The organism is Flagellimonas sp. ABD4_174, from assembly GCF_056160185.1.
Genome location: NZ_JBSWWP010000001.1, coordinates 403,700 through 865,072, shown reverse-complemented (window position 1 = coordinate 865,072; position 461,373 = coordinate 403,700). Strand labels below are relative to the sequence as shown.

Below are 461,373 nucleotides of genomic sequence, written 5' to 3'. Positions count from 1 at the left end.
AAAATCCTTCAATAGGACTTTCTATGGGTGGTTATTTATTAATTTTTCAAAAAATGGGCTTTTAATTTATTTTTCTTTGCTGAAACCATCTATCATTTAATGATAAGCCCACATTAACTTTGAAATAACTTTCCTCTATAAGGTTAGCATCGGTTGTTCCACGTCTTCCCAATTCAAATCCTAGGTTAAGATTGGAGAAGGATGACCCCAGCGGTAGACCAAGTCCAAAAGTTATGCCAAAATTATTTATTTCTTTTTCGTTCACTACCAAACCGCTTACATCGTAACGTAGGCCCGCACGATAGGTTACGCGTTTAAAGTAGCCCGATAATGCCCGGTAATCCGGCACCCAATACCCTCCAAAGGCGTAGGTGTTCGCATCGGAATAGGTTACATTTTCGAGTCCTAAAAATCTATTTTCAAAATCGCTCATTTGCTGAAAACTGTACTCTGCTCCTAAAAACCATTTCTTATTTTCACCAAAACCAAGACCCAAAGTGGTCCTAGTAGGGATTTTTAATTCGGTATTCCTAAGGTTGGAAGCATCCAAATCGACATCGACCACCTCAACATTGTTTCCATTGGAAAGCGAAAAAGACCCCAGGGTCTGCGTGTTTTTAGACACTAAATTCCCTTGCGTGTTGACCAAAACCGAAGTATACAGCGTGTATTTATCCTTAATGGTAGGGTTGTAATTCAAGGCATATTTAAAATCGTATCCATTTATTTTGGATTCGCGATTGTCCAATGTCCCAAACTGGACATCTTCCACACTTTGTATCCTCTGATATTCCAGGTTTCCAAAGTTATAGTTGACCGTTACCCCCAAACTTAAATTTTTAATGGGTTCAAACCCGACAGACGCGTACAATCGGTTTATACCTCCATCGCCTTCGTAAATATTGGTCACTTCGGCACCTTGTGCATTGTCCATCACCGAGTTAAGGCTATATCCTATCGAGGAGTAGGGCATTATCCCAAATCCGACTCCCAATTTATCCGCTATGGGAAAACCAATGGACAGATAATCTAAATTGGTCACGGATAGATTCTGCTCTTCGTTGAAGTCTTTTAGTCGGTATTCCCTATGTGAAATACCTGCCGTGTATGTGGTCAATTTTAGCTTGGAGTATGCCGCCGGGTTGGACAAATTGATATGGATACTATCTCCGTACATACTTACACCGCCCATCATTTGGTTATCTACCGTCCCGTTGTTCCGATGGTCGCCCACTCCAAAGTAAGAGTATGGCGATATTGTTCCATTTTGTGCGAACAGACCATGGGCCACCACGCAGAAAAAAGCGATCAAAATTTGTTTAATCATTCAGTTTGTGTTGTATTCCAGTAGGCAATTTAACCCCTCCAAGAGAAATTTGGAGTTCGCAAATATGGTGTTTTTTAGCCTTTTGTCAAAAAAATGGGAGTCTCCGCCTGTTAAAATAACTGTTAAATCTTGAAAACGAGATCGATATTGATCGATAACACCGTCTACCTCTTGGACTACACCATTGATTACACCACTGTGCATGCAGGATTCGGTAGAATTCCCGATTATATCCAAAAACTCATCTGGCTTTAGCAAAGGTAGTCCGGCCGTTTGATTGTGCATGGCATTGTACCTCATTTGCACGCCCGGGGAAATAGCTCCTCCGACATATTCTCCGATATTGTTCACCAGATCGTACGTTATGCACGTGCCCGCATCGATAACCAAAGTATTCCCCCTTGGGTTGTGGTGATACGCTGCGGCAGCCAGGGCAACTCTATCCACCCCTAAGGTCTGTGGCGTGGCATAACTGTTTTTAAATGGGACTCTGGATGCATTGGTAAGTACGTGCACTTTGCAGAAAAGAGCAACCACATCCCGCTCTTTTCGGTCCAATTTACCCACAGACGATAAAATAGCTTGGTTGATCTGCGGATATTTTTCGAAGAGTTCCTTGATTTTTGATAAAAACAAACCGGATTCCGTTGTTTGATGAAAAACAATCCTTCCGTTCTCAAAAACAGCGAATTTGATAAGTGTATTACCGATGTCGATGACCAAGTTCATATTACAAAGATCGGGAATTGAAAAAAATCGGCACCTTTTTTTCGGGTTTTTGTTTGTATATCCTAATTTTGAAATTATATTTGCACCCGCTTTAGGGCATGGTACCTTAGCTCAGTTGGTAGAGCAACGGACTGAAAATCCGTGTGTCCCTGGTTCGATTCCTGGAGGTACCACTTCAAAAATCCGTAACAATCTATTTTTTAGTGAGTTACGGATTTTTTGATTTATAATTGTACTGGATTTGTATTGCTCATCTTTCTTTGCAGCCAATCATTAGTCTATCTCAAAGCATATTTTCTAGCTTCTTATCACCATCTTTTGAATTCACCTAATTATCTAAGATTAAGTCTTAATGCCATTTCTTTATCGCATACACCTGCCCCTATATTTAAGAAGAATTATTATACCACAATAAAAGATAACCTATATGACATAGTTGAACTTTTGGTTATTTTTATCAAACTTTGACTTATTAAGTAAATTCTTATCACTTAATTGAAAAACGAAAAACAGACACGTAAGGAATTAATTGACAAGCGACTTGCTGATGCGGGATGGAATGTTACAGATTTCACCCAAGTCATTCAGGAATTTGATATTGAGGTAACTCCCAACTATGAAACTTCCGAGCCTTCACCTTTTTATGGTCATCAATTTAGCGATTACGTCCTTTTGGATCGAAGGCAACAACCTATCGCAGTAGTTGAAGCTAAAAAAACTTCTGTAGATGCTCGAAAAGGTGAAGAGCAAGCTAAACAATATGCTTATAATATAAGTAAGCAATATGCTTGCGACCTGCCTTTCTGTTTTTACACGAATGGGCATGATATCTACTTCTGGGATTTAGAAAATTACCCTCCAAGGAAAATTTATGGTTTCCCAACACTTGGCGATTTAGAAAGATGGAACCATATACGAAAGAGAAAAGGACATCTTGGTGAAGAAATTGTCAATACCTTAATTGCTGGCCGACCATACCAAATCAAGGCTATAAGGGCATTAATGGAAGGTATTGAAGCTAGAAACAGGAAATTCCTTTTGGTAATGGCAACAGGTACTGGTAAAACAAGAACTACCATTGCATTTATAGACACATTAATAAGATCCAACTGGGTGTCAAGGGTATTGTTTCTTGTGGATAGAATTGCCCTAAGAAACCAAGCTAGAGACGCCTTTAAGGAACATACTCCAAACTATTCCACTTGGCCAAACGACGGAGAAACCTCTTTTGATCCCAAGCGGCGAATCTATGTCTCTACCTATCCGACCATGCTCAATATTATTGAAGGTGACAAAACGGATATTTCTCCCCATTTCTTCGATTTAATCGTAGTAGATGAAAGCCACAGGTCAATATACAATGTCTATCAGGGAATATTGGATTACTTTAATACAATAGTTCTTGGATTAACAGCTACACCTACTGATGTTATCGATCACAATACATTCGAACTATTTAATTGCGAAGATGGTTTGCCAACATTTGCCTATACCTTTGAAGAGGCCACTAATAATATTCCAAAATATCTAAATGATTTTCAAGTACTAACCCTTACTACTAAATTTCAAAAAGAAGGAATTCGCAAAAGTACCATTTCATTGGAGGAGCAAAAAAAATTGATTGCTCAAGGAATTGAAGTCGATGAACTCAATTTCGAAGGATCTCAACTTGAGAAACAGGTAACCAACAAAGGCACAAATGCATTGATAGTAAAAGAATTCATGGAAGAATGCATCAAAGACCATAATGGTGTCCTCCCGGGTAAAACAATATTCTTTAGTATGACAAAAGCACACGCTAGAAGAATCAAAGAAATTTTTGATCAACTCTATCCGCAGTACCATGGAGAATTGGCCAAAGTGATTGTTTCAGATGATTCGAGAGTATATGGCAAGGGGGGGCTTTTAGATCAATTCAAGAATAATGATTTGCCACGTATTGCGATAAGTGTTGATATGTTGGACACTGGAATTGACATACCAACTATTGTTAATCTTGTATTTGCCAAACCAGTCTATTCCTACACAAAATTCTGGCAAATGATCGGTCGTGGAACAAGAGTTTTAGATTCTGCTAAAATTAAACCATGGTGCAAGGAAAAAGATAATTTCCTGATTATTGATTGTTGGGACAACTTCGATTATTTTAAGCTTAACCCTAAAGGCAAAGAGTCAAAACAACAAGTCGCCCTCCCTGTTAGACTTTTTCGATTGCGGCTAGAAAAGCTAAAATCTGCCCAAGAAAATATTGCTGAAGAGATTATTGTTAAGGAGAAACAGAGACTTAAGGACATGATTGAGGCTCTACCCATCAAAAATGTAGTGGTTTTGGACGCCAAATCTCTGCTAGATAGAGTTTCCGAGGAATCCTTTTGGCTAAATATTACTGAACAGAATATACAATTATTGGAACAATCAGTAGCTCCTTTAATGCGAACTTTAAGTGATGTTGATTTTTTAAGTATGCGATTTGAAAAAGATATTGTAGAAACTTCTATTGCCATACTGAAAAATGATGCCGAAGCCCTGGCGGCCATGGAAGACGTGGTAACTGCACAGATATCAGAATTGCCCTTATCATTAAATATAGTTTCCAAAGAAAAAGACCTAATATCAAAATCGTTGAGAGCTGCGTTTTGGAAAAAACTAGATGAAGAAACACTCGACTTGTTGCTCACTAAACTTTCCCCATTAATGAAGTACCGAAAACAAAATGAAAGCCCGTCTGGTACTAATCAAATATCTATCAATATCAAAGATGAATTAATTAAAAAAGAATATATAGAATTTGGCCCGGACAATGAATTAATGAGCATTACAAGATATAAAGAAATGGTTGAGAATTCCATTAAAGAAATGACTTCTACTAATTTAATACTACAAAAAATAAAATCAGGACAACTGGTAACCGATGATGAAGTCCAGCAATTGGTAGAACTACTTTCCGAGAAGGATCCATATATTACAGAAAGCTTACTTAAGAAGGTTTACAATAATAAAAAGGCAGCTTTTTTGCAGTTTATTAAACATATTTTAGGCGCGGAAAATTTAATTTCATTTTCGGAGGAGGTTTCAAATGCTTTCACCATATTCATCCAAGAAAATACAACACTATCTCATGATCAGATTCAGTTTTTAGACATCCTTAAAAATTTTATTATTGAAAGAGGGCAAGTATCTAAAAAAGACATGGTTAGTGCGCCTTTTACTCAATTACACCCCAAAGGAATTTTAGGGTTGTTTCCTCCAGATCAAATAAATAAAGTAGTACAACTAACAGAAAAAATAGTAGCATAAATGTTATCATCCGAATTAAAATCCAAAATCAATCAGTTGTGGGACATGTTCTGGTCTCGTGGTTTGTCCAATCCTATTCAAGCCATAGAACAAATGTCTTATTTGTTATTTATGAGACGATTGGACCAAATGGATTCTGACGAACTTGAAAAACATCAATTCTCAGGAACAGGTTATGTCTCTATTTTTAAAGGGGAGTGGGACACAGGGAAAAAAGATGGAGAAAACAAACCTATTTTCATTCCTAAAGAAGATTTAAGATGGTCAAAATTCAAGGAAAAAGAACCTCAAGAAAAATTTGAATTTGTAAAGGAGCAGGTCTTCAGTTTTATCAAAGGACTTAATGAAGACCAATCGCAGTTTTCTAAACACATGGAAAGTGCTGTGTTTTTAATTCCAAGCCCAACATTATTAGAAGATGCCATTAATTCAATAGATGAAATTTTTGAATTCATTCAAAGTGATCGGAACAGAGGACAAGAATTTCAAGATACTCAAGGTGATGTATACGAATATTTACTAAGCGAACTAAAAGAGTCAGGTAAAAATGGTCAATTTAGAACTCCAAGGCATTTAATTCGTTTTTTGGTAGAGCTAATTGATCCAGATTTAAATGATCGTATTTGCGATCCTGCAAGTGGCACAAGCGGATTCCTATTATCTGCTTACCAATACATTTTAGCTAAGCATACGAGTAAAGACATATTAAAAGAAGATGAAGATGGCTTTTGTAATGGCAAAGGCGATAAAATAAGTAATGAACAATATTGGAAAAAGCTTTGGACAGATACATTTTTTGGTTTTGATATAGATCCTACTATGGTTCGAATTGGTTTAATGAACCTAATGCTACATGGAATTAAAGTACCTCATATTGAAAATGCTGACACCTTATCCAAAAAATATGAAGAACAGTATAAAGATGGAGAGTATTCTGTAGTATTAGCAAATCCACCATTTACAGGTAAGATTTCTAAAAACGATAAAAGCGATCAATTTAGAATTAATACTAATTCAACAGAGTTATTGTTTTTAGATCGTATTATTAAAATGCTACAAACGGGTGGTAAAGGTGGTGTAATAATTCCTGAAGGCGTATTATTTGGTTCTACCAAAGCCAACATACAATTACGAGAATTGTTATTAAAAGATTGCCAGTTAGAAGCTGTTATTTCTTTGCCGAGTGGGGTGTTTAAGCCTTATACAGGAGTTAAAACAGCAATGTTACTGTTTACTAAAGCACAGCATGATAGTCAAAACTTTCATACCGAAAAAGTATGGTTCTATGAATTAAGAAGTGATGGTTATTCTCTGGATGATAATAGAAGACGACTAAAAGATGCACCTTTACCTGTAGCCGTTAATAATTTTAGAGATCGAGCACAAAAAAGTAATATGGCAGAACGTGAAGGTCAGCATTTTTATGTGCCGCTTGAAGAAATCAAAGCCAATGATTTTGATTTAAGTTTTAATCGCTACAAAGAGTTTAGATACGAACAGCAAACATATGATCCGCCCAAAAAGCTATTAGATGAGTTAATGAATTTAGAACAAAAGATTTTAGAGGATATGAAAGAATTAAATGATCTAATCGGATGATAAGTCAAGAATTCAAATTAGAAAATGTAGCTAAACAGATTAGAGGTGTATCATATAAAAAAGACGTTGTAAGGGAAGAGCCTTTTAGTGGTTACATTCCGCTTTTACGAGCCAATAATATCCAAGATGACTTCAAGTTAAATACAGAAAATCTCATTTACATTCCAAAAAGTATTGTAAAGCAACACCAAATACTAAAAAAAGGCGATATTATTATAGCTGCCTCTAGTGGAAGTAAAAATTTAGTGGGAAAAGCCACTGGTTTTGATTTACCTCAAGAATTTACTTTCGGAGCATTTTGTAAAGTACTAAGACCAATATCTTCTGTTATAAGAGTAAAGTTTTTATGGTATTATTTTCAGAGTTATAAATATAGATGGTTAATATCTAATTTGGCAGCTGGGGCAGGTATCTTGAACATAAGAAACTCACACTTAAATGAAATAACTTTTACTGCACCAAAAGATTTAAAAGAACAGGATAATATTATTGCCACATTAGATAAATCCAAAGGGCTTATTGATAAACGCAAAAAAAACATTGATCAATTAGATGAACTTCTTCGTTCGACTTTTTTGGAGATGTTTGGAGAACCTGTATTTAATTCAAAAAAATGGAATGTAAATACTTTGGGATCTACATTAAAAACAATAATAGATTATAGAGGTAAAACGCCACCTAAATCTGATTCGGGCATTCTACTTATTAGTGCCGCTAATGTTAAAAATGGCAAATTAAATTTTAAAGTCAAAAATTATATTTCCGAAGAAAACTATAAGACTTGGACGAAAAGAGGATTTACAGAACCCAACGATTTATTATTTACTACAGAAGCACCTGTAGGTGAAGTGGCCTTATATCCAAAAGAAGGTGTTTTCCAAATTTCAAGAAGGGTTATTGCGTTAAGAGTTAAAGAAAATTTAATTGTGCCTGAATTTTTATTATATCAACTACTAGATAAAAACTGGCAAGGAAGATTATCAAATTATTTTAGGGGGTCAACAGTTCCTAGAATTCTTAAACCTGATATTCTAAATCAAGAAATAATTATTCCTGATATAAAAGCTCAAATAAAATTTAAGGATATTTATAATTCTATTCAAGTTTTAAGAATGAAGTTTAGTGATGGTTTACAAGATTCCAAAGACCTATTTCAATCTATTCTTCAAAGAGCATTTCATGGTGATTTATTGGTAGATACAGATTTACAATTGGACACTTTTTTAGAGACTAAGGATTATGAAACAATCGAAAGGGATGAGGTTCTTATTCAAAAGTTAATAGATCGTTTTAATATTCATAATAACATAAAAAATGTGCAGGACAAAGAAGAAGATGACTTTTCATTTGAGTCATTTGAAGTTTATGAAAATGCAAAAGAAGCATTATTTCATTTATTAAAAGTGGGCAAAGCGGAACAAACCTATGATGAAACATTAAATCAAACTACTCTAAAAGTGACATGAAGCTATTAAGGCTACAAATAAACAGTGATTTTAGAAGTCTTAAAGCTGGCTTTGAGCTGCAATTTAGAGATGTTTCGAACATTGAAGATATGCGAGGCTTTCGTCCATTTTGTTTTGCAGGTTTAAATGGTAGTGGAAAGTCTAATGTTTTGGAGGCATTGGCAAACATTTTTTATCACCTTGACTTATGTGCCAGCCGTTTTAAACCTCGAGCTTTTGAGTCCTTTTTTGATCCTTGTATAAACGTCAATGGACCAAATGCTTTTGAATTAGAATACATAATCTTTCCCAAGAGCGAAAATGAAACTATAGAAGGTTATAATCTTATAAGGATTGTAAAGCAAAATGATAGTATTCCAGTAATGTATCACACCTTTCATTCATTAACGAATGCATCATTAAATGAAAAGATAGAGATAAATAATATTGATATTGTTGCCCCAGAGGATCAAAAAGACTCGGCTGAAGGTAAGAACTTTTTACCTGAATTAGTGGTTGGTTATTCATCTGGGGAGAATGAGATATTAAGCATTCCTTTTATAAAGTCCAGGTTGATACATCTTGACGAGTATTCACAATCTTATGCGAGATACGGTTTATTTGGAGTACAATTTCAACGAACGGAAAGCAGTTTGGTATATGTCGATAGTGAAATGAGTCAAGCAGTATTATTGTCTTGTTTAATTTTTGAAGATAAAGAGACAACGCTTGAACCCCTATTACGAGAACTTAAAATAAAGAGGTTACGCAGCTTTAGGATGCATCTAAATGACAGGGTATTATCAATAGCCTTAGATAATGATGGTGCTATGTATCCCAATGTACTGCATCATATGCATGAAAAAATCATTGACCTAAAAAAACTATCGACAAGTTGGTTTGAAGAAAAAGCAACTGACAAAGGATTTGGTCAGGATACGGAAGAACAAGAGACTTCAATTATTAAACTAGATTTTTTTGTTGATGATGAAATGAAAAAAGCATTTCGAAGCATTTTCACCTCGGCTTTAGATATGTTTCAATTTTTTCAGTTACTATATGAATTAAATAATACATTTTTAGAAATTACAAATTCCAAAGGAGGCATAAAAGAAGAAGTCTATCGTTCAGAAGGATTTTACACAGATGGCAAATTGCCAATTCCTGGACCTGCTGATAAAGTGTTCTTTTTCGAAAATTACCATATCGAAAAATACATTAATAAAGAGAGAACAGAAACAAAAGAGTTATTGTTACGCAATTTTTCAGATGGAGAGCATCAGTTTATTCACACCATGGGAATTTGCTTGTTATTAAAAGATTTAAGAACGATAATATTACTAGATGAACCAGAAACGCATTTCAATCCAGATTGGAGAAGCAAATTCATCAGCATACTAAATGAAAGTATAGAAGCTGGGGGCAGTGATAATATAATGAAAGATGTCTTACTGACCTCTCATTCTCCCTTTATCATTTCAGATTGTTTACCCAACAACGTTATTTTCTTTTCACGTAATGGAGAGTCCCGTTATGTGGAAGCGAAAACAGCTAAAGAAATGGGGTTCAACACCTATGGAGCCAGCGTAAATTATATATTAAAGCACTTCTTCAACACAGAGTTTCTAGGCTCCAAATCGCTTAATGAATTAAAGAAAGTAATAAAAGATGGAAACTTATCTGAATTGACAGAGGCAACAGAAAAGTTTAGTGAGTCAAGTAAAAAACAATTTTTGTATAAACGAATTTATGAATTAACCAATGCTGACGAACCTTCAGAAGATTAATACAGATATTGGTAGAATTCATGAAATTCCATCTCGATTCTTTGAAAGAATTGAAGCATCAGATGAATTTGGCGATCATCTGTTTCCCGAATGGGCAAGACAAGTGTTCGACACAACAACTTTATTCAATCAATTTGAAGTTGTTTATAATAAATACAAGGGTATCGGCAATCAAAATGAAAGAGAACTAATTGTTAGAGCTTTTCAACATGACAATAGAGTTGAGGATCTGTGTAACATTGTAAATGGCATAGATGTTATTGAATTAGGTGAATTGAATGAGTCCATCCAAGATGATTTAAAAACACTCTTTCGATATTTGTATAACACAGCTCTTAATTATCAGGGATATACCAATTTCGTTGGGACTACCGTAAAAGAGAGTATTGATTTATTCAATAAATCTAACAAAGTGCAAATATGTCCGTTTTGTGGAATCGAGGCTTTTTTGAATTTGGAGGGGCAGTCCAGACTTGCTTTGGATCACTGGCTATGTCAAGATTTATTTCCCATGAATTCTGTAAATTTTGACAATCTAATGCCAATCGGCGATAAATGTAATTCAAGGCCAGCAAAAGGAACGAAAAACATTTTAATAGACGCTCCTGAAACTCGTAATAGAGTTGCTGCTTTTTATCCTTATCAACCCAACCATGGACTAAGCACCTCTTTTAATTTTATTAATGAACCTTCTGTTGATGGTATTACTGATGAAGACTGGCAATTTGAAATTCTACCGGCAAATCCCACAGAGAAAAATAAGTTTGATAGTTGGAATACTGTTTTTAACATTAAATCTAGATATCTAGACTATTATAGAAAAAATGTTTTCGACTTATGGGAAGATGATTATAAAGAATTCATTGAGGACGATAATGATTTGACCCATGCGACAACGGTAGAAGAGTTTAAATCAAACCTTAGGATTTACAAATCTGCTTTTCAATTGAAAAAAAGAATTGGTGCAGTCTTGCTACGACCATTTATTGATTACCTACTCAAAGAAGCTGGAAATTCATATCTATTTGGATTGCTAGAAAGTATTAGAAAAAGGTGATAATATTTAGGCATTTAAATATTAGCAAAGCTTTTTTTGATAACAAAACCTACATAAATAAACATCTTTTTCTTATTTTTTATATCTTGAAAAGAAGTTAATTTACTCATTTCCCCCATTTTACATTTGAAAAGGAATATGCAATGAATCTCAATTATCAATTGGATAAGTATTGCATTTATGTGGAGGTCATCTTGATTTAATAAAGATTTTCTTGAAAAATGAATAATGGTCAATCTACATTTCACTTAGGTATAACAATGGCAGGCGCTGTATCTGCAGGAGCATACACTGCAGGCTTTATGGACTATTTGATTGAAGCCCTTGAATTGTGGGAAGAACAAAAAAAAATTATCAGAAAAAAAATAGCTGATAAGACAGAGTTAAGTAGCTATGAAAATAAAATTCCACTACACAATGTTTGTATAGATGTCTTAGGGGGGGCATCAGCCGGTGGAATGGTCAGTATGATCACTGCTCTCTCAACATATTCAAAGTTTCCACCTGTCAAAGAACCTTCTGATACCATGACTGGTAATATCCTTTATGATAGTTGGGTTCTATTAGATGACGATGCTGAAGTGAAAACTTTTGAGAAAATGTTATTTACAGATGATATAGAGAATAGCACTCATGGAACACCTTCGTTTCTTAACTCTAAACCAATTGATAGAATTGCAGATAAAGTCTTTAATGAATTGGTCGCAAAAGAACAAAAAAGGGATAGACCTAATTACATCTCGGAGGACTTAAGAATAATCCTAACTTTATGTAGTTTAAGAGGCATTCCTTTCGAATTTAAGTTCAATCATATAACCTCAGCTAATTTTCCTTTTTCTCCTGGACATAGAATGAGCGATCATATGATAATTGCTCACTTCAAGACTAAGTTTGATACATTTCTTGATAAGGACATTTACCTAGATTTTGACCCATACGATAATGATTCAAAAGAATTTCTAAAACTATGTACCAAAGCGACAGGAGCATTCCCATTAGGCTTGACCCCCAGACACTTTGAAAATAAATTTTCTAAAGAATATATCAAAAACAGTATTCTAAGGAATTTGGATATTAACAATATTCAAAAGTCAGAAATTGATATAAAAATAGATCACAAATATTTTGATTGTACCATAATTGATGGTGGCACAATTAATAACGAACCTTATTCTGAAGTTGTTCAAGTTTTAGAGGAATTATGCCCTACCCACAATCCTAAATTCCCCATGTTCGGAACAATCATGATCGATCCCTTTCCAAACTTTTACAATCAAGACGAAGCTAAACCCGTGGAAGACATATTTACAACTTCACTATTTCAAAAAAACTTTTGGAGTGTCATACCAAAAGCCTATAGCACTTTTAGAGAACAAGTTAGAGTTAAACATAGTGGATACTTTTATAAGGACTACATAAGATTATTAGTGTTTCCTGTTAAATGGGAGCAAAATGGAATTCTTAAAAATCACCCTCCTATATCTTGTGCAGCTTTAGGGGGTTTTGGTGGATTTTTAGACATTGAGTTTAGGAAGCATGACTTTTTTTTAGGCAGGAATAATGCCCGAAATTTTCTTAGAGCCTTTTTCATGCTTGAAAAGAGCCATCCAATATTTAATGGAATAACTCAAGATTCGATAGATGTTTTTAAAAGAAAAATTAAAACTGAGGATGGCATAGAGACATCTTACTTACCAATAATTCCCGATTTGAACTTCATAAAGGATAAGGAAATGAATAATACAAATCCCTATCAATACACGATTGATGAGTTTCCCAAATTAAAAAGGGAATACTTAAAAGAAATTCGACCAAAATTGAAAAGCAGAATCAAAACCATTTTAACTCATGAAATTAATTCCAGTTTAAAAGGTAAATGGTTGATTAGAAACACTATCAAACTAACCAAGGGTTATGTTGCGAAAAGAATTGCAAGCAGCATTTTAAATGCAATAGAGAAAGATTTTACAAATAGAAATATGATAGCCCCAGATTCATAGTTGCTTTTAAAAAAACTTTTTCTATGTCTTACTCTGAAAATTTTATAAGTAACCATTGCGTATCACTGCCAATTATAGGTAGTTCAATATCCAATATATATAGTCAGAATGGTTTTAATATAGAAGATTATTACTTGGACTATAATAACTATAGTCTTTTACATAATCCGGTTAGATATTTCCCGTATTACACAGCATCTAATATAGATGGACGTTTATTTAAAAAAATTGCCAGAGAAGACCTATTTCATTCAGGTAAAGATTATTGGAAAAAAGATAGTCGTATACCTGAATCAACGCAACTCGGAAGTGAATTATACACTGCGGACAAAAGCGATTTTGACAGAGGTCACCTTACAAAACGAGAGGACGTACAATGGGGGAGCACCATATCTTTAGCAAAACAAGCGGCAGTATCCACTTTTTATTATACCAATGCAGTTCCTCAAATAGATAGATTAAATAGAGGGGTTTGGAGACGCATAGAAGATTACATTTTACATTCTGAGGTGATTGAAAATAGTTTAAAAATATCCTTGTTTTCAGGGCCCGTATTACAAAATGAGGACCCTGACTTCGTAACCGATATTAATGGAAGAGTTATTAAACTTCCATACTTATTTTGGAAAATTATTTACTATGAAAAAATAGGTGAACTATATCGCACTGGGTTTCTAACAAGTCAGAAAGGCCTGCTCACTAAAAAGGGTCTAATATTACCGGTTTACCGAAGCACAAAGAATTACCATGAGCCGTTTATGAACTTCAAGGATGCGGAAACTTATCAAGTAAGAGTTAATTTGATTGAAAAAATTACAAGGTTAACTTTTAAAGAAGCCATAGAAGTGTTTGAAGATGACACACCTGAAAAACTAATTCTTTCCGGTATCGACGTTAGAAATTCAACACGTGATACACAACATTCAAACATTATAATAAATATAACCTTATGACAAATAGTAAGGAAGAGATTTTATTTATTAAAGCTAACCCAATTGATACTCCTCAATTAAAGTTAGAAACAGAGGAGAAAAGGATTCGTGAAGCACTTTCCAGATGTAAGGATAGAGAAAAATTTAATTTTCAATCGCGAGGTGCTGTAACTGTAGATCTTCTTCTTGATTATTTACTTGAACTTAAACCCAACATTTTGCATATTTCAGGTCATGGAGGTGATGATAACACCCTTTTTCTAGAAGACAATGATGGTTACAAAATAGAGATTCCGATTCAACAATTTTGTGAGTTCCTAAGTAATTTTTTAATACATGTAAAGTGCGTATTCCTTAATTCATGCCATAGCCTATGCGGCCTTGATGATTTAGAACATAAAATTCCAAATTTAATTGGAATGAAAAAAGAGATAGCCGATGACGTTGCCATCGATTTTTCCGCAGCATTTTATCGATCACTTTTTAGTGGTAAAACCATTAAAGAATCTTTTAAAATTGCTTTGGATAGAATTTCACTTATCTCAGTAGATGATAGTTTAATCCCTATTTTCCTAGAAAATATAAATGAGAATCAAGATGGTAATGCCGTTTTGAATGATCCTGTCAATAATTCCATTTGTGACAAATTGATTTCAATTGAAGAAATCGACCATTTTAAAAAACAAAAAATAAACAGTAATAGAAATTATAGCTTTTTAATCATTCTATTTTTTGTCATTGCCATAACCGCAGGTACTACGTTATATTTTTTTGATCAAGGACTATTAACAACATTAGCTTCAACAGTGGTTCCAGTTGTCTTTGGAGTTTTACCTTTCGTTGAAATTTCAAAAAATAAAGAAAGAATTGAACTAATTGATTTCTATAAATTAAAAAGGAAAAGACTTGTAAATGCAATTACAATTGTTACTTCAGAGGATGTTAAAAGTTTTAATGAGGAGTTTTTTAAAATAATGACCTTATGAGTGAAATCGAAAACAAAATTTCAGAATTAAAATCCAAAAATAGAAAATCCATTATAATATATGTATTGGTTAGTTTTATAGTACTGTTGGCATTTTTATTTCTACAGATTTATTCTCAGAAAATTAAAGTAGAGAAACAAATCACTGAACAACAAATATTATTACTTGAAAATGAAAAAAGATTTCAAGATTATATTTTAGAAGCAAATAAAAATAGGGAAAACACTTTTAAGAATTATACAAACGAAGAGGTCAATTGGATGTTACAAGAGTTAGGACTGATAAAGAGTTTAACGTCTAATGAAAAAGCAATTAATTCAATCGATTCAATTCAAAAAACTTTAAGTACTCTGTCAAAAATTGTTAGTGATACTACAATCATCATCTACCATAAAAGATTAGCTGACAAAAATAATGTTTTAAGAGCGATCAATTCTATAGCAGCCCCCAAATATGAGTTGAATATTAAACCTGCCGAAAATGATCAGGGAAGGTCTACCATTAATACAATGTATTATGGAAGTTTTGTCAAGGTAGAGAATTTGGAATTATTAAAGAACCGATTGGACTCCTTCCATATTAGCATATTAAATATCAAGCCTTTTGAAGAAACCAGTGATTCAAAACTTCAAAACTCGTCAATAGAATTGAAATTCGAAGATACTCGACGTAGTAATGGAGACAATGAAAATCGAAACTATCAAGTTAAAATGTACTCCTTTAATCCCATTATCTCTATGAGAGATAGTATTGCCAACTTTATAAATAGAGCGCAATATCAATTAACAAGATACCCTGACTTAGATGATAAGCCAAGTTCATTTGCCTCCACACCTACGATATTTTATTACGATAAATCAGCAAGATCCAAAGCAATAGAGTTAACAGAAGAGCTTAATAAGCGCTTTAAAACTTTTGGAATAGGATTTAAATATCAAGAAGGTGCATTAATAAATGAGTCAAATTTTAACAAAAAACACACCTTGGTTTTACAATATTCGGATCCCTTGGCAAAAGAAGTTTTTGATGTAAGTAATACTAAATATTTAGTAAAACTTGAATCTCACAAAATACCATATTCAACAAGACAAGATATTTATTTGTTTTTGAGAAAATACGGTTTTCTGAATATTGAAGCTCATAATTATAAAGAAAATAAGCCCTCGTACATGAAAAGCTACTCTTGTATAATATATTATTCTGAAAAATCTAAAGAAAAGGCAATTGAACTAGCCAGAATAATGAAGCTAAAAACAGGTAAGGAATATAAAGTAGAGAAAGACAATATTAGTGAAGGTGATTTGGGAAAAGAAGAATCTTTATTTTCAATACAAAATTTAAGAGATTAAAACCAACACTAATACAATTTAGCTATAAATCCTTATGCTTAAATTCCTTTAAAATTCTGATTTCTATATTACGTCTTCACTTTAAATGTAAGTTACTTCGTAGTTTAAAAATTAAATTTACAATACGTTGCGCACCGAATACTTTATACGCTTAACACATATTTGTAACAGGTAACCTATACAAGTATATTTAAAGAAACAGCAGGAAAAGCGCTAAAAAAAGCGGAGCCGCTGTAAAGCAACTCCGCCATCAACATAGTCAATACAGATTACAAACACAGGTAACCAAATTAAACTCGACTTAAGATATAAGGATAGTTCATTTCGATGGAAGAAAGGTCAGAGCTAAGATTTCTTACAAAATGACCTATTACGGATTTTACAATTCTGTATTCTGCACCAATCTTTTTTGATGCGTGTACGAACATTTCGACATCTTTTATTTTTTCCATTTGTGATGCCTTCGTAGCATACAATTTGAAATATTCCTCATCTAAATGAATTTGGATTTCTCCATTTCTAAAAGAATATAAATCAGAAATTCTATGGGTTACTTTTCTTCCTGCTTCGGAAAGAATGTCTTTGCCTTCTGGTCTGTGCTCGAAATATGAGTAGAAAATATGATTGAAGGGATAAAAAGACAATGTTCTATTTTGTCCCTGAACAAACTTTGTTTGCAACTTTTCCAAACTACTACAATCAAGTTCGATAAACTCTAAGTACTTTTCAAATCGAATCTTTTTAAAGGCAATATTGTTTCTCCAATCTTTTTCATGAAATGCGATAACGCGATTTACAAATTTACCGTCCAATAAATGCTCAGGTTTGATAAACGGCAGACCCAACCTTTCAATTTCTAAAGATGCCTCAACCAATAAATTGGCATGCTCCATGATTGACGCTTTTACCCCTTCGTACTTTTTCTCATCATATTTTAATAATTGTCTCATAACGAATAATTTTATGTAATTAATTTATTAAACTCAATTCTTGCTTTATTTTCTTTTCATTGACCTTTTTAATATTAAAGCGGCAGTTGGGGCTGTTATCCGATACTTTTTTATACCGATAGCCGCAAAGCATCATTGCCGCTATAAACTCTCCATTTGATACGTGTATTTTATTTTTAAAACACCGTTCTACTAGGTGTTTCAGGCCGTAGGAAGAACACTTATAATTGAAGTACTCCTGTTTCTGAAAATGTTTTCTAATAAAGTGAATAAGCCAGCCGAGCTCCTCAATAACAATAGGCTCGCCTTTTGGGTATCCAGCCTCAAAACCTTCCTTAGTCAATGTCTTTGGCAATTCAAATGTGATTTCCATATTTTCTATCTAGTTATTAATAGGTTAAGATTTAGTTTAGTGCCTATATATAGGCACTTAAACCTAAAGCCATGCATTGGTGGGTTTAATAGATTGGTTTAAACCTTGTAAACCTTAACTTTTTTCAAATGGCCCTTGTTTATACGGCCCTCTGTTTTTTTCTTGAATCAACCAACCTTTGAGTTCCATATGGGACAAAAGCGATTTTGCGGCATTGTCTCCGATGGTTTTATTAAAAATACTTGCATGTGCATTCTTCAATGACGCAACCAATAACCTGTACGTATATTCATTGCTTGTAGAATAGACCTTATTTAAAAGCTCGTAAAGCTTATGGTCGGGCAATTGATACGGATCAAATTTGCTCCGTTTTTTGGTTGTTCGTTGCTCAAAATCTTCCACCTCAACAGGCAGGCCGTCCAGTATTTCAAATGCAAAAGGTTCAGGTTCTTCATTACGACACATTACCGCTTCCACGACAGAAACATCCTTATCTTCTTGAGATTTTGTAACGGATAGGACGGTCTCGGCCTTATGTGTTAATTCACTTCCTAAATGACCTCTGGCATTAGTATCTCCTTTATTTTGATGAAGGACACATGCAATATGGATGTTTCGTTCTTCCGTCCACTTCAACAACTTACTTGCTATTTCCGTGGATTCTTCTTCACTGTTAATAGAACTGACCAAATCCCTTATCCCATCGATTATGACAAAACCCACTTTTTCAGTATTGTAAATCGCTTTTTCAATAAGCCTAAGCCGGGATTTGGGCCTTAAGCTTCTTAACGCATATAGATGCAGGTTTTTTGGCTTGCTCAAACCTAATAGCTCGCAAACCCTTTTCAGGATGAGTTGAGTGTGGTATTTTCCTTGTTCTGTATCAAAATAAAGAATCAAATCTTGCCCACTTTTAAGGTAACTGTCAAAACGATTATAATTCCCCTCGCTGCTAACCAAAGCTGCAAGAACATAGGTCATATAAAATGACTTCCTGCTTTTTGCCTTGCCAATTACGAGACTAATATTCCCTAAGGTTCCTAATGGATAATGGATGTCTTTTAATCTTCCCCTTATTGAGTGTGAAATTTCAGGTCGTTTAAATTCTTCATCGACTTTAACCCTGTATTTTTTAAGGATTGTTTTAAATTTTTTTTGAGCCTTTTTTTTGAAGGGTTTTTTCTTTTTAATTTTACTATTTATATCAAATTTTAAAGGGTTATCAGTGTTTTTTTCCATACTTATAACCCTTATTTTTTGAGAATCTTCAAAGCCTCCAGAAGCTCACTCCTTTTATAGTAGCGTCTTGAGCCAGCTATACCATATGCCTGAATCTTTCCTTTTCTTTGCCAATGCCATAAAGTGGAGAGGTTAATTTTTAAATATTCTGCTGCTTGTTCCCTTGTTAAAAGGTCATCATTGGCATCCTTTGCAAGAAGCTCTTTTTTTAATTCTTGAAGTTCAGACTTGACCCCTTGCTTTATCAATTCAGCCAATTCTTGTGGCTTGAGGTTAATTAGTTGAAGTGATTCCATAATGCATTGTTTAAGATTAACAATGCAAAACTGGCATCTTAAGTTCTACACATTGCACACGTAATTGTGCTTTTTGTGTGTGTTAAATTATTTCTATATCAGGGAGCCTTTAATACTGTTGTACAAGTCATACTTTTTATTGTCCAGTCCCTTTTGTTTGTAATCTACCCTATCCATCCCTAATCCATATTGATTTGTAATGAAGTCACGAAACTCGGATTGTGAGCAAATAATAAATTTGTCCTTATTCATAGCATAATATAGAAAGCTATAATAAGCTTGGAAGTGTGTTTTGTTTTTGTAATATTGATGCATTTTTTGAAAAAACGAGTAAGCAAAAGAATCCTTAAAAATCTCCGGATAGTCATTTTTCAACTCCTCATAGTTTGACAATTTATAGACTACCTCTGCAAATTTTTCAATTTGTTGGTGGTATTTAATCAATTTATTCTCAACCAATTTGTCTTTCACTCGTCTGTAAAACATATATACCTCGGTATTTTCTTTAAAAACTAAATCACTATACTTGTCCATAATTGATTCATAGTGAAGATATAGACATCTAGATTCTTCGCAAAGTCGATTCAATTCTCTATTGTTGAGTTTTGTAGTGTATACATATTCCTCAGCTCTATTTAGAATATCTTTGATTTTTCCAAGTATAGTGTTCAATTCACTAGAGTTGGGTTTCAAATTAATTTCACTCGACAACCACTCATTAAAAAGAATAAGCGTTCTTTTAATGTTAACGACTGGAAAATTTGGGCTGAATGGATTTACCTTAGATTCCATATAACTTAAATTAATCAAAATATTTATAAGCTTCTATAGCCAAGTCCTTATTGCTCTTTTTAATATAGTTGAGAAACATTTTTTCAGAAGAGTGACCAGTTATATAAATTAAAAACGTAGTAGGTACTTTTCCATAGTGGTTTGTAGCAAAACTTCTACGCCCTATATGACTGGAAACAAGCTCCCATTTCTCAAATTTACCAATGATGTCTCTATAGTCATTCTTCGTTGGCTTCACTCCTTCGGGCGCAATGCTCTCCCTCTTTTTTCCTTCACATAATTCGTTTATTTCAGCCAATTGACAAACTTTTTTTATGAAGGCATTATATTTTTGGTCTGAAATAGGCCGCGGGAACTCTCCATTTCTTTTACTTAGAATATCACGGACTTCTCTTGAAAGAGGAACAACCATTTGTTTGTTGGTTTTTACTTGTTTGAATTCCAAGAGAAATTTGCCGCTTTCTTCCCTTATCATATCTGGTTTAAACCGCATGAAATCCGAAACCCGTTGACCCGTATAACAACTTATCAGTAGCCAATCACGTGCATTATCCAGATATTCTTGCTTTAGTTTTAGCTCCTTTATAATTTTTAATTCATCAAAGGTCAAATAGATATTTTTTGCAGCTTCGTTCGATAGCTTTAATGCATCCATTTGGGGATGTATCTCTAATCCGAGATACCTCGCATAGCGGCAAACAATCTTAATTAGTTTTAAATCCTTTTGTTGTGTATTTCGGGAGTACTTTTTTTCAGTGCTATATTGAACAAACTCGTTTTTGAAATCCTCATTTATATTGCTAATTTTTACTTTATATCCCTTATATATATCAAACTTTGCAAGCTTGTTTTTGGTCACATTTAGTGTTTTTATATGACTTTCACTTACCTCTTCTCGACGTTTGTTTATGTAATAATCAAAAAAAGAAACTAAATCCAAGGGAAAGTCTGTTTCCTGTACTTTTGGACGATAAAACTCATCTAAGGTATCTTTTAGCCAGTCTTTGGTTTCAATAACCTCATCAATTTTAGATTCAGAAAACGCTCTAAGCACGTAATTCTCAATAGCATTAAGCTTGTTGCTAACCTCAACTTGTTTATTAGCCAAATCTATATCCTTGACCTTCCTTTTTAGATGTAGTTCTTTCCAATATCTTTTAGCACTTAACTTACTGTTGTTCTGAATTTCAGCATAAGAATAAATATAAAGTTCCGTTTTAGCTCCTAAGACATAATCTTTATCATCATGCCTAAACAACAATCGAATAGTTAGTGGAGCGTTTTCTTTTATGGAACGATATAAGAAGTTAATTGAGGCCATTTTAACCGTACAAATTGATTGATTTTTGTACGGCAATGTACGGTATAATGCAATCTCATACAATAGGAACAAAGAGATGTTTTAGAAAAAATCGACAAAAGTATTGCAAACACTGATATTTCAAAATATTTAAGCTGTATCTCAAAACCCCTACTATTACATAGAAGTAGTTCTGGAGGTACCACAAAAAAACCCACAACAAATGTTGTGGGTTTTTTGTTTTTTATTCTTACTAGTCCTTACTACCCCACTACCTCAGCGCTTCTTTTACTATTTTTAAATTCACTCGGACTCAATCCATATTTCTCCTTAAAGATCTTGGAGAAATAACTCCGACTCGTAAAACCAATGGAATAAACTACTTCCGAAATATTCATTTCGGTATTCGCAATATAATCACGGGCCAGCTCCAATCGCGCATGTCGAATATATTCCGTTACCGTTTTATTGTACAACAACTTAAAACCTTCTTGCAACTTGGCCTGGGTAAGGCCGGTTTCCGCGGAAATCTCTTCAAGGGAAAAATCCTTGGCAATATTTTTTTCTATTTTATTGGCATATTTCCGGATTGCCTTTAATTCTCGTTTGAGCAAATTGGTCTGCGGCCCCTTATTCTGGACTTCTTTATTGTGCTGTAAAATGTGCATGGACAGGATCTGGTACACAAATCCCTCGATCATCATAATACGGACCATGCCTTTTGCCTTTACTTTTTTTATTTGTGATATGACCTCGGCAATCTTAAGGTTGTAGGAGCCGTAATAGGCGAATATCTTTTCGTGGTCGGTATCCAGAAAAACGCGGTACAATTGTTTGTTCAACTCTTCGCCCTGATTCAGTCTTTTGCGCAAAAATGGCTTTCTGCGCACTTGGATCACCGTTTGCGAAACCTTTACATCTTTCGGGAAATATCTGTCGCTTACCCCACCATCGCGATTGGTTAAGATCACCGATTGAAATTGTTCCATGATCTTGATCTTGTCTTCTGGCTGATATCCAAATTTATGTCCGCAGTAGCCTTCGAGACAGTAATAAAAATTAATAGGGTTGAACTCTGAAGTGTCCACTTTCATCAATACCTCATCAGAAAAAGTAATATCGAACTCCAACAGGCTCACTCCCCATTCAAATATTATGAAACGTATGCTTCCGGTTGCCCTCTCATTGGCAACATTCAAGGAATACTGCCCCCATCGTTCCGTTATCTCTCCCCCGATCACTTGCCTGATCTGCTCGACCGACTCTGCGGTATCCTGAGCACTTACCTCAATTGTTATCATTAAAAGGTCTCCCTGCTTTTTGTTCAACTATTGATCCTAACCCATAAAGATAGTCTTTGTTGGCATTTGTACAACCATTCACCTTGCCTTTAGAAAGATTTTGAGAAAAATAAATGGAAAGCAACACGATTAAAACGGTTTGAGTCAAACTTTTTACCCATTTATCGATTACTTGGAGTCCATTATTAAAGATTATGATTTACAAGCTTTCAAATGATGCAGGGAGAGAAGCCATAGAAAAGGAGTTTGGAATCCCCTTCAGGTATCCAAATCTATACAGACCAAACCCAGTGATCAACGGTTTTCATGAAACCAACCTTAGTGTGGTGACCATGGAAGAACCAAAAGTAATCACATTTGCTATCTGGGGACTTATGCCCCAAAATTTTAAAGAAGACTGGCACATTTTCCAAGAGTACACCAACTCATTGAACGTAACATCCGTGGAACTCAACAGTGTTGACTGGATGAAGGATTCCTTTACCCAAAGACGTTGTTTGATCATTGTTACCGGCTTTTACACCTATTTATTGCAAAATGGCAATACTTATGGTTACCACATACAACAGGCATCCAAAAAGCCTTTCTACCTTGCAGGAACCTATAATAGACTAGAGGACGGTTTTTTGTGCACTGCACTAATGGTCAACCGAACGCACCCTTTTATTTCCAAGTACCACAACATCAGCAATCTGGCACCCGTTATCGTTTCCAAAGAGAATGCACCCACTTGGCTACAAGAAGAATCTCCAAAGGAGGGTTTATCGAACATTATTAACCACCCACAACAGTTGGATCTAATAGCCGAAGCCGTCCCAAGCAGATTTTTTCAACGAGAAAAGAGCTTATTTACCAGCGAACAACGTATTTAACTGGCTAGTGCACTATCGATTAGCTTTTGAGTCAAGATTAAAACCAAAAGCGACAAACTCCCGCTCCAAACCGACCGATATTTGTACTGTACTGATTAAAAGATAGTCAGACATTAACCTTAAAAACACAATCATTATGTTACGTTGGACAGTTACCTTTATCATATTGGCCATAATTGCCGGTATTTTCGGATTTGGAGGCATTGCTGCTGGAGCAGCCAGTATAGCCAAAATCCTATTCTTCATATTTATTGTATTATTTATCATCTCCCTAATAACAGGAAGAAAAAAAATATAGATCACACACACTTAAAAAAAAGTATTAACCCTAAACATAAAGAACCCATGAAAAAGTCGATAAGTTTATTCACCATGTTAATTGCAATGGCACTAACGTTAAGTTTTACCAGTTGCAGGGAAACAAAAGAAGATAAGGCCGAAGAGGCCATTGAAGAAGTAGAAGATGCAGCAGAAGATGTTGGCGACGGTATTGAAGATGCCGCGGACGACGTGGAAGACGAAGTAGAAGATGCTGTGGACGATAGTCCTCAATAATCCTTTACTTCCCGACCGAACAACTCTGGCAATAGTTTTGCCAGAGTTTTTTTATTGTACCGATCCTCCCCTTACCTCACGATTTATTGGTAAATCCTGCTTAACTTAGAAGAAACGAACACCACCCTTTATTTGTGAAAACAACTTTCATTATTGTATATTTAGTTGTTTCCGTTTGGGCCATTGGGGCCATAATCTACCACGGAAGAAGGCCATCGCGCTCCATTAGTTGGGCATTCGCCATCATAGTTCTGCCCATATTCGGCGCCGTTCTCTATTACCTTTTTGGTATGAACCGCAGAAAATTCAAATTCTTCAATTCCAAAGAATTTGAAAAAAGAAACACCTATACCCACCCTAAGATATCGGCGCAAGACAAATTTAAGTCCCATTTTAACGAGGACATCCGAAAAGAAAGGCTCAATCGACTCATATCCAAAAGCTCCAACACCACTGCAAAAACAGGAAATAAAATAGCCGTTTTACAAGACGGGGCAGAAACCTTCAACGAACTCTTCAACGCCATGGAAGAAGCTAAAAAATTCATTCATGTGCAGTATTATATTTTAGAGAAAGGCGATTTATTCGATAAGATGTTGGACCTTTTCCAACAAAAGATTAAAGAAGGCGTGGAAATCCGGATACTCTACGATTCACTGGGCAGCTACCAACTGCGTGGGCGACCCAAAAAGAAATTTCAGGATATAGGGGTCAAAATACACCCCATAATGCCCATTCGGTTAAAGAACCTGTTGTTTTCTCTCAATTTTAGGAACCATCGCAAAATAGTGGTCATAGACAATAAAATAGCATTCACTGGCGGTGTTAATGTCTCCGACAAATACATTAAGCGCAAAAATGATCTAGGCAAATGGAAGGACACCCACCTGAAACTCGAAGGCCCCATTGTCAACGATTTGCACATGGTTTTTTTAAAAGATTACTTTTTTGCCAGTAAGCAGGAAGAGTTCAATATAACGGACTATTTGTTCGAACAAAAATCCAAAGGCGAAATAGAAGCTCAGGTCGTTGCCGGAGGCCCCGATTCCAAGCACCCGACCATAATGCAACAATATATAGGTATGATGAACCAGGCCAAAGCAACAGTTCGCATTGCCAATCCTTACTTTGTACCCGGCGAAGCATTTTTACAAAGTTTAAAGATCACCGCTCTCGAGGGAGTAGACATTACCTTGTTGGTCCCTAAAAAATCCGATTCCAAAGCCGCAAAGTTTGCCATGTTTTCACACTTTGAGGAATTACTGAAAGTGGGCGTAAAAATTTATTTACGGGAAGATTTTTCACACAGTAAAATTATGGTCGTAGATGATGACCTCACATCTATCGGGTCGGGAAATTTTGATATTCGAAGTTTTGAACTCAACTACGAGACCAATATTCTTATCTACAATACAGAAATAAATAAGGAACTAACATTGGAGTTCGACAGAATCTGCAAAAATGCGAATGAAGTTACGTTGGAAAGGTTCCAAAACCGTGGCCTTTGGCTCAAATTCCTCGAAGGGCTCTTCAAATTCTTCAAACCGCTTATTTAGCACAATAAATTAATGGTTTGCATCAATCATTAAATGATTTAAGACAAGTAAAAACAGGGTTGAGACTACCTTTGTCTCAAAATAAAGCAATCATGAAAAATTTACTTGTATTTCTATTTTTTATTGGAGCAACAACCATGAGCGCTCAGAGTATTTCCAAAAATGCCCTGGGTATTAGAGTAGGTGACAACGACGGTTTTGGAGGCGAGGTTTCCTATCAGCGATACTTGAAAGAGAACAACAGATTGGAGTTCGACCTGGGTTGGAGGGATTCCGACAATGTCGAGGCCATTAAATTGGTGGGACTCTACCAATGGGTAATGCCCATTGATGGTGGTTTTCATTGGTATGTTGGTGCTGGTGGAGGTATAGGTTCCTTTGATGCCGGTGAAAACGACGGTGCCTTTGCCCTTATAGCAGGAGACCTGGGAATTGAATACGATTTTGATATTCCTCTATTGATCTCACTGGACATGAGACCTGAAATTGGTTTTAATGATGATTATTCCGATGACCTTGATCTGGATATAGCCCTAGGTCTGCGATACCAATTCTAAAAAAGCAACATTCAACCAAATAAAAGGGCAACACAGTTTTGCCCTTTTTTTTAACACTTTCATTTTGAAAAAAAGACTATTGCTCCTTTTTATATTTTTTATCTGCTCCTTTATTATGATCACATTTTTTAAAAAACCTAAAAGCACCGTTCCCAAGAATATTCGTCAAGAGGTAAAAACGGCGCTGAGCTATTTTCCCGAACTGGATGGTATTCCAATTCGTTTCAAGTTCAAGAAAAGTATAAAAAAATCGGTGATGCTCGCGCAGCCCACCTGGAGCGGACTGTTAAAACCCCGAAAGGAACGGAGTTACGTAATTCTTATCAGCGAAAAGTTTAAAATATCGGGAGAAGAATTCAAAACTGTGGATGTCCCGCGCGATGTGCTCATTGGGTGGATAGGTCACGAGCTCGGACATGTAATGGATTACCAACAGCGAGGAAATTTAAACTTAATGGGATTTGGAATTAGATATGTAATGCTTAAAGAATTTGTGAAAAAAGCGGAGCGAGCTGCCGACTCGTTTGCAGTATCGAGAGGCATGTCCAATTATATCTTAAAAACTAAACGGTTTATACTGAACCATGCCAATATAGACAATGGGTATAAAGAACGAATCAAACAATATTATCTGTCGCCGGACGAAATTATGGAAATGGTAAAAAAACAAGACTCCACGAACAACAAGGACCTTTTATAATTGTTGGGATATAAAATCCTCCCATTCCTGAAAGCGTTCCTCTCCCATCACTCTTTCCATTTTTACCTGTCCGCCTTTTTTCTTGTTGGCACCACTCCATTCCGCAAACATTTGCTGCGGTACAAACCGCACCTTGACCCCTTGCAAGGCCTTGCTACGGGCGACCTTATAATTTTTGTTGGCGTTTTGTAGATAATTATCCAAAATCTGGGCGGTGTTATCCCTGTCCAACTTTTTATCGGAGCCCAAGTACCACGAATGATAAAACCCATCGTCAAAACGTTTGGCGCACAATGTAAATTCCGGCACTTTTATGTTCAGTGCATCTTCCAGGTGTTTTACCGCATCGTTTAACTTGTTCACGGAAAGTTGGGAGCCAACGGTATTCAAAAAGAATTTGGTGCGACCGGTAATTTTAATTTCGGCCCGCTCTACATCCGTAAACGCAATAGTATCCCCAATGATGTACCGCCAAGCACCGGCCACTGTAGATATAATTAGCACATAATCCACGTCCTTTTCCACCTTGTCCAATGTAAGCGATGGAGCATCTTCCGTTAAAGACCCATCTTGGTTGACATATTGGGGCTCGAAAGGGACAAATTCAAAATAAATACCATTGTCCGTAATCAACTTCATTGCAGTGGTCTCCGGCCGCACTTGGCAAGCAAAAAATCCTTCGGAAGCCAAGTACGTATCGATTACCTGAATGGGACGGCCCAAAAGAGCATTAAAGCTTTTCTCGTAAGGATCAAAAGCCACCCCCCCGGAAGTATAGGCCCGTAGGTTGGGCCATATTTCGTGAATATGGTTCACCCTATGATATTCCAGTACTTTTTTGAGCATTAGCTCCATCCAAGAAGGAATACCGCTCAATGCACCAATATCCCAGTTTTTGGCATGTTTGGCTATGGACAAAACCCGCTCGTCCCAATCATCTATTTTAGCAATCTTTTCTCCGGGCTTGTAATATTTTTTAAACCAAAATGGAATATTGCTGGCGCTTATCCCGCTTATTTCACCTTCCTTTTTTCCGTCTCGTTCCTCTAAATTGGTAGAACTGCCCAGCATCATAATCTCTTTCTCAAAAAAATCCGCTGGCATATCAAAATTGCTCATTGCGAACACTTGTTCTCTACCTGCTCGAGTAATGGAATGGAGCATGTCTTTGGTTACGGGTATCCGTTTGGATTTTTTGCCGGTGGTTCCCGAAGAAAGTGCGAAAAAATCCGGACTGCCCGGCCAAGCCACATTGGGTTCCCCGTTTATGGTTTTGTCCCACCATTCGGATTTTATCTTGTTATAATCAAAATAGGGTACGGAGTCCGAAAACGTCCTTTGGATATTTTTGGAATTCAAAATGGAATCGAAACTATACTTTTTTCCAAATTGGGTGTCCTTGGCCTTTTCCAATAGGCCCACCAATACCTTTTGTTGCTCTTTTGCCGGATCACCTTCTATGCTCAGGGCGTCTCTCGCCTCGATAACTCCTTTTATAATATTTCCAATAATCGCCATTTTGGGTTTTTTGTTTTACTCAAAAGTACCCAGTGGAGCTCGGAGAGTTTTACTCAATCCATATTTAAATTAACGTAAATGATCTTAAAAATTAAGGCTAACCTGCAAGGACGAGGATACCTTGGCCCCTTTTTTTGGTTTTGGCTGAACAAGGTTGTTTTTAATTTTTGAAAAAAGTGGTTCTGGAGTTTCCTCATTGACCAAAACATAACCGTTGGAGGGATTAATTTGCATTACGACCAAAGAAAGGTATTCCATTAAGTGTTCTGCCTCACCAATGAGTATCTTTACCACCTGTAACCGAACTGCATATTCCAGTTCTACGCGCTGGAAATGGTCCAAACCCTTGCCGCTTTCCAAAGATTTCCAGATTATTTTCAAAATAAATTTTTTACAAAAATAATCTAAATAATATTTAGATAACAATTTATTTACATTAATTTAATATTGACAAATTGATCTCCGAACATCAATTATAATCGCAACTTAGAATAGACAAGGCATCCCATAATTACCGATAGTCAACTCCTATGAGTTTCACTCTTTTAGATTTTGATAGGACTTTAGTAAATTGACTTCTTAATGTTTTCATAAATATGAAAATCAAATGGTTCCATAGGCAAAAAATATCAAACTAACTCTTATATTTAGCCGATTGCGAATAATTTTAAAAATAAAAAATGACCCAAGATCTATTAATTGAAAAGGCAGAGGAGTTTGAAAAAAGACCCATGAGCCACATGTCCACAAGTGATAGGGTTGAGGCCTCGAGAGAAGCAAAAAGTTTAATCCTATCCATTAACGAGATATATAAGAAAACCAAGGATTCCAAGTTAATGGAAGTTATGAAGAACATTACCGCCAAAAAGCGCAAAATCGAAAAGCGCCTAAAAGGTACCCCACTGGTTTAAATAATTTTATACAAATCTATTGCGAAAGGGCGTTGGTTGGGACCAACGCCCTTTCGCAATACTACAAACAAGCTTCCTCACAATTATTTAACCTCTTGCTTATCAGTAAGAAATAGGAATTTATTTTCTATTTCCTTCTACCAAAAAGGTTGTTTTCCCATCTACATAGCTTTTACGACCACTTATGTTGCATTTGCCGCAACCAATAAAAATATGCATTGGAGTTGTTGGTGTTTTAGATAATTTAGGTCTGTAGTTTTAACTCAACTAAATCAAAAACACCCAAAAAATGAACACTATAGAAGCAAAGTTAGGATACTTGTTCTGGTATGCTGTAATTGCACTGTCCGTCTACTCCCTATTAAGTAGTATTTATCTCTACTTTAATTAAGCTATACTAAACACCGACCAAAATATCCTCAGTTAGTAATGTGTCTGATTAGGCTCCTTTTTAGGGGCCTTTTTTATTTCCATTCCATTTTAGGGAGCATTATTTCCCTTTTATTGTGAGAGCTCTCCACATTGATCAGTACTTCGTTCAAAAAAGAAATGGCCTCGCCAATATGGGGGCCTTTGTTCAACATAACACATTCGGCCTGTACAGAAGATGTAATATCCGTAATCTCCGACCTGGATGGCATCCCCTTTTTTGCCAATCCCTCCAAAACTTGGGTGGCCCAAACTACCGGGACATGGGCGGCACTTGAAAAGGAAAGTATCCCTTCTTGTACCATCCCCATGCTCTTCCACCCCACCTCAAGAGCAAGATCTCCTCGAGCTATCATTATCCCTATCCGTTTTCGCTGCATTGCCATAATTAAAATATTGATAAGGTTTTGGTACGCCAATTTGGTCTCTATTTTTAAAATAACCCCCAAATTTACACCTGCACCCAATCTTTCCAATTCAATATAAAGCTCATTAACGTCTTCTGCATTGTTAACATAGGAATAATTGACAATGTCCGCGTTTTCGACCACAAATTCGAGATCCTGCCTATCCTTTTCGGTCAATCCGGATATACCTAGATCCAAAGTCGGAAAATTAATTCCTTTTTCTCCTTTTAATTTAGAGCCTCCCTCTCCTGCTCTAGTTATCTCAACCCGAAAAGAATCTGCCCCCACCGATACGACCTTGCCTTCAATCTTTCCATCGTCGAACAGAATGGGCGCCCCGGTTTCTACCCTTTGAATTATTTGAGGAGGCACGCAACTTACCTCTGCTGGCACCACCACCTTTCCCTCATGGTCCAACGTTGCCTCTACGGCAACATCCGATCGGCCGGTAACCACGAGCACATCGCCTTTGTTGAGTCGTAAAAATTCTTTTCTCTTCTTTTTCTTCTTTTTATGGTAACCCAAATCAATTTTTCCTGTTCTTACTTTGGCTCCGGACAAATCCATGGCGACCTTTACCGTGGTGTTGCACTCCAGCGACGCCTTTCTAACATTCCTAATAATGGCGGACCATACCTCCGGGGTATCGTGGGCACAATTTATTCGAGCGCAATCCATTCCGTTTTTAACCATTTCCAAAACCAATCCATAATTCTCCGCGGCCTCGGTCGGTTGGGTGACCATTATGCGAACTCTTCGCGATCTTTTGGATTTTCCGAACAATTTGTTGGTATGTTTTTTTAACAGCTTTGCCCCGGCCCCAATGCCCAAGATTCTATCCTCGGCCAAATCTGGTGGCATACCCATCAAACTATGAACAACAAGTTTTAATTTGAGCAGGCTTCCCAATATATTTCCTTCGGAATTGGCCAAACGTGTCAGTCCCAATTGCTTGAGTCCTTTTTGCATTTTTCTGGCATCAAAACTTCGAAAAGCCGCATAGTGCATTAGATTTTTTACACTCTCCTTGTACGTTCGGGACACCATCTCCACCAATTCGTAGCCCTCAAGGTCTTTTTCCTGAATCAGCTCTATGACCTGGTCAATTTGTACTAGTATTTTTTGAAGTTGATCTACCGTAAGGCCCATACCTACTTTTTACTACAAAGATGAGCTTGAAACTTTATAAAAAAACTGATGTTCATCAGGCAGTGCTACTTTACTCAAAATGTTTTATAATGATGATGAAGCTGCACTTTTTGCCTTGTTCTTCACAAGAATGTTGGCACCTTCAAAAATCCATACCCGACCATATCCTTTCTTGGAAAAAATTCATATTTCTTGAAAGGAACGAACCTAAAAATCTACCTATCTTTAAGCATCGATTTGCAACAACAACTAAATATAAATACGTTGAGCAAGAATCTACTTCTTATCCTAACACGAAATCCGGAACTTGGCAAATGTAAAACCCGTTTGGCAGCAAAAGTGGGAGATACGGCTGCTCTGGATATTTATAAGTTTCTTTTACGCCATACGGTTTCCATTACCCAAGATCTACAAGTAGAGAAATGGGTCTTGTATTCTGAAAATATTTGGGAAGACGATATTTGGAGCAACCTTGGCTATAAAAAAAAATTGCAGGTCGGGGAAGATTTGGGCGAACGCATGTCACATGCGTTTGCCGAAGGTTTTAGGGCAGGATTCGAGAATATTATTGTTATTGGTAGCGATATGTTCCATTTGGACCAATCCGATCTGGAAAAAGCGTTTCTCCAACTCCAATCCAACGATTACGTAGTGGGACCTGCCGAAGATGGTGGATATTATCTTTTGGGGATGAAATCCCTGCAAACAGCATTGTTCGAGAACAAAGCATGGGGAACCGATACCGTTTTGTCCGATACCCTAAAAGATTTAAGATCCAAAACCGTTTATTTTTTGGACGAGAGAAACGATGTTGATCATTACGAAGACATTAAAGATATTGAGGCCTTTGAGCCATTTTTAAAACACATTGAGCCATGACACAAAATCAAATCGACGAATCGGTAGATTATTTAAACAAAAGAGGCTTTGAAAATCCTGAAATAGGCATTGTACTCGGAACGGGGCTCGGTCAACTCATTGACAGCATCGAAAACCCGATTGAGGCCCATTACAATCATATACCCCATTTCCCGTTGGCCACTGTAGAATTCCATACCGGTAAGTTGATCTACGGAACCATTGAGGGCAAATCCGCAGTGGTAATGCAAGGGCGTTTTCATTTATACGAAGGCTACGATTTTTTGGATATTACCTATCCGATACGGGTAATGCACCAACTGGGTATAAAAAAACTGTTCGTTTCCAATGCCGCAGGGGCTATTAACCTAGAATTTAAAAAAGGCGACATTATGCTGATCGAAGACCATATCAACCTACAAGGCGGCTCCCCATTGGCATTTAAGAATGTGGGTGAGTTTGGAGATCGTTTTGTAGATATGAGCGAGCCCTACGACCTGCAAATGCGACAAAAGATAGAGCGAATAGCCACTAAAGAACATATTTCCCTAAAAAAGGGCGTCTATGCCTCGGTCGTTGGTCCACAATTGGAAACCAAGGCAGAATACCGCATGTTGAAAATAATGGGTGCCGATGCGGTGGGCATGAGTACCGTTCCAGAAGTTATAGTAGCCAATCAACTACGGTTACCTATTGTGGCGGTCTCGGTATTGACCGACGAATGCGACCCGGATAACCTACAACCCGTAAAGGTTCAAGAAATTTTGAAGATAGCTGGTGAAACCGAACCCAAAATGATCAAACTATTTAAAGAGCTCATTAAGGACCTTTAAGCAATTTTACTCTGGTGAAAGGCCTAGCAAACCTGCCCATTAGCTCTATTTATAAAAGAAATACCGCTTTTTACATAACTGATTTCCCTAGAGTAATGATCGTCCCCGTCAATTCTCAAATTCCACATCGGCATAATCGTTCATAATGCCATGGCTGATCAAATTGGCAAATTCCTTTTTGTTCGGTTTGAGCGATATTTTGCTATCAGATTGCGGAGAAGTCTTTTCCAAGGTAAGCAGACTTATGGCCGGGAGGATGTTTTTTGCTAAATACAGACTGTGTTGGTCTTCAAAAATAAGGCTGGCCTCATCTACTGTTTTATTGGAAACATTCTTTTGTTTAAACACTTTTTGAATACTCTGTGCAAAACGTTGCCCCTGTGAACTTTTGTTATAGTGGTAAACAGCGACATCCATGGCACTGCTACCTGAAATATTCTCGCTCCGGATAACCAGTACCCGCTGATATTTACCCTTGTGCTGTAGATAGCGTTTGTTGATCACATTTACGTAGTTCCCCATTGGATTTTCGTTCGCCGATTTGGCCTTTGGCAAATCTTCTTCCATAATGTATACTTTGGCACCATGCGTCATAAGTTCGGCCGCCAATTGTTGAGAAATATCGCTTAAAAAACTATCTCCTTCACTCCTGTTTTCCGCAATTAGGTAATATACAGCATCTTTTAATTTTTCGCTCTTTAACGACATTTGGGCAAGTTCCTTATCAAAAATTGGCGCCTCTTCTTCGTTTTTGGGTGCTACGATTATACCTGTTTTTTTAAAGGAATCGCTAGCATTGGGTATTTTATATTCCGTACCCAGTTTTAGCGCACTGCCTTCTTTTATTTTATCTGAATTTAACGCTAAAAACTCGCCATAATGCTTTACCGGGTCCAGCCCCTGTTTACGAAGCAAAGAAAAAATACCGTCTCCTTGTTCTGCAATCGCAATGGTATATTGGTTTTCTTGGGAAAAAATAAACGTACAGGCCCAAACCCAAAATAGAAGGGATAATCTAAAATTCATTTTTAGTATGTTTTTGGGTGGGATGCCCTACAAAGATGGTAAAAAAACTGTTCTGATTATGTTTTGACCGGGAAAAAATTTCAGTAGATACACCAAAACCGTCAAAGCCTTGTTTTTCTTTCTTGGGAATATTGCTTTCGAATAACGGATTCGGCAGGTTTATTTTGTGGGGTAAACCTATTATCCTCATGTCCACCTACCTCATTATGTTGCATAAACCATTTCCAGACAAAACCTCCGGCAAACCAGCTCTCGGACCAAAACTCATCGAACAATACCTGGGTGGCCCTTGCCTGTGCCTCAAGATTGACATCGGTTTGGTTACGATCCACCAACCATGGTTTTTTCCCTGTAAAATCCATGCTCCTATACCCAAATTCCGTAAAAAGAATGGGGCTTTTTTTGTTTTTGGAAACCTCTTTTAATTTTGCTTTCCATGGTTGCCATCCTTTTGAAAGTGTTTCTACGGATGGATTTTCCTCTTCGCAAAGGGGAAAGTAGGCGTTTACCCCAATATAATCCAATCGGGACCAAAATGGTGTTTTTGCATACTCGTCCCAATTGGCTGCATAAGTAATTTCGCCATGATACACATGTCTGACCTTTGTGATGAGTTCGCTCCAAAATTCGGGGCGTTCGTTTACAAAAACCTTAAGCTCGGTACCTATACAGAATATATCGCTTTGAGTTTCCTCCGCTAAAGTTGCATATAGCAGAATAAATGCTTCGTAAGCCTCTTCGAATTGTTTCCAATCCGCTTCTGTCAACATTTTCAAGTTACCCGTAAAGGCTCCCCTGCTGATCCAAATTTGAGGTTTTACCATAATCCTGACACCATTTTGGTGCATTTTTTGGATATACTGCTTAACCCCTTCCCTACGCTCACCGAACCATTGCCTGTCGGAATCAAAAACCAAATCCGGTGAATTTATATCACTCGTAAAACCAAATGGCATAATGGCCGCATAATTGGCTTGGACATTAAGTACTGGATCGATATGCTGTTGCGAAGCTTCCTCACCAGAAGACACAAAACTAACACCGTTGACCTTATGGAATTTAGCGCTGCTGCAAGACACCAACACCGTGGCACAAATAAAAATGATCTTCTTCATAATGATTGTAGACCTACTAAATTACTAATTTTAAAACATCGTGAGACTCCCAAAATCTTATTAAATTACTTTCGCTTGTTAAGTTCGCCCTATAAAGTCGACGTATTAAACAATCAAACTAAACCTATGGAACACATTGTTATTATTGGAAATGGTATTGCCGGTGTTACGGCTGCCCGACATATTCGAAAGTTGTCCGATAAAAAAATTACCATTGTTTCCGCCGAATCCAAATACTTTTTTTCACGCACTGCCCTAATGTACGTCTACATGGGGCATATCAAGTTTGAACATACCCAACCTTATGAAAACCATTTTTGGAAAAAGAACGGAATTGATTTGGTGGAAGGCTTTGTGGACAAGGTGGACACCCAGAACAAACTTCTAAAAATTAAAGGCGCTGCCGACCTCAAATACGATAAACTCATTATAGCAACCGGCTCCAAGCCCAATAAATTTGGCTGGCCAGGTCAGGATTTGGATGGGGTACAAGGGCTCTACTCCAAACAAGACTTGGAGTTATTGGAAGAAAACGCCCCGAACAACAAAGTGTGTAAACGTGCCGTGATCGTAGGTGGTGGATTGATCGGTATTGAATTGGCAGAAATGCTGCGTACCCGAAACATCCCTGTTACCTTTTTGGTACGCGAAACCAGCTTTTGGAACGGGGTACTGCCAAGTGGCGAATCGGAAATGATCAATGAACACATTCGGGAACACCACATAGACCTACGTTTGGGCACTTCCTTAAAAGAAATAATTCCAGATGAAAACGGAAAAGTAAAGTCCGTGGTGATCGAGGAGACCGGCGAGATAATTGATTGCACCCTTGTTGGTTTGACCGCCGGGGTCACACCTAATATTGATTTTCTGAAAGATTCAGGTATTGAGTTGGGACGGGGGGTTAAAGTGAATCGTTTATTGGAAACCAATACTAAAGATGTTTATGCCATTGGCGATTGTGCCGAACAGCATGAGGCCATTGGAAACCGTCGCCCTATTGAGGCTGTTTGGTACACCGGCCGGATGATGGGCGAGACCCTTGCCCAAACGATTTGCGGGAATCCTACCGAGTACAAACCGGGACATTGGTTCAATTCGGCCAAGTTTCTGGACATTGAGTACCAAACCTATGGTTGGGTTTTTTCGGAACGAAGAAAAAAAGATTCCGAAACCCATTTTCATTGGCGGCACCCCAAAGAAAAAATTTGCTTAACGATTGCGTTCGATAAAGATTCCAATGCCTTTTTGGGCATCAACACCTTTGGCATTCGCATGCGCCACGAGATATTCGACCGTTGGCTGAACGAAAAAAGAGATATCGATTTTGTAATGGAGCATCTGGTTGACGCTAATTTTGATCCAGAGTTCTACAAACGTTTTGAAAACGAAGTTGTATCCCAGTACAATAGCGACTTTCAAAAATCCATCAGACTGAAAAAGAAAAACCTAAAACGCATCTTCCAGATCGCCTAACCGAATATTATGAGCACTTTTGACAAAAGCATGGCCCTGACCGGGGAACCCCCAAAAAGCCTAAGTACCATTCAAAAACTGGCAACATTGTTGGGCCTTTCCGGCCTTGGCATTTTTTTACTTGCCATGTTCAACATCAACTTCCCGAACAAGGGGTTATGGCTTTCCATATCGCTATCAGCTATTGCGATCGGTATTATTTGGTTCTCTTGGGATGCCTACAGCAACAAACTTCCTGGTATAAAAAACGATGGGGTCTGGTTCAAATCCATATCCAGTCGCGGATTATGGGGTTGGGTGGCCGGAATTGCACTTACCGGATTTTATATCGTATTATATTTTTACCCCGAATACCTTGGCCTTGTCAGCGATGGTGCAAATAAAGGCATAATTGCACTTTTTGACCCTTTGAGCAGGCTTTTGAGCGGAAATCCGGCCAGTCAATGGTTTGTTTACGGCACATTATATACGGTGGCCATATTGGCTTTTGGCATAAAATTTCTCTGGAAATACCGTCACAACCGTTACGAAAAGCTGCGTACCATTAGTGTAATGTTCTTTCAAACCGCTTTTGCCTTTATCATACCAGAATTAATGGCCCGTTTGAACGGTCATAAAATCTTGTACGGCGGAAGCCTTCCTTATTATGACCTAAAGAACGTTTGGCCGCTCAACTATTACAACTTTGAAAGTTACCGTATAAAAGCCTTTTTAAGTTCAGGTGAAATTGGTTTTGCTTTATTGATATTTGGTATCCTTTCCATTTTTGTGATTACCCCTATCCTTACCTATAAATATGGTAAAAGATGGTACTGCTCCTGGGTCTGTGGTTGTGGCGGTCTTGCGGAAACTGCCGGTGATTCGTTTAGGCAATTGAGTGATAAATCCACATTTGCTTGGAAAGTGGAACGCTGGGTAGTGCACAGCGTAGTGGTTTTTGTAACTTTAATGACCACTGCGGTAATCTATTCCTATTTGGGAACCGACACCAGTAAGTATTGGTTGACCAAAAGCACATTCCTTTTAAGTGTAGGTGGTTTGCTTACCTTGGTATTTGGCTGGGTCATGATCTTTAAACGAGAACAGCTTAAAAAAGATGCCCTTTACGGAGCCATTGGCTACTTTGTAATTATAATAGCTTTGATCGGGTTTCACTTTTTTAGTGGCGAAGGAGAAGTATTCCTATTCAAGTCCGGCACACTTCGTAAATCTTATTCCTTTTTAATAGGCAGTGTTTTTTCTGGAGTTATCGGCACAGGGTTCTATCCCATTTTTGGGAGCAGGGTCTGGTGTAGGTTTGGTTGCCCCATGGCGGCCATACTGGGCTTTCAGCAACGACTTTTTTCTCGATTTAGAATAACAACCAATGGAGGGCAATGTATTTCTTGTGGTAACTGTTCCACCTACTGCGAAATGGGGATCGATGTACGAGCCTATGCGCAAAAAGGAGAGAACATAGTTCGCTCCAGCTGTGTGGGATGTGGCATTTGTTCCGCCGTTTGCCCAAGAGGCGTCCTAAAATTGGAGAATGGGCCTTTGGAAGGAAGAATTGACAGCAATCAGGTTTTATTGGGCAACGATGTAGATTTAATGTCCCTAGTGAACAAGAAGTAGTTGTTTTCTCTTTTTGAAAAATAAAATAGGCATTCCTAGGAAAATTTTAGTTTTGCCACCTAAACACAAACTACAATTAAGCTGAACCAATGGCAGACATAAAAGTCATTATTCCTGCAATCAACGAAGGAGATTCCATTGGTCTAGTGGTTTCGGAAATCCCCGATCATGTCTCGGAAATAATCGTTGTGGACAATGGTTCCGGAGACGATACCGTGGCAAATGCAAAAAAAGCGGGGGCAACCGTGGTCATGGAAAACCGCAAGGGCTATGGCTTTGCCTGTTTAAAAGGGCTAAAATATATCTCCGAACAATCCAAAACACCCGACATTATCGTATTTATCGACGGAGACTATTCGGATTATCCAGAAGAATTGGATAAGATAGTGGCCCCTATTTTGGAAAATGATATTGATTTTGTGGTAGGAGCAAGAAAAAAGTCGCTCCGTGAAACAGGTTCCATGACTCCTCAACAGGTGTTTGGAAACAATCTGGCCACATTTTTAATGCGTTTGTTTTTTAAATCAAAATTTACGGATTTAGGACCATTTAGGGCAATTAAATACGAAAAGCTCAAAGAATTGAACATGCAGGACACAACTTATGGGTGGACTGTGGAAATGCAATTGAAAATTCTGAGAAAAAAAATGTCATATATCGAAGTACCAGTGCGTTACAAACGAAGAATTGGCATCTCAAAAGTTTCAGGTACCATAAAAGGTACTATATTTGCGGGCATAAAAATATTGGGTTGGATCTTTAAATACAGTTTAAAATAATGGGACTTGCTATTGCTTACATCATAATTGCTATTTATAGTATCGCCTTGATTTTGATTTTTTTCTACAGCCTTGCCCAATTGAATCTTCTGATAAACTACCTTGGCTACAAAAGACGAAACGAGGAAGCCCCCAAGTTTAATCTGTTAGATCCAAAAGAAATACCATTCGTTACCATTCAACTCCCCATCTACAATGAGGAGTACGTAATGGAGCGTTTACTGGACAATATTGCCAAAATAGAATATCCCAAAAGCAAGTTGGAGATCCAAGTACTGGACGACTCCACCGACGATTCCGTGATAGAAACCGCTCGCAGGGTTCAAGAACTCCAAGAAACCGGACTGGATATTCAGCATATCCGCAGGGAAAACAGAAAAGGTTTTAAAGCCGGCGCCCTTAAAGAAGGCCTGGAAATCGCCAAGGGCGATTTTATAGCCATTTTTGATGCCGATTTTCTACCCGAAACAGACTGGTTAAAAAAAACCGTACCTTATTTTAAAGATCAAGAAATCGGTGTGGTTCAGACCCGTTGGGGACACATCAACAGGGATTATTCTACCCTAACACGTATCCAGGCCTTTGCCTTGGATGCCCATTTTACCCTGGAACAAGTTGGCAGAAACTCCAAAGGACATTTTATCAATTTTAATGGTACCGCTGGTATTTGGAGAAAACAATGTATTCTCGATGCAGGTAACTGGGAAGGCGACACCCTTACCGAAGACTTGGATTTGAGCTACCGTGCCCAATTAAAAAACTGGAAATTCAAATATTTGGAAGACGTAGAAACCCCTGCAGAACTTCCTGTGGTGATCAGTGCCGCCCGTTCCCAACAATTTCGTTGGAACAAAGGAGGTGCAGAAAACTTTAGAAAAACGGTTTGGAGCGTTGTTACCTCCAAAAATATACCGTTTAAAACCAAGTTTCATGGTGTAATGCACTTATTGAACAGCTCAATGTTCCTTTGCGTTTTCATTGTGGCTTTATTGAGCATTCCCATGCTCTATATAAAAAATACATACGGCCATTTGGGATGGGTGTTCGAGGTTACCAGCTTTTTTATCCTCAGCACCATAATCCTGTTTATTTGCTATTGGTTTACCTATAAAAGTATACAAGGGAGCGGTTTCGACAATTTTGTGGATTATATAAAACTCTTTTTCACCTTCTTCTCGGTGGCGCTGGGCTTTTCTTTGCACAATACCGTGGCCGTTTTGGAAGGGCATTTAGGCAAGCGAAGTGAATTTGTAAGAACCCCTAAGTTCAATATCAATAACCTTTCCGATAGCTGGAAAGGCAATAAATATTTGACCAACAAGCTATCGCCGAACATGATCTTGGAATTCGCTTTAATGATCTATTTCCTATTTGGAATGTACAGTGCCATTCCTTTGAACGATTATGGATTGTTCCCATTCCACCTAATGTTGTTTTTAGGTTTTGGATTTGTTTTCTTTAAATCCATAACGTCCAAAGCATAAACCAAAACCATGCAATCTTACTGGCGACTGCATAGATATCCCATTCTTTTTGCCGTCGCTTGCACATTGTTTTATTGGAGCTTTGCATACAATCTCGTCAGAACCGATTTTACAAAGCTCTTAATGCTTTTTGGGGCACTCTTCTATCTTACCTACAAAATACTCCAATTCGAAAAGTGGAACTATAAGTTTTTATTGGGCATAGGAATCTTATTTCGATTGGTTTTTCTATTCGCCGAACCTAATCTATCGCAAGATTTTTATCGTTTTATTTGGGACGGTCAACTCATAAAAAACGGTATCAACCCCTATTTGTACACCCCTGACCAAATTATGGAACAGGGCGAGATTGCGTTTACCGGTATAAACAAACTTTATGCCGGCATGACGGACCTCAACGCTCGACATTACAGTAATTATCCACCGATCAACCAAATCCTTTTTGCACTATCAGCTGTATTGGGAGGCGGAAGTGTAGTGGGATCCATGATCGTTTTACGATTGATTATAATCCTTGCGGACTTCGGAATGCTTTATTTTGGACGAAAACTTCTTCAAAACCTCAATAGGGCCAACCACTTGGCATTTTGGTACTTTTTAAATCCATTGGTGATAATTGAGCTCACAGGAAATCTTCATTTTGAAGGGGTCATGCTCTTCTTTTTTATTTGGGCCATTTACCTCTTATCAAAAAACAAATGGCTGTGGGCCAGTCCTGTTTATGCCATTTCCATAATGGTAAAATTGGTCCCCTTGATCTTCCTGCCCATATTGGTAAAATACCTAGGGCTCAAAAAGAGTGCTATTTTTTACATTCTGGTCATAGCTGGCTGTATTATGCTCCTTCTTCCCTTCTACTCATCTGTATTTGTTGATAATTATACAGAGACCGTCGGACTTTGGTTTTCCAATTTCGAGTTCAACGCCAGTGTTTACAATGTGGTTAAAAAGATAGCAGTAACCTATTTTGAGGCTAAACCATGGGAACTCATTGACACTTATGGTTCTTATCTAAAAATAGCCGTGTTAATAATAGTCCTGGTTCTTGCCTTTCTTCGAAAAAACCAAAGTTTAGACCATGTCCTCAGCACAATGGTCATTGCCTTGGCCCTATATTATTTCCTATCCAGCACCGTTCATCCTTGGTACGTGATATTCCTTTTGGGGTTTGCAATTTTTACGGATTACAAGTTCCCACTGGTATGGTCCTGCACCATAATTTTAAGTTATTACGCCTATTCACATCCCGATTTTAAAGAGAACCTATGGTTATTGGCCATTGAATACATCGTGGTAATCGGCTATTTTATTTATGAATTAATAGGAAGCAGGCCAAAAAAGTTATATTTCCTCAAAAAGTAATCACAACTTTAGTACAATTCGAATTAATTTGTACATTAGCCTCAGAATGAAAGGACAACAGTACATACTATCTACTTTGAGCATCACAGCTCCCATCAGTCCATTTACCCCCCGCCGTCGTCGCCCGTAAGGGTGCAACATATCTATTGGAAATAGGTGAGTCCATTTCCGCAAAACTCCAAATACATTTTTTTCACTTTTTTACAGATTAATCGCTTGCAATGGAAATTATTGTTGCTAACGAATCACATTATAAATACGCGCAGATCATTAGTGATACCATAACCGATTCCGCAAAGGTCAGAGGTACAGGTATTGCCATGCGAACTCCAGAATACATAATAAAACGTCTCCAAAACGGTAATGCAATTATTGCGTTGGATGGAGATAAGTTCGCTGGATTCTGTTATATCGAAGTCTGGGGGAACAAGGACTTTGTGGCCAACTCTGGTTTAATAGTCCATCCAGATTACAGAAACCAAGGTCTGGCCAAAAAAATTAAAAAAGCCGTTTTCGACCTTTCCCGAAAAAAGTTTCCCGACGCCAAAATTTTTGGCATAACCACTGGACTGGCCGTAATGAAAATGAACTACGAACTTGGCTATAAGCCAGTTACATTTTCGGAACTAACGGACGACCCGGAATTCTGGAAAGGCTGTCAAACCTGCAAGAATTTTGATATCCTTACCCGAACCGATAGAAAAATGTGCCTTTGCACCGGGATGCTTCACGACCCAAAAGCAAAAAATCAACAACCGGAAAAAGTGAACAAAAAAGCATTTCAGAGATTGAAAAGCATTAAAGAATCACTTTTTCTCAAAAAGAAAAATAAATAGAAATCTGTTCGAACATGATCGGATGCATTTCCATTCGACCGTACTCGACTGGAAAATAACACATAAAGAATCAAAATGGAAAAATTAGTTATAGCTTATAGCGGCGGGTTGGACACCTCCTACTGTGCCAAATACCTTTCCAAAGAAGAGGGCTTCGAAGTACATGCAGTAAGCGTAAACACTGGAGGATTCAGCAAAGCTGAAATCGAGGACATTGAAGAAAAAGCACTTGCTTTGGGTGCCACATCTTACACTTCCATCGATGCCATAGGCATTTTTTATAACAAAGTGGTCAAATATTTAATCTTCGGAAATGTTCTCCGAAACAACACCTATCCCCTTTCCGTAAGTGCGGAACGAATCGTTCAGGCTATCGAGATTGTGAACCACGCCAAAAAAATCGGTGCTAAATATATCGCACACGGAAGCACAGGGGCCGGTAACGACCAAGTAAGGTTTGATATGATTTTTCAAATCTTAGCCCCGGAAATCAATATTATTACCCCGATAAGGGACAAAAAACTCGCCAGAGAGGAAGAAATCGAATATCTGCAAAAGAACGGGATAGATTATTCTTGGGAAAAGGCCAAGTATTCGGTGAACAAAGGACTATGGGGAACATCTGTAGGAGGTGATGAAACCCTGACCTCACATCTATCCCTGCCCGAAAGCGCCTACCCAAGCCCCTTGGAGAAAGAACTGCCAAAAGAACTAAAACTTACTTTTAAAAATGGTGAGTTAGTGGCTTTGGATGGTGAGCCGGACACACCCGTGGCCAATATCGAGAAGCTATCCGCAATAGCATCAAAATATGCCATTGGCAGGGATATTCACGTTGGCGATACCATAATCGGTATCAAAGGGAGGGTCGGTTTCGAAGCGGCAGCACCCTTGATCATTATAAAAGCCCACCATTTGCTGGAAAAACACACCCTGAGCAAATGGCAGCAATACCAAAAAGAGCAAATGGGCAATTTTTACGGAATGTTGCTACACGAGGGCAATTATCTTGACGAGGTGATGCGAAACATCGAGGCATTTTTGACCGACACCCAAAAACACGTTTCCGGTGATGTTTTTGTGACCTTGCACCCCTACCGGTTCGAATTGAACGGAATCACATCCAAACACGATTTAATGAATGCTTCCTTTGGAAGTTATGGTGAAATGAACAAAGGATGGACCGCCGACGAGGCCAAAGGATTCATTAAGATCCTATCTAACTCTGGAAAAATTGCCAACCACGTAAACCAAGAATCATGATAAAAGCTGGAATTATAGGTGGCTCAGGATATACAGGAGGTGAGCTAATAAGGCTCTTGCTCAATCATCCACGGACCGAAATCGATTTTGTGTACAGCACTACACGAGCAGGAAAACCAATAACCTCCGCCCATCAAGATTTGTTGGGGCAAACAGAATTGAATTTTTCTGGAGAAATAAATTCAAATATAGATGTAGTCTTCCTCTGTTTGGGGCATGGAAATTCCACCACATTTTTGAACGAAAACAAATTTTCCTCTACTACAAAAATTATTGACCTCAGCAACGATTTCCGGTTACAGGCCGATTCTAACTTTAATGGTCAAAGATTTGTTTATGGTCTTCCCGAATTGAACAAGTCTGCCATAAAAGCTGCGGAGGCCATCGCCAATCCAGGTTGTTTTGCAACAGCTATCCAATTGGCATTGTTACCATTGGCAAAAGCAGGTTTGCTCGGTGCAGATATACATATCAACGCAGTTACAGGAAGCACCGGAGCTGGAGTTGGACTATCCCCAACATCACATTTTAGCTGGAGGAACAATAACGTATCCTGGTACAAACCGTTTACGCACCAACATTTGGGAGAAATTGGGGAAAGCCTCAATTCTTACGGGAAATCCGTAGGTAAATTAATGTTCTTGCCCAATCGGGGCAATTTTACACGAGGAATCCTGGCCACTGCATACACCAACTATAACGGCAGTTTGGAAGAAGCAAAAAACCTTTACCACGATTTTTATAAAGACGCTGTTTTCACCCATCTTTCGGATGGGGAACTACACCTGAAACAAGTAGTAAACACCAATCAGTGCCATATTCATTTGCACCAGCACGATGGGCTTTTATTGGTTACGTCCGCTATCGATAATTTATTGAAAGGAGCATCCGGACAAGCGGTACAGAACATGAACTTGATGTTCGGATTTCCAGAATCCGAAGGTCTATTGTTAAAAGCAGGAGTATTTTAAAACAAGAAGGCTGAGCGTAGTCGAAGGGATTATGTAAAACTAGATTTCCGCCTACACGGAAATGATAAAGAAAGAAAATTATGAAAATAGCTATTATAGGGGCGGGTAACTTAGGGCTGGCCATCGCAAAGGGGATTTTGCACAGCAATGGCGCCACGACCATGTACCTGACCAAAAGGAACACAGATTCCATTCAGGAGTTCGAAAAATACGGCAATGTAACGGTCACTGCCAACAACAAGGAAGCCGTAAAAAATTCCGACATCTTGGTTTTTGCGGTACAACCCGGGCAATTCACATCCATTTTAGAGGAAACCAAAGATCTTCTATCCGAAAAACATGTGGTGATCAGTACCATTACAGGATTCAGTATTTCCAAAATTGAAGAGATCATCGGTTCGGATAAATTCATCATCCGTAGTATGCCGAATACAGCAATTTCGGTAGGCAAATCCATGACGTGTATCTGCAGCAACGAATTGGGCAAAAAAAGGGTGGATCTGGCAAGGGCCATTTTTAACCGAATGGGACATACCCTGGAAATTCCAGAAGGGCAAATGCAGGCGGCAACTGTTATATGCGCAAGTGGGGTTGCCTTTTGGATGCGACTGATCCGTGCCACCACCCAAGGTGCCATACAATTGGGATTTGATGCAAAAGAAGCCCAAGAATTGGCCATGCATACCTGTAATGGGGCGGCCAACCTTTTAATAGAGTCGGGCAGTCATCCGGAAGAAGAGATAGATAAAGTAACCACACCCAAAGGATGTACCATCGAAGGTCTGAACGAAATGGAGCATCAAGGATTAAGTTCTTCCTTGATCAGGGGAATTGTTACATCTTTTGAGAAAATCAGTGAAATAAGAAAAGGATAAAAATGAAATTATTTGACGTATATCCGTTATACGATGTTACTCCAACCAAGGCCAAAGGCATTGAAGTCTGGGACGATAAAGGGGAAAAATATCTGGATTTTTATGGAGGTCATGCCGTAATTTCCATTGGACACACACATCCACACTATGTAAAACGGATAAAAGAGCAATTGGACAACATTGCGTTTTACAGTAATTCTGTTCAAAATCCATTACAAAAGGAGCTTGCAGAAAAGTTGGGCCGTTTATCCGGTTGCGAGGACTATGATCTTTTTATGTGCAACTCTGGGGCAGAAGCCAACGAAAACGCGCTAAAAATGGCTTCGTTTCACACTGGAAAATCCAAAGTAATCGCCTTTACCAACAGTTTTCACGGAAGAACCTCTGCAGCAGTGGCCGCTACGGACAATCCAAATATCAACGCCCCGATCAATAAACAACAAGAGGTGACTTTCTTGGCACTGAACGATTTTGATGCTTTTGAAAAAACAATTCAATCCAATGAATATTGCGCAGTGATCATTGAAGCAATTCAGGGTGTGGGCGGACTCGATGAACCTACCACGGAATTCTTCCAATTCATTGCAAAAAAGTGCAAGGAACACCAGGTTGTCCTGATTGCGGACGAGGTACAATCGGGTTATGGCCGAAGTGGAAAGTTCTTTGCCTTTCAACACCATTTGGACACTGAGCGGAGTCGAAGTGTGCAACCCGACATTATTTCCATAGCCAAGGGAATGGGGAACGGTTTTCCCGTGGGCGGCATATTGATTCATAACTCATTTAAGCCTTCTTACGGGCTTTTGGGCACCACCTTTGGTGGAAACCACCTGGCCTGTGCCGCAAGTTTGGCCGTTCTGGAAGTGTTGGAAAAAGAAAACTTGATTACAAACGCAGCCAAACTAGGGGCGTATTTTCGGGAAAAGGCATCGGAAATAACAGAAATCAAAAATATAAAAGGGAGAGGACTTATGATCGGACTGGAGTTTAATTTTGAAGTTGCTCCGCTGCGAAAAAGAATGATCGTGGAACAGCACATGTTCACTGGAAGTGCCAAAAACAAGAAGCTGTTACGATTTTTACCCGCATTGAACATCACAAAAAAAGATATAGACCTGTTCTTTGATGGGCTAAAAAAAGTAGTATAATGAAGCATTATTTAACCGTTAGCGATATAGAATCACTACCCGATTGGGTAGATGAAGCTATCGCCCTAAAAAAAGACCCCTATCAGTTTGAGGGTCTGGGCAAACGAAAAACCATTTGCCTGCTATTTTTCAACAATAGCCTTAGAACCCGTTTAAGTACACAAAAAGCGGCCATGCAATTAGGTTTGGATGTAATGATCATGAACTTTGGCAACGAAGGCTGGGCGTTGGAATATGGTGACGGCACCATTATGGATCAAGGAACATCGGAGCATATTAAAGAGGCCGCCCAAGTGGTATCCGAATATGCCGATATTGTGGCCATTAGGGCATTCGCAGGATTGGTGGACAAAGAAAAGGACGAATCCGAAGAAGTAATCACCGGTTTTGCTAATTATGCCACAATTCCTGTACTTAATATGGAAAGTTCGGTGGGGCACCCACTTCAAGCTTTGGCGGACGCCATCACCTTAAAGGAAAATGAAATCAAGAAAAGACCCAAAGTAGTGCTTTCTTGGGCGCCACACCCCAAAGCCTTGCCGCATGCGGTTGCGAACTCTTTTGTAGAAATGATGCGGATGCAGGACGCCGATTTTGTGATCACCCATCCGAAGGGATATGAATTAAATCCAAGGTTGACCCAAGGTTGCGAAATTGAATACGACCAAAACAAGGCATTGGAAGGAGCCGATTTTGTATATGTGAAAAACTGGAGCAGCTACTCCGATTATGGAAAAGTACTGAGCAAGGACACCGATTGGACCATTACAGAAAAGAAATTGGGGCATGCCAAATTTATGCACTGCCTGCCAGTAAGGAGAAATATGATCGTGGAAGATGCCGTATTGGACGGGAAACAATCTTTGGTGGTCCAGCAAGCTAAAAATAGGGTGTTTTCCGCTCAAATTGTATTAAAAAAATTACTGGAAAATATATGAAAAGGAGTATAATTGCCTTTACAACCAAACCTTAAAATGTGAACAACATCTGACACATTATAAATAACACAAAACAGATGAAACAAAAATTATCCATTGTAAAAATAGGAGGCAATCTTATTGAAGATGTCGAAGGGTGCAAACGTGTACTAGATCTGTTCTCCAAATTAGATGGAAACAAAATTTTGGTCCATGGTGGAGGCAAAAAAGCGACCGAATTGGCCAATCAATTGGGAGTAGAATCCAAAATGGTGAACGGTAGACGAATTACGAACGCGGAAGCTCTCGAAATTGCCCTAATGGTGTACGGAGGATTGTTCAGCAAAAAAATCGTGGCAAAATTACAGGCCTTGGGTACCGATGCCATTGGAATGAGCGGAGCCGATGCCGATGCCATTAGAGCTCACAAAAGACCTAAAAAAAATGTGGATTTCGGTTTTGTGGGCGATGTGGACCTTGTGAACACATATGGCATTTTTAAATTGCTTCAAGCTGGTTTTACACCTATTTTTTGTGCCCTTACGCACGACGGCAAAGGGCAAATGCTGAATACCAATGCGGACACCATAGCTGCCGAATTGGCCATAGCCATGTCCGAGCAATTCGAGACCACATTATTTTACTGTTTTGAAAAAAAGGGGGTACTGCAAGATATAGAAGACGACAACTCCGTAATCCATCATATCAATTCCAAAGATTACGATGAACTTCTGGCCTATGGCATTATTGCCGATGGAATGCTTCCCAAAATGCATAATTGCTTTTACGCACTTCGAAATCAAGTAGGTAAGGTTTGCATCGGAAACACCGAAATGCTCGAAGCCAACAATACCGACTATACCACTTTGACCCTATGAGACCAACACAAACTTTATTGACCGAAAAAGCCATTGAACTCCTCAAAAAACTGATCGGGACCCCTTCGTTTTCCGGAGAAGAGGATAAAACCGGTGATGCCATTGCAGAATTTCTGCAAGGTTTTGGGGTAAAAACCCAAAGACAGCACAACAATATATACGCCTTCAATAGATATTTTGATGAAAGCAAGCCCACTTTGTTGCTCAACTCCCACCACGATACCGTTAAACCCAACAGTGCATATACCAAAGATCCTTTTAATGCCCATATTGAAGATGGCAAACTGTACGGACTAGGCAGTAACGATGCAGGTGGGTGTCTAGTCTCCCTTTTGGCCACATTCGTCCATTTTTATGAAGATGAGAATCTGAGCCATAATATTATTATGGCTGCAACCGGAGAGGAAGAGGATGCCGGTGAAAAGAGTATTCGCGCACTCCTTCCCATTCTCCCCAAAATCGATGTTGCCATTGTGGGCGAACCCACTTTGATGGACTTGGCCATTGCCGAAAAAGGACTAGTGGTATTCGATGCGGTAGTCGAAGGCACTCCTTCGCATGCCGCGCACCCCAACGACAATAATGCAATTTACAATACCATAGAAGTATTGCAATGGCTAAAAAACTACTCGTTCGACAAGGTTTCCGATGCCCTTGGAAAGGTCAAGCTCACGGTGACCCAAGTAAGTGCCGGAAACCAGCACAATGTAGTGCCCGGCCATGTGGATTTGGTGATAGATGTGCGCGTGAACGATCGTTACACCAATCAAGAAATTGCCGATATATTACAAAAGGAAGCTCCTTGTAAAATGACCCCTAGATCGCTTCGATTAAACTCTTCTCGTATTGACCCTGAACATGATTTGGTAAAAAGTGGTCTGGCTCTTGGAAGAAAAACCTATGGTTCACCTACGTTGTCCGATCAGGCCGCTTTAACGTGCCAATCGGTAAAGCTGGGTCCGGGCGACAGTACAAGATCGCACTCTGCCGACGAATTTATATTTGTGGACGAAATAAAAGAAGGTATAGATATTTACATCAAAACACTAACAGGATTTTTGCAATAAACAATGACAAACCAGTAATTAAAATGAGCCATTGTTTATTGATAATTGACAACTGATAATTAAATAGTATGAAACTCTGGGACAAAGGATTCAGTACCGATAAAAAAATAGACCATTTTACTGTAGGAGATGATCGTGAACTAGATCTGGTATTGGCAAAGTATGATGTTATCGCTTCAAAAGCACATGCTAAAATGCTGGGAAAGGTAGGTCTTATATCTCAAAACGAGGCCAAAGACCTTGTAACAGCATTGAACTCCATCGCAAAGGATATTGAAAAAGGAAAGTTCACAATCGAGAAGGATTTTGAGGATATGCACTCAAAAATAGAGTTTGTACTTACCGAAAAATTGGGCGACACCGGCAAAAAAATCCATTCGGCACGTTCCAGAAACGATCAGGTTTTAGTGGCTATGCAATTATATCTTAAAGATGAGCTTACCGAGATTAAAAATCAGGTAAAGTCACTTTTTGATCTATTGCTAAAACTCGCCGACAAACATAAAAATGTATTGCTGCCCGGATATACCCATTTACAAATTGCGATGCCCTCCTCGTTCGGGCTTTGGTTTTCTGCCTATGCCGAGAGTTTAATAGATGATTTATACTTTGTGCAAGCAGCCCACAAGGCAGCGGACCAAAATCCATTGGGAAGTGCCGCTGGTTACGGTAGCTCGTTCCCCATCGATAGAAGTTTCACCACGGCCGAAATGGGCTTCGACACTCTAAAATACAATGTGGTAGCTGCACAGATGGGCCGTGGCAAAGTGGAAAAAGCCACTGCATTCGGAATTTCGAGTGTTGCTGCCACCATTTCCAAAATGGCGATGGACATTTGCCTGTACATGAGCCAAAATTTTGATTTTATCTCCTTTCCGAATGAGCTCACTACGGGAAGTAGCATTATGCCCCACAAGAAAAACCCAGATGTTTTTGAATTGATCAGGGCCAAATGCAATAAAATTCAAGCTGTGCCCAACCAGTTGATACTGATTACGAACAATCTGCCCAGTGGTTATCATAGGGACCTTCAATTGGTAAAAGAAGTAGTTGTCCCGGCATTACAGGACATGCATGCCTGTTTGGAAATGATGACCTTTAGTCTTAAAGAAATCAAGGTCAACCCATCTATTTTGGACGATTCCAAATACGATTATCTTTTTAGTGTGGATACTTTGAACGAACTGGTTAAAAGTGGAATGCCTTTCCGTGATGCCTATAAAACTATGGGCACAGCCATAGAAAACGGTAATTTTAAACCTAAACGAGACATTGAACACACTCATGAGGGAAGTTTGGGCAATTTGTGTTTAGTGGAGATACAAGAAAAAATGGAGAAGCTTTTTTAACACAAAAGCTCTAGTTTCAACATATATGTAAATCCGTCAACTCATAACGGGCATTGGTCAATTGACAAGAGAAAAATCAGAGTACTTTCCCCACTTTTATCTTTTTATAACCAAATGGAAGGATAAAATATATGATGGGATTGACCAAACTCTCTTTAAAAGAAAAGCATAGGGAGTACCGAAAATGGAGAAAGGAAAAATTATTTAAAGGGGATGTAGTCCACTGTACTATCTGCAATTCCAACTATCGGGAATTTGGAATCTTTGGCAATACAAAAAGAAAAAATGCACAATGCCACAATTGTGGTTCATTGGAAAGGCACAGGTTGGTCTGGAAATATATTCAAGATAACGAACTGATCAACGAACCTATGCGATTGCTCCACTTTGCCCCAGAAAAAGTATTCTACAATCTATTTTCGGATGTTCCGGAGATTGAATATTTCCCATGCGACCTATTTCCACACGTTTATAACTACAAAGGAAAAACCAAAATTATGGAAGTCGATATCACCAAAATCCCTTTTGATGACAGTTCTTTTGATTTTATTCTATGTAATCATGTATTGGAGCATATTCCCAACGATCAACTTGCCATGTCGGAGCTGTTCAGAGTTATGAGGCCTGGCGGTTTTGGCATATTCCAGGTACCCATTGATTACAACAGGGAAACAACCTACGAAGATTTTTCCATAACCACGGAAAAAGGGCGGTTGAAGGCGTTTGGTAGACGAGACCATGTAAGATGGTACGGTAAGGACTATAAGAACAGGTTGGCAAACGTAGGCTTTGAGGTAAAGGAGGATGACTTTGTAAATACATTCTCAAAGGAAGAGCAATTTAAATACGGATTTGATACCTCAGAGAAGATTTATCATTGTAGAAAACCCGACAATCGTAAGTAGTTGCAAACTCTGATCATTTGATTCTTAAACCTGAAAAACGCTTCTCAAATGGTACATCAGTTTAATAGAACCTACAGTTTGCGCCTATGTTAGAGCCATTAACAAAATTCACTTGTCCTTTTATGAGAGAGTGGCCACAAAAAAGTAAATTCGGTCACTAATTATCATTGTAGCCTATTATTAATGAAGAACAAGCTTAACATACTTACTTATTCACTTGTTATTTTAATTACTGCAACCTCTTGTACAGAAAAAAACAAGGAACAAACCACTAGCGAGAACAAAATTCAACAATCGGTAAATCCGAACGGCGATAGCGAACTGGCAATTTTAATGAGAGAAATGTTCGATGAAGCGGAATCGATCAAACAGCAAATAGCCAATGGAAGACCTGTAAAATTAAACATAGACCATGAGAAAATGCTAACTGCCCATGCGACCGAACCTGAAAAAACAGCTTCAGGGCAGTATAAAGTGTTTGCCGACCTGTATTTACAAAGCATCAAAAATTTGGAGTCTGCAAAAGCAAAACAAATGGACAGTCTTTACAATACAATGGTAGTAAGTTGCCTAAATTGTCATAAGGCATTGTGTCCTGGACCATTGGTAAAGATCAAAAAGTTGCAACGGCTGTAGCACAAACAATAGCTAACCTCTATTTATATAGTCCTACCTCCTCAATAATCCCTTAAAAATATTACCTAATATTCTTCAAGTTGATTACCTCTTATTCGGACAAGTACCGCCAATGGCCACGGGGCAAATCCTTTTTGGTCAATCCAGCGAAAATTACACGGTCCAACTTAGTCGCATTTTAACACGGAATTGATAACTACGTCAATTCAAATAGTGGTTTGATCAATTGAGGGGTTGTCTTGCCCCACATTTTTTGGAAATTGGTTTTTGATTAATTGACCACAAAACTATGATCGACAAAAAATCCGGCACCCTAACCATTGGGCAGGACGTCCAATTTGGACCACAAGTAGCTTTCAAAATCTTAAAAGACCTAAAGCTTGGAGAAAGTGCAGAAATTATCGGTTCCATCGATGCAATCGAACAAAAACTAAAGTTTAATAATGTAAAGGTTGAAAACAATTATTACATTTTCCGTTTAAGTTTTGAACTTAATCGACTCTTTATGCTAGAAATTTTTATAAGTCCCGGTCCATTTATGTTTAAAAAAAGTTGGACCCACTGGAGTTATGAAGATGAATTAAAGCATTTGGAATACTGTACTGCATGGCTACAACACGAAGTTGGAGCCACCAGAAATTTTACTTGGGGACATATTTGGTGTGGATACGACAGTCTTGGAGGTTATAGCAGTATTAAAATCAGGTATGTTTAGAGAACCAATTATCTATTTCTACTTTATATTCTTCAAATTGATCACCTCTTGTTCGGTCAAGTACCGCCAATGGCCACGGGGCAAATCCTTTTTGGTCAGTCCAGCGAAAATTACACGGTCCAGTTTGGTTACTGTATAGCCCAAATGTTCAAAAATTCGGCGAACGATCCGGTTACGCCCGCTATGGATTTCCACTCCTATTTCCCGCTTTGGCGCACCTTGTATATAGCTAATGCTATCCACGGTAATAGGTCCGTCTTCCAATTCCAACCCTTCGCCTATTTTATGGAAATCTGCCAAGGATAGATTGTTATCCAAATGCACATGGTAAATTTTACGCACATTGTGCTTAGGGTGGGTGAGTTTTTTGGTAAGATCACCATCGTTGGTAAATAGCAACAATCCAGTTGTGTTTCTATCCAATCGACCTACGGGCAACAAACGATTGTTCGACGCGCTGGAAACCAGCTCCATAACCGTTCGGCGCCCCTTTTCATCACTCGTTGTGGTAATAAAGTTCTTGGGTTTGTTCAACAGAACATACTCTTTCTTTTCCAAATTGAGACGTTTACCATCGAAACGTACATCATCCGAACGTTTTACCTTGAATCCCATTTCGGTTACCGGTTTCCCGTTCACCGTCACATTGCCCGCAGCTATATAGGTGTCGGCTTCCCTTCGGGAACAAATACCGGCATTGGCAATATAGCGGTTCAGCCGTATTTCGTCCGGGTTGGATTTTTTCTTGGCAGTCTCCTGTTTTGGCCTTGGTGCATTACTTTTGCCAAATGGTTTTTTAGGGTCCCCTCCCTTGTAGTTTTTAGAAGGTCTTCTTCCTCTATTGTCTGATTTCGCCATCAGTCGTATTTTTTTGCAAATGTACTCTTTTTACGCTCCAAAAAATCTAAAGCACAAAGAATTACAATATTCGGTTCAGCACCACCTCCACATCGATCAGAAGAATACTAAAAACTCCTGCCACGATAATAAACTTTATAATATTGTGCAGCCATACATAGTGTTTCTTGGCATCTGCCCTCCACAATAATACCAAGAACAGCACCAAGAGCACAATACATGCCGCAAAGTAGAGGTACATATATCCAACATCGAAGGTTTTAATAAGTAAGAGCGCAGGAATCAAAGTGAGCACAATGAAAAGGGAAATCATCGTTTTGGACGTTTTGGGACCATACAAAATAGGTATGGTCCTATAATTCTGCGCCATATCGCCGGCCATATTTTCCAAATCCTTGATCATTTCACGCGCCAAGATCAACAGGAACAAAAAAATGGCGTGCACAAAAATTACCGCCTGGAAATTTTGATAATACACAAAAACCACAAAAAATGGCGCAATTGCCAATGTGGACGATACCAAATTACCTATAAACGGAATGCGTTTAAGTTTGTGCGAGTAGATCCAAATACCAAAAATATAGGAAGAGAAAAACAGCACTGCTCTGAACGAAATATAGCTTGCTGCAAAAACGGTCAAAAAATTAAGTATGAAATAGGTGGTGAGCTTAAAGCGTTGGCTTACCAAACGATCCAACATACTCTTCGTGGGCTTGTTGATTAAATCCTTCTCGGCATCGTAGAAATTATTGATGATATACCCACTGGCTATGGTGAGCGCAGAGGCCGTAACGATCATAAATAGATTTGCGTCCAAAACCACTTCACCAAGAGGAATATCGGGTGCCAAAATATAAATGGAAGCCAAATACTGTGCTAGGGTGATCACAAGAATATTGTACCCTCTAACCACGGAGAACAGACTCAACAGCTTAAAAAGCAAGAGTTTGTTTTTTCTATTGAGCATGTATTGGCATTTAGAAGTTGTAAACCACTTCCAAAGTATGTCCCTTTAAAGCTTTTCTTGCCTTATCGAGGTCTTGGGTAAAGCCCAATATATAACCTCCTCCTCCGGATCCGCACAGTTTTAGGTAATAATCGTTGGTCTCGATTCCTTTTTGCCAAAGCTGATGGAACTTGGAAGGAATCATCGGCTTAAAGTTGTCAAAAACCACGTTGGATAGCTGCTTTAGATTACCAAATAAGGATTTTATGTTGCCATTCAGGAAATCCTCCACACAAGCATCGGTATGTTTAATAAACTGATCCTTGATCATATTGCGGAATCCTTCCTGCTTCATATTTTCCATGAATATCTGCACCATCGGGGCGGTTTCGCCAGTAATGCCACTATCCAACAAGAAAACAGCTCCTTTGCCCTCGGTATTTTGGGAGGGTATACTGGTAGATTCGATATTATCCTTGGAATTGATTAAAATAGGCAGACTTAAATAACTGTTCAATGGATCCAATCCGGAAGATTTACCATGGAAAAAAGATTCCATTTTTCCGAAAATCGTTTTCAACTGTAGTAACTTTTCGCGCGTCAGGTTTTCCAAAACCGTAATCTTGTCCGTAGCGTAACGGTCGTAAATGGCAGCCACCAAAGCGCCACTGCTCCCAATTCCATAACCTTGCGGAATGGAACTATCAAAATACATACCCTCGGCCACATCCCTTTCCAAAGCTTCGATATCAAAAGAGACTAAGCCTTCTTCCTTAATTTCCAGCGCTTTTAGGTACGCCGCGTAAGCTTTTAGACTTTTGTTGGATTCTTGGGCCATTTCCGAATTGTTCTTGTCCCACTTTAATGCCCCCTTAAAGAAATTATAAGGTATGGACAATCCTTTGGAGTCTTTGATAATACCGTACTCTCCAAACAACAATATCTTGGAATAAAACAATGGACCTTTCATATTACAGTACTAAGATACAAACAATTTTGTTTAATTTTTGATAAAATTTGATGAACAAATAAATTCTATCGTTAAAAATAGCATTCCCGATTGGTAAAAAACTTTGGCAAATAACGTAAAAAAACAGCTTAGCTGTTCATTTTTAGCTGTTTATTTTGATGGCCCCCGACCCCACCACATCGTTAATGTACTGTCCGTTCTCGCAATGGTCCGCCAAGTTATCTTTGATAAACTTTTGTACCTTTTCCTTTTCTGATGCCGGGTAGAGCAAATGAACATTGGCCCCTGCATCAAGCGTAAAACATAGCGGTATTTTGGTATCAAGCCTGAACTCCCAAACTTTGTTGATGATTTCCAAAGTGTCCGGTTTCATTAAAATAAAGTAGGGCATACTGGTCATCATCATGGCATGCAGGGTCAAAGCCTCACTTTCCACTAGCTTGATGAATCCTTCCAAATCCCCACTTGCCAAAATTGGTTTTAACGTATCCAAATTGGCAAAGGCCTGTTCAAAACGATTCGTGGCATACGGGTGACCGTGCATTAATTGATGGCCGACGGTGCTGCTCACCTGTTTTTGTCCTTTGTGGACCAATAAAATCGTATCACAAAAACCATTAAAAACCGGATTAATTTCGAACGGATACTCGATTCCGTACAAATTGGAACTGTTGGGAATGTTCTTGTGGGCGCCCCATTGCACCATACTGCCTTTTATGCTCCGGCATGCGCTGCCCGATCCCAATCGGGCCAAATAAGATGCCTTGGCATGGAACAGCTCATCCGACATAGCGGGGTTCAGTGTTTTCTCTATATCCATTAAACACATGGACAAAGCGGCCATTCCACTTGCCGAAGATGCAATTCCGCTGCTATGGGGAAAGGAATTGGTGGTATCAATGGTAAAGTGGTACTTATCCAAAAACGGAACATACTCCCGAATACGCTCAAAAAAAGTATGGATTTTGGGTTTAAAATCTTCTTTTGCCTTGCCCTCGAACAATAGATCAAAGGATATGCCCCCATTGTTCTTCTTTGATCCATACGATACCGATGTGGTGGTGGCACAGGTATCCAAAGTAAAACTTATGGACGGATTGGCGGGAATCTGTACCGGTTTTTTGCCCCAATATTTTACCAAGGCAATATTGCTGGGTGCTTTCCAGGTCACCTTGCCATTTTCGGGCAATTCCAAATACGTACCGGGCAAAAATTGTTTTTCCGTCATTGGCAATGGATATTTCAACAAATATAAGGAGCGCCAAATTTACAGTAATTAGGATACAAATAAATTCTTAATTTAGTCGAAGTTGAGCCAGCCATGAAAAAAAGAATTATTTACATCGCCATTAGTGTTTTGGTCTGCCTTGTCATAGGTTTTTTGTCCAGCATTGCCACCCAAAGTTCCGTGAACGACTGGTACCTTACACTGAACAAGCCCTCTTTTACGCCGCCCAACGAGCTTTTTGCCCCGGTCTGGACCGCTTTATATGTTATGATGGGCACTGCAGCTGGAATAGTGTGGTCCAAAGGATATCATCACATTTGGGTAAAAACGGCCTTGTACCACTTTGTTTTTCAGTTGTTGTTAAACGCACTTTGGAGCATAGTTTTCTTTGGACTTAAAAATCCTCTTGGCGGACTAATTGTAATTTTGGCCCTGTTGACCATGATCCTTCTTACCATTAAATGGTTCAAGGTGATAAGCAAACCTGCCGCAATTTTAATGGTACCCTACGTAATCTGGGTCGCTTTTGCCTCTGCCCTCAACTACAAAATCTGGGAACTCAACGCTTAGGAATCTATCATTTCCAATAGTTTCAGCATCGTTTTTCGGTTTCGGGTCGTAGCCTCCACTTTTAGTTTGTTCTCGATGTAGTTATTGTTGAGTTTTGCCCTGCCATATCCATTTTTACAGAGTAAATACACACATTTATCGGTAACAAAATAATCTTCATGCTTAAAATGATGTTGATTAAATTGTTCTACCAAATCATGTTCAGGCGAAGTTCTTAGCCAAACATAATAGAGTCTGTTCTCTCCATCGGTGTCCATAAATGGACTTTTGTTCAAAACATGCTCTATTTCATCCTTATTGAACAGTAATACCGGCACCTCAAAACCAAAATTTTGATAAATAGCATCAAAAATATATCGCTGTAAATCGTTTTGTTCTATGTTGCCACCCTCAAAAACAATATTCCCACTTTGAATATATGTTTTTACGTTTTGAAGACCGATTTCCTCTAAAACTCGCCTCAATTCGGCCATTTTAATCTTTTTTTGGCCGCTTACGTTTATACCCCGAAGTAAGCCAATGTATGTATTCCCCATAGTGATTGATTCTGCACCCGAATTAATTTTAGTAAATTCAAGCGCATTAAATTAACAAAATGAACCAATACATCCTTGCTTTGGATCAAGGGACCACAAGCTCACGTGCCGTGGTGTTCGATAAAAAAGGTACAATTGTGTCCATGGCCCAAAAAGAATTCACTCAAATATTTCCCAGACCAGGATGGGTGGAACACGACCCCAGTGAAATCTGGTCCACTCAAGCAGGAGTAGCTGCCGAGGCCGTGAGCAAAAAAGGACTTAAATCCACCCAATTGGCCGCCATAGGAATCACCAACCAACGGGAAACCGTGGTCGTATGGGACAAAAACACCGGTGAGCCCGTGTACAATGCCATTGTTTGGCAAGATAAAAGGACTGCCGATTATTGCGATGAACTAAAAAAAGAGGGCAAATCCGATATCATCCGAAAAAAAACCGGATTGGTTATCGATTCCTATTTTTCCGGAACCAAGGTGAAATGGATCTTGGACAATGTAGAAGGCGCACGACAAAAAGCGGACAATGGCAATTTGATCATGGGTACCATTGACACTTGGCTTATTTGGAAAATGTCGGACGGAGCCCTGCACATTACCGATGTGACCAATGCCTCCCGCACCATGCTTTTTAATATAAATACCATGGACTGGGACAATGAATTACTGGAACTGATGGGCATTCCCCAAAGTATGCTGCCCAACATAAAACAATCCAGCGAGGTTTATGGAAATACCAGTCCCAATATTTTTGCCACCAAAATACCGATAGCCGGCATTGCTGGTGACCAACAAGCCGCATTGTTCGGTCAAATGTGTACAAAGCAGGGCATGGTAAAAAACACTTACGGCACAGGTTGCTTTATGTTGATGAACATTGGTGACAAACCCATTGTATCCGAGAACAATCTACTTACCACGGTAGCCTGGAAAATTAATGGTGAAACCACTTATGCCCTAGAGGGCAGTGTTTTTATAGCCGGTGCGGTGGTACAATGGTTACGCGACAGCCTAAATATCATTAAATCCTCCGAAGAGGTAGAAAAACTAGCCAGCTCGGTCAACAGTACCGAAGGAGTTGTATTTGTTCCAGCCTTTGCAGGTTTGGGCGCTCCCCACTGGAACCAGAAAGCCCAAGGAACCCTATTCGGTATTACTCGGGGCACCACCGATGCCCATATTGCCCGGGCAGCCTTAAAGTCCATTGCGTACCAGACCATGGATATTCTTAAGGCCATGGAAGCAGATTCGGGAATTTCCATTAAAGAGTTACGTGTTGATGGCGGTGCAACCGTCAACGATATGCTGATGCAATTTCAGGCCGATGTTCTGAATACCATCACCGTTCGACCAAAAATTGTTGAAACCACAGTAATGGGAGCGGCATATTTGGCAGGTCTTGCCGTTGGTTATTGGGAAAACCACCAAGAGATCCAGGAAATCTGGCAAACCGATGTACACTTTGAACCGACCAACGAACGGGAAACCATAGAACAGGGCATACAAGAATGGTACAAAGCAATAAAGGCACTTGAATTTTGGACGGAACTTCCATAACCATAAACACTAATATTACATTGATATGACTCCCTTTATAGCTGAAATTATAGGCACTTTTTTGTTAATGGTCCTCGGGTGCGGTGTAGTTGCGAACGTTTCGCTTCAAAAAACTTATGGAAATGGATCTGGTTGGATTGTGATCACTACAGGTTGGGCGATTGCCGTTTACACCGGAGTAGTAGTGGCTGGGCCGTACAGCGGTGCCCACATCAATCCAGCTGTCAGTATTGGGTTGGCCGTGGCCGGAAAATTTCCGTGGAACGAAGTTCCAGTATATATTTTAGCACAATTTATTGGAGCCATGTTGGCGGCCTTTTGTGTTTGGCTAGTAAACAAAGATCACTTTAGTGCCACTAGCGATGGTGATACTAAAAGAGCCGTGTTTTGTACTGCCCCTGCCATACCCAATACGTTAATTAATCTTTTTTCAGAGTTCTTGGGCACTTTTGTGCTCGTTTTCTCTGTACTTTTTTTTACCGATGCCATGCTGACCACGGATAATACCATTATTGGCCTTGGTTCTTTAGGGGCCCTACCTGTATCCTTAATTGTTTGGGGCATAGGCCTTTCTTTAGGGGGAACAACGGGTTACGCCATTAATCCTGCCAGAGATCTAGGCCCACGGATTGTACATGCGCTATTGCCATTGCAGAATAAAAGCGGGAATAACTGGGGTTATAGTTGGATTCCTGTGATCGGTCCCATTGCAGGAGCAGTTTTAGCCGCCTGGGCCGCTATACTTTTACAGTGAGCCCCTAGGAAGTTATGGCCTGTGCTGCAATATAGGCACCGGTCCATGCATTTTGGAAATTAAATCCTCCCGTAATGGCATCTACGTTTATAATCTCACCTGCAAAGTAAAGATCGGGATGCAACTTGCTTTCAAAAGTTTTAAAATTGATTTCTTTTAAATCCACACCTCCAGCGGTCACAAATTCTTCTTTAAACGTACTTTTCCCCTCTACCTTAAATGATGAAGCCGTCAATTGTTCTGCCAACGCCCGAAGCTCCATCTTCGAAATATCTCCCCAACGTTTCTCCGGCCCGATTTGTGCAGCTTCAACCAATCGTTTCCATAATCGTTTTGGCAGTCCGGTGACATTGGTCCGCATCACGGTTTTTTTTGCCTCCATCTCCTTTATTTCCCTTAGGCTGGCTTCCATGGATTCGGTGGTGTATTCCGGCAACCAATTCACCAATATTCTAAAAGAATAATTATAATCGTTAAGAATATTTGCTCCCCAAGCCGACAATTTTAAAATTGCCGGTCCACTTAATCCCCAATGAGTTATGAGAACGGGGCCTTCTGCATAGAGAAAAGTATTTTGATCTAGCTTACTTTTAAGATTGAGCGATTTTTTATCCGTATGGAATACCTTTTTGGCCAAAACCTCGACCGAGGCGTATGTACTCAAACCTTGAATACCTTTAATTCTATTATCGGAAACATTAAAGGTAAAAAGTGAAGGGACGGGGGGTACGACCTGATGTCCTAATTTTTCCAGAAGCTTCCATATTTTCGGATTACTGCCAGTGGCCAACAATAGTTTTTTGGATTGATAGTGCTTGTTCATCGTGGTCACCTGCCACCCCTCTTCTGTTTTATTTATATCTTTTACGGAACTGTTTCTTAAGACTGTGACACCCAATCGGTCCGCCTCTCCTACCAAACAATCAATAATACTTTGGGAGGAATCGCTCTTTGGAAAAACGCGTCCGTCCTCTTCCACTTTCAATGGTACGCCCCGTTCTTCAAAAAAAGCCATTACGTCCATTGGGGCATAGGCATGGAATGGTCCCAAAAGCTCTTTCTCCCCCCGAGGATAGTTGGCCGCCAAATCTTTGGGCACAAACTCCCCGTGGGTAACGTTACAACGTCCACCGCCTGAGATCTTTACTTTGGAAAGAACAGTCTTGCCCCTTTCAAAAATGGCTATTTTCAGATCGGGAGCACGTTCTGCCACTTGAATTGCCGCATAGAAACCTGCCGCTCCACCACCTACTATAATAAGGTCGAACATTAATTCACACGTTCTGGATAATTGGTGATAATACCATCGACCCCAAATTCTGTCATTCTTTGAATGTCTTCGGGTTCGTTGACCGTCCAGGTATATACTTTTAATCCTTCTGATTGGATTTTAGCAGTATTGTTTTGTGTAAGGGTTTTATAATTTGGGTTAATGGCCACGGCATCCAACTCTTTGGCCACTTCCAACGCTTGCAACGGATCTTCGGAGGTCAATACGGCAATTTTAACATCCTTGTTGATCGCTCTCATGGCTTGGAGCTCGTCCCATTTAAAGCTGGAAATAATAAAGTTGTCGATATTCCATCCTTTTTCTTTTACATAAAAGTTGATGGCTTGATTAACCTTATCCGTAGTTCCCGCACCTTTTAGCTCAATATTTAGTACTACCTTGTTGTCTATGAGCTTCAGCACCTCTTGGAGCATGGGAATCTTATGCCCACCGTCCAATACAAGTTGTCGCAATTGAAACATATTATATTCCTCGATGTTTCCGCCGGCGTTGGCAAGCCGGTCCACCTTTTTATCATGGAAAACCACAATCTCGCCACTTTGGATCTTGAATACATCAATCTCGATCATATCCACTCCCAGATCCAAAGCTTTTTGTACCGATGCCAATGTGTTCTCGGTCTCGTGCCCCATGGCTCCTCGATGTCCAATTACCAATGGTTTTGATTTTGTCATTTCACAACTCGTTAAAAGCCAAATGGCTCCAAGTGCAATAAGTAAGTTTTTTTTCATGATGGTTTGGTTATAGGGTTAAAAATACAATTTGTAATTAAAAAACACTCTTCTTACCCCTTGCAGAAACCCAACTTAACCTAAAATTAAAAAATAGGGCCAACTTGATCGGTCCTATTACTTTAATTTAAAAATATAAGATTGTAGCGGAGCCAAATCCAATTGGATTTGTCCTTGCCCATTTATTACGGAAAGTTTTGGGGAAACTTCTCCATATAAGACCTCGGACAACGGGTAATCACCATCTGTTAGCTCCCATTTTGTGATTACATCTTCCGGTACTTTTAGATTTAAAGAATAGTTTTTTAGGGCATCAAAATTGGAAAGTACTATTAATTTTTCATTGGATGTCCATCTAACGAACGATAGTACTCTGTGATCATAATCCTCCGTATGATCTTTGTTGTAAAAATGAATTTCCTGGTACTCGCCCATCAACGCCTCACTGGATATGGTAAAATTTAACAGGCGTTTGTAAAAATCCCTAAGTTCCCTTTCTTCTTTGGTAAGTTGCCCTCCATCGAACTTTTTATTGTTGACCCACCTTTGGTGATGTGGCACCCCGACATAATCAAAAATCGAAGTCCGGGTCGGGTCACCAAACCCAGCATCTTCTGCCCCGGGCTCACCTACTTCTTGTCCAAAATAGATCATCGTTGGAGAGGTACTGATCGTTGCCGACACTACCATGGCCGGCTTTCCCAATTGTGCATTTCCTGCAAAATCGGGACTTGCGATACGCTGCTCATCGTGGTTTTCCAAAAAATGTAGCATGTGGTGCTCAATATCCGCCATGCCTTTCTGCACTACGGGGATGTGATCTGTCCAACCATACCCCTTCATTATATGTTTTATACTATCGTAGAGCTCGACCTTATCATACAAATAATCCATTTTTCCTTTGTGGATATAATCTCGGTAAAGGGCTGGATTATAGACTTCTGCCAACAGAAAGGCATCGGGGTTCTTCATCTTAATATTGGAGTTAAGGTAGCTCCAAAACTCCACGGGTACCATTTCGGCCATATCAAACCTGAACCCGTCTACTCCAAAATCCAACCAATATTGGGCAATGTCTTTGAACTTGCCCCAAGAATCCGGGAGTGTTTTGTCCTTCCAAAACTCATAATGTTCTTTATAATCTTTCTCTTGGAACGACTCTGGCAGTTCATCAAAATCTTTTGTACCGTCGGGGCGTACCCCATAGTTTATTTTTACCGTTTCGTACCAATCGTTGTAGTGTGGTTGTGCCAGTCTGGAGCCGTTACCTGTCCATTTAGCGGGATTTTCTTCAAACTTGGAGTCGGCCAAATTGTTATCTTCACCACCAAGTGGCAGGTATCCTTCTTGCCAATCAGGTACTTTAAACGCTTCTCCGGGGATGTAATAAAAATTATTGTTTACCGCATATTCTTTTGATGTATCATCGGAGCTTCCAAAATCCTCGACTCCGTCCGGATTGGTCTTTCCTTCATAATTTCTTGCTACGTGATTGGGTACGATATCGATAATGACCTTCATACCTGCGTTGTGCGTACGATCCACAAGTGCCTTAAATTCCTCCAATCTTTTTGATGGGTCGATGGCCAAATCCGGATCAACATTGTAATAATCCTTAACTGCGTATGGGGAACCGGCCCTACCTTTTACCACATCGGGGTCATCATTGGAAATGCCGTATTCTGTATAATCATTGATCACTGCATGATGGGGCACTCCGGTATACCAAATATGGGTAACGCCGAGAGCTTTTATTTCGGTCAAGGCTTTTTCGGAGAAATCGGCAAACTTGCCCACACCGTTTTCCTCTATGGTACCCCATGGTGTATTGGTAGTGTTGGTGTTTCCAAAAAGACGGGTAAATACTTGGTAAACTACTTCTTTCTTTTTCATAGGTTGCGGAGCTGGCTTTGGTTTTTCTTTGCACGATTTTAATGCCGCAATGGCCAAGATCAAGATTAGGCCTTTTATTGTTCTCATGTTCTAAACAGAAATATTTCTTTGTAGAATTAATGTTCTATGGAATCTCTGATCACCAAGGTGGGCTCCAATATTTTGGTCGTATAGCTTTCTTCCTCCGCTTCGCTCTCTACTTTATCGATAAGCATTTCTGCAGAGACCTCGCCCATCTTTTCCCCGTGTTGGGCCACCACGGATAGACTTGGATTGGCATATTTGGACAGCACGCCGTCGGTAAAGCCGATAAAAGCGATATCCTCGGGAATTTTTAATCCTTTTTCTTGGACCAATCGCATGCTGTAGACCGCAAAAATTTCGTTTACGCACAGAACGGCATCAGGGTTCACCTCGTTCAAAAAGGTTTTGATGGCCTGCTCGTCCATCTCCATGGATGGAAGTTTTAAGATCAGCGATTCATCAACGCCCAAATTGCTTTCCTGAAGCGCTTTTAGGTATCCCTTTGTTCTTGCCTTGCTTACACTTAGGTAATCGTCGGTGGTGATCAGGGCAATCTTGTTTTTTCCTTGGTCAATGAATTTTTGAGTTGCACGATAGGCTCCGAGTTCGTCATCGATAATTACCTTGTCACAGTCGATTTCGTTGGTGATCCTATCAAAAAGAACAACAGGTATGCCTTGGTCAGTAACCTCTTTTAAGTGATTGTAATCGCCCTTAGATTGTGTTTCGGAAGATAGTGACATAATAAAACCATCTATACTTCCATTGGCCAACATTTCCATATTGATGACTTCTTTATCAAAAGATTCTTCGGAAAGACAAACAATTACATTATATCCTCTGGCATTGGCATATTTCTCGATACCTCGGATAACGGTAGTAAAAAAATGATGCACTATATCCGGAATCACCACGCCTATATTCTTGGTGCGCTTATTCTTTAAGCTAATGGCTATATTGTTGGGCTTGTAGTTATAAAGTTTGGCAAAAGCCTGTACTTTCTCTTTGGTGTCCCTACTGATCTCTTCGCTGTTCTTGAGTGCTTTGGAAACTGTAGATATGGAAACCTCCAGCTCCCTTGCAATATCCTTTAAGGTAATCTTTGACTTCAACTATACTTGTATTTAGATTGCAATTTCCGTAACCCTAAAAATACTTAATTAAGATGCTGTACGACGTAAGAAAATCACCTTTTTTACATCGAACATGTTATAAAATCCTATTAAGGCTTAGCGGCCAAAATTGGCAAAAGCATATAATTTACTATATTAGTGTAAATCTTACTACATTCTTAACCACAGCTCACAAAATTAAGATATACTCAAACCACTATATCCATTTCTGTGAATTCAACATTTCCTAAAGTTATCAACACGAAACCGTTTTCGTGATAAATTACAATATAGTTAAATTTACATTAACCTTTTTTTTATATATGTTTAACACTTGAATTAAATTAACTAAACTTAAAATTAATTATCTATGAAGATTACGCTACTAAAAAGCTTTTTGCTGCTTGGGGCATTTTTATGCTTCGGTTTGGCAAAGGCTCAGACAGTATCAGGTACCGTTTCGGATGCGAACGGGCCGTTACCAGGGGCGAGCGTATTGGTAAAAGGTACTACCAATGGTACGCAGACCGATTTTGACGGTAACTTCACCCTAAACAACGTAGAGGATACCGCCACTTTGGTTTTCAGCTACATTGGTTACAAGACCGCAGAAATTGCGGTGAATGGACAATCTACCATTAATGTAACCTTGGAAGAAGACGCACAAGCGTTGGACGAGGTTGTAATTATTGGTTATGGACAAACAACGGTAAAAGATGCGACCGGTTCAGTTGCCGCCGTAACCTCGGAGGATTTTAACGGTGGTGTTATTGCATCCCCGGAACAGTTAATCCAGGGTAAAACCGCCGGTGTACAGATTACACAGGCCAGTGGTGAGCCCGGCGCCGGAATGAACCTAAGAATTAGGGGTTCCAATTCTATCCGTTCCAACAACAATCCACTCTTTGTTGTGGATGGCGTGCCATTATCAGGTGAATCCACTACTCCTTCAGGAGGTGATGTGATCAACGGTAGTAATGCAACAAGAAACCCATTGAACTTTATTAACCCCAACGATATCGAAAGTATGTCCATACTTAAAGATGCTTCCGCAACGGCCATTTATGGATCCAGAGGAGCGAACGGGGTAGTTATCATTACCACCAAAAGTGGTAAATCTGGACAAGGCGGTGTTTTTGAATTTAGCTCCAATTTAAGTATTTCCACGCCAGCCAACAGCTATGATCTTTTTGACAGGGATGAATTTTTATCAAAGACTGCTTCAGTAAGAAGTCAAGCAATTGCTGATGCAAATGATTTTGGATACAATACCAATTGGCAAGATTATATTACCAGATCTGTTGCTTCCCAAAACCAAAACCTTTCATATTCCAGAAATTATGGAAGTGGTAACATTAGGGGTACGTTCTCTTACGGAAAACAATTTGGTGTAATAGAAAAATCAGCACAAGAACGTATTACCGGTAGAATCAATGCAAGTCACCGTTTTCTTGAAGACAAATTACGACTTACATTGCAAGCATCCATTTCGCGAGTAAACGATGATGCACCACCAGTTAGTGGTACTTCTGGAGCAAGTGGTAACTTGATCGGTGCAGCATACTCTGCGAACCCAACTTGGCCAGCTAATCCAAATTTCTTTTTGGAAGGAAATCAATTGAATCCAGCAAACTATCTTGCCAACTTCCAGTCGGTTACGCATACAGACAGAGCGCTGGTCAACTTTTCAGCTGAGTACGATTTTACTCCGGAATTGACCGGTAAGGTAAGCGTTGGTTATGATGATTCGGATGCGGAGTCTATTTCTTCTATTTCCGGGGACGCAAACAACTTTAACCGGGTTACAGGTAATGGACAAACTGCATACAACACGTTGAATGCGACCAGTAAACTTTTAGAAGCGACGCTGAATTATAAAAAGACTTTTGATAATTCATCATTGGATGTAATTGTAGGTTACTCTTTCCAAGATTTCCAAAGAGAAGGTTTTAACTCACAGGGATGGCAAGCTCCAACTTCCGACTTAAATGAAATGGGAGAGTTGCTGATCGAAGACGTAAACAACATAAGATCAAGCATCAACGGACCATACCAGCAAGCTGGGTACGCCCCAAATGGAAATTTTGTAAACAGCATTAATCCTTTCGAGGATACTGCATCATTGGGAATTTCTTCCGGCGGATACACCTCAGTTTGGGTCGATACCTTTGATAATACTGATGAACTTCAATCTTTCTTTGCCAGAGCAAACTACACATTGAACGATAAATTTTTGTTCACAGCAACAGTAAGAGCAGACGGTTCCTCAAGGTTTAGTGAAGATAACAGGTACGGATACTTCCCTTCCGGTGCTTTTGCTTGGAAAATTAATGAAGAAGATTTTATAGGTGACAATATCTCAACACTTAAGTTAAGAATTGGTGCCGGTGTTACCGGTAACCAAGAAGGATTGGGATATGCGAACTTCCTAAGAAGAGTTCGTTTCTCCGAACCGAGTATTAGTGATAGTGGTGAAATCTTAAGACCAGGTGCACAAACCGTAGCCGTTCAAAACCCAGATTTAAAATGGGAGTCCACCTTGGATATGAACATAGGTCTTGATTTTGGATTCAACCTAGATCGTTTCAGTGGATCCATTGATTTTTATCGAAAAGAAACCAATGATCTATTGTTTAGACAGGGTGCCGCTGCTCCTGCTGCAGACCCATTTGTTTTCAAAAATTTGGAAGATGGCACAATTATCAACCAAGGGGTTGAAGTCGCCTTGAACTATGATTTTGTGCAAACAGAGGATATTACATTCTCCTCCTCCTTTAACATTGCTTACAACAAAAACAAAGTTGAAGGGTTAAATGGTGTTACCGCCAACTTTGGAGCATTGAACGGGCCTGGACTAACAGACGCTTTTGCCCAAAGATTAGGAGAAGGTAGATCTCTTTTTTCTTTCTACATGGCTGAGTATTCAGAAGATAGCAACGGTAATCCAAACTTTAACCCAGACGAGAAAGATTTTGTTGGAGAAGACGGCCTTCCAGATGTGAACGCCGGTCTTTCCTTAAATCTAAGGGTAAAGAATTGGGATGCATCCGCTTACTTTACTGGTCAGTTCGGTTTCTCCGTATACAACAACACGGCTAATGCCTTTTTGAACAGACCAACTTTTGAAACAACAAGAAATGTTGATCAAAGAGGATTGGACACTAACATTAGCCAAGAAGTTTCTACATTATACTTAGAGGATGGCGATTTTGTTAGATTGCAGAACGCAAGTGTTGGTTACAATGTGCCGCTTAGCGGACAAGGAGCCATTAAAAGTTTGAGACTTTCACTTACAGGACAAAACTTGTTCTTGATTACAGACTATAGCGGTCTAGACCCAGAGGTATCATCCACCACAGGTGACCTTGGAACAGGTATCCCGAGTGCCAGTATAGATTACACTGCATTCCCGAGACCAAGAACTGTAACATTGGGTATCAACGCTAAATTTTAAAAAAAAAGCAATGAAAAATTTTATTAAACAAACAAACAGATATTTCTCGCTCAGCTTGTGCGTAGGTATTCTGCTAGCTTCCTGTACGGATTTGGAGGTAGAGCCAACGGACTCGCTACTAGACGATGGGTTTACAGGCATACAAACCGCTGAAGCGGCTTCAAGTCAAATTACCGCAATGTACAACGATGCATACGGGTATTTTGGCACACAAGCCAACTTATATGCATTGAACGAAGTTACCACAGATGCCCTTTTGGTACCCACTAGAGGTTCCGACTGGGGGGATAATGGTATATGGAGACAAATGCACCAGCATTCTTGGACTCCGGAACACTCCTATATTTTAGGCGTATGGAACGAATGGAACGGTCTTCAATTACAGGCAAGTGAAGTATTGGATTCAAGATCTGCCTCATCTACCGAATCCATCGGACACGCTTCTTTCCTAAGAGCCTTGTCCATGTTCATAATTTTGGACAATTTCGGACAAGTACCTTATAGAGACACAGAAGCTGCTGATCCATTGGCCGATCCGGACGTATTTACCGGGGAAGATGCCATCACATTTATTTTGAGCGATCTGGACACTGCAATTTCTAACCTTCCAGCTTCCTCTGCAGGCGACGATAATTTCAGGGCAACCAAATCAGCCGCTAGATTCCTTAAGGCCAAAGTTCTTTTAAACAGACACATTTACAATGGTTCCGGTTCAGCTGCTTCGGCAGACATGACCGAAGTTATTTCATTAGTGGATGCTATCGAGTCGGACGGATATGAATTGGCTTCTGACTACTTTGATATTTTCATTCCCGGTGGAGATACCGAAACTATCTGGTACGCACAAACATCTGCAGGCACTAGAATTTTCAACACATTGCACTACAACTCAACCGAGTTAGGTGGTGGTGGTTGGAACGGTTTTAGTACACTCGCCGAATTTTATGATTTATTCGAGGGTGATGCCGACAACAACAGAGGTAACAATGATGGAACCTTACTAGATGGTCAAGAAGAGCGTAGAGGTTTTGTGCCGGTAGAAGGCGGTATTGCCTTCGACGGGACTTACGGTAAAGACGAAAATGACGACGGTATTGTTGATGGGTCCAATGTAGGTTTTGGTTTCCTAGTGGGCCAACAGTACGGACCAAATGGTGCCGCTCTAGAGGACAGAGGCGGTGAGCCACTTTCTTTCACAAGAGAGTTTGTTAGTGCAGTTAATGGACAACCAAGTCTTGTGGACAACAATGAGGTAACCGGTATACGTGTGATCAAATACAACCCGAGAGACGGAGAATTTGCCAACCACATAATCTTCTTTAGATATTCCGATGCCTATTTGATGAAGGCTGAGGCCATGTTAAGAAGCGGTGGAGACCCAACTTCTATGGTGAATGAATTAAGAACAGTTAGAGGTGCAGCTCCACTTGGTTCGGTTACAGAACAAGACCTTTTGGACGAAAGAGCACGTGAACTGTACACCGAAGGATGGAGAAGAAACGATTTAATTCGTTTTGGACAATACACTAAGGACTGGGAATTTAAAGAAGCTGGAGCAGTGGGAGACACTAACCGTCAGTTGTTCCCAATTCCGTCAGCACAACTTATTCTAAACCCAAATTTGGTTCAGAATCCAGGGTACTAACAATCCAAAGTTTAAGCTGTTTTATAAATGGAAAGACCACCGCTCGGTGGTCTTTTCTTTTTTAGTGCTACTATTAATCAATTATTAATCCTTCTTTAGAAAAAGATTAATCGATAGCGTGCTGTTTCTTGGCCATGAATTAGTTAATTTACCCCTTTGCTACCGAAAAGAAATGAAAGGACCATTCTATATCATTATAGGCGTTGTACTTACCGTGTTAAGTTGTGGTAGAGATAAGGACAACATTCTTTTTTTACTAAAAAAATCGAGCCATACAGGAATACAGTTCACCAATACCCTTACACAGACTCCGGACCTCAACATATTGAACTACCTTTATTTTTACAATGGCGCAGGTGTAGCTGCCGGCGATTTTAACGGAGACGGTCTGGTCGATCTTTACTTCACCTCTAATCAAGGCCAGGACAAATTATACTTAAATCAAGGCAACCTTGCTTTTAAAGATGTCACCCAAGAATCCAATCTCCGCAATGAGACCGGATGGACCACAGGGGTAACCCATGCAGACATCAACAACGACGGCCTTTTGGACCTTTACATTTGCAAGGTGGGCGATCACGGGATTATCCGAGGTCAAAACTTACTCTTCATAAATCAAGGAAATAACGAAAATGGCATTCCAACCTTTAAAGAGAAATCCAAGGAATATGGATTGAACTTTATAGGGTACTCCACACAGGCGGCATTTTTCGATTATGATCTAGATGGTGATCTGGACATGTACTTAATGAATCATTCCGTAAACCCCAATCGATCCTACGGCAAAGGCAATAAACGTAAAATTGTGGATTCCATGTCCGGGGATGTATTGTTTAGAAATGATGATGGCAAATTTGTGAACGTATCAAAAGAAGCGGGGATTTTTCAAGGCACCATAGGTTATGGCCTGGGACTTGCAGTAAGCGATATCAACAATGATGGTTTTCCGGATATTTATATCGGTAACGATTTTTTTGAGAACGATTATCTCTACATCAATCAAAAAAACGGCACGTTTAAAGAAATTATTTCTGCAGACAATACAAAACTGGGGCATACCACCCACTTTTCCATGGGAAATGACATTGCCGATGTGAACAACGATGGACTTGCCGATATCCTCTCCTTGGACATGTTGCCCGAGGACCTGGAAACCTACAAAACATCTGGATTGGAACATCCCTACCCAGTTTATCAACAATATTTAAAAAATGGATTTGCACCACAGTTTATGCAGAATACACTTCATTTGAATCTGGATGGTGAAAATTTCGGGGAAATAGCCAATTTAAGTGGCATAGATGCCACAGAATGGTCTTGGGGAGCCCTATTTGCGGATTATGATAACGACGGACATAAAGACCTTTTCATATCCAACGGCATACAGGGCGTAACCAACGATATGGATTATATAAGTTACATATCCAATAAAGAGATCCAACAGAATATAGAAAAAGGCCTGTCCGACAAGGACATGAAACTTATAGACCGTTTGCCCAAAAAGAAGGTTCAAAACTATTTTTTTAAAAATGGAGGAAGCGCCAATTTTAAAAATGTAACCGAACTTTGGAGTCCTCCCTCACCCTCTTACAGTAACGGATGTGTGTATGCAGATTTGGATAACGATGGTGACTTGGAAATTATCGTAAACAACGTTAACCAAGAAGCCTTTGTGATGGAAAACACCCTGAAAAACGGGAACTATCTTAAAATCAAATTTAAGGGGAGCAACAAAAATACCTTCGGTATTGGTGCAAAAGTAATTTTGCACAACAAAAATAGGATATCCGTTCAAGAAAATATTGCCACTCGCGGATTTATGTCCGCAAAGGACAATAGCCTAAATTTTGGTATCGGAAACGATACAATAATCGATTCCATTCAAATTGTATGGCCCCAAGGCAAGTTCCAAACATTGTACAAAGTCGATGCCAACCAAGTGCTGACGGTTTCGTATGCCAATGCATCAGGCAACTATTATAAAAATACAGAAACCAAGGGCACATCGGATTATATATCCTCTCCCACTCAACTAAATTTTAAGCACAAAGAATACCCTAGTCTGGATTTTGACCGGAACCCGCTCACACCCTTTGCCTACTCCAACGAAGGTCCGTCCACGGCGGTGGCCGACATAAATAACGATGGTTTGGAAGATCTTTTTATATGTGGGGGAAAAAAACAAGCATCAAAATTATACCTACAGAATCAAACCGGGGCATTCCAAGAATATCAACCAGAACTATTTGAATCGGATGCCATAAACGAGGACACTGACCAGGTATTTGCCGACATTGATGCTGACGGAGACCTAGACCTGATCGTTGTTAGCGGAGGCAACGAATTTACCAATGGCAAGCCACTTCAACCAAGGTTGTACCGGAACATAAAGGGCCAATTCTCCAAAGAGGATAACACATTCAATGAAATTGAAATAAATGCATCTAAAATAGAAGCTGTGGACTTTGATTACGATGGGGATCTAGACCTTTTCATCGCCTCAAATGCAGTACCGACAAAATTTGGTGCAAAAAGCAATCAATTTCTTTTGGAAAATGACGGCAAAGGCAATTTTAGGAATATCACCCCCGAGTTTGCACCCAACTTGTCATCTTTGGGCAACATAAAAGATTTTGTCTGGAAGGACATCGACAAAAACGGCTTCCCAGACCTTATTGTGGCAGGTCACTGGATTCCGATAAGCATATACCTGAACAACGGCAAGCAACTTTTGCCCCAAGCAAATAACGGCCTTGCCCATACGAACGGTTGGTGGAACTGCATTGAACTCGGCGATATGGACAATGATGGTGATTTGGACATCCTTGCCGGTAATTGGGGATTGAACACCAAATTTTCGGCATCGGTCAGCAAACCGATCACACTGTACATAAACGATTTTGATAACAACGGCTCCATAGAAACCGTGGTAACATATTACCATGGTGATCGAGAAACAGCTTTTGCATCCAAGGACGAACTCTCCAAACAAATGCCATTTTTAAACAAAAAATTCCTTTTCTATAAAGATTTTGCAAAGGCCTCTTTGGAAGAGCTGTTCGGTGAAGAAAAGTTACAGCAAGCCACAAAAAGACAGGTGTACATGCTGGGTACTTCCTATTTTGAAAATGATGGCAACAACAGCTTTACGTTGAAGCCCCTGCCACAACTGGTCCAATCTTCCTCCGTGAACGATATCCACTTGGCAAAAAACAATAAAGAAAAGATTAATGAAATATTAATGGTCGGCAATAATTTTGAGATAAGCACCCAACTTGGTAGATTGGATGCTTCGCACGGGTTTTTATTGACGAACAATGAGCAGGGCAATATAACCTGGAAGCAAAGTCTGGGCATTTCCGGTGCTGCCAGAAAAATTAAAAGAATTAATAGAAACGGAAACACTGGATTCATCATTACGATGAACAATGAAGCTCCCATTTTTTTGGTCAAAAATAGCGATAGATGAAACTAAAATATACAACTGCGATTATATTTATATTGGGTCTGGTATCTTGTAACAACAAAAAGAATGACAGTCCCCAAGAAGAACAAAAGATAGAAACCTTATTTACTCTTTTGGAACCCGAGGAAACAGGTATCTCCTTTATCAACAAAGTAGAAAACCAGAAGAACTTCAATATTTTCAAGTATCGGAATTTTTATAATGGTGGAGGTGTGGCCATTGGGGACATAAACAACGATGGCCTACAAGATATTTACCTAACCGGCAACATGGTGTCCAACAGACTTTACCTGAACAAGGGCAACATGCAGTTTGAGGACATCTCGGAAAAAGCTGGTGTTTTGGGCAATAAACCTTGGTCCACCGGAGTGGTAATGGTGGACATAAACAACGATGGGTTAATGGATATTTATGTCTGCAACGCAGGGAATATGGAAGGCAATAACCACGACAACGATCTCTACATCAATAATGGGGATCTAACATTTACCGAAAAAGCACAAGAGTACAATCTTGCCAAAACGGGCTTCACCACACACGCTTCATTTTTTGATTATGACAAGGATGGTGATTTGGATGCCTATATTTTGAACAATAGCAATATCCCAGTGAGTAGTTTAGGGTATGCCGAGCAACGCGAAGTCAGGGCCCAGGATTGGGAAGGTGTTCCGGACATTTTTAAAGGAGTTGGTGATATGTTGTTGAGGAACGATAATGGAAAATTCGTAGATGTAAGCGAAGAGGCAGGCATCTACGGTAGCTTGATCGGTTTTGGCCTTGGTGTAATGGTCACCGATTTCAACGGCGACATGTACCCCGATATTTATGTATCCAACGACTTTTATGAGAGAGACTACCTCTATATTAATCAAAAAAACGGGACATTTTCGGAAGAGATCAAAGATTGGACGTCACATTTAAGCCTTTCCGCAATGGGTATCGATGTAGCCGACATTAATAACGACGGTCTCAACGATATTTTTATTACGGACATGCTACCAGAGGAAGAGTCTCGGGTAAAATCCGTTATGGAGTTTGAAGGGTACAATATTTTTGATTTAAAGAAAAGTAAGGATTTTGGACAACAATACATTCAAAACACCTTACAATTGAACAACGGAAACGGCACGTTCTCGGAAGTGGCGTACTACAGTGGAGTAGATGCCACGGATTGGAGTTGGGCCGGTCTTATGTTCGATATGGACAATGATGGCCTCAAAGATATATTTATAACCAACGGCATTAATCATGATCTTACCGATTTGGACTTTGTGGACTTTTTTGCCAACGAAATCGTTCAAAAAATGGCACTTACGGGCAAAAAAGAGTCGATTGATTCCATCATAAGTAGAATGCCCATAAAACCGCAGCCCAACTATGCGTACAAAAACAATGGGGACATTACCTTTAAAAACGCAAACAAAGATTGGGGATTTGATCTTCCCTCCCGCTCCAATGGGGCCGCATATGCAGATTTGGACAACGATGGGGATTTGGACCTGGTCATAAATAATGTAAACACTCCGGCCTTTGTCTATAAAAACAATACCGATTCTCAATTGGCCCATAACTACATCCAACTAAAGTTTAAGGGACCAAAAAATAACCCCTTTGGCATTGGAACTTTGGCCAAAATCTATTTTGATGGAAATATAATTAACCAGGAATTGATTCCTTCCAGAGGCTTTCAGTCCTCGGTACAGTACGATATGACCTTTGGTCTTGGAAAGACCGAAGCTCTGGATTCCATTAGGGTTATTTGGCCGGACAACCAGACCCAAAAATTTGAAAATACGGAAGCAAATCAAGTATTGACCGTGGATTACACCAATGCAAAGGAAATCTATAGCCTTCCGAAAAATAAAGCTGTAAAATCTTTTCTCAAGGAATTAAGTTCCGATGCGGTCAAGGCACACAAGGAAGATAATTACAACGACTTTGACTACGAAGGATTGATCTCCCACAAAGTATCCCAAGAAGGTCCATCACTGGCCGTTGCCGATGTTAATGGCGATGGCAACGAAGATTTTTATATCGGCGGCGCCAAAGGGCAGCCGGGCACCTTGTACATTCATCAAGGAAACGGCAAGCTTACGGCCAAAAAGGCAACCGCTTTTGAAGAAGACCGGGAGTTCGAGGATGTGGCCGCATCATTTTTTGATGCAGATGGAGATGGAGACCTCGACCTAGTGGTTGGCTCAGGAGGCAACGTAGTCAGTATGGAACGCACTTATAAGGCACGGCTATATGTAAACGATGGAAAAGGAAATTTTTCAAAATCCAAGAACGAACTACCCTCCACATTTAAAAATATTTCCACGATTTCTACTTACGATTACGACAACGATGGTGATGTGGATATTTTTATTGGGTCTCGAAGTGTTGTTGGAGTATACGGCATCTCTCCAGACCACCTGCTTCTCGAAAACATGGGAGATGGCACTTTTAACAATGTTGCGGAACGTTTGGGGTACGACCTAAAAAATGCCGGAATGGTTACCGACTCCAAATGGGAAGATCTAGATGGAGATGGCAAAAAAGACCTAATCGTAACCGCCGAATGGGACACCCCGAAAATCTATAAAAACACAGGTCGAAGATTGACTAAAATGACCACCTCTTTGGACAGTTTGTACGGATGGTGGAACACCGTGGAAACGGCCGATCTAGATGGAGATGGAGACCAAGATCTTATTTTGGGCAATCAGGGTCTGAACCTGCATTACAAACCAACCGAGTATTCGCCAATGAAATTATACATCAACGATTACGATAACAATGGTACCATTGAACAGATTATGACGATCCAAGAAAATGGTGGGGACTATCCAATTCATCAAAAAAGAGAACTTACCGACCAACTACCTTCACTAAAAAAACAAAACCTAAAGGCGTCGGACTATGCACAAAGGACCATTCATCAACTTTTTCCTAAAGAGATCATGGATAAATCGATTGTAAAAAGAGTGGAAACTTCAGCCTCTGTGATCGCAATTAACGAAGGTGGGGGCAAATTCACCATAAAAAAGCTGCCTCCGCGGGTACAACTATCCTGTGTTTGTGATATTATGTGTACCGATGTCAACAATGATGGCAATTTAGATTTGATTATGGCAGGGAACAACTACGAATTTAAACCCCAATTCTCTCGATTGGATGCCAGTCAAGGCAACCTATTGCTGGGGGACGGAAATCTAAACTTTGATTGGCAAGAATATGAGACCAGTGGTTTTAAAATCAGGGAAGAAGTTAAATATCTTAAACAATTCAAAGGTAAAAACGGTAAAATTTATGTGATTGCCGCCATAAACAACAACAAACCTAAGATCTTTGCTGTAAATGAATAGGCTTATATCCATATTGTTTATTTTGGTTGTTCTGGGTTCTTGCAAAAAAGAGGGCAGCCTTTTTAACAACCCGGAGGCACAAAAAACCGGGGTAACATTTACCAATGCCCTGACCCCTACCAACGACCTGAGCATTTTGGACTACCTCTATTTTTATAATGGAGGAGGCGTATCCGTCGGAGATATAAACAACGACGGTCTGCCCGATATTTTCTTTACTGGAAATCAGGTAAAAAACAAACTATTCCTGAACAAGGGCGACCTTAAGTTCGAAGATATTTCCGTCAGTGCGGGAGTAGAAGGCAACAGTTCTTGGAATACCGGGACTACCATGGCCGATGTGAACGGGGACGGGTTTCTGGACATTTATGTATGTGCCGTGGTCGGCATCAATGGATTTAACGGTTTTAACGAGCTGTACATTAATAATGGGGACAATACATTTACCGAAAGTGCGGCCAAATACGGACTGGACTTCGATTCCTACAGTTCTAATGCAGCTTTTTTCGATTATGACCTGGATGGCGACCTGGACCTCTACCTCCTTAACCATGCCGTACATACCCAAAACTCTTTTGGTCGTTTTGATCTAAGGTACGAACGCCGTTACGAAACAGGCGATAAACTTTTACGAAACGACAATGGAACTTTTACCGACGTAAGCGAAGAAGCAGGAATCTACGGAGGAATCAACGGTTATGGCCTTGGATTGGCCATTGCTGACTTTAATCAAGATGGATATCCCGATATTTATGTAGGCAACGATTTTCATGAGGATGACTACTATTACCTCAACAATGGAGATGGCACCTTTACCGAGAGCCTAAAAAAATACTTTGGTCACACCTCAAGGTTTTCCATGGGGAGCGATGTAGCCGATATCAACAACGATGGTAGGCCGGATTTACTTTCTTTGGATATGTTGCCAGAAGACGAAGTGGCCCTAAAATCCTCCGAAGGGGATGATAATATACAAACCCAAAAAATGCGAATAGAACGCTTCGGGTATCATTACCAGTTTACCAGAAATATGTTGTTCGTTAACCAACCCGACGGCAATTTTATGGAAACGGCCTTAATGAGCGGCATTGCAGCGACCGACTGGAGTTGGAGCGCCCTTTTCGGTGATTATGACCTAGATGGCCAGCAGGATGTATTTATTTCCAACGGGATTCCCAAAAGGCCCAACGACCTCGACTTTATCAAGTTTGTCTCCAGTGAACAGATCCAGGGCAAAATGGACAATACCAAGTTAGTGGACCAGCAAGCCTTAGCTTTAATGCCTTCGGGAAATGTTCACAATTATGTGTTCAAAGGAGGTAAAGACCTGTTATTCGACGACATGTCGGACAAATGGATCAACAAAGACACCTTAATTTCCGGAGCAACTGCCGTCGCAGACCTTGATGGTGATGGTGACCTGGATTTGGTAACGAACAACATTAACCAACCCGCCTCCCTTTACATCAATAAAACCAACGGCAAGGGCAATTATATAAAACTAAGGTTCGATTACACCAAAAACAATACTTTTGGAATCGGGACCAAGGTATATTCCTATTCCAAGAACGGACTTCAGTTCAAAGAACTTTTCCCGACCCGTGGGTTTCAGGCATCTTCGGAGCCCATGATTCATTTTGGTTACAAAAATGAAGAGCAAATCGACTCCATAAAAATTATTTGGCCGAACAAAACCTATCAAGTTCTGCCGGATGTACCTGCCAACCAAACCATAACCATCAAACCAGAAAACACCAGACCTTTCGACTATAGATCGTTGCATAAGCCGGTAAAACAATTATTTGAACCTGTAGCCAACACTTTGGGATTGGATTATTACCACGTGGAAGATAACTATACGGACTTTAATAGGGAAAAGCTGATTCCTTACCAAATCTCCGATCGGGGCCCGGCCATGGCGATTGGAGATCTTAACGGCGATGGCAAGCAAGATGTTTTCTTAGGTGGATCCAAGTATAAATCCGCAAAAATTTATATTCAAAAAGACACCTCCTTTATAGATCAAAAGTTTGCCGATCTCCAGAAAGATTCCATTCAAGAAAATATTTCGGCGGCGATTGCCGATTTTAACAATGATGGTGAGAACGATTTAATCGTAAGTTCCGGTGGTGGGGATTTTTTCGGAAAAGCAAGTCCGTTGTTGGATGCATATTACCAGAAAAAGGACACGGTTTTTACATTGATCACCTTGCCGGAAAAATATCAAAATTCATCCGTTGTCCGTCCTTTTGATTTCGATGGGGACGGTGATCTGGATGTTTTCATAGGTGGACATACAATTACAGCGAAATTCGGAGCGCCAGCCAGTTCCTACTTGCTCGAAAATGAAAACGGCATTTTTACGGTGAACACTTCCTTTGAAACCCATTCCAAAGGAATGGTGACCGATGCCATATGGAGTGACTTCGACGGAGACAACATAACCGACCTTATAATTGTTGGAGAATGGATGTCCCCTAAATTCTTGAAAAACCAAAACGGCACGTTCACAGAAATAAAACAGGACAATCTTTCCGGGCTTTGGCAAACTATTGAAGCATTTGACATCGATGTAGATGGAGATATGGATTATCTGCTTGGCAATTGGGGCACCAACTCTAAATTTAAAGCTTCGTCCAAGTATCCGATGAAATTGTTTTTTAACGATTTTGACAAGAATGGCCAGACCGAAACGGTTACGGCAATGCAAAAAAATGGCAACTATTACCCTTTGGAGACTTTGGATGGACTGGCATCTCAAATGGTCTTTCTTAAAAAGAAATATACTACCTATGCTTCTTTTGCCGGGCAAACCATGGAAGACATATTTGGCAAGGAAGCATTGGAGGAAGCCGCCCTATTAGAAGTGAGCACGCTAAAATCGGGATATCTGAGAAATGAAGACGGGAATTTTGTTTTTGTACCCTTTGCCAACCAACTTCAAGTGGCACCAATAATGTCTTTTCTGGTAGACGATTTTGATGGTGACGGCACATCCGAAGTTTTGGTCGGTGGCAATTATTTTGGTGTAAAACCATATCACGGCAGACTGGATTCTTTCCCAGGTGCCCTACTAAAAAGTGAGAACGAAATTATAATGGGCAATCAGTTGGGCTTGGATTTCACCAAAAAATCCATTCGACACCTTCAAACTATTAGTATAAACAACCAAAAATATCTGTTGGCAGTATTCAACAACGATAAACTACAAGTCTATAAAATCAACAAATAAGCAAAAGGCCATGAAAAAAAGAATAAGCATAATCACAGCATTGGTATTGGTTCTGGTATCATGCCAAAAAAAACAGGAACCTATTGAAATTTCTCCAGAGGAGTTCCATGCTTCTGTGGACAAAGTCATCGAGGTCATGATTCATGATATTTTCTCTCCTCCCGTTGCCAGTAGGATTTTTGCCTACCCGAATATTGCCGCTTACGAAATCGTGGCCCTAAAAAATGATTCATATAATTCCTTGGCGGGGCAGGTTACCGGTCTGGAAAGCATTCCAAAACCCGAAAACGAGGAGAACATCAATTACGAAATGGCAGCCTTGGTGGCCCACATGGATTTGAACAAGAGACTTATCTTTTCCGAGGAGAAGATCGAAAGTTTCCGAGACAGCCTTTATACTATTTGGACAGAAAAAAATGAACCTGTTTTTATGGCTTCCAAGCAATACGGCCTGCAAGTAGCCAATTTTATCGGCGAATGGATGGATAAGGACAATTACAAGGAAACCCGTACCATGCCCAAGTTTTCAGTGGATTCAGAGGACCCCTCCAGATGGCAGCCCACCCCCCCGGCCTACATGAACGGTATTGAACCACATTGGGAGAAAATACGTCCCTTTGCCATAGATTCAGCTCAACAATTTAAACCTATACCTCCTCCAGAATTTTCAATGGAAAAAGACTCCGATTTTTACAAAGAGGTGATGGAAGTTTATGAAGTACGCAAAAGTATGATCGGAAAAGGTGATAAATCCGAAGAAATTGCCATTGCACAATTTTGGGATTGCAACCCTTATGTTTCGGTAACCCGGGGACACCTAATGTTCGCAACAAAAAAAATTACACCTGGAGCGCATTGGATCGGCATATCCAAAATTGCTTCCAGAAAAACAAATGCCGACTTTGCCAAAACCGTTTATGCCTATACAAAAACATCTATTGCGATCGCAGATGCCTTTATTAGTTGTTGGGACGAGAAATACAGAAGTAATCTTATCCGTCCGGAAACCGTAATTAACGAGTACATTGACGATAGCTGGGAGCCCGTTCTACAAACTCCCCCATTTCCCGAATACACCAGCGGACACAGTGTAGTTTCCGGTGCTGCGGCCGTTGCCTTAACCGATATTTTTGGTGACGATTTTGCTTTTGATGACGACACCGAAGTAGCCTATGGACTGCCTGTTCGATCGTTTACCTCGTTTAATCAAGCAGCTGACGAGGCTGCATTGAGCCGAATGTACGGTGGTATCCATTACCGTGCAGCCATTGTTGTAGGCATTAAGCAGGGTAGAGATCTTGGAAAATTTGTAGTGGACAAATTGGATATGACCAAAGGTTAATCCCTATTTTTGTTCCTTAGTTATGAGGAAGATCAGTTCAATTATTTTAGCCCTTTTAGTGGGGGTGATTCTGTGGTATCTTTTTTTAAAACCACAGGATTATCAAGTTAATTTCAAGGCAAAGGCCATACCCGGCACCATATTCGAAACTGTTAAGGCTTGGAACCAAGGTTTCGACTCGGTGTCACCCATCCGGTACACGAGCCCCCGCCACTTTGAGCAGACCATTTTTGTGAACGACTCCACTCATGTGTACGAATGGGAGATCGACCCGATTCACGATTCGCTAAGTGCTGTTCAGGTAAATATCAAAGATTTGCACAATTCGTTGAACAATAGGTTGGCTGTTCCCTTTGCCGACACCGATTTTGAAAAAGGGTCACGAAAACTCCTTTTGGACTTTAACGATTTCCTGATCGATCATATAAAGAATTTTACGGTTTCTATCGAAGGAGAAGAGGAAACCTTCTCTTCGTTCTGCGCCTGTGTACAACTAAAAACAACCCCAGAGGACAAAGCCAAGGGTATGATGGCCAATTACAATTTTTTGAACGCCATTCTAATTGAAAAAGAAATAAAGCTAAATGGCCCTCCTTTTGTAGAAGTACTGGATTGGGATTTGGAAAACAATAGTCTATCCTATAACTTTTGTAATCCTATCATACGTTCGGAACGTTTGCCCGACCATCCGGATATTGAGTACAAACGAATCTTTAGCAAAAACGCCATTAAAGCAGTTTATCACGGAAATTACATAACATCCGACCGAGCTTGGTATGCCATTTGGGACTATGCGGAAAAGAATAGTATCCCAATCGAGAAACAGCCTTTGGAAATTTTCTACAACAACCCAAATATGGGAGGAAACGAACTGGAATGGACCACGGAGGTATTTATGCCCATAAAGGAAACCAATGAATAAAATTGTCTTTGCTTTTATTTTGATAGCATTACAGGCCTGTGCACAAAAGTCCTATTTGGCACAATTGGATCCCATGGGCAAGTTTCCATCCAAACTAAAAGAAGTATCGGGTATGGAAATTACCCAAGATGGGGAAATCTGGGTGATAGAGGATAGCGGCAACAAAGACCATGTCTATTTGGTAGATCAAGAGGGTGATATAAAAAAGTCTTTGGAAATAGACCATGCCAAAAATGAGGATTGGGAAGATTTGGCCATGGACAACAATGGCAACCTTTATATCGGGGATTTTGGAAATAATGGAAATGACCGCAAAAACCTGGTGATTTACAAGGTTCCTAAAGACGAAATGGGCAAAAAAGAGCCCAACGCAGAAAAAATCGAGTTTAAGTACCCTGAGCAGAAAGAGTTTCCCCCTAAAAAAGAGAATCTCTATTTTGACACCGAAGGTTTTTTTCACCTGGATGACCACCTCTATATTTTTACCAAAAACAGAACAAGACCGTACTCCGGAAAAACATGGATATATCGTGTACCGGATAAAGAAGGGGACTACAAGGCCGAGTTTTTGGGTGATCTGTTCTTGTGCAGTGATCAGGATCATTGCTCGGTAACCGGGGCGGATATTTCCCCGGATAGCAAAACTATCGCTCTTTTAAGCTATGGTTACATATTCCTGTTGACAGATTTTGATGCTCCCAACTTTACCAATGCATCCATAAAGATAATAGACATCAACACTCCTACACAAACAGAATCGATCTGTTTTGTAGATAATCGCACACTTTTTATTGCCGATGAGCAAAACAACCATGGTGGTCGTAAACTATACAGGTTGGATATCGACTAAAATCCCAACCCCAGGCCAAAGGCAAAACGCACACCATCCGTACTGTTAAAGAGTCCAAAGTTGGCAGATAGGACGTCGGCACCGTTCAAAATAAAACCACCCCCATAGGAATTATGCCATTTTTTGGATTCATCGCCAGGGAACCATACCCGTCCATAATCGAAACCACCATATATACCCGGGGTTACCGGCAACACACCGGTTTTGGTACGCCTAAAACTATAACGCAGGTCGGTACTTTGAACATAGGCCTTTTTTCCCGTAAATCTTTGGAAACGGAAACCACGAAGTCCATTGTTGCCCCCTAAACTTGCTGCTTGATAAAACTCGTAGCCGTCCCCAAGGGTAAAATGCGCGTTAACTTTTGAGGCCAACACAACTCGACCATCTGCGGTAAGTTTATGGTCCATGGAAAAGGAAGGTTTTATGTAACCAAAGGACCTTGAAGAATCGTCCAGATTGGTTTTGAACCCACCTTCCAGGCTAAAAGCCATTCCGATGGTCGGGAAAGCAGTATTGTCCGCATTGGAATAATGGTAAGAGGCATCCGCACCAAAGAAACTTAAATGGCTTTCCTCTCCGTTGGCAATATAGAATTCATTGATAAATCTATCCTCTGTCTCCTCTATTTCGATATTTTCATAAGAAATCCCAAGCTTTACCTTGGATCCATAAAATCCTCGCCACACCAAAGCAGGTGAAAACTGTAATGTTCGGATACGCACCCTGTTGTAGTCCAGCCCCAAAGGTTCATCATCATCATTGTTCACCGATTCGTTGCCAAAACCAAAAAAATTGAGGGTAAAATTAGGGCTTGTAAAACGGGCATCCAATGCCAGGTTGACCTTATTGAACACATGGGCAAATTCCCCGTTATACCCTAGATCAAATCCATTGGTGGCAAAAAAATAGGACGCATTAAAAGTATGTTGTTGCGTAAATGGATTTTTTCTGAATCCATTAAAGGTATAGGTGTTGGTAAGTCCAATTTTTACCCCATCGTCCGGATTAAAACCGATCATGGGGAGCACTTGGTTGTTATTCCCTTTTATATTCAAAAAGTCATAGGTGTTGGTATCATAATCGTTCACTAATTTGATCCTACCGGCATAGGCTTCATCTAGAGTATTTTTCTTAGTTTTAAAATCATACACCGATATCCTTTTGGAGTCTTCGGAGATTTTATAGATGTCGTTGTTCTGTCCCCCTGCAATCCGAACCTTTATTTTGGAGTCGGCTGTTTTAATATTGAATACATCATCATCATCCAAACCATACAACCAGATTTCCTTGGTATATTCTGGGCTGTAGACCTTGCTGAAAAACAAGTCTGTCATCTCTCCACCTTTTATTCTATAGCCCCGCACCTCGACATTCCCATTGGGCATGGATACAATATTAAAATAATCGTCTTTATCCGTTCCCGTCACCACACTGTATTTATTGAGCACGGCAAAATATTCCTTAGCGGTCTCGACCAAGTTTTGCTTTCTGGCCAATAAAATTGACTTGATCTCCGTCAGTGTTTCGTCCCTAACTTCTTCGGGAAAAGCCATAAAGGCATCATCAATAATATCTGCATTGATATTATCTTGGATAAACTTGGCTTGCTCTATCCACATATCCAAGTCGGCTTCGGACAATAATGCCATATCCAAAGCAAATGTTCTTGGTGAGGATGTAAAGCCTTTAACGCTTCGCACTTTTTCGTGAAATCCTTCAAAAATTCGAAGTGCCGGTACAGCTCTAGAGCCAAAATTCATGATAAGACCATCTCCCCAGCGAGAATACACTTGATCACGATCTCTTGGAATGGGTTTATATAATTTATTCCCGTTTTCCTGCTCAAACTCAGCCCAACGCCATTGATCTACGTGCCTGTCCCAGTCTCCCACAAGGATATCGAACAAACGCGCCTTTACATATTCTTTGTGATCGATACTATACTCCTCATCTTCTCGTAATTTATCCATGAGGTCGTATGTGCTTTCTATTTTTTTTGTGTAGCCAAAACTTTTTAGGTTATCGTGATCGTCGGACACATGCTCCTCGATCATATAAAGCTCATCGCCAAATTCTTGGTTATAGTCCCCCAAAACAGATTGTTTGGGCACATAATACAATTTCGGGTTGGTATGGAACATTCCCAGGGCATCGGAAAGTTTACCTATGGTAAAAGGGGCATATGGGTGTGCGCCGGTATATAGGTCCAACAACAACTTTTCTGTGTAGGTATCCTCAAACTGACCTATAATATACTGATCCTGAAAAGCAATGGCCTGCAAATATCTTTCGGCGCTTTTTCTTAGGCCGCGCATTACATATTCCTTTCCTTGCCTATCGGCAAGTCGCAACGAATTGGATTGATTCCCCCCTCCTTTCCTGACCACAGTCAATCCACCAAAAAGCGTATCGAGCCGAACGGTGGGGGCCTTTACCTGTGTGGCATAATATTTTCGATAACGCTCACCCCAAAGCCACTTATGAAACCCACTTTTTTCTATATCCTCGGCCGAATACACCGAAGCCATTTTGTATGCTGGGAACTCATCGGAAAGTTCCACTTTTTTAGTAGATCTATCAGGAGGTAGGACTTGGGTTTCGAACAAAAGCTCGTGACTATCTGCATCGGCACCATAGAACTCGACTTTGGAAGAGCCGTCCGTGAATACTTTAAGAATGGCATATCCATTTCTTCCGGTGGAAAATTTGCTGCCATTCAATAAGCGTGTGGCTCCTGTTTTGGCTCCGGAACCGCTTACAATTTGTGGTTTTCCAAACTCTTTAATGTATTGAAGCGTATGTTCGTGACCAGAAGCAAAAATCACCTTGTCCGAATATTGAGAGAGGGTTACGATTCGTTTTTTCAGTTCGTTGTAACGCCTGTTGGTAATATCTTCTGCCGTGGCCCCGGAAGTTTTTCTCAAAAGATTGATCGCCGGCCCTAAAATGGGCATGGGCACCTTGCCACCATTAGGGTACAGACCTTGTTTAAAGGAATATTGACCACCGTGCGACCCATAAGTGAACATAGGATGGTGCATGGCCACAAGAATGGTTTTATCCCTGTTTTTTTTAATCAAACTTTCAAACTCCTCAAAGAACCGGCCCCTGTTTTTAATCTCGCACTCATCATTCATGGTTGGGTGCTTGTCCCAATTGACCAGGTACCATTCCGTATCGATGGCAATTACCAATAGTTCATCGTTGATTTCTATATCTTCAATGGGGCAGCCGTTCTCCGGTTGAAAGGCTTCATTATCGTCCAGTGCATCCTCCACGTATTCCTCCTCTCTTTTTAGACCCTTCAGCCCATCGCTGTACCAATCGTGGTTTCCAGGAATAAACAAGGTTTTCCCCTTAAAATTATCCAAAGTAGCCAATTGCGCATCCAAATAATGTTTGGAATGTTCATATCCTTCTCGATCTTTATCTTTATCCACAAAACCTGCCGGGTAAATATTGTCCCCTAAAAAAATTGCCGTGCTATTTTTGTCGGCATTGTCCAAAACATCTTTGATTTTTTTTAAGGTGGGGTTGAGCTCTCCCATGGGAGACTTCCCTGCATCTCCTATCAGATAAAAAGTGTGCTCTACTTCTTTATCTTCCCACCCGGTATTGTTGGTAAAAGGCTCGGCATATTTGGTTTGGTACGTTGCACAGCCATACAAAAACACAATTAATAAGCCTATAAAGTAATGTTTCTTCATATCTCACAAGGTTGATTCCAAAATTTTGTAATTTGGATGTCTCCAATCAGAAGATATGTCGGAAATTGTTGAAAAAACTAAACTCTTCGTTACCAATCTATTAACAGAAAAGCTAGATTCCAAGTTCTTGTACCACAACTTACGACATACCGAACGAGTTGTTAAAAGTACTAAAGAATTGATCAACTACTATGACCTTGGAGAGGTAGAAAATGAAAGATTGCTCGTTGCGGCATGGTTCCACGATGTAGGCCATGTGAACGGAATGGAAGAACACGAAGAAAAAGGATGTAAGATCGCAACCGATTTTCTTACGGATAACGGGGTGGATAACACTACTATAGAGGAAGTATGCTCCTTGATCATGGCCACCAAAATGTCCAAAGAGCCCGATAATTTAATGGAGAGCATAATTTGTGACGCGGATTTTTCGCATTTGGCAAAGAGAAGCTATTGGGAGACCACCGATTTTTTAAAAGACGAACTTGAGGAATTGGGTGTTGGCAAATATACCTCCAAGCAATGGAGGGACAAGAACATTAAAATGTTCCGAAATCATGTTTTTTATACGGATTATGCCAAGGAAAATTGGGAAGACGGAAAGCAAAAAAACCTAAAACAACTTCTTAAAGAAAAGAAAGACGAAAAGAAGATCGCCAAGAAAGAGGCCTTAAAGGCCAAATATAAAAGTGAAAGTCCTGACCGCAGTGTACAAACACTATATCGCGTAACCCTTCGCAACCACTTAAAACTTAGTGATATTGCAGATACCAAGGCCAACATTTTGCTATCTGTAAACGCCATCATAATTTCTTTGGTACTGGCCAATTTGTTCACCAAATTGGACAATCCTTCCAACTCCTACATGATCTACCCCACGTTTATATTGATTTTGTTCAGTGTAATTTCCATGGTCCTTTCCGTGTTGGCCACTAGGCCGAATATTACATCGGGCAAGTTCACCAAGGAAGATGTTGAGAAAAAAAGGGTAAATCTGTTGTTCTTTGGCAATTTCCATAAAATGGAGCTACAAGAATACGAATGGGCTTTAAAAGAATTGATCAAGGATAAGGATTATGTATACTCCTCTCTCACCAAAGACCTCTACTACTTGGGCGTGGTCCTAGATCGAAAATACAAGATTTTGCGCGTAACCTACAACATATTTATGCTGGGCATAATTATATCGGTACTTGCATTTGGAATCGCATTTAGGTTTTTTGGACCGGACAGATTGATTTTTTAGATCAAAGACTCAATTCGGCCATTAGGTCATCATACGTATAGGTCCTTTCCGATTTTTTATCCTTTTGATATAAAATCTCGGCCCTGATCGCCTTTAATCCAGATACACCCTGTACACCTTCGAGCTCAACAATTTCTATATTATTGGTAAAATAACCCTTGGCCTTTAAAAAGCTGATGTACCTTAGGTATTCCTTTTCGTCCTTACGTTGCGAATACACTATGGACAACTTTCCTTTTTGGGTAAGGCGCTCATTGGTCCCTTTGATATAGGATTTATCGATACGCTTTTTAATCACCTCGTACCTTGCATTATATGTACCGTCCACATCAAAACGCTTTTCGTCCATTCTAAAACGTATGGCCAAAGATGTACTGTACACCAATAATAGGGAGGCCACATCCAATTTTACCGGCAAATGGGGCTTTAGGGCGTAATATCTGTTTTCCATTTCGCACATTACCTGAAGTTGCCAAAGCCTTAGGTTGCTCAAGAACAACTCACTAAATTCCCTATCCTTGGCTATGGAACTTCCTATGTACATGTTATGCTCCACTCCATCGGTTTTGTATCGCTCAAAATAGTGTGGGAACATCTCCTGTGCTTCTTCCTGTTTTTTGTCCAGTAAAGCTGCCAGCTTCATGTTGGCCTCCATTACACTGTCATCATAATTTTTACGATGGTCGTAATAACTTTCGGTAGCTCTATCTATTTTCTCGTTGTATTTATCCAGAAGTACTTTTATCTCGGTGTCCTCTCCTTTTTGTAGGTGATTGAACACGGGGCACACTTCTTCTTTTACAAAATCAAAAACCGCTTGTTCCGTATGGGTAAACAAAGCTTCTTTAACCTCGCTCAAATAGTTGTTTACCCTGAACATTAATTCTTCGTAGATGGGAAGCTTGTATTTTTTGAAAGCAATTTCCAAAACATCGTTTATTTCGGAAAGCTGTATCATTAAATCCCTTTGAATCGCGAGATTTCTTTCTTTTGATGAATCCTTGATATCTATCTGGCCATACAACGGATACACGTTCTTGAAAACTATTTCCTTGAACACAGGTTCTTCGCCGGCCATTTCGGTGGCCATAAAGCGTTTGGCCTCTTCTTGGAACTTCCAATAGACCGACGGATGGACAGAGGTACACTCGTGTTGGATAACGGCATCTATCAAGTTTTCCTCCTCCTCAATGGTGCGCATCACTGCCGCAACAATATACGGCATAACATCATCCAATTTATTGGCATTCACGCTATTGAGCTCGTTTACTTTGCCTGACACCAGTTCCAGCACTCCTACCAGTTCCCCATTAACGGCAATTGGGGCCAAAATGGCACTTTTTATGCCTTGGTCCATTAAGTTTTTATACGGTTGGACTTTTCCTTCTGTCTTTTTAAAATATTTCTCTACGTTGGAAATTGCAAAATATTTATTCTCCTTAAACAGTTTTCCATGGGAATAGGTACAAAAAGATGAATCGCATTCCTCCATATCGTTTCCGTTAAGGATGTAGCTCTCCATACCTTTGCCGTAGATCTTGAAAAAGTGGTTCGCACTCGAATCATACCCTGCAAAACCTACTTTAATATCGTTCAGGTTAAAAAACGATCTAAAAGTATCTTCGAAGCTCTCCATAAAGGACTCCCTGTCCTTTTGGGTCTTTCCAATCAGGGTAGATTTTATTTCCGAAACCGAGTGCTCCGCGGTAACATCGAACATATTGGAAATAACAAATCCTTTGGCGATAAAACTATTGGGAGGAATTTTTTCTTTCCACAGATCCAGGTTATAAAAGTTGTCCAACAGCTCATCTACATCTTCCTGGGTAATTTCCTTGGCCTTTTCGGTGGGAGTAATTTCCATAAAGTCCGCGTTGTACAAAATTCGGTATCTGCGCATTACCCCATTGGTATCGGGGATATCGTAAAAGAAAGGACGTTTAAAATCCAAGTTGTACCCATAATAGAATTTGAGGATTACGGTACTTCTCATAATGTAACCGAACTCATTGGGTATATTGGTTATTTCTGGTTCAAAGTTCTCCCCGGCATCTTGTAATATCTGTCGAAATCGTTCAGAAGAATTGAACACAATATTTTCAAAAGGGGTCGAAGCCGTCTTGATCTCATTTTTGGTCAAGATGGGCGAAAAAGAATCTTCTAAGATCACCCTGATTACATCCTTGTGCTTGTCCAATAAGGACAAGTCCGTAAAACCTTCCCTTAAGATAGGGTACGGAGCCTGCACGTCCAATACATACTTTGCCCGTTCGGCCACATGCTCGTTGGGGCTATTTACCTGTTCATCATAGTGTTCCAATAATTTATTGAAACTAACTAGTTGAACCAAAGGACTTTCAGCATTGTAATCTTGCTTCATACGCAATTAGTCGAGGATTGTGATGCAAAGTTACAAAAAGTAACGATGCCCGTCCTTTTATCGATATCTTTATGGACAAATCACCATTTTTAAGGATATTTAGCAAAAAACATTTTCATGTCCTCTTCATCCCGGTTGAACCGTGCCTATAAAAATGCCAAGACCATTTGGTTCGGCGAGGAAGACAAGTTCATCTTTTTCAGCGATTGTCATCGCGGCGACAATAGCTTTGCCGATGATTTTGCCAATAACCGAAATATATACTTCCATGCCCTTAACCATTACTATCGCGAAGGTTTTTGTTATGTAGAATTGGGCGATGGTGACGAACTCTGGGAAAACCTGAGCTTTGATTCCATTTTTGAAGCGCACAAGAACGTGTATCAACTATTGCGAAGGTTCCATTTGGAGCAACGCTTGCACATGCTCTGGGGCAACCACGATATGGTGTACCGGGACCCCGAATACGTAGAAAAAAATCTCTCCCACTATTTTGAGCCCATTGATGGTTCGGACAAAGAACTTTTTGAGGGCATTACTTATCACGAAGCTTTGATCTTAAAACATAAGGATACGGAACAAGAGATCTTTTGTATCCACGGACACCAAGCGGATTGGTGGAACTATGTCTGTTGGCGTATTGGCCGCTTTTTGGTCAGGATCTTGTGGAAACCTCTCCAAGTTGTGGGCATTGCCGACCCAACAAGTCCCGCTAAAAATTACAAAGAGCTCATCCGAATCGAAAAACGAATCAAACGATGGATTCTCAGTAAAAACCTACTTGTTACATTGGCGGGGCACACACATCGGCCGCGATTTCCGGAACCTGGGCAAATACCCTTTTTTAACGATGGGAGCTGTGTTCACCCGAGGAGCATAACCGGCATCGAAATCGAAAACGGAACCATTTCACTGATTAAATGGCACATAGATACCAGACCAGATGGTACGCTTCAAATTGTGAGGGTATTATTGGAAGGTCCTGAAAAACTTAAAGATTATATAGAAAATTAGGTCCGCTCCGCCAACTTTTTGACCGCCATCACTAATTGATCTAGCTCTGCCGTTGTGGTGAATACATTGGGTGTTATCCTGCAACCGTGAACGTTTTCAAAATCTATGGCCACTGTCCAAATATTAAATTCATCCAATAGTATTTTGGCCATATCGCTTGGTTTTATATGTTTTAGGCCCACATTGGCAATTCCACAACTTCGGTGCGGTTCTATCGGGGTATTGATCACCACGTTCTCCACATGGCGCAATTGATCGCTCCAGTACCGTTGAAGATAGCGCATGCGTTCTTCCTTTCGTTCCAGGCCTATCATTTCCAGATAATCTACCGAATCGTTAATGGTAAGGTCGGTATGTACTGGATGTGTCCCAGTATGGTTAAGTCTTCTGATCTTGGTGTGGTCCTTCTCATGTTCCGCCAATAAAGGCCATATTTTGGGTATGTGTTTTTCTTTTACGTACAACATCCCTGCTCCTAGAGGGGTAGCAAGCCACTTATGCAAACTGGCCCCATAATAATCGCAGTCCAAATCCAAAATATCCACCTTAATGTGCCCCACACAATGGGCACCGTCCACCATTACCTCGACCCCGTGCGAATGTGCCATTTCGCAAATCTTTTTAATGGGCAATATCTGTCCGGTTACATTCACCATATGGCATACCATTAGCAATTTGGTCCTAGGCGTAATCTGGGATTCGTAAAGGGACACTATTTCCTCGTCGGATTCGGGATGATTGGGCAAGGATATTTTCTTGCATACTATTCCATAACGATTTTCCATCTGATGAAAATGAATCTGCATGGCACCATAATCCTGCACGGCAAAAACAGCTTCGTCCCCTTTTTTCCAAGGATACCCCCCAATGATCATATCGAGGGATTCTGTAGTGTTCCTGGTAATAATCAATTCTTTTTCCGAACAATTGACCAACTTGGCCACCCGAGCCGCTGCCTTATTTTTATTTTCCCATTGCACGGTTCTCATATAATACGATCCTTCAAAATTTACGTTTTGTACATGCTGGGTAAATTTTTCCAAAATAGGAGTAGGGATTATATTATAATATCCACTTTCCAAGTTAATGTAATCCGGCCTTAGCTTATAATCCTGTCTGATCCTCTCCCAAAAAGCCTCGGTATTTTTATCCGGGTAGGGCAATGTATTCTTATAATTGTTCTCCACGGTGAGCGGCAGTAATGGAGCTGCCATGGCCGCTTGTCCAATATGGCGCAAGAATTGTCGCTTTTTCATTCTGATGTTGGGTCGATTAAAAAAAGAATGGTACTTTTTGTTTTTACTTAGTTGTGTTAAGATACAATTTAAGCCGGCAAAATGGATGAGGTAAACGTTATTATTGATCAAATCCCCATAAAGCAAGATCTTATTATTTTGAGCATACCTTTACTACGTCCCCTATTTGGATAAAAAAAGAAATTAACATCAACCCTGCAGATTAACGATTTAACTCCATTTTATCATGTTCGTGGCAAGGTATTTGCTAAATTTATATTTGCATTATTACCTGTCTTGCCATGAAAAAGAGAGTTTTTGTTTTGTTGGGCACTGTGCTTTTGGCATTCCCTATGTTCGCCCAGGGCGATTTGCCTACCACCCGACCATTAAAGATTGGCGATAATAACAAACTCGATGTTAAGGCAAGCAACCAAGGTACTTTACTGCGAATACCCTCTGTACTGGACGAAAACCTTACTTCCAAAAATGAGAAACCGGGTGTAAAAATGCTCCCCGACAGACATTTATTGCAAGCAGGGCACGATATGGTGATCGATCCCAAAGTAATGGAAAAAAAGGAAAAAGGTGCAAACGAACATTTTGGCGACCAATACTTGGGCGATTTTAAAACTACAGCAAAATTTGTGGGCATTGTTGCCCGGGACCACGAGTATGTGGACGGGGACCGCATTAAAATTTATGTAAACGGCCAAGTGGCCGAATATAACCTATTGCTCGATGGTTCCTTTAAAGGAATCAACCTGGATTTGGTGAAAGGTTTTAACCGAATCGAATTTGAGGCCCTCAACCAAGGTTCTTCTGGACCCAATACGGCACAAGTGTTAGTTACCGATGATACAGGTGTGGTAATCCACAACAACCGATGGAACCTTTCCACAGGTTCTCGGGCCAGCTTGATCATTGTAAAGGAAGAAGATAGCACTGTAGAAAACGGCAACGACTAATATTGTCAATACTTTTCTCCCGGGGAATAGTTGGCCTTAGCTCGATTTAATACATCTTCCTTGTAAAATGCCGCGTCTTTAAATTCCATATCGGCATAGCGTTGTGCTTGATCATTAAAATGTGGCGAATCCGGGTCGCCACTTTGGCCACCGGCCAACATGGTCTTCGCTTTGACCTTTTCACCAAACTCCACTACTGCTACAAAACTATTGCCCCGGGTACCGTAGATTTTCTTTGTGTTGTTATCATAACGAGCTCCATATGCCGCCAAAGCGCCCCAACTACCACTGGCAAATCCAATGGGAATACTCGGTTTTTCGTCATCAAATGGTTGACGGATATCCCCGTTCAAACGTTGATATCGGTTTACCTCTCCCCAGGGTGTTTTCCATGAACCAAAATCATTTTTAAGCTTTTCCAACACTTGTTCGAACAGCACCAGCCTTCGCTCTGCGGACACCCATTCTTCATTGTTGTTAAATAATTCGAACTGCGAAGGGCGATTCTCCATTTTTCCGGTTATCGCTTCCCTCCAAAAAATTGTTCCATAAAAATGGGCCAAGGTCATGGCAATCGATTCTTTTGACGTTTTATAATCCCACTTTCGTAAAAGCTCAATGGGTTCTCTTAGTTCAGAAATCGGGTTTTGATCAAAGGCCTTCACCAAACCGGGAATCAAAGCTTTAAAAGCCGGCAGGTAGGGGTCGTGCGCAAGTTCGATTAGACTGTCCAAGGTATATCCGCTACCATCTGTCAACAGCTCGATGGCATGGATGCCCCTAAAGTTCTCTTGGTCCCTTGACATATATTTTGGGTAATCTTCACGGTTTGGACTATATTCCAAAGCCGAAGTGTATGGTGTAGAGTTACAGTTTTGAATCCAACCGTTCCCTGGGTTCAACACCAAGATATTTTCATCCACTGTATGCAATCCTTGCCAATCTGTTTTTGGATCACTACCGTCCACTGGCTCGGTATAATCAAAAATGGTATCGCGTTTGGGCACAAAGTTGCCATGAAAATAGGCAATATTGCCCTCGGCGTCGGCATACACAGTATTGTTGGATGAATTGGTTCGGATATCCATCATTTCCCTAAAACCATCGTATCCATTCTGTTTGGTTCTGATATAGGATTGCTCCAACGCTTTTACAGGTTCCCACATCATGGCCGAAGCTGTCCATTGTTTACCCACTTGATGGGTAATGGGACCATGGTGGGTTCGGTACATCGGAAAAGTCCTCTCTTTTAAGGTTTCCCCATCCTTATATTTTAGTGTTACGGAACTCGAATCAACCGGTCGCAATTCTTCCCCATATTGATAATATAGCTTACCATTATTTTTAACTATGGTTTCCTTGAATTCATCCATTACATCGGTATAGGTCGAGGTGTGCATCCAACCTGTTTTTTCATTGAATCCTTGATACACAAAAAACTGACCCCAGGTAACAGCACCATAGGCATTCAACCCTTCTTCGCTTACTACGTGCACCTCTCCCCTAAAATAAAATGAAGTATGCGGATTAATCAACAACATGGCGTTACCGGACTCGGTCAGGTCTCCTGCAATGGCTATGCCGTTGGACCCCTGTGGCTCGGCCATTTCCTCTTCTTTTTTGATTTGTAATGCTTCCATCTCCGGCAATTCCATGCCACTTTCGTAAAAACTTTTGATTTTACGGGTTGATATCCGCTCAATATCGCCACCAATGGAACCTTCACTAAAATACATGGGCATCCATGGCTCAAAACGAGTAAGCAACTTGGGTTTTACCTCTGGGTGAGTATGTAAATAATAATTGATTCCATCCGCAAAGGCGTCACAAAGTTCTTGTAACCACTCTGGACTGTTATTATAGTTTTCCTTTGCTTCTTCTTCGGTCATAAAAAGTCTGGCCCTAAGATCACTGTACAACGCATCTTCACCTTCGACTTCCGCCAAGCGACCCGTGGCCCAGATATAATTTTGTTCTACACGGTTAAAATCATCCTCGCATTGTGCATACAACAATCCAAAAACAGCGTCTGCATCTGTCTTTCCATAAACGTGGGGCACTCCAAAGTCATCTCGTATAATTGTAATATTTTCGGCTTGGGACTCCCATTCTTGAACCTCGGTCCTAGGTGGTTCTGCACAAGAAAAAAATAACATTAGCACTACAAGGATAGTAATTCTCATATCGGAAGAAGAGTTTAGTTAGTTTTGTGAAAATACATTAAATCAGCTACAATTACCAACTCCCACTGGCACCACCTCCACCAGAACTCCCGCCACCTCCGGAAAAACCGCCCGACGAACTACTCCCGGACCCAGAACCAAAGGAATGGGTTCCGGTGGACGAAAATGTCTTGCTCATATAATCCTTATCCGATTTAAAAAACGACACCTTTATTTCTTCATCGCCCTTTCTTTTGATCTTTACGATTACCAATGCAATTGTTGTCAGGACAAAAAGGATAAGTCCCCAAAATATCCAGGTTAAATCCTCCACCATGGCGTTCATTTGGTCTTCCAACCCAAAAAGCAAACCCATAAAAAAGAGGGGCATCCCCATAAATACCAAGCCAAAAATTACAGGCATTCCCATAAATATGGCCATAAAAACTCCACGGAAAATAGCTAATTTTCCAATGAACATACCTCTTAGGATTTCCAGAAATGTACTATAGCCTTTATAAAAAACAAATCCTCCTGCGGCCACAAAGACCATCAAAAACAAGCCAATAATCCCGTAAAGCCACCAGGGTGCTGCCTCCTCGGAATCCATTTCCTCCTTAAACTCTTCCAATGCCCCGGGATCTAAAAGAAACTTGATAATCTGGTCCGTTCCCAGGTCCAAACCTGAAAAATAGTCCTCTTCCTTAAATTTGGGGATCATGGTATTTCTAATAATCCTCGAGGCCACCGCATCGGTAATATATGATTCTAATCCATAGCCCACCTCTATCCTAACTTCCCTATCCAGTTTTGAAAAAAGAATCAGAATACCATTGTCCTTGCCCGCCTGCCCCAGCTTATTTTGGTTAAAGACATTGAGTGCATATTGCTCAATGGTCTCATTACCAAGCTCATTAATCGTAAAAATCACTAATTGATTGGTCGTCTCCGATTCAAATTGATAGAGTTTTGTGCGTAGCACATCGAGCTCGGATTCTGTAAAAATCTTGGCATTGTCCGTAACTATTTCGGTTAAAATAGGGACTTTTTTTTGAGCAGGGCTACTTATGGACAGTAGAAAAAGTAACCCGTATAATAATGTCCTTCCCATGTTTTTAATTACCAGAAGGACTAAAGATAAAGTTTTTGCTTTTTACTGGAACCTGGACTTTTAAGAGAAAGTTCCATTAGCCTTCTTCCGGTGCCAACTCCACTTCCAGTCCGTCCAAATCCTCTGTAATATGGATTTGACAGCCTAAACGGCTGTTGTCCTTCACAAAAAAGGCCTCGGCCAACATCGCCTCCTCATCATCTGTTTTTTCAGGAAGCTGGTGATCGGATTTCACATAGCACTGGCAAGAGGCACACATGGCCATTCCACCGCATATTCCTATGGTTCCCTCTGGAGCAAGTTCGTACGAACGCACAACTTCCATTAGGTTCATGTTCATATCTGTAGGGGCATCCACCTCGTGCAGTTTGCCGTCCCGGTCTACTATTTTTAATTTGATATCGCTCATACCTATTTAAAAACCATTACAGGTGGTTTTCTTAACGATTTAAATTTAATTTATTCTTAATCAATAGCTTTTACTACGGCTTTTGGTGCTTCTTTCTTGCTTCCGTCAAATCCCGTAACACCTCCTACGGTGGTATATTTCATTACATATTTTTTATCCGGAAATATTTTTTGATAGGCACTTTGGCACATTAAGGTAGCCTCGTGAAATCCACAAAGGATAAGTTTTAATTTGCCAGGATAGGTATTAACGTCCCCAATAGCATAAATTCCAGGAATATTTGTTTGATAATCGTAGGTATTGTCGACCTTTATCGCGTTTTTTTCGATTTCCAATCCCCAATTGGCAATTGGCCCCAACTTGGGCGAAAGTCCGAATAAAGGAATAAAAGTATCAACGTCAACTTCTATTTCTTCGGCGGTTCCGGTATTTTTTACCGTTACTCGCTCTAATTCATCTTCACCTTTTAAGGCAATTACTTCTGCGGGTGTAATCAGATTGATTTTTCCTTCGTTCTTGAGCTGCTGAACTTTCTCAACGGAATCCAATGCTCCCCTGAATTCATTTCTGCGGTGCACCAACGTAACCTCTTTGGCCACGTCTGCCAAAAAAATGGACCAATCCAACGCAGAGTCTCCTCCCCCGGCAATCAATACCTTTTTATCTCGATAGACCTCAGGTTCCTTGATCATGTAGGACACTCCATTGTCCTCATACTTGGTCAAGTTCTCCAATAACGGTTTTCTTGGTTCAAAGCTTCCCAGTCCGCCTGCAATGGCAACTATGGGCGCATGGTGTTTAGTTCCTTTATTGGTGGTAACGATAAAAGAGCCATCGTCTAATTTTTCGATGGTCTCGGCGCGTTCTCCCAAGGTGAATCCAGGTTGGAACGGTTTAATCTGTTCCATTAAATTGTCCACCAATTCCCCAGCGAGCACTTCTGGATATCCTGGGATGTCGTAAATGGGTTTTTTGGGGTATATCTCGGCACATTGCCCTCCAGGTTGTGGTAATGCATCTATTAAGTGACATTTGAGTTGTAACAGGCCTGCTTCAAAAACAGCAAAGAGACCCGTAGGTCCCGCTCCAATTATCAGAATATCGGTTTTGATCATAAACTAGGAATTTTGGCATGCAACTTACTACTTGCCCAAAAAAGGAATAATGATTTTTATCAGTTAGGTGATGTTGACCACTTTCTCAATCTGGGGAGCGTACTTTTTTATGGTCATTTCCACTCCACTCTTTAGGGTCATTTGATTTACACTGCAACCAATGCAATTTCCTTCCAATCGCACCGTAACAATATTGTCCTCAATGGAGACCAAAGTAATATCTCCGCCATCACTTTGTAAAAACGGACGTATTTCATCCAATGCTTTTACTACATTGCTTTTTGTTTCTTCTGATGTCATTGTTGCCATGCTCATTTCTTTTTAACGGCGGAACAACCGGCCATTGTTGTAATCTTAATTGCTTCGGTAGGGGGAAGATCGGTATTTCTTCTCACCATCTCCTGAACCACGTTCTTGGTCAGTTCCTCAAAGGCTTCTTCGGTAGGGGTCGCGGTCTGTAAAGCAGCCGGCCTTCCCACATCTCCGGCCTCCCTGATGCTCTGCACCAACGGAATCTCTCCCAAGAACGGTACATTTAGATCTTCCGAAAGGTTTTTTGCTCCGTTCTCACCAAATATGTGATACTTGTTGTCCGGTAGTTCAGCAGGTGTAAAATACGCCATATTCTCCACGATTCCCAACACGGGCACATTTATCGCTTCTTGCTGAAACATGGCCACACCTTTTCTGGCATCGGCCAATGCTATTTCTTGCGGGGTACTTACCACTACTGCCCCGGTTACCGGTAGGGATTGCATAATGCTTAAATGGATATCTCCCGTTCCTGGAGGCAAATCCAATAACAAGAAGTCTAACTCTCCCCAATGCGCATCAAAAATCATTTGGTTCAATGCTTTTGCTGCCATAGGCCCCCTCCAAATCACAGCTTGGTTGGGTTCTGTAAAAAATCCGATGGAAAGTAGCTTTACGCCATAATTTTCGATAGGCTTCATTTTAGCCTTGCCCTCCACATTTATGGACAAAGGTTTCTCCGTGGCCACATCGAACATAATGGGCATGGACGGGCCGTAGATATCGGTATCCAGCAATCCCACCTTAAAGCCCATTTTGGCCAAGGTTACGGCCAAATTGGCAGTTACGGTCGATTTTCCAACACCTCCCTTACCAGATGCAACAGCTATAATATTCTGAATTCCCGGAATGGGATTTCCTTTTATCTGATTCACTTTCGGTTTTGCAGGGGCATCAACCTTTAGGTTGACCTTGATCTTCGCCTTTTCATAAACTTCACTATGGATGATTTTCAAAATCTCCACTTCGGTCTTCTTCTTAGCCTGAAGACTAGGATTCTTTATGGTCACATCCACTTCTACCTCATCACCGAATACCTGAACATTCTTCACCGAACCGCTCTCGACCAAATTTTGGCCTTCGCCCGGGGCGGATATTTTTTCCAATGCTCTTAGAATGTCTGCTTTTTTCAACTTCATGAAACCTAATAATTTATTGACCAATTGTTTGAACTGGTTCTAAACTACAAAGATACGGTGTTGGGGTTAGATTAAGAAGTAGTACTGTTGAATTTCAAAATAAATGGGTTTTTACTTTTTACATACTGGCAACAACGCGATCCCTTCATAAAAAAGATAGATTATTATGTGCATTTTTCCGAAAATCTGTAGCTTAGAAGCAATTATCCAACTAACTCGACCAACATGCTACCAAAAAACAAAGTTACCCTGTTCGCCCTTTTGGTTATTTCTCTGTTTTGGATCTCTTGCTCAACCCATAAAAATTCCTTCACCAAACGAGACGTAAAGAAATCCGAGAAATTGATCGGACTGAAGTTCCCCGATAGAGCGATCGACACACTTTACCCCTATCTTAAAAGAAATCGAAGCGGGTTCGATTCCTTGCGCAAATATTCTTTGGGCAACGATGTATTTCCTGCCGTGCGCTTTGACCCCACTCCTTTTGATTTTACCATGCCAAAGCAGCAAAATGGCAGCCAATGGATTATTCCCGACAATGTAGAAATCCCTAAACCTTATGATCTGCTGGCCTTTTACACTATTCCTCAATTGGCCTCATTGATCAAAAATCAGAAAATAACTTCTACCGAGCTCACCACATTTTTTTTGGAGCGATTAAAAAAGTATCAACCTGCTTTACAATGTACCATCAGCATTACTGAAAGTTTGGCGCTTGAACAGGCCAAAAAAGCTGACGAAGAAATAAAAAATGGCAAGTATAGGGGCATCCTGCACGGCATCCCTTATGGAACCAAAGATTTAATGTCCGTTCCCGGTTACCCTACCACATGGGGAGCAGCACCCTATAAGAATCAAATTATTGATGAGACCGCCACCGTAATTCAAAAACTTGAGGATGCCGGAGCCATTTTAGTGGCCAAACTTGTATCCGGAGCTTTGGCCCGTGGCGATGTTTGGTTCGATGGCAAAACAAAAAATCCTTGGGACACTACCCAAGGAGCCAGTGGGTCTTCAGCAGGGTCAGGTTCTGCTACATCTGCTGGGCTTGTTCCTTTTGCCTTGGGCACGGAAACTTTGGGCTCCATTACCTCCCCGAGCACACGGAATGGGGTCACAGGCCTGCGCCCTACATACGGCAGGGTGAGCCGGCATGGTGTTATGAGCCTAAGCTGGTCAATGGACAAAGTTGGGCCTTTGGGAAGAAATGCCGAAGATTGCGCAATTGTTTTTGAAGCGATTCAAGGAAAAGACAAAAATGACCTGACCACCATAGACCTGCCCTTTGGTGTGGATTGGAAAAGAGACATCAAAAGTTTGAGGGTGGCCTATTTAATAAAAGATATTGAAAAAGATACTACTGATTCTGGCGACAATTTAAGAAACGCCTTAAAATCGCTAAAGGATCTTGGTATTGAACCCACCGCTGTGGAAATGCCCAAGGATATTCCTTATCGAGGATTCGATATTATTCTGAGGGCAGAAGCCGGTGCTTTTTTTGATGAACTTGTACGTTCTGGAGGAGTGGACACTATGGTTGAACAGGACCGACGATCACGCGCCAATTCCCTGAGGCAAAGCAGGTTTATCCCTGCTGTGGAGTACATTCAGGCCAACAGGCAAAGACAGGTGCTTATCCAAAAAATGCAGGATTTAATGAAGAATTACGACGTTTTGATTTCCCCTTCATTTGGAAACGATCAACTTTTGGCTACAAATTTAACAGGGCACCCTGTAATTGCAGTGCCAACCGGATTGGATAAAAAAAATCATCCTACCAGTATGACCTTCGTGGGGAACTTGTACGATGAGGAAAGTATTCTATTATTGGCAAAAGCTTTTCAGGACAACACTTCGTTTGATGAAATGCACCCCCCGGGATATTGATCATAATTCCACTACGGGATCCCAAAAGTATTTCTGAAAATCGACAACTTGGTTGTCCTTGACCGAGATGCCCTCGTTTTCCAGCAATTGTTGCATCATATTACTTCCATCAAAATGGTGCTTGCCCGTTAATATGCCCGCTCGGTTGACCACCCGATGCGCTGGAACATCTTTAGTATGGGAATTGTTCATGGCCCAACCTACCATTCTGGCACTACGGGCAGCTCCCAAATATTTGGCTATGGCCCCATATGATGTCACCCTGCCATAAGGTATCTGTTTGGCTACTTCGTAAACTTTGTCAAAGAAGCTTATTTCCTCCATACTAGCGGTACATAATACGAATTAGGGTAATGATCAACAATAAGAGCATTAGGGCACTCAAAATATAATTGGAATTTTTGGAAAAACGGTTGGTCTTTGTTTCCATTTTATCAAAATAAAAAGTATACAGATATAGTACAGAAAATGTACCTGCGCCCGCCGCTACAACAAAGGTGGTAATGTCCTCGGCCTTGAACTTTATCCAACCCGCCTCGTTCCACATGGCATTTAAACCACTATAATAGGGAATGGTCAACAAATTAAGGGCCGCCAAGAGAACGCCCTTAAAAAAACTATTCTTTTTACTTAGATTTACTTCCTTTATGCCCTGCTGGGATTTGGTCTTGTTCCGTTTAGCCATCACAAAAAAGTAAATGGCAAAAAAGGCAAAGACCGCAACGGCAATTTTAAAAAGAATATCGATCACCTGCGGATTGCGGTACAGAAATTTTGATATGTACACTGCAATATAGGCCTGAACCATAATGGTGCTGGATACACCCAAACTGAAAATAACCCCATTGAGCTTTCCTTTTTCCACACTCACTTTAGCTGCATTCATATTCAGCAAGCCCGGGGGTACGGTAGCCATAAAGGCCGCCGAAAATGTGGCAAAAAAGAGGATGAGTACGTGGGTCATTGATCAGTTGATCCTAAATTGGATATATGTGATTGGTTTTCCGTCTTCAAGATACTGATTTTCGTAGAAAGTCTGAATTTCCAGAACTTCGGATGGTGCTCCTTCATTTTTATACACATCGTGGTTGGCATAGAGTATTTCGTGGCCCAAGCCCTGTAATAGGCCAAGAGTATACCCGTGCATGTACTCGCTGTCGGTTTTAAGATTAATTACCCCTCCCGGCTTCAGTATTTTTTTATAGCGTTCCAGAAACACAGGGTTTGTCATCCTATGCTTTGTTCGCTTGTACTTGATCTGTGGGTCGGGGAACGTAATCCAGATTTCGCTCACTTCTCCTTCGTCGAACAAATGGTCCACCAACTCAATCTGTGTACGCAAAAAGGCCACGTTACCCAGATTTTGCTCAATGGCTGTTTTGGCACCACGCCAAAATCGCGCTCCTTTAATATCGATGCCAATGTAATTCCTGTCAGGGTCCATTTGGGCAAGACCTATAGTGTATTCCCCTTTTCCACAACCCAGCTCCAAAACTATGGGATTGTTGTTGCCGAAAAAGGAGGCCCATTGGCCCTTATGCTTAAACCCGGACAAAACATCTTCTCGTGTGGGCTGCACCACATTGGCAAATGTTTCGTTCTCCTTGAACCTCTTGAGTTTATTTTTACTTCCCACTTTGGTATCGAATTGCGCAAAAAATTAATGATTTGGCAAAACTAAGGAAATCTAAAAGCAATTCGCATTTTGTTTTTTTGTTGTTATGAATTCTTCCAAACGCATTCTGGTCGCTCCATTAAATTGGGGTCTGGGACATGCCACGAGATGCATACCTATTATTCATGAGCTATTAAAGCACGGACATCAACCTTTTATTGCTTCGGACGGCGTTGCCTTGGCACTCCTTAAAAAGGAGTTTCCCCATTTACCGGTTTTTGAGTTGCCATCTTACAAAATATCTTATGCGGAAAAAGGAAAGCATTTTAAGATAAAAATGATCTGGGATTCCCCCAAAGTGCTTAAAGCAATGGCCAAGGAAAAGAAAGCGGTAAAACGCTTGGTAAAAGAGTATGGGCTGGATGGCATTATTTCCGACAATCGTCTTGGTGCTTATTACAAAAAAGTGCCTTGCGTCTTTATTACTCACCAGCTCAATGTACTCTCGGGGAATACAACATGGATGAGCTCCAAGGCCCATCAAAAAATCATTAAAAAGTTTGATGAATGCTGGGTGCCCGATGTAAAGGGAAAACCTAATTTAACCGGAAAGTTGGGGCATTTAAAAAAGACGAAACTGAATATTGCATATTTGGGCCCATTAAGCCGATTTAAAAAAAAGGAACTCCCCATTATCTACGATTTAATGGTCCTGCTCTCCGGTCCCGAACCACAACGCACCCTTTTGGAAGAAAAGTTACTCAAGGAGCTAAATGGGTTCAAGGGCCATATCCTATTTGTGAAAGGTAAGATCGAAGAGGAACAGACATCCGTAGAAATACGTTCGTCCCATGGAAAAATAACCTTATTCAACTTTATGAAATCGGATGAGCTGGAGAATGCGCTGAACCAAAGCAAAAAGGCACTTTGCCGATCTGGGTACACTACGGTCATGGATTTGGCAAAATTGGAGAAAAAAGCATTTTTTATTCCAACACCGGGCCAGTACGAGCAGGAATATTTGGCGAAACGTATGCAAAAACAAGGCTTGGTCCCCTTTAGCACCCAAGAAGACTTCATTTTGGACGACCTATCCAAAGTGGTCGATTATAAAGGGCTGAATCAGTTTGAACCGATGGTGGATTTTTCTTCTTTGTTCGGTGTTTTTGTCGCTGCGGAAGTTTTTTCCAAGGTGAATGAAAACTCGGAACCGACATCCACTTCGCTCTCCACATAGATTTTCTCACCATGGGCCTCCACAATATGCTTTACTATGGCCAATCCGAGACCGGACCCTCCTTCCGAACGGCTTCCACTTTGATCTACACGATAAAAACGTTCGAATAAACGAGGTATATGCTGTTTTGGGATTCCGGCACCATTGTCCGTCACCCTTACGATAACCTTGTTCTTGATCAAATCTTCCACACTTACCTCGGCCGTTCCTTTGGGCAATCCATATTTAATGGCATTGACCAACAAATTGCTCATTACCTGTTGTATTTTCTCCTTATCCCCATTCACGTAAATGGGATTGGGATAATTCATATCAAAGGTTAAGGACACCTCTTTTTTGGCCGCCCTCATTTCCAAGAGGTCGAACGTATTTTGAATAAGCTCTATAATATCAAAATCCTCTCGCTCCAGTTTAAGTTCTCCAGCTTCGAGCTTGGTGATCAAATCGAGGTCTTTTACTATGTAAATAAGCCGTTCAACCCCTTTGTTGGCACGTTGTAGATACTTTTTACGAAGTTTCTTGTCGTTCATTGCCCCATCGAGCAAGGTCAGAATATAGCCTTGTACTGTAAAAAGTGGTGTTTTTAGTTCGTGGGAAACATTGCCTAAAAAATCTTTTCGGTACTCTTCCCTAATTTTAAGGGTGTCGATCTCAATCTTCTTTCCTTCGGCAAATTTTTCGATTTCTTGGACCAAGGTCCTCATATCGGTGGTAACCGGTTTGGAAGAAAAGGTAGACGACTCAAGTAGCGACACATCATCGTATATTTTTTTTATTCTACGATAGATAAAACGTTCCACCCTGATCTGGATAATGGTAAAGCAAATGATAAAACTTATAAAAGCAAACAGCACTACATTTGGCCAGGGCATATCCCCGAAATCGTTATGGAATGCAACAAAAAGGACCGTAATCAAAAAAGTTATGACAAGGGAAGACCTTAAAGCAAATTTATATGACTTTTTAAGCTTTATAGCCATTAGAGTACAAACTTATACCCCACACCTTTTACGGTCTTAAAGTGATCGTCGCCGATTTTTTCGCGTAGTTTTCTAATATGTACATCTATGGTGCGCCCTCCCACAACTACCTCGTTGCCCCAAACTTTATCCAAAATAACCTCGCGCTTAAACACTTTGTTGGGTTTGGAGGTAAGTAGGGAGAGTAGTTCAAATTCCTTTCTTGGCAGTACCATTTCCTCTCCAGCATTCACAATTTTATATTCTTCCCTATTGATGACGATATCACCGACCTTAACTATATCCTCTACTTCTTTTTTCTCGTCCTTTAACCTTCTTAACAAAGCTTTTACCTTGCTTACCAATACTTTGGGCTTTATGGGCTTGGTAATGTAATCGTCGGCTCCGGCATCAAAACCGGCCATTTGGGAGTAGTCCTCGCCACGAGCTGTAAGGAATGTAATTATGGTATTGTCCAGACCGGGGGTACTTCGGATAACTTCGCATGCTTCAATACCATCCATCTCTGGCATCATCACATCCATAATGATCAGATGCGGGTTTTTCCTTTTGGCCTTGGCCACGCCCTCGACGCCGTTTTTTGCGGTAAAGACCTCATATCCTTCGGCCGAAAGGTTATACCCAATAATTTCCAATATATCGGGCTCATCGTCAACCAATAGAATCTTAATATCCTTGTTGTTCATGGGTTGGTATTTCTGTGTTAAACGCTCAAATGTAAAGATAATACACTTACGGGATAAATGCTTAACGTTCATTTAATCTGGTAACCTTATTGTAACATAACTGAAATAAACACTTAACATACCTCTAACACGGCTTTTACACCCTCCCTGTTTCTTTGCAGCGATGAACAAATGGTTGAAATCGACCAAATTTAATTTAAACGAAAAAACAACTTTAAAGATTATGAAAAAATTCATTTTTTCTTTGTTGACCATTGCTTCCTTTGCGGTAAGCTCTTGTAGCAGCGATGACAATGGTGGTGGTACAGACCCAACAGATGATGATCCGCCTGTTACGAGCGAAGAAATAACCAAGACTGGGTTTATAACTGCAGATGAAACTTGGGAAGCTGAAAACGTTTATATTTTGGATGGAAAAGTAATCGTTGCTGACGGTGTAACTCTAACTATTGAAGCTGGTACAATTATTAAAGGCGAGGAAGGACAAGAAACTCTTGCTTCCGCTCTTGTAGTTGACCAAGGCGGTACTTTAATTGCCGAAGGTACTCCAAGCTCTCCGATTATCTTTACCTCTGTACTTGACGGTATTGAGCCCGGAGAAACCACAGGAACATTGACTACAGCTGATACCGGTCTATGGGGCGGTGTTATAGTTTTAGGTAAAGCGCCTATCTCCGTTAACGGTGATATCGAGACTGCTCAGATTGAAGGGCTTCCTGCCGATGAAGATTACGGACAGTACGGTGGTACCGACCCAGCGGACGACTCTGGATCTTTAAAGTACATCTCTATCCGTCACGGTGGTGTTGCCATCGCTGCTGATAACGAGATCAATGGATTGACACTTGGTGGTGTTGGTTCCGGTACAACTATTGACCATATTGAGATCGTGGCCAACCAAGATGACGGTATCGAGTGGTTCGGTGGAACTGTGAGCGTAACCAACGCTTTGGTATGGTCCCAAGGTGACGACGGTTTTGATGCAGACCAAGCTTGGACTGGCTCCATGACCAATGGTGTGGTTGTTATGTCCACAGAGTCCGGTTCTGCTTTAGAATTAGACGGGCCAGAAGGCAGTGCCGCTACTGAAGGTGGTTATACTTTTGAAGATATTACGCTCATCGGAGCTGGTACTTCCAGCATGTATGCCGATCTTAGAGATGGTCTTATTGCAAACTTGAACAACATTTTTGCGTATGACTTTGGAGCTGCAGCAACTGTAAATATTAATGGAGCTGATTCAGCTACTGAACTTACCAACGATAGAATTACTTTCTCTAACTGGGAAATCGTATTGCCAGAAGGTGTGGTTATGGCCGATATCTTTGCCGGTGATTTTGCAGAAGGTGATGAAAGTAAATTTTTGGACAATGCCACTGCTGTAGGTAGTGGAAGTGTAGGTGCCAATATCGATGCTTTCTCATGGACATTGGCCGCTTCTGAAAGCGCTATTCCTGCAGAGCCTCTAGGCACAACAATCACAAAAACTGGTTTCTTGACTGTCGATGAAACTTGGACAGCAGAGAACATATATGTTTTGGATGGAAAAGTAATCGTGAGTGATGGTGTTACCTTGACCATTGAACCAGGTACAATCATTAAGGGGGCCGAAGGACAAGAAACCCTAGCTTCTGCACTTGTAGTTGACCAAGGTGGTATATTGATGGCAGAAGGTACTGCTGAAAGTCCAATTATCTTTACCTCTGTACTTGACGGTATTGAGCAAGGACAAACAACCGGCACATTGACTACCGCAGATACCGGTCTTTGGGGCGGTGTTATTGTTTTGGGTAAAGCGCCTATTTCCGTTAATGGCGATATAGAGACAGCTCAAATTGAAGGACTTCCTGCTGATGAAGATTATGGACAATATGGTGGTACCGACCCAGAAGACTATTCCGGTTCTTTAAAGTACATCTCCATCCGTCACGGTGGTGTTGCCATAGCTGCTGACAACGAAATCAATGGATTGACACTTGGTGGTGTAGGTTCCGAAACGATGGTTGACCACATAGAGATCGTTGCCAATCAAGATGATGGTATCGAGTGGTTCGGTGGATCTGTGAATGTAACCAATGCTTTGGTATGGTCTCAAGGTGATGACGGATTCGATGCAGACCAAGCTTGGACTGGAACATTGACCAACGGATTGGTAATCATGGGGTCAGAGTCCGGTACTGGTCTTGAACTTGATGGTCCTGAAGGTAGTGTTGCCACAGAAGGTGGTTACACACTTGAAGACATTACGCTTATAGGCGCTGGCACTTCTAGTATGTATGCCGACCTTAGAGATGGCCTTATTGCTGACCTTAACAATGTATTGGCCTACGGCTTTGGAGCAAGTGCTACAGTTAATGTTAATGGTGCAGATTCCGCTACGGAACTCACAAACGATAGAATCGCTTTCTCCAATTGGGAAATCGTATTGCCAGAAGGTGTTCTTTTAGCAGATATAATAGCTGGTGACTTGGCTCCTGCAGATGCAGTGAAATTTACAAACAACGCTGCAAGCATAGCTACTTCCGGCGATGCAACTGTTGGAGCGGATACTTCAGTATTTGCTTGGACATTTGCATCTAGCGAAGAAGCTTTCTAAGCCTAGATAACATACTAAAAAATTAATGTCCAAAGGTTCTTTTCCAAGGCCTTTGGACAATTTTGTTAAATAAGATAATGCTACTTAAATTTTTGAAATGCTAAAAAATATTCTTTTGGCGACCACCATGTTTTTTGCACAATGGTGTCTTGCCCAGAACGGGACCATTAGTGGTAAAATAATGGATGGTGAGTTTAACGATGTCCTACCATTTGCCAACGTAGCCATTAAAGGCACCACCGTTGGAACAACCTCAGATTTTGAAGGGGCGTACAGCTTGGATATTGAACCTGGCACATATACCGTCACCTTTTCTTTCCTTGGATACACAACGCAAGAAATTACAGGCGTGGTGGTTGAGGCCAACCAAACAGTCTCTGTTAACGTAACCTTACAACCCGCAGCCTCCCAATTGGATGAAGTTGTACTTACCACAACAGTCAGGAAAAACACGGAAGCCTCTGTGTTGAACTTGCAAAAAAACTCGGTTACGCTTATGGACGGACTATCACTGGAATCCATTAAAGCAACAGGGGCCAGCAATATAGCTTCCGCTATTAAAAGAGTACCTGGCGTATCGGTACAAGAAGGCAAATATGTTTACGTACGAGGCCTTGGGGACCGTTATACTAAATCCATTTTGAACGGAATGGACATTCCTGGACTTGATCCAGACAAGAACACCGTACAAATGGATATTTTCCCGACCAATATCCTGGAAAACGTAATCGTACTAAAATCTGCTTCTGCAGAACTCCCGGCAGATTTTACCGGTGGTGTTGTGAACATAGTAACAAAAGACTTTCCAACGCAAAAACAAATGTCCATATCCGCATCCGTGGGCTATAACCCAAGCATGCACTTTCAAGACAACTATTTAAGCTATGAAGGCGGTGGCAGTGACTTCTTGGGTTTTGATGATGGAACAAGGGATTTACCCTTTCCATCAAACACAGATGTACCCAGCCCATCAGATTCGCAGAACAATGGTTCTTTGGAAGGTTTAACACGGTCATTTAATCCTATTATGGCCGCAGAACGACAAACTTCTAAACCAGACTTTAGTCTAGGGTTTAGTTATGGCAATCAATTCAACATTGGAGAAAACAGATTAGGATTCATTGCCTCACTTGATTACAAGAACACTACAACTTTTTATGAAGGGTTTGAAAACGGTATCTATCAAAAAGCTCCGGAGAGCGAAATCTATGAGCTCCGTTTTGATAGGAGACAGCGGGGAGATATAGGCTCCAATAATGTATTGGCATCTGCATTGACAGGTCTTTCTTATAAAACAGGGAAATCCAAATACCGATTAAACCTACTTCATATACAAAATGGTGAATCCAGGGCAGCGCTTTTTGAGCAACGCACCGAAATTTCGAATGCCATCGATGTGGTTAAAGACAACTTGGAATACTCTCAACGTTCTGTTTCCAATCTATTACTATCTGGTAAGCATACTTCTGAGGATGCTTCCTTCGTTACAGAATGGAGTTTATCCCCTACTTTATCCAATGTTCAGGACAAGGATGTTAGACTAACAACGTTCATTATCAACCCAGATGGTTTCACTATTAGTTCAGATGCTGGTTTCCCCGTTAGGTTATGGAGAGACTTGGAAGAAATCAATGCAATAGGAAAAATCGACTTTTCAAAAAGTTATGAGCTTTTTGGAAATAAGTCGATATTGAAATTTGGTGGGCTTTACAGCTACAAGAAAAGAGATTACAGTATCTACAATTACGACATTGCATTCTTCAATTTTAGTACAGCTAGCCTAAACGGTGACCCAAATGCAATTTTGGCTGACGAAAACATTTGGACAACAGATGATCGTTCTGGCTCATACATCAGAGGGAATTTTCAACCAGCAAATACATTTGAGTCAGAACAAAACACGATGGCCTTTTATATCTCCAATGAGTTTAAATTCGCTGAAAAGTTCAGAGCAATTTTAGGATTACGAGCCGAACAGTTCACGACTTTTTTTACAGGTCAGAACAATACCGGAACCGAAATTTATGAGGATGAGAAAACAATCGATGTATTGGACTTTTTCCCTTCTGCAAACTTAATATATGAGTTTAAGGAAAATACCAACTTTAGACTGTCATACTCAAGAACTACTGCACGCCCAAGTTTTAAAGAATTGTCCATTGTACAAATACCTGATTTATTGACAGGTATACTTTTTCTCGGAAACTTGGAATTACAGCCAACGTACATAGACAACTTTGACTTTAGGTTTGAGGTATTTGGAGAAGAAGCACAAATGCTTGCGATAAGCAGTTTTTATAAAAAGTTTACAGATCCTATAGAAATTGTTGCTTACGATATTACCGCACCAAACCAATTCACCCCAAGGAATGCACCATCTGCAACCGTATTTGGTGTTGAACTGGAAGGAAGGAAAAACCTAGGATTCCTCTCCGACGGATTAAAGAATTTAAGTATTAACCTTAATGTATCCATTATCGAATCCAAAATCGATATGGCACGTGGTGAAAACCAAGAATACGAATCACGTCAGATTTTTGCCAGAGATGGGGAAACCATTGAAGATAGCCGAGATTTACAAGGCCAATCTCCATACCTTATTAATGCTGGCCTTAATTACGACAATAGAGAGACAGGATTAGAAACCGGTATTTTCTATAACGTACAAGGCAAAACTTTGGAAGTAGTTGGCTTCGGACAAAATCCAGATGTTTTTACACAACCATTCCATAGCTTAAATTTTAATTTCTCAAAAACCATTGGTAAAGAGCAACGCTCAAAAATAAGCCTTAAGGCAAATAACATCCTTAGCGATGAAAGAGTAAGTTTGTATGAATCTTTTGGTGCTACAAAACAAAATTTCTCCTTTAGGGACCCAGGCATGTCCTTCTCTATAGGTTATAGCCTGAGCTTTTAGGGCCATTCCACATTATCGATACAAGTAAGCCCTCGAAAAATCGAGGGCTTCTTTTTTGCATTTCATCGAAAAGTAACCCTCTATTCATCAATTGGTTCCGGTTTGGCAAAGCAATTTTTATATATTTGTGGCATACCGTTTGCAACCATTAACGTATGAAGCACTTTTACTTCGTTATTCTTTTATTTATCTGTACACTTGGTTTTTCTCAGGATAATGCCAGGTCAAGTGCCGATATTGAAGGCTTCAAACTTTACCCCAATCCGGTTACTCAAGGAAAGGTCTACATCGAAACAGCTCTAAATGCACCAAAAAAAATCCTCGTTTTCGATGTGTTGGGGACACAGGTCCTGGAAACCACTATTCTTGGTAAGGAACTCAACCTTTCCAATTTGGATAAAGGTGTTTATATTTTAAGGGTTTTCGAAAAAAACAAGGTAGCCACTAGAAAGCTCATTGTTAAGTAGTTCGGCCCTTTTTAACCTCATTTTCCAATCCTAAACAACAGCTTTCAACGCTTTACCACCAGTTTTAGTATTTTCACAACATAATGTGGTACAACTTAACATGGTTATCTACTTTTATATTGCACATAGACCCCAAATCAGCAATATGAAGAAAATCTACTTTGTTTTACTTATGGCTTTACCTTTATTTTCTTTCGGTCAGGAGCTGGTAACAGTGAACAATGAGCCCGTACAAGAGCTCAAGGGTTTTAAAATGTACCCTAACCCGGCCTATGGAAGTGAAGTGTATATTACGACGGAATCCAACGGAACCAAAGAAATCAGAGTTTACGATGTTTTTGGCGAAGTTGTGCTTACAAAAAGAATAAACACCAATACTTTGGACATTTCCAGATTGGTTCCCGGAGTTTATGTACTCCAAGTAACGGAACGCAAAAAAACAATGACCCGAAAATTGGTGATCAAATAAAAATTGCCCAACATTTTTAAAGCCCTTTTCATCAAGGGCTTTTTTATTTTTAGGTAATTTTGGGGCTCAATGAAACAGTTTGATACCCATCGCATATTTTCCATCTCCAACGCTTACGATTTTGACCGGGTCGCATTGGATGTTTTTAGGTTTCAATACCAGAACAACCAAGTCTATCACCAATTTTGCAACCATTTGGGCAAGACCCCGAAAACTGTTTCGCTAACACGGGAAATTCCTTTTTTGCCCATATCTTTTTTTAAGACCCACACTGTACGCTCCACAGAACAGGAAGCAGAAACAGTATTTACAAGCAGTGGCACAACTAAAACTTCCACAAGCAAGCATTTTGTCCCGGAAATCGAACTTTACGAAAAGAGTTTCTTGTCCGCTTTTTACAAATTTTATGGTTCACCAAAAGAGTTTTGTATTCTGGCCTTATTGCCATCTTACCTCGAAAGGGAAGGATCCTCATTAATTTATATGGTCAATGATTTGATCAATAAATCCGCTCATCCAAGCAGTGGTTTTTATCTTCACAATCTGGACGAACTGCACCAAAACCTGCTCAAATTGGAACAGAAGGGAACCAAATGTCTTTTGATCGGTGTTTCTTTTGCCTTATTGGATTTAGCAGAAAGATTTTCGATGAACTTACAAAATACCATTATAATGGAGACCGGTGGAATGAAAGGTCGTCGTAAAGAATTGATTCGAGAAGAACTGCACCAATTACTGCAAAAAGGATTGGGCGTGGAGAAAGTACATTCCGAATATGGAATGACGGAGCTTTTGTCCCAAGCATATTCGAAAGGCAATGGCATTTTTAAGACCCCACCTTGGATGAAAATCATTACTCGGGATACCGAGGACCCATTATCTATCCAATCGGCCGGTAAAACGGGAGGCATCAACGTTATCGATCTTGCGAACATATATTCTTGTTCATTTATTGCCACACAGGATTTAGGAAAAACCTATCCAAACGGAACTTTTGAAGTTTTGGGCCGTTTTGATGATTCCGATATCCGCGGTTGCAACTTGATGGTCTTGTAATATCACATAGTCCATACATCCAATTATACACAAAACCCATCTTTTCATAATATTATAACCTACGCGTTATCAATATTTTACGTAATTTATAGAGATAACCAAACAATCGAGATTATGAATAGAAGTGCTTTTTTAAAAAGAAGTGCCCTCTCTGCAGCGGCATTGGCCACTTTACCTGGATTCGCCCATGTACATCCAGAGGAAGAAGAGAACAACAAAACTCTGGAACCAAAAATTGTACGAAAGGGAGAGGGCAAACAAGTAAATGTTATCGGTGACCAACAAACATTTAAACTTACCAGCGAGGACACCAACGGTCTTTTTACCTTAATAGAAGAAGTAAATCCTCCCGGCACAATGATCCCACCACACGTTCACACCAATGAAGACGAAATCTTTAAAGTTTTGGAAGGCGAGCTAGAAGTAACTGTTGGGGACCAAACAACTATTTTAAAGGCAGGTGATTTGGCATTTGCGCCTAAAAATATTCCACACACTTGGAAGGTAGTCGGGGATAAAGACTGCAAAACCATTTTAAGTGTATTCCCTGCAGGGCTGGAACTAATGTTCGAAGAATTGGGCAACTTGCCCCCTGGCCCGCCAGATTTTTCCAAAATAACCGAGATTTGCGGCAGATATGGAATTACCTTTTTAACCTAACAAAAAAGCCATCTAAAAGATGGCTTTTTTATATTGCTTTATGTTCAAGAAAATAACCTTCGTTGTCCTGAACTTTTTAAGACTGTCCCAACTATTTGTTTGACCCGTGTGAATTGGTTATTCCGCAATCAACACAAAATAATTTTTTTTGCCCCTTTGTAGCAGTACAAATTTATTGTTGATCAAATCCGATTCGGTAATCAGGTAATCTTCTTTAACCTTTTCCTTGTTTACGGATATGGAATTCTGTTTTAATTCTCTTCTTGCCTCACCATTAGATCCTAAAAACCCGGTTTTGGCGGCCAACGCCCCTATCATGTCCAAACCTGGATCTAGTTCCTCTTTACCAATAGTGGCTTGTGGCACCCCGTCAAAAACATCCAAAAACGTTTTTTCATTGAGTTGTTTCAAGTCTTCAGAAGTTGACTTTCCAAAAAGGATATTGCTCGCTTTAATCGCATTGTCCAAATCTTCCTGGGAATGCACCATGATCGTAACTTCTTCTGCCAATCTCTTTTGAAGCGCCCTCATATGTGGAGCCTCCTTATGTTCAGCAACCAAATTCTCTATTTCCTCCCTGCTCAAAAATGTAAAGATCTTGATATACTTTTCAGCATCTTCATCCGAAGTGTTCAACCAGTACTGGTAAAACTTATAGGGCGATGTTCTTTCTGCATCCAGCCAAATATTGCCGCCTTCTGTTTTTCCAAATTTGGTCCCATCTGCCTTGGTGATCAAAGGACAAGTAAGGGCAAATCCCTTTCCACCACCAATTCTACGGATCAATTCGGTCCCCGTGGTGATGTTGCCCCACTGATCGCTACCTCCCATTTGAAGACTACAATCGTGGTTTTGGTAGAGATATAAAAAATCGTAACCCTGCACCAATTGGTAGGTAAATTCGGTAAAGGACATACCCTCCTTGGCATCGGACGAAAGACGTTTTTTTACGGAATCCTTGGCCATCATATAATTAACGGTAATATGCTTGCCAACGTCCCGGATGAACTCCAAAAACGAAAAATCCTTCATCCAATCGTAATTGTTGACCAAGACCGCAGCGTTGGGCCCACCGCTTTCGAAATCCAGAAACCGGCTCAATTGCGATTTTAAGGCTTCTTGATTATGGCGCAGTGTTTTTTCGTCCAGCAAATTCCGTTCGGCTGATTTTCCAGAAGGATCACCGATCATGCCCGTGGCACCACCCACCAAAGCATAAGGCTTGTGGCCGGCCAATTGAAAATGCTTCAACATCATTACTCCCACCAAATGTCCAATATGCAGGGAGTCTGCGGTAGGGTCTATCCCTACATAGGCAGAACGCATTTCCTCCATAAGATGTTCTTCGGCTCCAGGCATCACATCGTGTACCATTCCCCTCCATTGTAGTTCTTGAACAAAGTTCTTCGTCATGATCAGTTTTTTGGAATAGGTGCAAATATAAAATGAAGTTGGCATTTGACTGAATATTTCCAGCACAAATAGGTACTTTTACCGTATGATTTTGGTTACGGGAGGCACTGGACTGATCGGTTCCCACTTACTTTTCCATTTGATCAGCAATGGGAACAAGGTCAGAAGCAATTTTAGGACAAAGGAATCCATTGATAAAGTCCACAACGTTTTTGGATACTATACCGACAATCCGTCAGATTTGGTGGAACAAATTGATTGGGTTAGGGCCGATATTACCAATTTAGGTGGTTTGGATTCGCTTTTTGATGGGATATCTCAAGTATTCCACTGTGCTGCACTGATCTCTTTTGACCCCAAGGATTTTAAAGCTTTAGAGCGCACCAATGTTGAAGGAACTGCGAACATCGTGAACCTTTCCTTAAAGCACAAGGTAAAAAAACTGTGCTACGTAAGTTCCATTGCTGCCATAGGACCAAGCCTTAAACAAAAAGAAATCACCGAGGAAACCGAATGGCTCGAAACCAAGGCATCTGTTTACGGAATTACCAAATATGAGGCTGAGCTCGAGGTATGGCGCGCATCACAAGAAGGCCTGTCCGTGGTTATCGTAAACCCTGGTGTTGTGATCGGTCCTGGTTTTTGGAAGTCTGGCAGCGGCACCTTTTTTTCCTATGCAGCCAAAGGAAAAAAGTATTACATCCCCGGTGGCACCGGTTTTGTAAGCGTGCACGATGTTATCAAAGCCATGACGATGCTCATGGCCTCGGAGATTAAAACTGAACGATTTATTTTAGTGGGCCAAAATATGACCTATGGAGAACTATTTAAGAAAATAGCTCCAAAATTGGGCGTTGAGCCACCAGATCGGAAAGTTTCCAAATTTATGTTGGAACTCTTTTGGCGGTTGGATTGGGCAAGAAGCCATTTGTTCGGAAAAAGAAGAAGGCTATCCAGAATAATGGCCAAAGGATTGTATCAACAGCAAATTTATAGTAATCGGAAGATACAATCGCAGCTAGATTTTACGTTTGTGGACCTGGACAAAGCCATCGCCTTTTGCTGCGATAAGTTTATGAAGAAGAATTAGATTTCTTTTCATTGGCTTCGCGCACGGCCTTAATGGAATCGGTCCGTTTTAAACTTGCCGCGCGAACACTATCGTTACGACGCTTTCCAATGGCCTCCAATGTATCTTTTTTCTGCTTCACCCTTGCTTCCACACCTTCATAAATGGCCTGATACTCCAAAGGAAGCGAAGCATAATACAGATCGCTCTGCGAAAACTGTGCACTATCAATATCGTACTTGGTGTAGATAAAATCCATAATATCGATTCTGGAATCCTTGAATTTTCTGCTCGTGGTTGCTTGTGCTGCATTAAAAATTGCCAGATCATGGAGAATATCCATCATTTGTTCCTTTGGAATAAGGTTTTCCGGTTCTTCCACTACTTTTTCCGCACAGGAGACCATCAAAAAAAATAGACCTATAAAAAAAAGTATGGTACGTATCATTCCTTATCGATTAAAAGTGAGCCTCTTTGCATTTTTCTCTGGATGGAAATTACCATTTTCAAACGCCAATAAACCATTTACAAAGGTTCGCTTTATTTCGGAGCCAAAAGTAACACCTTCGAACGGGGACCATCCACATTTATAGAAAATATTATCTTTTTTAACCTCGCTTTTAGAACCTCGGTGCACCTGAACCAAATCTGCAAAATACCCTTCTCGAACAAATCCTCGCCGATCAATATCAAAAAGCTTGGCTGGATTATGGCACATCTTCTCTACCATTTTTTCCAAAGTAATAACACCTTCCTGTTCTTTTTGTAGCATGGCCAATAGTGCGTGCTGTACCAGAGGTCCACCAGAAGGTGCTTTTGTATAGGGGTTGTCCTTTTCTTCAATGGTGTGCGGTGCATGGTCCGTGGCCACAACATCAATACGATCATCTAGGAGGGCTTCCCAAAGTTTGGCCCTATCGTTTTTGGTCTTAACTGCCGGATTCCATTTAATGAGTGTTCCCTTTTTTGCATAGTCCTCATCCGAAAACCAAAGATGGTGGATGCAGACTTCCGATGTGATTTTTTTCTTTTCCAATGGAATCTCATTGGTGAACAAATCGGTTTCGATGCCCGTTGAAAGGTGAAAGACATGCAATCTCGCCCCTGTTTTCTTGGCCAAGGCAATCGCTTTTGATGAACTTAGGTAGCATGCCTCCGCGCTCCGGATAATGGGGTGCATCTCTATAGGAATGTTATCCCCGTACATTTTTTTATATGATTCCAAATTGGTCCTAATGGTCCCCTCGTCCTCACAATGGGTGGATATCACCATTTCGGTATTGCTAAAAATCTGCTCCAATACTTGCTCGTTGTCCACCAACATATTTCCTGTTGATGAGCCCAAGAACAGTTTGACCCCGGAGCAGGCATTTTTATCCAACCGTTTTAGTTCCTCCAAATTATCGTTTGTGCCCCCAAAAAGAAAGGAGTAATTAGCGAAGGAATCTTTTGCAGCAATGGCAAATTTATCTTCCAATTTTGCTATTGTGGTCGTTTGCGGGTTGGTATTGGGCTGCTCCATAAAAGTGGTTATGCCCCCAGCTATGGCCGCCCTGCTTTCTGTGGCAATGGTACCTTTGTGCGTTAGCCCTGGCTCCCTAAAATGTACTTGATCATCTATAACACCGGGCAACAAAAGATCTCCATTCAAATCGATTACCTTCGCATTGGGATCGGATATATCCGCATCGACACGGAGAATAAAATCACCCTCTAACAACACATCGGATTCAAAAATGCTGTTCTCGTTTACAATGTTGGCGTTTTTCAACAGAATTTTTGACATACTAAAATTTCTTTTTAAAGAATACACTTCTAAATTTCATGGCTATCACACCAAAAATGGCCTCCCGGATAATTGCCGAGTTCATTTTAGATTTTCCTTCTACCCTATCGGTAAAAATTATCGATACTTCCTCTATCTTAAATTTTTTGAGGTACGCCCTATACTTCATCTCTATTTGAAAAGCATAGCCAATAAAGCGCACATTATCCAAATTAATGGTCTCGAGCACTTTTCGTTTGTAGCATACAAAACCAGCAGTGGGATCGTGCACTTTCATTCCGGTAATGAACTTTACATAGAAAGATGCACCATAGGAAAGTAAGATCCTGGCCAAGGGCCAGTTGACCACATTTACTCCTTTTTTATACCGGGAACCCACGGCAACATCGGCTCCGTTTAAGCAAGCTCTGTGCAATCTGGATAGGTCGGCAGGTCTATGTGAAAAGTCGGCATCCATCTCAAAAATGTACTCATATCCTTTTGTCAGGGCCCATTTAAAGCCATGGATGTACGCCGTCCCCAAACCAGACTTCTCTTTTCTGACTTCCAAAAACAGTCGTTCCGGAAAGTCAATTTGCAATTTCCGGACGCAATCGGCAGTACCATCCGGAGAGTTGTCGTCTACCACAAGTACATGAAAATTCTTCTTTAAATCAAAGACCGTTTTTATAATGGCCTCGATATTTTCAATTTCATTGAATGTGGGTATAATGACCAAGCCGTCTGACATTCGCACTGTATTAGTTTGTCAAAAATAAGGTTTTCTATCTTGCCTGCACAAGTAACCTTTGGCAAGTAATACGGTCACTGGTTCAATATTTGTAACTTTGCGCCTTTAAAAAACCTATTTTGATGTCTCAAAAGTTTCCCAGACTTTTTTTTATACTATTAGCGGTTCTTTTTGTACTCAATCTTGTTCAAGCTTCGATAACGGAATTGATTTACGATGAGGCCTATTACTGGTACTATGCGCAAAACTTGTCCTGGGGATATTTTGACCATCCTTCCATGGTTGCCTTTTTGATCAAACTAAGTAGTCTTTTCTTTGATGGTGAACTAGGGGTAAGGTTTATAAGTACCATACTTTCGGCCGGCACCTATATTTTGCTCTGGCTTTTGGTGGACAACCCCAAGAAAAAGGACTATGTTGTTCATTTTTTCTTGTTGGTGTTTTCTTTTACCTTGATGAACGCATATGGTTTTTTAACCTTGCCCGATACATCCCTACTGTTCTTTACCGCCCTGTTCCTATGGCTATACAAACGCTTTCTTGAAAACGAGGCTATCTTGACCACCATTTTACTGGGCCTGACCATGGCTGCGCTGATGTACAGTAAGTACCATGCGGTATTGGTCATCTTGTTTGTTTTCCTTTCCAACTACAAACTAATTTTTAACAAAAAAGCGTGGCTTGCAGTAATACTGGCCTTGATTTGCTACATTCCCCACTTTGTTTGGCTCTATCAGAACAACTTTGTATCCATTACCTTCCATTTGTACGAACGGCCCAACCAAGCCTATTCCTTTGATGGTTTTACATTGGGATATTTCTTGAACATTATTGCAATAATCGGTCTATTGTTCTATTGGATCTATGGTTCGCTTTTTAAGTTCAGGCCCAAGGATACTTTTTCCAAAGCTTTGGTTTATTTGGTATACGGTGTATTGATTTTCTTTTTCATTTCCAGTTTTAACAGAAGGGTGCAAGCGCAGTGGACCATTGTTGTCTCGATCCCGTTGGCCATAATTGCTTTTGATTACCTGATCAGCAATAAAAAAAGTAGAAAATGGATGTACCGAACAGGTATTGTCAGCTTGGTGCTTTTAATGTACGCCAGAGCATGGATGGTACACTACCCGTTATTTCCCATGCTCTACGAAACCCATGGCAACAAGGTTTGGGCCAAAGAACTTAAAGAAAAATCTGGAGGTGTTCCGGTTGTTTTCGAAAACTCCTATCGCAGGGCTCCCAAATATGAATTTTACTCGGGTGTCCCAGCCATTTCCTTGAACAATTATATGTACCGAAAAAACCAATATTCCATAGATGGTTCCGAAGAAAGGGTCCGCGGCAAAAAAGTATTGTACGTATCCAAATATAAAAAGAGTGGGGATGTGACCTATATGCATTTGGACAGCACCATATTTTTTGGAAACTATATTGAAAACTTTCAATCGTACCGAAATCTAAAGTGCATAGTGGACAAAAAGGAAAACAATACGGGTTATTCGTTAAAAGTGTACAATCCTTATCCTTTTGACATCCCGTTGGAACAATTAAAATTCACCATTTCCTATTCCAACAAACACAAACAAGTAAAACAAATGCGTTCTTTAAAAGTTAATAAGCTAACGCCGAAAGCATCAACCTTGCGGTCCAAGGACACTTTGTTCTATTCTTTTGACCTACCCCTGTCCAAAATGGAAAACCCATCTTACTTTAGGATTGGAATTGCAGAAAATGGATTGCCTCCCGGACTAAACGGACAACCTATTAAAATTGAATGATGGAACCGGTTGAAAAAACGATCATTTCTATAGATTGGATGACGGTTACGCTGTTCATCAGTTTGGTTGTTTTGGCTTTGGGCAAGTATTTGTACCACAAAAAATTCTTGAATTTTATTATCCTTCCATTTAATGATAAATACATTCTTCTCCACAACAAAAAAGGGCAATTTTCCCATTGGTTCCATCTACTTTTAACCCTTTTCCAATTAATCAATCTTTCACTGTTTCTTTACTTGGTCTTAAGAACTTTTTCCTTGTTGCCGGATGGCGAACCTCTTACCATTTATTTTATATTATTGGGTTTTTTGGCCCTGTTCGAACTGGTTAAATTTTTAGTTCAAATGTTCACGGGATATGTTTTTAACAATACAGTTGTTATAAGCGGCCTGATTTTTAGTAAAATTTCTTACCTCAACTACAGCAGTATTGTAATTTTACTCACCAACATATTATTGATTTACATTACAACCAACTCAAAAACAGCAATATATACTGCAATTCTATGTGTTGCCCTAATTAATGGCATTGGTGTGGCCAAGCTATTGAAGAACTATCAAAAAGCACTGTTCCCTTATTTTGTCTATTTTATTTTGTACCTTTGCGCACTCGAAATTGCGCCCTTGGTGTTAATTGGAAGCTATTTAAAAGGTTGATAACTTATGAAAGTAAAAACAATTTTGGTTTCCCAACCAGAACCCAAAGTCGAAAACTCACCTTACTCAAGATTAATTGAAAAAGAGAAAATTAAAGTAGATTTCAGACCATTCATTCATGTAGAAGGCGTAGAGGCCAAGAATGTTAGGCAACAAAAAATCGACTTGAACAACTTCTCTGCAATTATCTTGACCAGTAGAAACTCTGTTGACCATTTTTTTAGAATTGCTGACGAAATGCGCTTCAAGGTTCCGGATTCAATGAAATATTTTTGTCAGTCGGAGGCAGTTGCCTATTACTTACAAAAATATGTTGTGTACCGTAAGAGAAAAATCTATGTTGGAAAAAGGACTTTCAACGAATTGATTCCTCTGATTAAAAAGTATAAGGACGAAAAATTCCTATTACCGTCATCTGATTCCCTAAAACCTATTGTCCCCGAATTATTGGACGAATTGGGAGTGAATTGGACACGTGGAATTTTTTACAAAACCGTGATCAGTGATCTTTCCGACCTAAGAAACGTTTATTACGACATCTTGGTATTCTTTAGCCCTTCTGGCATTGAGTCCTTGATGAAGAATTTTCCGGATTTTGAACAGAACAACACGAGAATTGCCGTTTTCGGCAATAGTACGGTAAAGGCCGCGACCAATGCAGGACTTAGAATCGATATTCAGGCGCCAACGCCAGAGACTCCATCGATGACCATGGCACTGCAGAAGTACATTACCAGTGTAAACAAATAAAGTCGAAATTTTGATCAATAAAAAAGCCCCGAAAATCGGGGCTTTATTTTTTTAGAATGCATACCGTTGCGGGCCTCCCCTTCGGATTTCCTCACTGGCATAAGATTCAAACTTTTTAAAGTTTTCCCTAAAGGCATTGCTCAATTTAAAGGCTGTTTTGTAGTAAGCCTCATCATTGTTCCAAGTAGTTCGTGGACTGAGCACTTCTTTAGGTACTCCAGGACATTCCCTTGGCTGTGCCACCCCGAATACGGAGTGTATATGATAGTTTTCGTAATTGTACAGCCCAAGTTTACCTGTTAATGCCGCACTTATCATTGCTCTGGTGTATTTTAACTTCATACGAGTACCAACTCCGTATGGTCCGCCGGTCCAACCTGTGTTCACCAACCAAACATCAACACCGGACTCCTTCATTTTCTTACTCAACATTTCAGCATATTTAGTAGGGTGAAGCGGCATAAACGGAGCTCCAAAGCATGCCGAAAAAGAGGGCTGCGGTTCCACAACACCCGCCTCGGTCCCTGCAACCTTGGCCGTGTATCCGGAAATAAAATGGTATGCCGCTTGGGATGGTGTTAGCTTAGAAATTGGAGGCAACACACCAAAAGCATCGGCAGTAAGGAAGAAGATGTTCTTTACATTTTCCCCAATGGACGGCTCTTGAATATTTTCGATATGATGGATCGGGTAACTTACTCTTGTATTTTGTGTAATGGAGGTATCGGCGAAATCGACCACCCCATTATCGTCCATGATTACATTCTCCAAAATTGCCCCCTTTTTTATGGCACCGTAGATCTCTGGCTCTTTCTCTTCGGCAAGGTCTATAACTTTTGCATAACAACCACCTTCAAAATTAAAAACCGTATTCTTGGAGGTCCATCCATGCTCATCATCACCGATTAGCTTTCTGTCGGGATCAGTGGACAAGGTAGTTTTTCCCGTTCCCGATAACCCAAAGAATATTGCGGTATCCCCATCTTGCCCCATATTTGCGGAGCAATGCATGGGCAAGGTGTTTTTATATTCAGGTAGAATAAAGTTCAAAGCAGAGAAAATTCCTTTTTTAATTTCCCCCGTATACCCGGTACCCCCGATCAGGGCAATTTTTTTACTGAAATTAAGTATGGCAAAATTATGCTGGCGGGTTCCATCTTCCTTTGGATCGGCCTTGAAACCTGGTGCATTTACAACAGTCCATTCCGGGTCAAAACCTTGCAATTCTTCTTCGGTAGGGCGAAGAAACATGTTGTAGGCAAACATATTGGACCAAGGATATTCATTGATCAACCGTATGTTCAACTTATATTCTGGATCGGCACAAGCATAAGAGTCCCTAACATACAGCTCTTTATTGTTGAGATATGCGATTACTTTATCATAAAGCTTATCAAACTTTTCGCTCTCAAAGGGAATATTAATGTTGCCCCACCATATTTTATCGGATGTAATATCGTCCTTGACAATAAAACGGTCCATGGGCGATCTTCCCGTAAACTCCCCCGTGTTAACGGCCAAAGCTCCAGAGGAGGCCTCTTTGCCCATACCCAACTCAATGGTAATGTCGTGCAGCTCGTCCGGTGAAAGTTGATAATTGATATTATCGTGGGTTATCCCATACGTTTTTAACGAAATCGATTTCGTGGCTGAAGCAGAATCCTTCATAGTTTAGTTTATTTGTTGGTACAAAACTAGAAAATATTCGCTTTTCGACCTTTTAAATACGGGTTAATTGAGTTCTTTTTGGGTTAAAATGTGATATCCCAAATAAATCCAAGCCATGATCAAGAAAACTCCCCCGATTGGTGTTAAAAAGCCGATAATTACAAAATAAGTCAACATTAAGGCCTTCATTATCAATTACTATTTCATATTTCGCTCGTTTTCGTCAATTCAAAACACCCATTCATCAATTGGGGCAATCATTTCCTGAATGTTTCCAATATATTTCAGCCCAAAATAATATTGATATGCAAATCGTAAAAGGTCTAGGCTTAATCTGTGCCGTTCTATTTTTAAGTATGGGTTGTAATTCCAAGTCTGAAAAGAAAACCAAATCATCCAACGACTCCAGTATGTCGGAATCAACAGATTTAAATTCTGATGAAGTCTCCACAGCCATTTGTTTATGGCCAAAAGTAGGATTACGCGATAAGCCCGGAAGAAAAGACACCAAATATCTTACTACCATATACTTTGGGGAGACGGTTGAATATCTAAATGAAAAAGAAAAAGCCGAAGATGATAAAGAATATCTAAAAGTCAGGCTTTCAGATGGCAGTGAAGGTTGGGTATATGAATATTTGTTTGCCTTGGACGGAGAATTGGCCATTATCGACAAGGAAACGGAACTCTATAAAAGACCCGATATCATGACATACGAAGGGAATAAATTGGAGCCCATGGACATGGTAGTGATATTGGAAGATGAAGAGCAGGAAGATTGGCATCAGATTGCCAGCATGAAAAGAGAGAAAAAAGGCTGGATTCAAGGAGACATCAGTGCCATACAAGATGAAATTGACGTAAAACTGGGCATCCTATATTGGCGAGCGATGGAAGAGTCGAGCGAAAAGAAATATAAACTACTGGAAAATATTCTGGCCAACCCCAACTTTAAAGAATCAAAATTAATTGATAATGTCAACAAAGCACTATACGAGACTGAGGATGGGGGCGAAGCGTTTTATATTGAAGAACTTGACTCTTTTGAGAACCTATCGTCCAATAATCTGGGAATAACAACCGATTTGGCAAATGTTAGGAAAGAGCCCAACACAAATGGGGAGATTCTATTCCAAGTTGAGAAAGGGGATATTTGCCATATCATAGCCCAAGGAGCGTCATTGGAAAAAATGCATGATGTTACCGATCGTTGGTACAAAATCAATTTCAACGGTCAGCAAGGCTGGGTTTTTGGATATTATACGACCAAAAGAAGAGAATAATCGGGTTATAACTGTTTTGCCTTGAAAATTTTGAATCCCAAAACTGCCCAGCCCAAAATCATCAAAACTCCTCCAATTGGTGTTAAAAATCCGATGACCTTAAAATTGAAGGAGGTCAAACTGTTCAATGCCAACAAATAAATAGAAAACGAGAACAGAATAACACCTAAAAGCACAAAGATAAAAACCGTTTTTTTTGTCTTTGCTTTCATTCCATTCCATCCTCCCAAAAAAAGAAGGAACAAGGCATGATACATCTGGTACCGAACCCCTGTTTCAAAAGTATCAACAGCATCGGAATCCACAAGCTTCTCAAGCCCATGGGCGCCAAAAGCCCCCAACACTATCGCCAACATTCCCAAAAAGGTTCCAGTGAGTAAAATTGTTCTGTTCATAACTTTTATTTGCTATTTTTTTAAAAATATAACAATTTAATACCTTAGTAACGATTAAACAAAAGTAAACAAAACACATGGTCCGCACTATATTGGTTTTAGGCGCAGGTAAATCAACCTCATACTTACTAGATTATTTTCTAAAAAAGGCGAACGAAGAAAATATTCATTTAAAAATCGGAGATCTTCGTCCCGAAAATATCCCCGATGAATTTTCCAGACATTCCAATTGCACGGTATTTACGTTGGATATTTTTAATGAGGCCGACAGGAAAAAAGCTGTATCGGAAGCCTCCATTGTAGTTTCCATGTTACCAGCAAGTCTGCACATCAACGTTGCACACGATTGTATCGAATTCAATAAACATCTTATTACAGCATCGTACATAAGTAACGAACTAAAGGCTCTGGATGATAAAGTAAAAGAAAAGGGCCTTGTATTTATGAACGAAATTGGTCTTGACCCTGGAATCGACCATATGAGCGCCATGGAGGTAATAGATCGCATCCGGGACGCAGGTGGAAAAATGTTGCTGTTCGAATCCTTTACCGGCGGATTGGTAGCCCCGGAAAGCGACACCAATCTATGGCACTATAAATTTACCTGGAATCCCAGAAACGTGGTACTGGCCGGCCAAGGAGGCGCAGCAAAATTTATCCAAGAGGGCACGTACAAATACATACCCTATCAAAAATTGTTCAGAAGGACAGAATTTATGGACGTCGAGGGCTACGGCACTTTTGAAGCCTATGCCAATCGCGATTCCTTAAAGTACCGCGAAGCGTACGGCCTGCAAGACGCGTTAACACTTTTTAGAGGAACCATGCGAAGGGTAGGTTTTTCCAAAGCATGGCAAATGTTTGTGGTCCTGGGCATGACGGATGATAGTTACTCCATTGAAAATTCCGAAGGAATGTCCTATCGCGAATTTGTGAATTTATTTCTTCCCTATTCGCCTACAGATTCGGTAGAGTTAAAAATGAGACATTACCTAAAAATCGACCAAGACGATATTATGTGGGGCAAGCTTTTGGACTTGAACATTTTTGACGACTCTAAAAAAATTCCGCTCAAAAATGCATCGCCTGCACAAATGCTCCAATACATACTTGAGGATAGCTGGACCCTGAAAGAAGACGAAAAGGATATGATCGTAATGTACCACAAGTTTGGATACGAATTAAATGGCGAAAAAAAACAGATTGATGCCAATATGGTGGTCATCGGTGAAAACCGACGTTATACGGCAATGTCCAAAACTGTAGGTCTTCCCGTAGCTATCGCCACCTTAAAAATCCTGAACGGAGAAATTACGACACCAGGTGTACAAATTCCTATAAGCAAAGAGGTATACGAACCTATCTTATCCGAATTGCGTACCCAGGGCATCGAGTTCAAAGAATATCAAGTTCCCTATTTAGGTTACAATCCCGATTCGGTAGCGAGTTAAAATTTGTTAGATTTTGGATACCTTTAGCTATACTTTAAAATTCAAGAAGTGAAAAACAATAACAGTTCCGTAAAAATAGACGGTATTGACAAAAAGATCCTAAGGTATCTCATGGAGGATGCAAGACGACCCATTCTCGAAATAGCAAGAAACATAGGCATTTCGGGAGCCGCAATACACCAAAGACTCCGCAAACTGGAAAGCTCAGGGCTATTGGCAGGATCTAAATTTGTAATCAACCCAAAAGTATTGGGCTATTCTACCATGGCCTACATCGGCATTTATTTGGACAAGGCCATGACCAACCCGCGAGCGGTAAAACAATTGGAAGAAATTCCGGAAGTACTGGAATGCCATTACACCACAGGAAACTGGTCCATACTCATTAAAGTATTGTGCCGGGACAATGAACACCTCATGCAGGTCCTCAATAAAAAAATCCAACAGATCGAAGGAGTATCACGAACAGAAACCTTTATCTCCCTGGATCAGCAAATTGATAGACAAATACGGATTTGATATTTGTATTGAATCTAAATAAATATTACATTTGACCCCATGAATGTAGTATTCAAATCCAAATATTATACACTTTATCAATCCACGGCCGAACGCCGATATTATATCGATTTTGGACAAAAACTAATTCGCATGTCTCTTTGCGAGCTGTTATCCCTTAGGCACAAAATACTATCCATCTCCATAGAAAATCATTTTGATAGTGATTTGAATTCCCACGGTTTCGAAGTTTTGATGCTTTGCAATAAAGAGCATTTGTTCATTCTTAATACCCTAGAGGTACTAGATCTTAAAAATCTTATCCATAATGGTTTTGTGGCCATAGGACTTTCTGCCAAAGCCGAAGCCCTTACGTAAAAGACCTGCTTACTTTTATCCAGTCTTAATTGGTTTCTAAATTAAAGGGACCAGTACACTGTACAGATTTAAATCTGTAACTTTATATCACAATCACATTAGAAACTTAGTATTATGAAAGATATCGCAAGACAAAGTATGAGCATAAAAGTGGAATCCATGGATTTGCTCAACGGACAAATAAAAATGGAAGCCCATGCCTCTGCGACCTATTTGGCCATGGCCTCATGGTGCGAGCAAAATGGTTTTTTTACCAGCGCCAAATTTTTCTTTAAACAAGCAGAGGAAGAACGTGAACATATGATGAAAATCTTCAATTTTTTGGTTGATACCGGAGGGAACCCAATTTCACCGGAAATAACCAATATCAACCACGATTACTCTTCAATTGTTGATGTATTTGAATCTACTCTGGAGCATGAGGTAAAAGTGACCAAATCGATCCACAATATTGTTAAAAAAGCCCGTGAATCCGGCGATATTGCAACCGAGCGTTTCTTGGATTGGTTTGTAATGGAGCAGGTGGAAGAAGAAAATACCGTAAGAGACATCTTGGATATGATCGAGGTAACGGGCACCGAAGGTGTTGGACTCCAAATGATCGACAATCAAGTAGCAAACTGGATTGACTAAAAAAATCCAATCACAACAACCAAAAAGAGGCAGATTTTCGTCAACCTGAACTTGTTTCAGGTTCTCATAGTGATTTTTTTATCAGTTTGACGAGATTCTGAAATGAATTCAGAATGACGACTTCAACACATACAATAAAAAAAGGGGCCGATCGGCCCCTTTTTATTTGAGTTATAATCAATTCTTAATCTCTTCCTCCAAAAACCTGTACCGCCCAGTACAATAGGGAGGCCAAGGCGCCCAAAGCTGCGACCAAATAGGTTCTTGCCGCCCATTTTAGTGCATCCTCTGCTCCGGAATACTCCTCTTGGGTAACCATGTTCTTTTGCTTTAACCACACCAAAGCCCTTTTACTGGCATCGTACTCAACGGGCAGGGTAATAAAGCTGAACAAAGTGGCAAATCCCATCATAATCAAACCAGCAACAGCTATATAAAAGCCAATACCACCCGCTACACCCGTAGCGGCCATCAGCATAATTCCACCAAAAACCACCCAAGTGGACATTCCAGAGGTAACGCTCACCACAGGAACCAATTTGGAACGCATGGTCAACCATTCATATGCCTGCGCATGTTGTACCGCATGTCCACATTCGTGTGCCGCCACCGCGGCAGCAGAAGCATTTCGTTGGTTGTACACACCTTCACTAAGGTTTACGGTTTTATTCTTAGGGTTGTAGTGGTCCGTCAACATTCCGGGTGTGGAAATAACCTTTACATCCCTTATTCCATGATCATCCAGCATTTTTTGGGCAATCTCCGCACCACTCATCCCATTGCGCAAATGCACCTTGGAATACTTCTTGAACTTACTCTTTAATCGGTTGCTCACCAGCCAGCTGATCAGGGCAATTCCCCCGATCAATATATAATATGTCATCATAATTTAATCGTTTATATAAATATACCACATAAATGCAAAAACCCCGCCAAATCGTGGCAGGGTTAAAATACTGTCAAAATGTTAGTCCAGTTAGACCAAAACCGGATCTAAATGAAAAGTTTCGGCGATCTCTTTGTAAATAATCTCTCCTTCAACAACATTCAATCCTTTTTTTAAGGACGGATCTAATTTACATGCACTTCTCCATCCTAGATTGGCCAATTGTAGCACATAGGGCAGTGTAACATTCGTCAAGGCAACTGTAGAAGTATAAGGCACTGCCCCTGGCATATTGGCTACACAATAGTGAACTACATCATCTATAATAAAAACCGGGTCCTCATGGGTTGTAGGCTTGGTGGTCTCCACGCATCCTCCCTGATCTACGGCAACATCGACAATTACGGTGCCCGGATGCATATCCTTTAGCATATCCCTGGTGATCAAGTTGGGTGCCTTGGCCCCTTTTAAAAGCACTCCCCCAATAATAAGGTCGTGCGTTTTTATATGTTTTCTGATGTTGAACTCGTTAGAAAAACCGGTTACAACATGACTTGGCATAATGTCGTTCACGTACCGGAGGCGCTTCATGTTCACATCCAAAATAGTGACCTGCGCACCCAGACCTGCTGCCATTTTAGCAGCCTGAATACCAACAGTACCCGCTCCCAGAACCAAAACGCTACCGGGTGAAACTCCGGGAACTCCACCCAAAAGCACTCCTTTTCCCTTAACAGGCTTTTCCAGATACTTTGCTCCTTGCTGTATTGCCATTCTGCCGGCAACCTCGGACATTGGGGTTAACAAGGGCAAGGTTCCATCTTCATCTTCCACCGTTTCGTAAGCAATACAAATGGCCTTACTCCTGATCATGGCCTTGGTCAAGGCTTCACTGGAAGCAAAATGGAAGTAGGTAAACACAATCTGTCCTTCCTGAATTAGGTTATATTCTTCTGCTATGGGCTCCTTTACCTTAACGATCATATCGCTCATGGCATACACTTGGCCAATGGTATCCAAAATTGTGGCCCCGGCCTGCTGATAATCCTGATTAAAAAAACCACTGCCTTCACCTGCACCTGATTGCACGTAAACCGTGTGATTGTTCTTTACCAATTCAAATACTCCAGCGGGCGTCATGCCCACCCGGCTCTCATTGTTTTTGATTTCTTTCGGTATCCCAACAGTCATTTTGTTGTTTTTAATGGTTTCTGGGACCAAAGTTGTACAAAAAAAATGAATCACAACAGAAATAATCGATAAAAAGCAGGGGTGGCAGGTTATATAATTACTTTTTTAACATTTATACCCTCTTTTAACATGGGTATAATTAATTTTTTTACATGTTTTTGACATTTTACCCCTTATTTTTTAGAGGTTATTGTATTTTAAATAAAAAAGCATGCCGATCGGCATGCTTTTTTGAGGGTGTTCTTATAAAATTCGTATTGATTTTATCGTAAGGTGATGTTTTCGTCAACCTGAACTTGATTCAGTTTCCATAAAACTGATTTAATCGTATGAGATTCCGAATCGAGTTCGGAATGACAGCAACGATTTATCGGATTACCCAACAATATTTACAATCTTACCTGGAACCACGATTACCTTTTTAGGCTCTCTGCCCTTCAATTGATCCTTCGTTTTTTCGTGGGCCAGCACCGCGGCTTCAATATCCTCCTTGCTCATATCCAACGGCAACTCCAATTTGAAGCGCATTTTTCCATTAAATGATATCGGGTATTCCTTACTGCTCTCCACTAAATACTTCTCTTCGAACTTAGGAAACGGCACTTCGGCAATGGACCCGGTATTGCCCAACCGCTCCCAGAGCTCTTCGGCAATGTGCGGCGCGTAAGGTGAAACCAAAACTGCCAATGGACCCAGAATCGCCTTGCTGGTACATTTTTGAGATGTTAACTCGTTTACACAGATCATAAAGGTAGACACGGATGTATTGAACGAGAAGTTTTCGATATCCTCTTCCACTTTTTTGATGGTCTTGTGCAGCGTTTTGAGATTATCGGCGGTGGGTTCCGTTTCGGCTCCGCTCAGCGACCCATTTGTATATAACTTCCAAAGTTTTTTAAGGAAAGAGTGTACTCCGGAAATACCAGCCGTGTTCCAAGGTTTGGACTGCTCCAATGGCCCTAAAAACATTTCGTACAAACGAAGGGAATCTGCCCCATACTCTTCACAAATGGCATCGGGGTTCACCACATTGTATTTGGATTTGGACATTTTTTCGACCTCGCGGCCTACAATGTACTTTTCATTTTCTAGAATGAACTCCGCATCTTTATATTCAGGTTGCCATTCCTTAAAGGCCTCCACATCCAATTCATCGGAAGCATTTACCAAAGAAACATCGGCGTGAATTTTAATTACCGCTTTTAAAATTCCATCTAACAAGTTTTTTAATACTGGGAATTTCTCTTTTAGTGCGGCTTCTAGAGAAGGAAAATGTGAAAATATTTTTAACTCACCATCACCGAAATCTGCATTCGGATACAATTGATTAGTCAACAAGTCCTTTGATACTAAAATCTTATTATTATAACGTCCTATAAATTTTGTTATTTGATCAACTTCTTCTTGAGAATATTTCCTCCCTTGGATGAAATTACCCAGTGAATCCGTAAAATCTTTCAACTCCAATCTATAAACAAACGCACTCGTACCCGTAATCATCCCTTGATTGATCAACTTTTGGGCAAACTCGTCTTTGGGCACATAACCCATATCGAACATAAACTTCTGCCAAAAGCGGGAATACAACAAGTGGCCCGTAGCGTGTTCGCTACCTCCAATATATAGATCTACATCTTGCCAATAGTTAATGGCTTCGGGAGAGAAAATAGCGTCATCATTACGTGGGTCCATATACCTATTAAAGTATTGGGAACTTCCCGCCCAACCCGGCATGGTATTTAATTCTAGAGGGAATACAGTTTCATGATCAATTAATTGATTATTGACCACTGTACATTGTTTTACGTCCCACGCCCATTCTGTGGCGTTGCCCAATGGTGGCTCACCCGTTTCGGTGGGAAGATATTTTTCCACTTCGGGCAATTGTAAGGGCAAATGCTCCAAATCGATCATTTGCGGCATACCATCCTTATAATATACAGGAAATGGTTCGCCCCAGTAGCGCTGACGGCTAAATACGGCATCGCGCAAACGGTAATTCACTTTTCCTTCGCCATGTCCGATCTTCTCCAACTCGGCAATGGCTTTCTTCATGGCATCCTTATAAGATAATCCATTCAAAAAGTCAGAATTGGCAATAATAGTAGTTTCCTTATCAGCAAATGCCTCTTCGGAAATATCCACCCCTTCAAAAATATTGGGGATATCTATATTATAATGTTTTGCAAAATCATAATCGCGTTGGTCGCCGCAGGGTACGGCCATAACCGCTCCCGTTCCATAACTGGCCAACACGTAGTCGCCAATCCAAATCGGGATAGGTTCTTTGGTAAACGGATGCTCTGCATAAGCTCCCGTAAATACCCCTGAAATGGTTTTTACATCGGCCATACGGTCGCGCTCGGAACGTTTTGCCGTAGCTTCCACATAAGCATCAACCTCGGCTTTTTGTTCCGGGGTCGTAATTTTGGCCACCAATTCATGCTCAGGAGCCAACGTCATAAAACTTACACCGAAAATGGTATCGGGGCGGGTGGTGAAGACTTCTATCTCGTAAGGCTTCTCGACTGCGCTCGAAGTGACATTCCGGTCGCTTCGACTACGCTCAGTGTCCAACACATTAAATGTCACCGATGCGCCCACGGAACGCCCAATCCAGTTCGTCTGGGAATCTTTTAATGGCTGAGGCCAATCAATTTTATCCAATCCATCCAACAAACGCTGGGCATAAGCGGTGATGCGCATACTCCATTGTGTCATTTTTTTACGGACTACGGGGTGACCTCCACGCTCGGAAACCCCATTTACGATTTCATCATTGGCCAAAACGGTTCCAAGGGCAGGACACCAGTTTACTTCGGTATCCGCCAAATAGGTCAATCTGTATTTTAAAAGAATTTCTTGCTTTTCCGTGTCGGAATACGCATTCCAAGTGGCTGCATCAAAACTTGGGACATCATCATCACAAGCGGCTTCAACATTGGTATTCCCTTCTTTTTCAAAAATGGTGATCAGACTGGAAATGTTTTCTGCTTTGTCGGATTTCTTATTGTACCAAGCGTTGAACAATTGGATAAAGATCCATTGTGTCCACTTGTAATATTGTGGGTTGGAGGTTCGCACTTCGCGGCTCCAATCAAAAGAAAAACCTAGTTGGTCCAATTGCTCGCGGTACCGGTTAATGTTGTTTTCCGTCGTAATCGCAGGATGCTGACCCGTTTGAATCGCATATTGCTCCGCTGGCAACCCGAAGGAATCGTAGCCCATGGGATGCAATACATTGAATCCTTTGTGTCTTTTGTAACGCGAATAGATGTCCGTGGCAATGTATCCTAGCGGGTGCCCTACGTGCAGGCCTGCCCCCGAGGGGTAAGGGAACATCGACAATGCATAAAATTTAGGTTTATCGGAATCGTTGGATGCCTTAAAAGTTTCATTTTCTGCCCAATACTTCTGCCATTTGGCCTCAATCTCGCGGAAATCGTAATTCATTGTTAATCTTGTTCAATTTCGTGTGCAAAAATAGGTTTAATCCCCTAAATACAATTTACTTTTCTATTTTTACATACTGATTCTACTATATGAGCCAATATATTGAACGATATCAGAGACGAAAACTGATTTCCTCCTACTTTTCCGTGGCTTTGAGCATTGCCCTGGTCCTGTTTCTTTTGGGTGTTTTGGGCCTTTTGGTGCTCAACACCAAAAAATTGGCAGACCATTTTAAAGAGCAGATCACTATTTCGGTGTTTTTGAAAGATAATGCCAAGCCGGTCGAGATTGACCAGTTACAAAAAAGTTTGGCCCTTGCGGAGCACACAAAATCCGCCGAATACATTTCCAAAGAAGATGCGGCGGAACAATACAGCGAAGATATTGGCGAAAACTTTGAAGAGTTTTTGGGCTACAATCCCTTGAAAAATTCCATCGATGTGCATTTAAAGGCCGATTTTGTCTCTCCACAACAAATTGATGAGATTGCAGAAGACTTGGCGGCCAAGGCCTACGTGGACGAAGTTAGCTATGACAAACCCTTGATCTCCTTGCTCAACAACAACGCACGGAAAATCAGTTTATGGATATTGGTGGCCAGTGCTGTTTTCACCGTAATTGCCGTTTTATTGATCAATAGTTCCATCCGACTTTCCATTTATTCCAAAAGATTCATTATTAAAACCATGCAAATGGTAGGCGCCACCAAAACCTTTATCCGAAGGCCTTTTATCTGGACCAACATTAAACTGGGCATGGTCGGGGCAGTTGTCGCTTTGATCGGGTTGGGTGTATTGGTGTTCTATATCGACAAAAACTTCCCCGAACTGAATCTTTTGCAAGATTATATCGTTCTCATTATTTTGTTCGTTAGTGTATTTGGTTTGGGCGTTATCATTTCGTGGGCCAGCACCCATTTTGCGACCCAACGCTTTTTAAACCTGAGAACGGACGATCTTTATTACTAAATTTGCAGCATGAGCAAGAAAAACAACAACGGTTCAAAGCCTACAAAAGAATTTGTTTTCCAGAAGAAAAACTATCTCTTCCTATTTATAGGTATTGCCTTTATTGCCCTTGGGTTTATTTTGATGAGCGGTGGCGGAAGCGACGACCCCGAAGTATTCAACCCCGAGATATACAACTTTAGAAGAATCCGCCTTGCACCAACCTTGATTCTTATCGGTCTAGGCATTCAAGTGTACGCCATTTTGTTGAATCCTAACAAGAAAAACAAGGAGTAATTTGGAGATAATCGATGCTATTATCCTTGGAATCATTCAGGGATTGACCGAATTTTTACCCGTTTCGTCCAGCGGACACTTGGAATTGGGAAAAGCCATATTGGGAGCACAGGCCGTTCCAGAGGAAAGCCTTTTATTTACCGTAATCTTGCACTTTGCCACGGCACTGAGCACCTTGGTGGTATTTCGGAAAGATGTTTTCGATATTTTGAAAGGCCTCTTTCAATTTAAATGGAACGAAGAGACCCAATTTTCCTTAAAGATTGTTATTTCGATGATTCCCGCCGCCTTGGTAGGATTGTTTTTAAACGATTTTATCGAAGTGTTTTTTGATGGGGCCATTGTAATCGTAGGGATAATGCTCATAATTACGGCATTTTTACTGTATTTGGCAGATTTGGCCAAAACTACGGAAAAAGGTGTTTCCTTTCGTAGTTCCTTTATTATTGGAATGGCACAGGCCGTTGCCATTCTGCCCGGTATTTCCCGAAGTGGGGCAACTATTTCGGCTGCCGTACTTTTAGGAGTTGACAAGACAAAATCGGCACGTTTTTCCTTTTTAATGGTAGTCCCGTTGATCTTGGGAAAAGTGGCCAAAGATCTTATGGGAGGCGAAATCAATTTTCATGGTGATCAGGCCATAGCCATGGGGGCAGGGTTTGCAGCCGCTTTTTTTGCCGGATTGGCGGCCTGTACCTGGATGATCAAGCTGGTACGCCAGAGCAAGCTTAGTTATTTTGCCATTTACTGTTTAATAGTTGGGTTAATTGCCCTTGCTTGGAGCATTTGGGGATAGATCAGTATATTTGATGCCAAAATCCCAATTTTTTGAATACCCAAGAAGATTTTTTGAACGGTCGGATACTCTTGATCGATAAGCCTTTGGAATGGACTTCGTTCCAAGCAGTGAATGCCCTAAAATGGGCCATCCGGAAAAAATTCAATCTAAAAAAAATTAAAATTGGCCACGCTGGAACATTGGACCCTTTGGCCACTGGTTTGTTGATTATCTGTACGGGGAAATTCACCAAAAAAATTCCAGAGCTTCAAGGGCAGGTAAAAGAGTACACCGGAACTATTACTTTGGGAGCTACTACGCCTTCATACGACCTGGAGACCGAAGTGAACGAGACCTTTCCCACAGAACATCTTACCAATGAATCAATCCAAGAAGCCACGACACAATTTTTAGGAGAGATTGACCAAGTACCCCCTATTTTTTCAGCCTTAAAAAAAGATGGGAAGCGATTATATGAACTCGCCAGGGAAGGCAAACAAGTGGAGATAAAATCAAGAAAAATAGAAATTCTTGAATTTGAGATCACCCGAATTAATCTCCCCGAAGTGGACTTTAGGGTAGTGTGCAGCAAAGGGACCTATATACGTTCGCTTGCGCACGATTTTGGCAAGGCTTTAGGGTCCGGGGCCCATCTTAGCAAACTAAGAAGAACCAAAATAGGGGATTTCAACGTAGATAATGCTACAAGCCCCAATGTTTTCAAGGAAAAACTTGAGGTAAATACACCGACCTAAATAGGTCCAAATAAAATATTTTAATAAAAAAGCGGTTATAGTAAAGCCATGAACCTTAACAAGAGCCAGTTATCACTTTTGATTACTTTCTTCTCTATGTCCATAGTGATTTTATTGCTTTTCAATATTCACCTAGGGGGCGTACAAGAGGATGAGTATGTTATTGAAATGAGCCTGGCCGACGAGGATATTGAAAAGCTTATTGAGGAAGAGGAAGAGAGACTGGAAGAAATGCGAGCTGCCAATGACCCCATTAAAAGCCACATGGCCCTCAACGAAACCGCAAAACCCAGTGTTGGCAACCCAGAGCCCCTAAAAACACTGGAAGAGCTCATGGAAGAAAGAGCTTTGAGCAGCGAATCCGGGGAATATGCCGATAATTCCGGTTTCGAAGATCAATTAAAAAAACTCCGGGAACAACGCGACGAAAAGAAAGAAAAATTAGGGGAACGCGATGCCCAAAAAGAAGAGTACACCAACTATTTAAAAGATCGGCGCACTTCCATTTCCTATTCATTGGTAGAAAGAAATGCCTATTATCTTCCTCCGCCTATTTACACCTGTATTGAAGGCGGCAAAGTGGTGGTGAACATTACGGTGGATAACAACGGGTATGTTACCGAGGCAAGTTTTAACGATAAAAGTTCCGGAACCAATAATGGTTGTTTAGTGGACAATGCCATTGCCTATGCATTAAAAGCACGCTTTAGCCCCGATTCCAAAAATTCGCAGATCGGAACCATAACCTACCTATTCCAAGGCAAGTAGTTCCAATATATCCTCTAGGATATTTTGCCCTTTGTTCTTATTGTACCACACCTGTAGTTCCTGTTTAAACTCGTCGGTAAGTTTCCCGTGTTGCCTTTTGCAGTCCTCTACCATTTTAGTGGCAATGCTAGGTCTTGGGCCCCATTCACCGACAATTTCATTTTTGTTCTTGTCCAGCACGATCACCTTGGGGATAGAACGTGCTCCTTTGGTAAGAAATGCATCCATAAGGTCAAGGCTCTCATCCCGTAAAACGATCTTAAAGGTAATATTGGGACTAGCTTCGGCTATTTTGGCGATTACGGGCAAGCTGGCCGCCGCATCACCGCACCAACTCTCGGACAGGGCCAAAAAAACAAGTTGCCTATCCAGGTTGCTCAACTTTTGTTGATCCTCTTCCGAAATCTTAAAGGTCTTCTCCCACCGCACCATTCTACGGTCGCCAAGTTTGGTATAATTAATTAGGGCATCGGATTGAACAGGACCAGTAGTTTTACCGGATTTTGCGAGTTCGCTCACCAATTCGCTATAAGTTCTGTAATCCATCCCTTTCTGAAGATATTCCCGGACTATTTCCAATCGATTCTTTTCCAATACTTCCATAAAATTGATTTTTTCAAAAGTACATTGGGCCATCCACCCATTTTCTGACTTTTGTCATTGGTAGTTATTAGAGGCTATTCCTTACAATGCTTTGGGGTTAATGGCCAAACTCTTGAACAACATCGCTTTGGTATGGAAAAATTTGTTCTGCATTTCGTTCTGCTTTAAGTAAGCATCGATAAGCTTGCTTTCCCTGGAATTGATCAAAAACAGGGAACTTTCCCCAAAACTGAATTTACGTTCTTCGGCGGTCAACATCGTGGAATAGTCATTTACTATATCCCGGATGAGCTGATTTTGTTGGGTAAAAGAGTCCAACTCGTTATAAATGGCAATTACTTTGTTCTGAATTTCCACTTCGGCATTGTCGCGCTCATATTCGGCATCCCTGAGTTTAAATTTTGCCAATTTTAGGTCTCCACGTTCCTTGCGCAGGAATATGGGCATTTGAAAACTTAAGCCCGCTTTGTAGTTCTCGGTAACAAATGAGTTTATGAATTCTGGTGTTTCGGTTATAAAATTGTATTCCGCCTTTAATTTTGGCAATAGTTTATTGGCTTTCAATCTTTTGTCAACCGTTAACCCTTCTATTTTATAGTTCAATGACAAAAGTTTCGGATGTGATGCCAAACTGAAGCTATCCAATGGCATACCCTCGATCTCCAATGTTGAATTGATATCCATCTCGGGCTCCAAATTAGGTCTTACCCCAGGTTGAAGCTCAACGGGCACATCCTCGATCCATAGGTAATTACTGAGTTCGAGTGATTTTTTCATCAGTTTCACCTTGGCTTGTTGATAACCTAAATCCCGGTTTCGAACAGCAATTTTTGCCTCTACTGTATCGATCATGGCAACTTCGCCGGCCATGGCACTTTCCTTGACCCCCTGAAAACGAGTTTCGGCATTTTGTAAAAAATCCCGGTACACTTCGGCATCCTTAAAGGCCATTAACCAATCAAAATAGGCCAATGAGGCATTGTATAAGACTTGGTTTACCTGTAGATCTTGTTCGGCTTTGGTCTGTTCCCTAAAAAACTTTGCCCTTTTTAAGGTTGCCATTCGCTCATTGATCCAAAATCCTTGCAATACGGACATGGAGACCCCTGCACTGTACAGACCATCATCTGGCAAAGTCTCGTCGGGATTGAGATAGGTACCCTCACGCTGTTGATAATTCCCTTTTAGCTCAATACCAAACCATGTGGGTATCTTAAAAGTCGTATTCAATCGATCCCAATACTCGGTCCCTTTAAACTCTTTGGTATCGTAATCTACCTCAACTTTAGGGTCAAAGCCACCCCTTGCTTTCATAAGGTTGGCCTGCCCTATGGCAATATTCAGTTGTGCCTGCTTGGCAATTGGGTGATATTTTTTTACATACCCCAAATATTCCTTAAAGCCGAGCACCGATACATCTTGTTGTGCATAAAATGTACAGGTAGCAAAGATCAGTAGGGCAAAAAATAAAAGTTGGCTTCTATTTCTTTGTGGCATTTGCGCTAGTATTTTGGGGTTGATAATAATTTGGAGGGAAGCCGTTGAGCTGTCTCCACAATTCAAACCAAACCGGAACGTCTTCCAAAAGTGCGATGGTACTTGCTCCGGATCCTACACGAATATCTTTTGGCCATGGGGCTTCTTCTTCGTCCGGCGCCAATAGTACCCGGTATTTCCCATTGGGGCTGATGAAGTTTTCGATGGCCACGACCTTACCGCCAAAAGTACCGTAGGATGCATTGGGCCAGCCGCTAAATACGATAGCCGGCCATCCATCAAACTGAATCCGCACTTTTTCATCCAAATGGATCAAAGGCAAATCTATGGGCTCCACAAATGTTTCTACGGCCACATCATAATCAGCGGGCATTATACCTACCAATTGGGCACCTTCTTTAAAAGTTTCACCGATTCCGGATTGGATCGCCTTTGTAATATACCCATTTTGAGGAGCACGTATGTACAGCATATTGTTCCTCATCTCGTAGTTGGTATATTGATTCTCTAATTTTGTTACCTGTGCCTCGGAATCGAACTGATTGGATTGCGCCGTGTACAGATCGCTCTGTGCCTTGGAAATCTTATCCGTATACTCCGCCTTTACCCTATTGATTTCCACTTGCGCATTGATCACATCGTTTTTACTGGTCAACAATTTGTTTTCCTGACTTATCAATTTGGCCTGGGTCTCTTGCAACTTAAGGCGTTTCTCCTCAACATCTGTCACAGCTTTTAGGCCTTCTTCTTGTAATTTTTGAGTACGATCGTACTGCCGTTGGGCAATGGTAATGTTGGTGTTTGCCGCTTCCAGATCAATACTGTCGCTTTTCACCTTTAATTTGGACTGCACCAATTTATTTCGGGCTTGCTCCAATTTTAGTCCCAACTCACTTTTGAGTGCATTTATTTGTTGGTTCAGCGCTTTGACCTTTTCCTGATACGACGTTACGGCCATTTCCTTTGCTTTGATCTGCTGACCGGTGCGCTCTACCAAATTGGGGTCGAAATACTCACTTTTTACTTCGGAAATATATAGGATGGTATCCCCTTTTTGCACATAGTCCCCTTCTCTTACATACCATTTTTCTATTCGGCCAGGTATCGGGGACTGTATGGTCTGCGGTCTTTGATCCGGTGTCAGCGTTGTAAGGAACCCTCTACCCGTGATATTCTGTGTCCAGGGCAAAAACATCATAAAGAACACTGTTATGGAAAAATATGCCAAAAAGCGATTAAAATGTTTGTAATGTCTTTTATGAAAGACTTTTTGGCCCGCCTTATAACCTGTAAGGTCCACTTTCTCGTTCAACTTGTTATTGGAAGAAATATTGAGCATGAGCTTTATTTTATGTTTGTCAATCTACCGTTATCCATTCGAATGATTTGATTACAGCGATTCTCCCATTTTGGGTTCTCGCTAACCACTACAAGTGCCCATCCATTGGCCGGATCCGTAAGGAAGTCCATCATCCGTTCTGTTGCTTCTTCATCGTATTGCTCCAAGGGGTCCTTTAAGATCATTAGCTTTGGTCTGGTAACAACACTGCGTGCCAAAACAATTTTTCTGGAGATAAAGTCCGGTATTTTTTTACCCTCGGGGTACAAGATGGTTTTAAGTCCCTGTGGCTGTTCTTTAACGAACTCAGTAAGCCCCACTTTCTCCAAGGCCCAGTACACATCTTCCATCGGTATATCTTTGTTCCCAAAGGTAATATTGTCCAACAGCGTTCCTTCGAATGGATATTCTTCTTTAAGGGAATGCCCTAAATATGCACGGTACTGGCTCAGTTTTACACCTTGGAGCGATACATTATTCACATATATTTTACCGGAATCGGGTTCTAGGATCCCAGCCATCATTCTTAAGAGCGTGGACCGGCCGGAACCACTTTTTCCCAATATCAACAATTTGGAATCGGGACCAACGGTCAAGGACAGGTTATCTATAATCTTCTTTTCCAGTCCGGGAACCTTGTACACTACATCTTGTAGTTCGATAGTTAACCCATCTTGATCATTGAATGGGGTTTCCCCGTCTTTGGGCTCCAATTTCTTGTCCACGACCTGCCCCATTTTTTCTAAAGAGGTTAAAAGGTCATAAAATGTTTCCAATCCCAAAATCAGTTTTTCAACAGAACTGATCACCAAAAGAATGATGATTTCCGCAGCTACGAACTGTCCTATGTTCATTTGCTGGTCCAGAACCAATAATCCTCCGATCAACAACAATCCCGCCGTAACCAAGACCTTAAAACCGATCATTTGAATAAATTGTAGGACCAATACTTTAAAATGGTTCTCCCTGGCCTCTAAATAATCACTTACAAGAGCATCGTTCTTGTCCAAGGCATGGGATGTTTTTCCAGAAAGTTTAAAACTAATAATGGATCGGGCGATCTCTTGTACCCAATGCGCCACTTTGTACTTTATTTTTGATTCTTCCAAACTGGTATCCAACCCTCTTTGTGCCGTAAATTTGAATACGATGTAAATCAATAAGAGCAACAAGAGTCCGTATATGATAAAGAACGGATGATAAAAGGATAGCAGCAACAGACCAAATACGATCTGCAACAAAGCTGCTGGAAAATCTATCAATATTTTGGACAGTGATTTTTGGACGGTCAGCGTATCAAAAAAACGATTGGCAAGTTCTGGTGGATAGTAGTACCTCAACTCGCTCATCTTAATTTTTGGAAATCGGTAAGCAAACTCAAAAGATGCCCTGGTAAAAATTTTCTGTTGTAAATTTTCAATGATTCGTATCTGCATCAATTGCAAAACACCTACAAATGCAACCCCCAAGGTGACCAAAACTACCAGCACGATCCACGATGTGCTTACTCTGGCCCCCTGTATAAGATTAATTATGGCCTGTATCCCCAATGGCAGGGAAAGGTTCACCAATCCGGCAAAAATTGCATAGTAAAATATCTGAAAAATGTCTTTCTTGTCCAAGGTCAGAAGTCCCGTTAACCGTTGCCAAGCCGTGAGTATATGTTTAGCCATTTACTTTTTTGTTTAAGGTGCGAAAAATTAGATCTGTAAAAAAAGTTGTTGGTGTTATCTTATGGTTACAATTGGTTATGGTAGGGAAATGTTCCTGCAAAAAATATTGATGGAGCGATCCCTCCAAAACGTTGCTGGCCAAACTGATCGGATAAGGATAGTGATCGTCCACTGCTTTGATCATATCACTGAGACGGTTGATCAGTCTTTTGTAAACAACAAAGTAACCGTCCTTGTTTTCTTGGTTGATTTCTTTTACCAAATAGGATTTGGAGTATTCGTTGATGATCAATCTGCTCAATACCACTTCGTTCACATGGGTCACGGAAGTATCCTCCTCAATGCTCTTGGTCAAGATCTCCACCGCCTTTTCCAGTTTTTTTACCGGGTCGGATATCCCATTGGTGGCAAAAACCATTCTATACTCCATCCATCCCCAATACCACGTGGCCAAATAGAGTAGAAGTTTATGCTTGTTCTCGAAATACCGATAAATGGAACTTTCGTTGGAGTTTATTTTTTCTCCCAGTTTTTTGAAGGTAAAATGATCAAACCCGATTTCATCGATCAACAGTATACTGTGCTGCACAATATTCTTTCCTAAAGTGGAAGACTCCGGGTCTTTTATATAGAGTTTCTCGTTAACTCCAATTTTTAAGGATTTCATAAGTAAATCCATTACTCACACTTTTAAAATTTTCTCTCGCAAATATAAAAGTAATACTATTATTGTATGATACTTTAACTTTCAATTAACTCTAGACTTTTTCCATTACTTTTGATAAAAAGTGAACTGCGATGAAGAAACATAGGTGTGGATGGTGCTTGGGCGACCCACTCTACGAAGCTTACCACGACACGGAATGGGGAGTTCCAGTTAAGGATGACTCCACGCTCTTCGAGTTTTTGATACTTGAAACGTTTCAAGCTGGTTTGAGCTGGATCACTGTTTTACGCAAACGCGAAAATTTTAGGGAGGCCTTTGATAATTTCGACTACAATAAGATTGCTCAATACAATCAAACCAAAATCGATAGCCTGTTACAAAACCCGGGCATCATCAGAAATAAATTAAAAGTAAATGCCACCGTATCCAATGCACGGGCATTTATGGCCACGCAAAAAGAGTTTGGTAGTTTTAGCAAGTATATTTGGGATTTTGTGAACGGCAATCCCATTAAAAACGAATGGGAAAATTATAGGGATGCTCCTGCCACTACCGAACTATCCGACATTATTAGCAAGGATCTAAAAAAACGAGGGTTCAAGTTTGTTGGCAGTACGGTTATTTACGCCCATATGCAGGCCACCGGTATGGTAAACGACCACGAAGTAAATTGTTTTAGATACCATGAAGTATAAAGTCATCATACTGGCAATACTTGCTATGGCACAGACCGTGTTTGCGCAAAACAAGTACGAAAGAGAGTCCAGAATAGAGCAAGAACAATTCCCTTCCAAATCCTATGGATTGATCCAAGAATACCTACAAAACGCCAAACGTGTTCGTTTTTATCAGGAAACGGACAGCACAAAAAAAAGCTACGAAGTCAAATTTAAAAAAGGCCGTCTGCATTACAGCGTGGAATTTAACGAGCAAGGTTTTCTGGAAGATGTGGAATTTAAAGTAAAAGAGCGGGACCTCCCCAATGCCACCTGGGATGCGATACAACACTATTTGGCAAAAAACCACAGTAATCACAGGGTAAAGAAAATACAGCAACAATATCCGGCGCACAAAGGACAGTCCGTGGAGAAAACCCTATACAATGCGTTCCAAAATTTAATTCTGCCAGATGTAAATTATGAGCTTATATTCTCGGCAAAAGAAAAGAATGGTTTTCAAGAATACGAAGCTTTGTTCAATGCCGACGGAAATCTAATCGCCATTCGTAAATCTTTCCCTCCAAGCTATGACCATGTGCTGTACTAAGCGATTGCTTTTGTTTGTTTTATTACTTTCGGTATCCCCGACCATTTGGGCCCAAAAAAACTTAACGGCCTATTTGCAGCCACAGATCGCGGTCAACTACAAGGTTGCCGGATCGTACTCCCACAACTTTTCTTTGGCGAGCCGAAATTATATTTTTAGCAATGAGGATTTTCTTTTAAGAGCCAGGCAATTGGACCTTGCCCATTTTTCCAATTTAAATATCCGCGACAATCAAAGTATTGCACTAGGGGTCCAATATAGGTTCAGAAACAACTTCGAGGACAAAGAAAATGAACTGAGAACAACCCAACAATACAACATTGCCCAAAGGCCCAATGCCATCCGTTACGGACATCGGATACGTGCCGAGCAACGAATTACCCAATCGCTCACCACTCATCGGTTTCGATATAGGTATGCCATGGACTTTCCTTTAATCGGGGAAAAACTGGACTTGGGCGAACCTTATTTTGTTGGCAGTTTGGAAAATTTGCTGAGCGTTGCCAAAGGTACTTCACCACAATACGATACGCGCCTTTCCGGCCAGGTAGGGTGGCAACTCCAAGGGGGGTTAAAGCTTCAAATGGGTATTGAATATAGGCTGGAAGATTACAGCTCCTCTTTACCGCAAAACATTCTTTTTCTATTGACGAGCATGCAGTTGTCCTTGTAGGACTTTCATAAACTCCTTTCTGGGCAGCAATTCGGCACCCAAACTTTCCAGGTGATCCGTATGCACTTGGCAGTCAATGATCCGATACCCGTTTTTATACATTTCTTGGGCCATTTTTATAAATGCGAACTTGGATGCATTGGAAGTTAGACTGAACATACTTTCTCCACAAAATACATGTCCCAGGTCCACCCCGTACAAGCCACCGACTAGTTCGCCATCTTCCCAGACCTCGTAGGATTTAATAAATCCTTTTTTATAGAGATTCATATAGGCCATTTTCATTTCGGGTGTAATCCAGGTACCCTCTTGCCCTTTTCGATGTATTTGAGCGCAATAATCTATGACTTGCTCAAAACATTTATTCTGGGTAAGGGTAAATTTTCCTTCACGGATCAGTTTGCGCATACTTTTGGAAATCTTCACCTTTTCTGGAAAAAGGACCATTCTCGGGTCCGGTGTCCACCAGAGTATCAGGGAATCATCGTTGAACCAAGGGAAAATACCATTCTTATAGGCCAACAATAATCTTTCTGGGGATAAATCGCCCCCAACAGCGAGCAATCCATCTTCTCCGGCAGTTTCAACGGGAGGAAACTCCAACCTTTTGCCCAAAAAATGTAATGGAGTGTTTTCCAAGATCAATTTTTCTTAAAAATACAAATAGGTCCCAAAACAAGAAAATCCGAACACAACGCCCGGATTTTATTTATAACTTGTTTTACGTTGTTTTATGGATTAAAACGGCAGGTCATCATGATCGTCCGCAGGCTCAAAAGCTTCCATTGGGGGTACGGGTGGCATATTGTCCGATCCTTGCTCTTGTTGCAAGTTTTCTATACGCCATCCTTGGATAGAGTTAAAATATTTGGTTTCGCCTTGTGGGTTTACCCATTCCCTTCCTCTTAGGTTGATACTTACCTTGACCATTTGCCCAACACTGTAGTTGTTCAGCAAATCACATTTATCCTGCACAAACTCTATCATTATATGTTGTGGATATTGCTCTTCGGTGGTCACGACCATCTCTCTTTTTCTGAAACCATTATTGCCGTATGTCTTGGTCTCGTCTATCATTTTTATTCTTCCCTGAACTTCCATGCAATGTTAATTTTTGTTGAAAACTCAAAAATACATAAAATGAATTCCATGGATCACCGTTATTTCAACTAACTATCAACATGTTTTCCATTTGTTATCTTTAAAAAGAAATTGACCTTTATGAACTTTAGTCCAAAAAGGAAAACCTCCAATATTATAATGCTGATCTCGGCATTCGTGATCGTCAGTCTTATTTTGTGGAATACCAATAGTTTCTTCCGTAAATTCAAGGAGGAGGAACGTTTAAAGATGGAAATTTGGGCCACTGCACAATTGGAGCTCATCCAATCCTCTGTAGATCAAGAACTGGGCAACCTAACCCTTAAAGTCCTTGGCAACAACACGTCGACCCCCATGATCTTGGTCAACGAGGAGGGTTCTTACAAAACACACAATATCCCGGAGGACAAAATAACCGATAGTGTATATATCCATAAAAAAATCGTTCAGTTCAAAAACGAGAATGAGCCCATACAGATCATTCAGGAAGACGAACTGCTGGAAACCTTATATTATGGCAATTCCGAGGTGCTGAACAAACTAAAATACTACCCTTTGGCCCTACTTTTGATCATTTTCTTGTTTGGCGCCGTAATCTTCTTTTTCTTTCGTACCAATAAGGCTTCCGAGCAAAATAAACTTTGGGCGGGTATGGCCAAGGAAACCGCGCACCAGATAGGAACCCCCTTAACTTCTTTGTTGGGATGGAACGAACTGCTCAAATCGGAAGATATCAACCCTGAGGTTACTCAAGAAATTGCCAAGGACATCGACCGTTTGGAGACCATTACCGAGCGTTTTTCCAAAATTGGCTCCATACCGGAGCTTCGGGAACACGATATTGTCGACGAAACCAAAAAAGCTTATGATTACCTTAAACAGCGTAGTTCCAAATTGGTCCATTTTTCTTTTAGTTCCAATGTGGACCAGGCCATGGTATTGATGAACCCCCCGCTCTACAACTGGAGTATTGAAAATTTGGTAAAAAACGGTATCGATGCCATGAAGGGCAAAGGCAACATTGCCATACAGATTGAAAAAAAGGGGCAAAATATCAACATACTGATCTCGGACACCGGCCACGGAATCCCTAAAAGTGATTTTCAAAATATTTTTGACCCAGGGGTAACATCCAAGCAAAGGGGCTGGGGATTAGGCCTTTCTTTGGTAAAAAGAATCGTTGAGGAGTACCATAAAGGAAAAATTAAAGTATTTTCGTCCAGTAAAGAAGGAACTATCATGCAGATTTCCATAAGAGCACTATAAATTTAGGTTATGGCCAAGGAAAAAAAACTTGTAATTCAAGAAGCTGATATTACCAACAACTGCCCCGTGTGTTTTAATCAGGAACTTAAGATTACCTTTTATCAAAAACATACTTTTAATGCATTCTATCACAGGACCACAGGTGTGGTGAGCCACGATATCCAATGTAAAAAGTGCCACTCAACGATTTATCCAGTGGATTGGACCCCGGATATTGAACGTGTTTACGATTACTACAACAAACTGGTAAATCCCGACCGACCTGCGGTAAGGTTTACCATGCTCTTTTTTATTATTCTGATTTTAATGCTATGCCTAGTAGCTGCTGGGGTATATTTTTACTTGGAAAGTTTTAATTGAGGTAAGCTCTTATATCCTTGGCCACTTCTTCGAATTCTTCTGTGGTCAAACTTTCTTTTTGTTGAAAAGTTGCGTTTGCCATCGTGTTCAAAGGTATTAAATGCACATGCACATGTGGAACTTCGAGCCCGATTACGGACATTCCTACACGCTTACAGGGCACAGCTTTTTCTATGGCCTGCCCCACCTTTCTGGAAAAGGCCATCAACTTCATGTACGATTCCTCATCAAGATCTAAGATTTTGTCCACTTCTTTTTTTGGAACACACAAGGTATGCCCTTTGGTATTTGGATTAATATCCAAAAAAGCAAAGTTATCCTCATCTTCCGCTATCTTATAGGAAGGTATGTCCCCGTTTATGATCTTTGTGAATATGCTGGCCATTATCCGTTGTTTTACATAAAAAAATCCCGTTGAAAAACGGGATTAAATATAACTAATTTTGTAGCGGTTACTCTCGTGTAATCTCCAAAATCTCAAATTTTAAGGTTCCATTGGGCACTTTGATCTCGGCAACATCGCCCACTTTTTTGCCCAACAAGCCTTTTCCAATAGGGGAGGTAACGGATATTTTTCCTGTTTTTAGGTCGGCTTCGCTCTCTGCCACCAGGGTGTATTTCATTTCCATACCATTTGCCTGGTTCTTGAGCTTAACCGTGGAAAGCACCAATATTTTGGAGGTATCCAATTGTGATTCATCTATTAATCGAGCATTGGCCAGGGTTTCTTCCATTTTGGATATTTTCATTTCCAATAGGCCCTGTGCTTCTTTGGCCGCATCATATTCTGCGTTCTCGGAAAGATCTCCTTTATCCCTTGCTTCGGCAATGGCCTGCGAAGCCTTGGGACGTTCCACATCTTTCAGGTGGTTCAGTTCGTCCCTTAATTTTTTTAGTCCTTCGGGCGTGTAGTATGAAACTTTGCTCATATCGTTAATTTTTAATGCAATAGGGCATTGAAGAAAATCAAAAAATTTCCCCAATACGCGCTTACTTTATAAATACAAAAAATCCTCAACTATACCCATGACCTGCACGGTATTTTTGCGAGGATTTAACGCAAATATATACAATTTTTCATCAACTTTGTCTCGGAAAGACATTCAAACTTTGATTATGAAACAGTTCTGGGCCATTGTTCTTTTAGCCGTTATTCTGTCGTGTAGCTCGGATTCATCCAATCGAAATCCATATTTGCAAGAGGTTCGGTTCCGCTTTGAACTCAACCTCAACCTACCGCTTTACAACGACCTCAACAATATTGGAAATCCTGTTTACGTTGGCAACAATGGTGTTGGTACCCGTGGGGCCTTTGTTATAAAATCGAGTTTAAATACCTTTTATGCCTTTGAGGCCAGTTGCCCCAACCACACACCGAACAATTGCTCTACCATGACGATTGACGGACAGAATGTTGTCTGCGGTTGCGAGGGATATACGTATAGCCTTTTTACAGGGCAACAACTGGACAGACCAGATGATGGCAACCGTTATTACGACCTTCTTTTTTACAATGCTACGCAGAGTGGAAATACGGTGATTATTTCCAACTGATCACTTTTGTTTTAGAATTTGCTCCATTACCCAACTGGTATGCAATCCCGTTTTTCCCGTTGATGGGTGAACCACCGCACCCAAAAGATGCTGTTTTATATGTTCCACATGATGTTGTTGAATGTGCTCTGGGTGATCAATATGTATCCGTTGATGGCCTGATGGGTTCTCTATTTCGATGGGTGCTTCATCCAAAACCGAAAACTTTATTCGCCCTTGTGAACCCAAAATCTCAACATTGTCCGATCGGTGATGCGTACCAAAATTCCAACTGCCACTACCGGTTGTGCCGCCTTCGTGCACCCAATGTGCAGTAACGGCATCGAAAGCGGGGTACAGACCAAGTTGATTGGTTCCAAACCCACTGACCTTTTTAATGTTTCCCAAAAGAAACGTAAACAGATCCAAACCATGGCTTGCCAGATCATCAAAATATCCTCCTCGGGCAATATTAACATCGGTTCGCCAGTTGTACGATTCCGATAAATCGATTGGGTTCGGGGGTTTTGTTTTTTGCCAGTGAATATGCCTTACTTCTCCAATTAGACCGTCCTCCAACCACTGTTTTACTTGTAAAAACCTTGGTAACGAACGTCGATAATAGGCGATAAAAAGCGGAATATCCTTGCTTTTAAAAGCTTCATATACGGCTAAACTCTCCCGGTATGTAGGAGCCATTGGTTTTTCCAAACAACAAGGCTTTCCTGCCTCGGCAACTTTTAAAGCGTAAAATTTATGTGTGTCGGGAGGCGTTGCAATATAAACCGCATCGATATCCGGATTGTTGATTACTTTATCCGCATCGGTTGTCCATTGTGCGATTTGGTGCCGGTTGGCATAGTCTTGGGCTTTCCCGGCATTTCTTCGCATTACCGATTCCACCAGGAAGCCCTTGGTCTTCTGATAGGCAGGCACACTTTTTTTCTCGGCTACGCTACCACAACCTATTACGCCCCACCTAAGAGGGTGTTTTTCGGAAAAATTAAAACGGGATTCTGTCATTGTGTTAAAATTACAGAATCCCGATATAAAAAATGTATCAAAAATCAAATCCCGGTACATAACCCTTTAGGGTTATCCCGAACTTACTTTTCTTTTAAAAATTGATGGTCGCTCCCAATAAAAAATTAATCCCTGCTTGTGGGTAATAACCGGCCCCTTCAATGGTAGTAACGGTTCCTGGATTGGAGTAATCGTCATCAAAGGTGTAAAAATACCCATTGGAAACAATATCTGCATCAAAAATGTTATTGACCAAACCAGAAAACACAATACTTTTTACAAAAGAATTGGTTTGTATGGTGTACTGCACATTCAAATCCGTTTGTGAATAGCTATCCAGTACAGAATTGTCCGAATCGATATTGCCCATGTACTGTTTGCCCACAAATTTTGACAGAATGGACAATTGAAAATCTTGATCTGGCGAATACGTGATAATGTTCCCTGCAATCAATTTGGGAGAATAGGCAATATTTGTATTCCCTAAATTTTGAAGCTCACCATCTCTTTCAAAATAAAAATCGAGGTTACGGTTATCGCTCAAGGCGATGTTGGGCCTCCAAGTAAAGACATTGGACAAATTGACGGAAGCATCGATTTCGAGCCCCAACCTATAACTATCGCCCACATTGGAACGTAATGGTGCTCCAACGTCGTTCAATTCACCGGTAAGCACCAACTGATCTTTGTAACGCATATAATATACATTGGTGTTTACTTGAAAACTAGGGGAAACGTATCGCCATCCTAGCTCAAAATCGTTCAATTTTTCCGGTTTTGGACTTCCACTTTCGTAATCGTTACGATTAGGCTCACGATTGGCCCTGGCGTAGGATAGATAAAAGTTATGGTTCCGATTCAAATCGAAAGTTACACCCGCTTTTGGGTTAAAAAAATTAAAGGTATCGTCCACCAATCCTGTATCCTCTCCATTGGCCTCGTAAGATACGCCACGATATTGTAGGTCGCCGAACAAAGACCATTGGTCCGTTAACTGGTAATTGGCTTTGGTATAAAAGTTCAGATCGGTTTTTGTGGAGGAATCATCATAATACCTATCCCTAATTTCGGTGCTACCGGCGTATTCGGCCCAGATAATCTCTCCGAAATGGTCTCCTTTGTACTCGTTGTATCCACCTCCAACAATAAGTTGCAGACCATTATTTTTATATGTCGCGGAAAAAATACCTCCATAAAAATCATTGTCCAACCATCGTCGGCGGATCAAATCGGTGGTTTCCACCAAATCTCCATTTACAATGATGGGCTCCAATCCATAGGTAGCAAAATCATCCTCTTCCCTGAATTGTTCAAAATAGCCTCTTCCCCGAGTATAATGTACGGCAAAATGGGTGTTCCAAGAAGCGTTCCATGTTTCGTACCAATGCAACTGAAAATGATCTTGTTTGTAATTATCCACTTCTTTGTCGTAGTATTGGGTGGTGCCATTGTCGTCCGTATATTCTCCTGCGGAATTATAGGTACGGTCGTCCCTTAACTGTTCTGCGGTGATGCCGTTCCAAGCTTGGTAGGTGATTTCATGCCCTCCAAAAAGCAAGGCTTTTACCAGGGTGTTTTCATTTTTATATGCCCCTTGTAAAAAATAACCGTCCAGTTCTGATGATGCACGGTCCACATAGCCATCCGAAGTTATCCTGGACAACCTTCCGGAGAATTCAAAATGGTCGTTCAACAGTCCGGTACTGAACTTAACATTGTTCCGTAAAGTACTAAAACTGCCCACAGAAGACGAGATCCTTGCGTATCCTTCTTCGGAAAATGCGTCGGTAAGCAGGTTTAAACTTGCTCCAAAGGCACCGGCGCCGTTGGTAGATGTTCCCACTCCACGCTGCAATTGCAAGTTTTGTGTTGAAGAAGCGAAATCGGGCATGTTCACCCAAAAACTACCATGCGATTCGGCATCGTTGTAAGGTATACCATTAATGGTAACGTTTACCCTTGTGGCGTCGCTGCCACGTACCCGAATGCTCGTGTAGCCCACGCCGGCACCTGCATCGGATGTAGTTACCACAGCGGGCATAAAATTCATTAGAATCGGGATATCCTGCCCCAGATTCCGCGGTGCGAGTTCCACTTTGTCCAATTCGGAAAATGTAATGGGAAATTCCTTGGTTGCCCTCACACCCTGTACCAAGACTTCGTCCAGAGTCACTTTCTTGCCTTCCAATGTGTCGATTTCTTCTTGTGCACTTACAGAAAATGCCAAGCCGAATAGGGCTAGAGTGGACCACAAAAATTTAATGCGATAACGGTTTCTTTTCTTTGTCTGTCGCATTGAACCGCTTTTTAGTGCTGCGGCCTTGCACTGCATAATTGAATAAAGGGTTTTCATTCGTAAAATTGCTACGAATAAAAGGGGTCATTATTCTTTGTTAATAATTGATTTTTGTTTCTGATGAAACATAGAAATTCCAAGATGCGCGATCTGCGCATTCCCTTGGCGGCATTACCCGCCCAGGTTCATTGGGTATAATCTCAGCCTTTTGGTAAAAGCACCCCTTTGAGATGCGGCAAATGTAAGTTGTTGTGATGATTTTTAAAAACGAATTGCAAGAAAACCGTTTACCCACAAATAAAAAAGACCGCCGAAGCAGTCTCTTTCACTTTGCGTGATCACAATCGCTTGGAAAAGCTATCTATAATCTGGCAAATGGACAATACATGGATAGTGTTTATATAGCATCACCCTAATTTTTAATATCCTCGTCTCTTTTTCTGTTCTGCAGATAAATTATCAATACGTATAGAGCCAATCCCAAAGAGATCAAATCCATAATAAGCACAATTTTGCTAAACATAGTATTAAGTATAGTGTTCTGTAATTTGGGCCTGATCTTAAAGAAAGCCGCACAATATGCACGGCTTCTTAACAAACCAATCAACCAACTTTAAATAACCCTTTCGGATTATCTCAATTCAATTCCATAACCGAAAATAATTTCGTGTTTACTTATAAGACACAGCTTTTGTTCATTGGTCACTTTCAAAAACAAAAAATCCCATTACATAAAATGCAATGGGCTCCAACTTGTTGAAACATATTGTTTTACACCTGATGCGTAGGCTTTAAAAGATCGTTCACGGTTTTTACTGGATTAAATGTAACCAAGGGCACCTCCACAAAAATGGTGTTCCAAAATGCCATTGCTCCATTCCACAGACCTGGAAGCTCGAGTGCCTTGAGCTCTTTTCCTTCTTTGGTTTTTTCCGTTATAAAACCTTGTTTATGATCTACAAAATCCAAAAGATCATATTTTTCTCCTTTGTAATTACGGACACCACAAACCAAATCCACAGGGTTAAAATGTGTGGAGTTTTGTAAAATGGCAGCTTGTTGTCTATTGTTTTGATCTATCTGTGCGGATTCAATAATTTGAAGCGATATATTTCCTTCATTATCTTTTATCCAAAATGGACCTCCTCCAGGTTCTCCTTCGTTCTTCACCATTCCGCATACACGGATGGGACGGTCGATCCTATCCTTTAAAATTGATTTTTGCTCCGCTACACTAAAATCGTCGTAATTTCCGGGCATACGAACATTTAGGTCTTTCTCCAAAAATGCCTTGATCTCATCGGCTTTTTCAAAAGATACTTCACCCTCCAACAGTTTGGCATACGCAAAGGCTTTGTCCTGCACTTTCTTAAGGACTCCTGCCAACATTTTTTTGCTATTGGCCACGGTTTCGAGATTCTTATCGATAACAACGTTGTCTATGTTTTTAATAAAGACTATGTCGGCATCTTGATCATTCAAGTTTTCAATAAGTGCTCCGTGCCCACCTGGACGAAACAAGATAGAGCCATCATTATTTTTAAAGGGCTTGTTGTCCATATCCACGGCAATGGTATCGGTAGATGGTTTTTGATTTGAGTACGAGACATTAAAACTGGTGTCCGTTTTTTCTGAAATTTTTGGTCCCACCTGTGCTTCTTCTTCGGCAAACATGGCATCGTGCTGTTCGGATACGGTAAAATGGAGATTTGCCCTGCCTTTGGTTTTTGCGTAAAGTACGGCCTCTTTTAAATGTTCCTCAAAAGGTGTTGCCGCACCAGTTTCATACTGATGGAATGGCAACAATCCTTTGGGATAAAATCCATAATTAAGTCCACTTTCCATCAACATTTCCTTTACAAAAAGAAAAGCTTCTTCGTCCCCATTGGATGCTTTTCCCTTGATCCTGGTCATAATCCGGTCATAAAACGGAAAACTGGATAGGTTATCCGTAAACTTTTTGGCATCGGTATCCCCTGTTCTATCGATATATTCGGAGAGCTTTTCTTTTGATGGATCGTAACTGTCCAAAAAGTTGAACATGGCCTTGAACATTCTGGATGCCGCGCCCGAAGCGGGCACAAACTTTAAAAGGTCCAGTTCTGAGCGATGGTCTTCAAAATACTGCAGAAGATCTAACTGTTCTTTCTCGGAAAATCGAAGTATGCCATTGCCCACTACAGCTGCTTGCGATAGCTGCACAAAGGGAATCCCATCTTTAAATGTTTGTATCTGATTTTCTACTTTTTCTTTGGATATTCCTTTGGAATCCAGTTGTTCCAAGTCTTTAGGACTTAATTCGATCATGTTTTTGGAGTAGTTTATCTATATGTTCAATTGCTGTTTTAAGCCTTGATGCTTTATCACCCCTTAATTTAATGAATTTCCTATTATTCTGTTCCAAAGCCTCCTTAAAATATCCGAACATACGCTCTCTTTCGTCCGGCTTGTCCCTCAGATCATCTGCCACCCAGGGCGTATCTATATAGGTCAAAAAATAAAGATCGTAACTGTTTTGGAGTGCATATTTTTCTATCAATGGATCACAAGTACTATCATAATAAGCCTCTGAATACACTTTGGTTTCCAAAAGATCAGTATCGCATATCAAGACCTTATTGGCTTTTTTGGCCAATTTGTTCTCCAATGCCATTTGCCCGTATGCAATTGGGGGCAGATCATGAGGTTCACAAGTTTTCTGTTCTCGGTCCCATTTGTCTTGTAGATATTCGCGGGCGTACTCGGGCACCCATTCTGTTTGGTAATGCGCTGCCAGTTGTTTGGACAGTGTGGTCTTGCCTGTGGATTCCGGTCCGAACAGGACTACTTTTATGAGGTTTGAGGGCTCTTGCCCAAGCTTTTCTTCCATGCTAAATATCCCTGTATTGCCAACACAGTAAAAATGAGGTATTGCAAAGAGAACATACCCCATCCCCTATACGCATACAAAGGTACGGTTATTAAATCACCCAATATCCAAAGGGTCCAGTTTTCCAATTTTTTATTGGCCATATACCACATTGCCGTAAAAAAAACGCCCGATGTAAATATGTCCACATAATTGGTCGGACCGATTTCGGCACCGAAGATTTTATACACGCCATAGGTGACCAACATGGTCAGCACAAAAAAGCCGAAACCGATCCATTTTTCTTTGGAACTTGTTCTGGTTATATGCACCACAGGCTGTCTATTGTCCTTTCTGCGGGCCCAGTTCCACCAGCCATAGATACTCATCATGGAATAATAAAAATTCATCATCATATCCCCGAACAAACTGTCCACAAAAAAAATATACGTGGTTATTACGGTAGCGACCAAACCTGTGGGATATACCAGAATATCCTCTTTTTTGGCATAGACCACACTGGCAATCCCGAAAAAAAAGGCGGTTGCCTCAAGTATGATCAGGGAAAGCTCCCTATCCTCGTAAGGACCTAGGAAAAAATCAAAAATGGGGTTCATACTCACTTCTGTCAGATTTCACCATTTTCATAGTCAAAACCACATGGTCCAAACTTTCAAAACTTTCCTTGATCTCGGTTTGAAGAACATCCATCACCCTATCGTAATCTCCAAAAACTTGGGTGCTCAATGGATTTTCCAAAATGGTCAATCCAGAATTACGCATTTTTTTGATAAACTCAATAACAGGGGCTTCAAAATCATCTTGAAGTGGCGACAGCGCAAGCTCTACGGAAATTTTCATTGGCGGTTATGGTTACTGGACAAATCTACAAAAAGGATTTATCACCCACCCATCAATTTTAGGGCATACACACATGTAAAACCTTCAAATTCCAGAAAATCAATTTCGTAATGTGTTTTTTCTCCTTTGTACAATATTTCAGCTACGGTCCGTGTATCGTCAAAAGAAAAATCCATTACATCAATATGTCGTAAAAAACTGAGTCCTTGCTGTGCATAAATTTTGTACAAGGACTCCTTTGCCCCCCAGACTATGGTCAATTTTCGCATCAACGCCTCTGAATTGGCCAAGGTTTTATATTCTTGGATAGGGGTGAATTTGTGGGCTATTCTTAAGATCTTGTCCCTCTGCATCTCAATATCTATTCCCACTTGATCGGTTTCACTGACAATAATCCCGGTGAAATTATGTGAATGGGTAATGGAGATATAGTTGCCATCTTTTAAATGGGGCTTACCAAAATCGTCGTAATAGAGGTCGTGATCCACATACCCAGCCAGTGCCAGCAGGTGCCTGATACTTAAAAAAGCCCTTCGGTGCGCCTCCGATTTCATGTCTTCCATTCGTTTTTGGCAATGATCCGTCAACTCCACATCCAGAGCAAGTTGGGCCTCTGGCTCCGTAACTTTCCAGATGTAGACCTTTGTGGTAGGGGAAACTGTTATTGTTTTGTAAACTGGCATGAACAAAAGTTAAGCGAATTCGTATCTTTGTGCACTATTTAAGCGAAGCTACAAAAGTAAATTTATAAAAAGTATGAGCACAAAGACAATTCCGTATGTACCGTATAAGGTAAAGGACATCTCTCTTGCAGATTGGGGAAGGAAAGAAATTGAGCTTGCAGAAGCAGAAATGCCCGGGCTAATGGCCTTGCGAAAAGAATATGGGAGCCAACAACCTTTAAAAGGGGCAAGGATTGCCGGTTGTCTTCATATGACGATCCAGACCGCCGTTTTAATTGAAACTTTGGTGGCTCTTGGCGCCGATGTAACCTGGAGTTCTTGCAATATATTCTCTACACAGGACCACGCCGCTGCCGCCATAGCTGCCGCAGGTATTCCGGTTTACGCTTGGAAAGGGATGACCGAAGAGGAATTTGATTGGTGCATAGAGCAAACCCTGTTTTTTGGAGAGGACAGACAGCCTTTGAACATGATACTGGACGATGGTGGAGATCTTACCAATATGGTTTTGGACCAGTATCCTGAATTGGCCGGAGGCGTAAAAGGCCTCTCAGAAGAAACCACCACAGGAGTACACCGCTTGTACGAAAGAATGAAGAATGGCACGCTTCCAATGCCGGCCATAAACGTGAACGACTCCGTGACCAAATCGAAGTTCGACAATAAATACGGGTGTCGCGAAAGTGCCGTGGATGCCATTCGTAGGGCCACCGACACCATGTTGGCGGGCAAAAGGGTTGTTGTTGCCGGTTATGGAGATGTTGGAAAAGGAACAGCTGCATCTTTCCGTGGAGCTGGGGCCATTGTAACCGTTACCGAAATCGACCCTATTTGTGCTCTGCAAGCCTGTATGGACGGTTTTGAGGTAAAGCGATTGGAAAACGTGGTGCCCAATGCGGATATTGTAATTACCACTACCGGAAACAAGGACATTATCCGAGAAGAACACTTCAGGGCCATGAAGGACAAAGCCATTGTTTGCAACATCGGTCATTTTGATAATGAAATTGATATGGCCTGGTTGAACGCAAACTACGGCAATACCAAAGACGAAATAAAACCACAGGTAGATAAATATACCATTGAAGGTAAAGATGTGATCGTATTGGCCGAAGGTAGATTGGTAAACCTTGGTTGTGCCACCGGCCACCCAAGTTTTGTAATGAGCAACTCTTTCACCAACCAGACGTTGGCGCAGATCGAACTTTGGAAACACAGTGACAAATATGCCAACGAAGTATACATGCTACCCAAACATTTGGATGAAAAAGTTGCCAAGTTGCATTTATCCCGATTAGGGGCAGAGCTAACCGAACTCAATAAAGAGCAGGCCGATTATATTGGAGTAAAAGTAGAAGGGCCGTTTAAACCGGAATACTACAGATACTAAGAAACAAAATGATATAAAAAAACCCATGGCAAACACCATGGGTTTTTTATTATTCAATGTTTTTTATTCGGCCAAAAGGGTTTCGTTATAATAATAGGTATCCTTTTCTTTAAGCAACGCCAACCCTTCTTCTCTAGTGCTCATAGGGTCTATTTTTACTTTCTCACCGTTGGGCATATGAACAATATAGAAACCTTCTTCAAAAGAAGATAGCTTTATAATTTCTCCATTTGGCCTAATGGCATTCCACGATTTTTCGCCGGGCTTGTAGACCAAATCTATTTTCTTTCCTTTTTTTGGCCCTTCCACCACAGTTACCTGAATCCTGTTTTTAGTGGCGATCATCTCAAAAGTATTGCCATCGTGTTCCACCATCTGGGTTTCCGACTCGCCGTCCTTCATGGCAATTGGGTTGGAGCCGGACCAAAACTCTATCACATTAAATATGATTGCATCGCCAAGAAAGAACAATCCGTAAACCGGAACAATGTTCAATCCCCAAAAAATCAAGTTGTCCAAGAACTTGCTGTCGGTCAGCCCTTGGTTCCAATCTTTTAGGTTATTGAACGCACTGAACGACCCTAAACAACTGGTAAACAAAATAGAACAAGCCAATAGTGATGAAATAACTGCTTTTTTCATGATTTAAGATTTATAGTTAATGTTCTTAAAGCTACAAAAAGAAATCCATTCGCTTATCCAACACAATCTCTGAATCAAACAATTAAAATTACCGTTCATCCCATTGTGATTGTTACCTTTAATCCCATAAATCTGGATATATGGACAGGGATTGGTACGTTATTAAAAATATTGAAACTGTGGATTCTCCATCCATAGCGCTCTACTTAGAAAATTTAAAGCACAATATTAACGAGATGGTCGATTTGATCGATGGTGACACGGATCGGTTGATGCCCCACATTAAAACCAACAAAATGCCCAAGGTACTGGAGCAAATGTTGGCAGCCGGCATATCCAACTTTAAAGCATCCACAATACCTGAAGCGGAAATAGCAGCAGAGGCCGGAGCTACATCTGTTTTGATCGCACATCAGCTTGTTGGGCCCAAGGTGGACCGTTTCCTTAGTTTGTCCAACCATTTTCCCAACACTACCTTTTCCACCATTGTGGACAATATAGACAGTGCAGAGCTATTGAATTCGAAAGCTCGGGAGAAAGAGGCCTGTATCAGTATTTATATTGACATTAATAATGGTATGGACCGCTCTGGGATAGAAATAGGCTCGGGGTTGGATGAATTGATGGATTATCTAAAAATATGCAAATCTCTTTCCTTTAAAGGGCTACATGCCTACGATGGACATTTAAGGGATGTGGATTTTACCGTTAGAAAAGAAAAAATAGAGAAAGGTGTAAAGGATGTTGAAACTTATCTTGAGGCTCTGAAACCTGATTACCCTTTGGCCAAAATTATTTGTGGTGGAACTCCATCGTTCACCTCCCACCTGTTGGAAGAAACGCGAATTACGAGCCCGGGCACCTGTGTTCTTTGGGATTGGGGCTATGGGGATAAGCTGAGCGAACAAAATTTTAAACCAGCCGCTATTTTGGTCACACGAATTATTTCCAAACCTACGAAAGGCATAATTACAGTAGATCTAGGACATAAATCGGTGGCTGCGGAGAACCCGATCAACAAACGGGTAAAGTTCCTTAACCTGGACAATTACGAGTTACTTTCACAAAGTGAAGAGCACGGGGTGATCAAAGTGGAAGAGTGGAGCAAATTTAAGGTCGGTGATATCCTTTATGGCATCCCGTATCATATTTGCCCCACTATTAATCTTCATGATGAAGTTTCGGTAATCGAAAACGGTAAAAAAGTTGATACTTGGGAAATTACCGCTCGAAAAAGGAAACTCAAATTCTAGGATTTATTTTAAGTCCAAGGCTTTGTTCAAATCATAAAAATAGAAGTCCTTTTCATCGTTCATGGCTACAAAAAGTCCGTTAGGGAACGTATTGTTCAACGGAACTGTCACCACATCACAACCATCGGTTTCCGTGGTGGACAGATTCACTGCTTTGATGAAACTGTTATCTTTTCTCGAGAAAATATTGAACTGACCACGTTGTTGGTCCGAAACAATGATGTAGCCCTCTCCATTTGGATATCTGGCAATGGCAATTCCTTCTATATCCTCTAAAAAGTGTTCGCCTCCAAAACAGGCCAACTCTTCGCTACCCATACTAGGTTCGGCATAATATTTTTTTACGCATTCCCCTTCATCGGAATAATACACGTAGCCCAATTCGTTGTCCACAGCAATGGCTTCAATTTCTTTGCCACCAGTAAAGCTTCCAAACTTTCGCACCAAATTGGCAGAAACCCCAGTACTGTCCGATTCCAATTTATATTGATATAAATAGGAGCCGCTAGGGCCAATTTTTCTTCCAACAATGGCATAAACCGATGAATCTTTTGGGGATTTGTACAGGCTGATGCCCATAGCCAAACGGTTTTCGATGTTAGTCTCGTCTTCAAAAACGGGAAATCCACCACCATCCAACGGCTTCATTTCGGGCACGGAAAACAAACGAATTTGTTGCTTTTCCCTTTCAGTGAAGGCAATCACATCAACAGCGACCGAATCGTTCAATGGAAAACCATATTCCAAATCCACATTATTGGGTCGTTGAATCCCTGTAATGGACTTTTCTTTGATGATTTTTCCGTTCAAATCGAAAGCATAGATGCCACCATTTGTTTCTTTATCCGTACCGAACACAATACTTTTTGATGCATCCTCTGGATTTATCCAAATGGCTGGGTCGTCTGTATCGTTAGGTGTTTTTTCAGTAATAACATCTGGTGCAATGGCAGGCAATTTGCTTCCTAGTTCTTTACAGGAAATTGCGGCCAACACCATTATTATTGGGATATATTTTTTAATCATGAGTTAAAAATTTATGTCTTATGTAAGTTCGAGCGCAGTCGAGAACGTTTCAATGCTCTAAGCATCTGGACTGAGCTCGATTTGACCTAGTATATAGAATATACTACCTGATTTTATTTTTTGAACAAATCGTACTTCAAGCCAAAAGTGAATCTTATACTGTAAAATTCAGCTTGTTGTGTTCTTTCCTTTACACTTTGGAAATAACGTAATGGTTGATTGGTGATATTGTTCACATCGGTATAGATCCTCAAGTTATTGGTGATGGCATAACTGGCGTTGAAATCCAAGAAGAACTGCGTATCATAATATCTGTCCTCAAAAGCATTTCCACCAATCTCATCGATATAAGAATCGGAGAAGTTGGCTGAAAGTCTTGCACTGAATCTCTTATCGGCATAACCCAACGACCCGTTGAACATGTTTGGCGCTGTGTTTGGCAGATCCAAATCGGTACGCTCGTCACCATCTTCGTTACGGATACCATCTGCGCGTGAAGACAAATACGTATAGTTCAAGTAGATACTAAAGTTTCTAGCAAAGCCTGGCAAGAAATCCAATTGTCTTTGGAAAGATACCTCCGCACCGAAAATAGATGCTGAATCCCCGTTCAAAGGTTGAAAAACATCATACCCTGTTGTTCCAGAACCAAATGAATCATCTTCTGCCTCAGTGATAAAAGTGTAGATGAAATCGTTGATTCTTTTATAGAACAATCCACCTGAAATAATACCTACACTTTCAAAATAGTGCTCTGCATTCAAGTCGAAGTTCATGGAAGTGGTCGGGTCCAACTCAGGATTTCCAACGATAACTTCTTCATCCTCGTTAACGATCTCCGATCTAGGAATTAAATCCACGTAGTTTGGACGTGCCAACGTATTGGTCCAAGCAAAGCGTAGGATAGTGTTATTATCCAAATCGTACTTAAAGTGAAGTCCTGGCAAAAAGTTGGTATAGGAGTTCTCGTCAGAAACAGGTTCTACCTCGATTCCCTCTTCAATTCCTGCATCTTCATCTTCTTCAATATACACCACACGGTTTCCATCCGATTCGAGTTTTGTGTTTTCCAAACGAAGACCGGCCAAAACACTCAACTTGTCGGTCAGCTTTTGGTTAAACATGGCGTAAGCGGCCAAAACATTTTCCTTTACTTCAAAATTTCCTGGAAGGTATTCATCTGGCAAAGCTTCCCCATTTGTAGTGTTCAAATCCAAAGCACCTAACCATTCTTCGCTCGCAAAGGTACCTGCTTGGTATTTTTCTCCTGCCAAGAAATCTGGATCAGTGTAGTTTTTAACCGGAACAGCTCCCAAAGTAGGATACAAATCTTCCAAATCATATTCATAAAAGTCGTTGTCACGCATTTTTGTTTTAAAACGACCTCTACCACCAAATTTGATCGTACCTCCATTACCAAACAGATCCGCCGGTAATTCAAAATTCACAAAGAAGTTTATGTCTTCTTCCTCAGTATATTGGTTTTCGTTGGTGATCTCATCAAACTCAAAGTTGTCCATATTATTGAAATCACTTGGGTCGGATGCAGTCATTATTGGGTACTTTGGGTTACTATTGTCATTATTAACAATGTACTCCGCAGCATAGGCAGCGTATCGTTCGTTCAAACGCTCTTCGGAGGCTTTCGCGTAAGCTGCCATCCAATCCACTTTTAATGAGCCGAACAAATGGTCTCCACCCAGCGTGTAGTTTTGCATACGCTGGTCTTCCAATCGTCTGTTTTTGTTGCGTCCTCCAGCGATACCCCCTTTGGATTCGCGAACTGCTTCAATCGGAAAACGGGTCGGGACTCCATTGGTAATGGTAAAATCCCCTGCTTCAATATCCTCTCCATCCAAAATTTCTTGTGCGAAGGCAAATCTATTTTCACGATCATCCCTCCAATTGTACATGGTTTTTAGGTAGATATTATTGGCTGCATTGATCTGATAATCAAAATTGGCGGAAAAGCTTCTTCTCACCCTTTGTACCAAATACGTTCTTTGTTCGGTTACATTGGTGTAAGGATCCACATCAACTTCTTCCAAAATAGGCTCTCCCTCTTCGTCTTCCAATCCGGTATTGTATTCGAACTCGTCGCTCCATTCGGCCTCAATGTTGTCGGAACCAAAATCATTGTCGTTGATGGTTGCAGAGAACATGTAACCAAATTTACCATCGTTGGTACGGTCACCCACCAAAATGGATCCGTTCCAAATTCGCTTATCGGTGATAAAGTTTACACCAGATCCCGCAGTCGCAGAAAGTCTGAATCCTTGAGGCGCAGTTCTGGTTACCAAGTTTACAGAACCACCCAAAGCGTCACCGTCCATATCTGGGGTTACGGCCTTGTTCACTTCAATGGTCTGAATCATGTCAGAAGGAATAAGGTCCATCTGAATATTTCTATTGTCAGACTCCGCAGAAGGAATTCTACTACCATTTAAGGTAACTGAGTTTAATTGTGGAGAAAGACCACGAACAATAATGTTCCTTGCTTCCCCTTGGTCTACTTGCATGGTGATACCGGGAATACGTTTTACAGCATCACCTATATTGGCATCTGGAAATTTACCAATTTGGTCGGTTGACACCACATTGGTAATGTTCATGTTTGTTCTTTGGGTATTCAAAGCTTTGGACTGACCACTCAATCCGTAAGCACTTACCTGAACTTCGTCCAGCTCTACATTGGAAGGGTTCAATACAATGCTAACGGCAGTTGTTCGACCTGCTGTTACCGCAACTTCTTGCTCCACATCGGTATATCCCATATAGGTAATGGAAAGTGTATAGGATCCCTCAGGAATGCCAACAAGAGTAAATTTTCCATCAAAATTGGATATTGCTCCTTTGGAAATGGATTGAATATAAACATTGGCTCCAGGAACATAAATACCGTTTTCATCGGTAATGGTTCCTTGGATGTTTCCTGATTGTGCTTGCCCAAGTGCTGTTCCGAGCACTAAAAACAGCGTTACATAAAAGAGTTTTGTTAGGTTCATCAGTTGAAATTTGAATTACATTACTTAGTCACCCAAAACTATGTATATCAATTCTTTATGATTTAAACTAAAAGAGAACAAAAGGGAAACAAATCGAAAAATGGCTATAAACATCAAGGCAACAATTACAGTTTGTTTACATGCGATTAACTTTTTGTAAAGAGTTGAAGCAAAAAGTGACTAAAGGTCAACCATAAAGTTTACCAATTCCTCTTTTTGATCTATCGGCAATTTTTTTCTCAGACGATAGCGCGCCACACGAACACTATCTGGGGTTACCCTTAAAATGGAGGCAATCTCTTTTGATGATAAGTTCAAGCGTAACAACATGCCCAATCGGAGCTCGGCCGGAGACAAGCTATTTTCGGAAAGGGAGGACAATTTTTTAATGAATTCCGGATGGATTTCCTTGAAAAAGGACATGAACTCATCCCATTCATTCTCTTCCTGAAGATTGTGATCTATTTCCTTGACCAAGGTTTTAATCTTTTCCGAAGTGTTCATGTTTTTTCGGGATGCGATATTGGTCAAGGTTGAGGAAAGATCCAACAGGATTTTGTTCTTTTGGGAAAGATGTAAACTGTATCTGGACAAGGAAGAGGTTTTGAGTTGCACCTCACGTTGTAAATTTTTCTCCTCTATCGCTTTTTTCTCCAACTCTGCTTTAAGCATGCGTTGTTTATATTCCTGCAGTTTGATTTTTGCTTCTTTTTTTCTTCCCAAATAGAAATATAAAATGGTGAGAATAGCTGCAATGGCAAACAATGCCACCCAAAGAACATTTTGATTCGCCCTGCTTACTTTTCCTTGTTCTTTCAGCAATTCAATTTCAGCTTCTTTTTTATTGGTCTCGAAAATGGTTTGAAGCACGTTCAACTGGTCACTGTTTTGGGAAGTGATCATTTGGTTGTTGAATTCCGACGCTGACAATAAATGGGAATGGGCTTTTTCATAGTCCCCCATCAAAGCATAGGTTTTGGACAAATCTTTGTGGGCGCTTTCCAGCTGATGTAAATCGTTGATTTCTTCAGCTAAATTCAATGATTTGACGGTAAACTCAAGAGCTTTGGTGTAATCCTTAGTTTTCCTGAAAACATCCCCTAAATTATTTAGAACATTGGATTCTTCGATTGAAAAACTGCCTTTGAAAAAAGTATAGGCCTTTTTAAAGTACAGATATGCCGTGTCGTATTCCTCGAGGTCCTCATAGATACTCCCGATATTTTCATTGGTGAGTGCGATTCCTGTTGAGTCTTTCAATTTTTGAAAAAGTGAAAGACTTTGGAATTGGTCCTCTAAAGCTTCTGGGTACTCCGATTGTTTTTCGTGACTTGCTCCCAACAAGCCCAAAGATGAAGCCAACCCGGCATCATATTTAAGTTCTCGGGCCGATTTCATGGATTCGGTAAAATACTGTTCGGCCAATTCAAATTTATTGAGTGCCAGATACACTCGACCTATGTTATTGTTCAGCGTAATGAACAGTGGGTCGTTTAAGGCGGTACCCAATTGATTTAATGCCAGATTGTATTGTTCGGTAGCTTCGGAAAAGAGACCTAAAGAATGGTAGTATTCGCCTAGTTTTAAATAGGCCTCGGCTATTTCTTTATAGTTTTCTGGATACTGTTTGACATTTTCCAACTGTTCTTTGAGCGGAAAATAGGCTATCTGGTTTTCAGCAGTGGCTTGGGCAGGGCCAGTATATGGAAATAGGCAACAACCTATCCAAAAGAAAATCAAAAATACCCTATTTTGATTGCCCACCACTTGCGTTTGAAATAAACCTACAAGTAAATCAATCGGGCTAAAAAGAATATTACGGCTAGGTTATAAAACCTTTAAAAGTAACGCAAAACAAAAAGGCTCCACTAAAGTGGAGCCTTTTAAAATTATATAAGTCTTTGTCTTAAGCTTGGAAAGGCTCGATGGAAACAAAAGATTTACCACCTGACTTTTTCTCAAACTTTACAATACCATCAACCTTGGCATGCAAGGTATGGTCTTTTCCTGCGTATACATTGTCACCAGGGTTGTGCTTGGTACCACGTTGTCTTACAATAATGTTACCAGCTACAGCTGCCTGACCACCAAAAATCTTAACGCCAAGACGTTTCGATTCTGATTCTCTACCGTTTTTTGAACTACCTACACCTTTCTTGTGAGCCATGATATATAAATTTTAGTTCGTGTCTTATTTACTTAATGCTTCGATAAGCTCGGCTTTCTTCATAGAAGAGTAACCGGTGATATCTTGTGCTTTTGCCAATTCTCTCAATTCAGCAACAGTTTTGGAACTTAAATCCTCTATTGCTTTTGGAGCTTCTTTCTTAGGAGCGGCTGCTTTTGCTTCTGCCTTTTTAGGTTCAGCTGCAGCTTTGGCCTTAGCTGGGGCTGCTTTTTTAGCACCTTTAGCTACAATACCTTCAACAACGATTTCAGTCAAATATTGTCGGTGACCGTTTTTCTTGCGGTAACCTTTACGTCTTTTCTTTTTGAAAACGATTACCTTATCTCCTTTAAGGTGTTTAACCACTTTGGCTTCTACAGCCGCACCTTCTATGACCGGGGCGCCAATGGTTACGTTACCACCATCTTCCAAAAGAAGTACTTTATCAAAAGTAACTTTTTTACCTTCTTCTTCTTGCAAACGGTGAACGTACACTTTCTGGTCTTTTGCAACTTTAAATTGCTGCCCTGCCATCTCTACAATTGCGTACATAATGCGTTAATTAGATTAAAATTACTTCGCTTTATTAAAATAAGCGGGTGCAAATATACTGCTAAATCCTTAATCCACAAGTATTCTTAATGGATTTAGCCCATAATTTTTTTAGAGTTATTACTGGTTTTAAAAAGTTGCATAAAAGAAAGTGTCAAAACCAAGGTCGTGGCAAACCCCATAATGGCAACGGTAAAAAAGACAATTCCTTGAAAATTTTGATAATCACTGGCCCAAGCGGTCGAAAGATTATCCAAAAATACACTGTCCAGTTCCGTTGCATAAAACGCGAAGAATATGGTAAATAACAGAGTAGCAACAAATCCAGTGGTTATACCTGCTGTAAATCCTTTGCCGTAACTAAAGCCTTTTCCCTGTTTAATCTTGGTATACTTGATGGTCTCATAGATGCCAAATCCGGTAATTATCCCATTAAAAAGACTATAAAACACATTGGTATGTTTACCCATTAAGGCCAAAATCAAAAAATACGCTATCAGCACAGCGCTGGTAACTATCCCAAATCGAATAGGAAGAGTTAAATTTTTCATGTGATTTCTTTTTGGATTCATTGTATAATTTACTGAATGTTTGTGAATTATCCCACATTTTTGAACCCAAAGACCTATATAAACTTCTTATGCCCGATAAAATTATTTTATATTTATCGTAACATCCAGGTTAAAACAGATACCAACCTCGTAGCAACATCAAATATTTTAATACTAACTATTACAATGAAAAAACATTTGTTTACAGCATTTACTATGCTCTTTGCCGTAGCACTGATCTCTGCTCAGGAGGTGGTGTTCGAGGAGTATGATTTGGACAATGGGCTGCACGTCATCCTTCATCAGGACAATGGCGCCCCGGTGGTCACTACATCGGTAATGTACCATGTGGGATCTAAGGATGAAGATCCCGACAAAACAGGATTTGCCCATTTTTTTGAACATCTTCTTTTTGAAGGGACCAAAAACATTGAACGGGGCGAATGGGATCAAATTGTTTCAGCAAATGGCGGAAGGGCCAATGCCAACACTTTTTTAGATCGCACCTATTATTATGAAGTATTTCCTTCGAATAGTTTGGAAGTAGGCCTTTGGTTGGAATCTGAGCGTCTAATGCACCCAATTATAGGTCAGGTGGGCGTGGATACCCAAAAAGAGGTGGTCCAAGAAGAAAGAAGACTGAGAACGGACAATGCTCCGTACGGCGCTTTTTTTGAGCAAATTTTAAAAAATCTATACAAGGATCACCCTTACCGATGGGGGGTAATCGGTTCGTTAGATCATTTGGCGAGCGCCACCTTGGAGGATTTTAAAAAATTCAATCAAACATATTATGTGCCCAATAATGGAGTTTTGGTAGTTGCCGGTGATTTTGAGATGGATAAGACCAAAAAAATGATCGAGGATTATTTTGGGCCCATCCCAAGAGGTGCGGAGATACCAAGACCAAATATAAAAGAAGAGCCAATCACAAAAACTATCTTTGCCAAATACCACGATCCCAATATTCAAATACCAGCCATTTTGTTGGCATACCGAACACCTGGCCAGGGACAGAGAGAGGCTTATGTGATCAATATGATCTCTACCTATTTGAGCAGCGGTGAAAGCTCTAAACTTTATAAAAAATTGGTGGACGAGAAAAAAATGGCCCTACAGATTCTTTCCGTTCCGATCGATGCGGAGGATTATAGCTCCTACATTGTTGGTGGCCTTCCGGTAGGGGACAACTCCATCCAGGATATCAAAAAAGAAATTGATGAAGAAATCCTTAAGCTTCAAATGGAATTGATTTCCGAAAAGGATTATCAAAAACTTCAGAACAAGTTCGAAAATCAATTTGTAAACGCGAACAGCAGTGTGGAGGGAATCGCCAATTCATTGGCCGAAAATTACATATTGAAGGACGACACCAACCTCATCAATACAGAAATAGATATTTACCGTTCCATTACCCGAGAAGAAATTATGGAGGTGGCCAAAAAATATTTAAAGGTGAACCAACGTGTTGAATTGGAGTATTTACCAGAACAAAAAGACGCTAATTAAAATGAAAAAGTATTTAGTTTTAACCGTGCTGTCCTTGTTTATGACAGCCGCTTACACGCAAATAGACAGGAGCACACAGCCGAAACCTGGCCCTGCTCCAAAAATCAACCTAAAAGAGCCTGCGCGTTTCGAACTTAAAAATGGGCTAAAAGTGCTTGTTGTCGAAAATCATAAATTGCCCAGGGTCCGCATCCAATTATCTATAGACAACCCTCCTATTATGGAAGGGGATAAAGCAGGCGTGTCCGCCCTTACCGGAAGTTTACTGGGCAAAGGCTCCAAAAATATTCCAAAAGATGAGTTTTATGAAGAAGTTGACTTTTTGGGCGCCAACATTTTTATTGGGGACCAAAGTGCCTTTGCAAGTTCACTATCCAAATATTTTCCAAGAATTCTAGAGTTAATGGCCGATGCCGCGCTAAACCCGAATTTTACACAAGAGGAGTTTGATAAGGAAAAAGAAAAGATCATAACTGGCATCAAATCGGAAGAAAAAGATGTTTCAGCGATTGCAGAAAGAGTTCAGGCCGCTTTGGCCTACGGTAAAAACCACCCGTATGGTGAATTTATGACGGAAGAGACCGTAAACAATGTTTCCCTGATAGATGTGGAGCAATTTTACAGGTCCTATTTTGTGCCCGCCAATGCCTATCTGGTAGTGATCGGCGATGTTGAGTTCGATACGGTAAAGGAATTGGTTACAAAAGCCTTTACCCCATGGTCCAAAGCCGCACCGCCATCTTTCACCTATTCCGACCCCAAAGATGTACAATACACCCAGATCAACTTTGTTGATGTACCCAACGCCGTACAATCCGAGGTAGCCGTGGAGAACCTTACCCACTTAACAATGAAGGATGAAGACTACCTGGACGCTCTTTTGGCCAACAGAATTTTAGGAGGCGGAATGCAGTCCAGATTGTTTCAAAACTTAAGAGAGGACAAAGGATACACCTATGGTGCCTATTCTGGCATCAGGGCAAACAAATACAGCCCTATGAGATTTGATGCCTTTGCACAGGTTCGAAATATGGTTACCGATAGCTCGGTTGTGGAAATATTGAAAGAAATCCAAACTATAACTTCCGAGCCGGTTTCGGATCAAGAGTTGGCCAACGCCAAGGCAAAATATGCAGGTAGCTTTGTAATGGCCCTGGAAAAACCGGAAACGGTAGCACAATATGCCTTGAATATTGAAACACAAGACCTTCCACAAGATTTTTATAAAACTTACTTGGAACGATTGGATGCCATTACCAAAGAAGATGTACAAAAGGCCGCGCAAAAGCACTTTACTACTTCAAATGCCCGCATAGTGGTTACTGGCAAGGGCAGCGATGTTTTGGAAAACTTGGAAAAGGTGACTTTTAATGGAAAAACCGTACCCGTGCTATACTACGACAAATATGCCAATAAAACAACAAAGCCAGATTACACTGCTGGTATTCCAGAGGGCATGGATGCCAATACTGTTTTGACAAACTATATAAAGGCTGTTGGCGGTAAATCCAAATTAGAAGGCGTTAACTCATATTCCATGATTGCTGAAGCTGAAATGCAAGGTATGAAGTTGGAGCTGGAAATGAAAAAGACTACCAAAGATCAGTTTATGCAAGATGTAAAAATGCAGGGCAATTCCATGCAAAAACAGGTTTTGGACGGAGATTCGGGCTATATGGTAGTTCAAGGCCAGCGTAAAGACCTTTCACCCGAAGAAATCGCAAAGATAAAGGAAGAAGCTGCAGCATTCCCGGAGCTCAACTATTTGGCCGCCGGCGATGTTACCTTGGAAGGTGTGGAGTCTGTTGGTGATTCCAAAGCATACAAGCTAAAAATAAGCGATAACAAAACAGCATTTTATGATGTGGAAACTGGACTAAAGGTACAAGAAACCAATACACAGGAAGTACAAGGACAACAAGTAACCAGCACCATTGGATTCGATGATTACCAGGAAGTATCCGGCATTAAATTCCCGTTCAAGTTAATACAAAGTATGGGACCTCAAAATATGGAGTTTATTGTAAAAGAAATCAAAGTTAACGAGGGCGTAGAAGCCACTGACTTTAAATAAGATATACTTTGATTCCATTAAAAAGGCACCCAAAAAGGGTGCCTTTTTTAATCGATAGCACTTTTGCTCTTAAAATTTATATTGAACAAATGCGGATAGATTTCTTCCTGGGTCGTTAATGGGCACCCGACCAAAATCAGCTTGGTTCACAAAAGAGAAGTTCAAGTGGTTGTTGTAGGTCGCATCAAAAATGTTGGATGCAGCTACTCCCACTGTAAAATGTTTGAATGGTCTTGCACCAAAACTTAAATCCACAACACCATAACCATCTGTGGCCTGCTCTCCAAAAGACAGTGCAATGTCCGACTGTTCCGAAGTAAGCGTATAAGTGGCCTTGGCCCATATTTTCTCTTTTTCAAAATTAAGGTTAAAACGTGTCACTAGAGGTGGGGTCAACGGCAGGGATTCATTCAAATCCTCGTTTTTTGCATAAACATAGGACAACTCTGTTTTAAAGCTAAAGTCCTCTAAAAATGCCAACTCTCCATAAACTTCGAATCCTGTTTTGTATGCATCTTCCAAATTCACGAACCGTTTAACTTCGGTCGGTTCTGCCATTGGCATATATTTTTTGTCCAATGTTGGGTCAATTACCGGAACAATATAGTTGTCGTAAATGGAATAATAAACCGATGCTCCATAGTCCAAACGGTTAAAAAAGTAATTCTCAAAGTCTGTTTTTGCTTTGATCCCCAGCTCAAGTTGATTATTTACCTCGGCATCCAGATTGGGGTTTCCTACATATTCGAATGGGTCCTGCCCCACAGTAAAGTGGTTGATATACCTCTCGATCATGTTCGCTGATCGCACACCTCTACCAAAGGCCAACTCTAACAAGACATCCGAAGACACCATATATTTGAAGGAGGCTGTTGTACTTATATTGTGCTCGGTTCGAGTATCCAAATCGGGATATTCTGCGATAAAATCATCGGAAGGGTCATCGGATTTGGAACGAACCATATCGTACCTTGCCCCTACGTTGAGCAAAAGCTTGGCAGATAACGGATATTTTGCCTCTACGAACAATCCGTAATCATCTATTTGGGAATCTTGCCAAACACCATCCACAAACTCCATGGGCGTGGGCAGTGGATCTCCCGTCATCATGTTCCTTTTCACCAAACGGGTTCTTTCACCCGTTCTTCCTACGGAGAATGCATCCAATCCCGTGTAGAGTTTTATATCTGAACCGGGTCGCCATTCCAATTCGACCCTGCCGCCAATTGTGGTCGCATCCACTTCCGAAACTGCCTCTGTCATCATAAAGCTAGGTCTCAGTTCGTTGGTCATTACATGGTCTACCTTGGAGCGGTACACCTTAGCGTTCAAGGTTTTTAATCCATCGGAAATATTGTCCAATTTATAATCTACCGAAAGTACGTTGCTATCGTCTATTTCGGTATCCATGGGCAGACCGGCATGCAGCACATCCCTTCCGAAGGATTGTCTAAAACCAACTTGCAATCTTTGGTTTTCCGTTGGATTAAAGCCTACTTGCAATCCATAATCCGTACTTCTGAATGATGATGGTATTTCGTTGCCATCCCCATCTTCGTAATTTCCAAAATCACGATACCCAAAGTTCAGGTTTACATCGAACTGCTCTCCAACATATTTTAAATTAGCGAAACTTGTAAGGGCGTTTCCATTGTTCTCCCCACCAAAATTAACGGTACCATGGTAACCTTTTGCCTGCTTTTCCACCTCTTGGGTCACCAAGTTTACAATTCCACCAAAAGTTGGACCATACCTAAAGGTATACGGCCCTTTTACAACTTCTACGCGTTCAATCTCCTCGGGGATTACATGGGTGGTTATGGGATCCATTCGGTTGGGGCAGGCATGCATAACTTTGGTACCGCCATTGAACTGGACATTCAATTGCTCGTATTGGGAAGCACGAAACGATGGGTCTATTGCATAATTTCCCCGTTTGATCAAACCAAAGCCATTAATGTCCTTGAATAGATCGGCTACATTTTTGGATTGCACAATTTTTCGCGCCGGTTCACTTTTGAAGGTAGAAAAAACAGGGTCCGTCTTTCTCTTTCCTTCTACCAGTACTTCGTCCAATTGCACCGGCTCTTTGGTCAAGGTATCTTGTTCGGTAGACTGTTGCGCGTACAGCACACCGGTACCCATAAGCAAAATACATAGTTTTGCCAGTATACTTTTATTCATTTTGATTATTGTTTAAGATTTAACATGCATGGTCCAGGCTACAGACCATTTTCAGAAAAAAACCTTAAACCCTTGGTGGTTCTAATGGGGTATCGGTAAAACTATATGTGTAGTGATCCTTGTGATAAAATACGTTTAGACCGTTTTCATCACTACGGAAAAGAAAAACTTTAGGCAATTCCATATAAAACACCAAAACCTCCTCCCAACCAATTTGTGGAAAGGGCTCGTCGTCTTCGGTTTGTGCGTTGAGCATTTGTGCCAAAACACATTTTCCATCACAGTTCAATTCGGGCACATCCTTGTTTTCGCAAAGTTGTTCTACAAAACCTTCCCTATCCAAACTGTAATACACATACATGGACGAAAACCTTAGGTTGCTGATCAGTGTCATACTAATGAACAACAAGACAATGCCGATTTTGTTGATGGTCCTATGTTGGAAATTAGACTGCACTTTTTGGCTTTTGATATAAACTTAAAGCAAAATTAGGTACTCTTTATATTCCTTAATGTGATAAAAGTCACATTCTGTCTTTTTTAAGATAAAAATGTCTTTTTTTATTTTTCATCCGTTCTGAATACCAAATTTGTTCATTGTTAACATTAATTAGAGCTCCTAGCTCTGTGGCTAACCAATTCCTGTTTATTTTTGTTCAAAATTTGTACACAATGAAAAAATTCCAAGCCATTTTAATTTGCTCTGTCCTATTCTTTAGTTTTTCCTGTAAAGAGGAAAAAAAATCGACGGAAGAGTCCTCCCAAATGAAAAAGGTAATGGCCATCCATGATGAGGTAATGCCAAAGATGAGCACCATAGGAAAGCTTGTTGGCGAAATAAAGCCAAAAGTGGATTCCACCGAAATGGGACAGGATTACGAAGTAGCCATGAAGGATCTACAAGAAGCCAATAGGGCCATGATGGACTGGATGAAGGATTTTGGAGACAGGTTTGACCACGAAGAAATATTGGAAGGAAAAGAGCTTTCCGAAGAAAAGCAACAGTGGCTGGACGAAGAAGAGGAAAAGGTAAAAGTGGTGAAGGACAAGATCAATGGCAGCATTGAGCGCGCGCAGGCACTGCTTGCCAAGGATACTGTGCAATAATCAGTTTTTCCATTCCAGACTTTCCATAATTTTCCTGATATCGTTCTGCAGATATATAGCGGCCGGTAAAATGGAATCGTAATTGGGTTTTGCGTAAAAATACAGGGATCCGGTTACAAAGTGGTTAATACTGTCCGTTACATAAAACTGGGATTGCGATGCGGCATTGCCACTTACTTCGTAAAACATCCCATAGACCTTTTTCTCGGCATTGATAAAAGGTTGCTCAACAATATTGTCGGCCTTGACCACATGTTCGTACGACAATTTTTGTGCATCTACCAATAAGGTATCCAGGTTACCCCGCACAGGCTTGTACGTTAAATATATAGACCCGTTCATAATAGGATAGTCCAGAACCAAAGAACAATCCTTGTTTTCTTTTATATTGGAAAGTGTGTTCTTATTAAAGGTGTATACACAGTCGGCATCGGTAATTGTGTATTGGGCGGTTGGATAATCCAAATGCAACATGGCCTTGGGCTTTGGCAACACATCATCCTTACAGCTTAAAAATAGGGAGGTTACCATAACTAAAATCAAAATTTTATGTTTCATGTGGCAATGTAACTTTTATTCGTTTTAATCTTTTCTTGTCCATGCTCTCCACAATAAAGCGGTAGTCCTTGAACATAACTTTTTCTCCGATCTTGGGAAAACTGCCCGATATTTCCAACACAAATCCCGCAATGGTCTCGGATTCTCCTTTCTTGCTCTCGAACTCCTCTTCTTCTTCAATTTTTACGACCCGATAGAAATCCTTTAAGGCCGTTTTGCCATCGAAAACATAATTATAGTCGTCCAATTTGGAGAATACCAGATCTTCGTCGTCGAACTCATCACTGATATCCCCAACGATCTCCTCTATTATATCTTCCAAGGTAACAATTCCAGAGGTGCCGCCATATTCGTCCACGACCACGGCCAAATGGTTCTTTTTCTCCTGAAACTCTAGCAACAAATCGTCCAATTTTTTGTTTTCCGGGACAAAGTAAGGCTCTCGTATCAAGGACATCCAGTTAAAGGTTTTTCTATCGATATAAGGCAAAAGGTCTTTCACGTAAAGTACACCCAAAACATTGTCCATATTTTCTGAAAATACCGGAATTCTAGAATAGCCGTTTTTCTTTATCTCCTCGATTACCTCCGGGAATTTCATTTTCTCGTTGACGGCAAAAATATCTATCCGCGGTCGCATTACCTGCTTGGTATCCGTATTGCCAAACGTTACGATGCCTTCCAATATTTTCTGTTCTTCTTTGGTGGTATCCCCCTCGGAGGCCAGTTCGAGCGCTTGCGATAGGTGATTAATGCTTAAATTGGATTTTTTCTTTCCCAACTTATCTTCCATGTATAATGTAATCGACCGCATTGGGGAACTTAAAGGGGTAAATATATAATTGAGTCCTTTTAGGGGAATGGCCATAAAATGGGAAAACTGAACACGATTGCGGTTCGCGTAGATTTTGGGCAAGATCTCACCGAACATTAATATTAAGAAAGTGGCCACTACCACTTCCAATAAAAAGCGAAAGGTTCCTTCGATTCCTTCAAAAATGGTATCGCCAATGGAACTAAATAGTAGAACAATTCCAATATTGATGGCATTGTTGGTGATCAGTATGGTGGCCAGCAACTTTTTGGGCTTGTCCAACAATTGTACAACAAGTTTGCCTCGTTGGGAATCGTTTTCCTGCATTTCGTTCAAATTGGTCTGCGAGAGACCAAAAAGTGCCACTTCTGCGGCCGAAATTAATGCGGAGCATGCCAATAGCAGTACTAGCACAACAATTTTTAAGGTGAATATTCCACTAAAAGTGGTAAGATAAATTGCCAAACTATGGGGCTCGGGATCCAATTTAATATTGCTTTTTTAATCTTTAGTTCTTAGAATGGTAGGTCGTCATCCTCTTCTTCTGAATTTTGAATAGGCGCCGAAGGTCTTTCCTGCTTGGATGGTTCTTGGTAGTTCGAAGACGACGGGGATGTCTGTGCATTCACCGTTCCTCCCTGTCCGGCGGACAGGCTTTCCTTTTTGGTCGTTAAAAAGGTAAAATCCTGTACGTGTACTTCGGTAGTGTATCGGGTATTTCCGTCCTCACCCTGCCATTGTCTGTTTTTTAAACGGCCCTCCACATATACTTTATCGCCTTTGCTCAGGTATTTTTCACAAATTTCAGCAGCCTTGTTCCGTACCACAATGTTGTGCCAATCCGTATTGGTAACCCTTTCGCCCGTTTGCCTGTTGGTATAGGTCTCGTTGGTGGCCAAGGGAAATCTGCCGATACAATTGCCTCCTTCAAAGTAGTGTACTTTGACTTCGTCCCCCAAATGCCCGATCAGCATTACTTTGTTTAATGTTCCGCTCATATTTCTTTAATTAATCAAAAGTACTAAATTTTAAATGTCTTGATGAAATCAGCTATTAAAACTGGCACAGGAAAATCGCCTATCTTTTTCCAGGGCGTTCCCTCCTCTAAGATATAGGAAGTTTTTAGGATCCAAAATTTTGTGTGCAAATGTTGATGGGACAATTTGTGCACAATGGTTTCATTATTATATAAGGATAAGGACTCATATTCCGGCAATTGGCCATTACCTCGGATCAAAAGTTTTAGTTCCTCCGCCTTAAGGTTCTTATCGGACTCTACAAGGGGAAACTGATACAGATTTTGCCAAATACCCTTTCCTGTTCTTTGCTCCAAGATGGTATTATTTTCCGGATCGATGGGAATTACATAATTAAAATAGCGGTTCTTTACCTTGGTCTTGTTCAGTTTTAGAGGTAGCTCACTCACTTTTCCATCTTTGACAGCTACACAACTTTCTTGTAAAGGGCACAGTAAACAGTAGGGCTTTTTGGGGGCGCATTGCACGGCTCCAAATTCCATTATACCTTGATTGTAATCCCTAATGTTCCCCGAATCCATTACCTCTCGGGCAAGTTCCTTAAAGTATTTGATGCCCTTGGTACTATTAATAGGTATATCTACACCAAAATATCGGGACAATACACGATATACATTTCCGTCCACAACCGGTTCCGGAGCATCAAAACAAAAAGATGCAATGGCACTTGCGGTGTAATCGCCAACCCCTTTTAACGATTTTAACTCTTTATATGTATTGGGAAATTGGCCATCAAAATTGTTCGCCACTATTTTTGCTGTGGCATGCAGGTTTCGCGCTCGGGAATAGTATCCTAGCCCCTGCCATAGTTTCAACACTTGTTCTTCGGGTGCTTTGGCAAGATCTTGTACCGTTGGGAAAGCATCAACAAATCGCAAATAATAGGGCATACCTTGCACAACGCGAGTCTGTTGGAGTATAATTTCCGATAACCAAACCTTATATGGGTCACGTGTTCTTCTCCATGGCAGATCTCTCTGATTTTCATGGTACCAATTCAGGATTTTTTGGGCAAAACTCATCAAAGAAAGTAATAAAGGTCAAATGTATCAGTTTATATACTTAAAATTAAAGGGTTAAAGGGAAAGATTAATTATAATGTTTATATTTGCAAGCCGAAAAAAATTAGAAAATTAATAAGACGAAATGACGAAAGCAGATATTGTAACTAGGATCTCAGAAAAACTAGGTATTGAAAAAGGAGACGTGCAAGCGACAGTTGAATCCTTTATGGAGGAGGTTAAATCATCTTTAGAGAATGGAGACAATGTTTATTTAAGAGGTTTTGGTAGCTTTATCATCAAGACCAGAGCGGAAAAAACAGGTAGGAACATTTCCAAGAACACTACTATAAAAATTCCTGCACACAATATTCCTGCTTTTAAGCCGGCCAAAGTATTTGTGGAGGGCGTAAAGACCAATGTACAAGTAAAATAATATAATTAACAACTCAAAAGCAAGAGCCATATGCCGAGTGGAAAAAAAAGAAAAAGACATAAGGTAGCCACGCACAAGCGCAAGAAGCGCAGAAGAGCTAACCGACACAAGAAAAAGTAGTTGTTTCAACTACTTTTTCGTTTTACCCAATTACGTTCTTTGACATAGAGATTCCAAAAACGAATTTCAATCGGTTCGAAAAATAACCGATTCCAAATATTGTTTAATCATTTGTCCCAAAATTCATGTGGGACAAATTAAAATCGATTCAGGTGAATAGAGAATTAATAGTAAGATCTACGCCGGAAGCAGTCGATTTTGCCTTATTAAAGGATGGAAAATTAGTAGAATTACACAAAGAAGAAGACAACAACAACTTTTCCGTAGGGGATATCTTCCTAGCCAAGATTAGAAAACCCGTAACGGGCCTTAATGCGGCTTTCGTTAATGTAGGTTATGAAAAAGATGCGTTCCTGCACTACCATGACCTCGGACCGCAACTGTCTTCCATGTTGAAATTTATCAAAAAAGCTAAAACAGGGAAGTTAAAGGACTACACCCTAAAAGATTTTCCATTTGAAAAAGATATTGACAAGAATGGCAGCATCAACGATGTATTAAAAGCCAATCAGTCGCTACTCGTACAAATTGTAAAAGAACCCATCTCCACCAAGGGACCAAGAATAAGCTCCGAGCTTTCTATCGCTGGGCGATACTTGGTAATGGTGCCTTTTTCAGATAGAGTTTCGGTATCCCAAAAGATAGCGAGCAAAGAAGAAAAGGACCGACTTATTAGACTTGTAAAAAGTATAAAACCCAAAGGATTTGGTGTAATTATCCGTACCGTAGCAGAAGGCAAAAAGGTTGCAGAACTGGACAAAGATCTCCAGAACTTGTTATCCAAATGGGTAGCAATGTGCAAGAAATTGCAAAGAGCGCCCCATCCATCCAAAGTATTGGTGGAATTGAACAGGGCCTCCTCCATCCTTAGGGATGTATTCAACGATTCCTTTACCGGAATCCATGTTGATGATGAAACGCTTTACAACCAAATCAAGGATTATGTGCACGAAATCGCACCTGAAAAAGAATCCATTGTAAAGCAATACACCGGTTCGGCACCCATTTTTGAAAAATTTGGTATTGAACGCCAAATAAAAACCTCGTTTGGCCGAACTGCATCCATGAGCCGAGGGGCTTATCTTGTAATTGAGCATACCGAAGCGCTGCACGTTATAGACGTAAACAGTGGTAACCGCTCCAACAAGGCAAAAAACCAAGAGGATACAGCATTAGAGGTAAATCTATTGGCCGCTACCGAAATTGCAAGACAATTACGATTGCGGGACATGGGCGGAATCATCGTTGTGGATTTTATTGATATGACCAAAGGCGATCACCGCAGAAAACTGTACGATCACCTTAGGGAAGAAATGAAGGACGATCGGGCCAAACACAAAATTTTGCCCCCGAGTAAATTTGGACTTGTTCAAATTACAAGACAAAGAGTGCGTCCGGAAATGAATATAAAAACCAGCGAGGAAAACCCGAACCTGGCGGGAGCCGAAGTAGAAGCTCCCATTGTGTTGATCGATAAGATCCAAGCGGACTTGGAAAGAATCCTAAAACAAAAGCAAAAAAACAATGGAATTGTTCTTAATATCCATCCGTTTATTGCAGCTTACCTTACCAAAGGGTTCCCATCTATCCGTTCCAAATGGTTCAAAACCTATAAAAAATGGATAAAGATCCAACCTAGGGATGCTTACACGTATCTCGAATATCGTTTTAAGGATAAAGACGGTAAAACAATACGAGCATAATACAAAGCGACTCCATATTTTTGGAGTCGCTTTTTTGCTTTTATACATTTCCGTTCAAAGCTTTATTTTTGAAAGACAAGCACAATTATTATGAAAATTAGAATCCCCTTGCTTTGCTCCTTATTGATTTTGGCCTGTACCCCAAAATCTGAACCGTTACTTTCCGACATATTGAAAGAGTCCCCCAGTATTTCGGGGAACAGCGAATATTTGTCCTCTCCTTTTGTTACGGCCGGGAACAGAGTTTACATGGTCGGACATCAAGATGGCACCTTCCCGCCTTTGGGTTGGCATATAAAGGGCGAAATGGGTGGAATATGGAACCACCCCATTAAACTTATGGATGGCTTTGATGCAGAACTAACTGTGAACGCAAACACATATTTACTCAACAAGGCTTCGGAATTTGTGAACTACCCCTTTGCCAACAAACACATTTTTGAACTTGAAGACGATACCCTTGTAATTGAACGAGTTCAGTTTGTACCCGATAACATTCAAGGCATTTCGATACAGTTTATCATAAAAAACAATAGTTCCAAAAATATAGAAGGACAATTAAAATTCACTGGACATACCAATTTAAGACCCACATGGCTAGGGGAACAATCCAAAATGTTGGACACCAAAGACTATGGGGTTTTAAAAGAAAATCACTGGTTGGTAAAAGACAGTTTAAATCCATGGCACAATGTTTTTGGGTCGGACCAAGCCCCTATTGCAACACAGGAAATCAAAAGTGCAAAACAACCCAACGGTACTTCCCATTCTTTAACCTATACCGTTCAAGTACCTTCTAAATCCGAGCAGGTTATCAACTTTGCCGTAGCTGGCTCTTATACTTCCGAAGAAATTGCACTAGATCAATACAAAACCATACTGAGCCAACGCAAAGACTTGTTTCAAGAAAAGAAATCCCGCTACGAAGCGCTTGCAAATCAGTCCAAGTTGACTATTCCTGACAAACACTTACAAGAAACCTTTAAGTGGTTAAAGTACAATTGTGATTGGTTGGTGCGCACAATTCCAGAAATAGGAACAGGGATTGGGGCCGGTATACCGGATTACCCCTGGTATTTTGGGGTCGATAGCGAATATGCCCTAAAAGGCTACATGGCCATTGGACAGGATAAAGTAGTTGAACAGACCATAGAACTTTTGGACAGTGTTTCCATGGCCGTTAACACCAACGGTAGGATTCTTCATGAAATGTCCACCAACGGAGTAGTTTTTAATAAAGGTAATATTAATGAAACTCCCCAGTTCACATCGTTGATATGGGAAATATACAAATGGAACGGCGACAAAGAATTTTTGACCAGGTATTTTCCGACCATAAAAAAGGGGTTGAATTGGCTATTGGAAGAAAACGACGACAACAACAACCTTTTTCCCGATGGCTTTGGAATGATGGAAATCCATGGACTTGACAGTGAAATGATCGATGTTGCCTCTTACACCCAACGAGCTTTTGCCGATGCTGCCCTGATAGCCGAAGAATTGGGCAATTCGGAATTGGCCAAAAAATATCAAAATTTGGCAGATGAGCTAAAGACAAAGATCAACGAACAGTTTTGGTCGGAGACGTTTAATTCTTATGCGGATTTTATTGGAACCGATGACCAAGCCCTTCATTTAATAGAAGATGCCTTGGTAAGGGCGGACACTTTGAACAAACCTTGGGCCATTGAAGAGCTGGAGGCCACCAAACAACAAATTTTGAGCAACCCTTCCGATACACCCAGGCCTTTTGTGCTTTATCATAACTGGGTGGTGAACACTCCCATGGAAATGGGAATTGCAGATTCCACCAAAGCGATTTTGGCCTTGGACAATGCCACAAAATTTACTAATCCATTTGGGGTTTTTGTAACAGGAATCGATCGTGATGAAAGCGCAGGCGAGGACGATGGTTCCTTTGAAGGCAGCAAGGTATTTTCCTATACCGGTGCGGTAATGACACTCCCAACAGGGGTACAGGCCATTGCCGAGAACAATTATGGTCGTCCAGATCGAGCTTTGGACTATTTACAGAGAATGTCCCGCACTTTTAGCTATGCGCTACCGGGAAGTATCTACGAAGTTTCCCCGGATTACGGAATGATGACCCAAGCTTGGAATATTTATGCTTTTGCTGTTCCCATTGTAAATCAATTTTTTGGAATTCAACCTATGGCGCATAAAAAAACCATTGTTATTGAACCACAGATGCCAACGGAATGGGGCGAAGCATCTTTGGAAAATGTAAAAGTAGGGGACAATACTGTTTCGATTTGGTACTCTGGCAGCAAAATCAAGATTCAACAGACTCGTGGCGATTGGAAAATAAGGCTCGTATTGCCCGAGGCAGATTATATGGCAACCGAGGGCAACCCAGAAAGGACCTCAACAAATGGAAAAACCATCCTTACTTTTTCGGATAAGGACATTGTTGTTTCCAAATAGGCAATCTATGAGATCACAATTTTCCGGACAGAAGTTTTACTCCATCCAAGAAGCAACCCAAAAAATGGAACGCTACTGTGCCTACCAGGAACGATGCCACAAAGAGGTAACGGAAAAACTAAAAAATATGAACATGATCCCTGAGGCCATAGATCAAATTATTGGGCATTTGATACAGGAAAACTTTTTGAACGAGGAACGTTTTGCAAAGGCATTTGCACGTGGAAAGTTCAATATTAAAAAGTGGGGAGCAAACCGCATAAAAAATGGGTTAAAGTATAGGGACATTTCTGCCTACAACATAAAGAGCGCCCTGGCCGAAATCTCCGATGAAGATTATTTAAGGACCTTGGATGAGCTGGCCAGAAAAAGATTAGACCAGATCAAGGAAACCAATAGCTTTAAAAAAAAGAAGAAATTGGCAGATTATTTACTCTACCGTGGATGGGAGAGCCATTTGGTCTACGAAAAAACCAACGAGCTGATCAAGTAGCTATTACTTTTGGAGCAATAGCTTTTGTGTTCGCTCCACGGCCTTCTCGTTCTTCCAGTCTATCCATTTTTGTCCTTTGAATTTTCGCATAAGGTTATCAAAATGCCTCATTACAAAAATATTGTAGACCGCTTGGCCAAAATTCCTGGGTTTTCTGGCAACCGCCCTCAAGCTCATTGAAAATCCAGGTGTTATATATTTCATATGATGCCAATATCCTTCTGGGATGTAAAGGACATTACCATGTTCCAACTCTGTTATGTGCCCTTTTGCATGTTGCAGGGCGGGCCATTTTTCTAAATCTGGATCGGCAAAATCAATATCCTCCCTGGTAATCAAGGAATGCGGGATTTTATAGAGGTATTTGGTCTCGGATTGCGAAAAAAGAATGCACTGCTTTTTCCCTTCAAAATGAAAGTGAAAGATATTGGCAAGATCTATGTCATAATGCATAAAGGTATGTGAATCCTCCCCGCCAAAAAATAGCATGGGCAACCCTTTCATTAAACGCAAACCAAAGTCCGGGTAGTAAAAGTCTTTTTGAAGTATCGGAACTTCTTTGAGCACGTTCCAAAGAAAAATTCGGTATTTTGTTGGACCACTTTGCAATAGATCTACATAATCGGACATCTTCATTTTAGCGTGCGGCTCATTGAATCCTTCGTCGTGTTTTACTGGGCGATCATCGTACAATGGCACTTCCTTGTCCCCTGCCACCTCTTTTACATAGTCCAAGCTCCATTTGGAATATGCAGGCCAATCCTCAATAAAGCGCTCAATGACTACCGGCTTCTGGGGCTTGAAATATTTTTGGACAAACTCTTTCTTGGAAAGGGTTTTTTCCCGAGGTATCTGTTCAAGATTCAGCTTCAAGATTTCAATGAATTTGAAACCACTAAATTAAGAAAAGGATTTGAATGGTCTCCAATCCAACTTTTTGAAATTGTTTTTCCCATGCCTCGCTTTAGCTTCAATACTTGACCACGCTTTCGGGGGCGACCGTTGTTCCTGCTACATTCCGTCCTACTCATGTGCTGTATTACAACACAGATTGGAGTGCCTATCTAAAACTATAACGCAGACCGAAAAGCACGTTGCTCGGCGGCATGGGCACAAAACCCGACTCTATGTAATCTGCATCGAAAATATTGCTAGCCGTTATGGTAAGCTCAGCCTGATTTACTTTAACGGCCAAAGAGGCATCCCAAACATTATAGGTTTGTCCCGTAGTACGTTCTGCGTACTTATAAACTATATTCTGACGTACATTCTTGAACAATTGCGTACTTAGGCGTGTGGTGTATTGATGTTTTAAAGTGTTCAAAGAATATCGCGATAATGCTTCATTCTGATCTAAAATATTATCATCCAAAAAAGCGTAGCCTACATTCAGTGTCTGAACAAAATCTTTGAACATAAAATTATAGGCGGCATCCAACTCCAGACCTTTGGTATTTACCTCTGTAATATTAGTAGCTGTAAATACGTCTTCAGAAATATCGTTTCTGATATAATCTATAAGATTATCCGCATCTCTGTTAAAAACAGCGACACTAGCGTTAAACTTGATTGTGGTATACTTTAAGCCTAATTCTTGTGCAAAAGCTTCCTCTGGTTCCAAATCTGCGTTTCCACTAGTAACAGGGTCGTTATAGAACAAATCGGTATAGGTAGGAACGCGGTATGTATAACCTATGTTACCATATACTTTAAAATTGTTTGTTAGGCTATACCCTATATCCAATCCGGGAAATGCTTTAAACTTAAAATCTGAAAAGTAGGTGAGTGCCACACCTGGTGTAATATCCAGCTTATTGTCCACAACACTAAAGCGGTGCTCTAAAAACACATTGGACATAAAACGATCTCTATTACCAAGGTTGTTACTTCTTAAATAAATTTTGGAAAACTCTACCCCAAAACCTGTAATTCCCAGTTTAGAGAGGTAGGATGCATTGGTTTCCACTCCAATTTTATTGGAAATATGCATGTTCCTATAAAAACTCGGTTCGTTTCTTCTTAATAAAAATAAATCTTGATTACGTTTCCAGTAAATTCTTGGTTGTATTTTAAGCTTCTTGTTGTTAAAAGTGGTAGAAAACGCCAATAGGCTGTTTTGAGTTTCTTCGTACTCATTAAAGGTAGGATTGGTGGTATAAAAATTCTCGGCCCCAAAATTACGCTCCATAAATGTAGCTGTCATTTCTATAGGCTGTGCATTTTTATTGAAAATACTTTTTAAATAGTAATTGCCATTATCATAATCCGAGTTGTTTCTATAACCTTCGGACGTTATCCTGCCCACATGTATGATATGGGATGAGTTTTCCTTTTCAACGCCAGCCGTTACGCTACCATTCAATTGTCCAAAAGAACCTACCTCTACATTTAAGGACATCGAATTGTTCAAATTCTTTTTGGTAATGATATTTATTGCGCCTGCAAATGCATTTTGACCAAAAACGCGTGCCGCAGGTCCTTTTATAATTTCAATTCTTTCTATTACCTCCAATGGTAATGCAGCATTCATGGTATGGTGACCGGTTTGTGCATCGTCCATTTTTACACCATCAATCAATAATAAGGTCTGGTCAAAGCCGCCTCCTCTTAGGTACAAGTCGGCTTGGCTACCCCCGGTACCGCGCCTCCTAATATCTACGCCCGCGACTTGTTGTAATAAATCCGCAACATTAACTGCAGCACTGTTCTTTATATCACTAGAGGTAACTATGTTTATGGTTCTTGAATTTTCTTTGAAAGGAAGATCGATACGATTTGCGGTCACTACAACTTCGCTCAACGAATCCACTTTTACAACAGCATCATCTTGCTGTGCTTTTACCTGAGAAGCACCCGTAAGTAAAATCGCAGAAAATAAAATTGATTTCTTCATAATTGGAATTTATAACCGGTTGAAAGTTGTTCAATTAATGCTGCAAAAGTCCTAACTTTCCGGACGATTAAACTAGTCCAGTTTTAAAACAATGAATAGTCCGGTTTTTGAATTATTGAATCAGCTGGTATCGATAGATAAATCCTTGGTTCAGCCTGTATATGTGCAAGTGGCCCAACAAATTATGAACGCGATACAAAGAGGCTATTTAGAAAAAGGCAGCAAGTTACCTGGGACACGAGGGTTAAGTGAGTTATTGGGCGTTCATCGGAATACGGCTGTGGCCATTTACGATGAATTAGCTTCGCAGGGATGGGTAAACATTATACCCAATAGAGGAACCTTTGTCGTGGTCCCGGAAAATTCCAAGGTAAAAATCAAGGCAAGCACACAGCACATCAATCGGGCATACGAATATCCAAAAGCCCCCGGGTTCCCGTTCCAACAATCCTTTAATCTTTCTTCAACAAAAGAAGAGACTACCGCTAAATATGCTTTAAGCGATGGTAAGCCCGATTTAAGACTGCATCCGGTGCATCAATTTTCCAGGTGGTACAGTGCGGCAATGAAACGAAAACCGTTGATCAACAAATGGAACAGAACAAGTGCTTTTGCCCCTTCCATTTTTAGCACGCAACTGTGTAATTACTTAAATGCCACTCGAGGATTTCATATTGAGCCAACCCATTTATTAAATACACGAAGCACGGAAATGAGCTTATATATTGTTTCGCAGGTGCTAATTAATCCGGGCGATTTGGTACTGGTAGGTCAACTGAGCAATTATGTGGCCAACATGATATTTCAGCAAGCAGGGGCAAAAATAAAAACAGTGCCCGTAGATGATGAAGGCTTGGATATTGGCCATATAATGGAACATTATTTACATGAGAACATTCGTTGCATCTATGTTTGCTCCAACAGGGACTATCCCACAACAATAAACTTAAGCACCAAAAGAAGGTTGCAATTGTTAGAATTGGCCAAAATTCATGGTTTTGCTGTAATTGAGGACGATTATGACCATGATTTTCAATTTGAAGGAAGTTCCATGTTGCCGATGGCAAGTTCAGATGCCGATGGAAACGTTATTTATTTGGGCAAACTAGGTCAGTCTTTATTTCCGAGTTTTCATACTGGGTTTGTTGTTGCGCCAGAACAGGTGATAACCGAAGCCAAAAACTACCTTCAATTATTGGATGCCCAAGGAGATTTAATACAGGAACAAATGCTTTCCGAATTGATATCCGAAGGCGAAATATACCGGCTCAAGAAAAAAAATATAGTCACTTACAAGCAACGTAGAGATGCTTTAAGCGCTTTATTAAAGCAGCACTTTGCCAATATCCTTGACTGGCGAACACCTTCTGGAGGATTAGCTGTGTGGTTGCGCTTTAAAACTCCGATATCCTTAATTAAGCTTGCCGAAGAAGCTGAAAAACTGGATTTATTTGTACCAAAAACCATCCTCTATCAAAATAAGGCTACCTGTGCCATTCGTTTTGGGTATGGACATCTAAACGGGGAAGAACTCAAAATCGTAATGGAAAAATTAAAACAAGCTTATCTGCAGGTAGTAGCTGCATAAAACAAAAAGAGACCATATAAAAATGGTCTCTTTAAATGGTTTGTCTGTTTTATGCATTTTCTGAAGATTCCGGCTTGTCCAAGTCCTCTTTAGAGTTTTTCCCGGCAACCTTATCTTTTCCTTTTAAATATTCTGGCAATTCCATCCCTGCCATGTTGAACATTTCTTGTAAAGGCGGTACAGATTTGTACATGCCTGAAATAAAGTTTGCCGTAGAATTCTTACCGTCTTCACTATTGCCAGAATCCCAAACAGTTACCTTATCTATCTTGATATTTTTAATGGCCTCGGCTTGTTTTTCAACAAGTTCCGGAAGTTTGTCCGCAATTAATAAAAGTACTGCATCCTTTGGGTTGTCTCCTGCTGCCTGAACGATTTTGTCCAGACCTTCTGCTTGTTTGGTAAGTACCTCAAATATACCCTTGGCCTCTGCCTGGGCTTTAAAAAGTATTGCATCTGCCTCTCCTTTTGCTCTTCTACGAATCATTTCGGCCTCGGCTTCCGCTTCAATTTCTACCTTTTGTTTGTCTATTTGTGCTGGTACGACAATATCTGCCATTTGGGAGCTTCTTTCGCGCTCTGCCCTAGCCATTTCCGCATCTTTCTCTGCAGCATAAGACTCTTCCAATGCTTTTGCCGCCTGTACCTTTTCTGCTGCGATCGCTGTGCGTTCCGCTTCTGCTTCGCGCTGTCTTCGTAAAGAATCTGAATTGGCAACATCAATTTTAGCAACGTTTTCCCCTTCTACCGCTTTGGCATTGGCAGCAGCTACCTGGGTACGCTCATCTTGTTTGGCATTGGCCTCACCAATAGAACCATCCCTGTTCTTTTCTGCTACGGATTTCCTTGCCGCATTTATGGCATGTGCGGCGGCTTCTTTACCCAACGCTTCAATGTAGCCAGACTCATCTACAATATCGGTAATATTAACGTTGATAAGTTTTAACCCAACCTTCTTCAGTTCCGATTCAACACTTTGAGAAATATTGGTCAGAAATTTATCCCTGTCGGCATTGATTTCTTCAATATCCATGGAAGCAACGACCAATCGCAATTGACCAAATATGATTTCCTTGGCCAATTCCTGAACTTCTTGCATACCAAGCCCTAAAAGCCGTTCAGCGGCATTTTGCATAATTCCCGGCTCTGTAGAAATACCAATAGTAAACCGAGAAGGCACATTAACCCGGATATTCTGTCGACTTAGTGCATTGGTAAGATCAACTTCGATAGAAATTGGTGTTAAATCCAAGAATTCATAGTCTTGGATTACCGGCCATACAAATGCGGCCCCACCATGAATACATTTTGCAGAATTACCTGTACCTACTTTTCCGTAGACTACAAGAATACGGTCAGATGGACATCTTTTATAACGCCTTATAAAAGAGATTATAATAATAAAGAAAAAGAGGATGGCGAAGCCTATGGCCAGTAAGGTAGCCCCTCCGCCCATTTGTAATGGTAGTGTTAGCATAGTAGTTTATTTATTTAAAAGATTAACGATCAAAATCCCAGTGTCTGTTACCTCATGTACTTTTACCACATTGCCCTGTACCAGATCTTGGTCTTCATCGGTCAAAGCTTGTAGTTCGCGCAGTGTCCCCTGAACATTTACGGAAACTTTGCCGATTCGAGTTCGATTAGCTCCAATGGTTAGGTACACTTCTCCTATTTGATTTACCGCATTGGAGAGTTTTAGCGTGCCACTGCTCTGCAATTTTGCCAAATAGTAGAATAGGGAAGCCATGGCAAGCATCATTAATAATCCGCACACCACAGAAATGAAGACTGTGAGTCCGGTGGATATTCCATTTTCAATACAGGCAATTCCAGACCAACCGAAAATGGTAAAGAAGCCCATTAAGTTTTTAAAGGATAGAAATTGAAAATCAATTCCAGTATCCGCCTCAATGTCTGTATCCACATCCCCCAGATCATCTACATCGCCTCCGATCAAGGTTATTATTACAAGGACCAAAAGGATTGCCGAACCAGCAATGGCAACAATCCAATAGACTTTCTCAAACACAGTCAAAGCTGCAAACCAATTTTCCATGGTATTAAAATTTAAAGTTGGTTATAGGTGTTAAGATACTACTTTGAATCGATATTTTGGTAGGATCAAAGTTATCCAGCGGAAGGTAATATGGACTCTGCATTTTTACGAGATCTTGCAGCGTTTACCATAACGTTTCATTCTTTTTGGGAAATGCTTCGTAAGTTTCGAACGCAATCGGACAGGCCCAAGGTGTTCAAGAATAAAAAACAAATATTTCGGGGCCAAGAGGGCCTGAAGCTCCAAAAACATGATCTGTTCTACTTTCCAATTATATGTAGTTACAAATCAAATTTTGTTACAAATTACTTTTCAATAATTTTTCAAATGCAAAGAAACTATCAAACCATCCAAATTTATATATATTGCACAGAAGATAACCAATGGCCCAATTGCTCAACTCCATCGTGTTTCAAAAAAATGCTTCTTTAAGGTATCATAGCTTAGACTGGAAAACTGTCTTATTTATTTTGGCGCTATTGGCCATATGTATTCGGTTCCCCTTCTTTTTTAGGGATTATATAGATCGCGACGAGAGTACTTTTATCTTAATGGGTCAATCGTGGGTCGATGGTCATTTGCCGTACACCCGTCTTTGGGACCTTAAGCCTCCCATTACATTTTTATACTTTGCCCTGATCATAAAACTTTTTGGTAAGAGCTTTATCGCAATACGCTTGTTTGGTTCCTTACTTGTTGCCCTTACAGCCTTGTTCACCTACGGTATAGCGACAAACATTACTTCTAGAAAAGTTGCTTTTTGGACAGCAGTTTTCTGTGTTTTTTTTCAAAGCTTGTTCGGTAGTCTTCAAGGTGTAATGTCCGAACATATCAGTATTCTGTTCTTTGTAATGGGTATTTATCTTCTTTTTCGCAAAGAGAGTTGGGTTTCCTATCTGGCCATCGGGGGTCTAATTTCCCTTTCCGTACTATCCAAGTTGAACATGGTGTATCCTGCCGTATTTTTGGGATTGTTTTTAATATGGGAGGGACAAAAAACAAAACAATTGTCCCTACGGATCCGGCAATTATCATGTATGGTGATTGGGGCGGTGCTTATCGGTATTCTTACAATATTGCCCTATTATTTCCAGAACGAAATTCATGTGTGCTGGCAATCTATAATTGAGGCACCATTGGCCTATTCTGGAGGAAAACTTCATTCTACCTTAAAAACATTGCCGTTTGTATTGGTGGTTTTGGGACTTTTAATCACCCTTTCAGTTCTTAAAATAATAGATTGGAAGGATACAAAAATCCAACTTTTAATGGTAATTACCCTGTCCATTTTATTGTCCTTTGTTCAGGCTGGAAAAGTGAACGGGCATTATTTGATCCAATTATATCCCTTTATTTTGATCCTTTTGGGCATTGCCTTCTCCAAACTTCCAACCATTCAAAAAAAATATAGGCCCCTAATTGCCATCTTGCTGATCTTAATCCCAATGGAATCGTATTTGGAGTATGGGAATATTATTTCCAACAAAATAGAAAAGGGCACTTTTTTTAATGGTGAAGGTATAGAAGTGCCCCAATACATAAATGATCATAATTTGGATGCCGAGAACATTTTTTTTACGGAATATCACATAGGGTATTGGCTGTTGAACACGGAACCCCCCACAAAAGCAGCGACCCACCCAAGTAATATAACCCGCGAAGAAATGTTTCCGTTTATGGAAAATCCCAGAAACACTGGAATGCAAGAACTCCGATATATTATGGAGGTTGTCCGGCCTAAAACTTTGGTGGCCAGAAAAGGAAAAAAGATATTCGACAAGAAATTGGTCGAATACAACACCTACATAGATGCTTATCTAGAAGATCATTACAATTTGGAAGCTACTGTTGGCAGAGGTCTAATTTATAAACGCTTAGAATAATTCCATTGACCAATGCTCAGCGAGCAGGCCTCGTAATAAAGTTGCACTGCATGCATTTGTACTTTCTGGGTTCAAAAAATGGAAACAGCTTATAGAAAACATTGCTTCTAGAGTAATAAATTTCTGATTTGGTAGCTTTACAATTGGGACAGACCACTGGGTTTCCCAACCTATCGGTAGCGTAACTCCGGATATCATCAAAAATTTCCTTGGCCCGTTCCCTATCGCTCGAATATACCTGAAGCTTAACCCCGCCCAGAGCGGCACTTATCAGAGGGTCAGAATTAATGGTAGCTTCGTCCCTCAAAAAAACAGGAATCCCCTCTGCTTCCAACTTTCCTTTAATTACTACGGCATCGGCAGGAAATTCAAAGGTTCCCAATGTGTAAAATTCTGTTTTCATGCTTCTGTCGATTTACTGAATAATTGTAATGCTAGCCTTCTTTTGATATGATGATCCATATAAAATTATTGGGAAAAATTAGCTACTCCACAAATGTAGTACTTACGTTGATTAAACTGTATCTTAGTCAATCTTAAACCTTTACCAAAAATGAAAATTACACTTTCTTTTTTATTGCTATTCTCGGTTCTATTACTAAACGCACAGACCAATACCTATCAAATCTCTTTCGAGAACGCCGAACATCATGAAGCAATTATTGAAGCCTCTTTTCCCGATCTAACTTCGGACACCGTTGAGTTCCGGATGAGCAGGACTTCTCCCGGGCGGTATGCCCTACATGAATTTGCCAAAAACGTATATGGCTTTAAAGCCACGGACGGTAAAGGAAACGCTTTGACGGTTACCAGACCTAACCCCTATGCTTGGAAAGTTAGCGGGCACGACGGAACCATCAACATAAAATACATTTTGTTTGCCAATAGAGGGGGCGGCACTTACTCCCAAGTGGACGAAACACATGCGCACCTGAATATCCCTGCGACTTTTATGTTTGCCCCAACATTGGAGGACCGACGCATCGAGGTAACTTTTAATGTCCGTGAAGACTTAGGTTGGAAGGTCGCTACGCAACTTCCATTGGTTACGGGAACTACCTACTCGGCACCAGACCTTTATTATTTTATGGACAGCCCCACGGAAATCAGCAATTATATGCTTCGCTCGTTTAAATTGGATGGAAAGACCATCAGTCTTGCATTGCATCACAATGGCACGGAAGAAGAAGCCGATGAGTATTTTGAAAAGATAAAGAAAATAGTCTTGGCGGAGAAAGAAGTTTATGGCGAATTGCCAGATTTTGACTACGGAAGCTATACCTTTTTGGCCTGCTATATCCCAAATGCCTCTGGTGATGGCATGGAGCATAGGAACTCCACCATTTTAACAAGCACGCGCAGTTTGGCCAACGGTGGAATGGAGCGCAACATTGGAACAGTATCCCACGAATTTTTTCACGCTTGGAATGTGGAGCGTATACGTCCTAAAGCTTTGGAACCTTTTAACTTTGAAGAAGCCAATATGAGCGGTGCACTTTGGTTTGCTGAAGGGTTTACCAGTTATTATACCAATTTGATTCTTTGTAGAGCCGGTTTAATAACGCCCGCAGTATATGTGGAAGGTTTGGCCGGAACGTTCAATTATGTTTGGAACTCTCCCGCACGGCAATTTTTCAACCCCATTGAAATGAGTTTCCAAGCTCCTTTTGTGGACGCAGCCACCTCCGTAGATCCGGTAAACCGCGAAAACATGTTTATTTCTTACTACTCCTACGGTAGTGTTTTGGGTTTGGCACTAGATCTATCACTACGCGAAAAAGGATTGAACTTGGATGATTATATGAAGTCGATCTGGAAAAAATATGGCAAACCCGAAATTCCATATACCATTCAAAACCTACATGATGCCTTAAAAGAATACGCAGGAAATACTTTTGGTGACGATTTCTTCAATAATTACATCTATAAAAGTGAAATGCCCGACTATAAAAAACTTATGGAGTCCGTTGGCGTTGTATTGGAGCAACCCGAAACCTATCCCTATTTTGGTGCATATGTTTCCATGTTGCCCGATAGATCCGGCTATAAGATTCTCAGAAACACAAAAATTGGCAGTCCTGCCTACCAAGCCGGTCTAGACAATGGGGATGTAGTTCTTAGTATAAATGATAAACCCTTTTCCGAAGACCAATCTTTTGAGGATTACCTCGACCATTTCAGCATAGGAGAGCCTTTACTGGTAACATTCGCGAGGTTCGGAGAGGAAAAAACTACAGAAATGGTTTTGATCCCAAGTCCGGATTATATGTTTGGTTTGATGGAGGATAAAGAGCAACAACCATCAAAAAAGATGCTTGAACAAAGAAAGGAATGGCTTACCATTAAGTTATAATATAAAAAGCCGCTCCAATGGAACGGCTTTTTTTGCGAATGAATTCATTTATTTTAATCGGCTAGGACGATTACTTTATTGTCCTTCATCTCCACGGTACCACTCGATATTGCCAAAACTGTTTCCCCATTGTTTCCTTTGGAAAACTTATCGGCAAAATCCTCATCAATGGTGATATTACCTTTCACTTTTACGTTTCCAGCTTGCAAAAGAGATACGATAGGTGCGTGGTTCTCTAACATCTGAAATTCTCCATTTACTCCTGGTACGGTAACCGAGGTTACGTCTCCTGAGAATAAAGTAGCTTCGGGTGATACTATTTCTAAATACATATTTATTAGTATTGAGATATTAGATGTGAGTATTGAGATATGAGTAAAAAGAAATCTAACTACTCAATACTAGCATCTGAAATCATTTTAGGCTTCCGCCAACATTTTCTCTCCAGCCTCGATAGCTTCCTCGATGGTACCTTTAAGGTTGAAAGCAGATTCCGGTAGGTGATCCAATTCACCGTCCATGATCATATTAAATCCTTTGATGGTCTCTTTAATATCAACCAATACCCCTGGAATACCAGTAAACTGTTCAGCTACGTGGAAAGGCTGAGATAAGAAACGTTGTACACGTCTAGCTCTACCTACGGCCAATTTATCTTCTTCAGAAAGTTCTTCCATACCCAAGATGGCAATAATATCCTGAAGCTCTTTATAACGTTGCAACAACTCTTTTACACGCTGTGCACAATCGTAGTGCTCTTTACCCAAAATCTCTGGAGTCAAGATCCTAGAAGTGGAATCCAAGGGATCCACAGCAGGATAAATACCCAACTCCGCAATTTTACGGGATAGTACGGTTGTTGCATCCAAGTGAGCAAATGTTGTCGCTGGTGCAGGATCCGTCAAGTCATCCGCAGGAACGTAAACCGCCTGTACAGATGTAATGGAACCTCTTTTTGTTGACGTAATTCTTTCCTGCATGGCACCCATTTCTGTTGCCAATGTTGGTTGGTAACCTACCGCAGATGGCATACGACCCAAAAGTGCGGACACCTCAGAACCTGCTTGGGTGAAACGGAAAATGTTATCTACGAAGAAAAGAACATCTTTACCTTGTCCTTCTCCTGAACCATCACGGAAATATTCAGCAATGGTCAATCCAGACAATGCCACACGTGCACGAGCCCCGGGTGGTTCGTTCATCTGACCGAACACGAATGTTGCTTTGGAATCTTTCATTGCGGTTTTATCCACTTTGGATAGATCCCATCCGCCTTCTTCCATGGAGTGCAAGAAATCGTCTCCGTATTTTATAATGCCGGACTCCAACATCTCACGAAGCAAATCGTTTCCTTCACGGGTACGTTCTCCAACACCTGCGAACACGGACAAACCACCGTGACCTTTTGCAATATTGTTGATCAACTCTTGGATCAATACGGTTTTACCTACACCGGCACCACCGAACAATCCAATCTTACCTCCTTTTGCGTAAGGCTCGATAAGATCGATTACCTTAATACCTGTAAAAAGTACTTCTGTGGAAGTGGAAAGGTCTTCAAATTTTGGTGCTTCCCTGTGAATTGGAAGTCCATTGTCGCCAGTTTTAGGTAATTCTTCCAAACCATCGATAGCGTCACCGATCACATTAAAAAGACGTCCGTAAACATCTTCTCCGATTGGCATTTGGATTGGATTTCCGGTAGCTACTACCTCTACACCTCTGCTCAATCCATCGGTAGAGTCCATAGAAATGGTCCTTACTGTATTCTCACCAATGTGTGATTGTACTTCCAAAACCAATCTTGAGCCATCAGCTTTTGCAATTTCAAGGGAGTCATAAATTCTTGGGATCTCTACCCCTGATTCAAACTCAACATCAATGACCGGGCCTATAATTTGGGCAACCTTACCTGTTACTTTAGACATTAGTATGTTTATTTATAATTGAATACGCGGAAAATAACCGCTATTTTTTCGGCTGCAAAGATATGCTTTTACATTCTTATTCAGAAACTGATTTTCAGTTTTTTTTAAAGAAAAAAGGCGTTGGAAAACCCAACGCCTTTACTTTTTCTTTTTTACTACGGTTTAAGGGTTTATGGTCCAGGACAGATAATATATAGAACCTACAAAACCAGTACCGATCGCCGTGTAATATTCATCTCCCAAAATATTGGAACCACCTACTTTAAAGACAGATTTTAGAGATGGTACGGAATAATTGAGCTGTGCATCCAGTACGGTAAACGCAGGAATATCGCCATCGGCAAATGATGCTTCCCAGAAATAGCTATCGCTCCACCTGTAGTTTACATTGAATCCAAAGTTTTTGAACAACTCTGAATTTCCAAATGAAGCTTTCACCTTATGCTTTGGAGTGTTAAAGTTTGTTCTTAAGTCAGGATATTTCCCTTCATCTATATCCAATTCCGCGAATGTATAGTTTACGCCAAGATCAAAGTTTCCTATTTTGGTATCTACCCCAAGAGTAGCGCCATAAGAATTTATATCGGCCTCTGAGTTGGTATATGTTTGATATACTTGGTAATCTCCATTCTGTATAGCCAAGAGGGAAAGACCACCATCACCAGCTTCACCGTAAAAAGGTACAGCTGTAGTTGTGTTGGCCAAGAAATCGGAATAGCTATTGTAATATCCGCTTAAATCAATGGTAAACCTGCCCACTTGTCCCCGATAACCTGCTTCGTAAGCAATAATTTCTTCAGGCTTAACAAGCGGCGTATTAACTGCCTCAGGAGCACCTGCTTGCAATGAGCTAGTTGAATAAGCGTTTTCGTAGGCTGCCCGACCAACAATTTCTACGGTAGCTGGTTGACCCAAATCATCTTGAGCTTTTTGACTTATATTAAAGGTACGCACATCCCTATCCAAGTTAGCTGGTGCAGAACCTACCAAAATGGCACGACCCGCATTTAAACCAATAAACAAATCCTGTGTTGTCGGGTTTCTAAAACCTTGCTGCACGGAAACCCTAAGATTATGGTTACGCTCCTCTCCCAATGTATAGGCAAAAGAAACCCTTGGTGAAAGGAAACCATCAAAAAACTCATTTTTATCGTAACGTGCAGACCCTGTGAATTTTAGACGATCGTCCAAGAATTTTTTCTGAACTTGTAGGTAAGCACCGTATTCGTTGTATTTGATCGGACCATCAATATCGGTAAAAATGGTTCCGTTGGAGTTCAGTTCATATTCCCTGAACGAACCTCCTATTTGAACATCCGCCCAATCATTGATCAAATGGGCCAGATTGTAGTTACCATTTACGTGACGGAATTTGGTCTTATCGATAAACTTGGCACCGGTCGTCAAGTCACCATCATTAGTTACCTTGTTGAACGCATTTTGAAAAGCAGGAGTACCTGGGATTAATCGCCCTTGATCGGCAGCTTGCCTACCAGCAATATGTGCTTGGGCCGAAGCCTGTTCAGGAGTAAGTCCTGCTCCTTGAATCCCACCTAAATAAGTAGGGATATAAGCCCCGGCATAATCTGTAAACCATTGAGTATCGGATTTCCAAGCCCTATTCACATTGATTGCCGCAAAACGCGTGTCGTACGCATCCCCGGAATTCTCGGATACGATATATCCTCGGATAAAGAAGTTGTCGTTTTTGATCTCCAACTTATGCTGCTGCATGGTAAACCCTGATACTGCGTAACGGTTTGCCCCTTGATAGATGGTTGTCCCCCTACCTATTCTACTGTTCAAAATTATTTCAAGATCATCCGCAAACGGCCTATAGTGCAACGCAAAATCAGATTTTATACTTTCTGCTCCGTAGTCGGCCAAATCCGCCTCATCATACCCTGTTCTTGATATCAAAGCAGTTCCAACCGTTCCTGTTGGGAAACCAGCTGCGGCATCAAAATCCAACAAGGTAGAAACCTCATCACCATAAACGTTCAATCCGTCGTAAGCTGGATTGGAACGATCGGCCCCTGGGTTGTTTAAATCTACGCGACTATTGGCATGCCAATCTTCGCCCGTTAGTACCGAAAGGTTCGCCTTTATCGCAAGCTTGTCGCTAAAAGCGTGGGCGGCACGCACTCCAAAATCCTTATAAAAATTACTGCCGGCGGCATCTTGGGTAGTTACCCCTGCCTTGGCATAAGCACTGATTCCTTGAAAATCGAAAGGACTTTTACTTCTCATAAACAGAATACCGTTAAAGGCACCTGCACCATAGAGTGCGGAAGATGCTCCTGGAAGGATCTCTACGCTCTGAACATCCAATTCGGACATACCCACTAAGTTACCAAGAACAAAGTTGAGCCCGGGAGCTGTATTGTCCATGCCATCCACCAATTGCAAAAACCTGTTATTGGCAAAAGTGGCAAAACCTCTGGTGTTAATGGACTGGAACGTTAAACTGTTCGTGTTTATATCCACCCCTTTTAAATTTTGGAGACCCCCATAAAACGACTCTGCCGTGGTATTCTTAATTTCCTTTAGACCGAATCTTTCTACGGATACCGGCGATTCGAAGATACGTTCCGGGGTCCTCGAGGCAGAAATAACGATTTCGTCCAACATTGTATTGGCTGCCGAAAGCGTAATGGAAAGTGTTTGGTTGTTAGATGTTACATCGGTGGTAAAATCTGAAAATCCTATACTCGAAAATTGAAGTTTGAACGGGGGTGTTTCCGAAGTATTAAATGTAAAGTTTCCATCAAAGTCCGTAGTGGTTCCTTCTGCTTTGCCCACCAAAACCACGTTGGCACCTGGTATGGGTTCATTGTTTTCATCAACTACTTTTCCCTGAACCGTAGTTTGACCGTAGGTGGCCAAACCAAGCAGCATTAGGGAAACAAACATAAGTTTTTTCATTTGCTATGGATTAGAGTTAATTTAGTTTATGTGCTTGTTTGTATCAAATGGGAAGATACATTTTTTTTTATTCCAATTATACAAATTTGAAAAAAATTATGCATGCATAATACTTTTTTGGCAAAAAAAAGTATCCATATCTACGTTTTCAACAAAAAAAAGAGCCCATATCGGCTCCTTTCTCCTAAAAATATGTTTTAAAAATTTATTCTACCGTTACCGATTTGGCCAAATTTCTTGGCTGATCTACGTTACAGCCCCTCATTACCGCAATATGATAGGATAACAATTGCAATGGGATTGTTGTGAGCAGAGGGGAGAGACTTTCCGATGTCTCCGGCACTTCGATGACATGATCTGCCAGCTCCTTTACCGATTGATCTCCTTCTGTTACAATAGCAATGATCCTGCCTTTTCTGGATTTGATTTCCTGAATATTGCTGACCACTTTTTCGTAATGTCCCTTTTTGGTAGCTATAACCACTACGGGCATTTGTTCATCGATCAAAGCGATTGGGCCGTGCTTCATTTCTGCTGCCGGATAACCTTCTGCATGAATGTAACTGATTTCTTTTAGCTTAAGCGCTCCTTCCAAGGCTACCGGAAAATTGTACCCCCTGCCCAAATACAAGCAATTGGCCGAATCTTTGTACGTTTCGGAAATTTCCTCTACCAAGGGGTTGGACAACAAGGCCTTTTCCACTTTGGCGGGCACCGCTTCCAATTCAGTTAAATATTCATGAAATTTAGACTGGGAAAGTGTTCCTTTTTCCTGTGCCAGTTTTAATGCGATCAAACTCAACACCGTAATTTGGGTCGTAAACGCCTTGGTCGATGCCACCCCGATTTCCGGTCCTGCATGGGTATATGCACCGGCATGTGTTTCTCTTGCTATGGAAGACCCTACAACGTTGCACACTCCAAACACAAAAGCTCCTTTTTCTTTGGCCAATTTTATAGCTGCCAACGTATCAGCTGTTTCACCTGACTGCGATATGGCAATAAGGACATCGTTTTCGGTTATCACGGGATTCCTGTACCTAAATTCCGAAGCGTATTCGACCTCCACAGGAATTCTTGCCATGTCCTCAAAAATATACTCGGCCACCAGACCTGCATGCCATGATGTACCGCACGCAACTATTATAATTCTGTTTGCATTCAAGAATTTTTCAAGGTTTTGATCGATCCCCGCCATTTTTATGATGCCCTTATCGGCCAACAAACGACCTCTGTAGGTATCCATAATAGCCTTGGGCTGCTCATAAATTTCTTTGAGCATAAAGTGATCGTATCCTCCTTTCTCAATCTCTTCAAGATTGAGCTGCAACTCCATAATGTTGGGATAGGCAATGGCATCATCCTTTATTTTACGGAGTTTGATTTCCTTTCCGATACGCACAATGGCCATTTCTTCGTCTTCCAAATAAACGGCATTGTTCGTAAATTCTATAAATGGTGAAGCATCCGAAGCAATAAAATACTCGTTCTCTCCTATACCGATGGCAAGTGGACTTCCCAACTTGGCCACTACGATCTCATCTGGTTTGTTCTTGTCGAAAACAGCAATGGCATAAGCTCCAACAACCTGGTTCAATGCTATCTGCACTGCTTTGCCCAGCTTAACCCCTTCTTTTTTCTTAACTTCTTCTATTAGATTGATGAGCACTTCGGTATCCGTATCGGATTCAAAAGAATACCCCCTTTTTATCAAAGCCTGTTTAATGGACTCGTAGTTTTCTATGATTCCATTGTGTATAATCACCAAGTCGCCAGAATTTGAATAATGGGGATGCGAGTTTACATCGTTCGGCACGCCGTGTGTAGCCCATCTTGTATGGCCCAAGCCCAACTTACCTTTTAGAGGTATCGTGGTCTCCGCCTTGTTTTTTAAATCCTCTACTTTGCCCTTGGTTTTGGCCAAATGGATGTCTTCTCCATCGAAAAGAGAAACACCGGCACTGTCGTACCCTCTATATTCGAGTCGCTGTAACCCTTTGATTATAATTGGATAGGCATCTCTATGACCTATATAACCGACTATTCCACACATAAGTTTTTTTTTAATTAATAACCATCTGGGGGATTGGTCCTCAAATTTAAAATGTATACGTTAAAATATACCGTTCTGGTTCTTTAAAACGACAAACGTTTAAAAAACTACGATAAATACAAGGTTAGTTGGCCTTAGTGTAGTAGATTTCAAGCTTTAGCTTTCGGTCTTCTTCTTCTGGTGCAACATTACTTCCATAAAGTATAGTTCCCAATGGGCTCATTGCGGCACCAACCGGATAATCTATCTCTTGCATGTCGCTCCCGAGCGCTTCTTGAACCGCGGTTAAAGCAATGTTCGGGGTTAAGGTCAAGCCCAATTTAGCGTTTACGGAATCCCTAACGATTATATTATTGATGTGCTCCGTAATACGAACCGTGTATTTTACACCTTGATTGTTGCTGGACTGCAACACTCCGTCGTGGCTCGCAAAATATCGCAACGAATTTGGTCCAGAATTCGGCGTTACATCCTCGTTGGCAATATTGTACAAAGGCAGATTGGTTTCTGCGTTGTACAGATAAAGCCTTGGCGGTTCGACCACGGAAGTTCCCAATGTCTCTCGATCCACGTAGAACACCAAATTTGCCTCGTTAATGATCCAATTGTTCTGCTTGATTTCATTGATGATCGTAGCGCCTCCGTTTTCCACTTCATCGAACAAACGGACCTCGGCAAGAGTGGCCCCTCCTTTTACATAAATTCGAGAAGCATTCTCTTCGGAATTCAATGCGCTCTCAATTTGTGAAGGAAGCATGTCGTTTTCGAACACGTTAACCGCATTTCCAGTAATCTGGCCATTGGTATTGGCTACCAACAGACGAAGTGTAAAATCTTTCTCCGCGACCACAACTTCCTCAGTCTCGGCATCATAATCGTTATACTCGTAGGTAATAGTGATGTTGGCTTGGGTCAAATCCAACAAGAACATAAGTTGCTCCATATCGGACCCCGCTAAGTGGATACCTCTTATAAAATTTCTAAAATTGGATTGCCTCAACAACTCAGGCTGACCTTCTTTATCCAAAATGTTCTGTTGAAAAAAATCCGGGTTTAGGGGAATTCGAATGCCTGGGGCAATTCTACTCTCTACAACTGTTTGTGATTCATCTACATCTGCCGTATCGGGGTCATCTTCGGCAAAAACCAAGGTTTCGATATCGTCAATGGTTACCGCTTTTTGACCTTCGATTGACAATTCTTCGCCAATAAAAGCCGAAAAATCCTGATTGGAGTAATATTCCTGGGTTTCTTCAAAATTAGAATTCGGGTCCAAATCGCGCAAGAAGTAATTAGATTTGGAAACTGTCAATTCAAAAGTTTGGGTCCTATCGCCGTATATACTGTCCAAATCAAACCTATTGGGATAAATATTGGCAACAAATCCTTCGGCGGTGCCATCTTCGTTTGGGTCGTACGGATTGGAGCCAATGATCCTTTCCTGGTTATCGGTGACACCATCGCCATCATAATCAGAATTTGGGTCTTCCGCATCCTCGCCACTTTCCAGTTCATCCGGAATACCATCACCATCAGAATCCGGCGAGGGGGCTGTTTGAAAAGGTATGGTCAAAAACACTTCTTTCACGGTTTCGTTTTCCTCTACCGTTGTGGCATTATCGTCCGAGTCGGCCGTATCCTCCACCTCTTGCCTCAGGTCTCCAAAGGTTGGGGCTTCGGCGGACAATGCAAGTTGGGAAATTATGCTGGCTTTTCTTTGTCCATATACAGGGTCGTTGAATGTACCCAGTTGGTACAAAGGCAATTTATTGGTCTGCACAGCAGTTATGCCTTTATTAAAGGCAAAAACATCGTACTCTACTTTACCCGTACTGAAGGGTTCTCCTGCAACAACACCTTCGCCAATGGTGTCCATTTCATCATCACACGAAGCGATCAGCAAAAACAAAGTTCCAACAAGTGTCGCAACTTTGGTAATCTTGGAAAATCTCATTCAAACTATTTTAGAACCTCTGTATTATAGAAATTTGTGTATGCCTCCTCTGCTTCTTGAAGCGGGACATAAGGCAATACTGGTACGGAAAGATTATCTATGTGGTTTTTTAAATCCTCGGACAAATCCTCCGCGGCTAAAATAACGGCATCGGAATGATCTACGGCAACCTTTAACAAATTATTATACTCGGGCTTGGCAAGAACGGAAACTTCCTCTTTATCAATACCATCGAAAGCTATTTTGTTGATCATTTCGGCATCCAGCTCACCTTCAAAATCCTTGCCGTAAACGGAAGTAACAATTCTACTATCGGCGAACAAGGGTTCATCAGCATAATATTTTCTGAGGTAAAGTGGCACCATAGAGGCCATCCATCCATGAACGTGGATAATATCTGGAGACCAGTTCAGTTTTTTTACGGTTTCCACAACACCTTTGGCAAAAAAGATGGCGCGTTCGTCGTTATCCGGGAACAAATTCCCATCGGCATCTGCAAATGTTGCCTTTCTTTTAAAATACTCATCGTTATCAATAAAGTAGACCTGAATCCGTTCTTTTGGTATGGAGGCCACCTTAATGATCAAGGGCATATCCATGTCGTTGATCACCAGGTTCATCCCCGATAAACGTATTACCTCATGTAATTGATGCCTTCTTTCGTTAATATTTCCATACCTTGGCATAAATATCCGTATTTGCCCACCATTACTGTTCACCATTCTAGGTGCTTCGTAAGACATTAAGGAAACAGGATTCTCTGGGAGGTAGGGAACTAATTCAGAAGATACAAACAATACCTTTTTACCATTCATAAACGCTTTCTTTTGTTTATCTGAAAAACATAGCTGCAAAAGTACAAAAATTATGCTGATTAGCTGTATTTGTAGTATTTTTGCACCCTTTTGTACCTGTATATGAAGATTTTCGACCGTAAAAAAGAACTCAATGCCTTTAGTTTGGAGGAGCGCAGAAAAGACCGCACCATTGGTCTTGTCCCCACTATGGGCGCATTGCACTCCGGTCATATTTCATTGGTAAAAAAAGCCTTGGCCGAAAATGATTTTGTGATAGTCAGCATTTTCGTAAATCCCACCCAATTCGACAAAAAGGATGATTTGGAAAAATATCCGAGAACTTTCCAAAAAGATGTAAGCCTTTTAAAAGAAGTATCTGAAAACATAGTTGTTTTTGCACCTACGGTAGATGAGATTTATGCCGGAAACCTTAAATCCGAATCTTACGAGTTCGATGGGTTGGACAAAGTAATGGAAGGCGAATTTAGAACAGGACATTTTGACGGTGTCGGCACTATTGTGGAGCTTTTGCTGCGAACTGCCGAACCTAACAAAGCCTATTTTGGAGAAAAAGATTTTCAGCAATTACAGATAATCCGAAAAATGGCCGAAACAAAAGACCTTCCATATACCATAGTAGGATGCGCCATTGAGAGGGAACCCCATGGACTTGCCATGAGTTCCCGAAACGAAAGGCTCTCTAAAGAAACCCGCGAACAGGCCAGTTTCATTTACAAAACCTTACAGACTGCCAAAGCTAAAATTGGCACGAAAAGTGTTAAAGATATTACGGATTGGGTCACTTCTGAATTTGAAAAACAACCCTTGTTCGATTTGGAGTATTTTGAAATAGCCGATGAAAACACATTGACACCCGCTTTAAAAATTCAGGACAACCAAAAATATAGGGCGTTCATTGCCGTTTATGCGGATGGCGTTCGCCTAATTGATAATCTAAGATTGAATTGATATTTTTGCACCATGCAAGTAGAAGTCGTAAAATCTAAAATTCACCGAGTAAAAGTTACCGGGGCAGACCTAAATTATATAGGAAGCATTACCATTGATGAAGATCTTATGGATGCCGCCAATATTATTAGAGGCGAGAAAGTGCAGATCGTGAACAACAACAACGGCGAACGATTGGAAACTTATGCCATTCCCGGACCAAGAGGTTCCGGTGAGTTGACATTGAACGGTGCCGCTGCCCGAAAAGTGGCGGTCGGCGACGTATTGATCCTAATTACCTACGCTTGGATGGATATCGAAGAAGCAAAAACATTTAATCCAGCATTGGTGTTCCCGAACGAGGAAAACAATCTACTCCAATAAATTTTGGGCAAATCCCTAAAAAAATTCCTTAAGATATTTGTACCCATTGGATTTGGGCTTTTCTTGGTTTGGTACTCCTACAACTCCACCACACCGGAAGAACGCAATCAAATTATCCATTACATTTCCAATGCAAGCCCATTCTGGGTGGTAATCTCCGTAATTATAGGCATACTGAGCCATATTTCCCGTGCCATTCGCTGGAAATATCTCTTGGAACCCATGGGTTACAGGCCAAAAACCTCAAATACCATATTTATTGTCCTTATATCCTATTTTGCCAACTTGGGCATTCCCCGTTCTGGTGAAATTTTAAGGGCAACAGCACTTACCACCTACGAAAAAGTTCCATTTGAAAAAGGTTTCGGTACAATCGTTACTGAAAGAGTAGTCGATTTACTGATGCTCTTGACCATCATTATGACCACCTTGGTGCTCCAAACCGATTTTATCCTTGGCTTTTTAGAAGAAAAAGGAGTCAATTTCGTAGGCGCTATCGGTATTTTATTAGCAGGCATAATAGGTTTGTTCCTGGGGTCGTACATAATTCGCAAATCAAAATCCCCTTTGGCCCTTAAGCTAAAAGGGTTCCTCTCCGGCCTACAAGATGGTGTGCTCAGTGTTTTTAAAATGAAGAACAAATGGCCGTTTATCCTTCATACTCTTTTTATCTGGACCGCCTATTTTGGTATGTTCTGGGTCATTAAATATACTGTGGAAGAAACCATCCCGTTATCCTTGGGCGAACTATTGGTCGCTTTTGTCGCGGGAGCCTTCGCCATGTCCACAACCAATGGCGGAATAGGTCTGTACCCTATCGCCGTTAGTGCCGCATTGGGCATTTATGGAATAAGTTCTGTTTCTGGTGATGCCTTTGGCTGGATCATGTGGATCGCCCAAACTATTATGGTGGTTGTTTTTGGTACAATATCCTTTGTTGTATTACCGTTATTGAATAGAAATCGGTAAGCCCCAACCGCTAAAACTTAACCAATGAAAAAAAGTCTATTTTTACTGATAGGCCTTATTTGCCTGAACTCCAATGCCCAGGTAAAAAAAGAAATCTTTGAATCTTTCAAACTCCAGGAACGAAGGGACGTCTCCTATTATTTCCCCGAAGATTATTCCGATGACAAACTGTATCCGTTGATCGTGGTTCTCGATGCCGACTACCTTTTTGATTTGGTCGTTGCCAACGTTAAATTCCAAAGTCGATTGGACCGCATGCCCGAGGCCATCGTGGTTGGAATCCACCAAGCAGAAAACGATCTAAGATGGGAAGATTGCGATTATGATGAAGCCTCAGGATTACCGACCGAAAAAGGTAAAATGTTCTATGAGTTTTTGGGAACGGAATTAATTCCCTACATGGCCACCACATATAAAATTGCCCCCTTTAAAATGTTCGTTGGGTACGATATCACTGCGAATTTTGGCAACTTTTATTTGTTCAAGGACAATTCATTCTTTAACTCTTTTGTGAGTATCTCACCGGTACTGGCAACCGAAATGGAGAATCGTGTCCCCGAGCGTTTGTCCGCATTGGACCAAACTATTTTTTATAATCTAATTGTAGAAAAGGCGCCATCGGACGACAGACAGCGCATACTGCAAATGAACCACAGCATCAATTCCATAAAAAAAGAATCGTTGCACTATTTTTTTGATGAATACGAAGAGGCTGATCACGAATCCATTGCAGCTTACGGAATCAGCAAAGCATTCGATAACGTATTCAAAATATATAGACCAATAACCCCCGAGGAATACAAAACTGAGATTGTTACTTCCGAAGAGCCCGTATTTGACTACTTGGAAAACCGATACAACACCATTGAAGATCTATTTGGGTTTGAAAAACAAGTGGAACTCAACGATATTATGGCCATTTATGCCGCTTGCTTAAAAAAACAAGATTACGAATCCTTAAAGCCTTTGGCCGATCTATGTAAAAAAGAATTCCCAGAAACCATGATGGGATTTTATTTTGAAGCAGAACATTACGAATTTATCGGTGAGCCCAAAAAGGCATTTAAAGCGTTTGAAAAGGCGTTCCAAATGGAAGAAATCGACTTTTTGACCAAAGATTTGGCTCTGGACAAGATAGATGCTCTGAAAGCAGACTTTGGGTACTAAATTGATCGATTATTGGGTTATTAGATTATTGGGTATTGACCACTTGGAGTACTCGATCATACAACTCCAAGAATCTATTGCTCCGAAAATCCAAGAATCCAATTCGCAATTCCATATCTTTAGGCTCCTCATTTTATTTTGAATGGCCAAGACCAAAACAGCATTTTTTTGTCAAAATTGTGGAGCTCAATTCCCAAAATGGATCGGGCAATGTTCCTCTTGCAAGGAATGGAACACCATTGTAGAAGAAGTTGTCCAAAAAGAGGACAAAAAAGGGTGGAAAACAGATCGGCCCGCCAACACCTCCAATAAGCCGCTTCGTGTTTCCGAAATAACACAGGAAAAGGAACTCCGCTTGGACACCAAAGACCAAGAGTTCAACCGCGTGTTGGGCGGTGGATTGGTACCAGGGTCTTTAACCTTATTAGGAGGGGAACCCGGTATTGGAAAAAGTACCTTGTTGCTTCAGGTTGCGTTAAAACTGCCCTATAAAATACTTTATGTGTCGGGGGAGGAGAGTCAAAGACAAATTAAAATGCGAGCAGACCGTATTCAACCTAAGAGCGAGAATTGCTACATCCTTACCGAGACCAAAACACAAAATATATTCCAGCAGATTGCCTCTATTGAGCCCGATTTAGTGGTCATCGACTCTATTCAGACCCTGCACACGGATTATATCGAATCCGCTGCGGGGAGCATTTCCCAAATCCGGGAATGTACCGCGGAACTGATCAAATTTGCCAAGGAAAGTCATACTCCTGTTATTTTGGTAGGACACATCACCAAAGATGGAACTATTGCGGGCCCAAAGATTTTGGAGCATATGGTGGATACCGTTCTCCAGTTTGAAGGAGACCGCAATTATGTATATCGCATTCTCCGTTCCCTTAAAAACCGCTTCGGTTCCACTGCCGAACTGGGCATTTACGAAATGCAAGGAAGCGGCCTGCGTGAAGTAAACAATCCTTCTGAGGTTTTGATTTCCAAGAACGACGAAGATCTTAGTGGCACTGCAATAGCGGCCACGGTGGAAGGTATGCGACCCTTGTTGATAGAAATTCAGGCCTTGGTGAGTACAGCGGTCTACGGAACACCACAACGTTCCGCCACAGGTTTTAATGCCAAACGTTTGAACATGCTCTTGGCCGTTTTGGAAAAACGCGCAGGTTTTAAGTTAGGGGCAAAAGATGTTTTTTTAAACATCACCGGTGGAATATCCGTGGATGATCCTGCCATTGACCTGGCTGTTATGGCCGCCATCCTATCCAGCAATTCCGATATCGCCATAGAAAAAGGCGTTTGTTTTGCCGCAGAAGTCGGACTTGCGGGAGAAATTAGGCCGGTACAACGGGTAGATCAGCGCATTCTCGAAGCCGAAAAATTGGGCTTTTCCAAAATATTTGTCTCCAAAAACAACAAAATCGGCCTAAAACAATCCGGCATACAGATTCAAAAAGTATCCAAGATTGAGGACGTGGTTTCCCATTTGTTCGGGTAAACCTGTAATTGTAGGTTTCTTTCTATATTTAGGAAACTTTCAAACCGCACATGAAAAGATATTTCCCATTGACCTTATTGACGCTATTGACAGCTTGCTCAAACTTTGACAAAAACAAAGCCGACAAGCCCTATTTCACTTCTTGGGAGCATTATTTGGGCGACCCCGAACGCACACACTACTCCAATCTTGATCAAATTGACACAGCAAATGTTTCCCAACTAAAATTGGCATGGAGCTATAAGAGTGGTGGGCTTCAAGAAGGTAGAACAACACAGATTCAAACCAGTCCACTCATGGTTGATGGGGTTTTGTATGGCGTCAATGCCGCCATCGAGCTGTTTGCCCTCGATGCAACCACGGGCAAGGAAATCTGGAAATTCTCGCCAAAAACCAAGGATGAATCAGGTTTAGGACTTAATCGAGGCCTGAATTATTGGAAATCGGATGGAGAACATCCCGGCCGTATCTTTTTCTCATCGGGACCCAAACTTTATGCTGTCAATATAACATCCGGCAAGCCCATCTCCTCCTTTGGAAACAATGGCAGTATCGATTTAAGAGAGGGTCTGGTCAGAGATCCCAGCAAATTATCCGTGGTATCGAACACGCCCGGCGCAGTTTTTCAAAATATATTGATTCAAGGTACCCGAGTGGGCGAAGGTCCCGGTTCTTCACCTGGGCACATACGGGCATATGATGTGCTCACAGGTGAAATTTTGTGGACCTTCCATACCATTCCACAGCCGGGAGAGTTTGGTTATGATACTTGGCCAGCGGAAGCATATAAAAAAGTAGGGGGCGCCAATAGTTGGCCCGGTATGGCCTTGGACACCGGACAGGGCATTGTTTACATTCCCACAGGATCAGCAGCTTTTGATTGGTATGGGGGCGACCGTGAAGGTGCCAATCTTTTTGCCAATTCCCTTTTGGCGCTCAATGCCAATACAGGCGAACGAATTTGGCATTTTCAAATGGTGCATCATGATATTTGGGACCGTGATTTGCCCGCTCCTCCCAACTTAGTTGATATTCAACGGGATGGACAAACCATTCCTGCCGTAGCACAGGTCACCAAAAGTGGTCATGTGTTCGTATTCAACCGTATTACGGGAGAACCCTTGTTTCCTATCGAGGAAAAAACCTATCCCAGTTCCACATTGCTCGGTGAAAAGGCTTTTGAAACCCAACCCTTACCTCTAAAACCTGCTCCATTTGCACGTCAGATATTGACAGAAGACGATTTATATGCGCCCGACCGCACCGCATTTGTGGATGATTTGGTCTCAGGGAACAAAACTGAAAATACTCCTACGGTGCTTGAAAAGTTCAAGTCCATCACATCCAAGGGACAATTTATTCCCATGGATACCACAGGGGTCATTTTGTTCCCAGGTGCCGACGGGGGAGCTGAATGGGGTGGAGCTGCCCTCGACCCTCGTGATGGGGTGATGTACGTAAATACCAATGAAATGGCATGGATCATTAAAATGAAAGAGGTTGGTGGCGGCGCCGAAGGCTCCAGTGTAGGACAAAGTCTAGCACAAATCCACTGCGCCCGATGCCATGGCGGGGAACTGCAAGGTTTGGCCGGTATTCCGGCACTTCAGAATATAAAGTTGCGTTTGGAATCCGATTCCATAAAGACCATCATCCAAAAAGGGCGTGGCGCTATGCCGGGGATGCCCAATCTTTCGGCAGATGAAACCGATGCCATTACGGAATTTCTAATGGATATGGAACAAGCAAAAGATCACCGAGTGGAAAAAATAAATGTAGATGTGCCCTATTCGGTCGCTAGTTTCGCACGATTTAAAGATGATAGGGGCTATCCCGTAGTGAAACCACCATGGGGGACCCTGAATGCCATCGACCTCAACACTGGTGAGTATCTATGGACCGTGCCGTTGGGCCATGAGGAAAGTTTGCAGGACCCGAATGTGTCCGTTTCCGGACTCGAAAATTATGGCGGGCCTGTCATCACCAAAGGTGGAGTGCTATTTATTGCTGCCACCAAGGATGAAAAAATCCGTGCGTTCCATATGAAAACTGGGAAGCAACTTTGGGAAGATAAACTCCCCGCAGGCGGTTATGCCACTCCGATCACCTATCAAGTGGAGGGCAAACAATACCTTGTCATTTCATGCGGAGGCGGAAAAATGGGAACTGCTTCGGGTGATGAATATCGGGCATACGTCCTCGAGTAAATCTAAGGAGCAGGGTTAGGAATGGCGTTGTGTATCTCCTCAATGCCATCCAATACCTCATCGGAAAGGTCCACATCGATACTGGCGATGTTTTCCTTGAGTTGTTCCATAGTGGTAGCGCCAATGATATTGCTCGTTAAAAATGGTCGGGTATTTACAAATGCCAAGGCCATTTGAGCGAGGCTAAGATTGTGTGTCTTGGCCAGGTCAGCATATTTTTGTGTGGCCTGTGTAGCAGTTTCTCCACTATAGCGACTATAGTTCGGGAATAAGGTTATCCGTGCTTTTCTAGGTGGGATTTCGGTAAGGTATTTACCGCTCAGCACCCCAAATCCAAGAGGAGAGTACGCCATTAAACCAATTTGTTCCCTCATCGAAATTTCGGAAAGACCTACTTCAAAAAGTCGGTTAAGAAGGCTATACGGGTTCTGAATGGTGCGCATTCGGGGCAATCCTTGGTGGACTTTGCTCTCCTCCAAATAGCGCATGGTGCCCCAAGGGGTTTCGTTGGACAATCCTACGTGCCTAATCTTACCTTCGGCAATCAAATCTCGTAGCGTCTCCAAAACTTGGTGTATGTTGTCGTCCCAAACATCAACGGCATGGGCATTGTAACCTCTTTGACCAAAATAATTGGTATTCCTTTCTGGCCAATGGAGTTGAAACAGGTCAATATAATCGGTCTGTAATCGCCTTAGGCTTCCTTCTACCGCACTAACCAAAGCTTCTTTACTGAACCCGGTACTTCGAATATGGTTTGCGACCTGCCCCGGTCCTGCAATTTTTGAAGCCAAGACCACCCTATCCCGATTCCCTGTTTTTTTAAACCAATTCCCGATCAATTCTTCTGTAACGGCATATAATTCCTTTTTGGCCGGAACGGGATATAATTCTGCCGTATCAAAAAAGTTAACGCCTTGGTCTAGGGCATAGTCCATTTGCTCCTGCGCTTCCTCTTCATTGTTTTGGCGCCCCCAGGTCATGGTGCCCAAGCAAATTTTGCTGATTCGGATATCGGTATGCGGGATTCTGGTATACTTCATTTTTTACAAATTAGGACGGTTAACGATTGGGGCTCTCAAACCCAACCATCTTACTTTCTACCTTTAGAATAGCATTATTTTTCAACCTCCAATAAAATGGGGCAGTGATCACTATGTTTGGCTTCGGACAAGATCACGGAACGCTTTAACCGATCTTCCAAAGGATCGGCCACCATGCCATAATCCAAACGCCAGCCTTTGTTGTTGGCCCTGGCATTGGCGCGGTAACTCCACCAGGTGTAATTATCGGGTTCCTTATTAAAATGCCTAAAACTGTCTATAAAACCACTTTTCATAAAATTTCCGATCCATTCGCGTTCCACAGGTAAGAATCCCGATACGTTTTTGTTTCGGACAGGATCATGAATATCTATAGCTTCATGACAAATATTATAGTCTCCCAACACAATTAAATTGGGACGCTCTTTCCGAAGCTCATCTGCATATTTCTGAAAATCGTCCATATACGTCAATTTAAAATCCAGGCGATCCATATTGGTGCCGGATGGCAAGTACATGCTCATTATGGAAAGGTCTCCGTAGTCGGCTCGGATATTTCTTCCTTCATGATCCATGTAGTCGATACCCGTACCAAATTCCACATGGTCCGGCTCCTCTTTACAAAGTAAAGCCACGCCGCTATATCCTTTTTTTTGGGCGCTGAACCAATAATTATGGGAATATCCTGCCTCTTTAAAAACAGTAGTATCCAATTGCTCCTCCATGGCCTTGGTCTCCTGCAGGCAAACCACGTCAGGGCTCACCGTTTCCAACCATTCCACAAATCCTTTTTTAAGTGCTGCCCGAATACCGTTAACATTGTAGGATACAATTTTCATATACTCAATTTTGTTCAAAAATAGCTATTGTGAACGGCTCCTTAAAATTGAATTTACCTATGAATCTATCAATGGAATGAATTGATGTCCCTTTTTTTGATCTTTTCGTTTACTTTTAAGCCAAAAAGCTTCCTCATGACAGCTCTTGTTCTAATCGATGTCCAACGCGGACTACAAGAAATCGGGTTTTACGGCACAGAAAGAAACAATATGGATGCCGAGGAAAATTGCGGAAGGTTATTAACGTTCTTCAGGAAAAAACAATGGCCCATCTTCCATGTAAAACATAATTCCACCGACCTTGGTTCCCCTTTGCACCCAGGTAAAGTAAGTAACTCTTTTCATCCGGCCGTGGAACCTATGATCAATGAACCGATTTTTGAGAAAACGGTGAACAGTGCTTTTATTGGCACTGAACTGGAGGCTCGATTAAAAACAGAGCACATCACTAATTTAGTAATAGCGGGTCTAACGATAGAACATTGCATTTCCACCTCGGTAAGGATGGCGTCGAATTTAGGTTTTACCGTTATTTTGGTTTCCGATGCGACCGCTGCCTTCGATAAAATAGGACACGATGGCAACACATACGCTGCTGATGTTATTTTCCACGCAGAACTGGCCAACCTTAAAGATGAGTTCGCAACGATAAAGGATACCGACACCATATTGAAAGAACTTGATCATTAGTCCCTATTTTTACAACTCTAATAATTCTGTTATTCTTATGGTAAGATCAGCATCATTTTTTTTATTATGTTTCTTCCTTGCAATCATACAATTGTTCAGTCAGTCCGAACCGCTTAAAATTGGTATCGCAGGCCTCACGCATACCCATGTTCACTCGATTTTGGGCCGCGATGCCATTGGCGACATCAAAATTGTGGGCATTGCGGAACCGAATCGTAAGCTCGCCCAACAATATGCCGATCAACACGGGTTTTCCATGGATTTGGTGTACAACAGCCTAGAAGAAATGATTGCCGCCACCCAACCAGAGGCAGTAACCGCATTTGGCAACATATTCGATCATTTGGAAGTAGTTCAGACCTGTGCACCAAAAGGAATCCATGTTATGGTAGAAAAACCATTGGCGGTAAATATGCGACATGCCAAAAAAATGAAAGCGCTTGCACAAGAACACCGTATACATCTGCTCACCAATTACGAAACCACTTGGTATCCGACCAATCATAAAGCGAAAACCCTCTTGGACAATGGCGAAATTGGAGACCTTAAAAAAGTCGTTGTCCGCGATGGTCATCGCGGACCCGTAAAAATTGGGGTTAACGAAGAATTTCTGGAGTGGCTCCAAGATCCCGTGCTCAATGGCGGTGGTGCCCTCACCGATTTTGGCTGTTACGGGGCAAATCTTATGACGTGGCTATTACAAGGCAAAAAACCAAATACCGTTACCGCTGTTACCCAACAATTACAGGCGGAAAACAATCCCGAAGTAGATGATGATGCCGTTATAATTCTTACTTATGACGACTGCCAAGCGGTATTACAACCTTCTTGGAATTGGCCCATAGGCAGAAAGGACATGGAACTTTATGGCTTAACAGGTGCTATTTACGCAGATAACAGAAATACACTTCGGGTAAGAACTGCAAAAGGTTATGATGGCTACCAAGAAGAAATCTCAATCTTAGAAGAAAGACCTTATCCCTACAACGACCCATTTTCACTTTTGGTTGCTGTGGTGCGCGGTTCCGTTGAGTTAAACCCAAATGATCTAAACGCGCTCGAAAACAATATGACCGTAGTGGAAATATTGGATGCTGCACGCAAAAGTGCAAAAACGGGCAAAACCATCAAACTAAAAAAATAACCTCTACCAACATTTGTTTCCAATGAGAGTCTTTGTTTCCCTATTATGTGTATCACTGCCCTTACTTTTACTGGGCCAGATTTCCCCAAAAGACTCCATAACCCAATTGGATGAAATTATTCTAGTCCAGAACGCCGTTCCAAAAAAAGCCACGGGAATCACTCCTTCTTCAAAAATTGCCGGTCAAACCTTTGATCGTTTCAACCCCACGGACATCCCTTCTGCCATCAATCAGATTTCGGGCGTTTATATTTTATCGGGAGCCATCAACACCAACCGCATAACAGTTCGGGGCATTGGAGCAAGGACACCTTACGGAACCAATAAACTACGCATGTACTTTAATGGAATCCCTGTAACCAATGGTACCGGCTCTTCTACCATTGAAGCTTTCGATTTTGAAAATCTGGGTGCCATAGAGATCATAAAAGGACCTAAAGGCACTGCGTACGGCTCCAATCTTGGCGGAGCTTTTATTTTGGATACCAAGGCATCCATTGAAAATAAGACGCAATTGACCAATACGTTTTCGGTCGGCTCGTATAACATGGTAAAGGACAACCTAACATTTTCGCATGCAGAAGATGGTCTTAAACTAAGTTTAAGCTATAATCATTTGGAAACCGATGGGTTTCGCCAGAACAATGAATTTGAGCGTGATGGATTTTTACTGAACACACTATTCCGAACGGGAAGAAACAGTAGTTTGTCCTTTTTAATGAACTATATTGATTACACGGCCCATATTCCAAGCTCCATTAACCAAACGGATTTTGATGAGGACCCTACCCGTGCTGCATCAAACTGGCTGGCCGCAAAAGGATATGAAGCTAACAAATATGTTTTAACGGGTCTCTCGCATACGTATCGATTTTCACAACATCTTCAAAATACAACCAGTATTTTTTATTCCTATTTGGACCATTACGAACCAAGGCCATTCAATATTTTGGACGAATTCACCAATGGGTTTGGTTTTAGAACCGTTTTTGAAGGCGATCTTGGCAAGGTTCAATTTACTTTAGGGAGTGAATTCTATAAAGATGAATACCACTGGGGCACGTATCAAAATTTATATGAGGAAAACAATGGCAATGGCAGTTTACAGGGAACTCAACTTAATGACAATATAGAATTCCGTCGACAATTCAACCTTTTTGGAACGCTTACCTATCCCATTACCTCTGCATTTTTGGTACAGGCCGGTCTCAACTTGAACAAAACCCATTACGACTATAGGGATTTGTTCAACCAAGAAGCAGAAAACGCATCGGCAGAGCGTGATTTTGATGCTATTTTACTTCCAAACCTTGGACTCAACTACCAATTAAAAAATGGAAAGATCTATGCGAACATTAGTCGGGGTTTTTCCAATCCCAGTTTGGAAGAAACATTGACTCCCGAAGGCGTCATCAACCCGGATATTGCACAAGAAACAGGTATAAGTTATGAGTTGGGAAGTGAGTGGTCGCTGTTTGAAAAGAGACTTACGGCCAACATTGTCCTGTATCGAATGAAGGTAAAAAACCTTTTGGTGGCCCAACGCGTGGGAGAGGACCAATACATAGGAAGAAACGCAGGAAAAACACGTCACCAAGGTGTGGAACTCGACCTGCAATATTTGGGGAAATTATCCCCTAGTATTACATTTTCACCTTACGTAAGTTATACCTTGAACGACCATAGTTTTGTGGATTTTGTGGACAACGACAACGATTATTCTGGAAATCCGCTCACGGGAGTCCCTAAAAATCGCTTAAGTTCGGGTATCGATTTTCGCCATTCCAATGGATTGCTGCTCCATCTTACCCATCAGTTTGTAGACGAAATTCCTTTAACGGATGCCAATACGATCAACAGCGATTCCTTTAACGTATTCCATATAAAGTTGGGATTCCGCACTTCACTTTCACAGAACATCAGTTTGGGACTGAACGCAGGTGTCAACAATATTTTTGATATCAATTATGCTCAATCCATACTGATCAATGCGACTGGTTTTGGCGGGTCGCAACCAAGATACTTTTACCCGGGAAATGGTCGGAATTTATTTGGAGGGATACAATTAAACTATGTTTTTTAATATTTGATGCATGACACCTAGAATCGAAACCGTGCCGACCACATTTTTGATTGGCCAAAAAACGACAACATCTTTGGTCAGCGATAAGACCAGGGAACTTTGGCAAAGCTTCTCCCCAAGAAAAAAGGAAATAAAAAACTTGGCAAGTGAAGATCTATATTCCGTTGAAATCTATCCAGGTCCGGAATACTTTCAGCATTTTGACCCAACTATGGAGTTTGAAAAGTGGGCGGCCGTTGCCGTATCGGATTTTGATGAAATCCCGGAAAGCATGGATGTGCTAACCATCCCTTCGGGAGAATACGCTGTGTTTCACTACAGAGGAAAAACCAGTGAAGTCATGGAAATATTCAAGTACATTTATGGCGAGTGGTTCCCAACTTCTGGATTCACTATCGATCATAGGCCCCACTTTGCAGTAATGGGGAGTAAATACAAAGGAGAACATCCAGATTCCGAAGAAGATTTCTGGATACCGATCAAGAATACATAAAAAGATCATTGGAATTAATCCCAACAACAAAATTCAGTTAGACTAAAAAGGATGAAGGCAACAACAAATAGTATAGAATCCTTATCTTAGATTTTCCAATCTGCAATTAAACAATGAGGAAACTTGTTCCGTTTTTACTATTACTTCTATTTTTTTCTTGCAACGAGCAGGCAAAAAAAGACGTGAGCTCAATCGACCCCGTTAATTGGAACAACCGTATTGCTTCTATATCCACTAAAGATTCTTTATTGAACGGCACTTCCTACCTCTCCGTGTATTCCCAAATCTATAGCGAAACAGAGCATCGCACTCACAACCTTACGAGCACTATAAGCATGCGGAACACAAACCTACAGGACACCATTTACATCAAAAAAGCAGAATATTTTGACACCAAGGGCAATCCTATCCGAACGTATTTTGATGAGCCCATCTATATAAAGCCCATGGAAACCGTAGAGATCGTGATTGATGAGAAAGACCAATCGGGCGGAACCGGTGCCAATTTCCTTTTTCAATGGTCCATAAAACCCAATGCCCACGAACCCTATTTTGAGGGAGTGATGATATCCACATCCGGACAACAAGGGCTATCTTTCACCACCCAAGGACGACGCGTGGAATAAGGTTCACAGAGCTATCAAACTCCATCATAGTTTTACTGCATCAATTATAGTATATTGTATGTGATTTGCAGGCAAATCGCACACGATTCGTTTGCGCTTAACCCATTAATTATGTCCGACTTACAAATTGCCAAAGGTGTTTCTTTAAAACACATTTCCACCATTGCCGAAAAATTTGGGATCGATTCCGATAAAATTGAAATGTTCGGGAAATACAAGGCCAAACTACCTCTAAAGGCCATTAATAGGACCAAAGCCCAAAACAGTAACCTTATTTTGGTTTCGGCCATTTCCCCGACCCCTGCGGGCGAGGGAAAAACCACTATGTCCATTGGGCTTTCCGAAGGCTTGAACCGCTTGGGTAAAAAAACGACCGTGGTTCTACGGGAGCCTTCTTTAGGTCCTGTTTTTGGCATAAAAGGAGGCGCAACTGGGGGCGGTTATTCCCAAGTTTTGCCCATGGAGGACATCAACCTACATTTTACCGGTGATTTTGCAGCCATTGAAAAAGCGCACAATCTATTATCGGCAGTTATCGACAACAATATTCAAAGCAAGACCAACTCTGTACGATTGGACCCCAGGACCATAGGTTGGAAAAGGGTTATGGACATGAACGATCGTTCCCTCCGGCACATTATTGTAGGCTTGGGCGGTACAACTTCTGGTGTACCCCGCGAAACAGGTTTTGATATTACCGCTGCTTCCGAAATTATGGCCATCCTCTGCTTGGCCGAAAGCCTTAGCGACCTAAAAAAACGCTTGGGCAATATTTTTGTGGGCTACACCTTCGACAAAAAGCCGATCTACGCCAAAGATTTGAAGGCAGAAGGCGCCATGGCTGCTTTATTAAAAGATGCCATAAAACCCAACTTGGTTCAGACCATAGAGGGAAATCCCGCCATTATTCACGGTGGGCCTTTTGCGAACATTGCTCAAGGCACCAATTCTGTGATCGCCTCTTTAATGGGCATGTCGCATTCCGATTACACGGTAACCGAAGCTGGATTTGGTTTTGACCTTGGTGCCGAAAAATTCTTCGATATTAAATGCCAGAGTGCCGGCTTAACACCAAAAGCCGTAGTGCTCACTACAACTATTCGCGCGCTAAAATATCATGGGGGAGCAGATTTAAAAACCTTGACAGAACCCAATGTGGAAGCTTTAAAAAAAGGACTTCCGAATTTGGAAAAACACTTGGAGAACATAGCCAAGTTCAAGGTAATCCCTGTTATATCCATAAATAAGTTTGTATCCGACACAGATGAGGAGATTGCCGTGATCAAAGAATTGGCCAATTCCAAAGGAATTCGCGTAGCCGTTGCGAATGTTTGGGCCAAAGGCGGTGAAGGTGCAGAAGAGTTGGCCAAAGCAGTAATCGATATTGTAGAGTCCAACGATTCTAATTTTGCACCATTATATAATTGGAAATCCAGTGTAAAAGATAAAATCGCGACCATTGCCACCGAAATTTACGGTGCCGAGTATGTGGATTACACGGCCAAAGCCAAAGCCGACCTCAGAAAAATTTCTGATCTTGGATTGGATCAGCTGCCCGTTTGCATTGCCAAGACCCAAAAGTCTTTATCGGATAATCCCAAACTATTGGGCAGACCAAAAGACTTTATCATCACGGTCAGGGAAATAGAAATTGCCGTTGGTGCAGGTTTCTTGATCCCCATTACCGGAAATATTATGCGAATGCCCGGTTTGCCCGCTCATCCAGCTTCCGAAGGAATGGATATTAACGATGATGGTGAAATTACCGGATTGTTCTAGACCTTAAATCTTCTGCAACCAATAACGCATATCCACTTCCTTGGAGATGATTTCTTTCACTTCTGAAAGCTTGACGCGTTTTTGCTCCATGGTATCCCTGTGACGGATGGTTACCGTATCATCTTCCAATGTTTGATGATCAACGGTAACACAAAACGGTGTTCCCGCCGCGTCTTGGCGACGGTAGCGACGGCCTACGGCATCCTTTTCGTCATAATCCACATTGAAATCCCATTTCAATTCGTCCACCAATTTCTGGGCGACTTCGGGAAGTCCATCCCTTTTCAATAATGGGAGTACGGCGACCTTGTTCGGGGCCAGAACGGCCGGAATTTTAAGTACCGTACGTGTGGACCCGTTTTCCAATTCCTCCTCTTGCAAGGAGTTGGAGAACACCGCCAAGAACATACGATCCAACCCTATGGAAGTTTCCAATACATATGGAGTGTAGCTCTGGTTTTCTTCGTGGTCGAAATATTGTAGTTTTTTACCTGAATATTCTTCATGTTTCCCCAGATCAAAATCGGTACGAGAATGGATTCCCTCCAATTCCTTGAATCCGAATGGGAACTTGAACTCGATATCGGCCGCTGCATCTGCGTAGTGTGCCAATTTTTCGTGGTCGTGGAAACGATAGTTGTCTTCTCCCATGCCTAGGGAGAGGTGCCATTTCATGCGTTTTTCCTTCCAAGCTTCGTACCACTCCATTTGGGTGCCCGGTTTTATAAAGAACTGCATTTCCATCTGTTCGAATTCCCTCATCCGGAAAATAAACTGACGCGCTACGATCTCGTTACGGAAAGCTTTTCCTGTTTGGGCTATCCCAAACGGAATTTTCATTCTTCCAGTTTTCTGTACGTTCAAAAAATTGACAAAGATTCCTTGTGCAGTTTCTGGACGAAGGTACAGATCCATCGCGCTATCGGCAGAAGCGCCCAACTTGGTTCCGAACATCAAATTGAATTGCTTTACATCCGTCCAATTTTTAGATCCGGACAATGGACAGGCAATTTCGAGCTCTTCGATCAGTGCTTTTACATCGGCTAAATCTTCCTTTTCCAAAGACTGACCCATTCTTTTTAAAATGGAATCGGCTTTTTCTTGATAGCCCAAAACTCGATTGTTGGTGGCAAGGAATTGTTCTTTGTCAAAGCTATCGCCAAATCGTTTGGCGGCCTTGGTCACTTCTTTCTCGATTTTGGCCTCTATTTTGGCGACATAATCCTCGATAAGGACATCGGCACGATATCTTTTTTTGGAATCTTTATTATCAATCAACGGATCGTTGAAGGCATCCACGTGGCCCGAGGCTTTCCAAGTGGTAGGGTGCATAAATATGGCAGCATCGATGCCCACAATGTTCTCATTGAGCTGCACCATGGCTTTCCACCAATATTCGCGAATATTCTTTTTTAGCTCCGCACCGTTCTGACCGTAGTCGTAAACAGCACTAAGTCCATCATAAATTTCACTGGATTGGAATACGTACCCATATTCCTTTGCGTGTGAGATTACCTTCTTAAAAACGTCTTCTTGATTTGCCATTGGGCAAAAATAGAATTTTACCCAAAAAGAAATAAGCTATTTCAACTGAAATTCGGTGGAAGCCAACAATCTTTCGTCCTCAAATACATTAAGTGTGTAAATTCCCTCTTCCAAAGAACCTTCCGGAACGGTAATGGCATCGCAGATACTGATCTCTTTTCCGGTATATACGATTTCCACCTTTTTACTATAGGTATTCCCACTTACCGAAATGGTATTCGCGTTGTCCTCGACAACCCTCATGTTGGGGTCCAAAAATTGAAGGTAGAGTACTTTAATATCGCCTCTGGAACTTGCATCGCTCAGAATAGTAACGCAACCACGTAATTTTTCGATTACGGAAGCCTTATTGGTTTTGATAGGTCTTCCTGCCCTTAACCTAAATCCGCTACCTTCTGCATCTTGCAGCTTTAAATAGCTTTTTATTCGGAGTTCCCGGGTTAACTCTTTATTGGTTTCCCTGAGCAGGGATTCGGTTTGTTGCATGCTACTTGCCCTGCCACGGAGTTCTTCCAATTGCTTTATGGTCTCGTCGTACTTACTGGCCAACAAGCTATTGTTGTACCTAAGAAAATTATTCTTGAGCTTGAGGCTGTCAAAACGTAGCTCCAACTTTCTTAGCTCTTTTCGGGTTTCCTTTAATTTGGTAATGCTAAAATTTAAGCGTCCCACAGAATCCAAAAGTTGCTGAACCCTAAAGCGCGAGGTTTGGAGCTCGATTTCGTTAACCTCGTTTAAACCGGACAAACGATCCACCTCGGCCCGCATCAACGTCAAATCCTTTACCAAAAGTGACTTTTCTTCTTCTAAATAGATCATTTGGTTCTTGGACTGAGCGTAACTGTAATAAAAGGCTATTAGAATCCCCACGATTACCGCTACCAGAGCGGCAAAAATAATTTTATAATTGAAATTGTTATCTTGGGAGTTCATGGGGTTGACAATCTGCTCTAAAACATATATAAGTTTTGACACCAAAAAGGTTGGCTAAGATAATAAACGAGATTAACACCATCCTATTGCCAAGGGCATGTTTTGGATGTAATGCGCAATTATTTACCGAAGAGCATATTTTGTGTGCAGTTTGTCGACATGATGTGCCACTCACCGATCATAACTATCTGGAAGAAAATGAAGTGGACCACATATTTTATGGTAGAGTTCCCATAAAAAAGGCTGCTTCGTTCGTATTTTTCTCAAAAAATGGACCCATAAAAAATTTACTGCATTGGCTCAAGTATAAAAACCAAGAACAAATTGGTGGTTTTTTTGGGGATTGGTGCGGTTCACTTTTACAGCTACAGGAAGAACTTGATGATATTGAGGTTGTGATCCCTGTTCCCTTACATAACAAAAAACTTAACAAGCGCGGGTACAACCAAGTTGCGCTATTTGCCCGAACAATTGCAGATCGACTTGGTGTTGTTTACTGCGATGATTGGTTGATCAAGGTAAAAAACACAAAAACACAGACCAAAAAAGGCAGGCAGTGGCGCTGGGAAAGTTCCAAGGATGCCTTTCGCCTAGATTCGTCCAAAAAGTACACCTATAAACAAATATTGCTGGTCGACGATGTGATCACTACAGGGGCCACAATAGAATCCTGTGCCCAAACTCTTCTCCAACAACCGGGTATGGAAATTTCGGTATTGAGTATTGCTGTTGTTCCTGAGGGTTAAAATTTATTAATGCGACACACCAGTTTTTAAATAAGTTGTTTCTTTGTTGCACATTATTTTAGGCATGGTGCACTTAAAAAAACTGTTCGGACTCCTTTTCTTTGCTTTTATGACCTTGGCACTTTGGCAATGTGCCAAACGTGGTTCTCCGAGTGGCGGTCCAAAAGATGTAACCCCACCTAAACTTACGCGTACGGAACCAGAGAATTTTAGCACTAATTTCAAGGAAAAGAAAATTCGACTTTATTTTGATGAATTGATCAAGCTTCAAGATGTACAGAATCAATTAGTGGTATCTCCTCCATTTAAACATGCTGCGGAGATAAAGCCCCAAGGCACCCCCAGCAAGTTTATAGAGGTTACCATAAAGGATACACTTCGTGAAAATACGACGTACACCATCAATTTTGGGCAAAGTATCCAAGACAATAACGAAGGAAACCCCAATAGTTTTTTGAGCTACGTATTCTCTACAGGGGACTATATTGATTCCTTGACCTTATCCGGAGCGGTAAAAGATGCCGTAAACAGAAAAGCCGATGAATTTATCAGTGTTGTCCTCTACGAAATGGACAGTACCTATACCGATTCCACTATTTACAAAGAACCTCCTTTGTACATTACCAACACCGGGGATAGTTTGCCGCTCTTTGAATTAAGAAACCTAAAGGCCGGAAAATATGCCCTTTTTGGTTTAAAAGATGTAAACAAGAACAATATGTTCGATCAGGCCCAGGACAAAATTGGGTTTATCGAGGATACCATTACTATTCCGACCGATTCAATCTATTTGCTGAACCTATTTAAGGAAGAATTAAATTATAAAGCTTCGGTACCCAGTTTGGTGGCCAAGAACAAAATAATATTTGGGTATCAAGGCAATCAAACAGATATGGATATCAGTACTATTACTGCTCTTCCCGATTCCGTGAGCACAACTATTTTGAAAGAGCGGGACAAGGATACTTTAAATTTTTGGCTGACACCGACCGAATTGGATTCCATTGTTTTTCTGGTAAAAAACGACAAGGTCGAGGTTATCGACACCTTTACGGTAAAAATGCGCGACCTCGCCATAGATTCGTTAAAACTTTCTACTTCGGTAAACGGGAAAATTAATTTCGAGGATACTTTTAGCATTTTGGCCAATACGCCCTTGGTTACCCTGGACACCACACAAGTCTCCCTAAATGTAAGCGATTCTATTCCTGCCCCGTACAGTGCCTCTTTGGACACCATAAAAAACAAAATTGATTTTGATTTTGAAACAGAACCAAATCAAAATTATACGTTTACATTGTTGCCCGGGGCCATCACCGATTTCTTCGGGATACAGAACGACACCCTCTCATATAACCTTTCTACCGGTAGTTTTGCCGATTATGGAAATCTGCGCATGGTACTGGGAGGAGACGTAAGCTATCCTGTAATTGTTCAGCTCACCAACGAAAAAGGAGAAATTCAGCGAGAGATTTTGGCGCGCGAATCACAAATTTTTGAGTTCAACAACTTGCAACCTGGAAATTATGTTGCCAGAGTAATTTTGGATGAGAATGGCAATGGCAAAATGGATACGGGGAATTTTCTTAAAAAAATCCAACCGGAAAGGGTAAGTTATTATCCCGGAACTATTGAGATCAGAGCTAATTGGGAAAAAGAAGAAACTTTTATTTTATCAAATTAAAAGTGTCCCTGTCTTCCAAAAATTTTAATTTATTTCTTGTATTTTCAATGTGTTCCTTATGCAGTTTGGCATAAAGAATTTCTTCATTTCTCGAGAATGCCAACGGTTCGCCGAGCACATTATAAATTGCGGAATGTCCAGGATATTCAAAACCCAACTCATCGATTCCGCTCCGATTGACCCCGATACTGTAGGACATATTCTCTATGGCTCTTGCCTTTAAAAGTGTATCCCAGGCATTAATTCTCTTTTTTGGCCAGTTTGCAACATAAATGAGTATATCGTAGTTTTCGGTGTTCCTTGCCCAAACAGGAAACCGAAGATCATAACATATCATAGGACATATTTTAAATCCTTTGTACTCAAATATCAATTTTTGGTTTCCCGCTTTATAAACCTCATTTTCTCCCGCCAAGGTAAATGTGTGCCTTTTATTATAGGTGTACATTTCCTGATCTGGGGAAACAAAGAACAAACGGTTGTAAAATGCATCTTCTTCCCGACACACAATGCTTCCCATAACCGCCGCATTATTGTTTTGAGCAATAGTATGCATCCATTGTACAGTAATTTCGCTTTCTTCCTTTGCTATGACATCCGGATTCATGGTAAACCCGGTAGTGAACATTTCTGGTAGCACGATCAAATCCACATCATGCGAAATGCCTGCTATTTTATCCTCGAACATTTTTCTATTGGCTTCGGGTTTTTCCCAATGCAGATCGGTTTGGATCAATGCCAGGTTTATTGTGGGATACATCTAATATTTTTTTAGGAGTTCCTGCATTTCGGTGATGCCTTGTTCCAACACATGATCCATGGCTGTTTTACCCCTTGCATCCTTTACTGTGGCATCTGCGCCATTTTTAAGCAATAGTTCCGCCATATCTTTCCGGTTAAAGGTAACCGCATAAATTAGACAGGTAGCTCCCATCGCATTCTTTACATTTACACTGGCCCCTGCATTGATCAGAGTTTCTGCAATACCTGTATATCCTTTAAAGCAAACTCCCATTAGAGCGGTGTTTCCGGAACCGTCCAAAGCATCGACTTTGGCCCCTTTGTTCAGCAAGGACCGAACAATATCGCTATGTCCATAATACGCAGCCAAAAGCAATGGTGTTGATCCACGTTGATCTTGTGTTTCCAAGAGTACTGGATCGGTCTGCAATAGGCCTTCCACTCCTTGGAGATTTCCATTTCTTATATGGTTGAAGAGTTCTTCCTTCCTATTTTTAGTCATGCTGAAAGTTATAAAAAAACTGCCACAACCGTATGGGTCATGGCAGTATTGAAATTGATTTCCTTTTTCTGTTTATTATGTTTTAATTCAAATCAAATCGGTCTAAGTTCATCACCTTTGTCCATGCAGCCACAAAATCTTTTATGAATTTTGTTTTTGACCCGGACTCGGCATAAACCTCTGCTATTGCTCGTAAAATGGAGTTTGATCCAAATACCAAATCCACACGGGTACCCGACCATTTAAACTCACCGGTTTTTCGGTCAACGCCCTCGTATAATGATTTTTCTTCGTTGGCAGCTTTCCATTCCGTAGACATATCGAGAAGATTCACAAAGAAATCGTTGCTCAACACTCCAATATTCTCGGTAAAAACCCCGTGTCTCGACCCATCAAAATTGGCTCCAAGTACGCGCAAACCTCCAATAAGGGCGGTCATTTCCGGTACGGTAAGTGTCAACAATTGAGCTTTGTCCACCAATAAATGTTCTGCGGGAACTTTAACCCCATCCACCACATAGTTTCTAAATCCATCATAAGGCGTGTTCAAAAAGTCCACTGATTCTATTTCGGTCTGCTCTTGTTTTGCATCGTTACGACCTGGAGTAAACGGTACTTTGGTAGAAACACCAGCGTCCTCGGCTGCTTTTTCTATAGCGGCACTACCCCCCAAGACGATCATATCTGCAAGTGATATTTTTTTTCCGCCACCTGCATTCTTGTTGAATTCATCTTTGATTCCCTCCAAAACCTGTATGGTTTTATCGGTTCCTTTGTTTACTTCCCAGCTTTTCATAGGTTCCAAATTGATGCGGGCGCCGTTGGCTCCCCCACGTTTATCACCCCCTCGAAAAGTAGCTGCCGATGACCAAGCCGTGTAGACCAAATCGGATACTGAGAGATCGGAATCCAATATCTTCGTTTTCAACAATGCCACATCGGCATCATCGACCAAAGCATAGTCCACAGCGGGAATTGGGTCTTGCCAAATCAATTCTTCTTTGGGCACTTCTGGTCCAAGGAATCGGGAAACCGGTCCCATATCTCGGTGTGTCAGTTTAAACCACGCTCGGGCATAAGCCTCGGCAAAGGCCTGTGGGTCGTTGTAGAATTTTCGTGAAATCTTCTCATATGCAGGATCAAAACGCAAGGACAGGTCCGTTGTCAACATAGTGGGTTTTCTATTGGGGCCTCCAAAAGGATCAGGAATAATGGCCTCGGCATTTGCCGCTACCCATTGGTGAGCACCGGCAGGGCTTTTGGTCAGTTCCCAATCATACTCGAACAAGAATTTGAAGAAATCGTTGCTCCACTGTACAGGGGTAGATGTCCAAATTACTTCCAACCCAGAAGTAAAGGCGTCTGGACCTTTTCCTGAACCGTTCATATTTTCCCAGCCAAAGCCTTGCGATGCCAAATCTGCTGCTTCTGGGTCTGCATCCATATCCACTTTTGCGCCATCACCATTACCGTGTGTTTTACCTATGGTATGCCCACCGGCAATCAATGCCACGGTCTCTTCGTCGTTCATTGCCATTCGCTCAAACGTCTCTCGGATGTCGTGTGCGGCAGCTACTGGATCGGGATTGCCATCCGGACCTTCTGGATTTACGTAGATCAATCCCATTTGTACTGCGGCCAATGGATTTTCTATTTCTCGCTCCTCTTTATTATGTTGGTAGCGACTGTTCGGGGCATCACTCAATGCCAACCATTCAGTTTCGTTCCCCCAGTAAACATCTTGGTCCGGTTCCCATACATCTTCTCGACCTCCGGCAAAACCAAAGGTGCGGAAACCTGTGGATTCCAAGGCGACGTTCCCTGCTAATATCATAAGGTCCGCCCACGATATTTTCTGGCCGTATTTTTGTTTAATGGGCCATAACAAGCGTCGAGCCTTGTCCAAACTCACGTTGTCGGGCCAGGAGTTCAATGGAGCAAATCTTTGTTGCCCTCGGCCTCCTCCTCCACGTCCATCTTGCACTCTATAGGTTCCGGCACTATGCCATGCCATTCGAATAAACAAACCGGCATAACTGCCAAAGTCGGCAGGCCACCAATCCTGTGAATCGGTCATAAGATCTTTTAGATCTTTTTTGAGAGCTGAATAGTCCAGCTTCTTAAATTCTTCGGCGTAATTAAAATCTTTTCCATGTGGGTTCGATTTTTCTGAGTGTTGGCTCAAAAGTTCCAACCTTAATCGATTAGGCCACCAATCTTCATTCTGCGTACCTCCACCGGCAACTTCACTTAAAAAAGGACATTGACTTGCATCTGCCCCATTAGCCATTTCTTTACTCATGATGATATTGTTTTTTAAAGGTTTTTCGGATTACTAAAATTACAAAAAGTAGATCTCTAATCATAGACGTTTAATATTAAAATACTATTAAATCATAACTGTTCTCTATCCTTATTGATTCATTATATGTAAAGTTTAGCTCATATGCTTTTCTTAACAATTATTGTGAAAGTCTTTCCTGTAAACGACTTACGCGTTTTCTACCTTTGAATTGAATACAAAAAACAACAGATATGAAAAAAATAAAATCAGTGATCGTTGTGGCCTTGATGTTTATTGGAACAAGTGCTATAGCCCAGAACAGTAAGGACAGAAAGATTATGGCCGATGCGGAGAGGGCCAAAACAACCCTATTGGAAACCAGTCCTGCTTTGGACCAGTTTTTTGAAGAATCCGCAGGTTACGTTATTTTTCCCAATGTTGGAAAAGGAGGATTTATTATTGGCGGGGCATCGGGCAATGGTGTGGTCTATGAAGACGGTGATGCCGTGGGCATGGCAAATCTTAAAAAATTGAATATCGGGCTACAGGCTGGTGGACAGGCTATTATTGAAGTTATTTTCTTTGAAACCGAAGTGGACCTGCAACGTTTTAAAACCGAGAAGTTCCAGTTTGCGGCAGAAACTTCTGCTGTGGCCCTAAAATCCGGAATTGCCTTCGAGGCCAAATACAAAGACGGTGTAGCCGTTTTTGCACTTCCGAAGGCCGGTCTTATGGCAGATGCATCGGTCGGTGGACAAAAATTTAAGTATACGGCTTTCTAAACAGTTTACTCCCTAATCCCCGGGGAAAAATCCTCGGGGGCATTTTGGGGCGTTTTAATGGTTCCTGCATCTCCCGAATCGTTAAAAATGGTCCATTCACCAAAGGTGAAGATGGGACTGCCCAACAAAATATCAGAATTTCGAACGGCACGCCCATCTTCAAACTCATGATCGGTGCCTGTTCCATCCTCTCCAATTACTCCAAACACATCGATTACCTCGCCAAAAGGATCAACCAATTCCAGATTATCATCCCCATTAGAGTCTGCCGGGCTATTGGTGGACACGCCCAAGTCTGGTGCAAAGCCGTAAACCAGCTCAAATTCTTCCGCATTAGGCGAAATGACCAAAGTACTTTCCGGACCAATAACAACGCCCGACAAATCAATAGTGGAGCTAACTTCTGTATTATCGTTAGTGTATCGTCGGAGTGTCCACAGGTTTAAGTCCAATGGTTCCAAAGCGGAATTGTACAGTTCTACAAACCGAGCTTTTGAATTATTGTCCGGGTCTGCCAATTCGGAAATAAATATTTGATCAGAGGTGAACTCGGTAATAATTTCCGGGCAACGCTCTTCTGTAAAGTTTATATCTTCCAAAGTGCGAATGATCAATTTCGGAACATCTCCATCCTTGGTTAAAACCCCTGTCAGAACTCCATTCGTTTCGGGCAAAATTTCAGATTGAAAATCGGCATAACCACTATTCACAAGCATAATCTCATTTTCTTCACAATCCTGTAAGGTTCGTTCCGTTTCCTCTTGTGCAATGGCAAAGGTTTCTCCCAGAGTTTCTTCAGCAAATTCAACACTTTTTAATTGTACCAAAATGTTTGATGTGAGGCTATCGGTTTCAGGAATGTTGACCACCAGAGGTTCTGGAACTCCGTCACCATCACAAGAAACTAAAAGATGCTCAAATACTTTTCCCGAGGGCAATCTTCCTATCGAAAGATTTCCGAAAGAAGAAAAAACACTGCCTATTCGGATATTGTTGCCCTTTTTGCTCAAATAAAGACCTTTTAATTTTACATATACTTTACTCCCTAATGGGAATTTTAAATGCGATTCCCTCAAATCCATTTCCAATTGAATTCCTTTGGACGGATTGCTCAATGCATCTTGCAGATAAAGCTCTCCGAAAAAGTTCCCAGCCCGGTCAGATGAAATCACGTAGCCTTCCAAAATCAAATCCTCTTGAATTTGGACTACCTCTTCTTGCACCAACGAATCCAAGTCTTCAAAGGAGATGTTGGCGGCCATATCGGTCTCACAATTACTGCCAATTTCATCAAACTCTCTGCCATCAACACAACCTAAAAGAGTCATTGATCCAATAATAATGGTTTTAAACAGTACATTTTTCATAAGTAGGATTTAAAAGCTAATGGCTAAGTTCAAGAAATAGGTCCTCCCGTAACTGTACCAATATTTGGGTGCAAAAGAGGGAGAGCCGCTTTGATCATCTTGTTTCAACTGACCAAAATTTCCATTCCTGCTCTGCTCGTAACCGCCAGTTCGGAAAACTGAATCAAAAACATTGTTGATGCTGGCAAAAAAGCTAATGTACTTTCCATCAACGAGCCAAGATTTACCTCCGACCAGATTGAGCAAATAGATATCATCAAGCTTATTTTGCTTTAGCAATTTGGCTACATTTTCCTCCGTAGCATCGGAAAAGGTTTCACCGGTTTCCGGGTCTATTAAAAAACTTGAAGTTCTGGTAATTGTGGACAGATTGATGTAATTATTGGTGAGAAAATTGGTGGTTCCGCTTATCCACCAATACTTTGGAGCTCTGTAGGAAACTCCCAGCGCAAATGCTGTCTGGGGTCCCTGGGCCAATTTTAGGTCTTTAAGGGTGGCAACGCCCAAGTCAATATTTCCTTCTGGCGCTATCAGGTCTTCCTCAGCACCTGCAGTATCAAAATTAATTTGGACAGATGGGTCGCTGGCGTACACATAATGCCCCAAATTTCCGGCAGCGGTCAATTTTACCGTAGATGATGCCTCGTACTCGAAGCCAAACTCAATGCCTTTATGTAGCCTATCCAATCCCGTGATCACCTCCTGTACAAAATCGGAACCGAGTCCTGAATCCACAAAAAAGAAATTGATATCCGTGGTATGCTGGAATCTTGTGTAAAACGCACTGATTCGTCCTGTTAAGCTTGGTAAGCGCACAAAATAGCTCAAATCTACACTGCTTACCAACTCTTTCTGAAGCTCAGGAACTATTTCGTTGTTTTCCCTTGGGTTGATGAATATATTTTGAACAATAGGTGACCGTTCCACCATGGCTGCATTTGCAGCAAACCAATGCCTCCCCGTTAAGAAATAGGTAAATCCTCCTTTGTAGGCCAAATTGGAAAATGCTATTTTCTCGCCCGTTCCAAAGGAATTTTCCAAATAGCGCTCGTTTTTGAAAAGACCATTACGTTGCACATTAAAGTTGGAGTACGAGGCGGAAGCAAATCCATTCCACTTTTTGGCATTAAGTTTCACCTGTGCAAATCCTTCCAGCTGCGAGGCATCTAAATTGTAATGGTAATTGAATTTTTCACCTTCAGTTTTCTGTAATTCTCCATCGACATGGTTCAATGTACTGGAAAAGGTATCCATATCCTCATGATAACTGGCTCCCAACAGATCTTGAATCTCTGCATAATTTTCTGATGATGTGGATCTAAAATTTCCACCAAATCCCAGTTTAATGAAATCTCTCAATGTATAATTGAAGCTAGTGGCTGCAGAAATAGTTGTGTTGTGAGCAATATCATCATAAAGCAGGTAAGCTGCTTTTTCTCCATTGTTACTGTTAGCCGTGTAGAGTTGTCCCCAATCCAATTGCGGGTTTTCCAAAAAGGCTTCTCTTGCCAAGTTGGCATTTATAAAGTCCGCTCCAATGGAACTGTTGATGTGGTAGCTGGGCAAATAGCGATAGTAGGTCGGGTCGGGATTCGGCGCATTGTAATAGCCAAGTCTGCTTCTGGAATTGATCCCCGTTTGATAGGCAAGTCCAATATTCCAATCGATTTTATTCTTATCCAATGCATAGTTCAAGAGAAACAACGGTTCAAAAACCTCACGTTCCCTAGAATTCCTGATTTTTCCATCCTGTTTTCCCCAATACGGATTGTACTGGTTGCCCCTCAAATCAAAAACCTCCTCCGTTAAGGCTGAAGAACGTCCGCGCCGGTTAGGTGCCAAAATTGAGGTAAATGTGATGCTATTTTGTGGGTTGAACTGGTACTCTATTGCTCCAAAAACTGAATAAGCATCGTACAACGTACCATCTACAAAGCCCTCTTTGGCCCACCGCCGCGAAACGGATACCGAATAAGCCAATCCGCTCGGTTTTTCTCCTGAGTTATAAGTGGCCATAAGTCTACCGCGATAGGTACGATTGGAAGCTGACGAAGATAAGCGTAGGCCTGGACGCATAACAGAGGGCCGGGTGTTGATATTGGTATTTCCCAAAATGCCCCCAAATGTATAGGGATCGAAGGTTAGACCATTGGTAAATTCTTGATTTCGTACCGCATCATTAAGTCCGCCCCAATTGTTCCATTGCGGCCTCCCATCAAAAAATTTATTCACTGGAATACCATTAATGAGCACTTGTCCATTTCTGGAATCGTAACCTCGTACCTTAAAAAATGCTTGACCAAAATCAAAAGCGGCACGGTTCAAGAAAATATCGCGTGTAGATTGCAATAATCCCATGGAAGTGGAAACGGATTCAGCATCATCGGACAGGTCGCCATCGGTAAGCGAAATCAAATTATCCGTTTGCTCGTGAGCAATATCCCGTTCGAGATAAATCAGCCCTAAATCAATCGGGTTTCCTTCCAAATAGACCGAAAATCGCTTCGATATAAAATCCAAAGCTGAAATACGGAGCATTTGGTCTCCGGATTTGGACAAGGTAATTTCAAAGGCTCCGTTCTTGTTTGTCTCAAATTCTTGTGAAGTGTTTTCCAATGTAATTATACCATTGGAAATGGGCACATTCGAACCCTTTTCCATTAATTGTCCTGTAATTCGAGTACTTTGTTGTGCATACAGCAATTCACAACAACAAAGCACGGCCACTACTATGGCTAGCCTCATAGCGTATTGTAGGTTAATTAAGAAAAAAGGGGTTGTAATTGCTGTACAAACTGCGGAAAAGCGAACAATTCTACATATTTTAGCTGCAAAATCAAAATAAAATGCGATTATTAATATGCCTACTTGTATTAATATCGACCTCACTGTATGGACAAAAGTCCAAGGCTTACACCTTAAGAACAATTGCTTTTTACAACTGTGAAAACCTGTTCGATACGGTAAACGACTCCCTTACTTTTGATGACGACCGCACCCCGGAAGGACGGTACAACTGGACAGAAGAGCGCTACATGCAAAAGGTGGAAAACCTATCCAAGGTCATTTCCAAAATTGGTTATGAGACGTCCAAAACATCTCCAGATATTATTGGTCTCTGCGAGGTTGAAAATCTGGATGTGCTTGAAGATTTGGTGCAACATCCCAACTTGCGGGAAAAGGATTATGGCATTATTCATTTTGATTCGCCCGATGAACGTGGAATTGATGTTGCCCTACTTTACAAAAAGGCTTCTTTTATTCCATCGTCGCTCAAAAGTCATAGGCTTTTGTTGTTTGATGACATGGGGGAACGGGAATATACCCGTGATCAGTTGGTAGTCGGCGGCACCATGGATCAAGAAGAAGTCTATTTTATTGTGAACCATTGGCCCTCCCGAAGGGGTGGTGCTACCAAAAGTCAGCCATTTCGGGTACGGGCGGCCTTGCTCAATAAGCGCATCATAGATTCCATTCAAAAATTGGATTTGGATGCTAAAATTATTGCCATGGGAGACCTAAACGATGACCCCATTGATGACAGTTTGAAAAAAATACTGAAAACAAAAGTCAAAAAAGACCAATTGGACAGCACGAGCCTTTACAATCCGATGGAGGCCATGTTTAAGAAAGGCGTTGGCTCTTTAGCATACCGAGATAAATGGAACTTGTTCGACCAAATCTTTTTTACATCCAATTTGGTGACCGAAGACCGAACTAGGCTCACATTCTGGAAAGCCGGAATCTTTGCGCCAGAATTCATCCGAACCGACAAAGGAAGGTTCAAGGGTTATCCATGGCGCACATACTCTGGCGGCACCTATACGGCTGGATACAGCGACCACTTTCCTGCGTATTTGTTTTTGTTGAAGGAGGTACGGTGATGGATTTCCTGTTAACTGTTACATCGTGTCCTTCGGCTTCGCCCAGGATAAACCACAACCGAATGTTTTGAGCACTTTTCGACTGTGCTCAAGGTGACAAAATATTTCACATGCCTTGTAGATTCCTACTTTAGCAATGACATCATAACATTTTTAAGCAAACCACTGCCCCCAAGGAATACGGCTTAAAATCAATAACAAGCCCAGTCCGTAGAAAATGGAAATGGTCTTGAATTTTTTATTGCTCTCCATAAATTTTTTGTGGCGGGACCAACCAATGGTGATCAACACCAATGCTATAATGTTGGTGAATGGATGCTCTACCGCCAATAAGCGCGCAGGAGCGTTAAGCCCGCTCATACCCAAGGTCTGTATGGCCTTAAGACCGTTTGTTGAGGTAAAGTACAATAAAAGTCCGACCAATAGCTGAATGTGGCTCAGTATTAGTGCAAATAGGCTTACACGAAGGTCCTTTTGCATAGTAAAGTCCTTTTTGCCCAACCAGCCGGCAATGGCATTGACCACTGCGATTACCAAAACGGCCAAAACCACGTAGGCCAAATAAGAGTGTAGGTTTTTAATGATTTCCATAGGTATAGTTTGAGCTCCTAAAAATACGGAATTTTGGAGATAAAAAAAGCCCCTTGCAAAACAAGGGGCTTTTAATATTATGAAAAGAGTTTATTAGAAATCGTAACGCAAAGTAACGTTCCAAGTTCTACCCCATCCAAAGTAACCTTGGTTGGAAACGTTGATACCCTTATAAGTTTCATCGCCAGCTTCAACAGGATTATTTGTTGTTAAGCGAGAAATATAAATGTGATTCAATAGGTTATTAACGTTGGCTCTTATTTTCAATTGCTTTGTTTTGTTTGCGCCAAGAGGAACACTAAAAGTTGCACCGGCATCCATTAAGCTATATGCCGGTAATTTCAAGTTATCCTTAACAGCACCTACATCGGAATAAAGATCTCCGTAATATCTCCAGTCAGAATCAACAGAGAACATATCGTTAATTCTATAAGAGAAACCAAGACCACCAGAAGTTTGGGCCGCACCACCTACTTTTCCACCGTCATAATCAACAGTTTCAGTACTTAGGACATTTCTTTCCTCATCGGTAACTTGTGTTACTGCACTACCTTGGTATTTCCAGTCTCCAATAGATGCAAATCCATTGATGGAAAGACCTGGCATTGGTCTAAATTTAAAATCCAATTCAGCACCGGTATGCAATTGTTCTGTCCCAAAGTTTGTTTCGAATGTAACTACATCGTCAACAACGTCGGAGCTTGTAACCACCCTGTCTTTCCAAGAGGTTCTGTACAAGTTTATATTGGCAGAGAACATAGCGCTTGAAAAACCATAACCAGCTTCCAAACCAAGAATTTTCTCGTTCTCGGTCAATGGATTTACTTGGTTGGTAAAGTTCAAGTAAATGTTATCGTGATATGGCTGACGGTTATAATATCCTGCGTTTGCGTAGAAACTATGTTGGGATGTTGGCGTGTAGCTAAATCCTGCCTTGGCATTGTACCCGAAGTTGTTCACTTTTTCAGAATCCGTACCTGGCTCAATATCTGCTGGTAATGGCTCTCCTGTCCATTGAGATGACGTCCCATTGATCAAAGCTTCATCAGCATATTGATAGAAATCAAATCTTTGGTGGTACTGATTGGAAATAGAACCTTGGAAGAAGGTAGAGAATGTGTCCGTAGCGTATTCCAATTGTGTGAACAATCCACCGTAAGAGATGCGCTCATCGTTGCTATAAGCAATTTTTTGATCTTCAGGATAAGAATTAAAGGCAGCTGCCCATCCAGATGGTCTGAAGGATTCAGTAGCTATCACCTGCTTGTATGTACCAAAGGTACCATAAGATTCGTGGTTGTTGTTTTGGTCGATCAAACGAATGTTCTCTTGCCAAGAATCCAATCCGTGGAAATCTGAAACTACCCTAAAGTGTTTACCGTAGTATGTTCTTAAATCGAAACCTACATTCCAAGTTAAATTATCACTTAACTGTTTTTCAAAGTTTGAAATCAATCCGTACCAGTTGTGCAAGTTCATGGATGCACGGGTAACATAACCACCTCCTGCGGCGAAATATCCTCCTTCACCATTGGGCACACTTTGGTTGAATGCGTAGATTGCATCATAGTCAATTCGCCCTTCGGCCGTTCTGATACGGTCACCACGGTTTCCTGTTCCACCTCCATTACCCCAAGAGGCATAAAGTACTGTGGAAAGGTTAGCTGTTTCGCTAATAGTCCAGTCCCAGTTAAGGTTGGCCACAGGCTTGTGATAAAAGTTTCTTCTTTCGGTCAAGTATTGACCATTGTATGTACCCCAGTTGTTGTTATATCTTCTACCATACTCCAAATAATCTGAAATTGGCTTGGTAAAGTTTTGATCGTGGAACTGAGGAGCACCAGTTAGCAAAAAGTTGAAGTTATGTGAAGCACTTGGTCTGTAACCAACAGAAATAAAATACGTTTGTCCTTCTCCAAAGTTACCTTCGTTGTAACCATCACCTTGCCAGTGAGACAACATAACACTCATACCCCATCCTTTATCTGAAATACCTGTATTGTATCCAGCAGATGTTTTGATATAGTTATTGTTGGCAACAGTTGCATAACCAAATCCACCTTCGTTCATCTCAGTGGCCTTGGTCACAAAGTTTACGGTACCTCCTACTGAGGAGATAGCCAATTTTGAAGATCCCAAACCTCTTTGAATCTGGATACCTGAAGCAATATCATTGATTCCAGACCAGTTGGACCAGTACATTTTACCGTCTTCCATTCCGTTAATTGGCTGACCGTTCAAAAGGAAAGCTGTGTTATCTTGCTCAAATCCTCTCACCCTCATGTCGGTATCACCAAAACCTCCTGACTGACCAGATACATACACAGATGGCGTGTTTACCAAGGTCATGGTAACGTCTTGCGTACCTATTTTTTCTTGAATTGTTTTAATTGGCACGGAAGACACTGCAATCGGAGTCTGTCTATCTGTTGCAAGGTCAATAATTCCGGTACCTACAACAACAACCTCACCGAGTTCTTCTGCATCGGGCATTAGCGAAATAGTTCCTAAGCTACCAGAAGAAGAGAAAGGAATTGATTTGGAAACAAATCCTATATAAGATACGATCAATGTTCCTGAGCTTTGGTTTACTTCCAAAGTAAAGTTACCGTCGAAATCGGTAGATGTACCTGTCCTGGTTCCTTTAACCATTACAGTTGCTCCTGGTAACGGTCCGCCTAAATCCCCGTCGACAACCGTTCCAGTAAGAGTTCCTTGTGCAAATGCCATTGCTGAAACAAAAATAGCCGCAATAGCCAAGTAGAATCTTTTCATTTAATTCAGTGTTTAAGTGTTTTATTAGCCCTGCAAATGTGATCCATTTTTGGATTACACTCATTAAGCCAAAGTTAAAATCGATCAAATATAATTAACACTAAATTAACAAACAAAAATCCCTGACAAACAATTATTTACGGTTTTCACAACTATTTGAGAAGATAACGATCTACCCCTTAAAATAATGCAAAAGGTTCAGTGTAGAGCTGTCGTGTTTGCCGATTGTTGAATTTTCTATGTCGGATAAAATATTTTTTGCCAATTGCTTACCCAATTCAACACCCCATTGATCATAACTGAATATGTTCCAAATTACCCCTTGTACAAATATCTTGTGTTCGTACAGGGCCACTAGGGCACCCAAACTTTTTGGCGTAAGCTTATCTATTAAAATGGTATTTGTGGGTTTATTGCCCTCAAATATTTTAAAAGGAAGCAGTTCTTGGACTTTTCCCCCCGAGAGACCCTGCGTCTCCAATTCTTGCTTAACCTCATCCGATGTTTTCCCGTTCATCAGAGCTTCGGTCTGCGCAAAAAAGTTGGCCATTAATTTATTATGATGGTCCACATCACCGTGCAACGAATTCTTGAAACCGATAAAATCGGTCGGAATCAGTTTGGTGCCTTGATGTATCAGCTGGAAAAAAGCATGTTGTGAGTTGGTTCCCGGTTCTCCCCATATTATGGTGCCGGTTTCGTGACCTACCCGATTGCCCGACCTATCCATACTTTTTCCGTTGCTTTCCATAATCCCTTGCTGCAAGTATGCCGAAAAACGGTGAAGATATTGGGTGTAGGGAATAACGGCTTCGGTCTCCGCACCATAAAAATTGTTGTACCAAACACTGATCAGTGCCAGCACAACGGGGATATTATCCTTGAACGGTGTTTCCTTAAAATGAACATCCATTTCGTTGGCCCCGGTTAAAAGCTGCTCAAAATTCTCGTAACCCACGGAAAGGGCAATAGACAAACCTACGGCACTCCAAAGGGAAAACCTGCCCCCGACCCAATCCCACATGGGAAATACGTTCTCATCGGCGATACCGAACTCTTGTATCTTTTCAAGATTGGTCGACACGGCAACAAAATGATCGGCCACGTCTTTTTCCTTAGCGTTTTGTAGAAACCATCTTTTTATGGTCAGGGCGTTGCTCAAGGTTTCTTGAGTGGTAAACGATTTGGATACAATCACAAATAGTGTGGTCTCTGGATCAAGTTCCTTTAACACTTCGTGCACCAAATCACCATCCACATTACTTACAAAATGGATCTTAAGGTCGTTTTGATAAAACTTGAGTGCCTCGGTTACCATTACAGGCCCCAAATCCGAACCTCCAATACCAATGTTAACAACATCTGTAAAAGGTTTACCTGTATGCCCTTTTCGTTCACCGGAAATTACCGCATCGGAAAAGGATTTTATTTTATCCTTTACCTCAAAAACCTCATCTACAATATTTACTCCATCAACATAAATCTCCTCTCCTTTTTTTGCCCGCAAAGCGGTATGCAATACGGCGCGCCCTTCGGTCTGGTTGATAAGCTCTCCTTGGAAATAACTTTTTAAACTATCTTTTAAACCGACTTCCTCGGCCAGTTGCAACAACAACTCCAAGGTTTTATCGGAGATCCTATTTTTAGAATAGTCCACCAAAAAATCGTTCCATTGAATGGAAAGTTTTTTTCCACGTCCTTCTTCCGAAAACAGTTCCCTTAAATGTACTTCTTTGGTTTCTTGATAATGCTGTTGAAGTTTTTTCCAGGCGTTGGTAGCAGTAGGGTTGATTGTGGGTAGTGCCATTACTGGTTATATGATATTAGGGTTTCTTCAGATTCGAAAAGTGATGGATCGGCATATTCTATGCAATCCAATTGTTCTTTTAATGGTGAAATATGTGCCAGATAATCCGTACGCAACGAATCCGCTATGGGTTCTGCCGCGGGAAGTTTCTCTTTTAAGGGATCCACCTGTCTGCCATTTTTCCAAAAACGATAACAAACATGGGGGCCACCCGTATTACCGGTCATGCCCACCCATCCAATAACATCGCCTTGTCGGACAAACTCGCCCTTTTTTACTTTTTGGGCTTTCATGTGGAGGTATTGTGTGCTATAGGTCCCGTTATGCTTTATTTTAACATATTTTCCGTTGCCCCCTCTTCGAGTGGATTCCGTTACGGTACCGTCGGCAGTTGCCACAATTGGCGTACCTACCGGTGCGGCATAATCTGTTCCTTTATGTGGCCTAACTTTATAACCATAGTAAGCGATTCTACGCTTTAAGTTATATCTTGAGGAAAGCCTATATCCAAATTTTATCGGCGCCCTTAAAAAAGTGCTTCTTAAGTTATTGGCTTCCTGATCGTAATAATCCAAAATATTGTTTACCGTATCCGCTACATATGGGAAGGCATAGACTTCACGGCCTTTGTGTTCAAAAAGCGCCGCTTTTATGGGGCCACGGCCCGCGTAAACCGTATCGTTGATATAGCGTTCATCAAAAATCACTTTAAATTTATCGCCTTTTTCCAGTCTAAAAAAGTCAATGGTCCACGCATAAATTTCTGATAGACCGATGGTAACACCGTAATCTACCCCCAAGTTGTCCATAGCTTCCGATAAACTACTGGTTATAACTCCACCTACCTCTCTTTCCCTTAAGGTCACCTCCTTTTTGTTCTTGTAGGCCACAGCCGTATCCCGAAGGTCTACAACAGTATAATTGATCTTATCGTTCTGATATATAAAAACTTCGGCCACTTCCGAAGTATCTTTCGATTTTAAGATAACGTAGGGTTTACCAACCTGTATTTTGCGCACGTCGAAGGTGTCCCTAAAATTTTCTGATATAGTGGCAATCTTTGGATAGTCCACTTTGTTTTTGAGCATTAGCTCCCCAAAACTGTCCCCTCGGCGAACGGTGTCGTGGACTACTTTAAATTCTTTAAGATCAAAACCATAATGCAAGACCGGTGGTTTCACAATAGTTTCAACCGTTGCCACCTCTTCCAATGGTTCTCTTGTTTCTTTGCATGACACCAATACAACCATAAGTGTCAACATTGCCCCAATAATTCTATGCATTTCTATTCCTTGTATTCTACGTTTGCTGGGTTAAAAATATGATCCACCCATTGTTTACCCCACGTATCCAGTTCATAATCTGAGTACAAAGTTGGGAAAAATATTATTTTCTGAAAACTGGGGGGCAAATACTCTTTCCAATTTGTCCCTCCCGTGGCCTCTACATCCTTGCCTTCCTTGGCCAAATATCTATGGGCCGAGCCCATGTGCATTAAAGGCCAATTAACGTTGGCGTTCATATCCAACTCCTTTAACGCAGAGATCAATTCTTCATTGTTCCGCGATACCTCGGGCAATTGCAGATATTTATGATAAATAGTACTGTTCTTTACCGCGTTGGCAATTCGTAAAAGTCGTGGGGTATATCGCACCTCAAACTGTTTTAGGGTGAGTGTTTTCTCCCCAGTGGCCAAATCGGTGGCCCCTTTTTTCCAGTATACCTGCTCAAACAATTCTTCAATGATATTTTCTGATGAGAATGTGTCCCTTTGCGTGGAATGTACCAAATTTTCCAATGGTGTGGCGTAGAACTCTATCATCCTATACTGTGCGGACTGAAATCCACTTGCTGGCAACAAGGCCATCCGATATCTTAGGAACTGCTCCCGCTCCATCCCTTTGATCATTATACTGAATGAAGAGATGAGTGCTTTGAAATAACTGTTTATTCGCCGTGCCTTTTCGGTAAAAAAAAGTACATCCTGTGACCTGTCCTCTACAATTTGCTTTTGCTCATGAAGAATAAGTTTAAAATAAAGTTCCGTGATCTGGTGGTACATAATGAAGATTTCCTCGTCGGGAAAATGCGTTCTGGGCACCTGTAGACTGAGCAGGGTGTCCAAATGAATGTAATCCCAATAGGTGAGGTATTTTTGATAGAGCAGGCCGTCCAAGTACGAACTCAGGTCTTGGCCCGAATTTTTGAACTTTTCTTCTAGCTTGTTTATCTGGGAAGCGATTTTTGCATTCTTGTCCATTAATGCCTACTACTATTTCATTATTATTTTAAACTGGTTCTTTAAACCGTTGTAGCCATCCAAATCCGCTTTGAGCGAGCCTACGGCCAAATCCGCCTTGATCCTGATAGGAATTTTGTTCCAATCGTTTGATACCCAAAGAGTGAGACTCTCTTTTTCTTTAAAAACACGTCCGGACTGAACCAATGGCCTAAATTTAAGACATTCCACCTTTCCAAACTTGGTTCTGAGTATTTCTTTTCCCAAATATTTTAATTGAAACTTGAACACCCCATCATCATCAAACAACATATCCAGGTTTATGGCATCCCCGACCTCGAATTCTTCCAAATTGTAATTGCTCCTTAAAAAATATGAGGCAGATATCAAATCCTGTATTTGATCATGGATGGGAATATTCATTTTAGTGCCGTTCTTATTGTCTTTGAGTATGGCCTTGTCCTCCTTGTAATCAAAATCGATCTCGATATCCTTGGTATAGCCACCTTCATCAATCTTACGGATAAACTTGTAGGGTTTCCCATGATCAATATCAAAATAGCTTTCGTAGGTGTCGTCCACCTTAAAAAATATACTGGCAAAACCCGTTGTTTTTCCCCGGCCGACCACGTGGTACACAGGAACCCCGTTCAACGTATTGGTAGTTAGGTGCATTGTTGCATAACTCGCATTCAGGAATCCGTAGTGTATCCTAAACTTGAGCCATTCCCCTGGTTTAAAAGCTGGCCTGGGTTCTTGCCCATTTGCCGATATTGCCATTATGAGCAATAGTAAGGGCGTCAGTATCTTTTTCATAAACAATTAATTGATATAAAATTAGTAAAATAGCTTTAGGGGTTATGCTGTTTTACATATACTTAAACAAAACTTATTCCAAAATAGTATAACAAAAAAAGCCCAGTCTCGAGACTGGGCTTTTCCTAAATAACCAACCAAACTTTAAATTATGAAAAACCAATACTTAAAGTTATAAGGGAACCACCCCTTATGTGGGTGTAAAGATACGGCAGCATTTTGTAGGAAAAAGTGTTTTTAACGGACTTTAACTAAAGTCGCTAAGAATTGGTTGTTTTTGTTCTTGTTTTTGACAATTTTTTAAGATTGTCCAACATTTTATACAAGGGTTGCAATCAAAACCAATAGCCTACGCTCACAAAAAAATTACCGTTATCCACTTCGGGCGACCACGAATAATATAATTGGATCGGACCAAGAAAAGACTCAAAGCCATAACCCAGTCCAAAACCGATAAAATTAGGCTCCTCGAACCAATCTCCGGTCCTAAAAAGGTCATCGGCCACATTGGCAATGTTCGCGGAAAACAACATATGTTGTTTTGGCGCGAACCTATAGTCCAATCGGCCATAGCTCTTTACATAACTATTACCCGGTATGCTGAGAAAATCGTATCCGAAAAATGGTGTAAAATTGTTTACAAAATTATTCCCGAAACCTCCAAGGATAAAATCAAAAGTAGCTACAGAGGATGTTCCCAGTTTTACACCCCCCTCGGTCTCCAAGTTTAGGCTAAGATTATGGAACAATGAAAACACCCCGCCCAATTTAGCCTTGGCGACCGCAAATTCTTTAAAATTTTTGTTGTAATCGGAAGAAAAGGCATAAAAATGAAAATCCCCATCGAACAAAAGTCCCTTGGTCGGGAAATATTTATCGTCGTAAGTATCCAATTTAATCTGGGAATAAGCACTAAAATAATTGGAATTCTCAAAATTGCTCCTTCTATTGGCAGATTGGGATCCTTCTTCCGCCTCGGGGTCCACTTGGTTCAGTGTGCGTGTACTATAATTTATAAATTTATGTTCCGCCCCGATCACAAAGGCAAATTCCTCCTGTAGAACTGTTTGCAAATATACCTGGTTGGTAAGATCTGTCACATCTACATTGATCCGTTGGATATTGGGGTCGTCCGGAACATTAAAATTGCCCCGAATCAGGGAAAAATCGATATCTGCATCAAAATCGGTGAGTCTGGAATTTACCCCAAAACTCCAATAGTAGCCTTTATCCAAGTAATACTGCATATTGTACCGGATATGGTCCCCCAAAATAAAATCGAAGGATGCCACATCGTCTTTCATCAAAAAGTTTTTCTTGGTCAGGTTGATCAGGGCGGCACTTTTGTACAGGTCATCGTAATGTGCAGACATTTTGATGAACATTTTAGTTGGCTCTTCCTTAAGTTTTAAAATCAAGTCGGTGCCCAACCCATTTGAAACAAGGTCGTACCGAATGGCCTTAAAGTTACCCGTTGCAGAAAGATTGTTTATCCCTTGCTTTAAATCTTCAAAAGCAATCTTTTCCGATAAGTTGAACCTTAGTTTTCCTTTTATATAACCACGGGTATACCTATCGTTCCCCTCTATGATCATCCTATTAATGGTAAGGCTATCCATCAACTTAATGTTCTTTTTTGGTTTGGGTTCACTTTTTTGGGCCTCTGCAATCTGCACAAACTGGTCCATTTTGGCTCGTGCCGATATTTCGCCATTGTCAATGATCTCCCTGCCCCTTTCAAAATCGATTACGGAAAACTCATCTATATCGGGCCTAATATAAATGTCGGTTTTCTTGGATTTTGATTTCATGTCGTTTACCGTACGATAATTGTTGATCTGCAATAAAATTTCCGTAGCGGAAGAAAGTGATTCTCGCGTGGCCAAGTCGTGTTGAACATCTACTCCGATGATGATGTCGGCCCCCATTGCTTTTACATGATCAATAGGATAGTTGTTTACCACGCCTCCGTCAATTAAAATTTGCCCCTCTATCTCGGCCGGCTCAAACAAAGAAGGAAACGTTCCGCTGGCCACAATGGCCTCGGGCAAATACCCTTTGTCCAGCAAAATCTCCTCTCCAGTTTCCACATTGGTGGCCACACACAAAAATGGGATGGGCAATTTTCCAAAGTCTTGTACGTCCTTGACATGAAAAAGCAACTGCACCAGAAGATTGTAGATGTTCTGTCCACCCGAAATTGCCTGTGGAAACGATACTTTAAAGTTCTCAAATGGCAACGAAAGCGCATACCGTTCCGAATCTTCTTTTTCGTAAAAAGTTTTGGCGCCACGAGGTACATTGTCCTGTATAAGATCTGTAAAATCGGTACTCTTAAAAATGGAGTCCAGTTGATGTGCGGAATAGCCCGAGGCATATAGTGCACCAACAATGGCGCCCATGCTTGTTCCTCCGATATAATCGATTTGTACTCCCGCTTCTTCTAAAACTTTTAGTGTACCGATATGTGCCAAACCCTTTGCACCACCTCCACTTAGCACAAGCCCCACCTTGGGCGGTGTATTGTCCTTGGCACTTTGGGCCATGGCACATAAACCGACCATGGCAAATACTATTGTAATGATGAGACCTTTTTTATGCATGGTTATTTATGAAAGGTTTTATAGATTTTTTTTGCTTTTGATGCCCCCACGGATGCAGTTAAATTTTCGAGCGAGGCTTCCTTGATGCGTTTTACCGATTTAAAGCTTTTTAATAATTGTTGAGCCGTTTTTTCCCCAATTCCCTCAATGTTCACCAACTCGGAGTTAATGGCACCCTTGCTTCTTTTGTTTCTATGGTGGGTAATACCAAAACGGTGTGCCTCGTTCCTGAGCTGCTGAATAATTTTTAGGGATTCCGATCTTTTGTCCAAATAGAGCGGGACGGGGTCGTCTGGAAAATAGATCTCCTCCAAGCGTTTTGCAATGCCCACTATGGCAATTTTTCCTCTCAGGCCCAATACTTCGAGACTTTTTAATGCCGAGGACAATTGCCCTTTCCCCCCATCTATCACAATAAGCTGTGGCAGGGGCTCTTCTTCGCTGAGCAATCGTTTGTATCTCCTATGGACAACCTCTTCCATACTGGCAAAATCGTCGGGGCCCTCTACCGTTTTTATGTTAAAATGGCGATAATCTTTTTTAGAGGGCTTACCATCTTTAAAAACCACACATGCCGCCACAGGGTTACTGCCTTGAATATTGGAATTGTCAAAACATTCAATATGTCGAGGTTCTTCCGATAGGCGAAGATCTGTCTTCATTTGGGCCATGATCCGTTTGGTATGGCGATCTGGATCGGTTATTTTAATTTGCTTCAATTTATCCTGTCGATAAAAACGGGCGTTCCGTTCCGATAGATCCAATATCCTACGCTTATCCCCTAATTTGGGCAGAGTTACCTTTAAATCATCATCAACAGCAACGGCAAATGGAAGATAAATTTCTTTTGATCTTGAACTGAACCGTTGTCGAATCTCGGTAATAGCCAATTGCAGCAACTCCTCATCGGATTCTTCCAGTTTCTTTCTAATCTCCATGGTATGGGACCGGATTATGGCACCATGTGATAATTGCAAAAAATTGACATAACCATGGGTCTCATCAGAAATAATGGTGAACACATCTACATTGTTTATTTTCGGGTTCACCACTGTAGATTTTGCCTGATAATTCTCGAGTACTTCGATTTTATCTTTGACCCGTTGTGCCTTTTCAAATTCCATTTGCTCGGCATAGTCGGTCATTTGTTGCCTAAATGTCTGTATGGAGCTTTTTAGGTTTCCTTTGATAATCTGCCTAATATCCTCGATCTGGTTTAGGTATTCTTTTTCGCTCTGCAGCCCTTCACAAGGTCCCAAGCAATTTCCCAAGTGGTAATCCAAGCACACCTTATATTTTCCGGATCTTATCTTTTCTTCGGAAAGGTCATAATTACATGTCCTTAAAGGGTAAAGGCCCTTTACCAAATCCAACAACGTCCTAACTGTTTTCATGCTGGTGTAAGGCCCAAAATATTCGGACCCGTCCTTGATCAGCTTTCTTGTAGAAAAAACCCTGGGAAAACGCTCGTTCTTAATACAGATCCACGGGTAGGATTTATCATCCTTGAGCAGCACGTTGTAACGGGGCCGTAATTTTTTGATCAAATTGTTTTCCAGTAAAAGTGCGTCCGACTCCGTAGGGACTACAATATGTTTTATGGAGTCTATTTTCTTGACAAGCACCCTGGTTTTTCCATACTCTTGCTTTTTATTGAAATATGAAGAAACTCTCTTCTTAAGGTTCTTGGCCTTGCCCACATAGAGTATTTTACCATCTGTATCATAAAATTGATACACTCCGGGATTGTCAGGGAGTGCACTCAACTGTACTTTTAATGATGCTGATCTGGACATAAAAGCTTAAAAAATGGACCTCAAAGGATTTACAACAAAGTTATATTTTATAAATGGGGTTTATTGTTAAACTTGATCAATTCCTTATTTGGATCGACGCCTAAGGTATCTCAATGCACAAATGATAAAAATATAAATCGGAATTAAATTTGGTAACAATTTGCGAAGGATCAATAGATTGGGGTTTTTCCACAAATAAACTATGGAAAAACCCCAGTTCCATGTTAACAAACCAGTCCAATTTGTTAAACAGTTGCTAAATATTGTGTATTTCACCGATAAAATGTGCAGTTCATGGTATATTTTTCAATTGTTTTACTTACATTTAACGGTATAAAAACAATCCAATGGAAAACTATATCATTGTTTTGGGAATGTACTTGATTTTGATGCTGTTCTTCAAAATCTTTTTCTCCGTTGCAACAAAGGGAGAGTGATTTTTTTATAGTACCCCCAAATAACCCCTTAATCTTCAACAGTAAATGTTGAAACGTGAACTAAGAAAAAAATATAAAAATCTGAGGATGGGATTATCCCCGGCACAAGCCTCCGATTTTAGTTTGATTTTAGCAAACGAATTACTACAAATCCCGATTTGGGATTTTTTTTATTACCATACTTTTCTGAGTATGGAGGATAAAGTCGAAGTGGACACTCTTCCCTTGATCACCTTGCTACAGGGTAAGGACAAAAATATTGTTGTTCCCAAAGTTGCAGGCCCAAACTCCATGGAGAATTATCTGCTCACAGATAGCATAACGATCAAAAAAAGCCCTTACGGTGTTCCAGAGCCAATTGATGGCATAGAGATTCCGGAAAACAAAATTGATGTGGTGTTTGTTCCTTTATTGGCATTTGACACTACAGGAAACAGAGTGGGGTATGGCAAAGGATATTACGATGGCTTTTTGAACAAGTGCAGAAAAGAAACCGTAAAAATTGGCCTTTCCTTTTTTGGACCGGAAACGGAGCCTATTTCGGATATCAACACGAATGATGTGAAATTGGATTATTGTGTAACCCCGGAAAAGATTTACAAATTTTAATTGCCCAAATCTTCCCTTACCTCGTTGGCCTCATCGTTTTTCGGAAAGGCTTTTTTGTTGAACACTATTAAAATACCTACTCCTGTACTTATCGCAGTATCCGCTATATTAAAAACGGGTTCAAAAAAACGAAAACGTTGACCTCCCCAAGAAGGAACCCAACTAGGCCAGGTGGTATCCACTAAAGGAAAATAAAGCATATCCACCACTTTACCATGAAACAGGCTCCCGTAGGGCTCATTTGTAAAAAGTGTGGCCACCTGCCCGTTGCTGTGATCAAATATTATCCCGTAGAAAACCGAGTCTATTATATTACCTACAGCTCCGGCAAAAATCAAGGAAACTGCCAACACCAATGTTCTTGGCGATTGTTTTTTAATTATGTCCCAAAGCCAATATCCGATTCCCAAAACCGCAAAAATCCTGAAAATGGTCAACACCAATTTTCCGGTAGGCTCCGAAATTGGTAAAAGATCGCTCAATTTGGTTCCCCATGCAGCTCCTTCATTTTCTATAAATAGAATTTTGAACCAACTGAACACCTCATGTGATTCACCAAGCACAAAACTTGTTTTAATGAAGATTTTACTTATTTGATCCACGAGCAGAATCAAGAGAATGATGATAAGGGACTTTTTTAAACTCATACTTTTAATAAAGGATTGCAAAAATATGGATATTATTTTGTTTTTGTAAGGAAGATGTCCCCTTCTATGGTCTTAAGAACAAATAGATTATGTCCAAAGGGTATGGACTCACCATTTACTTTCCCATAAGTGCTCTCCGCAACTATTTCGCCCTTTGGTGTTGCCAGCAATATATCGCCTTTTTGTGTAGTTACGGTGACGGACTCCGAAACATCCTGCAACGTACAACGGCCATCGGACAAGGTTATATCCAAGTTTTCGTATTTGCCGCTGGAATACACATTGGTATTGGTTCCATAAACCGCAACATTCTTATACTCGGGCACGCGTACTTGCAAAGCAATGGAAACCACTTTATGCGCACTAAGCTTATCGTTCGGATCTACAAAAAGTGGCTGAAAATCGGCACCGATCATTACCGTGGTTCCGTTTTCTTTGATAGAGATCAATAAATCCTTGGCATATTCGCCCTCCATACTGGCGGAGACCTCTACCTCGTTGGAGGTTGTGGTCTGCAGATCAATTCTATAACAATACCGCGAATCGATCTGGATGGTTTCTGTTCTAGGGCCAATAAAAGCTTTTCTAACCAGTTTTTGCCCATGTACGTGCACGAGTGCAAAAAATACCGACAAAAACAACAACGCCCTCATAAAGAAAAAACGCCCTAAGGCGTTTTAATTATTTTTGCATGTTTTTCGCCTCAATACTCAATGTTGCATGGGGCACAAGCTTTAATCGCTCTTTATTGATAAGCTTTCCGGTAACTCGGCAAATTCCGTATGTTTTGTTCTCTATACGAAGTAAGGCGTTTTTAAGGTCGCGGATAAATTTTTCCTGACGTATGGCCAGTTGGGTATTCGCCTCTTTGCTCATGGTCTCCGAACCTTCTTCGAAAGCCTTGAACGTTGGCGAGGTATCGTCCGTGCCATTGTTACCATCGTTCATGTAAGAGCTTTTTAACAGCTCCAAGTGGTTTTTGGCCTTTTCTATTTTTTCCTCGATCAAGGTTCTGAATTCTGCAAGGTCTTTGTCGGAGTATCTTACTTTAGAATCTTCTGCCATTTTCTTAATGTTTTTGAATAAACAATTTTGTGTTCACTTCATCAAAGGTGATCGCTACACCTTCTTCAAGTTTCTCTTCAAAGTTGAGCTCGGCGGTCAGGGTTTCCGTTTTGATGTATTCTTCGTTACTGGAAACTGCATTTTCCACTAGGCCGTCCTTCAATATTTTAATATCAATTTTATCGGTTACCTCAAATCCGGACTCCTTGCGCAAGTTCTGGATTCGGTTAACAAGTTCCCTTGCAATACCCTCTTTTCTTAAGGTATCGTCTATCGTTACATCCAGGGCTACGGTCAAAGGACCTGAGCTGGCTACCAACCAACCTTCGATATCTTGGGAACTGATCTCTACATCGGTTAACTGTAAATTAACGGTTTTATTTTCCAATTGCAGCAATATTTCTCCTTCGCGTTCAAATTTTTGGATATCCTCTTGACCCAATTTTGATACTTCTGCTGCAATGGCCTTCATGTCCTTGCCGAATTTTGGACCCAACACCTTAAAGTTCGGCTTAATTTGTTTTACCAATACCCCTGAGGCATCATCCAGCATTTCGATCTCCTTTACATTTACTTCGGATTTTACCAAATTCGAGACTGCTTCGATATCGCTTCGCTGTTCATCATCCAAAACCGGTATCATTATTTTTTGAAGCGGCTGACGTACTTTTATTTTTTCTTTTTGACGGATTGAGAGCACCAAAGAAGATATCTTCTGTGCCAATTGCATTTTACGTTCCAAATCCTTGTTTACCATATTGGCATCAAAAACCGGAAAATCCGCCAAATGCACACTTTCAAAACCTTCTTTTTGCGTAGTGGCATCCAAATCCCGGTACAATTGATCCATAAAGAACGGGGCAATCGGTGCGGATAATTTAGCCACGGTGGACAAACAAGTATACAGTGTTTGATAGGCCGAAATCTTATCTTTTTGATAATCACCTTTCCAGAAACGTCTCCTGCTCAACCGCACATACCAGTTACTCAAATTTTCCTGTACATAATCCGAGATCATCCTAGCTGCACGGGTAGCTTCGTAGTCTTCGTAAGCCTCGTCCACATTTTTTATCAAGGTATGGAGTTCGGATAAGATCCACTGGTCGATTTCAGGTCTTTCAGTCAATGGAATATCGGTCTCGGAATAATCAAACTCGTCTATATTGGCATAAAGTGCCATAAAGGAATAGGTGTTGTAGAGTGTTCCAAAGAACTTTCGTTTTACCTCAACTACGCCTTCAATATCAAATTTTAGGTTATCCCAAGGGTTTGCATTGGAAATCATGTACCAGCGGGTAGCATCTGGGCCGTGTTCTGGCAATACCTCGAACGGATCTACGGCATTTCCCAACCGTTTGGACATTTTTTTGCCTTCCTTGTCAAGTACAAGTCCGTTGGAAACCACATTTTTATAGGCTATGCTATCAAAAACCATGGTAGCAATGGCATGCAATGTGTAGAACCATCCTCGCGTTTGGTCCACACCTTCGGCTATAAAGTTGGCCGGAAACGCAACTCCATCATCTATTAGTTCTTTGTTTTCGAAAGGATAATGCCATTGCGCATAGGGCATGGAGCCACTATCGAACCAAACATCGATCAAATCCGATTCGCGTTTCATGGGTTGCCCAGATGGTGATACCAAAGTAATACCATCCACAATGTTTTTGTGCAGATCGATCTTGTCATAGTTTTCCTCGGTCATGTCGCCCACTACAAAATCTTCGAAAACGTCTTTGTCCATCACTCCAGCTTCAACAGCCTTGGCCATTTCCGATTTAAGCTCTTCCACGGAACCAATGATAATTTCTTCCTTCCCATCTTCGGTACGCCAAATAGGCAAAGGTATTCCCCAATACCTTGATCGGGACAGGTTCCAATCGTTTGCATTGGCCAACCAGTTCCCAAAACGGCCTTCTCCTGTAGATTTTGGCTTCCAATTTATGGATTGGTTCAGGTCGAACATACGTTCCTTTACATCGGTAACTTTGATGAACCAAGAGTTTAATGGATAATACAAGATAGGCTTGTCCGTTCGCCAGCAATTTGGGTAACTGTGTACATATTTCTCGACCTTAAATGCCTTGTTCTCTATTTTAAGTTTGACGGCAATCTCGACATCGACCGATTTTTCGGGTGCTTCACCCTCATCGTAATATTCGTTCTTTACATATTTGCCGCCAAATTCTTTGAGTTCGGGTCTAAACTTCCCCTGTAGGTCTACCAAAGGCACCGGGTTGTCGTTCTCATCCAAAACCAGCATGGGAGGCACCTCCGGAGTGGCTTGCTTGGCCACTAGGGCATCGTCCGCACCAAAGGTCGGCGCCGTATGTACAATTCCGGTACCATCTTCGGTGGTTACAAAATCACCAGCAATTACTCGGAAGGCATTCTCGGGGTCTTGGTAAGGCTGCACATAATCGATTAATTGCTCGTACTGTATGCCTACCAAATCTTTACCTACAAATGACCCTCCTATCAAAAATGGAATCTTTTTGTCTCCTTCGCCGAAAGATTTTAATTCCTCCTCGGTTTCTACTTTAAAAAACTTTCCTGAAAAATTGTAGTCCACCAGGTTTTTGGCCACCACAACATTAATAGGCTCGAATGTGTATTGATTGTAAGATTTAACCAATACATACTCAATCTTTGGACCTACGGTCAGAGCCGTGTTGGATGGGAGCGTCCAAGGCGTGGTCGTCCATGCCAAAAAGTGGATATCTCCCTCGACCTTTTTTAAAAAAGCGGGAAGTGAATCTTGTTTTGCTTTAAATTGGGCCGTGACCGTGGTATCGGTCACATCTTGATAGGTTCCCGGCTGGTTCAGCTCATGGGAGCTTAAACCTGTGCCCGCCTTTGGCGAGTAGGGTTGTATGGTATAGCCTTTATAAATAAGGCCTTTATCGTAAATCTGTTTAAGCAGCCACCAAACAGATTCCATGTATTTGGACTTGTAAGTAATGTACGGGTCGTCCATATCTACCCAATAGCCCACTTTTTCGGTCATTTCGTTCCAAACATCCGTGTATCGCATTACTGCTTTTTTACAGGCTGCGTTGTACTCCTCGACCGATATTTTTTTCCCTATATCCTCTTTGGTAATGCCCAGTTCTTTTTCCACACCAATTTCCACGGGCAGACCATGGGTATCCCATCCGGCCTTTCTTTTCACCTGAAAACCTTTCATGGTCTTGTACCTTGGGAATATGTCCTTGATGGTCCGTGCCATTACATGGTGAATTCCCGGCATTCCGTTTGCAGAGGGCGGTCCTTCAAAAAACACATAGCTCTCCTTGCCTTCCCTGGTGGAAACGCTCTTTTCAAAAATCTGTTGGTCTTTCCAAAAACTTAGAATTTCTTCAGATACTTTGGGTAAATCCAGCCCTTTATATTCCGCAAACTTCATATACTTCTTCTTCTAGTAGAATTCAAGTTTGCAAAATTATGAATTTAGATGGAATTACACCTTGCAATTTAATATTAGAATGCACATAATCCCCTTACCCTAAATATGATATGCCAACAAGCTTCTTTTTCCATTAAATTTTCTATCTTAAAACCTTAATTAACACTTAACCATTTTAATTATGAAAAAAGTAGTATTGACTGCGATGGTGTTGACTTTATCCTTAACAACATTAACATCGTGCAGAGAAACAAAGGACAAAGCCAAAGAGGCGACCGAAAAAGCTGCAGAAACATTGGACGAGGCAGGCGATGACCTAAAAAAGGCCGCCGATGATGCAGCCGACGCCATGAAGGATGCTGGTGAAGAAGCCAAAGAAATGGGCGAAAAAGCAATGGACAGTCTCAAAAAAGCAGGTGAAGAAACCATGGATGCCGCAAAAAAGGCCGGTGATGAAATGAAAGAAGCCGCTAAAAAAGCGATAGACAGCATTTAGCAACGTTGCGGGTAAAAGACAAAAAAGTGTAAGGCCCGGCAATTCCCGGGCCTTATTTTTTAAAACACATACCCTATCCCTAACACCAAATTGGTTCCAGGGGCCGCAATTCCCGAAGAATACATCCGGTAACGTTGATTGGTCATGTTTTCCAAACTCATGGTGGCCTTTAGTGCATTGGTGATTTGATATTGCGACCTAAAGTTCAAGGTGTACCAAGAGGGGGAATACGGATTGCCATTGGCGTCGCTGGCATACATATACGTTTTGCTTTGTTCCGACAATGCCAAATCATCATTACTTACCTCCCCATTATAGTTTAGAAATATGTCTGCTTTTAATTTTTGGTTTTGCCATATTAAGTGCACATCCCCAAAAGTTGGAGCGGCATGTCGCGATGGACTATCGGTTCCATCGTCATCTTCTTCGATTCCTTCGGTCAATGTTAAATTGGAATTCAACGATAGGTTTTCATTAAAAAAAGCTTCCACGCCAAATTCAAATCCATACACATAGGCCTTAGCGGCATTCTGGATAGCCTGAACATTGCTGGGTTCACCATTGTACTCTATTTCGGTCTCGCCATTGAACGTAAAATCCCTTCTTACCAATGCATCGACCAGATAGGTGTAATACGCTGCTCCTTTTAGTACTAGAACGTCGTTGAAGTTTTTCCTTAATCCCAATTCGCCATTATAGGCATACTCCGGTTCCAGATCTGGATTGGGAACCACAACGGAACCAGGTTCAGAATCAAATATCTTCCCGATATCGTCGATATTGGGTGCGCGAAATCCTGTTGACCCGTTTAAAGTTACTTGCCAATCGGACCTAGGAAACCAACTAAGTCCCAAACTTCCCGTTAGTGCCCCAGTTACAATATCGGCTTCATCAAAAGGAAAGGAATAGTGGGTGTTGCTAAAAGAAGCATCCACCCATACCTGACTATATCGCACTCCGGACAATAAAGTAAAGTTCGGTTTTAGCTGGTACTCTCCGTTTACATAACCAGCCATGGTCTGCCAAGTTGAACCATCGGGATACCTGGATGCTGTTTCTTCCGTAGCCTCTGTTTCAATATTACGCATACTGCCATTGGAATGTACTTTGTTGAAAACATATTCGGCCCCATAGTACAAGTGAAGATTTCCTATTTTTTTGTTTTCAAAATCTAAATTTACTGAGACTGCATCCACCTTTTCTTCGGTTGAATAGAGTTCCAGACCTTGAAAATCCCTGTCGTGCCTACTTTCTTCAAAAAATTGATAGGCCGTGGTGAGTTTTATTCCATCGTAGAATTTATTTTTTCCTTTTTGGGTTATTTGGAAATTTCCCATAAACCATTTTTGTGGACCATAGTACCATTCCGCAGAACGAAGCCCAGTGCCATCACGGCCAGGTCTTATCAATCTATCATATCGGGGAAAATTGGAAGTTTCCGAATAATACAGTCCCAGATCATAGTTCCAAGTACTGTTGGGTCTGTAAGTAAATTTTTGAAGGAAGTTGATCTGATCGTAGCCGGAACCTACCTGTTTTTTGGGATCATTGTTGGTAATTAATACATCTTCTCCGTTCTCACGAACCACATAATTGTTCCGTAAATAGGATTCTGGGCCGTGTTCACCCATCTTTAGATCATCAAAATGATTAAAGGTAAAACTGGTATAGGATGCCCAATCTTGCTTTCCGATATTAATATCCACATGCGCTGTGTTTTCATTATTTGCCGATGCAAATCGATAATCCAGCTTGCCGGAAAAAACCAAGCTGTCCGCAAAGGAAAAACGTGGTTTTTGTGTGTAAAAGTTCATTACGCCGCCAATGGCATCGCTTCCATATATAACGGAACCAGGACCAAAGGTCACCTCTGTCTTTTTTATGGAGAACGGGTCTATGGAAATTACATTCTGAAGGTTTCCTCCTCGAAATATCGCGTTGTTCATACGTACACCGTCTACCGACAATAAAATACGGTTGGTCGCAAAACCCCTTATCATTGGGCTACCCCCTCCTAATTGGCTTTTTTGCACAAATACTTTGCCGCTGTTCTGCAATAGATCGGCGGAGGTCTGCGGATTGGCAAAAGCAATGTTTCGTGCATCAATAGTTTCTATTTTCTGGGGTATGTGCTTTTTTTGTTGTTCCCATTTGGACACGGACATTACAACTTCTTCCAATTCTTCTGTTTTTAAGTGTAGGTACACCCTATTGCCCCGACGATAGATCTGTGCCTTTGTTGTGGTATAAGGCTCGTAACTAATATGTTTAAAGGTTATTTTTTCGTTACGGGCAAAAGCATCCAAGTCACTTTTTCCGTTCACATTGGTTATAGTGCTCTTGGATTGATCTTTGTTAAATATGGCGATATTGTCTATGGGCACACCGGTATCGGCATCTAAAACGGTTACCTCTTGGGCATAAGTGTTAAGCGCAAAAAACGAAAGGAATAGGGTTAAGGTTGATTTTAGGTTTTGCATTTTACGTAAATACGGCATTAAGTACTGCGAGCGACTTTGGCTCCCGAAATCCATCTACATGCAATTTGTAATATTGGACAACGGTTTTTAAAAGTTCTCGTCGATTGGATTTAGTTAGTTGTATTGTGGACAATGCCTCAAAATCCATGCCTAAAAACTTCTTGAAATTATCCAGGTTTTCTCTCTGTATCAAAGGGTTGAGCGACGGTGTTTTGGTGAAGCTACCTTCCAAAAGATCAAAAAACGGCAAATTATTGTAGGAAGTGTCGGGGTAAAAGCCCAAATATTTGGTAAGATTGAGCAAGAACATAATATGAAAATTAGGTGATAACGCATGCATATCCATCCAATGAAACGCGTATTCCAAATAATTGAAGAGACTTTCATCCTGCTCTTGTTCCTGAATGCTATTGCCCAACATCTCCGCCAAAAAAAGCACAACACTGTTCTTAACGATATCCGTATGCATGGTTTGATAAGGCACAGCTACCTTAACCTCCCGTAAACTTTCCAAATTTCCTTTGTTCTTGTGATTGGCAACAACCTCCAACTGCATTAATGGAAGAAAATAGGCGGGCTTGATTTTTGCCCTTTTGGAAGTCAGAACCCCTTTCAGCAAATACGATTTTACCCCATCGGATCGGGTAAAGGCCTTAACGATAAGGCTCGTGTCCCCGTATTTAAGGGAAGAAAGTACAATGGCTCTGGTCGTAATTTGCATATGCCAATAAAAAAGCAGTTACCGGAGGTGTAAATGTAACCACTAGTTCCGGTAACTGCCAATCAAAAATTACTGTTGATGCCGGGCGCCTTAGATCACCCCTTGTGCCAACATTGCATCTGCAACCTTAACAAAGCCGGCAATATTGGCCCCTTTAACATAGTTGCAATATCCATCTTCGTTTCCGTATTCCACACAAGCATCGTGGATATCGGACATAATTCCTTTTAATCGTTTATCCACTTCTTCCCTGGTCCAGCTTATACGCAAGGAGTTTTGGCTCATTTCCAATCCGGAAGTGGCAACACCTCCTGCATTGGACGCTTTTCCTGGAGCAAATAGAATTTTTGCTTCGTGGAATGCATGGATCGCTTCTGGGGTGGAAGGCATATTTGCACCCTCTGCAATGGCAATACATCCATTTTTAATCAATGCTTTGGCATCATCACCATCCAATTCGTTCTGGGTTGCACAAGGCAGGGCAATATCACAGGCTACCTTCCAAGGTGTTTCTCCTTTGTGATATTCGGCAGAAGGGTATTTATCCACATATTCGGAAATTCTACCACGCTTGTTGTTCTTTAGATCCATTACAAAGGCCAGCTTTTCCTCGTCAATACCGTCCTTGTCGTAAATGTAGCCTCCTGAATCGGAAAGGGTAAGAACCGTTCCCCCAAGGTGCATCACCTTTTCGGCTGCATATTGTGCCACGTTGCCCGATCCTGAAATCACGACTTTCTTCCCTTCAAAAGTTTCATTTTGGGTCTTTAACATGCTATCCGCAAAGTATACCGTACCATAACCGGTTGCTTCCGGACGGATCAACGATCCTCCCCAAGAAAGACCTTTACCTGTTAAAACTCCCGTAAACTCGTTACGGATCTTTTTGTACATACCGAACAAGAAGCCGATCTCACGAGCCCCTACTCCAATATCTCCGGCAGGAATATCCGTATTAGGCCCAATATGCCTACAAAGCTCAGTCATAAAAGCATGGCAAAAACGCATGATCTCGTCATCCGATTTTCCTTTAGGATCAAAATCGGAACCTCCTTTACCTCCGCCCATGGGCAAAGTGGTCAAACTATTTTTGAACACTTGCTCAAAGGCCAAGAATTTAAGAACACTTGCATTTACGGTCGGGTGAAAACGCAAACCTCCTTTGTACGGCCCAATCGCAGAGTTCATTTGCACCCGGTAACCACGGTTTACATGGATTTCACCACTATCATCTATCCAAGCTACACGAAACGAAATCAATCGTTCCGGCTCTACCATTCTCAATAAGATGTTTTTTCCGTGATAGATATCGTTTTGGGCGATATAGGGAATTACGGTTTCTGCAACTTCCTGCACTGCTTGTATGAATTCGGGCTCATGACCATTTCTGGCGATTACCTCATCCATAAATGCTTTTATTTTATTTTCCATAAATGGGTTAAAATTAAATGTCTCTCCGCTAGCGAAAAGCACTTTTATTGTTGAATTGTGATTTTGAGGGCAAAATTATGTTATTTCAACAATCTGATTATAATATAATTATAAATTTTTCAAAAAAATTAATTTAGGGCCTGGTCCAGGTCTGCCATCAAATCATCTACATCCTCTATGCCCACACTTAGCCGAATCAATGCGTCCACTACCCCGTTCTTTTCCCGCTCCACTTTGGGAACGCTACCGTGCGACATACTCGCTGGGTGACCCACCAAACTTTCTACGCCCCCCAACGATTCTGCAAGTGTAAAAATCTCCAGCTTTTCTACGATTCTAATTGCCTCGTCATAATTTCCGCCCTTGGGAACAAAGGAGATCATTCCGCCATAACCATCCATTTGTTGATTAGCGATCTTATGGTTCGGATGAGTCTCAAAGCCGGGCCAATACACTTTTCCGATCTTGGGATGGTTGTTCAAAAAGTTGGCGACCACCGCTCCGTTTTCGCAGTGCCGCTGCATTCTTACATGAAGCGTTTTTATACCGCGCAGGGTTAAAAAACTATCCATAGGTCCACAGATGGCTCCACTGGATTTTTGGATGAAGTAAAGTTGTTCGGCCAATTTTTTGTCCTTGACCACCAAAGCTCCGACCACTACATCGCTATGCCCTGCCAAATATTTGGTAGCGGAATGCATTACTAGATCCGCACCAAGATCCAAGGGTCGCTGTAAAAATGGGGTAGCGAATGTATTGTCCACCCCCAACAAAATACGGTGTTTTTTGGTGACCTTGGCCACTGCTGCAATATCGATAATATTCATCATAGGGTTGGTAGGTGTTTCCAACCATACCAATTTGGTGTTTTGTGTTATTTGCGATTCCAGCTCGCCCATATCCGACATACTGGAAAACAAAAACTTAATACCATACTTTGCATAGACCTGTTTAAAAAGCCGATAACTCCCCCCATATAGATCATTGGTACAAATAACCTCATCACCCGGGTCCAAAAGCTTCATTACGGCATCGATTGCTGCCATACCGCTCCCAAAAGCCATTCCAAAACCACCGTTCTCCAAACTGGCCACCGCATTCTCCAAAGCTGTCCGGGTAGGATTCGAAACTCGGGAATATTCATGTCCCTTGTGCTCGCCCGGGGTAGACTGTGCATACGTGGAGGTTTGATATATCGGTGGCATTACGGCACCGTAGCCCCTCTCCGGTATTTGCCCACCGTGGATGGCCCTACTGTTAAACTTTAACTCTTTTTTGCTCATGCTCAAACTATCTTCCTACAAATGTATCGTTATCTTCCCGAAGTATTATTTTTGATGCTCCAAAACCTCAAATCATGAAACAATTGCTAGGTGCTTTCTTATTCTTCTTTGTATTGGTAAGTTGCCAAACGGAGAGCAAACTTACTTTTGAACCTCTACACTTGAAAGGTGAAAATTGCGAAAGTTGCCCTAAAATCGACATCAATATTCCAAATGCTTTGGATAGTTCGCCCGTTTCGCAGGCCATAAACAGATCGTTACAAGAAGAGGTCATCAGTATTTTGTCCTTTAGTGAAGATGATACGATTGATGAAATGGGCAAGGCGCTACAATCTTTTTCCGATAGCTATAAAGAACTGAGGACCAAATTTCCGAACGAGGTCCAGTGGGAAGCCGAAATAGATGGCATTGTGGTTTACGAGGATGAAAATGTGATCACTTTTATGTTAAATTCATATTCCTTTACCGGGGGAGCCCATGGTTATGCTTCCACATCGTACCTGAATTTTGACAAAAAGAAAGGTGTGGAACTGGAAAATTGGCAACTTTTTGAAGATTTGGACGGGTTCGAGGATTTTGCCGAGACCAAATTTCGAATCCAAGAAAAAATACCCCAAGATTCCAATATCAACTCAACCGGTTTTATGTTCGAGGGAGAATCCTTCCACCTGCCCTACAATTTGGGGTACACCAAAGAAGGGCTTAAACTGATCTACAACCAATACGAAGTAGCTTCCTATGCCGACGGCCCAATTGAACTGATCTTACCTTACAACGAGATAAATCTGTATTTAAAGCGAAAAGTAAAAGAATAGCCCATCTATTTAAAATAGTACCTGATTCCAGCGCCCAATAACAGTGTAGAATCATTCAGGTCGCTATTAAAATGGTAGTAACCGTTAATGGGAATGATCAAGGAGAAGGCATCGGATATATAGAAATCCATTTCAAAAGAGGCATATCCCCCATAAATAAAACTACTTTCCGCCTCCAATGCGTCAAAAGCAAACTCTGTATTGCCCTTGTTAATATATTTGTAGCCAGCTGAAGGGCCCCCTCCAAAATAGAAAAAAATCCCCTTGTCGGGAGCACTTAAAATAGTGGTAAAGTATCCTAGACCGAACAAGTAATCATCGTATGGAAACTCAACCCCCGAATTTGGTTTTTCTTTGGAAAAAGTCGCCGCTAGAGACACTTGCATAAAATCTGTGGTGCTATGATAGTAATTTGAGTTGAGCTGTATACCGTAGCCGTCCGTTTTATACGTTGGCACCAAGCCCAAAGATAGGTTTCCCCGTTGCGAAAATACTTGTTGAAAAGAAAACAAAAGGAGTGCCAGCAGGACCCCATAGTCTAAATGGTAGTTCTTCATTTTGATTAAGATTTGGGTTCTTAAATTCTGGCAGGTAAATATAATTGATTTTCATGGACTTAGGTTTACCTCCAAATCAATTCAGTGGAAAAACCATGAAAATCTGGCGACTAAAAAACACTCCAAAGCATAAGAGGGCGAAAAATCAACCGCTCGCCAAAGCCCTTTTAAGGGCAAGAATGGAGCCTAAATGGAGCCCTTCGTGGAAAACATTAAATTGCAGTGCATCCTCCACACTGTTCAAGCCGACCTTTGGCGTAGTCATGTACCCCTGGAAATTTTTGAACGTACCTCGTCCATAATCCTGCTGGAATTGTTCTACGGTACTGAATAGATAGGTCATGATCTTCTCCATTTCCGCTTCGGAAGGCTCTCCCTCTGGAAAAGTTCCTTTCTTGTATTTGTTGACCAACTCCTCTTCAATGGTAAAATCCAGACCGCTCAATTTATACAGCAATAATTGCGGGGTTACCACAACATGGGCAATGTTCCACCAAATATTATTGTTAAATCCTTCAGGAATTTTGAACAGGTCCTCTTTTGGTGTGTTTTGCAAAAAAGTGTGAAGAATAGTTCTGTTTTTTAAAAGAATATCAAAAATCTTGTTCATGGTTGTGGGCTATTTGTTGTAAAACTAGTCTTAAAATTTTAAACCGCACCAATAGCTGGAACATACTACAATAATTAATTAAACATCTCCCGCAAAAGGTGTTGAAATTATCTATTCCCCATGCATTTTGATTGATTTTTAACTTCCTTTGTTCCTCCAATACGTAAATCATGAAAAAAATATACCATCTGGGCAGTTGTTCCACCTGCAAGCGAATCCTAAAAGAATTGGAACCATTGGACGGCGTGGAGCTTCAAGAAATTAAAAGTGAATCGATTACCTCCGAGCAATTGGAACACATGGCAAATTTGAGCGGAAGCTACGAATCCTTGTTCAGCAGAAGAGCAATGTTGTTTAGACAAAGGGGGCTTCATGAAAAAGACCTTTCCGAAACGGATTACAAGAACCTGATCTTGGAGCACTACACTTTTTTAAAAAGGCCAGTGGTAGTGGTCGAAGATCAAATCTTTGTCGGCAACTCCAAAAAAACGGTAGAAGCCGCCAAAGAAGCCCTGCATCCATGAGTAAAAGAACCCTCGCCATACTTGCTGCTATCGGAGCAACGGTTATTTACGGTATTAACCACACCGTAGCCAAGGGTGTAATGCCCGTCCATGTAAAACCCTTTGGGTTTATTTTTTTAAGGGTGGGTGGGGCATCTTTACTTTTTTGGCTTATATCCATTTTTGGTCCGAAGGAAAAGATAGAAAAAAGAGATTGGGGACGTGTATTTATATGTGCTTTGCTGGGCATGTCCGTAAACATGCTCACTTTTTTTAAAGGACTACAGCTTTCCACTCCCATTAACAGTGCGGTTTTAGTTACCATATCCCCAATAATCGTTGTGGTTATATCGGCACTTTTTTTAAAGGAAAAAATCACTTTGAACAAGGGCCTTGGCATCTTTCTGGGCTTTGTTGGAGCCGTGGCCCTTATCCTTTTTGGCGCCGAAGTACGGCAAGATGCTCCAAATATTCCATTGGGCAACATATTGTTCATTATCAATGCAACGTCGTACGGCGCATATTTGGTCGTCGTAAAAACCTTGATAGAAAAGTATCATCCATTTACCATGCTCAAATGGTTGTTTACTGTTGCCTTTGTTGTAAACCTACCCATTACCTTGCCAGAGGCCATGGAAATAGAATGGGCCTCTGTACCAGCTTGGGCCTTCAGTTCTATTGCTTTTGTAGTTATAGGCACTACATTTTTAACCTATCTTTTCAACATATTTGCTCTTACCCAGCTCAAAGCTTCCTCTGTGGGCGCCTTTGTATATATGCAACCTTTGGTCGGGATAATTTTTGCGCTTTTTTCGGGCAAAGATCAACTTACCGTTATTAAACTGATTGCCATGGCCTTTGTGTTAGTGGGTGTGTATTTGGCCAGTAAAAACCCTAAAAGACCTTCATAACATTGATCAAAACGGCACCTACGTCAAAACAGAAGTGCCATCCATCAATTTAGCGCTATATTCCATAAATGAATTATGTAGTTTTCCCGTAAAATGGAACACTATGCCAGCACATTCTACACAAATTCAACGAATCAAGATCAAACTCGTTCGTGCTAAGGAGAAAGATAAGCTATATAAAGTTTTTGGAGCCGGAGGCCATAAATATCAAATTAATGCACCGATAGATATGCAAGACATTAGTGCGTTCGAGCACAATTTCCAGATAAAACTGCCTGAATGCTATAAACACTTTGTGCTACACATTGGGAATGAGGGTTCTTCGTACCAAAATTCGGGTGCCGGGCCATATTTTGGCATTTATCCTTTTGGGCAACATTTGGACGACCTGATTTATAACCATGTTGAAAAACACCTAAAAAGGGATTGTATTTTACATCCGTTCATAACCCAAAAACAATGGGACGAATGGACCGATCCATTGTACGAGGACAACATTACCGATACGGATTTTGAAGAATTGAACGGTCAATTATACGGAGGCATATTACCTCTTGGCTCACAGGGTTGCTCCTTTATACATGCGCTGGTGCTAAACGGCAACTATAAGGGCAGGGTTGTGAACTTGGACAGAGGAGAATTGTCGCCGCCAAAATTTTCTGAGGACCTTACCTTTTTGGATTGGTACGAACGTTGGTTGGACGAAATCATCTCGGGGAAATTGATCACCAATACCCCGAGCTGGTTCGGGTATCCTAAAAATTAATGTATCCTATTAAATCATCTCCATGTCCGTGGGAACTTGAACATGTTTACGAGTATCCTCTTTGGTCAAGGTTTTAAAATCGTCCGTTTTTTCCATGGCCTCGAAAGCTTGAAGAAATTCATCGGGCAGACCGATTAATTTACGCTCTTTCAAATCGATCCAGGCACCCATCATTTCGCAACGGGCAAAATTTTTCCCATTATGGTCGTAGAAGTTGTGCCTAAATTCAAAGAACATCCCGTCCTCGCTCATGCCGGTAAACTCCAACGAAACCTTTACAGGTTTACCTGCAAATGCTTCCTTAAAATAATACATGTGCTCATAAAATACTACAGGCCCGATATTGTTTGTGGCCATGCTCTTATGGTTAAAGCCCAGCAGACCCAAATATGCCATTCGGGTATGACTCATAAAATTAATATAAGCGGAGTTCGCCAAGTGTCGATTAGCATCGATATCGCTCCATCTAATTTCAAATTCTTTAAAAAACATATAAGGTTATTTTGTTATGCATGCATAATAAATTGTAAAAATACCATAGTTTTATAACTGATTCCTATAAAGAATAGGAATAGTTCATATTTTTAAACATAGTTTAACACAGAGGCCATGAGTAAAAAACCAGAATTCATTAAAAAATTATCCCTTCCGGTGGTTGCCGCTCCCATGTTCCTGATCTCGGGACCAAAATTGGTGGTAGAATGTTGTAAAAATGGAATTGTGGGCACATTCCCGGCCCTCAACCAGCGAACCAGCGAGGGTTTTGAAGAATGGCTCATCCAAATAAAAGCAGAATTAAAGCAATTTGAAGAGGAAACCGGCAAAAAAGCTGCCCCTTTCGGTGTAAATTTAATTGTGCACCCAACCAATCCACGATTGGAAGCCGACATAAAGCTATGCGTAAAACATAAAGTCCCGCTCGTAATTACATCCTTAGGTGCCGTAAGCCAAGTAGTAGATGCCATCCATAGTTATGGCGGATTGGTGTTCCACGATATAATTAAGAAACGCCATGCCGAAAAAGCTGCGGAGGCAGGCGTGGACGGTCTTATTTTGGTATCCGCCGGGGCAGGAGGGCATGGAGGTACCATAAACCCAATGAGCTTAGTAGCGGAAATCAAAAAATTCTATACCAAAACCATATTATTATCAGGGTGTATCAGCACTGGAAGGGATGTTGCCTCTGCTTTGCAGATGGGCGCAGACCTTGCCTACATGGGCACCCGTTTTATAAATACCGAAGAAAGCAAGGCCACGGAAGAATACCGTAAAATGATCATGAACGCTGGTGCGGACGATGTTATATATACGGCCGCTATTTCGGGTGTGCCCGCTAACTTTTTGGCAGAAAGTCTCCGTGCGGCCGGAATTTCCGAAGAAGATTTAAAAAAAGACCGTAAAATAGATTTCGGCAAAGAGTTGGATACAGAAGCAAAGGCTTGGAAAACCATCTGGTCAGCCGGCCAAGGGGTCACCACAGTAAACAATGTGTTGCCCGTATCCCAACTAGTAACCGACCTTAAGAGTGAATTTAAGACCTCAGTAGAAGAGCAGGCCAATCTTTTAAAAACCTATCCAAAAGAATAAATTGTACCAATGCCCCAACAAGACTCCAATTATGCACCTCCTATTTTGTTCAGAAACGGGCATTTTTCCACCATATATTCGGGTATAATCCGATCGGTGAACGGTGTGGTCCAAAACAGGGAACGGATTGCCCTTTCCGATGGTGATTTTTTGGATCTGGACTGGAGCTATGCGCAATCCAAATCAAAAAAACTTGTGGTGCTCCTCCACGGCTTGGAGGGAGATGCACAACGCCCCTATATTACCGGAAGCGCCAAAATACTTAACCAAAACGGTTACGATTGTTGTGCAGTGAACTTTAGGGGCTGTAGCGGGGAGCCGAACATAAAATACAGATCTTACCATTCGGGCGCTACCGAAGATTTGATGGACATTCTAGATCATATACTGAGCACAAGGGATTATAAGAGCATCTTTTTGAAAGGCTTCAGTCTGGGCGGAAATCTTTTGCTCAAATATTTGGGAGAGGGAAATCAAATCCCAACCGAATTAAAGGGCGCCGTTGCTGTTTCCGTGCCCTGTAATTTGCACGACTCTTGTAAACAACTTCTCAGCACAAAAAATATACTGTATGCTATCCGGTTTAAAGGCAATCTATTGGAAAAATTGAGACAGAAACAAGCTATGTTCCCAGAGAAAATTAGCAATGCCGACATTAAAAAAATTAAAACCTTAATGGATTTTGATGATGCTTATACTAGCAAAGCACATAATTTTAAAAATGCTTTGGACTATTATGAGCAATGTAGTTCACTTCAATTTTTACCCAACATACAGGTACCCAGTTTGATCATCAATGCCAAAAATGATTCCTTTCTAGGGCCCGATTGTTATCCGGTGTTGGAAACTGATAATAATCCGAACCTACATTTAGAGATGCCCAACTATGGTGGCCATGTGGGGTTTTGGGGCAAAAATAACATAACCTATACCGAGAAAAGGGCTTTGGAGTTTTTCGAATCCCTATAAACAAGCTGGTGAAGTCATTTTGTGATGCACAAAACAAAATCCCTCCAGTTTTTCTTCCCTAATTGCCTATCTTAGTGGCAAGATATACACAAACAAACTTCAATAAAATCAGAATGAAAAAAACTGTTATGGTCTTGGCACTAGGTGCCATGATAGCGAGCTGCGGAGGAAAAAAAGAAGAGAAAAAAGATGGTTTTGAGGTAAGCCGCACCAAGACCGAAGAAAAGAAAGCCACGGAAAAAGAAGAAGTGCCCGTTGATTTGGACAACAAAGGTGTCGGGCCAATTACCGACCTGGAGTTCCCAGATGATATCAACAATGAGATGGTTGAACGGGGCAAGGCCAAATTTGAAGCCATTTGCGTAGCCTGCCACATGGTAGATAAACGTATGATAGGCCCTGCACTTAAAGGGGTTTACGACAGAAGAAGTCCTGAATGGGTAATGAACATGATCTTGAACCCTGACGGAATGTTAAAAGAAGACCCTATTGCAAAAGCATTGCTGAAAGAGTACAACAATGCGATTATGTTGAACCAAAATTTGACCGAGGACGAGGCAAGGGATATTGCCGAGTATTTAAGAACGTTGTAACAGCCTTAATCAAAAATTTAAAATGCTGTTGTTTAATTGTTTAAGCAACAGCATTTTTATATTTTAGGAGAAAATCGAACCTATGAGAAAGTTTATCACATATTTGCTAGCGTTTATGGCGATTTCAATACTACAAGCCCAAAACCAAAAGGGGGCTTGGACCACAACTGTTTCCGCAGATGATGGCCGTATAATTGAACACGTACTTATTTTAACCGAAAACCATTTTTCCGAAGCCATTTTTGAAAAAGAAAATGGAAAATTTATACGCACCAAAGGTGGTAGTTATAGCACTTCGGATGATTCACTGACTTTTTTGTTCGAATTTGATTCCAATGCACCCGAAGTTATTGGTGAATCCAAAATCGAAGCATTCAAAATAAGGAATGGGGCACTTGAATTGGGCAATTCCAATTGGACTCGAATTGATGATGGCTCGCCTGGCGATCTTAATGGTGCCTGGTTAATCTCTGGAAGAAAACGGGACGGTGAAATTGTGAAACGGGACACCTCCGGACCTCGCAAAACCATGAAAATATTATCTGGCACCCGTTTTCAATGGATAGCATACAATACCGAAACCAAACAATTTATGGGAACGGGAGGGGGTACCTACACCACCATTGATGGCAAATACACCGAAAATATAGGTTTCTTTTCCAGAGACGACTCTAGGGTCGGAGCTAGTTTACAATTCAACTATGAGGTAAAGGATGGCGATTGGCATCATTCTGGTAGCAGCAGCAAAGGAAAGCCCATTTACGAGGTTTGGAGCCAAAGGGCTGAAAAATAATCTGCCGTAGTATGAAAACCACCACTATATTGCTTTTCCTTTCCGTGTTTTTGGCCGAATCCTGCATAGGTACAAAATCAAACGAAGAAGGATTATACGGTACAACCTGGGAACTCGAATTTATCTCGGAGTCAAAAATTGCGTTTGAAGGATTATTTCCCGATAAAAAACCACTGATCACTTTTAATAAAGAATCTGGAAAGGTTACCGGCACCGATAGCTGTAACGGCTACTCGGCACCTTTTAAAGTGGAAGAGCATAACATATCTTTTGGGGAACCAGGCCCATCAACCATGATGTTCTGTGGAGGAAGTGAGCGTCAATTTTTGGAAATGATGGCTAAAATAGACGGATACTCCTTGGAGAACGGTAAACTCAGTTTACTAGTGGATCAAGACCCCGTGTTGCGTTTCAAAAAAATATCGCCATGAAAAACATTTTAACCCTTAGTTGTATCGCTTTCTTATTTTTTAGCTGTTTGGACAAGAAAAAACAAGAACCTTCCCAAACCATCGTAGCACCAGAAGCAATTGTAAAGGACACTGTGCAAAAAGAAGAAAAAGAACGAGAAATGGAACCCATTGTTATAGATATAGATGGCAGTTACTTTAAGGCTTCCGGTACCGAACCCTTTTGGGACATTAAATTACACAATAACAAAGTTATTCTCAAAACTACGGAAGGAACTGTCCAAACCCCTTCTACAGAACCTATTAAGGCACAGGATTCGAACATCGCCATGTACCGCATACAAACCGAAGCTACCTTATTGGATGTTATTATTGCGCACAAGGAGTGCACCAATGCCATGTCCGGCGAAGTGTTTCCATATACCGTTACCGTATCCTATAAGAATACGGGCGGAGCCGAAACCAAGGTGTACGAAGGTTGCGGTTATTACCTTCCCGATTACAGGATACACGATATTTGGGTGTTGGAAAAGATGCAAGGAACCACGGTCAGTAAAGAAGATTTTAATGGCAATGATATTCCCAATATGGAAGTCAACATCAATAACAATCGATTTTCTGGATTCTCCGGATGTAACCGGATGAACGGAAGTTTATTTTATGAAAAAGATGTGCTGCGTTTTACACAAATCGCCTCTACACGAATGGCATGCCCGAATATGGAAAAGGAATCCGAATTTTTATCGGCATTGCGAAGCAGTGTCAACTACAAAATTGAAAACAACAGACTCTACCTCTCCAATGATTCGGAAGAAAATTTATTGGTTTTTAAAAAAATTGATTAGTAGGGAAAAATCTATCAATTTTAATTAATGAATTCGAAGATTATTAGTTTAAAATGAAACTACCCTACCGAGAAATCCCAAAATATCCAGAAAACTACTTGCCCGGAAATATATTGGCCAGATTAATAGATGGCTTGGGGTATCGATTCTATTGGGCAACCGAGGGGTTGACGGAGAATGACCTTGCCTACAGACCATCAGAAAAGGGACGATCCATTTTTGAAACTATGGAACATATTTATGTATTGTCCAACAATATATTATTGGCACCAGATGCAAAACCCTATGAAAAACCAATAAATCCGGCTCCATATTCTTTCAAGGATTTAAGAAAAAAGACCTTGGGCAACCTTCAATCTGCGAGCAGTAAGGTTAAAAATGCCACCATGGAGGATATGGAAAACTATAAAGTGATCTTTAAAAAAGGTGAACATAAATTCGAATTTCCAATTTGGAACATCATTAACGGGATGATTTCGGATTGCATTCACCACACTGGCCAAATTGTTTTGATGCGACGTGCCGGCGGCAATCCACAAAATCCAAATGTGAATGTGTTCATGGGAAAAACCAAGGAATAAGTCTAAGTTTTAGTCCACCACAACTTTATAGGTTGGGTCTTCCAATACGTTCACTTCGATAATATCGTCGGCATTGGCCAATAATCTTCTACAGTCTCGGCTCAAGTGTTTCAGGTGCACTTTTTTGCCCACTTTTCGATAGCGTTCCGTAATCTTGTTCACAGCTTCAATAGCGGACATATCCACCAACCTACTTTCCGCAAAGTCGATGACCACTTCCTCCGGGTCGTTCAATACATCAAATTTTTCGGCAAATAAAGTGGTACTGCCAAAAAATAACGGGCCGTAAATTTCGTAATGCTTTACGCCCTCGTCATCAATGCTTTTTCTGGCTCGGATACGTTTTGCGTTGTCCCATGCAAATACAAGTGCGGAAATAATCACACCTACCAATACGGCCAAGGCCAAATTGTGAAGGAATACGGTGACCAAAGTAACCAACACCATCACCAACACATCGGATTTTGGCATTCTACGGAAGGTTTTTAGGCTGGCCCATTCGAAGGTTCCCAAGGCTACCATGATCATAAGTCCTGTAAGTGCGGCCATAGGAACTTTTTCAATAAGGCTGGAACCGAACATTATAAATACCAAGAGCATTAAAGCGGCCACAATACCAGAAAGACGTGCGCGTGCACCATTGGAGGTGTTGATCAAACTTTGTCCGATCATGGCACAGCCACCCATTCCAGAAAACAATCCAGAGAGTATGTTGGCCGTTCCCTGGGCAACGGCTTCCTTATTGCCCCGGCCACGTGTTTCGGTAATTTCATCCACAATGTTCAGTGTCAGCAAGCTTTCAATAAGACCAACACCTGCCATAATTCCGGCAAAAGGGAATATAATCTGCAAGGTTTCCCAAGTAAAAGGAAGGTCGGGAATATGAAATGGAGGAAATGTTCCTTGAATGGAAGCTATATCTCCAATGGTCCGTGTGTCCAATCCCAAGAAAAAAACAATCCCGAAGACTAATAGAATGGCTGCTAAAGATGCCGGAACTACCTTGGTTAGTTTGGGCAGTCCCCAAATAACTACCATAGTAAGCAACACCAATCCCAAGAAAATGTACAAGGTACTTCCGCTCAACCACTCGCCATCCACGGTTTTGAACTGGCTCATCTGCGACATAAAAATAATGACCGCCAAACCGTTTACAAAACCAAATATAACCGGATGGGGTACCAAGCGCATCAATTTTCCCAATCGAAGCACTCCGGCCAACAGCTGCAAAATACCTGCTAGGATTACGGTGGCAAATACATATTCTACTCCATATTGCTGTGCCAACGTTACAATTACCACGGCCACGGCCCCGGTCGCCCCAGAGATCATTCCTGGTCTACCGCCCAAGATAGACGTGACCAATCCCATTACAAAAGCAGCATACAAACCTGTCAAAGGGGAAAGGCCGGCAATGAATGCAAAGGCAATGGCTTCGGGCACCAAAGCAAGTGCAACGGTTAAGCCCGATAAAATTTCTGTGCGATAGTTTACTTTCTGGGAAAAGTCAAAAAGATTGAGATACTTTTTCATGGCTTATTTCTTGAAGCGGGCAAAAGTAGCATTATTAAATGCAAGACCCTAATTGCCCAGGAATTTTTAAGGATTTGATAATGTAACAGTTAGTGCGACATATAAAACAGCTCTTTTGGTGAACGATGGTTAACGGTATCGTATCCGCTTTAACCTATCCATAAAAAAATCGCCCCGATCAATTAAGCTCGGGGCGATCCTTAACTAAATAACCAACCAAAAAAACTGTTTGTATAGTCGAACCACAAAGTTCTTCCTTACATATTTCGTTGACGGGAAACATTCATTACAGGATTGTTGGTCTTTGAACGTTTTTTACCTGTTCCGCCGTTCGATTTTAAATATTGAATGTATCCTCTACCTGTAAACTCGTACACAGTTCCACTGGATACATGGTACAATTCTATAGTGTTATCATTGATAACGTACAACTCAAAATAATCATTGCCCAAGAAGTCATAATCGAGTGTTAAAGTTTTCAGAGTGGCATCGTTGGCAACATCGAACACTTGGTAATCTCCCTGATAATCCCATTGTATATTGGTCAATGGAATTCCCTGCGCATCTACGGAGGATCTAAAATACCCGCCATCATCTGAAAAAAATTGCAAGTAGTTTTCATTATCGAACTCATTTAGTGCGCCTAATTCACTAGTGTAGGTCTTCTCCCAAACTTGATACTCCTGCAATACATATTGGATATTATCGTAGAAGACCATATCATAATCAAACTGACTTTTTTGATAACCTTCCAAAACATAGGAGGTATCTGATCTTGAATCATATATTTCCAATGTATTATTATCCAGCGCATACACATCCAGCAACCACAATCCATCCACATCGTGGTTTATTTCCACTTGACCGGCAAGGGTCGCATACAAGCCTACATCGATACCTTTTCCATTACCTGTTTTTCCCAGACCTGAAAGATTGTTGTTCGCATAAACGGTTCCCCTGTCAAAAGAAATCGTAAAGGCGCGTTGCAAAAAGGGAACTTCACCATTGCCACGAGTTTCATTGATATCCACATACCATAGATCATAAGATTCCAAGACCAAGGCGGTATTAATGGGCGATTCTTCTATAAAATCGTCTTCCACAATAACCTCGGTATAACAAGAACCGGCCAATAGGCCTATGAGTATAATTCCAAAGAGTAGTTTTTTATTTTTCATAATCGAGGTTTTAAGGTTCACTTTAGCTAGACCAATCACTGTGCCATTTTTATTAACCATTTGATAATCAAGCTAAAACAGACACACTATTTTATTTTTTAGATTTACACCATAATTAAGATACATGAAAGACAAGCTTACCTTTGGCGTACTTGGAGGTGGAAGTTGGGGAACAGCCATTGTAAAAATGCTGACCGAAAATTTGGATCAGGTAAACTGGTATATGCGAAGCGATTCTGCTATCCGGCATATTGAAAAGGAAGGTCATAACCCCAATTATTTGAGTTCGGTGGAGTTTGACACCGATCAACTACGCATGAGCCACGATATAAACAAAGTGGTCGATGCTTCGGACGTACTCATTTTTGTGATCCCGTCGGCTTTTTTGGAAAGGGAGTTGCAATGTTTGACGAGTTCCTTGACAGGAAAAATTATCTTCTCGGCCATTAAGGGCATTGTTCCTGAAAGTGGGCGTATTGTTGGGGAACATTTTAATGAGAAATACAATATCCCATTCGAGGATATAGGTGTGATCACCGGCCCATGCCATGCTGAGGAAGTGGCACTGGAGCGCTTATCTTACCTAACCATTGCCTGTGCGGATGCCGATAAGGCCAAAATGGTGGCAAATCACTTAAAGAGTGATTATATCCGCACTAAAATCTCCGATGATATTATTGGAACCGAGTACGCTGCCATGTTGAAGAACATTTATGCCATTGCAGCGGGGATCGCCCATGGTCTGGGATATGGGGACAATTTCCAGAGTGTGTTGATGAGCAATGCCATCCGGGAGATGAAACGATTTATAGACAAGGTGTACAAAATGAAGCGCAACATCAATGCTTCTGCCTATTTGGGCGACCTATTGGTAACAGGCTACTCCGTTTTTAGCAGAAACCGCATGTTCGGTAACATGATTGGAAAAGGCTATACCGTAAAAAGCGCGATGATGGAAATGAACATGGTGGCCGAAGGCTATTATGCCACCAAAAGCGCCCATGACCTTATGGACAAACTACAGAAAAAGTCCAAAACACCGATCATAAACGCGGTGTACCAGGTGCTTTATAAAAACAAGAACCCGAAAAAGGTGTTTGAGAAGTTGACGGAGAAGTTGGATTAATCCCGCTCCAAAGAAAAATCGGAATGTTCCTTTAATTGCGAATCCAATTCCTTAGAAAAGACCTCCATTTCTTCATCGGAGTAGTTATATGATTTTTGGAACTCTTTAAAAACAGCTTCTTTGTATTTCCGAACACTATCAATATCAAAATAAAGCCTGCCCGTTCTCCGAATGAAAAAATCCAAGGGATTCAATGCTTTTTCGTAGGCAATGGCAAATTGTACTTCTGCCCGAATCATGTTTTCTTGGGGGTCGTTTCCCTTAATCTTAGCATATAATTCCAAAATAGTTTCTGCCTGCTTACCATAGGTGGTTACTAAATACCAAGCTTCGTACTTTGTAAAACCATCCCTTTGAAGCCGCTCTTGAAGTTCGGCAATGTATTTTTTTACATGTTTGAACTTTTTAAAGTCGTTTCCACAAAGTGGAATCTTATCCGTGGTACACGCTTTGAGTTCCACTCCATAATCTTCTTCCATTTTTTGGGAAATACGGTTCACGGTGCGCTCGGCCATTTTTCGATAGCCCGTAAGTTTACCTCCGGCAATACTCACTAATCCAGATTCAGAGGTGAAAATTTCATCTTTTCGGGATAATTCAGAAGCGGATTTGCCCTCTTCGTGAATCAAGGGGCGTAGTCCAGCCCATGAAGAAATAATATCATCCAGTTCCAGTTGAATGTCGGGGAACATATGGTTAACGGCAGAAATCAAATAAATGGCATCGGCCAATTCTGTGGTCACATGGTCCTTGTCCGAATTATAATTGGTGTCTGTCGTCCCAATATAGGTAACCTTGCCACGTGGAATGGCAAACATCATCCTCCCATCGGGAATATCAAAATAAACGGATTGCTTCACGGGAAGTTTTTCCTTCGGAAATACCAAATGGACACCCTTGGTCAAGTGCAAACGCTTGCCTTTTTTGGATTGGTTCACACTACGCAGCTCATCCACCCAGGGACCTGCCGCATTGATCACATATTTTGATGAAATCTTGTACTCGTCTCCAAACACTTCGTCCGTAAACTTGACCCCTGCTACCTTTTCATCGTCATACAGAAAATCGGTGACCTTGGTATAATTGAATATCCGCGTACCAAATTGAAGGCTTGTTTTTAGGTTTTCCAAAGTAAGTCTCGCATCATCGGTGCGGTATTCGGCATAATAGCCGGCACCGTTCAAAATCTTTTTGGGCAAAAGGGGCTCCAGTTTCATGGCCTCCTTCTTCTCCAGCATCTGGCGTTTATCGTCCCCAGAAACCTGCGCCAGAATATCGTAGACTTTTAAACCAATGGAAGTCAACCATTTTCCGTAGGAACCACCCTCGATCAAAGGGAGCAACATTTTTTCGGGAATCACCAAATGCGGGGCCAATTTATGTACGATGGCCCGTTCGGAACCTACTTCTTTTACCAACCAAAAATCAAATTGTTTTAAATAGCGTAGTCCGCCGTGGATCAGTTTAGTGGATTTGCTACTGGTACCAGAGGCAAAATCACCTTTTTCAAGCAGTAAGACTTTCATTCCTCTGGAAGAAGCATCCAAAGCAATACCGGCACCGGTAATACCACCGCCGATCACCACAAGGTCATAGGAATCCCTATCAATATTTTGGAGGGCCTCTCTTCTATTCACATTTGAAAAATCGATGTTCCCTCCCATAAAATTTTATTTGTTGAATTCGTATTCACGCTCCACGCGACATATGCGTACTTTGTACCAAGAATACCAGGTTTCTATTCCTCGTTTTTGAGCTTTTTTATGATCTAGTTGAGATTTCCAGTTGGCAACGGCCTCCAGACTTTCCCAATAACTAACGGCAATGCCCATGCCATCCCGGGCACTTTCAAAACCCAAAAACCCTGATTGTTTTCGGGCCAATGCTTCCATTTCTTCAGCCATTTGGCCATATCCATTATCTCCTTCGGTTCTCAGGTTGGTAAAAATTACAGCGTAATATGGTTTTTTAAGTTCCATTTAAACAATGTACTCCTTTTCCAGAAAATAATTCACCACAGCTTCCTTCATTAACACGGTCTGCTCCCCTGCTTTTAGCGGTGGTAGTTGTTCCTTTACTTTGTAATGGGGCCATCCATCTTCATCAAAAAAATCAAAATCGTAATAGCCATAAGGTTCCAAAAGGCGGCAGATAGCAATGTGCATCAGATTGACCTTCTCGTCCTTTTTAAACTTACGATGAAAATCTCCAAGCTCTTGGACCCCTACCAAATAAACAATCCCGTCCAACTCCAAAGGGTCACCATCAGAAAACTGTGCGGACAATTTTGCCACCAAAAATTCCCATCGTTCCTTTAATTGTTCGTCTCTTGACATCTGTTTTTGATATGAGTTTCAAAGGTACAAATCAATATTCTATATTTGTTAAAACCCTTGTATGAGCTTTTTGGACATCATCATCGGAATTCTGTTGATCTGGGGCCTATATAAAGGCTTAAAAAATGGCCTTTTTGTTGAGCTGGCATCCCTGATCGCCCTTATTGCCGGAATCTACGGCGCAATACATTTTTCCCACATCACTGGCGATTATTTGGCCGCACAATTTGATTGGAGCGAGCAATACCTAAAAATAGCGGCCTTTTTAATAACCTTTTTTGTCATCATCGTTATAGTAAACTTGGCCGGTAAAATATTGACCAAGATTGCCGATTTTGCCATGCTCGGGCTTTTGAACAAAGTCGCAGGCGGTATTTTTGGCGCTTTGAAGGTTGCTGTTATTCTAGGCGCTTTCCTTATTTTTTTTGAAAAACTCACGACTCCTTTGGGCCTAATTAATGAGGAAACCAAAGAAGATTCTGTTTTTTACGAACCGATCAAAGATTTGGGCGATCTGATCTTCTCCTATGTTTTTGATGACGAAAAAACTATACCTTCCGATAACATTGAAGCCACCGAAGAGATAATATAACCGGCTTGGTATAGAATGATAAAAATAACTCCCAAAAAACCCTTTGTTTCCTTTTTCCTGTATTTCAACGTAATAATCTGGCCAAACATGGAAATTTCATGGAATAAGAAAGGTGCTCCGCTATTTTAGCAATGAGAACACAAGGGAACTTAGAACACTCCCGAAAACACCCCGAAAATGAAAAAATTATATGGCACTTTGCTGGCCGTAGCGCTTGCTCTTGCCCTGACCACTTGTAGCACCACACCCGCGCAAGAAGATGAATTGGGATATACAGAAGCTACTCTTGGAAATGAAAAACAAACAGTTGACCCGGCTAAAATGGAGGAAGATTTGTTAGGTTTGGTCAACGAACATCGCAAATCGAAAGGGTTAAGCGCACTATCCAAAAGTGCTCCCTCCTATAAATATGCCGAAGAACATAACGATTACATGATTTCGCGCAATGCCCTTAGTCACGATAATTTTGATTCGAGAGCATCAAAAATAGCAGCAGAAACCGATGCTATCAGTGTCTCGGAAAATGTAGCAAGATACTATACCTCGGCTGCCAAAACTTTAGAGGGTTGGATAGAAAGCTCCTCTCATAAAGCTGCCATGGAAGGCGATTTTACCCATACTACACTTAGTGTACAACTAGATAAAGAGGGGAGACCGTACTACACCCAGATTTTCTTAAAGGTTGAATAGGTTTTTTGAGTAAAAGTATATCAAGACCCGTCGTTAAGCGGGTCTTTTTTGTTAATCGCTATGTTGCCAGCAAGGATTTTTTTACCTTTCGTAAAATCTTTGAAAATGGCTACACAGGCACCTTTCAATCTAAATAAATGGATTGAGGAAAACCGAGATACCCTAAAACCGCCGGTAGGGAACAGAAACCTCTACAAAGAATCCGGTGATTATATAGTAATGATCGTGGCCGGGCCCAATGCACGCAAAGACTATCATTACAACGAAACCGAAGAGCTTTTTTATCAGTTAGAAGGTAATATTGAGGTAAATATCCAGGAAAATGGACAAAAGAAAACCATGAAGTTGGGCCCCGGGGACATGTACCTTCATCCAGCTAAAGTACCCCACTCCCCGGTACGAAAAGAAGGCTCGATCGGGCTCGTGGTGGAACGCAAACGTACCGATCTGGATGCAGAGGATGGATTATTGTGGTTTTGCGATAATTGCAACCACAAACTGCACGAGGTTTACTTTAAATTGAATGATATCGAGAAAGATTTCCTAGGTCATTTTAAGCACTTTTATGGATCGGAACAATTGCGCACCTGTGATAATTGTGGTACCATTATGCCTGTGGACGAACGTTTTGTAGGCAAAGAAGAATGATACTCCTATTCGCAAAGATCATAATTGGGATCGTGGCCTTGCTCCACATATATTTTCTATGGCTGGAAATGTTCGCTTGGACCACCAAAGCAAAAAAGGTATTCCGTAGTTTTTCGGAAGATTTGTTCGAACCTACCAAAACATTGGCCGCCAATCAAGGCCTTTACAATGGTTTTTTGGCAGCAGGACTGATCTGGTCACTGTTCATACAAAATGCCGAATGGCAAATTTATGTGGCCCTCTTCTTTTTGGGGTGTGTTGCCGTGGCCGGACTTTACGGAGCTCTCACCGCATCTAAAAAAATATTGCTCGTGCAAGGCCTTCCCGCCATCTTAGGTCTAGGCTTGCTTCTAATCCATCAATTCCTGTAAACCCTTAAGAATAATAAGATTATTCGTAATATTGTAAAAATATAACAATTCACTACTAAAAAGTTATAAATGTCAAAAATAGCAGCTGCTTTTGGAATAGAAGAAGCCTTAAAAGAGTTGGGCTTGAAAGAAATCAATAATGGCACCTCTACCGGAAAAGATTGGTTTTCAAATGGTGAAATCATAGAATCTTATTCTCCAGTAGATGGTGCACTTATCGGGAAGGTCAAAGCTACCACCCCTGAAGATTATGAAAAAGTGATCAGTACCGCTCGGGAAGGCTTCAAGAAATGGAGAACCATGCCAGCGCCCCAACGTGGCGAAGTGGTTCGTCAATTCAACGATGAACTTAGACGGTTAAAAGAGCCATTGGGCAAGTTAGTATCCTACGAAATGGGAAAAAGCTACCAAGAAGGATTGGGCGAGGTGCAGGAAATGATCGACATCTGTGATTTTGCAGTGGGACTATCCCGTCAACTGCACGGACTTACCATGCACAGTGAGCGTCCAGGTCACCGCATGTACGAGCAATATCATCCACTAGGAGTTGTAGGAATTATTTCCGCTTTTAATTTCCCCGTGGCCGTTTGGTCCTGGAATACAGCCTTGGCCTGGGTCTGCGGTGATGCCTGTATCTGGAAAGGTTCGGAAAAAACCCCCATCACATCCGTTGCATGCCAAAATATTGCTGCCCGTGTATTTGCCGCAAATGGCGTTCCCGAAGGTATTTCCTGCTTAATTACCGGAGATTATACCATAGGCGAGCTGATGACAAAGGACGAGCGCATTCCATTGATCTCCGCCACGGGATCTACAAGAATGGGAAAAATAGTGGCCAAAACCGTGGCCGAACGCCTTGGTAAAACATTGTTGGAGCTTGGGGGAAACAATGCCATAATCGTTACCCCGGATGCCAATATTAAAAATACCGTTATCGGAGCCGTATTCGGAGCCGTGGGCACTTGTGGACAACGTTGTACCTCTACCCGTAGATTGATTGTTCACGAAGAAGTTTACGATAAGGTGAAAAATGCCATAGTTGACGCCTACAAGCAGATCAAAATTGGAAATCCTCTGGATGAAAACAACCACGTAGGACCGCTTATTGATAAAGATGCCGTTAAAAACTACTTGTCCGCATTGGAAAAAGTTGAGGCAGAAGGTGGAACTATTTTGGTTGAAGGTGGGGTACTGAAAGGTGAAGGATATGAAAGCGGTTGCTATGTAAAACCGGCCATTGCAGAGGCAGAGAATCATTACGAAATTGTCCAGCACGAAACATTTGGCCCTGTACTATATCTTCTTAAATACAGCGGAGACCTTGAAAATGCCTTGGAACTCCAAAATGGCGTTCGACAAGGACTTTCTTCAGCTATTATGACCAACAACCTGCGTGAAGCTGAACGATTCCTTTCCGTAGAAGGTTCCGATTGTGGAATTGCCAACGTAAATATTGGAACTTCCGGTGCTGAGATCGGTGGAGCGTTTGGTGGAGAAAAAGAGACTGGTGGAGGCAGGGAAAGTGGTTCCGATGCTTGGAAAATTTACATGCGCAGACAGACCAACACCATTAACTATACAACGGAGCTGCCTTTGGCACAAGGCATTAAGTTCGATCTATAAAAACATAAAGCCGCCCTTTCAGTAGTCTTACCGGAGGGGCGGTCTTTAAACCAACTTAACTAACTCAAACTTAAATTTAAAACCCTACTCCAATGCCGGAACTTTGTCGGGAGAAATAGGGTTCTTTACCTAATATTTGGCCTAAAGTTCAATATATTCCCCATAGTTTCTAAAAGGTATCTTACAAGTGGCCATAAAAATTGTATGATTGGTTCCTTTTTGCCCTTTATCCGTTTCAATTCCTTTTCAGCGAATCGTATTTTTTGCTAACTCCCTCAATTTCTGATACATTTATTTAGAATTTTAAGATTTTTTTAATATTTTAAATGTCTCGTTTACATGGTGTTTATTTTTTAAAAATGGATTGGGAAACTTCAGCTTTATGGTATTGGATTTTACTGGCCGGTGTAGGGATCATTTCTGCTGTTCTCGGTTATTTTTTTGGAAAGTCCGACACGCCTTCCATTTCACAAAACACAGAGGCGCTTAATCTTCTTGAAATTGAGAACACCAAGTTAAAATCGGATTTGGAGAATTGTCATAGAAGGCTGGACAACTCAAAAATAAAATCCTTGGATATTGAAAAAATCGTAGGGTCACCAAAAGCGGAAACGCACCTATTCGACCCCTCGGAGGCTAAGGCTATATTTGGGAAAACCATTAAAGAAAATGACCTAAAACTTGTGGAAGGAATCGGCCCCAAAATTGAAGGTCTGTTCCACGGCGTTGGTGTTAAAACATGGGAAGCTCTGTCCGAATGTTCTGTGGACAAATGCCAAGAAGTTTTAAATACTGGTGGAAAAAGGTACCGTATCCACGACCCTGCCTCTTGGCCTATGCAAGCAAAAATGGCTCACGAAGGTCTCTGGCAGCAGCTATTCGATTGGCAAGAAAAGCATAGGGCAGGTAAATATTAAAAAATCTACATTGGACCAACCGGTCGTTCTACATTCTTCCGTTGGCCTCGACCCATTTAAAAATGTACTGTTCCTGAGAAAACTGCATTCTCTCGGAAATCCGTTGTAATCGCTCTGGAAGCTTCATAAGATAGTCCCTTGCCTTTTCCGCTTTATCTGAAAGTCCTCGAAGATTTCCAAGGTCCCAATACTCGTTCAACTTTTTTAAGATGTCCACATAATCTTGTGCCGTATAGACGCCGAGTCTTTGTGCACAATTGGAGAATTGTTCGAATGCTTCACCAATGTTACCCCCTGACTCTCTTAAAAAATGGGCGGGCATAACTATTTTCTTCTTCATCATATCGGCAAAGGCCAAAACCATTCCGTCGGGGTCTTGCCCCATAATGGTCTTTACAAATTCTCTATAGGCCAAATGGTGCCTCATCTCGTCCCCAGCTATTATGGAACACATTTTTGCCAGTAGGCCATTTCCCTTTTTCTTTGCCAATTTACCCACTCTTTTGTGGGATATGTTGGTCGCGAGTTCTTGAAAAGTGGTATACACAAAGTTTTTATAGGGGTCTCTATCCGTTCCTATATCAAAACCATCGGATATCAAATGCTGGGTGGTGATTTCTATTTCTCGCATATTAACTCGTCCGGACAGATACAAGTATTTGTTCAGGACGTCACCATGTCTGTTCTCCTCTGCAGTCCATGCACGAACCCACTTGCTCCATCCATTATCTTTTCCATTGTGCTGATCTATACCTTCAACATCCATTAACCAAGACTCATAGGTAGGCAAAGCTTCTTCGGTAATGGTATCGGCCACGAGTGTCACCCAAAAATCGTATTCCAATTCTTTGGCTTCTTCCCTGATCTGTTCGATTTCATCAAAAAAATTATCGCTCTGCGAATTGGGCAAAAAGTCGGTGGGTTGCCATATTTTTTCGGTAGGAATAAGGAATTCATCTATAAACCCTTCTACTTTGGGTTCAATTGCCTGCATTACTTCCAATCTTACATTCTTTATCGACATACTTGGGGTTTTTACAAAGATCACGATAAAATATTGGAATCTATCTAATTTCTTCCTCTTTCCTCAGGATAAAATGTATGCACCGGATCACTCTGCCAAAATTCCTTGGTTTCCACATCCAGCATGGTCAATCCACCCATAAAGGCAGCACCGGTGTCCACGTTCCAAACATTCGCACGCCGTTCCGGCTCCACAAATTTTGTTTTCGACAATGGAGTATGCCCAATAAAAACTTCCTTATAATGGGTAAGTCGTTTTGGGAATTTGGGGTCCTTTGGCGTTAAATCCGGGCTAAGAGCGGTCGCAAGCTCCCAAAGGGTTCTATCCCAGTAAAACGACTGTTCAAAATACTCAAAATCTATTCCTTTAAGGTTAGTGTAACCTGCATGTAGATATAACCGGTTGTCCTGCGAGAGGTAATAGTTTTTTAACCCTTCGTAAAACTTAATATGCAATTGCCATTTATCCTTGTCCGCTTTTAAATACGAATTTCGGGTAGCTGCTCCACCATGCGCCAACCATTGTGGGTTCTCCTTTTGATCCATGAGCCATGCCCGGCAAAGTTCATCGTGGTTGCCTCTTATAAATGTACACTGATAATCGGTATTTAACTGAATCAAAAAATCCACAGTTTCCACAGCAGTGCTCCAAGCATCAACATAATCTCCCAAAAATATTATATGATCGGAAGAAGTTACCTTGGCCCTTTCCATTACTTGCTCCAAAGCTCTTACTCCCGAGTGGATATCACCCACAACCAATGTACGCATAGAATAGTTTTTGACAATATTACACACAAATCCCTGTCCAATAAAAAATGATAGGAGCTTTATCGAGTATTTAACCTTCAATTAAAATAAGGACCCCGATTTTTGGACGTGGTATAAATTTCTATGTACCTTAGAATATTTCGAAAAGCGTATGAAGAAAATTTACTGCATAGGTGAATTACTTATAGATTTTGTTGCCGAAAAGCAAGGAAGTGACCTTTCCCAGGCCTTTGAGTTTACAAAAAAAGCAGGTGGTGCACCGGCCAATGTGGCCTGTGCGATTTCCAAACTTGGAGGAAACGGGATTTTTATCGGTTGTGTTGGGTCTGACCCATTTGGTTCTTTTTTATTGGAGACCCTTAAAAACGAAGGTGTTGATATTTCCTTGACCCAACTATCCGACACCTTTACAACGCTGGCCTTTGTTTCCCTTTCGGAAGATGGTGAACGGGATTTTGTATTTAACAGAGGTGCGGACAAGGAGCTCAAGTACAATGCAAATCTTCGAAAAAACCTGCATGGGAACATCCTTCACTTGGGCGCTGCGACCGCACTATTGGGCGGTCCTTTGGAAAAAACCTATACCAAATATCTTTTTGATGGTCTTACCAAAGAAATGTTCATCAGCTTCGATCCAAATTTTAGAAGCGACCTTTGGAAAGATGACGAGGAAACTTTTATAAAAAAGTGCATGCCCTTTGTAGAAAAATCGCATTTGTGCAAATTTAGTCAAGAAGAGGCTCAACTGATATCGGGTAAAGAGAACATTGAAGAAGCCTGCGATTTTCTACATACAGTAGGTACAAAGATCATTACCGTTACTTTGGGAAAAGACGGCACGCTTTTAAGTATGAACGGCACAAAAAAAATAATCCCGAGCATACCGGTAACCCCGGTGGACACTACCGGTGCCGGCGATGCCTTTATTGGCTGTTTACTCTATCAAATTTCAGATCTGGGCAATTTTGACCGCGTAATGGAAGATTTCTCCCTCCTCGAAAAAATGGTTGCCACTGCCAATAAGGCCGGAGCCATCACTACAACAAATTATGGGGCCATTGTGGCCTTGCCAACAAAGGAACAGTTGTAAAATTCCATGAACCAGACCAGTTTACATCAACTTCTCTCCAAAAATAAGGTCAGTAATGATCTTGAGCTATGCCATTTAAGGTTGGCCACCAACCTCACTTTGATCCAAAAACTGTTCTTCTCTTTATATCCAGAAGAACAGAATCGGGAGCATTTCCAAAACCTTTTGGCACTACTGCCCAAACTGTTTGCAGAAAGACCAACGGAATTAAAAAAACAGGATCTTGAACGATTAAAATCGGGCAATTGGTATCAGTCACAGAATATTGTTGGAATGCAATTGTATGTTGAACACTTCAATAAGGACATAAAAGGTCTGCAGGAAAAAATACCCTATTTTAAAAAACTTGGTGTCAATTTTTTGCACCTAATGCCCATCACCACACGCCCAAAAGGCGAAAATGACGGCGGCTACGCGGTGAACGATTACCTTGAAGTGGACAAAAGATACGGCTCCAAGGACGATTTGTTGGGTTTGACCAAAGCTTTGCGTAAAAATGGCATTTTTTTAATGCTAGATTTTGTAGTAAACCATACGTCCAATGAGTATTCTTGGGCAAAAAAAGCCGCAAAGGGCGATAAAAAATACCAAAACTATTATTACACGTTCGAAGACCATACCATTCCAGAGGAGTTTGAAAAGAATTTGCCCGAGGTATTTCCGGAAACAGCGCCCGGGAATTTTACCTATATTCCCGAAATGGAAAGATGGGTAATGACCGTTTTCAACAATTACCAATGGGACCTCAACTATACCAATCCCGAGGTATTTCTAGAGATGCTCACCAACTTGGTCAAATTGGCGGATATGGGAGTGGATGTTGTCCGTTTTGATGCCCTGGCCTTTCTTTGGAAGAAACTCGGTACAATTTCGCAAAACCTTCCCGAAGCACACAACCTTATCGCCCTCTTCCGTTTATGTCTTCAGATCGTTGCCCCTGGAACCATTCTATTGGCAGAAGCCATTGTGGCCCCAACGGATATTATTAAGTACTTTGGGGAGGATGAAAAACGAGGCAACGAATGCGAAGTGGCCTACAATGCATCCTTAATGGCACTTTTATGGAACTCTGTCGCCACCAAGAAAACGCATTTGTTGTACAAGAGTTTAACAAACGTACCCCAAAAACCCAAAGAATGTACCTGGATCAATTACATCCGTTGTCATGATGATATTGGGTTAGGTTATGAAAACCATCTTATAGAAGAGTTGGGCCTAAACCCGCAAATGCACCGAAAATTCCTTTTGGATTATTATTGTCAACGATTGGATTGGTCGCCAGCCACCGGAATGCTGTTTATGTACAATCCCAAAACCGGTGACGGACGCATTACCGGGAGTGCCGCTTCGTTGTTGGGACTGGAGAAAGCCCTTGCCTTAAAAAACAAAACATTGATAGAGCAGTCCGTGGCCAAAATAAATATGTTGCACGGGATCATCCTTGCCTTTGGTGGTATCCCATTGATCTATGCAGGGGACGAAATAGGCACTTTAAACGAGTATTCCTTTCAGGAAGATAACAACAAAAAAGGGGACAATAGATGGGTAAACCGGCCCTTGCAGGATTGGAAAACCATCGCCAAACTGGAAGATACCACTCTTCCACAATCCAGAATATTCGGCACCTTGCAAAAGCTTATAAGAATTCGGAAAGAAAACTCTGTTTTTGCCGACCACAACAATGTTGAGCTCTACCATACCGGAAACGACCACATATTATCTTTTGAAAGAACATGCGAAAAACAAAGGTTGTTGGTTATTTGCAATTTTGATGAAAATCCGCAGGTAATCGATAGTGGTTGGATAAAAAAGCTGGGGTATTTCAGTAAAGGAGAACCCTTAGATCTGGTATCCGAAGAAAAGATAAAACTAAACAGTGGTCTTTTGGAGATCGGCCCCTATCAAATGTTTTGGCTTTTAAATGCCTAGGCATACCTAACTTTGCGCAAAATTCTTTGGGACTCTTTTAAGGATTGGTACACATGGCTATCGTATGCCTTTAACAATTGCCTGGCACCATCCATTTTGTCTTTGGCCTCTTCAAACCCGTTCAAATAACAAATGAGATAAGTTGCCGGCAGGTGGGTCATATCGGTATGTTCGGAACTCGTGAGGGGAATATGGCTTTCCAACTTTTTTAGGAGGGCATTGTTGGTATTGTATACGTGAAAAAGTGTTTTCTTGTCGAACTGTGGAGGTTCAAATATCAATTTGCTATGTATCGAGTACTTGCCATTGTCGGAAAAAGTGATCGTCATTTCCTCCAAAGGATAATATTTTTGTTGTGACCCCAATCCCAATTGCACATATTCCAATGTTTTAAAGGAATCATCGTCGTAATCAATGGTGATTTCGTCCAAAGCGGAGTAAAAGAGTTTTACCTGCTCATTGATCAGTTCGATATCCACCCGTGAATAATATACCTTGCCCTTGACCTTTTTTTTATTGCCTGCCCAACAGACCACAAATTGTTCTTTAAAAACTTTATAATCGCTTGTTAAGTCGGGATGGCGTGTGTTGAAGAAATTGAGAACGGCATCCAGGGTATATTCAATGTTGTTCCGAGCATGCTGCTCAATGGTGGCCACCTTTTCAGAATTGATGTCCTTAAGTTCAATATCAAAGGCTTTGGGCAGACTTATACTGCCTTCCCTAAAGAAAACGGCACCACCATAATACTTCCATATATTTTTGCGCAACGCACAGACCTTTCCATTGGACCTGATGGTCACCAGCCCCACTACCTTGCCTTCGGGCAAATGCGGAAATGGTATGTTTTCATAAGAAATTAAAGGTGGGTTGTCCAAATAGGCATTAACGAGATTCTGGATTTTGCTGTCATCAAAAAAATCAACCCCGACAATTTTGTTGTCTTCATCTTCTACTCCAATAACAATAAAAGAGTTGTTGTTGGGATTGGAATTGGCCAAGGCACAAACATGTTTGAGAAACTTGGCCTTCCCTTCCTTTTCTCCAATGGATATAAAACGCTTTTTGTCGTAAAAACTATTCTCGTCGTTATGGGCCAATAAGTTTTTTACGAGTAGGCGTTTATTGATCATAGTTCTTTCTTCACTATTGTACTGCTGGCCTGTGCAGTGGGCATTACCACAAGGTCTGCAATGTTTACATGATAGGGCCGGGTAACCACAAACAAAATAATGTCCGCAATATCCTCCGGTTTTAAGGGTTGAAAGCCTTGATATACTTTTGAAGCTTTTTCAGCATCGCCCTTAAACCTAACGTCGCTGAACTCGGTTTCTACCAGTCCTGGGTTTACGGCTCCAACTCGAATTCCATAAGCATTCAAATCTATTCGCATTCCCTGATTTATAGCGTCCACGGCATGCTTGCTGGCACAATACACATTCCCATTTGGGTACACTTCCTTGCCTGCCGTGGATCCAATATTTATGATATGGCCCGATTTACGCTCTATCATTTTTGGAATGATGGCCTTGGACATATAAAGTAATCCTTTCACATTGATATCCAACATGGCATCCCAATCATCTATACTACCCTTGTCAATTGGGTCCAGACCGTGGGCATTCCCTGCATTGTTGACCAAAATATCGATTTCTGAAAATTCCTTGGGCAAATTGTCGATGGCCGAGAATACATCCTCACGATTTCTCACATCAAAATTGAGCGTAATAATAGCTGTATCCCTGCCCAATTCGTTCTTAAGTTGATGTAACCGCTCTTCCCTACGACCGCAAAGAATCAGATTGTAGCCTTGCTTTGCAAAAAGTTCGGCAGTTGCTTTTCCTATACCACTGGTTGCTCCTGTTATTAATGCTGTTTTTGACATTCCAATTAAATTCTAAGGAACATCGTGTCCTTGGCTAGCTACCAAAAGGGCAAACCAATCCTGAAGTTCCAATTCTATGTTTACGGCGGCTGCCGATTGTTCAATTCTTTCTTTGTTGGTGGTTCCGATCACCGGGTGTACCTTGGCTGGGTGTTTTAAAATCCAAGCCAAGAGCAACTGGCTTTCATTCGCATTATATTTGTCCAACAATGGATTCATCGCTTCTTTTATCCGCTCTGTCTGCCCATCGGTTTCCCTAAAAAAGCTTCCCAATGGACTCCAGGCCATGGCCATTCTTTTATTGCTGATACTATCATCAAAAGTACCATCGTACATTGGGTTATTATGGGTCAGGGAAAATTCGACCTGGTTTCCCTCCACCGGCATCCATTTTTCCAACATGGCGACTTGCGATGGGGTAAAATTGGAAACTCCGAACCGATTTATTTTACCACTTTGCAACAAATGTTGGGCTGCTTCTGCAATTTCTTCGGGCTGCATCAATGGGCTTGGTCGGTGTATCAAGAAAAAATCCAGATAGTCGGTATTCAACTTTTTTAAGGATTCTTCTGCAGATTCAATAATATATTGTTTATCGTATTGGTAATGATTGATCTTGTTGTTCCTCCCATCGGTAAGTTGGATTCCGCATTTGGTGATCAATTGGATATTCTCCCTTTTGATACCGCTCTCTGCAAAAGCTTTTCCAAATTCCGACTCTGTAGAATATCCGCCATAAATATCGGCATGATCAAATGTAGTGAGTCCACAATCCATGCTGTGGTGCATTAATTCGACCATTTCTATTTTTGAAAGTTTTTTGCCCCAGCTCCCCCAGGTCATTGCTCCCGATATAATGCGGGAAAAATTCGTTGTCTGTTCCATAAGTGCTCAAAGTATAAAATTAAACCCTTAAATCCTTCATAAAACTAGGGCTTTAGCGTTTTTTTTAACCATTAATTAACAGGTGGGTTTTAAATAAATTTTCATTTTGCACACCTTAGTAAAAACCCCGACCTTAACACCAAACAATAAAAGTATACAATGGAAGAAAACACTACTATTGATATTAGTGCTGTGAATGAGAAAATCGCCCAAGAAAGCGCTTTTATTGACCTTTTAACGGTTGAAATGAACAAAGCGATCGTGGGCCAAAACCATATGGTAGAACGATTGTTGATCGGTCTTTTGGGCAAGGGCCATATTTTGCTCGAAGGTGTTCCCGGATTAGCAAAAACATTGGCCATCAACACCTTGGCCAAAGCAGTAAAGGGAAGTTTTAGCAGAATACAGTTTACCCCTGATCTTTTGCCGGCAGACGTTATCGGTACATTGATCTACAACATAAAAGAAAATGATTTCTCCATAAAAAAAGGACCAATTTTTGCCAATTTTGTGTTGGCGGACGAAATCAACAGGGCACCTGCCAAGGTACAATCCGCACTTTTGGAGGCCATGCAGGAAAAGCAGGTTACCATTGGTGACGAAACCTTTATTTTGGACAAGCCCTTTTTGGTAATGGCCACGCAAAACCCCGTAGAACAAGAAGGTACCTACCCTCTTCCCGAGGCCCAAGTCGACCGTTTTATGCTAAAAACGGTGATCGATTATCCAAAACTCAATGAAGAACAACTCATTATTCGCCAAAACCTAAGAGGCGAAACAGAACCCATTAAGCCCGTAGTGTCCTTGGAACAAATTCTTAGGGCCCAAGCAACCGTTCGCGAGGTTTATATGGACGAAAAAATCGAAAAATATATCCTCGACCTCATTTTCGCAACACGATACCCTGAAAAATATAACTTGGAAAGCTTAAAGCCGCTCATTAGTTTTGGCGCTTCTCCAAGAGGTAGTATCAACTTGGCGAATGCATCCAAGTGCTACGCGTTCATCAAACGAAGAGGTTATGTGGTCCCCGAAGATGTAAGGGCGGTGGTACACGATGTGCTTCGCCACCGTATCGGGATCACTTACGAGGCCGAGGCGGAAAATATTACTTCCGAAGAAATCATCAACAAGATTGTAAACGAGGTAGAAGTGCCTTAGCGGTTCAATGTTTATCGGAATAAGTAGCAATACTTTTAACCAACCCGAAAACCTATTTATTTGAACCAAATGGATACAAAAGAACTACTAAAAAAAGTACGTAAAATTGAAATTAAGACCCGGCGTCTTTCCGACCATATTTTTGGTGGGGAATACCACTCTACCTTCAAAGGTCGGGGGATGACGTTCAGTGAAGTAAGACAGTATCAGTTTGGGGACGATGTAAGAAGTATCGACTGGAACGTGACCGCACGCTACAACGAGCCATTTGTAAAAGTATTCGAAGAAGAACGCGAACTAACCATGATGTTGATGGTGGACGTAAGCGGATCGGAACTTTTTGGTACATCCAACCAATTTAAAAAAGAAATCATTACCGAAATTTCGGCAACCCTTGCATTTTCGGCACTTCAGAACAACGATAAGGTAGGTCTCATTCTTTTTTCTGACGAAGTGGAACTTTTTATCCCGCCAAAAAAAGGGAAAAGTCACGTACTTCGAATAATTCGGGAATTGTTGGAATTTCAGCCAAAAAGCAACAAGACCAACATTGCGGAAGCTCTAAAATTCTTGACCAATGTTATGAAGAAGAAAGCCATTGTTTTTGTGCTTTCCGATTTTATGGCGGACGACTACGACAATACCCTTCGCATTGTGGGCAATAAGCACGATGTTACCGGGATCAGGGTATTCGATAAACGTGAAGAAAACATTCCAAATCTTGGTATGGTACAGATGCAAGACGCCGAAACAGGCGAAGTTCAATTGGTTAACACCCAATCCAAACAAGTGCGTTCTGCCTACGGAAAACATTATATGGAAAAGGTCGCGTATTTCACCAATTCCTTTAAAAAATCCGGTTCCGGAGCAATTAACTGCAGAACGGATGAAAGCTATGTAAGAAAACTATTGGGCTATTTTAAACGAAGAGGATAATGCTAATGGACAATTTACATATAATCAGAGATAGACATAGGCATCCAATCATATGGATCGCCCTGTCGCTCCTATTCCTCTTGCCCATAACGGGCCGGGCTCAATCCGATCCAAAGGTAAACGCCGAAGTGGACACCCTATCCATTAAAATAGGGGAACAGATACAATACAAAATTACGGTGGAGGCGGACTCTACCGATGTGGTTTTTTTTCCCGAAGGGCAAACCTTTTCGCCGCTTGAAACCGTAGAAGCCATTATGGCCGACACCATAAAAAATGAAGAAAAAGTAATCCTTCAAAAAATCTATGCCCTGACCCAGTTTGACAGCGGCGCGTATACCATTCCTCCACAACGGATCGCCATTAACGAGCAACCATTTTTTACAGATTCGTTCCAAGTTAAGGTAGCCGATGTTGCAGTAGATACCACCAAACAAAAGATGTATGACATCAAGCCTTTGATTGAGGTAGAACGGAGCACAGCCGATATGTGGCTTACCGCTCTCTGGATTCTTTTGGGGCTGATTGTGGTCGGTGGTCTGGTCTATTGGTTCTTTTTACGCAAAAAACCATTGACCGAAGAGGAAAAAGTAGCTTTGCTACCGCCTTACGACCGTGCCTTAATGGAACTAAAAAAGCTGGAAAATTCCAAGTATCTCATACAAGACGAGTATAAACAATACTATTCCGAGCTCACAGATATCGTTAGGGCCTATTTAGAAGAGGACGTACACGTTTCGGCGATGGAGAGCACTACCTCGGAACTCATCACCAAGTTGGAAATGCTCAAAGATGCCGGTGAACTCAATTTGGACGACGACACCATCCATCAGTTTCAAAAAATATTGCAGACCGCAGATCTGGTGAAGTTTGCCAAATCAAAACCTGCCACTTCCCTTGCTGAACACGATAGAAAAATTGTAGAACAAATCGTTATAAAAACCCATGAAGCCCTGCCAGAGCCCACAGAGGAGGATTTGCTCTTAAACGAAGAGTATTTAGAAGAACTGACCAAGAAAAAGCAGCGCAAACGTATGTATTGGGCCGCTGCCATATTTATTGGGATAATAGTTATGGGCAGTGTTTTTTCGGTCGCATATTTTGGCGCAAAAAAAGTAAGGGACACCGTTTTCGGCTATCCTACCAAAGATCTTTTGGAAGGAGAATGGGTGGCAAGTTCCTATGGTTTTCCACCAATTTTGATGGAAACGCCAGACGTATTGGTCCGTAAGGAAATTGAGCTTCCCAAAGAAACCGAAGAGCTGATCAAGGAATTGCAGACCTTCTCCTACGGCAGTTATGTCGGTATTTTTTCCGTTAGTACGAGTTCCATCACCTTTAAAGAACAGAACGAAGATCCTGATTTTGAAGCTATAATTGTTTCCACGCTAAACAAGTTCGAACAATTGGGTCTTAAAAACATCATTACCAAACAGGAAGAATTTGTTACCCAATCGGGTGTAAAAGGATTAAAAACCTATGGGTCGGGATCTTTTGGCGAACCGGATGGCGATAGTAAAAAAGCAAAATACAACATTCTATCGTTCGGTGGAAAAGGGTTTATTCAACAAATAGTGATCACTTGGGAAGATGGCGACGAATATGCCGAAGAGATCGTGGAGCGAATTTTAACCAGTTTAGACGTAAAAACACAAGCATAAATGTTTGAGAATATAGAGTTTGCAAATCCTGAGTTTTTCTGGCTGCTTTTATTGCTGCCATTGGCTTTGCTATGGTATTTTTTCAAACGAAAAAATGAAATGGCATCACTCCGTATCTCCAGCATCAAAGGATTTACGGTCAAAAGTTGGGCCTCTAAAATAAAACCAGTACTGTTTGGAATCCGACTATTAGCCTTGGCGGCGATCGTCACAGCTTTGGCAAGACCTCAAACAGAGGATATCTCGACACGGACAAAAACCACAAAGGGGATCGATATTGTTATGGCCATCGATGTGTCTTCCAGTATGTTGGCCCGCGATTTAAAACCGAACCGACTATCCGCCCTAAAAGAAGTGGCGGCCAATTTTATTGAACAACGCCCCAACGATCGTATCGGACTAGTAGGATATGCCGGAGAGAGTTATACCAAAACCCCTATTACCAGTGACAAGACCATTGTTTTGGCCGCCCTGGACGATATCACCTATGGTGAACTGGAAGATGGTACCGCCATTGGAATGGGCTTGGCCACATCGGTAAATCGATTAAAGGAAAGCAAGGCCATCAGTAAAGTTATCATTCTTTTAACGGATGGTGTCAATAATTCTGGCTTTATTGAACCCAGAACAGCAGCCGATCTTGCCGTGGAGTTTGGAATAAAAACATATACCATTGGTCTGGGAACCAACGGCAATGCACTTTCTCCCATTGCCTACAACAGAGATGGCTCCTTTAGGTACGGAATGCGACAAGTGGAGATTGATGAAAAGCTTTTGGAAGAAATCGCAGAAGTGACGGGCGGCAAATATTTCCGTGCCACGGATAACGAATCTCTGGAAGAAATTTATGACGAGATTAACAAATTGGAGAAAACCGAAATAGAAGAATTTAAATATTACAAATACGAAGAAAAATTTAGGCCCTTAATATTTCTGGCCGGTATTTTATTGTTGTTGGAATGGGGGCTGCGCAACTCCATCTTTAAAAGTTTTATTTAACGAATGATTCAGTTTGACGAAAAAATTTATTTCTATCTCTTGGCCATAATTCCCGTTATGGTCCTAGCCTTCTTTTTTCTTCAAATCTGGAAAAAAAAGACCCAAAAACGATTTGCGAACACCAATCTGCTCAAACGATTGGCCCCTAATCGGTCCTCATTTAAATCCGCTGTAAAGCTGGTATTTTTGTTGGCCGGCCTTACTTTTTTGATTCTGGGCTTGGTAAACCCCAAAATTGGAACAAAACTGGAAACCGTAAAACGTGAAGGCGTGGACATCGTCTTCGCCATCGACGTATCCAAAAGTATGTTGGCAGAGGATATTGCCCCAAATCGGTTGGAGAAGGCAAAGCGTATCGTATCAGAAATAATCAATCAATTGGCAAGCGATCGTATCGGGATTATCGCCTACGCCGGACAAGCCTATCCGCAATTGCCCATTACTACAGATTATGGTGCTGCAAAAATGTTCCTACAGGGCATGAATACGGATATGTTATCCTCCCAAGGAACCGCCATAAACGCCGCAATTGACCTGGCCAGCACCTATTACGATGATTCACAGCAGACCAATCGGGTGCTGTTCATCGTGTCGGATGGAGAGGACCACTCGGAAAACACCACCTTGGATGCGGTCGAACAAGCCAACCAAAACGGAATCCGTGTTTTTACTATAGGCGTGGGCAAACCAAAAGGAGCACCTATACCCATTAAAAGAAATGGCATAGTTGAAAGCCTGAAAAAAGATAACCAAGGGGAGGTTGTTATTACCAAACTAAACGAAAACGTACTGATCGAGATTGCCGATAGGGGCAATGGTGATTATATTGATGGCTCCAACACCGAAAATGCGGTGGAATACATCAAAGAACAATTGAACAGGATGGACAAAACCGAGTTCGAAGCCAAGCAATTTGCAGAATACAAAGACCAATTCCAATGGTTTCTTGCGGCCGGCTTTTTATTTTTATTTTTGGACATCTTTGTTTTGGACAGAAAAACACAATGGTTGAAAAAACTGAATCTTTTTAACGAGCACGATGATGAATAAGATGACGTTAATGTTTGGACTATTGCTAAGTTTTACAGCGACCCAGGCACAGGAAAACAATATCGAAAAAGCGCAGAGAGAAGCTGAAAAAGCACTACAGGCCTCTACCAATATCACCTACGAGGCCAACCAAGAGCTAACTTCCAACAACTTTGTTTCCTCAGAGGCAAAATATAGAAAGGCCATTTCCAAAAGCGATAAAAACGCGGCCGCTAGATTTAATTTGGGCAATGCCTATTACAACCGAGAAAGTTTTGGCGAAGCCTTTGGCCGGTACAAAGAAGCTGGTGACGCCGCAGCGGACAAGAGTGAAAAACACAAGGCCTTTCACAATATGGGCAATGTGTTCATGAAAAACAAAGAATACGAAAAAGCCGTTGAGGCCTATAAGCAAGCCTTGCGCAGCAACCCAACCGACGACGAGACCCGTTATAATCTTGCCCTGGCCAAAAAAATGCTCGAAAAACAGCAGGACGAGCAAAAGAACGATCAGAATAAAGACGATCAAGACAAAAAAGATCAAGAAAACGAGGATAAGGACAAAAACAAAGACCAGAACAACGAAGGGGGCGACAAGGAAAAGAAAGACGAGGGCGAACAAAAAGAAGACGAAAACAAGGACAAGGGAGACCAAGGTGAAAATGGTGAGGACAAGCCCGAAGAAAATCAAAAGGGCGATGGTGATAAGAAAAAAGAACAGGAGAAAAAGCCCAACGAAGGGGACCAGCCACAAGACCAAAAACAACAACCAAAACCCAATCAGCTTTCCAAGCAACAGATTCAGAACCTGTTAGAGGCCATGCAAAACGAAGAGAAAAAAGTGCAGGAGAAAATGGAAGCAAGAAAAGTTCGGGGCAAAAAAATTAAAAACGAAAAAGACTGGTAATGAAAACCTTGATGGGCAACATAGGGTTAATTTTGGGCCTCTTCCTTTTAACAGGAATATATTCCCATGCTCAGGAAGATTCCGATCAGGTTACGTTTACCCTGAACTTGAGCAAAGAGGAACTGGGCATAAACGAACGCCTAAGAGTTGATTTTACCATGAACAGGGATGGCGATAACTTTAAACCGCCCCAGTTTGATGGTTTCAAGGTAGTTATGGGGCCTTCCCAATCCATAAGCTCCTCGTGGATTAATGGCAAGCGAAGTTTTTCCAAAACCTACACCTACATCCTAGTACCCACGGCCAGAGGAAGTTTCACCATTAATCAGGCAACCATAGAAATTGAGGGGAAAACTTACAAGACGACTCCACAAAACGTGGAAGTGACCGCAGCCGTGGACAAGCCGAATTCTCAAAAAACCGTTGATGATGTTGCCGATGAGAGCCTTCATTTGGTCGCAGAGGTATCCAAAGCAAATCCATATCTCAACGAAGCCGTAACCGTACTTTACAAACTATATGTAAGTCCGAACATTAGTGTTACCAATTACCGCCCATTAGACAACCCCACTTACAACAATTTTTGGAGTCAGGATATCCCGGTAACCAAACATACGGCCCAGAATGGAACATATCAAGGCAAGCCATACCGCTACGTGGTTTTAAAACGAGTGGTACTATATCCACAAAAAGCCGGAAAGCTGGACATAGAACCGTTATCCTTGGAAGTGTTTGTTGATGTGCCTACAGACCGTAGGGATTTTTTCGGGGGCAGGATTTACACCCAGACCAGTAAAACGGTATCCGCAGGCAATAGGACCATCAACGTAAAACCATTGCCCGAAGCCGGTAAACCGGAGAATTTTAGTGGAGCGGTAGGTGAATTTGATTTTTCGGTAACTACGAGCAAAACACAACTTAACGCTTCGGAATCGTTGCAGGCAAAAGTTGAAGTGACCGGAAAGGGTAACCTAAAATTATTTCAACTTCCCGAACCAGAATTGCCTAGCTCCCTGGAAGTTTATGATCCAGAATACGACGAGAACATCCGTACCTACAGTACTGGAATGGAAGGTAAAGTAGCCAATAATTACACTATTGTGCCCTCTTACCGAGGAAAATATCCCATACCCAGTATCTCCTTCAGCTATTTTAATCCTTCGACGGGAAGGTACAATACCATCAACTCGGAAGAAATAAACATTGAGGTAATAGAGGGACCAACAGGAAATTCCGACAATGTCTCGGCACCTTCGGCGAATAAACAATTGGTTGTGCCTACCGGGGAACAGTTCCATTTCATCAACATTAATCCCAACCTAAAGCCCATCGATCAAAAGCGCTTTTTTGGCTCAAATACGTTTTTTATCCTTTTATTGGCACCCCTACTCTTGATCCCAATGGCCATTTTCTTTTTTAAGAAACGTGAGGCCATTGCCAGCGATGTGATCGGAAACAAAATCAAGCAAGCCAACAAATTGGCCAGAAAATATCTTTCCACCGCAAAAAAGGAGCTTGGCAATAAAGAGGCGTTTTATGTAGCCCTGGAAAAAGGACTGCACAATTATTTAAAAGCAAAGTTACATATAGAGACCTCGGAATTCAGCAAGGATAAAATAACCCATATTCTTTCGGAAAAGAATGTCGACACAAATGACATTTCTGGGTTTATTGAATTGCTGAGAAGTTGCGAAATGGCTCGATATAGCCCATTCTCCAATGTTCAGATGCAACAGGATTACGAAAAGGCGAGCGATGTAATATCTAAATTGGACAAGCAATTATGAGCACAAAAAAAATAGTCCTTTTAATTTGTCTTGGTTGGTGCTCTTTGGGATTTTCCCAAAATGAAGCACTCTTTAACGAAGCTACAGAACTGTACAACAATGGCGAATACTCTTCGGCCATTGAGAATTATAAAAAAATACTTGAAAACGGAGAACATTCGTCCTCGGTATATTTCAATCTTGGGAATTGTAACTATAAGTTAAATGCCATAGGCCCAAGTATTTACTTTTATGAGAAGGCACTGCTTTTGGACCCGAACAACAAAGAGATTCAAAACAATCTTAGGTTTGCGCAGAATATGCGTTTGGATGCCATAGAAGAAATGCCAAAAACTGAACTTTCTCGGTTATATAATGCCATAGTCGGTATGTTCTCTTCCGATCAGTGGGCATATATTGCCGTTGGACTAATTTTTTTATTCGTTCTGGCGTACATTGCCTATTATTTTTTACGATCGGCCAACCAAAAAAGAGCCGCCTTTATCTCGAGTATTTTTTCATTAGCATTGGGGAGTGTTTGTATCTTAATGGCTTACCTCAACCATCAACAGTACAAAAATGATGATCCAGCCATTGTTTTTAGCAAAGAAGTTCAAGTAACTTCCGAACCAAACAACAACAGTGCGGCCATTTTCACCCTACACGAAGGGACCAAAGTAAACATCTTGGAAGAGTTGGATGATTGGAGGAGAATACGCATTGCAGATGGTCAAACTGGATGGTTAATGGATAACACCATTAAGCCATTAAAAGATTTTTAGTTATATTTTAACAGAAATCTTTACGTCTTATCGTAAATTTGCAAAACTTATAAGTATTTATGCGAATACTGGCCTTACCACTTGCTTCTTTTTTGATGGTCTTCATTCTGATGACCTCTTCCTTTGTGCCCCTTTTGGGCAAGGAGTACAGTACGGCCATTATTTTAGGTTCTTCCGAAGAGGAAAACAACACCCACGACACATCGAACAATAAAACATTTGATAGCAAATACTTCCTGTACAAAAGCTTTTTTGCTATGGATCCTTCTATAAATCAGGAGAAAAGCAACAACGCCTTGGGATATGTATTCGCTGTTTTAGAGTTTACACTCGAAACACTAGACCCTCCTCCCCGAAAATTGGTTTAACACTCAATTTTACGTTCAAATCAAATTTTCAACGTCCCCTATCCGGTAATACCGGTGTGGCGGACAAATCTTACTTATTATTATGTTCAAGAATTTAAAAAATGACTTGCCTGCAAGTATAGTGGTCTTTTTTGTGGCACTACCTCTATGTTTGGGTATCGCCCTGGCCAGTGGAGCACCTCTCTTTTCGGGTCTCATCGCAGGTATTATCGGAGGAATCGTTGTTGGAGGATTAAGCGGTTCACAAATAGGGGTAAGTGGCCCGGCAGCAGGACTGGCTGCAATTGTTCTTACGGCCATTGGCACTTTGGGGGGTTATCAGAACTTTCTGGTTGCCGTGGTTTTGGGAGGTGTCCTACAGTTTCTTTTCGGAATCTTGAGAGCTGGGGTCATCGCCTACTATTTTCCATCATCCGTAATTAAGGGAATGCTTACCGGTATCGGTATCATCATCATTCTAAAACAGATTCCCCATTTTTTTGGTTACGATGCCGATCCCGAAGGAGATTTTGCCTTTTTTCAAGTAGATGGTGAAAATACCTTTAGTGAAATCATCAATACCGTGAATTTTATAAGCCCGGGTGCTACCATTATTGCGTTTATCTCGTTGGCAATATTGATTTTGTGGAGCCAGGTATTGACCAAAAAATCAAAAATCTTTGAACTTGTACAAGGACCATTGGTCGCCGTAGTCCTTGGAATTATTTATTTTACGGTAACACAGGGAAATGAGACTTGGGGCATCTCTCAAGAACATTTGGTCAGTGTTCCCGTACCCGATAGTTTCGAGTCCTTTTTAGGTTTCTTTAGTTTTCCTAATTTTTCGGTGATCACCAGCACCGAGGTTTGGATCACAGCGTTTACCATTGCACTTGTGGCCAGTTTGGAAACCTTGCTCTGTGTGGAGGCCACAGATAAATTGGACCCTTTAAAAAGAACTACACCCACCAACCGAGAGCTTATGGCCCAAGGAGTAGGCAATACACTGTCCGGTTTGGTCGGAGGACTGCCCGTAACACAAGTTATTGTGCGTAGTTCAGCAAATATTCAATCTGGAGGTAAAACAAAAGCTTCTGCCATTATCCATGGTTTTTTACTTTTGGGATCGGTCATCATCATCCCGACCCTTCTCAATAAAATACCTCTGTCCGTTTTGGCGGCCATCCTATTTATTGTAGGTTACAAACTTGCAAAACCAAGCTTGTTCAAAACTATGTACCAAGCAGGTTGGAAACAATTTGTTCCATTTATCGTAACCGTTGTTGGTATTGTTTTCACAGACCTTTTGGTAGGAATCAGCCTTGGTCTATTGGTTGGGATCGTGGTAGTTTTGATCAAGAGTTACCAAAACTCACACTTCCTTCATATCGAGGATAAGAGCAATGGTGCCCACAAAATTAAAATGACCTTGGCAGAAGAAGTAACCTTTTTCAACAAGGGGGCCATTCTGAAAGAGTTGGATAGCCTTCCTGAAAATTCGCACCTGGAATTGGACGTAAGAAAAACACGCTATCTTGATAATGATATCGTGGAAATTTTAGAGGATTTTTCCAGCAAGGCCAAAAATAGAAACATCGACATCAAAATAATTTCTGAAAGAGGTGAAGTAGAAAATCCGGAGAGCTATATCGAATTCTTTAATCTAAGACCGAAAAAATCGGCATAAAATATACTTATGAAAGCACACACAAAAGAAACACAGTTGACGATGACCCCTGAAAAAGCCATCGATTTTTTAAAGGAAGGCAATGAGCGGTTTCAACAAAACTTAAAAGCAAACAGAAACCTTTTGGAACAAGTGAACGATACCAAGGATGGGCAATTTCCTTTTGCGACCATTTTAAGTTGTATCGATTCCCGAGTTTCTGCAGAGCTTGTGTTCGATCAAGGTCTTGGTGACATTTTCAGCATAAGAATTGCCGGGAACTTTGTGAACGAAGACATTTTGGGGAGTATGGAGTTTGCCTGTAAGTTGGCCGGCACAAAAGCTATTGTAGTACTAGGCCACACAAGCTGTGGTGCTGTTAAGGGAGCTTGTGACCATGCTCGCCTAGGTAACCTAACTGCTTTGATAAACAAGATTGAGCCTGCAGTAGAAGCTGTATCCGAGCCAAAAGATGAAAGCATGAGAAACTCCAAAAACTTGGAATTTGTTGATGCTGTCGCGGTTAAAAATGTGGAAATGACCTTGGACAACATCCGAAAACAGAGCGAAGTGCTCAAGGAAATGGAGGAAGCGGGTGAAATAGCCCTGGTCGGTGCCATGTACGACATATCCGATGGTAAAGTGACTTTTTTATAAATTCACATTAACTTTACGTAAGCAATGCCAGTAGGGTTACCTGCTGGCATTTTTTAAGTATAAATATTTCTATATTCAATTACCAAAAACAACAGCCATACCATGTTCAAACACTTTAGAGGAGATTTATTCGGTGGAATTACAGCGGGCATTGTAGCGCTTCCCTTGGCACTGGCCTTTGGTGTAAGTTCCGGTCTTGGGCCGAGCGCTGGTCTGTACGGTGCTATTTTTATTAGCTTTTTTGCCGCGCTTTTTGGTGGTACAAACACCCAAATCTCCGGCCCTACCGCACCCATGACAGCGGTAAGCATGGTAGTTATTGCTGGTATTATTGCCGTAAACGATGGAGATGTGGGCAAAGCACTCCCGGCCATTCTTACTGTATTTCTTTTGGCAGGCCTTATGCAAATTGGTTTAGGTCTTGTTGGGCTCGGAAAGTATATAAAATACATTCCATATCCCGTGGTTTCCGGGTTTATGACCGCAATTGGTGTAATAATACTAGTTACCCAGATATTACCAGCTGTTGGGTATTATCCAAAAGAGGACTCGGACTATGTAAACCAATTTATGCCAGAAGCCGAAGAAAAAATCTTGGAAAACATTCTAAAAGAAGAAGCCGGAGAAGGAATTTTGGTATTGGAAAATTTCACGGAAACCATTAAAAGAGCCGAAAAGATCACCCATGATGATATGTTGAAAGAAGCCAGTACTTTGGCATCCAAAGATGCCTCGGGCGTTCTTGGAACTTTTAAGGTACTGCCCAGGGCAATCAATAACATCAATTGGTTGGAGCTTGCTTTGGCGTTGGCGACCATTTTTATAATTTATGGGTTTAAAAAAATTACAACCGCAATTCCGAGTACTTTGGTGGCTTTGATAGTTGTTTCCGGGGTTGCATATGGTTTTGGTTGGAACTACAGGCCCATAGAACAAATTCCCAGTGGCTTGCCCGTACCAAATCTGGATATTTTTACGTCGTTTCAATTTGATTCGGTAAGCCCCTACGTTTTTACGGCACTTACACTGGCACTGCTTGGTGCCATTGATTCCCTTTTAACCTCCGTGGTTGCCGACAATATGACCCAGACCAAGCATAAACCCAACCAAGAATTGGTAGGCCAGGGTATCGGAAACAGTATTGCTGCCATTTTTGGAGGAATCCCTGGAGCTGGTGCAACCATCAGAACCGTTGTGAACATAAATTCTGGTGGAAAAACAAAGCTCTCCGGTATGGTAGCTGGCATTTTATTATTGGTTATTCTGCTAGCCCTAGGACCAGTAGCTTCGCAAATACCTGCAGCCGTATTGGCCGGTATATTGGTCACAGTAGGTATCGGTGTTATGGATTATCGGGGATTAAAAGCCATTCCACATCTGCCCAAAGACATTAAACTTGGACCACTAAAATTAAGCTCGGAAGTGATTATTATGTTAGTGGTATTGGTACTTTCTTCGGTTTGGAACTTGGTATATGCCGTTGGTATTGGTCTTGTTATAGCTTCGCTAATGTTCATGAAAAAAATCGGAGACCTGACCGCTAAGCATTCCAAAGTAAAGGCTCTTCGGGAAGAAGCATGGTCAGATGAAAAAAATGTACCAAAAAAAATCCTGGACAAAGTATTTATAAAACACATAAACGGACCTTTATTCTTTGGTTCGACCAACGAGTTTCAACAACTTGCCTCCCAAATTCCAGATTCTGCTTCCATTGTAATAATTAGAATGGGCAGAATGCAGTATATGGACCAAACAGGGCTCTATGCAATGGAAGATGTGTTGCAAGATCTAAAACGAAAGGGTGCAACAATACTTTTGGTCAATATTTTGGAACAGCCAAGGTATATGCTCGAACGAATAGACATTATTCCTGACCTGATTCCGGAAAACAACGTTTTTAGCAATTTAAAATCGTGTTTGGCATGGGTAGATACACATCTAAACACGAAGGAATAAAAACGAACAAACATTGCCAAAAACTATTTTCCGCCCCAATATTTACTTTTTACCATATAATATTTTTTGGGATGAACACTATTTACAGTGAAATCCGGTTCTCGGAACGTTAGATATTATCGCATAACCCATATATTCTAGGACAATTTGCTAAATTTGTCCGCCAATAGCGTAATCAATCATGATTGAGACCATAAAGGAACATATTGCCGAAGTAGAAAAGTTCACTTCGACCTCTACAGATGAAATTGAAGCATTCCGAATCAAATACTTGGGAAAAAAAGGACTGTTGAACAGTTTCTTTTCGGAATTTAAAAACGTGCCAAACGATCAAAAAAAGGATTTTGGCAAGGTGATCAATCAATTAAAGAGTGCCGCTACCAATAAAGTGAACGAACTTAAGGAAGCATTGGAAAGCCAGGCTGAAGTAGCTGGGAAATATGGGGACCTAACACGCCCTGGCGAACCTGTATCGCTAGGTGCACGCCACCCTATATCCATTGTAAAGAACCAGATCATAGATATTTTCTCAAGAATCGGTTTCAATGTATCCGAAGGTCCTGAAATCGAGGATGATTGGCACAACTTTACAGCGCTCAACCTACCGGAATACCATCCGGCACGGGATATGCAGGATACATTTTTTATCCAGACCGACCCCGACATCCTACTGCGTACCCACACCTCATCGGTACAAGTAAGGTACATGGAAGCCAATCAGCCTCCTATTAGAACTATTTCGCCCGGGAGAGTGTACCGAAACGAGGCCATTTCTGCCCGCTCGCATTGTTTTTTTCACCAAGTGGAAGGTTTGTACGTAGATAAAAATGTGTCTTTCGCAGATTTAAAGCAAACGTTGCAATATTTTACTTCAGAAATGTTTGGGAAGTCAAAAATAAGACTTCGCCCATCTTATTTTCCATTTACCGAGCCCAGTGCCGAGGTAGATGTATATTGGGGGCTGGAAACCGAAACCGATTACCGTATGACCAAAGGTACCGGATGGCTGGAGATTATGGGCTGTGGCATGGTGGACCCCAATGTGCTCAAAAATTGTGGAATAGACCCAGAAGTGTATTCAGGCTTTGCCTTTGGAATGGGAATAGATCGGATTGCTCTTTTGTTGCATCAGATTTCAGACATTAGATTGCTCAGTGAAAACGATGTACGTTTCTTGGAGCAGTTTAAGAGCGCCCTTTAGATCATAATTTTTATGAAAAAGGATATTGAAATTCCGATTGCCACCGACGTACACGTGGCCATAGTACATGAATGGAACGAAGAATTTCTATCCAAAGATTGGAACGCCTATTTAATAAACAACAGGTCGGATACCATCGAAATGGCCATTGTGGTCTCCAAAGGGTTTGATGGAGATACCAGAACATCTACCATACGACATGTTATTGGAACACTGGAACCGGGCAGCTTTAAAAAAGTAGAAGTATTGCAAGAAGATGTCCTTGCACTAAACAATGAGTTCTTTGTAACTTTTTTTGCCGAGAACAAACTCTTTGAAAAACGATTTTTGTTTCCAAAACATACGGTTACAGAAAAAAATCTCAGTACCATTCCCGTAATACAATCAGAAGGGGTTTTATCTAAAGATTGACCTCGCGTTTTCCTCCATTTCCATCTTTTAACAAACTTTTAGTTCTTATTAGTTCGGTAATTACCGAACCAACACTAATTTTGCGCTTCAATTTTTAAAAAAATGTCCAGAGAAGAGCAAAAAAAAGAACTGATCGAGGAACTTGGAATCCATTTGGAAAACCAACACGATATTCCGCCATTGGCTGCAAGACTATATGCAATGCTTGTGGTCACCAACCGTAATGGGCTCAGTTTTGAAGAATGCCAAATTAACCGATGTGCAAGTAAAAGCTCCATATCTACCGCAATTAATCTCCTACTAAAATTGGGATTAATCACCTACTTCACCAAACCGGGAGACAGGAAAAGATATTTTAAGACCTCAGCGGCCAACACTTTCTACCTAAACAAATTGGAAGAAAAATTAAAACGTATTGAGACAGAAAACCGAATTATAACGAAAATCAGAAACTATAATCAAACTTATAATCCCGAAAGGTATGAGACCAATAAAGAACGGGCAGAGATCTATCACTCATTTATTAAGCAAAGTGAAGAATTACTGAGCAATACCCTTCAAGTACTTAAAGAATTAGAAAATCATAATCACAATTAAACAACCCCAACAATACTAAACATGAAAAAAATTGCATTAGGCCTATCTGCCATTAGTCTTGCTATTATTGCTTCCTGTGGTGGTAAAAATGAGCAACAAGCCACTGCTCCTCAAGCGCCATCACTAAAAGTAAATACCCTAGAGAAACAGGACATTACCTTGTACAACTCCTACTCTACCAATATAGAAGGGGAACAAAACGTTGAAATTTGGCCAAAGGTCTCCGGTTTTGTCCAAAAAATCTATGTTGAAGAAGGTCAACAAGTTAAAAAAGGCCAGTTACTTTTTAAACTGGAAACCCAGACGCTTTCTCAAGATGCCCAAGCCGCCAAAGCAGCAGTAAATGTCGCCCAAGTAGAAGTGGACAAGCTAGTTCCGTTGGTTGAAAAGAACATTATAAGCGAAGTTCAACTAAAAACGGCCAAGGCTCAATTGGAACAAGCAAAAAGTACCTATAGCAGTATTGCAGCCAACATTGGGTACTCCAATATAGTTAGTCCCGTTAACGGTTATATTGGGGAGATTCCATACAAAGTGGGCGCCTTGGTAAGCAGTTCAATGGGACAACCATTAACGGTAGTATCGGATATAAGTACGGTACGCGCTTATTTCTCCATGACAGAAAAGCAACTTTTGGAGATGAAGAGCAAAATGACCAAAGGTGGTGCTTCGGTTTCTTCGGAGAATTCTCCAGAGGTGGAATTGGTAATGATCAATGGTGAAACATATCCACATAAAGGGAAGATTGCCATGGTGAACAATATCATCAATCCAACTACAGGAAGTGTTACCCTAAGAGCAGATTTTAACAATCCCAACTTTTTATTGAGTTCCGGAAGTACGGGAACCATCAAGGTACCTTCTCCTCAAAAAGATGTTATGGTTGTCCCCAAAATGGCCACAGTGGATATACAAGGGAACAAATTGGTCTATATACTTCAAGATGACAACACTGTAAAATCACAAAAAATCAACATTATTGATCAGACCGATTCGGAGTATTTGGTATCCCAAGGTGTACAATCCGGGAACACGATTGTTGTAGAGGGTGTTTCCAAACTTAGGGAAGGACAATCCATAAATCCAATTAAATAACACATCACATAAGTAAAAGATAACCCATGTTTCAAAGATTTATAGATCGGCCCGTGCTCTCCACGGTGATTTCGATAATCATTGTTATTCTCGGTCTTTTAGGTTTAAGTAACCTAGCGGTAGAAGAATATCCAGAAATTGCTCCGCCGACCGTTCAGGTAACAAGTACCTATACCGGTGCCAATGCGGAAACCGTGCTCAAAAGTGTGGTGGTTCCTTTGGAGGAACAAATCAACGGTGTGGAAGACATGCTCTACATGACCTCCAATGCCAGTAACGACGGTAACGCCACAATCAATGTATTCTTTAAGTTGGGCACAAACCCCGATATTGCCGCGGTAAACGTGCAGAACCGAGTGGCCCGAGCCAATAGTGTACTGCCACAGGCTGTGGTACAAACAGGGGTAATTACCCAAAAGTCACAGACCAGTGCCCTTATGTTCTTCTCTTTATTCTCGGAGAACGAAAATTACGATGCAACCTTTGTAGAGAACTACGCAAGAATAAATATAGTTCCCAAACTTCAACGTATTGAAGGGGTTGGAAATGTTACCGTGTTCGGTTCCAAGGATTACTCCATGCGTATTTGGTTGGACCCAGAAAAGATGTCCGCATTTAATCTGATGCCATCCGACATTCAAGCAGCATTGCAAGAGCAAAACCTAGAGGCGGCAACTGGTAAGATCGGCGAAAATGCCGACGGTGTATATGAGTATGTCCTAAAATACAAAGGACGGTTAGCAGAAGAAGCAGAATATGAGAACATAATTATAAGAGCCGAGGAAAATGGCCAGTTTTTACGCCTGAAGGATGTAGCTGAAATAGAACTTGGCGCTTTTAACTACGGAACCAAGAACGAAGGTATGGGCAACCCCGGAACTGCAGTGGGTATTTTCCAAACTTCGGGATCCAACGCCAACGAGATCATTGAAAACATCGAGGCTATTCTGGAAGAATCAAAAGCTAACTTCCCAAAAGGCCTGGATTATGTTATCCCGTTCAATTCAAAAGACTTCCTTGATGCTTCCATAGACCATGTAGTGCAAACCTTGGTAGAAGCATTTATTTTAGTGTTTATTGTGGTGTTCCTGTTCCTTCAGGACTTTAGATCGACATTAATTCCTGCGATCGCCGTTCCCGTGGCCATTGTAGGTACCTTTTTCTTTCTACAGTTGTTCGGGTACTCCATAAATATGCTTACCCTATTTGCCATGATCCTAGCCATTGGTATTGTGGTGGATGATGCCATTGTAGTGGTGGAGGCGGTACACGCCAAAATGGAAGAAGGTGCACAAAATGCAAAAGTGGCCACCAAAACGGCTATGTCCGAGATTTCCGGAGCCATTATCTCCATCACGTTGGTAATGTCCGCCGTATTTATCCCGGTATCCTTTATCGGTGGGTCTTCCGGTGTGTTTTATCAACAGTTCGGTATTACCTTGGCCGTTGCCATTTTAATTTCTGCCATAAACGCCTTAACACTGAGTCCTGCACTAGCGGCCCTGTTTTTAAAACCGCACAACCATGGAAAAGGTAAAAAATCAAACTTAATTGCCCGTTTCTTCAAAGCTTTCAATATTGGTTTTACGGCAATGACCAATAAGTATACCAACACCATTGGTACGTTGGTCAAAAGAAAGTGGGTAACCTTGGCTCTTTTAGTAGGCACAGGTATAGTCGTATTTTTCCTCTTCAGGACCACGCCTTCCGGGTTTATCCCCAACGAGGACAAAGGAATCATCTTTGCAGATGTTACCATGCCGCCCGGAACAACTTTGGAGGAAACCCAAAAAACGGTTAAGAAACTGGATTCCATATACGAATCCATGGGAATTATTAAAGCCCGTATGAACATAACCGGTTTTAGTATCCTAAACAGTGTTAACGGTGGTTCCTACGGATTCTCCGTAATTCGATTACAAGATTGGGAAAACAGAACAGAACCTTCACAAACCGTTGAGGCTACCATTGGGCAATTATTTGCAAAAACAGCAGGATTAAAAGATGCTCGTATTTTCTTCTTTACCCCGCCAGCGGTAAGGGGATTCGGTAACTCGGCCGGTTTTGAACTAAACTTACAGAACACCGATGCAGAAGATTGGCAATCCATAGGTAAAACTACCAACGAGTTTTTAGCTGCCTTGAATGCAAGACCGGAAGTCCAATATGCCATTACTTCGTTCAACCCAAATTTTCCTCAGTATGAGTTACAGGTGGACGTAGAAAAAACCAAGTTGGCAGGTTTGGCCGTTACCGATATATTCAATGCAATGCAAGGCTACTATGGGGGACTGTACACCACAGACTTTAATAAGTTCGGTAAACAGTATCGAGTAATGATCCAGGCCAGGCCGGAAGACAGGGCGGACGAAAAGAGCCTTAACCACATATTTGTCAGCAATGCAACCGGTGAATCTGTTCCCGTATCTCAATTTGTTTCCTTAAAGAAAATATACGGCCCCGAGATTGTAAGCAGGTTCAACCTTTTGAACTCGGTTAAAGTCAATGGTGCCATGAACCCTGGTTACAGTACCGGTGATGCGATTACCGCAATTGAAGAAGTTGCCGCACAAGTATTGCCCAATAACTATACTTTCGAGTATTCCGGCCTTACCAAAGAGGAGAACAGTGCGGGCAGCCAGACCATAATCATCTTTATTTTGAGCTTGGTGTTCGTGTACTTCTTATTGAGTGCTCAGTACGAAAGTTATATTTTGCCGCTTTCCATATTGCTATCGTTGCCATTTGGTATTGCAGGAGCCATTTTATTTGTGAATTTGGCCGGTTTGGAAAACAATATTTATTTCCAGATTGCACTGATCATGCTCATAGGTCTCTTGGCTAAAAATGCCATTTTGATCGTAGAATTTGCCCTGCAAAGAAGAAAGTCGGGATTATCGCTTTATGATGCCGCCGCCGAAGGGGCCAGAGCAAGGTTACGTCCAATCTTAATGACCTCCTTTGCATTCATCTTTGGTCTGTTGCCATTGGCGCTATCTTCAGGAATTGGTGCCATCGGAAACCGTTCAATCGGTGTAAGTGCAGTAGGTGGTATGCTTGTGGGAACCATTCTGGGTGTATTTGTGATTCCTGTCCTGTTTGTAATATTCCAAGCCATGCAGGAGCGTTTTTCAGGCAAGCCCGAAGCATCTCAAAACCAAAACAATGCCTAATCATCCTTTGAACCAACAAAGATTATAATCCATGAAAATTAAACCTTCATATAAATTGTTTTTGCTACTTGCAGTACCTCTGCTATTGCAATCTTGTTTTGTGGCAAAAAACTACAGTAGACCAGAACTTGAGACCGAAAGTCTTTACAGGACCGACAATTTGCCACAGGATAGCATCTCCATGGCGGATGTTTCTTGGAGAGATCTGTTCAAGGACGAACAGCTTGCGGCTTATATTGAGCAAGGATTGGAAAATAATATTGATATCCGAATTGCGCTACAAAATGTTGTGGCCGCAGAAGCTTATGTAAAACAGGGCAAGGCCGGATATTACCCGACCCTGTCCGGCACAACAAGCTTTACTAGGACAAAAAACTCCGAGAACAGTCAGTTTGGAAGTTTTTTTACCAGACCTCTGGAGCAGTACGAACTCTCGGGCACCCTTTCTTGGGAGGCCGATGTTTGGGGTAAGATCAGAAGTAACAAACGGGCTGCCGGGGCATCTTACTTACAAAGTGTTTCTGCCCACCAAGCTGTAAAGACCAATTTGATTGCGGGAATTGCGACCACGTATTTCCAACTTATGGCCTTGGACAAACAATTGGAAGTAGCCAAACAGACTTTGGACGCCCGAAAAAAGAGCCTGGAGACCACCATGGCCCTAAAAGATGCAGGACAGGTTACGGAAGTCGCCGTAAAGCAAACCAAAGCTCAAGTACACACCACCGAGATCATTGTGATCGACTTGGAGAACAACATTAAATTGTTGGAAAATGCTTTTAGCATTCTTTTGGGCGAAGGACCGCAAAAAATTGAAAGAGGCAATTTGGACAATCAATCCATCGATACAGATCTAAGTACCGGGGTCCCATACCTGTTACTTGCCAATCGACCAGATGTGATGCAGGCGGAATACGGTCTTATCAATGCTTTTGAACTTACCAATGTAGCCAAGAGCAGTCTTTATCCTTCGTTAAGCCTATCCGCTACCGGTGGTTTTCAGAGTTTGGAGTTTGATAATTGGTTGGATGCCAGTTCGCTATTTTCAAATCTTGTAGGCTCGTTGACCCAGCCGATCTTTAATGGCAGAAAACTACGTACCCAAATGGAAGTGGCCAAAGCACAACAAGAACAAGCTTTGCTTGCTTACAAACAAGCCCTGTTAACGGCCGGAAGAGAGGTCAGTGATGCCCTATATACCTATAATGCGGAAAGCCAAAAGCTGGAGGCACGGGCCAAAGAACTCGAAGCATACGCAACGGCCGAAACTTATTCCGAAGAATTGTTGAACAATGGTTTGGCCAATTATTTAGAAGTGTTGACCGCAAGACAAAATGCATTGAACTCCGAACTCAACTATGTTGATTCACAATATGCACAGTTAAGTGCTATTGTGGAATTGTACAGGGCACTGGGCGGAGGGTGGAAATAGTTTATTTTGAGTGATAAAATCGAAATATTGGTCCACGCTATCGAGAACTTTACCAAATTTGGGAGCAAACGATTCTCTATGGATGAATTGGCCTCCGAGCTAGGAATTTCGAAAAAAACACTCTACAAGCATTTTAGCAGTAAGGAAAAGCTAGTCTCTGAAAGCTTAGCGTATTTTTTGAAAGATATCCGTGCAGACATTGAAAAATACATATCAGAAAACCCGAATAAGGAAGAGCCCCTTACCACTATAATCTACATATACAAAAAAGGGTTGATGGTATATCAAAACCTCAACCCTTCGTTTTTAAGAGGCCTGAACAAATACTATCCCGAAGCCTATCAAAAGTATATTGAGCTTAAAAAAGAGATTGTTTGGAACATGGTACATCCTCTTTTGCAAAAGGCTCAAATATTGGAACAAATAAGGCCTAATGTCAATCTAGAACTGGTTTGTACATTATTTCTGTCCCGCATGGAAGACATTGTTTATTCCAAAGAAAATCTCTTCAACGAGTTTAGCATCAAAGAACTTCTGGACCACATTATCATAAACAACTTGCGAGGTATTCTTACGTTGAATTATCTTCAAAAATGCCCTGTTTAACGGCAATAATATTGCTCTTTTTTTAAATTTTAAGCTTCTTTATTGAGATAACACATCTTTAAACCCCTGTTTTTTGCGTTTTTATCGTTGATTTTAGTGAATTGATCATATAATTTTAATTTCTTCTAAAAACTAAATAACCAATGGGAACTACAACTAACATCAACAGACGCGATTGGATAAGAAAAAGCGTTCTCACAGCAGGTGGGGCAATGGCTTTGCCATATATGGGATTGGCCGAAACTCCTAAAGCTCCATTGACCTTGGATGCCGAAGGAAACGCAATATATAGTCCGTTCTTTAAAGAATATTTGCCAAAACCTGAAGATTTAATGCCAGAATTGGCTGCAAAGTTAAATGCAAACGAAAATCCATACGGGCCATCTCCAATGGCCATGGAGGCATTTAAAAACTCCGTTTCCGGCGGTAACAGATATGCTTGGAAAGAACTATTTCAGTTGGTCGACAAAATAGCCGACTTTGAAAAAGTTGAGAGCAAAAACATTATGATGGGGCCAGGGTCGTCCGACCTTTTGGAAAAGACTGCCATGGTTTTCTTTAAAGATGGTGGCAATGTTGTTTCCGCCGATCCTTCTTACATGTCCTTGATCAGAGTGGCCGAATCCGTGGGAGCAACTTGGAAACCTGTTCCACTAAAAGAGGATTGGTCCCACGACCTCAAAGCAATGGAAGAAGCTATCGACGACCAAACAAAACTGGTCTATATCTGTAACCCGAACAACCCCACCGGTTCTATGACCGATCATGAAGAGTTGGTTGACTTTTGTTCACGCGTATCGAAAAAAGTACCCGTTTTTGTAGATGAAGCCTATTTATGGTTCTTGGAAGATGGTGCCAAAAAAAGTATGGTGTCCTTAATAAACCAAGGAAAAAATGTTATAATCGCAAGGACATTTTCCAAAATACATGGTATGGCAGGACTTCGGGTAGGCTATATCGTAGCTCTTGAAGAAACCTTGGACAGGTTGAAAAAGATAACCCGAGGCGGAATGGGAATTACGCTGCCCTCCGTATATGGAGCTATTGCTGCCATGGATGATGCTGATTTTATAGATAAATCACGAACCCTAAATGCCGAATGTAGGGAGTATGTGTACTCAAGTCTAAAACAATTGGGTATAGATTCTTATGTGCCTTCTTCCACTAGTTTCATAATTTTTCCTATTCAAATGGAGGGCAAACCGTTCCTTGAACAAATGACCGAGTTAAAGGTGGGCGTTCGAGCATTTCAATTTATGGATCAAAACTGGTGCCGAGTAAGTATGGGGACCATGGAAGAAATGAAAACTTTTACCAGTGCACTCAATAAAGTGTTGGTATAGTGGATATTGGAATTCAAAAAACCATAGTATTCCTTTTTTTCATCTTTATTGGAATCTTGCTCAAAGCTAAATTTAAATCTAAAGAAGAAATTACTGGAATAAAAAAAGTGATTCTAAACCTTGCACTGCCGGCAACCATATTTATTGCGTTGTTGGGAGTCAAGGTGGAACTGCCGCTTTTAATATTGCCCTTATTGGCCCTTGGCCTTAACGTTTTGCTGTTCTTTTCCATGTCCGTTATTTTACCCCCATTGGGCATTGGCAAAGGAACTTCGGAGTATAGAACAGCAAAGTTATTGATTCCCTCATTGGCACCTGGTTTGTCCGCTTTTCCCTTTATCGTGGAATTTTTGGGAGAATCATATTTGGCAAAAGCGGCGATGTCCGATCTGGGCAATAAGATTTTTGTGCTCTTTTTTTTATATCTCGTTGCTATGAACTGGCATTATGGCCAACAATCCAGCAAAGAAAAAAATGGCGGAACCCGATTAATGCCCTTGATCAAAGCAATGGTTTCCGAACCGGTCAATATATTTATCGGTGCTGCTTTGGTTTTGCTGGTCTTTGGTCTAACTATGGACTCGCTTCCGTTTTTTATGAGTGAAACACTCGAAAAACTCAGTTTGATCATGACTCCTTTGGTATTATTGTTTATAGGTTTGGCGGTAAAGATCAAGAGAAAACAGTTTTTTCAAATATTTTCCTTATTGTGCGCCCGGGCAGGATTGGTATTGTTGATTTCTGGACTTTTTGTGGCCATAACAGGGATTAACGCGCAAAACGAAATCTTGTTAACATTGGCCTTTGGTCTTAGTGCCTGTAGTTTTTGGCCCTATGCCCATATTGCAACTGTCGATGGAATGGAGATGGATAAAAAAACAAAAAGCAAAACTTTCAATAGTGATTTTGGGGTAACCATTCTAGCTCTGTCGTTCCCACTTTCCACCATGTTGATTCTTGCAACATTGAACAGTGGATCCTTCTTTGTAAATCCGTTTAATATATTTTTGATGGCCGCTTTATTTTTAAGCGTTGGATTCACTTTTCCTTTGATCAGTGTAATCAACAAAAAAAAGTGGTCGGAGCAAAAAACTATCAACCATAAACTAAATCCAACAACAGAAAAAGCTGCTTAAGTTCAATTGGCAACGAGCCAATTATTCTGACGGTCTTAAAACGAGGCTTCTGGCAGCATTTGCAATCAGACCAATACTTAGCCAATAGCTACTGAGCACAACGATTCCCGAATAAGCAAAGGCTGTCTTGAACTTGGAGATGGCAATCATGGTATCGGAGAACATAAAACATAGTACCGCTACTGCGATCCAACCAAATTCCTTCCCCTTATGTTTTAAATAAAGACCTATTCCCTGCCATGCCATAGTGCAGATTACCAAAATATAAATCGCGACCGGAACCAAAAAATCGCCAAGTCCCGGCCACAGCCAATAAAAAATTAGCCCCCCAGTACCTAAAAACAGTACTAACGAACTCAAATTGCGCTGAAATCCATTTATATGTACAAATCCCCAAATAAATAGCAGGTGTGCCACCAAAAAAGAGGCAAGGCCGAACACAAAGTATTCCGGAAACAGTAAGACTATATCGCCCAACAAGCAAAAGGACAAAGCTAGAACAACAATTTTTCTAAATATGGACCAGTTTGCTTTTGGAATACAGACCAGTAATGCTATCACCAAAATCGTAGTAAGCGGCTTTAACAATCGATATACCGATAGATATTCCAAATATTCCATAACCATGGCCATAACACCACTGATTATGATCAGTAGATTTATAATTACAGTGGATTTCCTAGGTTTTGCTACCACACCTTATACGGTTTTTTGCTTAGTTGTGAATTATAATACTTGATCCTACCTGTGACTTCCTCTCCTAACCATTCCGGTCTTTCAAAACGTTCCTCTTCATGCTTAAGTTCCACTTCTGCCAATACAAGGCCCTTGTTCTCGCCCAAAAACTCGTCAACTTCAAATATTTGATCACCAAAAGGCACTTCGAACCGTATTTTTTCCAAAATCCCAGATTCGCACAGGTCTATTAGATTTGTAGCTTCGGCTACTGAAATTTCGGTTTCCCATTCAAAACGGGTGGTTCCCGATGCGTTGCTAGCTCCTTTAACGGTCAAAAAACCTTTTTCTCCTTTTATTCGAACCCTAACAGTTCTATCCGGATCCGTATTCAAAAAGCCCTGTACAATCCGGTTTTGGGAGATAGCTTTCTCTTTATACCCATCCGACTTTACTAAAAATTTTCGTTCTATTTCCAAATGTTCCATCAAACTAAATATACCCTAAATTTGAAAATGGACTTTAATTTTCCCCTAAGAAAAATAATTCATGTGGATATGGATGCATTTTATGCTTCCGTTGAACAGCATGATAACCCTGAACTCAAGGGGAAGCCTATTGCCGTGGGCGGAGGGTCCAAACGAGGAGTAGTTTCGGCTGCAAGCTACGAAGCCCGTAAATTTGGGGTGCGTAGTGCCATGGCCGGCGCCATTGCCCGTAGAAATTGCCCAAACCTCATTTTTGTAAAGCCCCGTTTTGATCGCTACAAGGAAGTTTCCATGCAGATCCGCAGTATTTTTTTTGAATATACCGACTTGGTGGAACCCCTGTCGCTGGACGAGGCCTATCTGGACGTAACAGAGAACAAAAAGGGAAATCCCTCTGCCACTTTGATCGCCAAAGAAATACGCCAAAAAATTCTTGACAAAACTGGTTTAACAGCATCGGCCGGAATATCCATAAACAAATTTATCGCCAAAGTGGCAAGCGATTACAACAAACCCAATGGACAAAAAACAGTGAATCCGGAGGAAGTAATCGAATTCTTGGAAAACTTGGATATTCGTAAATTCTATGGAGTGGGCAAAGTTACCGCCGAAAAAATGTACCGCCTTGGCATTTTTACTGGATCGGACCTAAAATCAAAATCGTTAGAGTTTTTAGAGCAGCACTTCGGAAAAAGTGGAGCGCATTATTACAAAGTGGTCCGGGGCATTCATTTAAGCAGTGTAAAACCACATCGAACTCCAAAGTCGGTAGGTGCCGAACGTACTTTTTTTGAAAATTTAAGCAGTGAGATTTTTATGCTGGAAAAATTAGAGAATATTGCCACTGAGCTGGAAAGAAGGCTACAAAAATCCAAAATAGCCGGAAAAACAATTACTTTAAAAATCAAGTACAGCGACTTTACCCTGCAAACACGCAGCAAAACACTGCCCTACTATATTGGCAGCAAGGATTTGATCCTGGATACCGCCAAGGAACTTTTGTACCAGTCTCCTTTGGAAAACTCCGTTCGGTTACTGGGTATTTCACTCGCCAACCTCAACACGGAAAAAGAAAAACAAAGCACGGAAAAAGAATCCGTGCTCGTTCAACTCAAATTTGATTTTTAAAAAAGAGAAGCTGTCTAAAAATACTTTTAAGTTGTCCGTCATTCCGAACTAGTTTCGGAATCTCATCATGAAATTCTAAAAGGGTTATGAGAACCTGAAACAAGTTCAGGTTGACGTAAAAAGCTTCTTGGACAGCCCTCTACAATTTAGTTTTTTATATCGGTTTCCATTGGCTTTACCGCAGGCTTTATGGGGTTGCCATCGGCGTCTATTTCTATGATGTTATCAAAACCGAGTTCATCCAATTTTGTAATGATCTCAGCTCTATCACCAACCATGAACCAATTCACTTTTTCGGGCTGCACTACCTGGTTGCTCACCTTTCTAACATCGTCCACGGAAAGGTTTCTCACGTTTTGATCGTATTTTTGATAATAATCGTCCGGTAAATTATACCTGACCAAGTTTCTTACCGAGCTGTTCACGGAACTATTGGTTTCCCACTGTCCAGGGAGTTTCAAAACTTGGTTGGTCTTTACTTTTTCCAGCTCTTCGCTAGTTGCCGGTCTGGTCGATGTAAACTCAGAGATCTCTTTTCTGATCTCGGTAACGGACTCTGCCGTTTTATCGGTTTGAACCGGAGCATATACAATAAACGGCCGTGCTTCTTTGGAACCCATAACAAATCCTCCGGCGCCGTAGGACCAATGCTTGTCCTCCCTTAAATTCATATTGATTCGCGATGTAAAATCTCCTCCAAGAATACTTACCATTTGCTCCAAAGCGATTTCGGAGACATCACCATATTTTTCGGTAAGATGACCGGCCAAGATCACGGATTGTTGGGATTCGGGACGATTCATTAAATACAATGTATTCTTGGAATTGGTTTTTGGCGTATTAAATGCAATTGTGGGAACAGTACCGCTCTTCCATTTGCCCAATTTCTTTTCCAACTTGGATTTGAACTCTCCCATCTCTACATCTCCCGTAACGATCAAGGTGGCATTATTGGGCTTAAACCATGTATTGTAAAAATCTACCACGTCTTCCCGTGTCAATTTTGATACGGTATCCTCGTATCCAGTTCCCGTATAGGGACTGCTGTACGGGTGGTCCTCTCCATAAAGGTACTTGTTCATTACACGAAGTGCCATGGTTATGGGTTGGGATTTTTCTTGTTTTATATTGTTTATTTGTTCTTTTTGAAGTCGTTCAAATTCCTTCTCTGGAAATACAGGGTTAAGGACCACATCCAAAAACAGATCCAAACTTGCATCCAAGCTTGGTTTAAGGGTGCTCATATAAACATTGGATTCATCCTGACTGGAAAATGTGTTCAAGGAAGCCCCCAACAACTGAAGCTGTTCGTTTATTTCCAAAGAAGTTTTGTCCTTGGTTCCTTCATCCATCAAGTTCATGGCCAACATTGCCGTTCCTGGACTGGCCAAATAATCCGTTTTGTAACCGGCATCGGCGACCAAATTGATTACCACGGTCGGAACGCCTTTGCGCTGTGCAAGTACCACATTGAGTCCATTGGAAAGTTGCGCGCGCTGGAGATCTGGAAATTTTGAACTTTTCGGCGCACCAAGTTCCGGCAATTTACTTCTGTCCACGGACGATTGCACAATATCGTACTCTGGAAATGGGTTACAGACCAAAATGTGTTTTCCTTTGGAAAGCCATTTTTGGGCCGTTTTTCTCAAATCTTCCGCAGTGGCATCTTCAACAAATTTCAATTGGGTTTTGTAGTAGGAAGCATCCCCATGATAGGTTTGATTGGAAGCCAAAATATCGGAAACGCCCCCAAAACCACCTATACGTTCCAACCCTTTAATAAAGTTGGCAAAGTAGTTTGCTTTAACTCTTTTGAGTTCTTCTTCGGTAGGTCCTTCTTTAATAAATTTTTCGATTTCAGCTTCAAGTTCCCTCTCCAATTTGGATGGGTCTTCACCCTGCTTTACGTTTAACCAAGTAATAAACTGGCTCGCAATTTCGCTGGAGGCTTGGAAAGACACTGCTGCACTTGCAGATTGGTCCTTATAGATAAACTTTTGGTACAATCGTGAATTCTTCCCATTGCTAAGAATAGCGGAAATCAAATCAAAATGGAGGTCCTCCTTAACACCAAATGGCGGTGTATTCCATGCAAAGAGCACTCTTGTTTCGGGAACACGATCTTCGTATACCTGACGAGAATCAAAAATCTTATTGGGAATATTGATTTCTTGTCGTTCCACCGTGGGTCCGGAAGGGATATCTCCAAAATACTTGATTACCTTCTGATGCACTTCCTCGGCATCCACATCCCCTGCCACAGCAACAACGGCATTGGCCGCACCATAGTAGGATTTAAACCATTCCTGCACATCTTCCAAGGAAGCTGCGTTCAAATCTTCCATTTCTCCAATAACCGTCCAGGAATACGGATGACCTTTAGGGTACATGGCCTTGGTCAAATAATCCCACTGCATACCGTAAGGCTGATTTTCACCTTGCCGCTTCTCGTTCTGTACCACTCCTCGTTGCTCGTCGAGTTTTGCTTGATCAATAGCTCCCAATAAGTGGCCCATTCTATCGGACTCCAAAAACAGTACTTGATCTAATGCGGATACAGGTACATTCTGAAAATAGTTGGTGCGATCGTTATTGGTTGTTCCGTTAAGATCGGTTCCCCCGATACTCTCCAAGGCTTGAAAATAGTCGGTATTGTAATTTTCGCTCCCGTTGAACATTAAGTGCTCGAACAAATGGGCAAAACCACTTTTTCCTGGTTTTTCATTCTTCGACCCAACATGATACCAAACGTTGACCGCCGCAATAGGTGCTTTGTGGTCCTCGTAGACCAAAAGGGTAAGTCCATTGCTCAATGTGTACTTTTTGTAATCGATGTTAATGTCATCGGCTTTAAATTGAAATCCTTGGCCAAATCCAACGGCAAAGGACAAAAGCCCGATAAAACAGGCTAGAAGTAATTTTTTCATCTTGATAGTGTTTTAATTGTTTTGATTGATAATACTAGTTGCAACAAGATAGGAAATTGTTTCCAACAAACACTATTCTAGGCGATTAACCTATAGGCGAAAAATAATTTTCTTGAAGATACGTTCTTTTAACCGTTAGTGTCCATAGGTATAAAGGTGTACTTGACGGGGTTTAATTGCCCGACCCAATATTTCTTTATTACTTTGTACCAACAGCCCCCACTTTAAACACTATTACACCATTTTTCTATGCAGCGAAGCGAATTGCACGAACATATCATAACTTCGGCGGGCAACCTTTTTTATTCGCAAGGTTACAATTCTACCGGCATCAACGAGATCATATCAAAATGTGGCATTGCAAAAGCGACGCTTTACAGTCATTTTAAATCCAAAGAGGATATTTGCAAGGCGTATTTAAAACAACGGCACAACGCTTTTATTGCTCGGTTAAAAAACTATGTTGAGCAAAGGAATACGGGCCGACCAAAGCTGCTGGCCATTTTTGACCTGCTACGCGATATGTATCTGGATGAGGATTTTCAGGGTTGTTGGGGCATTAAAACACTTGGAGAACTTTCACCGGACCAAACGACCATCTTGGCCGTAATCCAGCAACAAAAAAAAGAGCTGCTATTGTATTTGGGTGAAATTGTTGGCGACAATATCTCCAACTTGTCCAAGGCGGAAACCGAAAAAATCTCGGGAGGCATTTATATGCTATACGAAAGTGCCGTAACGGAGAGCCATCTATTTAAAAACGATTGGCCCATTTTTATGGCAAGGAGCATTGCCCCGGCGCTTTTTAAGGATACTGAGCTTATTTAAACGCAAAAAATGTCAGTTCGAGCGCAGTCAAGAACACGTTATGCTGTCAATGGACAAAACATATTGGCTACGCTCGTTGTGACATTCTCCTATCAAAAATAATAGGATTTGTTAGGTTGTAGTCGCTATTATGCGCCTACCGTCTCCAAAGGCTGGGCCTCAGGGAAATCTACAGGTACTTTAGTTGTACTGTGTATATAGTTGGATATGGTTTTATCACCTACCAACACAATAGTGTCGATCAAGTTTTCTTTGGTCCATCCTGCCGCAAAGAAATTATCCACTACTTGGGCATCTGTTGCACCTCTGTTCTCGGTAATATTTTGGGCCAAACGTGCCAAAGCGTCCAATTTTTCATCAAAAGATGCCTTGCCCGCTCTTAATTCAAGGATTTGCTCGTCGGTAAAACCGTTCATTTTACCAATGGCAGTGTGAGCGGACAAACAGTAAACACAATTGTTTACTTGACTAACTGCCAAATTCACCACTTCTTTCTCTTTGGCTTTCAAAGAGGTCTTCGCATTGGAAAGTGCTAAATAATTGCCCAATGCATTTTCTGAGTGGGCATAGGTCGCGAAAAGGTTCGGAACAAAGCCTACTGCTTTCTCCAAGTTGTCAAAAATGGCCTGATTGGCCGTGCTTACTTCTTCTCTCTTAGGTACATTGATTGTGCTCATAATTGTAAATTTTAAAATGAATTTTATAAAAGGATTAATAGGTCTGTACAAAGGGTTTTTCTACATCACAGTAAAAATCGTGATGGTACTTTTGCTCACAGTGTTCTGAAGCTCTTACAGTTTGCACCGCGGTTTTTGGTGTTGTTCTAAAAATCTCGATGAGATTAAAAATTGATTTTTCCGTGATATTCATCTCTTGTCTGTTTTTTAATTACAGTGCAAAGATGCTTCGGAAAGGAGGGTGGGTGTTAGGAGCAATTTCCCGACGGCTTGACGATTTTTCCCTTAGGCTACCAAAAGCAGGTTTTCGCGGTATTCGGAAGGGGTCATCTGGGTCATTTTTTTAAAGAAACGACTAAAGTGGGCCGGGTCGTTAAAACCAAGTTCGTACGCTATTTCCTGATTTTGCTTATCGGTAAAGTTGATAAGTCTTTTGGCTTCCAACGCAATTCTATCCAAAATAATCTGTTGGGGCGACTTTTGGTTGTAAATCGAGAATAGGTTGGAGAGGGTTTTGGGAGATTTGTACAACAGTTCGGCATACTCGCTCACTTTTCGCTTTGTTTTGTAATGCATGTCCACCAAAAAATTGAATCTTCTGATGGTATCGATTTGGTCATTCCCCAAAGTTTTTACGATCAACTGTTCTTTCGCCAATCGCGTACTCATAATTATCAACCTTTTAAGCAGCATTTGGAGCATATCTCCCTGAATATTGTCCGGAGTCGAAAATTCTTCGATGAACATATCGTGCAATAGGTTGAACTTGTTCAATTGTTCTTTGCCAATAGTTATTACCGGTATATCCTGAGTGCCAAAAAACAAAATTCCATTACAGGAAACCTCGCTATCATGATCAGAAATACAATAAAACTCCCGGTTAAAAAGAATCCCTGTTATAGGCAATTGGGCCTTGCTATAAGAAACGTGTTGTAGATAGGTTACCGTAATAATTTGGTTTGGCAACAGTTCCAGGTCCAGTCCATCAATTTGAATGGTCAAGGGACTGCCATTTCTGTTCCACAAAAATTTTATGGTCTTGGAAGTTTCGGAAAAATATCTTTCCTCTTTTTTAATATCATCCGTAAACCCTAATATAGCACCTAACCTGGAATCTTTGTATTCGTGTTTCATTGATCAATTACTTCTATACCCGCTATTTAGTCCCATTTAGTGGTTCATACTTACATCACAGTGGCACCTAAGGCCACTAAAATAAAAAGGTGTGCTCTGCAGAGCACACCTTTTTATTTTTGGTATATAACTTCTTTCTAGAAATTACATGTCTCGATTTCGGTTACCCGTAGGGTATTTACCATTCCCTTTTCCTTGATCGGCATTGCAGCCAAACTCACCAACATGTCCCCAACTTCCAAAAATCCTTTTTTACAGGCAATTTGGTTAACGTCTTCGATGGTTTGATCCGTGGAAACGAACTTATCATAATAAAAAGCTTTAACGCCCCAGAGAAGATTAAGCTGGGTCAAAATCCTTTTGTTCGATGTAAATACGAGAATATGTGCCGCTGGTCGCCATGCCGAAATCTGGAATGCGGTATATCCGCTGTTGGTCAAGGTGGATATGGCTTTTGCCGATATCTCGTTGGCCATTAAAGCGGCGTGATAACAAACTGATTTGGTGATGTACCTTTTGGTACGGATATGTGGTGGATTTTGAGGTACCTTGATCAAATTGGACCCTTCTACGCTCGTGACAATGCTCGACATTTTCTCAATTACTTGGACAGGATAGTTGCCTACCGATGTTTCTCCAGAAAGCATTACGGCATCGGCACCGTCCATAACGGAGTTGGCCACATCGTTTACTTCGGCGCGGGTAGGTGTTAAACTAGTGATCATGGTTTCCATCATCTGGGTGGCAATGATCACGGGGATTCTACCCTTTTTGGCACTTAATACCAGTTGTTTTTGAATCAGTGGAACCTCTTGTGCCGGCACCTCCACACCCAAATCGCCACGGGCCACCATAAGACCGTCGGATGCTTTTACGATTTCCTCGATGTTTTCCAGTGCTTCTGGTTTTTCAATTTTTGAGATTACAGGAATTTTATGCTCGGTGTGCTCCTTGATCAAATTATGAAGATCGTATATGTCCTGGGCATGACGAACAAATGAGAGTGCGATCCAATCTACTTCTTGACCGATGGCAAAAATGGCATCTTTGATGTCTTTCTTGGTCAATGCCGGTAAAGAAATATTGGTATTGGGGAGGTTGACTCCTTTTTTGGATTTTAGCGGCCCGCCCTGTATTACTTTGGCTACCACTTCGTTTTCTCCATTGGTGGACTTTACCTCGAATATAAGTTTACCATCGTCCAGAAGAATTCGCTCTCCGGCCTTTACATCTTTTGGGAAGTTCTGGTAATTCATGTAAACTCGTTCTGCCGTTCCCTCGAAAGGTTCTCCGGTTACAAAAGTTACTTCATCGCCCGGAGAAACTATGGCCTCTCCTCCCATTACGCCCACTCTTAGTTTGGGCCCTTGTAAATCGGCAAGTATGGCGGTGTTAATTTCCAACTCTTCGTTAAGTTCCCTGATTATTTTGATCCTCTCAGCTACATCTTCATAAGCGGCGTGGGAAAAGTTTATCCTGAAAACATCTACTCCGGCCAATATCATTTCCCTTAGGGTTTCCTTTTTATTGGTAGCTGGCCCGAGGGTTGCTACAATTTTCGTTTTCTTAGTAGTTGGCATTGTTAAAAGATTAAATTTCTTTTTGATTTCAAATTTTGCGTGTCCAATGGATATGCTGTGATAACCTTGGATATCTTATTTATGAACTTGATTTTTTTGGAATATAGACCTTCGTTCTCAGCATCTACCTTCAAAAAATAATCCACTTCCTTCTTTTCTTTGATCAAATGATCGGTCCGCGTGGTTACATTGTTCTCGAACAAACCCAAAGAAGGTGTTTCCTCCCTTACTTCACATTTATTGGAGATCAGGGTCCAGTATACATCGTTCAGTTCATCGTCCCAATCGAACAGCGAGAACGACATGTGACCATCGAGACATAGGTCTTTCTTCATGCGTTTTAATTTGAGTCCGCAAGCGGAATTTATTGCATATGTAATGGCGTAGTCCTCCAAATTGCTGTGTATGGCAATAAGGGAAAAATTGTCGTCATATAAATCTGCAGATATCCTGTGCGTTGTCAAATTTCCCATAACACGAACCGTAAATATAAGGCTTAATCTTAATGCATGTCCAGTTTTCTACAGGACAATACTTCTATTAAGTAAACGAAAACGTTAGAGTTAACTATTATTTAAAGTTACTGGTTTTCAATCTTGCTCTGCAGAGCGAAATATGCTCGTTTTGAGGCTTTTTCCTCTGCTTTTTTCTTGGAGGTGGCCCGTGCTTTTGCCAACATTCTATCACCAATGGTAAGTTTTACGGCAAAATGTTTTAACTCGTCGTTTCCTGTGTCCTCGTATACGTGATAATTGAATGTCTTTTTTTCTTTTTGGCACCATTCTATCACCAAACTCTTATAGCTGATCACTTTACCCTCGAGCTGTTCAATATCCACATAGGGCTCTATTACTCTTTCATTTATGAATTTTTCACAATACATGTAGCCTTTATCCAAGTAAATCGCACCCACAAGTGCTTCAAAGACATTACCATGAATATTCTCCCCAAAATGTGCTTTCGGAATCCTACTTTCCACAAAATCCAGCAATCCAAGGTCTTTACCAAGCTCGTTCAGGTGCTTACGGCTCACTACCTTGGAACGCATTTTGGTGAGATATCCCTCGTCCCCTTCCGGTACTTGGTTGTACAAATGTTTTGAAATGATGGTCCCCAGCATTGAATCTCCCAAAAATTCGAGGCGCTCGTAGTTTACAGGATTCCCTTTTTCGTCCTTTTTGTTCATGGACCTATGAAGGAACGCTGTTTTATAGAGCTCCAAGTTTTTGGGCTTGAAACCAAGGATCCTTTTCATACCCAAAAAAAAATCCCCATCCGAGTCAGGATGGGAATTGAATATTTTGGAAGTGAGTTTCATGTTACAAAACTACCCTATTTTTTTAAATAAAATACAAGCATTGTGTCCTCCAAATCCAAAGGTGTTGCTCATGGCGACCTTTACTTCGCGCTCTTGTGCCTTGTTCAAGGTCAAGTTGAGCGATGGATCTATCTGATCATCCACTTCACTGTGGTTTATGGTCGGTGGCACCAAATTATGCTCCATGGCCAAAATGGAGGCAATGGCCTCAATGGCTCCTGCCGCTCCCAACAAATGGCCAGTCATGGATTTGGTTGAATTAATGTTGATGTTTTTGGCGTGATCACCAAATACCTTGCTAATGGCCTTTAATTCGGCAACATCACCAAGTGGGGTTGAGGTACCATGTGTATTTATGGCATCTACATCTTCTGGTTTAAGCCCAGCGTTTTGCAAACAGTTTTCCATTACCTTTACCACTCCAATACCTTCTGGGTGTGGAGCCGTCATGTGGTGGGCATCACTGGAAAGACCTCCACCCAAAACTTCGGCATATATTTTAGCCCCCCTTGCTTTGGCGTGCTCATATTCTTCCAATATTAGCGCACCTGCTCCTTCTCCCAGTACAAAACCATCTCTTGTGGCATCAAAAGGTCGAGAAGCGGTTTCGGGGCTTTCGTTTCGGGTAGATAGTGCATGCATGGCATTAAATCCGCCCATACCTGCAATAGTTACAGCGGCTTCGCTACCACCGGTCACAATAACATCGCAATGACCCAATCTAATGTAGTTGAGCGCATCGATCATGGCATTGGCCGAAGAGGCACATGCAGAGACAGTGGTATAGTTTGGTCCCATAAATCCATGTTTAATGGATATGTTCCCAGGTGCTATATCCGCAATCATTTTTGGAATAAAGAACGGATTAAAACGTGGTGTTCCATCGCCATTGGCATAGCTGATCACCTCGTTCTGAAAAGTTTCCAAACCTCCGATTCCCGCACCCCATACTACACCAACCCTAAACTTGTCCACAACGTCCAAGTCTATTCCAGAGTCTGCTATGGCCTCATCCGATGAAACCAGGGCATATTGGGCAAACCTATCTAGTTTTCTAGCTTCCTTCCTATCAAAAAAATCCGAAGGATCGTACCCTTTAAGCTCGCAAGCAAACTTTGTTTTAAATTTTTCGGTATCGAAGTATGTAATGGGGGCAGAACCGCTTTTTCCGGTTCGTAGTCCTTCCCAATAAGCTTCCAAATTATTACCAATGGGCGTTAACGCTCCCATTCCGGTAACCACAACTCGCTTTAACTGCATTGAACTATTTTTTTACCCTTTAGACGTAAATTATAAAAAAAATTATCCATGTGACAACAATCACATGGATAATTTATAATCTTTAGCGATATATCATATAATTACTTAGCTTCTTCTATATAGCTAATGGCCTGACCTACAGTGGCGATGTTTTCTGCTTGGTCATCTGGTATCTGAATATCAAATTCTTTCTCAAACTCCATGATAAGTTCAACAGTGTCCAAGGAATCCGCTCCTAAGTCGTTGGTAAAGCTAGCTTCTGCAACTACTTCATTTTCATCTACACCTAGTTTATCAACGATGATAGCCTTTACTCTTGATGCAATGTCTGACATAATTATTGTGGTTTTAAAAATTTAAATCGTTGGCAAAAATATAAAACTTTGGATTAAATACACTATTTGACGATAAAATGTGATTCAAATTAAACATCTTACATTAGTGTATCTTACTTTAGCCGACGTAATTTAGTCCAAAAACACATGAATTCCTAACGAATGAAACGAATTGTAATCTTTGCATCGGGCAGTGGGTCCAATGCAGAAAATATCATATCCTTTTTTCGCAAAGACCCTGCGATCACGGTTGCGGCGGTACTTACCAATAAAAATTCGGCAAAAGTACTGGAGCGCTGCGACCGCCTCGGCGTGCCCGCTTTTTATTTTAACGGGCCAGCTTTTAAGGATTCCAGTGCCATAGTGGATCTTTTACACGGCCTACAGACGGATCTTGTGGTACTAGCCGGCTTTCTTTGGAAAATACCAGAAAACCTTATTGAGGCGTATCCAAATAAAATCGTAAACATACATCCTGCCCTTTTGCCCGATTATGGCGGAAAGGGCATGTACGGCGACAGGGTACACAAGGCCGTTAAAGACAACAATGAGAGCGAAACCGGCATAACCATACATTACGTCAACGAAAATTACGACGAAGGTGCCATCATATTTCAGACCAAGACCATGATCGAACCCACGGACACCCCAGAAACCATAGCTCAAAAGGTACACCAGTTGGAATACGAGCATTTCCCTAAAGTGATCAAAAAACTACTTTCCTAATGGCCAAGAAAAAAAAGTTTTATGTGGTTTGGAAAGGAAAACATCCCGGAATTTTCGAGTCGTGGGCCGATTGTAAGGCGCAAATAGATGGCATTAAAGGAGCACAATACAAATCCTTTGCTACGTTCGAAGAGGCCAAAAAAGCCTACAACGGCAATTATGCGGATTTCAAGGGTAAATCCAAGGGCAAAAGCGAACTTACTCCAGAGGAACTGCTTAAAATCGGGGACCCCAATTATAATTCTATAGCGGTGGATGCGGCCTCCAGCGGCAACCCAGGAAAAATGGAATACCGAGGTGTGGATACCAAAAGTAAAAGAGTCCTTTTTCACCAAGGCCCTTTTGAACAGGGAACTAGTAATGTAGGTGAGTTTTTGGCGTTGGTCCATGGTTTGGCCTTTTTAAAACAACAAAAAAGTGAACGTATCCTCTATTCCGATTCCAGAATTGCAATTGGGTGGGTAAGAAAGAAAAAATGTGGAACCAAACTGAACAAAACCGAGAAAAATGCACAGCTTTTTGAGCTTATTGCACGTGCCGAAGAATGGCTCAAAAAAAATCGGTTCAACACCCCAATAGTTAAATGGGAGACCAAGGCCTGGGGGGAAATACCTGCTGATTTTGGCAGAAAATAGAAAGCAGATACCAGTAATATTAGACGGCACGCCTTTATTAAGTTTTCGCTTGAACTTGAGTTTAATCCCTCATTTATTCTCTGTTTTTCTTAAATCCTTTGTTAATGATTCCAATATGGAATATCAAACCGTATATTTGCAGCAAAATTTAGGTAATGGGCAAATTACTGATCGTGGGGACCATGGCCTTCGACGCTATTGAAACACCGTTCGGAAAAACAGGAAGAATATTGGGAGGTGCCGGCACATTTATAGGTTTGGCAGCATCACAATACAAAATAGACTCCGCAATTGTTTCTGTCGTCGGAGACGACTTTCCACAGTCCTACATGGACATTTTTATAAACAAGGACATCGACCTATCCGGTGTTGAAGTGGTAAAAGGAGGCAAAACTTTTTTCTGGGAAGGAAAATACCATAACGACCTAAACTCTCGAGATACCTTGGCCACAGAACTAAATACTCTGGCCGATTTTAATCCCGTAGTACCGAGCAACTTTACCGACGCGGACATAGTAATGCTCGGCAATCTTCACCCCAACATCCAGCTAAGTGTAATCAATCAAATGGAAAAACGACCAAAACTCATAGTTTTGGATACCATGAACTTTTGGATGGACAATAGTTGGGACGATTTGATGAAGGTAATCTCTGAAATAGATGTTATCACTATTAATGATGAAGAAGCCAGACAAATGACCGAGGAATATTCCTTGGTGAAAGCGGCCGAAAAAATTCAAAAGATGGGGCCTAAATACGTCGTCATTAAAAAAGGGGAGCATGGAGCACTTTTGTTCCACAAGGAAAATATTTTCTTTGCACCAGCACTACCGTTGGAAGAGGTATTTGATCCTACCGGTGCTGGCGACACTTTCGCCGGTGGATTTGTGGGGTACTTGACAGAGGTAGGCAACATATCATTCGAAAGTATGAAGAACGCCATTATACATGGCTCCAATTTAGCATCGTTCTGTGTGGAGAAATTTGGCACCGAGCGCATGGTGGATTTACATAAAAGCGAGGTAAATGCCCGCTTACAACAGTTTAAGGAACTGACACAGTTCAATATTGAATTAACCTAAATGCGTGCCCTGAAATTTTCGGGGCTTTTTTTATTTGATTTGCTATGAGTGATCCTATTAAGCACGAATGCGGAATATCGTTGATCCGTTTGCTTAAACCCTTGGAGTACTATAAAGAAAAGTACGGTACAGCTTTTTATGGTGTAAACAAGATGTACTTAATGATGGAAAAGCAGCATAATCGCGGACAGGATGGCGCCGGTTTTGCAAGCATTAAAATGGATATGGAGCCTGGGGAAAGATATATGAGCCGGGTAAGATCGGCACAGCAGCAGCCCATCCAGGATATTTTTGCCCAGATCAACAACCGTATCAATACGGCACTGACCGAAAACCCAGAGTTTGAAGATGATGTATCGTGGCAAAAAAAGAACATCCCGTACATTGGGGAACTTTTGATGGGACACGTTAGGTATGGCACCTTTGGAAAAAACAGTATCGAGAGCGTACACCCGTTTCTGAGACAGAACAACTGGATGCACAGAAACCTTATTGTGGCCGGCAACTTTAACATGACCAATGTTGACGAGCTTTTTGGCAACTTGGTGGCCTTGGGTCAGCACCCCAAAGAAAAAGCCGATACCGTTACCGTAATGGAAAAAATCGGCCATTTTTTGGATGACGCCGTGGCAAAATTGTACAAGGAGGTCAAAAAAGAAGGGTACTCCAAAAGAGAGGCCTCTCCACTTATTGCCGAACGCTTGAACGTTGCCAAAATACTACGAAAGGCTTCCAAAAACTGGGACGGCGGTTACGCCATGAGCGGATTGATGGGGCATGGCGATGCTTTTGTAATGCGCGACCCGGCAGGAATCCGACCGGCATACTATTATCAGGATGATGAAGTTGTGGTCGTAGCATCCGAACGCCCCGTGATCCAGACCGTGTTCAATGTAAATTTTGATGATGTAAAAGAGCTAGATCCGGGCCATGCGGTAATCATTAAGAAAAATGGCTCCATGGCGTTAAAACGTATTTTGGAACCTACCGAGCGAAAAGCCTGCTCTTTTGAACGCATCTATTTCTCCAGAGGGAGTGATAAAGAAATCTATCAGGAAAGAAAAAAATTGGGGAAACTTGTTTTTCCAGAAATTTTGAAGTCCATCGACAACGATTTGGAGAATACCGTCTTCTCTTACATTCCGAATACTGCGGAAACTTCGTTCTTTGGAATGGTAAAGGAGGCTCAAAACTACCTCAACAAGAAAAAAGAAGAACAAATTCTGGCCTTGGGGCCGAACATGACAGGCGAGGAGCTTCATAAAATATTGAACATTCGTCCGCGAATAGAAAAAGTGGCCATCAAAGATGCCAAGTTAAGAACCTTTATCACCCAAGATAGCAGCAGGGATGATCTGGTGGCCCACGTTTACGATATTTCCTATGGCTCCGTAAAGCCCACGGACAATCTGGTAATTATAGATGATAGCATTGTTCGCGGTACTACCTTAAAACGTAGTATTTTAAAAATACTGGACCGTTTGTCTCCCAAGAAAATAGTGGTTGTGTCCTCTGCACCACAGATCCGCTATCCGGACTGTTATGGTATCGATATGGCAAAATTGGAAGATTTTGTTGCCTTTAAGGCAGCTTTGGCTTTGCACGAGGAACATGGCACTACCCACTTGATCAAAGAGATTTATGAGAAGTGCCTTACCCAGACCGAAGCTTCAGACAAAAATGTGATAAACTACGTGAAGGAATTTTATGCACCATTCTCGGCAAAACAAATTTCCAAGAAGATCGGGGAAATTCTAAGTCCTGAAGGAATAAATGCAGAGGTAGAGATTATTTATCAAACCATTGAAGGTTTGCATAGCGCCTGTCCCAAAAACTTGGGCGATTGGTATTTTACAGGAAATTATCCCACCCCGGGCGGTAATAAGGTGGTCAACAAGGCGTTTATCAACTTTTTTGAAGGAAAAAACGAAAGAGCTTATTAATCAACCACATAGAAAAAGAGCGCAATCTGTGCGCTTTATCGATGAAACTAGCAGTATAGCGGGTTTTTATACGAACAGAAACCCACAACCCTACTTTAGTACTTGCCATAGCATAAGTAGGTTAAGTTCATGGTAAGATTTGGGGCAAAAAAGGTGGATAAACTCCACCTTTTTTATTTTCTGCAACTTTGCCCATATTTCACTTTCTCCTTTGTTTTCTTGACATTTATCAATAATCGAGCCCTGTTGAACATTTCAACCAATTAAAGAGGGTTTCATCTAAAAGCTTGGGTTCAAAATCAACTCTTGACTTACATTTGGAGGACCATAGCATAAGTAGGTTAAGTTCATGGTAAGATTTGGGGAAAGAAGCCGGAGCATGCTCCGGCTTCTTTATGTTTGACTACCAAGGTTTTAACAATTTTATCGATGAACTGCACATTTTATTTTTACTTCCAAAAGCAAAATATTTTTTAAAACCCTTTGTTATTTTACACAATACCAGTATTTTAGTCGTGCCATAGCATAAGTAGGTTAAGTTTATGGTAAGATTTGGGACGAAAAGGGTGAGGACTTCCTCGCCCTTTTCTATTTTGGAAAAAACAGAAACAAAAAAGCCGTTCACTTTTGTGAACGGCTTTTTAATTGTATTAATTTCTGCTCTTACTTGTTGGCAGCGTAATTTTCTGCAACCTTATCCCAATTGATTACATTAAAAAATGCATCGATGTATTCTGGTCGCTTGTTCTGATAGTTCAAATAATATGCATGCTCCCAAACGTCCAATCCTAAAATTGGTTGTGCTTCGCAAGTTACTCCGGGCATTAGCGGATTATCTTGGTTTGGTGTTGAGCAAACTTCCAACTTGCCACCTTTGTGCACACACAACCAAGCCCAGCCCGACCCAAATTGGGTAGCGGCAGCGGCCGAGAATTTTTCTTTAAAAGCATCGAAAGAACCAAAAGCATCATCTATGGCAGAAGCCAATTCACCAGATGGAGCTCCTCCACCGTTTGGGGACATTACTTCCCAAAAAAGACTGTGGTTAAAAAATCCGCCACCATTGTTTCTGACCGCGGCATTGGACATGTCCAAATTGGACAAAATGTCCTCTATTCCTTTTCCGTCCATATCTGTTCCTTCGATGGCAGCATTCAACTTAGTGGTGTAGCCATTGTGGTGCTTGGTATGGTGGATTTCCATGGTCCTTGCATCTATATGGGGTTCCAATGCATCGTATGCATACGGTAACTTAGGTAGTTCAAAAGCCATAATATTCTGTTTTTTTAGGTTATTACTTTATTTAGGTAAAAATACAAGTTTTAACATTTATATTCCGCTAAAACCATGTTAACATCAAGCTGGGAATCCTTATTTTGCAAGAAAAATACACTTGGACGGCTCCAATTTTAAAATATACAGTGCATCTGCAGGTTCGGGCAAAACATATGCCCTTGCCAAAACCTACCTAAAATTATTGCTTTCCAACGATTCCGCCATAAAATTCCGTCAAATCTTGGCCATTACCTTTACCAATAAGGCAGTTGACGAAATGAAATCCAGGATTTTGGACAATCTTTTTGCTTTTGGACAAGATGTTGTACCAGAAAAACAGAACGGTCTGTTCTGGGCCATTTGCAACGAACTTTCCCTGTCCGAACAACAATTACGGCATAGGTCGCAACTCATTTTAAAGCGTATTCTCCACAACTACTCTTTTTTTGAGATTTCCACCATAGATAAGTTTAACCATAAGATCATAAAGACCTTTGCAAGAGACCTTCATCTATCACAAAATTTTGAAGTGGAACTCAACACGGACGTCCTATTGGAAGAAGCTGTTGGCAGATTATTAGAGCGCGCCGGGAACGACGAGAACCTTACAGAGGTCTTGATTTCCTTTTCGCTCAAAAAAATTGATGATGATAAAAGTTGGGACATTACCTACGATTTAATGGAAATTGGAAAGCTGCTGTTTCAAGAAAACCATGCCGAACATGTGGAACCATTGCGTGAAAAATCGATCAATGATTTTAAGGAAATCCAAAAACGGATAGCAACTGAGAGCAAGGCCATCGAGGAAAAAGTAAAACAGCTCGCTCAAAATGTGCTGCACGAGATCGATAATCAAGGGTTTGATCCTTCTGATTTTCCCAGACAAACCTTGCCCAATCATTTTAAAAGAATAACCCAGGGTGAATTTAATCCCGGTAAAATATATACCAGTAAAACCTTGCAGCCCAATCTGGTTGAAGGAAAATTACTCAAAGCAAACGACAAAAGGGATGTCACCAATTTGGCCATTATTGTTTTACAACATTATTTGGAACTAAAACAACTCATCTATCGGCGCAGTTTTCTCCAAAACATTTATGGCAACATAGTGCCTATGACGGTCCTGAACGAAATCGCCAAGGAAATCAAGAACATCGAACTAGATCGTGACATTGTTCCCATTGCATCACTGAACGCAATTCTCTCCAAAGAAATCAAAAACCAACCTGTACCTTTTATTTATGAGCGGATGGGCGAAAAATACCGCCATTATTTTATAGATGAGTTCCAGGATACCTCCAAAATGCAATGGGAAAATCTGGTGCCGTTAATTGGCAATGCCCTGGAGAGTGAAGATGAAAAACAAGAACGGGGATCCCTTTTTTTGGTGGGCGATGTAAAACAGGCCATTTACCGCTGGCGAGGCGGCAGGGCGGAACAGTTCCTGAACCTGATCAATGGAAAATCGCACCCTTTTGTGGTGGAACCAAGTGTTCGTTCGTTGGATACGAATTGGCGCAGTTTTGACGAAATCGTCAACTTTAACAATAGCTTTTTTACAGAAACGGCTCCTGTGCTTGCCAATGAAGATTATCGAAACCTCTTTTTGAACGACTCTCATCAAAAAACGAACAACAAGCCCGGTGGCTACGTTCAAATAAGCTTTTTGGACAAGGACGAGAAGGACAAAGATTACGTTTATTGTAATGAGACCTTAAAATATATTCAACACATTATTTCGGAAAAATATGCTTATTCCGACATCTGTGTGCTGGTCCGCGATAACAAAAAGGGCATGTTGTTAGCGGATTATTTGGCGCAACACAAAATCCCTATTATTTCTTCGGATGCTCTATTATTGGCAAATAATGAAAAAGTGAGGTTTTTGATATCCGTACTTCGAATTTTTGAAAACCTAAAAGACCGGGAAGCAGCATACCATATATTAAGGTATCTCTCCCCTGATCAAAATAGTGCCCACGAGTTTATTTCCGGACATTTGGAAAATATAGCGCCATTCTTGGCCTCCCAATATAGTTTTAACCTTGTAGATTTAAAGGGACAACCCGTACTCACCATATTGGAAACCGCAATTGTGCATTTTGAGCTTTACCAAGGTTCCGTTGCGCACATTTCTTTTTTAATGGACGAGGTGCTCGATCTCGAAAAAAGGGAAGGACCCAGCGTGTATGCCTTTCTTAACTATTGGGAAATAAAAAAAGAATCCCTGTCCATAGCTGCTCCAGATGGGGTCGATGCGGTAAAAATAATGACGATTCACAAAGCCAAAGGACTAGAATTTCCTTTTGTGATTTTTCCATTTGCCAGTGCGGCATTGATCAAAAGGGACAAAAAGTCGTGGGTTGCCGCCACTCCTCAAGAAGACAAGATAGGCCTGAATGAGTTTCTTTTGAACACCAAAAGCGATATGCTGGAGTACAACCCCGCAACACAAGCAAAGTATTTGGAAGTCGAACAAAAGTCCTTGTTGGATGCAATGAATGTCCTTTATGTGGCCCTTACCCGCCCCGTAAAAGGATTGTTCGTAATTACAGAATCCGGCAAAAAAGAAATTGCTACTATCGAAGATGCATCCTCTTATCCAGATCTTTTTCAATGGTATGTTCAGCAAAAAAACCTATCTGAATCCGAGAAAGGTGTTTTTGCCATTGGTACATTTCCTGTAAACAATGAATCTTCTTCGACTTTAGAGTCAACCGAAAACTATATCCCATACCTTACGCGGCCCAAAGAAGATACTGGCTTTGCCATTTCCACCAAATCTGGCCACATGTGGGACGATGAGCGTTTGGAAGCCATAGAAATGGGAAATGTGATACACTTTGTTCTAAGCAAAATCGAAACAGCAAAAGATATTGACCCGATTTTGGAACAGCTGGAAATCGAGGGGCATTTTCCCAAAGGAGCAACTGTTGACATCAAACAAAAAATAATGGCGGTGGTCAACCACCCAAAGTTAAAAGAACTGTTCCTGGAAAACCATCAAATTTTAAACGAACAGGAAATTCTAACCACAGATGGAAGATCATTACGCCCGGACAGAATTGTACTGGATGGCAATAATGCCTGCGTTATCGACTACAAAACCGGCAAACCATCTCTCAAGCACAAAGAGCAGATTGCCAACTACGCAGATGTGTTGAGAGATATGGGCTATAACATCAAAGAATCTGTTATTGTTTATATTGACCAAGAAATAGACCCTATTTTTGTATAAAGCTAAATAAAGATATGTACGGAAAAATTAAAGAACATTTGACCAAAGAGCTGGAAGAAATCAAAGAAGCTGGCCTTTTTAAAAAAGAACGCATCATAACATCACCTCAAGGTGCTGTCATAAAAATTTCCACTGGTGAAGAGGTCATTAATTTTTGTGCGAACAACTATTTGGGGCTATCCTCCCACCCAGATGTGATCCAAGCCGCCAAAGATGCGATGGACACCCACGGCTTTGGAATGTCCTCGGTACGTTTTATTTGCGGAACACAGGACATCCACAAAGAATTGGAAAAGAAAATTGCCGATTTCTACGGTACCGAGGATACCATATTATATGCCGCCGCTTTTGATGCCAATGGAGGTGTTTTTGAACCCCTGCTCACGGCTGAGGATGCCATTATCTCCGATTCCTTGAACCATGCCTCCATTATAGACGGTGTTCGTTTATGCAAGGCAAAAAGATATCGATACGCCAATAATGATATGGCCGATCTAGAGGTACAACTAAAACAGAGCAAAGCAGATGGAGCCCGTTTTAAGATTATAGTCACCGATGGGGTTTTCTCCATGGACGGTCTAGTGGCCCCATTGGATAAAATTTGCGACCTCGCCGATAAATATGATGCCATGGTAATGATAGATGAATGCCACGCCGCTGGGTTCATTGGTGAAACAGGTCGGGGTACCTTGGAAGAAAAAGGCGTTATGGACCGAATTGATATTATAACAGGTACTTTGGGCAAAGCCCTAGGTGGTGCCATGGGCGGTTATACCACAGGAAAAAAAGAAATCATTGAACTCCTGCGCCAGCGTTCCAGACCCTATCTGTTCTCCAATTCCCTGGCACCTGCCATCGTTGGAGCCTCCATTAAGGTTTTTGACATGTTGGACAAGGACACCACATTGCGCGATAAACTTCAGAGCAACACAGAATATTTTAAAAAAGGCATGAAGGAAGCCGGCTTTGACATTATCGACGGGGATTCCGCCATAGTGCCAGTTATGCTCTACGACGCCAAGCTCTCACAGAATATGGCTGACATGCTGTTGGATGAGGGCATATATGTAATTGGATTCTTCTATCCCGTAGTTCCCAAAGGCAAGGCAAGAATACGCGTACAACTATCGGCTGCTCACGAAAAAGTACATTTGGACCATGCCATAAAAGCATTTTCCAAGGTGGGAAAATCGTTAAAGGTCATCTAAATTCGACGAAATGCAATAAATCTTCTGGCAAATGAGTCAAAAAAAAAGAAATTTAGATTTTGTTAATAAGTCTTAACAACTTACATTTGCTGCTGATAAACACTTAAACTTAAAATTTTGAGCATGAAACATCTTAGCAAATTATTGGTTGTTGCTCTTGTATTTGTAGGGATCAACAGCATACAAGCGCAAGACGAAAATAATCCCTGGCAAGTAAGCATAGGGGTGAATGCAATAGACGCTTATCCTACTAACGATAGTAACAATCCATTTTCCAGTACTACGTTGTTCGATGAGTACTTTAACGTATCCGATCACTGGAATATTTTGCCTTCTGTATCTTATGTAGGTGTATCCAAATATGTTGGTGATGGATTTTCTGTTGGAGCCAGAGGTTCCTTGAACAGAATCGAGAAAATCGGAGACTTCGAAGTAGATGAGCTTTCTCACTATGCTATCGATGGTACTATCAAGTACAACATCCTTAAAAACACTACCATTGATCCTTTCGTTGAAATAGGTGGTGGTTATACTTGGATCGATGAAATCGGTGCTGGTACTGTAAACGGTGGTGTTGGTGTTAACTTGTGGTTCTCTGACAACCTTGGTCTAACGCTTCAAACACAATACAAGCATGCTTTCGAAGATTATTTGATTACACACTTCCAACACATGGCAGGTCTTAGCATCAAATTTGGTGGTACTGACACTGATGGTGACGGTATCTACGATAAAGACGATGCTTGTCCAGAAGTTGCTGGCCTAGAAGCCTTCAACGGATGTCCTGATTCTGATGGTGATGGTATCGAGGATGCTAAAGATGCATGTCCTAACGAAGCTGGATCTAAAGAAATGAACGGATGTCCTGACTCTGACGGTGATGGTGTTGCCGATAAAGATGATGCTTGTCCAAGCACTCCTGGTCTTCCTGCACTAGCTGGTTGTCCTGATGCTGACGGTGACGGTATCGCTGACAAAGACGATAAGTGTCCTAACGAAGCTGGTCCTGCTGCAAACGACGGATGCCCTTGGCCTGATACTGATGGAGATGGAGTTCTTGACAAAGATGATCAGTGTCCAGAAATTGCCGGTACTGTTGCTAACAACGGTTGCCCAGAAGTAACTGAAGAAGTGCAAAAGCAGTTGAACGACTACGCTAGAACTATCTTGTTCGATACTGGTAAATCTTCTATCAAAGCAGAATCAACTTCTGTAATGGTTGACATTATCCAAATCTTGAACGAGTATCCTAATGCTAAGTTTACTGTAGAAGGTCACACTGATAGTGTAGGTAGCGAAAAATTGAACCAAAAACTTTCTGAAGAAAGAGCTAACTCTGTTAGAGATTTCTTGATCGACAAAGGTATCGCTGCTGATAGATTGACTGCCATCGGTTACGGTGAAGCTAAGCCAATCGCTACCAACAACACAAGAGCTGGTAGAGCACAAAACAGACGAGTTGAAATCAACTTGGTAAAATAATCAGAAACAAAGTTTTCTAGAAAAAGGCTCCGCAAATGCGGGGCCTTTTTTATTTTTAGTCCATGCAACAAACATTCCTTGAATACGTACTGGACGACCTCCAAAACAAACAGTTGAACTTTATAAACTGTACTTTTGTATTGCCCAGTAAACGATCGGGCACTTTCCTAAAAAAACATCTATCCAACCGTCTCGAAAAAAACATTTTTAGCCCAGAAATAATCTCCATTCAAGAATTTATAGGAGGGCTATCCGATCTAAAACAAGCTTCCAATATTGACTTATTGCTGTTGCTGTTCGAGGTATACAAATCCTCGAACATAGAAGATTCCGATGATTTTGCAACCTTTATAAACTGGGGACAGACCCTCTTACAAGATTTTAACGAAATTGATGGTTACCTAATTCCCGCTTCGGATATACTCAACTATCTATCCGCCATCAAAGAAATTAACCATTGGTCCACAAGTAAGGATAAATCCGAGCTTATCGAGAACTATCTACAGCTGTGGAAAAACCTCGAAACCATTTACAATACTTTCTACACCGCCTTGTTAGCACAAAAAAAAGGTTACCAAGGCCTTATCCAAAGAGAAGCGGTAAAAGCCCTAAAAAACGAAAGCAATCGAAAAATCAGGTCCAACCCGATTATATTTATTGGCTTTAATGCCTTAAATGCCGCCGAATCAACTATCATTCAACATTGCCTAGCTCAAGGAAATGCCCATATTTATTGGGATATAGACGCCTACTTTTTAAACGACAATGTACACGACGCCGGATTGTTCATCCGGAACTATCAAAATAATTGGCCGTACTACAAACACGGTCAAAAAATAGATCCGCAGCATAATTTTCTCAAACCTAAAAATATTACCATAACCGGGGTTCCCAAAAACATATCCCAGACCAAATATGTGGGCCAGTTATTAAAAAAGTTAGGGGAAACAAAGGAAATAGACCTTACCAAAACTGCATTGGTACTTGCGGACGAAACTTTACTAAACCCTATACTCAATGCTGTTCCCAGTTGCATCCCAGAGGTAAACATCACCATGGGGATGCCTTTGGACAAAACAGTTTTGTATTCCTTTTTTGTAAGCTATTTGGAATTACACCTAAATGTTTCCGACCAAGGATGGTTTTTTAAACGTGTCTTGGAATTGATTTCCAATCCGTACACACTTACCCTATCCGGTGAAGACCAAGGCAACTTTGCTCAAAAACTATCCAAAGATATTAAAGAAGGTAACCTACTCTATATAAACAAGGAAGCACTTTTAAAATATCCCAAGGCAGAAGATTTATTGACCCTTATTTTTCATTCAGGAAAAATATCGCCGATGGATTGGATAAACAATTGTCTAGGGCTCATTGAGCGGTTAAAAAGCATTTATCAAAACGAGAAAAATGCATTAGAACTGGAATACTTGTACAGATTCTATACTCTTTTCAATCAATTGGGACAATATTTGGACCAAGTGGATTTTGTGGGAGAACTCAGGTCCATTAAAAATCTTTTCAAGCAATTGGCCAATATGGAATCCTTGGATTTTATCGGTCAACCTTTAACTGGGTTTCAGATTATGGGAATGTTGGAAAGCAGAAACTTGGATTTTGACACTGTCATTGTCACCTCTGTGAACGAAGGGATTCTTCCCTCGGGAAAGTCAAACAATTCCTTTATACCTTTTGATGTAAAACGTGATTATGGCCTGCCCACTTACAAGGAAAAAGATGCCATTTATGTTTATCACTTTTACCGTTTGATACAACGCGCCAAGAATATTTACATTACCTACAATACAGAACCCGATGTGTTGGAAGGTGGGGAAAAAAGCCGATTGATTTCCCAATTATTGACCGATAAAAATCTTATACCGCACATAGCCCATACTATTGCCACCCCTAAAATATCCATTGAGGCAAAGCCACTGATCCAAATGGAAAAGGACAGCCGTTTCATGGATGATCTTAGGGCTTTTACAGAAAAAGGCTTTTCACCCACTTCGCTTACCAATTACATTCGAAATCCAATCGATTTTTATACCAGAAACATTCTTAAGATCAATGATTTGGATGAAGTGGAAGAAAATATTGCGGCCAACACTTTTGGAACCATTATTCACGATAGCCTAGAACAGCTATACAAACCGCTCATTAATCAATTTTTGACCGAAGAACATATTAAATCCTTAAAAGAGAAAGTGCCTGAAGTGGTGCAACATCATTTCACCCAAAACCTCTCTGGCGTCGATGTTTCCAAAGGAAAGTTTCTATTGGTGTACAATGTTATCCTCAAGTATCTGCACAATTTCTTGGACGATGAGCTACGTCAACTTAAACGGCACGAAATCAAAATATTGGCTCTCGAGGAACGCTACGAAGAGTTTATTTCGGTACCCGGATTGGATTTTCCCATCAAAATAAAGGGAACATTGGACCGTGTAGATCAGTTTGATGGAACCGTGCGCATTATCGACTACAAAACCGGTAAAGTAGAGCCAAAAAATGTAAAAGTCACAGATTGGAACGAACTGATCACGGATTACGACAAGAGCAAAGCGTTCCAATTGCTATGCTATGCTTATCTGTTTTCCAAAAAACACAATATTGGCGAAGTACAGGCCGGCATTATATCCTTTAAGCACTTGGGTAAAGGCCTGTTTCCGTTTTCAGAGGAGAAGAATACCCGAATACATTCGGATACTCTTGCAACCTTTGAAAAATACTTGTTCTTACTTATACAGGAAATATGCAACCCTACTATTCCCCTGATCGAAAAGACGGTCTGATTATTTTAAATCGGGACGCGTGGGGCGTACTTCTATTTTACTGGGCAAGGTACGTGGGTGCATGGTCAACAAATCAACGACCAATTTCCCGATATCCTCTGGCTGTATCTTCCACGCATCTTTATCCGATGGGTCGTTGTTGTTAAAATTACTGGACACCGATCCCGGCATAATCGTGGTGACCTTTATGTTGTATTGTCTTAAATCGAGCATTGCGGCCTGGGTAAATCCTACCACGCCAAATTTTGTGGCATTGTAGCCCGCTGCGGTGGCAAAAAAGTTGGTCCCCGCCAAGCTTGCCAAGGTCATATAATACCCTTCCGATGTTTTTAAAGCCTCTACGGATGCTTTTAAGGTGTGGTACACCCCGTTCAGGTTAGTATTTATCATCTGATGCCATTTATCGTCCTCCAATTCATCGATCGGCGCAAAATGACCCACTCCTGCGTTCGCCATAACCACATCCAACTGCCCCCATGTCTCGAGAACAGCGGCAACGGCCTTTTTCTCATCGCCCAATTTGGAAACGTCGGATACCAAGCCCAATACCCTATCCGGTTTATTCAGCCTTTTTACAGCTTCATCGGCACTTTCTTGACTTCGTCCACTAATCGCTACTTTCATGCCCTGCTCCAACAGGCTTTCGGCAATCCCATATCCGATACCCTTGGTTCCTCCAGTAATGTACGCTACTTTTCCTTCTAATTTCATGTTGATTTTGTTTTGAAGTAAAGTTCAAAAAAGCATGGGCCAAATACAAAAAACAGATATTAAAAGGTTGATAAAGTTTGTTGCAGGAAAGGAGGACACGCTAAACCATGGTATAAAATATGGTACATTTACGGTTATTGATATGATTTATTAAGCCATGGCAAAAAGTAGATTGATAATTTTACTGGTACTTTGTTTGAACCAGGCAATCGCACAAGATCAAAACGACATTACGCAATTTAACAGCGCACTGAACAAATTCCTAAATGTTCGTGATTTATGTATTTCAGAAAATGGTAGTGAAGCATTTTTTACTATTCAGAGCCCATTGCAAGATATTTCCCAAATCGCCTATATCCAAAAAAAGGGAAACGAATGGACAGAGCCCGAACTGATGTCTTTTTCGAGTTCTTATATGGATTTGGAACCGTTTTTGTCTCACGATGGAAAACGATTATTCTTTGTTTCCAATAGACCATTGGATGACTTGAGCAAAGAAAAAAAAGATTTTGACATCTGGTATGTGGAACGAGGTGGTTCTGACCAAGAATGGTCCATGCCCAAAAACATTGGCGCTCCCATAAATTCGGGCCTAAATGAATTTTATCCATCATTAAGTAAAAACAACAATCTATACTTTACCTTGGAGTCGCCGAACGGACTTGGAAAAGATGATATTTACTTCTCTCGTTGGGAAAATGGTTCTTATTCAACACCACAACTATTGGATAAAAACATTAATACTCCCGGGTATGAATTCAATGCCTTTATTTCCAAAGAAGAGGACTTTATTCTTTTTTCCCGATATAACGAAGAGGATGGTCTAGGTAGTGGGGATATCTATATTTCCGTAAAAGATGATCGGGGAAACTGGGAAAAAGCGAGAAATATTGGAGCTCCGATCAATACCAAATACATGGAATATTGCCCGTTCTATCACGAAGGAGACCAAACGCTCTATTTTACTAGTCGTCGCAACGAACTATCTCCCAAGTTATTCAACTCTGTATCGGAATTTCAAGAATACATGTACGAAAGCAATAATGGATTGAGTAAAATCTATATGACCCATTTAAAAATCAAGGGGCATAACTAAAGAGTAGAAGCATCATTAACCAAATTGAAAACCATACCGTTCCTCATATTACGGAGCCCCAACGGCTACAGGAGTATGGTGTGGGAATTTTTAAAGCTTTGCCCACCAAATCGGCACTTAAAAAGGCTTTAAAGAAAAGATATATATCGGTAAATGGAATACATGCCACCACCGCGACCATAATTTCTGGTGGAGAACACATTGTTTTATCCATTCCTCAAAAAAATATACCCAAAAGGAAACTTATACTTCCCCTTAAAGTATTGTTTGAGGATGACCATTTGGCCGCTATACACAAACCTGCTGGCATTGAAGTGAGTGGCAACAAGTTCAGGACCATCGACAATGCTTTGCCGCAGAACCTACAACCCAGTTCGCTATTAGATGCTGTAACTCCCCAACCTGTCCACCGTTTGGATTATGCCACCACGGGTATTGTTTTGGTGGGCAAAACGAGCAGTAGCATCCGTGCTTTAAACAAACTGTTTGAGGATAAGCTAATTTGCAAAACCTATTATGCCGTTACCATTGGAAAGATGAGATCCAATGGAGCAGTTACCACGGAGATAGATGGAAAACCCTCCCGATCGGATTATAATGTAATGGAATCCGTGCCCTCGGAACGTTTCGGTACATTGAATTTAGTAGAATTACGCCCCAAAACGGGCAGAAGGCATCAATTGCGAAAACATCTTCACGGGTTGGGGCATCCTATTCTGGGAGACAAAGATTACGCGATAGAGGGGTTGGTTTTAAAAGGGAAGGGCCTGTACCTGCACGCACACACTTTAGAGTTTGAGCATCCGTTTACTAAAAAAACCATCAAAATAACAGATGTGCTGCCTGAAAAGTTTGGGATGATATTTCATGATAAACGAATATAAGGTTTGATGTTACCATCGAACAAAACCGTAACAAAACCTGGCCCAGCTCGTCATAAATTACAATCAATCAAAAAAATAAAATGACGAAATCAACAACACAGAAAAAAGAAGCGTGGAGTACCATAGGCATCTTCTTACTACTTCTAATTGCATTTAGTTCCATTGCATATTATGCAATTCTAAAATTAAATCCCACGAGTATCTATATAGGTTTATTAATGATTTCTCCCGCTTTAGCAGCCTTTCTTACCCTAAAAATCAAAAAACGCCCTATTTCCAGTTTACCTTGGAGTCTTAAGAATCCAAAATATGTAAAATTCGCATACCTAACCCCTCTACTTTATGTTTCCGTTGCCTATGTTTTGCTCTGGCTTTTTGGTTTTGCAAATTTTATGAGCCCAGAAACCATTGCGGAATGGAGCAACGAACTGGGCATAGCAAAATCCAATAAATCCATCGTAATAGCTGTGATGGGAATTTTACTGTTGACAGTTGGAGTAATTAAAAACTTAGGCTCTACCTTGGGAGAGGAAATAGGTTGGCGCGGCTTTCTCATATTCGAATTGCGAAAAGTAATGTCTTTTAAAGCCCTAACTATTGTGAGTGGCGTTATTTGGGCTGTTTGGCATTACCCAGTGATCAATCTGATTTACGGAAGGGGAGAAAACCTTCTAATGCACACAGGTACTTTCACTATAATGATCATGGGCATATCTGTGATTTTGGCCTATTTCACGTTTAAATCCAAAAGCCTATGGCCAGCCGCCATTTATCATTCAGTTCACAATATTTATATTCAGAAAATTTGTACACCATTGACCATTTCCAATGAAAACACTGTGTTTTGGATAGATGAATATGGTTTTATGATTCCAATAGTTACAACTGTTTTTGCAGTTTACTTTTGGATAAAAGCTGGGAAGGAAAAGTTATAGCACAAAAAAAAGCACCTCGTTTGAGATGCTTTTAGAAATTTTGTGGAGAATACCGGATTCGAACCGGTGGCCTCTTGCCTGCCAGGCAAGCGCTCTAGCCAACTGAGCTAATCCCCCAAAGAGAGCGCAAAATAAATACTTTTTTCCGAAAGTATCAAAAATTGCATTACTTCCCTAATCTTTTTTAACACTGAGCACCAATACCGGTATCTTAACAAAGAATTCCGATTTTTGTATGGTATTCTTCTCCCATAGTTTTTTAAAGAACCCACGCTTTCTTCGGAACACGCATAGCATATCCGGTTGTTCCTTTTGGAAATATTCCGTTACCCCTAAATACGTTGTACCGTTCTCGGTAATGGTCAATTGGGAGCTCAAATCCATCAAGGCAGTGTTAACTTTTAAGTCATCCTCGGTATAACCTGGTCTCTTTACCAACAATAAGCTTATTTCCGATCTAAATTTGTTTTTGATAATGATCAAAGGGTTCAAAATACTACTACGCTTCAAAATACCGGAGCCAAAGGCAGTTAAAATCTTTTTGACAGGTTTAAAGGTTGTTCCCTTTGGAACGATCAAGGTCGGTATCTCGGTCTGTTTGATAATTCTTCCAGATGTGTTGCCCAAATAAAGTTCTTCTTTAATATCATTACTTCTCGGGGCAATAATGATCAAGTCAATGCCAAGTTCTTTGTTAATGCTCTTCAAACCATCGATAATATCGCCATTATAGGTCGCTATTTTTATCTCAACACCTTTGGTATCTACTTGATCTATAACTCCTTTTAACTGTTCCTTGCTACTTTTTGCTACTTTTTCTTCCACATTCGCCAAACTCCCTACGGCAGTAGTCACGGAAAAAACATCCATAACATAGATCATAGCCCCGAATTCGGAAGCAAAATCAACCGCATATTGTAAGGTTTGAGAAGCATTTGGAGAAGTTCCAATAGGTACAAGTATATTGTTCATGGTTTGGTGATTATGATTAAACCTTAAATTTACAATTAAATTGAAACGAATCAATGATAAGACGAGCAAAGATTTCCGAAATCGCCGACATCTTGTCGATTACCAAGGCCTGTGCCGTAAAAATGCAACAAAATGGAATTTTTCAATGGAACGAACATTACCCCTCCAAACAAGCCTTTTTAAAAGACATTCAGCGCAACGAACTCTATGTGATTGAAGAAAACCACATTATTTTGGGCACTATCGTCATATCAACTTTAATGGACGACGAGTACATACCCATACAATGGCTTACACCTAATGGCAACAGCTCGTATATCCATCGTTTATCGGTCCATCCAGATCATCAAGGAAAAGGGTTGGCCCAAAGGCTAATGGACTTTGCTGAAAGCCATTCCAAGAAAAATGGATTTGTATCGGTGCGGTTGGACACCTTTTCCCAAAACAAAAGAAACCAAAGATTTTACGAACAACGGGGATATCAAAAACTAGGCGACATCTTCTTTCCAAAACAAAGCGAACATCCCTTTCATTGTTATGAATTAGTGCTGTAACTTGCACCCGATTTGAGCAAAGAGGTAAATTTTAGGAGCATTAACCAATTGGCGGTTCCCGCTACCATATCGGGCATTGCAGAACCTATACTGTCCATTACCGATACCGCTATTGTTGGCAATATTCCGGTAGACGGACTTGAATCTTTGGCGGCGGCCGGTATAGTGGGCTCCTTTTTGTCCATGCTGATTTGGGTTTTGGGCCAGACCCGAAGTTCCATTTCCGCCATTATATCACAATATTTGGGAGCAGGAAGATTGGACGAGGTAAAAAATATGCCTGCACAAGCCATATTCCTGAACATTGTTTTAAGTCTTCTGGTACTGCTCACCACCATTTTTGTAATTGAAGAGATTTTTTCGCTCTTCAATGCATCGGGAAAAATATTGGAGTATTGTGTCTCCTATTATTCCATTCGGGTTTGGGGATTTCCGCTTACCCTGTTCACCTTTGCAATTTTTGGTATTTTCCGGGGTTTGCAAAACACCTTCTATCCCATGGTCATCGCAATGCTTGGGGCAGGACTTAATATTGTACTCGATTTTGTGTTTGTTTATGGTATTGAAGGTTTTATCCCTGCACTATATTTGGAAGGTGCAGCATGGGCCAGTTTGATTGCCCAGGCCATTATGGCGCTTTTGGCACTATTCTTTTTAATGAAGAAAACGGATATCAGCCTAAAGCTGACCCTTCCGCTGAACAAAGAGATCAAACGACTCATTTTTATGAGCCTTAACCTTTTTGTAAGAACCTTGGCCCTAAATGCTGCGTTGATGTTGGCCGTTCGAGAAGCCACTACTTTAGGAGATCGCTTTATCGGGGCACATACCATTGCTGTTAACCTATGGTTGTTCGCCGCATTTTTTATTGATGGTTATGCCGCTGCCGGAAACAGTATGGGCGGTAAACTTTTGGGAGCCGAAGATTATGATGGCCTTTGGAAATTGGCCAAAACAATATTCAAGTACGGAATGATCGTAAGTCTGGCCCTTATGTGCTTCGGATTTATTTTTTATCGACCCATTGGTCAACTTTTTTCGAACGAGGAAATCGTGCTCAACACCTTTTACAGCATTTTTTATATTGTAATCTTAGGACTTCCCATGAACACCTTGGCCTTTATTTTTGATGGGATTTTTAAGGGTATGGGCGAAATGAAATACCTGAGAAATGTACTCCTTGCCGCCACCTTTTTGGGGTTTATCCCCTGTCTTTACCTGGGCATGTATTTAGGTCTTGGTTTTTACGCCATTTGGATTGCTTTTATTGTTTGGATGATGATTCGCGGATTCTCACTGGTCTGGAAATTTAGAAGAAAGTTCCGGCCCTTGGTTCAAAACCCTTAATTTAGTATCCAAAGACATCTGATAACTAAATTGAATGACAACAGATAGAACCAACGGAAGTTTATATACTCGAATAGAAAACAGGATCGCTACGGTCGAATTTGGCCATCCGGCAAGCAATTCTTTTGTTTCGGAGCTTTTGGCACGACTGGCCAAGGAGTTAGTTGCACTAGGGGAAAATAATGAAGTTTCCGTGATTGTCTTAAAATCAGAAGGGGAACGGGCCTTTTGCGCCGGCGCTTCTTTTGATGAACTGGTGGCAGTTTCCAATTTGGAAGAAGGAAAACAGTTCTTCAGCGGATTTGCCCATGTGATCAATGCCATGCGCAAATGTCCCAAACCCATTATCGGCCGGGTGCAAGGGAAAACTGTTGGTGGCGGGGTCGGATTGGTCTCGGCCTGCGATTATGTGCATGCTACCGAAGCAGCGGCAATCAAACTATCCGAGATTTCCATAGGAATAGGTCCGTTCGTAATTGCCCCTGCGGTGGAACGTAAAATGGGAAAGGCGGCTTTGGCAGAACTCACTTTGTATCCCACAGAATGGAAAAATGCCTATTGGGCCAAAGAACAGGGACTTTATGCCAAGGTATACGATTCCATTTCCGAAATGGACAAAGAACTGGACATTCACCTGCAAAAGTTGGCGAGCTATAATCCCGAAGCCCTTGCTGAAATGAAAAAAGTGCTTTGGCAAGGAACCGAGCATTGGGACGACTTATTGTTGGTGCGTGCCGAAGCCTCTGGAAGATTGGCACTATCCCCCGATACTAAGAAAGCATTGGAAAAGTTTAAAAAGTAGTTGTGTGCTCTCTAATTATAAAAATATGCGTCACCCTGAACTAGTTTCAGGGTCTCATTAAAAAGATAAAGTTGTGAGATGCTGAATCAAGTTCAGCATGACGGTTTAAAACGAGAGAAGAATTATAAAATTTAGAATATGAATGATTTAGTTTTCCCCATACTCGCGCTCTTTGTGATTGTGGTATATGTGGTCAACAGAATACGAAGCAACCGACGTTACAAGAAATAAATGAAGAACATTGCCCTGCCTAAAGGCAAAAAAGTCTATTTCGCGAGCGATAACCATCTCGGAGCACCCACCCGAAAGGATAGTCTCCCCCGTGAAAAAAAGTTTGTAGCTTGGCTGGATTCCATAAAAGATGATGCCGCTGCCATTTTTTTAATGGGCGACCTTTTTGATTTTTGGTTCGAGTACAAAACTGTGGTTCCCAAAGGCTTTACGCGTACCTTGGGGAAACTGGCCGAGCTATCGGACATGGGCATCCAAATTACCTATTTTGTAGGCAACCATGATCTATGGATGAACGGCTATTTTGAGGAAGAACTCAATATTCCCGTTTACCATAAGCCACAGCAGTTCCTTATAAACGACACTTCCTTTTTTATCGGACATGGGGATGGATTGGGTCCTCACGATAAAGGTTTCAAACGCATGAAGAAAGTGTTCACCAATCCCGTGGCCAAATGGTTTTTTAAATGGCTGCACCCTGATTTGGGTGTTCGCTTAGGGCAACATCTTTCCGTGAACAACAAGGTTATTTCTGGAGATGCGGATGCTACATTTTTGGGTGAGGACAAAGAATGGTTGATTTTATATGCCAAGCGCAAACTGGAGCAACAACACTATGACCATTTTATTTTTGGTCATCGACACCTGCCCATGGAAATAAAACTCAACGAAAAATCTACCTACACCAATCTTGGGGATTGGATTTCCTATTATACCTATGCCGTTTTTGATGGTGAAAAATTGACTTTGGAGAAACTGGAGGGTTAATCCTCCTTTTCATGTTCATCAATGTCTTTTTGAAGATCCAGTCGGCGAAAGGTCGGTGAAACAATCGCGGTTGTTCCAGCGGTCAAAAGCGTCATGCACCCACCGAAAACCACTGCTGTAACCGTTCCCAATAATTTGGCCGCCAATCCACTTTCAAATGCCCCCAACTCGTTGGACGACCCAACGAACATAGAATTCACAGATGCGACCCTTCCTCGCATATTGTCCGGCGTTTTTAATTGTAAAATAGTCTGCCGTATGATCATGGAAACACCATCCACCGCACCACTGAGGAACAGGGCAATCACCGATAACCAAAATAACTCCGACAATCCGAAGACAATAATACAGATACCGAAGGCGAACACGGCCCACAGCAATTTTTTCCCAGCATTTTTATGCAAAGGAAATCGGGTGGAGCCCAACATGGTGATGGATGCTCCCACGGCCGGAGCCGCCCTCAAAATTCCGAATCCTTCCGAACCAACATGCAAAATGTCCTGGGCATACACAGGCAAAAGTGCCACGGCTCCCCCAAAAAGCACAGCAATCATATCCAAAGTCAAGGCTCCAAAAATGGCCTTGTTCCCAAAAACAAACTTGAGTCCATCACGTAAACTTTGAAATACCGGCTCTCCGATTTTTGGATTTAAGATTGGTTTTCTCGGTATTTGGAACAAGAAAATAAGTGCAAGTACCGAAAACCCAAAAATAAGGCACATGCTCCAATGTACCCCGATCCAACTGATCGAGAACCCGGCCAAGGCCGGACCCAAAACAGATGCCAACTGCCATGTGGAACTGCTCCATGTTGCGGCATTGGGGTATATTTTTTTGGGAACGATCAAAGCGATCAAAGAGAAAATTGTAGGGCCCAAAAACGAACGCACAAACCCGCCCAAAAAAACCAAGGCGTAAATCGAATACAGAATGGTTTTGGATTCCCAAGAATCTTCAAGCCCGGGCCAACTCAACAAGAACAGCCCAAGACTGATTACCGAAAATCCAGCAATGCAAATCACCAAAAGGTTTCGCTTTTCCCGCTGATCTACAATATGTCCAGCAAACAGGGCCATACTCACCGCAGGAATCACTTCCATCAACCCGATAATGCCTAGTGAAAGTGGGTCCTTGGTCAAGGAATACACTTGCCATTCGATCACAATAAACTGCATGGACCATGCAAAGACCATGGCAAAACGTACCAATAAAAATATGTTGAATTCCTTATAGCGAAGTGCTGCGTAGGGGTCCATAAATTGCTAGCGAATATCTCTTAGTTTTAACTGAAGGCTCACCGTTCCGTTCCATTCATTTTCATCCAACGAAAATACGGCATCAAATGGTTTTATGCTTTTAACTCGTGTCAATTTATTGCCCAAATTAAACCCAATTGCGCCAATGGGATTGGAACCGGGCTGATAGAGACTGCATTTCAAGTGCTTTTCGCCCTGTCCCACCCCTCGGGCATGGCCGGTATCCTTTAAACCTTCGGCCATAAAAACAGGTGCCATGTTACCCGGTCCAAATGGGGCGAATTGCTTTAAGATCCGCATTAGTTTTGGTGTGATTTGATGCATTGAAATTTTTGCGTCGATAGAAATTTCGGGCTGCAACAATTTTGGGTCAATTGATTCAGAAACTACTTTTTCAAACTGCTTTTTGAAGAGTTCGTACTGTTCTTCCAATAGGGTAAGTCCTGCTGCATACATATGTCCGCCAAACTGCTCCAAGCAATCTGAACAGCCTTCAAGGGCATTGTAAATATCAAACCCCTTGACCGAACGTGCCGAAGCAGCCAATTTGTCCCCACTTTTGGTAAACACCAAAGTGGGCCGATAATAGGTTTCTGTTAATCTAGACGCCACAATTCCTATGACTCCCTTATGCCAATTTTCGTTATAGACCACCGAAGTGAACTTGTCCTCTTCTCGATTTTCTTGAATTTGCACCAAGGCCTCTTGTGTAATCTCTTGGTCCAAACTCCGTCTTTCGGTATTGAACGATTCAATTTCCGATGCAAAACGTTGTGCTTGCAAAAAATTGGTTTCGGTTAACAACTCTACAGCGTGTTGGCCATGTTTCATCCGTCCTGCGGCATTGATCCGAGGTGCCAAGATAAACACTACATCCGTAATGGTAAGTTCGCGCTTTTTGGTCTGATCGATCAATGCTTTGATCCCGGTTCTCGGGTTTTCGTTGATGACCATTAACCCGTAATAGGCCAGCACTCGGTTCTCTCCCGTAATCGGAACTATGTCCGCAGCAATGGCGGTGGCCACTAAATCCAGGTAGAGCAAAATGTCGTCGATGGTCTTTCCTTGCTGATCGGCCAGAGCCTGAATCAATTTAAAGCCAACGCCGCATCCGCAAAGCTCCTTGTAAGGATATGCACAATCCTCTTGTTTTGGGTCCAAAATCGCCACTGCTTCCGGTAAATCTTTCCCCGGTCGGTGGTGATCGCAAACAATGACATCGATTCCTTTTTCCTTCGCATATTTTATCTGATCAATAGCCTTTATGCCACAATCCAAGGCAATAATCAAGCTAATATCATTGTCGGCGGCAAAATCGATCCCTTTAAACGAAATTCCGTAGCCTTCAGCATAGCGATCGGGAATATAAGTCGCGACATTAGGGTAGGTTTCTTGCAAATAAGAGCTCATCAGGGCTACCGAAGTGGTTCCGTCCACATCGTAATCTCCATAGACCAAAATGTTTTCACCATTGGCAAAAGCTTGCTCAATGCGCTCCACTGCCTTTTGCATTCCCTTCATTAAAAAAGGGTCGTGCAAATGGGTTAACTCTGGTCGGAAAAAACTTTTGGCTTCCTCATAATTGGTCACTCCTCGTTGGATCAACAATTGGGCAACCAAATCATCAACTCCCAATGCTTCGGAAAGATCATCAATGCTTTTTTGTTCTGGTTTTGGTTTTACGGTCCAGCGCATATTAGGTATTAGTTTGATGTTGGGGCGTTGCTTTTAAATCTTTTAACGAGTGAAAATGTAATAAAAATGTGGGCCAGGTAGTAGGTGGGTGTAATCAGAAAATCGAACGAATGATAACCCACAAATTCTTTGAATGCAATTATAGTATCCGAAAAAATGATCAGTACAATCCCAAAAATAAAACTTCGTCTTGCCGTTGGATCACCTTTCATTCCCATGGCCGCGCCCAAAGAAAAACAAGAAATGAGCAAATACACCAAAGATGCAATCATTAACGTAACATCTGTAAAGGTGGGGTACAGTACCAAAAAGAAGAAGACCAAATATGCCACCAATAAAATTACAGTGAACATTCCCTTGATTCGACCATTGAAAAGGGCATAAAGCAAATAACCCACATGGGCCAAAAAAAAGAGGGCGATTCCCTTTACGAACATGGTGCTATCACCGTTCATATGGGATAAGAACCAATCCCCGATTATGGAAAATAAAAAAGCTCCGATTATCCACCAAGCTTCTTTAATGCTAGATTTGTCCACAATACCCATGATGAGGATAATAACAGCCCCCATACCTGCCGTACCGGACTTAAAAACAAAGTTTTCGGTCGTAACCCCCAACATTGCAAGAATCACGGAAACCGCCAACAGTACATATAACCCATTCTTTTTTAGCCACATTTGATTTATATTTTACAAGTAAAAACATGCAGGATTTTGGTAAAAATCCCATTTCGCCAAAAAGGAACCAGGGGTTATCGTCCTTTTCTACATTTTAGCTATTGTGATATAAAATTTTGATGTCCAATTTTGCAAACTTCCTGAACATTTCCATTACACCACAGTATTTTTCCACTGATAGGTCTACCGCTTTTTTCAGCTTTTCCTCGTTAAGGTCAGAGCCGGTAAAATGATACTCTATTACAACGGAATCGTAATATTTTGGATGCTCATCGGTAAGGTTTGCAATGGTCTCTATCTTGAACTCCTTTACATCCAGTTTCATTTTTTTGATGAGGGATGCCACGTCCAGACCCGAACAACCTGCCAGTGAAGATAGCATCAATGCCTTGGGGCGCAATCCTTCTCCAGATCCACCGCTTTCTGGTCCTGCATCTATTTTTATGGTCTCCCCGGATGGGTTATTGCTTTCAAAAGCCATTTCACCAAGCCATTTGGTGGTAATGTGATTTGTCATGAATATAAATTTTTGTTTCTTGTAGAAATCAAAAATACAACTTAAAATCTCATCGATGGCCTTAGTAAATCCTCTATCTCCCGATCATGACTTGGAAACCAAACAACTGGCGGAGTTCTTTAACGAAACACTTGGGTTTTGCCCGAATTCCGTTTTAACCATGCAGCACAGGCCCGCTATTTCCAAGGCGTTTATCAACCTTAACAAAGCGGTTATGGCCAACGAGGGAAAGGTAACCTCTGCCCTTAAACGAATGATTGCCTGGGTAAGCAGCAACGCGACCGGATGCAGATATTGCCAAGCCCACGCTATACGCGCTGCGGAACGTTATGGCGCCGAGCAAGACCAACTTGAAAATATCTGGGAATATAGAACCCATCCTGCTTTTTCGGAAGCGGAAAGAGCCGCTTTGGATTTTGCGCTAGCTGCTTCTCAGGTTCCGAACACCGTAAACGCCGATATAAAAGAAAGACTCCATAAATATTGGAACGATGGCGAGATCGTTGAAATGATGGGTGTAATCTCCCTCTTTGGGTACCTGAACCGTTGGAACGACTCCATGGGCACCAATATTGAGAATGGCGCCGTGGAAAGTGCTGAAAAATACTTAGGCGAAGTAGGCTGGGAAAAGGGCAAGCACGATGGGTCGAAATACTAGATTAAACTTTCTTATTTTTACCGCCTACCACAATCACAAATTCGCCTTTGGGCGTCTTATTGTTAAAGTGCTCCAGTACCTCTGTAACCGTTCCGCGAACGGTCTCTTCGTATAATTTGGTCAATTCCCGGGATACGGAAATGGGTCTGTCTTCTCCAAAATACTCGGCGAAATGGGTCAAGGTTTTAAGGAGCTTATGGGGCGATTCGTAAAAAACCATAGTTCGGGTTTCTTCGGCAAGTTCCAAAAGTCGTGTCTGACGGCCTTTTTTTACAGGCAAAAATCCCTCAAAAACAAATCGGTCGTTAGGTAATCCACTGTTCACTAAAGCAGGAACAAAGGCAGTTGCTCCGGGCAAACACTCTACTGCAATATCGTTTTCCACACAGGCACGGGTCAATAAAAATCCTGGATCGGAAATGGCCGGGGTACCTGCATCGGAGATCAAGGCATAAGTTCCTCCTTCTTTCATTTTTTGCACCAATACATCCACCTGTTTATGCTCGTTGTGCATATGATGGCTCTGTAAGGGCGAATTTATCTCAAAATGTTTTAGGAGTTTTCCGCTGGTACGGGTATCTTCTGCCAAGACCACATCGACCTCTTTGAGCACTTTAATGGCACGAAAGGTCATATCTTCCAAATTTCCGATCGGTGTAGGAACCAGATATAATTTTCCCATACCCAAAGTTACGGCCTTGAGATTAAATTCAACTTTAAAAAATCAATTTAAGCGAACCGTCTTTCGATAAGTGCCACAAATCGGGCTTCGTACTCTTCCTTACCTTTCCAATTATTGTACTCGGGCTTAACCATATTGTTGATAAAAGCTATCGATCGCTCCTGTGAATCTATGGTGGTGAGTTGGGATAGCACCCGGGTGTAATCCTCCATACTGTTGTTGAACAGATGCTTTACAAATGCCAGCTTATCGTTGAGCCCTACCTGAAAATCTTTTGCCAACCTATCGTTTACGGACTTTGCGGATGGTGCAGAAACTGGACTATCCTCTTGTGGTGCCAGATTTTCCTTGTCGTTCTTCATAAAGTTTGGCTTGGCCACAAACTCCGCGAACACACGTTCCAAATCTGCATTGGAAGGCATTTCGGAAACAATATCCTTAATGGTTTCCATGGATGGGGTGGTTATAATGTCCTCTTGGTGCGGATTGCTCTCGGGAACAGAGGTGTTTCCGCTCAAAACGGCGTTTGCCATTTTCTCGAATCTTGAGGCTATGACGTTCTGGGAAACATCGACCTCAACATCACTCAGTTTTTCATCGATAAACTTCAATACGGCCAATTTCTCATATATTTCTTTAGATCTATCATAAAGTGCCGCAAGATCGGTATCTTCCCTTGCCGTAATTATCTCGGTGGACAATTTGATCAACTCTTCCCTCAATTTCCGTATCATAGCTTTTATTCTTTACTATAAAAATAAAACGATTTTGCAAAAACCCTATCAACAAAAGGTTAAAATCTTATTGAAAACAAGGGTTCAATTTTTTAGTAGCTTTGTGCTCGTCCCATTATAACGGGAAAACAAACAATTTCTTTCAAAAATACGTTATGTTTCTCGAAAACACAGTAAACCATAAAGAACAATTTGGATGGATCGAGGTGATTTGCGGCTCCATGTTTTCGGGAAAAACAGAAGAGCTGATTCGACGTTTAAAACGGGCCCAGTTCGCCAAGCAGAAAGTAGAGATCTTTAAACCGATCGTGGACACACGCTACCACGAAGAAAACGTTATTTCTCACGACTCCAACGAAATTAGATCTACTCCTGTGCCTGCAGCTGCCAATATTAGGCTTTTGGCAGACGATTGCGATGTGGTCGGAATCGATGAGGCGCAATTCTTCGATGAGGAAATTGTTACCGTTTGCAACGATTTGGCCAATAGAGGAGTCCGCGTAGTGGTCGCCGGATTGGATATGGACTTTAAAGGAAATCCCTTTGGCCCTATGCCCGCCTTAATGGCGACCGCCGAATACGTCACTAAAGTACACGCCGTTTGCACCCGAACGGGGAATTTGGCCAATTACAGTTTTAGAAAATCCTTAAACGACAACTTGGTGCTCTTGGGCGAAACCGAAGAATATGAACCCTTGAGCAGGGCTGCTTTCTACAAGGCCATGTTGCGCGAAAAAATAAAGGAAATGGATGTGGACACAGAAGAAGTAAGCGCCAAAAACAAAAAATCGGATGAGTAAGGTAGGAGAAACCACCTTGGTTTTGGACCTGTTGGCACTAACGCACAACTACAACGTACTGCGATCCAAAATTGATCCAGATACAAAATTCTTAGGGGTCGTTAAAGCGTTTGCCTATGGGAGCGACATGGTGGCCATTGCACAAAAATTAGAGGAACTAGGTGCCGATTATCTGGCCGTAGCCTACGTAAGTGAGGGAGTTTTACTTCGGGAATCGGGTATAAAACTCCCTATTTTGGTATTGCACCCGTTGGCTTCAAATTTTGATGATTTGATCGCAAATCAATTGGAACCGAGCATCTACTCCATAAACATCCTGAACCAATTTCTGGACAGGGCAAAAGAAAAAAAACAAACGGATTATCCAATCCATATTAAATTCAATACCGGGCTGAACCGTTTAGGATTTTCTGAAGCAGATGTTGATTTTATCGTAGAAAAGACCAAAGAGAACGGGTGCATCAAAATTAAGTCTGTTTTTTCTCATTTGGTAGCCTCGGAAGATGTAAACGAACGAGTGTTCAGTTTAAAACAGATAAGCTCTTTCAAAAACATAAGCGATTCCATGACGGAAAAGTTGGGCTATGCCCCCATCCGCCATATGTTGAACACATCGGGAATCATCAATTATCCTGAAGCACAATTTGAGATGGTCCGTAGTGGAATTGGTCTTTATGGCTATGGCAATCAAGCAGAAGTGGATGCACAACTACAACCTGTGACAACCTTAAAAACCATAATCTCTCAAATTCACGAAATTGGACTCGATCAATCCGTAGGCTATAATCGAGCATTCAAAGCAACCCGAGCGATCAAAAGTGCTACTTTGCCCATAGGGCATGCAGATGGTATTGGCCGTCAGTATGGAAAAGGCAAGGGATTTGTTACCATTAATGGGGAAAAGGCTCCTATAATCGGAAATGTGTGTATGGATATGATCATGGTAGATGTCACGAAAATTGACTGCCAAGAGGGAGATGAAGCCATAATTTTTGGTTCCGAAAAATCTGCTGAACAATTGGCCTCCATGGCCAACACGATTTCTTATGAAATTCTTACCGCTATTTCTCAAAGAGTAAAAAGAGAGGTCTTAAATCAATAATTTGTTTGTGTTTTTAACCAAATGGACGGCTTTTTTGCTTAATTTGTTTCTGTATAACCAATACTTGACTATAAAATGGGATTTTTAAAAGAGTTTAAAGACTTTGCAATGAAAGGAAACCTGGTGGATATCGCCGTTGGTTTCGTTATGGGTGCTGCTTTTAAAGAAGTAGTGTCATCTTTTACCGGAGGAATCGTTTCTCCTTTGATCGGATTATTGTTCAACTCAGATTTCAACGATTTGAAATATGTGATCACTGAAGGCACACCAAATGATGCCGGAGAAATTGTAGGCGAAATTGCCGTATTGTACGGTTCGTTCTTAACCAATGTTATCGATTTTATTATCGTTGCATTTGTAATGTTCCTTATTGTAAAAGGCGTAAACAAAATGAAGAAAAAAGAGGAACCTGCGCCAGAAGCTCCAAAAGGACCGTCCCAAGAGGAACTCTTGGCCGAAATCCGCGATTTGTTGAAAAAATAAAAATCGTTGGTGCTGAAAATAATTCAGCACTCCGCTACACCAGAATAACCTTTAAAAACCATCAATGTGTTTCGCTAACACATTGGTGGTTGTTTTATTTATAACGTTTTGTTATTTTTTTATAAATGAAGCTGTATATGCTTGTTTAAACCGCTGACTGAATTACCTTTGCTACAAGAAATAGTTTTAAGATGAAAGTAGCAGTTGTTGGAGCCACCGGAATGGTAGGCGAAGTTATGTTGAAAGTGTTGGAAGAACGTAATTTTCCAATAACCGAATTGTTGTTAGTTGCCTCTGAACGCTCTGTAGGCAAAAAACTTACCTATAAAAATGAAGAACACACCGTTATCGGTTTGTCAGATGCTGTAACTGCTCGACCCGATATTGCCATTTTTTCAGCCGGTGGAGACACTTCGCTCGAATGGGCGCCCAAATTTGCAGAAGTCGGAACTACGGTTATCGATAACTCCTCAGCTTGGCGTATGGACCCCACCAAAAAATTGGTGGTGCCAGAAATCAATGCCAGTGAATTGACCGCAGACGACAAAATCATAGCAAATCCCAACTGTTCCACCATTCAAATGGTGCTGGCTTTAGACCCTTTGCACAAAAAATACCAGATGAAACGTGTCGTAGTTTCCACCTATCAATCCGTTTCGGGAACAGGGGTCAAAGCTGTGGAACAAATGGAAAACGAAGCCGCGGGCATCGAAGGGGAAATGGCCTATCCTTACCCCATCAACCGGAATGCCTTGCCCCATTGCGACGTTTTCTTGGAAAACGGGTATACCAAAGAAGAGATGAAACTGGCTCGAGAGCCTCAAAAAATATTGGACGACCGCACTTTTTCCGTTACCGCGACCGCTGTACGTATTCCAACCGCCGGTGGGCACTCCGAATCCGTAAATGTAGAGTTTCACAACGACTTTGATTTGGCCGAAGTTCGAAAGCTCCTCAGTGAAACCCCCGGTATCGTGGTGCAGGACAATCCAGAAACAAACACTTACCCCATGCCTGTTTTTGCCAACGGGAAGGACGATGTTTTTGTTGGTAGAATTAGAAGGGACGAGACACAACCCAACACATTGAACATGTGGATCGTGGCGGACAACCTAAGAAAAGGGGCTGCAACCAATGCAGTGCAGATTGCGGAGTATTTGGTAGAGAACAATCTGGTTTCGAATACATCTGAACTAATTTCATAAATTTCGTTAAAGCATCGATTTCAGCCAATTGGTTTATGTCTTTTGTGGTATTTTTATCAGAATCAATCCGATAAAACATGAAAAACATTAGTCTGTTGGCTGCTTTGGTTTTGTTTGCAGCCTGCCAAGAAACTACAAAACAAAGAGAACCTATTACCGTGACCTACCCCACTACCAAAAAAGTTGATACCGTAGATAATTACTTCGGTACAGAAGTTCCCGACCCATATCGTTGGTTGGAGGATGATCGCAGCGAAGAAACCGAAGCATGGGTAAAACAGCAAAATGCCACGACTTTTGGTTATTTGGATAAAATTCCATTCCGCAAGGATCTTAAAAACCGACTGGAAAAACTTTGGAACTACGAAAAAGTAGGCTCCCCTTTCAAAGAAGGAGATTATACCTATTACTACAAAAACAACGGTCTACAGAACCAATATGTGGTTTACCGTAAAAAAGACGATGGTAAAGAAGAGGTCTTTTTGGACCCTAACACTTTTTCCGAGGATGGTACTACATCTTTAATGGGCCTAAGTTTTACCAAAGACGGTTCCAAAGCCGCCTACCTTATTTCCGAAGGAGGGAGCGATTGGCGCAAGGGCATTGTGATCAATGCCGAATCCATGGAAATAGTTGAGGATACCTTGGTGGATATCAAGTTCAGTGGAATTTCGTGGAAAGGAAACGATGGTTTCTTTTACTCCAGCTACGACAAGCCCGAAGGAAGCGAGCTTTCGGCAAAAACGGACCAACACAAATTGTATTACCACAAATTGGGAACACCACAGTCTGAAGATAAGATCATATTTGGTGGAACTGATGAGGAAAAACACCGTTACGTAGGCGGTTATGTTTCGGAAGATCAGAAGTATTTGTTCATTTCCGCTTCGGTATCAACATCGGGCAATAAATTGTTTCTGATGGACCTCTCCCAAGATAATCCTGAACTAGTGACTATTTTGGACGACACTGAATCCGATACCTACGTAATCGAAAACGAAGGGTCAAAACTCTATTTGGTAACCAACCGTGAGGCTCCCAACAAAAAGGTGGTCGTTGTAGATGCATCCAACCCTACTCCCGATAATTGGAAAGACCTTATCCCAGAAACCGAAAATGTTTTGACCGCAGGAACCGGAGGAGGATATTTCTTTACCGAATACATGGTAGACGCCATTTCCAAAGTACTCCAATACGATTATGATGGAAAATTAATCCGAGAAGTCGAACTTCCCGGCGTAGGAAGCGCAGGTGGGTTTGGCGGCAAAAAGGAAGACAAGGAATTCTATTTCTCCTTTACCAATTACAATACACCTGGATCCACTTACAAATACAATGTGGAAACTGGGGAGTACGAGCAATATTGGAAGCCTCAGATTGATTTTGATCCGGACAACTACGAATCAAAACAAGTTTTCTACAACTCCAAGGACGGCACTAAAGTGCCTATGATCATTACCTATAAAAAAGGAACGGAACTTAACGGAAAAAACCCGACCATCCTATACGGCTATGGCGGTTTTAATGTGAGCCTTACACCCTCTTTCAGCATAGTAAATGCTGTTTGGATGGAGCAAGGCGGCGTGTATGCCGTTCCCAACCTAAGAGGTGGTGGGGAGTACGGCAAAAAATGGCACGATGCGGGCACCAAGCTTCAAAAACAGAATGTGTTCGACGACTTCATCGCCGCTGCCGAATATTTGATCGAAAACAAGTACACCTCAAAAGAATATTTGGCCATCCGTGGAGGATCTAATGGTGGTCTTTTGGTGGGTGCAACCATGACCCAGCGCCCCGACCTAATGCAAGTGGCTTTGCCTGCCGTAGGTGTAATGGACATGTTACGCTATCACACGTTTACTGCTGGTGCAGGATGGGCCTACGATTATGGAACTTCCGAGGATAACGAAGAAATGTTCAACTACATTAAAGGATATTCTCCCGTGCACAACGTAAAAGAAGGCACTGCCTACCCAGCTACTTTGGTCACTACAGGAGATCACGATGATCGCGTGGTTCCAGCGCACAGTTTTAAATTTGCTGCCGAATTACAGGAAAAACAAGCCGGAGACCAACCTACTTTGATCCGAATCGAGACCAATGCAGGACATGGAGCGGGCACCCCGGTAAGCAAGACCATTGAACAGTATGCCGACATCTTCGGGTTTACGCTGTTCAATATGGGATTTGATGAATTGCCCAACCAAGCGGTGCTCAAAGAGTTTAAAGATTGACATATTATAGGCTGTTCAGAAAGTAACTTAAAACGTCATTCTGAATTTATTTCAGAATCTTATACATTAAAAACAACATAATGTGAGAACCTGAAACAAGTTCAGGTTGACAAACATAGCTTCTGAACAGCTTTTTACACGTTTATGCTAAAAGTTCAAATAAATTCTTTCAGTTATAAAAACCGGGCCATTTTAAAGCATATTGCTTTTGACGTTGCTCCAGGGGAGCATGTGGCCTTAATGGGCGAGAGCGGCTCTGGAAAAAGCACCTTGCTGAAAATCATCTACGGATTGCTCCATGTAGAAGAAGGCTCTGTTTTTTGGGGCGAAAAAGAAGCTCTTGGACCCAATTTTAATCTGGTTCCCGGAGAGCCATACATGAAATATTTGGCCCAGGATTTTGATTTGATGCCATTCATCTCCGTAGAAGAAAATATAGGTCAGTTCCTTTCTGTTTTTGAGCGGGAAACACACGAGGAAAGAATCAACGAATTGTTGGAGCTTATCGAAATGAAGCCTTATGCCAAGACCAAAGTAAAATTTCTCAGTGGAGGCCAACAGCAGCGCGTGGCACTGGCCCGGGTATTGGCGCAAGAACCAGAAATCTTGCTTTTGGACGAACCTTTTGGCCATATCGATAACTTTAAACGCAGTTCCCTTAGGAGAAATCTTTTTTTATACCTAAAAAAACAAGGCATTACCGTACTTACGGCAAGCCACGACCCCAGTGATGTACTTCCCTTCGCTGAGCGCACCCTTATCTTGGAAAACGGTACAATAATCGCCAATGAAATCACCAAAGACCTGTACAACAATCCACCCAATTATTACACGGCCTCTTTGTTCGGACAAGTGAACCAAGTGCCCATGAAGTTATTGAAATCCTATTCCGAAATTGATAAATCGGTGTTGGTCTATCCACACGAATTTAAGTTTTCCGATTCTTCGGGTCTACAAGTGGAGGTAAGACAAAGTTTTTTTAGTGGCGGCCATTACCTGAATGAAGGTACAGCTATTGACGGAACCATCATTTTCTTCAACTCCGAGAAAAAACAGGAGGAAGGAACAACCATTTTTCTTAATGTATCTTTGAAGACCATTAACAAAAGGCTTCAGGTTGGACAAAAAACAAATTCATAGGGAACTTCAGTTCAAGGCCATGCGAAGCAGTGGTGCCGGTGGGCAACACGTAAACAAAGTTTCTTCGAAAGTGGAACTCACTTTTAATATTTCTACTTCGCAAGGACTATCCGATAGGGAAAAACAACGGATACTTCTTAAACTACAATCCCGACTTACCCAAGATAGCGCTTTAATTTTGCAATGCGACGAAGCTCGCAGTCAACACCGCAACAAAGACCTTGTAGTCAAACGTTTTTTCGACATGCTAAAAAATGCATTGATAATCCCTAAAAAGCGAAAAGCGACCAAACCCACCAAAACTTCTAAAGAAAAACGGTTAAAGTCCAAAAAGAAAACCGCAGAGAAAAAGATATCCCGTAAGCGTCCCGATTTGGGAAACTGATAATTTTTCAGTTATTAACTCACAGAATTACCAACCCTTCAAAAAAAACATCCGTAATAAATTGATATCATATCCATTTAATTTCCTCAATACAAATGCTTAAATTTCAAGCATATTAAACTAATTCACTAAAATGATTTCTAAAACTAAAAAGTTAAAAACACTGCTGTACACCACCGTTTTGTTTTTGTTCTGTGCTGCATTTTCCATAGCCCAGAATGTTCCCAAACCAGAAGATGTATTTGGATTTAAAGTAGGTGCTGACTACAAGCTAGCTGATTATTCACAGATTGAAGATTACCTATCCAAATTGGATGATGCATCCAACCGGGTAAAAAAAATTGAGATTGGCGAAACTGTTTTAGGTCGCAAAATGTACCTATTATTTGTTTCCACTGAAGAAAACTTGGCACAGTTGGATAAATGGAAGGATATCAGCACCAAATTGGCGCGTGTGCAAGTGGGCGAACAAGAAGCCGTAAAACTATCTGAAGAAGGAAAAGCCATTGTTTGGGTGGATGGCGGAATGCACTCCACTGAGCTAGCTCACGGACAAATGACTTCCGAATTGGCATACACCTTGGCAACTTCTGAATCTGCTGAAATTCGGAAAATACGGGAAAATGTAATTACTCTTATTATGCCCGTAATGAATCCTGATGGCCTGGACATTGTTGTGGACTGGTACCGCAAAAATTTAGGAACACCTTACGAAACATCTCGCCCCCCGATTCTTTACCATTACTATATGGGGCACGACAATAATCGTGATTGGTTCATGAACAATATGCCCGAAACCTACAATGTTACCAAAATACTGTACAACGAATGGTATCCGCAGATTGTTTATAATCACCATCAGACTTCACCATCCTGGACCAAGATCTCATTGCCACCATATGCCGATCCGGTAAATCCAAGAATACATCCGGCAATTACCGCTGGGGTTAGCGAAATTGGCTCAGCAATGACCAAACGCTTTTCGCTGGAAAACATGCCCGGCGCCATTGCGGACAATTTTTACACCATGTTCTGGAACGGAGGTGGACGTACCGTGCCCTATTACCATAATATGATAGGGATTTTGACCGAAACAGGGCATGCCTCCCCCACACCACGATATTACGACCCTGAGAAATTGCCCAAGACCGTAGCCGGAGGAACACCTACCGATGGCACCGACATTATGTACCCAGACCCATGGAAAGGTGGAGAGTCTCATTTTAGGGATGCTGTTGATTATATGTTGACCGCAACATGGGCCACTCTGGACCTTGCTGCCGACCGTAAGAGCAACTACCTGTACAACATCTACAAAATGGGTAAATCTTCTGTGGATAAAGGCAAAACAGAAGGTCTGTATGCTTACATTATCGGTAAAGAACAATGGGATTCCTTTGAGGCCGTAAATTTGGTAAATGTTTTGCTCAGAGGCGGAATCGAAGTCCAAAGAGCCACCAAGGATTTTACGGTGAACGGCGTTGCATACGAAAAAGGTTCTTACGTAATCTATACCGCACAGGCGTTTAGACCGTACTTGCTAGACCTCATGGAAAAGCAAAACTACCCCACCCGCTTTCAATATCCGGGCGGTCCTCCGGACACCCCTTATGATTTAGCAGGATGGACATTGCCCATGCAAATGGGAATTGAGGTCGCTAAAATAGAAAAGCCTTTTAAAGCACCTACCGAAAAAGTATCGGGCTTGGTTAACTATTACGAAGGCACCTTAAACCGAAATGGTTCCTTCGGATATGCACTTAACGTAAACACCAATGCCTCCGTAATCGCAACAAACAAAATACTAAAGGCAGGAGGTACGGCACACAAGAGCATGACCGAGTTTAAAGCGGGCAAGAAAACCTTTCCGGCAGGATCCTACATTGTTTCTGGAGATAAGGAATTGATGGAATCACTAGCAGATGAATTCGGATTGGAATTCACTGGACTGTCCGCAAAACCAGAAGTACAACTCAAAAAAATCCATTTGCCCAAAGTAGGTTTGTACAAGTCTTGGGTGGCCAATATGGATGAAGGTTGGACACGCTTTATCATGGACGAATATGAGTTTGATATGGATACCCTGCACGATTCAGACATAAAAACCAAGGATTTATCGCAGTATGATGCCATTATTATCCCATCACAAAGAGCAAGCTCCATTTTGCACGGTCACGATAAAATGAGCATGCCAGAAAAATTTACCGGGGGAATTGGGCTTAAAGGAACATTGGCGTTGAGCAACTATGTGGAGGAAGGCGGAACCTTGATTGCTTTTGATGCCGCCAGTGATTTTGTGATAGAACAATTTGGTTTGCCATTGCGCGATGCCGTAAAAGGCGCCGACAACAACGATTTCTTTATTCCCGGCTCCTTGATCAAGGCCGGAGTGGATACTTCTCATCCGTTGGCCTTCGGTATGAAGGACACCGTTGCCGTTTCCTTTAACAGGAGCAGGGCCTTTACCATAAACAAACAGAGAAAAACGGGCGAAGGCGGAAAAGAGGACATTAAAGATGCCCCTGCCCCCGAAGTCGAAGTTATTGTTAACTATGCTGCAAAAGATCTGTTGATGAGCGGCTGGGCCATGGGCGAAGATCGCTATATAGCAAAAAAGCCTGCCATGGTAAAAGCCAAGTACGGAAAAGGTGCGGCCATCTTGTTTGCCTTCCGTCCGCAATTTAGGGCACAGCCACGCGGCACTTACAAATTGATTTTTAATGCGATTTATGAAGGTGCTTCAGAGTAGAAGAGCATCTTAATGTATAAAGGAAAACCGCATCAATTTGATGCGGTTTTTTTTTTCACCGCTATAACCGCGTCATTCTGAATTCATTTCAGAATCTCACTGCATTCATAAAACAAATAGACATGAGAACCTGAAACAAGTTTAGGTTGACAAAAATCGATTTACTATCTCATCTAAACAAAATCGCCACGGCACCAATCGCGGTTACGATCAAAATAAAGCGTTTGTAATTTTTTTCGTTGATCTTCTTCACCAAAAAAACACCTAAGATCAAACCGGCTCCAATTGCTGGCAATAATCTCAAATTAATCAATAGGCTATCTGCCGAGATGGTTTTCCAAACAAAAACATGAAAAGGCAGTTTAAACAGGTTGGTAATAAAAAACAGCCATGCCGCCGTGCCCACAAATTCATTTTTTGGCAATCGCATGGCCAAAAAGAAAATATTGGTAAATGCTCCCGCCAAATTCCCAATCATGGTGCAAATCCCGGCCAAAACGCCCATCGAGCCGGAAAACAACCAATGGGTAGGGACCTTTTTGGACTTCCTGCGATCCCACCAGATCAGCATCCCCAAACTAATAAATATCACTACCACCATGCCCCATTTAAATTCGCGCTCCGGCAGATCTTTTCCAATAAATACCCCGACCAAGATCCCCAAGATCATCCATGGAATAAATTTTATAATGTATTTCCATTGGGTATGCCGGTTGTAATAGACCACGGCAAAAACATCGCCCACGATCAACAAGGGAATAAAGAGCCCCGTAGATGCCCGCGAACCGAAAGCCAATGCCATAAGGGTTACATTAAAAATGGACATCCCTTTAAGTCCGGCCTTGGAAACACCCATTAAAAAAGCTGCTGTAGCAGCCATGGTCCAAGCAGTAACAGATATATCGGAAAAAGCAGAGAGAAGCATGTGGCATTTTTAGAGGTACACAAAAGTAACCCAAAAAAGCTATCTTTAACTCCAGCCAAACCAAGCAAATGAAACTAGAACTTTTAGATTACATCATCATTTTTGGGTTTTTTGCCCTTGTTCTCTTTATTGGAATATACGTATCCAAAAAATCTGGCAAAAACACGGCTGAGTACTTTTTATCGGGGCGCAGCATGCCTTGGTGGCTTTTAGGGTTCTCGATGGTGGCTACCACTTTCTCTACCGACACCCCCAACCTGGTAACGGATTTTGTACGTACGGACGGTGTATCCGGAAACTGGGGCTGGTGGGCCTTTTTACTTACCGGCCTGCTCACGGTTTTTGTATATGCCAAACTATGGAGAAAATCCAATGTCGCTACCGATATGGAGTTTTATGACCTTAGATATGGAGGAAAACCTGCTCATTTCTTAAGAGGTTTCCGGTCTTTATATCTTGGTGTAGTCTTTAATGTAATGGCCATGTCAGCCGTAACCTTGGCCGCTATCAAAATTGGGCAGGTAATGCTCGGTCTGGAACCTGTTGAAACCGTTCTTATCGGTGGGACCGTAACTGTGATCTTTAGTGCCATTGGAGGGTTTAGAGGCGTGGTCTACACAGATTTCATTCTGTTTTTTGTTGCTATGGGCGGTGCCATTGGAGCCGCGGTATATTTGGTGAATATGCCAGAAGTTGGTGGGCTGGACAATATTTTGGCCAATACACAAGTTCAGGAGAAAATGTCCATTCTACCCGATTTTTCGGATACCGATGCTTTGATAAGTTTATTGATCATACCCCTAGCGGTCCAATGGTGGAGTGCTTGGTACCCCGGTGGTGAACCAGGCGGCGGCGGTTATATTGCACAACGTATGCTGGCCGCAAAAAATGAAAACCATGCCATTGGCGCTACGTTCTTTTTTAATATTCTACATTATGCCCTTAGACCCTGGCCATGGATATTGGTAGCATTGGCGTCTATTGTTGTATTTCCGGATTTGGAAAGTATCCGGCAAGCCTTTCCCGATGTGCCGGAAAACATCCTCAAAAATGATCTGGCCTACTCTGCCATGCTTACCATGCTGCCCACAGGACTATTGGGACTGGTATTGGCATCGTTGGGAGCGGCATATATGTCAACCATCTCCACCCACCTTAATTGGGGATCCTCTTATATTGTGAATGATTTTTACAAACAGCAGGTCAACAAAAAAGCTTCCGAAAAAGAGTTGGTTAATGTGGGACGGATTTCCACGGTCGTCCTGATGGTCCTGAGCAGTCTATTCGCTTTGGAACTTAGCAATGCGACCCAGCTATTCGATATAATCATTATGTTCGGGGCAGGTACTGGACTTATCTTTTTATTGAGATGGTTCTGGTGGCGCATAAATGCATGGAGCGAAATAGTGGCAATGTTCTCATCCGGAATTATTTCAATAGTATTCTGGCAATATGAAGATGTCCTCTTTTTATCAGACGGGGCTCCTTTCCCTACATGGAGCAAATTTCCATTGGTTGTTCTTATTACCACTATTTTATGGTTAGCCACTACATTTTTGACCAAACCAGAAGAAAACAAAGTGCTCTACCGTTTCTACAAAACCACAAAACCTGGTGGCCCAGGATGGAAAAAGCTTCATGAAGAAGCTAGGGCCGAAGGCATTTCTTTGAATGATGAAAATGTGAAATGGAGCGTCCCATCCGGTGTTTTGGCCATGATCGTTGGTTGTATTTTGGTTTATGGTTGTCTTTTTGCTACCGGAAATTGGATCTACGGCAATTATCCTTTGGCCATGGGGCTCAGTATCTTGGTATTGGTAGCCACATTCATACTTTTGAGAATTTGGCGGGGAATGAAAAATGTATTCTAATCGACTTAGTCTCGCAATTCCAATAACCTCGATACATACTTTCCGACCACATCAAACTCCAAGTTTACGATAGAACCTACTTTGTAGGCATGAAATCGGGTGTGTTCGTGGGTGTAGGGAATAATTGCGACACTAAAGCTGTTCTTCTGTGAGTTTACCACTGTTAAACTTACACCGTCCACGGTAATGGATCCTTTTTCTATGGTCACATTGTTTACATGGGGATTGTACTCAAAAGTGTAGATCCAGCTTCCGTCTTTTTGATCAATGGATTGGCAAACGGCCGTTTGATCTACGTGGCCCTGCACAATATGACCGTCCAATCGGGCGCCCAACACCATAGCTCGCTCTAAATTTACCTCATCGCCAACTTTTAACTCGCCCAAATTGGTTTTGCTCAAGGTTTCCTCGATTGCCGTTACGGTATAATTATCCCCGTCCAAGGACACTACGGTGAGGCAGACCCCATTGTGCGAAACGCTTTGGTCTATCTTCAACTCCGAGGTAATCTCGGCCCCAACGGTAATATGGAGATTCCCCCCATCTTTTTCTATCTTTTCAACCTTACCCAAAGTCTCAATGATCCCTGTGAACATGTGTATTATTAATTGACTAGTTTTGTAATGCAAAAGTAGCCATAACAGCGTTCATTTTATGAAGGAAAATCAAAAAATAAAGTTAGGGATCTCTATTGGGGACATTAATGGAATTGGGTGCGAAGTGGCACTAAAAACGTTTGAAGACCCTCGTATGTTGGACTTTTGCACGCCGGTATTCTTTGCGTCCAATAAAACCATTTCACAACAGATCAAAGATTTGGGCCTTAACATAAAATTCAATGGTGTTAGGGATGCCGATCAAGCACTGGAAGGCAAAATAAATATAGTAAATGTTTGGAAAGAGATGCCTAACATTGCCTATGGGGAGGCCACAAAGCAAGGAGGCGATTATGCCATACGCTCCCTACGAGCGGCCGTTGCTGCTTTGAAAGAGGATAAAATTGATGTATTGGTAACGGCGCCCATCAACAAAAACAACATACAATCGGAGGACTTTAATTTCCCCGGCCATACGGACTTCCTTGCCCAAGAACTTAAAGGTGAAAGCTTAATGTTTATGGTAACCAACGAGTTGCGTGTTGGTTTGTTAACCGACCACATCGCCGTTAAAGATGTGGCTAAAACCATTACGCCTAAATTAATCCGTAACAAAATTGCCATTATGGAGAAATCCTTAAAAATGGATTTTGGGATTCGACGGCCCAAGATTGCAATGTTGGGAATCAATCCGCATTCCGGAGACAACGGGACCATAGGTGAAGAAGATGATAAAATACTTAAGCCCACAATACAAGAACTTTTTAACAAAGGTACTTTGGTTTATGGCCCTTATTCCGCAGATAGTTTTTTTGGCTCCGATAACCATAAGGGGTTTGATGCCGTTTTGGCAGCCTATCACGACCAAGGTTTGATCCCTTTTAAGACGCTTTCCTTTGGAAAGGGAGTAAATTACACGGCCGGATTGGATAAGGTAAGGACTTCTCCCGACCATGGAACTGCCTATGAAATAGCAGGAAAAGGAAAGGCCGACGAAAGCTCTTTTAAAGAGGCGGTATTTACTGGGATCCAAGTGTTTAAAAACAGAACCGAATACTTGGACTTGCACAAAAACCCGTTGCAAAAACAAAAAATGAAGCGTGGCGATTAAAAAGTTAGAAGCAATTTGGATATTTGTTGTTGTAAGAATTGCAGTTTTGTAAATTAGTAGTATCTTTGCACCCGCCTTTAAAGGCTGGTACACAAACCTTAAGTGTAGAAATGATGAAGCTGAAAGAGTATATGATCCCTTTTTCAGGTCTGAAGCTGGGAGAACATAAATTTGTGTACGAAATCGATGATGCGTTCTTTGAATCTTTTGACTACCAAGAATTTAACGGAGCTTCCGTTCATGTAGATGCCATTTTGGAAAAAATGAGCACCATGATGGAACTACGGATAAAAGCCAAGGGAACTGTAAATGTGGATTGCGATCTAACTGGCGAACCTTTCGACCAGCCTATCGACTCCGATTTAAAGCTCGTCGTCAAATTTGGCGAAGAGTACAACGATGAAGATGATGAAATCTTGATCATTCCCCATGGCGAACACCAGTTCAACATTGCACAGTATATTTATGAGATGCTGGTACTGGCCGTCCCACAAAAAAGGGTTCATCCCGGTGTGGAAGACGGTTCGCTCCAATCAGATATCTTGGACAAGCTGGAAGAGCTTCAGCCAAAAGAGAAAACAACATCATCAGAAAAAACAGATCCCAGATGGGACGATTTAAAAAAGTTACTAACGGATAAATAGGTTAATAATGGCACATCCTAAGAGAAAAATATCGAAAACCAGAAGGGATAAAAGAAGAACCCACTACAAAGCAGTTGCGCCAACAATTGCCAAAGACTCAACAACAGGTGAAATGCACTTGTTCCACAGAGCTCACTGGCACGAAGGTAAATTGTACTACCGAGGCCAAGTGTTAATAGACAAAACTGAAGAGGAAACTGCGGCTTAACCGCAACTCCCTTAAAATAAAGCAACTCCCGTTGAATAATTAACGGGAGTTTTTTTATGCGCCCATATTAACACCCCCAAAATCGGTTGATTTTACCCGTAAAGTCATATAAAATGACTAATTTTCACCGCTTTTGGGTCAAATTTCAATGTTTTTGACAATAAAGAGAGGCTAAAATGAAGAAAACAACGGCAGCGATAACAGCTGTAGGAGGATACCTTCCTGATTTTGTTCTTTCCAATAAAGTATTGGAAACCATGGTGGATACCAACGACGAGTGGATCACCACCAGAACGGGAATAAAGGAAAGACGAATCCTAAAAGAAGAGAACGCGGGCACATCTTTTATGGCTATAAAGGCCGCAGAAGATTTGCTTAAAAAACGAGGTGTCGATGCTTCCGAAATAGATATGGTCCTGGTTGCCACAGCAACTCCGGATATGCCAGTAGCAGCTACTGCCGCTTTTGTAGCTTCGGAAATCGGTGCGACAAACGCATTCGCTTATGATCTGCAAGCTGCCTGTTCCAGTTTTTTATATGGCATGTCCACCGCGGCCAGTTATATAGAGTCTGGCAGGTATAAAAAAGTATTACTGATCGGGGCCGATAAAATGTCGTCCATAATAGACTATACCGATAGAACCACCTGTATAATTTTTGGTGATGGTGCCGGAGCGGTTCTCTTTGAACCGAACAATGAAGGATTGGGACTACAGGACGAATATTTGCGATCCGATGGCATAGGGCGTCAGTTTTTAAAGATAGATGCAGGAGGTTCCATTATGCCCGCTTCGGAAGAAACCGTTAAAAACAAACAACATTACGTTTTTCAGGATGGTAAATCCGTTTTTAAGTTTGCCGTTTCCAATATGGCCGATGTTTCCGCATTGATCATGGAGCGTAACAACCTGAGCAAGGATGATGTGCAATGGTTGGCACCTCACCAGGCCAATAAACGGATTATTGACGCCACGGCCAACAGAATGGGTCTGGAGCCTGAAAAGGTTCTCATGAACATAGAACGTTACGGAAATACAACATCCGCTACATTACCTTTGTTGCTTTACGATTTCGAAAAGCAATTAAAAAAGGGAGACAATATTATTTTCGCCGCTTTTGGTGGAGGTTTTACATGGGGTTCCATTTATCTTAAATGGGCCTATAACTCTTAATCACACAACTAACTAAATTATAATCCATGGACATTAAGGAAATTCAAAGTTTGATCAAGTTTGTGGCCAAATCGGGTGCCAGCGAGGTAAAGTTGGAAATGGAGGACATTAAGATCACCATTCGAACAGGAAGCAACGACTCCAGTACACCAGAAACCACAATCGTACAACAGATTCCCGTAGCCCAAGCGCCTACAGCAGCCGCGCCAGTCGCAACACAGGCCGCACCGCAGGAAGCAGCGGAACCATCACCATCAGCTCCAGGTAAAGCCGATGATGACTCAAAATACATTACCATTAAATCCCCCATCATAGGAACATTCTACAGGAAGCCATCTCCGGACAAACCACCGTTCGTTGAAGTTGGCAGCACTATAAACCAAGGCGATGTTCTTTGTGTGATAGAGGCGATGAAACTTTTTAACGATATCGAATCAGAAGTTTCCGGTAAGATAGTTAAGATATTGGTTGACGATTCCTCTCCTGTTGAGTTTGACCAACCATTGTTCTTGGTAGACCCATCGTAGTAAGTTTTAGATGATATAGCTTGAGCAACGCCAATGTTGCTCGGGACCATTTAAAATTTTATCATTCAAAATTTAAGATTGTGCTCTATGTTTAAAAAAGTATTGATTGCGAATAGGGGTGAAATTGCCTTGAGGATCATTAGAACCTGCAAGGAAATGGGTATTAAAACAGTTGCCGTTTACTCCAAGGCCGATGAAGAGAGTCTTCATGTACGCTTTGCAGACGAAGCCGTTTGTATTGGCCCAGCACCCAGTAGCGAATCTTACCTCAAGATTCCAAATATTATAGCGGCCGCGGAAATAACCAACGCCGACGCTATACACCCAGGATACGGTTTTCTATCCGAAAACTCTAAATTCTCCAAGATCTGTGCAGAGCACGATATTAAATTTATCGGTGCCTCTGGCGACCAAATAGACAAAATGGGAGATAAGGCGACCGCTAAAGAAACCATGAAAAAAGCTGGTGTTCCCACAGTGCCAGGTTCCGAAGGCTTGCTCAAAGATGTAGACCATGCCAAAAAGGAGGCCAAGAAAATGGGGTATCCGGTAATGATCAAAGCTACAGCCGGTGGTGGTGGTAAAGGTATGCGCGCCATTTGGTCCGAAGACGAGATGGAGAAAAACTTTAACAGCGCCGTTACAGAAGCAACTGCTGCCTTTGGCAACGGTGGCATGTATATGGAAAAGTTGATAGAAGAACCCCGCCATATCGAAATTCAAGTAGTGGGAGATCAGTATGGAAAGGCCTGCCATTTATCGGAAAGGGACTGTTCCGTACAACGTAGGCATCAAAAACTTACCGAAGAGACCCCTTCTCCGTTTATGACGGACAAGCTGCGCGAAGATATGGGAAAGGCCGCTGTAAAGGCCGCGGAGTTTATTAAATACGAAGGAGCGGGCACCATAGAGTTTTTAGTGGACAAGCACCGAAACTTCTACTTTATGGAAATGAACACCCGTATCCAGGTGGAACATCCTATAACCGAACAAGTCGTGGACTACGATTTGATCCGCGAGCAAATATTGGTCGCTGGCGGTGTACCTATCTCGGGCAAAAACTACTATCCCAAGTTACACTCCATAGAGTGTCGAATAAATGCGGAAGATCCTTATAACGACTTTAGGCCATCTCCGGGAAAAATCACTACCCTGCACACGCCAGGTGGTCACGGAGTTCGTCTGGACACCCACGTGTACAGTGGTTATATGATTCCTCCGAATTATGATTCCATGATCGCCAAGTTGATTACCACTGCCCAAACTCGAGAGGAGGCCATCAACAAAATGAGAAGGGCCTTGGACGAGTTTGTAATCGAAGGGATAAAAACTACGATTCCTTTCCATCGTCAGTTGATGGACCATCCAGATTATTTGGCCGGTAATTATACCACCAAGTTTATGGAAGATTTTAAAATGGATCCAAAATATAAACAAGAACATTAAGCTAAGCCCCGATCAATTCGGGGTTTTTTAGTTATGGATTTAAGTTATTGGGAATATAAAAGCTGGTTTTCCAACGTTGATTTTACTGTAGTTGGCAGTGGGATCGTTGGAATTAATTGCGCTGTCCGTTTAAAGGAAAAATATCCCAAAAGCTCTATCTTGATTTTAGAAAAAGGAAGTCTTCCACAGGGTGCCAGCACTAAAAATGCGGGGTTTGCCTGCTTCGGGAGTGCTTCAGAAATATTATCGGACCTGGAGCATCATACGGAGCAAGAAGTAGTGGAATTGGTCCAAAAGCGAAACAAAGGAATTCAAAGACTACGTAAACTACTTGGAGATACGGCCATAGATTTTCAATTGCACGGCAGTCACGAGCTTTTTCCTTTAGGAAAAACGCAGTTGTTCGATAAATGTTTGGAGTCCATCCCATACCTCAACGGTCTCATGGAACCCATATTTGGGAAAGGTCCGTTTGTGACCAACGACAATAGCTTCAATTTTGGGAAAATCCAGAATAAATACATCACCCATACAGAGGAAGGACAATTGGATACCGGAAAAATGATGCGCTCCTTGATCCAAAAATGCTTGTCCATGGAAATACCGATCATAAATGGGGTTTTGGTTGAAGAGGTGGTCGATTTGCAAAACAGAGCTATCATAAAAACGCCCGGTTTCGAATTTACAACCAAGAAAGTATTTGTTGCTACCAATGGATTTGCTTCCAAATTGCTCAAATCCGATACCGTTCTGCCTGCCAGGGCACAGGTGTTGGTCACAGAGCCTATTAAAGACCTACCTATAAAAGGTACCTTTCATTTTGATGAAGGTTACTATTATTTCAGGAACATAGAGAATAGGATCTTGTTCGGGGGCGGAAGAAATCTTGATTTTGATGCGGAAGAGACCGTTGAATTTGGACAAACGGACCTTATCCAAAATCAATTGGAAGTTTTACTTAAAACCATGATTTTGCCCAATCAACCCGTAAAAATTGACCGTAGGTGGAGCGGAATAATGGGGGTGGGTAAACAAAAAACACCTATTATCAAGCCCGTTTCCAATTCCGTTTACTGCGGTGTACGTTTGGGTGGAATGGGCGTTGCCCTAGGGAGTCTAGTAGGGGAAGAATTGGCCGATCTGGCCGATTAAACCATTCTTCCATCCAACAAATTAATGATTCTAGAGCCGTATTCCGCATTTTTCTCAGAGTGCGTCACTTGAATTATGGTTACCCCGTCATCATTCAATTGTTTAAAAAGCTCCATGATTTCTTCTCCTTGGGTTGAGTTTAGGTTGCCCGTAGGCTCATCTGCCAAGATCAATTTAGGGTTGGATATAAGCGCTCTGGCCACTCCGACCAGCTGTTGTTGTCCTCCGCTCAATTGTGCGGGAAAAAGATCTTTTTTTCCAACAATATTAAAACGGTCCAACATATCGGCAACCATTGCCTTGCGTTCGGAGCCTTTTATCTTTTTATAGATAAGCGGCATTTCCAGGTTTTCCTTTACGGTGAGGTCATCCAGTAAATGATAGGACTGGAACACAAAACCGATATATTGTTTGTACAGGTTTGATCTGTGTTTTTCTTTTAATGAGTGTACGGATTCGTCCATAAAATTATACTCGCCCTCGTCAAAGGTATCGAGCATCCCGATAACGTTTAGCAATGTGGATTTACCGGAGCCCGATGGTCCCATTACCGAAATAAACTCTCCTTCCTGTACTTCGAGGTTTATGTCCTTGAGCAAAAAAAAGCGTTGACCCCCTGAATGGACCCATTTAAATATGTTGTTAAGTTGTAGTAGCATGTTATTTCTTATTTAGTTGTTCTATCCTTTTAGTTGCATTATCGCACCAGTAGCAATTAGATTCGGGCTTAAGTTCCAAGGCTTTTTTATAGCTTTTTAATGAGTTAACCGTGTCGTTTATCAAAAAATAACCTTCTCCCAAGGTATCCCATAGGTTTCCGTCTTCGGGGAAAAGCTCGGTATTCAATTTTAAAAGTGCTATCCCCCAATTTATGTCCAAATCTTCCGAAACCTGCTTAAACCCAATACGGTTTAACAATGCCTTTTCCTTTATTGGCGCTCCTGTTCGCTTTTCTATAAACCCTGGCAATTCGCTCAATTTATTAGGTGCATTTGTCCTTATAAAATCAAAAACCAATTCATATGAGTTTTTTGGTATAGGATCGGGATCATAATCTTTATCCGCCGCCATTAATGCAATTTCCCACGCAACATTCTCCGATTGTGGATTTAAAATACTGCTCGACAATGCAATAATTACCATATCGTCCTCAACAAATCTGAGGAAGTCCGCAAAGTAAATGCCATTGCTGCCGTTGTGTGCAACAATTTTTGAGTTATTCTGTGAATTGAATATCGCCCAACCATACCCATAAAAGGAACTGTTTGATTCATTCTCGGACACATATGGGTACTCCATCATTTTTTTGGATTGGGCAGAAAGTACTGTGTTTTTTTCCAATGCCAGGTGCCAAGTATATAAATCTTCTACCGTAGAGTATATATCGCCTTTCCCGATACTGTACCAATGATTATTGTTCGCGGGCAAATACTGTTGTGTTATCCCCCAATCTTTCCATTGCCCTGTGGTGTAATGGTAATAATACCCGTGAGCAATTCGCTCGCTATTAAACCCAATTCCTTTGTACCCGGTATGGTTCATTTGTAAAGGTTTCCAAAAGTTGATTCTTAAAAACGATTCATAATCCATTTGGGAGACTTTCTCAATAATAGCGGCCAACATTATGTAATTGGCATTGGCATAGGTGTGCTTGGTTCCGGGGGCATACATTAGCTCGGATGTAAAAAACTCCTTTAAAAAGGCTTCTTTTTTAGCTGGGTCGTATCTAAAACCTCCTGTACTTGGTGATATACCAGATGTCTGCACAAGTAATTGATGAACGGTAATATTCTTCTTATCGATGGGTGATTGAGGGAAGAACTTTTCAATTTTATCCGAAACATCCAACTTGCCATCTTCCATTAGCTTTAATATTGCCGCTGCGGTAAATTGCTTGGTCACAGAACCAATATTGAATACTGTAGATGGGGTGTTCTTAATTTTCAATTTTTTGTCGGCCCAACCATACCCTTTTGAAAAAATAACCTTTCCTTTTTTGGCCACAAGCACACTTCCCGAATATCCATTGTTTTCACTTTGGATCAAATAGTTATCAATTTTAAGTTCAAGTTTGTTTTTGGTAGCTGGAGTTTGGCCAAAAGTAGCCACTACAAACAGTAATATCAGACCTATGGCTTGCAATACAGAGTGTTTCATGTTGTATAATTATTCTGTCCGTAAACTTTTTACGGGATTGGTAAGAGCGGATTTTATGGCTTGACCACTTACCGTAAGAAAAGCAACTACCATAGCGACAGTTCCTGCCGCTATAAACATCCACCATTCTATTTCTATTCGGTAAGCAAATTTCTGCAACCACTCATTCATTAGAATACAAGCAATGGGAGATGCTATGACCAGAGCAAGGACAACCAAGAAAATATATTCTTTGGAAAGTAAATGGACGATACCCTCTACAGATGCCCCTAATACTTTTCGAATACCGATCTCCTTTGTGCGCTGAAAAGCCGTTAGCGCCACAAGACCAAACAGTCCAAGACAACTTACGAATATGGAGATAATGGTTGCCAACGTAACCAACGTGGTCAGGTTCTTCTCTTCTAAATACATCTGCTCAATTGATTCATCATAAAAAGTATAGGAAAAACTCTCTTGAGGATAAAACTTGCTCCATTTCTGTTGAATCTCTTTTAGAGTATTATCCCATTGATTTGTATTAGCACTCAATTTAATGTTGAAGTTAGAGAAATTACTCTTTTCCATTTGAAAGGCCATAGGGTCTATAGTTGCGTAGAAATCTTTCATGTGGAAGTCCTTTACTACTCCAACTATGGGCAATTTTTCCCCTTTTTGCCCAATACGTTTGCCCAAGGCTTTCTGGGGAGATTCAAAGCCAAAAGCCTTTACGGCCGTTTCATTGATAACATATTCTTTTGGCATATCGGATTCATGGAGATTTCTTCCGGCCAACAGTTTTAGATCATATAGGTCGATGTATGAGGTATCCACCCATTTTTTGAATACTTGTCTTTTAATACTGGGGCTTCCCTCTTCTCCGTATTCATATTGGCTTGAAGAATAATTACTTGCCATTGGCTCTGTCCCTAAAGAAATATTTTGGATGCCCGAAATTGTTTTTAGCTCGTCAAGCAAAGGAAACTGTTTGCCCTCATATTTTTTGTCCCACACATATTTATAGGGAACCTGTACCAAGACTACTGCGTCTTTATCAAAACCCATATCCGTGGTGATGGAGTAATGTAATTGTCTCCCTATAATTAAAGCGGACAAAATGAAAACCATCGCAATCACAAACTGGAAGACAATGAGTGTTTTTTGCAGATTAAACCCTTTGCTTCGTTTTATTCGCGAAGAAGTACTCTGAAAAATATTTACTGCATTTACCCTTGTTATCAACCAGCCTGGATATAAACCGGCCAAAGCAGTAATTATAATGCTCAATAAAATGATAAATACAATGTATTCTAACATTAATGTAAATGATGTTACCCCTTCGGGGATTATATCTTTTAGAAACCAAAACCCCAGTTTGACAAAAACAATGGACAAAAAGCCCGCTAATATTGTCGTTGCCATGGTTTCTATCAAAAATTGACTTATTAAATGTGCTCTACTGCTGCCTAAGACCTTTCTAACACCTATTTCCTTTGTGCGTTGTGGTATGCCCGCAATGCTCATATTTATGTAGTTGATACATGCCAATAGTAGAAGAAAAAGAGCAATGCCCATTAATCCGTAGAGTACGGGTTTGCTGGCTTTTCTCACACTGCCTTCTCCAATATGTGTGGAAAAATGGGATTCGGTCAATGGCAAGAGTTCCATCCAACGCTTAAACTCAAAAGTGTTTTCCGATTGGTTTCTCCATTCTTTGGTTTTTTGCTGGATTATATCATCAATTTGTTTAGCGACAACAACTGGATTGGAGGTCTCGTCAAGTTGTAGATATAGTTTGTCCGAACCATTTGTATTGGTCCAAACATTAAGGTCATAAGATCTGTTCGGTAAAGGAAAGAATTCTTGCATGGTAAATTCAGTCGGGTCTTGCATGTCGGCCACAACACCAGCAACTGTTCTAATGGTAGTGTCCCGATAACCATAATATGTTATCGATCTGTCCAAGATTTCATTCGGGCTACTATCTGGGAAATACTGTTCTGCCCTCTTCTTTGTTAAAACCACACTATTGGGGTTGTCAAAAAAGGAGGATTCGGTCCCTGCCAACCATTTATAGGGTAACATTCGAAAGTATATGGAATCAACCTCAGCTACCCCTTGTTGCTCTTCAAAATTGATCGTGTTTCCTGATAAATTTCTTACCTCAACACTGGCAAAAGATGTCTCAAATACTGGCGCAACATATTTTAACCCATCTATTTGCTCTCGGACAGCTTGATAAAGTGGCTTAGAAGCACCCCCATTATAATCTTCCTTTTCGTTGAACACAAAACCTGAGACAACTCGGAAGATGTTTTCCTTATTTGCAAGGTTACTATCATAACTGTACTCATACGCAACAATGCGATAAATTACCCAACAGGCACTGATTCCAACAGCCAGGCCAAAAATGTTCAATACGGTGAACAGTCTTTTGCGCTGCAAATGTCTAATTGTTGTTATCAGATATTTTTTAATCATTTTTCAGGAATTTACTCTGTCCGTAAACTTTTCACGGGATTGATCGAAGCTGCTTTTACGGTTCGTGACCCAACGGTAACCAATGCTATAAAAGAGGCTACAAGGCCGGCACCTACAAAAAACAACGGACTTAGATACACGTGCGAAGCATAGTTCTGTAACCACTCATGCAAAAAATACCATGCAATCGGTGTGGCAATTATAAAGGCCAGACCAACAAGTTTTAAAAAATCCTTGGTAAGCAAAAGTGCTACGGAGGAAACACTGGCCCCAACCACTTTTCGTACACCTATCTCCTTGGTTCTTTGTGCCACCACTAACATGGAGATGGCAAAAAGGCCTATACAGCTCAATAAAATGCCAAGTATACTCCCACTGGTAATTATTGTCGCCATTGTTTTTTCCCGGCGGAAAGTCCGATCTACGTTTTCATCCAAAAAAGACCCTAAAAACTCTGCTTGGGGCTCTATTTTTTTCCAAGCAGTTTTAATGGCTTCAAAGGAATTTGCCACATTATTTGGTGATACCTTCACATAGGCATAGTACAGGTCCCAATTTTTATCCATAAAAAGTGTGAGCGGCTCTATTTTTTTACCCACATCCTGAAAATTGTAATCTTTTATCACCCCTATTACAGAGTACACCACGTCTTCGTCCATGGGTATAGTGACCGCTAATGGGTCCTCTTCTCCCAATTGTTTTGCCATGGTCTCGTTTATGACCAAACTAAGACTATCGGTCTGGTGTTCCCTGTTGAACATTCGGCCCGTTATTATTTCCAGATCTAAGGTCTCTGCATAGTCGTAATCAACGGTAATGGTATTTGTGACCACGCCCCGCCCTTGGTAATCAAAACCCATCATACTGCTGGAAAGGCTTCCGTCCCGACCCAAACCAAGGTTGTTGTCCGCGCCGGTCACGCTTAAAATATCCGGGTTTCCCGTAAGTTCTTCCCGTAACAGTTGTACCACATTGTAACTCTGTTTTTTGCCATTTAAGGGTATAGAGATCACTTGTTCTTTGTTGTAACCCAAATCCTTGTTTCTCATAAAATCCAATTGACCGTTCAAAACCAAAGTTCCGCTGATCAAAACAATGGCTATGGCAAACTGCACTACAATGAGTCCATTGCGCAATCTATTCTTACCAAGGTCTAATTTGCCTTTTAAGGCTTTCAGAGTGCCCAATTTACTCATCAACAATGCCGGATATCCTCCTGCTATCAAGGTGATACAAAAAATAACCAGTCCAAAAATTAGGATTACTTCTGGTTGGGCAACATCGGCGAAAGTGGCCTTGGTATTAAAAAGTGTCTTAAATGGGTTCAATAGCATTTGGCTGACCATTAATCCCAGTACGATGGACAATGCAAAAACAAATAGACTCTCCATCCAAAACTGAAAGAACAATTGCTTTTGTATAGCGCCCAAGGTTTTACGCATGCCAACTTCCTTTAAGCGTTTCTCGCTAAGGGCAATGCTCATGTTTATAAAATTTGCGCTAACTATAAAAATAATTACTATGGCAATGCACAAAATTATAATTGGAAATGTACGGTTTGCCTCCGCCACTCCGGTATTGTACGATACAAAGTGTAGATCGGTTATAGGTGTCAAATGGAATTGCTTGTAATGGCCTTCCGCATTGGGTTGTGCACCATCCCTAATATCGCTTTCAATACTTTCTTGGTAATGGAGCGAGGTAAAGGCCACTGTACTCTGCTCAAACTGTATTGGATCCACCCCATTTTCCAATTGAAGATAAATTGGGTGGAACTGGGAATCCCAGCGATCAATGTTGGAAAGGTATTCCGGATGGTTCTCAAATGGGATCACTATCCCAAAATCGATGCTGCTATTGGCCGGGGTATCCTTTAAAATGGAAGCAATCGTAAATGGCTTTTCTTCTCGTCCGATTTTTATGGAAATCGTTTTTCCGACCACATTATCCACGGTGCCGAATATTTTTTTTGCGGTTTTAACGGTAATTCCAACAGAATTCTTCTCCGGCAAAGGATTTCTTGTATCATCCCATAAGGTTGGATAGGTAAAAATTTTAAAAAATTCCGGATCAACATACTCGGCATCCAAACTCAGCTCCTTGGCATTGTAGGTGACCAAAACATCCTCGCTCACAGTTCTTGCGATATATTTTATGCCAGCAACCTCCTCTTTAAGGGCTGGTGCCAAAGGAACAGGGTTGGACACACTTGCCTCTACTCCCCTTGGGGTTTGGTGGGATAAGTAAAGTTGATACGCCCCATCCTTATTTTTATGGAACTGGTCGTAGGAAAGTTCAAAAAGTGCCGTCATTACCAAGAGAATGGCCACAGCAAATGCAGAGGTCAATCCTATCATATTGGATAAGGTAAATATTCTGTTCTTGATAAGATTTCTCCAAGCGATTTTTAAATAGTTCTTGAACATACTATGGTTTTTTGATTGATAATTTTCGACTATTCGTTCCTTAGGCTATCCACGGGGTTGATCTTTGCCGTTTTATAGGTTCTGGCGCTGATCACCGCAATGGCCACCAATACCATTCCTAAGCCACCTGACATAAATACCCACCAGCTCATATTGGTTTTATAGGCAAAGTCCTGAATCCATTCTTGTATCAGGTACCACGAAATGGGCACAGAGATCGCAAAAGCAATTCCTACCAAAATCAAAAATTCCTTACAGAGCAATAGGTTCAATTGTGCAACATTGGCCCCCAACACTTTGCGAACCCCGATTTCCTTTACCCTGCGTTCCGTGGTATACACAACCAATCCCAAAAGTCCCATACAACTGATCAATATGGCCAATCCCGTGGCCCATTTTAGTAATTGAACCGTGCTTCTTTCGGTACGATAAAAATTCTTGACTATCTCATCCATAAACTGAAGACGCATTTCCTCTTCCGGATAAACTGTGGACCAAGCTTCCTCGATTTGTTTGATTGCAACGTCCCATTGTTCAGAATCTTGGCCCAGATCAAAATGCACACTATGGAAGGGCGAATAGTTGTCCCCGCCCCAATCCCCGGTCATTGCCATTGGGTTTATTCCTGATTTTAAAGAACGTTGGTTAAAATCCTGCATAAGTCCTACTATCTGAATGTTCGTAGTGTCCAGTTTTAAAAATTCACCGACCACGTCCTCGGGGTTTTCAAACCCCATTTCCTTGGCAAAAGCTTCGTTTACGACATACTCCTGTATACTGTCGTTCAAACGATCACGACCAGATATGATGGGAATATTGTAGGTATCCAAATAATTTGCATCGCCCCACAGTATTTGAGTGGATTGATGCTTCTCAAGATCATCCTTAAAGTAATCAAGCACGGTGGACGTATAACTGTTCGAAGCCGGAGGGTCTCCTCCCAAACTAACTGAGGATAGTTGTTTGATTTCTTTTATTTGACTAAAAAAACGCTCTTTTTTAATCGCTGATCGATCGTTCCGTGGAACGGTAACAAATGCTACGGCATCGGTTTTAATGCCCATGTCGGTGTTCATTACATAATGCAGTTGTTTGGCCACCAAAAGGGTCCCGATGATAAAAACCTGTGCGACCACAAATTGAAAAACCGTTAAGGTCTTACGCAATCGTACACCTTGATCTCCTTTGGAAAATTGACCTTTTAAAACGGATGCCGGTCGAAACCCGGATAGCACAAAAGCAGGATAAAACCCGGACAATATGGCTACCAGGACAACTAGACCAATAATTCCAAGTATCCCAACAAAGGAATAAAGCACGGAGAGTGAAATATCTCCAGGCAAAAAATCTGAGAATTGCCGGAGAAGAAAAGGTGCCAGCACCAGAGATAACGCTGCCGCTATACTGGTTAAAATGAATGATTCAAACAAAAACTGCCGAATCACCTGCTTTTTGGAGCTGCCCAGTGTTTTGCGTATTCCTATTTCTTTTGCCCTTGTGAGTGCTTGTGCCGAATTAAGGTTAATAAAATTGGCACATCCCAACAATAAAAGGAACAAAGCCACAAACCCTAAACTCTTTAGCACTTTTATACTCGCAACGTGTTCCGAATTATTGAAAGGATACTCAGCGTATTCCCCGCCAAAATGTATTTCGGAAAGGGGTTGCATAAGAAAAGTGCGTGTTTCGTTCTCGGCCCAAGGCGCTTTATTTTTATGTTCTTTGGCCAATGCATCCAAACGGGATCGTATGGCAACTATACTTGCCTCGTCCTTTATCTTAAAAAATAATTGGTTTCCTGAACTGGTACTGTTCCATTCATTATTTGTTTCTATATCGGGCAGGCCAAACATTTTGGCCGATGCCATGGACATAAACTCACTAAACCTTAAATCGCTGTTCTGGGTAAAATTGGCTACCACGCCCGTTACTTTTACCGGAATGGAATCGTTATACATCAACGTTTTACCAACAACAGTCCCAACTTCCGTATGCGGGAAGTATTTTTCTGCCGTTTTTCTTGTGAGTACCACTTGGGCAGCTTCGGCAAGTGCCGACTCCTTGTCTCCAGCAATCCAATCGTAGGTAAACAACTGAAAGTAGGTATTATCCGCTAAAATGGAGTTTTGAATGTTCTTAAATGTGAGGTCCAAGTTCTTGTTTTCAACTTTTGAAAAACTTGTGTTTCTAAAATGGGTGGCCAGTTCAACCCCTGTTGTTCCTTCTTGAAAAGTACGGGCCAACGGTAGGGCGACCCCTCGATTGGAAAACGTATTTCCGTGGGATTCCCACTCCGTCGTTAACCGGTAAATTCTGTCCTTATCTTTATGAAAGGTATCGAACGTAAAATCGTAATGGACAATTGAACCGATCACCATCGTAGCACAAATACCTATGGAAAGCCCCAGTACATTGATCAAGGAAAAGAGCTTGTTCTTTAATATACTCCGCAAAGCGATTTTAAGATAGTTTACGATCATTTTACTTTTTTAATTTGTTTCCTTTATTCTGCCCTTAGGCTCTTCACCGGATTCACAATGGCTGCCTTTATACTTTGGTAGCTCACGGTTACAAGTGCAACGCCGACAGCCAACAATGCGGACAGGGCAAAAATCCACCAAGGAATATCTATACGGTACGAGAAATCCTGTAGCCAACGGTCCATGGCATACCAGCCCAATGGCAAAGCTATGACCACCGCAAGTCCCACCAGTTTTAAAAAGTCCACGGACAAACGGTAAACTATCTGTCCCACGCCTGCTCCCAGTACTTTTCTCACACCGATTTCCTTTACGCGTTTTTGGGCATTGAATGTAGCTAGGCCCAAAAGTCCAAGACAGGCAATAATAATGGACAATATGGTGAAGATCATAAAAATCCTTCCCAGTCTCTGTTCCGCATCGTAGCTGGTGTTAAAAGAATCGTCCATAAAATAACTGTCGAATGGCTGGGTAGGCGCCATATTCCTCCAAATATTCTCAATTTCGGTAAGAGTTCGGGACACATCGCCTCCATTTAGCTTTATGGCCAAGTTGCTGGCAAATTCCGCTCCATTGAACAGAGCAAGAGCCCCTACTTCTTCTCTTAGTGTCTCAAAATGAAAGTCTTTTACCACTCCAATTACGGTTGATAAGGTGCCCTCTTCCAAATTATTTACAAATTGGGTTCCGATAACGGTTTCCGGTGTTTTTCCGAGTATGGAGACCGCTTTCTCGTTCACAATTATGGCCAATGAGTCTGTGGCGAATTTATCGAGATCGAAAGTTCGTCCGGAAACCAAGGAAAGTCCAATAGTGTTCAAATAATCATCGTCCACGGCCCATTGTTGCATGTTGATGGATTTTTCCTGGCTGCGGTCTTCTGCCAACAAATAAGTGCCGCTGCTGCGGGCCGAAGGTGTGGGCAAAAAGCTGCTCAATGTGGCATTGTCTACTTGACTAAGTCGCAATACGGCATCTTTAAATGCTTGTTTTCTTCCTTCGAGTGCGTTTACTCCTCCTATGATCAATACTTGGTTCTTTCCATACCCCAGATCTTTGCCCTGGATAAATCTTAGTTGTTGAAATACGGTGAGTGTGCCCATGATCAAAAACACCGATATACTAAATTGCAGTATGACCAGGGCATTCCTTACCCTTCCACCGCCGATGGCGTTGTCCCCTTGCCCCTTAAGTACTTTTGCCGCTACAAAACGTGACATAAAAAAGGCAGGATAACTTCCGGAAAACAGACCAAGAACCAATGCTGCAATAATCAAAATCAGCCAAAAAATTGGATTGGAAAAAGGAACGGACAATTCTTTTCCTGAAAGCTCATTATAAAAAGGAATGGCAATATAGGCCACGATTATGGCAAATATCAGGGCTCCCATGGCAATAAGTCCAGACTCGGTTAAAAACTGACCTATCAATCCGCTGCGCTGGGACCCCAATGTTTTTCTAATTCCTACTTCTTTTGCTCGTTTTAGGGAATGCGCCGTGGAAAGGTTCATAAAGTTAACACTGGCCAATACCAGTAAAATAAGAGCAATGGCTCCTAGAATATACACGTTTTTAATATCGCTCACGGCACTGAACTCCGGGTTTCTTCCAGAATGTAGGTGAATGTCGATCAAAGGAATGGTGGAATAATTCACATAATTACCTGAATCCAGAAATTGCTGTTCCGTAATGCCCGGAAAAAACCGCTGTGCGTAGGGAATCAAATATCTTCCCACCATGGCCTGTAACTCATTTTGTATGTCGGTTCCGGTGGTGCCGGGCACCAATTTTATGAAGGTAAAATAATTATGGTTGCCCCATTCGGCCAACTGGGCATCCTCATATCCGGACATGGCCAAGAAAAGAGGTTTGTCCTTAAAAATTGAGTTCTTCGGCAAGTCTTCCAGTACACCCGTTACGGTGTACATATCTTGATCATTGATCACAAGTGTTTTTCCTACGGCCTGATCTATGGGAAAGTGTTTTTCGGCAGCAGTTCTTGTAATCACCATTGTATTGGGCTCTGTCAATGCGGTGCGCTTATCACCATACAGCAATTCAATGCCGAACATATCGAAAAACGTAGAGTCGGCATAGGATACTTGGGGCTCCCGAACATTGTCTTTAGCGTTTTGGGAACGAATAAAAACACCTCCTATATTTCGAAACCTTGTGGCCATCTCCACTTGGGGTATGTCGTTTACCATCGCTCCTGCCATGGGTGCCGATACCTCGGCATTTTCTTCCGCTGCACCGCCGAACTTCATATCCGTATTGATGCGATAGATGCGTTCCGCGTCCGTGAACATTTTATCATGGCTCAGGTCATCATAAATGTAAAGGCCGAGCAAAAGCCCACCAGCCATTCCTATTGCTAATCCGAAAACATTGAGAAAGGTGAAGAATGGCTGCTTTTTAAGGCTTCTCCAGGCTATTTTTAGATTGTTCCTAAACATGGTGTTCGTTTTTGATTGATGTAGTTATTACTCCTACAGAATTGATGTTATTCTGTTCGTAAACTTCGGGCCGGGTTGGATTTTGCCGCCTTGATCGCCTGAAAACTAACCGTGATTATGGTTACGGCCATGGCCCCGATCATGGCCAGGGCAAAAATCCACCATTTCAATATCACACGGTAGGGATACTCTTGTAACCACCCGTTCATTACATAATAGGCAATTGGCACTGCAATAAAGCAGGAAATGATCACGAGCTTTAAAAAGTCCTTGGACAACATGTTCCACACATTAAATACAGATGCTCCCAGCACTTTTCTTACCCCAATCTCCTTGGTTCGCTGTTCCGCCACAAAAGAGGTTAGACCGAACAGTCCCAAACAACTGATCAAAATGGCCAGAGCGGTAAAAATGCCCGAAAGTCGACCAATGCGTTCCTCCGCTGCAAATTTTTCGCCATATTCCTCATCAACAAAATCATAATGAAAAGGGATATTTGGGAAGTGTTCTTTAAAAACCCTTTCGATTATCGCAATATTTTGACTGGCACTTTGGTTGGGGTTCAATCTCATATTATAATATGAGCCATTTCCGTGCCTGTCGAATACATACATACCTTGTTTTACTGGTTCGTATGGGGATTGGGCAATCATGTCCTGAACCACTCCAATGATCTTCATGGGTTCAAATGGATCTTCGGTGTCGGAGTCCGTAATAAACTTGCCTACCGGGTCCTGTAGTCCCATATATTTTACGGCAGTTTCATTTATGAGCACGGCTGTGGAGTCGGAAGCAAAATCTCTTGAGAAATCACGCCCTGCCACAATTTTTAAATTCAGGCTTTTTGCATACTCGGGAGATACCTCGGTCCATGCAAGATCTTCTTGAAATCCTTCTGGTTTTCCTTCCCATTTGAATCCGCTCCGATTGGACCAAATATTGGTTGTGGGTGCACTTGAAGTGGACATTTCTGTCACTGCTCCAGAGTTTGTGAACGCTTCTCGCATCAATTCAAACTTTCCCGTAAAATCTTCGCTCATGGTGGGCACTTGAATCAATCCTTCCTTATCGTAACCAATAGGTCGGTTTTTGGCATGATTGATTTGTTGCATTACGATTACTGTTCCGATAATAAAGGCCACGGAAACCGTAAACTGCACCACGACTAAGATTTTTCTTGGCAAGCCAGAGTGTTTGCCCGCCTTAAAGGTGCCCTTTAGAACATCTACGGGTCTGAACGAGGAAAGGTAAAGTGCAGGGTAACTGCCGGCCAGAAGCGCTGTGAACAATATAAATGCCAAGGAGGCGCCCCAAAATCCCAATGATAGCCAAGGAAACTCAATCTTTTTTCTGGCCAAATCATTAAATCCGTTTAGAGATAGCACAACAATCACAATAGCGATAAAAAAAGCAAAAAGCACAACTAAAAAGGACTCGCCCAAAAATTGATTGATCAACTGGCCCCGCTGTGATCCTATTGATTTTCTGATGCCTACTTCCTTCGCTCTTTTCTCGGATCGTGCGGTACTAAGGTTCATAAAATTGATGCATGCCAACAAAAGGACAAAAACACCGATTATCCCGAACAACCATACATATTTTATTCTGCCACCGACCTGCTTTCCGTTCTCGAACCGAGATCGTAAGTGCCAGTCTTCCATTGGCAACAAAAACAATTGAGGATTAAATTCAACGGTGTCCTCGTTCAGGTTTTTCTTAACATTCCGAATCTTTTCCGTTACGGTTTCCATCGTTGTATTGTCGGCTATCTGAACAAACATTTGAAACGAGTTGTTCCCCCATTGGTCCTCTGCATTTTTTATCCATTCGTTGATGGATACGTATTTATCCCAAGGCATTAAAAAATGAGTGTCGTTAAAGGATGTATTGAAAGGAATATCCTCGTAAACCGCTGTTACCATCATGTCGTATTGACTGTTTACCTCTATAGTTTTGCCAATAGGGTCTTCATTTCCAAAAAGTGCTTCTGCGGTAGATTCGGATAGCATAATGGAGTTAATTTCCCGAATTCCGTCTATTTCGCCCTTTAAAATGTTTAAGTCCAACATTTCGGGCGCTTCCCTTTGTGTAAAGTTTCCTTCTCTGGAAATACTGGTTTCTTTATACTTTAGATACTGGGGCGTGGTCCATGAAGACATCACCATATGCTTAAAATTATCCATATAACTTTCCCGAAATGCCATTTCCAAAGGGCGTGGTATCGCAGGGCCTGTTCCGGTTTCACCGTTAAAGGTCTGTGATTGGAACACCTGGGCTATCCGGTTTTTATTGGAAAAGTAGCTGTTGTGCGAAAGCTCGTCCATGATCCACAGCCCTATGATCAGGGCTACGGCCATGCCAAGGGCCAGACCTCCTACATTGATTATGGTATATCCCTTGTTCTTGGTAAGGTTCCTCCAGGCAATTTTTAGATAATTCTTAAACATGATCGATGGTTTTTTGATTGATTTATTCTGAACGTAAACTTTTTACCGGGTTGACCCTGGCCGCATTTATGGCCTGAAAACTTATGGTCACCAAGGCAATGATTATGGCAATGGCCCCTGCTATGGCAAATGCCCAAACATTTATGGAAATACGATAGGAATAGCCCTCCAGCCAATTCTGCATTAAGAACCAGGCCACTGGAACGGCAATGATTATGGCCATGAGCACCAACCGCATAAAATCTTTGGACAGTAGGCCAACAATTCCGGTTACACTAGACCCCAACACCTTACGTACACCAATTTCCTTTCTACGTTGGTCTGCGGTAAAGGCCGACAGCCCGAACAATCCCAAAGAGGAGATGAATATGGCCAGCAATGCAAAAATTTGCGAAAGGCTTCCTATTAATTTTTCGCTCTTAAATTTGGCATCGTAAGCATCATCCACAAATTCGTATTCAAAAGGAAAAGCTGGGTTGAACTTTTTCAATGATGCCTCCATAGTTGCCAAAGCCGTTGCCGTTGCTATACCGGATTTGGCCTTCACATACATAAAACGGGCTTCGCTCGGGTCGTTAAAAAATATAACGGGGTCGCTGGTTCCGTACATATCGTCGTATAAATAATCTTTCACCACCCCGATTACAGGATAGTCTTCTTCCACCGTTTTACCAATGACACTTCCATTACCCATCAATTTTGCAAAAGATTCGGTCACGATGATATTGGTACTGTCCTGAGCGGGATTTTTACTGAACCCTCTTCCTTCAATAATTTCCATTCCTGCGGTATTAAAAAAATCGGATGTGATATTCCTCACCGAAACCAGGACATTTTCGGTATCTACGCCCCCCTGCCATTTGAGCCCCGATGTATTGTTGCCCCCGGAAAGGATGTCGGAATTGTTCAGCCCAATGCCTTCTATATTGCCCGATGCCTTCATTTCCTCTTCAATAGGAACAAAATTTTTGATCATATCCCCGGTCACTGGTATTTTGACCAAGTTTTCCTTATCATAGCCCAAATCGCGTGCTTTTACATGCTGTATCTGTTGGTAAACGATAATGGTACTGATAATGAACACAATGGAAACTACAAATTGGGCGGCGACCAATCCTTTTCTAATGAATGCTGCGCTCCCTTTTGTTATTCGTGTCCCTTTTAGCACCTCCACCGGCATAAAAGAGGACAAATAAAAGGCTGGGTACCACCCTGCAACAATACCACATACCAATGTAATGCCGGCCAGAGTAAGTAAATGGACAGGGTCCAAAAGCCGTAGCTCCAATTGCTTATCGATAAGTATATTAAATTGCGGCACCAGTAATTTTAACAACAGTACGCTCACAAAAGTGGAGATGGTTGCGGTTATTATGGCTTCTGCCATAAATTGTGAGATCAACCCCTTTCTTCCGGACCCCAATACTTTTCGCACTCCAACCTCGTTGGCCCGCTTTTCGCTACGGGCAGTTGCCAAGTTCATGAAGTTGATACAGGCGATCAGCAATATTATGATCGCGATAAGGCTGAACAGCCGAACGTAGGTAATTTGACCTCCTGCGTTTTTTCCTCCTTCAAAAGTGGACCTTAAATGCCAATCTTTCATTGAGAACAAAAAGGCAACGGTTTCATCGTCTTCTGTCTTTTCGGGAAGTATTTGCTTCACTTTCTGATTGACAACATCAAAATTTGCTTCGGGAGATAGTTCAACAAAAGTGTCAGAAAAATTAGCTCCATATTCCTTCATCCAATCCTTCCCTTTGGCAAAACGTTCAAAAGGAGCTACCCAATCAAAACCATAGGTCACGTTTTTGGGCAAATCTTCGTATACCCCCGAAATCGTATAATTGGTATCGTTATTTATTTTAACCACTTTACCAATGGCAGAAGAATTTTCCCCAAATAATTGCTTTGCAGTTTCTTGTGAAATGATGATGGCATCCACCTCATTGAAAGCGGTTTCCAGGTTGCCTTCAACAAAATTTAAGCTGAACATGCTCAAAAAATCAGGATCTGCAAATCGTCCGTATTTATTGACCGATATTTCATTTACCCTAAATAAAAGATCTTCGCCTTTTGTTCTAGCAGCACCAATAATACCGGGTACTTCCTGTTTCAAAACTTCGGCCAACGGACCGGGAGTGGCCTCAAAAAAGGTTCTCCACTCGCCATCGTACTGCTGATTGGTAGGTATATAATACACCACATCCTGTTTCGCAAAATTCTTATCGTACCCTACCTCATCCTCTACCCAGAGCAAGATCATGGCGGCACATGTAATACCGATAGTCAGTCCAAAAATGTTCAGCATGCTGTAGCCTTTATTTTTCCAGAGGTTTCGCCATGCGATTTTTAGGTTGTTCTTGAACATGATTATGGTTTTGATTTATTTGATTGTTTTTTTGATTGACCCTTTGCTTCGACTACCTGTCTGCGACAGTCGGGCGCTCGACATAAACTCGATTAGGGCATGTGAATAAACTCCTATACCATACTTTTCATAGGTTTGTTTTGGCTCTCGGTCACAATTTGACCGTCAAATAGGTTAATGACCCTATGCGCATAATGTGAGTCGCGATCGGAGTGGGTAACCATTACAATAGTGGTCCCTTCTTGGTTGAGTTCGGTCAACAGGTTCATTACCTCTATTCCGTTTTTGGAATCCAAGTTACCGGTCGGCTCATCCGCCAAGATCAATTTTGGATTGGTTACTACTGCTCTTGCTATGGCCACCCTTTGTTGTTGCCCTCCGGATAGCTGTTGTGGAAAATGTTTTTCCCGATGCGCGATCTTCATCCGTTCCAAAACTTTCAACACCTTTTCCTTGCGTTCAGCTTTGTTCATCTTAAGGTAGATCAAGGGTAGTTCTACATTCTCAAAAACCGTTAGCTCATCGATCAGGTTAAAGCTCTGGAAAACAAATCCGAGATTTCCTTTTCTAAGTTGGGTACGCTGGCTTTCTTTTAGGCCGCCGACTTCGTGTCCGGCAAAATTGTAACTTCCCTCGGATGGATTGTCCAGCATGCCGATAATATTCAACAGGGTTGATTTACCACATCCGGAAGGCCCCATGATTGCGACGAATTCACCTTCTTCCACTTTTAGATTTACGCCGTTAAGTGCCAAGGTTTCCACTTCTTCCGTTCGAAAACTCTTTTTTAGGTTTGTTATCTGTATCATTTTTGATGGTTGTTTTTTCGATTTATTGTAAAGACTGTTCGTTTTTGATGATTGTTACATAGGCTTGGATCATTTCAATACGATCCGCTCGGCTTCGCCAAAACTGTCGTAGTTGCTGGTAATGACCTGTTCTCCTGGCTGAAGCCCTTCCAGGACCTCATAATATCTTGAGTTTTGTTTTCCCAATCTTATGTTTCGCCTAATGGCTTCGTTCCCGTTTGGGTCTACAACAAAAACCCATTGTCCTCCGGTGCTTTGGAAAAATCCTCCTTTCGGCAACAATAGTGCATCGTTGGACTCCCCTAGTTGTAATCTAATATTGTAGCTCTGTCCGGCACGGATGGTTTCTGGCTTGTCATCCACAAAGACCAAATCCACCCGGAACCTTCCGTTTCTCACCTCAGGGTACACTTTTCGCAATCGCAATTTGTATTCGTTCCCATTACGCTCCAAAGTGGCCGAAAGATCTCTTTTTACGCGATCTATATAATGTTCGTCTATATCCGCTTCAATTTTAAAATCGGTAAGCACATTAATTTGCCCTATGCGTTGTCCCTGTGAAATATTTTGCCCTATTTCAGCATCCAAAAAACCCAATTGTCCGTCTGCGGGGGCGCGAACATTTAGGTGGTCCAAGCGATCATAGACCATGGAAAGTGTTTTTTGCATCCTTGCGAGGTCGGCATCCAATCCAGTTAATGATGTTTTGCGCAATTCATCGTCCTGCTCTGTTTGGAGCTTAACAATATCGTATTGTTTTTTGGCCAGTTCGTAGTTTTCTTTGGACAGTAGGTAGGTTTCCTTGGATATTAGTTCGTCTTTGAACAATTCTTGGTTCTGCTCGTAGTTACGTTTTAAGCGTTGGAGATCGTACTCTGCTGTGGCCAAGGACCTTCTACCTTCTACCTGTCTGGAATCAAAAGTGAGCTTGGTAGATCGTAGATCGTTCTGTTTTAGGGCCAAGTTACTTTCACTGGCCAAAATTTGTTCGTACAGGGCCATGTTTTCCAGTCTTAGGATAATGTCCCCCTTTTTTACCATGGAGCCTTCCTCTATCAGTTTTTCGGAAACCCGTCCGCCTTCGTAGGCATCCATATAAATAGTAGCTATCGGCGCCACATTACCATTAATGGTAATGTAGTCGTCAAACTTGCCATCGGTAACCGTGGAAAGTGATAAACGTTCTTTTTCGGTTCTAAAAGTGGACATGGAACTGGCAAATACCAATTTATAACCAACAAACAATAGTAATATCCCCAAAGCGATGTAGCCGTAGTGTTTGAGTTTAAGTCCTTTCTTTTTTTCTAATTGTATATCCATGGTATGTTTTAGTTGATATTGAAAATGGGCAGCCCGTTATAAAAATCTATGGTGCTTTGATTTACTTTAAGTCTTAGGCCTACTTGCAGGTTCTGGTTCTGTGCAACTCCGTACAGATTTTTTGCCTGAAAAAGTTCCAATGCGTTGATCAGTCCTTTTTCGTAACGTTTTTGTGCAATGTCAAACGCAATTTTTTGAGATTCCACTTGTTTGGCACTCTGTTCGTACTCGGCAATTAGGGCCCTGTTGTCCTGCACCAATTGTTGTAATAATTGAAATAGTTCCTGCTCTTGTATCTCTAAATTGTTTTTGGCCTGCATATAGGCTATTTTCTGTTGTTTTACCCGTGAGTGATTGGACCATCCACTACTGATCGGAATGTTCAATTGCGCTCCTACAAATTTGGACTGATTGTCCGTAAACTGTGTTTTAAATGGAATCACCTCTCCGTTCTGATCCACGTTCGTTTCGAAATAACTGGTGCCGTAACCCGCAAATAAAGATAAAGAAGGATATAAGGAACCCCTTGTGGCCTGCATTTGCTTTTTTGCGGCCGTGACCCGGTATTCCTGTGATTTTACCAACGGCACAAAATCTCTTGCTGTTTTGTACAGCGAGTCCAGGGAAATCCCCTCTTCCATGGCCGCCATTTCCTGGCCCATGGTTTCCTGCAGTTGTATATCGGACGCTCCGGTCCAGTTCATTTCTTGGATCAATACCAGTTTGGCATTGGTAAGTTGGTTCCTGTTTTGGGTCAATAACAGTTTATCCCCCAATAGATTGGATTCTGCTTCGTAAAGATCGGCGCCGGCCATTAAGCCCAATTCCACCTGCTTGGCCACCAAGTCGTAATTTCCTTGCGAAATTTCGAGCTGCTCCAGGGAATTGGCCACCAACCCTTCAAAAAACTTAATATCGTAATACGCGCTCATTACCCTAAAGGCCAACAAAAATTTTTCCTGTAATATATCTTCTTGGGTAGCCTTGTAGATAAATTTGGATGCGCGGATAGTATTCAATTTTTGAAAGCCCCGGAACAGATCCAAATTGGCGTTGAGTGAATAATTATTGCTAAAAAAATCCGTGTTCACAAAATCGTTGGTCTGTGGATCGGCAGATCTACCATATCGAATGGTGTAGTCGGCCGAGCCGGAAACAGTAGGCAACAAATCCCTGACCGACTGTCTGTAAGATTCTTTGCTGGAATCATTATTATATGTAGTGTTCTTTACCTGTAGATTGTGTTCAATGGCATAGTCCACACATGCTTCCAAAGTCCACAACTTTTGCGAGAACGCTACCACGGATGTGATAAGAAATAATGATGTTATGTATGTTTTTAATCTCATAATGATATCCTGTGCCAAATTCAAGGCTATTCTTGTGCCAAAATAAATTATTGCTGATTACCAGACAGTTGCGCCCGTAAAGTTATAATATGCTTGAATGAGGTGTAAAAATTTTGTACAAAATTTGTCCAAATATTTTACACTTTTGGCATTTGTACTCTGGCATTTACTAGTTTTAAAAAAGAATAGGAAATAGTAGTCTTATGGTCGATGCCAATATTTTAGTGGTTGATGATAACAAAAGCGTACTGAGTGCTTTGGAAATTCTTTTGCAGTTTGAGTACAAAAGCGTCCAAACGATATTCAATCCCAACCAGATCACCTCTTTTCCAAACTTGGAAAAAATAGACATTGTGCTTCTCGACATGAATTTTTCTGCCGGTGTCAACACCGGGAACGAAGGACTGTTCTGGCTCAACGAGATAAAAAAACGATCCCCGGACACCTCAGTAATAATGATGACAGCCTATGGAGCCGTGGATTTGGCGGTAAAGGCCCTGAAGCAAGGAGCGTCCGACTTTGTATTGAAGCCATGGAACAACGAACGTTTAATGACTACCGTAAAATCCGCACATGAGCTTAGAAAGTCCAAACAAGAAATAAATAAGCTCAAGAAAAAAGAGAACCATCTAAAACAGGTCATTAACGAGGGAAGAAATTATATTATCGGCCAATCCAAAGCACTTACCACGGTGTTGAACTTAGTGGCAAAAGTGGCAAAAACGGACGTTAACGTACTGATTACCGGCGAAAACGGTACTGGAAAGGAACTAATTGCTCGTGAGCTGCACAGATTATCGACCCGAAAAGAAGAAGTTTTTATTCCGGTTGACATGGGGTCCATAGCCGAAAACTTGTTCGAAAGTGAACTTTTTGGGCATGTTAAAGGATCATTTACCGATGCCAAAGAAGATAGGGCGGGTAAATTCGAGGCCGCACACCAAGGTTCGCTTTTTTTGGATGAGATTGGTAACCTTTCCCTACAAATGCAGGCAAAACTATTGTCCTCCATCCAAAACAGAACAGTGGTAAGGGTAGGCTCGAACAAACCTATCGATGTGGATATTCGGCTTATCTGTGCCACCAATTGCAATTTGGAGCAGATGGTCGCCAATGGATTGTTCCGCGAAGATCTATTGTACCGCATCAATACCATTCATATCGAAGTCCCCCCCCTCAGAGATAGGGATGATGATATTTTAGTGTTGGCAGACTTTTTCCTCAAAAAATTTGCCCATAAATATGATAAAGGGGGTCTAAGGATAAATCAAACTGCACAGGAAAAACTCCTGGAATATGCATGGCCAGGCAATGTTCGTGAATTACAACATACCATGGAACGAGCAGTTATCCTATCCGATGGCAATGTTTTAAAGCCTTCGGATTTTCTATTGCACGCCAAGCCCATGCAATCTATGGACAACGAGCCTATGACCCTAAACGAGATGGAACAGCAAATGATTCTGAGGGCGCTGGAACAAAATGAAGGAAACTACAGTGCGGCCGCGGAGCAACTGGGCATCTCGAGACAAACGCTCTACAATAAACTGAAGAAAAAAGGTGACTGATGGCAAGTAGAAACTTTTATATTCAAATGATCATACGGGTGTTATTTCTCACCTTTACTGCACTTGTTCTGGCATTCTCAGTATCAAAACAATGGTATTTTACTTTAGGTATCTCTGCCGTCGCATTGATTTTACTCGTGTTTTCCCTGATCACTTTTTTAAACCGCACCAACCGAAAAATCGCTTACTTCTTCGATGCAATAAAAAACGAGGATTTTACGCTACGATTTCCCGAGGGCGTTACCATTGAATCTTTTAAAGAGCTGAACAAAAGCCTAAACCGGGTAAATGGTTTAATACAAGAAGTACATGTACAATTACAGGTCAGGGAGCAGTACTATCAAGAAATATTGAAACAGGCCAGTATTGGTATAATGACCTATAATGACAAGGGACATATTCTATTTGCCAATCCTACCCTGGAACAACTATTGGACTACACTCCCTTAAACCACATAAAACAGCTCAAACAAGTGGACGAAAATCTATATCGGATTTTTAAAAATTTTAAGCCCTTTGAGCGCAAATTGTTTCAGTTGACCAACGAACGGGAACAAACCCAATTGGCATTAAAATCGACACACTTGTCCTTGGATGGACAGTCTTTGCTGTTGGTAGTAGTTCAGGATATCCATAAAGAACTGGATGAAAAAGAGACCGAATCTTGGGTGCGGCTTATCCGAGTGCTTACCCACGAGATCATGAACACCATTACGCCCATTGCCTCCATATCGGACTCCATTATTAAATATTATAGAAAAGGAGGGAAAATTACACCAATGGCAGAGTTGGAGGAAAGTCAGATAAAAAACACCTTGAAAGGGCTGGAAGTGATCAAAGAACAAGGAAGCGACCTAATGGATTTTGTACAATCTTACCGTAGCCTTCTACATGTGCCCGAACCCAATAAATCGTTGGTCAAGGGCAAAGACCTCTTGGAAAAGATCAATGTGCTCATGTCTGCAAGATTATTGGATGGGGAAAGCGAGTTCAAGGTGTTTTGCAAGCCCAAAGATTTAGAATTTTATATTGATGAAAAGCAAATAGGCCAGGTCTTGATCAATTTGGTCAAAAATGCGCTTCAATCCGTAGAGTATGCCAATAATGGTAAAGTACATGTAATGGCCGGCATAGACACCAATGGCTCCAAATATATTGAGATACTGGACAATGGCCCTGGAATTTCTCCCGAAATGATGGATGAAATCTTTGTTCCCTTTTTTACCACAAAAAGCGAGGGGACCGGTATTGGTCTAAGCCTATCCAAAAGAGTAATGCAATTGCACGGCGGAAACATACAAGTACGGTCCATTCCCAAAAAAGAAACCGTTTTTCGACTAACTTTTGCGTAACAATATGGTAAAAGAAGAGCTTTTAAAATTCTGCAGGAACTTTGTTGAAGAAAGAGCGGCCCGGCTTAAAAAGCAAAGCGATGGACTCCAAGAATCCTTAGGTTCCGAGACCAAAAGTTCTGCAGGTGACAAGCATGAGACCGGGCGGGCCATGGTGCAACTGGAGCAGGAAAAGCTGGCCCAACAATTACAAGAACTTGAAGCTACCCGGAGCATTCTCCATAAAATTAAGATTGATGCGCCTTCTGGTAAAATCCGGTTGGGCTCCTGTGTGGAAACCAGTATGGCCCACTATTTTATTGCCATTTCTGCTGGAGTGTTCGAACAAGCAGGAGAGAAATTCTATTGTATTTCGACAAGTGCGCCCATTGCCCGATTACTTATGGGCAAGGAAAAAGGAGACACTTTTGTTTTTAATGGAAATACGCACCAAATTACCAAGGTTGGCTAAAAGATTGTTTTAGGAATCCTCCTCCACAAGTTTCATTCCCGAACTCTTTTCGCGCTTAAAAACTATCACGATAAAGAGTATTCCAATAATGATCAAAAACACAATTTCCAGAGTGGACAACAACTGGTTCATGCCAAGAGATCTCTTGGAGCGCTGTGTAAGTTGTTTTCCTTCGGACAATTGCACTGCAGAAAGTTCATCAAGATTGTTGCTAATGCTGTTCAGTACGGAAATAATTTTTTCTTTGTTGCCCTGATCGTCCTCCAATCTTTTAAGGGCCGCGTAATTTTCCCTTAACTCATCCAAATGTAGGGATTCATCAATGGTCAATTCGGTATTGGCGAAATCCACTAGGATGTTCTTGATATCCGGATGCTGAGGCATTTTATCCAAATAAACCGCATTGTTCGCCAAAAACAATTCCTTTTCGTGGAAATAATTGTTAAGGGTATAAATATATGCCTGGACCACCAAACGATCTTCAAAAACCGAATCTACTCCTTGTTCCACGGTAGAAAAGTTTCTGTTGTTCAACCGGTTGGAAGCAAGTACCAATAAAAATGCCGCCGCCAATATAAATCCCGAATTAATACGTTGTTTTATGTTACCCATTGTGGCATTTTGTTTTTAAAGTGTTCAAATTCTGGTTGTTCCGATAATACAAATTTATTTTAAAATGAAAAATCCGCCCAGCCTTGCTAACCATTCATGAGCAAACCTAATAGCTTTTAGCTGAGCGGAAAACATCACAATCAAGCAATTATAATACACTCAACTCGCCAGACTCAAGTGCATTTTTTAAATTTGCTTTTACCACTGAATGGCTATTAAAAAATCTTTTGCCATCTGTTTTTTTAAGTTTTACCTCTACCACACCATCTTTGGTCTCTTGGATCTCGGTTACAACCACCTTGTTGCCGACCACTTTTTTAAAATCCGCTATCCCTCCTTTTTTAATAATGAAGTTGGCCCTGGGAAAATCAATGTGTTTAAATTGTGGCATGTCCGGCTTGCCGATCTCAAGTACATCGCCAACCTTGATATCTTGTGGTGTTACATTCTGTGCATGAATATTTACGGATGCTACCGCCATCAAAAATGTGAAAAGTAAAATTCTCATATCTATACTATTTAAGGTTAATAATTAAATGCCCAGTTCTTTTTAGACTTCAAAACTCGAGGATAATCGATGGTTTTTTGCCACATCAACAATCCTAAAGGATTGAACATCTGAAGGAAATCCAAATTGGATATGATCATCTACTGCATGTCCTACCAAATTGGCCCCGACCATACTCACTACTGAAACGGTTTTTTTATTGATATCGCCTTGGATGGATGGAACGAGTTGAAAAGTTTTCCGTGCTCCATATGTCGATTCCACTGTTACTTGGGAGTTTAATCGAACCACATCGTCCGGCATATCCATTTCATCTTCAACCATTGCCATTCCAATTTTTTCGCTCAACCGCTCCAGTGCATCTTTATGAGAGTAGTCCTCATAATACCTATAGAAAATAAGCAATTTTTTTAAGGTAACAAAGTCCTTTTTCTCCAAAATCAGCCTTCCATATTTCATTCTCAGTACTTAGCGAACAGGACACGAATCGCATCCAATATTTGGCAGAATAGAGCAAAGTATATGCCACCGGAAAGCATTGTTAAATATTGTTAGTTTTATGTTGCTGACTACCAATTATTTACAATATGTTGATATTGAAGAGATCTTTAGTAAATCGGGTAAAAAATACCCAGGTGGAACATTTTGACCCGGTCAAAGGTGCCGGTTAAACTGCTAGAGAAATATTGCCCGCATAAAAGTTTGTTATGCACAGTTTCCACAAACCCCGGTAACCACACAATTGGCCTTTTCCATAACGTAACCAGCTGGCAATTTGATCTGTATTTCTTGATCTAAACAGGATATCGTGTCACACGAAGTGCACCTAAAATGAAAATGGTGCTCCATAGGATCGTTTTGTTTGCACTTCTGAATAGCAAAGTATTGCTTTCCATCTTCTGCCACAATGCTATGCACCAATCCGTCTTCACAAAACTGGTTCAATATTCTATAAACGGTCGCCCTATTGATATCCAAATCTACCATACCCATGATCACATCATGGCTAATGGCCTCATCGCTCTTCAAAAGAATATCCAACACGGCTTGTTTTGATGGTGTATTTCTTCTTTTCATAAATTTATCGCGACTTTGTTGCAATAATATAAATTATTCATAATTTTGACAAAAGTTTTACGACCATCTTATAAGGATGGACAATATACAGCAGCTAAACACTTGTATCGGTTTTGGTGTTGTCGTAAAACAGCGAACCATTAAATACAATATATGAAAGCAAAAACACAAACTTACGATATTATAGCTATGACCAGTTCACTGATATGCGCAATACATTGTGCCGCTGTTCCCATTCTATTGTCGTTCTCGTCCTTGTCCAGCCTGCACTTTTTGCACAACCCAATTATCGAGTGGTCCTTTATTGGACTTGGAATTGTATTTGTATTCATATCGCTCTGGCCAAGCTATAAAAAAGCGCATCACAATTCAAGGCCATTGCTTATCGCGGCTGTTGGTTTCGGAATTATTGCCCTAGGACGACTGGATTTTAGCGAAGCTTGGGAAACGGTCAACACTGTAAGCGGTGCCATCTTGGTTTCTGTGGCCCACTTTGTCAATTGGAAAATTATGCCCTCAAAAGCTGACCACAAACACTGACCATTTTCAACTTTTATTCTTTGCCTCTTCAACTTTAAGGCCTCTTTAACATTATTTATAATAACTTTATTGCCTTATGCAACAAGGCTACGTAAAACAAGGGATCGGCTTACTCTTTTTAACCATTTTTTTAATGGTCAAAATGGCTGGACTCCATGTTTTGGTCCACGATGAAGATCAAGACCAGTACGCCCACTGCATTGTTGGTGAACATATTATAAAAACACAACAGGCACCGGAAATTACACCATCGGCCACGACATATGACCTTTTAGTTGAAGAACCCAGGCCCAAAAAACAAATTTCACAGGAATATAGATTTATTACTGTTGGTATTTTAGCTTCCAGCCAGCTTTTCTGCAGGCCACCACCACTCACCACTTAGTACCTCAATATTTTCTGTTTATTGGTAATGGCGAGTGCATTTGCGCATATTTCTCCAAAACCAATGGTCGTAAACTATATGGGGAGCAAAATACCGTATAACAAATACGTAATTTGGCTTCTTACCCGCATTTTAGCCTATACTTTTCACATATAGATAGGGTTTTTGATAGAAATAATAAATAAACCAACACCAAAATGATAACCACGAATAACCTTACCAAAAAATTTGGTGACTTTGTTGCCGTAGATAATCTTTCGATTTCGGTAAAAGAAGGTGAAATATTATGCCTGCTCGGCGCCAATGGTGCCGGTAAGTCCACCACAATAAACATGTTACTTAATTTTATTAAGCCAACCTCGGGCACTGCCGAAATAAATGGGATGGATGTAGTTAAGAATCCTCTAAAAACCAAGGAATTCGTCACCTATATCCCTGAAAACCTTATGCTGTACCCCAGCCTGACCGCTATTGAAAACCTGGACTATTTTTCCGGGATAGCCGGCAAAAAACTCTCATCGAAAACACTAACGGATTTTTTAAGCGAAGCTGGACTGCAAGAAACTGCCTTTAAAAAACGGATATCCACTTTTTCCAAGGGAATGAGACAAAAAGTAGGGATCGCCCTTGCTTTGGCCAAGGACACCAAGGTACTGTTATTGGACGAACCCACTTCCGGATTAGATCCCAAAGCCAGCAATGAGTTCGGTGAATTGTTGCAAAACCTTAAAAACAAAGGGGTTGCTGTTCTAATGGCAACCCACGACCTTTTCCGAGCCAAAGAGGTCGCGACCCATATCGGTATTATGAAAGATGGCCAACTTCGCCAACAATTTGTCGCAAGTGACATTTCTCTTCCAGAATTGGAAAAAGCATACTTGGATACGATGAACTATAAAGAAGTATTGCCATGATCGTAAAAACCTTCATAAAAGAAAGCAAGGAACTTTGGCGAGACGGTCGGGTTCGTGTTGCGTTCACCATTGTAACCATACTTTTGGGTATCGCAGTTTGGATCAGTGCACGGCAGTATCAACATATAAATGAGCAGTATCAAAACGCAAAGAGCGCAGAAAGGGCCATCTGGGACGACCAAGGAGAAAAAAACCCTCATTCCGCAGCACATTACGGCACATATGCATTTAAACCTAAATATCCTTTGTCCTTAGTGGACCAAGGTGTTGATAAGTACGTCGGAACCTCAATTTTTTTAACGGCCCACAACAGGAATGAAGCCCAATTCAGTGCTGCAGCGGATCAAACCGGATTAGCACGTTTTGGGGATCTTACACCAGATTTTATCTTGCTTTTCATAATTCCATTGTTGATCATTTTATTGGCATATAACAGTTTTACCAAGGAGAGGGAAATGGGTACCTTGACTTTATTAAAAAGTCAGGGCATTACGCCATGGAAATGGGCAATAGGTAAATGGAGCGCACTGTTTTTTCCGGTGCTCATTGCAACGATGGTTCTTTTTGTAATTGCTGGCATCGTGCTGTCCAACCTCAAAGATTTTGGTGTGTTCCGTTGGCAATCCTTATTCATTTTATCCTTGGTGTACATTGGATATTATATCATCTTCTTAAATATTATATTATTTATTTCACTGAAAGCGAAAAAATCCGGGATAGCCTTGGTGCTTTCCTTATCCGTTTGGATATTGGCCTGTTTGGCAGTGCCCAAGGCAGCCAGTAATATTGCCGAATCCAAACACCCCTATCCGACCCGACAGGAATTTGCTGCCAATGTTTTAAAGGACAAACAAAATGGCCTGGACGGCCACAACCCCTGGAGCAAAGAATCAAAAATGTTGGAACAGCAAGTATTGGCCAAGCATGGGGTGGACAGCCTGCACAAACTTCCTTTTAATTTTGACGCTTACCGAATGCAGAAAGGCGAGGAGCACGAAGCAGAAATATACGCCAAGCACTACAAATATTTAAAGGAACAATATTCAAAACAGTCCAGCCTTTATCAAAGTTTGGCAATAATATCCCCGTATTTGCCCACTCGTTTTTTAAGCATGGCAATTGCACGCACCGATTACTCCGCCCATTGGGATTTTTCGGATGCGGCAGAGGACTATAGAATTGCCACACAAAAGTTTTTGAACGACAATTTTGCACAAAATTCTTCCTACGGCGAATGGGACTACCGGGCCAATGCCAATTTCTGGGGCAAACTACCCGAGTTCAGCTATAATCCACAAGAACTCAATGCAATCCTTACTACAAACGCTTCGAGTTTGTGGATTCTGGGAGCGTGGATCCTACTTTCCTTTGGCGCTTTTCTTATAACCACAAAATCCATTTAACTATGTTACCATACAATTTTAAATACGAACTGCGCTTATTGTTGCGCAGCCGTTGGATTCAACTTTTGAGCGTATTATTATTGGTCCTTTTTGGTTTTTCCACCTATAATGGTAGCACAAAGGTCGAAAAACGAACAAATGATATTTCTTCTGCCAAAAAAGAGGTTGAGGAAACCGACCGGGCCATGCTCAAATTATTGGATTCCGTTGAACGTGGTATGGAGGTGAGTGCCTCCCCATGGACCATTCCCACTAGTCCAATGGCCGTTGGGAACTATCACCCAAGGGTGGCGGCAATGGAACCCCAACCCATGGCTTTTGTTTCCACTGGGCAGGCAGATCTTTTTACCCATTATGTAAAACCAACGGTATCCGGGGATGATTTTGCCTTGAACTTTACCGAAATGACAAGTCCGGTTCAGCTTCTTTTCGGAAGCTTTGATCTGGCATTTGTAATTGTTTACCTTCTTCCATTGCTTATTATTGCCTTTACCTATAATGTGCTTTCATCGGAAAAGGAGCAAGGCTCTTTGCGATTATTGGCCTCGCAGCCCATATCCGTTCGAAAATGGGTGTTTCAAAAATTGATTCTTCGCTTTTTCTGGTTGTCGATATTGGTAACACTTTCCTTGTATATCGTATTTCTCGTCGTTGGTATTCAAGCACTGGATTGGCTGAGCGTTTTGAGCCTGTTGGGATTAACCTTGTGCTATATGCTGTTTTGGTTTGCCCTTGCATTTTTGGTCAACCTTTTTGTGGATAGTTCAGCAAAAAATGCCGTATCACTAATAATGCTCTGGGTAATTTTTGTACTCTTGACCCCTTCGGTACTCAATCAAACGGCAAGTACGCTTTATCCCATGCCTTCACGAACCATATTGATCAGTGAAATGCGGGAGCACAAAGCAGAGGCAACCAAAAAACAGGACGAGATCCTGGATAACTTTCTTAGGGACCATCCGGAATATGCAATTAACGATTCCACACAATCCAGAAACTTCTATCACCGGTATATGGCCTCTCAAAAAATTGTAAAAGAAGAATTAGAGCCCATAGTGGGGGAGTATGAAGATCAATTACAAAAACAACAAGAATGGTCCAGAAAATTACAATGGTTATCTCCTGCCATTGTGGTTCAGGAGTCGTTGAACCAATTGGCCGGAACATCCACCGCAGATTATGAAAATTATCGGGGACAAGTCATAGAATTTGCAGAAACTTGGAGAACGCATTTGATCACATTTTTATATAACAACGCAACATTTTCGCAGCAAGATTATGCATCGCTCCCACAATTTACTTATTCCAATAATACCAATAACAATGTTGGGTTTTCCTCTGTGGTTTTGCTGTTGATAGCGGCAGCACTGCTTATTTTTGGGTTTGCGGTGCAAGGTAGGTCGGAGAAAAAAGGAATGTTGAGCCAATAAAATAATAATAACCGGATATTCGTGATAATGATCCATGTAGTATGATACAAACCAACAATCTTAAATTTAAATACGATAACGACAACACCATCTTCGAGTTCCCCGACATCACATTGAGCAAAAACCAAAATCTTTTGATCTTGGGAAAGTCTGGCATCGGGAAAACCACACTTTTACATCTTTTGGCGGGTCTGCTCTCTCCATCGGATGGAAGTATACACATAGATGATGTAGATATTCAAAAACTAACCAACAAACAGTTGGATAAATTTAGAGGTCAAAATATCGGCCTTGTTTTTCAAAACAACCATGCGGTACAATCTTTGAGCGTTATGGAAAACTTAGAGGTAAGACTGTTTTTTGCCAAAAAAACCATTTCCAAAACCGTGATCAAAGATTTGCTGGAGCATCTCGATATTGAAATGTGTAAAAACAAAAAAGTGAGGGAACTCAGTGAGGGACAGCTGCAGCGGTTGGGCATAGCCATGGCCATAGTGCACCGCCCACAACTTGTTTTGGCCGATGAGCCCACCTCTAGCCTAGACGACACAAATTGTAAAAAGGTGATGCGACTTTTAATTGAGCAAGCGGACGCCAACAAAGCCAATTTGATTGTAATTACCCACGACCAGCGCATTAAACCATTGTTCAACAAAACCTTGGAGCTATGAACATTTGGAAAATCAGTGTAAAAAACTTTAGGTACAAGCCTCTATATACTTTCTTGGGCATTTTGATCCTTTCTGTTAGTATTGCCCTACTTGTCGGAATTCAGCAGTTGGATACATCCTTCCGCAAACAAATGGAAAATAGTTTAGGGGATATAGATATGGTAGTTGGTGCAAAAGGCAGCCCATTGCAATTGGTTCTCGCCTCCGTGCTCCATATAGACAATCCTACAGGCAATATTCCTTATGAAGAAGCCAAGAAATTATTGAAAAACCCCATGATAGAAAAAGGCGTGCCCATTTCTTACGGCGATAATTATATGGGATACAGGATTGTAGGGACAACCCCAGAATTTACCGCTCTTTACAATGCAATACTAAAAGAAGGGAAAAACCCGGAAAAACCAATGGAAGTTGCCATTGGTGCAACAATTGCCGATGCTACCGGTCTGCGGATCGGCGATACATTTCAAAGCTCGCATGGCTTGGCAGAAACAGGAGGGCATGCCCACAACGACCTTTTAAAAGTGGTCGGAATTTACGAGCCCACCCACAAGGTTATGGACCGATTGATCATTACCAGACTACAGACTGTTTGGGATGTGCACGATCACGAATCAGAGCCAAGTTATTCAAAGGAAGGAGGGGTGGTAGAACAAGAGAAGCACCACCATGAAGAGGGAGAACACCATCATGATGAGGAAGGACATGAACACGAACATGAAGAAGAACATGAACATGAAGGGCACGAACAGGAAACGGAACACGGACATCAAGAGGAGCACGAAAAAGAAATCACTTCTATGTTGATTTCATTTCGGAATCCGATGGCACTTTTGACCACTCCCCGAACCATCAACGAAAACACGAACATGCAAGCGGCACTTCCAAAATTTGAACTGGAGCGACTCTATCAATTTACTGGTGTCGGTGTAAAAACCATTACCTGGATAGCCTATGCCATCCTCGTAATTTCCTGTATTACCATTTTTATAAGTCTGTACCGCATGGTCCGTGATCGCGCTTTTGATCTCGCACTTATGCGGAGCTACGGCGCCAATACTTTTCAGTTGATCAAAATGGTGGCCTACGAAGGATTGTTGATTTCCCTTATTGCTTTTGTTATTGGTGTACTTTTATCGCAAATAGGAATTTATTTCATATTTGAGATGATAACGGATCAATACAAACAAAAAATGCCGCTTGAGCTTGGATTCCAAGAATTGTTCAAAACCGCTGTATTGGTTTTGTTAATGGTTCTTTTTTCCATTCTACTTGCTATTAACCCTATCATTAAAATGAATATATCAAAAATATTGAGCCATGAGAAATAACATAATTATTGCCTTTTTTCTGTTGTCCACAATGTTCTGTTTTTCACAAACCGAAATAAATTGGTGGGATTTGGCCCGTATCGATTATACAGAAAAGTTTTTTCCTGCTTATGATCAAAACTTTCTTTACCCGGAATTTAGCGACCACATGAAATCTCTCGAGGGCAAAAAAGTGGCCATTACAGGATACTTTTTGAACATTGACCCTAGTGGTAAATTGTTCATCTTGTCCAAAAACCCAATGGCTTCGTGTTTTTTCTGTGGAATGGGAGGGCCGGAAACAGCCATGGAGCTCGAGTTTATGTCCAAGCCCAATTTTAATACCGACGATGTACTTTACGTAACCGGGACTCTAAAGTTGAACGCTGACGATGTTCAGCACTTTAACTACATCCTTACCGATGCCGTAGCTCAAAAAATGAATTAACCTATCACAACATAATAATCAAAAATGAACAGAAGAAAGTTTTTTAGAAACGGGGCCTTAACAGCCGTAGGTGCCTCGATTTTCACACCATTTGAAACGGTAAGGGCGTCGGACCTTGAGAGTGAATGGAAAAGAAAAAAAGCCAAGAACATCATCTTATTGGTGAGCGACGGGATGAGCACGGGTACCCTGAACATGGCCGACCTTTACCTCTCCAGAAAAACCGGAAAAGGCAGCAATTGGCTAAACCTGTACCGGGAAAATAAGGTGAACCGTGCACTAATGGACATGGCCTCGGCCAATTCCATGGTAACCGATTCCGCTGCTGCTAGCTCTTCTTGGGGAGGAGGTGCCAGAATAAACAACGGAGGAATAAACTACGGCGTAAATGGTGAGCAGCACCTTCCTATTTGGCAAAAATTTAAATCCGCAGGAAAAAAGACCGGATGCGTTACAACCGTGCCCATTACACATGCCACTCCCGCGGGCTTTTGCGTGAACGAAAAATCCAGAAACGACCAAGCATCCATAGCGGAAAAATACTTGGAGCATGGGTTTGATGTGTTGATGGGGGGAGGCAACGAATATTTTGATGCCGAAAAACGAAAGGACAAAAAAGATATGTACCGCGCCTTTGCAAACAAAGGGTATGTGGTGGCACGGTCCAGACAAGAAATGATGTCCGCACCGGCCCATCAACAAATTCTTGGTGTGTTTTCGGACAATGGCCTAGCCTACACCAAGGATAGGGAAAGCAACAAAGAACTCATGGAAAATATTCCAAGTTTGGCGGAAATGACTCAAAAAGCCATAGAAAACCTGTCTGACAGTCCAAAAGGATTCACCCTACAAGTAGAAGCCGGAAAAGTGGATTGGGCAGCACATGCCAACGATATTGCCGGTCTGCTATATGATCAAGTCGCCTTTGATGAAGCCGTGCAGGTTGCCATGGATTTTGCTGGAAAAGATGGAGACACTTTGGTTATCATAACTACCGATCATGGCAATGCCAACCCAGGGCTCATTTATGGAAAAAATGCCAACGATAATTTTGATACCGTTCAAAACTACAAACATACCAATGAATGGATCTTGAACGGTATCGGCAAGGAAACATCCGTGAGCAACTTAAAGGAGCGAGTGGAATTTGCCAATGGATTTGCATTGACGGACGAAGAGGCGAAAACCTTGCTGAGCTATTATACCTCCTTAAAATCCAAGGACGGGTGGTACAATCCTAGGAACCTTCCGTTCAACGCGTTGGCGGAAATCCAGAAAAAGCACACCTCCGTAGGCTGGATAAGTATGCAACACTCCGCAGATTATGTGGAATTGGCCATGTACGGCCCCGGTAGCGAATTATTGAATCCCTTTATAAAAAATACGGACCTACATTTCCTAATGCTGGAAGCAGCAGAGGTGGAAAACAACTTCTAAGGATGTAGGGCAAAACCTGAAAAGAATAATTCTTGTTTGGAATACAACCGATGGGACTTTGACTTGCTTTGTCCTATCGGGGTATCCTGCAGGATTTCCCAGTAACTAGGTCGTTAAATCTAAAGCCGAGTATTAGAAAAACAAAAACCCTTCCAAATCAACAATTTAGAAGGGTTTCGTGTGGTCCCACCTGGGCTCGAACCAGGGACCCCCTGATTATGAGTCAGGTGCTCTAACCAGCTGAGCTATAGGACCCGCATTTTGCGGATGCAATATTAGTGTTTATTTTTCTTCAGCGCAAGGATTTGACCGTTCTACCCCTCTTTTATTTCTTGACAAAGCTCCACCAGCACCCCATTTGTGCCCTTTGGATGCAAAAACGCCACCAGTTTGTTGTCCGCACCTTTTTTAGGGGTTTCGTTCAAAACAGTAAAACCTTCATTTTTTAAACGATCAATTTCGGATGCAATATCCTCCACCGCAAAAGCAATATGGTGGATGCCCTCCCCCTTCTTCTCCAGATACTTGGCAATAGGGCTGTCGGGCTTGGTAGCTTCCAGCAATTCTATCTTATTGGGCCCGGATTTAAAAAAAGAGGTTTTTACCCCTTCCGAGGCCACCTCTTCAATTTTGTAGTGCGGTACACCCAACAGCTTTTCGAAAAGCTTGTTCGATGTCTCCAAATCTTTTACCGCGATTCCGATATGTTCAATTTTTTCCATAGGAAATGTAATTTGCTTTAATTTTCTGCCTTTTTTCAAAATTAAGCACTGTAAACGGTTCATAAAGTGAGGTTAGTCATTAATTCGCTTATTTTTGTACTATGGAGGAAACACAACGACAAAAAAAGATAGCAGGAATCATTCAAAAAGACCTGGCCGATATTTTACAACGTGCCGCTACCGATGGAGGCCTTAAGGGAACTTTGATCTCTGTATCCAAGGTTTCCGTTACTGTGGACTTATCATTGGCCAAAACTTATGTAAGTATTTTTCCGAACAAGGGTGCCAAAGAATTATTGGAGGGCATTAAAGAGAGCCAAGTGGCCATTCGCCACGAACTGGCCCAGCGCACCAAACACCAACTTAGACGTGTGCCTGAACTTAATTTTTATCTGGACGATTCCTTGGAGTATATTGAAGGAATCGAAAAATCCTTAAAAGGGGAAGAAAACCCAATAGAGAACAGAGACTTGCTCGATAAACGTAAGAAATCCTGATTTTGAACTTTCCGCTTTATATCGCAAAACGTTACTTACGGTCCAAAAGCAGTCAAAATGCGGTAAACATCATCAATTTTATTACTTTTTTGGTGATTGTAATCGGTTCCGCGGCCCTTTTTATCGTGCTTTCCGCTTTTGCCGGTCTAAAAACGTTCAGTCTTTCTTTTTCCAACACATTTGATCCCGACCTCAAAGCTTCTCCCACTATTGGAAAGCATTTTTCCATTTCTGCGGACGAAGAATCTGCCCTAAACCATATTGAAGGTTTGGCCAGCTTTTCCAAAGAACTGGAAGAACGGGCTTACCTTACCTACAAAGAAAAAAGTACCATTGCCTACATTAAGGGGGTGGATCAAAATTATCGCAATGTTACCGGTGTGGACAGCACTTTAATTTTTGGTAATTGGGGCTCGGATTTATTCAATGGTGTTATTGGCATCGGAATCTATAACTTACTGGGTGTGCCTATCAATAATCGTTCGGCCATGGAGGTTTTGGTCCCTAAACCTGGCGAAGGCTCCTTTTCCCAACAAGGATTAAATGCCAAACCTTATGATGATATTGCCTTGGTGGTGAGCGGCGTTTTTGCTGTGGAAGAAACATTGGACAAAAAATACGTTTTTGCGCACCTGCCCGTAGTACAGGAATTATTACAAAAAGATAGTACGGATATATCTGGCATCAATTTTAAATTGATGGAGAATGCCTCGGCAGAAGATGTCAGAAATTCCATAGTTGGGATTTTGGGGGATAAGGTTTCGGTTTTAACTCGAAGGGAGCAGAACACCTCTTTATATCGGATGCTCAACACCGAAAATTTAGCAACTTATTTGATTTTTACCCTTGTACTGATTATTGCTCTGTTTAATGTAGTTGGGGCCATTATTATGATGATTTTGGACAAACAACAGAACTCCAAAACACTATATAGCTTGGGCACAACCATTAAAGAATTGCGTCGAATCTATTTTATCCAAGGCTTATTGGTCACCTCTTTTGGCGGACTGATCGGTGTGCTGATCGGTTCTTTGTTGATTGTTTCACAATTGGTTTTTGGTTGGCTTAAAATTACGCCCTCTTTGGCCTATCCGGTGGAATTTAATGCCCTCAACGTATTGATCGTGATCGGAACCATTGTGGTTCTGGGCTTTATTTCTTCAAAAATTGCGAGTAGCCGAATCAACGAAAAATTGATTTCCGCTTAAGCGAACTGGTAATCCCCAAATTTTTCCTGAACCTCGTCAAAAGCGGCAAAAACATCTGCGGCATCGTCACTGGTTACCATCTTCATCCGGTATTCCTTAAAGTGTGGAATCCCTTTAAAATAGTTGGTATAATGTCTTCGTGTTTCAAAAACCCCCAGTTTTTCGCCCTTCCAATCAATTGCCATTTGCAAATGCCTGCGCGCGGCATCGACCCTTTCCTGCATTGTTGGGGGGGCTAAATGCTCTCCTGTTTCGAAAAAATGTTTTACTTCCTTAAAAAACCAAGGGTAACCAATACTTGCCCTACCTATCATGGCTCCGTCCAATCCAAACTCGTCGCGCATTTTTACGGCAGCTTCGGGCGTGTCCACATCGCCATTGCCAAATACGGGAATATGCATCCTTTGGTTGTTCTTTACCTGTGCAATGGGTTTCCAGTCGGCCTCGCCCTTGTACATCTGTACACGGGTACGCCCATGGATAGAGATTGCTTTAATACCAACATCTTGCAAACGCTCGGCCACCTCAACAATTTTGATGGAACTGTTGTCCCATCCCAATCGGGTTTTTACCGTTACGGGCAAATGGGTCCTTTTCACAATTTCTTCGGTAAGCTTCACCATTAAGGGAATATCGCGTAAAATTCCGGCACCTGCATTTTTACACACTACCTTTTTTACAGGGCAGCCAAAATTGATGTCAATGATATCCGGGTTGGATGCTTCCACAATATCCACAGCTTGGAGCATAGAATCCAATTCGGCGCCAAAAATCTGGATGCCCACAGGGCGCTCTTTTTCGTAAATGTCCAGTTTAATCACGCTTTTTGCGGCATCCCGAATCAACCCTTCCGAAGAAATAAACTCGGTATAGACCACATCGGCGCCCTGTTCCTTGCAAAGTTTGCGGAAAGGAGGGTCGCTCACATCTTCCATCGGAGCTAAAAGAAGCGGAAAATCAGGTAGTTCTATGTTTCCAATTTTTGGCAAATCCTACTGTTTTTTGGACTGCAAAAGTACAAAATAGCTTAAAACCAAAAAGCTAGTTCGGTGATTGCAGTCGATCTCGCTCTTTTTTATCGATGCCGCGTTCGTTATCCTCCAACCTAAAGTTTCCGAAATTATAGGTAAATCCAAAGCGGATAAATTGAGTCTCTGGCCGTCTTCGGTAAAAGTTATCCTGATTCAAATACTTAGAACGATAGGTGGGAACATATTGTTCCAAAATATCCTCAGCGGCAAGCGATACTGTAACTTTATTATCAAAGAGGGTCTTTCTTAAGCCTATGGTAAGGTTGAATTGTTCATCGGACACATATGATCCAAAAAGAAACTTGGAAACATAGGTGCCCGCTATCTCTCCCGTAAAGGTACCATCTTTGGAAAGGGTTAAATAATTCCCCAAATAGGCATAAACGCCATTAACTTCGTTTGTGTACGGAACATTGCCGCTTTCTTCGGCCAAAAAGGTCTCTTCTTCGTGAAAAAGGGACGTATAAGCATACATAAACCAAGCTGGGGCAATGGATTTGCTCAAGGTAAAGTCCAGCCCGTAGGACTTACTGTCCAAAACATTCTGTTTGAATTCTACCAAGGTTTGGTTTTGGTTATCCTGAAACACCAAATAGGCAATATTACTGCCATTGTTACGATAGTACACGTCGAAGAAAAACTCACTGTTCAGGGTGTAATTAAAATTGAAGTTGTTGCTGAAGCTCGGTCTCAAGCTTGGATTTCCTTCTTCAAAATCATTCTCGTTGTAAAAAAATCGAAAAGGGTTCAGGTCGTTGTACTTGGGCCGGTTTATATTTCTTCCATAATCAAACGCAAAGCTATGTTTGTCAGATGGTGAATACAGCAAATAAACAGATGGGAAGGGTTCAAAAAAGTCTTGGGTGTTGGTCTCGCCCAAGGTGATCGAATTCCCTTTGGCCTTGGTAAGCTCCCCACGAACACCAAGTTTCATGGACCATTTCTCCCAATTTTTTACTAAGCTCATATAAGCCGCGTAAACATCTTCATCATAAATATATCTGTCGGATTGGGATGCGTCCACGGTGTTGCTCGATCCATTGAAATTGAAAAAGTCCATAGTGTTCTCCGAAGTAATCGAAGATAGCTTGGCCCCGGATTCAAAAGACATACTGCCAATAGGTGTAGAATAATCCAGTTGTCCGGTAAAAATCTTTATCTCTTGATCGGAATCGGTATCAAATCCAAAATCCCTTAAAAAGGAACCGTTGGCATCAAAATAACTGGTGGACAGTCGTTGAAACATTTCTCCATTGAAGTACGTATAATGTCCGTTTGCTCTAATCTGCGCGCCCTCCTTCTTTAATTTATGCACATAGGTAAGATCAAAGGCCAAGTTGGTATTGTCCAAATTAGAGCCGTTTCTCGTGGCAAAGGTGGAATCTAATTGTGCCTGTGCATTTCCCATATCGGTGTTTAGAACAGTTTCCTGCTCTTGATCTAGGTTAAACAGTAAATCGGAGGTTACATTCAGGCTGTTTTGAGCATCGAAAGTATAATCCAGGATAAAACTCGCATTTTGCGATTGCGATTTATTGGTTTGATCATAGTCAGTATCCCAAACAGAGAAAACGGCATCACTACTATCTATAAAATTGATGCCCTTGTTCGTTTTGTTGATTTCCTTTTGGGGGTTGATGGTGTAATTGGCAAACAAATTAAGCTTGTCCGTTTTGTAATAATGGCTTGTACCCATGCTAAACTTGGGAAAAACGGCCTGAGTGAAGGTTCCGTTTACACTGCCCTTATATCCCGGCACAATGTTTTTACTCGTTACAATGTTCAAAATAGGGCCGCCCTCGGCATCGTAACTTGCCGGAGGATTGGCAATAACCTCTACCGATTTAATATTTGTTCCCGACAAGCCCTGTAGCAAATCTTGTACCTCCTGTCCGGATAACTGAACCTTCCTGTCGTTCAAGTAAACTGTTGCGTTCTGGCCACGAATCAACAATTGATCTTGATTTACGATGACCCCGGGCGTATTTTTTAGAATATCCCAAGATGTGCCCTGGGAGACCACTGTGTTTTCCACCGAAAAGACAAGTCTGTCCGGCAATCGTTGTAGCTTTGGCCTTTGAGCGGTGACCACCACTTCCTCCAGTTCGTTGTCAGATAAGGGAATGATCAATGCCCCTAGGGAAACATCGGTGGTAATATCCAAAGCCCTGGGTTCCGAGCCCCTCCCTACATAGCTTGCCTGTAAAAGATAAAGATCGGGTGCAACCTCAACAAGTTCAAAAAAACCTTCGTCGTTGGCAGAAGTCCCTTGAACAAAAGTGGAGTCGATCGCTCGAAGCAATAAAATATTGGCATATGGAACGATCTGGTTTTGCTCGTCCACAACCTTGCCCGTAACCTTATAGGTTTGTCCGTAAGTACAGCATATAGCAAAGAGTACCCATAAAATGGCAATGGTCAGGTTCTTCATTCGAGGTTTGGGTTGAACCTCAAATCTAAGAAATTATTTTTGAGGAATATAGGAGTCGATTTTTCTTATTTGTAAAAATGCATTTACAGGTATATAAAACAACTATATTTGCAGTTGATTATATCCCATTTTTGGGTATGTTATAGTTGATATGGAGAAGATCAGGAATTTTTGCATCATTGCGCACATAGACCATGGTAAAAGTACCTTGGCAGACCGTTTGTTGGACTTTACCGGTTCGGTCACCGAACGCGAAAAACAGGACCAGTTATTGGACAATATGGATTTGGAACGCGAACGGGGCATAACCATAAAAAGCCACGCCATCCAAATGGAGTACGTGCACAACGGAGAAAAATATGTGCTTAACCTGATCGATACTCCCGGGCACGTGGATTTCTCCTACGAAGTATCCCGATCCATTGCCGCATGTGAGGGTGCACTTTTAGTGGTAGATGCCGCGCAGAGCATTCAGGCACAGACCATTTCCAACCTCTATCTTGCGCTGGAAAATGATCTGGAAATAATTCCCGTACTCAACAAAGTTGATTTACCAAGCGCCAATCCTGAAGAAGTTACCGATGATATTGTGGATCTTTTAGGGTGCTCCCCAGAAGATGTAATTCCTGCAAGTGCAAAAACAGGCCTCGGTATCCAAGACATATTAACAGCGATAATAGAACGTGTTCCTGCCCCAAAAGGCAACCCCAATGAGTCGCTTCAAGCTCTTGTTTTTGATTCTGTTTACAACCCGTTCAGAGGGGTCGAAACCTATTTTAGGGTGGTAAACGGAGAAATTACCAAAGGACAGAAAATTAAATTTGTCGCCACCGGAAAGTCTTATGAGGCCGATGAAATCGGAACCTTAAAATTGACCCAGGTGCCAAAAAAGAAAATTTCCACAGGAGATGTGGGCTATTTGATCACCGGCATCAAAGATGCCCGAGAAGTTAAAGTGGGTGATACCATTACGGATTCTGCACATCCCACCAAAAACCCGATTGGAGGGTTTGAGGACGTAAAACCTATGGTTTTTGCTGGAATTTACCCTGTTGACACCGAAGATTTTGAAGATTTGCGTTCTTCCATGGAAAAACTGCAGTTGAACGACGCCTCTTTGGTATTTACCCCAGAGAGCAGTGCCGCATTGGGCTTTGGTTTCCGATGTGGGTTCCTGGGCATGTTGCACATGGAAATTATACAGGAACGTTTGGAACGTGAGTTCGATATGACGGTAATAACCACGGTGCCCAACGTGAGCTACCATGCATACACCACCAAAGGTGATGAAAAACCAATTATCGTAAACAACCCTTCCGACCTGCCCGACCCTTCGACCATAGATCGGGTAGAAGAACCGTACATTAAAGCGACCATTATCACAAAAGCTGATTTTGTGGGCAACGTAATGTCGCTCTGTATCGAGAAACGCGGGCAAATCGTCAACCAAACCTATTTGACCACCGAACGTGTAGAGTTGATTTTTGATATGCCCTTGGCAGAAATCGTATTTGATTTTTACGATCGTTTAAAAACTGTATCCAAAGGCTATGCCTCTTTTGATTATTCCCCGATCGGAATGCGACAATCAAAACTGGTAAGGGTAGATATTTTGTTGAACGCCCAACCCGTAGATGCGCTTTCCGCTTTGGTTCACTTTGACAACGCCTACCATATTGGTAAAAAGATGTGCGAAAAACTGAAAGAGTTGATTCCAAGGCAGCAATTCGACATCCCGATACAGGCGGCCATTGGTTCCAAGATCATTTCCAGGGAGACCATTAAAGCCCTGCGAAAAGATGTTACCGCAAAATGTTACGGTGGGGACATCTCGCGTAAGCGTAAGCTATTGGAAAAGCAGAAAAAAGGTAAAAAGCGAATGCGCCAAGTAGGTAATGTGGAAATTCCACAACAAGCTTTTATGGCCGTTCTAAAGTTGAATGATTAACTGGGAAAGTTAAAGGTTTTCAGCTATTATTCCGCCCCATTATCCACATCGGCTTCCAATATTTTACCAAGGTAAACCAATTTATAGCCTTCTCCTTTAGGGGAGAAATCCTTACTGTTGGCAGGTATTATATCAATACTGCCACTAGGTGATTTGGTGAACAGCGGAACTATATCCCTCATCTTTTTGGTGATGTCGATCAAGCTATCGTAATGTTCCTTGTTCTTAAGGTCAATTTCATGGATGGTTGGATGTTTCCGAACGGTATCCATCAATTGAATAAAATCATCGGTGTGGGAAAACAGTCCTTCTTTTGGGTTGTTCTCCGGATCGTTGACTTCCTCTGTGTTCACCAAACGGAAAGCGCCGTTTTCCCCAAACTGTTTTTGAAACTTATTAATCGCAAATTTATTAATGTCCGAGTTGCCGGTCAAAGCCATGAGATAGCCCATGTCGTTCAACTCGATATTGTCGGTTAGCGAATCAGAAAAAATGTTGGCCGTAATCGCTTCCATACCAAGCTTTTTGGCTTTTTCCACATTGTTCTGGTTGTTATCGATCAGAACAACATGCCTATTGTTCTTTCTAAGGTAATTCCCTATTAGCCTGGAGAGCTTGGATGCGCCGATAATCAGAATGCCTTCAGATTTTTTCAAGAAGACGCCCACAAGTTTTGCAAAAAACCTTGCGGTGGTAGCGTTCAACAAAACGGTGCCCAAAACAATCATAAACACCAATGGGGTAATGTATTCTGCACCGGGCTCCCCCCTTTGCATCAGTTTAGAACCAAAAAGAGAGGCAATACCAGCAGCAACGATACCTCTTGGCCCCACCCAGCCGATAAATAGCTTCTCGTTAAATTTTAAATTGGATCCCTGCGAACTTAAAAATACACCCAACGGCCGTATTATAAATACAATTACGGCAAATAGAGCTACCGTGTTCCAGGTATAGATCAGTTCCAAATCGCTCATATTGATGTTGGCCGCCAACAAAATAAATAAGATAGAGATCAGCAGAACACTAAGGGATTCCTTAAAATAGAGCAGTTCCTTTAAATTGGGGAGGTTCATGTTCCCCATAACCATTCCCATTACCACAACGGCCAATAGTCCCGACTCGTGTGCAAACAGGTCGGACTCTACGTAAACCAACAATACTGTTGATAAAGAAACCACGTTCAACAAATAATGGGGTATAAAATTTCTTTTTATGGCAAAGGCAAGTGCATGGGCAAACGTAAATCCGAATGTGGTTCCGAACAAAATAATCTTGCCGAACTCGATCAAAGCCGTTTGGGTAAATGCCTGTCCTTCCCCAACACTTATAAACTCAAAAACCAATACAGCAACGAGCGCGCCTATAGGATCTATCAAAATTCCTTCCCATTTTAGAACGGCAGACACATCTTTTTTAAGGGGAATGTTCCGTAGAATTGGTGTGATCACGGTTGGTCCCGTAACAATGATCAAACCGGAGAACAAAAAGGAAATTTGCCACGATAACCCGAAAATATAATGTGCGGCCACACCAGCTCCAAAGAAAGTCACAATGGTTCCAATGGTTATCAATTTTGTGATTACCGGACCAACATTTGATATTTCTGCCCTTTTAAGGGTAAGTCCTCCCTCGAATAGGATTACACTAATGGCCAACGAAACAAAATAGTAGAGTCCCTCCCCCGGGAATAGGCCTTTATTGCCGTTCCAAATAGGTTCTATAAGTTTAGATCCGTCTTCAGTGTACAGGGTGGCAATGGGGCCAACCAACAAGCCTATTAAAATAAGGGGTAGAATCGCAGGCAGTTTAAAGCGCCAAGCTACCCATTGTGCAATAATGCCAAGAATTATAATTCCCGCAAGTTCGACCATGGTGCAAGTTTTGCGGAAATTTAATGTTTTTCTTTTAGATTATCGTTCCGCTCTAATCGCCATAATCGAAATCGGGTCAAATGCCGATGTCGATTTGAGCAGATTCAAGGGGCGAATGTATTACCATGAACCCTTTTTTGTTAAAATACGGCTAATAAATCTTTATTTTTTCGGCAATTGGGTGGGGCTTTTCTTATTTTGCAGACCATTTTATTTTCTACATGACAATTTATCCCATAGAAACAGGAAATTTTAAGTTGGACGGTGGTGCTATGTTCGGTGTAGTGCCCAAATCCATATGGAATAAAACAAATCCTGCCGATGCCAATAACATGATTGACCTTGCAGCTCGCTGTCTTTTGATTGAAGACGGTGAACGTCTTATTTTGATCGACAATGGCCTGGGCAACAAGCAGTCAGAAAAGTTTTTTGGTTACTATTATCTCTGGGGCGACCATTCCTTGGACAAATCCTTAAAAAATGCCGGATTTCATCGTGATGATGTGACCGATGTTTTCTTGACCCACCTACATTTTGACCATTGTGGTGGAAGCATTCAATGGAACAAGGATCGAACAGGATACGAGCCAGCTTTTAAAAATGCACGCTTTTGGACCAATAAAGACCACTGGGAGTGGGCCACAAAACCCAATGCAAGGGAAAAAGCCTCCTTTTTAAAAGAAAATCTTTTGCCTATGCAGGAAAGTGGTCAACTCCATTTTATTGATCGAAAAGAAAGTTCCTTTTTACAAGAATCCGAGCTTGGATTTGGAATCCATTTTGTAGATGGACATACGGACAAACAAATGCTGCCACATTTAAATTATAAAGGAAAGACCATGGTTTTTGCGGCTGACTTGATTCCTACGGTGGGACATATACCCCTACCCTATGTAATGGGCTACGATACACGGCCACTGTTAACACTACAGGAAAAGGCTTCATTTTTGGAAAAAGCTGTAGACAATGATTGGCTATTACTGTTCGAACACGATGCCCATAACCAGATCTGTTCCTTGAAAAGGACCGAAAAGGGAGCCCGTTTGGACCAGCTTTTCTCTTACAACGAATTGTTCAAAACACAATAAATCCTCACTCACATAATAAAATAATTCTATGAAATATACATATCGCAAACTATCGTTCTTTGCCTTGGGCGCATCTCTTTTTCTTATGGGATGTGGTTCCACCACATTGGTATCGACCCCTGTTGAAAATATCGATGCCGTACCTTTAAAAGTTTCCGAACTTACCGATGCGGAGAAAAAAAATTGGGGTCACTTGGATCTTATCGCGGATACCATTCCCGGAATGAGTGTGGACAAGGCCTACAGAGAAATCATTAAAAACAGAAAGGGAAAAACAGTTGTAGTTGCCGTTCTCGATTCTGGAATGGACCTAGATCACGAAGACCTTAAGCCCGTGCTTTGGACGAACAAGGACGAAATTCCCAATAATGGTAAAGATGATGACGGTAACGGATATGTAGACGATGTGCACGGCTATAACTTTTTGGGCAAGTCGTACAACGAACAACTGGAATATGTTAGAATGCTCCGTTTAAACATAGGCGATGCCTCCGATAGGGCTGCCGCAAGGTTAAAATTGGATAAAGAATATCCCGAAGCATTGCAGAACAAGCAACAGTACGAGCAAATTTTCCAAGTGGTAAAAGGAGCCGATGAAGTTGTAAAAAAGGAATTGGGCAAGGACTCCTACACCAAAGAAGATTTACTATCGATTGAGGCAAAGACCCCTCAAATGGAACAAACCATTGCTGTTTTAACACAAATGTTCACCTACGGCGACAGTATTGAAAAAGTATTGTCTGAGCTTGAGGAAGGTATTACCTACTTTACGGAACAAGTAAACTACAACCTCAACAAAGATTTTAATGGCCGAACTCCCGTAGGGGACGACCCATACGACATCACAGATATTGTATACGGAAATGGCAACCCAAATAATATGGTGGAAACCGAGAGCCATGGAACGCATGTGGCGGGAATTATAGCCGCCCAAAGGAACAATGGTATCGGAATAAACGGTGTTGCAAAGAATGTCGAAATTATGAGTATCAGAGCCGTTCCCAACGGGGATGAGTATGATAAAGATATTGCATTGGGCATACGATATGCCGTGGACAATGGGGCGTCTATTATCAACTGTAGTTTCGGAAAATCTTTCTCGCCAAAGGCCGAGTGGGTCTACGACGCCATAAAATACGCAGAGTCCAAAGATGTTTTGATCGTACATGCCGCCGGCAACGATGGCTTGGACCTACAACTGCCAGAAAACAAAAACTTCCCGAACGATCACAAGTTTGAAAATATGGAGTTTGTGGACAACTTAATTACTGTAGGTGCCCTAACGAGTAGCTATGGGTCAGAAATGGTGGCATCATTTTCCAACTATGGAAGTCAAAACGTGGACATTTTTGCTCCAGGAGCAAAAATTTATTCCACCATGCCCAACAATACTTACGAATTTCAAGGGGGGACCTCAATGGCCGCTCCGGCTGTTGCGGGTATTGCAGCGCTGATCCGTTCTTTTCATCCAGATCTTACCGCGGCACAAGTAAAGAGCATCATCATGCAATCGGGTCTGCAAACAAAAACTTCCGTTATTGTGGCCGGCGATGAGAGCAAAGCCATGTCTTTTGATAAAATTTCCAAGTCCGGCAAAATGGCAAATGCCTATAATGCCTTAATTTTAGCAAATAACATTTCAAACGGTAAAATGACCCTAGAAAGCAATTCCAAATAACATATGAAGCGTTTAAAATCATTCCTTTTTTCAGCCTTTTTAGGAGCTAGTTTCTTCCTAAGTGCACAAAATTCAAGTAGCTGGCAACAGCATGTGGACTACACCATGGATGTGCAAATGGACGTTAAGACCTATCGATACACTGGCACCCAGAAATTGGTCTATACCAACAACTCACCAGATGAATTGAGTCGCGTTTACTATCACTTGTTTTTCAATGCCTTTCAACCGGGCAGTGAAATGGACATTAGGCTCCAAAACATTAAAGATCCGGACAAAAGAATGATGGAGGGCGACAAAAGCAGAATTGCTTCGCTTTCTGAAGACGAAATAGGGTATTTGCACGCCAAAACATTAACCCAAGATGGGCAGCCCGTTGATTTTACCGAAGAAGGGACCATTCTAGTGGTGGATTTGGCCAAACCGATTCCTTCTGGGGGCAAAACTACGTTAGAAATGACTTTTGATGGCCAAGTGCCGTTACAAATCAGACGTTCTGGAAGAAACAGCAAGGAAGGTGTTGCCCTTTCCATGAGCCAATGGTACCCAAAACTTTCTGAATACGATTTTGAAGGATGGCACGCAAACCCGTATATAGCTCGCGAGTTCCACGGTGTATGGGGCGATTATGATGTAAAAATCACATTGGACAAAGAATACACGATTGGAGGTACCGGATATCTCCAAAACCCGAATGAAATAGGGCATGGTTACGAAACCCCGGGCACAAAGGTAAAAACCAAAGGAAAAACGCTGACTTGGCATTTTAAAGCCCCTATGGTACACGATTTTATGTGGGGAGCGGACCCTGATTATATTCACGATGTATACCAGATGGAAAATGGGCCCACGCTCCATTTCTTTTACAAGGACAAGCCCGAACTCCAAGAAAACTGGAAAAACCTTCAGCCCAAAACGGCAGAAGCCATGACTTTTTTCAGTAACAACATAGGAAAATACCCATACGATCAATATTCTGTTGTGCAAGGTGGAGATGGGGGTATGGAATATGCCATGAGTACCTTGATCACCGGCGAACGTAAATTTGGGAGTTTGGTCGGTGTTATGGTGCACGAAATGGCACACTCTTGGTTCCAGCACGTACTGGCCACCAACGAATCCAAACACGAATGGATGGATGAAGGGTTTACATCTTTCATTAGTAGTCTGTGCATGAACCAAATTATGGAACAGAACAAGCAAAATCCATTCGAAGGATCGTACCGAGGGTATTACGCCTTGGTAAACTCTGGTTTGGAAATGCCCCAAGCTACCCACGCCGATCGGTACACCACCAATTTTGCCTATGGCATTTCTGCCTATAGCAAAGGTTCTATTTTCTTGTCCCAGTTAGGTTACATAATCGGTCAGGATAAATTAATGGAGACCATAAAAAAGTATTTCGATGATTTCAAGTTCAAGCATCCGGTGCCCAACGATATTAAAAGGACTGCCGAAAAGGTATCTGGAATGGAGCTTGGTTGGTATTTGACCGATTGGACACAAACAACCAACACCATCGACTACGGCATTAAAAGTGTAGAGGCGGATGGCGAAAAAACCAAGATAACCATGGAACGTATTGGAGAAATGCCCATGCCACTGGATATTTTGGTGGTAAGCACGGACGGAACACAGGAAACCTTTTATGTTCCAATTCGAATGATGTATGGAGAAAAGGAAAACCCTTATCCCAACCTAAAGCGCACCGTTTTGGAAGATTGGCCTTGGGCATACCCTACCTATGAATTTACTGTGGAAATGCCACTGGAAAAGGTACAGGCCATAATGATCGACCCATCACAGTTAATGGCAGATGTCGATGGAGAAAACAATGTATACCAAGTAGAGGAATAGTCTCAATTTAGTAAACACAAATTTTAAGGGCGGCCAATTGTGTCGCCCTTTCTTGTTCTATATCGGACTTATTTGAGTAATTTGTCTTTAATAATGGAGCTGTCCGAACAATGTTAGAAAAAAACACCCATCCAACCACTACAGGGACCCAAAAGAATTTAAACAAAAGATCTTCAATGGATTTCTCTTTCCCAAAAAAAGAAAAGCTTACCAATAAAAAAGTGTTCGAAACTCTTTTTACAGAAGGGAAGGCCCTGCGTGAATTCCCATTACAACTGATTTACGTTAAGACTGCTCCCAATGGCGAGGTTCCCATAAAGGTTGCCGTGGTCGCCCCAAAAAAAAAGTTTAAGACCGCTGTGCAGCGCAATCGGATAAAACGCTTGTTACGAGAAGCCTATCGGCTCAACAAGCCCATTATTTTTAACAACATTGAGGGAAACTTTGCGTTCATATTTTTATACCTTGGCAAGAAGACCCCAAATTTTAAAGAGGTAGATCTAGCCATGAAAAAGTTGTTGGAGTCATTTTTAAATAAAGAGTTCCATGAAAAGATTGATTAAAAAGCAGGTGCTTGTTCCCGTTTTGGCTGTGGCAATTTTTGTTGGGGCCAGCAGTTTTAAGAGCGACTTTTTTGAGATTGCAAAGCAGATAGAAATATTCACCACATTGTTCAAAGAACTCAACATGAACTATGTGGACGAGACCAATCCGGCAGAATTGATGGACTCGGCCATAAAAAATATGCTGGGCGAACTTGATCCCTACACCCAATTTTTGAATGAGCAGGATGTTGAATCCTACAAAATCAATAATTCTGGAGAATATTCCGGCATAGGTGCGCTCGTGCGCTCGTACGAAAGTAAATTGGTAGTTGTGGAACCTTATGAAGGATATGCGGCCGACAAAGCCGGTTTAAAGGCCGGTGACGAAATTATTAAAATAGGTGAAACATTGGTTGCCGATTTCGACGACAATGCGGGAGAACTATTAAAAGGAGCGAACAATTCCACGGTAGAGGTAACATTTGTGAGACAGGGAGAAACCAAAACCACTTCCATTACCCGGGAAGGTGTTGAGGTCGATGCCGTTCCTTTTTATGATATGATCGATGAAAAAACCGGTTATATTGTACTTGCCCGTTTTAATAGAAAGGCATCCAAACAGACGCAATTAGCCCTACAGGACCTTAAAGGTCGAGGCGCCGAGCGTTTGGTTTTGGATTTAAGGGGAAACCCGGGGGGATTGCTCTCCGAAGCCATAAACGTTACGAACTTGTTTGTGCCCAAAGGAGAATTGATCGTTACCACAAAATCGAAAGTAAAAAAGTTCAACCAAGAATATAGGACCAAGAACAAGCCGGAAGATGTAGATATTCCTTTAGTTGTTCTTATAAACGGAAAAAGTGCCTCCGCCAGTGAAATAGTCTCCGGTGGGTTACAGGATTTGGACCGTGCCGTAATCGTGGGGGCCAGAAGCTTTGGGAAAGGTTTAGTTCAACGTCCGCTCAAACTCACCTATGGAACACAGTTAAAAGTTACCATATCCAGGTATTATACCCCTTCCGGAAGATGTATCCAGTCTTTGGATTATTGGAACCGGGATGCTGAGGGAAATGCAGTTCGAAACACCAAGTTTAATGAGTTCACCACAAAAAACGGCCGAAAAGTTTGGGACGGTGGCGGTGTTATGCCCGATGTAACCATTGAATCGTTAAAAACCAATTCCCTTATCGATGCTCTGGAGGCGAACAATATTATTTTTGATTTTGCAACGAACTATTTCTACGAACATAATTTCAATGATGTTAGCGATTTCTCATTTTCGGAAAGTGATTACATGGCTTTTAAATCCTATGTAAAAGAACAGAACTTTACTTTTCAGACAAAAACGGAAAAGCTTTTAGAAGAGTCTATCAACGCTGACGATTCGCTTTTAGGACAAGATGTACAGGAAAAATACAAAGACCTCTTATTGGCTGTAAACCGGGGCAAGATCACCGCGTTGGACAGCTATAAAAAAGAAATTCAGAAAAACCTGGAAGACGAGATCATCACCCGATACTTTTATCGCAACGGTCTCTATAAATATTATTTAAACCACGACGATGCCATTTTAACTGCCAAAGAACTATTGGCCAACACTAGTGAATACAATGGTATTTTACAATAAGATTTGGTAGCCAACAACCCATATTGGGTATCTATCAACTCATAAGGGTCAACCGTCAATTGTTTGGGTCAGGGTAGGTTTTTAGATACTACCTTAAACCAAAAACTGCACATGACCTACACAATACTTACCTTGGCCTTGGTAGGCTTAGTTTTGCTTTTTTGGCTTTATCATTTAATGAGAAATTGTTTTTCAAGATCGTTTTGTATCCTAAAGAGTCAAAAAAGTGGTTCCACTTCAACTACTGAAGCTTCTATAATATCAGTTACAACAATTAAAAACCATAAGAAACCACTATTGGAACTTTTAGTGCTTTTCGAAAACTTTTCAGGGCATTACATCCAAAGAAAAATTAGAGTTTGGGACAGTAAGCCAGAACTCGAGAGGTTTCAAATGGATAAAAAAATACCCTTGGGCCTCAATATTGCGAGAAAACCGAAAGACCCAATCTATTTATCACAACAAATGTGTCGGTTTTCCTTTGGTTTTGTAATTCTATGTAGCTTAAAAGCAGTTATCTATGTGATTGGTTGCTATGTTCTTGTCAGTGAATCACTTGGAAAAATTTTTTTAAACCAAGAGCATTACGAAATAGTTTTTAAATCGTCCAATACCTGGCAAATAGGAATGCTTCTTTTTGGGCTTAGTTTTTTTCTTTATTTGTTATTGGAAAAAATTGGTGTTTTAGTAAACGGTAAAACCATGCAACAAAATTGGGATATTTTGTATTATGGGATTGGGGCTACAGCAAAAACGATGGGATATCAAAAAACTGGAACAAAAATCAACAATAACCTAGTAGTACAGTTCCAATATACTTTTGTTGACATTGCCGGAGATAATATTTATGGCTCCGATAAAAAAGTCATCCATGAAGATCAATCTCCAGAAGAAATAGATCATCTCCAAATTATGTATTTACCATACAACCCATCTGTTTCACGAATTTCCGAAAATCTGGAAACATTGGAGTTCAATCGATTTCTCAACATCCTGTTTATGATAGTCAGTTTTATTTTTTCGGTGGTGTTCATCTTTTCATTTTATAAAACTGTTTTTCATTCATGAAATTAGAATTAATTAAAAAGGAATAAATCCTATTTTTGGACATGCAAAAACTAAAGGTATGTGAACTTTTTGCCGGTGTGGGCGGGTTTCGTTTGGGACTGGAAAACACAGGACATTATCAAGTGATCTGGAGCAACCAGTGGGAGCCCTCTACCAAAATGCAGCACGCATCCTTGGTTTACGAAGCCCGTTTTGGAAAGGAAAATCACTCGAATTCCAATATCGAAACGGTACCTACCAAAGATATTCCCGACCACGATATACTAGTGGGCGGATTTCCCTGCCAAGATTATTCCGTGGCCACATCTTTAAAAAACTCCAAAGGTCTTATAGGAAAAAAAGGGGTGCTTTGGTGGTCCATTCATCGTATCCTTTCAGAAAAAAAGAACAAACCAAAATATCTTTTTTTAGAAAATGTGGATCGTTTGTTAAAATCGCCTTCCACTCAACGTGGTCGTGATTTTGCCGTGATGCTGCGCAGTCTATCGGATTTGGGCTATGCGGTGGAATGGCGGGTAATAAATGCGGCCGATTATGGGATGCCACAGCGCCGAAGGCGCGTTTTTTTTCTGGCCTATTTAAAAGGGACCACATTACATTCCAAACTAAGAAAAACCCTGCCAAATAAATGGATTTTGGAAAAAGGTACATTTGCCGAGACTTTTCCCGTGGACCAAAATACGCCAAAACCCGTTTCTTTTGTTTTAAAAGAAAATTTAGTCTCCTTATCCGAAACTTTTAACAGTAAAAAAGAACTTTCTCCGTTCTTAAACTCGGGTATTTGCTTAAACGGTAAGGTCACAACCATAAAAACCAGTCCCGATTTTGATGGAACCAAAACGGTTCTTTCCGACATTTTGGAAAATGACTGCATTGCTCCAGAATATTACATTAATGAGTCCGATATGCCCAAGTGGGAATATTTAAAAGGCTCCAAAAAAGAAATACGCAAGACCAAAGCAGGTTTTGAATACAATTACAGCGAGGGCGGTATGGTTTTCCCCGATGCCCTTGATCAACCTTCCAGAACTATTATAACCGGTGAGGGCGGTAAATCCCCATCCCGGTTTAAACACGTGATCCAAACCTCCAAGGGACCACGAAGACTTTTACCAGTTGAATTGGAACGGTTGAACATGTTTCCGGACAATCACACCAAATTGGAGGGTATTTCCGATACCAAACGCGCCTTTTTTATGGGCAACGCCCTGGTGGTCGGGATTGTGGAAAAGATAGGTGCTTCCCTGTTCCGGAAAATAAACGAAGTTGAAAAGCAAATTCAAAGCTGATCTAAAAAAAGAACAAAAATTAACCCCATTATTAGACTCGTATTACCAAGAACACTTGAAGTATAATAGTTTTGAGCGGATTTCCCAGCTTAAAAAACAATTACAGGGCATCGATGTTATCCTAAAGGATAAACGTTCTTCAAAACAGTTTTATGTTGATGAAAAAGCCCAACTGGATTATATAAATGAAAGCTTGCCCACCTTTGCTTTTGAATTGTTTTATCAGAAAAATGGGGTCCAAAAACAGGGTTGGCTCTTCGATGCCGCAAAAAAGACACATTTTTATGCATTGATCACCAGTATTTATTCGGATGAAGAGGATGTTTTTACATCCTGTAATATCACGATGGTAAATAGAGCGAAACTAATTTCCTATTTGCATGGTTTGGGATTGAATCAAGGGCAATTGGAACGGGTTGTTTCAAAAAATAATGATAGACACGGCAAATTGGTGTTGGATGAATTCAATCCTAAAACCGAAGGATATCTGTTTTTCTCAAGAAAAAATAAAGCGGAAAAACCAATAAACCTTATCTTAAAACTGGACCATTTAATAAAAATTGGTGTGGCTAAAAGGTTGGTTTAACTTTATAATAATTATCTTTCAAAATATGAAGATATTACATTTATTTATCTTTTTGATACTGATTCCCTTTGTAGTATTAGTTGCTTGTAAATCCTTGAATCAAAATGGTACTTATTATACTTTGATTCTAGATGATGATAACATTTGGGTAGAACAATTTGACAATACCAATTTGGATGATAGTAGATATAACCACAACAACACTATTTTTAAGGAGCATACCTCTTTTATTTATTCCTTTAAACACCTTACCAAGGATAATCAAAGACTTTCATTTAAATATATTGATAGTCTTTCCGATTGGAAATTTCAACCTTACTCCAGTAAAAAAGATGGCCTATTTGAAAAAGTAAGCATTACTGTGTTGGAAGGGGTAGAAACCATGCAAAGATACATGCCTGACTATAATCAAACAGTTATATCTTATTCATATCAAACATACAATGATTTTGCGCCATTTGGAAGTACATCAGGTGTCATTGAAAATGAGAAAAATGTTTGGATGCACCCACCTAGAGATAAATACTTTAAAATATTGGAGTTAAACCCATTTCCCTATATAAAAGCACCATATAAAGTTGGAAACAGTTGGAACTGGACATTATCCATTGGTGATTTCTGGTCTGATCCCAGATGGTTGTCCTGGAATGGTCTTGTAAAAAATACCTATGACTATGAAATTATTAAAAAATCCAGATTAGAAACTGCTCTAGGAAATTTAAATTGTTTCGTAATAAAGTCAAATGCCACAAGCAGGTTGGGAGAAACAGAATTAATATCCTATTTCCATAAAAAGTATGGTTTTGTCCGTTTGGATTATCAGAATATTGATGGAAGCAGGACAATTTTGGAATTGGTGGACGTTATTAATCTTAATTCAAGTTATGAATAACAGCTAATGCTTTTCCATTCTGGCAGTATAACATTGGAGCTTTACGCTTTTAGCATCCTCCTATGTGGAATCCCGTCTTCCAAATATTCTTCACCAGTGACCTTAAATCCCAATTCCGTATAAAATTTTAATAAATAGGATTGTGCCGAAATTTCAATGGGTTGATTCGGAAATCTTTGGTCTATCGCAGCAAGTGAGGCTTGCATAATCCGTTTTCCAAGACCATATTTACGTTGATCTTGGCTTACCACTACCCTACCGATACTTACATTGTTGAAATAATCCCCTGGTTTAAAAATACGCGTGTAGGCAACTATTTCACCATTTTTTGTGCCTATAATATGAAGGGCCTTTTGATCTTTGTTGTCCACATCTTGGTACACACAATCCTGTTCCACTACAAAAACTTCGCTGCGGAGACGTAAAATTTGGTAGAGCTCTTCTGTAGTGAGCTGATCGAACGTTTTTATGGCCACTTCCATTAGTCCTGGACTATTATGCTTTTGGAATCGCACTTATCAAACTCTGGTTGTATATTCACATGGTTGATTCCATGTTTATGGTATACGTGCTCTTCTATCTTTTCCAAAATTTCATCGAACTCCGATAGGCGGATATCTTCTTTAAAATCGATATGTGCTTCCATATGAACTTCTTCTTCATTGAGTTGCCAAATATGGACATGGTGCACATTTTTAACTGGATCTATAGTACAAATAGATTCCACAATGTCCTGAATCACGACCGATTTTGGGGTAAAAAGCATTAACACTTTTGTGGATTCCTTCAATAGATCGTATCCCATATAAATAAGGTAGATTCCAATGATCATGGTCAATACGGCATCTACCCAATAAATTTCAAAATATTTCATTAATATACCGCCTACCAAAACTGCCACGGAGGCCATCATATCCGTGAGCAAATGCAAATAGGCAGATTTCATGTTCATGTTATGGTCAGAGTCCTTTTTTAGGAGAAGAACACTGAATCCATTGAACATAATAGCGATCAATGCCAACCAAATTACCAGATTGGATTCAATTTGTTGGGGATCTAACAACCTTTCAACAGCTTCTTTCATTAAAATTATGGCCACAACCACTAAGGTTGCCGCGTTTACAAATGCGGCCAAAATCTCTGCTCGCTTATATCCGAACGTTTTTTTTCTACATGCTTGTTTTTTGCCCAACCTTTGAGCAACAAAACTTATGATCAGCGAAAGTACATCGCTAAAATTATGGAGTGCGTCCGACAGCAAAGCCAAACTACCGGAGAGCAAACCCCCTATAACTTGTGCCACCGTAATTCCAATATTAAGGAATATGGAAATAAGCAGATTTCTTCCTTTTAGATCGGAATGGTCATGTGAATGGTGATGGTGGTGATGGCCCATATCACTTATCTACATGGTATTTTTTCTATCCTGCGTTCGTGCCTGCCCCCATCGAATTTGGTGTTTAAAAAAGTATCAACCATTTCCAAGGCCTGCGGTAGAGATATAAAACGTGCCGGTAAGCTCAAGATATTGGCATCGTTGTGTTCCCTTGCCAACTGTGTGATCTCCTTGTTCCAACATAATGCTCCCCTTACGTTCTGGTGTTTGTTAATCGTCATGGTAGCACCATTGCCACTACCACAGAGAACAATACCCATATCTACATTACCATTGGCCACATCGGTGGCTACAGGGTGGGTAAAATCCGGATAATCCACACTATCCGAACCATCGGTACCATAATTGACAACTTCTATACCCTTGGATTTTAATAGGCCAATAATGGCCAATTTATAATCAGTTCCGGCGTGGTCGTTTCCTATCGCAATTTTCATGTTTTTGTATTAAAATGGATGCTAAACAAAGGTACGATATCTTTTAATGGGATGCTGTTTATAAAAATGGGAAGCTTTTTGCATTTAGTTAAAAAACAAACACTTAACAACATCTATATTTTGTTAATTCTTTTAAGAAAAAATATGGTAACGAAATTTTGATTTCTAATAAAATATATCAGTAGTAATAATTATTTAACCTTGACTATAGATTTCATTAAAAATTAATCAACGAATATGAAACATTTATGTTAGGTAATTAACATTAAAAACACATTAACTTTTCAATAAATTGATGTTGACAACGGTTATTAAAAACCGTGAATAAAAAATATAAAAGCCTGATTCTTAAATTTCTTGTACGCTGACAAATTGTGAACAAAATATTTTGACTGTTCAAAGCAACTTTTTTCTAAAAATTTTATTCCACATTTCAACGATCTATCATAATCATCATTTTCATAAAATTTAAAAAAGAAGAAAAAATATAATATTGATAATTGTTGATAAAAGCAGATTTGTTTGTGATTACTTTTTCTTTCCTTGTTGGTCACGGATTATAATTTGTATTTTTCAAAAAAATAAGGACGTTAATGTCAAAGAAAAAGAAGAGAGCAAGTAGTCAGCGGAAGAACGAGATAACCAAGGGCATTTTTACCATCCTGGAAAAAGAACCGTCCAAAACCTTTAATTACAAGCAGATAGCTTCTAAATTGGGTATTTCGGATACACAAGATAGAAACCTGCTGATCAAACGATTAGGTCAGTTAAGGGCCAGTGATCGTATCGTTGAGGTGGAAAGGGGCAAATTTCAAATGAAACCTTCTTTGCATACCTATTTTACAGGTAGGGTAGATCTTACTACCAGTGGCAATGCATATATTATCGTAGAAGAATTGGAGGACGATGTATTTGTTCAGAACAATAATTTGAACGGAGCTTTCCATGGTGATACGGTCGAAGTATTTATAAGGCCACGGAAGAAGAGTAAGAAAATGGAAGGTGAAATTTCGAAGATACTCGAAAGGAAAAAAACATCTTATGTTGGCATTGTGGACAAACAAAAAAGATTTGCTTTTGTTCGTCCTACGGATTCCAGAATGTACACCGATATATTTATTCCACCGGAAAAATTGAAAAATGCCAACGATGGTGATAAAGTATTGGTTCTTTTGGGAGACTGGCCCAAAGATGCGGATTCTCCTTACGGTGAAATTATAGAAGTGTTGGGAAGACCTGGGGAACACCATACCGAGATACATGCCATTTTAGCGGAATATGGCCTTCCTAACGAGTTTCCGTACGAAGTGGAACAGTATGCCAAAACTTTGGATACCAGTATTAAAGAATCCGAAATTGCCAATCGAAGGGATATGCGAGATGTGTTGACCTTTACCATTGATCCAAAGGATGCAAAGGATTTTGACGATGCACTCTCTTTTCAACAGTTGGAAAACGGGAACTATGAAATAGGTATCCACATTGCCGATGTTTCCCACTATGTTAGGCCCGATTCAATTTTGGAAGAAGAAGCGTACAATAGGGCCACTTCGGTGTATTTAGTGGATCGCGTTGTACCCATGTTGCCGGAAGTCTTGTCCAACCAAGCATGTTCCTTACGGCCCAACGAGGAAAAATATACCTTCTCCGCAGTTTTTGAAATGGACAACAACGCACGATTGGTAAATCAGTGGTTTGGAAGAACCGCCATCAACTCCAATGAACGATTTGCCTACGAGGAGGCACAGCACATAATTGAAACCGAACAAAGTCAAATTCCAAAGGAAATATCCATCCGTGGAAAAGCCTATGCAGTATCCCAAGATATTGTAAATGCCGTGTTGACATTTGATAGGTTGGCCAAGATCATGCGCAAGGCCCGTATGGATGCCGGAGCGATCTCGTTTGATAAGATCGAAGTGAAATTCCATCTTTCCAAGGACAACGAACCCGTAGGTGTATATTTTAAGGAAGCCAAAGATGCCAACAAACTAATAGAAGAGTTTATGTTGCTCGCCAATAGAAAGGTGGCGGAGTATATTGGTAAGCAGAAAAAAACATTTGTTTACCGTGTGCACGACAAGCCGGACGAGGATAAATTATTGGCCCTCAACGGTGTAATTTCCAGATTTGGACATAGCATTAATCTTAAGGACAGCAAGTCCATTAACCAATCCTTGAATAAGTTGTTGGAGGATGTAAAAGGCCAAAAAGAACAAAATTTAGTGGATACCTTGGCGATTCGCAGTATGAGCAAGGCTATCTATACTACGGAAAATATAGGTCACTACGGATTAGGGTTCGATTACTACACACATTTTACCTCTCCCATTCGAAGATATCCCGATGTAATGGTACATAGATTGCTACAGCATTATCTCAATAAGGAAAAGGCCCCAAATGCCACTTTGTACGAAGAAAAATGTAAACACTCTTCCGACATGGAGCTGTTGGCCGCCAATGCGGAAAGGGATTCCATAAAATACATGCAGATAAAATTTATGGAAGACCACAAGGATCAAGAGTTCTTGGGTGTAATTTCCGGGGTTACCGAATGGGGCATATATGTGGAAATAATTGAAAATAAATGTGAGGGTATGATCCGTATCCGGGACATTAAAGATGATTATTATGTTTTTGATGAACGCCAATATGCCATAATCGGAGAAAGGACCAAACGGATGTACCAATTGGGAGATGAGGTATATGTGATGGTGAAGAGTACCGATCTTGTAAAACGGCATTTGGATTTTTCGTTGTTAGGCAAAAAGAAATAATACTATTTTGGAACAGAATTTGTTATTCTATTGATAACCAAATTTTTATAACATGAGATTATTTGCGATTGTTATTATATTTCTGTCCTTTCAATTTATTGAAGCTCAGGACGCCACCATAACCCAAGACCTACAAAAGTTCACTGAAGTAAAGGGGTTCGATGGAATTTCCATCAACTTGATAAGATCCAACGAAAACAAAGCGGTGATTACAGGTGCCAATACCAAGAATGTCGCCATAGTCAATAATAATGGTGTACTTAAAATTAGGATGGAGATCGTAAAGATCTTTAGTGGTTATAGAACTTATGTAGATCTCTACCACTCCGAGGAATTGGTGGTAATAGATGTTAACGAGGATGCGAGAATTTCGTCCGATGATACTTATATCCAAGATGTATTGGAACTTAAAGCTCAAGAAGGCGGTGAATTGGAAATTAATTGCGAAGTGGACCAATTGTTGATCAAATCCATATCCGGGGGAGAGATCATTGTTGGAGGATTTTCCAATACACAAGATGTGATCATCAACACAGGTGGATCCTATCAAGGAAAATCATTTAAGACAAAATTTACCACAATAAACGTAAATGCGGGCGGAAATGCCGAAATTTATGCATCGGATTATGTAAAGGCCAATGTAAAGGCCAGAGGCGAAGTACTAGTGTACGGAGATCCAAAAAAAATGGATGAACACACCCTTTTCGGTGGTAAAATAAAAAGAATCAAATAATAATGATTGACGATATCCAAGCAGCGATTCCCTTAGGATTTTTGCTCAGCTTTATGATCGGTCCCGTTTTCTTTGTTTTATTGGAAACCAGTGCCACAAAAGGTTTTAGAGCGGGAGTAAGTCTGGATATTGGGGTTATAGTTGCGGATATTGTTTTTTTGATTATTGCCTACTTCAGTAGTTTCCAATTGTTGGAAAATCTAAGTAACGAGCCGGGACTGTTCGTATTTGGAGGAATGATTCTTTTGGTGTACGGAATTTATCTGTTCGTTAAAAAAGCCAAGAAAAAATCTAATGTAAAAGCTTCCAAGGGTACCTATTTGGGGTTAATTGTAAAAGGATTTTTATTGAATTTCATCAATATCGGTGTTCTAGCATTTTGGCTCGGTTTAATTATTGTTGTAGGACCAAGTTTAGAGAACAATCCAAATCGAATGTTGGTATTTTTTAGTACTGTGATCTTAGTGTATTTCGCGACCGATCTTGTAAAAATTATATTGGCCAAACAGTTAAAGCGTTATTTGACCCAAGACCGTATTGTAGTCATAAAAAAAGGTTTAGGTATTGTTTTGATCATTTGTGGCATTGTTTTGATCAGCAAAGGATTCCTGCCCAAAGAAAAATTCGATATTAAAGAAGGAATAGAAAAGATCAGTTAAAAAAAACCCAGCACAAAGTACTGGGTTTTGAGGCATCGAGCGGATTCGAACCGCTGTACAAGCTTTTGCAGAGCTCTGCCTAGCCACTCGGCCACGATGCCGATTAAGAGTGCAAATGTACTATTTTTTTTAGCTTACCCAAACGATTATTATTGTCTTTGAGAGTTTAAAATAACGGCTACGCTTTCCACATCTCCACCTATTGGGGGATTAATTTTAGCTACTTCCACTTCTACCTGGGTTACTTGTGGCAATTCCAAAAAGATACGGTCTATAATACGTTTGGCAACGTGTTCCAAAAGGTTGGAACGCACCAACATTTCATCTTTTATAATATTGTTGAGGTGAATGTAATCCACGGTTTCGGTCAATATATCGGAATCTGCCGGTTTGGAAAGGTCGGAGGTTACCTCCAGATCTACACGGTAATCGCTTCCGATCAACATTTCTTCTTTTAAACAACCGTGGTTGGAATGTATTCTAACGTTTTTTAATCTTATTTTTCCCAAAACTGTGATTTAAGAATGGGCAAAAATAGGACAAAACGGTCAAATCAATACATACATCTGCAGTTACTGATTCCCTGGAACAGATCCATACCCACGGTGAGAACGTGCGTACCTGTACTATATCCCAAAATTTCGTTGGTAATTACCTGATAGGAATACCCAAAATAGAAGTTACTCTTTTTAAAACCTGCCAAAGGTGCAATATAAAGCGGTTCTCCCAATTGGTCGTTCAAAAAGCGATAGGTAAGTCCTACGTAGTAATAGTCTTCAAAATCGCGAAAACGGAATTTGGCATTTAAATCCGTAACCGAACGTCCATCACTTTCAAACCATTGAAAAAATACGGAAGGTTCTATTTCCAATTTACTGTTTTTACTTTTGGAAAAACTATATCCTGAATACAGGTAATAGTTTCTAAGCTTATTGGGTTCTATCCGTATAATATCTGTATTGAAATTGGATAAATCTTTATTGAGGACGTTTCCGGCATTTGCACTAAAGAAAAATTTATCGTACCGATATAAAAACCCAATATCAAAGTTATGATTTGTTGTGGCTTTATCGTCTGTAGGCAACTGACCATTGTTTTCCTCAAACTGTTCCACATCTATCCTAAATTGGTTAAAATTATAGGACAGACCGAACGAGAGGAAGATATCGTCATAACGGTCCAAGGTTAAATGGTGGGCGAAAGATACCCTTGCACCCCGTTGTCTTGTAAAACCGTTACTATCGTTGTAAAGCAGCATACCTACCCCCGATCTGTTTCCAATTCTGGCATCGGCTGCCAGTGTTTGGGTATCCGGGGCATCCTCTATGCCCACCCATTGCGTTAAGCCGTTTAAACGAACTTTTATATGGTCGCCGATACCTGCATAGGTAGGGGACATTAAAAAGGGATTGTCGGCTATGTATTGAGATAATTGGGGTACGGTCAACTCCTGTCCCTTGGCACAAAGTGACAAGGAAACCAATAGGATTGTTGAATATACTTTTTTAAGCATGGGGTTAGCAGGTTAAGTGTTATTGTCGATATAGTGTAAAATGGCCTACAAACTCGCGGTCGTCCAATGGACCTTCCAGCTTAACAACATACCAGTAATCTCCGGTAGGCAATGGTTTTCCATCGTAATTGCCATCCCATCCCTGTACGTTTCGGGTCATCTCTTCCACTACTCTACCATAACGATCATAAATTATAATTAGTACGTCCGGGAACCCTTCAATGTTGTCAGGTAGCCATATATCGTTGAGACCGTCGCCATCTGGGGTGAAAAAGTTCGGAAATTCAATATCTATGAATTCCATAAAGATCTCCGCAGTGGCCTCACATCCATTTTGATCAACAACGGTTACAGTGTAGGTATCCGTTCTGTTGATGTAGAATGTGTTTTCGGTTCCATTATCAATATCGTTGAAATAGAACGTATAGTCTTCCACACCACCATCAGCTATTGCTGTTATCTGGTTGATGTTGTTATTCTCCAAGGTTAATGTCAATGGTTCAAATGCTTCGATAGTGAAGTCATAAGTCGTCATACAACCATTGGCGTGGGCTACGGTCAGGTAATGATCGCCGGGTGCCATATTGGTAAAGTCGGCCGTTAATTGCATATCTGCCGGATCGGTGGAATCCAAAGCGAACATTAAGTCGTTGGTAATGGATTCGTCCTCAAAAACAATATTCAAATAGTTATCCGGAACAATATCACTACACTCGTACATTGGTGTAACGGTTGCCGCTAAATTTACGCCAGGATCAATTTCAACGATCACATTGGTTTCACAACCTTGTGCATCCCTTACAAAAACTACATGGGTTCCAGCGGTCAGATTTTGGAACAAGAACTGGTCCTGTACAAAATTTTCATCTGCTGTTGAGTTTAAACTGGTTTGGTAAGGAGCAGTGCCACCAGAGATTTGAACTTCAAAGGATCCATCGCCGCTTTCAAAACATACCTCGTCCATAATGTTGATGGCCTCGGCAACTACCGGTTCTGGTTGCGTAAGTTCAAATTGGAAGGTGATAAAGCATCCGTTTACATCCTGGGCAATTACATCGTAAATACCTGGTGCCAAATCTGTAAACGTGTTTTCGGTATCGAACTGATCTAGATTTGGTGAAATGGCGTAAAGTATCTCACCGGTTCCTCCGGAAACTTCAACAGTAATGGTTCCGTCCTCCATACCAGAACAAGTGATATCGGTAAATTCTTCCCTATCGACAACCAAAGGATCTGGATCAACAATGGTGATTACAGGTGAAATCTCAACACAGTCTACGCTGGTTACTCTTACATAATAATCTCCTGCAATTAGTCCGTTAAAGGTTCCACTGGTTTGTGGTCCATTTACTAGATGGGTCAAAGCTGCATCCGAGAACAGTTCGTAGCTATAATTGCCCAGACCTCCGGTTGCGCTTGCAATAATGGTCGCAGAAGCTTCGCCCATACAATTGATGATGGCTGCAGAATCGTCTATTTCGAGCATTAGGTCTGGCACAGCATCTACGGTTACCTGGTTGGATATCATAGCATCACAACCGTTGGCATCTCGAACATAGTATTGGTATACTCCAGGTGCTACATCGAACGTATGGGTGTTTCCACCGCTCATGGCCGTAAAACTTATGCCATCCGTACTATAGAAATAAGGGGCTGTTCCACCGGCCGCACTCAATAGGATCTGTGCATCGTTAGTACAGGTCATTCCACTTAATTGGATCAAAGATGCCATAACCTCTGTTGGTTCGGTAATGGTCACTTGAGGGGTTTCCACACCACAGCTCCATCCATCGGATACGGTTATGCTGTATATTCCAGCACCCAATCCTGTAAATGTATCACTGCTTTGTACGCCAGTGGTGAACTGGATGGTTGTTCCGGTAGCATCATAAATATTTAATTGGTATTGGTAAACACCTTCGCCACCTAAAACATTATCAGCCCAAACCGCAGCACTATTGTCGCCATAGCACAAAAGATCTATTGGGGCAGCATCAATATCCGCAGTAATCGGAATGGGTTCCGTTAGGGTGATCGTTCTATCTTCAACACATCCACCATTGTCCGTAACACTTACCGTATAATTTCCTGCAGATAAACCTGTAAACACATGGCTTGCAACATTGTTTATGGTATATACCTGTGTTGTAGTAGTGTTGGTCAATACAATGTTATAAGGTGCATAACCTCCTGTAGGAGCTATCAATATTTCTCCTTGATCATTGGTACAGGTTACATTGGCCACTTCTTGTGGTGTATAATCCAATGCTGAACTTGGCGATATTATGGTAATGGTATTGGAATCTTCAATACATTCCGGATACCCGGTTTCGGTTACACGCACAAAGTAGTTTCCACCTACCAACAATGGATCGGTTATGGACATTGGATTAGTGGTTGTATTACCACTTCCCGATATACCAGTTGTTGTACCATCGGCATTGAATACTTCATAATTGTAAGTGCCAGTGTAACCAGTTACATCAATTTCCAGAGTTCCTGCATCACCAAAACACATAGCAGGCGATGTTGCCGTGGCCACAACGTCAATGGTATCGTATGGAGCTATGTTGTGTGTAGTCTCCACATAGCAACCGGTAGTATCATTGGTAGCCCTGAATGTATAGCTTCCAGGTTCTGTTAACTCAAATGTTGCTGTTGTTCCTGTTGAGGTTGTGATTGCTCCATAAGGATTTCCTACAGGCAACAATTCAAAAGTATAGGTGTCGCCACCGATGAATTCAGTAACTGTTAAGGTCACAGTTTCTGGATCAACACAAGAAATGGCAATATCTTGATTTAAGTTTAGGGTAAATGTGTTCAGAGGTTGAACAGTTATACTATCCGGATATTCACATCCATTGGCATCCCTAACAATATAGTTGATGGTTTGTACGGTCGTATTGTCCACAACATTGAAAGTAGCATCGGAAGTGAAGCTGTTTCCTTCAAAACTATAGGTATAGGGTGCTGTTCCTCCAAGGGCCGAAATAGTTATAGTGGCTTCGTTTACACTATTACTTGGGCTACAAGCAAAATCTGTCGCAGAGGCAGATGCTGTTAATGCAGAGGGTTCGCCCACGGTTACATCAAAAGAGTCTTCACATGCTCTTGAAGAGATTACCCTCGCTTGGTAATTACCTGCGGGCAGATTATCAAAAACAGGACTTGATTGAGCAAATCGGTATGGATTCACCAAATCCGACATTTCATAAAGTTCGTAGGTGTATACAGGATCAACTACGGTAGCAGGATCGAGTACAACGGTCAAACTTCCGTCGGAACCTCCATTACAGCTCACATCTTGTATGATAACATTATCGATGATCGGATCAACTTTATCATCCAATTCTTGGGTAACTACATAAGTACATGGTGTGGCAGTATCATTATCTGTTACCGTAAAAGTATACACACCGGGCATGGTTAAACCTGTAAATACTCCTGTAGTGTTTGTTGGAAGTGGCGTTGAACCATCCGGGAATTCTACTTCGAATTCTAAATTTGTAGATCCACCGGAAACATTAACAGTAATTTGTCCGCCTGGATCGCTAATATCACAATCTATAGGTTTAACAACAGTTGTATTGGCTGTCATGGCATCTGTAAGAACTACTGGTCCAACAGTTGTGGTACAGGACCACTGATCGGCGATCAACACTTCATAGGAACCAGCTCCAAGACCTGAGAATATGGTATTTGTTTGTGGAGAACCAACATTTGTTCCATCTTTAATCAATTGATAGGTATAGTTGCTTCCTTGTCCACCTGCTGTTCCCACCACTTGGATTTCACCTTGCAGATCGGTACAGTTTTCCACATTGATTTGCAATGTGGCAGTTATCGGATTAGGATCGGTTAAGGTTACGGTATCCACCAATTCTTCACAACCACTGGAATCGATTACCCAAGCTTCATAGGTTCCAGCAACGAGTCCGGTAAAGTTTGGACTGGCCACATAATCACCTGGAGCAGTTGGAGAAGAAGTACCTACATAGTAGGAATATCCGCCCCATCCACCGGCAACATTGGTAATCTGGATGGCACCGTCGTTGCCCAAACAGGTAATATCGGTTACTACAGTATTTCCTGTAATGGCAGCAGCAGGACCTGCAATAGTAAAGGATTCGCTGTACAGACATGCAGCTCCCGGAGGATTGGTATCCGTTACTTCGATATAATATGTTCCGGCAGCGAGTCCTGTGATGGTAAAGCTTCCGTCGGTATCTGTACCTGTTGTAATGGTATCGTCTCCCAGATTGGTCGGAGTATTTAAGAAATCGTAATACAGTGTATAACTTGTAGCACTTGCATAGGTTGTGCTGGAAGCGTCAACAAGGTTCAGTTCCACTTCGCCATTAGTGTCTCCAAAGCAAGTAATATCTATGGTGCTTACCACATTCAAATCCAAAACTTCTGGATCGGCCACTTCGTGTGAAATAGTTCTAACACATCCTGTTACTGTGTTTCTAACTTCAAAATTGTGTGTTCCAACACTCAATCCTGTAAAGACTCCGGTAGGCTGGAATATACCAGAAGGCAATTCCCTAAATTCGTAATTGGCCGGATGCGTATTGGAATCTGTAATGGATCCTACTGCGGTAATGGTAATATCCTCGCCAGTGGCACAAGTAGCAACTGCATCAACCGTAATAGTCGCGTTGTCCAAGCTATCAAACGCTGCAATGCTAGCTGTGGTTGTGCCAATACAACCATTACTATCATATACATTGATGGTGTAGTTGCCACCGTTGATATCGGTTTCGGTGTATACCGGATTGTTTCCGGATTGAACCACTACAGCTCCCGCATCGTTGATAAATTCATAGATAACATAGTTTCCACTACCTCCGGTTATAGAGGCTGTATCAACCGTGATGGTCGCGTTGTTCATGTTGTTGCCAACACTACAACCGAATTCAACTACTGATGCGTTTACATTGGTTATGGCATCTGGCTGGGAAATAACGATCCCTGTAATATCAAAGGGACAGTTATTTGCACCAATTGCTCGTACATCGTATGTTCCTGCAGGTAAATTTTCAAAAGTATTTCCATTCAATACAGCGCCAACAGGCATGGGTGTTAGGGTATATGTCAATGGAAGTATACCATTGTCCACAGCTGTTAGGGTAATGCTACCATCGTTTCCACCAAAACAGGTTACATCTACATGGGTTTCTGTAAAATCTGGAATAGGTGCATCTGGAACTTCTATGGTTATGGTTTTAGGACAGTTCGGTGGTGCTGTACCCATGTCGTACACAATCACATCATAATTACCGGCAACTGCTGCGCCTGTCCAAGTAAATTGATTGAAAGCATCCAATGTAAGAACACCTCTTGCTACATCGTTTGTGCCCGGTCCATCGATCATATACTCATAGTTTCCAGATCCCGAGATTACATCGATCAATAGTTCGGCATTACCGGCAGCACCAATTTCACAATCCAATGCTACCGTTTGTGTAACCGTAAACTCCAAAGGTGGATGAATATCAAAAGTTTCTGTTTCGGTACATCCGTTCAGGTCTCGAACAGTTATTGATTGACCTGTACTTGAAGATAGGTTGGATATTAAATATTGATTGCTTCCATTGAATGTAAAGTTTTGGAATGCGCCACCATTAATACTAATTTGGAACGGTGCCATGGCCACAGCTGGGTTGTCCAACGTAACCATAACCTGGAATAGTCCTTCGTCCACACATTCATCTATTATGGCCAGAGAAATATCCGGGCTTGGATCGAGTAGAACGGTAACGGGATCACTTTGTATACAATCGTTCGCATCTTTTACATACACAATGTAATCACCAGCTTCTACATTGGCCGTGTTACTGCTTGTCCATCCAGCGGTAGCAGCTGTAGGAGCGGGGTCGGTATCCAATAAATACAGATACTCGTAAGGAGCAAGACCAAATTGGGCCGATGCGGTGATAACACCTGCATTTGGATTACAGTTGTCGTTAGTTGGTGAACTAGCTGTAACATCTAGCAAAGTAGGCGCTTGTTCAATAAGGAATTCATCAGAAGCAATTACACAACCAGCGTTAGGTCCATCGGCCTCTTCGAAAAGAATGTAGTATTCTCCGGGGCTCAAACCTGTTGCTGTATCGCTTTCTGGGCCTCCGATTGCACCCGATATTGTATCCGATATACCTGTGGTAGTATGGGTATTGGTGTAGAAAATCTCGTAATTCACATTATTTCCACCATAACCGGATATGGTAAAATCTACTGTGCCATCGGCAGCTCCTGTACAAGTTATATCGGTTGAAGCATCTATAGTTGATACCAAAGTAGAGTTGGTAGCCACAGGAACGGTTGCTTCCTGAATATATTCACAATTGGTATCTGTATCAAAAACAATAAAGGTATAAGTTACCCCGGGGGTAAGACCTGTGAACAAGTGGGTGTTGTCCGGTGCTGGTAGGGGATCTTCCGGGAACCATGCAGGATCGGCCGCATTGAAAGCCGGAGCAGGATAGATGGCAAAATAGAATGTTCCTACACCCAAAGTTCCATTGGAAGCTTGAGCCTCAACAGTCATTTCACCGCTACCAGGCGTACAGCCCGAAGCCCCTGCCGTGGTTATCAATATATCCGGACCCGTTGTAATGGTAACCGTTGATATGTTTTGACATCCATTGGCATCAGTAATTTGTACGGTGTAATCTCCAAAATCAAGACCGGTAAAGGTATGATCATTGGTCCCTAAAGAAGTATCGTAGGTAAGGTTTACACTGAAATCAGTGTTGTATACCTGATAGATATAATCTGGTGTTCCTCCTGAAGCATCAACGGTTATGGTTCCTAATTCGGTGGTCGATGCAACACATGTAAGATTGGTGTGCGTTACATTTGGCAAAATAGGAGTTGGTTCAGAAATCACCACAGGGAACGGATCGGAAACACAACCTTTATCATCGGTTATGGTTACTTCATAAGACCCTGCTGGCAAACCTGTGGTCTGAGTTCCATAGTTGGTAGGCCCACTTGTTTCTACTACATTAATGGTGTATGGCGGAACGCCAACCGAGGTATCGATTACAACGTTCAGAGACCCGGTACTATCACCAAAACATAAGATATCTGTTGGGATAACATTGCTGATTACAGGTTGGGTTGCCGGAGTTACTATAACACTATTTGTTACTGTGGTACAAGTAGCTGTATCGGTCACGCGGAACTGATAGGTTCCATCGGTATTTGTAGTGAATACGTTTCCAGTGAACCCGGTTGCAAAATAATTGGTTCCTCCATCGTTGGACCATTCGTAGGAATAGCTACCGGAACCACCAGTTGCATTAATGGTTATGCTGGCATCGGCCAAACAGGTCAAATCACTGTTCAACGATGCTGAAGCGGTCAATGCTGGATTAATGGTTGCAGTATCCGTGGCTGTACATCCGAATGCATCTCGTACGTCTATGGTATAGGTTCCTGCCGTTAAGTTTTCAAAAAGGTATGTTGTAACGTTGGTCGGTGTGGGCGTCATCCATGCACCGCCATTCAAACTAAATTGATAGGTACCGTTCCCGTCGGTAACATCTACTTGAATACTTCCATCATTATTTCCACTATAACAAAGTGTAGGTGTTAGATTAAAAGCGATGGTTGCCGGAGGATCAATTGTTATATTGGTCGTGTCCTCGCATAAATTAATATCCCTTGCACGGATCACATAATCCCCTGCGGCAAGTCCGGTAAACACATTGGAAGTTTGGAAAGTTGTGATTATACCTCCCAGATCATCTTCTAGCTGGTATTGATAAGCAGGTGTTCCATCGGTGGCCGTGGCCGTGATGGTTGCACCTCCGTTGGTACAGGTCAGTACATTGGTTATTGTTGCGGTTACATCCAGAATATCGGGCTGGGTCAAGGTTTGGTTCAACACCACTGAACAGGCAGGGTCTCTTAAATCAACTATGTTGATGGTATGTGCGCCTGCTGCGAGTCCGGAAATAGTTATAGGACTGGCAAATTGGGCGGCCGATACAGCACCGCCATCCACTTGATACGTAAATCCGATTGCTGGATCAAAGTTTTCAGCTTCAAAAACGATAGTTCCGTCCGCAGCACCATTACAAGAAATATTGGTAAAGGAAGTAATGGCACCATCAAAAGCATGGCCATCTTCAACTGTTACATTCAAGGTTAAGGAATCGGTACAAACCTCGGGTATTTGGTATGCTTCGATGTCGTCAATGGCTATATCGTTTCCATTGATTACCGCAGAGTTGGTTCTAATAACGATATCCAGATTGGAGTTTGCCCCAGGGTTAAGGTTTACGGTATAATTGTGCCAATCGTTGGCACCTGTGTTTTTTGGAATATTTCCTGTGGTTGTACTGGCAATAACTGTTCCGCCTCCATCTACCAACTGAATTTCAATAGTTGGGTCACCACCACTGGTTCCATTACGCAATAGGTTAAACGCATAAAGGGAAACAGTGATATCACGGTTGGGTACTACTTCTACTCCTGTTTTTTGGTAAACGATTCCACCAACACCGGCTACTCCACCCACATTTATGGCCAAGAACCTCCCATTCGCCACTCCAGTATGATCGTTTGGACTTTGCCAAGAATGATAAGGGTTTACAATATTTTGAGTTACAGAATATTCACCATCTTGAATATGTGTATCCGTACCAAAACCTGCACATGCGCTGGCACTGCCATCTTGCGGTTCGTAACAGTAAGCAGGGTCAATTTCGGTGATGCTTGTATTTGGTCCCACCCCAAAATTTTCGGATAAAAGAATACTGGGTGAAGGGGCTATGTTGCTGGTGTAATTTACCGTAATGGTATGGTTGCCCACGGGTACGTTTGGAAATACATTATTGGTATCCGGTGTGTTAAGCGTACCATTAATTTCGTAAGTATAGTCAAAATCGGTGCTGCTTGGCGTTACCGTAATGGTTCCTTCACCATCACACTCATAATCAACAGTTGCGGTTGCGGTTGGGGGTGTTGGTTCTGGATCAATGGTTACAGACATTGGGTAGGTACACAGGTTGGCGTCCCTAATGTAAAGCGTGTGTGTCCCCGGCAATAGATATCCAATGGAACTTGCCCCATAATTGGAACCGCCATTAAAACTGTATTCGTAAGGAGCTGTACCTCCAATGGCATTGGTGATACGCACCTCAGCACCCATTCCAGGGAAACATTCTGCCAAGGCAGTTACCGCGGCAGAAGCCGAAAGGGTCAAAGGTTCTGTAATGGAGTAAATTTGGGTCACCTCGCAATTGTTGGCGTCGCGAACCCTGATATTATAGCTACCCGCTGCTTGATTTACAAAAATGTTGGAAGTTTGATAGGTGGCCCCATTGTCAATGCTGTAGGTGTAAGGTGCTTCACCACCTGTCGCAGTTATGGTAATTTGGGCTTGAGCTTCACCACTACAAAGAATGTCCGTATTGGCAATGGTCAAGGCCAATGGATCGTCTTGAAGAATGGTAATATCGTAAACGGCCTCGCAATATCCTGCGGCACCATTGTTATCTCTTACGTACACATCGTAATCTCCTGCCCCAGTAATAGTAATGGGGTTTGCAGCTGCGAAATCCCCAGCGGTTGGTGTAGCCCCATTATTTACAATGGCATATACGTAATTTCCATCTCCTCCGGCCGCTGTTACGGTCACATCCGTATCTGTTCCACAGGCAATTATGTTTGGCGCTGATGCCGTTACACTAAGTTCTGGATCAATGGTGATTGATGCCGAATCGGTACAATCATTACCGTCCCTAACATCAATGGTGTAGGTTCCCGGGCCGAGGCCTGTGAATATATTTATGGCCACAAACGGACCTCCATTTAGGCTGTATTCATAATTTCCATCTCCACCAGATGTAACATTGGCCGTTAAAGTCAATCCCGAGGCATCATCATAACAAATATCGTTCGGAACAATATCCAGAACGGGAGCGATGGCTTCATTAATTGTGAAGGTGTCCGTAAACACACAACCATTGGCGTCGGTAACGGTGTAGGTATAGGTACCACCAATATTTAAACCGGTGAACAGGCCGTTAGCTTGTGCTGCTGGCAGTACGTATCCTGCTGGGCCAGCAGTAATTTCGTAAGTATAACTTCCCCATCCATCAGCCGCAACAATATCTACCGAACCATTGGCCACACAAGTGGGTTGTGCCACAGTAACTGAAGCATTGAGTGCTGCAGGCGGAGCTACAACGGTAACACTTGCGGTGTCCGTACAGTTGGTAAAGTTATCGGTAACGGTAATGGTATAGGTTCCTTCGGCCAATCCAGAAAGAGTGATTGTTCCATTGGTTTCGGTGGTTCCCGAAAATGTTGCAGGACCAGTTACGGAATAATCATAATCGGTATTGAAGTCGGATACATTGTACCTTATTTCTCCATCTGAATCACCAAAACAGGTAATGTTGTTCAGCAATTGACCTGTTACTGCGATTTCGGTTACAGGGTCAATGGTAAAACTTTCATCATAGAAACAACCATCGTTATCGGTTACCCGGAACATATAGGTTCCTGGAGACAGACCTGCAAAGGTTGCATTGTTTCCGTTGTTTACTGCACTAACGGCAGGGGAAATAATTTCATAGATCAAATTAGGCGTTCCACCTGTAACGGATAGGGTTACGTCCGAAACAAAAGTTGGACAAAGGGGGTCGGTTGCCGTAAAACCAATATCGGTGGGGGGGTCCAATGGGTCTATGGTTACCGGATCGGTAACAAATGTACACCCGCTATCGTCTCTTACGGTAATGGTATAGGTTCCATCCGTTAGATTGTTAAAGGTAGGGGAAGCAACAAAGTTGACCCCGTCTATGCTGTATTCGTAAGGAGCGGCACCTCCTATTACGTTTTGTGCTTCAATAATTCCATTTTGCAGACAAGTGTAGTCTTGTGTCAAAACTGCGTCGGCAGTTACACCTGATGCCGGACCACTTATCGTAAAGGTCTCAATAAAATCACAGGATATGCCGCCCTGTGTTTGGGTTATGGTCAGAGAATAATTTCCTTGAGGTAAGTTTGTGAAAGAACCGGAGGTGTTGGATGTGGTCGAGGTATCGGGATAAGTCAACGTATAAGAAAGACTATATCCGTTGGAGTTGGTCACATTTACGTTAAATGAACCATCGTCTGCCCCGAAACAAGTTTCGTTAACCACACTAGTGGTATATTCCACCGCAGGAGAAACTGAAATCACCGCGCTATTGGAAATGGCATAACAGCTATTTCCGTCCACGACCACGAACTCGTACGTTCCTTCCTCTCCGTTGGTAAAGGTAAAATCGGTACTGGTCTGGTAAGCGCCGGGGGGAATATCACCAATATCGGTGTATAGGTCTGTGCCGTTGTAGCTCCAAATAGCGTAGTAATAATCAGGGTTTGGGAATCCGCCCGATCCGGTCACAGAGATAATACCATCGGTACAATCTATGTTTTTTGTGGTCAAAGCGTTTACTGCCAAATCGGTTACATCGTTAATGGTAACTTGTTCGGTATAGTCGCAACCATCATCTGTGGTTACGGTTACGTCGTAAACACCATCGTTCAGATTTTCAAAAGTGTAATTGTTATCGTTGGTTGGTCCGTGGGTATCCACCACGGTGCCTCCACTTGAAATTTCGTAGTAATATTGCGCCTCAACATTGAGAACGGAGATGGCAATTTCTCCCAACCCGTTACAATCGGTGTCTTGGGGAACAACATCTACCTGGAAATCCCTATCCAGAATACCGATATTGTCCAACACAAAAATACAACCATCGGTTACTCCTTGTTGTCTTATTTCCACCATGTAGGCACCGTTGGTGTCAATATCAAAGCTAGGGCTGGATTGGTAAGGAGCTATAATCGTTCCTGTGGTCTGGTTCACCAATTGGAACTCATAAGTCAAAGGGACATTGGTAACGGTGATGTTTCCATCGGTATCACATATAATATCGCTGCTGGTGTATCTCGGATCCAAGGGATTCTTGTAAATATTGAAATAGAACCTACTGAAGCATCCATCCTCATAATAGATTACCAATCTGTATTGGCCAGTGTCCGAAGCCAAGAAATCGTTTCCGGTATGAACCACATTCCACGTACAACCGGTATTTGTGTTAGCACAACCATCTACGGGGTCTCCACAGCTAGATTCGTCCAGTTGTTCCCAATCGATTCGTGTAGCATCTGGAATGTTGATCTGTAGAAGTTCTGTATCGTTAAGTCCACACAAGAAAATTTCGGGCAGTTCACTACCGTCGTTGGGGCATATTTCAATATCACCATCTATGCTGTTCGATGGGTCGTTGATCAAGGCTGTAATTGGGTTGGATTGAACAGAACCAAACAATTCTACGGTAATTATTTCTTGAAAGTCTTTACATGGGTCGGCCACTTGCTTGTCCACAATATAAGTGCCTACTTCGGTAACCAACATGGTGCTGGGATCCGTATCTGAATCGGCATCGGTAATAACCGTATCGATTCCTATATCAATTTGATTGTTTCCATTTTCGTCGCGGTACCAAATGTAGTTGTCAAAGTTATCTCCCGCGTTCAACAATACATCCTCACCACAGAGTTGTACGGTCCTACTAAAGTTACACGCGCTAAGGTCGTCCAACAAGAAGTTTGTGGCACCAGGAGAACCAAATCCACAACCATCAAAATCGTAAACACTGGGGTCGTCGGTAATTTGGTTTGAGTTCAATACACCCTGATAAGTGGAATATGCCAAATTTTGAATGATATCCGTACAGGCATCGATAAAGTCGAAACAGTTTTCGGCCACTTGTACCCGCATACGGATAACTGCTGGTGGATCTCCTTCCTCAACAATATCATCGGGAATGGTAAAAACTATGGTTCTGGTTGCAGGATCGAAGGTATAGGTTACTCCAGAGGGCATGGTTATACTGGATTCGTCCAAGGTCACATTTATGGGAAGAACGTCCCTTATGGTATAATTTGTGGCATCGTCGTTTCCTACGTTTTGGAAAGTAAGCACATAATCCAGATATTGACCTAGGTGCACACCTTGTCCAGTAATATCGTTACCACCTATATCCTCGACGGTTTTGGCCAAGTTGATAGATGGTTCAATGATCTCCACATCCAAGGAGGTGAAGAAAATATCGTATTTATCCTGTGAAGACGAAGCTCTTAATGTTGCCCCTGTTTCTCCGTTGGGTATTACGGACCGGCCTGGGTTTGGAATGGTGAACAGATCTACGTCCCAACCCAAGGTGTTGATACTATTAGGGTTACGATTGGTTTGAATTACCCCTTCGTTGGTAATATTACTATTAAAAAAGTTATTGGATGGATTTGCCGTGTTGGACAATGTGGTGAAAGACCCATTGCTATCTGCTCTAATGGACAGTCGATCCCCGGTAATACGGTTATCTCCTTCCAAGGCGGCTACACCAAGTTTTGCGTTTACTGGGAAAGGTGCTGGCAAAGTGGTAAATCCGCTAAAGGGAATATCTACTGTTTCTCCGGATTTAATACCGGCATATCCGTCAAAAGTAGTGATGTATTTTCCTGGATAGGTCGGGTTTTCATAAACGATCACTAAAGACCAACCACCCGAAACACCACCAGTAACGTTATCTCCCGAACTGGCCCGTACATTGGCCACGGTATATTCTCCATCTGGATTGGTCAGACCTGTTAATATGGATGTTACATCTTTATAGCAGGCATATGGTGCGTAGCTGCCGAAATCGGAATCTCCATTACCATCAAAAAGAATTTCATCGGCAGTTAGATCTACGTAGCCGGCACCTGGCACCCTAAACTTGATTTCGTCAAAATCCGTCTGGCGGTTGTTATCTCTATAAACGGCAGACCAATATAGTCCCGCATATCTAATTCTTGAACAATCCGAATCTGGTACTGCCAAAGTTGCACTACTTGAGCTAAAGGTACTAGGGTCGCCATCAACATCTATATATTGCATGTTGAGGTCATCGTTGTAACTGGAGCTTGAACCAGTGCTATTGTATGGGTCTTCCGGATCTCTATTTCTGGAGTCCCGGTTTACTATATTATTGGCAATAAACGTAAGGTCTCCCCTAATTTCGTTTGCGTAACGAACATCGAAATCGTTTTTTACTTGTGAAAATCCCGCGTATGCAAACAAGAGTAAACAAGTAGTTATGCCCCACCTGAGTAGTGATACTTTCATAAGCGTGGTGGTTAAATGGTTGTGTTTGGTTTTATTCGCATGATCCACATATCGTCTTCATACGATGCGTTGAGTTTGGTATAGTAAGAGGTCAATGCATTGCTCCAAGTATCGTGTTTCTTTAAGTACACATACCTGTGCTTGTCCTGGGGGCTTATAAAATAACTGGCATGTAGTCCTCTGGCATTTAGTTCTTTAACAAATTCTTTCGCGCTTGTAGAGTTTTCGAACACATTGGCAATAATGTAATACCCTTCGGGCAATCCTTCTCCAGAATGGGTTCTTATTACCACATGGCGTTTTCCTCCAGAATTTGCTGCGATGTTTTTGGACAACAAGCTATTTCCATATTTGGATTTTTTAGTATTGCTTTCTTCATTGTATCCAGCAATTGGCGAGTTTCCTCCGTTTACGTTCATTACCCAGGCGTCTCCTTGGTAAGTGCCGTTCATTTTTGTGCGATAGGCATGTAAGGCTTCTTTCTTGTCGTTAAACTCGGCGATATAAACATAGTTGAGTCCGTTTTTTGGATTTTCAAAGTAATCGGCCTCAATGCCTTGTGCCTGTAGTTTTTCTATAAAAGAATGCAGATTGTCCTTGTCCCTAAACACATTGGCGATCAAGTAATGTCCGCTTTCCACATTTGGAACAACATGAGCTTTGAATTTTACTTTATTGTTTTTTGTATTTCTATAGGTTCTGTCCTGTTTTGCCCTTGCAGTTGAGGCATAGGCCTTATTGGTATTATCTTTTGCCTCGTTGATCTTTATTACCTTTTTGGTAGCTGTAGTATTGGATAGACCATGGTTGGCAAGCGGTTGCTTTTTTCTTGTTACGATATCGGCACTGTCCATATTGGCGAAGTACACTTCTTTGGCCTTTTCCTCCAGCTCCGGGTTTTGTCCACGGGTTTCGCGCTGTACCATCTTCATAACGGTCTCAAAGCGTTTTTCAAGATCTTGCCTACGGTTGGATTCTATGGAATCTTGACGCATGAGCAATTCATCGAGAATGGCATCGTTTTCTGCCAATTTATCTTTTAATTGGGCTATTTCTAGATCTTTATCGGTAATGCTTAAACTGTCCTGGGGTACATCTTCTTCGTTCGACACTAAGTCTTCTCCTTCTTTTTCCAACATTACCCTGTCTTCCGTTAGATTGGGGGTAAAGGAATAGGCGAGAGAGATTTCGTGGGTGACCCCAAAGTTTTCGAACTCGTTGGACAATCCTTTTTCTACTGTATAACCCAGCGATATATTTTTGGTAAGGTTAAATCCTAAACCTGCCGATGCACCATAAAAGTCATCGTAGCCAGCTTGCACCCACCCTAGTTTTGGCAAATCCAAAATAAGGTTACCACCAAGGGTAATTTCTTCTTCACCTACTTTGCGCACCCTTGCCAATGGCATTAAACGGGCCTGTTCCATAATACCTGTTCCGTTTTCGAACTGATGGGTATATTGTAAGTGACCGGAATAGGTTTTTTCGTTAAAATCGGTTACCGATTCGCTGGTTTTAAGATTATAATCGAAAAGGTTCTCTGCAAAGCCACCAATATCGAATTTACCAATGGAGAAGTTGAATCCTGGTTGAAAGCTTACCAAGGAGCTACTTTCCAAGGTATTCAAAAACGGGTCATCTTCAACAGAGTTTACCCGATCTTGGTTAAATGCACTTTGGTAGTAGCTAACATTAGCACCAAAGGTAAAAGTACTGTTGGTGCTTAGCCTAACACCATAGGCGTAGTTGGCATGTACACCAAAATTGTTGAACAGCCCTTCCCTGTTGGTGAACAAGCTCAAACCCACACCACTTCTATCGCTAACTCTACCACTATAGCTCAAGAAGTAAACCTGGTTATTGTCATCAAAAGATACCGATTGGTTTCTATGGAATAGATTGATGTACGACTTGTCTTCCCGAACCGTGGAAAAGGTGGGGTTCAACAAGAACCGATTGAACTTCAAAAGGTTTTGAGAAGGCACGTTATAGGGTACGTACACTTCTTCTTCCTGTCCTCTCGTTGGTGAGAAGGCAAGTAGCAAGAAAGTTAGTAATAGTAGAGGTTTGTTGATTTGCATTGCTGCTTATTTAATAACTGTGATAGTTCCTTGTTTAAGGCTTTTACCACCTCGCGTGATCTTGTAATAGAAAATCATGCTCTGTTTGTTAAAGGATGTGGTGGATTGAGGCCAATTATTTTCGTAGCCGGCTTGGCTGAATACCTGTTCTCCGCGCTCATTAAATATGGTAACGAGAACGTTGGGGTCTCTGGAATAAGTGTTCGGCAAAACCCAAAGGTCGTTGATTCCATCACCGTTCGTAGTTATAACGTTCGGTATGGCAAACATATCCCTATAGGTTATTGTGATCACCTTGCTAAGGGTACATGTACCAAAGCTGGCAATTAGCAAGTATTCTCCTTCTTCTGTAAAATCGTAAGAATTACTGGATGATATTAGGTTGTTGCCAGCATCGTACCACTCATAGGAGTCGGCACCGCTAGCGGTAATTGTTTCGGTTTCCCCTTCGATTATGATGAGGTCTTTGGATTTATCCAGTACCAGTAAAGACTCATCAAAATTAGTTATGGTCACCTCATTGGAAATCAATGGACAATCATTTGTGTTTATGATCAATTGATATACACCGGCAGCGGTTACGGTAAGTGCTTCAGAAGCCGTATCTACTACGGTACCATCTTTTTGCCATTCAAAGGTTTGGTCGGTAAGATCCAATCCACTATTTAATACAATAGCTTCTCCTCCTTCACAGAGCACCGTGCTATTTGCGGTTATTGCCAAGGATTCATTCAAAGCTAGTCGAACTTCAAGTCCATTGGAAATAGCATCAAAAGTGTCTATAGATCCAAATAAGGTATAATTTCCATTGCCCTCTTGATCGGATATGGTGATAGTTTTGGAGTTTTCCCCAGCTATGTTGGTTCCATCTTGCTTCCATTGGTAACTGAAAGAACTTTGTAGATCGGCCGTAACATCTGTTTTGGAGCCGTTTTCGCCAACGGCATTTATAGTCGTTAAGCTCATGGTTGCGTCGGTACTCGCACAAGAAGTGTAAGTGCCCACATAGTCGATTACGAGTTCAAAGGAATCTGGTGAAACCACTGTTGTAGTAGCGGAAGCTATAGGTGCCGGGGTACACGGACCACCATTTTCGGTTACTTCCACATAGTACTCGCCCACAGTATCAATATCCAACGAACTATTGGTTGCATCGGTAATGGGCGAACCATTTTTATACCATTGATAGGTAGCATTGGTCGCACTGGTACTCACGGATAAGGTTTTATTCTGAGACGGAAGCAAAACAATACTTTCTTCATGGTCCAAAGTGATATCAAAAGAACCTGAACTAGTTATGTTGACGGCATCGGATGATTCTTTGCATATGCCTGCACCTTCTATTTCAACAACATAAGAACCTTCAAACCCTGAGATGTTGGCATTTACTGTATACGAGCTACCATTAACCGTAGGGCCACTGACTATATTTCCGTTTTTATACCAGGTATAGGTATAGCCCATTCCGCTGATGTTCGCCTCCAAAAGATGTGTTGCACCGGGACAAACCTCAATGGTACTGGCTCCGTTAATAGCAAGCCCAGAACTGGTTCCAGTAGTTATTTCTATGGTATTGGACAAGGTGTTGGCCGAGCCCGAACAATTGCCATAATCCAATTCTACGTAGTACATTCCAGGATCAGAAACGGTGATGCTCTCTGATTTTTGAGGAAGTAGTGTACCGCTTCGGTACCAATTGTAGATATAAGAATCTGCATTTGGGATATTGTGTGGCTTTAAGGTTACCGATCCTCCCCCACAGATTTGAATCTGGCCTCCGGAAGGGATGGTTCCGCTCCCGTTCTCACTAATTAGCAATGGTGAACTATAGTCGATAAAGTACATGGAAAATGCATCAGACGGCGGACTGGTCTTGGCCGGGCTGGTGCTGCGTACCCTCATTTTAAAGTTGTCACCTCTCATGTTCGTTGGCAGGGCAAACTCAAACTCAAAATCAAAAGTTCCGTTTTTGTCGCTAACCCTGGCTAGTTCGGTAGGTGAAGAAAAGTATCCATCGCTATCCGATAATTCAAGGATAAATTCGTTGCTACTGTCCACCATGGGCGGTAGCCAAGTAAAGTTTACGAAGTATTCGTTAAAACCTGCCGATGCACAAACCGCGGTCCAAGCGGAATTTCCGGCTAGGTTGGGGTTGTCTGCGGGTACAGGTTTGTTGAGAATTTGAGCGTGTACGCTCAGGGTACCAAATAGCACAAAAGCCAAGGCCAGAACTAAAATGCTATTTGTTGAATTACTTTTTTTCATCACCGTTAGATTTTAAGAGGTTATGGGCCATATAGCCCTGTTAGTTTGTGCCCCTTAATAGTAATTCTTTCAAAAGACGGTGTTCAGGCGTCTCTTTTTCATATAGTAATCCAATAACAAATATGATTCTATTTTCGACGAATGGAAAGATATTGTTGTAGGTCGCTGAAAATCTGTTGTGAAAATGCCTACTTTGTATACACAGATGCACTAAAAATAGCTATCAACATGGGATTTTACTACATTTGCGCATCAAATCAAGGGTATGTCAGAAGAAGCTAGATCGCTCAATTTTATAGAACACATTATCGAGGAGGACCTTACCAAGGGGTATACCAAGAACGATTTAAGGTTCCGATTTCCTCCTGAACCCAATGGATATTTGCATATTGGACATGCAAGTTCCATTTGTCTCAATTTTGGATTGGGATTACGGTACAACGCACCTGTTAATTTACGTTTTGACGACACCAATCCGGCCAAGGAGGAGAAAGAGTATGTCGAAGCGATTAAAAACGATGTGGAATGGCTTGGGTTTAAATGGGACAAAGAGTGTTATGCATCAGATTATTTTCAGCAGTTGTACGATTGGGCCGTATACTTGATTAAGGAGAAAAAGGCTTATGTAGATAGCCAAACTTCCGAACAAATTGCCAAACAAAAAGGTACACCTACCGAACCAGGTAAGGAAAGTCCGTACAGAAATCGTTCCGTTGAAGAGAATTTAGAACTTTTTGAAGGTATGAAAGAGGGGCGGTTTAAAGACGGGGAACATGTCCTTAGGGCTAAGATTGACATGGCATCTTCCAATATGTTGATGCGTGATCCGGTAATGTACCGAATTTTACACAAAGCACATCACAGAACAAATACCGATTGGTGTATATATCCCATGTACGACTGGACGCATGGCGAAAGCGATTATATTGAACAAGTATCTCATTCTTTGTGTACATTGGAGTTTTTGCCCCACAGGGAGCTCTACGATTGGTTTTTAGACCAAGTGGTATCTTCGAATAAACTTAGGCCAAAACAACGGGAATTTGCCCGTAGGAACCTAAGCCATACCGTTGTGAGCAAGCGTAAACTGCTGCAATTAGTGGAAAAGGGTGTTGTTTCCGGGTGGGACGACCCAAGGATGCCAACAATTTCTGGATTGCGAAGAAGAGGTTTTACACCAGAGTCCATTAGAAATTTTGCGGATACCATTGGTATTGCTAAAAGGGAAAACGTGGTAGATGTCTCGTTATTGGATTTTTGTGTTAGGGAGCATTTAAATAAAATTGCACCACGGGTCATGGGCGTTTTAAACCCATTAAAAGTGGTTATCACCAACTATGAAGAAGGAAAAGAAGAATGGTTGGTGGCCGAGAACAATCCGGAGGATGAGTCCGCAGGAAGTCGACAAGTACCATTTTCCAGGGAAATTTATATAGAACAGGAAGATTTTAGAGAAGAGGCCAACAGAAAATTCTTTAGGTTAAAACTTGGTGGTGAAGTACGTTTAAAGAATGGATACATTATTAAAGCCGAAACCTGCACAAAGGATAACGAAGGTAATATTACCGAAGTGCAATGTACTTACGATCCAAAAAGCAAAAGTGGCTCCGGCACCGAAGAAAGTCTTCGAAAAGTGAAGGGAACTTTACACTGGGTCTCTGTACCACATGCCATTACAGCCGAGGTTAGATTGTACGATCGTTTGTTCACGGACCCAACACCAGATGGTCATAAGGACAAGGATTTTTTCGATTTTGTTAATCCAAATTCATTACAAAAGGTAACAGGTTATTTGGAGCCGAGTCTCAAAGATTCACAAGTTGGAGACCAAATGCAATTTCAACGTATGGGATATTTTAATGTTGATAAAGATTCCACTCCAGAAAAGTTGGTGTTCAACAGAACGGTAACTTTAAGGGACACTTGGGCCAAATTGGAGCAAAAAGGATAGTATAAGACTTATTTATTCTGTACTTGTTGTCCATTGAGTTACCTTATCTAAAAGCTGCTTTTTATTTGCGTTTTGCAAGCGTTTTGTTTTTCTGGAATCTATTTGTATGATGTGGACCACTATGGTTGCTTAAAAGGCTTTATTCTTAATATTTTGTCAAAAGTTATCTAAAGCGTCAAGGATTAGAGCGATTGAATCGATCATCGTTCTTTTGGCGCTTTAATTTTGGAATAAATCAATTGATCATCCGATTTATAATCCGACTGATTGGTTTGTTAAAACAAAGTTTAATCAAAAATAGATAACATTATGTCAAATAACACAGGAAACGTATTAACCGCATTATTAACTGGAGCCGTTGTGGGTGCCGGAATAGGAATTTTATATGCTCCGGACAAAGGAAAGAAAACCAGAAAGAAAATTAAAAAAAGTGCCGTTAAGGCCAAAGACGATCTTGCACAAAGTCTTCACAACGCCAAGGATGAGTTCTCTAAAACGGCGGATGCCAAAAAAGTCGAATTTGAGGAAAAATTGGAGGATACCCTTTCCAATATGAGCTATAAGGCCGATGATATTTTAGTAGCATTGGAGAAAAAGCTGGAAGATCTTAGAGAAAAGAATGCCCAACTTCAAAAGTAATATATGGCATTCGAAGACATTAAAGAGCAAGTGGGCTATGTAGAGGATGGTGTGAAGAACTACCTAAAAAACAGCTTGGACCTATACAGACTGCAGAGTTTTAAGTCCATGATGAAAGGAATCACTATGGCCACAAAAGCATTGTTTATAGGTGGCTTTGCATCCATTGCCCTTTTGTTTTTATCGATAAGCGCTGCTTTTTGGTTGGGATCATGGACGGGCAATACCGCAACGGGCTTTTTAATTGTAGGATGCTTTTATGTACTGATAGGTATTGTTCTTTTTATTCTCAGAAAAAGGATAGAAAAGCCACTTTTAAAACGATTTTCTAAATTTTATTTTGATGAGTTATGATGCATACCGAATACACATCTTTTGAAGAAATAGATCGAGACCTTAAAATCCTAAAGTTACAAAGGCAGATACAAGAGGAAAAGGTAAAATTAGCGGTACAGAATACCAAAGAGGAATTTTACCCAGCCAATATATTGGGAGGTTTGGCCCCATTGTTCCAAAAAATCGCAATCTCTTTGGTGGCAAAAAAATTGCTTAGAAAGTTAGGTTAGAATTTGGTAACCAGCACAAAAAAGGCTCCCGATCGGGAGCCTTTTTTATTGTTCATTACAAAGAGTTATTCGGTTGTGCCCGAATCTTTTTCGTTTTGTTTACGTTTCATGGCCTCTCCGATTTGGTTACTTGCTGTAAAGGATGCTACCATATTGTTCAACATATCGCTACCCGCTTGAGGGGAGTTGGGCAATAGAATCAGGTTGGTGTCGGTTTCTTCACCAATGGCCTGCAAGGTATCGTAGTGTTGGGTAACAACGATCAATGCAGATGCTTCTTGGGAATTTATGCCCACTTTGTTCAATACTTCAACAGATTCTTCCAGTCCACGTGCAATTTCCCTGCGTTGGTCGGCTATACCTTGACCTTGCAAACGCTTACTTTCTGCTTCGGCCTTAGCTTTTTCCACTATAAGGATACGTTGGGCATCACCTTCAAACTGTGCTGCAATTTTCTCGCGCTCCGATGCATTTATTCGGTTCATTGCGGCTTTTACCTGCGCATCTGGATCAATGTCGGTAACGAGGGTCTTTATTATATCGTATCCATACTCGAGCATGGCATCTTGCAATTCTGATTTTACCGCGATGGCGATATCATCTTTTTTAACGAAAACGTCGTCCAGCTTCATTTTTGGAACTTCTGCACGCACAACATCAAAAACATAAGAGGTAATTTGATCATGCGGATATTCCAATTTATAGAATGCTTCGTATACTTTTTCTCTGATTACAACGTATTGCACGGACACCTTCAACTTTACAAAAACGTCGTCCAATGTTTTGGTCTCAACGATTACATCCAGCTGCTGGATCTTTAAGCTCAGTCTGCCGGCGATTCGATCAACAAGTGGGATTTTCATTTGTAATCCTGAATTACGGATACTCTGAAATCTACCAAAACGCTCAACAACAACAGCGGTCTGTTGCTTTACGATAAAGAAAAATTTGAATAAAATAATAAGCGCGACAAACGCAATAGGTATTAGTAAATAGTTGCCCATAGTGTTTAGATTTTATGTTAGAAATGGAAATTATAAAACTCGACCAATGTATTAGTAGTCAATTATTAAATATTGTTACAGTCCTTGAAAATCTAAAGTTGTTCAATGGCCGTACTTATGCGTTTTACACTTTCTTCTTTACCAATTAAAGCCATAATGTCGAATAGATGCGGCCCTTTCATATCTCCAACGATCACCAAACGCAGCGGAGGCATAACCTTACCGAACGAAAGCTCTTTTTGTCCTATCCAAGCCTTAACTTTTTCTTCTACAATGTTAGACTCAAAGTCGGTTATACCTTTTAGTATATCAATAACTCCCTTCATAATGTCCGGCGTATCCTCTTTCCATTGCTTTTTTACCGCTTTTTCGTTGTAAGTGGTGGGCGCCGTGAAGAAATAATCGGATAGTTCCCAAAAATCCTTCACAAATACAGCACGCTCTTTTATCGAAGAAACTACCTGTTTTATGTAACTAGAATTTGCTGAAATTCCTTTGGATTCAAGATCTACAGTAAATAGTTGGGCGAGTTCATCGTCGCTCTTTTTTTGTAGCCACTGTTGATTATACCAATTGTTTTTTTCTGGATCGAAACGCGCCCCCGACTTGTTTACACGTTCCAGCGAAAAAGCGTTTACCAATTCTTGTAGGCTGAATATTTCTTGTTCGGTTCCAGGGTTCCAACCGAGAAGCGCCAAAAAGTTGATCACCGCCTCGGGAAAAAAACCAGCTTCTTTATAACCCAAGGATTGGTTCCAGCTTAGTGGGAAAACAGGAAAACCTCCCTTTTCTCCATCACGCTTGCTTAATTTCCCTTTCCCTACTGGCTTCATGATCAATGGTAGGTGTGCAAATTCGGGTGCCTTCCAACCAAATGCATCATAAAGTAGTTGGTGCAACGCCAAAGAGGGCAACCATTCTTCACCACGGATCACATGGGAAATCTCCATTAGATGATCATCAACGATATTGGCTAAATGGTATGTGGGCATACCATCACTTTTAAACAAAACTTTGTCATCCAGAATATTGGTGTCTATTTTGATTTCACCTCTAATGCTATCGTTGAGAATGAGTTGTTGGTTCTCCGGCGATTTAAATCGAATAACATAATCCTCACCATTATCAATTTTT

General features: G+C 41.3%; 388 protein-coding genes, 4 tRNA genes and 1 pseudogene (1 of these 393 running past the window's edge). 214 read left to right on the top strand and 179 right to left on the bottom strand.

The window, feature by feature from the left end:
- Positions 1-61 precede the first annotated feature (61 nt).
- Together bamG and ACXAFK_RS03795 are read right to left on the bottom strand one after the other, a co-directional pair.
- The gene (gene bamG / locus ACXAFK_RS03800) at positions 62-1,327 is read right to left on the bottom strand and encodes a BamG family beta-barrel-assembly machinery protein (RefSeq protein ID WP_474956862.1); all 1,266 of its coding nucleotides are present in this window, start codon (positions 1,325-1,327) and stop codon (positions 62-64) included.
- Positions 1,328-2,056, bottom strand: a complete 729-nt coding sequence (locus ACXAFK_RS03795) for a type III pantothenate kinase (protein ID WP_474956861.1) — start codon at positions 2,054-2,056, stop codon at positions 1,328-1,330.
- 100 nt (positions 2,057-2,156) lie between these two features.
- On the opposite strand from ACXAFK_RS03795, the gene ACXAFK_RS03790 reads away from it, so the two are divergent.
- From ACXAFK_RS03790 to ACXAFK_RS03745, 10 genes are all read left to right on the top strand, one after another.
- Positions 2,157-2,229, top strand: a tRNA-Phe gene (locus ACXAFK_RS03790).
- Between the two features lie 322 nt (positions 2,230-2,551).
- Complete coding sequence (locus ACXAFK_RS03785) at positions 2,552-5,353, top strand: type I restriction endonuclease subunit R (protein WP_474956860.1); 2,802 nt, start codon at positions 2,552-2,554, stop codon at positions 5,351-5,353.
- The gene (locus tag ACXAFK_RS03780; protein ID WP_474956859.1) at positions 5,354-6,952 is read left to right on the top strand and encodes a class I SAM-dependent DNA methyltransferase; all 1,599 of its coding nucleotides are present in this window, start codon (positions 5,354-5,356) and stop codon (positions 6,950-6,952) included.
- Positions 6,949-8,418 carry a restriction endonuclease subunit S gene (locus tag ACXAFK_RS03775; protein ID WP_474956858.1) on the top strand — a complete coding sequence of 490 codons (1,470 nt, stop codon included), beginning with the start codon at positions 6,949-6,951 and terminating at the stop codon, positions 8,416-8,418. The genes ACXAFK_RS03780 and ACXAFK_RS03775 overlap by 4 nt, the downstream gene beginning before the upstream one ends.
- A complete protein-coding gene (locus ACXAFK_RS03770) occupies positions 8,415-10,184 on the top strand; it encodes a restriction system-associated AAA family ATPase (RefSeq protein ID WP_474956857.1) in 1,770 nt (589 codons plus the stop codon). Before ACXAFK_RS03775 ends, ACXAFK_RS03770 begins: the two co-directional genes overlap by 4 nt.
- Positions 10,159-11,241, top strand: coding sequence for a hypothetical protein (locus tag ACXAFK_RS03765; RefSeq protein WP_474956856.1), 1,083 nt, complete (start codon positions 10,159-10,161; stop codon positions 11,239-11,241). Before ACXAFK_RS03770 ends, ACXAFK_RS03765 begins: the two co-directional genes overlap by 26 nt.
- 260 nt (positions 11,242-11,501) lie before the next feature.
- Positions 11,502-13,241: a patatin-like phospholipase family protein gene (locus ACXAFK_RS03760; RefSeq protein ID WP_474956855.1), complete on the top strand. Its 1,740-nt coding sequence runs from the start codon at positions 11,502-11,504 to the stop codon at positions 13,239-13,241.
- 23 nt (positions 13,242-13,264) lie between these two features.
- A complete protein-coding gene (locus ACXAFK_RS03755; protein ID WP_474956854.1) occupies positions 13,265-14,194 on the top strand; it encodes a DNA/RNA non-specific endonuclease in 930 nt (309 codons plus the stop codon).
- Complete coding sequence (locus tag ACXAFK_RS03750; protein WP_474956853.1) at positions 14,191-15,159, top strand: CHAT domain-containing protein; 969 nt, start codon at positions 14,191-14,193, stop codon at positions 15,157-15,159. Before ACXAFK_RS03755 ends, ACXAFK_RS03750 begins: the two co-directional genes overlap by 4 nt.
- Entirely contained in the window at positions 15,156-16,508 is a 1,353-nt protein-coding gene (locus ACXAFK_RS03745; protein ID WP_474956852.1) for a hypothetical protein, read from the top strand. The genes ACXAFK_RS03750 and ACXAFK_RS03745 overlap by 4 nt, the downstream gene beginning before the upstream one ends.
- 290 nt (positions 16,509-16,798) lie before the next feature.
- Here ACXAFK_RS03745 and ACXAFK_RS03740 read toward each other — a convergent pair whose 3' ends face one another.
- The 7 genes from ACXAFK_RS03740 to ACXAFK_RS03710 all read right to left on the bottom strand — a co-directional run bounded on the left by ACXAFK_RS03740 (position 16,799) and on the right by ACXAFK_RS03710 (position 22,759).
- A complete protein-coding gene (locus ACXAFK_RS03740; protein ID WP_474956851.1) occupies positions 16,799-17,458 on the bottom strand; it encodes a hypothetical protein in 660 nt (219 codons plus the stop codon).
- A 19-nt stretch (positions 17,459-17,477) separates the two neighbouring features.
- Positions 17,478-17,831 carry a hypothetical protein gene (locus ACXAFK_RS03735; RefSeq protein ID WP_474956850.1) on the bottom strand — a complete coding sequence of 118 codons (354 nt, stop codon included), beginning with the start codon at positions 17,829-17,831 and terminating at the stop codon, positions 17,478-17,480.
- Positions 17,832-17,945: 114 nt separating this feature from the next.
- A complete protein-coding gene (locus ACXAFK_RS03730) occupies positions 17,946-19,070 on the bottom strand; it encodes an AAA family ATPase (RefSeq protein WP_474956849.1) in 1,125 nt (374 codons plus the stop codon).
- Between the two features lie 11 nt (positions 19,071-19,081).
- Positions 19,082-19,366 (bottom strand): helix-turn-helix domain-containing protein, encoded by a 285-nt coding sequence (locus tag ACXAFK_RS03725; RefSeq protein ID WP_474956848.1) that lies wholly within the window; start codon positions 19,364-19,366, stop codon positions 19,082-19,084.
- Positions 19,367-19,459: 93 nt separating this feature from the next.
- Complete coding sequence (locus ACXAFK_RS03720) at positions 19,460-20,158, bottom strand: hypothetical protein (protein WP_474956847.1); 699 nt, start codon at positions 20,156-20,158, stop codon at positions 19,460-19,462.
- A gap of 10 nt (positions 20,159-20,168) precedes the next feature.
- Positions 20,169-21,479 (bottom strand): tyrosine-type recombinase/integrase, encoded by a 1,311-nt coding sequence (locus tag ACXAFK_RS03715; RefSeq protein ID WP_474956846.1) that lies wholly within the window; start codon positions 21,477-21,479, stop codon positions 20,169-20,171.
- Positions 21,480-21,721: 242 nt separating this feature from the next.
- Complete coding sequence (locus ACXAFK_RS03710; protein WP_474956845.1) at positions 21,722-22,759, bottom strand: helix-turn-helix domain-containing protein; 1,038 nt, start codon at positions 22,757-22,759, stop codon at positions 21,722-21,724.
- A 194-nt stretch (positions 22,760-22,953) separates the two neighbouring features.
- Here ACXAFK_RS03710 and ACXAFK_RS03705 point away from each other — a divergent pair, with 194 nt between their 5' ends.
- The 6 genes from ACXAFK_RS03705 to ACXAFK_RS03680 all read left to right on the top strand — a co-directional run bounded on the left by ACXAFK_RS03705 (position 22,954) and on the right by ACXAFK_RS03680 (position 26,999).
- Entirely contained in the window at positions 22,954-23,631 is a 678-nt protein-coding gene (locus tag ACXAFK_RS03705; protein ID WP_474956844.1) for an SOS response-associated peptidase family protein, read from the top strand.
- Between the two features lie 136 nt (positions 23,632-23,767).
- On the top strand, positions 23,768-23,929 hold the full coding sequence (locus ACXAFK_RS03700) for a DUF1328 family protein (RefSeq protein WP_224836341.1): 162 nt from the start codon (positions 23,768-23,770) through the stop codon (positions 23,927-23,929).
- 47 nt (positions 23,930-23,976) lie between these two features.
- The gene (locus ACXAFK_RS03695; RefSeq protein ID WP_224836340.1) at positions 23,977-24,186 is read left to right on the top strand and encodes a hypothetical protein; all 210 of its coding nucleotides are present in this window, start codon (positions 23,977-23,979) and stop codon (positions 24,184-24,186) included.
- 134 nt (positions 24,187-24,320) lie between these two features.
- Positions 24,321-25,742, top strand: coding sequence for a cardiolipin synthase (gene cls / locus ACXAFK_RS03690; protein ID WP_252080697.1), 1,422 nt, complete (start codon positions 24,321-24,323; stop codon positions 25,740-25,742).
- A 92-nt stretch (positions 25,743-25,834) separates the two neighbouring features.
- Positions 25,835-26,299 (top strand): hypothetical protein, encoded by a 465-nt coding sequence (locus tag ACXAFK_RS03685; protein ID WP_474956843.1) that lies wholly within the window; start codon positions 25,835-25,837, stop codon positions 26,297-26,299.
- A gap of 64 nt (positions 26,300-26,363) precedes the next feature.
- On the top strand, positions 26,364-26,999 hold the full coding sequence (locus ACXAFK_RS03680) for a hypothetical protein (protein ID WP_474956842.1): 636 nt from the start codon (positions 26,364-26,366) through the stop codon (positions 26,997-26,999).
- On the opposite strand, the gene ACXAFK_RS03675 is transcribed toward ACXAFK_RS03680, so the two are convergent.
- Both ACXAFK_RS03675 and ACXAFK_RS03670 read right to left on the bottom strand, forming a co-directional pair.
- The gene (locus tag ACXAFK_RS03675; RefSeq protein WP_474956841.1) at positions 26,994-28,517 is read right to left on the bottom strand and encodes a GH3 family acyl-acid amido synthetase; all 1,524 of its coding nucleotides are present in this window, start codon (positions 28,515-28,517) and stop codon (positions 26,994-26,996) included. The genes ACXAFK_RS03680 and ACXAFK_RS03675 overlap by 6 nt on opposite strands.
- Positions 28,518-28,601: 84 nt before the next feature.
- Positions 28,602-28,898: a hypothetical protein gene (locus tag ACXAFK_RS03670; RefSeq protein WP_224836335.1), complete on the bottom strand. Its 297-nt coding sequence runs from the start codon at positions 28,896-28,898 to the stop codon at positions 28,602-28,604.
- A gap of 299 nt (positions 28,899-29,197) precedes the next feature.
- Here ACXAFK_RS03670 and ACXAFK_RS03665 point away from each other — a divergent pair, with 299 nt between their 5' ends.
- Positions 29,198-29,428 (top strand): hypothetical protein, encoded by a 231-nt coding sequence (locus ACXAFK_RS03665; protein WP_224836334.1) that lies wholly within the window; start codon positions 29,198-29,200, stop codon positions 29,426-29,428.
- A gap of 464 nt (positions 29,429-29,892) precedes the next feature.
- Here ACXAFK_RS03665 and ACXAFK_RS03660 read toward each other — a convergent pair whose 3' ends face one another.
- On the bottom strand, positions 29,893-31,413 hold the full coding sequence (locus tag ACXAFK_RS03660; protein ID WP_474956840.1) for a pyruvate kinase: 1,521 nt from the start codon (positions 31,411-31,413) through the stop codon (positions 29,893-29,895).
- A 264-nt stretch (positions 31,414-31,677) separates the two neighbouring features.
- Here ACXAFK_RS03660 and ACXAFK_RS03655 point away from each other — a divergent pair, with 264 nt between their 5' ends.
- Both ACXAFK_RS03655 and ACXAFK_RS03650 read left to right on the top strand, forming a co-directional pair.
- Entirely contained in the window at positions 31,678-32,292 is a 615-nt protein-coding gene (locus ACXAFK_RS03655) for a TIGR04282 family arsenosugar biosynthesis glycosyltransferase (protein ID WP_224836448.1), read from the top strand.
- The gene (locus tag ACXAFK_RS03650; RefSeq protein WP_474956839.1) at positions 32,289-33,104 is read left to right on the top strand and encodes a purine-nucleoside phosphorylase; all 816 of its coding nucleotides are present in this window, start codon (positions 32,289-32,291) and stop codon (positions 33,102-33,104) included. Before ACXAFK_RS03655 ends, ACXAFK_RS03650 begins: the two co-directional genes overlap by 4 nt.
- A gap of 108 nt (positions 33,105-33,212) precedes the next feature.
- Here ACXAFK_RS03650 and ACXAFK_RS03645 read toward each other — a convergent pair whose 3' ends face one another.
- Complete coding sequence (locus ACXAFK_RS03645) at positions 33,213-34,130, bottom strand: hypothetical protein (RefSeq protein WP_474956838.1); 918 nt, start codon at positions 34,128-34,130, stop codon at positions 33,213-33,215.
- A 101-nt stretch (positions 34,131-34,231) separates the two neighbouring features.
- Positions 34,232-35,245, bottom strand: a complete 1,014-nt coding sequence (locus ACXAFK_RS03640; RefSeq protein ID WP_474956837.1) for a glycoside hydrolase family 113 — start codon at positions 35,243-35,245, stop codon at positions 34,232-34,234.
- Positions 35,246-35,371: 126 nt separating this feature from the next.
- Between ACXAFK_RS03640 and ACXAFK_RS03635 the strand changes: the two genes are divergently transcribed.
- From ACXAFK_RS03635 to ACXAFK_RS03560, 16 genes are all read left to right on the top strand, one after another.
- Complete coding sequence (locus ACXAFK_RS03635; protein WP_474956836.1) at positions 35,372-36,721, top strand: NAD(P)/FAD-dependent oxidoreductase; 1,350 nt, start codon at positions 35,372-35,374, stop codon at positions 36,719-36,721.
- Positions 36,722-36,730: 9 nt separating this feature from the next.
- Entirely contained in the window at positions 36,731-38,335 is a 1,605-nt protein-coding gene (locus ACXAFK_RS03630) for a 4Fe-4S binding protein (protein ID WP_474956835.1), read from the top strand.
- 89 nt (positions 38,336-38,424) lie between these two features.
- On the top strand, positions 38,425-39,114 hold the full coding sequence (locus tag ACXAFK_RS03625; RefSeq protein ID WP_293298935.1) for a glycosyltransferase family 2 protein: 690 nt from the start codon (positions 38,425-38,427) through the stop codon (positions 39,112-39,114).
- The gene (locus ACXAFK_RS03620; RefSeq protein ID WP_474956834.1) at positions 39,114-40,598 is read left to right on the top strand and encodes a cellulose synthase family protein; all 1,485 of its coding nucleotides are present in this window, start codon (positions 39,114-39,116) and stop codon (positions 40,596-40,598) included. Before ACXAFK_RS03625 ends, ACXAFK_RS03620 begins: the two co-directional genes overlap by 1 nt.
- Positions 40,599-40,607: 9 nt before the next feature.
- A complete protein-coding gene (locus ACXAFK_RS03615; RefSeq protein WP_474956833.1) occupies positions 40,608-41,960 on the top strand; it encodes an MptA/MptB family glycosyltransferase in 1,353 nt (450 codons plus the stop codon).
- A 221-nt stretch (positions 41,961-42,181) separates the two neighbouring features.
- Complete coding sequence (locus tag ACXAFK_RS03610) at positions 42,182-42,796, top strand: GNAT family N-acetyltransferase (protein WP_224836324.1); 615 nt, start codon at positions 42,182-42,184, stop codon at positions 42,794-42,796.
- A 75-nt stretch (positions 42,797-42,871) separates the two neighbouring features.
- Positions 42,872-44,059 carry an argininosuccinate synthase gene (locus ACXAFK_RS03605; protein WP_474956832.1) on the top strand — a complete coding sequence of 396 codons (1,188 nt, stop codon included), beginning with the start codon at positions 42,872-42,874 and terminating at the stop codon, positions 44,057-44,059.
- Positions 44,056-45,030: an N-acetyl-gamma-glutamyl-phosphate reductase gene (gene argC / locus ACXAFK_RS03600; RefSeq protein ID WP_474956831.1), complete on the top strand. Its 975-nt coding sequence runs from the start codon at positions 44,056-44,058 to the stop codon at positions 45,028-45,030. Before ACXAFK_RS03605 ends, argC begins: the two co-directional genes overlap by 4 nt.
- 80 nt (positions 45,031-45,110) lie before the next feature.
- On the top strand, positions 45,111-45,905 hold the full coding sequence (gene proC, locus ACXAFK_RS03595) for a pyrroline-5-carboxylate reductase (protein WP_224836321.1): 795 nt from the start codon (positions 45,111-45,113) through the stop codon (positions 45,903-45,905).
- A 2-nt stretch (positions 45,906-45,907) separates the two neighbouring features.
- Positions 45,908-47,053 (top strand): aspartate aminotransferase family protein, encoded by a 1,146-nt coding sequence (locus ACXAFK_RS03590; RefSeq protein ID WP_474956830.1) that lies wholly within the window; start codon positions 45,908-45,910, stop codon positions 47,051-47,053.
- Complete coding sequence (locus tag ACXAFK_RS03585; protein WP_474956829.1) at positions 47,053-47,991, top strand: Rossmann-fold NAD(P)-binding domain-containing protein; 939 nt, start codon at positions 47,053-47,055, stop codon at positions 47,989-47,991. Before ACXAFK_RS03590 ends, ACXAFK_RS03585 begins: the two co-directional genes overlap by 1 nt.
- A 77-nt stretch (positions 47,992-48,068) precedes the next feature.
- Positions 48,069-48,848, top strand: coding sequence for an acetylglutamate kinase (argB, locus tag ACXAFK_RS03580; protein ID WP_474956828.1), 780 nt, complete (start codon positions 48,069-48,071; stop codon positions 48,846-48,848).
- Positions 48,845-49,915: a M20 family metallo-hydrolase gene (locus tag ACXAFK_RS03575; RefSeq protein ID WP_474956827.1), complete on the top strand. Its 1,071-nt coding sequence runs from the start codon at positions 48,845-48,847 to the stop codon at positions 49,913-49,915. The genes argB and ACXAFK_RS03575 overlap by 4 nt, the downstream gene beginning before the upstream one ends.
- 68 nt (positions 49,916-49,983) lie before the next feature.
- Positions 49,984-51,264: an argininosuccinate lyase gene (gene argH, locus ACXAFK_RS03570; RefSeq protein WP_474956826.1), complete on the top strand. Its 1,281-nt coding sequence runs from the start codon at positions 49,984-49,986 to the stop codon at positions 51,262-51,264.
- Between the two features lie 131 nt (positions 51,265-51,395).
- Positions 51,396-52,169 (top strand): class I SAM-dependent methyltransferase, encoded by a 774-nt coding sequence (locus ACXAFK_RS03565; protein WP_474956825.1) that lies wholly within the window; start codon positions 51,396-51,398, stop codon positions 52,167-52,169.
- A 183-nt stretch (positions 52,170-52,352) separates the two neighbouring features.
- Positions 52,353-52,805: a hypothetical protein gene (locus ACXAFK_RS03560; RefSeq protein WP_474956824.1), complete on the top strand. Its 453-nt coding sequence runs from the start codon at positions 52,353-52,355 to the stop codon at positions 52,803-52,805.
- A gap of 91 nt (positions 52,806-52,896) precedes the next feature.
- On the opposite strand, the pseudogene ACXAFK_RS03555 reads toward ACXAFK_RS03560, so the two are convergent.
- A pseudogene (locus ACXAFK_RS03555) lies at positions 52,897-52,974 on the bottom strand (pseudouridine synthase); the annotation flags it as partial.
- A gap of 120 nt (positions 52,975-53,094) precedes the next feature.
- Here ACXAFK_RS03555 and ACXAFK_RS03550 point away from each other — a divergent pair.
- Entirely contained in the window at positions 53,095-53,520 is a 426-nt protein-coding gene (locus ACXAFK_RS03550) for a hypothetical protein (protein ID WP_474956823.1), read from the top strand.
- Positions 53,521-53,538: 18 nt separating this feature from the next.
- On the opposite strand, the gene ACXAFK_RS03545 is transcribed toward ACXAFK_RS03550, so the two are convergent.
- The 4 genes from ACXAFK_RS03545 to ACXAFK_RS03530 form a co-directional block, all read right to left on the bottom strand.
- Positions 53,539-54,378, bottom strand: coding sequence for a pseudouridine synthase (locus ACXAFK_RS03545; protein ID WP_474956822.1), 840 nt, complete (start codon positions 54,376-54,378; stop codon positions 53,539-53,541).
- Between the two features lie 61 nt (positions 54,379-54,439).
- Positions 54,440-55,345 (bottom strand): geranylgeranylglycerol-phosphate geranylgeranyltransferase, encoded by a 906-nt coding sequence (locus ACXAFK_RS03540; protein ID WP_224836307.1) that lies wholly within the window; start codon positions 55,343-55,345, stop codon positions 54,440-54,442.
- Positions 55,346-55,355: 10 nt separating this feature from the next.
- Complete coding sequence (locus ACXAFK_RS03535) at positions 55,356-56,294, bottom strand: mevalonate kinase family protein (RefSeq protein ID WP_252080719.1); 939 nt, start codon at positions 56,292-56,294, stop codon at positions 55,356-55,358.
- A 142-nt stretch (positions 56,295-56,436) separates the two neighbouring features.
- The gene (locus tag ACXAFK_RS03530; protein ID WP_474956821.1) at positions 56,437-57,522 is read right to left on the bottom strand and encodes a diphosphomevalonate decarboxylase; all 1,086 of its coding nucleotides are present in this window, start codon (positions 57,520-57,522) and stop codon (positions 56,437-56,439) included.
- Between the two features lie 93 nt (positions 57,523-57,615).
- Here ACXAFK_RS03530 and ACXAFK_RS03525 point away from each other — a divergent pair, with 93 nt between their 5' ends.
- Complete coding sequence (locus tag ACXAFK_RS03525; RefSeq protein WP_224836304.1) at positions 57,616-58,092, top strand: TspO/MBR family protein; 477 nt, start codon at positions 57,616-57,618, stop codon at positions 58,090-58,092.
- Here the strand turns inward: ACXAFK_RS03525 and ACXAFK_RS03520 are convergent.
- A complete protein-coding gene (locus tag ACXAFK_RS03520; RefSeq protein WP_474956820.1) occupies positions 58,089-58,628 on the bottom strand; it encodes a DUF1697 domain-containing protein in 540 nt (179 codons plus the stop codon). The genes ACXAFK_RS03525 and ACXAFK_RS03520 overlap by 4 nt on opposite strands.
- A gap of 59 nt (positions 58,629-58,687) precedes the next feature.
- Here ACXAFK_RS03520 and glpK point away from each other — a divergent pair, with 59 nt between their 5' ends.
- Together glpK and ACXAFK_RS03510 are read left to right on the top strand one after the other, a co-directional pair.
- Positions 58,688-60,184, top strand: a complete 1,497-nt coding sequence (gene glpK, locus ACXAFK_RS03515) for a glycerol kinase GlpK (RefSeq protein ID WP_474956819.1) — start codon at positions 58,688-58,690, stop codon at positions 60,182-60,184.
- A gap of 25 nt (positions 60,185-60,209) precedes the next feature.
- Complete coding sequence (locus ACXAFK_RS03510) at positions 60,210-60,938, top strand: MIP/aquaporin family protein (protein WP_474956818.1); 729 nt, start codon at positions 60,210-60,212, stop codon at positions 60,936-60,938.
- Between the two features lie 4 nt (positions 60,939-60,942).
- Here the strand turns inward: ACXAFK_RS03510 and ACXAFK_RS03505 are convergent, their stop codons facing one another.
- The 4 genes from ACXAFK_RS03505 to ACXAFK_RS03490 all read right to left on the bottom strand — a co-directional run bounded on the left by ACXAFK_RS03505 (position 60,943) and on the right by ACXAFK_RS03490 (position 65,989).
- Positions 60,943-62,208, bottom strand: a complete 1,266-nt coding sequence (locus ACXAFK_RS03505) for a BaiN/RdsA family NAD(P)/FAD-dependent oxidoreductase (RefSeq protein ID WP_474956817.1) — start codon at positions 62,206-62,208, stop codon at positions 60,943-60,945.
- Positions 62,208-62,960, bottom strand: coding sequence for a glycerophosphodiester phosphodiesterase (locus tag ACXAFK_RS03500; RefSeq protein WP_474956816.1), 753 nt, complete (start codon positions 62,958-62,960; stop codon positions 62,208-62,210). Before ACXAFK_RS03500 ends, ACXAFK_RS03505 begins: the two co-directional genes overlap by 1 nt.
- A 117-nt stretch (positions 62,961-63,077) precedes the next feature.
- Positions 63,078-64,940 carry an alpha-amylase family glycosyl hydrolase gene (locus tag ACXAFK_RS03495; RefSeq protein ID WP_474956815.1) on the bottom strand — a complete coding sequence of 621 codons (1,863 nt, stop codon included), beginning with the start codon at positions 64,938-64,940 and terminating at the stop codon, positions 63,078-63,080.
- Positions 64,941-64,969: 29 nt separating this feature from the next.
- On the bottom strand, positions 64,970-65,989 hold the full coding sequence (locus ACXAFK_RS03490; protein WP_224836297.1) for a LacI family DNA-binding transcriptional regulator: 1,020 nt from the start codon (positions 65,987-65,989) through the stop codon (positions 64,970-64,972).
- Positions 65,990-66,359: 370 nt separating this feature from the next.
- Here ACXAFK_RS03490 and ACXAFK_RS03485 point away from each other — a divergent pair, with 370 nt between their 5' ends.
- From ACXAFK_RS03485 to ACXAFK_RS03450, 8 genes are all read left to right on the top strand, one after another.
- Positions 66,360-69,443 (top strand): SusC/RagA family TonB-linked outer membrane protein, encoded by a 3,084-nt coding sequence (locus ACXAFK_RS03485; protein WP_474956814.1) that lies wholly within the window; start codon positions 66,360-66,362, stop codon positions 69,441-69,443.
- A gap of 10 nt (positions 69,444-69,453) precedes the next feature.
- The gene (locus tag ACXAFK_RS03480) at positions 69,454-71,088 is read left to right on the top strand and encodes a RagB/SusD family nutrient uptake outer membrane protein (RefSeq protein ID WP_474956813.1); all 1,635 of its coding nucleotides are present in this window, start codon (positions 69,454-69,456) and stop codon (positions 71,086-71,088) included.
- A gap of 172 nt (positions 71,089-71,260) precedes the next feature.
- A complete protein-coding gene (locus tag ACXAFK_RS03475) occupies positions 71,261-74,557 on the top strand; it encodes a VCBS repeat-containing protein (protein WP_474956812.1) in 3,297 nt (1,098 codons plus the stop codon).
- On the top strand, positions 74,554-77,901 hold the full coding sequence (locus ACXAFK_RS03470; RefSeq protein ID WP_474956811.1) for a VCBS repeat-containing protein: 3,348 nt from the start codon (positions 74,554-74,556) through the stop codon (positions 77,899-77,901). Before ACXAFK_RS03475 ends, ACXAFK_RS03470 begins: the two co-directional genes overlap by 4 nt.
- Complete coding sequence (locus tag ACXAFK_RS03465) at positions 77,894-81,133, top strand: VCBS repeat-containing protein (protein WP_474956810.1); 3,240 nt, start codon at positions 77,894-77,896, stop codon at positions 81,131-81,133. The genes ACXAFK_RS03470 and ACXAFK_RS03465 overlap by 8 nt, the downstream gene beginning before the upstream one ends.
- A 10-nt stretch (positions 81,134-81,143) precedes the next feature.
- Positions 81,144-82,475, top strand: coding sequence for a vanadium-dependent haloperoxidase (locus ACXAFK_RS03460; protein ID WP_474956809.1), 1,332 nt, complete (start codon positions 81,144-81,146; stop codon positions 82,473-82,475).
- A gap of 22 nt (positions 82,476-82,497) precedes the next feature.
- On the top strand, positions 82,498-83,397 hold the full coding sequence (locus ACXAFK_RS03455) for a GyrI-like domain-containing protein (protein ID WP_474956808.1): 900 nt from the start codon (positions 82,498-82,500) through the stop codon (positions 83,395-83,397).
- Positions 83,390-84,247 carry a hypothetical protein gene (locus ACXAFK_RS03450; RefSeq protein WP_474956807.1) on the top strand — a complete coding sequence of 286 codons (858 nt, stop codon included), beginning with the start codon at positions 83,390-83,392 and terminating at the stop codon, positions 84,245-84,247. Before ACXAFK_RS03455 ends, ACXAFK_RS03450 begins: the two co-directional genes overlap by 8 nt.
- Here the strand turns inward: ACXAFK_RS03450 and ACXAFK_RS03445 are convergent.
- Entirely contained in the window at positions 84,244-87,957 is a 3,714-nt protein-coding gene (locus tag ACXAFK_RS03445) for a metallophosphoesterase (protein WP_474956806.1), read from the bottom strand. The two genes, ACXAFK_RS03450 and ACXAFK_RS03445, sit on opposite strands and share 4 nt — an antisense overlap.
- A gap of 55 nt (positions 87,958-88,012) precedes the next feature.
- On the opposite strand from ACXAFK_RS03445, the gene ACXAFK_RS03440 reads away from it, so the two are divergent.
- Positions 88,013-89,203 (top strand): Pycsar system effector family protein, encoded by a 1,191-nt coding sequence (locus tag ACXAFK_RS03440; RefSeq protein WP_252080735.1) that lies wholly within the window; start codon positions 88,013-88,015, stop codon positions 89,201-89,203.
- Position 89,204: 1 nt separating this feature from the next.
- Here the strand turns inward: ACXAFK_RS03440 and ACXAFK_RS03435 are convergent, their stop codons facing one another.
- A complete protein-coding gene (locus ACXAFK_RS03435; protein WP_474956805.1) occupies positions 89,205-91,583 on the bottom strand; it encodes a GAF domain-containing protein in 2,379 nt (792 codons plus the stop codon).
- 117 nt (positions 91,584-91,700) lie between these two features.
- Between ACXAFK_RS03435 and ACXAFK_RS03430 the strand changes: the two genes are divergently transcribed.
- Positions 91,701-92,597, top strand: a complete 897-nt coding sequence (locus ACXAFK_RS03430) for a metallophosphoesterase (protein WP_224836285.1) — start codon at positions 91,701-91,703, stop codon at positions 92,595-92,597.
- Here ACXAFK_RS03430 and ACXAFK_RS03425 read toward each other — a convergent pair.
- On the bottom strand, positions 92,594-93,853 hold the full coding sequence (locus tag ACXAFK_RS03425; protein ID WP_474956804.1) for an aminotransferase class V-fold PLP-dependent enzyme: 1,260 nt from the start codon (positions 93,851-93,853) through the stop codon (positions 92,594-92,596). The two genes, ACXAFK_RS03430 and ACXAFK_RS03425, sit on opposite strands and share 4 nt — an antisense overlap.
- 281 nt (positions 93,854-94,134) lie before the next feature.
- Between ACXAFK_RS03425 and ACXAFK_RS03420 the strand changes: the two genes are divergently transcribed.
- The gene (locus tag ACXAFK_RS03420; protein WP_474956803.1) at positions 94,135-94,800 is read left to right on the top strand and encodes a hypothetical protein; all 666 of its coding nucleotides are present in this window, start codon (positions 94,135-94,137) and stop codon (positions 94,798-94,800) included.
- 5 nt (positions 94,801-94,805) lie between these two features.
- Here ACXAFK_RS03420 and ACXAFK_RS03415 read toward each other — a convergent pair whose 3' ends face one another.
- The 6 genes from ACXAFK_RS03415 to ACXAFK_RS03390 form a co-directional block, all read right to left on the bottom strand.
- Positions 94,806-96,983 (bottom strand): acylase, encoded by a 2,178-nt coding sequence (locus tag ACXAFK_RS03415; protein WP_474956802.1) that lies wholly within the window; start codon positions 96,981-96,983, stop codon positions 94,806-94,808.
- Between the two features lie 52 nt (positions 96,984-97,035).
- Positions 97,036-98,073 (bottom strand): TPM domain-containing protein, encoded by a 1,038-nt coding sequence (locus ACXAFK_RS03410; RefSeq protein WP_474956801.1) that lies wholly within the window; start codon positions 98,071-98,073, stop codon positions 97,036-97,038.
- 76 nt (positions 98,074-98,149) lie between these two features.
- Positions 98,150-98,482: a 2Fe-2S iron-sulfur cluster-binding family protein gene (locus tag ACXAFK_RS03405; protein WP_224836280.1), complete on the bottom strand. Its 333-nt coding sequence runs from the start codon at positions 98,480-98,482 to the stop codon at positions 98,150-98,152.
- 56 nt (positions 98,483-98,538) lie between these two features.
- Positions 98,539-99,597 (bottom strand): NAD(P)/FAD-dependent oxidoreductase, encoded by a 1,059-nt coding sequence (locus ACXAFK_RS03400; RefSeq protein ID WP_369885703.1) that lies wholly within the window; start codon positions 99,595-99,597, stop codon positions 98,539-98,541.
- 63 nt (positions 99,598-99,660) lie between these two features.
- Positions 99,661-99,897, bottom strand: coding sequence for a NifU family protein (locus ACXAFK_RS03395; protein ID WP_293299146.1), 237 nt, complete (start codon positions 99,895-99,897; stop codon positions 99,661-99,663).
- A gap of 11 nt (positions 99,898-99,908) precedes the next feature.
- A complete protein-coding gene (locus ACXAFK_RS03390; protein WP_252080741.1) occupies positions 99,909-101,048 on the bottom strand; it encodes an Mrp/NBP35 family ATP-binding protein in 1,140 nt (379 codons plus the stop codon).
- Between the two features lie 225 nt (positions 101,049-101,273).
- On the opposite strand from ACXAFK_RS03390, the gene ACXAFK_RS03385 reads away from it, so the two are divergent.
- The gene (locus ACXAFK_RS03385) at positions 101,274-102,935 is read left to right on the top strand and encodes an amidase (protein WP_474956800.1); all 1,662 of its coding nucleotides are present in this window, start codon (positions 101,274-101,276) and stop codon (positions 102,933-102,935) included.
- Here the strand turns inward: ACXAFK_RS03385 and ACXAFK_RS03380 are convergent, their stop codons facing one another.
- The 3 genes from ACXAFK_RS03380 to trmB are packed head-to-tail and all read right to left on the bottom strand — an operon-like array spanning position 102,936 to position 104,571.
- Entirely contained in the window at positions 102,936-103,259 is a 324-nt protein-coding gene (locus ACXAFK_RS03380) for an MGMT family protein (RefSeq protein WP_474956799.1), read from the bottom strand.
- Between the two features lies 1 nt (position 103,260).
- Positions 103,261-103,899, bottom strand: coding sequence for a LysE family transporter (locus ACXAFK_RS03375; RefSeq protein ID WP_224836275.1), 639 nt, complete (start codon positions 103,897-103,899; stop codon positions 103,261-103,263).
- A gap of 3 nt (positions 103,900-103,902) precedes the next feature.
- Positions 103,903-104,571: a tRNA (guanosine(46)-N7)-methyltransferase TrmB gene (gene trmB / locus ACXAFK_RS03370; RefSeq protein WP_474956798.1), complete on the bottom strand. Its 669-nt coding sequence runs from the start codon at positions 104,569-104,571 to the stop codon at positions 103,903-103,905.
- 85 nt (positions 104,572-104,656) lie between these two features.
- On the opposite strand from trmB, the gene ACXAFK_RS03365 reads away from it, so the two are divergent.
- Positions 104,657-105,787, top strand: coding sequence for a glycosyltransferase family protein (locus ACXAFK_RS03365; RefSeq protein WP_474956797.1), 1,131 nt, complete (start codon positions 104,657-104,659; stop codon positions 105,785-105,787).
- Here ACXAFK_RS03365 and ACXAFK_RS03360 read toward each other — a convergent pair.
- The gene (locus ACXAFK_RS03360) at positions 105,673-106,767 is read right to left on the bottom strand and encodes a sensor histidine kinase (RefSeq protein WP_293298801.1); all 1,095 of its coding nucleotides are present in this window, start codon (positions 106,765-106,767) and stop codon (positions 105,673-105,675) included. The genes ACXAFK_RS03365 and ACXAFK_RS03360 overlap by 115 nt on opposite strands.
- On the bottom strand, positions 106,767-107,453 hold the full coding sequence (locus ACXAFK_RS03355; protein ID WP_474956796.1) for a response regulator transcription factor: 687 nt from the start codon (positions 107,451-107,453) through the stop codon (positions 106,767-106,769). The genes ACXAFK_RS03360 and ACXAFK_RS03355 overlap by 1 nt, the downstream gene beginning before the upstream one ends.
- Positions 107,454-107,676: 223 nt before the next feature.
- Between ACXAFK_RS03355 and ACXAFK_RS03350 the strand changes: the two genes are divergently transcribed.
- From ACXAFK_RS03350 to ACXAFK_RS03325, 6 genes are all read left to right on the top strand, one after another.
- On the top strand, positions 107,677-110,049 hold the full coding sequence (locus ACXAFK_RS03350; protein ID WP_474956795.1) for a hypothetical protein: 2,373 nt from the start codon (positions 107,677-107,679) through the stop codon (positions 110,047-110,049).
- 97 nt (positions 110,050-110,146) lie between these two features.
- On the top strand, positions 110,147-112,966 hold the full coding sequence (locus ACXAFK_RS03345; protein WP_474956794.1) for a TonB-dependent receptor: 2,820 nt from the start codon (positions 110,147-110,149) through the stop codon (positions 112,964-112,966).
- Positions 112,967-113,121: 155 nt separating this feature from the next.
- Complete coding sequence (locus tag ACXAFK_RS03340) at positions 113,122-113,433, top strand: T9SS type A sorting domain-containing protein (protein WP_224836268.1); 312 nt, start codon at positions 113,122-113,124, stop codon at positions 113,431-113,433.
- A 145-nt stretch (positions 113,434-113,578) separates the two neighbouring features.
- The gene (locus ACXAFK_RS03335; RefSeq protein ID WP_224836267.1) at positions 113,579-113,902 is read left to right on the top strand and encodes a T9SS type A sorting domain-containing protein; all 324 of its coding nucleotides are present in this window, start codon (positions 113,579-113,581) and stop codon (positions 113,900-113,902) included.
- A gap of 69 nt (positions 113,903-113,971) precedes the next feature.
- Positions 113,972-114,958 carry a LuxE/PaaK family acyltransferase gene (locus ACXAFK_RS03330; protein WP_474956793.1) on the top strand — a complete coding sequence of 329 codons (987 nt, stop codon included), beginning with the start codon at positions 113,972-113,974 and terminating at the stop codon, positions 114,956-114,958.
- Positions 114,959-115,072: 114 nt separating this feature from the next.
- Positions 115,073-115,618, top strand: coding sequence for a cupin domain-containing protein (locus tag ACXAFK_RS03325; protein ID WP_474956792.1), 546 nt, complete (start codon positions 115,073-115,075; stop codon positions 115,616-115,618).
- Between the two features lie 117 nt (positions 115,619-115,735).
- On the opposite strand, the gene tyrS is transcribed toward ACXAFK_RS03325, so the two are convergent.
- Positions 115,736-117,031, bottom strand: coding sequence for a tyrosine--tRNA ligase (gene tyrS, locus ACXAFK_RS03320; RefSeq protein ID WP_474956791.1), 1,296 nt, complete (start codon positions 117,029-117,031; stop codon positions 115,736-115,738).
- A gap of 85 nt (positions 117,032-117,116) precedes the next feature.
- Here tyrS and ACXAFK_RS03315 point away from each other — a divergent pair, with 85 nt between their 5' ends.
- A complete protein-coding gene (locus ACXAFK_RS03315) occupies positions 117,117-118,121 on the top strand; it encodes an NAD-dependent epimerase/dehydratase family protein (protein ID WP_474956790.1) in 1,005 nt (334 codons plus the stop codon).
- Here ACXAFK_RS03315 and ACXAFK_RS03310 read toward each other — a convergent pair.
- Genes ACXAFK_RS03310 through ACXAFK_RS03300 form a run of 3 tightly spaced genes read right to left on the bottom strand, consistent with a single transcriptional unit; the run spans position 118,105 to position 120,616 of the window.
- Complete coding sequence (locus ACXAFK_RS03310; RefSeq protein ID WP_224836262.1) at positions 118,105-118,548, bottom strand: DUF4296 domain-containing protein; 444 nt, start codon at positions 118,546-118,548, stop codon at positions 118,105-118,107. The genes ACXAFK_RS03315 and ACXAFK_RS03310 overlap by 17 nt on opposite strands.
- Positions 118,549-118,551: 3 nt before the next feature.
- On the bottom strand, positions 118,552-119,886 hold the full coding sequence (locus ACXAFK_RS03305) for a dihydroorotase (RefSeq protein WP_474956789.1): 1,335 nt from the start codon (positions 119,884-119,886) through the stop codon (positions 118,552-118,554).
- 1 nt (position 119,887) lies between these two features.
- Positions 119,888-120,616 (bottom strand): polyprenol monophosphomannose synthase, encoded by a 729-nt coding sequence (locus ACXAFK_RS03300; protein WP_474956788.1) that lies wholly within the window; start codon positions 120,614-120,616, stop codon positions 119,888-119,890.
- A 122-nt stretch (positions 120,617-120,738) separates the two neighbouring features.
- On the opposite strand from ACXAFK_RS03300, the gene ACXAFK_RS03295 reads away from it, so the two are divergent.
- The 3 genes from ACXAFK_RS03295 to ACXAFK_RS03285 are packed head-to-tail and all read left to right on the top strand — an operon-like array spanning position 120,739 to position 123,800.
- Positions 120,739-122,394, top strand: coding sequence for an ArnT family glycosyltransferase (locus ACXAFK_RS03295; protein ID WP_474956787.1), 1,656 nt, complete (start codon positions 120,739-120,741; stop codon positions 122,392-122,394).
- A complete protein-coding gene (locus ACXAFK_RS03290; protein WP_369885690.1) occupies positions 122,391-123,050 on the top strand; it encodes a DUF4271 domain-containing protein in 660 nt (219 codons plus the stop codon). The genes ACXAFK_RS03295 and ACXAFK_RS03290 overlap by 4 nt, the downstream gene beginning before the upstream one ends.
- A 6-nt stretch (positions 123,051-123,056) precedes the next feature.
- Entirely contained in the window at positions 123,057-123,800 is a 744-nt protein-coding gene (locus ACXAFK_RS03285; protein ID WP_224836257.1) for a uroporphyrinogen-III synthase, read from the top strand.
- A gap of 51 nt (positions 123,801-123,851) precedes the next feature.
- Here ACXAFK_RS03285 and pckA read toward each other — a convergent pair whose 3' ends face one another.
- A complete protein-coding gene (gene pckA, locus ACXAFK_RS03280) occupies positions 123,852-125,468 on the bottom strand; it encodes a phosphoenolpyruvate carboxykinase (ATP) (RefSeq protein WP_474956786.1) in 1,617 nt (538 codons plus the stop codon).
- A gap of 305 nt (positions 125,469-125,773) precedes the next feature.
- Here pckA and ACXAFK_RS03275 point away from each other — a divergent pair, with 305 nt between their 5' ends.
- The gene (locus ACXAFK_RS03275) at positions 125,774-126,751 is read left to right on the top strand and encodes an SH3 domain-containing protein (RefSeq protein WP_474956785.1); all 978 of its coding nucleotides are present in this window, start codon (positions 125,774-125,776) and stop codon (positions 126,749-126,751) included.
- A gap of 5 nt (positions 126,752-126,756) precedes the next feature.
- Here the strand turns inward: ACXAFK_RS03275 and ACXAFK_RS03270 are convergent, their stop codons facing one another.
- Complete coding sequence (locus tag ACXAFK_RS03270) at positions 126,757-127,146, bottom strand: DUF423 domain-containing protein (protein WP_474956784.1); 390 nt, start codon at positions 127,144-127,146, stop codon at positions 126,757-126,759.
- A 77-nt stretch (positions 127,147-127,223) separates the two neighbouring features.
- Here ACXAFK_RS03270 and ACXAFK_RS03265 point away from each other — a divergent pair, with 77 nt between their 5' ends.
- The 4 genes from ACXAFK_RS03265 (at position 127,224) to ACXAFK_RS03250 (ending at position 130,106) form a co-directional block, all read left to right on the top strand.
- The gene (locus ACXAFK_RS03265) at positions 127,224-128,597 is read left to right on the top strand and encodes a saccharopine dehydrogenase family protein (RefSeq protein ID WP_293298760.1); all 1,374 of its coding nucleotides are present in this window, start codon (positions 127,224-127,226) and stop codon (positions 128,595-128,597) included.
- Between the two features lie 48 nt (positions 128,598-128,645).
- Entirely contained in the window at positions 128,646-129,116 is a 471-nt protein-coding gene (locus tag ACXAFK_RS03260; RefSeq protein ID WP_224836253.1) for an Lrp/AsnC ligand binding domain-containing protein, read from the top strand.
- A 39-nt stretch (positions 129,117-129,155) separates the two neighbouring features.
- On the top strand, positions 129,156-129,473 hold the full coding sequence (locus ACXAFK_RS03255) for a hypothetical protein (RefSeq protein WP_224836252.1): 318 nt from the start codon (positions 129,156-129,158) through the stop codon (positions 129,471-129,473).
- Positions 129,474-129,587: 114 nt separating this feature from the next.
- Positions 129,588-130,106, top strand: coding sequence for a ferritin (locus tag ACXAFK_RS03250; protein WP_474956783.1), 519 nt, complete (start codon positions 129,588-129,590; stop codon positions 130,104-130,106).
- A gap of 184 nt (positions 130,107-130,290) precedes the next feature.
- On the opposite strand, the gene ACXAFK_RS03245 is transcribed toward ACXAFK_RS03250, so the two are convergent.
- The 3 genes from ACXAFK_RS03245 to ACXAFK_RS03235 all read right to left on the bottom strand — a co-directional run bounded on the left by ACXAFK_RS03245 (position 130,291) and on the right by ACXAFK_RS03235 (position 135,636).
- Positions 130,291-130,992, bottom strand: coding sequence for a zinc metallopeptidase (locus ACXAFK_RS03245; protein WP_224836250.1), 702 nt, complete (start codon positions 130,990-130,992; stop codon positions 130,291-130,293).
- 90 nt (positions 130,993-131,082) lie between these two features.
- Positions 131,083-132,183 (bottom strand): alanine dehydrogenase, encoded by a 1,101-nt coding sequence (ald, locus tag ACXAFK_RS03240; protein ID WP_474956782.1) that lies wholly within the window; start codon positions 132,181-132,183, stop codon positions 131,083-131,085.
- 375 nt (positions 132,184-132,558) lie between these two features.
- Positions 132,559-135,636 (bottom strand): leucine--tRNA ligase, encoded by a 3,078-nt coding sequence (locus tag ACXAFK_RS03235; protein ID WP_474956781.1) that lies wholly within the window; start codon positions 135,634-135,636, stop codon positions 132,559-132,561.
- Positions 135,637-135,725: 89 nt separating this feature from the next.
- On the opposite strand from ACXAFK_RS03235, the gene ACXAFK_RS03230 reads away from it, so the two are divergent.
- From ACXAFK_RS03230 to ACXAFK_RS03210, 5 genes are read left to right on the top strand one after another with little or no spacing between them, the layout of a single operon-like run.
- Positions 135,726-136,604, top strand: coding sequence for a cell division protein FtsX (locus ACXAFK_RS03230; RefSeq protein ID WP_252080761.1), 879 nt, complete (start codon positions 135,726-135,728; stop codon positions 136,602-136,604).
- Between the two features lie 9 nt (positions 136,605-136,613).
- Positions 136,614-136,880: a DUF3098 domain-containing protein gene (locus tag ACXAFK_RS03225; protein WP_293298747.1), complete on the top strand. Its 267-nt coding sequence runs from the start codon at positions 136,614-136,616 to the stop codon at positions 136,878-136,880.
- Position 136,881: 1 nt separating this feature from the next.
- Entirely contained in the window at positions 136,882-137,676 is a 795-nt protein-coding gene (locus ACXAFK_RS03220) for an undecaprenyl-diphosphate phosphatase (protein WP_224836245.1), read from the top strand.
- A gap of 32 nt (positions 137,677-137,708) precedes the next feature.
- Positions 137,709-138,413: a tRNA pseudouridine(55) synthase TruB gene (truB, locus tag ACXAFK_RS03215; protein ID WP_474956780.1), complete on the top strand. Its 705-nt coding sequence runs from the start codon at positions 137,709-137,711 to the stop codon at positions 138,411-138,413.
- A 48-nt stretch (positions 138,414-138,461) separates the two neighbouring features.
- Positions 138,462-139,181: an energy transducer TonB family protein gene (locus ACXAFK_RS03210; protein ID WP_252080764.1), complete on the top strand. Its 720-nt coding sequence runs from the start codon at positions 138,462-138,464 to the stop codon at positions 139,179-139,181.
- Here ACXAFK_RS03210 and ACXAFK_RS03205 read toward each other — a convergent pair.
- The 5 genes from ACXAFK_RS03205 to ACXAFK_RS03185 form a co-directional block, all read right to left on the bottom strand.
- Entirely contained in the window at positions 139,164-139,784 is a 621-nt protein-coding gene (locus ACXAFK_RS03205) for a thioredoxin family protein (RefSeq protein ID WP_252080765.1), read from the bottom strand. The two genes, ACXAFK_RS03210 and ACXAFK_RS03205, sit on opposite strands and share 18 nt — an antisense overlap.
- Before the next feature lie 81 nt (positions 139,785-139,865).
- A complete protein-coding gene (locus ACXAFK_RS03200) occupies positions 139,866-141,281 on the bottom strand; it encodes a TolC family protein (RefSeq protein ID WP_474956779.1) in 1,416 nt (471 codons plus the stop codon).
- The gene (locus tag ACXAFK_RS03195; RefSeq protein WP_224836240.1) at positions 141,265-142,620 is read right to left on the bottom strand and encodes an HlyD family secretion protein; all 1,356 of its coding nucleotides are present in this window, start codon (positions 142,618-142,620) and stop codon (positions 141,265-141,267) included. The genes ACXAFK_RS03200 and ACXAFK_RS03195 overlap by 17 nt, the downstream gene beginning before the upstream one ends.
- A 5-nt stretch (positions 142,621-142,625) precedes the next feature.
- Positions 142,626-144,293: a peptidase domain-containing ABC transporter gene (locus ACXAFK_RS03190; RefSeq protein ID WP_474956778.1), complete on the bottom strand. Its 1,668-nt coding sequence runs from the start codon at positions 144,291-144,293 to the stop codon at positions 142,626-142,628.
- Entirely contained in the window at positions 144,286-144,972 is a 687-nt protein-coding gene (locus ACXAFK_RS03185; protein WP_293298728.1) for a TetR/AcrR family transcriptional regulator, read from the bottom strand. Before ACXAFK_RS03185 ends, ACXAFK_RS03190 begins: the two co-directional genes overlap by 8 nt.
- Before the next feature lie 119 nt (positions 144,973-145,091).
- On the opposite strand from ACXAFK_RS03185, the gene ACXAFK_RS03180 reads away from it, so the two are divergent.
- From ACXAFK_RS03180 to ACXAFK_RS03170, 3 genes are read left to right on the top strand one after another with little or no spacing between them, the layout of a single operon-like run.
- A complete protein-coding gene (locus ACXAFK_RS03180) occupies positions 145,092-145,655 on the top strand; it encodes a DNA-3-methyladenine glycosylase I (protein ID WP_224836237.1) in 564 nt (187 codons plus the stop codon).
- Positions 145,645-146,226, top strand: a complete 582-nt coding sequence (locus ACXAFK_RS03175) for a hypothetical protein (protein ID WP_474956777.1) — start codon at positions 145,645-145,647, stop codon at positions 146,224-146,226. The genes ACXAFK_RS03180 and ACXAFK_RS03175 overlap by 11 nt, the downstream gene beginning before the upstream one ends.
- On the top strand, positions 146,213-146,899 hold the full coding sequence (locus ACXAFK_RS03170; RefSeq protein ID WP_252080769.1) for a DUF2490 domain-containing protein: 687 nt from the start codon (positions 146,213-146,215) through the stop codon (positions 146,897-146,899). Before ACXAFK_RS03175 ends, ACXAFK_RS03170 begins: the two co-directional genes overlap by 14 nt.
- Here ACXAFK_RS03170 and aat read toward each other — a convergent pair.
- Positions 146,870-147,514 (bottom strand): leucyl/phenylalanyl-tRNA--protein transferase, encoded by a 645-nt coding sequence (aat, locus tag ACXAFK_RS03165; protein ID WP_474956776.1) that lies wholly within the window; start codon positions 147,512-147,514, stop codon positions 146,870-146,872. The two genes, ACXAFK_RS03170 and aat, sit on opposite strands and share 30 nt — an antisense overlap.
- Positions 147,515-147,637: 123 nt before the next feature.
- Entirely contained in the window at positions 147,638-148,000 is a 363-nt protein-coding gene (locus ACXAFK_RS03160) for a DUF3127 domain-containing protein (RefSeq protein WP_474956775.1), read from the bottom strand.
- Positions 148,001-148,120: 120 nt separating this feature from the next.
- Here ACXAFK_RS03160 and ACXAFK_RS03155 point away from each other — a divergent pair, with 120 nt between their 5' ends.
- Positions 148,121-149,266: a sensor histidine kinase gene (locus ACXAFK_RS03155; protein WP_252080771.1), complete on the top strand. Its 1,146-nt coding sequence runs from the start codon at positions 148,121-148,123 to the stop codon at positions 149,264-149,266.
- A 9-nt stretch (positions 149,267-149,275) separates the two neighbouring features.
- Positions 149,276-149,626 (top strand): hypothetical protein, encoded by a 351-nt coding sequence (locus ACXAFK_RS03150; protein WP_224836231.1) that lies wholly within the window; start codon positions 149,276-149,278, stop codon positions 149,624-149,626.
- Here the strand turns inward: ACXAFK_RS03150 and ACXAFK_RS03145 are convergent.
- Positions 149,619-150,011, bottom strand: a complete 393-nt coding sequence (locus tag ACXAFK_RS03145; RefSeq protein ID WP_293298710.1) for an HIT family protein — start codon at positions 150,009-150,011, stop codon at positions 149,619-149,621. The two genes, ACXAFK_RS03150 and ACXAFK_RS03145, sit on opposite strands and share 8 nt — an antisense overlap.
- Before the next feature lie 67 nt (positions 150,012-150,078).
- Positions 150,079-150,555 carry a transcription elongation factor GreA gene (greA, locus tag ACXAFK_RS03140; RefSeq protein ID WP_207028130.1) on the bottom strand — a complete coding sequence of 159 codons (477 nt, stop codon included), beginning with the start codon at positions 150,553-150,555 and terminating at the stop codon, positions 150,079-150,081.
- A gap of 187 nt (positions 150,556-150,742) precedes the next feature.
- Here greA and ACXAFK_RS03135 point away from each other — a divergent pair, with 187 nt between their 5' ends.
- Positions 150,743-151,180, top strand: coding sequence for a Rieske (2Fe-2S) protein (locus ACXAFK_RS03135; RefSeq protein ID WP_224836228.1), 438 nt, complete (start codon positions 150,743-150,745; stop codon positions 151,178-151,180).
- Here the strand turns inward: ACXAFK_RS03135 and ACXAFK_RS03130 are convergent, their stop codons facing one another.
- From ACXAFK_RS03130 to ACXAFK_RS03100, 7 genes are all read right to left on the bottom strand, one after another.
- The gene (locus ACXAFK_RS03130) at positions 151,181-152,182 is read right to left on the bottom strand and encodes a Gfo/Idh/MocA family protein (protein WP_474956774.1); all 1,002 of its coding nucleotides are present in this window, start codon (positions 152,180-152,182) and stop codon (positions 151,181-151,183) included. It lies immediately after the preceding gene.
- Positions 152,183-152,276: 94 nt separating this feature from the next.
- Complete coding sequence (locus ACXAFK_RS03125) at positions 152,277-154,478, bottom strand: TonB-dependent receptor (RefSeq protein ID WP_474956773.1); 2,202 nt, start codon at positions 154,476-154,478, stop codon at positions 152,277-152,279.
- Positions 154,479-155,249: 771 nt separating this feature from the next.
- Positions 155,250-156,785, bottom strand: coding sequence for a DUF4301 family protein (locus tag ACXAFK_RS03120; protein ID WP_474956772.1), 1,536 nt, complete (start codon positions 156,783-156,785; stop codon positions 155,250-155,252).
- On the bottom strand, positions 156,766-157,347 hold the full coding sequence (locus tag ACXAFK_RS03115; RefSeq protein ID WP_224836224.1) for an AAA family ATPase: 582 nt from the start codon (positions 157,345-157,347) through the stop codon (positions 156,766-156,768). Before ACXAFK_RS03115 ends, ACXAFK_RS03120 begins: the two co-directional genes overlap by 20 nt.
- A complete protein-coding gene (pnuC, locus tag ACXAFK_RS03110; protein ID WP_252080777.1) occupies positions 157,308-157,943 on the bottom strand; it encodes a nicotinamide riboside transporter PnuC in 636 nt (211 codons plus the stop codon). The genes ACXAFK_RS03115 and pnuC overlap by 40 nt, the downstream gene beginning before the upstream one ends.
- Positions 157,927-158,187 carry a YkoF family thiamine/hydroxymethylpyrimidine-binding protein gene (locus tag ACXAFK_RS03105; protein WP_474956771.1) on the bottom strand — a complete coding sequence of 87 codons (261 nt, stop codon included), beginning with the start codon at positions 158,185-158,187 and terminating at the stop codon, positions 157,927-157,929. The genes pnuC and ACXAFK_RS03105 overlap by 17 nt, the downstream gene beginning before the upstream one ends.
- A gap of 41 nt (positions 158,188-158,228) precedes the next feature.
- Positions 158,229-158,870, bottom strand: a complete 642-nt coding sequence (locus tag ACXAFK_RS03100) for a 4'-phosphopantetheinyl transferase family protein (RefSeq protein ID WP_474956770.1) — start codon at positions 158,868-158,870, stop codon at positions 158,229-158,231.
- 73 nt (positions 158,871-158,943) lie between these two features.
- Between ACXAFK_RS03100 and ahcY the strand changes: the two genes are divergently transcribed.
- Positions 158,944-160,260, top strand: coding sequence for an adenosylhomocysteinase (ahcY, locus tag ACXAFK_RS03095; protein WP_474956769.1), 1,317 nt, complete (start codon positions 158,944-158,946; stop codon positions 160,258-160,260).
- A gap of 63 nt (positions 160,261-160,323) precedes the next feature.
- Here ahcY and ACXAFK_RS03090 read toward each other — a convergent pair whose 3' ends face one another.
- Positions 160,324-160,902 carry a DUF3332 domain-containing protein gene (locus ACXAFK_RS03090; RefSeq protein ID WP_474956768.1) on the bottom strand — a complete coding sequence of 193 codons (579 nt, stop codon included), beginning with the start codon at positions 160,900-160,902 and terminating at the stop codon, positions 160,324-160,326.
- 140 nt (positions 160,903-161,042) lie between these two features.
- On the opposite strand from ACXAFK_RS03090, the gene ACXAFK_RS03085 reads away from it, so the two are divergent.
- Positions 161,043-162,155 (top strand): D-TA family PLP-dependent enzyme, encoded by a 1,113-nt coding sequence (locus ACXAFK_RS03085; protein WP_474956767.1) that lies wholly within the window; start codon positions 161,043-161,045, stop codon positions 162,153-162,155.
- A 3-nt stretch (positions 162,156-162,158) separates the two neighbouring features.
- On the opposite strand, the gene ACXAFK_RS03080 is transcribed toward ACXAFK_RS03085, so the two are convergent.
- The 6 genes from ACXAFK_RS03080 to ACXAFK_RS03055 form a co-directional block, all read right to left on the bottom strand.
- Positions 162,159-163,181, bottom strand: a complete 1,023-nt coding sequence (locus ACXAFK_RS03080) for a phytase (RefSeq protein ID WP_474956766.1) — start codon at positions 163,179-163,181, stop codon at positions 162,159-162,161.
- A 113-nt stretch (positions 163,182-163,294) separates the two neighbouring features.
- Positions 163,295-166,186, bottom strand: coding sequence for a TonB-dependent receptor (locus ACXAFK_RS03075; protein WP_474956765.1), 2,892 nt, complete (start codon positions 166,184-166,186; stop codon positions 163,295-163,297).
- Positions 166,187-166,366: 180 nt separating this feature from the next.
- Positions 166,367-167,926: a tetratricopeptide repeat protein gene (locus ACXAFK_RS03070; RefSeq protein WP_474956764.1), complete on the bottom strand. Its 1,560-nt coding sequence runs from the start codon at positions 167,924-167,926 to the stop codon at positions 166,367-166,369.
- A 166-nt stretch (positions 167,927-168,092) separates the two neighbouring features.
- The gene (gene rpmA / locus ACXAFK_RS03065) at positions 168,093-168,353 is read right to left on the bottom strand and encodes a 50S ribosomal protein L27 (protein ID WP_224836214.1); all 261 of its coding nucleotides are present in this window, start codon (positions 168,351-168,353) and stop codon (positions 168,093-168,095) included.
- Positions 168,354-168,377: 24 nt separating this feature from the next.
- On the bottom strand, positions 168,378-168,905 hold the full coding sequence (rplU, locus tag ACXAFK_RS03060; RefSeq protein ID WP_474956763.1) for a 50S ribosomal protein L21: 528 nt from the start codon (positions 168,903-168,905) through the stop codon (positions 168,378-168,380).
- 95 nt (positions 168,906-169,000) lie between these two features.
- Entirely contained in the window at positions 169,001-169,456 is a 456-nt protein-coding gene (locus ACXAFK_RS03055) for a DUF4199 domain-containing protein (protein ID WP_224836212.1), read from the bottom strand.
- A gap of 186 nt (positions 169,457-169,642) precedes the next feature.
- Between ACXAFK_RS03055 and ACXAFK_RS03050 the strand changes: the two genes are divergently transcribed.
- Positions 169,643-170,965 (top strand): M16 family metallopeptidase, encoded by a 1,323-nt coding sequence (locus tag ACXAFK_RS03050; protein ID WP_474956762.1) that lies wholly within the window; start codon positions 169,643-169,645, stop codon positions 170,963-170,965.
- Position 170,966: 1 nt separating this feature from the next.
- Entirely contained in the window at positions 170,967-173,039 is a 2,073-nt protein-coding gene (locus ACXAFK_RS03045) for a M16 family metallopeptidase (RefSeq protein WP_474956761.1), read from the top strand.
- A gap of 69 nt (positions 173,040-173,108) precedes the next feature.
- Here ACXAFK_RS03045 and ACXAFK_RS03040 read toward each other — a convergent pair whose 3' ends face one another.
- Positions 173,109-175,223: a TonB-dependent receptor domain-containing protein gene (locus tag ACXAFK_RS03040; protein ID WP_474956760.1), complete on the bottom strand. Its 2,115-nt coding sequence runs from the start codon at positions 175,221-175,223 to the stop codon at positions 173,109-173,111.
- A gap of 64 nt (positions 175,224-175,287) precedes the next feature.
- Positions 175,288-175,680, bottom strand: coding sequence for a hypothetical protein (locus ACXAFK_RS03035; protein WP_474956759.1), 393 nt, complete (start codon positions 175,678-175,680; stop codon positions 175,288-175,290).
- 215 nt (positions 175,681-175,895) lie between these two features.
- Between ACXAFK_RS03035 and ACXAFK_RS03030 the strand changes: the two genes are divergently transcribed.
- Complete coding sequence (locus tag ACXAFK_RS03030) at positions 175,896-176,330, top strand: hypothetical protein (RefSeq protein WP_474956758.1); 435 nt, start codon at positions 175,896-175,898, stop codon at positions 176,328-176,330.
- Here the strand turns inward: ACXAFK_RS03030 and gldD are convergent, their stop codons facing one another.
- The 4 genes from gldD to mutY are packed head-to-tail and all read right to left on the bottom strand — an operon-like array spanning position 176,331 to position 179,761.
- Positions 176,331-176,888 (bottom strand): gliding motility lipoprotein GldD, encoded by a 558-nt coding sequence (gene gldD / locus ACXAFK_RS03025; protein ID WP_224836085.1) that lies wholly within the window; start codon positions 176,886-176,888, stop codon positions 176,331-176,333.
- Positions 176,878-178,188 carry a gliding motility-associated protein GldE gene (locus tag ACXAFK_RS03020; RefSeq protein WP_474956757.1) on the bottom strand — a complete coding sequence of 437 codons (1,311 nt, stop codon included), beginning with the start codon at positions 178,186-178,188 and terminating at the stop codon, positions 176,878-176,880. Before ACXAFK_RS03020 ends, gldD begins: the two co-directional genes overlap by 11 nt.
- A 29-nt stretch (positions 178,189-178,217) precedes the next feature.
- On the bottom strand, positions 178,218-178,700 hold the full coding sequence (locus ACXAFK_RS03015; RefSeq protein WP_224836083.1) for a single-stranded DNA-binding protein: 483 nt from the start codon (positions 178,698-178,700) through the stop codon (positions 178,218-178,220).
- A 23-nt stretch (positions 178,701-178,723) separates the two neighbouring features.
- Positions 178,724-179,761: an A/G-specific adenine glycosylase gene (gene mutY, locus ACXAFK_RS03010; protein WP_474956756.1), complete on the bottom strand. Its 1,038-nt coding sequence runs from the start codon at positions 179,759-179,761 to the stop codon at positions 178,724-178,726.
- A gap of 124 nt (positions 179,762-179,885) precedes the next feature.
- Between mutY and ACXAFK_RS03005 the strand changes: the two genes are divergently transcribed.
- From ACXAFK_RS03005 to ACXAFK_RS02990, 4 genes are all read left to right on the top strand, one after another.
- Complete coding sequence (locus tag ACXAFK_RS03005; protein WP_014032385.1) at positions 179,886-180,176, top strand: HU family DNA-binding protein; 291 nt, start codon at positions 179,886-179,888, stop codon at positions 180,174-180,176.
- 272 nt (positions 180,177-180,448) lie between these two features.
- On the top strand, positions 180,449-181,999 hold the full coding sequence (locus ACXAFK_RS03000; RefSeq protein ID WP_252080877.1) for an Rne/Rng family ribonuclease: 1,551 nt from the start codon (positions 180,449-180,451) through the stop codon (positions 181,997-181,999).
- 90 nt (positions 182,000-182,089) lie between these two features.
- Positions 182,090-184,444 carry an alpha-L-rhamnosidase-related protein gene (locus ACXAFK_RS02995; protein ID WP_474956755.1) on the top strand — a complete coding sequence of 785 codons (2,355 nt, stop codon included), beginning with the start codon at positions 182,090-182,092 and terminating at the stop codon, positions 184,442-184,444.
- Positions 184,445-184,451: 7 nt separating this feature from the next.
- On the top strand, positions 184,452-184,937 hold the full coding sequence (locus ACXAFK_RS02990; RefSeq protein ID WP_474956754.1) for a regulatory protein RecX: 486 nt from the start codon (positions 184,452-184,454) through the stop codon (positions 184,935-184,937).
- 3 nt (positions 184,938-184,940) lie between these two features.
- On the opposite strand, the gene ACXAFK_RS02985 is transcribed toward ACXAFK_RS02990, so the two are convergent.
- Positions 184,941-185,810, bottom strand: coding sequence for a cupin-like domain-containing protein (locus tag ACXAFK_RS02985; RefSeq protein ID WP_474956753.1), 870 nt, complete (start codon positions 185,808-185,810; stop codon positions 184,941-184,943).
- A gap of 187 nt (positions 185,811-185,997) precedes the next feature.
- Entirely contained in the window at positions 185,998-187,830 is a 1,833-nt protein-coding gene (locus ACXAFK_RS02980) for a TonB-dependent receptor plug domain-containing protein (protein ID WP_474956752.1), read from the bottom strand.
- Between the two features lie 91 nt (positions 187,831-187,921).
- Between ACXAFK_RS02980 and ACXAFK_RS02975 the strand changes: the two genes are divergently transcribed.
- The gene (locus ACXAFK_RS02975; protein WP_474956751.1) at positions 187,922-189,418 is read left to right on the top strand and encodes an aminotransferase-like domain-containing protein; all 1,497 of its coding nucleotides are present in this window, start codon (positions 187,922-187,924) and stop codon (positions 189,416-189,418) included.
- A gap of 49 nt (positions 189,419-189,467) precedes the next feature.
- On the opposite strand, the gene ACXAFK_RS02970 is transcribed toward ACXAFK_RS02975, so the two are convergent.
- Both ACXAFK_RS02970 and ACXAFK_RS02965 read right to left on the bottom strand, forming a co-directional pair.
- Positions 189,468-190,895, bottom strand: a complete 1,428-nt coding sequence (locus ACXAFK_RS02970) for a flotillin family protein (protein ID WP_474956750.1) — start codon at positions 190,893-190,895, stop codon at positions 189,468-189,470.
- 6 nt (positions 190,896-190,901) lie between these two features.
- Positions 190,902-191,477, bottom strand: coding sequence for a hypothetical protein (locus ACXAFK_RS02965; RefSeq protein WP_474956749.1), 576 nt, complete (start codon positions 191,475-191,477; stop codon positions 190,902-190,904).
- 383 nt (positions 191,478-191,860) lie between these two features.
- Here ACXAFK_RS02965 and ACXAFK_RS02960 point away from each other — a divergent pair, with 383 nt between their 5' ends.
- Positions 191,861-193,360, top strand: coding sequence for an ArnT family glycosyltransferase (locus ACXAFK_RS02960; protein ID WP_474956748.1), 1,500 nt, complete (start codon positions 191,861-191,863; stop codon positions 193,358-193,360).
- 16 nt (positions 193,361-193,376) lie between these two features.
- Here ACXAFK_RS02960 and ACXAFK_RS02955 read toward each other — a convergent pair whose 3' ends face one another.
- Positions 193,377-193,763, bottom strand: coding sequence for a putative signal transducing protein (locus ACXAFK_RS02955; RefSeq protein ID WP_474956747.1), 387 nt, complete (start codon positions 193,761-193,763; stop codon positions 193,377-193,379).
- A gap of 150 nt (positions 193,764-193,913) precedes the next feature.
- Here ACXAFK_RS02955 and ACXAFK_RS02950 point away from each other — a divergent pair, with 150 nt between their 5' ends.
- Positions 193,914-195,713: a M61 family metallopeptidase gene (locus ACXAFK_RS02950; protein WP_474956746.1), complete on the top strand. Its 1,800-nt coding sequence runs from the start codon at positions 193,914-193,916 to the stop codon at positions 195,711-195,713.
- 53 nt (positions 195,714-195,766) lie between these two features.
- Here ACXAFK_RS02950 and ACXAFK_RS02945 read toward each other — a convergent pair whose 3' ends face one another.
- From ACXAFK_RS02945 to ACXAFK_RS02920, 6 genes are all read right to left on the bottom strand, one after another.
- Complete coding sequence (locus tag ACXAFK_RS02945) at positions 195,767-196,045, bottom strand: F0F1 ATP synthase subunit delta/epsilon (protein WP_224836209.1); 279 nt, start codon at positions 196,043-196,045, stop codon at positions 195,767-195,769.
- An 87-nt stretch (positions 196,046-196,132) separates the two neighbouring features.
- On the bottom strand, positions 196,133-197,641 hold the full coding sequence (gene atpD, locus ACXAFK_RS02940) for a F0F1 ATP synthase subunit beta (RefSeq protein ID WP_224836208.1): 1,509 nt from the start codon (positions 197,639-197,641) through the stop codon (positions 196,133-196,135).
- Positions 197,642-197,803: 162 nt separating this feature from the next.
- A complete protein-coding gene (locus ACXAFK_RS02935; protein ID WP_474956745.1) occupies positions 197,804-200,566 on the bottom strand; it encodes a TonB-dependent receptor in 2,763 nt (920 codons plus the stop codon).
- A gap of 205 nt (positions 200,567-200,771) precedes the next feature.
- Complete coding sequence (gene glmS, locus ACXAFK_RS02930) at positions 200,772-202,619, bottom strand: glutamine--fructose-6-phosphate transaminase (isomerizing) (protein ID WP_293298617.1); 1,848 nt, start codon at positions 202,617-202,619, stop codon at positions 200,772-200,774.
- A gap of 124 nt (positions 202,620-202,743) precedes the next feature.
- A complete protein-coding gene (locus ACXAFK_RS02925) occupies positions 202,744-204,573 on the bottom strand; it encodes a DUF4270 domain-containing protein (RefSeq protein WP_474956744.1) in 1,830 nt (609 codons plus the stop codon).
- A 5-nt stretch (positions 204,574-204,578) separates the two neighbouring features.
- Positions 204,579-205,388 (bottom strand): glycogen/starch synthase, encoded by an 810-nt coding sequence (locus tag ACXAFK_RS02920; protein WP_293298611.1) that lies wholly within the window; start codon positions 205,386-205,388, stop codon positions 204,579-204,581.
- A gap of 102 nt (positions 205,389-205,490) precedes the next feature.
- On the opposite strand from ACXAFK_RS02920, the gene panC reads away from it, so the two are divergent.
- From panC to ACXAFK_RS02890, 6 genes are all read left to right on the top strand, one after another.
- The gene (gene panC / locus ACXAFK_RS02915; protein WP_252080791.1) at positions 205,491-206,339 is read left to right on the top strand and encodes a pantoate--beta-alanine ligase; all 849 of its coding nucleotides are present in this window, start codon (positions 205,491-205,493) and stop codon (positions 206,337-206,339) included.
- 12 nt (positions 206,340-206,351) lie between these two features.
- On the top strand, positions 206,352-206,702 hold the full coding sequence (panD, locus tag ACXAFK_RS02910; protein ID WP_224836202.1) for an aspartate 1-decarboxylase: 351 nt from the start codon (positions 206,352-206,354) through the stop codon (positions 206,700-206,702).
- A 3-nt stretch (positions 206,703-206,705) separates the two neighbouring features.
- Positions 206,706-207,671 (top strand): lysylphosphatidylglycerol synthase transmembrane domain-containing protein, encoded by a 966-nt coding sequence (locus ACXAFK_RS02905; protein WP_474956743.1) that lies wholly within the window; start codon positions 206,706-206,708, stop codon positions 207,669-207,671.
- Positions 207,672-207,695: 24 nt separating this feature from the next.
- Positions 207,696-208,838 carry an alpha/beta hydrolase gene (locus ACXAFK_RS02900; RefSeq protein ID WP_474956742.1) on the top strand — a complete coding sequence of 381 codons (1,143 nt, stop codon included), beginning with the start codon at positions 207,696-207,698 and terminating at the stop codon, positions 208,836-208,838.
- A gap of 142 nt (positions 208,839-208,980) precedes the next feature.
- Entirely contained in the window at positions 208,981-210,339 is a 1,359-nt protein-coding gene (radA, locus tag ACXAFK_RS02895; protein WP_474956741.1) for a DNA repair protein RadA, read from the top strand.
- A 50-nt stretch (positions 210,340-210,389) separates the two neighbouring features.
- Positions 210,390-212,546 carry an outer membrane protein assembly factor BamB family protein gene (locus ACXAFK_RS02890; RefSeq protein ID WP_474956740.1) on the top strand — a complete coding sequence of 719 codons (2,157 nt, stop codon included), beginning with the start codon at positions 210,390-210,392 and terminating at the stop codon, positions 212,544-212,546.
- 2 nt (positions 212,547-212,548) lie between these two features.
- On the opposite strand, the gene ACXAFK_RS02885 is transcribed toward ACXAFK_RS02890, so the two are convergent.
- Together ACXAFK_RS02885 and ACXAFK_RS02880 are read right to left on the bottom strand one after the other, a co-directional pair.
- Positions 212,549-213,589, bottom strand: coding sequence for an aldo/keto reductase (locus ACXAFK_RS02885; RefSeq protein ID WP_474956739.1), 1,041 nt, complete (start codon positions 213,587-213,589; stop codon positions 212,549-212,551).
- Positions 213,590-213,663: 74 nt separating this feature from the next.
- Positions 213,664-214,428 (bottom strand): exodeoxyribonuclease III, encoded by a 765-nt coding sequence (locus ACXAFK_RS02880; protein ID WP_293298595.1) that lies wholly within the window; start codon positions 214,426-214,428, stop codon positions 213,664-213,666.
- A gap of 135 nt (positions 214,429-214,563) precedes the next feature.
- Between ACXAFK_RS02880 and ACXAFK_RS02875 the strand changes: the two genes are divergently transcribed.
- The 6 genes from ACXAFK_RS02875 (at position 214,564) to ACXAFK_RS02850 (ending at position 221,243) form a co-directional block, all read left to right on the top strand.
- Positions 214,564-215,118 (top strand): cysteine hydrolase family protein, encoded by a 555-nt coding sequence (locus ACXAFK_RS02875; RefSeq protein ID WP_369885664.1) that lies wholly within the window; start codon positions 214,564-214,566, stop codon positions 215,116-215,118.
- Between the two features lie 37 nt (positions 215,119-215,155).
- The gene (locus ACXAFK_RS02870) at positions 215,156-216,262 is read left to right on the top strand and encodes a Gfo/Idh/MocA family protein (RefSeq protein ID WP_474956738.1); all 1,107 of its coding nucleotides are present in this window, start codon (positions 215,156-215,158) and stop codon (positions 216,260-216,262) included.
- 22 nt (positions 216,263-216,284) lie between these two features.
- Positions 216,285-218,345, top strand: a complete 2,061-nt coding sequence (locus ACXAFK_RS02865; protein ID WP_474956737.1) for a TonB-dependent receptor family protein — start codon at positions 216,285-216,287, stop codon at positions 218,343-218,345.
- Between the two features lie 10 nt (positions 218,346-218,355).
- On the top strand, positions 218,356-218,838 hold the full coding sequence (locus ACXAFK_RS02860) for a GyrI-like domain-containing protein (RefSeq protein ID WP_224836193.1): 483 nt from the start codon (positions 218,356-218,358) through the stop codon (positions 218,836-218,838).
- A 113-nt stretch (positions 218,839-218,951) separates the two neighbouring features.
- Positions 218,952-219,464 carry a DUF3124 domain-containing protein gene (locus tag ACXAFK_RS02855; RefSeq protein ID WP_474956736.1) on the top strand — a complete coding sequence of 171 codons (513 nt, stop codon included), beginning with the start codon at positions 218,952-218,954 and terminating at the stop codon, positions 219,462-219,464.
- A gap of 111 nt (positions 219,465-219,575) precedes the next feature.
- Positions 219,576-221,243 (top strand): formate--tetrahydrofolate ligase, encoded by a 1,668-nt coding sequence (locus ACXAFK_RS02850; RefSeq protein ID WP_474956735.1) that lies wholly within the window; start codon positions 219,576-219,578, stop codon positions 221,241-221,243.
- Between the two features lie 3 nt (positions 221,244-221,246).
- Here the strand turns inward: ACXAFK_RS02850 and ACXAFK_RS02845 are convergent, their stop codons facing one another.
- Together ACXAFK_RS02845 and ACXAFK_RS02840 are read right to left on the bottom strand one after the other, a co-directional pair.
- Positions 221,247-222,788 (bottom strand): glycine--tRNA ligase, encoded by a 1,542-nt coding sequence (locus tag ACXAFK_RS02845; RefSeq protein ID WP_474956734.1) that lies wholly within the window; start codon positions 222,786-222,788, stop codon positions 221,247-221,249.
- Between the two features lie 36 nt (positions 222,789-222,824).
- On the bottom strand, positions 222,825-223,721 hold the full coding sequence (locus ACXAFK_RS02840) for a hypothetical protein (protein ID WP_224836446.1): 897 nt from the start codon (positions 223,719-223,721) through the stop codon (positions 222,825-222,827).
- A 50-nt stretch (positions 223,722-223,771) separates the two neighbouring features.
- Between ACXAFK_RS02840 and ACXAFK_RS02835 the strand changes: the two genes are divergently transcribed.
- Together ACXAFK_RS02835 and ACXAFK_RS02830 are read left to right on the top strand one after the other, a co-directional pair.
- Entirely contained in the window at positions 223,772-224,467 is a 696-nt protein-coding gene (locus ACXAFK_RS02835) for a ComF family protein (protein WP_474956733.1), read from the top strand.
- 46 nt (positions 224,468-224,513) lie between these two features.
- On the top strand, positions 224,514-226,151 hold the full coding sequence (locus tag ACXAFK_RS02830) for an Ig-like domain-containing domain (protein ID WP_474956732.1): 1,638 nt from the start codon (positions 224,514-224,516) through the stop codon (positions 226,149-226,151).
- Here the strand turns inward: ACXAFK_RS02830 and ACXAFK_RS02825 are convergent.
- The 3 genes from ACXAFK_RS02825 to katG form a co-directional block, all read right to left on the bottom strand.
- Complete coding sequence (locus ACXAFK_RS02825; protein WP_474956731.1) at positions 226,135-226,911, bottom strand: nitrilase family protein; 777 nt, start codon at positions 226,909-226,911, stop codon at positions 226,135-226,137. The two genes, ACXAFK_RS02830 and ACXAFK_RS02825, sit on opposite strands and share 17 nt — an antisense overlap.
- Positions 226,912-227,394: an ankyrin repeat domain-containing protein gene (locus ACXAFK_RS02820; protein ID WP_474956730.1), complete on the bottom strand. Its 483-nt coding sequence runs from the start codon at positions 227,392-227,394 to the stop codon at positions 226,912-226,914.
- Positions 227,395-227,476: 82 nt separating this feature from the next.
- Complete coding sequence (gene katG / locus ACXAFK_RS02815; protein ID WP_474956729.1) at positions 227,477-229,696, bottom strand: catalase/peroxidase HPI; 2,220 nt, start codon at positions 229,694-229,696, stop codon at positions 227,477-227,479.
- Positions 229,697-229,929: 233 nt separating this feature from the next.
- Here katG and ACXAFK_RS02810 point away from each other — a divergent pair, with 233 nt between their 5' ends.
- Positions 229,930-230,460, top strand: coding sequence for a lipid-binding SYLF domain-containing protein (locus tag ACXAFK_RS02810; RefSeq protein WP_224836186.1), 531 nt, complete (start codon positions 229,930-229,932; stop codon positions 230,458-230,460).
- Between the two features lie 5 nt (positions 230,461-230,465).
- Here the strand turns inward: ACXAFK_RS02810 and ACXAFK_RS02805 are convergent, their stop codons facing one another.
- Together ACXAFK_RS02805 and ACXAFK_RS02800 are read right to left on the bottom strand one after the other, a co-directional pair.
- Entirely contained in the window at positions 230,466-231,827 is a 1,362-nt protein-coding gene (locus ACXAFK_RS02805) for a DUF5689 domain-containing protein (RefSeq protein ID WP_474956728.1), read from the bottom strand.
- Between the two features lie 9 nt (positions 231,828-231,836).
- Complete coding sequence (locus ACXAFK_RS02800) at positions 231,837-234,572, bottom strand: TonB-dependent receptor (protein WP_474956727.1); 2,736 nt, start codon at positions 234,570-234,572, stop codon at positions 231,837-231,839.
- A gap of 101 nt (positions 234,573-234,673) precedes the next feature.
- On the opposite strand from ACXAFK_RS02800, the gene ACXAFK_RS02795 reads away from it, so the two are divergent.
- Positions 234,674-235,711, top strand: a complete 1,038-nt coding sequence (locus tag ACXAFK_RS02795; protein ID WP_474956726.1) for an endonuclease/exonuclease/phosphatase family protein — start codon at positions 234,674-234,676, stop codon at positions 235,709-235,711.
- A gap of 153 nt (positions 235,712-235,864) precedes the next feature.
- Here ACXAFK_RS02795 and ACXAFK_RS02790 read toward each other — a convergent pair whose 3' ends face one another.
- The 8 genes from ACXAFK_RS02790 to uvrC all read right to left on the bottom strand — a co-directional run bounded on the left by ACXAFK_RS02790 (position 235,865) and on the right by uvrC (position 248,338).
- Positions 235,865-236,302: a hypothetical protein gene (locus ACXAFK_RS02790; RefSeq protein WP_474956725.1), complete on the bottom strand. Its 438-nt coding sequence runs from the start codon at positions 236,300-236,302 to the stop codon at positions 235,865-235,867.
- Positions 236,303-236,395: 93 nt separating this feature from the next.
- Positions 236,396-239,077 carry a TonB-dependent receptor gene (locus ACXAFK_RS02785; protein WP_224836181.1) on the bottom strand — a complete coding sequence of 894 codons (2,682 nt, stop codon included), beginning with the start codon at positions 239,075-239,077 and terminating at the stop codon, positions 236,396-236,398.
- 172 nt (positions 239,078-239,249) lie between these two features.
- Complete coding sequence (gene pgi / locus ACXAFK_RS02780; RefSeq protein ID WP_474956724.1) at positions 239,250-240,884, bottom strand: glucose-6-phosphate isomerase; 1,635 nt, start codon at positions 240,882-240,884, stop codon at positions 239,250-239,252.
- Positions 240,884-242,167, bottom strand: a complete 1,284-nt coding sequence (locus tag ACXAFK_RS02775; RefSeq protein ID WP_224836179.1) for a peptidoglycan DD-metalloendopeptidase family protein — start codon at positions 242,165-242,167, stop codon at positions 240,884-240,886. The genes pgi and ACXAFK_RS02775 overlap by 1 nt, the downstream gene beginning before the upstream one ends.
- A 2-nt stretch (positions 242,168-242,169) precedes the next feature.
- Positions 242,170-243,144, bottom strand: coding sequence for a tryptophan 2,3-dioxygenase family protein (locus ACXAFK_RS02770; RefSeq protein WP_474956723.1), 975 nt, complete (start codon positions 243,142-243,144; stop codon positions 242,170-242,172).
- A 12-nt stretch (positions 243,145-243,156) separates the two neighbouring features.
- Positions 243,157-243,939 carry a DUF3108 domain-containing protein gene (locus ACXAFK_RS02765; RefSeq protein WP_369885649.1) on the bottom strand — a complete coding sequence of 261 codons (783 nt, stop codon included), beginning with the start codon at positions 243,937-243,939 and terminating at the stop codon, positions 243,157-243,159.
- Between the two features lie 335 nt (positions 243,940-244,274).
- Positions 244,275-246,542: a patatin-like phospholipase family protein gene (locus ACXAFK_RS02760; RefSeq protein ID WP_224836176.1), complete on the bottom strand. Its 2,268-nt coding sequence runs from the start codon at positions 246,540-246,542 to the stop codon at positions 244,275-244,277.
- Positions 246,543-246,544: 2 nt separating this feature from the next.
- Positions 246,545-248,338 carry an excinuclease ABC subunit UvrC gene (gene uvrC / locus ACXAFK_RS02755; RefSeq protein WP_224836175.1) on the bottom strand — a complete coding sequence of 598 codons (1,794 nt, stop codon included), beginning with the start codon at positions 248,336-248,338 and terminating at the stop codon, positions 246,545-246,547.
- Between the two features lie 482 nt (positions 248,339-248,820).
- Here uvrC and ACXAFK_RS02750 point away from each other — a divergent pair, with 482 nt between their 5' ends.
- Entirely contained in the window at positions 248,821-249,384 is a 564-nt protein-coding gene (locus tag ACXAFK_RS02750; protein ID WP_224836174.1) for a 5-formyltetrahydrofolate cyclo-ligase, read from the top strand.
- On the opposite strand, the gene ACXAFK_RS02745 is transcribed toward ACXAFK_RS02750, so the two are convergent.
- From ACXAFK_RS02745 to ileS, 4 genes are read right to left on the bottom strand one after another with little or no spacing between them, the layout of a single operon-like run.
- Positions 249,381-250,031, bottom strand: coding sequence for a lipoprotein signal peptidase (locus ACXAFK_RS02745; RefSeq protein WP_293298529.1), 651 nt, complete (start codon positions 250,029-250,031; stop codon positions 249,381-249,383). The two genes, ACXAFK_RS02750 and ACXAFK_RS02745, sit on opposite strands and share 4 nt — an antisense overlap.
- Positions 250,032-250,063: 32 nt before the next feature.
- Positions 250,064-250,666 carry a DUF4097 family beta strand repeat-containing protein gene (locus ACXAFK_RS02740; RefSeq protein WP_224836172.1) on the bottom strand — a complete coding sequence of 201 codons (603 nt, stop codon included), beginning with the start codon at positions 250,664-250,666 and terminating at the stop codon, positions 250,064-250,066.
- Between the two features lie 46 nt (positions 250,667-250,712).
- Positions 250,713-251,096 (bottom strand): TraR/DksA family transcriptional regulator, encoded by a 384-nt coding sequence (locus tag ACXAFK_RS02735; RefSeq protein WP_252080818.1) that lies wholly within the window; start codon positions 251,094-251,096, stop codon positions 250,713-250,715.
- 4 nt (positions 251,097-251,100) lie between these two features.
- Entirely contained in the window at positions 251,101-254,502 is a 3,402-nt protein-coding gene (gene ileS / locus ACXAFK_RS02730; RefSeq protein ID WP_474956722.1) for an isoleucine--tRNA ligase, read from the bottom strand.
- A 181-nt stretch (positions 254,503-254,683) separates the two neighbouring features.
- Between ileS and ACXAFK_RS02725 the strand changes: the two genes are divergently transcribed.
- Entirely contained in the window at positions 254,684-254,998 is a 315-nt protein-coding gene (locus ACXAFK_RS02725; protein ID WP_474956721.1) for a hypothetical protein, read from the top strand.
- A 59-nt stretch (positions 254,999-255,057) separates the two neighbouring features.
- On the opposite strand, the gene ACXAFK_RS02720 is transcribed toward ACXAFK_RS02725, so the two are convergent.
- From ACXAFK_RS02720 to ACXAFK_RS02705, 4 genes are all read right to left on the bottom strand, one after another.
- Positions 255,058-257,478, bottom strand: coding sequence for a TonB-dependent receptor (locus ACXAFK_RS02720; RefSeq protein WP_474958148.1), 2,421 nt, complete (start codon positions 257,476-257,478; stop codon positions 255,058-255,060).
- Position 257,479: 1 nt separating this feature from the next.
- Complete coding sequence (gene recO, locus ACXAFK_RS02715) at positions 257,480-258,199, bottom strand: DNA repair protein RecO (RefSeq protein WP_474956720.1); 720 nt, start codon at positions 258,197-258,199, stop codon at positions 257,480-257,482.
- 90 nt (positions 258,200-258,289) lie between these two features.
- Positions 258,290-259,630 carry an NADP-specific glutamate dehydrogenase gene (gdhA, locus tag ACXAFK_RS02710; RefSeq protein WP_224836168.1) on the bottom strand — a complete coding sequence of 447 codons (1,341 nt, stop codon included), beginning with the start codon at positions 259,628-259,630 and terminating at the stop codon, positions 258,290-258,292.
- A gap of 128 nt (positions 259,631-259,758) precedes the next feature.
- Positions 259,759-260,913, bottom strand: coding sequence for a trans-sulfuration enzyme family protein (locus ACXAFK_RS02705; RefSeq protein ID WP_474956719.1), 1,155 nt, complete (start codon positions 260,911-260,913; stop codon positions 259,759-259,761).
- 74 nt (positions 260,914-260,987) lie between these two features.
- On the opposite strand from ACXAFK_RS02705, the gene ACXAFK_RS02700 reads away from it, so the two are divergent.
- On the top strand, positions 260,988-261,728 hold the full coding sequence (locus ACXAFK_RS02700) for a DUF3298 and DUF4163 domain-containing protein (RefSeq protein WP_474956718.1): 741 nt from the start codon (positions 260,988-260,990) through the stop codon (positions 261,726-261,728).
- Between the two features lie 5 nt (positions 261,729-261,733).
- Here the strand turns inward: ACXAFK_RS02700 and ACXAFK_RS02695 are convergent, their stop codons facing one another.
- Both ACXAFK_RS02695 and ACXAFK_RS02690 read right to left on the bottom strand, forming a co-directional pair.
- Complete coding sequence (locus tag ACXAFK_RS02695; protein WP_224836165.1) at positions 261,734-262,285, bottom strand: conjugal transfer protein TraO; 552 nt, start codon at positions 262,283-262,285, stop codon at positions 261,734-261,736.
- Positions 262,286-262,430: 145 nt separating this feature from the next.
- Positions 262,431-262,895 (bottom strand): DinB family protein, encoded by a 465-nt coding sequence (locus ACXAFK_RS02690; protein ID WP_474956717.1) that lies wholly within the window; start codon positions 262,893-262,895, stop codon positions 262,431-262,433.
- Between the two features lie 170 nt (positions 262,896-263,065).
- On the opposite strand from ACXAFK_RS02690, the gene ACXAFK_RS02685 reads away from it, so the two are divergent.
- The 3 genes from ACXAFK_RS02685 (at position 263,066) to ACXAFK_RS02675 (ending at position 265,075) form a co-directional block, all read left to right on the top strand.
- The gene (locus tag ACXAFK_RS02685; protein ID WP_474956716.1) at positions 263,066-263,419 is read left to right on the top strand and encodes an arsenate reductase family protein; all 354 of its coding nucleotides are present in this window, start codon (positions 263,066-263,068) and stop codon (positions 263,417-263,419) included.
- Positions 263,416-264,309, top strand: coding sequence for a DMT family transporter (locus ACXAFK_RS02680; protein WP_474956715.1), 894 nt, complete (start codon positions 263,416-263,418; stop codon positions 264,307-264,309). The genes ACXAFK_RS02685 and ACXAFK_RS02680 overlap by 4 nt, the downstream gene beginning before the upstream one ends.
- Before the next feature lie 103 nt (positions 264,310-264,412).
- Complete coding sequence (locus ACXAFK_RS02675; protein WP_474956714.1) at positions 264,413-265,075, top strand: SMI1/KNR4 family protein; 663 nt, start codon at positions 264,413-264,415, stop codon at positions 265,073-265,075.
- A gap of 9 nt (positions 265,076-265,084) precedes the next feature.
- Here ACXAFK_RS02675 and ACXAFK_RS02670 read toward each other — a convergent pair whose 3' ends face one another.
- Positions 265,085-265,567 (bottom strand): acyl-CoA thioesterase, encoded by a 483-nt coding sequence (locus ACXAFK_RS02670; RefSeq protein WP_474956713.1) that lies wholly within the window; start codon positions 265,565-265,567, stop codon positions 265,085-265,087.
- A 117-nt stretch (positions 265,568-265,684) separates the two neighbouring features.
- On the opposite strand from ACXAFK_RS02670, the gene ACXAFK_RS02665 reads away from it, so the two are divergent.
- The 7 genes from ACXAFK_RS02665 (at position 265,685) to ACXAFK_RS02635 (ending at position 270,853) form a co-directional block, all read left to right on the top strand.
- Entirely contained in the window at positions 265,685-266,662 is a 978-nt protein-coding gene (locus ACXAFK_RS02665) for an NAD(P)H-dependent flavin oxidoreductase (protein WP_474956712.1), read from the top strand.
- A 9-nt stretch (positions 266,663-266,671) separates the two neighbouring features.
- Entirely contained in the window at positions 266,672-267,631 is a 960-nt protein-coding gene (locus ACXAFK_RS02660; protein ID WP_293298488.1) for a YheT family hydrolase, read from the top strand.
- Positions 267,632-267,744: 113 nt separating this feature from the next.
- Positions 267,745-268,224, top strand: coding sequence for a c-type cytochrome (locus tag ACXAFK_RS02655; protein ID WP_474956711.1), 480 nt, complete (start codon positions 267,745-267,747; stop codon positions 268,222-268,224).
- Between the two features lie 82 nt (positions 268,225-268,306).
- Positions 268,307-269,017, top strand: coding sequence for a membrane or secreted protein (locus ACXAFK_RS02650; RefSeq protein ID WP_338197146.1), 711 nt, complete (start codon positions 268,307-268,309; stop codon positions 269,015-269,017).
- 11 nt (positions 269,018-269,028) lie between these two features.
- On the top strand, positions 269,029-269,448 hold the full coding sequence (locus ACXAFK_RS02645; RefSeq protein ID WP_224836155.1) for an META domain-containing protein: 420 nt from the start codon (positions 269,029-269,031) through the stop codon (positions 269,446-269,448).
- Positions 269,445-270,272, top strand: coding sequence for an META domain-containing protein (locus ACXAFK_RS02640; protein ID WP_474956710.1), 828 nt, complete (start codon positions 269,445-269,447; stop codon positions 270,270-270,272). The genes ACXAFK_RS02645 and ACXAFK_RS02640 overlap by 4 nt, the downstream gene beginning before the upstream one ends.
- 53 nt (positions 270,273-270,325) lie before the next feature.
- Positions 270,326-270,853: a DinB family protein gene (locus tag ACXAFK_RS02635; RefSeq protein ID WP_474956709.1), complete on the top strand. Its 528-nt coding sequence runs from the start codon at positions 270,326-270,328 to the stop codon at positions 270,851-270,853.
- Between the two features lie 9 nt (positions 270,854-270,862).
- On the opposite strand, the gene ACXAFK_RS02630 is transcribed toward ACXAFK_RS02635, so the two are convergent.
- Together ACXAFK_RS02630 and ACXAFK_RS02625 are read right to left on the bottom strand one after the other, a co-directional pair.
- A complete protein-coding gene (locus ACXAFK_RS02630; RefSeq protein WP_369885631.1) occupies positions 270,863-272,386 on the bottom strand; it encodes a SulP family inorganic anion transporter in 1,524 nt (507 codons plus the stop codon).
- A gap of 257 nt (positions 272,387-272,643) precedes the next feature.
- Entirely contained in the window at positions 272,644-273,564 is a 921-nt protein-coding gene (locus tag ACXAFK_RS02625) for a nicotinic acid mononucleotide adenyltransferase (RefSeq protein WP_252080832.1), read from the bottom strand.
- 124 nt (positions 273,565-273,688) lie between these two features.
- Between ACXAFK_RS02625 and ACXAFK_RS02620 the strand changes: the two genes are divergently transcribed.
- On the top strand, positions 273,689-274,690 hold the full coding sequence (locus ACXAFK_RS02620) for an NAD(P)H-dependent glycerol-3-phosphate dehydrogenase (protein ID WP_224836150.1): 1,002 nt from the start codon (positions 273,689-273,691) through the stop codon (positions 274,688-274,690).
- On the opposite strand, the gene ACXAFK_RS02615 is transcribed toward ACXAFK_RS02620, so the two are convergent.
- Genes ACXAFK_RS02615 through ACXAFK_RS02605 form a run of 3 tightly spaced genes read right to left on the bottom strand, consistent with a single transcriptional unit; the run spans position 274,687 to position 277,026 of the window.
- Positions 274,687-276,354, bottom strand: coding sequence for a glycerol-3-phosphate dehydrogenase/oxidase (locus tag ACXAFK_RS02615; RefSeq protein ID WP_474956708.1), 1,668 nt, complete (start codon positions 276,352-276,354; stop codon positions 274,687-274,689). The two genes, ACXAFK_RS02620 and ACXAFK_RS02615, sit on opposite strands and share 4 nt — an antisense overlap.
- A gap of 6 nt (positions 276,355-276,360) precedes the next feature.
- On the bottom strand, positions 276,361-276,669 hold the full coding sequence (locus ACXAFK_RS02610) for an antibiotic biosynthesis monooxygenase family protein (protein WP_224836139.1): 309 nt from the start codon (positions 276,667-276,669) through the stop codon (positions 276,361-276,363).
- Positions 276,670-277,026 carry a hypothetical protein gene (locus tag ACXAFK_RS02605; protein ID WP_224836138.1) on the bottom strand — a complete coding sequence of 119 codons (357 nt, stop codon included), beginning with the start codon at positions 277,024-277,026 and terminating at the stop codon, positions 276,670-276,672. It abuts the gene before it with no gap.
- Between the two features lie 61 nt (positions 277,027-277,087).
- On the opposite strand from ACXAFK_RS02605, the gene ACXAFK_RS02600 reads away from it, so the two are divergent.
- The 6 genes from ACXAFK_RS02600 to ACXAFK_RS02575 all read left to right on the top strand — a co-directional run bounded on the left by ACXAFK_RS02600 (position 277,088) and on the right by ACXAFK_RS02575 (position 281,867).
- Positions 277,088-277,618: a CvpA family protein gene (locus ACXAFK_RS02600; protein WP_474956707.1), complete on the top strand. Its 531-nt coding sequence runs from the start codon at positions 277,088-277,090 to the stop codon at positions 277,616-277,618.
- 177 nt (positions 277,619-277,795) lie between these two features.
- Positions 277,796-278,308, top strand: a complete 513-nt coding sequence (locus tag ACXAFK_RS02595) for a CAP domain-containing protein (protein ID WP_474956706.1) — start codon at positions 277,796-277,798, stop codon at positions 278,306-278,308.
- A gap of 105 nt (positions 278,309-278,413) precedes the next feature.
- A complete protein-coding gene (locus ACXAFK_RS02590; protein WP_474956705.1) occupies positions 278,414-278,956 on the top strand; it encodes a 3-hydroxyanthranilate 3,4-dioxygenase in 543 nt (180 codons plus the stop codon).
- A complete protein-coding gene (locus ACXAFK_RS02585) occupies positions 278,953-279,327 on the top strand; it encodes a DUF1304 domain-containing protein (RefSeq protein WP_474956704.1) in 375 nt (124 codons plus the stop codon). Before ACXAFK_RS02590 ends, ACXAFK_RS02585 begins: the two co-directional genes overlap by 4 nt.
- Positions 279,328-279,396: 69 nt before the next feature.
- Positions 279,397-280,950: an L-piperidine-6-carboxylate dehydrogenase gene (amaB, locus tag ACXAFK_RS02580; protein WP_474956703.1), complete on the top strand. Its 1,554-nt coding sequence runs from the start codon at positions 279,397-279,399 to the stop codon at positions 280,948-280,950.
- A gap of 326 nt (positions 280,951-281,276) precedes the next feature.
- The gene (locus ACXAFK_RS02575; RefSeq protein ID WP_474956702.1) at positions 281,277-281,867 is read left to right on the top strand and encodes a hypothetical protein; all 591 of its coding nucleotides are present in this window, start codon (positions 281,277-281,279) and stop codon (positions 281,865-281,867) included.
- Between the two features lie 28 nt (positions 281,868-281,895).
- Here the strand turns inward: ACXAFK_RS02575 and ACXAFK_RS02570 are convergent, their stop codons facing one another.
- Positions 281,896-282,891: an acyl-ACP desaturase gene (locus ACXAFK_RS02570; protein ID WP_474956701.1), complete on the bottom strand. Its 996-nt coding sequence runs from the start codon at positions 282,889-282,891 to the stop codon at positions 281,896-281,898.
- Between the two features lie 44 nt (positions 282,892-282,935).
- Positions 282,936-283,661, bottom strand: coding sequence for a metallophosphoesterase (locus tag ACXAFK_RS02565; protein WP_474956700.1), 726 nt, complete (start codon positions 283,659-283,661; stop codon positions 282,936-282,938).
- Positions 283,662-283,812: 151 nt separating this feature from the next.
- Between ACXAFK_RS02565 and ACXAFK_RS02560 the strand changes: the two genes are divergently transcribed.
- Complete coding sequence (locus ACXAFK_RS02560) at positions 283,813-284,751, top strand: carbohydrate kinase family protein (RefSeq protein ID WP_474956699.1); 939 nt, start codon at positions 283,813-283,815, stop codon at positions 284,749-284,751.
- 6 nt (positions 284,752-284,757) lie between these two features.
- Positions 284,758-286,680 (top strand): alpha-amylase family glycosyl hydrolase, encoded by a 1,923-nt coding sequence (locus ACXAFK_RS02555; RefSeq protein WP_474956698.1) that lies wholly within the window; start codon positions 284,758-284,760, stop codon positions 286,678-286,680.
- On the opposite strand, the gene ACXAFK_RS02550 is transcribed toward ACXAFK_RS02555, so the two are convergent.
- The 3 genes from ACXAFK_RS02550 to ACXAFK_RS02540 are packed head-to-tail and all read right to left on the bottom strand — an operon-like array spanning position 286,677 to position 289,450.
- Positions 286,677-287,813 carry an ATP-binding protein gene (locus ACXAFK_RS02550; protein WP_224836127.1) on the bottom strand — a complete coding sequence of 379 codons (1,137 nt, stop codon included), beginning with the start codon at positions 287,811-287,813 and terminating at the stop codon, positions 286,677-286,679. The two genes, ACXAFK_RS02555 and ACXAFK_RS02550, sit on opposite strands and share 4 nt — an antisense overlap.
- Positions 287,810-288,565: an SDR family NAD(P)-dependent oxidoreductase gene (locus tag ACXAFK_RS02545; protein ID WP_474956697.1), complete on the bottom strand. Its 756-nt coding sequence runs from the start codon at positions 288,563-288,565 to the stop codon at positions 287,810-287,812. The genes ACXAFK_RS02550 and ACXAFK_RS02545 overlap by 4 nt, the downstream gene beginning before the upstream one ends.
- Positions 288,566-288,577: 12 nt before the next feature.
- The gene (locus ACXAFK_RS02540) at positions 288,578-289,450 is read right to left on the bottom strand and encodes an aldo/keto reductase (protein ID WP_474956696.1); all 873 of its coding nucleotides are present in this window, start codon (positions 289,448-289,450) and stop codon (positions 288,578-288,580) included.
- Between the two features lie 159 nt (positions 289,451-289,609).
- Between ACXAFK_RS02540 and ACXAFK_RS02535 the strand changes: the two genes are divergently transcribed.
- The 21 genes from ACXAFK_RS02535 (at position 289,610) to ACXAFK_RS02435 (ending at position 314,311) form a co-directional block, all read left to right on the top strand.
- A complete protein-coding gene (locus ACXAFK_RS02535) occupies positions 289,610-290,611 on the top strand; it encodes an AAA family ATPase (protein ID WP_224836124.1) in 1,002 nt (333 codons plus the stop codon).
- A gap of 69 nt (positions 290,612-290,680) precedes the next feature.
- A complete protein-coding gene (locus ACXAFK_RS02530) occupies positions 290,681-291,547 on the top strand; it encodes a DUF58 domain-containing protein (RefSeq protein ID WP_224836123.1) in 867 nt (288 codons plus the stop codon).
- Positions 291,548-291,552: 5 nt separating this feature from the next.
- On the top strand, positions 291,553-293,208 hold the full coding sequence (locus tag ACXAFK_RS02525) for a hypothetical protein (protein WP_474956695.1): 1,656 nt from the start codon (positions 291,553-291,555) through the stop codon (positions 293,206-293,208).
- Positions 293,209-294,207 carry a vWA domain-containing protein gene (locus ACXAFK_RS02520; protein ID WP_224836121.1) on the top strand — a complete coding sequence of 333 codons (999 nt, stop codon included), beginning with the start codon at positions 293,209-293,211 and terminating at the stop codon, positions 294,205-294,207.
- Between the two features lie 3 nt (positions 294,208-294,210).
- Positions 294,211-295,257, top strand: coding sequence for a VWA domain-containing protein (locus tag ACXAFK_RS02515; protein ID WP_252080849.1), 1,047 nt, complete (start codon positions 294,211-294,213; stop codon positions 295,255-295,257).
- A 10-nt stretch (positions 295,258-295,267) separates the two neighbouring features.
- On the top strand, positions 295,268-296,143 hold the full coding sequence (locus ACXAFK_RS02510) for a tetratricopeptide repeat protein (protein WP_474956694.1): 876 nt from the start codon (positions 295,268-295,270) through the stop codon (positions 296,141-296,143).
- Positions 296,143-297,930: a BatD family protein gene (locus tag ACXAFK_RS02505; protein ID WP_224836118.1), complete on the top strand. Its 1,788-nt coding sequence runs from the start codon at positions 296,143-296,145 to the stop codon at positions 297,928-297,930. Before ACXAFK_RS02510 ends, ACXAFK_RS02505 begins: the two co-directional genes overlap by 1 nt.
- On the top strand, positions 297,927-298,691 hold the full coding sequence (locus tag ACXAFK_RS02500; RefSeq protein ID WP_474956693.1) for an SH3 domain-containing protein: 765 nt from the start codon (positions 297,927-297,929) through the stop codon (positions 298,689-298,691). Before ACXAFK_RS02505 ends, ACXAFK_RS02500 begins: the two co-directional genes overlap by 4 nt.
- A 59-nt stretch (positions 298,692-298,750) precedes the next feature.
- The gene (locus tag ACXAFK_RS02495) at positions 298,751-299,059 is read left to right on the top strand and encodes a hypothetical protein (protein ID WP_224836116.1); all 309 of its coding nucleotides are present in this window, start codon (positions 298,751-298,753) and stop codon (positions 299,057-299,059) included.
- An 82-nt stretch (positions 299,060-299,141) separates the two neighbouring features.
- Entirely contained in the window at positions 299,142-300,725 is a 1,584-nt protein-coding gene (locus ACXAFK_RS02490; RefSeq protein ID WP_474956692.1) for a SulP family inorganic anion transporter, read from the top strand.
- 9 nt (positions 300,726-300,734) lie between these two features.
- Positions 300,735-301,361 (top strand): carbonic anhydrase family protein, encoded by a 627-nt coding sequence (locus ACXAFK_RS02485; RefSeq protein ID WP_474956691.1) that lies wholly within the window; start codon positions 300,735-300,737, stop codon positions 301,359-301,361.
- 102 nt (positions 301,362-301,463) lie between these two features.
- Positions 301,464-303,317, top strand: a complete 1,854-nt coding sequence (locus ACXAFK_RS02480) for a SulP family inorganic anion transporter (RefSeq protein ID WP_474956690.1) — start codon at positions 301,464-301,466, stop codon at positions 303,315-303,317.
- A 181-nt stretch (positions 303,318-303,498) separates the two neighbouring features.
- Positions 303,499-304,518, top strand: coding sequence for a phenylalanine--tRNA ligase subunit alpha (gene pheS / locus ACXAFK_RS02475; protein WP_224836112.1), 1,020 nt, complete (start codon positions 303,499-303,501; stop codon positions 304,516-304,518).
- Between the two features lie 12 nt (positions 304,519-304,530).
- Positions 304,531-304,929 (top strand): hypothetical protein, encoded by a 399-nt coding sequence (locus ACXAFK_RS02470; protein WP_474956689.1) that lies wholly within the window; start codon positions 304,531-304,533, stop codon positions 304,927-304,929.
- Positions 304,930-305,031: 102 nt separating this feature from the next.
- Positions 305,032-305,526 carry a GbsR/MarR family transcriptional regulator gene (locus ACXAFK_RS02465; RefSeq protein WP_224836110.1) on the top strand — a complete coding sequence of 165 codons (495 nt, stop codon included), beginning with the start codon at positions 305,032-305,034 and terminating at the stop codon, positions 305,524-305,526.
- Between the two features lie 21 nt (positions 305,527-305,547).
- Positions 305,548-306,621 carry an efflux RND transporter periplasmic adaptor subunit gene (locus tag ACXAFK_RS02460; RefSeq protein ID WP_474956688.1) on the top strand — a complete coding sequence of 358 codons (1,074 nt, stop codon included), beginning with the start codon at positions 305,548-305,550 and terminating at the stop codon, positions 306,619-306,621.
- Positions 306,622-306,647: 26 nt separating this feature from the next.
- On the top strand, positions 306,648-309,794 hold the full coding sequence (locus ACXAFK_RS02455; RefSeq protein WP_474956687.1) for an efflux RND transporter permease subunit: 3,147 nt from the start codon (positions 306,648-306,650) through the stop codon (positions 309,792-309,794).
- A 31-nt stretch (positions 309,795-309,825) separates the two neighbouring features.
- On the top strand, positions 309,826-311,226 hold the full coding sequence (locus tag ACXAFK_RS02450; RefSeq protein WP_474956686.1) for an efflux transporter outer membrane subunit: 1,401 nt from the start codon (positions 309,826-309,828) through the stop codon (positions 311,224-311,226).
- 6 nt (positions 311,227-311,232) lie between these two features.
- Complete coding sequence (locus ACXAFK_RS02445; RefSeq protein WP_474956685.1) at positions 311,233-311,832, top strand: TetR/AcrR family transcriptional regulator; 600 nt, start codon at positions 311,233-311,235, stop codon at positions 311,830-311,832.
- 143 nt (positions 311,833-311,975) lie between these two features.
- The gene (locus tag ACXAFK_RS02440; RefSeq protein WP_252080863.1) at positions 311,976-313,175 is read left to right on the top strand and encodes a pyridoxal phosphate-dependent aminotransferase; all 1,200 of its coding nucleotides are present in this window, start codon (positions 311,976-311,978) and stop codon (positions 313,173-313,175) included.
- A 107-nt stretch (positions 313,176-313,282) separates the two neighbouring features.
- The gene (locus ACXAFK_RS02435; RefSeq protein ID WP_474956684.1) at positions 313,283-314,311 is read left to right on the top strand and encodes an AEC family transporter; all 1,029 of its coding nucleotides are present in this window, start codon (positions 313,283-313,285) and stop codon (positions 314,309-314,311) included.
- A gap of 21 nt (positions 314,312-314,332) precedes the next feature.
- Here the strand turns inward: ACXAFK_RS02435 and ACXAFK_RS02430 are convergent, their stop codons facing one another.
- Positions 314,333-315,007 (bottom strand): lysoplasmalogenase, encoded by a 675-nt coding sequence (locus ACXAFK_RS02430; protein WP_293298372.1) that lies wholly within the window; start codon positions 315,005-315,007, stop codon positions 314,333-314,335.
- Entirely contained in the window at positions 315,001-315,474 is a 474-nt protein-coding gene (locus ACXAFK_RS02425; protein ID WP_474956683.1) for a CYTH domain-containing protein, read from the bottom strand. Before ACXAFK_RS02425 ends, ACXAFK_RS02430 begins: the two co-directional genes overlap by 7 nt.
- Before the next feature lie 27 nt (positions 315,475-315,501).
- Here ACXAFK_RS02425 and dinB point away from each other — a divergent pair, with 27 nt between their 5' ends.
- Positions 315,502-316,602 (top strand): DNA polymerase IV, encoded by a 1,101-nt coding sequence (gene dinB, locus ACXAFK_RS02420; protein WP_474956682.1) that lies wholly within the window; start codon positions 315,502-315,504, stop codon positions 316,600-316,602.
- 146 nt (positions 316,603-316,748) lie between these two features.
- On the opposite strand, the gene ACXAFK_RS02415 is transcribed toward dinB, so the two are convergent.
- Positions 316,749-319,529 carry a M16 family metallopeptidase gene (locus ACXAFK_RS02415; protein ID WP_474956681.1) on the bottom strand — a complete coding sequence of 927 codons (2,781 nt, stop codon included), beginning with the start codon at positions 319,527-319,529 and terminating at the stop codon, positions 316,749-316,751.
- A gap of 249 nt (positions 319,530-319,778) precedes the next feature.
- Here ACXAFK_RS02415 and ACXAFK_RS02410 point away from each other — a divergent pair, with 249 nt between their 5' ends.
- Positions 319,779-320,357 (top strand): TetR/AcrR family transcriptional regulator, encoded by a 579-nt coding sequence (locus ACXAFK_RS02410; protein ID WP_474956680.1) that lies wholly within the window; start codon positions 319,779-319,781, stop codon positions 320,355-320,357.
- 128 nt (positions 320,358-320,485) lie between these two features.
- On the opposite strand, the gene ACXAFK_RS02405 is transcribed toward ACXAFK_RS02410, so the two are convergent.
- The 8 genes from ACXAFK_RS02405 to ACXAFK_RS02370 all read right to left on the bottom strand — a co-directional run bounded on the left by ACXAFK_RS02405 (position 320,486) and on the right by ACXAFK_RS02370 (position 326,661).
- On the bottom strand, positions 320,486-321,034 hold the full coding sequence (locus tag ACXAFK_RS02405; protein ID WP_474956679.1) for a carboxymuconolactone decarboxylase family protein: 549 nt from the start codon (positions 321,032-321,034) through the stop codon (positions 320,486-320,488).
- A gap of 34 nt (positions 321,035-321,068) precedes the next feature.
- Positions 321,069-321,227 carry a hypothetical protein gene (locus ACXAFK_RS02400; RefSeq protein WP_252080869.1) on the bottom strand — a complete coding sequence of 53 codons (159 nt, stop codon included), beginning with the start codon at positions 321,225-321,227 and terminating at the stop codon, positions 321,069-321,071.
- Positions 321,228-321,319: 92 nt separating this feature from the next.
- Positions 321,320-322,168, bottom strand: a complete 849-nt coding sequence (locus tag ACXAFK_RS02395; protein WP_474956678.1) for a helix-turn-helix domain-containing protein — start codon at positions 322,166-322,168, stop codon at positions 321,320-321,322.
- A gap of 137 nt (positions 322,169-322,305) precedes the next feature.
- Positions 322,306-323,748: a pyruvate kinase gene (pyk, locus tag ACXAFK_RS02390; RefSeq protein ID WP_474956677.1), complete on the bottom strand. Its 1,443-nt coding sequence runs from the start codon at positions 323,746-323,748 to the stop codon at positions 322,306-322,308.
- 2 nt (positions 323,749-323,750) lie between these two features.
- Positions 323,751-324,221 carry an IPExxxVDY family protein gene (locus ACXAFK_RS02385; RefSeq protein ID WP_474956676.1) on the bottom strand — a complete coding sequence of 157 codons (471 nt, stop codon included), beginning with the start codon at positions 324,219-324,221 and terminating at the stop codon, positions 323,751-323,753.
- A 107-nt stretch (positions 324,222-324,328) separates the two neighbouring features.
- A complete protein-coding gene (rnc, locus tag ACXAFK_RS02380; protein WP_252080870.1) occupies positions 324,329-325,066 on the bottom strand; it encodes a ribonuclease III in 738 nt (245 codons plus the stop codon).
- Positions 325,067-325,075: 9 nt separating this feature from the next.
- Positions 325,076-326,326, bottom strand: coding sequence for a beta-ketoacyl-ACP synthase II (gene fabF / locus ACXAFK_RS02375; protein WP_224836093.1), 1,251 nt, complete (start codon positions 326,324-326,326; stop codon positions 325,076-325,078).
- 101 nt (positions 326,327-326,427) lie between these two features.
- Entirely contained in the window at positions 326,428-326,661 is a 234-nt protein-coding gene (locus ACXAFK_RS02370; RefSeq protein WP_009778413.1) for an acyl carrier protein, read from the bottom strand.
- 162 nt (positions 326,662-326,823) lie between these two features.
- Between ACXAFK_RS02370 and purN the strand changes: the two genes are divergently transcribed.
- The 4 genes from purN (at position 326,824) to ACXAFK_RS02350 (ending at position 331,047) form a co-directional block, all read left to right on the top strand.
- On the top strand, positions 326,824-327,387 hold the full coding sequence (gene purN / locus ACXAFK_RS02365; RefSeq protein WP_474956675.1) for a phosphoribosylglycinamide formyltransferase: 564 nt from the start codon (positions 326,824-326,826) through the stop codon (positions 327,385-327,387).
- Entirely contained in the window at positions 327,387-328,022 is a 636-nt protein-coding gene (locus ACXAFK_RS02360; protein ID WP_224836091.1) for a ribonuclease H1 domain-containing protein, read from the top strand. The genes purN and ACXAFK_RS02360 overlap by 1 nt, the downstream gene beginning before the upstream one ends.
- 155 nt (positions 328,023-328,177) lie before the next feature.
- A complete protein-coding gene (locus tag ACXAFK_RS02355) occupies positions 328,178-329,104 on the top strand; it encodes a PfkB family carbohydrate kinase (RefSeq protein ID WP_224836090.1) in 927 nt (308 codons plus the stop codon).
- Positions 329,105-329,148: 44 nt separating this feature from the next.
- The gene (locus ACXAFK_RS02350; protein ID WP_474956674.1) at positions 329,149-331,047 is read left to right on the top strand and encodes an amidophosphoribosyltransferase; all 1,899 of its coding nucleotides are present in this window, start codon (positions 329,149-329,151) and stop codon (positions 331,045-331,047) included.
- Positions 331,048-331,710: 663 nt separating this feature from the next.
- Here ACXAFK_RS02350 and ACXAFK_RS02345 read toward each other — a convergent pair.
- Positions 331,711-332,319 carry a superoxide dismutase gene (locus tag ACXAFK_RS02345; protein WP_224836070.1) on the bottom strand — a complete coding sequence of 203 codons (609 nt, stop codon included), beginning with the start codon at positions 332,317-332,319 and terminating at the stop codon, positions 331,711-331,713.
- A 121-nt stretch (positions 332,320-332,440) separates the two neighbouring features.
- Between ACXAFK_RS02345 and ACXAFK_RS02340 the strand changes: the two genes are divergently transcribed.
- The 4 genes from ACXAFK_RS02340 to ACXAFK_RS02325 all read left to right on the top strand — a co-directional run bounded on the left by ACXAFK_RS02340 (position 332,441) and on the right by ACXAFK_RS02325 (position 341,045).
- On the top strand, positions 332,441-335,560 hold the full coding sequence (locus ACXAFK_RS02340) for a UvrD-helicase domain-containing protein (RefSeq protein ID WP_474956673.1): 3,120 nt from the start codon (positions 332,441-332,443) through the stop codon (positions 335,558-335,560).
- A gap of 14 nt (positions 335,561-335,574) precedes the next feature.
- A complete protein-coding gene (gene kbl, locus ACXAFK_RS02335; protein ID WP_474956672.1) occupies positions 335,575-336,768 on the top strand; it encodes a glycine C-acetyltransferase in 1,194 nt (397 codons plus the stop codon).
- A gap of 123 nt (positions 336,769-336,891) precedes the next feature.
- The gene (locus tag ACXAFK_RS02330) at positions 336,892-338,250 is read left to right on the top strand and encodes an OmpA family protein (RefSeq protein ID WP_224836067.1); all 1,359 of its coding nucleotides are present in this window, start codon (positions 336,892-336,894) and stop codon (positions 338,248-338,250) included.
- A gap of 62 nt (positions 338,251-338,312) precedes the next feature.
- Complete coding sequence (locus ACXAFK_RS02325) at positions 338,313-341,045, top strand: PD-(D/E)XK nuclease family protein (protein ID WP_474956671.1); 2,733 nt, start codon at positions 338,313-338,315, stop codon at positions 341,043-341,045.
- Here ACXAFK_RS02325 and ACXAFK_RS02320 read toward each other — a convergent pair whose 3' ends face one another.
- Positions 341,046-341,756, bottom strand: coding sequence for an SDR family oxidoreductase (locus ACXAFK_RS02320; RefSeq protein WP_224836065.1), 711 nt, complete (start codon positions 341,754-341,756; stop codon positions 341,046-341,048).
- Positions 341,757-341,913: 157 nt separating this feature from the next.
- Here ACXAFK_RS02320 and ACXAFK_RS02315 point away from each other — a divergent pair, with 157 nt between their 5' ends.
- The 3 genes from ACXAFK_RS02315 (at position 341,914) to ACXAFK_RS02305 (ending at position 344,671) form a co-directional block, all read left to right on the top strand.
- Positions 341,914-342,852: a TolB family protein gene (locus tag ACXAFK_RS02315; RefSeq protein WP_474956670.1), complete on the top strand. Its 939-nt coding sequence runs from the start codon at positions 341,914-341,916 to the stop codon at positions 342,850-342,852.
- 80 nt (positions 342,853-342,932) lie between these two features.
- Positions 342,933-343,736 (top strand): RluA family pseudouridine synthase, encoded by an 804-nt coding sequence (locus ACXAFK_RS02310; protein ID WP_474956669.1) that lies wholly within the window; start codon positions 342,933-342,935, stop codon positions 343,734-343,736.
- An 80-nt stretch (positions 343,737-343,816) separates the two neighbouring features.
- A complete protein-coding gene (locus ACXAFK_RS02305; protein WP_474956668.1) occupies positions 343,817-344,671 on the top strand; it encodes a CPBP family intramembrane glutamic endopeptidase in 855 nt (284 codons plus the stop codon).
- A 43-nt stretch (positions 344,672-344,714) separates the two neighbouring features.
- On the opposite strand, the gene ACXAFK_RS02300 is transcribed toward ACXAFK_RS02305, so the two are convergent.
- Positions 344,715-344,788, bottom strand: a tRNA-Ala gene (locus ACXAFK_RS02300).
- Positions 344,789-344,845: 57 nt separating this feature from the next.
- Positions 344,846-345,643 carry a universal stress protein gene (locus ACXAFK_RS02295; protein ID WP_224836062.1) on the bottom strand — a complete coding sequence of 266 codons (798 nt, stop codon included), beginning with the start codon at positions 345,641-345,643 and terminating at the stop codon, positions 344,846-344,848.
- A gap of 53 nt (positions 345,644-345,696) precedes the next feature.
- Between ACXAFK_RS02295 and ACXAFK_RS02290 the strand changes: the two genes are divergently transcribed.
- The 4 genes from ACXAFK_RS02290 (at position 345,697) to ACXAFK_RS02275 (ending at position 349,345) form a co-directional block, all read left to right on the top strand.
- A complete protein-coding gene (locus ACXAFK_RS02290; protein ID WP_474956667.1) occupies positions 345,697-346,197 on the top strand; it encodes a GNAT family N-acetyltransferase in 501 nt (166 codons plus the stop codon).
- Positions 346,198-346,209: 12 nt separating this feature from the next.
- Positions 346,210-347,544, top strand: coding sequence for an MATE family efflux transporter (locus tag ACXAFK_RS02285; protein WP_338197357.1), 1,335 nt, complete (start codon positions 346,210-346,212; stop codon positions 347,542-347,544).
- Positions 347,545-347,578: 34 nt separating this feature from the next.
- Positions 347,579-348,346 carry an enoyl-CoA hydratase/isomerase family protein gene (locus ACXAFK_RS02280; protein ID WP_474956666.1) on the top strand — a complete coding sequence of 256 codons (768 nt, stop codon included), beginning with the start codon at positions 347,579-347,581 and terminating at the stop codon, positions 348,344-348,346.
- 231 nt (positions 348,347-348,577) lie between these two features.
- A complete protein-coding gene (locus ACXAFK_RS02275; RefSeq protein WP_474956665.1) occupies positions 348,578-349,345 on the top strand; it encodes a UDP-2,3-diacylglucosamine diphosphatase in 768 nt (255 codons plus the stop codon).
- Here ACXAFK_RS02275 and ACXAFK_RS02270 read toward each other — a convergent pair.
- The 4 genes from ACXAFK_RS02270 to ACXAFK_RS02255 form a co-directional block, all read right to left on the bottom strand.
- Entirely contained in the window at positions 349,342-350,601 is a 1,260-nt protein-coding gene (locus tag ACXAFK_RS02270; protein ID WP_474956664.1) for an MFS transporter, read from the bottom strand. The genes ACXAFK_RS02275 and ACXAFK_RS02270 overlap by 4 nt on opposite strands.
- A 6-nt stretch (positions 350,602-350,607) precedes the next feature.
- Positions 350,608-352,296 (bottom strand): single-stranded-DNA-specific exonuclease RecJ, encoded by a 1,689-nt coding sequence (gene recJ, locus ACXAFK_RS02265; RefSeq protein WP_474956663.1) that lies wholly within the window; start codon positions 352,294-352,296, stop codon positions 350,608-350,610.
- Between the two features lie 8 nt (positions 352,297-352,304).
- On the bottom strand, positions 352,305-352,976 hold the full coding sequence (locus ACXAFK_RS02260) for a lysoplasmalogenase (protein ID WP_474956662.1): 672 nt from the start codon (positions 352,974-352,976) through the stop codon (positions 352,305-352,307).
- Between the two features lie 94 nt (positions 352,977-353,070).
- Complete coding sequence (locus ACXAFK_RS02255) at positions 353,071-353,493, bottom strand: OsmC family protein (RefSeq protein WP_224836054.1); 423 nt, start codon at positions 353,491-353,493, stop codon at positions 353,071-353,073.
- A 55-nt stretch (positions 353,494-353,548) separates the two neighbouring features.
- Here ACXAFK_RS02255 and ACXAFK_RS02250 point away from each other — a divergent pair, with 55 nt between their 5' ends.
- Entirely contained in the window at positions 353,549-354,151 is a 603-nt protein-coding gene (locus ACXAFK_RS02250) for a carboxymuconolactone decarboxylase family protein (protein WP_224836053.1), read from the top strand.
- Between the two features lies 1 nt (position 354,152).
- Here the strand turns inward: ACXAFK_RS02250 and rsmI are convergent, their stop codons facing one another.
- Positions 354,153-354,833, bottom strand: a complete 681-nt coding sequence (gene rsmI / locus ACXAFK_RS02245) for a 16S rRNA (cytidine(1402)-2'-O)-methyltransferase (protein ID WP_474956661.1) — start codon at positions 354,831-354,833, stop codon at positions 354,153-354,155.
- Between the two features lie 47 nt (positions 354,834-354,880).
- On the bottom strand, positions 354,881-355,567 hold the full coding sequence (locus tag ACXAFK_RS02240; protein ID WP_252080939.1) for a hypothetical protein: 687 nt from the start codon (positions 355,565-355,567) through the stop codon (positions 354,881-354,883).
- Between the two features lie 155 nt (positions 355,568-355,722).
- On the opposite strand from ACXAFK_RS02240, the gene ACXAFK_RS02235 reads away from it, so the two are divergent.
- The 8 genes from ACXAFK_RS02235 to ACXAFK_RS02200 all read left to right on the top strand — a co-directional run bounded on the left by ACXAFK_RS02235 (position 355,723) and on the right by ACXAFK_RS02200 (position 365,665).
- Positions 355,723-356,367, top strand: coding sequence for a thymidine kinase (locus ACXAFK_RS02235; RefSeq protein ID WP_224836048.1), 645 nt, complete (start codon positions 355,723-355,725; stop codon positions 356,365-356,367).
- On the top strand, positions 356,360-357,469 hold the full coding sequence (gene alr, locus ACXAFK_RS02230) for an alanine racemase (RefSeq protein WP_474956660.1): 1,110 nt from the start codon (positions 356,360-356,362) through the stop codon (positions 357,467-357,469). The genes ACXAFK_RS02235 and alr overlap by 8 nt, the downstream gene beginning before the upstream one ends.
- A gap of 75 nt (positions 357,470-357,544) precedes the next feature.
- Positions 357,545-357,952 (top strand): large-conductance mechanosensitive channel protein MscL, encoded by a 408-nt coding sequence (mscL, locus tag ACXAFK_RS02225; RefSeq protein WP_224836046.1) that lies wholly within the window; start codon positions 357,545-357,547, stop codon positions 357,950-357,952.
- Between the two features lie 191 nt (positions 357,953-358,143).
- Positions 358,144-359,157 carry an aspartate-semialdehyde dehydrogenase gene (locus tag ACXAFK_RS02220; RefSeq protein WP_474956659.1) on the top strand — a complete coding sequence of 338 codons (1,014 nt, stop codon included), beginning with the start codon at positions 358,144-358,146 and terminating at the stop codon, positions 359,155-359,157.
- A gap of 77 nt (positions 359,158-359,234) precedes the next feature.
- Positions 359,235-361,391 (top strand): prolyl oligopeptidase family serine peptidase, encoded by a 2,157-nt coding sequence (locus tag ACXAFK_RS02215; RefSeq protein ID WP_474956658.1) that lies wholly within the window; start codon positions 359,235-359,237, stop codon positions 361,389-361,391.
- A 144-nt stretch (positions 361,392-361,535) separates the two neighbouring features.
- Complete coding sequence (locus ACXAFK_RS02210; RefSeq protein ID WP_474956657.1) at positions 361,536-362,531, top strand: sulfate/molybdate ABC transporter ATP-binding protein; 996 nt, start codon at positions 361,536-361,538, stop codon at positions 362,529-362,531.
- A complete protein-coding gene (gene arfB, locus ACXAFK_RS02205; RefSeq protein WP_293298237.1) occupies positions 362,509-362,916 on the top strand; it encodes an alternative ribosome rescue aminoacyl-tRNA hydrolase ArfB in 408 nt (135 codons plus the stop codon). Before ACXAFK_RS02210 ends, arfB begins: the two co-directional genes overlap by 23 nt.
- Positions 362,917-363,049: 133 nt before the next feature.
- The gene (locus tag ACXAFK_RS02200; protein ID WP_474956656.1) at positions 363,050-365,665 is read left to right on the top strand and encodes a M14 family metallopeptidase; all 2,616 of its coding nucleotides are present in this window, start codon (positions 363,050-363,052) and stop codon (positions 365,663-365,665) included.
- 169 nt (positions 365,666-365,834) lie between these two features.
- Here the strand turns inward: ACXAFK_RS02200 and ACXAFK_RS02195 are convergent, their stop codons facing one another.
- Positions 365,835-366,590 carry a sulfite exporter TauE/SafE family protein gene (locus tag ACXAFK_RS02195; protein WP_474956655.1) on the bottom strand — a complete coding sequence of 252 codons (756 nt, stop codon included), beginning with the start codon at positions 366,588-366,590 and terminating at the stop codon, positions 365,835-365,837.
- Between the two features lie 68 nt (positions 366,591-366,658).
- On the opposite strand from ACXAFK_RS02195, the gene ACXAFK_RS02190 reads away from it, so the two are divergent.
- The gene (locus ACXAFK_RS02190; RefSeq protein ID WP_474956654.1) at positions 366,659-368,461 is read left to right on the top strand and encodes a sodium:solute symporter family protein; all 1,803 of its coding nucleotides are present in this window, start codon (positions 366,659-366,661) and stop codon (positions 368,459-368,461) included.
- 5 nt (positions 368,462-368,466) lie between these two features.
- On the opposite strand, the gene ACXAFK_RS02185 is transcribed toward ACXAFK_RS02190, so the two are convergent.
- The gene (locus tag ACXAFK_RS02185) at positions 368,467-369,057 is read right to left on the bottom strand and encodes a riboflavin synthase (protein WP_474956653.1); all 591 of its coding nucleotides are present in this window, start codon (positions 369,055-369,057) and stop codon (positions 368,467-368,469) included.
- Between the two features lie 58 nt (positions 369,058-369,115).
- On the opposite strand from ACXAFK_RS02185, the gene pdxA reads away from it, so the two are divergent.
- The 7 genes from pdxA to ACXAFK_RS02150 all read left to right on the top strand — a co-directional run bounded on the left by pdxA (position 369,116) and on the right by ACXAFK_RS02150 (position 375,317).
- Positions 369,116-370,168: a 4-hydroxythreonine-4-phosphate dehydrogenase PdxA gene (gene pdxA, locus ACXAFK_RS02180; protein ID WP_474956652.1), complete on the top strand. Its 1,053-nt coding sequence runs from the start codon at positions 369,116-369,118 to the stop codon at positions 370,166-370,168.
- A gap of 110 nt (positions 370,169-370,278) precedes the next feature.
- Positions 370,279-370,812, top strand: a complete 534-nt coding sequence (locus ACXAFK_RS02175) for a YceD family protein (RefSeq protein WP_252080952.1) — start codon at positions 370,279-370,281, stop codon at positions 370,810-370,812.
- 7 nt (positions 370,813-370,819) lie between these two features.
- On the top strand, positions 370,820-371,020 hold the full coding sequence (rpmF, locus tag ACXAFK_RS02170; protein WP_100816683.1) for a 50S ribosomal protein L32: 201 nt from the start codon (positions 370,820-370,822) through the stop codon (positions 371,018-371,020).
- 176 nt (positions 371,021-371,196) lie between these two features.
- Complete coding sequence (locus ACXAFK_RS02165) at positions 371,197-372,192, top strand: beta-ketoacyl-ACP synthase III (RefSeq protein ID WP_474956651.1); 996 nt, start codon at positions 371,197-371,199, stop codon at positions 372,190-372,192.
- Positions 372,193-372,218: 26 nt separating this feature from the next.
- Positions 372,219-372,719, top strand: a complete 501-nt coding sequence (accB, locus tag ACXAFK_RS02160; RefSeq protein ID WP_474956650.1) for an acetyl-CoA carboxylase biotin carboxyl carrier protein — start codon at positions 372,219-372,221, stop codon at positions 372,717-372,719.
- A gap of 87 nt (positions 372,720-372,806) precedes the next feature.
- Positions 372,807-374,165: an acetyl-CoA carboxylase biotin carboxylase subunit gene (accC, locus tag ACXAFK_RS02155; protein WP_474956649.1), complete on the top strand. Its 1,359-nt coding sequence runs from the start codon at positions 372,807-372,809 to the stop codon at positions 374,163-374,165.
- 33 nt (positions 374,166-374,198) lie between these two features.
- Positions 374,199-375,317, top strand: coding sequence for an NAD(P)/FAD-dependent oxidoreductase (locus tag ACXAFK_RS02150; RefSeq protein WP_474956648.1), 1,119 nt, complete (start codon positions 374,199-374,201; stop codon positions 375,315-375,317).
- On the opposite strand, the gene ACXAFK_RS02145 is transcribed toward ACXAFK_RS02150, so the two are convergent.
- From ACXAFK_RS02145 to ACXAFK_RS02095, 11 genes are all read right to left on the bottom strand, one after another.
- Entirely contained in the window at positions 375,314-375,976 is a 663-nt protein-coding gene (locus ACXAFK_RS02145) for an ABC transporter ATP-binding protein (RefSeq protein WP_224836031.1), read from the bottom strand. The two genes, ACXAFK_RS02150 and ACXAFK_RS02145, sit on opposite strands and share 4 nt — an antisense overlap.
- Position 375,977: 1 nt before the next feature.
- Entirely contained in the window at positions 375,978-377,474 is a 1,497-nt protein-coding gene (locus ACXAFK_RS02140; protein ID WP_474956647.1) for a serine hydrolase domain-containing protein, read from the bottom strand.
- Positions 377,475-377,483: 9 nt separating this feature from the next.
- A complete protein-coding gene (locus tag ACXAFK_RS02135; protein ID WP_474956646.1) occupies positions 377,484-379,934 on the bottom strand; it encodes an ABC transporter permease in 2,451 nt (816 codons plus the stop codon).
- A gap of 11 nt (positions 379,935-379,945) precedes the next feature.
- Positions 379,946-382,360, bottom strand: coding sequence for an ABC transporter permease (locus ACXAFK_RS02130; protein WP_474956645.1), 2,415 nt, complete (start codon positions 382,358-382,360; stop codon positions 379,946-379,948).
- A 29-nt stretch (positions 382,361-382,389) separates the two neighbouring features.
- Positions 382,390-384,840: an FtsX-like permease family protein gene (locus ACXAFK_RS02125; RefSeq protein WP_474956644.1), complete on the bottom strand. Its 2,451-nt coding sequence runs from the start codon at positions 384,838-384,840 to the stop codon at positions 382,390-382,392.
- 23 nt (positions 384,841-384,863) lie between these two features.
- Positions 384,864-387,296 (bottom strand): ABC transporter permease, encoded by a 2,433-nt coding sequence (locus tag ACXAFK_RS02120; protein WP_474956643.1) that lies wholly within the window; start codon positions 387,294-387,296, stop codon positions 384,864-384,866.
- A gap of 47 nt (positions 387,297-387,343) precedes the next feature.
- The gene (locus ACXAFK_RS02115; protein WP_474956642.1) at positions 387,344-389,743 is read right to left on the bottom strand and encodes an ABC transporter permease; all 2,400 of its coding nucleotides are present in this window, start codon (positions 389,741-389,743) and stop codon (positions 387,344-387,346) included.
- A gap of 22 nt (positions 389,744-389,765) precedes the next feature.
- Positions 389,766-392,114, bottom strand: coding sequence for an ABC transporter permease (locus ACXAFK_RS02110; protein ID WP_474956641.1), 2,349 nt, complete (start codon positions 392,112-392,114; stop codon positions 389,766-389,768).
- A gap of 113 nt (positions 392,115-392,227) precedes the next feature.
- Positions 392,228-392,923: an ABC transporter ATP-binding protein gene (locus tag ACXAFK_RS02105; RefSeq protein WP_224836025.1), complete on the bottom strand. Its 696-nt coding sequence runs from the start codon at positions 392,921-392,923 to the stop codon at positions 392,228-392,230.
- 69 nt (positions 392,924-392,992) lie between these two features.
- On the bottom strand, positions 392,993-394,243 hold the full coding sequence (locus ACXAFK_RS02100; protein WP_474956640.1) for an efflux RND transporter periplasmic adaptor subunit: 1,251 nt from the start codon (positions 394,241-394,243) through the stop codon (positions 392,993-392,995).
- Between the two features lie 8 nt (positions 394,244-394,251).
- On the bottom strand, positions 394,252-395,592 hold the full coding sequence (locus ACXAFK_RS02095; protein WP_293298191.1) for a TolC family protein: 1,341 nt from the start codon (positions 395,590-395,592) through the stop codon (positions 394,252-394,254).
- 203 nt (positions 395,593-395,795) lie between these two features.
- Between ACXAFK_RS02095 and ACXAFK_RS02090 the strand changes: the two genes are divergently transcribed.
- From ACXAFK_RS02090 to ACXAFK_RS02080, 3 genes are read left to right on the top strand one after another with little or no spacing between them, the layout of a single operon-like run.
- Positions 395,796-397,160 carry a sigma-54-dependent transcriptional regulator gene (locus tag ACXAFK_RS02090; protein ID WP_474956639.1) on the top strand — a complete coding sequence of 455 codons (1,365 nt, stop codon included), beginning with the start codon at positions 395,796-395,798 and terminating at the stop codon, positions 397,158-397,160.
- A complete protein-coding gene (locus ACXAFK_RS02085; RefSeq protein WP_474956638.1) occupies positions 397,160-398,512 on the top strand; it encodes a sensor histidine kinase in 1,353 nt (450 codons plus the stop codon). Before ACXAFK_RS02090 ends, ACXAFK_RS02085 begins: the two co-directional genes overlap by 1 nt.
- A 4-nt stretch (positions 398,513-398,516) precedes the next feature.
- Positions 398,517-398,963: a 3-oxoacyl-ACP synthase gene (locus ACXAFK_RS02080; protein ID WP_474956637.1), complete on the top strand. Its 447-nt coding sequence runs from the start codon at positions 398,517-398,519 to the stop codon at positions 398,961-398,963.
- Positions 398,964-398,972: 9 nt separating this feature from the next.
- Here the strand turns inward: ACXAFK_RS02080 and ACXAFK_RS02075 are convergent, their stop codons facing one another.
- The 4 genes from ACXAFK_RS02075 to ACXAFK_RS02060 form a co-directional block, all read right to left on the bottom strand.
- Complete coding sequence (locus ACXAFK_RS02075; protein ID WP_474956636.1) at positions 398,973-399,575, bottom strand: hypothetical protein; 603 nt, start codon at positions 399,573-399,575, stop codon at positions 398,973-398,975.
- 148 nt (positions 399,576-399,723) lie between these two features.
- On the bottom strand, positions 399,724-400,083 hold the full coding sequence (locus tag ACXAFK_RS02070) for a hypothetical protein (RefSeq protein ID WP_224836018.1): 360 nt from the start codon (positions 400,081-400,083) through the stop codon (positions 399,724-399,726).
- A gap of 42 nt (positions 400,084-400,125) precedes the next feature.
- Entirely contained in the window at positions 400,126-400,542 is a 417-nt protein-coding gene (locus tag ACXAFK_RS02065; RefSeq protein ID WP_293298177.1) for a GreA/GreB family elongation factor, read from the bottom strand.
- 246 nt (positions 400,543-400,788) lie between these two features.
- Positions 400,789-401,160 (bottom strand): Fur family transcriptional regulator, encoded by a 372-nt coding sequence (locus tag ACXAFK_RS02060; RefSeq protein WP_224836016.1) that lies wholly within the window; start codon positions 401,158-401,160, stop codon positions 400,789-400,791.
- 153 nt (positions 401,161-401,313) lie between these two features.
- On the opposite strand from ACXAFK_RS02060, the gene ACXAFK_RS02055 reads away from it, so the two are divergent.
- The 9 genes from ACXAFK_RS02055 (at position 401,314) to ACXAFK_RS02015 (ending at position 409,698) form a co-directional block, all read left to right on the top strand.
- A complete protein-coding gene (locus tag ACXAFK_RS02055) occupies positions 401,314-401,700 on the top strand; it encodes a MerC domain-containing protein (RefSeq protein ID WP_224836015.1) in 387 nt (128 codons plus the stop codon).
- Between the two features lie 133 nt (positions 401,701-401,833).
- Positions 401,834-402,085, top strand: coding sequence for a hypothetical protein (locus tag ACXAFK_RS02050; protein WP_474956635.1), 252 nt, complete (start codon positions 401,834-401,836; stop codon positions 402,083-402,085).
- A gap of 197 nt (positions 402,086-402,282) precedes the next feature.
- Entirely contained in the window at positions 402,283-402,999 is a 717-nt protein-coding gene (locus ACXAFK_RS02045; protein ID WP_252080964.1) for an ABC transporter ATP-binding protein, read from the top strand.
- Positions 402,996-404,402 carry an ABC transporter permease gene (locus ACXAFK_RS02040; protein WP_474956634.1) on the top strand — a complete coding sequence of 469 codons (1,407 nt, stop codon included), beginning with the start codon at positions 402,996-402,998 and terminating at the stop codon, positions 404,400-404,402. Before ACXAFK_RS02045 ends, ACXAFK_RS02040 begins: the two co-directional genes overlap by 4 nt.
- Before the next feature lie 2 nt (positions 404,403-404,404).
- Complete coding sequence (locus ACXAFK_RS02035) at positions 404,405-405,832, top strand: DUF3526 domain-containing protein (RefSeq protein ID WP_474956633.1); 1,428 nt, start codon at positions 404,405-404,407, stop codon at positions 405,830-405,832.
- 41 nt (positions 405,833-405,873) lie between these two features.
- Complete coding sequence (locus tag ACXAFK_RS02030) at positions 405,874-406,503, top strand: ABC transporter ATP-binding protein (protein WP_474956632.1); 630 nt, start codon at positions 405,874-405,876, stop codon at positions 406,501-406,503.
- Complete coding sequence (locus tag ACXAFK_RS02025) at positions 406,500-407,834, top strand: ABC transporter permease (RefSeq protein ID WP_474956631.1); 1,335 nt, start codon at positions 406,500-406,502, stop codon at positions 407,832-407,834. The genes ACXAFK_RS02030 and ACXAFK_RS02025 overlap by 4 nt, the downstream gene beginning before the upstream one ends.
- Positions 407,824-408,261 carry a hypothetical protein gene (locus ACXAFK_RS02020; protein WP_474956630.1) on the top strand — a complete coding sequence of 146 codons (438 nt, stop codon included), beginning with the start codon at positions 407,824-407,826 and terminating at the stop codon, positions 408,259-408,261. Before ACXAFK_RS02025 ends, ACXAFK_RS02020 begins: the two co-directional genes overlap by 11 nt.
- 24 nt (positions 408,262-408,285) lie before the next feature.
- Entirely contained in the window at positions 408,286-409,698 is a 1,413-nt protein-coding gene (locus ACXAFK_RS02015) for an alkaline phosphatase (RefSeq protein WP_474956629.1), read from the top strand.
- Between the two features lie 181 nt (positions 409,699-409,879).
- Here the strand turns inward: ACXAFK_RS02015 and ACXAFK_RS02010 are convergent.
- Together ACXAFK_RS02010 and mce are read right to left on the bottom strand one after the other, a co-directional pair.
- Positions 409,880-409,953 (bottom strand) — tRNA-Ile (locus ACXAFK_RS02010).
- 59 nt (positions 409,954-410,012) lie between these two features.
- Entirely contained in the window at positions 410,013-410,420 is a 408-nt protein-coding gene (gene mce, locus ACXAFK_RS02005) for a methylmalonyl-CoA epimerase (RefSeq protein ID WP_224836006.1), read from the bottom strand.
- 101 nt (positions 410,421-410,521) lie between these two features.
- Between mce and rbfA the strand changes: the two genes are divergently transcribed.
- A complete protein-coding gene (rbfA, locus tag ACXAFK_RS02000) occupies positions 410,522-410,917 on the top strand; it encodes a 30S ribosome-binding factor RbfA (protein ID WP_474956628.1) in 396 nt (131 codons plus the stop codon).
- A gap of 2 nt (positions 410,918-410,919) precedes the next feature.
- Positions 410,920-412,125 carry an ABC transporter permease gene (locus ACXAFK_RS01995; protein ID WP_474956627.1) on the top strand — a complete coding sequence of 402 codons (1,206 nt, stop codon included), beginning with the start codon at positions 410,920-410,922 and terminating at the stop codon, positions 412,123-412,125.
- Here the strand turns inward: ACXAFK_RS01995 and dusB are convergent.
- Both dusB and ACXAFK_RS01985 read right to left on the bottom strand, forming a co-directional pair.
- Positions 412,122-413,114: a tRNA dihydrouridine synthase DusB gene (gene dusB / locus ACXAFK_RS01990; RefSeq protein WP_369885528.1), complete on the bottom strand. Its 993-nt coding sequence runs from the start codon at positions 413,112-413,114 to the stop codon at positions 412,122-412,124. The genes ACXAFK_RS01995 and dusB overlap by 4 nt on opposite strands.
- Before the next feature lie 52 nt (positions 413,115-413,166).
- A complete protein-coding gene (locus ACXAFK_RS01985; protein WP_474956626.1) occupies positions 413,167-415,587 on the bottom strand; it encodes an outer membrane beta-barrel protein in 2,421 nt (806 codons plus the stop codon).
- 151 nt (positions 415,588-415,738) lie between these two features.
- On the opposite strand from ACXAFK_RS01985, the gene lepA reads away from it, so the two are divergent.
- On the top strand, positions 415,739-417,535 hold the full coding sequence (lepA, locus tag ACXAFK_RS01980; protein ID WP_224836001.1) for a translation elongation factor 4: 1,797 nt from the start codon (positions 415,739-415,741) through the stop codon (positions 417,533-417,535).
- Between the two features lie 26 nt (positions 417,536-417,561).
- On the opposite strand, the gene ACXAFK_RS01975 is transcribed toward lepA, so the two are convergent.
- Entirely contained in the window at positions 417,562-419,406 is a 1,845-nt protein-coding gene (locus ACXAFK_RS01975) for a cation:proton antiporter (RefSeq protein ID WP_474956625.1), read from the bottom strand.
- A gap of 221 nt (positions 419,407-419,627) precedes the next feature.
- On the opposite strand from ACXAFK_RS01975, the gene ACXAFK_RS01970 reads away from it, so the two are divergent.
- From ACXAFK_RS01970 to ACXAFK_RS01930, 9 genes are all read left to right on the top strand, one after another.
- On the top strand, positions 419,628-420,494 hold the full coding sequence (locus tag ACXAFK_RS01970) for an MBL fold metallo-hydrolase (protein WP_474956624.1): 867 nt from the start codon (positions 419,628-419,630) through the stop codon (positions 420,492-420,494).
- A gap of 28 nt (positions 420,495-420,522) precedes the next feature.
- Entirely contained in the window at positions 420,523-422,172 is a 1,650-nt protein-coding gene (locus ACXAFK_RS01965) for a S8 family peptidase (protein ID WP_474956623.1), read from the top strand.
- 3 nt (positions 422,173-422,175) lie between these two features.
- The gene (locus tag ACXAFK_RS01960; protein ID WP_474956622.1) at positions 422,176-424,029 is read left to right on the top strand and encodes a M1 family metallopeptidase; all 1,854 of its coding nucleotides are present in this window, start codon (positions 422,176-422,178) and stop codon (positions 424,027-424,029) included.
- A 176-nt stretch (positions 424,030-424,205) separates the two neighbouring features.
- Positions 424,206-424,592 (top strand): ribonuclease P protein component, encoded by a 387-nt coding sequence (gene rnpA, locus ACXAFK_RS01955; protein WP_224835994.1) that lies wholly within the window; start codon positions 424,206-424,208, stop codon positions 424,590-424,592.
- On the top strand, positions 424,576-426,201 hold the full coding sequence (locus tag ACXAFK_RS01950) for a S41 family peptidase (protein ID WP_474956621.1): 1,626 nt from the start codon (positions 424,576-424,578) through the stop codon (positions 426,199-426,201). The genes rnpA and ACXAFK_RS01950 overlap by 17 nt, the downstream gene beginning before the upstream one ends.
- Before the next feature lie 111 nt (positions 426,202-426,312).
- Positions 426,313-427,269, top strand: a complete 957-nt coding sequence (locus tag ACXAFK_RS01945) for a hypothetical protein (RefSeq protein ID WP_474956620.1) — start codon at positions 426,313-426,315, stop codon at positions 427,267-427,269.
- Positions 427,270-427,310: 41 nt separating this feature from the next.
- Positions 427,311-428,558, top strand: a complete 1,248-nt coding sequence (gene dcm, locus ACXAFK_RS01940) for a DNA (cytosine-5-)-methyltransferase (protein ID WP_474956619.1) — start codon at positions 427,311-427,313, stop codon at positions 428,556-428,558.
- Between the two features lie 55 nt (positions 428,559-428,613).
- Positions 428,614-429,144: a hypothetical protein gene (locus tag ACXAFK_RS01935; protein ID WP_474956618.1), complete on the top strand. Its 531-nt coding sequence runs from the start codon at positions 428,614-428,616 to the stop codon at positions 429,142-429,144.
- 25 nt (positions 429,145-429,169) lie between these two features.
- Positions 429,170-430,036: a hypothetical protein gene (locus tag ACXAFK_RS01930; RefSeq protein WP_474956617.1), complete on the top strand. Its 867-nt coding sequence runs from the start codon at positions 429,170-429,172 to the stop codon at positions 430,034-430,036.
- Positions 430,037-430,077: 41 nt separating this feature from the next.
- Here the strand turns inward: ACXAFK_RS01930 and ACXAFK_RS01925 are convergent, their stop codons facing one another.
- Genes ACXAFK_RS01925 through ACXAFK_RS01915 form a run of 3 tightly spaced genes read right to left on the bottom strand, consistent with a single transcriptional unit; the run spans position 430,078 to position 431,869 of the window.
- On the bottom strand, positions 430,078-430,518 hold the full coding sequence (locus ACXAFK_RS01925) for a GNAT family N-acetyltransferase (protein WP_474956616.1): 441 nt from the start codon (positions 430,516-430,518) through the stop codon (positions 430,078-430,080).
- On the bottom strand, positions 430,518-431,432 hold the full coding sequence (locus ACXAFK_RS01920) for a cation diffusion facilitator family transporter (protein WP_224835987.1): 915 nt from the start codon (positions 431,430-431,432) through the stop codon (positions 430,518-430,520). The genes ACXAFK_RS01925 and ACXAFK_RS01920 overlap by 1 nt, the downstream gene beginning before the upstream one ends.
- 5 nt (positions 431,433-431,437) lie before the next feature.
- The gene (locus ACXAFK_RS01915) at positions 431,438-431,869 is read right to left on the bottom strand and encodes an RpiB/LacA/LacB family sugar-phosphate isomerase (RefSeq protein WP_474956615.1); all 432 of its coding nucleotides are present in this window, start codon (positions 431,867-431,869) and stop codon (positions 431,438-431,440) included.
- 593 nt (positions 431,870-432,462) lie between these two features.
- Between ACXAFK_RS01915 and rnr the strand changes: the two genes are divergently transcribed.
- From rnr to ACXAFK_RS01900, 3 genes are read left to right on the top strand one after another with little or no spacing between them, the layout of a single operon-like run.
- The gene (gene rnr, locus ACXAFK_RS01910) at positions 432,463-434,646 is read left to right on the top strand and encodes a ribonuclease R (protein ID WP_474956614.1); all 2,184 of its coding nucleotides are present in this window, start codon (positions 432,463-432,465) and stop codon (positions 434,644-434,646) included.
- A gap of 52 nt (positions 434,647-434,698) precedes the next feature.
- A complete protein-coding gene (locus ACXAFK_RS01905) occupies positions 434,699-435,379 on the top strand; it encodes a head GIN domain-containing protein (protein ID WP_474956613.1) in 681 nt (226 codons plus the stop codon).
- Positions 435,380-435,381: 2 nt separating this feature from the next.
- Positions 435,382-436,038: a LysE family translocator gene (locus ACXAFK_RS01900; protein ID WP_224835983.1), complete on the top strand. Its 657-nt coding sequence runs from the start codon at positions 435,382-435,384 to the stop codon at positions 436,036-436,038.
- A 30-nt stretch (positions 436,039-436,068) separates the two neighbouring features.
- Here the strand turns inward: ACXAFK_RS01900 and ACXAFK_RS01895 are convergent.
- The 6 genes from ACXAFK_RS01895 to ACXAFK_RS01870 all read right to left on the bottom strand — a co-directional run bounded on the left by ACXAFK_RS01895 (position 436,069) and on the right by ACXAFK_RS01870 (position 456,079).
- Positions 436,069-436,139, bottom strand: a tRNA-Cys gene (locus ACXAFK_RS01895).
- Between the two features lie 48 nt (positions 436,140-436,187).
- Positions 436,188-436,547 carry a dihydroneopterin aldolase gene (gene folB, locus ACXAFK_RS01890; protein WP_474956612.1) on the bottom strand — a complete coding sequence of 120 codons (360 nt, stop codon included), beginning with the start codon at positions 436,545-436,547 and terminating at the stop codon, positions 436,188-436,190.
- A gap of 44 nt (positions 436,548-436,591) precedes the next feature.
- Positions 436,592-437,551, bottom strand: coding sequence for a PorP/SprF family type IX secretion system membrane protein (locus ACXAFK_RS01885; protein ID WP_224835981.1), 960 nt, complete (start codon positions 437,549-437,551; stop codon positions 436,592-436,594).
- Between the two features lie 19 nt (positions 437,552-437,570).
- Positions 437,571-451,733 carry a T9SS type B sorting domain-containing protein gene (locus ACXAFK_RS01880; protein WP_474956611.1) on the bottom strand — a complete coding sequence of 4,721 codons (14,163 nt, stop codon included), beginning with the start codon at positions 451,731-451,733 and terminating at the stop codon, positions 437,571-437,573.
- 11 nt (positions 451,734-451,744) lie between these two features.
- Positions 451,745-453,814: a PorP/SprF family type IX secretion system membrane protein gene (locus ACXAFK_RS01875; protein WP_474956610.1), complete on the bottom strand. Its 2,070-nt coding sequence runs from the start codon at positions 453,812-453,814 to the stop codon at positions 451,745-451,747.
- A 6-nt stretch (positions 453,815-453,820) separates the two neighbouring features.
- Positions 453,821-456,079, bottom strand: a complete 2,259-nt coding sequence (locus tag ACXAFK_RS01870; RefSeq protein WP_474956609.1) for a T9SS type B sorting domain-containing protein — start codon at positions 456,077-456,079, stop codon at positions 453,821-453,823.
- A 265-nt stretch (positions 456,080-456,344) separates the two neighbouring features.
- Here ACXAFK_RS01870 and ACXAFK_RS01865 point away from each other — a divergent pair, with 265 nt between their 5' ends.
- From ACXAFK_RS01865 to ACXAFK_RS01850, 4 genes are all read left to right on the top strand, one after another.
- Positions 456,345-458,030 (top strand): glutamine--tRNA ligase/YqeY domain fusion protein, encoded by a 1,686-nt coding sequence (locus ACXAFK_RS01865; RefSeq protein WP_474956608.1) that lies wholly within the window; start codon positions 456,345-456,347, stop codon positions 458,028-458,030.
- 309 nt (positions 458,031-458,339) lie between these two features.
- Entirely contained in the window at positions 458,340-458,669 is a 330-nt protein-coding gene (locus ACXAFK_RS01860) for a YtxH domain-containing protein (RefSeq protein ID WP_224835976.1), read from the top strand.
- A 3-nt stretch (positions 458,670-458,672) separates the two neighbouring features.
- Positions 458,673-459,023, top strand: coding sequence for a phage holin family protein (locus ACXAFK_RS01855; RefSeq protein ID WP_224835975.1), 351 nt, complete (start codon positions 458,673-458,675; stop codon positions 459,021-459,023).
- The gene (locus ACXAFK_RS01850) at positions 459,020-459,235 is read left to right on the top strand and encodes a DUF6327 family protein (RefSeq protein ID WP_224835974.1); all 216 of its coding nucleotides are present in this window, start codon (positions 459,020-459,022) and stop codon (positions 459,233-459,235) included. Before ACXAFK_RS01855 ends, ACXAFK_RS01850 begins: the two co-directional genes overlap by 4 nt.
- A gap of 65 nt (positions 459,236-459,300) precedes the next feature.
- On the opposite strand, the gene ACXAFK_RS01845 is transcribed toward ACXAFK_RS01850, so the two are convergent.
- Positions 459,301-460,239: an SPFH domain-containing protein gene (locus ACXAFK_RS01845; RefSeq protein WP_224835973.1), complete on the bottom strand. Its 939-nt coding sequence runs from the start codon at positions 460,237-460,239 to the stop codon at positions 459,301-459,303.
- A gap of 92 nt (positions 460,240-460,331) precedes the next feature.
- Positions 460,332-461,373, bottom strand: partial view of a glutamate--tRNA ligase gene (gene gltX / locus ACXAFK_RS01840; protein WP_474956607.1) — the 3' portion only. Its footprint extends 455 nt past the window's final position; only the last 1,042 of its 1,497 coding nucleotides appear in the window; its start codon lies beyond the right edge, outside the window; its stop codon occupies positions 460,332-460,334.

Coding starts and splice junctions, on each gene's coding strand:
- ACXAFK_RS03385 (WP_474956800.1), top strand. CDS start 101,274: ATGCTACCAAAAAACAAAGTTACCCTGTTCGCCCTTTTGGTTATTTCT.
- mutY (WP_474956756.1), bottom strand. CDS start 179,761: ATGAGTTTTGCCCAAAAAATCCTGAATTGGTACCATGAAAATCAGAGA.
- ACXAFK_RS02665 (WP_474956712.1), top strand. CDS start 265,685: ATGAGTAAAAAACCAGAATTCATTAAAAAATTATCCCTTCCGGTGGTT.
- amaB (WP_474956703.1), top strand. CDS start 279,397: ATGTCAAAAATAGCAGCTGCTTTTGGAATAGAAGAAGCCTTAAAAGAG.
- ACXAFK_RS02735 (WP_252080818.1), bottom strand. CDS start 251,096: ATGGCAGAAGATTCTAAAGTAAGATACTCCGACAAAGACCTTGCAGAA.
- ACXAFK_RS02395 (WP_474956678.1), bottom strand. CDS start 322,168: ATGAAACACGAATACAAAGATTCCAGGTTAGGTGCTATATTAGGGTTT.
- ACXAFK_RS02920 (WP_293298611.1), bottom strand. CDS start 205,388: ATGAATGGTAAAAAGGTATTGTTTGTATCTTCTGAATTAGTTCCCTAC.
- ACXAFK_RS02260 (WP_474956662.1), bottom strand. CDS start 352,976: ATGTGGCTAAAAAAGAATGGGTTATATGTACTGTTGGCGGTTTCCGTG.
- ACXAFK_RS03460 (WP_474956809.1), top strand. CDS start 81,144: ATGAAAAAAAGAATAAGCATAATCACAGCATTGGTATTGGTTCTGGTA.
- ACXAFK_RS02750 (WP_224836174.1), top strand. CDS start 248,821: ATGTTGAAACGTGAACTAAGAAAAAAATATAAAAATCTGAGGATGGGA.
- ACXAFK_RS02480 (WP_474956690.1), top strand. CDS start 301,464: ATGTTCAAACACTTTAGAGGAGATTTATTCGGTGGAATTACAGCGGGC.
- ACXAFK_RS02825 (WP_474956731.1), bottom strand. CDS start 226,911: ATGTATCCCACAATAAACCTGGCATTGATCCAAACCGATCTGCATTGG.
- ACXAFK_RS03265 (WP_293298760.1), top strand. CDS start 127,224: ATGGTCCGCACTATATTGGTTTTAGGCGCAGGTAAATCAACCTCATAC.
- ACXAFK_RS02570 (WP_474956701.1), bottom strand. CDS start 282,891: ATGTCGATAAAGAATGTAAGATTGGAAGTAATGCAGGCAATTGAACCC.
- ACXAFK_RS03210 (WP_252080764.1), top strand. CDS start 138,462: ATGAACCTTAACAAGAGCCAGTTATCACTTTTGATTACTTTCTTCTCT.
- mce (WP_224836006.1), bottom strand. CDS start 410,420: ATGGAAAAAATTGAACATATCGGAATCGCGGTAAAAGATTTGGAGACA.
- ACXAFK_RS02690 (WP_474956717.1), bottom strand. CDS start 262,895: ATGAACAAGATTTTTGATATTCTTTTAAAAAACAGAACTATTCTTCAC.
- ACXAFK_RS03300 (WP_474956788.1), bottom strand. CDS start 120,616: ATGTCAGACGGCTTGGTCATTATACCCACATTCAATGAAATTGAAAAT.
- ACXAFK_RS02595 (WP_474956706.1), top strand. CDS start 277,796: ATGAAAAAATTATATGGCACTTTGCTGGCCGTAGCGCTTGCTCTTGCC.
- ACXAFK_RS02020 (WP_474956630.1), top strand. CDS start 407,824: ATGAGAAATAACATAATTATTGCCTTTTTTCTGTTGTCCACAATGTTC.
- ACXAFK_RS02410 (WP_474956680.1), top strand. CDS start 319,779: ATGCAGCGAAGCGAATTGCACGAACATATCATAACTTCGGCGGGCAAC.
- panD (WP_224836202.1), top strand. CDS start 206,352: ATGCAAGTAGAAGTCGTAAAATCTAAAATTCACCGAGTAAAAGTTACC.
- ACXAFK_RS03395 (WP_293299146.1), bottom strand. CDS start 99,897: ATGACATCAGAAGAAACAAAAAGCAATGTAGTAAAAGCATTGGATGAA.
- pgi (WP_474956724.1), bottom strand. CDS start 240,884: ATGGCACTACCCACAATCAACCCTACTGCTACCAACGCCTGGAAAAAA.
- ACXAFK_RS03345 (WP_474956794.1), top strand. CDS start 110,147: ATGCTAAAAAATATTCTTTTGGCGACCACCATGTTTTTTGCACAATGG.
- ACXAFK_RS03745 (WP_474956852.1), top strand. CDS start 15,156: ATGAGTGAAATCGAAAACAAAATTTCAGAATTAAAATCCAAAAATAGA.
- ACXAFK_RS02695 (WP_224836165.1), bottom strand. CDS start 262,285: ATGAAGAACTACCATTTAGACTATGGGGTCCTGCTGGCACTCCTTTTG.
- ACXAFK_RS03200 (WP_474956779.1), bottom strand. CDS start 141,281: ATGCCACAAAGAAATAGAAGCCAACTTTTATTTTTTGCCCTACTGATC.
- ACXAFK_RS02470 (WP_474956689.1), top strand. CDS start 304,531: ATGAAAAAGGATATTGAAATTCCGATTGCCACCGACGTACACGTGGCC.
- ACXAFK_RS01855 (WP_224835975.1), top strand. CDS start 458,673: ATGGCATTCGAAGACATTAAAGAGCAAGTGGGCTATGTAGAGGATGGT.
- ACXAFK_RS03640 (WP_474956837.1), bottom strand. CDS start 35,245: ATGAAGAAGATCATTTTTATTTGTGCCACGGTGTTGGTGTCTTGCAGC.
- ACXAFK_RS03340 (WP_224836268.1), top strand. CDS start 113,122: ATGAAGCACTTTTACTTCGTTATTCTTTTATTTATCTGTACACTTGGT.
- ACXAFK_RS02870 (WP_474956738.1), top strand. CDS start 215,156: ATGGTAAGATCAGCATCATTTTTTTTATTATGTTTCTTCCTTGCAATC.
- ACXAFK_RS02800 (WP_474956727.1), bottom strand. CDS start 234,572: ATGAGGCTAGCCATAGTAGTGGCCGTGCTTTGTTGTTGTGAATTGCTG.
- ACXAFK_RS03405 (WP_224836280.1), bottom strand. CDS start 98,482: ATGAGCGATATCAAATTAAAAATAGTAGACCGGGACGGCAAACTGCAC.
- ACXAFK_RS02125 (WP_474956644.1), bottom strand. CDS start 384,840: ATGATCGTAAACTATCTTAAAATCGCTTTGCGGAGTATATTAAAGAAC.
- ACXAFK_RS02685 (WP_474956716.1), top strand. CDS start 263,066: ATGAAAAAAATATACCATCTGGGCAGTTGTTCCACCTGCAAGCGAATC.
- ACXAFK_RS02765 (WP_369885649.1), bottom strand. CDS start 243,939: ATGAAAAAGATACTGACGCCCTTACTATTGCTCATAATGGCAATATCG.
- ACXAFK_RS03230 (WP_252080761.1), top strand. CDS start 135,726: ATGAGCCAATATATTGAACGATATCAGAGACGAAAACTGATTTCCTCC.
- dinB (WP_474956682.1), top strand. CDS start 315,502: ATGGACTTTAATTTTCCCCTAAGAAAAATAATTCATGTGGATATGGAT.
- ACXAFK_RS03645 (WP_474956838.1), bottom strand. CDS start 34,130: ATGAATTTTAGATTATCCCTTCTATTTTGGGTTTGGGCCTGTACGTTT.
- ACXAFK_RS03615 (WP_474956833.1), top strand. CDS start 40,608: ATGCAATCTTACTGGCGACTGCATAGATATCCCATTCTTTTTGCCGTC.
- uvrC (WP_224836175.1), bottom strand. CDS start 248,338: ATGTCCAGATCAGCATCATTAAAAGTACAGTTGAGTGCACTCCCTGAC.
- ACXAFK_RS02545 (WP_474956697.1), bottom strand. CDS start 288,565: ATGTCAAAAACAGCATTAATAACAGGAGCAACCAGTGGTATAGGAAAA.
- ACXAFK_RS03475 (WP_474956812.1), top strand. CDS start 71,261: ATGAAAGGACCATTCTATATCATTATAGGCGTTGTACTTACCGTGTTA.
- ACXAFK_RS02820 (WP_474956730.1), bottom strand. CDS start 227,394: ATGACTAAAAATAGGAAGGAAGAACTCTTCAACCATATAAGAAATGGA.
- ACXAFK_RS03305 (WP_474956789.1), bottom strand. CDS start 119,886: ATGTCAAAAATTCTGTTGAAAAACGCCAACATTGTAAACGAGAACAGC.
- ACXAFK_RS02785 (WP_224836181.1), bottom strand. CDS start 239,077: ATGAAAAGATTCTACTTGGCTATTGCGGCTATTTTTGTTTCAGCAATG.
- ACXAFK_RS03660 (WP_474956840.1), bottom strand. CDS start 31,413: ATGGGCCTTACGGTAGATCAACTTCAAAAAATACTAGTACAAATTGAC.
- ACXAFK_RS02935 (WP_474956745.1), bottom strand. CDS start 200,566: ATGAAAAAACTTATGTTTGTTTCCCTAATGCTGCTTGGTTTGGCCACC.
- ACXAFK_RS03310 (WP_224836262.1), bottom strand. CDS start 118,548: ATGATACGTACCATACTTTTTTTTATAGGTCTATTTTTTTTGATGGTC.
- ACXAFK_RS03290 (WP_369885690.1), top strand. CDS start 122,391: ATGATGGAACCGGTTGAAAAAACGATCATTTCTATAGATTGGATGACG.
- ACXAFK_RS02165 (WP_474956651.1), top strand. CDS start 371,197: ATGAAGAAAACAACGGCAGCGATAACAGCTGTAGGAGGATACCTTCCT.
- ACXAFK_RS02565 (WP_474956700.1), bottom strand. CDS start 283,661: ATGCGTACATTGGTTGTGGGTGATATCCACTCGGGAGTAAGAGCTTTG.
- ACXAFK_RS02760 (WP_224836176.1), bottom strand. CDS start 246,542: ATGCATAAAAAAGGTCTCATCATTACAATAGTATTTGCCATGGTCGGT.
- ACXAFK_RS03015 (WP_224836083.1), bottom strand. CDS start 178,700: ATGAGCGGAACATTAAACAAAGTAATGCTGATCGGGCATTTGGGGGAC.
- ACXAFK_RS01960 (WP_474956622.1), top strand. CDS start 422,176: ATGAAGCGTTTAAAATCATTCCTTTTTTCAGCCTTTTTAGGAGCTAGT.
- ACXAFK_RS02450 (WP_474956686.1), top strand. CDS start 309,826: ATGAAAATTAAACCTTCATATAAATTGTTTTTGCTACTTGCAGTACCT.
- ACXAFK_RS02680 (WP_474956715.1), top strand. CDS start 263,416: ATGAGTAAAAGAACCCTCGCCATACTTGCTGCTATCGGAGCAACGGTT.
- pckA (WP_474956786.1), bottom strand. CDS start 125,468: ATGAAGGATTCTGCTTCAGCCACGAAATCGATTTCGTTAAAAACGTAT.
- ACXAFK_RS02720 (WP_474958148.1), bottom strand. CDS start 257,478: ATGCAAAACCTAAAATCAACCTTAACCCTATTCCTTTCGTTTTTTGCG.
- ACXAFK_RS02530 (WP_224836123.1), top strand. CDS start 290,681: ATGGATACAAAAGAACTACTAAAAAAAGTACGTAAAATTGAAATTAAG.
- ACXAFK_RS03315 (WP_474956790.1), top strand. CDS start 117,117: ATGATTTTGGTTACGGGAGGCACTGGACTGATCGGTTCCCACTTACTT.
- ACXAFK_RS02070 (WP_224836018.1), bottom strand. CDS start 400,083: ATGAGAATTTTACTTTTCACATTTTTGATGGCGGTAGCATCCGTAAAT.
- ACXAFK_RS02615 (WP_474956708.1), bottom strand. CDS start 276,354: ATGGGAGGGAACATCGATTTTTCAAATGTGAATAGAAGAGAGGCCCTC.
- ACXAFK_RS02210 (WP_474956657.1), top strand. CDS start 361,536: ATGCTAAAAGTTCAAATAAATTCTTTCAGTTATAAAAACCGGGCCATT.
- ACXAFK_RS02360 (WP_224836091.1), top strand. CDS start 327,387: ATGGCCAAGAAAAAAAAGTTTTATGTGGTTTGGAAAGGAAAACATCCC.
- ACXAFK_RS02845 (WP_474956734.1), bottom strand. CDS start 222,788: ATGGCAAATCAAGAAGACGTTTTTAAGAAGGTAATCTCACACGCAAAG.
- ACXAFK_RS02950 (WP_474956746.1), top strand. CDS start 193,914: ATGAAAATTACACTTTCTTTTTTATTGCTATTCTCGGTTCTATTACTA.
- ACXAFK_RS03440 (WP_252080735.1), top strand. CDS start 88,013: ATGTCGGAAATTGTTGAAAAAACTAAACTCTTCGTTACCAATCTATTA.
- ACXAFK_RS03665 (WP_224836334.1), top strand. CDS start 29,198: ATGACCCAAGATCTATTAATTGAAAAGGCAGAGGAGTTTGAAAAAAGA.
- glpK (WP_474956819.1), top strand. CDS start 58,688: ATGAACCAATACATCCTTGCTTTGGATCAAGGGACCACAAGCTCACGT.
- ACXAFK_RS03705 (WP_474956844.1), top strand. CDS start 22,954: ATGATTTACAAGCTTTCAAATGATGCAGGGAGAGAAGCCATAGAAAAG.
- ACXAFK_RS02865 (WP_474956737.1), top strand. CDS start 216,285: ATGAGAGTCTTTGTTTCCCTATTATGTGTATCACTGCCCTTACTTTTA.
- ACXAFK_RS02605 (WP_224836138.1), bottom strand. CDS start 277,026: ATGTCAAGAGACGAACAATTAAAGGAACGATGGGAATTTTTGGTGGCA.
- ACXAFK_RS03590 (WP_474956830.1), top strand. CDS start 45,908: ATGAAATTATTTGACGTATATCCGTTATACGATGTTACTCCAACCAAG.
- ACXAFK_RS03170 (WP_252080769.1), top strand. CDS start 146,213: ATGTGCTGTACTAAGCGATTGCTTTTGTTTGTTTTATTACTTTCGGTA.
- ACXAFK_RS02965 (WP_474956749.1), bottom strand. CDS start 191,477: ATGGAAAATTGGTTTGCAGCTTTGACTGTGTTTGAGAAAGTCTATTGG.
- ACXAFK_RS02130 (WP_474956645.1), bottom strand. CDS start 382,360: ATGTTCAAGAACTATTTAAAAATCGCTTGGAGAAATCTTATCAAGAAC.
- ACXAFK_RS03235 (WP_474956781.1), bottom strand. CDS start 135,636: ATGAATTACGATTTCCGCGAGATTGAGGCCAAATGGCAGAAGTATTGG.
- ACXAFK_RS03225 (WP_293298747.1), top strand. CDS start 136,614: ATGAGCAAGAAAAACAACAACGGTTCAAAGCCTACAAAAGAATTTGTT.
- ACXAFK_RS01930 (WP_474956617.1), top strand. CDS start 429,170: ATGAAGATATTACATTTATTTATCTTTTTGATACTGATTCCCTTTGTA.
- panC (WP_252080791.1), top strand. CDS start 205,491: ATGAAGATTTTCGACCGTAAAAAAGAACTCAATGCCTTTAGTTTGGAG.
- ACXAFK_RS02640 (WP_474956710.1), top strand. CDS start 269,445: ATGAAAAACATTTTAACCCTTAGTTGTATCGCTTTCTTATTTTTTAGC.
- ACXAFK_RS02185 (WP_474956653.1), bottom strand. CDS start 369,057: ATGTTCACAGGGATCATTGAGACTTTGGGTAAGGTTGAAAAGATAGAA.
- ACXAFK_RS02405 (WP_474956679.1), bottom strand. CDS start 321,034: ATGAGCACAATCAATGTACCTAAGAGAGAAGAAGTAAGCACGGCCAAT.
- ACXAFK_RS02440 (WP_252080863.1), top strand. CDS start 311,976: ATGGGAACTACAACTAACATCAACAGACGCGATTGGATAAGAAAAAGC.
- ACXAFK_RS03510 (WP_474956818.1), top strand. CDS start 60,210: ATGACTCCCTTTATAGCTGAAATTATAGGCACTTTTTTGTTAATGGTC.
- ACXAFK_RS02150 (WP_474956648.1), top strand. CDS start 374,199: ATGGATTTAAGTTATTGGGAATATAAAAGCTGGTTTTCCAACGTTGAT.
- ACXAFK_RS01880 (WP_474956611.1), bottom strand. CDS start 451,733: ATGAAAGTATCACTACTCAGGTGGGGCATAACTACTTGTTTACTCTTG.
- ACXAFK_RS02105 (WP_224836025.1), bottom strand. CDS start 392,923: ATGATACAGATAACAAACCTAAAAAAGAGTTTTCGAACGGAAGAAGTG.
- ACXAFK_RS03135 (WP_224836228.1), top strand. CDS start 150,743: ATGAAACAGTTCTGGGCCATTGTTCTTTTAGCCGTTATTCTGTCGTGT.
- ACXAFK_RS03245 (WP_224836250.1), bottom strand. CDS start 130,992: ATGATGACATATTATATATTGATCGGGGGAATTGCCCTGATCAGCTGG.
- ACXAFK_RS02855 (WP_474956736.1), top strand. CDS start 218,952: ATGAGGAAACTTGTTCCGTTTTTACTATTACTTCTATTTTTTTCTTGC.
- greA (WP_207028130.1), bottom strand. CDS start 150,555: ATGAGCAAAGTTTCATACTACACGCCCGAAGGACTAAAAAAATTAAGG.
- ACXAFK_RS03425 (WP_474956804.1), bottom strand. CDS start 93,853: ATGAAAAAGCGACAATTCTTGCGCCATATTGGACAAGCGGCCATGGCA.
- ACXAFK_RS03350 (WP_474956795.1), top strand. CDS start 107,677: ATGAAAAAATTCATTTTTTCTTTGTTGACCATTGCTTCCTTTGCGGTA.
- ACXAFK_RS03250 (WP_474956783.1), top strand. CDS start 129,588: ATGAAAGATATCGCAAGACAAAGTATGAGCATAAAAGTGGAATCCATG.
- ACXAFK_RS03160 (WP_474956775.1), bottom strand. CDS start 148,000: ATGGAAGTTCAGGGAAGAATAAAAATGATAGACGAGACCAAGACATAC.
- ACXAFK_RS01975 (WP_474956625.1), bottom strand. CDS start 419,406: ATGGTCGAACTTGCGGGAATTATAATTCTTGGCATTATTGCACAATGG.
- ACXAFK_RS01965 (WP_474956623.1), top strand. CDS start 420,523: ATGAAATATACATATCGCAAACTATCGTTCTTTGCCTTGGGCGCATCT.
- ACXAFK_RS03520 (WP_474956820.1), bottom strand. CDS start 58,628: ATGGGGAATACATACATTGGCTTACTTCGGGGTATAAACGTAAGCGGC.
- ACXAFK_RS03610 (WP_224836324.1), top strand. CDS start 42,182: ATGGAAATTATTGTTGCTAACGAATCACATTATAAATACGCGCAGATC.
- ACXAFK_RS03130 (WP_474956774.1), bottom strand. CDS start 152,182: ATGACAGAATCCCGTTTTAATTTTTCCGAAAAACACCCTCTTAGGTGG.
- alr (WP_474956660.1), top strand. CDS start 356,360: ATGAGTAAGGTAGGAGAAACCACCTTGGTTTTGGACCTGTTGGCACTA.
- ACXAFK_RS02805 (WP_474956728.1), bottom strand. CDS start 231,827: ATGAAAAATGTACTGTTTAAAACCATTATTATTGGATCAATGACTCTT.
- ACXAFK_RS02775 (WP_224836179.1), bottom strand. CDS start 242,167: ATGCATAGAATTATTGGGGCAATGTTGACACTTATGGTTGTATTGGTG.
- ACXAFK_RS03175 (WP_474956777.1), top strand. CDS start 145,645: ATGAAGTATAAAGTCATCATACTGGCAATACTTGCTATGGCACAGACC.
- ACXAFK_RS03720 (WP_474956847.1), bottom strand. CDS start 20,158: ATGGAATCTAAGGTAAATCCATTCAGCCCAAATTTTCCAGTCGTTAAC.
- ACXAFK_RS02550 (WP_224836127.1), bottom strand. CDS start 287,813: ATGATCAATAAACGCCTACTCGTAAAAAACTTATTGGCCCATAACGAC.
- ACXAFK_RS03335 (WP_224836267.1), top strand. CDS start 113,579: ATGAAGAAAATCTACTTTGTTTTACTTATGGCTTTACCTTTATTTTCT.
- ACXAFK_RS03465 (WP_474956810.1), top strand. CDS start 77,894: ATGAATAGGCTTATATCCATATTGTTTATTTTGGTTGTTCTGGGTTCT.
- ACXAFK_RS03565 (WP_474956825.1), top strand. CDS start 51,396: ATGATGGGATTGACCAAACTCTCTTTAAAAGAAAAGCATAGGGAGTAC.
- ACXAFK_RS02600 (WP_474956707.1), top strand. CDS start 277,088: ATGAGCTTTTTGGACATCATCATCGGAATTCTGTTGATCTGGGGCCTA.
- ACXAFK_RS02515 (WP_252080849.1), top strand. CDS start 294,211: ATGATTCAGTTTGACGAAAAAATTTATTTCTATCTCTTGGCCATAATT.
- ACXAFK_RS03410 (WP_474956801.1), bottom strand. CDS start 98,073: ATGGGAAGGACATTATTATACGGGTTACTTTTTCTACTGTCCATAAGT.
- ACXAFK_RS02060 (WP_224836016.1), bottom strand. CDS start 401,160: ATGAAAAGAAGAAATACACCATCAAAACAAGCCGTGTTGGATATTCTT.
- ACXAFK_RS03585 (WP_474956829.1), top strand. CDS start 47,053: ATGAAGCATTATTTAACCGTTAGCGATATAGAATCACTACCCGATTGG.
- ACXAFK_RS03505 (WP_474956817.1), bottom strand. CDS start 62,208: ATGTTCGACCTTATTATAGTAGGTGGTGGAGCGGCAGGTTTCTATGCG.
- accC (WP_474956649.1), top strand. CDS start 372,807: ATGTTTAAAAAAGTATTGATTGCGAATAGGGGTGAAATTGCCTTGAGG.
- ACXAFK_RS01845 (WP_224835973.1), bottom strand. CDS start 460,239: ATGGGCAACTATTTACTAATACCTATTGCGTTTGTCGCGCTTATTATT.
- ACXAFK_RS01925 (WP_474956616.1), bottom strand. CDS start 430,518: ATGGAAGTGGCCATAAAAACGTTCGATCAGCTCACTACAGAAGAGCTC.
- ACXAFK_RS03295 (WP_474956787.1), top strand. CDS start 120,739: ATGTCTCAAAAGTTTCCCAGACTTTTTTTTATACTATTAGCGGTTCTT.
- ACXAFK_RS02135 (WP_474956646.1), bottom strand. CDS start 379,934: ATGATTAAAAAATATCTGATAACAACAATTAGACATTTGCAGCGCAAA.
- ACXAFK_RS02670 (WP_474956713.1), bottom strand. CDS start 265,567: ATGTTTTTTAAAGAATTTGAAATTAGATGGAGCGATATCGATGCTAAT.
- ACXAFK_RS01985 (WP_474956626.1), bottom strand. CDS start 415,587: ATGAAGAACCTGACCATTGCCATTTTATGGGTACTCTTTGCTATATGC.
- ACXAFK_RS02090 (WP_474956639.1), top strand. CDS start 395,796: ATGGTCGATGCCAATATTTTAGTGGTTGATGATAACAAAAGCGTACTG.
- ACXAFK_RS03795 (WP_474956861.1), bottom strand. CDS start 2,056: ATGAACTTGGTCATCGACATCGGTAATACACTTATCAAATTCGCTGTT.
- mscL (WP_224836046.1), top strand. CDS start 357,545: ATGGGATTTTTAAAAGAGTTTAAAGACTTTGCAATGAAAGGAAACCTG.
- ACXAFK_RS03255 (WP_224836252.1), top strand. CDS start 129,156: ATGAATGTAGTATTCAAATCCAAATATTATACACTTTATCAATCCACG.
- ACXAFK_RS03030 (WP_474956758.1), top strand. CDS start 175,896: ATGAAAAAATTCCAAGCCATTTTAATTTGCTCTGTCCTATTCTTTAGT.
- ACXAFK_RS02075 (WP_474956636.1), bottom strand. CDS start 399,575: ATGGGTAACATAAAACAACGTATTAATTCGGGATTTATATTGGCGGCG.
- ACXAFK_RS02560 (WP_474956699.1), top strand. CDS start 283,813: ATGAAGAAAATTTACTGCATAGGTGAATTACTTATAGATTTTGTTGCC.
- ACXAFK_RS02355 (WP_224836090.1), top strand. CDS start 328,178: ATGGGCAAATTACTGATCGTGGGGACCATGGCCTTCGACGCTATTGAA.
- ACXAFK_RS03185 (WP_293298728.1), bottom strand. CDS start 144,972: ATGGATTTACTTATGAAATCCTTAAAAATTGGAGTTAACGAGAAACTC.
- ACXAFK_RS02555 (WP_474956698.1), top strand. CDS start 284,758: ATGAACCAGACCAGTTTACATCAACTTCTCTCCAAAAATAAGGTCAGT.
- ACXAFK_RS02325 (WP_474956671.1), top strand. CDS start 338,313: ATGCAACAAACATTCCTTGAATACGTACTGGACGACCTCCAAAACAAA.
- ACXAFK_RS02655 (WP_474956711.1), top strand. CDS start 267,745: ATGAAAAAAACTGTTATGGTCTTGGCACTAGGTGCCATGATAGCGAGC.
- radA (WP_474956741.1), top strand. CDS start 208,981: ATGGCCAAGACCAAAACAGCATTTTTTTGTCAAAATTGTGGAGCTCAA.
- ACXAFK_RS03285 (WP_224836257.1), top strand. CDS start 123,057: ATGAAAGTAAAAACAATTTTGGTTTCCCAACCAGAACCCAAAGTCGAA.
- ACXAFK_RS02650 (WP_338197146.1), top strand. CDS start 268,307: ATGAGAAAGTTTATCACATATTTGCTAGCGTTTATGGCGATTTCAATA.
- rplU (WP_474956763.1), bottom strand. CDS start 168,905: ATGTACGCAATTGTAGAGATGGCAGGGCAGCAATTTAAAGTTGCAAAA.
- ACXAFK_RS01875 (WP_474956610.1), bottom strand. CDS start 453,814: ATGCAAATCAACAAACCTCTACTATTACTAACTTTCTTGCTACTTGCC.
- ACXAFK_RS03620 (WP_474956834.1), top strand. CDS start 39,114: ATGGGACTTGCTATTGCTTACATCATAATTGCTATTTATAGTATCGCC.
- ACXAFK_RS01865 (WP_474956608.1), top strand. CDS start 456,345: ATGTCAGAAGAAGCTAGATCGCTCAATTTTATAGAACACATTATCGAG.
- ACXAFK_RS03770 (WP_474956857.1), top strand. CDS start 8,415: ATGAAGCTATTAAGGCTACAAATAAACAGTGATTTTAGAAGTCTTAAA.
- ACXAFK_RS03775 (WP_474956858.1), top strand. CDS start 6,949: ATGATAAGTCAAGAATTCAAATTAGAAAATGTAGCTAAACAGATTAGA.
- ACXAFK_RS03120 (WP_474956772.1), bottom strand. CDS start 156,785: ATGATCGAATTAAGTCCTAAAGACTTGGAACAACTGGATTCCAAAGGA.
- bamG (WP_474956862.1), bottom strand. CDS start 1,327: ATGATTAAACAAATTTTGATCGCTTTTTTCTGCGTGGTGGCCCATGGT.
- proC (WP_224836321.1), top strand. CDS start 45,111: ATGAAAATAGCTATTATAGGGGCGGGTAACTTAGGGCTGGCCATCGCA.
- ACXAFK_RS03155 (WP_252080771.1), top strand. CDS start 148,121: ATGAACTTTAGTCCAAAAAGGAAAACCTCCAATATTATAATGCTGATC.
- pyk (WP_474956677.1), bottom strand. CDS start 323,748: ATGCCAACTACTAAGAAAACGAAAATTGTAGCAACCCTCGGGCCAGCT.
- ACXAFK_RS02400 (WP_252080869.1), bottom strand. CDS start 321,227: ATGAATATCACGGAAAAATCAATTTTTAATCTCATCGAGATTTTTAGA.
- ACXAFK_RS03100 (WP_474956770.1), bottom strand. CDS start 158,870: ATGCCAGTTTACAAAACAATAACAGTTTCCCCTACCACAAAGGTCTAC.
- ACXAFK_RS03500 (WP_474956816.1), bottom strand. CDS start 62,960: ATGAAAAAAAACTTACTTATTGCACTTGGAGCCATTTGGCTTTTAACG.
- ACXAFK_RS01900 (WP_224835983.1), top strand. CDS start 435,382: ATGATTGACGATATCCAAGCAGCGATTCCCTTAGGATTTTTGCTCAGC.
- ACXAFK_RS02305 (WP_474956668.1), top strand. CDS start 343,817: ATGACGAAATCAACAACACAGAAAAAAGAAGCGTGGAGTACCATAGGC.
- fabF (WP_224836093.1), bottom strand. CDS start 326,326: ATGCAGTTAAAGCGAGTTGTGGTTACCGGAATGGGAGCGTTAACGCCC.
- ACXAFK_RS02675 (WP_474956714.1), top strand. CDS start 264,413: ATGCCAGCACATTCTACACAAATTCAACGAATCAAGATCAAACTCGTT.
- ACXAFK_RS02510 (WP_474956694.1), top strand. CDS start 295,268: ATGTTTGGACTATTGCTAAGTTTTACAGCGACCCAGGCACAGGAAAAC.
- ACXAFK_RS02540 (WP_474956696.1), bottom strand. CDS start 289,450: ATGGAACAGACAACGAATTTTTCCCGCATTATATCGGGAGCAATGACC.
- ACXAFK_RS02630 (WP_369885631.1), bottom strand. CDS start 272,386: ATGAAAAAGTATCTCAATCTTTTTGACTTTTCCCAGAAAGTAAACTAT.
- ACXAFK_RS03390 (WP_252080741.1), bottom strand. CDS start 101,048: ATGAAGTTGAAAAAAGCAGACATTCTAAGAGCATTGGAAAAAATATCC.
- ACXAFK_RS03530 (WP_474956821.1), bottom strand. CDS start 57,522: ATGACGGAAAAACAATTTTTGCCCGGTACGTATTTGGAATTGCCCGAA.
- ACXAFK_RS02320 (WP_224836065.1), bottom strand. CDS start 341,756: ATGAAATTAGAAGGAAAAGTAGCGTACATTACTGGAGGAACCAAGGGT.
- ACXAFK_RS02860 (WP_224836193.1), top strand. CDS start 218,356: ATGACACCTAGAATCGAAACCGTGCCGACCACATTTTTGATTGGCCAA.
- ACXAFK_RS01850 (WP_224835974.1), top strand. CDS start 459,020: ATGATGCATACCGAATACACATCTTTTGAAGAAATAGATCGAGACCTT.
- ACXAFK_RS02645 (WP_224836155.1), top strand. CDS start 269,029: ATGAAAACCACCACTATATTGCTTTTCCTTTCCGTGTTTTTGGCCGAA.
- ACXAFK_RS02590 (WP_474956705.1), top strand. CDS start 278,414: ATGGCTACACAGGCACCTTTCAATCTAAATAAATGGATTGAGGAAAAC.
- gldD (WP_224836085.1), bottom strand. CDS start 176,888: ATGAAACATAAAATTTTGATTTTAGTTATGGTAACCTCCCTATTTTTA.
- ACXAFK_RS02460 (WP_474956688.1), top strand. CDS start 305,548: ATGAAAAAAATTGCATTAGGCCTATCTGCCATTAGTCTTGCTATTATT.
- ACXAFK_RS02330 (WP_224836067.1), top strand. CDS start 336,892: ATGAAACATCTTAGCAAATTATTGGTTGTTGCTCTTGTATTTGTAGGG.
- ACXAFK_RS03365 (WP_474956797.1), top strand. CDS start 104,657: ATGAATTCTTCCAAACGCATTCTGGTCGCTCCATTAAATTGGGGTCTG.
- ACXAFK_RS03105 (WP_474956771.1), bottom strand. CDS start 158,187: ATGAAAATTTCCGTAGAGCTTGCGCTGTCGCCACTTCAAGATGATTTT.
- ACXAFK_RS03050 (WP_474956762.1), top strand. CDS start 169,643: ATGAAAAAACATTTGTTTACAGCATTTACTATGCTCTTTGCCGTAGCA.
- pdxA (WP_474956652.1), top strand. CDS start 369,116: ATGAAGGAAAATCAAAAAATAAAGTTAGGGATCTCTATTGGGGACATT.
- ACXAFK_RS02960 (WP_474956748.1), top strand. CDS start 191,861: ATGGCCCAATTGCTCAACTCCATCGTGTTTCAAAAAAATGCTTCTTTA.
- ald (WP_474956782.1), bottom strand. CDS start 132,183: ATGACTGTTGGGATACCGAAAGAAATCAAAAACAATGAGAGCCGGGTG.
- ACXAFK_RS02240 (WP_252080939.1), bottom strand. CDS start 355,567: ATGATACGGAAATTGAGGGAAGAGTTGATCAAATTGTCCACCGAGATA.
- ACXAFK_RS03085 (WP_474956767.1), top strand. CDS start 161,043: ATGGACAGGGATTGGTACGTTATTAAAAATATTGAAACTGTGGATTCT.
- ACXAFK_RS02890 (WP_474956740.1), top strand. CDS start 210,390: ATGAAAAGATATTTCCCATTGACCTTATTGACGCTATTGACAGCTTGC.
- ACXAFK_RS03180 (WP_224836237.1), top strand. CDS start 145,092: ATGAAGAAACATAGGTGTGGATGGTGCTTGGGCGACCCACTCTACGAA.
- ACXAFK_RS02200 (WP_474956656.1), top strand. CDS start 363,050: ATGATTTCTAAAACTAAAAAGTTAAAAACACTGCTGTACACCACCGTT.
- ACXAFK_RS03115 (WP_224836224.1), bottom strand. CDS start 157,347: ATGGAAGAAAAGCTTGGGCAAGAGCCCTCAAACCTCATAAAAGTAGTC.
- ACXAFK_RS02990 (WP_474956754.1), top strand. CDS start 184,452: ATGAGATCACAATTTTCCGGACAGAAGTTTTACTCCATCCAAGAAGCA.
- ACXAFK_RS02705 (WP_474956719.1), bottom strand. CDS start 260,913: ATGAGCAAAAAAGAGTTAAAGTTTAACAGTAGGGCCATCCACGGTGGG.
- ACXAFK_RS03040 (WP_474956760.1), bottom strand. CDS start 175,223: ATGAATAAAAGTATACTGGCAAAACTATGTATTTTGCTTATGGGTACC.
- ACXAFK_RS02465 (WP_224836110.1), top strand. CDS start 305,032: ATGTCCAGAGAAGAGCAAAAAAAAGAACTGATCGAGGAACTTGGAATC.
- ACXAFK_RS02295 (WP_224836062.1), bottom strand. CDS start 345,643: ATGAACAATATACTTGTACCTATTGGAACTTCTCCAAATGCTTCTCAA.
- ACXAFK_RS02925 (WP_474956744.1), bottom strand. CDS start 204,573: ATGAGATTTTCCAAGATTACCAAAGTTGCGACACTTGTTGGAACTTTG.
- ACXAFK_RS03495 (WP_474956815.1), bottom strand. CDS start 64,940: ATGAGAACAATAAAAGGCCTAATCTTGATCTTGGCCATTGCGGCATTA.
- kbl (WP_474956672.1), top strand. CDS start 335,575: ATGTACGGAAAAATTAAAGAACATTTGACCAAAGAGCTGGAAGAAATC.
- ACXAFK_RS02520 (WP_224836121.1), top strand. CDS start 293,209: ATGTTTGAGAATATAGAGTTTGCAAATCCTGAGTTTTTCTGGCTGCTT.
- ACXAFK_RS03750 (WP_474956853.1), top strand. CDS start 14,191: ATGACAAATAGTAAGGAAGAGATTTTATTTATTAAAGCTAACCCAATT.
- rbfA (WP_474956628.1), top strand. CDS start 410,522: ATGGAGGAAACACAACGACAAAAAAAGATAGCAGGAATCATTCAAAAA.
- katG (WP_474956729.1), bottom strand. CDS start 229,696: ATGAGTAAAGAAATGGCTAATGGGGCAGATGCAAGTCAATGTCCTTTT.
- ACXAFK_RS02065 (WP_293298177.1), bottom strand. CDS start 400,542: ATGAAATATGGAAGGCTGATTTTGGAGAAAAAGGACTTTGTTACCTTA.
- ACXAFK_RS02790 (WP_474956725.1), bottom strand. CDS start 236,302: ATGGAAATCATTAAAAACCTACACTCTTATTTGGCCTACGTGGTTTTG.
- ACXAFK_RS02455 (WP_474956687.1), top strand. CDS start 306,648: ATGTTTCAAAGATTTATAGATCGGCCCGTGCTCTCCACGGTGATTTCG.
- ACXAFK_RS02385 (WP_474956676.1), bottom strand. CDS start 324,221: ATGGGAAATTTGACAACGCACAGGATATCTGCAGATTTATATGACGAC.
- ACXAFK_RS03765 (WP_474956856.1), top strand. CDS start 10,159: ATGCTGACGAACCTTCAGAAGATTAATACAGATATTGGTAGAATTCAT.
- lepA (WP_224836001.1), top strand. CDS start 415,739: ATGGAGAAGATCAGGAATTTTTGCATCATTGCGCACATAGACCATGGT.
- rpmA (WP_224836214.1), bottom strand. CDS start 168,353: ATGGCTCACAAGAAAGGTGTAGGTAGTTCAAAAAACGGTAGAGAATCA.
- ACXAFK_RS02175 (WP_252080952.1), top strand. CDS start 370,279: ATGATGAAGCTGAAAGAGTATATGATCCCTTTTTCAGGTCTGAAGCTG.
- ACXAFK_RS03080 (WP_474956766.1), bottom strand. CDS start 163,181: ATGATTAAAAAATATATCCCAATAATAATGGTGTTGGCCGCAATTTCC.
- ACXAFK_RS02270 (WP_474956664.1), bottom strand. CDS start 350,601: ATGGACCCCTACGCAGCACTTCGCTATAAGGAATTCAACATATTTTTA.
- ACXAFK_RS02345 (WP_224836070.1), bottom strand. CDS start 332,319: ATGGCTTTTGAACTACCTAAGTTACCGTATGCATACGATGCATTGGAA.
- ACXAFK_RS03275 (WP_474956785.1), top strand. CDS start 125,774: ATGCAAATCGTAAAAGGTCTAGGCTTAATCTGTGCCGTTCTATTTTTA.
- ACXAFK_RS02840 (WP_224836446.1), bottom strand. CDS start 223,721: ATGAACTCCCAAGATAACAATTTCAATTATAAAATTATTTTTGCCGCT.
- ACXAFK_RS03625 (WP_293298935.1), top strand. CDS start 38,425: ATGGCAGACATAAAAGTCATTATTCCTGCAATCAACGAAGGAGATTCC.
- ACXAFK_RS02885 (WP_474956739.1), bottom strand. CDS start 213,589: ATGAAGTATACCAGAATCCCGCATACCGATATCCGAATCAGCAAAATT.
- ACXAFK_RS01885 (WP_224835981.1), bottom strand. CDS start 437,551: ATGCTTAAAAAAGTATATTCAACAATCCTATTGGTTTCCTTGTCACTT.
- ACXAFK_RS01870 (WP_474956609.1), bottom strand. CDS start 456,079: ATGAAAAAAAGTAATTCAACAAATAGCATTTTAGTTCTGGCCTTGGCT.
- ACXAFK_RS02610 (WP_224836139.1), bottom strand. CDS start 276,669: ATGGAACTTAAAAAACCATATTACGCTGTAATTTTTACCAACCTGAGA.
- ACXAFK_RS02970 (WP_474956750.1), bottom strand. CDS start 190,895: ATGCTAACACTACCATTACAAATGGGCGGAGGGGCTACCTTACTGGCC.
- ACXAFK_RS02050 (WP_474956635.1), top strand. CDS start 401,834: ATGGTCAAAATGGCTGGACTCCATGTTTTGGTCCACGATGAAGATCAA.
- ACXAFK_RS03150 (WP_224836231.1), top strand. CDS start 149,276: ATGGCCAAGGAAAAAAAACTTGTAATTCAAGAAGCTGATATTACCAAC.
- ACXAFK_RS02635 (WP_474956709.1), top strand. CDS start 270,326: ATGAAACTACCCTACCGAGAAATCCCAAAATATCCAGAAAACTACTTG.
- ACXAFK_RS02425 (WP_474956683.1), bottom strand. CDS start 315,474: ATGGAACATTTGGAAATAGAACGAAAATTTTTAGTAAAGTCGGATGGG.
- ACXAFK_RS02725 (WP_474956721.1), top strand. CDS start 254,684: ATGAAAAAAGTAGTATTGACTGCGATGGTGTTGACTTTATCCTTAACA.
- ACXAFK_RS03435 (WP_474956805.1), bottom strand. CDS start 91,583: ATGAAGCAAGATTACAATGCTGAAAGTCCTTTGGTTCAACTAGTTAGT.
- ACXAFK_RS02280 (WP_474956666.1), top strand. CDS start 347,579: ATGACAACAGATAGAACCAACGGAAGTTTATATACTCGAATAGAAAAC.
- ACXAFK_RS03420 (WP_474956803.1), top strand. CDS start 94,135: ATGAAAAAGAGAGTTTTTGTTTTGTTGGGCACTGTGCTTTTGGCATTC.
- ACXAFK_RS02900 (WP_474956742.1), top strand. CDS start 207,696: ATGAAAAAAAGTCTATTTTTACTGATAGGCCTTATTTGCCTGAACTCC.
- ACXAFK_RS02505 (WP_224836118.1), top strand. CDS start 296,143: ATGAAAACCTTGATGGGCAACATAGGGTTAATTTTGGGCCTCTTCCTT.
- ACXAFK_RS03630 (WP_474956835.1), top strand. CDS start 36,731: ATGAGCACTTTTGACAAAAGCATGGCCCTGACCGGGGAACCCCCAAAA.
- dcm (WP_474956619.1), top strand. CDS start 427,311: ATGCAAAAACTAAAGGTATGTGAACTTTTTGCCGGTGTGGGCGGGTTT.
- ACXAFK_RS03635 (WP_474956836.1), top strand. CDS start 35,372: ATGGAACACATTGTTATTATTGGAAATGGTATTGCCGGTGTTACGGCT.
- ACXAFK_RS03535 (WP_252080719.1), bottom strand. CDS start 56,294: ATGAAAGGTCCATTGTTTTATTCCAAGATATTGTTGTTTGGAGAGTAC.
- ACXAFK_RS03700 (WP_224836341.1), top strand. CDS start 23,768: ATGTTACGTTGGACAGTTACCTTTATCATATTGGCCATAATTGCCGGT.
- ACXAFK_RS02535 (WP_224836124.1), top strand. CDS start 289,610: ATGGAAGAAAACACTACTATTGATATTAGTGCTGTGAATGAGAAAATC.
- ACXAFK_RS02115 (WP_474956642.1), bottom strand. CDS start 389,743: ATGTTTAAGAATTATCTAAAAATTGCCTGGAGGAACCTTACCAAGAAC.
- rnpA (WP_224835994.1), top strand. CDS start 424,206: ATGGATTTCTCTTTCCCAAAAAAAGAAAAGCTTACCAATAAAAAAGTG.
- ACXAFK_RS02120 (WP_474956643.1), bottom strand. CDS start 387,296: ATGTTTAGGAACAATCTAAAAATAGCCTGGAGAAGCCTTAAAAAGCAG.
- ACXAFK_RS03380 (WP_474956799.1), bottom strand. CDS start 103,259: ATGGAGGAAATAAGCTTCTTTGACAAAGTTTACGAAGTAGCCAAACAG.
- ACXAFK_RS01970 (WP_474956624.1), top strand. CDS start 419,628: ATGACAATTTATCCCATAGAAACAGGAAATTTTAAGTTGGACGGTGGT.
- rnr (WP_474956614.1), top strand. CDS start 432,463: ATGTCAAAGAAAAAGAAGAGAGCAAGTAGTCAGCGGAAGAACGAGATA.
- ACXAFK_RS03545 (WP_474956822.1), bottom strand. CDS start 54,378: ATGGCGAAATCAGACAATAGAGGAAGAAGACCTTCTAAAAACTACAAG.
- ACXAFK_RS02100 (WP_474956640.1), bottom strand. CDS start 394,243: ATGGATATACAATTAGAAAAAAAGAAAGGACTTAAACTCAAACACTAC.
- ACXAFK_RS02350 (WP_474956674.1), top strand. CDS start 329,149: ATGAGTGATCCTATTAAGCACGAATGCGGAATATCGTTGATCCGTTTG.
- ACXAFK_RS02795 (WP_474956726.1), top strand. CDS start 234,674: ATGCGATTATTAATATGCCTACTTGTATTAATATCGACCTCACTGTAT.
- argC (WP_474956831.1), top strand. CDS start 44,056: ATGATAAAAGCTGGAATTATAGGTGGCTCAGGATATACAGGAGGTGAG.
- ACXAFK_RS03715 (WP_474956846.1), bottom strand. CDS start 21,479: ATGGCCTCAATTAACTTCTTATATCGTTCCATAAAAGAAAACGCTCCA.
- ACXAFK_RS03725 (WP_474956848.1), bottom strand. CDS start 19,366: ATGGAATCACTTCAACTAATTAACCTCAAGCCACAAGAATTGGCTGAA.
- ACXAFK_RS02250 (WP_224836053.1), top strand. CDS start 353,549: ATGGCCTTAGTAAATCCTCTATCTCCCGATCATGACTTGGAAACCAAA.
- ACXAFK_RS03575 (WP_474956827.1), top strand. CDS start 48,845: ATGAGACCAACACAAACTTTATTGACCGAAAAAGCCATTGAACTCCTC.
- rsmI (WP_474956661.1), bottom strand. CDS start 354,833: ATGGGAAAATTATATCTGGTTCCTACACCGATCGGAAATTTGGAAGAT.
- ACXAFK_RS02195 (WP_474956655.1), bottom strand. CDS start 366,590: ATGCTTCTCTCTGCTTTTTCCGATATATCTGTTACTGCTTGGACCATG.
- ACXAFK_RS03355 (WP_474956796.1), bottom strand. CDS start 107,453: ATGAACAACAAGGATATTAAGATTCTATTGGTTGACGATGAGCCCGAT.
- ACXAFK_RS02980 (WP_474956752.1), bottom strand. CDS start 187,830: ATGAAGAAATCAATTTTATTTTCTGCGATTTTACTTACGGGTGCTTCT.
- ACXAFK_RS02190 (WP_474956654.1), top strand. CDS start 366,659: ATGAAACTAGAACTTTTAGATTACATCATCATTTTTGGGTTTTTTGCC.
- ACXAFK_RS03145 (WP_293298710.1), bottom strand. CDS start 150,011: ATGGCCAGCATATTCACAAAGATCATAAACGGGGACATACCTTCCTAT.
- ACXAFK_RS02880 (WP_293298595.1), bottom strand. CDS start 214,428: ATGAAAATTGTATCCTACAATGTTAACGGTATTCGGGCAGCACTTAAA.
- ACXAFK_RS02080 (WP_474956637.1), top strand. CDS start 398,517: ATGGTAAAAGAAGAGCTTTTAAAATTCTGCAGGAACTTTGTTGAAGAA.
- ACXAFK_RS02035 (WP_474956633.1), top strand. CDS start 404,405: ATGTTACCATACAATTTTAAATACGAACTGCGCTTATTGTTGCGCAGC.
- ACXAFK_RS03560 (WP_474956824.1), top strand. CDS start 52,353: ATGAAGAACAAGCTTAACATACTTACTTATTCACTTGTTATTTTAATT.
- ACXAFK_RS03075 (WP_474956765.1), bottom strand. CDS start 166,186: ATGAACCTAACAAAACTCTTTTATGTAACGCTGTTTTTAGTGCTCGGA.
- ACXAFK_RS02955 (WP_474956747.1), bottom strand. CDS start 193,763: ATGAAAACAGAATTTTACACATTGGGAACCTTTGAATTTCCTGCCGAT.
- atpD (WP_224836208.1), bottom strand. CDS start 197,641: ATGTCTAAAGTAACAGGTAAGGTTGCCCAAATTATAGGCCCGGTCATT.
- ACXAFK_RS01905 (WP_474956613.1), top strand. CDS start 434,699: ATGAGATTATTTGCGATTGTTATTATATTTCTGTCCTTTCAATTTATT.
- ACXAFK_RS02085 (WP_474956638.1), top strand. CDS start 397,160: ATGGCAAGTAGAAACTTTTATATTCAAATGATCATACGGGTGTTATTT.
- ACXAFK_RS03455 (WP_474956808.1), top strand. CDS start 82,498: ATGAGGAAGATCAGTTCAATTATTTTAGCCCTTTTAGTGGGGGTGATT.
- ACXAFK_RS03675 (WP_474956841.1), bottom strand. CDS start 28,517: ATGGCGATTATTGGAAATATTATAAAAGGAGTTATCGAGGCGAGAGAC.
- ACXAFK_RS03485 (WP_474956814.1), top strand. CDS start 66,360: ATGAAGATTACGCTACTAAAAAGCTTTTTGCTGCTTGGGGCATTTTTA.
- ACXAFK_RS03045 (WP_474956761.1), top strand. CDS start 170,967: ATGAAAAAGTATTTAGTTTTAACCGTGCTGTCCTTGTTTATGACAGCC.
- ACXAFK_RS03695 (WP_224836340.1), top strand. CDS start 23,977: ATGAAAAAGTCGATAAGTTTATTCACCATGTTAATTGCAATGGCACTA.
- ACXAFK_RS03540 (WP_224836307.1), bottom strand. CDS start 55,345: ATGCTCAATAGAAAAAACAAACTCTTGCTTTTTAAGCTGTTGAGTCTG.
- ACXAFK_RS01945 (WP_474956620.1), top strand. CDS start 426,313: ATGACCTACACAATACTTACCTTGGCCTTGGTAGGCTTAGTTTTGCTT.
- rnc (WP_252080870.1), bottom strand. CDS start 325,066: ATGAAACTCACTTCCAAAATATTCAATTCCCATCCTGACTCGGATGGG.
- ACXAFK_RS02290 (WP_474956667.1), top strand. CDS start 345,697: ATGATAAGACGAGCAAAGATTTCCGAAATCGCCGACATCTTGTCGATT.
- ACXAFK_RS02745 (WP_293298529.1), bottom strand. CDS start 250,031: ATGAGTTTAAAAAAGTCCCTTATCATCATTCTCTTGATTCTGCTCGTG.
- ACXAFK_RS02700 (WP_474956718.1), top strand. CDS start 260,988: ATGAAACAATTGCTAGGTGCTTTCTTATTCTTCTTTGTATTGGTAAGT.
- ACXAFK_RS02975 (WP_474956751.1), top strand. CDS start 187,922: ATGAATAGTCCGGTTTTTGAATTATTGAATCAGCTGGTATCGATAGAT.
- ACXAFK_RS02315 (WP_474956670.1), top strand. CDS start 341,914: ATGGCAAAAAGTAGATTGATAATTTTACTGGTACTTTGTTTGAACCAG.
- ACXAFK_RS01920 (WP_224835987.1), bottom strand. CDS start 431,432: ATGGGCCATCACCACCATCACCATTCACATGACCATTCCGATCTAAAA.
- ACXAFK_RS03730 (WP_474956849.1), bottom strand. CDS start 19,070: ATGGAAAAAAACACTGATAACCCTTTAAAATTTGATATAAATAGTAAA.
- ACXAFK_RS03605 (WP_474956832.1), top strand. CDS start 42,872: ATGGAAAAATTAGTTATAGCTTATAGCGGCGGGTTGGACACCTCCTAC.
- ACXAFK_RS02995 (WP_474956755.1), top strand. CDS start 182,090: ATGAAAATTAGAATCCCCTTGCTTTGCTCCTTATTGATTTTGGCCTGT.
- ACXAFK_RS03760 (WP_474956855.1), top strand. CDS start 11,502: ATGGCAGGCGCTGTATCTGCAGGAGCATACACTGCAGGCTTTATGGAC.
- ACXAFK_RS02145 (WP_224836031.1), bottom strand. CDS start 375,976: ATGCTACTACAACTTAACAACATATTTAAATGGGTCCATTCAGGGGGT.
- ACXAFK_RS03735 (WP_474956850.1), bottom strand. CDS start 17,831: ATGGAAATCACATTTGAATTGCCAAAGACATTGACTAAGGAAGGTTTT.
- ACXAFK_RS03710 (WP_474956845.1), bottom strand. CDS start 22,759: ATGATAACAATTGAGGTAAGTGCTCAGGATACCGCAGAGTCGGTCGAG.
- ACXAFK_RS02025 (WP_474956631.1), top strand. CDS start 406,500: ATGAACATTTGGAAAATCAGTGTAAAAAACTTTAGGTACAAGCCTCTA.
- ACXAFK_RS03330 (WP_474956793.1), top strand. CDS start 113,972: ATGAAACAGTTTGATACCCATCGCATATTTTCCATCTCCAACGCTTAC.
- ACXAFK_RS03780 (WP_474956859.1), top strand. CDS start 5,354: ATGTTATCATCCGAATTAAAATCCAAAATCAATCAGTTGTGGGACATG.
- ACXAFK_RS01950 (WP_474956621.1), top strand. CDS start 424,576: ATGAAAAGATTGATTAAAAAGCAGGTGCTTGTTCCCGTTTTGGCTGTG.
- ACXAFK_RS02495 (WP_224836116.1), top strand. CDS start 298,751: ATGCGAATACTGGCCTTACCACTTGCTTCTTTTTTGATGGTCTTCATT.
- ACXAFK_RS02660 (WP_293298488.1), top strand. CDS start 266,672: ATGCCCCAACAAGACTCCAATTATGCACCTCCTATTTTGTTCAGAAAC.
- ACXAFK_RS03415 (WP_474956802.1), bottom strand. CDS start 96,983: ATGAGAATTACTATCCTTGTAGTGCTAATGTTATTTTTTTCTTGTGCA.
- ACXAFK_RS03205 (WP_252080765.1), bottom strand. CDS start 139,784: ATGGAAGTATTGGAAAAGAATCGATTGGAAATAGTCCGGGAATATCTT.
- ACXAFK_RS02415 (WP_474956681.1), bottom strand. CDS start 319,529: ATGAAAAAATTACTTCTAGCCTGTTTTATCGGGCTTTTGTCCTTTGCC.
- ACXAFK_RS03470 (WP_474956811.1), top strand. CDS start 74,554: ATGAAACTAAAATATACAACTGCGATTATATTTATATTGGGTCTGGTA.
- ACXAFK_RS02625 (WP_252080832.1), bottom strand. CDS start 273,564: ATGAAAAATAAAAAACTACTCTTTGGAATTATACTCATAGGCCTATTG.
- ACXAFK_RS03190 (WP_474956778.1), bottom strand. CDS start 144,293: ATGGCTAAACATATACTCACGGCTTGGCAACGGTTAACGGGACTTCTG.
- ACXAFK_RS02945 (WP_224836209.1), bottom strand. CDS start 196,045: ATGTATTTAGAAATAGTATCACCCGAAGCTACTTTATTCTCAGGAGAC.
- ACXAFK_RS03450 (WP_474956807.1), top strand. CDS start 83,390: ATGAATAAAATTGTCTTTGCTTTTATTTTGATAGCATTACAGGCCTGT.
- ACXAFK_RS02055 (WP_224836015.1), top strand. CDS start 401,314: ATGAAAGCAAAAACACAAACTTACGATATTATAGCTATGACCAGTTCA.
- ACXAFK_RS03270 (WP_474956784.1), bottom strand. CDS start 127,146: ATGAACAGAACAATTTTACTCACTGGAACCTTTTTGGGAATGTTGGCG.
- rpmF (WP_100816683.1), top strand. CDS start 370,820: ATGGCACATCCTAAGAGAAAAATATCGAAAACCAGAAGGGATAAAAGA.
- gdhA (WP_224836168.1), bottom strand. CDS start 259,630: ATGGAAAATAAAATAAAAGCATTTATGGATGAGGTAATCGCCAGAAAT.
- ACXAFK_RS03525 (WP_224836304.1), top strand. CDS start 57,616: ATGAAAAAAAGAATTATTTACATCGCCATTAGTGTTTTGGTCTGCCTT.
- ACXAFK_RS02140 (WP_474956647.1), bottom strand. CDS start 377,474: ATGAAACACTCTGTATTGCAAGCCATAGGTCTGATATTACTGTTTGTA.
- ACXAFK_RS02485 (WP_474956691.1), top strand. CDS start 300,735: ATGAAAGCACACACAAAAGAAACACAGTTGACGATGACCCCTGAAAAA.
- ACXAFK_RS03125 (WP_474956773.1), bottom strand. CDS start 154,478: ATGCGACAGACAAAGAAAAGAAACCGTTATCGCATTAAATTTTTGTGG.
- ACXAFK_RS02525 (WP_474956695.1), top strand. CDS start 291,553: ATGGACAATTTACATATAATCAGAGATAGACATAGGCATCCAATCATA.
- ACXAFK_RS03360 (WP_293298801.1), bottom strand. CDS start 106,767: ATGGCTATAAAGCTTAAAAAGTCATATAAATTTGCTTTAAGGTCTTCC.
- ACXAFK_RS03195 (WP_224836240.1), bottom strand. CDS start 142,620: ATGCTCAATATTTCTTCCAATAACAAGTTGAACGAGAAAGTGGACCTT.
- ACXAFK_RS03445 (WP_474956806.1), bottom strand. CDS start 87,957: ATGAAGAAACATTACTTTATAGGCTTATTAATTGTGTTTTTGTATGGC.
- accB (WP_474956650.1), top strand. CDS start 372,219: ATGGACATTAAGGAAATTCAAAGTTTGATCAAGTTTGTGGCCAAATCG.
- argB (WP_474956828.1), top strand. CDS start 48,069: ATGAAACAAAAATTATCCATTGTAAAAATAGGAGGCAATCTTATTGAA.
- ACXAFK_RS02770 (WP_474956723.1), bottom strand. CDS start 243,144: ATGGACAAGAATGCAAAAATCGCTTCCCAGATAAACAAGCTAGAAGAA.
- ileS (WP_474956722.1), bottom strand. CDS start 254,502: ATGAAGTTTGCGGAATATAAAGGGCTGGATTTACCCAAAGTATCTGAA.
- ACXAFK_RS03480 (WP_474956813.1), top strand. CDS start 69,454: ATGAAAAATTTTATTAAACAAACAAACAGATATTTCTCGCTCAGCTTG.
- ACXAFK_RS02850 (WP_474956735.1), top strand. CDS start 219,576: ATGTCCGACTTACAAATTGCCAAAGGTGTTTCTTTAAAACACATTTCC.
- argH (WP_474956826.1), top strand. CDS start 49,984: ATGAAACTCTGGGACAAAGGATTCAGTACCGATAAAAAAATAGACCAT.
- ACXAFK_RS03755 (WP_474956854.1), top strand. CDS start 13,265: ATGTCTTACTCTGAAAATTTTATAAGTAACCATTGCGTATCACTGCCA.
- ACXAFK_RS03005 (WP_014032385.1), top strand. CDS start 179,886: ATGACGAAAGCAGATATTGTAACTAGGATCTCAGAAAAACTAGGTATT.
- ACXAFK_RS03400 (WP_369885703.1), bottom strand. CDS start 99,597: ATGATCAAAACCGATATTCTGATAATTGGAGCGGGACCTACGGGTCTC.
- ACXAFK_RS02875 (WP_369885664.1), top strand. CDS start 214,564: ATGACAGCTCTTGTTCTAATCGATGTCCAACGCGGACTACAAGAAATC.
- ACXAFK_RS03055 (WP_224836212.1), bottom strand. CDS start 169,456: ATGAAAAATTTAACTCTTCCTATTCGATTTGGGATAGTTACCAGCGCT.
- ACXAFK_RS03375 (WP_224836275.1), bottom strand. CDS start 103,899: ATGACCCACGTACTCATCCTCTTTTTTGCCACATTTTCGGCGGCCTTT.
- ACXAFK_RS03650 (WP_474956839.1), top strand. CDS start 32,289: ATGACACAAAATCAAATCGACGAATCGGTAGATTATTTAAACAAAAGA.
- ACXAFK_RS02220 (WP_474956659.1), top strand. CDS start 358,144: ATGAAAGTAGCAGTTGTTGGAGCCACCGGAATGGTAGGCGAAGTTATG.
- ACXAFK_RS02370 (WP_009778413.1), bottom strand. CDS start 326,661: ATGTCAGACATTGCATCAAGAGTAAAGGCTATCATCGTTGATAAACTA.
- ACXAFK_RS03550 (WP_474956823.1), top strand. CDS start 53,095: ATGATCGACAAAAAATCCGGCACCCTAACCATTGGGCAGGACGTCCAA.
- ACXAFK_RS02255 (WP_224836054.1), bottom strand. CDS start 353,493: ATGACAAATCACATTACCACCAAATGGCTTGGTGAAATGGCTTTTGAA.
- ACXAFK_RS03740 (WP_474956851.1), bottom strand. CDS start 17,458: ATGAGACAATTATTAAAATATGATGAGAAAAAGTACGAAGGGGTAAAA.
- ACXAFK_RS02215 (WP_474956658.1), top strand. CDS start 359,235: ATGAAAAACATTAGTCTGTTGGCTGCTTTGGTTTTGTTTGCAGCCTGC.
- ACXAFK_RS03325 (WP_474956792.1), top strand. CDS start 115,073: ATGAATAGAAGTGCTTTTTTAAAAAGAAGTGCCCTCTCTGCAGCGGCA.
- ACXAFK_RS01860 (WP_224835976.1), top strand. CDS start 458,340: ATGTCAAATAACACAGGAAACGTATTAACCGCATTATTAACTGGAGCC.
- ACXAFK_RS03430 (WP_224836285.1), top strand. CDS start 91,701: ATGTCCTCTTCATCCCGGTTGAACCGTGCCTATAAAAATGCCAAGACC.
- ACXAFK_RS02095 (WP_293298191.1), bottom strand. CDS start 395,592: ATGAGATTAAAAACATACATAACATCATTATTTCTTATCACATCCGTG.
- ACXAFK_RS02030 (WP_474956632.1), top strand. CDS start 405,874: ATGATACAAACCAACAATCTTAAATTTAAATACGATAACGACAACACC.
- recO (WP_474956720.1), bottom strand. CDS start 258,199: ATGCAAATTACGACCAGAGCCATTGTACTTTCTTCCCTTAAATACGGG.
- ACXAFK_RS02575 (WP_474956702.1), top strand. CDS start 281,277: ATGTCTCGTTTACATGGTGTTTATTTTTTAAAAATGGATTGGGAAACT.
- ahcY (WP_474956769.1), top strand. CDS start 158,944: ATGAGCACAAAGACAATTCCGTATGTACCGTATAAGGTAAAGGACATC.
- purN (WP_474956675.1), top strand. CDS start 326,824: ATGAAACGAATTGTAATCTTTGCATCGGGCAGTGGGTCCAATGCAGAA.
- ACXAFK_RS02040 (WP_474956634.1), top strand. CDS start 402,996: ATGATCGTAAAAACCTTCATAAAAGAAAGCAAGGAACTTTGGCGAGAC.
- ACXAFK_RS02500 (WP_474956693.1), top strand. CDS start 297,927: ATGAGCACAAAAAAAATAGTCCTTTTAATTTGTCTTGGTTGGTGCTCT.
- ACXAFK_RS02275 (WP_474956665.1), top strand. CDS start 348,578: ATGAAGAACATTGCCCTGCCTAAAGGCAAAAAAGTCTATTTCGCGAGC.
- ACXAFK_RS02235 (WP_224836048.1), top strand. CDS start 355,723: ATGTTTCTCGAAAACACAGTAAACCATAAAGAACAATTTGGATGGATC.
- pheS (WP_224836112.1), top strand. CDS start 303,499: ATGATTGAGACCATAAAGGAACATATTGCCGAAGTAGAAAAGTTCACT.
- ACXAFK_RS02045 (WP_252080964.1), top strand. CDS start 402,283: ATGATAACCACGAATAACCTTACCAAAAAATTTGGTGACTTTGTTGCC.
- ACXAFK_RS01915 (WP_474956615.1), bottom strand. CDS start 431,869: ATGAAAATTGCGATAGGAAACGACCACGCCGGAACTGATTATAAATTG.
- recJ (WP_474956663.1), bottom strand. CDS start 352,296: ATGCGCTGGACCGTAAAACCAAAACCAGAACAAAAAAGCATTGATGAT.
- pnuC (WP_252080777.1), bottom strand. CDS start 157,943: ATGAACCCCATTTTTGATTTTTTCCTAGGTCCTTACGAGGATAGGGAG.
- ACXAFK_RS02110 (WP_474956641.1), bottom strand. CDS start 392,114: ATGTTCAAGAACAACCTAAAAATCGCATGGCGAAACCTCTGGAAAAAT.
- ACXAFK_RS02585 (WP_474956704.1), top strand. CDS start 278,953: ATGATACTCCTATTCGCAAAGATCATAATTGGGATCGTGGCCTTGCTC.
- glmS (WP_293298617.1), bottom strand. CDS start 202,619: ATGTGTGGAATAGTCGGTTATATAGGTCATAGAGATGCCTATCCAATT.
- ACXAFK_RS03090 (WP_474956768.1), bottom strand. CDS start 160,902: ATGAAAAAAGCAGTTATTTCATCACTATTGGCTTGTTCTATTTTGTTT.
- tyrS (WP_474956791.1), bottom strand. CDS start 117,031: ATGACGAAGAACTTTGTTCAAGAACTACAATGGAGGGGAATGGTACAC.
- ACXAFK_RS02490 (WP_474956692.1), top strand. CDS start 299,142: ATGTTCAAGAATTTAAAAAATGACTTGCCTGCAAGTATAGTGGTCTTT.
- ACXAFK_RS02015 (WP_474956629.1), top strand. CDS start 408,286: ATGAACAGAAGAAAGTTTTTTAGAAACGGGGCCTTAACAGCCGTAGGT.
- ACXAFK_RS02620 (WP_224836150.1), top strand. CDS start 273,689: ATGAAAGACAAGCTTACCTTTGGCGTACTTGGAGGTGGAAGTTGGGGA.
- ACXAFK_RS02810 (WP_224836186.1), top strand. CDS start 229,930: ATGAAAAAAATAAAATCAGTGATCGTTGTGGCCTTGATGTTTATTGGA.
- ACXAFK_RS03685 (WP_474956843.1), top strand. CDS start 25,835: ATGAAAAATTTACTTGTATTTCTATTTTTTATTGGAGCAACAACCATG.